Source organism: Mesorhizobium sp. M1399, assembly GCF_040317735.1.
In the GTDB taxonomy this organism is placed as follows: Bacteria; Pseudomonadota; Alphaproteobacteria; order Rhizobiales; family Rhizobiaceae; genus Mesorhizobium.
Genome location: NZ_JAMYKZ010000008.1, coordinates 1 through 348,729, shown reverse-complemented (window position 1 = coordinate 348,729; position 348,729 = coordinate 1). Strand labels below are relative to the sequence as shown.

344 protein-coding genes, 4 tRNA genes, 1 other RNA gene, 4 pseudogenes and 2 riboswitches are annotated in these 348,729 nt (G+C 63.2%); of the genes and pseudogenes, 148 read left to right on the top strand and 205 right to left on the bottom strand.

Annotated features, from left to right (window positions below; genetic code table 11):
* A partial coding sequence (locus tag NKH05_RS16810; protein WP_353025770.1) for a protein-L-isoaspartate O-methyltransferase family protein occupies nucleotides 1-468 on the bottom strand: 468 nt, incomplete at its 3' end.
* Nucleotides 469-557: 89 nt separating this feature from the next.
* Nucleotides 558-631: transfer RNA gene (locus NKH05_RS16805), tRNA-Cys, on the bottom strand.
* 215 nt (nucleotides 632-846) lie between these two features.
* Between NKH05_RS16805 and NKH05_RS16800 the strand changes: the two genes are divergently transcribed.
* Nucleotides 847-1,047, top strand: a complete 201-nt coding sequence (locus tag NKH05_RS16800) for a hypothetical protein (protein ID WP_352643778.1) — start codon at nucleotides 847-849, stop codon at nucleotides 1,045-1,047.
* Nucleotides 1,048-1,122: 75 nt separating this feature from the next.
* Here NKH05_RS16800 and NKH05_RS16795 read toward each other — a convergent pair whose 3' ends face one another.
* Entirely contained in the window at nucleotides 1,123-1,383 is a 261-nt protein-coding gene (locus NKH05_RS16795) for a hypothetical protein (RefSeq protein WP_023676401.1), read from the bottom strand.
* 220 nt (nucleotides 1,384-1,603) lie between these two features.
* On the opposite strand from NKH05_RS16795, the gene NKH05_RS16790 reads away from it, so the two are divergent.
* A tRNA-Asn gene (locus NKH05_RS16790) sits at nucleotides 1,604-1,678 on the top strand.
* Nucleotides 1,679-2,011: 333 nt separating this feature from the next.
* The gene (locus NKH05_RS16785; protein ID WP_023720043.1) at nucleotides 2,012-2,653 is read left to right on the top strand and encodes a peroxiredoxin-like family protein; all 642 of its coding nucleotides are present in this window, start codon (nucleotides 2,012-2,014) and stop codon (nucleotides 2,651-2,653) included.
* A gap of 1,651 nt (nucleotides 2,654-4,304) precedes the next feature.
* On the opposite strand, the gene NKH05_RS16780 is transcribed toward NKH05_RS16785, so the two are convergent.
* From NKH05_RS16780 to NKH05_RS16760, 5 genes and pseudogenes are all read right to left on the bottom strand, one after another.
* Complete coding sequence (locus tag NKH05_RS16780) at nucleotides 4,305-4,595, bottom strand: DUF982 domain-containing protein (RefSeq protein WP_023720041.1); 291 nt, start codon at nucleotides 4,593-4,595, stop codon at nucleotides 4,305-4,307.
* Nucleotides 4,596-4,804: 209 nt separating this feature from the next.
* Nucleotides 4,805-5,059 carry a DUF982 domain-containing protein gene (locus tag NKH05_RS16775; protein WP_353025769.1) on the bottom strand — a complete coding sequence of 85 codons (255 nt, stop codon included), beginning with the start codon at nucleotides 5,057-5,059 and terminating at the stop codon, nucleotides 4,805-4,807.
* Nucleotides 5,060-5,108: 49 nt separating this feature from the next.
* Nucleotides 5,109-5,240, bottom strand: a complete 132-nt coding sequence (locus tag NKH05_RS16770) for a hypothetical protein (RefSeq protein WP_280940424.1) — start codon at nucleotides 5,238-5,240, stop codon at nucleotides 5,109-5,111.
* Between the two features lie 928 nt (nucleotides 5,241-6,168).
* Nucleotides 6,169-6,446 (bottom strand): annotated as a pseudogene (locus tag NKH05_RS16765) (AtaL-like protein); the annotation flags it as partial.
* Between the two features lie 37 nt (nucleotides 6,447-6,483).
* Nucleotides 6,484-7,347 (bottom strand): SDR family oxidoreductase, encoded by an 864-nt coding sequence (locus tag NKH05_RS16760; RefSeq protein ID WP_023720039.1) that lies wholly within the window; start codon nucleotides 7,345-7,347, stop codon nucleotides 6,484-6,486.
* Nucleotides 7,348-7,450: 103 nt separating this feature from the next.
* On the opposite strand from NKH05_RS16760, the gene NKH05_RS16755 reads away from it, so the two are divergent.
* Nucleotides 7,451-8,341 carry a LysR family transcriptional regulator gene (locus NKH05_RS16755; protein WP_023720038.1) on the top strand — a complete coding sequence of 297 codons (891 nt, stop codon included), beginning with the start codon at nucleotides 7,451-7,453 and terminating at the stop codon, nucleotides 8,339-8,341.
* Between the two features lie 595 nt (nucleotides 8,342-8,936).
* Here NKH05_RS16755 and NKH05_RS16750 read toward each other — a convergent pair.
* Nucleotides 8,937-9,362: a hypothetical protein gene (locus NKH05_RS16750; protein ID WP_023720037.1), complete on the bottom strand. Its 426-nt coding sequence runs from the start codon at nucleotides 9,360-9,362 to the stop codon at nucleotides 8,937-8,939.
* A gap of 371 nt (nucleotides 9,363-9,733) precedes the next feature.
* Here NKH05_RS16750 and NKH05_RS16745 point away from each other — a divergent pair, with 371 nt between their 5' ends.
* From NKH05_RS16745 to NKH05_RS16730, 4 genes are all read left to right on the top strand, one after another.
* Nucleotides 9,734-9,988 (top strand): hypothetical protein, encoded by a 255-nt coding sequence (locus NKH05_RS16745; RefSeq protein WP_023720036.1) that lies wholly within the window; start codon nucleotides 9,734-9,736, stop codon nucleotides 9,986-9,988.
* Nucleotides 9,989-10,273: 285 nt separating this feature from the next.
* Nucleotides 10,274-10,759, top strand: a complete 486-nt coding sequence (locus tag NKH05_RS16740; RefSeq protein ID WP_031194306.1) for a (2Fe-2S)-binding protein — start codon at nucleotides 10,274-10,276, stop codon at nucleotides 10,757-10,759.
* Nucleotides 10,756-11,745 carry an FAD binding domain-containing protein gene (locus NKH05_RS16735; protein ID WP_353025768.1) on the top strand — a complete coding sequence of 330 codons (990 nt, stop codon included), beginning with the start codon at nucleotides 10,756-10,758 and terminating at the stop codon, nucleotides 11,743-11,745. The genes NKH05_RS16740 and NKH05_RS16735 overlap by 4 nt, the downstream gene beginning before the upstream one ends.
* Nucleotides 11,742-13,964, top strand: coding sequence for a xanthine dehydrogenase family protein molybdopterin-binding subunit (locus tag NKH05_RS16730; protein WP_353025767.1), 2,223 nt, complete (start codon nucleotides 11,742-11,744; stop codon nucleotides 13,962-13,964). The genes NKH05_RS16735 and NKH05_RS16730 overlap by 4 nt, the downstream gene beginning before the upstream one ends.
* 113 nt (nucleotides 13,965-14,077) lie before the next feature.
* On the opposite strand, the gene NKH05_RS16725 is transcribed toward NKH05_RS16730, so the two are convergent.
* On the bottom strand, nucleotides 14,078-15,265 hold the full coding sequence (locus NKH05_RS16725; RefSeq protein WP_352495402.1) for an amidohydrolase: 1,188 nt from the start codon (nucleotides 15,263-15,265) through the stop codon (nucleotides 14,078-14,080).
* 90 nt (nucleotides 15,266-15,355) lie between these two features.
* Here NKH05_RS16725 and NKH05_RS16720 point away from each other — a divergent pair, with 90 nt between their 5' ends.
* Together NKH05_RS16720 and NKH05_RS16715 are read left to right on the top strand one after the other, a co-directional pair.
* Nucleotides 15,356-16,186 carry an AraC family transcriptional regulator gene (locus NKH05_RS16720; RefSeq protein WP_352484227.1) on the top strand — a complete coding sequence of 277 codons (831 nt, stop codon included), beginning with the start codon at nucleotides 15,356-15,358 and terminating at the stop codon, nucleotides 16,184-16,186.
* A gap of 70 nt (nucleotides 16,187-16,256) precedes the next feature.
* On the top strand, nucleotides 16,257-16,688 hold the full coding sequence (locus NKH05_RS16715) for a cupin domain-containing protein (protein ID WP_023720030.1): 432 nt from the start codon (nucleotides 16,257-16,259) through the stop codon (nucleotides 16,686-16,688).
* A 55-nt stretch (nucleotides 16,689-16,743) separates the two neighbouring features.
* On the opposite strand, the gene NKH05_RS16710 is transcribed toward NKH05_RS16715, so the two are convergent.
* The 4 genes from NKH05_RS16710 to NKH05_RS16695 form a co-directional block, all read right to left on the bottom strand.
* A complete protein-coding gene (locus tag NKH05_RS16710; RefSeq protein WP_023720029.1) occupies nucleotides 16,744-17,190 on the bottom strand; it encodes a nuclear transport factor 2 family protein in 447 nt (148 codons plus the stop codon).
* A gap of 129 nt (nucleotides 17,191-17,319) precedes the next feature.
* The gene (locus NKH05_RS16705) at nucleotides 17,320-17,874 is read right to left on the bottom strand and encodes a nuclear transport factor 2 family protein (protein WP_031194303.1); all 555 of its coding nucleotides are present in this window, start codon (nucleotides 17,872-17,874) and stop codon (nucleotides 17,320-17,322) included.
* The gene (locus tag NKH05_RS16700; protein WP_023720027.1) at nucleotides 17,871-18,854 is read right to left on the bottom strand and encodes an alpha/beta hydrolase; all 984 of its coding nucleotides are present in this window, start codon (nucleotides 18,852-18,854) and stop codon (nucleotides 17,871-17,873) included. The genes NKH05_RS16705 and NKH05_RS16700 overlap by 4 nt, the downstream gene beginning before the upstream one ends.
* 59 nt (nucleotides 18,855-18,913) lie before the next feature.
* On the bottom strand, nucleotides 18,914-19,417 hold the full coding sequence (locus NKH05_RS16695; protein ID WP_353025765.1) for a nuclear transport factor 2 family protein: 504 nt from the start codon (nucleotides 19,415-19,417) through the stop codon (nucleotides 18,914-18,916).
* A 127-nt stretch (nucleotides 19,418-19,544) separates the two neighbouring features.
* Between NKH05_RS16695 and NKH05_RS16690 the strand changes: the two genes are divergently transcribed.
* The gene (locus NKH05_RS16690) at nucleotides 19,545-20,453 is read left to right on the top strand and encodes a LysR family transcriptional regulator (RefSeq protein WP_352484223.1); all 909 of its coding nucleotides are present in this window, start codon (nucleotides 19,545-19,547) and stop codon (nucleotides 20,451-20,453) included.
* Nucleotides 20,454-20,480: 27 nt separating this feature from the next.
* Here NKH05_RS16690 and NKH05_RS16685 read toward each other — a convergent pair whose 3' ends face one another.
* Both NKH05_RS16685 and NKH05_RS16680 read right to left on the bottom strand, forming a co-directional pair.
* Nucleotides 20,481-20,936, bottom strand: a complete 456-nt coding sequence (locus tag NKH05_RS16685) for a carboxymuconolactone decarboxylase family protein (RefSeq protein WP_023720025.1) — start codon at nucleotides 20,934-20,936, stop codon at nucleotides 20,481-20,483.
* 119 nt (nucleotides 20,937-21,055) lie between these two features.
* Nucleotides 21,056-21,499 (bottom strand): SRPBCC family protein, encoded by a 444-nt coding sequence (locus tag NKH05_RS16680; RefSeq protein WP_023720024.1) that lies wholly within the window; start codon nucleotides 21,497-21,499, stop codon nucleotides 21,056-21,058.
* Between the two features lie 226 nt (nucleotides 21,500-21,725).
* Between NKH05_RS16680 and NKH05_RS16675 the strand changes: the two genes are divergently transcribed.
* Together NKH05_RS16675 and NKH05_RS16670 are read left to right on the top strand one after the other, a co-directional pair.
* The gene (locus tag NKH05_RS16675; protein WP_023720023.1) at nucleotides 21,726-22,490 is read left to right on the top strand and encodes a copper homeostasis protein CutC; all 765 of its coding nucleotides are present in this window, start codon (nucleotides 21,726-21,728) and stop codon (nucleotides 22,488-22,490) included.
* A gap of 23 nt (nucleotides 22,491-22,513) precedes the next feature.
* Entirely contained in the window at nucleotides 22,514-23,011 is a 498-nt protein-coding gene (locus NKH05_RS16670; RefSeq protein WP_023720022.1) for a GNAT family N-acetyltransferase, read from the top strand.
* 17 nt (nucleotides 23,012-23,028) lie between these two features.
* On the opposite strand, the gene NKH05_RS16665 is transcribed toward NKH05_RS16670, so the two are convergent.
* Nucleotides 23,029-24,051, bottom strand: a complete 1,023-nt coding sequence (locus NKH05_RS16665) for an acyltransferase family protein (protein ID WP_023720021.1) — start codon at nucleotides 24,049-24,051, stop codon at nucleotides 23,029-23,031.
* A gap of 479 nt (nucleotides 24,052-24,530) precedes the next feature.
* On the opposite strand from NKH05_RS16665, the gene NKH05_RS16655 reads away from it, so the two are divergent.
* The 4 genes from NKH05_RS16655 (at nucleotide 24,531) to NKH05_RS16640 (ending at nucleotide 28,151) form a co-directional block, all read left to right on the top strand.
* Entirely contained in the window at nucleotides 24,531-25,517 is a 987-nt protein-coding gene (locus tag NKH05_RS16655; RefSeq protein WP_352484221.1) for a methyltransferase, read from the top strand.
* Nucleotides 25,518-25,710: 193 nt separating this feature from the next.
* Nucleotides 25,711-26,421, top strand: coding sequence for a fumarylacetoacetate hydrolase family protein (locus NKH05_RS16650; protein ID WP_023720019.1), 711 nt, complete (start codon nucleotides 25,711-25,713; stop codon nucleotides 26,419-26,421).
* Between the two features lie 4 nt (nucleotides 26,422-26,425).
* The gene (gene maiA / locus NKH05_RS16645) at nucleotides 26,426-27,076 is read left to right on the top strand and encodes a maleylacetoacetate isomerase (protein WP_352484220.1); all 651 of its coding nucleotides are present in this window, start codon (nucleotides 26,426-26,428) and stop codon (nucleotides 27,074-27,076) included.
* 34 nt (nucleotides 27,077-27,110) lie between these two features.
* Nucleotides 27,111-28,151 carry a zinc-dependent alcohol dehydrogenase family protein gene (locus NKH05_RS16640; RefSeq protein ID WP_023720018.1) on the top strand — a complete coding sequence of 347 codons (1,041 nt, stop codon included), beginning with the start codon at nucleotides 27,111-27,113 and terminating at the stop codon, nucleotides 28,149-28,151.
* A 20-nt stretch (nucleotides 28,152-28,171) separates the two neighbouring features.
* Here the strand turns inward: NKH05_RS16640 and NKH05_RS16635 are convergent, their stop codons facing one another.
* Nucleotides 28,172-29,065, bottom strand: coding sequence for a LysR family transcriptional regulator (locus NKH05_RS16635; protein ID WP_352495984.1), 894 nt, complete (start codon nucleotides 29,063-29,065; stop codon nucleotides 28,172-28,174).
* 208 nt (nucleotides 29,066-29,273) lie between these two features.
* Here NKH05_RS16635 and NKH05_RS16630 point away from each other — a divergent pair, with 208 nt between their 5' ends.
* Nucleotides 29,274-30,689 carry an MFS transporter gene (locus NKH05_RS16630; protein ID WP_031194301.1) on the top strand — a complete coding sequence of 472 codons (1,416 nt, stop codon included), beginning with the start codon at nucleotides 29,274-29,276 and terminating at the stop codon, nucleotides 30,687-30,689.
* Here the strand turns inward: NKH05_RS16630 and NKH05_RS16625 are convergent.
* Both NKH05_RS16625 and NKH05_RS16620 read right to left on the bottom strand, forming a co-directional pair.
* Complete coding sequence (locus NKH05_RS16625) at nucleotides 30,658-31,515, bottom strand: alpha/beta fold hydrolase (RefSeq protein WP_023720016.1); 858 nt, start codon at nucleotides 31,513-31,515, stop codon at nucleotides 30,658-30,660. The two genes, NKH05_RS16630 and NKH05_RS16625, sit on opposite strands and share 32 nt — an antisense overlap.
* Before the next feature lie 181 nt (nucleotides 31,516-31,696).
* Complete coding sequence (locus tag NKH05_RS16620; RefSeq protein WP_352643872.1) at nucleotides 31,697-32,590, bottom strand: DMT family transporter; 894 nt, start codon at nucleotides 32,588-32,590, stop codon at nucleotides 31,697-31,699.
* A gap of 104 nt (nucleotides 32,591-32,694) precedes the next feature.
* Between NKH05_RS16620 and NKH05_RS16615 the strand changes: the two genes are divergently transcribed.
* Nucleotides 32,695-34,098 carry an aminotransferase-like domain-containing protein gene (locus tag NKH05_RS16615; RefSeq protein ID WP_352484216.1) on the top strand — a complete coding sequence of 468 codons (1,404 nt, stop codon included), beginning with the start codon at nucleotides 32,695-32,697 and terminating at the stop codon, nucleotides 34,096-34,098.
* Nucleotides 34,099-34,343: 245 nt separating this feature from the next.
* Here the strand turns inward: NKH05_RS16615 and NKH05_RS16610 are convergent, their stop codons facing one another.
* The 3 genes from NKH05_RS16610 to NKH05_RS16600 all read right to left on the bottom strand — a co-directional run bounded on the left by NKH05_RS16610 (nucleotide 34,344) and on the right by NKH05_RS16600 (nucleotide 36,797).
* The gene (locus tag NKH05_RS16610) at nucleotides 34,344-34,841 is read right to left on the bottom strand and encodes a MaoC family dehydratase (RefSeq protein ID WP_023720013.1); all 498 of its coding nucleotides are present in this window, start codon (nucleotides 34,839-34,841) and stop codon (nucleotides 34,344-34,346) included.
* A 138-nt stretch (nucleotides 34,842-34,979) separates the two neighbouring features.
* Complete coding sequence (locus NKH05_RS16605; protein WP_023720012.1) at nucleotides 34,980-35,408, bottom strand: phasin family protein; 429 nt, start codon at nucleotides 35,406-35,408, stop codon at nucleotides 34,980-34,982.
* Between the two features lie 84 nt (nucleotides 35,409-35,492).
* On the bottom strand, nucleotides 35,493-36,797 hold the full coding sequence (locus NKH05_RS16600; RefSeq protein WP_023720011.1) for a DUF445 domain-containing protein: 1,305 nt from the start codon (nucleotides 36,795-36,797) through the stop codon (nucleotides 35,493-35,495).
* Between the two features lie 191 nt (nucleotides 36,798-36,988).
* Between NKH05_RS16600 and rirA the strand changes: the two genes are divergently transcribed.
* Entirely contained in the window at nucleotides 36,989-37,450 is a 462-nt protein-coding gene (rirA, locus tag NKH05_RS16595) for an iron-responsive transcriptional regulator RirA (RefSeq protein WP_023720010.1), read from the top strand.
* A gap of 13 nt (nucleotides 37,451-37,463) precedes the next feature.
* Here rirA and NKH05_RS16590 read toward each other — a convergent pair whose 3' ends face one another.
* The 5 genes from NKH05_RS16590 to hemP are packed head-to-tail and all read right to left on the bottom strand — an operon-like array spanning nucleotide 37,464 to nucleotide 41,563.
* Nucleotides 37,464-38,252, bottom strand: coding sequence for a heme ABC transporter ATP-binding protein (locus NKH05_RS16590; RefSeq protein ID WP_353025764.1), 789 nt, complete (start codon nucleotides 38,250-38,252; stop codon nucleotides 37,464-37,466).
* 10 nt (nucleotides 38,253-38,262) lie between these two features.
* On the bottom strand, nucleotides 38,263-39,366 hold the full coding sequence (locus NKH05_RS16585; RefSeq protein WP_352484214.1) for a FecCD family ABC transporter permease: 1,104 nt from the start codon (nucleotides 39,364-39,366) through the stop codon (nucleotides 38,263-38,265).
* A 5-nt stretch (nucleotides 39,367-39,371) separates the two neighbouring features.
* Nucleotides 39,372-40,274 carry a heme/hemin ABC transporter substrate-binding protein gene (locus tag NKH05_RS16580; protein ID WP_352856295.1) on the bottom strand — a complete coding sequence of 301 codons (903 nt, stop codon included), beginning with the start codon at nucleotides 40,272-40,274 and terminating at the stop codon, nucleotides 39,372-39,374.
* A gap of 11 nt (nucleotides 40,275-40,285) precedes the next feature.
* Nucleotides 40,286-41,347, bottom strand: coding sequence for a hemin-degrading factor (locus NKH05_RS16575; RefSeq protein WP_352814605.1), 1,062 nt, complete (start codon nucleotides 41,345-41,347; stop codon nucleotides 40,286-40,288).
* Between the two features lie 9 nt (nucleotides 41,348-41,356).
* Nucleotides 41,357-41,563, bottom strand: a complete 207-nt coding sequence (hemP, locus tag NKH05_RS16570; RefSeq protein ID WP_352856296.1) for a hemin uptake protein HemP — start codon at nucleotides 41,561-41,563, stop codon at nucleotides 41,357-41,359.
* A 201-nt stretch (nucleotides 41,564-41,764) separates the two neighbouring features.
* Here hemP and NKH05_RS16565 point away from each other — a divergent pair, with 201 nt between their 5' ends.
* From NKH05_RS16565 to NKH05_RS16555, 3 genes are read left to right on the top strand one after another with little or no spacing between them, the layout of a single operon-like run.
* Nucleotides 41,765-43,978 carry a TonB-dependent hemoglobin/transferrin/lactoferrin family receptor gene (locus tag NKH05_RS16565; protein WP_502905010.1) on the top strand — a complete coding sequence of 738 codons (2,214 nt, stop codon included), beginning with the start codon at nucleotides 41,765-41,767 and terminating at the stop codon, nucleotides 43,976-43,978.
* 2 nt (nucleotides 43,979-43,980) lie between these two features.
* The gene (locus NKH05_RS16560; RefSeq protein WP_031194295.1) at nucleotides 43,981-44,415 is read left to right on the top strand and encodes a hypothetical protein; all 435 of its coding nucleotides are present in this window, start codon (nucleotides 43,981-43,983) and stop codon (nucleotides 44,413-44,415) included.
* Nucleotides 44,416-44,462: 47 nt separating this feature from the next.
* Entirely contained in the window at nucleotides 44,463-45,749 is a 1,287-nt protein-coding gene (locus NKH05_RS16555) for an energy transducer TonB family protein (protein ID WP_352495976.1), read from the top strand.
* A 61-nt stretch (nucleotides 45,750-45,810) separates the two neighbouring features.
* On the opposite strand, the gene putA is transcribed toward NKH05_RS16555, so the two are convergent.
* Entirely contained in the window at nucleotides 45,811-49,422 is a 3,612-nt protein-coding gene (gene putA / locus NKH05_RS16550) for a bifunctional proline dehydrogenase/L-glutamate gamma-semialdehyde dehydrogenase PutA (protein ID WP_353025761.1), read from the bottom strand.
* Between the two features lie 162 nt (nucleotides 49,423-49,584).
* Here putA and NKH05_RS16545 point away from each other — a divergent pair, with 162 nt between their 5' ends.
* Nucleotides 49,585-50,037 (top strand): Lrp/AsnC family transcriptional regulator, encoded by a 453-nt coding sequence (locus NKH05_RS16545; protein ID WP_023720000.1) that lies wholly within the window; start codon nucleotides 49,585-49,587, stop codon nucleotides 50,035-50,037.
* A 132-nt stretch (nucleotides 50,038-50,169) separates the two neighbouring features.
* On the opposite strand, the gene NKH05_RS16540 is transcribed toward NKH05_RS16545, so the two are convergent.
* The 3 genes from NKH05_RS16540 to NKH05_RS16530 form a co-directional block, all read right to left on the bottom strand.
* The gene (locus tag NKH05_RS16540; protein WP_031194293.1) at nucleotides 50,170-50,370 is read right to left on the bottom strand and encodes a hypothetical protein; all 201 of its coding nucleotides are present in this window, start codon (nucleotides 50,368-50,370) and stop codon (nucleotides 50,170-50,172) included.
* Nucleotides 50,371-50,498: 128 nt separating this feature from the next.
* Nucleotides 50,499-51,698 (bottom strand): cytochrome-c peroxidase, encoded by a 1,200-nt coding sequence (locus tag NKH05_RS16535; RefSeq protein ID WP_352590205.1) that lies wholly within the window; start codon nucleotides 51,696-51,698, stop codon nucleotides 50,499-50,501.
* Between the two features lie 7 nt (nucleotides 51,699-51,705).
* Nucleotides 51,706-52,152 carry a FixH family protein gene (locus tag NKH05_RS16530; RefSeq protein ID WP_352590225.1) on the bottom strand — a complete coding sequence of 149 codons (447 nt, stop codon included), beginning with the start codon at nucleotides 52,150-52,152 and terminating at the stop codon, nucleotides 51,706-51,708.
* A gap of 158 nt (nucleotides 52,153-52,310) precedes the next feature.
* Here NKH05_RS16530 and NKH05_RS16525 point away from each other — a divergent pair, with 158 nt between their 5' ends.
* Nucleotides 52,311-53,240 (top strand): sugar kinase, encoded by a 930-nt coding sequence (locus NKH05_RS16525; protein ID WP_352856302.1) that lies wholly within the window; start codon nucleotides 52,311-52,313, stop codon nucleotides 53,238-53,240.
* Here the strand turns inward: NKH05_RS16525 and NKH05_RS16520 are convergent.
* From NKH05_RS16520 to NKH05_RS16510, 3 genes and pseudogenes are all read right to left on the bottom strand, one after another.
* Nucleotides 53,233-54,252 (bottom strand): NADP-dependent oxidoreductase, encoded by a 1,020-nt coding sequence (locus NKH05_RS16520; protein WP_353025760.1) that lies wholly within the window; start codon nucleotides 54,250-54,252, stop codon nucleotides 53,233-53,235. The two genes, NKH05_RS16525 and NKH05_RS16520, sit on opposite strands and share 8 nt — an antisense overlap.
* 90 nt (nucleotides 54,253-54,342) lie before the next feature.
* Nucleotides 54,343-54,819, bottom strand: a pseudogene (locus tag NKH05_RS16515) (alpha/beta fold hydrolase); the annotation flags it as partial.
* A 62-nt stretch (nucleotides 54,820-54,881) separates the two neighbouring features.
* The gene (locus NKH05_RS16510) at nucleotides 54,882-55,697 is read right to left on the bottom strand and encodes an oxidoreductase (protein ID WP_352495973.1); all 816 of its coding nucleotides are present in this window, start codon (nucleotides 55,695-55,697) and stop codon (nucleotides 54,882-54,884) included.
* A gap of 105 nt (nucleotides 55,698-55,802) precedes the next feature.
* On the opposite strand from NKH05_RS16510, the gene NKH05_RS16505 reads away from it, so the two are divergent.
* The gene (locus NKH05_RS16505; protein ID WP_023719992.1) at nucleotides 55,803-56,387 is read left to right on the top strand and encodes a TetR/AcrR family transcriptional regulator; all 585 of its coding nucleotides are present in this window, start codon (nucleotides 55,803-55,805) and stop codon (nucleotides 56,385-56,387) included.
* Nucleotides 56,388-56,399: 12 nt separating this feature from the next.
* On the opposite strand, the gene NKH05_RS16500 is transcribed toward NKH05_RS16505, so the two are convergent.
* Nucleotides 56,400-57,398, bottom strand: a complete 999-nt coding sequence (locus tag NKH05_RS16500; RefSeq protein ID WP_023719991.1) for a LacI family DNA-binding transcriptional regulator — start codon at nucleotides 57,396-57,398, stop codon at nucleotides 56,400-56,402.
* A gap of 245 nt (nucleotides 57,399-57,643) precedes the next feature.
* Between NKH05_RS16500 and NKH05_RS16495 the strand changes: the two genes are divergently transcribed.
* The 5 genes from NKH05_RS16495 (at nucleotide 57,644) to NKH05_RS16475 (ending at nucleotide 62,408) form a co-directional block, all read left to right on the top strand.
* Nucleotides 57,644-58,636: an ABC transporter substrate-binding protein gene (locus NKH05_RS16495; RefSeq protein WP_352715141.1), complete on the top strand. Its 993-nt coding sequence runs from the start codon at nucleotides 57,644-57,646 to the stop codon at nucleotides 58,634-58,636.
* Between the two features lie 131 nt (nucleotides 58,637-58,767).
* Nucleotides 58,768-59,805 (top strand): ABC transporter ATP-binding protein, encoded by a 1,038-nt coding sequence (locus NKH05_RS16490; RefSeq protein ID WP_023719989.1) that lies wholly within the window; start codon nucleotides 58,768-58,770, stop codon nucleotides 59,803-59,805.
* Nucleotides 59,802-60,689, top strand: coding sequence for an ABC transporter permease (locus tag NKH05_RS16485; protein WP_023719988.1), 888 nt, complete (start codon nucleotides 59,802-59,804; stop codon nucleotides 60,687-60,689). Before NKH05_RS16490 ends, NKH05_RS16485 begins: the two co-directional genes overlap by 4 nt.
* On the top strand, nucleotides 60,682-61,473 hold the full coding sequence (locus NKH05_RS16480; protein WP_023719987.1) for an ABC transporter permease: 792 nt from the start codon (nucleotides 60,682-60,684) through the stop codon (nucleotides 61,471-61,473). Before NKH05_RS16485 ends, NKH05_RS16480 begins: the two co-directional genes overlap by 8 nt.
* 14 nt (nucleotides 61,474-61,487) lie before the next feature.
* Complete coding sequence (locus tag NKH05_RS16475; RefSeq protein WP_023719986.1) at nucleotides 61,488-62,408, top strand: phosphorylase family protein; 921 nt, start codon at nucleotides 61,488-61,490, stop codon at nucleotides 62,406-62,408.
* A 499-nt stretch (nucleotides 62,409-62,907) separates the two neighbouring features.
* On the opposite strand, the gene NKH05_RS16470 is transcribed toward NKH05_RS16475, so the two are convergent.
* From NKH05_RS16470 to NKH05_RS16450, 5 genes are all read right to left on the bottom strand, one after another.
* Nucleotides 62,908-63,390 carry a GNAT family N-acetyltransferase gene (locus NKH05_RS16470; protein ID WP_245278622.1) on the bottom strand — a complete coding sequence of 161 codons (483 nt, stop codon included), beginning with the start codon at nucleotides 63,388-63,390 and terminating at the stop codon, nucleotides 62,908-62,910.
* A gap of 187 nt (nucleotides 63,391-63,577) precedes the next feature.
* Nucleotides 63,578-65,314: an adenylate/guanylate cyclase domain-containing protein gene (locus NKH05_RS16465; RefSeq protein ID WP_023719984.1), complete on the bottom strand. Its 1,737-nt coding sequence runs from the start codon at nucleotides 65,312-65,314 to the stop codon at nucleotides 63,578-63,580.
* Nucleotides 65,315-65,763: 449 nt separating this feature from the next.
* Nucleotides 65,764-66,789: an aldose epimerase family protein gene (locus NKH05_RS16460; RefSeq protein WP_353025757.1), complete on the bottom strand. Its 1,026-nt coding sequence runs from the start codon at nucleotides 66,787-66,789 to the stop codon at nucleotides 65,764-65,766.
* Nucleotides 66,790-66,870: 81 nt separating this feature from the next.
* Nucleotides 66,871-68,328, bottom strand: a complete 1,458-nt coding sequence (locus tag NKH05_RS16455) for an NAD-dependent succinate-semialdehyde dehydrogenase (protein ID WP_353025756.1) — start codon at nucleotides 68,326-68,328, stop codon at nucleotides 66,871-66,873.
* 170 nt (nucleotides 68,329-68,498) lie between these two features.
* Complete coding sequence (locus NKH05_RS16450; RefSeq protein WP_353025772.1) at nucleotides 68,499-69,449, bottom strand: AEC family transporter; 951 nt, start codon at nucleotides 69,447-69,449, stop codon at nucleotides 68,499-68,501.
* Nucleotides 69,450-69,598: 149 nt separating this feature from the next.
* On the opposite strand from NKH05_RS16450, the gene NKH05_RS16445 reads away from it, so the two are divergent.
* Together NKH05_RS16445 and NKH05_RS16440 are read left to right on the top strand one after the other, a co-directional pair.
* A complete protein-coding gene (locus NKH05_RS16445) occupies nucleotides 69,599-72,610 on the top strand; it encodes a caspase family protein (protein WP_353025755.1) in 3,012 nt (1,003 codons plus the stop codon).
* 105 nt (nucleotides 72,611-72,715) lie between these two features.
* The gene (locus NKH05_RS16440; protein WP_352495969.1) at nucleotides 72,716-73,264 is read left to right on the top strand and encodes a histidine phosphatase family protein; all 549 of its coding nucleotides are present in this window, start codon (nucleotides 72,716-72,718) and stop codon (nucleotides 73,262-73,264) included.
* Nucleotides 73,265-73,480: 216 nt separating this feature from the next.
* On the opposite strand, the gene NKH05_RS16435 is transcribed toward NKH05_RS16440, so the two are convergent.
* Nucleotides 73,481-74,641 carry an alpha/beta fold hydrolase gene (locus NKH05_RS16435; protein ID WP_036245003.1) on the bottom strand — a complete coding sequence of 387 codons (1,161 nt, stop codon included), beginning with the start codon at nucleotides 74,639-74,641 and terminating at the stop codon, nucleotides 73,481-73,483.
* Between the two features lie 711 nt (nucleotides 74,642-75,352).
* On the opposite strand from NKH05_RS16435, the gene NKH05_RS16430 reads away from it, so the two are divergent.
* The 5 genes from NKH05_RS16430 to NKH05_RS16410 all read left to right on the top strand — a co-directional run bounded on the left by NKH05_RS16430 (nucleotide 75,353) and on the right by NKH05_RS16410 (nucleotide 80,317).
* Complete coding sequence (locus NKH05_RS16430; protein ID WP_023719977.1) at nucleotides 75,353-75,637, top strand: acyl carrier protein; 285 nt, start codon at nucleotides 75,353-75,355, stop codon at nucleotides 75,635-75,637.
* A 38-nt stretch (nucleotides 75,638-75,675) separates the two neighbouring features.
* Complete coding sequence (locus tag NKH05_RS16425; protein ID WP_352495968.1) at nucleotides 75,676-76,863, top strand: beta-ketoacyl-ACP synthase; 1,188 nt, start codon at nucleotides 75,676-75,678, stop codon at nucleotides 76,861-76,863.
* Nucleotides 76,864-76,937: 74 nt separating this feature from the next.
* Nucleotides 76,938-78,209: a beta-ketoacyl-ACP synthase gene (locus NKH05_RS16420; protein WP_023719975.1), complete on the top strand. Its 1,272-nt coding sequence runs from the start codon at nucleotides 76,938-76,940 to the stop codon at nucleotides 78,207-78,209.
* Between the two features lie 84 nt (nucleotides 78,210-78,293).
* Nucleotides 78,294-79,322 (top strand): zinc-binding dehydrogenase, encoded by a 1,029-nt coding sequence (locus NKH05_RS16415; protein ID WP_352908305.1) that lies wholly within the window; start codon nucleotides 78,294-78,296, stop codon nucleotides 79,320-79,322.
* A gap of 2 nt (nucleotides 79,323-79,324) precedes the next feature.
* Nucleotides 79,325-80,317 carry a lipid A biosynthesis lauroyl acyltransferase gene (locus NKH05_RS16410; RefSeq protein WP_352908304.1) on the top strand — a complete coding sequence of 331 codons (993 nt, stop codon included), beginning with the start codon at nucleotides 79,325-79,327 and terminating at the stop codon, nucleotides 80,315-80,317.
* A 150-nt stretch (nucleotides 80,318-80,467) separates the two neighbouring features.
* On the opposite strand, the gene NKH05_RS16405 is transcribed toward NKH05_RS16410, so the two are convergent.
* On the bottom strand, nucleotides 80,468-80,896 hold the full coding sequence (locus NKH05_RS16405) for a L,D-transpeptidase (RefSeq protein WP_023719972.1): 429 nt from the start codon (nucleotides 80,894-80,896) through the stop codon (nucleotides 80,468-80,470).
* Nucleotides 80,897-81,118: 222 nt separating this feature from the next.
* On the opposite strand from NKH05_RS16405, the gene NKH05_RS16400 reads away from it, so the two are divergent.
* From NKH05_RS16400 to NKH05_RS16375, 6 genes are all read left to right on the top strand, one after another.
* The gene (locus tag NKH05_RS16400) at nucleotides 81,119-82,408 is read left to right on the top strand and encodes an acetylornithine deacetylase/succinyl-diaminopimelate desuccinylase family protein (protein WP_352495967.1); all 1,290 of its coding nucleotides are present in this window, start codon (nucleotides 81,119-81,121) and stop codon (nucleotides 82,406-82,408) included.
* A 130-nt stretch (nucleotides 82,409-82,538) separates the two neighbouring features.
* Nucleotides 82,539-84,017, top strand: coding sequence for an ABC transporter substrate-binding protein (locus NKH05_RS16395; RefSeq protein WP_352495966.1), 1,479 nt, complete (start codon nucleotides 82,539-82,541; stop codon nucleotides 84,015-84,017).
* 255 nt (nucleotides 84,018-84,272) lie between these two features.
* The gene (locus NKH05_RS16390; RefSeq protein WP_352495965.1) at nucleotides 84,273-85,220 is read left to right on the top strand and encodes an ABC transporter permease; all 948 of its coding nucleotides are present in this window, start codon (nucleotides 84,273-84,275) and stop codon (nucleotides 85,218-85,220) included.
* A complete protein-coding gene (locus NKH05_RS16385; RefSeq protein WP_352844342.1) occupies nucleotides 85,217-86,086 on the top strand; it encodes an ABC transporter permease in 870 nt (289 codons plus the stop codon). The genes NKH05_RS16390 and NKH05_RS16385 overlap by 4 nt, the downstream gene beginning before the upstream one ends.
* A complete protein-coding gene (locus NKH05_RS16380) occupies nucleotides 86,083-87,705 on the top strand; it encodes an ABC transporter ATP-binding protein (protein WP_352908301.1) in 1,623 nt (540 codons plus the stop codon). The genes NKH05_RS16385 and NKH05_RS16380 overlap by 4 nt, the downstream gene beginning before the upstream one ends.
* 52 nt (nucleotides 87,706-87,757) lie before the next feature.
* Complete coding sequence (locus tag NKH05_RS16375) at nucleotides 87,758-88,501, top strand: CPBP family intramembrane glutamic endopeptidase (protein ID WP_353025753.1); 744 nt, start codon at nucleotides 87,758-87,760, stop codon at nucleotides 88,499-88,501.
* Nucleotides 88,502-89,750: 1,249 nt separating this feature from the next.
* On the opposite strand, the gene NKH05_RS16365 is transcribed toward NKH05_RS16375, so the two are convergent.
* Nucleotides 89,751-90,176 carry a tellurite resistance TerB family protein gene (locus tag NKH05_RS16365; protein WP_353025751.1) on the bottom strand — a complete coding sequence of 142 codons (426 nt, stop codon included), beginning with the start codon at nucleotides 90,174-90,176 and terminating at the stop codon, nucleotides 89,751-89,753.
* A 509-nt stretch (nucleotides 90,177-90,685) separates the two neighbouring features.
* Between NKH05_RS16365 and NKH05_RS16360 the strand changes: the two genes are divergently transcribed.
* From NKH05_RS16360 to NKH05_RS16350, 3 genes are all read left to right on the top strand, one after another.
* Entirely contained in the window at nucleotides 90,686-90,856 is a 171-nt protein-coding gene (locus NKH05_RS16360; RefSeq protein ID WP_023676480.1) for a hypothetical protein, read from the top strand.
* A gap of 109 nt (nucleotides 90,857-90,965) precedes the next feature.
* Nucleotides 90,966-91,793 (top strand): helix-turn-helix domain-containing protein, encoded by an 828-nt coding sequence (locus NKH05_RS16355; protein ID WP_352791996.1) that lies wholly within the window; start codon nucleotides 90,966-90,968, stop codon nucleotides 91,791-91,793.
* 73 nt (nucleotides 91,794-91,866) lie between these two features.
* Nucleotides 91,867-92,289 (top strand): VOC family protein, encoded by a 423-nt coding sequence (locus tag NKH05_RS16350; RefSeq protein WP_023719962.1) that lies wholly within the window; start codon nucleotides 91,867-91,869, stop codon nucleotides 92,287-92,289.
* Here NKH05_RS16350 and NKH05_RS16345 read toward each other — a convergent pair.
* Entirely contained in the window at nucleotides 92,286-93,755 is a 1,470-nt protein-coding gene (locus NKH05_RS16345; RefSeq protein ID WP_352791995.1) for a cobyric acid synthase, read from the bottom strand. The genes NKH05_RS16350 and NKH05_RS16345 overlap by 4 nt on opposite strands.
* 1 nt (nucleotide 93,756) lies before the next feature.
* A complete protein-coding gene (locus NKH05_RS16340; RefSeq protein ID WP_352484187.1) occupies nucleotides 93,757-94,371 on the bottom strand; it encodes a dimethylsulfonioproprionate lyase family protein in 615 nt (204 codons plus the stop codon).
* A 137-nt stretch (nucleotides 94,372-94,508) separates the two neighbouring features.
* On the opposite strand from NKH05_RS16340, the gene NKH05_RS16335 reads away from it, so the two are divergent.
* From NKH05_RS16335 to NKH05_RS16320, 4 genes are all read left to right on the top strand, one after another.
* Entirely contained in the window at nucleotides 94,509-95,675 is a 1,167-nt protein-coding gene (locus NKH05_RS16335; RefSeq protein ID WP_023719959.1) for an isobutyryl-CoA dehydrogenase, read from the top strand.
* Nucleotides 95,676-95,705: 30 nt separating this feature from the next.
* Nucleotides 95,706-96,074 (top strand): four helix bundle protein, encoded by a 369-nt coding sequence (locus NKH05_RS16330; RefSeq protein WP_023719958.1) that lies wholly within the window; start codon nucleotides 95,706-95,708, stop codon nucleotides 96,072-96,074.
* An 83-nt stretch (nucleotides 96,075-96,157) separates the two neighbouring features.
* Nucleotides 96,158-97,042 (top strand): 3-hydroxyisobutyrate dehydrogenase, encoded by an 885-nt coding sequence (gene mmsB, locus NKH05_RS16325; protein ID WP_353025749.1) that lies wholly within the window; start codon nucleotides 96,158-96,160, stop codon nucleotides 97,040-97,042.
* Between the two features lie 486 nt (nucleotides 97,043-97,528).
* Nucleotides 97,529-97,942 carry a VOC family protein gene (locus NKH05_RS16320; protein WP_156948098.1) on the top strand — a complete coding sequence of 138 codons (414 nt, stop codon included), beginning with the start codon at nucleotides 97,529-97,531 and terminating at the stop codon, nucleotides 97,940-97,942.
* Between the two features lie 111 nt (nucleotides 97,943-98,053).
* Here the strand turns inward: NKH05_RS16320 and NKH05_RS16315 are convergent, their stop codons facing one another.
* From NKH05_RS16315 to NKH05_RS16305, 3 genes are all read right to left on the bottom strand, one after another.
* Nucleotides 98,054-99,433, bottom strand: coding sequence for an aspartate aminotransferase family protein (locus tag NKH05_RS16315; protein ID WP_352484535.1), 1,380 nt, complete (start codon nucleotides 99,431-99,433; stop codon nucleotides 98,054-98,056).
* A gap of 240 nt (nucleotides 99,434-99,673) precedes the next feature.
* A complete protein-coding gene (locus NKH05_RS16310; RefSeq protein WP_352484534.1) occupies nucleotides 99,674-101,743 on the bottom strand; it encodes a prolyl oligopeptidase family serine peptidase in 2,070 nt (689 codons plus the stop codon).
* Between the two features lie 94 nt (nucleotides 101,744-101,837).
* The gene (locus NKH05_RS16305) at nucleotides 101,838-102,998 is read right to left on the bottom strand and encodes an MFS transporter (protein ID WP_352484533.1); all 1,161 of its coding nucleotides are present in this window, start codon (nucleotides 102,996-102,998) and stop codon (nucleotides 101,838-101,840) included.
* Between the two features lie 210 nt (nucleotides 102,999-103,208).
* Here NKH05_RS16305 and NKH05_RS16300 point away from each other — a divergent pair, with 210 nt between their 5' ends.
* The 5 genes from NKH05_RS16300 (at nucleotide 103,209) to NKH05_RS16280 (ending at nucleotide 110,981) form a co-directional block, all read left to right on the top strand.
* A complete protein-coding gene (locus NKH05_RS16300) occupies nucleotides 103,209-104,786 on the top strand; it encodes a trimethylamine methyltransferase family protein (protein WP_352484532.1) in 1,578 nt (525 codons plus the stop codon).
* A gap of 154 nt (nucleotides 104,787-104,940) precedes the next feature.
* Complete coding sequence (locus NKH05_RS16295) at nucleotides 104,941-105,402, top strand: endonuclease domain-containing protein (RefSeq protein WP_353005441.1); 462 nt, start codon at nucleotides 104,941-104,943, stop codon at nucleotides 105,400-105,402.
* Nucleotides 105,399-107,984 carry a GcvT family protein gene (locus tag NKH05_RS16290; protein WP_352547270.1) on the top strand — a complete coding sequence of 862 codons (2,586 nt, stop codon included), beginning with the start codon at nucleotides 105,399-105,401 and terminating at the stop codon, nucleotides 107,982-107,984. The genes NKH05_RS16295 and NKH05_RS16290 overlap by 4 nt, the downstream gene beginning before the upstream one ends.
* An 86-nt stretch (nucleotides 107,985-108,070) precedes the next feature.
* The gene (locus NKH05_RS16285; RefSeq protein WP_352495951.1) at nucleotides 108,071-109,642 is read left to right on the top strand and encodes a glycosyltransferase family 39 protein; all 1,572 of its coding nucleotides are present in this window, start codon (nucleotides 108,071-108,073) and stop codon (nucleotides 109,640-109,642) included.
* Nucleotides 109,643-109,667: 25 nt separating this feature from the next.
* On the top strand, nucleotides 109,668-110,981 hold the full coding sequence (locus NKH05_RS16280; RefSeq protein WP_352640497.1) for a M24 family metallopeptidase: 1,314 nt from the start codon (nucleotides 109,668-109,670) through the stop codon (nucleotides 110,979-110,981).
* Nucleotides 110,982-111,090: 109 nt separating this feature from the next.
* Here the strand turns inward: NKH05_RS16280 and NKH05_RS16275 are convergent, their stop codons facing one another.
* Together NKH05_RS16275 and NKH05_RS16270 are read right to left on the bottom strand one after the other, a co-directional pair.
* Nucleotides 111,091-111,891, bottom strand: a complete 801-nt coding sequence (locus tag NKH05_RS16275; protein ID WP_353025746.1) for a phosphate/phosphite/phosphonate ABC transporter substrate-binding protein — start codon at nucleotides 111,889-111,891, stop codon at nucleotides 111,091-111,093.
* 83 nt (nucleotides 111,892-111,974) lie between these two features.
* Complete coding sequence (locus tag NKH05_RS16270; protein WP_031194273.1) at nucleotides 111,975-112,985, bottom strand: fatty acid desaturase; 1,011 nt, start codon at nucleotides 112,983-112,985, stop codon at nucleotides 111,975-111,977.
* Nucleotides 112,986-113,213: 228 nt separating this feature from the next.
* Here NKH05_RS16270 and NKH05_RS16265 point away from each other — a divergent pair, with 228 nt between their 5' ends.
* Nucleotides 113,214-114,056, top strand: coding sequence for a helix-turn-helix domain-containing protein (locus NKH05_RS16265; RefSeq protein ID WP_023719945.1), 843 nt, complete (start codon nucleotides 113,214-113,216; stop codon nucleotides 114,054-114,056).
* A gap of 88 nt (nucleotides 114,057-114,144) precedes the next feature.
* Entirely contained in the window at nucleotides 114,145-115,161 is a 1,017-nt protein-coding gene (bmt, locus tag NKH05_RS16260) for a betaine--homocysteine S-methyltransferase (RefSeq protein WP_023719944.1), read from the top strand.
* 147 nt (nucleotides 115,162-115,308) lie between these two features.
* Here the strand turns inward: bmt and NKH05_RS16255 are convergent, their stop codons facing one another.
* Nucleotides 115,309-117,429 carry a vWA domain-containing protein gene (locus NKH05_RS16255; protein ID WP_352495950.1) on the bottom strand — a complete coding sequence of 707 codons (2,121 nt, stop codon included), beginning with the start codon at nucleotides 117,427-117,429 and terminating at the stop codon, nucleotides 115,309-115,311.
* Nucleotides 117,430-117,431: 2 nt separating this feature from the next.
* Nucleotides 117,432-117,992 (bottom strand): RNA polymerase sigma factor, encoded by a 561-nt coding sequence (locus NKH05_RS16250; RefSeq protein WP_023719942.1) that lies wholly within the window; start codon nucleotides 117,990-117,992, stop codon nucleotides 117,432-117,434.
* Between the two features lie 304 nt (nucleotides 117,993-118,296).
* Here NKH05_RS16250 and NKH05_RS16245 point away from each other — a divergent pair, with 304 nt between their 5' ends.
* Entirely contained in the window at nucleotides 118,297-118,578 is a 282-nt protein-coding gene (locus tag NKH05_RS16245) for a hypothetical protein (protein WP_031194271.1), read from the top strand.
* A 45-nt stretch (nucleotides 118,579-118,623) separates the two neighbouring features.
* Here NKH05_RS16245 and NKH05_RS16240 read toward each other — a convergent pair whose 3' ends face one another.
* Both NKH05_RS16240 and NKH05_RS16235 read right to left on the bottom strand, forming a co-directional pair.
* A complete protein-coding gene (locus NKH05_RS16240) occupies nucleotides 118,624-119,310 on the bottom strand; it encodes a hypothetical protein (RefSeq protein ID WP_031194270.1) in 687 nt (228 codons plus the stop codon).
* A gap of 89 nt (nucleotides 119,311-119,399) precedes the next feature.
* On the bottom strand, nucleotides 119,400-120,974 hold the full coding sequence (locus tag NKH05_RS16235) for a trimethylamine methyltransferase family protein (RefSeq protein ID WP_023719938.1): 1,575 nt from the start codon (nucleotides 120,972-120,974) through the stop codon (nucleotides 119,400-119,402).
* A gap of 308 nt (nucleotides 120,975-121,282) precedes the next feature.
* Here NKH05_RS16235 and NKH05_RS16230 point away from each other — a divergent pair, with 308 nt between their 5' ends.
* Nucleotides 121,283-121,981: a cobalamin B12-binding domain-containing protein gene (locus NKH05_RS16230; protein WP_023676506.1), complete on the top strand. Its 699-nt coding sequence runs from the start codon at nucleotides 121,283-121,285 to the stop codon at nucleotides 121,979-121,981.
* An 81-nt stretch (nucleotides 121,982-122,062) separates the two neighbouring features.
* Here NKH05_RS16230 and NKH05_RS16225 read toward each other — a convergent pair whose 3' ends face one another.
* Entirely contained in the window at nucleotides 122,063-122,203 is a 141-nt protein-coding gene (locus tag NKH05_RS16225; protein ID WP_023676507.1) for an entericidin A/B family lipoprotein, read from the bottom strand.
* A gap of 64 nt (nucleotides 122,204-122,267) precedes the next feature.
* Here NKH05_RS16225 and NKH05_RS16220 point away from each other — a divergent pair, with 64 nt between their 5' ends.
* Complete coding sequence (locus NKH05_RS16220) at nucleotides 122,268-122,897, top strand: DUF1638 domain-containing protein (RefSeq protein ID WP_023719937.1); 630 nt, start codon at nucleotides 122,268-122,270, stop codon at nucleotides 122,895-122,897.
* 4 nt (nucleotides 122,898-122,901) lie between these two features.
* Here the strand turns inward: NKH05_RS16220 and NKH05_RS16215 are convergent, their stop codons facing one another.
* Nucleotides 122,902-123,816, bottom strand: a complete 915-nt coding sequence (locus NKH05_RS16215) for an NAD-dependent epimerase/dehydratase family protein (protein ID WP_023719936.1) — start codon at nucleotides 123,814-123,816, stop codon at nucleotides 122,902-122,904.
* Between the two features lie 121 nt (nucleotides 123,817-123,937).
* Between NKH05_RS16215 and NKH05_RS16210 the strand changes: the two genes are divergently transcribed.
* The 10 genes from NKH05_RS16210 to NKH05_RS16165 all read left to right on the top strand — a co-directional run bounded on the left by NKH05_RS16210 (nucleotide 123,938) and on the right by NKH05_RS16165 (nucleotide 133,442).
* Nucleotides 123,938-124,513 carry a DUF4893 domain-containing protein gene (locus NKH05_RS16210; protein ID WP_352856322.1) on the top strand — a complete coding sequence of 192 codons (576 nt, stop codon included), beginning with the start codon at nucleotides 123,938-123,940 and terminating at the stop codon, nucleotides 124,511-124,513.
* A gap of 82 nt (nucleotides 124,514-124,595) precedes the next feature.
* Nucleotides 124,596-125,378, top strand: coding sequence for a formyl transferase (locus NKH05_RS16205; protein ID WP_023719934.1), 783 nt, complete (start codon nucleotides 124,596-124,598; stop codon nucleotides 125,376-125,378).
* Between the two features lie 47 nt (nucleotides 125,379-125,425).
* Nucleotides 125,426-126,337, top strand: a complete 912-nt coding sequence (locus tag NKH05_RS16200) for a fatty acid desaturase (protein ID WP_245278621.1) — start codon at nucleotides 125,426-125,428, stop codon at nucleotides 126,335-126,337.
* Nucleotides 126,338-126,573: 236 nt separating this feature from the next.
* Nucleotides 126,574-126,876: a virulence factor gene (locus NKH05_RS16195; protein WP_023719932.1), complete on the top strand. Its 303-nt coding sequence runs from the start codon at nucleotides 126,574-126,576 to the stop codon at nucleotides 126,874-126,876.
* Complete coding sequence (locus NKH05_RS16190) at nucleotides 126,869-127,492, top strand: methylenetetrahydrofolate reductase C-terminal domain-containing protein (RefSeq protein WP_023719931.1); 624 nt, start codon at nucleotides 126,869-126,871, stop codon at nucleotides 127,490-127,492. The genes NKH05_RS16195 and NKH05_RS16190 overlap by 8 nt, the downstream gene beginning before the upstream one ends.
* A complete protein-coding gene (locus tag NKH05_RS16185) occupies nucleotides 127,489-128,580 on the top strand; it encodes a methylenetetrahydrofolate reductase (RefSeq protein WP_023719930.1) in 1,092 nt (363 codons plus the stop codon). Before NKH05_RS16190 ends, NKH05_RS16185 begins: the two co-directional genes overlap by 4 nt.
* 80 nt (nucleotides 128,581-128,660) lie before the next feature.
* Complete coding sequence (locus NKH05_RS16180) at nucleotides 128,661-129,635, top strand: methyltetrahydrofolate cobalamin methyltransferase (protein WP_023719929.1); 975 nt, start codon at nucleotides 128,661-128,663, stop codon at nucleotides 129,633-129,635.
* 113 nt (nucleotides 129,636-129,748) lie between these two features.
* Nucleotides 129,749-131,818 carry an ASKHA domain-containing protein gene (locus NKH05_RS16175; protein ID WP_023719928.1) on the top strand — a complete coding sequence of 690 codons (2,070 nt, stop codon included), beginning with the start codon at nucleotides 129,749-129,751 and terminating at the stop codon, nucleotides 131,816-131,818.
* Between the two features lie 188 nt (nucleotides 131,819-132,006).
* Nucleotides 132,007-132,189: a hypothetical protein gene (locus tag NKH05_RS16170; protein ID WP_023719927.1), complete on the top strand. Its 183-nt coding sequence runs from the start codon at nucleotides 132,007-132,009 to the stop codon at nucleotides 132,187-132,189.
* Between the two features lie 269 nt (nucleotides 132,190-132,458).
* Nucleotides 132,459-133,442, top strand: a complete 984-nt coding sequence (locus tag NKH05_RS16165; RefSeq protein WP_023719926.1) for an alpha/beta hydrolase — start codon at nucleotides 132,459-132,461, stop codon at nucleotides 133,440-133,442.
* Between the two features lie 6 nt (nucleotides 133,443-133,448).
* On the opposite strand, the gene NKH05_RS16160 is transcribed toward NKH05_RS16165, so the two are convergent.
* Complete coding sequence (locus NKH05_RS16160) at nucleotides 133,449-134,348, bottom strand: LysR substrate-binding domain-containing protein (RefSeq protein WP_023676521.1); 900 nt, start codon at nucleotides 134,346-134,348, stop codon at nucleotides 133,449-133,451.
* 230 nt (nucleotides 134,349-134,578) lie between these two features.
* Here NKH05_RS16160 and NKH05_RS16155 point away from each other — a divergent pair, with 230 nt between their 5' ends.
* From NKH05_RS16155 to NKH05_RS16145, 3 genes are all read left to right on the top strand, one after another.
* Nucleotides 134,579-134,764, top strand: coding sequence for a hypothetical protein (locus tag NKH05_RS16155; protein ID WP_023719925.1), 186 nt, complete (start codon nucleotides 134,579-134,581; stop codon nucleotides 134,762-134,764).
* A gap of 322 nt (nucleotides 134,765-135,086) precedes the next feature.
* The gene (locus tag NKH05_RS16150; protein WP_198030510.1) at nucleotides 135,087-135,233 is read left to right on the top strand and encodes a hypothetical protein; all 147 of its coding nucleotides are present in this window, start codon (nucleotides 135,087-135,089) and stop codon (nucleotides 135,231-135,233) included.
* A 348-nt stretch (nucleotides 135,234-135,581) separates the two neighbouring features.
* Complete coding sequence (locus tag NKH05_RS16145) at nucleotides 135,582-136,520, top strand: GlxA family transcriptional regulator (protein WP_302895626.1); 939 nt, start codon at nucleotides 135,582-135,584, stop codon at nucleotides 136,518-136,520.
* A 32-nt stretch (nucleotides 136,521-136,552) separates the two neighbouring features.
* Here the strand turns inward: NKH05_RS16145 and NKH05_RS16140 are convergent, their stop codons facing one another.
* The 7 genes from NKH05_RS16140 to NKH05_RS16110 form a co-directional block, all read right to left on the bottom strand.
* Nucleotides 136,553-137,338, bottom strand: coding sequence for an ABC transporter ATP-binding protein (locus NKH05_RS16140; protein WP_023719923.1), 786 nt, complete (start codon nucleotides 137,336-137,338; stop codon nucleotides 136,553-136,555).
* Nucleotides 137,335-138,111, bottom strand: a complete 777-nt coding sequence (locus NKH05_RS16135; protein WP_352484520.1) for an ABC transporter permease — start codon at nucleotides 138,109-138,111, stop codon at nucleotides 137,335-137,337. The genes NKH05_RS16140 and NKH05_RS16135 overlap by 4 nt, the downstream gene beginning before the upstream one ends.
* A gap of 72 nt (nucleotides 138,112-138,183) precedes the next feature.
* Nucleotides 138,184-139,134 carry an ABC transporter substrate-binding protein gene (locus NKH05_RS16130; RefSeq protein WP_023719922.1) on the bottom strand — a complete coding sequence of 317 codons (951 nt, stop codon included), beginning with the start codon at nucleotides 139,132-139,134 and terminating at the stop codon, nucleotides 138,184-138,186.
* 111 nt (nucleotides 139,135-139,245) lie between these two features.
* Entirely contained in the window at nucleotides 139,246-140,097 is an 852-nt protein-coding gene (locus NKH05_RS16125) for a DUF1194 domain-containing protein (RefSeq protein ID WP_023719921.1), read from the bottom strand.
* Between the two features lie 96 nt (nucleotides 140,098-140,193).
* Complete coding sequence (locus tag NKH05_RS16120; protein WP_023719920.1) at nucleotides 140,194-142,755, bottom strand: GcvT family protein; 2,562 nt, start codon at nucleotides 142,753-142,755, stop codon at nucleotides 140,194-140,196.
* Nucleotides 142,756-143,023: 268 nt separating this feature from the next.
* The gene (locus tag NKH05_RS16115) at nucleotides 143,024-143,287 is read right to left on the bottom strand and encodes a hypothetical protein (RefSeq protein ID WP_023676533.1); all 264 of its coding nucleotides are present in this window, start codon (nucleotides 143,285-143,287) and stop codon (nucleotides 143,024-143,026) included.
* A 156-nt stretch (nucleotides 143,288-143,443) separates the two neighbouring features.
* Nucleotides 143,444-145,933 (bottom strand): mechanosensitive ion channel family protein, encoded by a 2,490-nt coding sequence (locus NKH05_RS16110; protein ID WP_352484517.1) that lies wholly within the window; start codon nucleotides 145,931-145,933, stop codon nucleotides 143,444-143,446.
* 215 nt (nucleotides 145,934-146,148) lie between these two features.
* Here NKH05_RS16110 and NKH05_RS16105 point away from each other — a divergent pair, with 215 nt between their 5' ends.
* From NKH05_RS16105 to NKH05_RS16090, 4 genes are all read left to right on the top strand, one after another.
* Nucleotides 146,149-147,408: a sarcosine oxidase subunit beta gene (locus NKH05_RS16105; RefSeq protein WP_023719918.1), complete on the top strand. Its 1,260-nt coding sequence runs from the start codon at nucleotides 146,149-146,151 to the stop codon at nucleotides 147,406-147,408.
* 91 nt (nucleotides 147,409-147,499) lie between these two features.
* The gene (locus NKH05_RS16100; protein WP_023719917.1) at nucleotides 147,500-147,796 is read left to right on the top strand and encodes a sarcosine oxidase subunit delta; all 297 of its coding nucleotides are present in this window, start codon (nucleotides 147,500-147,502) and stop codon (nucleotides 147,794-147,796) included.
* Complete coding sequence (locus tag NKH05_RS16095; protein ID WP_352961702.1) at nucleotides 147,793-150,789, top strand: sarcosine oxidase subunit alpha; 2,997 nt, start codon at nucleotides 147,793-147,795, stop codon at nucleotides 150,787-150,789. The genes NKH05_RS16100 and NKH05_RS16095 overlap by 4 nt, the downstream gene beginning before the upstream one ends.
* Nucleotides 150,782-151,369 (top strand): sarcosine oxidase subunit gamma, encoded by a 588-nt coding sequence (locus NKH05_RS16090; RefSeq protein WP_352484514.1) that lies wholly within the window; start codon nucleotides 150,782-150,784, stop codon nucleotides 151,367-151,369. Before NKH05_RS16095 ends, NKH05_RS16090 begins: the two co-directional genes overlap by 8 nt.
* 20 nt (nucleotides 151,370-151,389) lie before the next feature.
* On the opposite strand, the gene NKH05_RS16085 is transcribed toward NKH05_RS16090, so the two are convergent.
* The gene (locus NKH05_RS16085; RefSeq protein ID WP_352484513.1) at nucleotides 151,390-152,088 is read right to left on the bottom strand and encodes a nitroreductase; all 699 of its coding nucleotides are present in this window, start codon (nucleotides 152,086-152,088) and stop codon (nucleotides 151,390-151,392) included.
* A gap of 273 nt (nucleotides 152,089-152,361) precedes the next feature.
* On the opposite strand from NKH05_RS16085, the gene NKH05_RS16080 reads away from it, so the two are divergent.
* The 5 genes from NKH05_RS16080 to NKH05_RS16060 are packed head-to-tail and all read left to right on the top strand — an operon-like array spanning nucleotide 152,362 to nucleotide 159,970.
* Nucleotides 152,362-152,955, top strand: a complete 594-nt coding sequence (locus NKH05_RS16080; RefSeq protein ID WP_352484512.1) for a helix-turn-helix domain-containing protein — start codon at nucleotides 152,362-152,364, stop codon at nucleotides 152,953-152,955.
* Between the two features lie 13 nt (nucleotides 152,956-152,968).
* Nucleotides 152,969-155,422 (top strand): GcvT family protein, encoded by a 2,454-nt coding sequence (locus NKH05_RS16075; RefSeq protein WP_353025742.1) that lies wholly within the window; start codon nucleotides 152,969-152,971, stop codon nucleotides 155,420-155,422.
* Nucleotides 155,419-156,318, top strand: coding sequence for a homocysteine S-methyltransferase family protein (locus NKH05_RS16070; protein WP_352590136.1), 900 nt, complete (start codon nucleotides 155,419-155,421; stop codon nucleotides 156,316-156,318). The genes NKH05_RS16075 and NKH05_RS16070 overlap by 4 nt, the downstream gene beginning before the upstream one ends.
* Nucleotides 156,318-157,499 carry a pyridoxal phosphate-dependent aminotransferase gene (locus NKH05_RS16065; protein ID WP_023719911.1) on the top strand — a complete coding sequence of 394 codons (1,182 nt, stop codon included), beginning with the start codon at nucleotides 156,318-156,320 and terminating at the stop codon, nucleotides 157,497-157,499. The genes NKH05_RS16070 and NKH05_RS16065 overlap by 1 nt, the downstream gene beginning before the upstream one ends.
* A complete protein-coding gene (locus NKH05_RS16060) occupies nucleotides 157,496-159,970 on the top strand; it encodes a GcvT family protein (protein WP_352495938.1) in 2,475 nt (824 codons plus the stop codon). Before NKH05_RS16065 ends, NKH05_RS16060 begins: the two co-directional genes overlap by 4 nt.
* 1 nt (nucleotide 159,971) lies before the next feature.
* Here the strand turns inward: NKH05_RS16060 and NKH05_RS16055 are convergent, their stop codons facing one another.
* The 6 genes from NKH05_RS16055 to NKH05_RS16030 all read right to left on the bottom strand — a co-directional run bounded on the left by NKH05_RS16055 (nucleotide 159,972) and on the right by NKH05_RS16030 (nucleotide 166,157).
* Entirely contained in the window at nucleotides 159,972-160,553 is a 582-nt protein-coding gene (locus NKH05_RS16055) for an NAD(P)H-dependent oxidoreductase (RefSeq protein WP_352495937.1), read from the bottom strand.
* Between the two features lie 202 nt (nucleotides 160,554-160,755).
* Complete coding sequence (locus NKH05_RS16050; protein WP_352495955.1) at nucleotides 160,756-162,153, bottom strand: FAD-binding oxidoreductase; 1,398 nt, start codon at nucleotides 162,151-162,153, stop codon at nucleotides 160,756-160,758.
* A complete protein-coding gene (locus tag NKH05_RS16045) occupies nucleotides 162,153-163,451 on the bottom strand; it encodes a cytosine deaminase (RefSeq protein ID WP_352791268.1) in 1,299 nt (432 codons plus the stop codon). Before NKH05_RS16045 ends, NKH05_RS16050 begins: the two co-directional genes overlap by 1 nt.
* 17 nt (nucleotides 163,452-163,468) lie before the next feature.
* Nucleotides 163,469-164,320 carry an ABC transporter permease gene (locus NKH05_RS16040; RefSeq protein ID WP_352495936.1) on the bottom strand — a complete coding sequence of 284 codons (852 nt, stop codon included), beginning with the start codon at nucleotides 164,318-164,320 and terminating at the stop codon, nucleotides 163,469-163,471.
* The gene (locus NKH05_RS16035; protein ID WP_023719906.1) at nucleotides 164,307-165,149 is read right to left on the bottom strand and encodes an ABC transporter ATP-binding protein; all 843 of its coding nucleotides are present in this window, start codon (nucleotides 165,147-165,149) and stop codon (nucleotides 164,307-164,309) included. The genes NKH05_RS16040 and NKH05_RS16035 overlap by 14 nt, the downstream gene beginning before the upstream one ends.
* A gap of 3 nt (nucleotides 165,150-165,152) precedes the next feature.
* Complete coding sequence (locus tag NKH05_RS16030) at nucleotides 165,153-166,157, bottom strand: ABC transporter substrate-binding protein (protein WP_353025741.1); 1,005 nt, start codon at nucleotides 166,155-166,157, stop codon at nucleotides 165,153-165,155.
* 276 nt (nucleotides 166,158-166,433) lie between these two features.
* Between NKH05_RS16030 and NKH05_RS16025 the strand changes: the two genes are divergently transcribed.
* Together NKH05_RS16025 and NKH05_RS16020 are read left to right on the top strand one after the other, a co-directional pair.
* Nucleotides 166,434-166,817 (top strand): RidA family protein, encoded by a 384-nt coding sequence (locus NKH05_RS16025; protein ID WP_352640494.1) that lies wholly within the window; start codon nucleotides 166,434-166,436, stop codon nucleotides 166,815-166,817.
* A 108-nt stretch (nucleotides 166,818-166,925) separates the two neighbouring features.
* The gene (locus NKH05_RS16020) at nucleotides 166,926-167,729 is read left to right on the top strand and encodes a creatininase family protein (protein WP_023719903.1); all 804 of its coding nucleotides are present in this window, start codon (nucleotides 166,926-166,928) and stop codon (nucleotides 167,727-167,729) included.
* On the opposite strand, the gene NKH05_RS16015 is transcribed toward NKH05_RS16020, so the two are convergent.
* Both NKH05_RS16015 and cobD read right to left on the bottom strand, forming a co-directional pair.
* On the bottom strand, nucleotides 167,730-168,239 hold the full coding sequence (locus tag NKH05_RS16015) for a tyrosine phosphatase family protein (RefSeq protein WP_023719902.1): 510 nt from the start codon (nucleotides 168,237-168,239) through the stop codon (nucleotides 167,730-167,732).
* Nucleotides 168,236-169,294, bottom strand: coding sequence for a threonine-phosphate decarboxylase CobD (gene cobD, locus NKH05_RS16010; RefSeq protein ID WP_352844392.1), 1,059 nt, complete (start codon nucleotides 169,292-169,294; stop codon nucleotides 168,236-168,238). Before cobD ends, NKH05_RS16015 begins: the two co-directional genes overlap by 4 nt.
* Here cobD and cbiB point away from each other — a divergent pair.
* Nucleotides 169,293-170,264, top strand: a complete 972-nt coding sequence (gene cbiB, locus NKH05_RS16005; protein ID WP_352814633.1) for an adenosylcobinamide-phosphate synthase CbiB — start codon at nucleotides 169,293-169,295, stop codon at nucleotides 170,262-170,264. The two genes, cobD and cbiB, sit on opposite strands and share 2 nt — an antisense overlap.
* A gap of 439 nt (nucleotides 170,265-170,703) precedes the next feature.
* On the opposite strand, the gene cobO is transcribed toward cbiB, so the two are convergent.
* The 4 genes from cobO to NKH05_RS15985 are packed head-to-tail and all read right to left on the bottom strand — an operon-like array spanning nucleotide 170,704 to nucleotide 172,814.
* A complete protein-coding gene (gene cobO / locus NKH05_RS16000) occupies nucleotides 170,704-171,321 on the bottom strand; it encodes a cob(I)yrinic acid a,c-diamide adenosyltransferase (protein ID WP_023720715.1) in 618 nt (205 codons plus the stop codon).
* A gap of 1 nt (nucleotide 171,322) precedes the next feature.
* Nucleotides 171,323-171,844: a bifunctional adenosylcobinamide kinase/adenosylcobinamide-phosphate guanylyltransferase gene (cobU, locus tag NKH05_RS15995; RefSeq protein ID WP_353025739.1), complete on the bottom strand. Its 522-nt coding sequence runs from the start codon at nucleotides 171,842-171,844 to the stop codon at nucleotides 171,323-171,325.
* Nucleotides 171,837-172,619 (bottom strand): CbtA family protein, encoded by a 783-nt coding sequence (locus NKH05_RS15990; RefSeq protein WP_023720717.1) that lies wholly within the window; start codon nucleotides 172,617-172,619, stop codon nucleotides 171,837-171,839. Before NKH05_RS15990 ends, cobU begins: the two co-directional genes overlap by 8 nt.
* Nucleotides 172,620-172,634: 15 nt before the next feature.
* A complete protein-coding gene (locus NKH05_RS15985; protein WP_023720718.1) occupies nucleotides 172,635-172,814 on the bottom strand; it encodes a CbtB domain-containing protein in 180 nt (59 codons plus the stop codon).
* 36 nt (nucleotides 172,815-172,850) lie between these two features.
* Nucleotides 172,851-173,046: riboswitch (cobalamin riboswitch) on the bottom strand.
* A gap of 140 nt (nucleotides 173,047-173,186) precedes the next feature.
* On the opposite strand from NKH05_RS15985, the gene NKH05_RS15980 reads away from it, so the two are divergent.
* The gene (locus NKH05_RS15980) at nucleotides 173,187-174,380 is read left to right on the top strand and encodes an aromatic ring-hydroxylating oxygenase subunit alpha (protein WP_023720720.1); all 1,194 of its coding nucleotides are present in this window, start codon (nucleotides 173,187-173,189) and stop codon (nucleotides 174,378-174,380) included.
* Here the strand turns inward: NKH05_RS15980 and NKH05_RS15975 are convergent.
* A complete protein-coding gene (locus NKH05_RS15975) occupies nucleotides 174,359-175,558 on the bottom strand; it encodes an MFS transporter (protein WP_023720721.1) in 1,200 nt (399 codons plus the stop codon). The two genes, NKH05_RS15980 and NKH05_RS15975, sit on opposite strands and share 22 nt — an antisense overlap.
* A 247-nt stretch (nucleotides 175,559-175,805) precedes the next feature.
* Between NKH05_RS15975 and NKH05_RS15970 the strand changes: the two genes are divergently transcribed.
* Together NKH05_RS15970 and NKH05_RS15965 are read left to right on the top strand one after the other, a co-directional pair.
* Nucleotides 175,806-176,804, top strand: a complete 999-nt coding sequence (locus NKH05_RS15970) for a heparan-alpha-glucosaminide N-acetyltransferase (protein ID WP_352861419.1) — start codon at nucleotides 175,806-175,808, stop codon at nucleotides 176,802-176,804.
* A gap of 16 nt (nucleotides 176,805-176,820) precedes the next feature.
* Nucleotides 176,821-177,327, top strand: coding sequence for a methyltransferase family protein (locus NKH05_RS15965; RefSeq protein ID WP_023720723.1), 507 nt, complete (start codon nucleotides 176,821-176,823; stop codon nucleotides 177,325-177,327).
* A gap of 19 nt (nucleotides 177,328-177,346) precedes the next feature.
* Here the strand turns inward: NKH05_RS15965 and NKH05_RS15960 are convergent, their stop codons facing one another.
* Both NKH05_RS15960 and mgtE read right to left on the bottom strand, forming a co-directional pair.
* Nucleotides 177,347-177,733 carry a MerR family transcriptional regulator gene (locus NKH05_RS15960; RefSeq protein WP_023676566.1) on the bottom strand — a complete coding sequence of 129 codons (387 nt, stop codon included), beginning with the start codon at nucleotides 177,731-177,733 and terminating at the stop codon, nucleotides 177,347-177,349.
* Between the two features lie 139 nt (nucleotides 177,734-177,872).
* On the bottom strand, nucleotides 177,873-179,291 hold the full coding sequence (gene mgtE / locus NKH05_RS15955) for a magnesium transporter (RefSeq protein WP_023720724.1): 1,419 nt from the start codon (nucleotides 179,289-179,291) through the stop codon (nucleotides 177,873-177,875).
* Nucleotides 179,292-179,568: 277 nt separating this feature from the next.
* Between mgtE and NKH05_RS15950 the strand changes: the two genes are divergently transcribed.
* On the top strand, nucleotides 179,569-179,790 hold the full coding sequence (locus tag NKH05_RS15950; protein WP_156948157.1) for a hypothetical protein: 222 nt from the start codon (nucleotides 179,569-179,571) through the stop codon (nucleotides 179,788-179,790).
* A gap of 197 nt (nucleotides 179,791-179,987) precedes the next feature.
* On the opposite strand, the gene NKH05_RS15945 is transcribed toward NKH05_RS15950, so the two are convergent.
* The gene (locus NKH05_RS15945; RefSeq protein WP_031194498.1) at nucleotides 179,988-180,470 is read right to left on the bottom strand and encodes an SRPBCC family protein; all 483 of its coding nucleotides are present in this window, start codon (nucleotides 180,468-180,470) and stop codon (nucleotides 179,988-179,990) included.
* A complete protein-coding gene (locus NKH05_RS15940) occupies nucleotides 180,467-180,784 on the bottom strand; it encodes an ArsR/SmtB family transcription factor (RefSeq protein ID WP_023720727.1) in 318 nt (105 codons plus the stop codon). Before NKH05_RS15940 ends, NKH05_RS15945 begins: the two co-directional genes overlap by 4 nt.
* A gap of 429 nt (nucleotides 180,785-181,213) precedes the next feature.
* Here NKH05_RS15940 and NKH05_RS15935 point away from each other — a divergent pair, with 429 nt between their 5' ends.
* On the top strand, nucleotides 181,214-182,035 hold the full coding sequence (locus NKH05_RS15935) for a phosphatase PAP2 family protein (protein ID WP_023720728.1): 822 nt from the start codon (nucleotides 181,214-181,216) through the stop codon (nucleotides 182,033-182,035).
* A 143-nt stretch (nucleotides 182,036-182,178) separates the two neighbouring features.
* On the opposite strand, the gene NKH05_RS15930 is transcribed toward NKH05_RS15935, so the two are convergent.
* Nucleotides 182,179-182,263 (bottom strand) — tRNA-Leu (locus NKH05_RS15930).
* A gap of 177 nt (nucleotides 182,264-182,440) precedes the next feature.
* Here NKH05_RS15930 and lipB point away from each other — a divergent pair.
* Nucleotides 182,441-183,184 carry a lipoyl(octanoyl) transferase LipB gene (lipB, locus tag NKH05_RS15925; RefSeq protein WP_352483062.1) on the top strand — a complete coding sequence of 248 codons (744 nt, stop codon included), beginning with the start codon at nucleotides 182,441-182,443 and terminating at the stop codon, nucleotides 183,182-183,184.
* Nucleotides 183,185-183,588: 404 nt separating this feature from the next.
* Here lipB and NKH05_RS15920 read toward each other — a convergent pair whose 3' ends face one another.
* From NKH05_RS15920 to NKH05_RS15810, 23 genes are all read right to left on the bottom strand, one after another.
* Nucleotides 183,589-184,272 carry an ABC transporter ATP-binding protein gene (locus tag NKH05_RS15920; RefSeq protein WP_023720730.1) on the bottom strand — a complete coding sequence of 228 codons (684 nt, stop codon included), beginning with the start codon at nucleotides 184,270-184,272 and terminating at the stop codon, nucleotides 183,589-183,591.
* Complete coding sequence (locus NKH05_RS15915) at nucleotides 184,269-185,555, bottom strand: lipoprotein-releasing ABC transporter permease subunit (RefSeq protein WP_352855245.1); 1,287 nt, start codon at nucleotides 185,553-185,555, stop codon at nucleotides 184,269-184,271. Before NKH05_RS15915 ends, NKH05_RS15920 begins: the two co-directional genes overlap by 4 nt.
* Nucleotides 185,552-186,880 (bottom strand): proline--tRNA ligase, encoded by a 1,329-nt coding sequence (gene proS / locus NKH05_RS15910; protein WP_352855244.1) that lies wholly within the window; start codon nucleotides 186,878-186,880, stop codon nucleotides 185,552-185,554. Before proS ends, NKH05_RS15915 begins: the two co-directional genes overlap by 4 nt.
* Before the next feature lie 561 nt (nucleotides 186,881-187,441).
* Complete coding sequence (locus NKH05_RS15905; RefSeq protein ID WP_023720733.1) at nucleotides 187,442-187,726, bottom strand: DUF1467 family protein; 285 nt, start codon at nucleotides 187,724-187,726, stop codon at nucleotides 187,442-187,444.
* A complete protein-coding gene (gene mce / locus NKH05_RS15900) occupies nucleotides 187,723-188,127 on the bottom strand; it encodes a methylmalonyl-CoA epimerase (protein WP_352483057.1) in 405 nt (134 codons plus the stop codon). The genes NKH05_RS15905 and mce overlap by 4 nt, the downstream gene beginning before the upstream one ends.
* Before the next feature lie 97 nt (nucleotides 188,128-188,224).
* Entirely contained in the window at nucleotides 188,225-189,895 is a 1,671-nt protein-coding gene (locus tag NKH05_RS15895; protein WP_023720735.1) for a ribonuclease J, read from the bottom strand.
* Nucleotides 189,896-189,979: 84 nt separating this feature from the next.
* A complete protein-coding gene (locus tag NKH05_RS15890; protein WP_352855243.1) occupies nucleotides 189,980-190,801 on the bottom strand; it encodes a biotin--[acetyl-CoA-carboxylase] ligase in 822 nt (273 codons plus the stop codon).
* Between the two features lie 4 nt (nucleotides 190,802-190,805).
* Nucleotides 190,806-192,242: an NADH-quinone oxidoreductase subunit NuoN gene (gene nuoN, locus NKH05_RS15885; protein ID WP_023720737.1), complete on the bottom strand. Its 1,437-nt coding sequence runs from the start codon at nucleotides 192,240-192,242 to the stop codon at nucleotides 190,806-190,808.
* A 17-nt stretch (nucleotides 192,243-192,259) separates the two neighbouring features.
* On the bottom strand, nucleotides 192,260-193,765 hold the full coding sequence (locus tag NKH05_RS15880) for an NADH-quinone oxidoreductase subunit M (protein WP_353025736.1): 1,506 nt from the start codon (nucleotides 193,763-193,765) through the stop codon (nucleotides 192,260-192,262).
* Nucleotides 193,765-195,738, bottom strand: coding sequence for an NADH-quinone oxidoreductase subunit L (gene nuoL / locus NKH05_RS15875; protein ID WP_352855241.1), 1,974 nt, complete (start codon nucleotides 195,736-195,738; stop codon nucleotides 193,765-193,767). Before nuoL ends, NKH05_RS15880 begins: the two co-directional genes overlap by 1 nt.
* 10 nt (nucleotides 195,739-195,748) lie before the next feature.
* Entirely contained in the window at nucleotides 195,749-196,057 is a 309-nt protein-coding gene (gene nuoK / locus NKH05_RS15870) for an NADH-quinone oxidoreductase subunit NuoK (protein WP_023676620.1), read from the bottom strand.
* A gap of 1 nt (nucleotide 196,058) precedes the next feature.
* A complete protein-coding gene (locus tag NKH05_RS15865) occupies nucleotides 196,059-196,679 on the bottom strand; it encodes an NADH-quinone oxidoreductase subunit J (RefSeq protein ID WP_352483053.1) in 621 nt (206 codons plus the stop codon).
* A 118-nt stretch (nucleotides 196,680-196,797) separates the two neighbouring features.
* Nucleotides 196,798-197,289 (bottom strand): NADH-quinone oxidoreductase subunit NuoI, encoded by a 492-nt coding sequence (nuoI, locus tag NKH05_RS15860; RefSeq protein WP_023676622.1) that lies wholly within the window; start codon nucleotides 197,287-197,289, stop codon nucleotides 196,798-196,800.
* Complete coding sequence (gene nuoH, locus NKH05_RS15855) at nucleotides 197,289-198,332, bottom strand: NADH-quinone oxidoreductase subunit NuoH (protein WP_352483051.1); 1,044 nt, start codon at nucleotides 198,330-198,332, stop codon at nucleotides 197,289-197,291. The genes nuoI and nuoH overlap by 1 nt, the downstream gene beginning before the upstream one ends.
* Before the next feature lie 2 nt (nucleotides 198,333-198,334).
* Nucleotides 198,335-200,416, bottom strand: coding sequence for an NADH-quinone oxidoreductase subunit NuoG (gene nuoG, locus NKH05_RS15850; protein WP_352483050.1), 2,082 nt, complete (start codon nucleotides 200,414-200,416; stop codon nucleotides 198,335-198,337).
* A 74-nt stretch (nucleotides 200,417-200,490) separates the two neighbouring features.
* Nucleotides 200,491-201,186 (bottom strand): helix-hairpin-helix domain-containing protein, encoded by a 696-nt coding sequence (locus NKH05_RS15845; RefSeq protein WP_352483048.1) that lies wholly within the window; start codon nucleotides 201,184-201,186, stop codon nucleotides 200,491-200,493.
* A gap of 78 nt (nucleotides 201,187-201,264) precedes the next feature.
* Nucleotides 201,265-202,569 carry an NADH-quinone oxidoreductase subunit NuoF gene (gene nuoF, locus NKH05_RS15840; RefSeq protein ID WP_352483047.1) on the bottom strand — a complete coding sequence of 435 codons (1,305 nt, stop codon included), beginning with the start codon at nucleotides 202,567-202,569 and terminating at the stop codon, nucleotides 201,265-201,267.
* A gap of 10 nt (nucleotides 202,570-202,579) precedes the next feature.
* The gene (nuoE, locus tag NKH05_RS15835; protein ID WP_352496386.1) at nucleotides 202,580-203,650 is read right to left on the bottom strand and encodes an NADH-quinone oxidoreductase subunit NuoE; all 1,071 of its coding nucleotides are present in this window, start codon (nucleotides 203,648-203,650) and stop codon (nucleotides 202,580-202,582) included.
* Nucleotides 203,651-203,685: 35 nt separating this feature from the next.
* On the bottom strand, nucleotides 203,686-204,093 hold the full coding sequence (locus NKH05_RS15830; protein WP_352483044.1) for a hypothetical protein: 408 nt from the start codon (nucleotides 204,091-204,093) through the stop codon (nucleotides 203,686-203,688).
* Nucleotides 204,090-205,280 (bottom strand): NADH-quinone oxidoreductase subunit D, encoded by a 1,191-nt coding sequence (locus NKH05_RS15825; protein WP_023720747.1) that lies wholly within the window; start codon nucleotides 205,278-205,280, stop codon nucleotides 204,090-204,092. The genes NKH05_RS15830 and NKH05_RS15825 overlap by 4 nt, the downstream gene beginning before the upstream one ends.
* Nucleotides 205,281-205,883, bottom strand: a complete 603-nt coding sequence (locus NKH05_RS15820) for an NADH-quinone oxidoreductase subunit C (RefSeq protein WP_023720748.1) — start codon at nucleotides 205,881-205,883, stop codon at nucleotides 205,281-205,283.
* Between the two features lie 5 nt (nucleotides 205,884-205,888).
* Nucleotides 205,889-206,470: a NuoB/complex I 20 kDa subunit family protein gene (locus NKH05_RS15815; protein WP_023720749.1), complete on the bottom strand. Its 582-nt coding sequence runs from the start codon at nucleotides 206,468-206,470 to the stop codon at nucleotides 205,889-205,891.
* Nucleotides 206,461-206,826, bottom strand: coding sequence for an NADH-quinone oxidoreductase subunit A (locus NKH05_RS15810; RefSeq protein WP_023720750.1), 366 nt, complete (start codon nucleotides 206,824-206,826; stop codon nucleotides 206,461-206,463). The genes NKH05_RS15815 and NKH05_RS15810 overlap by 10 nt, the downstream gene beginning before the upstream one ends.
* 336 nt (nucleotides 206,827-207,162) lie before the next feature.
* Here NKH05_RS15810 and NKH05_RS15805 point away from each other — a divergent pair, with 336 nt between their 5' ends.
* The 8 genes from NKH05_RS15805 to NKH05_RS15770 all read left to right on the top strand — a co-directional run bounded on the left by NKH05_RS15805 (nucleotide 207,163) and on the right by NKH05_RS15770 (nucleotide 217,502).
* Complete coding sequence (locus NKH05_RS15805; RefSeq protein WP_353025733.1) at nucleotides 207,163-208,362, top strand: winged helix-turn-helix domain-containing protein; 1,200 nt, start codon at nucleotides 207,163-207,165, stop codon at nucleotides 208,360-208,362.
* Between the two features lie 29 nt (nucleotides 208,363-208,391).
* Nucleotides 208,392-208,595: riboswitch (cobalamin riboswitch) on the top strand.
* Nucleotides 208,596-208,633: 38 nt separating this feature from the next.
* Nucleotides 208,634-209,068, top strand: coding sequence for a DUF1636 family protein (locus NKH05_RS15800; RefSeq protein ID WP_023720752.1), 435 nt, complete (start codon nucleotides 208,634-208,636; stop codon nucleotides 209,066-209,068).
* On the top strand, nucleotides 209,065-210,117 hold the full coding sequence (cobW, locus tag NKH05_RS15795; protein ID WP_023720753.1) for a cobalamin biosynthesis protein CobW: 1,053 nt from the start codon (nucleotides 209,065-209,067) through the stop codon (nucleotides 210,115-210,117). The genes NKH05_RS15800 and cobW overlap by 4 nt, the downstream gene beginning before the upstream one ends.
* Before the next feature lie 18 nt (nucleotides 210,118-210,135).
* On the top strand, nucleotides 210,136-213,870 hold the full coding sequence (locus NKH05_RS15790; protein WP_352844441.1) for a cobaltochelatase subunit CobN: 3,735 nt from the start codon (nucleotides 210,136-210,138) through the stop codon (nucleotides 213,868-213,870).
* The gene (gene cobG, locus NKH05_RS15785) at nucleotides 213,867-215,336 is read left to right on the top strand and encodes a precorrin-3B synthase (protein WP_352483040.1); all 1,470 of its coding nucleotides are present in this window, start codon (nucleotides 213,867-213,869) and stop codon (nucleotides 215,334-215,336) included. Before NKH05_RS15790 ends, cobG begins: the two co-directional genes overlap by 4 nt.
* Nucleotides 215,333-215,986, top strand: coding sequence for a precorrin-8X methylmutase (locus NKH05_RS15780; protein ID WP_352483039.1), 654 nt, complete (start codon nucleotides 215,333-215,335; stop codon nucleotides 215,984-215,986). The genes cobG and NKH05_RS15780 overlap by 4 nt, the downstream gene beginning before the upstream one ends.
* Entirely contained in the window at nucleotides 215,983-216,741 is a 759-nt protein-coding gene (locus NKH05_RS15775) for a precorrin-2 C(20)-methyltransferase (protein WP_352814660.1), read from the top strand. Before NKH05_RS15780 ends, NKH05_RS15775 begins: the two co-directional genes overlap by 4 nt.
* Nucleotides 216,738-217,502: a precorrin-3B C(17)-methyltransferase gene (locus NKH05_RS15770; RefSeq protein ID WP_023720758.1), complete on the top strand. Its 765-nt coding sequence runs from the start codon at nucleotides 216,738-216,740 to the stop codon at nucleotides 217,500-217,502. Before NKH05_RS15775 ends, NKH05_RS15770 begins: the two co-directional genes overlap by 4 nt.
* Here the strand turns inward: NKH05_RS15770 and NKH05_RS15765 are convergent.
* The gene (locus NKH05_RS15765; RefSeq protein WP_023720759.1) at nucleotides 217,466-218,248 is read right to left on the bottom strand and encodes a cobalt-precorrin-6A reductase; all 783 of its coding nucleotides are present in this window, start codon (nucleotides 218,246-218,248) and stop codon (nucleotides 217,466-217,468) included. The two genes, NKH05_RS15770 and NKH05_RS15765, sit on opposite strands and share 37 nt — an antisense overlap.
* 1 nt (nucleotide 218,249) lies before the next feature.
* On the opposite strand from NKH05_RS15765, the gene cbiE reads away from it, so the two are divergent.
* The 8 genes from cbiE to NKH05_RS15725 are packed head-to-tail and all read left to right on the top strand — an operon-like array spanning nucleotide 218,250 to nucleotide 225,302.
* A complete protein-coding gene (cbiE, locus tag NKH05_RS15760; RefSeq protein WP_352496382.1) occupies nucleotides 218,250-219,491 on the top strand; it encodes a precorrin-6y C5,15-methyltransferase (decarboxylating) subunit CbiE in 1,242 nt (413 codons plus the stop codon).
* Nucleotides 219,488-219,868: a cobalamin biosynthesis protein gene (locus NKH05_RS15755; protein WP_023720761.1), complete on the top strand. Its 381-nt coding sequence runs from the start codon at nucleotides 219,488-219,490 to the stop codon at nucleotides 219,866-219,868. The genes cbiE and NKH05_RS15755 overlap by 4 nt, the downstream gene beginning before the upstream one ends.
* Nucleotides 219,865-220,629 carry a precorrin-4 C(11)-methyltransferase gene (gene cobM / locus NKH05_RS15750; RefSeq protein ID WP_352496381.1) on the top strand — a complete coding sequence of 255 codons (765 nt, stop codon included), beginning with the start codon at nucleotides 219,865-219,867 and terminating at the stop codon, nucleotides 220,627-220,629. The genes NKH05_RS15755 and cobM overlap by 4 nt, the downstream gene beginning before the upstream one ends.
* The gene (gene cobA, locus NKH05_RS15745; RefSeq protein ID WP_352496380.1) at nucleotides 220,626-221,432 is read left to right on the top strand and encodes a uroporphyrinogen-III C-methyltransferase; all 807 of its coding nucleotides are present in this window, start codon (nucleotides 220,626-220,628) and stop codon (nucleotides 221,430-221,432) included. Before cobM ends, cobA begins: the two co-directional genes overlap by 4 nt.
* On the top strand, nucleotides 221,429-222,742 hold the full coding sequence (locus NKH05_RS15740) for a cobyrinic acid a,c-diamide synthase CobB (protein WP_352908912.1): 1,314 nt from the start codon (nucleotides 221,429-221,431) through the stop codon (nucleotides 222,740-222,742). Before cobA ends, NKH05_RS15740 begins: the two co-directional genes overlap by 4 nt.
* A complete protein-coding gene (cobS, locus tag NKH05_RS15735) occupies nucleotides 222,739-223,500 on the top strand; it encodes an adenosylcobinamide-GDP ribazoletransferase (RefSeq protein ID WP_352855236.1) in 762 nt (253 codons plus the stop codon). Before NKH05_RS15740 ends, cobS begins: the two co-directional genes overlap by 4 nt.
* Nucleotides 223,501-223,524: 24 nt before the next feature.
* Entirely contained in the window at nucleotides 223,525-224,535 is a 1,011-nt protein-coding gene (gene cobT, locus NKH05_RS15730) for a nicotinate-nucleotide--dimethylbenzimidazole phosphoribosyltransferase (RefSeq protein ID WP_023720766.1), read from the top strand.
* A gap of 26 nt (nucleotides 224,536-224,561) precedes the next feature.
* Nucleotides 224,562-225,302, top strand: coding sequence for a hypothetical protein (locus NKH05_RS15725; protein WP_023720767.1), 741 nt, complete (start codon nucleotides 224,562-224,564; stop codon nucleotides 225,300-225,302).
* 207 nt (nucleotides 225,303-225,509) lie between these two features.
* Here NKH05_RS15725 and NKH05_RS15720 read toward each other — a convergent pair whose 3' ends face one another.
* The 33 genes from NKH05_RS15720 to NKH05_RS15560 all read right to left on the bottom strand — a co-directional run bounded on the left by NKH05_RS15720 (nucleotide 225,510) and on the right by NKH05_RS15560 (nucleotide 257,742).
* On the bottom strand, nucleotides 225,510-225,902 hold the full coding sequence (locus NKH05_RS15720; protein ID WP_353025728.1) for a hypothetical protein: 393 nt from the start codon (nucleotides 225,900-225,902) through the stop codon (nucleotides 225,510-225,512).
* Nucleotides 225,903-225,989: 87 nt separating this feature from the next.
* Nucleotides 225,990-226,280: a hypothetical protein gene (locus tag NKH05_RS15715; protein WP_353025726.1), complete on the bottom strand. Its 291-nt coding sequence runs from the start codon at nucleotides 226,278-226,280 to the stop codon at nucleotides 225,990-225,992.
* Nucleotides 226,277-227,032, bottom strand: a complete 756-nt coding sequence (locus tag NKH05_RS15710; RefSeq protein WP_353025724.1) for a phage tail tip lysozyme — start codon at nucleotides 227,030-227,032, stop codon at nucleotides 226,277-226,279. The genes NKH05_RS15715 and NKH05_RS15710 overlap by 4 nt, the downstream gene beginning before the upstream one ends.
* 82 nt (nucleotides 227,033-227,114) lie before the next feature.
* The gene (locus NKH05_RS15705; RefSeq protein ID WP_353025722.1) at nucleotides 227,115-228,017 is read right to left on the bottom strand and encodes a class I SAM-dependent methyltransferase; all 903 of its coding nucleotides are present in this window, start codon (nucleotides 228,015-228,017) and stop codon (nucleotides 227,115-227,117) included.
* Nucleotides 228,018-228,080: 63 nt separating this feature from the next.
* Complete coding sequence (locus tag NKH05_RS15700; protein ID WP_353025720.1) at nucleotides 228,081-230,774, bottom strand: hypothetical protein; 2,694 nt, start codon at nucleotides 230,772-230,774, stop codon at nucleotides 228,081-228,083.
* Between the two features lie 154 nt (nucleotides 230,775-230,928).
* The gene (locus tag NKH05_RS15695) at nucleotides 230,929-233,382 is read right to left on the bottom strand and encodes a hypothetical protein (protein ID WP_353025718.1); all 2,454 of its coding nucleotides are present in this window, start codon (nucleotides 233,380-233,382) and stop codon (nucleotides 230,929-230,931) included.
* Nucleotides 233,379-235,478: a hypothetical protein gene (locus NKH05_RS15690; RefSeq protein WP_353025716.1), complete on the bottom strand. Its 2,100-nt coding sequence runs from the start codon at nucleotides 235,476-235,478 to the stop codon at nucleotides 233,379-233,381. Before NKH05_RS15690 ends, NKH05_RS15695 begins: the two co-directional genes overlap by 4 nt.
* Nucleotides 235,475-238,561, bottom strand: coding sequence for a phage tail tip lysozyme (locus tag NKH05_RS15685; protein WP_353025714.1), 3,087 nt, complete (start codon nucleotides 238,559-238,561; stop codon nucleotides 235,475-235,477). Before NKH05_RS15685 ends, NKH05_RS15690 begins: the two co-directional genes overlap by 4 nt.
* Complete coding sequence (locus NKH05_RS15680; RefSeq protein ID WP_353025712.1) at nucleotides 238,561-239,091, bottom strand: hypothetical protein; 531 nt, start codon at nucleotides 239,089-239,091, stop codon at nucleotides 238,561-238,563. The genes NKH05_RS15685 and NKH05_RS15680 overlap by 1 nt, the downstream gene beginning before the upstream one ends.
* Before the next feature lie 16 nt (nucleotides 239,092-239,107).
* Nucleotides 239,108-241,582 (bottom strand): phage tail protein, encoded by a 2,475-nt coding sequence (locus NKH05_RS15675; RefSeq protein WP_353025710.1) that lies wholly within the window; start codon nucleotides 241,580-241,582, stop codon nucleotides 239,108-239,110.
* Between the two features lies 1 nt (nucleotide 241,583).
* Nucleotides 241,584-242,222 carry a phage connector family protein gene (locus tag NKH05_RS15670; protein ID WP_353025709.1) on the bottom strand — a complete coding sequence of 213 codons (639 nt, stop codon included), beginning with the start codon at nucleotides 242,220-242,222 and terminating at the stop codon, nucleotides 241,584-241,586.
* Between the two features lie 61 nt (nucleotides 242,223-242,283).
* A complete protein-coding gene (locus NKH05_RS15665) occupies nucleotides 242,284-242,943 on the bottom strand; it encodes a hypothetical protein (RefSeq protein WP_353025707.1) in 660 nt (219 codons plus the stop codon).
* Between the two features lie 93 nt (nucleotides 242,944-243,036).
* The gene (locus NKH05_RS15660; RefSeq protein WP_353025705.1) at nucleotides 243,037-243,903 is read right to left on the bottom strand and encodes a phage capsid protein; all 867 of its coding nucleotides are present in this window, start codon (nucleotides 243,901-243,903) and stop codon (nucleotides 243,037-243,039) included.
* A gap of 231 nt (nucleotides 243,904-244,134) precedes the next feature.
* Nucleotides 244,135-245,007 (bottom strand): hypothetical protein, encoded by an 873-nt coding sequence (locus NKH05_RS15655; protein ID WP_353025703.1) that lies wholly within the window; start codon nucleotides 245,005-245,007, stop codon nucleotides 244,135-244,137.
* Nucleotides 245,004-245,447 (bottom strand): hypothetical protein, encoded by a 444-nt coding sequence (locus tag NKH05_RS15650; protein ID WP_353025701.1) that lies wholly within the window; start codon nucleotides 245,445-245,447, stop codon nucleotides 245,004-245,006. The genes NKH05_RS15655 and NKH05_RS15650 overlap by 4 nt, the downstream gene beginning before the upstream one ends.
* A gap of 28 nt (nucleotides 245,448-245,475) precedes the next feature.
* On the bottom strand, nucleotides 245,476-247,107 hold the full coding sequence (locus tag NKH05_RS15645) for a portal protein (protein WP_353025699.1): 1,632 nt from the start codon (nucleotides 247,105-247,107) through the stop codon (nucleotides 245,476-245,478).
* Nucleotides 247,107-247,310: a hypothetical protein gene (locus NKH05_RS15640; protein ID WP_353025697.1), complete on the bottom strand. Its 204-nt coding sequence runs from the start codon at nucleotides 247,308-247,310 to the stop codon at nucleotides 247,107-247,109. Before NKH05_RS15640 ends, NKH05_RS15645 begins: the two co-directional genes overlap by 1 nt.
* 69 nt (nucleotides 247,311-247,379) lie before the next feature.
* A complete protein-coding gene (locus tag NKH05_RS15635; RefSeq protein WP_353025695.1) occupies nucleotides 247,380-247,784 on the bottom strand; it encodes a hypothetical protein in 405 nt (134 codons plus the stop codon).
* Nucleotides 247,784-247,957 carry a hypothetical protein gene (locus NKH05_RS15630; protein ID WP_353025693.1) on the bottom strand — a complete coding sequence of 58 codons (174 nt, stop codon included), beginning with the start codon at nucleotides 247,955-247,957 and terminating at the stop codon, nucleotides 247,784-247,786. Before NKH05_RS15630 ends, NKH05_RS15635 begins: the two co-directional genes overlap by 1 nt.
* Nucleotide 247,958: 1 nt before the next feature.
* Nucleotides 247,959-249,527: a hypothetical protein gene (locus NKH05_RS15625; protein WP_353025691.1), complete on the bottom strand. Its 1,569-nt coding sequence runs from the start codon at nucleotides 249,525-249,527 to the stop codon at nucleotides 247,959-247,961.
* Between the two features lie 263 nt (nucleotides 249,528-249,790).
* Nucleotides 249,791-250,390 (bottom strand): hypothetical protein, encoded by a 600-nt coding sequence (locus NKH05_RS15620; RefSeq protein ID WP_353025689.1) that lies wholly within the window; start codon nucleotides 250,388-250,390, stop codon nucleotides 249,791-249,793.
* A 504-nt stretch (nucleotides 250,391-250,894) separates the two neighbouring features.
* Nucleotides 250,895-252,868: a hypothetical protein gene (locus NKH05_RS15615; RefSeq protein ID WP_353025687.1), complete on the bottom strand. Its 1,974-nt coding sequence runs from the start codon at nucleotides 252,866-252,868 to the stop codon at nucleotides 250,895-250,897.
* Nucleotides 252,869-252,881: 13 nt separating this feature from the next.
* Nucleotides 252,882-253,625: a hypothetical protein gene (locus tag NKH05_RS15610; RefSeq protein ID WP_353025686.1), complete on the bottom strand. Its 744-nt coding sequence runs from the start codon at nucleotides 253,623-253,625 to the stop codon at nucleotides 252,882-252,884.
* A complete protein-coding gene (locus NKH05_RS15605; protein WP_353025684.1) occupies nucleotides 253,622-254,749 on the bottom strand; it encodes a DUF7146 domain-containing protein in 1,128 nt (375 codons plus the stop codon). The genes NKH05_RS15610 and NKH05_RS15605 overlap by 4 nt, the downstream gene beginning before the upstream one ends.
* Entirely contained in the window at nucleotides 254,746-255,111 is a 366-nt protein-coding gene (locus NKH05_RS15600; RefSeq protein ID WP_353025682.1) for a hypothetical protein, read from the bottom strand. The genes NKH05_RS15605 and NKH05_RS15600 overlap by 4 nt, the downstream gene beginning before the upstream one ends.
* A complete protein-coding gene (locus NKH05_RS15595) occupies nucleotides 255,108-255,437 on the bottom strand; it encodes a hypothetical protein (RefSeq protein ID WP_353025680.1) in 330 nt (109 codons plus the stop codon). Before NKH05_RS15595 ends, NKH05_RS15600 begins: the two co-directional genes overlap by 4 nt.
* Before the next feature lie 142 nt (nucleotides 255,438-255,579).
* Nucleotides 255,580-255,933 carry a hypothetical protein gene (locus NKH05_RS15590; RefSeq protein ID WP_353025678.1) on the bottom strand — a complete coding sequence of 118 codons (354 nt, stop codon included), beginning with the start codon at nucleotides 255,931-255,933 and terminating at the stop codon, nucleotides 255,580-255,582.
* Nucleotides 255,930-256,466, bottom strand: a complete 537-nt coding sequence (locus tag NKH05_RS15585) for a hypothetical protein (protein ID WP_353025676.1) — start codon at nucleotides 256,464-256,466, stop codon at nucleotides 255,930-255,932. The genes NKH05_RS15590 and NKH05_RS15585 overlap by 4 nt, the downstream gene beginning before the upstream one ends.
* Entirely contained in the window at nucleotides 256,463-256,738 is a 276-nt protein-coding gene (locus NKH05_RS15580) for a hypothetical protein (protein WP_353025674.1), read from the bottom strand. Before NKH05_RS15580 ends, NKH05_RS15585 begins: the two co-directional genes overlap by 4 nt.
* The gene (locus tag NKH05_RS15575) at nucleotides 256,735-257,022 is read right to left on the bottom strand and encodes a hypothetical protein (protein WP_353025672.1); all 288 of its coding nucleotides are present in this window, start codon (nucleotides 257,020-257,022) and stop codon (nucleotides 256,735-256,737) included. The genes NKH05_RS15580 and NKH05_RS15575 overlap by 4 nt, the downstream gene beginning before the upstream one ends.
* Nucleotides 257,023-257,075: 53 nt before the next feature.
* Nucleotides 257,076-257,321 (bottom strand): hypothetical protein, encoded by a 246-nt coding sequence (locus NKH05_RS15570; RefSeq protein ID WP_353025670.1) that lies wholly within the window; start codon nucleotides 257,319-257,321, stop codon nucleotides 257,076-257,078.
* Nucleotides 257,318-257,512: a hypothetical protein gene (locus tag NKH05_RS15565; protein ID WP_353025669.1), complete on the bottom strand. Its 195-nt coding sequence runs from the start codon at nucleotides 257,510-257,512 to the stop codon at nucleotides 257,318-257,320. Before NKH05_RS15565 ends, NKH05_RS15570 begins: the two co-directional genes overlap by 4 nt.
* Nucleotides 257,509-257,742 (bottom strand): hypothetical protein, encoded by a 234-nt coding sequence (locus NKH05_RS15560; protein ID WP_353025667.1) that lies wholly within the window; start codon nucleotides 257,740-257,742, stop codon nucleotides 257,509-257,511. Before NKH05_RS15560 ends, NKH05_RS15565 begins: the two co-directional genes overlap by 4 nt.
* A gap of 70 nt (nucleotides 257,743-257,812) precedes the next feature.
* On the opposite strand from NKH05_RS15560, the gene NKH05_RS15555 reads away from it, so the two are divergent.
* The 11 genes from NKH05_RS15555 to NKH05_RS15505 all read left to right on the top strand — a co-directional run bounded on the left by NKH05_RS15555 (nucleotide 257,813) and on the right by NKH05_RS15505 (nucleotide 262,786).
* A complete protein-coding gene (locus NKH05_RS15555; RefSeq protein ID WP_353025666.1) occupies nucleotides 257,813-258,466 on the top strand; it encodes a transcriptional repressor LexA in 654 nt (217 codons plus the stop codon).
* 169 nt (nucleotides 258,467-258,635) lie between these two features.
* Nucleotides 258,636-258,893, top strand: a complete 258-nt coding sequence (locus NKH05_RS15550) for a hypothetical protein (protein ID WP_353025664.1) — start codon at nucleotides 258,636-258,638, stop codon at nucleotides 258,891-258,893.
* The gene (locus NKH05_RS15545) at nucleotides 258,890-259,231 is read left to right on the top strand and encodes a hypothetical protein (protein WP_353025662.1); all 342 of its coding nucleotides are present in this window, start codon (nucleotides 258,890-258,892) and stop codon (nucleotides 259,229-259,231) included. Before NKH05_RS15550 ends, NKH05_RS15545 begins: the two co-directional genes overlap by 4 nt.
* Nucleotides 259,228-259,518, top strand: a complete 291-nt coding sequence (locus tag NKH05_RS15540) for a hypothetical protein (protein WP_353025660.1) — start codon at nucleotides 259,228-259,230, stop codon at nucleotides 259,516-259,518. Before NKH05_RS15545 ends, NKH05_RS15540 begins: the two co-directional genes overlap by 4 nt.
* Complete coding sequence (locus NKH05_RS15535) at nucleotides 259,515-259,826, top strand: hypothetical protein (protein WP_353025659.1); 312 nt, start codon at nucleotides 259,515-259,517, stop codon at nucleotides 259,824-259,826. The genes NKH05_RS15540 and NKH05_RS15535 overlap by 4 nt, the downstream gene beginning before the upstream one ends.
* Nucleotides 259,823-260,200: a hypothetical protein gene (locus NKH05_RS15530; RefSeq protein ID WP_353025658.1), complete on the top strand. Its 378-nt coding sequence runs from the start codon at nucleotides 259,823-259,825 to the stop codon at nucleotides 260,198-260,200. Before NKH05_RS15535 ends, NKH05_RS15530 begins: the two co-directional genes overlap by 4 nt.
* Nucleotides 260,197-260,322, top strand: coding sequence for a hypothetical protein (locus tag NKH05_RS15525; RefSeq protein ID WP_353025656.1), 126 nt, complete (start codon nucleotides 260,197-260,199; stop codon nucleotides 260,320-260,322). The genes NKH05_RS15530 and NKH05_RS15525 overlap by 4 nt, the downstream gene beginning before the upstream one ends.
* A 194-nt stretch (nucleotides 260,323-260,516) precedes the next feature.
* Nucleotides 260,517-261,881 (top strand): hypothetical protein, encoded by a 1,365-nt coding sequence (locus tag NKH05_RS15520; protein WP_353025655.1) that lies wholly within the window; start codon nucleotides 260,517-260,519, stop codon nucleotides 261,879-261,881.
* Nucleotides 261,860-262,147, top strand: a complete 288-nt coding sequence (locus NKH05_RS15515; protein WP_353025654.1) for a hypothetical protein — start codon at nucleotides 261,860-261,862, stop codon at nucleotides 262,145-262,147. The genes NKH05_RS15520 and NKH05_RS15515 overlap by 22 nt, the downstream gene beginning before the upstream one ends.
* Before the next feature lie 30 nt (nucleotides 262,148-262,177).
* On the top strand, nucleotides 262,178-262,501 hold the full coding sequence (locus NKH05_RS15510) for a hypothetical protein (RefSeq protein WP_353025653.1): 324 nt from the start codon (nucleotides 262,178-262,180) through the stop codon (nucleotides 262,499-262,501).
* A gap of 36 nt (nucleotides 262,502-262,537) precedes the next feature.
* Nucleotides 262,538-262,786, top strand: coding sequence for a hypothetical protein (locus tag NKH05_RS15505; RefSeq protein WP_353025652.1), 249 nt, complete (start codon nucleotides 262,538-262,540; stop codon nucleotides 262,784-262,786).
* Here NKH05_RS15505 and NKH05_RS15500 read toward each other — a convergent pair.
* Nucleotides 262,783-262,992, bottom strand: a complete 210-nt coding sequence (locus NKH05_RS15500; protein WP_353025651.1) for an Arc family DNA-binding protein — start codon at nucleotides 262,990-262,992, stop codon at nucleotides 262,783-262,785. The genes NKH05_RS15505 and NKH05_RS15500 overlap by 4 nt on opposite strands.
* A 324-nt stretch (nucleotides 262,993-263,316) precedes the next feature.
* Between NKH05_RS15500 and NKH05_RS15495 the strand changes: the two genes are divergently transcribed.
* Nucleotides 263,317-263,511 (top strand): hypothetical protein, encoded by a 195-nt coding sequence (locus NKH05_RS15495; RefSeq protein WP_353025649.1) that lies wholly within the window; start codon nucleotides 263,317-263,319, stop codon nucleotides 263,509-263,511.
* Between the two features lie 88 nt (nucleotides 263,512-263,599).
* Here NKH05_RS15495 and NKH05_RS15490 read toward each other — a convergent pair.
* Both NKH05_RS15490 and NKH05_RS15485 read right to left on the bottom strand, forming a co-directional pair.
* Nucleotides 263,600-263,675 (bottom strand) — tRNA-Lys (locus tag NKH05_RS15490).
* Between the two features lie 344 nt (nucleotides 263,676-264,019).
* Entirely contained in the window at nucleotides 264,020-264,925 is a 906-nt protein-coding gene (locus NKH05_RS15485) for a PhzF family phenazine biosynthesis protein (protein ID WP_352788435.1), read from the bottom strand.
* 111 nt (nucleotides 264,926-265,036) lie between these two features.
* On the opposite strand from NKH05_RS15485, the gene NKH05_RS15480 reads away from it, so the two are divergent.
* The 4 genes from NKH05_RS15480 (at nucleotide 265,037) to NKH05_RS15465 (ending at nucleotide 268,615) form a co-directional block, all read left to right on the top strand.
* Nucleotides 265,037-266,329 carry an efflux RND transporter periplasmic adaptor subunit gene (locus NKH05_RS15480; protein WP_352639666.1) on the top strand — a complete coding sequence of 431 codons (1,293 nt, stop codon included), beginning with the start codon at nucleotides 265,037-265,039 and terminating at the stop codon, nucleotides 266,327-266,329.
* A gap of 2 nt (nucleotides 266,330-266,331) precedes the next feature.
* Complete coding sequence (locus tag NKH05_RS15475; RefSeq protein ID WP_352495192.1) at nucleotides 266,332-267,039, top strand: ABC transporter ATP-binding protein; 708 nt, start codon at nucleotides 266,332-266,334, stop codon at nucleotides 267,037-267,039.
* A gap of 2 nt (nucleotides 267,040-267,041) precedes the next feature.
* Entirely contained in the window at nucleotides 267,042-268,259 is a 1,218-nt protein-coding gene (locus tag NKH05_RS15470; protein ID WP_352639668.1) for an ABC transporter permease, read from the top strand.
* 113 nt (nucleotides 268,260-268,372) lie between these two features.
* Nucleotides 268,373-268,615 (top strand): hypothetical protein, encoded by a 243-nt coding sequence (locus NKH05_RS15465; RefSeq protein ID WP_023720771.1) that lies wholly within the window; start codon nucleotides 268,373-268,375, stop codon nucleotides 268,613-268,615.
* Here the strand turns inward: NKH05_RS15465 and NKH05_RS15460 are convergent.
* Both NKH05_RS15460 and NKH05_RS15455 read right to left on the bottom strand, forming a co-directional pair.
* Nucleotides 268,612-269,340, bottom strand: a complete 729-nt coding sequence (locus tag NKH05_RS15460) for a hypothetical protein (protein ID WP_023720772.1) — start codon at nucleotides 269,338-269,340, stop codon at nucleotides 268,612-268,614. The two genes, NKH05_RS15465 and NKH05_RS15460, sit on opposite strands and share 4 nt — an antisense overlap.
* A gap of 7 nt (nucleotides 269,341-269,347) precedes the next feature.
* Nucleotides 269,348-270,460 (bottom strand): endonuclease/exonuclease/phosphatase family protein, encoded by a 1,113-nt coding sequence (locus NKH05_RS15455; RefSeq protein ID WP_023720773.1) that lies wholly within the window; start codon nucleotides 270,458-270,460, stop codon nucleotides 269,348-269,350.
* A 187-nt stretch (nucleotides 270,461-270,647) separates the two neighbouring features.
* Between NKH05_RS15455 and NKH05_RS15450 the strand changes: the two genes are divergently transcribed.
* Both NKH05_RS15450 and NKH05_RS15445 read left to right on the top strand, forming a co-directional pair.
* On the top strand, nucleotides 270,648-271,235 hold the full coding sequence (locus NKH05_RS15450) for a BA14K family protein (RefSeq protein WP_352483023.1): 588 nt from the start codon (nucleotides 270,648-270,650) through the stop codon (nucleotides 271,233-271,235).
* Nucleotides 271,236-271,410: 175 nt separating this feature from the next.
* The gene (locus NKH05_RS15445) at nucleotides 271,411-271,695 is read left to right on the top strand and encodes a PilZ domain-containing protein (RefSeq protein ID WP_352483022.1); all 285 of its coding nucleotides are present in this window, start codon (nucleotides 271,411-271,413) and stop codon (nucleotides 271,693-271,695) included.
* An 11-nt stretch (nucleotides 271,696-271,706) separates the two neighbouring features.
* Here NKH05_RS15445 and NKH05_RS15440 read toward each other — a convergent pair whose 3' ends face one another.
* From NKH05_RS15440 to NKH05_RS15420, 5 genes are all read right to left on the bottom strand, one after another.
* Nucleotides 271,707-272,330 carry a hypothetical protein gene (locus NKH05_RS15440; RefSeq protein WP_352788440.1) on the bottom strand — a complete coding sequence of 208 codons (624 nt, stop codon included), beginning with the start codon at nucleotides 272,328-272,330 and terminating at the stop codon, nucleotides 271,707-271,709.
* On the bottom strand, nucleotides 272,323-272,844 hold the full coding sequence (locus NKH05_RS15435) for a hypothetical protein (protein WP_352483018.1): 522 nt from the start codon (nucleotides 272,842-272,844) through the stop codon (nucleotides 272,323-272,325). Before NKH05_RS15435 ends, NKH05_RS15440 begins: the two co-directional genes overlap by 8 nt.
* A 495-nt stretch (nucleotides 272,845-273,339) precedes the next feature.
* On the bottom strand, nucleotides 273,340-274,317 hold the full coding sequence (locus tag NKH05_RS15430; RefSeq protein ID WP_352483017.1) for a DUF3592 domain-containing protein: 978 nt from the start codon (nucleotides 274,315-274,317) through the stop codon (nucleotides 273,340-273,342).
* A gap of 238 nt (nucleotides 274,318-274,555) precedes the next feature.
* Nucleotides 274,556-275,575: a ketol-acid reductoisomerase gene (gene ilvC, locus NKH05_RS15425; protein WP_352483016.1), complete on the bottom strand. Its 1,020-nt coding sequence runs from the start codon at nucleotides 275,573-275,575 to the stop codon at nucleotides 274,556-274,558.
* A gap of 23 nt (nucleotides 275,576-275,598) precedes the next feature.
* Nucleotides 275,599-276,252 (bottom strand): TetR/AcrR family transcriptional regulator, encoded by a 654-nt coding sequence (locus NKH05_RS15420; protein ID WP_023720781.1) that lies wholly within the window; start codon nucleotides 276,250-276,252, stop codon nucleotides 275,599-275,601.
* A 155-nt stretch (nucleotides 276,253-276,407) separates the two neighbouring features.
* On the opposite strand from NKH05_RS15420, the gene NKH05_RS15415 reads away from it, so the two are divergent.
* Nucleotides 276,408-276,836, top strand: coding sequence for an anthrone oxygenase family protein (locus tag NKH05_RS15415; protein ID WP_023720782.1), 429 nt, complete (start codon nucleotides 276,408-276,410; stop codon nucleotides 276,834-276,836).
* Between the two features lie 37 nt (nucleotides 276,837-276,873).
* Here NKH05_RS15415 and NKH05_RS15410 read toward each other — a convergent pair whose 3' ends face one another.
* Complete coding sequence (locus NKH05_RS15410) at nucleotides 276,874-277,326, bottom strand: MarR family winged helix-turn-helix transcriptional regulator (protein WP_352495188.1); 453 nt, start codon at nucleotides 277,324-277,326, stop codon at nucleotides 276,874-276,876.
* Between the two features lie 100 nt (nucleotides 277,327-277,426).
* On the opposite strand from NKH05_RS15410, the gene NKH05_RS15405 reads away from it, so the two are divergent.
* Entirely contained in the window at nucleotides 277,427-277,732 is a 306-nt protein-coding gene (locus NKH05_RS15405; RefSeq protein ID WP_352495187.1) for a Rieske (2Fe-2S) protein, read from the top strand.
* A 1-nt stretch (nucleotide 277,733) separates the two neighbouring features.
* Nucleotides 277,734-278,459, top strand: a complete 726-nt coding sequence (locus NKH05_RS15400; RefSeq protein WP_036245317.1) for a glutathione S-transferase family protein — start codon at nucleotides 277,734-277,736, stop codon at nucleotides 278,457-278,459.
* Between the two features lie 255 nt (nucleotides 278,460-278,714).
* On the opposite strand, the gene NKH05_RS15395 is transcribed toward NKH05_RS15400, so the two are convergent.
* Nucleotides 278,715-279,125: a winged helix-turn-helix transcriptional regulator gene (locus NKH05_RS15395; protein WP_023720786.1), complete on the bottom strand. Its 411-nt coding sequence runs from the start codon at nucleotides 279,123-279,125 to the stop codon at nucleotides 278,715-278,717.
* 136 nt (nucleotides 279,126-279,261) lie between these two features.
* Between NKH05_RS15395 and NKH05_RS15390 the strand changes: the two genes are divergently transcribed.
* Nucleotides 279,262-280,152 (top strand): SDR family oxidoreductase, encoded by an 891-nt coding sequence (locus NKH05_RS15390; RefSeq protein ID WP_352495186.1) that lies wholly within the window; start codon nucleotides 279,262-279,264, stop codon nucleotides 280,150-280,152.
* 43 nt (nucleotides 280,153-280,195) lie between these two features.
* Here the strand turns inward: NKH05_RS15390 and NKH05_RS15385 are convergent, their stop codons facing one another.
* The 3 genes from NKH05_RS15385 to NKH05_RS15375 form a co-directional block, all read right to left on the bottom strand.
* Nucleotides 280,196-282,115: a potassium transporter Kup gene (locus tag NKH05_RS15385; RefSeq protein ID WP_352483013.1), complete on the bottom strand. Its 1,920-nt coding sequence runs from the start codon at nucleotides 282,113-282,115 to the stop codon at nucleotides 280,196-280,198.
* 158 nt (nucleotides 282,116-282,273) lie between these two features.
* Nucleotides 282,274-284,187, bottom strand: coding sequence for a potassium transporter Kup (locus tag NKH05_RS15380; protein WP_352483011.1), 1,914 nt, complete (start codon nucleotides 284,185-284,187; stop codon nucleotides 282,274-282,276).
* A 96-nt stretch (nucleotides 284,188-284,283) separates the two neighbouring features.
* The gene (locus NKH05_RS15375; protein ID WP_023720789.1) at nucleotides 284,284-285,024 is read right to left on the bottom strand and encodes a pyridoxine 5'-phosphate synthase; all 741 of its coding nucleotides are present in this window, start codon (nucleotides 285,022-285,024) and stop codon (nucleotides 284,284-284,286) included.
* A gap of 114 nt (nucleotides 285,025-285,138) precedes the next feature.
* On the opposite strand from NKH05_RS15375, the gene NKH05_RS15370 reads away from it, so the two are divergent.
* Nucleotides 285,139-285,543 carry a SpoIIAA family protein gene (locus NKH05_RS15370; protein WP_023720790.1) on the top strand — a complete coding sequence of 135 codons (405 nt, stop codon included), beginning with the start codon at nucleotides 285,139-285,141 and terminating at the stop codon, nucleotides 285,541-285,543.
* Nucleotides 285,544-285,553: 10 nt separating this feature from the next.
* Here NKH05_RS15370 and NKH05_RS15365 read toward each other — a convergent pair whose 3' ends face one another.
* The 12 genes and pseudogenes from NKH05_RS15365 to NKH05_RS15310 all read right to left on the bottom strand — a co-directional run bounded on the left by NKH05_RS15365 (nucleotide 285,554) and on the right by NKH05_RS15310 (nucleotide 297,793).
* The gene (locus NKH05_RS15365) at nucleotides 285,554-286,681 is read right to left on the bottom strand and encodes an ATP-dependent DNA helicase (RefSeq protein ID WP_023720791.1); all 1,128 of its coding nucleotides are present in this window, start codon (nucleotides 286,679-286,681) and stop codon (nucleotides 285,554-285,556) included.
* Between the two features lie 146 nt (nucleotides 286,682-286,827).
* On the bottom strand, nucleotides 286,828-287,193 hold the full coding sequence (locus NKH05_RS15360; protein WP_353025647.1) for a nitrile hydratase accessory protein: 366 nt from the start codon (nucleotides 287,191-287,193) through the stop codon (nucleotides 286,828-286,830).
* Nucleotides 287,180-287,839 carry a nitrile hydratase subunit beta gene (gene nthB, locus NKH05_RS15355; RefSeq protein ID WP_352483009.1) on the bottom strand — a complete coding sequence of 220 codons (660 nt, stop codon included), beginning with the start codon at nucleotides 287,837-287,839 and terminating at the stop codon, nucleotides 287,180-287,182. Before nthB ends, NKH05_RS15360 begins: the two co-directional genes overlap by 14 nt.
* The gene (gene nthA, locus NKH05_RS15350; protein ID WP_023720794.1) at nucleotides 287,836-288,441 is read right to left on the bottom strand and encodes a nitrile hydratase subunit alpha; all 606 of its coding nucleotides are present in this window, start codon (nucleotides 288,439-288,441) and stop codon (nucleotides 287,836-287,838) included. The genes nthB and nthA overlap by 4 nt, the downstream gene beginning before the upstream one ends.
* Nucleotides 288,442-288,497: 56 nt before the next feature.
* Nucleotides 288,498-291,656 carry an efflux RND transporter permease subunit gene (locus tag NKH05_RS15345; protein WP_352483007.1) on the bottom strand — a complete coding sequence of 1,053 codons (3,159 nt, stop codon included), beginning with the start codon at nucleotides 291,654-291,656 and terminating at the stop codon, nucleotides 288,498-288,500.
* Nucleotides 291,653-292,906 carry an efflux RND transporter periplasmic adaptor subunit gene (locus NKH05_RS15340; protein ID WP_352483005.1) on the bottom strand — a complete coding sequence of 418 codons (1,254 nt, stop codon included), beginning with the start codon at nucleotides 292,904-292,906 and terminating at the stop codon, nucleotides 291,653-291,655. The genes NKH05_RS15345 and NKH05_RS15340 overlap by 4 nt, the downstream gene beginning before the upstream one ends.
* Nucleotides 292,907-293,074: 168 nt before the next feature.
* Nucleotides 293,075-293,671 (bottom strand): LysE family translocator, encoded by a 597-nt coding sequence (locus NKH05_RS15335; RefSeq protein ID WP_352483004.1) that lies wholly within the window; start codon nucleotides 293,669-293,671, stop codon nucleotides 293,075-293,077.
* Nucleotides 293,672-293,702: 31 nt separating this feature from the next.
* Nucleotides 293,703-294,275: an acetolactate synthase small subunit gene (gene ilvN / locus NKH05_RS15330; protein ID WP_023720797.1), complete on the bottom strand. Its 573-nt coding sequence runs from the start codon at nucleotides 294,273-294,275 to the stop codon at nucleotides 293,703-293,705.
* Between the two features lie 66 nt (nucleotides 294,276-294,341).
* Nucleotides 294,342-296,138, bottom strand: a complete 1,797-nt coding sequence (locus NKH05_RS15325; RefSeq protein WP_352495182.1) for an acetolactate synthase 3 large subunit — start codon at nucleotides 296,136-296,138, stop codon at nucleotides 294,342-294,344.
* A 231-nt stretch (nucleotides 296,139-296,369) separates the two neighbouring features.
* The gene (locus tag NKH05_RS15320) at nucleotides 296,370-296,891 is read right to left on the bottom strand and encodes a GNAT family N-acetyltransferase (protein WP_352855231.1); all 522 of its coding nucleotides are present in this window, start codon (nucleotides 296,889-296,891) and stop codon (nucleotides 296,370-296,372) included.
* Nucleotides 296,892-296,914: 23 nt separating this feature from the next.
* Nucleotides 296,915-297,222, bottom strand: a pseudogene (locus tag NKH05_RS15315) (hypothetical protein).
* A 4-nt stretch (nucleotides 297,223-297,226) separates the two neighbouring features.
* Nucleotides 297,227-297,793: a helix-turn-helix domain-containing protein gene (locus tag NKH05_RS15310; protein WP_352855230.1), complete on the bottom strand. Its 567-nt coding sequence runs from the start codon at nucleotides 297,791-297,793 to the stop codon at nucleotides 297,227-297,229.
* A 151-nt stretch (nucleotides 297,794-297,944) separates the two neighbouring features.
* On the opposite strand from NKH05_RS15310, the gene NKH05_RS15305 reads away from it, so the two are divergent.
* On the top strand, nucleotides 297,945-299,774 hold the full coding sequence (locus NKH05_RS15305; protein ID WP_352788453.1) for an ATP-binding protein: 1,830 nt from the start codon (nucleotides 297,945-297,947) through the stop codon (nucleotides 299,772-299,774).
* 44 nt (nucleotides 299,775-299,818) lie between these two features.
* Here the strand turns inward: NKH05_RS15305 and NKH05_RS15300 are convergent, their stop codons facing one another.
* The 3 genes from NKH05_RS15300 to miaA form a co-directional block, all read right to left on the bottom strand.
* On the bottom strand, nucleotides 299,819-300,205 hold the full coding sequence (locus NKH05_RS15300) for an ester cyclase (RefSeq protein WP_023720803.1): 387 nt from the start codon (nucleotides 300,203-300,205) through the stop codon (nucleotides 299,819-299,821).
* A gap of 129 nt (nucleotides 300,206-300,334) precedes the next feature.
* Entirely contained in the window at nucleotides 300,335-301,129 is a 795-nt protein-coding gene (locus NKH05_RS15295) for a GGDEF domain-containing protein (RefSeq protein WP_023720804.1), read from the bottom strand.
* Nucleotides 301,130-301,233: 104 nt separating this feature from the next.
* A complete protein-coding gene (miaA, locus tag NKH05_RS15290) occupies nucleotides 301,234-302,205 on the bottom strand; it encodes a tRNA (adenosine(37)-N6)-dimethylallyltransferase MiaA (protein WP_353025644.1) in 972 nt (323 codons plus the stop codon).
* Nucleotides 302,206-302,254: 49 nt separating this feature from the next.
* Here miaA and serB point away from each other — a divergent pair, with 49 nt between their 5' ends.
* Both serB and NKH05_RS15280 read left to right on the top strand, forming a co-directional pair.
* Nucleotides 302,255-303,076, top strand: coding sequence for a phosphoserine phosphatase SerB (gene serB / locus NKH05_RS15285; RefSeq protein ID WP_352495198.1), 822 nt, complete (start codon nucleotides 302,255-302,257; stop codon nucleotides 303,074-303,076).
* Nucleotides 303,073-303,645 (top strand): GNAT family N-acetyltransferase, encoded by a 573-nt coding sequence (locus NKH05_RS15280; RefSeq protein WP_352639698.1) that lies wholly within the window; start codon nucleotides 303,073-303,075, stop codon nucleotides 303,643-303,645. The genes serB and NKH05_RS15280 overlap by 4 nt, the downstream gene beginning before the upstream one ends.
* A gap of 47 nt (nucleotides 303,646-303,692) precedes the next feature.
* Here NKH05_RS15280 and NKH05_RS15275 read toward each other — a convergent pair whose 3' ends face one another.
* The 5 genes from NKH05_RS15275 to NKH05_RS15255 form a co-directional block, all read right to left on the bottom strand.
* Nucleotides 303,693-305,210 carry a DegQ family serine endoprotease gene (locus NKH05_RS15275; protein ID WP_353025643.1) on the bottom strand — a complete coding sequence of 506 codons (1,518 nt, stop codon included), beginning with the start codon at nucleotides 305,208-305,210 and terminating at the stop codon, nucleotides 303,693-303,695.
* Between the two features lie 143 nt (nucleotides 305,211-305,353).
* Entirely contained in the window at nucleotides 305,354-306,316 is a 963-nt protein-coding gene (gene hflC / locus NKH05_RS15270; RefSeq protein ID WP_023720808.1) for a protease modulator HflC, read from the bottom strand.
* Nucleotides 306,316-307,410, bottom strand: coding sequence for an FtsH protease activity modulator HflK (gene hflK / locus NKH05_RS15265; protein WP_023720809.1), 1,095 nt, complete (start codon nucleotides 307,408-307,410; stop codon nucleotides 306,316-306,318). Before hflK ends, hflC begins: the two co-directional genes overlap by 1 nt.
* A gap of 160 nt (nucleotides 307,411-307,570) precedes the next feature.
* Nucleotides 307,571-308,089, bottom strand: coding sequence for a dihydrofolate reductase (locus NKH05_RS15260; protein ID WP_292664361.1), 519 nt, complete (start codon nucleotides 308,087-308,089; stop codon nucleotides 307,571-307,573).
* Nucleotides 308,089-309,099: a DUF4424 domain-containing protein gene (locus NKH05_RS15255; RefSeq protein WP_352788458.1), complete on the bottom strand. Its 1,011-nt coding sequence runs from the start codon at nucleotides 309,097-309,099 to the stop codon at nucleotides 308,089-308,091. The genes NKH05_RS15260 and NKH05_RS15255 overlap by 1 nt, the downstream gene beginning before the upstream one ends.
* Nucleotides 309,100-309,240: 141 nt before the next feature.
* Here NKH05_RS15255 and cobF point away from each other — a divergent pair, with 141 nt between their 5' ends.
* Nucleotides 309,241-310,014, top strand: a complete 774-nt coding sequence (gene cobF, locus NKH05_RS15250) for a precorrin-6A synthase (deacetylating) (RefSeq protein ID WP_023720812.1) — start codon at nucleotides 309,241-309,243, stop codon at nucleotides 310,012-310,014.
* Between the two features lie 33 nt (nucleotides 310,015-310,047).
* On the opposite strand, the gene NKH05_RS15245 is transcribed toward cobF, so the two are convergent.
* From NKH05_RS15245 to NKH05_RS15220, 6 genes are all read right to left on the bottom strand, one after another.
* Nucleotides 310,048-310,389, bottom strand: coding sequence for a winged helix-turn-helix domain-containing protein (locus NKH05_RS15245; RefSeq protein ID WP_023676697.1), 342 nt, complete (start codon nucleotides 310,387-310,389; stop codon nucleotides 310,048-310,050).
* Nucleotides 310,390-310,470: 81 nt separating this feature from the next.
* Nucleotides 310,471-311,583 carry a molybdenum ABC transporter ATP-binding protein gene (gene modC, locus NKH05_RS15240; protein ID WP_023720813.1) on the bottom strand — a complete coding sequence of 371 codons (1,113 nt, stop codon included), beginning with the start codon at nucleotides 311,581-311,583 and terminating at the stop codon, nucleotides 310,471-310,473.
* On the bottom strand, nucleotides 311,580-312,284 hold the full coding sequence (modB, locus tag NKH05_RS15235; RefSeq protein ID WP_352495174.1) for a molybdate ABC transporter permease subunit: 705 nt from the start codon (nucleotides 312,282-312,284) through the stop codon (nucleotides 311,580-311,582). Before modB ends, modC begins: the two co-directional genes overlap by 4 nt.
* Nucleotides 312,285-312,299: 15 nt before the next feature.
* Complete coding sequence (gene modA / locus NKH05_RS15230) at nucleotides 312,300-313,091, bottom strand: molybdate ABC transporter substrate-binding protein (protein ID WP_031194508.1); 792 nt, start codon at nucleotides 313,089-313,091, stop codon at nucleotides 312,300-312,302.
* A 273-nt stretch (nucleotides 313,092-313,364) separates the two neighbouring features.
* The gene (locus tag NKH05_RS15225) at nucleotides 313,365-314,159 is read right to left on the bottom strand and encodes a thymidylate synthase (protein ID WP_352482986.1); all 795 of its coding nucleotides are present in this window, start codon (nucleotides 314,157-314,159) and stop codon (nucleotides 313,365-313,367) included.
* 113 nt (nucleotides 314,160-314,272) lie between these two features.
* Nucleotides 314,273-314,584, bottom strand: a complete 312-nt coding sequence (locus NKH05_RS15220) for a DUF2853 family protein (protein WP_023676702.1) — start codon at nucleotides 314,582-314,584, stop codon at nucleotides 314,273-314,275.
* A gap of 162 nt (nucleotides 314,585-314,746) precedes the next feature.
* On the opposite strand from NKH05_RS15220, the gene ssrA reads away from it, so the two are divergent.
* Nucleotides 314,747-315,102, top strand: a transfer-messenger RNA (tmRNA) gene (gene ssrA, locus NKH05_RS15215).
* 82 nt (nucleotides 315,103-315,184) lie between these two features.
* Here ssrA and NKH05_RS15210 read toward each other — a convergent pair.
* Entirely contained in the window at nucleotides 315,185-316,981 is a 1,797-nt protein-coding gene (locus NKH05_RS15210) for an acetolactate synthase 3 large subunit (RefSeq protein WP_353025641.1), read from the bottom strand.
* Nucleotides 316,982-317,386: 405 nt separating this feature from the next.
* Here NKH05_RS15210 and NKH05_RS15205 point away from each other — a divergent pair, with 405 nt between their 5' ends.
* On the top strand, nucleotides 317,387-318,127 hold the full coding sequence (locus NKH05_RS15205) for an SDR family oxidoreductase (RefSeq protein WP_352482982.1): 741 nt from the start codon (nucleotides 317,387-317,389) through the stop codon (nucleotides 318,125-318,127).
* Nucleotides 318,128-318,193: 66 nt separating this feature from the next.
* Here NKH05_RS15205 and NKH05_RS15200 read toward each other — a convergent pair.
* A pseudogene (locus tag NKH05_RS15200) lies at nucleotides 318,194-319,015 on the bottom strand (LysR family transcriptional regulator); the annotation flags it as partial.
* A 101-nt stretch (nucleotides 319,016-319,116) separates the two neighbouring features.
* Nucleotides 319,117-320,322: a multidrug effflux MFS transporter gene (locus NKH05_RS15195; protein ID WP_023676705.1), complete on the bottom strand. Its 1,206-nt coding sequence runs from the start codon at nucleotides 320,320-320,322 to the stop codon at nucleotides 319,117-319,119.
* A gap of 167 nt (nucleotides 320,323-320,489) precedes the next feature.
* On the opposite strand from NKH05_RS15195, the gene NKH05_RS15190 reads away from it, so the two are divergent.
* The 4 genes from NKH05_RS15190 to NKH05_RS15175 all read left to right on the top strand — a co-directional run bounded on the left by NKH05_RS15190 (nucleotide 320,490) and on the right by NKH05_RS15175 (nucleotide 322,305).
* Complete coding sequence (locus NKH05_RS15190; RefSeq protein ID WP_353025640.1) at nucleotides 320,490-321,173, top strand: TetR/AcrR family transcriptional regulator; 684 nt, start codon at nucleotides 320,490-320,492, stop codon at nucleotides 321,171-321,173.
* Nucleotides 321,174-321,307: 134 nt separating this feature from the next.
* Complete coding sequence (locus NKH05_RS15185; RefSeq protein ID WP_023676707.1) at nucleotides 321,308-321,844, top strand: SspB family protein; 537 nt, start codon at nucleotides 321,308-321,310, stop codon at nucleotides 321,842-321,844.
* A gap of 18 nt (nucleotides 321,845-321,862) precedes the next feature.
* Nucleotides 321,863-322,066, top strand: coding sequence for a DUF4169 family protein (locus NKH05_RS15180; protein ID WP_023720822.1), 204 nt, complete (start codon nucleotides 321,863-321,865; stop codon nucleotides 322,064-322,066).
* Nucleotides 322,067-322,083: 17 nt separating this feature from the next.
* Entirely contained in the window at nucleotides 322,084-322,305 is a 222-nt protein-coding gene (locus tag NKH05_RS15175) for a ribbon-helix-helix domain-containing protein (RefSeq protein WP_023720823.1), read from the top strand.
* 3 nt (nucleotides 322,306-322,308) lie between these two features.
* Here the strand turns inward: NKH05_RS15175 and NKH05_RS15170 are convergent, their stop codons facing one another.
* Nucleotides 322,309-322,581, bottom strand: coding sequence for a CBS domain-containing protein (locus NKH05_RS15170; RefSeq protein ID WP_245278655.1), 273 nt, complete (start codon nucleotides 322,579-322,581; stop codon nucleotides 322,309-322,311).
* Between NKH05_RS15170 and NKH05_RS15165 the strand changes: the two genes are divergently transcribed.
* Nucleotides 322,465-322,710, top strand: a complete 246-nt coding sequence (locus NKH05_RS15165; RefSeq protein ID WP_023720825.1) for a winged helix DNA-binding protein — start codon at nucleotides 322,465-322,467, stop codon at nucleotides 322,708-322,710. The genes NKH05_RS15170 and NKH05_RS15165 overlap by 117 nt on opposite strands.
* An 11-nt stretch (nucleotides 322,711-322,721) precedes the next feature.
* Here NKH05_RS15165 and NKH05_RS15160 read toward each other — a convergent pair whose 3' ends face one another.
* The 3 genes from NKH05_RS15160 to NKH05_RS15150 form a co-directional block, all read right to left on the bottom strand.
* Nucleotides 322,722-326,876 (bottom strand): AsmA family protein, encoded by a 4,155-nt coding sequence (locus tag NKH05_RS15160; protein ID WP_353025638.1) that lies wholly within the window; start codon nucleotides 326,874-326,876, stop codon nucleotides 322,722-322,724.
* A 115-nt stretch (nucleotides 326,877-326,991) separates the two neighbouring features.
* Nucleotides 326,992-327,513 (bottom strand): hypothetical protein, encoded by a 522-nt coding sequence (locus NKH05_RS15155; RefSeq protein ID WP_352515711.1) that lies wholly within the window; start codon nucleotides 327,511-327,513, stop codon nucleotides 326,992-326,994.
* A gap of 104 nt (nucleotides 327,514-327,617) precedes the next feature.
* Entirely contained in the window at nucleotides 327,618-329,030 is a 1,413-nt protein-coding gene (locus NKH05_RS15150) for an FAD-binding oxidoreductase (RefSeq protein WP_352855222.1), read from the bottom strand.
* 119 nt (nucleotides 329,031-329,149) lie between these two features.
* On the opposite strand from NKH05_RS15150, the gene NKH05_RS15145 reads away from it, so the two are divergent.
* Together NKH05_RS15145 and NKH05_RS15140 are read left to right on the top strand one after the other, a co-directional pair.
* Entirely contained in the window at nucleotides 329,150-329,635 is a 486-nt protein-coding gene (locus tag NKH05_RS15145; protein WP_352495168.1) for a thioesterase family protein, read from the top strand.
* A gap of 147 nt (nucleotides 329,636-329,782) precedes the next feature.
* Nucleotides 329,783-329,980 carry a hypothetical protein gene (locus NKH05_RS15140; protein ID WP_023676715.1) on the top strand — a complete coding sequence of 66 codons (198 nt, stop codon included), beginning with the start codon at nucleotides 329,783-329,785 and terminating at the stop codon, nucleotides 329,978-329,980.
* Between the two features lie 226 nt (nucleotides 329,981-330,206).
* Here NKH05_RS15140 and NKH05_RS15135 read toward each other — a convergent pair whose 3' ends face one another.
* The 7 genes from NKH05_RS15135 to ettA form a co-directional block, all read right to left on the bottom strand.
* Nucleotides 330,207-330,824, bottom strand: a complete 618-nt coding sequence (locus NKH05_RS15135) for an MOSC domain-containing protein (RefSeq protein ID WP_023720829.1) — start codon at nucleotides 330,822-330,824, stop codon at nucleotides 330,207-330,209.
* A 141-nt stretch (nucleotides 330,825-330,965) separates the two neighbouring features.
* Nucleotides 330,966-332,087, bottom strand: coding sequence for a beta-ketoacyl-ACP synthase III (locus tag NKH05_RS15130; protein WP_352844480.1), 1,122 nt, complete (start codon nucleotides 332,085-332,087; stop codon nucleotides 330,966-330,968).
* A 121-nt stretch (nucleotides 332,088-332,208) separates the two neighbouring features.
* Nucleotides 332,209-332,544 (bottom strand): hypothetical protein, encoded by a 336-nt coding sequence (locus tag NKH05_RS15125; RefSeq protein ID WP_353025636.1) that lies wholly within the window; start codon nucleotides 332,542-332,544, stop codon nucleotides 332,209-332,211.
* 115 nt (nucleotides 332,545-332,659) lie between these two features.
* Entirely contained in the window at nucleotides 332,660-333,457 is a 798-nt protein-coding gene (tam, locus tag NKH05_RS15120) for a trans-aconitate 2-methyltransferase (RefSeq protein ID WP_352482967.1), read from the bottom strand.
* Between the two features lie 22 nt (nucleotides 333,458-333,479).
* Nucleotides 333,480-333,611, bottom strand: a complete 132-nt coding sequence (locus NKH05_RS15115) for a type II toxin-antitoxin system RelE family toxin (RefSeq protein WP_352482966.1) — start codon at nucleotides 333,609-333,611, stop codon at nucleotides 333,480-333,482.
* 98 nt (nucleotides 333,612-333,709) lie between these two features.
* A complete protein-coding gene (locus NKH05_RS15110; protein WP_352482964.1) occupies nucleotides 333,710-333,958 on the bottom strand; it encodes a DUF6290 family protein in 249 nt (82 codons plus the stop codon).
* 59 nt (nucleotides 333,959-334,017) lie between these two features.
* On the bottom strand, nucleotides 334,018-335,667 hold the full coding sequence (ettA, locus tag NKH05_RS15105) for an energy-dependent translational throttle protein EttA (protein ID WP_023720834.1): 1,650 nt from the start codon (nucleotides 335,665-335,667) through the stop codon (nucleotides 334,018-334,020).
* Nucleotides 335,668-335,909: 242 nt separating this feature from the next.
* Between ettA and NKH05_RS15100 the strand changes: the two genes are divergently transcribed.
* Nucleotides 335,910-337,205, top strand: coding sequence for a GGDEF domain-containing protein (locus NKH05_RS15100; protein WP_353025634.1), 1,296 nt, complete (start codon nucleotides 335,910-335,912; stop codon nucleotides 337,203-337,205).
* 28 nt (nucleotides 337,206-337,233) lie between these two features.
* On the opposite strand, the gene NKH05_RS15095 is transcribed toward NKH05_RS15100, so the two are convergent.
* The 4 genes from NKH05_RS15095 to NKH05_RS15080 all read right to left on the bottom strand — a co-directional run bounded on the left by NKH05_RS15095 (nucleotide 337,234) and on the right by NKH05_RS15080 (nucleotide 340,286).
* Nucleotides 337,234-337,848, bottom strand: a complete 615-nt coding sequence (locus NKH05_RS15095; protein ID WP_352482961.1) for a hypothetical protein — start codon at nucleotides 337,846-337,848, stop codon at nucleotides 337,234-337,236.
* A 74-nt stretch (nucleotides 337,849-337,922) separates the two neighbouring features.
* Nucleotides 337,923-338,936, bottom strand: a complete 1,014-nt coding sequence (locus NKH05_RS15090; RefSeq protein ID WP_352482960.1) for a ribonuclease T2 family protein — start codon at nucleotides 338,934-338,936, stop codon at nucleotides 337,923-337,925.
* 118 nt (nucleotides 338,937-339,054) lie between these two features.
* A complete protein-coding gene (locus tag NKH05_RS15085) occupies nucleotides 339,055-339,504 on the bottom strand; it encodes a MarR family winged helix-turn-helix transcriptional regulator (protein ID WP_352482959.1) in 450 nt (149 codons plus the stop codon).
* Nucleotides 339,501-340,286 carry an alpha/beta fold hydrolase gene (locus NKH05_RS15080; RefSeq protein ID WP_023720840.1) on the bottom strand — a complete coding sequence of 262 codons (786 nt, stop codon included), beginning with the start codon at nucleotides 340,284-340,286 and terminating at the stop codon, nucleotides 339,501-339,503. The genes NKH05_RS15085 and NKH05_RS15080 overlap by 4 nt, the downstream gene beginning before the upstream one ends.
* A gap of 265 nt (nucleotides 340,287-340,551) precedes the next feature.
* On the opposite strand from NKH05_RS15080, the gene NKH05_RS15075 reads away from it, so the two are divergent.
* The 3 genes from NKH05_RS15075 to NKH05_RS15065 all read left to right on the top strand — a co-directional run bounded on the left by NKH05_RS15075 (nucleotide 340,552) and on the right by NKH05_RS15065 (nucleotide 344,473).
* On the top strand, nucleotides 340,552-341,487 hold the full coding sequence (locus NKH05_RS15075; RefSeq protein WP_353025631.1) for an alpha/beta fold hydrolase: 936 nt from the start codon (nucleotides 340,552-340,554) through the stop codon (nucleotides 341,485-341,487).
* A gap of 164 nt (nucleotides 341,488-341,651) precedes the next feature.
* Nucleotides 341,652-342,827: a CaiB/BaiF CoA transferase family protein gene (locus NKH05_RS15070; RefSeq protein ID WP_353025630.1), complete on the top strand. Its 1,176-nt coding sequence runs from the start codon at nucleotides 341,652-341,654 to the stop codon at nucleotides 342,825-342,827.
* Nucleotides 342,824-344,473: a thiamine pyrophosphate-binding protein gene (locus tag NKH05_RS15065; protein ID WP_023720843.1), complete on the top strand. Its 1,650-nt coding sequence runs from the start codon at nucleotides 342,824-342,826 to the stop codon at nucleotides 344,471-344,473. Before NKH05_RS15070 ends, NKH05_RS15065 begins: the two co-directional genes overlap by 4 nt.
* 39 nt (nucleotides 344,474-344,512) lie before the next feature.
* Here the strand turns inward: NKH05_RS15065 and NKH05_RS15060 are convergent, their stop codons facing one another.
* The 5 genes from NKH05_RS15060 to NKH05_RS15040 form a co-directional block, all read right to left on the bottom strand.
* Nucleotides 344,513-344,956: a CHRD domain-containing protein gene (locus tag NKH05_RS15060; protein ID WP_023720844.1), complete on the bottom strand. Its 444-nt coding sequence runs from the start codon at nucleotides 344,954-344,956 to the stop codon at nucleotides 344,513-344,515.
* Between the two features lie 152 nt (nucleotides 344,957-345,108).
* Nucleotides 345,109-346,080 (bottom strand): ABC transporter substrate-binding protein, encoded by a 972-nt coding sequence (locus tag NKH05_RS15055; protein ID WP_352482954.1) that lies wholly within the window; start codon nucleotides 346,078-346,080, stop codon nucleotides 345,109-345,111.
* A 40-nt stretch (nucleotides 346,081-346,120) separates the two neighbouring features.
* Nucleotides 346,121-347,257, bottom strand: a complete 1,137-nt coding sequence (locus NKH05_RS15050) for an ABC transporter permease (protein WP_031194513.1) — start codon at nucleotides 347,255-347,257, stop codon at nucleotides 346,121-346,123.
* The gene (locus tag NKH05_RS15045) at nucleotides 347,254-348,132 is read right to left on the bottom strand and encodes an ABC transporter permease (RefSeq protein ID WP_352482952.1); all 879 of its coding nucleotides are present in this window, start codon (nucleotides 348,130-348,132) and stop codon (nucleotides 347,254-347,256) included. Before NKH05_RS15045 ends, NKH05_RS15050 begins: the two co-directional genes overlap by 4 nt.
* A complete protein-coding gene (locus tag NKH05_RS15040) occupies nucleotides 348,133-348,660 on the bottom strand; it encodes an endonuclease domain-containing protein (RefSeq protein ID WP_023720848.1) in 528 nt (175 codons plus the stop codon).
* Between the last annotated feature and the right edge of the window lie 69 nt (nucleotides 348,661-348,729).

Sequence of the window (348,729 nt, the reverse complement as noted above, 5' to 3'; positions counted from 1 at the left end):
GCCGAACAGGATCACGTCGTAAGGCGCCTTGGCAACATGGCCTTGCGGCAGCGGCCCCTGGACCACCGTGACATTGCCGCAACCCAGCGCGGCAAGCGTCGAAGTGGCGGTTTCGGCCAGCGCCGGATCGCTTTCCAGCGCGACCACGGACCTTGCCAGCCGCGACAGGATCGCCGCCGCGTAGCCGGTGCCGCAGCCAACATCGAGTGCCGAAGCGCTTGGGCCGATATCGGCCAGCTGCATCAGCTTGGCCAATGGCGACGGTTCCATCAGATAGCGCGGGCCATCGGCCGTATCGGCAATACGGATGTCCTCATCGATATAGGCGAGATCGCGCTGGCCGGCGCCGACAAAGGCCTCGCGCGGCACGACAAGCATCGCCTCGAGCAACGGCGCGCTGGTCACGTCGGTGGTGCGGATCTGGCCGTCGACCATCTTCACCCGGCGTTCGGCAAAATCAGCGCTCATGTTCCAACCATCCGCTTGCCGCGCAGAGGCCGCGGCTGTTTCGACCGGAACTGAAGCCCCCTGGCGCTGACGCGCGGGAGCTCGGGCATTGGAGGCCTCGCCCGGAATCGAACCGGGGTGCAAGGATTTGCAGTCCTCTGCGTAACCACTCCGCCACGAGGCCTCATTGCTCCCGGCGTTCCACCCGGCTCCAATAGGTTGCGGCGAAAATGCCGTCAAGCGGCCACCATGCATTCCCAACGGTTCTTCCGACATCGAGGCACTGCTTATCAACGCAATACCATGCTAGCAATAACATATTAGCTTATCGTTAAGCACGATTCTCGGCGAGAGGAACCCGATACCGGCGGCCACGTTGGGCAGATAGGAGGGTCCGCCATGCGTCGAGCAGCTACGGAAGACGGCACACCGCGCGGATTGTCGCAGTCTGCAGAGCTTGTGCGCTATGCCATCGACCGCCTCAGCATAGAAGGCGCAAACAGCCTGCCACCGCGCGACCGTGCGCGGCTGGCATCGGCCACCGCCGTCCTCAAGGAGCTTTGCGAACGCCTGGAAAGCTGCTTCGACCAACCTCGGTAATGCAGAAGCTAATGCATAGGCGGAGCACGCCGTCCTCCGGCATTTTCCGGCTAGCGGCGCGTCAGCAGGGCAATCTCAGTCCGGCCGCCGCCGCCGCTCCCACCAGACGACGAAACGGCGCCGGTGACGGCGCACCAATGCGAATTCGTAGGAGAGCACCAGCAATCCGATCGGCACCATCCAGAACCCAAGGATCGGCAGGAAGCCGAGAATGCCGCCGATGATCAGCACGACGCCGATCGCAATCCTGAGGCCGCGCGAGCGCGGCATGGTGAACTGGCGGCCGAAGACCGAGATTTTCCGGGCCGGTGGCTGTTCGTCGCTCATTGCCGTCATGTGAAATGTCGATCCGTTTGCATCAGTAGCACCATCAGCCGGAGAAAGCCGCAACGGCCTTTTCCGTTCCCCGACAGGCGAGAGACAGCTCATATGAGGGCGCTCGCCGGCCATTGCCAGAAAGCCCTGCGCCAAAAAGCACCGAAAAAATGCGAAATGCTTCTTTGCAAAGCCGAAACGGGTTTGCTATAGGCTGCCCCACTCACATGAGAGCCTCTGTTCCCCGGTAGCTCAGTGGTAGAGCAACCGGCTGTTAACCGGTTGGTCGCTGGTTCGAATCCGGCCCGGGGAGCCATCGCCTTTTCTACGCCAAGTCGCGATTTTGCACGCCGGCGTGCGATTTTTCCCTACGCTTCGATCTCGTGTCAGAGCATCGAGGACAGATGAAATCAAGCGCAGAATAGCGGCCTCGCCCGCCCCGCCTATTCTTCGCAAGCCGATCGCAGGACTGGCGACGCAGATGCTTTTTCGTGTTATGATGGGCTTGCAACGCGCGTAATCTCGACCTCGGCAATATGGCAGAGGTCGAAAGCTATTGCCTTGGCACAGGAAGCTTTCGCCCCCAGCACTTGATCGCCTCCGCTGGGTGTGCTGCTTTCCCTGACTGATCGCGGCGAGGAGGTTGTCCATGTCTACGAGTAGTGTTGACCGCCCGCTGCAGCCGGGCGACAGCGCACCGAATGTTGTGCTCAATGCGATCTCACGCGAAGGCAAGATCGCGCTCGATGATTTTCGAGGCCGTAGCCCGTTGTTGATCGGTTTGTTCCGAGGCCTGCACTGTCCGTTCTGCCGGCGCCATGTCGCGGCGATGGCGCAACTTAAGCCGGCCCTGCGGGAGAAAGGCGTCGAATGCCTGGCTGTGGTCAATACGCCGGTCGAGCGGGCGCGGCTCTATTTCCGTTACCACCCGGCACCCGATCTTCTCGCCGCATCCGACCCGGAGCGAGCCTCGCACCGTGCTTTCGGCTTGCGCGAGGTCGGGATGGACACGGTCATGGCGATACCGTTCCATCTTCCGGGCGAGTTGCCCGAGCCTATGGACGTCATGGCAATGAATGAATTTCTTAACAAGAAGGAAGGTTATGAGATTACGGAAGTCGATCAGCAGGCGATGGCTTCCAGCCAGGCGCAGCTTGTCGGTCAGTTCCTAATCGACCGGGCGGGCATCGTACGCTGGAACTTCACTGAAGTTCTGGAGGATGGCCTCAACACCTTCAGAGCGCCGAATCCCGAGGAATTGATGTCGGCAGCTTCCCAAGTTGCACATTAAGAGGCTGCGGAAATGGGCTGCTAAAAACTCGCTCGACGGCCACCGTCCTGTGGTGATTCTTTGGATTTAACAATCGTCGAAATGCTCAGCGCCGGAGGCTAAGGTCTGCCCGTGGGCTTCGTAGCGATTTTTCGATTCAACGGTCTGCGGACCGCCCCGACGCTAGAGTGAGCAAGCCGCATAGGCGGGGCAACGTCCGCTCCTTGCCGCAATCACGTTGTTCCGACAGGCGCGCATAAGGTAATTATGCCGCCTCCCCGTCTGCTGCTCACTAGACTCCATAGCGAACCTTGATTAGCGGCCCCTCCCTCGCACATCCGGGTTAGATAACAGGGGGAACGCCGATGTCTGTGAGATCGTGTGTGCGCACAACGCCCTCCTTCGCGAGTGCGACTGCCCGTTGCCTCAAAGATGGTTTTGGCCCACCGGTTGATCGGAGGCGCTCGGCGCGCTCCCGGTCACGCTCGCGAGTCTTGATGGCGGGCTGCGGCGCAGTTTTGAGAGGAATCGGCAGCTCATAGTTCGCGGTTTCGTCCGGCCCGGGGAGCCAGTATTTTCAAGGCTCCGGCGTTTTCATTGTTTTGGCTGACACCACGGTTTTGACAACGCCAAGACCATGGTCACTGCGTCTGGGATTCCCTATCGTGGAAGAATGTGATTGCTGAGCGACGATTCCGCTCGCCACTCCACGAACTGTGTCAGTCGTCACCACTGCTGAGGGCCGGCTATGTAATGGGTAAGCGCCGCCGACTGCATTCCCTTCCCTCCTCGTTGACGAAAAGTGTTCGTTCGAATGATGCTTTTCCGTTGCCCTAAGCGCAAGGTTTTGACCAGCCAGCACAGGGCCTCCTCTTAAGCTCGCTGGTCGTCAAGGCCCAGCGGCCTCTAGCTGCCGTCCCCCCCGCAACCAAGCCGCTGGGCCGCCTCGCCAACGGCGAAGCTTGCAGGCCGATGTATATTAGCAACATCTTGACTAGGCGCCGTCCGCTCCAGACTCAAGCGTCTGGCGCGGGGCACTGGTTGCGATCACGGCCACGATACGTAGGCGGGTCACTGAGGACCGGGCAAGCGTCTCGATTCCGAGCTACGGCTTCCCGCATTCCATCGTGGACAGCACGTCCAAGATCAAGAGAGGTCAGCAGATCGAGCTTGCCAGCGAGATCACACGCATAGAGGAGGAAGGCGGCACTCACAATCGACATGGGACCGCTGTCAAGCCTGACGCCGAGGGGTATTAACCGACGTTCCTTTTAAATTTGAAATGCCTTACCCGAGGCCCGCCCTGGAACGGTAGGTCAGGGCGCTGATCTTCCTCGTCCGGCTCAGCCTGCATCGCGGGCCTTCATGAAAAGCTCCAGCAAGTCGGCGCCAATGCCGAGGGTTGCCATGAGGCTGAACTTAGAGCGGCTAGGGAGTTTCGTCGTCTCTGGCCTTACCAATCGCCTCAAGTAATGAAGCTAGGGTTGGGGTCAGCTCTGTTTCGACTGGCCCAAACAGCTTGTGTACATGACGACGATTGTCTTCGGTTCCGATCAACTCCCGAACGGCGTCTGCAAGGGACTTATGCCCAGCTTTGTCGCGCTTTGTCATGTCGACCGAGCTTCCCCGCCTGTCGCGCAACTCGGAGATCAGGGAATGGTTGCATTAGGGATCAGGAATGTTTGGGTACTGGGCTCGGGTAACTGGCACATTCGGCCCTAATCAGACGAGCGCAGCACCCCTCCTCCTCGGCAGCAGCCAAGAATGCCTTTCGCGCCTCCTCAGGTTCCATCTCGTCGGAAATGCAGGCGATGCAGACGCGCACCGCTTGGTTCCATTTGGGGCCACGCTTGGTCCACTTCATCAGCTCCTGTCCGGCTGCCTCGACGTTGTTCACGTTCCGGGTCATACCGGCACGGTCAGTCGTCACAGGAACCGGAGGGGAGAACCAATGGGTTGCCATAAGGGGAACTTAGAGCGGCACAAGCCTGCCGACCAACCCAGGTTGTAGGGAACGATGTAGGCCCTCGCGGGGTTAGAACTTGCAGCGGTCGAGTCTTCGTGGATGCAGCCGCTGAGGGGGGTCCGTCGCCTGTCCCTCACCGGCGGCGGGCTCCTTTCTGGAAGGCGGTGTTGGTCAGAGACACATAGAACCTTATACCGCAAAACAATTTAGCTATTTGTCGTTGGGGGAATTAACGTCCCCTCCTCCATCGCGGCAGCCAGGAATGCTTTGCGGGCCTCCTCGGGTTCCATCTCGTCGAATATCACGGCCATGCAAACGCGCACCGCGAGGTCCCAGCAAGGGCCACGCTTGGTCCACTTGATCAGCTCCTCGCCGGCTGTCTCGGCGTTGTTGACGTTGCGAATGATCCCGGTACGCTGTGTCTTGACGGGGACCGGAGGGTTGAACCAGTGGGGGGCCATACGTCACTCTTTGTCGGCCCTATCAAGTTCCTCCAGCAAATACCTTTGCTCAGCCGGCAGTTCCCCTTTCTACAGGCAGATTTAGCAGGTTGCGAAGGTAATTGCGGATTACCTCTGAAGTGATCCACCGCCGCACAACTTCGGCAATAACCTTCTGTTTGGCTTTATCGATTTCAGCCATGTTCGGGCCTGCATGCTTAAAAGGACCGAACTGCACCGCGAGCGGATTTGTTCCTGCTAATTACGAAGATCAAGCAGGACGGCGCGCCCCCTCTCGCGGGGCCACAATGAGCAAAATTCCTGGAATGCTGGGGGGGAACGTTAGGCGGATTAGTGAGGCGCGTGGCTGAGAGCTACTCCCGGCCGTCGAAACACACGAACAGGCCAGTGGCGGAAGCTACCTCAAGGATAGCCTCAGTTAGCTCTTCGTCAGATGCCCGCAGATTAGGCGCAGTCACGCGGACTCGTTCTATTGCAGCCTTGATCGAGACAATGTCTCCGCGAGCCGCCCCGTTCAGGAGTGCAGCAATAGCCTGATGTAGAATTGGACTGACACTTTGAACGACACTCATCCGACCATCCCCGAGGGGCACGCCGAAGAGACGACAGTACTCTCTCCCTGACCGACATCAACAGGATGTAAGAACCGTACAATGCTCGGGCCGTAACCGTCAGGAATGTTTGGTAGAAATTTCTGAGCGGGGGATCGGATAACCCGCTCGCGCGAAGACCCCCATGCCCCCTTCCGCAGCGTCGACCTTCCGTTCCCGCAACGAACACCCTACTTTCGACTTTGGCGGGATGGACCAGGCCCATGCGAGGCTCGTCGCTACTCGGCTCGCCGTCAGACCAAACAGTGCCCCTCCATTCAATCTTGCGGTTCTTGTCAAGCACAACGAACGTTGACGTTAGACAATGCTTCGGCCACCACCTTGTCAGGCACAACGCTTGAACTGGACAAAGCCGTGAAGCAGTACGTCATCTACACCCGCGTTTTGACGGACTGGCTTTGCGTTTCGTCCGTGCTTATAAAGCAGCTCGCTCACCAGCTGGTTGCAATTGCCGTTGGCGCAACTGATGTGAATGACCCGACCACTAGCTATGAAGGCGATTTCCGCGCCTTCGCGCGGACCGGTCGCCTGGAAGAAGGTGACCTTGCTTCCTGCTCAAGCGTCACGATCTCGCGCAGATCAGTACCGGCGATCATAGCTTCGCGCACGAAGTGGGTCGCGCTCTCCTCCACGACGTCGCAACGGGTGCAGAGGCCTGCGGGCAGGAACAGGCGGGCGTCGCGCGCCTTGAGTTCCAGGCCCTGCCATATCTGCGCACGGGTCAGCCTGGTCTCGCCTCCGGGATTCACCGGAACGGTAGCGGTCGAGTAAATCATGATGTGTCTCCCCGACAAAGGTCATCGGTAATGGGGCTCAGCCGGCAATTGCGGCCGCATAGTCGCGATAGGAGCGCAACGGCCGGCCCAGCAGCGCGGTCAGCCGATCGACATCGCCGGCATCGGGGACCATGCCGTCCGTGAGGAAGCGCTCCGCCATCAGGCGCATGTCGAGGGCCATCCAGCTCGGCATGAACTGCCGCAGGTTCTGCTCGAACCCGGCGGTGTCGTCGCCCGGATACGTGATCTGGCGTCCGAGGACGTCCGTCCAGATGGCCGCGACATCCGCGCCGGTCAGCGTGTCGGGGCCGACCAGGTTGATGCGGTCGAACGGGAGCGGCGCGGCGGCCTGCTCGCGGCGGATGAGTTCGATCGCGGCGATCTCGCCGATGTCCCGCGCGTCGATCATGGCGACGCCCTTGGCTCCTATCGGCATAGGATAGATGCCGTAGCCGGTCACCACGTCCTTGATTGTGATGTCGTTGTTCATGAAGTAGGCGGGCCGCAGGATGGTGGCGTTGAGCCCCATCTGCTCGATCATCCGCTCGACGCCGAACTTGCCCGCAAAATGCGGCACGTTGACGTAGAGGTCGCTGTGGATCACCGACAGGTAGACGATCCGCTCGATGCCGGCCTCGCGGGCAAGGGCCAGCGCTACCAGCGCCTGGGTGTATTCGTCGGCCACCACCGCGTTCAGCAGGAAAAGGGTGGAGACGCCGGAGAAGGCCTTGCGTAGGGAATCGACATCGAGCAGGTCGCCCTGCACGACATCTACGCCAGCGGCGAAATTGGCCTTGGAGGGATCGCGAACCAAAGCGCGCACATGGGCGCCACGCTTCACGAGCTGTTCGACTACGTTGCGGCCGACATTGCCGGTCGCGCCGGTAACGAGAATGGTCATGGGGTTACTCCTGAGTTGAGCCGGATGGCTGCTCAGAAATTAGTGATCCACATTTGTGTCGGTAGGCGTTATATTTGGACACGCCGTCTCATTGGTGGAACATATGGATCTACTTGCCCTTGCCGATTTCAATCTGGTCGCCCGCCACGGGGGCTTCGGTAAGGCCGCCCGCGCTGCCGGGCGCCCGAAGGCAACCTTGTCCCGACGCGTGGCGGAGCTGGAGGCCAGTCTGGATCTACGGCTGTTCGAGCGTGGCGCCCGCGCGTTGAAGCTGACGGAAGAAGGACGTGCGCTTTTCGAGCGCACGGGCCGGTTGCTTTCCGAGCTCGAAGAGACAGCGGCCGCGATCGCCTCAGGCGGCGAAAGGCCGCGAGGCAGGTTGCGGATCAGCGCCCCAGTGCTGTTCTCACAGACCGCGATGGGGAAGATCGCTGCCGGCTTCGCCCTGAAATACCCGGAGGTAAGGCTCGAGGTCACGACCGAAGACCGCGCCGTCGACATGATCGAAGAGGGATTTGACCTGGTGATCCGGGTCAATCCGGATCCGGATGAGAGCCTCGTTGGGCGAGCCTTTCTGCGTGATCGACTGGTGGTCGTGGCAAGTCCTCACCTCGCCCGGCCGGCGGACGGTCTGGCGACCCCGGCCGTCATGCGTTCGACAGCCGATCGAGGGGCTTGGGACGTGAAGACGCCCACTGGCCGGTCAACAATCGCGATCGAGCCGGTCCTTGCGCTGTCGTCACTCATCATGGTCCGGGATGCGGTACGAGCGGGCGTCGGCGCGGCGCGCCTACCTGTGTCGCTGGTGAGCCATGATCTGGCGGACGGAACACTGGTACATTGGGGGGATCTCGATCGACCCGACATCGCCCTGTGGACGCTCTATCCCTCTCGGCGGCTGCTGAGCGCCCGCGTCTCCGCATTCCTCGACCATCTGAAACAGGCCTTTCCCATGGGGACGCCTGACGAGCTGGCCGCCTATATCGGCAAATGACGCGCAGGGAGCTGGTTAACCCAGCTGAGGCCTTATGCGAGGCACAAGGAAAGCAGTTGCCGTGCTTTCTAGGTGGGTGCGTTATCCGAAATATCTTCCGCGAACGCGACATTTTTTAACGGCAACCGGCTCCGCGAACTGTGCCATCGTCACCACTGCTGACGGCCGGCTATGTGTAGGTATTGAGAGCGCCACCGACCGCATTCCCTTCCCTCCTCGTGGACGAAAAGTGTTCGTTCGAATGATGCTTGCGATATTGATAAGGTCAGGCTGGTCGAGAAGTACAGGCCGCCGAAGCGCAAGAAGCCGCTGCGTTGACATGCTGAATTAGCGGACAACAAACAGGTGAATTCAGAGATTCCCGGTGTTGATCTAGACTCCAGGAATGGAAAAGACGTTTGACGATCTTGCCAGCGCGATAAGGCCCCCGCGCAGACGTTTGGGGAGCCATCCGCGTCTTGGCCATCGATCTGGCCGGGAAGCTTCTAATGGGGCCTGCCATCGGCGTTGGCACTGGAATGGCGCTGGCCGGTTAGATCGCTAACCGCAAGATTCCACCCGGGCGCGGATTGCGCCCACGATCGCCAACTTGGCTTTATTCAGCCTTGAGGTTAATCACCCGCATCACGGCGACCACTGTCCCGTTGTTCGTAGCAGCCTCCTTCGTGCTACCCTTGCCGCAGCTCCATACATCGCCTTCCTTGGCTGTGAACTGCATATCCCCGGCCGTGACCTGCAGCTCGCCTTCAGTGACCGTGCAGACCATGTCGTCGGCCATGACATCCCCCAGCGGGCTAGATCCCTTTGGCTGATACACGACGTCTTCCATCGCGATTTTCTTGTACCCCTTGATATGGGAGTCTCGTGTTCCCAGTTCGACGAGCCGAACGCCGGGAAAAATCTCTTTGCCATCAGTCGGACCGTAGGTCTTGGCCGCTGCCGGAGTCGGCAATGCAACCAATAGCGGGGTCGACAACGAGGTGGCACCAAGGGCGAGAGCATTACGTCGATTCATCTTCATAACATTATCCTCCCTGAGTTAGTCCGCCCACAACTGGGCGAACCGGATATTTTACGCGCCCGTGCAGCCAAATAGTCAAAACACAATTGAGCAGGCCCATGCTCCGCCCAGGAAGCTGGTTAACCCAGCTGAGGCCCGCAGCGGGCCAATGTATCGAAAGCGCACTGTCACCGTAATTCTGCGTTCGAAGGGAAACCATCGCTCGATTTCACTCAAATGAAGGAAGACGCTTTACCTGAAAGAGGCTGATAACGCGCCAGAGCCAATCGGCTCGGTGATAATGCGCTTCGGCCAAGATGCCGACCTGAGCTTCGGCCCCAGCGTCGGTAGATCGACCGCGGCTTAGGCCGGCGCTTGGGGGAGGAAATTCGATGAGATTGGCCATCGTGTGCGCGGCAATTGTGATTGCCGGATCCACCGCCGCCGTTGCGCACGAGAAAAAGGTGGTAGCCAGAAAAGGGACAACGCAACTCTGTGCCGATTTGTCAGGCACGATCAAGAAAAAGAAGAAGACAGAGGTGGATTACCGTTCAACCGGAACTGTCTCCGGCGCAATCCCCAAAGACAAGTTTGAGCCGCGCCTAGGCTACGAAACGGTTAACCCTGGCATCATATCAATCTTTTAGCTCGTTGATTGCGTGTTTCGCTAACTTGAATGCAGCACAGGTGGCCAGCAGGATACACAGGCGGCCACGAAGGCGAGCGCCGGTATTGAACTACGGTGACGGTGCACTTTTTGCGGCGTGGCATTCTCAGCCCATCCCGTGCGGGGTCCCAAACGTTTTTCGCCTTCCGTGACCGGCAGTGCCTTTCCCCCGAAATCGACCGCCCTATTTCGCCTCGACAGGTGGGCGGCTGATTGCTGGACGAGTCCCTGCGACTAGGACGGCATGTGCTTCGAGGTACCCCCAATGGACTTCCACGATCGGCACCTACTGCGGTTGCGGGTGAACGGCGAGGACCACAGCCTTTCCGATCTCGATCCCCGCGTCACGCTGCTCGACCTGTTGCGCGAGCGGCTTCATCTGACCGGAACGAAAAAGGGATGCAATTTCGGCGAGTGCGGCGCCTGCACCGTGCATCTCGACGGACGGCGTGTGAATGCCTGCATGATACTGGCCGTGTCCGCCGAGGGACGCGAGGTCACGACGATCGAGGGCCTGGCGGACGGCGATGCGCTTCATCCCGTGCAGCAGGCGTTCATCGATCATGATGGTTTCCAGTGCGGATTCTGCACGCCCGGGCAGGTGATGTCGGCGGCGGCGCTGATCGAGGAGGGACATACCGGCTCCGACGCCGAGATCCGCGAATGGATGAGCGGCAATCTGTGCCGCTGCTCGGCCTATCCGCAAATCGTCGAGGCGGTGCGCGCAGCGGCTGGGAGGGCGAGCCAATGACCCCATTCGTCTATGCGCGCGCCGATAGCCTGGGCGAAACGATCGCGGCCGGAGCGGCGCCGGACAGCGCTTTTCTCGCCGGCGGCACCGAATTGCTCAACTGGCTGCGCCTTGGCATTGCCGGGCCGGCGCGGATCATCGATATCTCCCGCCTCGACGGGCTGGATCAGATCGAGGCACTGCCCGGCGGCGGCTTGAGGATCGGCGCGCTGACGCATCTCAACGACGTCGCGCAGCACGAGTTGGTCATGCGCGACTATCCGGTGTTGAGCCAGGCGATCCTCAACGCGGCGTCGCCGCAACTGAGAAACCTCGCAACGATAGGCGGCAATCTGCTGCAGAAGACGCGCTGTGCCTATTTCCGTGCCGAAGAGCAGTTGCCGTGCAACAAACGTCGGCTCGGCTCCGGTTGCTCGGCATTGCATGGCATCAACGACAATCACGCGATATTCGGCTGGACCGAGGATTGCATCGCCACCCAGCCATCCGACCCGGCGGTGGCACTGGCAGCACTTGATGCAGTCATCGTCACCGCGCACCGCAGCGGCGGCCGGCGCATTCCGGCAGCCGAATTCCACCTGCTTCCCGACACGCGGCCCGAGGCAGACAATGTGTTGCAGCAAGGCGAACTGATGACGGCAATCGAGCTGCCGGCACCGGCGCCGCGATCGGCTTACCTCAAGGTGCGCGAGCGCGAATCCTACGAATATGCCATCGTCTCCGCCGCCGCGGTGCTGGAGATGGACGGCCGGACCATTCGTCGGGCTGGCCTGGCGCTGGGGTCCGTCGCGCTGCGGCCGTGGCGGCTGAGCGCCGCCGAGGAGCGGCTCGCCGGTGCCGATGTCGGCGATCGCGAGGCGTTGAGCACCGCTATCGAGCAATCCTTCGCCGAAGCGCGTCCCTTGTCGCAGAACGCCTACAAGATCGAACTGGCCAAGACCGCCGCTTTGCGGGCGATCGAAAGAGCAGCGAGGGTGCCGTCATGATGATCAGCCAGCCTGTTGCCCGCCCTGACGGCGGCGTCAAGGTTACCGGCCGCGCCCGCTATGCGGCCGACTATTTTGCCCCCGACCTGCTCTATGCAGTGCTGGTGACCGCGCCCGTTCCCGCCGGCCGCGTGACGTCGATCATGGTCGACGACGCGCTCGCCGAGGAAGGCGTCGTGCGCGTGCTCACGCATGAGGACATGCCCAAATTCGGCCGGTTCGCATCGCCAAGGGCCGAGCCGGATACGCAGACGCAGCAAGCCGAAGGTCCGCCGGCGGCGCAGAGCTTCATGCCCATGCAGAGCGACGAGATACGTCACGAGGGCCAACCGCTCGCCATTGTGCTGGGCGAGACGCTGGAGGCGGCGGAGGCCGGCGCCCGCCGCGTCGCGTTGCGCTACGAGTTCGCCGAGCCGGAATTGCCGGCACCCCCCGAATGGACCGCAATCGACAAGGCTGCGGTCGTGCCGAGGGAGAGCGGCTTTCTGTTCCTGGAGCCGACGTTTACGAAGGGCGAGGTCGACCGCGGGCTTAGCAACGCAGCCGCCATGGTCGAAGCCGTCTACCTGCAGCCGTCGCGCCATCACAACGCCATGGAGCCCTCGGCGACGCTCGCCGAGTGGAACGACGGAGAGCTGACGCTGCACGACGCCACGCAGCACGTCTACGGTGTCCGCCAGGTGGTTGCCGCCCGCATGACTGTCCCGGCCGAGAAGGTCCGCGTGATTTCCCGCCATACCGGCGGCGGCTTCGGCGGCAAGGGCTGGATCTGGCCGCATCAGGTGCTGGCCGCCGCCGCGGCGCGCATCATGCAGCGCCCGGTCAGGCTGGCGCTCAGCCGCGCCAATGCCTATTCCTGTCTCGGCTATCAGCCGCGCATGGCACAGAAGATCGCGCTGGCGGCGGACAAGTCGGGCAAGCTGACCGCCGTGCAACAGGACGTGGTCAACCTGACCACCGTCACCGACGATTTCGTCGAGTTCGCCACCGAAGCCTCGAAGGGTCTCTACGCCACGCCGGCCATGCGTCTCAGCCAGCGCGTCGAGCGCGCGAACGTCGCCATGCCGACGGCGCTGCGCGCGCCGGTCGAGGGTCCCGGCACCTGGGCCCTCGAAAGCGCGATGGACGAGCTCGCCCACCGCCTCGGCATCGATCCGCTCGACCTGCGTCTGATCAACCATGCGGACACGGATCCGGCCACCGGCCAGCCCTGGTCGTCGAAGAAGCTGCGCGAGGCCTATGAGGAAGGCGCCCGCCTGTTCGGCTGGCGCGAGCGCCCGCGCAAGCCGCAACGCGATGGCGATTGGCTGATCGGCTACGGCATGGCGACCTGTAGCATGGGCTGTTTCCGCCACCCGACGCCTGCAGCCGAGGTCAGGTTGCACAGGGACGGCACGGTGCTCATCCGCACCGGCACCCAGGATATAGGGACCGGAACACTCACCATCTTTCCGCAGATCGCAGCCGATGTCCTGGGCCTGCCGATGGAGAGGATCGAGTTGGAAATGGGCGATACACAGCTGCCGGAGGCGGGTCCGACCTATGGCTCATCGTCGACCATGGGGGTGGGCGCGGCGGTGCTTGCAGCCGCCGAAGATGCACGTTCGCAGCTTGCCCGTCTTGCCAATCTGCCGCCCGACGAGGTCGAGATGCAAGACGGCCATATTCGCCGCAAAGGCGCTGCCGGCGGTCAGACGATCGCCGACGTGATGAGTCATACCGACATCGGCGAGATCATCGGCTCCGGCTCGTTCGATCCGGCGCAGCATGGCAAAGGCCTCGCCATGCGCACTTTCGGCGCGATTTTCATGGAGGTCGGCGTCGATCCGGGGCTCGGCCTGCTCAGGCTTCGTCGCGCCGTCGGCAGCTACAGCGCCGGCCGCATCGTCAATCCCCGCACCGCACGCAGCCAGATGACGGGCGGCATCATCTGGGGCTGGGGCATGGCGGCGATGGAGCAGAGCAGGCACGAACCGGTGCTCGGGCGGTTCCTGTCGAAGAACCTTTCAGGGGTTGCCATTCCGGTCAACGCCGACATTCCCGGCGACATCATTATCCACTTCGTCGACGAGGTGGACGAGCATGCCAGCCCGATTGGCGGCAAGGGCATCGGCGAGCTCGGCGCCACCGGCGTTGCCGCAGCGGTTGCCAATGCCGTCTTCGACGCTACAGGCAAGCGGATCCGGGAGCTGCCGATCACGCCGGAAAAACTGCTGTAGAAGGACTAGGCCCGCTATTGCCCTGCGATAGCGGGTCTCTGACGTAGTCGATTATCTCCTCTGCAAAGCTTGCCGAGACTTGGGAAATACCTGCGGCCCCCAGACCGACGTCTTCATTTCAGCTCAGATACTTTGCCGGCAAGCGTCTGCTCGACGAGGTTGACGTAGTAGCGCATCACCGTCGGCACGATCTCGTCGTTGAAGACGTAGCGGTCGCCGTGCAGGCCTTCGCCCGGGCCGACCTCGCCGGCACCGATCCACGCATAGCAGCCGCTCGCCTCACGGATCATGAAAGCGAAATCCTCGCAGCCGAGACTGAGACTGAACTCGGTCATGACATTCTCCCGGCCGACGACGGATGCCGCCGCCTCGACGGCGCGGGCCGTCGCGTCCGCGGTGTTGATCAGTGGCGGATAGCCCTTCCGGTAGTCGAACCTTGCCTTGAGCGAATGCGCGGCGGCGATGCCTTGTGCGATCTCGCCAATCAGCGTCTCGCAGTGGTTGGAAAGGCCGGGCTCGAAGAAGCGGCAGGTGCCTTGCAGCCAGACCTTGCCCGGCACGATGTTGCCGACATTGCCGCCATGGATCTGCGTGATGCTGACGACAAGCGCGCTCTGCGGGTCGACCGTGCGGCTGACGATGCGCTGGACGGCTTGCACGAAGGCGCCCGCTGCCAGGATCGGGTCATCGCCGAGCTGCGGCATCGCGGCATGCGCGCCAAGACCCTCGAAAGTCAGCTCGAAATTGTCGACGGCCGCCATCTGCGCACCAGCACGGGCCGCGATCGTCCCCAGCCTGACGCCCGGCCAGTTGTGGACCGCATAGACCGCCTCGACCGGAAAGCGCCTGAACAGGCCGTCCTCGATCATGCGCATGCTGCCGCCTTCGTTTTCCTCGGCCGGCTGGAAGATGAAAGTGACGGTGCCGTCGAAGGTGCGCGACTCGCTGAGCAATTTGGCAGCGCCGAGCAGCATGGCGGTGTGGCCGTCATGGCCGCAGGCATGCATCACGCCCTCTCTCCTCGAAGCATAGAGCAAGCCGGTTTTCTCCAGCACCGGAAGCGCGTCGAGCTCGGCGCGAAGGCCGATGGCGCGTGTGCCGCCACCGCTGCGCAGGACACCGACGACCCCGGTGCCGCCGATCCCTTCATGCACCTCGTCGAGGCCGAAGGAGCGCAGTTTCTCTGCAACGAAACGCGCCGTTTCGTATTCATTGAATCCGAGCTCCGGATTGGCATGGATATGGTGCCGCCAGCCTATGACCTCTGGTGTCAGCGCGGCGATGGGGTCATTATGCAACATGATACCTCCTCTCACACCGGCAATGGGCGGCGTGGCTTGATCCTGCTGCCATAGAAGGCCCGACGAAAAGCGTCTTGAACCGGATTGACTATGGCAAAGACAAACCAAGCGGCGGAGACCGGGAAATACTGGCGCCATCCGTGCTTCCCCGACCTTGGCCTGTTCGAAGCGCGCTTCACCCGGCACCGCTACGACTTGCACACACACCCGACCTATGTGATCGCCCTGATCACCTCCGGCTGCGAGCGGATTCGCATCGGCCGTCAAAGCGTTCTCGCCCCGGCAGGCGCCATTGCCGTCGTCAATCCAGAGGAGTGGCATGACGGCGAACGCGGGGCGGACGAAGGCTGGGCCTACCGGACGTTTTATCCCTCGGTGCCGCTGATGACCGCACTTGCCCGCGAACTCGGCTGGCACGGCGCTCCGGTGTTTTCGCGCGCGACTATCGAAGACAACAATCTCGCCGCAGCGTTGACGGCAGCACACCAGGGCTCGACATCCCCAGACACAATGACGGCCGAGACGTCCCTGCTCGTGGCGCTGCGACGGCTGATCGTTCGGCATGGCGACTCGAGCGGACAGGCCGAGGAGGTCGAAAGCTCCGGATCGCAGCGGAGGTTTTCGCTCTATCGCGACCTTGTCGAAAGCGAGCTCGGCTCGCAGCTCGACCTCAAGCGGCTTGCCGGTGCGGGTGGCGTGACCCGGTTCCAGGTCATCCGCGACTTCAACAAGGCGATCGGCCTGACGCCGGTGGCCTATATCCGCGACCGGCGATTGCGCCGGGCGAGCGCGCTGATCGAACAGGGATTTGGCCTCGCCGACGCCGCTATCGCGGCAGGTTTCGCCGACCAGAGCCATCTCTCCCGTACGTTCCGGGCCATGCATGGCATGACGCCGGGCATGTTTAGAAGAGCTGGATAAGGCGCTCCTCAACAGACAAGCTTGCGCGCCAATGCGTGCTGCGCAATGCTGACGCAGCTCGGGGGGAATCATGCGAATAATCTTGGCGCCGACGCTGCTGCTCGCGGCTGCACTGTTTGCAAACAACGCCCAGGCGCTGGACGCCAGCGGGACGCCGGTTGTCGTGACCCCGCTTGCCTCTCGCACCGAGACTGCGTCCGGCCAGCCGATCACGCTGCCGCAGAAGAACGTGCAGGTCCTGGTCTCGGCCTATCAGATCGCGCCGGGCGCCACTTTGCCGGTCCACAAGCATCCGTTTCCGCGCTATGCCTATGTCGAGGCCGGCACGCTTCAGGTCACCAACGTCGAAACCGGCAAGAGCAACACCTACAAATCAGGTGATTTCATCATCGAGATGATCGGGCAGTGGCATCAGGCCACCAATGTCGGCGCCGATCCGGTCAAGCTGCTGGTCATCGACCAGGTCGAAGAAGGCACCAAGAACACCGTGTTGCGCCAGTAGCTGCCACGTCTGAAAACAGCGTCCGTGGCGGATCCAGCACAGCGCGTAACAGACGTCAGAACGTGAACCCCTCCGGCAAATTGTGATTCCAATAGCCTTCCTCGACAAGTTCACTTATGCGCCAGCCCTCGGACGTGCGTATGACGCGGTCGCGATACCAGAGCCCTTGGAAGAAGACCTGCCTTTTGCCTTCGCCGAGGTCGACCACCATCGGGCATGAACAATGCACGCGCGCGCTGGCCTCATCCCCTCGGAGATCAAGAAGGATTGTTGAAATGGCGTGCTGCGAGATCAATATCTTCGATAGGGCGCCTTTCATATAAGCAACATGCTCATCCACACCGCTCCTGATTCCACCTGTTACAGTGTCGTCAAGCACGGCGTCGGGCGTGAATATTTTCCGATAGGCTTCCCAGTCGCGATCGTCCACAGCGTAGCAATAGCGAGCAAGCAGCTGTTCGATCTCAAGCCGATCGGAAACCTCCTGCAGTGAAAGGGTCATGTCCTGTCTCCGCGGTTGGCGGCACTAATGCCGCATGCGCCAAGCCTGCCCCGACATTCGATCAATATTCACGTTGCCGTTGCTCCGAGCAACCTCGCCGCGCGACTGGGCATGCGCAAATCCGAACACTCATTTGGCCTCCGCCTTCACCCGATCGGCAGCGGCGGTCAAAAGGGCGCGATCTCCCTCTTCGTACAAGCGGCGGATGGAGATTGCCTTGACGCGCCAACCTTCCGACGTCCGCACCAGCCGGTGTAGATAGCTGCCGCCGACCGTCCAGAACCGGGAACCGATCCAGTGGGTCGCGCGGACATGGCTGCGTGCAACCGCATGCTTATCCGCGCCTTCGACAATGACGTTGGTGATGAGGTGCTGGGTGGCGTCGAAGCCCGGCAGCAGCGCTTGCCATTGGGCGATCAGGGAGTCGCGGCCGCTGGTCGTGACCTCGCCGCCGAAGAGGCTGGTATAGTCGGTCGTGACACGGGCCGCGAAATAGGATTTGACCCGGTTCCATTCACGCAGATCGGCATAGAGGCCGATCCCGGCAACTGCCTCGGCGATCACGATCCTGTCTTCGACCGTCAGCGCATCTCCCGGAGCGCTCGAGGCGGGCGCCGAGACGGCGGAAATCATCGCGGCTGAAACCGCCGAGGCCAAGACATACCGGCGGGTGACGAGGCTCATTGTCCCGCCTCCCCTGCACCGCCCAGCGTTGCGCGGAAGTGCGCGGCGACGGCATCGCTCGCCGCCTTCACCGGCGCGGCACGATCGTAGAAATCGAACTGGGTGACATTGTCTAGCCACATCTCCTGCCTGGAACTGGTCAGCCGCGCGTAGAACTTGTGCGCGCCCTGCGGAATGGCAGCCGCCTCGCTATGCACCATCAGAAAAGGCTGGTGCAGGCGCGGAGCAGCCTGGATTGCATCGAACCTCAACCAGCCGCGCCAGAAGGCGGGATCGGCCTCGTTGCGCCAGGCCGGGAGCATGCCGCGATCGGGTTCGGTGTAGTAAGGCACCTTGAACATGACCGCGCGCTCGTCGGTCAAGCTAGCAGCGGGCAGGAATGCCTGTTTGCCGGTGCGGCGATATTCCGCCTCGGCCGCATCGCTCGCGGCCTCGAGCCTGGCGACACCGTCCCCGCCGCCATAGGTCTGCTCGACCCCTTCGGCATCCTGCAACCAGGGCGCAACGAGGGCGACCGACTTGATCGCGACGTTTTCGGCCGCAGCGGTGACCATGTAGCCGGAGCTGGCGCAAATGCCGAGCCCGCCGATGCGGTCCTGATCGGTCTCGGGCCGGGTCGCGAGATAGGCGACCGCCGCTTCGATGTCGGCGATCTTGGCGTTAGGATCCTCGTACTGGCGGCGCACGCCGCCGCTTTCGCCCCAGCCGCGAAAATCGAAGGTCAAGGCGATGAAACCGCGGTCGGCCATCTCGCGGGCATAGCGGGCCGGCATCTGTTCCTTTACCGTCATCCAGGCGCCGGTCACGACCAGCGCGGGCCGAAGTTTCGCCGCGTCCAGATCCTCCGGCAGATAGAGCTCGCCGACGATCTGCTCACCGTTCGAGGCGAAAGCGACGCGCTCGATGCGCGGTGCGGCGAAGGCATTGGAGGCGGCGAGCGCCACGGCGGTTGCTGCAGCAAGTGTCAGGGTTTTAAGCATCGCAAGTCTCCTTTGGCTTGGAGTGAGAAGCGCGGCGCGTTGCAAGAAAGACCGCCGTCTCAGCGCTCGCCAGCCAGTCGGCCGGGCAATGGCTTCAGCGGGTAATGCGCCCAGTAAAAGGCGTCCGACTGATACATGTCGGTCAAAAAATTCTGTGCCTCGGCGATCTTGCCGCCCTTGATGCGGAACATCAGCGCATAGAGCTGGTCGATCTCGGGACCTGAGCCGACATTCGACCAGCCGCGATGGACATCGACGACGACGTCGCCCTGCGCCTGGAAGAAGATCGGCTCGGCCTTGAACTTGCCATCGGCCAGGCCGCGGAAAAAGGCGACCACCTCGTCCGGCCCGCGCTTGTCGCCGGCGAGCGGATGATGACCGGGAATGCGCCACACGATGTCGGGCGCGAGGAAGGGCCGCACGGCCTCAGGATTGCCGGTCGCGTAAGCTGCGTAGTAGTCCTTGATGAGCTGGATGTTGCTGTCCTCCAGCGGCCCGGCATTCGCCGGGGCGGCAGACACCGCCAGAAGAGCGCCGGCGGCGAGTGAAGCGAGCCTGGTCATCGGTCCTGTCTCCTTGCCCGTTCGGGCCCTCGCAACAGCGAGGCCCGTTCGTCGAGCCCAACATGACGCCTTTTGTTCACCGGAAAAACCAGTAGAGTTCGACAGGGCTATTTGGAAAAACCTTACAATGCGCCTCGACCAATTCAGCGGCATCGTCGCCTTCGTAAAAGTTGCGGAGGCCAGGAGCTTCACCCGCGCCGCCGCCGAGCTCGGCGTCGCTCCGGCCTCGTTGAGCGAGGCGGTCAAAGGACTTGAGGAGCGCCTGGGGGTGCGGCTGCTCAACCGCACGACCCGCAGCGTTGGCTTGACCGAAGCTGGCGCCCAATACCTCGACCATGTGCGCCCGGCAGCCGAAGACATCTGGGCGGCTGGTGCGGCGCTGCGCGAGACCCGCGATCGTCCTGCCGGCACGCTGCGCCTCAGCCTGCCCTGGATCGCCGCCCCGCTGCTGATCGAGCCACTGATGCGGCCGTTCATGGATGCTTATCCAGAAGTGCGGCTCAATCTGATCTTCGACGACAGCTTCGTCGACATCGCCGCCGAGGGGTTCGATGCCGGCCTGCGCATCGGCGAGCTTCTCGAGAAAGATATGATCGGCGCGCGCCTGGGCGGGCCCCTGCAGATGGTCGTGGTGGGCAGCCCGGACTATCTGGCGCGCAACGGCACGCCGAAGCGGCCGGCCGACCTCGCCGCCCATCGCTGCATCGCATTCGCCCTCACCCGCACCCGCGCGATCTCGCCCTGGGAGTTCACCGTGGATGAACGCGAAGTCGCTTTCACACCGGACGCATGTCTGGTCGTGAACACGCTTCCGCTGTGCATTACTGCTGCCGCGCAAGGGCTTGGCCTCGCCTTCGCGGTCGAGGGGCTCGCCGCGCCGCTTCTTGCCTCAGGCGCGCTGGTCAAGGTGCTGGAGCCTTTCTGTCCCGCTTACGAGCCGCTCCACCTCTATTATCCCAGCCGCCGCCTGGTACCGCCGAAGCTGCGGGCCTTCATCGACTTCGTGCGCGCGAATTCTCACAAGCTGCGGATCTGATGTGGCTTTGCGAGAACCCGGCCCCGTTCAGCCCCAGGCGCCGACCATCTGTCTGGTGGTTGCGTTGAGACGGTTGAACGCATTGATCAGGGCAATCTGGACGACCAGTGCGGCAAGCGCCTTTTCGTCATAGTGCCGGGCGGCTTCATCCCAGACCGCATCCGGCACCGGGTCTGGCCGGTCGGCTAACCGGGTCGCCGCCTCGGTCAGCGCCAGCGCGGCGCGCTCGGCGTCGGTGAAGTAAGGTGTTTCCCGCCAGGCCGACACGGTGAAGACGCGCTCATCCTTTTCACCGGCCTTCTTCAATTCGCGTGCATGCATATCGATACAGACACTGCATCCGTTGATCTGGCTGGCGCGCAAATGGACGAGCTTGCGCGTCACATAGGACAGATCGGCCGTTTCCGTCGACTTGTCCAGCGCGAGCAGCGCCTGCAGAGCGCCAGGAATGAGCATCACCGGGTTTTTCAATCGTGCTTGCATAGTGGTCTCCTTCGGGCGTGTTTTCTCAAGCCCGGACGACGAACATCCGGGGTCTCGATATTTCTTGGTTCTGTCAGTTCGCCGGCCGCCGCGTTGCGGCAAGGCGAGCGCCGGGATATTCAGCTTTGCCAGGCAGTCACCCGCTCAAGCCGCTCGAGAATGCGCGGCCAACCGCTTCCCATGCCGATGTAGCCGCGCTCGTCCTCGGACCGGAACCCGGAATGCTCCATGCGCACCCGCGTCGCTTTACCTTCGGGCGTCAACGACCATGTCACCACGGTCTTCAGACCGCTGTCGGATTCGGTGCCGTCGCCCCAGCTGTAGGCGAGCAGGCGTGGCGGCTCGATCTTCAGCACCTCGCAGTTCGTCACGCCGGACCAGCCAGGCACCGGCGTCGCGCGAAAGGTAAAGCGATGGCCTTGCTCAGGCGCAAAGTCGTTCTCCATCAGCCATTCGGCAACCAGATGCGGCACGGTCAGTGCGCGCCATATCTTTTCAGCCGCATGCGGGATCAGACGCTCGACGACAATGGATTTGGTTTCGATTGTGGTTGCTTCAGTCATGACTTGGGACCCGTTGTTTGCGGTTTGGCTGGGCTATTCAACAACGCGCTCTCCATGAGAACCAATAACCCATCAGCTATGAGTTACGTATAACGCTTAAGTTATGAATGTGTCAAGCGGCGGAATGGCAGGCGCGCCCGCAAGCACATTGAGCCCACACTTCCGGCTTTCAAGGCACCGTGCCCGATGCTACCGCTGGCCAGCTGAAATCATCAACGGATCGCCCATGACCGAGACCGAACGCCCTCGCCTGCCGCTGATCGAGATCTGCGTCGAAGGCATAGACGGCCTGCTGGCCGCGCAAGCCGCCGGTGCCGACCGTGTCGAGCTCTGTGCCAGCCTGGTCGAGGGCGGCATCACGCCGAGCTTCGGCACCGTGCGCACGGCGCTTGAATTAGCGACGATCCCGTTCCACGTCATCGTGCGGCCGCGTGGCGGCGATTTTCTCTATAGCGAGGCCGAATATCGTTCGATGCTCGCCGATGTCCGAGCGCTTGCCGAGCTTGGCGTCGCCGGTGTCGTTATCGGCTGCCTCGCTGCCGACGGCACGATCGATGAGCAGCGCATGAGCGAACTGGCGCAGGCAGCGGGGAGCTTGAACGTCACCTGCCACCGCGCCTTCGACATGACCCGCGACCCGACCGAGGCACTGGAATCGCTGATCCGCTGCAAGGTCGGCCGTGTGCTGACCAGCGGCCAGCGCGACACGGCGCTGGAGGGCGCGGACCTGCTCGCCGATCTGGTCAGGCAGGCTGGCGACCGCATCATCATCCTCGGCTGCGGCGGGCTTGACCCGCAGAACATTGCCGAGGTGCGGAGGAAAACCGGGGTGAGCGAAATGCACTTCGCCGCGCTCAAGGACGTGCCGAGCGCCATGCGCTATCGCAACCCGAAAGTCGGTATGGGCGGCACCGACCTCGACCGCGAATACCGCAACACCGTGACCGACGAGGTACTGGTGGCGGCGACCATCGCCGCTGCCCGGGCATGATCCTGGAAGACAGAAGAAAGAAAATGATTGAAACGCGATTGCCGATCGAGCTGGTTTTGCCGCGGGATGAGCCCGCAATCCTCGCGCTCAACAACGAGCACGCTGCGGAATTATCATGGCTCGAACCTGAGCGCCTTTCCTTCCTGCTTGGCGAAGCGTTTTACGCGCGCCGTATCGGTGCACTCGAAGCCTTCATCATGACCTTCGACCAGGACGCAAGCTACGACAGCCCGAATTTCCTGTGGTTTCGCGAGCGCTATCCGCGCTTCGTCTATGTCGATCGCGTCGTGGTCGGCGCCAATGCGCGCGGCCGGGGTCATGCCCGCCGGCTGTACGAGGATCTGTTCGAGCAGGCGTCACGCGCCGGCCAGGCGATCGTCACTTGCGAGGTCAATGCCGAGCCACCCAATCCGGCTTCGGACGCCTTCCACGCGGCACTCGGCTTCATGGAAGTGGGCGACGCGGTAATCCACGGCGGCAAGAAAGCCGTGCGGTATTATCTAAGACGGATCGCCGGCTGAACGGCAGCCGCCTCGCCCTACCAATTGCGGTTCAGCCAGGAGCGGGTCGGCTTTTCGACGATGTAGTAGCTGCACAGAGCGCAAGCGAACGCCGCCGCCAACATCAGCCACGGCGAACTGCCTTGTATGTCGACGAATTGATAAAAGGGCTGCTGCCAAAGATAGAGCGAATACGACCACAGCCCCAGCATCGTCATCGGCCGGGAGGATAGAAACCCGGTCAGGTACCAACTGCTGAAGTCGAGCGAGTTGACGGCGAGGGCCAACAGCGGCACCGCGACCAGATAGTGGATCGGGGTTGGCACGGCAGCCATGAACACTAGAACCGCCACGACAGCGGCCGCCAGGGCGACATGAGGGCCCTTGAGCAGCGCCGGCAGCCTGTCGTCGGCCTTGAGCAGGCATATCACCGCTGACAGCAGGATCGAGGCGATGTGCACGTCGGTGCGCCAATAGGTGGACTCGTAGCCTATTCCGAGCACCCAGTAGGAGATGGCGCCGTTTGCCATGGCCAGCACCGACAATGCGCCGAGCAGCACGATGACCCGGGACTGCCCCGAGACGACGACGCCGATCAGCGCCAGGATGACATAGGCGTGCTCTTCGACGCAGAGCGACCAGATATGGTCGAGCGCGCCGGCGCGGGTGACGAGAATTCCGGCGTAGTTGTAAGTGAACGTCAGCGCCGTCAGCGCCGCCTTCCACTTGAAGGCGATGAATGTGCCGGACAAGGCAACCACCGCGGCGACGACGAAAACCATCAGTGCCGGGTAGATGCGGGAGAACCGGCGCTTGAAGAATTTCTTCAGCGGATAGTGTTCGACGAACAGGATCTCGGCCATCAGCCGGCCGCTGAGCACGAAGAAGAATTCGACGCCCAGGACGCCGAGATTGATGCCGGGAACGGGGAAGAAATGGCCGATCAGCACCAGCGCGATCGACAGGCCACGCCAGCCGTCGAGATAGGCAAGCCTGGTTCTTGCCGAGCTATCGGCGACAGGCCTGGACACGACAAGACGCGCCGCGGAGATGTCCGTCATGCCGGTCCCTTCTGCGAAAGGCGGGCTGGAGGCCGCATTCCTCCAGCTATATTGCAGCGCACCAGAACTTTGTGCAAGTGCGAGATAACGACACGCCCGAAGTACGGGACGGACAGAAAAGGGCCGTTAAGGCCCCTTTCCCAAAACCGAAGGTCGGTGGTCTCAGGCGTTGGCGGCAGCCACGAGACTGGCGCGGTAGTCGGCCGACCATTCATGTCGCTCATCAAATTATCCGCCGCGACTTTAACGCCGGCCAGTGCCGAGGCCACGAAGCTTCCGGCGAGCGCCGCCTCGATCTCCTTCGAACGGAAGAGGCCATTGTCGCCGGCGCCGGTGGAAGGCCTTGTGTTTCTCCTTCGATAAAGAGAGGGTCTGTCACCAAACTGGTGGACGGACATGCCGAACGGAAGTGTCACATATGCGGTGTAACCAGCAAGTTGAGCTCAAAGTCGGTTCTGGATCGCGGAAGGGAATGTGGCATGGTGGATTCTGATCGGATCGACAACCTGATCGCAGCGGTGCCCCCCGCCTTGGCGCTTCGCGCCGGGCTGGACCTCGGCATCTTCACCCGGCTCGGCGGCAGCGCGGTGACTGCCGACAGCCTTGGGGCCGCGCTCAAAGTCGAGCCCGATCGTCTGTCGCGGCTCCTCTACGCGCTCGCCAGCATCGGTCTCCTCGAAGTCAAGGATGGTCAATTTCGCAATGGAGCCGAAGCGTCGGCCTTCCTCGACGCGTCCAAACCGACCTACCGCGGCGGCGATCATGCGCTCCTGCGCGAGCTCTGGGGAGCCGACCTGCTGACCGCAGAGTCGCTGCGACAGAACCGGCCGGCTGCGCTGCACGACTTTTCCGAAGCGGGGCCCGAGGCCGCGGCGGCCTTCAGCCGCCTGCTCGCACCGGGCGGGGTGATTTTCGGCCGACATCTGGCCCGGGAGATGGACCTCTCTGCGATCGGTTCGGTGATCGACATCGGCGGGGGCTCCGGGACCATTCTCGTCGGACTTCGCGAGCGGCGGCCGCAGATTGCGGCGACGCTGATGGAACTCCCAACGGTGGCAGCGGTCGCGCCAGATATCCTGTCAGAATACGGTGCCGACGACGTGGTTGTCGAAGAGGGGGACATAACTGTCGCACCATCGATCGGTCGGCACGACCTGGCGATCCTGAAGGCCGTCGTCCAGGTCCTTCCGCCGGACCAGGCGCGCAGTTCGATCCTGAACGCGGCGCGTTGCCTCACACCCGGAGGCGAGATCGCAATTGCGGGGTGGGGTGTCGTCGATGACGACCGCCTCGGCCCGCCTGAGGGTGTCTTTCTGAATCTCACCTTCTTGAACCTCTATCGCCACGGCGAATCGTACACTGAAGGTCAGTATCGCGCATGGATGACCGAGGCTGGATTCCGGGATATCTCCAGGTCGCGCCTGACGGACGGCTCCACGTTGTTTCGTGCGCGCCTCACGGGCTGATCGTGGCTGAGTGGTTGGTTTCGGACGCAAGGCTCTCCGAGCCCGCCCGCCAGGGCACGGACGAGGACACGAGCGACTAAATTCAGGCCGCGCCGCGCGGCGGGGCGTAGCTCTTCTGAAATGCAATGCCTTGCCCGGTGATCCAAATCGGCCGAATGTGCCGGCGACAGATTCACTGAAGCAGAGACAGTGCATGACAGACTTCGCCCTCCCCCTGCCCGCAACCCCGTCGGTGGCCGTCGCCGGCTCGCCGCAGCGTTTTGCGGTGCGTCGCATCTTCTGCGTCGGCCGCAACTACGCCGCCCATGCCCGCGAGCTCGGCAATGATGAGCGCGACCCGCCCTTCTTCTTCACCAAGCCAGGCGACGCAGTGGTCGATGCGGCGGTCGGTTCGGGCACGATCATCCCCTACCCGCCGCTGACCCAAAACCTGCATCACGAAATCGAGCTAGTCGTCGCGATCGGCGGAGCCGGCTTCCGCATCCGGCGCGAGCGGGCGCTGAACCATGTCTGGGGCTACGGCGTCGGTGTCGACCTGACCCGCCGCGACCTTCAGGACGAGGCGAAGAAGGCGGCACGACCGTGGGACTGGTCGAAAGCCTTCGACCGTTCGGCGCCCTGCGGCCCGCTGGTTCCGGCACAAACATCCGGCCATCCCGAAAAGGGCCGTATCTGGCTCGCCGTCAACGGCAAGATCAGGCAGGACGGCGACCTCGCCGAACTGATCTGGCCGGTTCCCGACATCGTCTCGATTTGCAGCGAGGCGGTAGAACTTAAGCCCGGCGACCTGATCTTCACCGGCACGCCGGCCGGCGTCGGCGCGGTCGGGCCGGGCGAAAAGATCACCGGCGGCGTCGACGGCATCGGCGAAATCGAGCTGACCATCGGCCAACCGGGCCCGTGATCCGATGAGCGACATCGTCCTTCACAATTACTACCGCTCCTCGACGTCTTACCGGGTGCGGATCGCGCTGGAGATGAAGGGCCTCGCCTACGAATACGTGCCGCATCATCTGCGCCACGGCGAGCATCTCGAACCCGCCTATCTCGCGGTCAATCCGCAAGGTCTGGTGCCGGCTCTGATCCTGGGCGACGGCACGCTGCTGACGCAATCACTGGCGATCATCGAATATCTCGACGAGACCACGCCCGAGCCGCCATTGCTGCCCAAGGATGCGCCTGGCCGCGCCCGCGTCAGGATGCTGGCGCAGATGATCGCCTGCGACATCCATCCGGTGAACAATCTGCGCGTGCTGACCTCGTTGCGCACGCTGTTCGGCGCCGGCGACCAGGACGTCGCCAACTGGTTCCGGCATTGGGTGAACGAAGGTTTCCAGCCGCTTGAAAAGATTCTGGCTTCCTCGCCCGAGACAAAGACCTTTTGCCATGGCGACACGCCGGGGCTAGCCGATATCTGCCTGGTCGCACAGGTCACCAGCAATGCCCGTTTCGGCGTCGATATGACGCCCTACCCGACGATCGCGCGCATCAACGCCGCCTGCATGGCGCTGCCGGCGTTCCAGAAGGCGGCGCCGGAGAACCAGATCGATGCCGAGTAGACCGCAAATTGCATGAAGTGATGAGGAACTGCCGATGAAAGCCGTCGTCTTCGAAAAATTCGGCGAGGCGCCGACGATCCAGACCGTGCCGGATCCGACGCCTTCGCCGGAAGGCGTCGTCATCAAGGTCGAGGCGACTGGCCTTTGCCGCAGCGATTGGCATGGCTGGATGGGCCACGACGACGGCATCCGCCTGCCGCATGTGCCGGGCCACGAGCTGGCAGGCGTCGTGGTCTCCACAGGCAGCCAGGTGACCCGCTGGAAGACCGGCGAGCGCGTCACCGTGCCGTTCGCCGTCGGCTGCGGCCGCTGCTCCGAATGCACCTCGGGCAACCACCAGGTCTGCGAGCACCAGTTCCAGCCCGGCTTCACCGCTTGGGGCTCGTTCGCCGAATATGTCGCCATCGACCACGCCGACACCAATCTCGTGCGCTTGCCCGACGAGATGGAATTCGCCACCGCCGCCAGCCTCGGCTGCCGCTTCGTCACCTCGTTCCGCGCCATCGTCGACCAGGGCCGGGTGACGCCCGGCGAATGGGTGGCCGTGCATGGCTGCGGCGGCGTCGGCCTGTCGGCGATCATGATCGCCAGCGCCATGGGCGCCAATGTCGTTGCCATCGACCTGACCGACGAGAAGCTGGACTTCGCCAAAACGATCGGCGCGGTGGCGACGATCAACGCGGCAAAGACGCCGAACGTGGTCAAGGCAGTCAAGCAGATCACCAATGGCGGCGCGCATATGTCGATGGACGCGCTCGGCCATCCGACGACGTCGTTCAACTCGATCGCGAACCTGCGCCGGCGCGGCCGCCATGTGCAGGTCGGCCTGATGCTCGGCGAGCATGCCAGGCCGCAGATACCGATGGACAAGGTGATCGCCTTCGAGCTCGAGATCCGCGGCAGCCACGGCATGCAGGCTTTCCGCTATCAGGCGATGATGGAGATGATCCGCACCGGCAAGCTTAAGCCCGAACTGCTGGTCGGCAAGAAGATCAGCCTCGAGGAAGCGCCGGCCGCATTGATGGCTATGGGCGGCTTCGAAGGCATCGGCATCGGCGTGGTGACCCGATTCTAGATCAGCGACCCGACTCTGGATTAGCGGAGAAAGGCGCAGACTTCCCGCACGCAGGCGCGTAACCAGCGTTGCGCCGGATCGGCGTCGAGCCGCGGATGCCAGAGCATCGAGATCGTGACCTCGGCAACGTCGACCGGCAACGGAAAGCTGAACATGCCCGTGCGCGCGCCTAGCGTGTGCCGCTCGGGGACGCTGGCGATCAAATCGGAGGCGCGCGCCATGGCGAGCGTGGCCGAGAAGCTGGAAACCATGCACACAATCGTCCGCTGGAGACCCAGCAGTTTCAAGGCCTCGTCGATCGGGCCTTTTTCGCGACCACGCCGCGAAACGCTGATGTGGCGGCCGGCCGCATAGCGGGCCGGCGTCACCGGACCCTCGCTCAGCTCATGGCCCATTCGCACCGCACCGATGAAGCGGTCGCGAAACAGCGCCTGAATACGCATTTCAGGGCTCGTTTCACCGGCAACCCCGATTTCGAGATCAATCCCTGCGTCACGCAGCGACATGTCGTTCTTGTCGGATTTCGGCGCAAAACGCAGCTGCACGCCAGACGCATCCGCTTCGATACGGGCGACGAGACGCGGCGCGAACTCCTCGACGAAGCTTTCATTGGCGCGCAGCGTAAAAACGCTGTCGAGGCATGAGAGGTCGAGCAAGGTGGCCGGGCGCAGGAGCGCTTCAGCTTCCTGCACGACGCGGCCTGCCTGCTGCTGCAATTCCTGCGCGCGCGGTGTCGCAACCAGGCCACGGCCGGCCCGGACCAGCAATGGATCGCCTGTCGCTTGGCGCAGCCGCGCCAGCGTCCGGCTCATCGCCGACGGACTGAGGTGCAGCCGCGCGGCAGCACGGGCGACGCTGCCCTCGCTCAGCAGCACATCGAGGGCGACAAGCAGATTGAGATCGGGTGACGACATGGAAGGACCATAACACAGCTCAGCGGTGACGTGGCGTTTCATGCACGAATAAGATGCAAATACTGCGCCTTCCGCCACATCAAGCAGAGGAATAGCTTCCGACAGCTCCGATTTTGGGGGCTTGCCGGCAGAGGAGTTCACCGTGGCATCGACCGCTGAAAAGACTTGGTCTGAAAAGAGCTGGGCTGAAAAGGCCGGGGCTGAAAAGATCGGGAATGAAACGGCCCCGGTGAGCGTCCGCTCGGCCCGATGGGCGTTGGCCAGCCTGTCGCTTTCAACGCTGCTGTCGTCGCTCGCCACCAGCATCGCCAGCGTCGGGCTGCCATCGCTGATGCAGGCATTCGGCGCATCGTTCCAGCTCGTGCAATGGGTCGTTCTTGCCTATCTGCTCGCCATCACCACCTTGATCGTCAGCGCCGGGCGACTCGCCGATATATTCGGCCGCCGCCCGCTATTGCTCGGCGGCATTGGCCTGTTCACCTTCGCATCGGTGCTTTGCGGGCTCGCGCCGACGCTCTGGCTGCTGATTGCCGCAAGGGCGGCACAGGGGCTCGGCGCGGCCGTCATGATGGCTCTGACGCTGACCTTTATCGCCGACACGGTTCCCCGGGAAAAAACCGGCAGCGCCATGGGCCTGCTCGGCGCCATGTCCGCGATCGGCACCACGCTTGGCCCCTCGCTTGGCGGACTGCTGATCGCCGGTCTCGGCTGGCGAGCGATCTTCCTCATCAATCTGCCGTTGGGGGCGCTGGCCTTCGCGCTCGCCCGTCGCGTCCTGCCGGCTGGAAAAAAGTCAGCGGAACCGGATCGCCGCGGTTTCGACGGCATCGGCACGGCTTTGCTCGCGCTGACGCTAGCCGCCTATGCGCTCGCCATGACCCTTGGGCGCGGCAGTTTTGGTTCTCTCAATGTCGGCTTGCTGATTGCCGCTGCCGTGGGTGGCCTGCTGTTCGTCATTGCGCAGACAAGCGCCGAGAACCCTTTGATCCAGCCTGCGAGGTTCCGCGATAGCGCCTTGAACGCAAGCCTCGCCATGAGCCTGGTCGTCGCCACCGTGATGATGGCGACGCTGGTGGTCGCGCCATTCTATCTGTCGCGCGCGCTTGGGCTGGACGCAGCCATGGTCGGGCTGGTTCTGTCGGCCGGCCCTCTGGTTACGGCCTTGGCGGCGCTGCCGGCCGGACGCCTGGTCGATCGTTTCGGGGCGCACCGGATGATGATCGTCGGCCTGCTCGATCTCGCCATTGGTATCTTCATTCTGTCGCAGGCGGAATTCGGTATTGCCGGCTATGTCGTGCCAATCATCATCGTCTGCACCGGCTACAGCCTGTTTCAGACCGCCAACAATTCAGCCGTGATGACCGGCGTCGCGTCCGACCAGCGCGGCGTCGTCTCCGGCCTGCTCAATCTGTCGCGCAATCTCGGCCTGATCACCGGTGCGTCGGTGATGGGCGCGGTGTTTGCCTTCGCATCGGCTGGCGGAGGCGAAGGCACCGGTCGGCAGGTATTGGCATCTGCGGCAGCCGCACGCGGCATGCAGGTCACTTTCCAGGTCGCGACGGCCCTGGTGGTGGCGGCTTTGATCATTGCGATTATTTCTGGTCGCCGCGGCCAGCGCGCTTAGCTGAGCCGCCAGCGACGAACTCCAGCATCAGTTCAGCAGCCCTGAGCGCATGCGTCTCCAGAAGGAAATGGCCTGCGTCGAAGACGTGGGCCTCCATCCGGGGAAGATCCATAAGCCACGATTGAACCTCTGCAATGTCGAAGAAGGCATCGTGGCGACCCCAAAGAAGCATCGCTCGGGGTTGACGCTTCGCCAGATAATCAGCCACCGCCGCGAACCGGTCGACATATCGGCCGTAGTCGGCAATGAGCGCCTTCTGCAGATCAAGTCGTCCCGGCAGGCACATGACCCGCCAGTCTTCAATCCAACCACCTGGATCGATCTGCGCCGCGATCTCGGCTGGCAGGCCGGCGACGTACTGGTCGCGGGTTCCCTCGAGGGTGAGATGGGCGGTGGCGGCCTGCTCATTCGCCGCATTCGGCTCAGCCCAGAAGTCCAATGTGTCTGCCCATTGCGAACCAAAGCCGGAGCGGTGGGCATTGGCATTCTGGACGACAAGGCCTTCGACGAGTTCCGGGGCGCGCATGGCGAGATGAAGCGCTACCGGGGCTCCGAAATCATGCAAATAGAGAAACCTGCGGCCAACGTTGAGACGCGAGAGCAGCTCTTCAATCGCGCTGGCCAGCATGTCGAACGACGGCTCGGGCGGCAGATCGGATGCGCCGAAGCCCGGCAGGTCCGGCGCCACGACATAGACGCTGCCGGAGAGCGGCGCGATCACGTCGCGAAACGTCCGCGACGAGCTAGGAAAGCCGTGCAGCAGCACGAGCGCGGGTTCGGAAGCATCACCAGCCGTCCGGACGGCCACCTCGCCACCCGAGGACAAGCGTATCTTCTGGATCCCAGGCACCAAAATTGCCCCTTTTTCTCCACGCCGCGCAAGGCCCACTTCGCGCCTTGCGCCACGCTGGCCGATTCGGCGCCTCGGAGACGCCGTTCCGCCAGGTCGGCAGCTCTTGGTATCAACTGGACGCGATTGTATCGAGTTCAAGACTGCGCCGGCGCACCTATCTCGCATATCTCTTGGCGCCGACGACGCAAAGCACGACGGCGGCGGTGACGGCGATCATGGCGGGACTGACCTGCTCATGCAGCAGCGCTGCCGCCAGCCCAAGGCCGAAGAAAGGCTGCAGCAGTTGCAGCTGCCCGACCGCGGCGATGCCGCCTTGCGCCAGGCCGCGATACCAGAACACGAAACCGATCAGCATGCTGAACAGCGACACATACGCCAAACCTATCCACGCGCCCCTGCCGGCACTTTCGAGCGACGGCGGCATGGTGATGAACGTCAGCGCCAGCATGACCGGCAGCGACAGCACCAGCGCCCACGAGATCACCTGCCAGCCGCCGAGCTTGCGCGACAGCGCCGCTCCTTCGGCATAGCCCAATCCGCACACGATGATGGCGGCCAGCATCAAGATGTCGCCGAGCGGCGAGACCGAGAGGCCATGCGTCACTGCAAAACCGGCAACAAGGGCGCTGCCGAGACACGAGAACAGCCAGAACGCCGGTTTCGGGCGATCACCGCCTCGAACCACGCCGAAGATCGCGGTCGCCAACGGCAACAGGCCGACGAAAATGATCGAGTGAGCCGAATTGATGTGCTTGAGCGCCAGCGCTGTCAGCAGGGGAAAGCCGACCACGACGCCAAGCGCGACGATCGCCAGCGAGAACAGATCTTGCCGCTCCGGTCGCTTCTGGCGAAAAACGAGCAGCAGCGCGAGGCCGAGAATGCCCGCCGAAGCCGCACGGGCGACCGTCACGAACACCGGATCGAAATCCATCACCGCCACGCGCGTCGCCGGAAGCGAACCGCTGAAGATCAGCACGCCTATGAACCCGTTGACCCAGCCGCTCGCCGCCCAGCTACTCGCCGCCCCACCACTCACCGCCTTGTCCATCGATGCCCCGCTCGTTTCGCCCTCTATCGGGCCGGGCGTATGGCTCCGCCAGAGACAATGAGGTACAGTTCGACAAAACCGTGATGGTAGGCTGAGCAGTACGGATGGACGAGCAGACGACAACAGATGAGGGCAGCCGGACGCTTGTCGAAACCGTCATGGCGACGATCAGGCACAGGATCGCCGCGCGCAGCCTGACACCGGGAATGCGGCTGCCTTCGATCCGGGCTTTCGCCAAGGCCATGCAGGTTTCCAAATCCACCGTGGTCGAAGCCTATGAGCGTCTTGCGGCGGAAGGCATGATCCGCTCGCGGCCGGGCTCGGGTTTCTATGCCGCCGGATCGCTGGCTCCGCTGTCACTGGCCGAGATCGGCCCCAGGCTTGACCGTGCTGTCGACCCGCTGTGGGTCTCGCGCCAATCGCTGGAAGCTGGCGACAATGTGCTCAAACCCGGTTGCGGCTGGTTGCCGGCCGCATGGATGCCCGAGGCCGGATTGCGCCGCGCACTGCGGACCATGGCCCGCGCCGACGATGCCGCGCTGACCGATTACGGCACGCCGCTCGGCTTGCCGGCGCTGCGCCATCTGCTGGCGCGGCGCATGGCCGAGCACGGTATCGAAGCCTCCCCGGACCAGATCATGCTGACGGAATCGGGCACCCAGGCGATCGACCTGCTGTGTAGGTTTCTGCTCGAACCGGGTGACACCGTGTTGGTCGACGATCCCTGCTATTTCAACTTCCATGCCCTGTTGCGCGCCCATCGGGCCAAGGTGATCAGCGTTCCCTACACACGCTCGGGGCCGGACATCGAGCTGTTCGCGCAAGCGCTGAACGAGCACCGGCCGCGCCTCTACATCACCAATTCCGCGCTCCACAATCCGACCGGCGCGATATTGTCGCCCGTCGCCGCCCATCGGCTGCTGAAGCTCGCCGACCAGTCGGGGCTGACGATTATCGAGGACGATATCTTCGCCGATTTCGAACATACGCCCGCGCCCCGGCTGGCGGCCTTCGACGGTCTCAGCCGGGTCATCCATATCGGAAGCTTCTCCAAGACGCTTTCGGCATCGGTGCGCTGCGGCTTCATCGCCGCTCCTCGCGACTGGATGGAAGGATTGACCGATCTCAAGATCGCCACGTCCTTTGGCAGCGGGCGGCTTGCATCCGAACTGGTGCTGACGCTGCTGAAGGACGGCCTCTATCGCAAGCACGTCGATCTGCTGCGCGCGCGGCTCTCGCGCGCCGTGGAAGAAACCAGCGCCCGCCTGAAGGCCATCGGCATCGTGCCATGGATAGATCAGCCGGCCGGCATGTTTTTGTGGTGCAGGCTGCCGGAGGGGATAGATGCCGCGGATGTCGCCCGTCACGCTTTGTCGGCCAACGTCGTGCTTGCGCCCGGCAATGCGTTCAGCCTGTCTCGGTCGGCCAGCCGTTTCATGCGCTTCAACGTCGCCCAGTCCGGAGACGACCGGATTTTCAGGGCGCTTGAACAGGCGATGTCGCGCTGATTTGCACCGCCGCACGCCTGTCTGAGCCCGTGTCCTCGGAGACTGTTTCGAAATTCGCTCTGGCGAGTCATATGGTGGTGGTTTCGAGAACCGGAGCGCAGCGGACATTTAGGTCCGTGAGCACCGGCCTACGCCGGCCGTAGCCTTAACTGCCACGACCGCTGATCGGTGCTTCGGCCGGCGAAGGCCGGAAGCGCAGAAAACGCGATCAGATGGCTGCCAGAGTAGAGTTTCCAAACGGTCTCTCAGGTGCCGGCCCGCTTGCGGCGTGCGTAAAGCATGACGAGCGTCTCGGCGGTCAGCGCCGGCCTCTGCTCGCCTTCGATCTCGACCGTATTGGAAGCCTTCATCAGATATTGCCCCGGGCCTTTGTCTTCCATCGACAACAGCGTGGTGCGCAGCCTGATTCGCGAGCCGACCCTGACTGGCGCCACGAAACGCACTTTGTCGAAACCGTAGTTGAAAGCGGCCTGCGTGTTTTCGGGTACGATGCCCATCTCAAGCGCCAGCGCGCCGATGATCGACAGGGTCAGATAGCCATGCGCGATCGTGGTGCGAAACGGGCTTTGCCGCTTCGCCCGCTCGGGATCGACATGGATCCATTGATGATCGCCCGTGCATTCGGCAAACTGGTCGATGCGGTGCTGATCGACCAGCGTCCAGTCCGAGACGCCTAATTCCTGCCCGGCCATCGCCCTGAGTTGCTCGAAGGTCGGCGGCGTCGTGGGCCGTATCTGCGTCATTCCTGCTTTCCCGATCGCTTGCCTGTTCCGGACCACGACGGGCCGCCCCTGTCAATTCGCCAGTGCGATTCCAGCCCATAATCTTCGGCCGCGAACCGCCAGTCTTCGCCGCCGGCAAGCGTGCTGCTGGGGAACAGCTTATTTCTTGTCGTGGCCGGCGCGGATCTCCTCCATCGCCTCCTTGATGCGGCTGCGCAGGATTTCGATGGATTCGGTGCCGGACGCCCTCGCCAGTTCGGCCATCTCGCCGGCATTCTTCAGCGCGGTCTCGAAGGATCTCCTGGCGAACGCCGCCTGCTTCTGCATCATTTCCTGGGGATTGCCGGGCGCCCTGTAGTTTTGTGCCATGTCGGTGATTTCGCGCAGCGTGTCCTGTAGCATCTCGCGTTGCCTGGACAACAGCGCCGACGCTCCGGCGGCACTCGCCCTGGCCGACTTCTCCAGCGCTTCCAGGTTCTTGGCGTGGTGGGCGAGGATCGCCTCGACATCGACATTCGGCAGCTTCAGGTCGCGGCCGAACTTGCCGAACATGTCGATAAAGGACTCGGAATCCGGTCGTTTTGCCATGCTGGTACTCTCCCCCTGTTGCCGTGAACGCCGCCACTGCACGGAAGATAGTGCAGCGAAGCTCAGCGGTCCATTCGGACGAGGTCAGCCGACGAGAAACAGCCGTTCGGCGGTGTAGAGCACGAGCCCGGCAAGGCCACCGATGATCATGCCGTTGAAGCGGATATATTGCAGGTCCTTGCCGATGTTCATCTCGATCAGCCTTGTCAGTTGCGCGAGGTCCCAGCGCTTGACCTGGTCGGCGATGAATTTGGACACGCCGCTCTTCTGGCTTTCGACGAAGGATGCCAGCGCCACGATGAACCCCTGGTTCATGTCGGCCCTGATCTGCGCGTCGTCGGCAAGATGGCGGCCGACCTCGACGAACATGGTGGCGAGATGGTCGCGGATCATCGAATTCGGCGCCTTGGCGTCCTGCTCGATGAACAGCCGCAGGCTCTCCCACATGTCGCCGGCCAGAGCGCTGAGTTCCGGCCGGGCGAGGAAATCTCGCTTCAGCTTTTCGGCGCGCCTGGCATATTGTTTGGATGTCCTCAGCCGCTCGACGAAAGTCGCGACGAAAAGGTCGAATTCGGCGCGCATTGGATGGTGCGGATCGGCGCGCACTTCATCGAGCAGCGAGCCGGCCGACGCAACGATCTTCTTCAACAGATAGGCGTCGGCGCGAAACAGGTTGAACAGCGACGGCAGTTCCTCGCGGATCTTCTCGCGCATCGTCGCCAGCGCCTGCTCGTCGCTCAAGAAGCGGCCGACCACCTTGGTGAACTCGTCGAATAGTTTCTGGTGGCGGCGATCGTCAGTCAGCGCCGACAGCAACTCGGCGGCGAGCGGCGCCAGCGGCACCTTTTCGATCTGCTCCAGCATACGGCTGGTGACGAAGCCGCGCAGTCCGGATTGCTCGACCGCCGCCAGCGTCTGCGGCACCAGCCGGCCGACAAAACGCGACAGGTCGGCGGCGCGGTTCGGGTCGGCCAGCCAGTCCGCGACCAGCGCGGAAAAATCGACTTCGGCGAGCTTTTCGCGCACCGGCTCCGGCGCCAGGAAATTGACCTCGATGAAGCGGCCGAGATTGTCGGCGATTCGGTTCTGGTTCTCCGGGATGATAGCCGTATGCGGGATCGGCAGGCCGAGTGGCCGCCGAAACAGCGCTACCACCGCATACCAGTCGGCCAGCCCGCCGATCGTCGCCGCCTCGGCGAAAGCGGCAACAAAGCCCAACCACGCATGCCGGCTCTCGAACGATTTCGCCGCCGCAAAGATCAGCACGCAAAACGCAAGTGCTGCGGTGGCAGCGAACTTGGTGCGCCTGAGCGCCGAAAGCTTGGCATCGGCGTCGGTGTCGAACCGGGCGAACGCGACGGATGCAAGAACCGGGGCTGGTCGTGACATGGTGGGCCGCTCCTGATCGATCATGCGAACTTATCTAATGTCGCTTCCCACAGAAAGCGCGCCGCTGATCCCGGTGCGCGCAATCGCGCATGCAAACTTGACGCCTGAATTCATCTATTATGCAGCGCCAGTCTGGAATTGTTCCAAACTATAGGCCATATTGACCCCAACCACTGCTATGTGAGGACACAATGCGGCTTACCCGTCAGACCAACTACGCCATGCGCATTCTGATGTATTGCGCCGCCAATACCGAACGGCTGAGCCGCATCCCCGAGATCGCCGCCGCCTATTCGGTATCGGAACTTTTCCTGTTCAAGATCCTGCAGCCACTGGTCGAAAACGGCTTGATCGAAACGGTGCGCGGCAGGAATGGCGGCGTCAGGCTCGGTCGCGCGGCCGAAACGATCAGCCTGTTCGATGTCGTGCGGGTGACGGAGGAAAGCTTTGCCATGGCCGAGTGCTTCGAGAACGACGCCGCCGAATGCCCGCTGGTCGACAGCTGCGCCTTGAATTCGGCATTGCGCGAAGCGCTCAACGCCTTCTTCGCCGTGCTGTCGCGCTACACGATCGCCGATCTGGTGGCGGCGCGCCCGAATGTGCGACACCTGCTCGGCATCGACATGCTGGTGCAACGGGCGCCGGCCGCCTGATTTTTCTGATTGCCTAAGCTGCCGATTGCGGCAAAACGAACGGCATGTTTCCTGCCGGCAACACGCCGACCTTCAGCCGGCAATCGAAGACCTTTTCGATCAGCTCGTCGCTGAGTACCTGTTGCGGCGAACCTGTAGCGGCGAGCCTGCCGCGATGCATGACGAAAATCCGGTCGGCATACATCGCCGTCAAATTGAGGTCGTGCAGGATGGCGACCACGCCGCCGCCCCGTCTGGCGAAATCACGCACGATGTCCATGATGATCAGCTGGTGTTTGATGTCGAGGCTGGACACCGGCTCATCGAGGAACAAATAGCGCGGCTTGCCGTCGAGCACCGGCGCCCAGACCTGGCAGAGTACGCGGGCAAGCTGCACGCGCTGCTGCTCGCCGCCGGACAATTCCTGGTAGAAGCGGCCGGCAAAACCGTCGAGGTCGACGCGCGCCAGCGCGCGTTCGGGCAGGCGCTGGTCCTCGCCGGGCAGCGCGCCGGAGCGCCCGCCGACCAGGCCCAGCCTGACGATCTCACGCACAGTGAACGGGAAGGACAGCGTCGTCGCCTGCGGCAGCACCGCGCGCACCGTCGCCGCCTCGACCGGCTTCATCGCCGATAGATTGCGGCCGTTGATGGTGACCTCTCCCGAATAGCCAAGATCGCCGGACAGTGCTCTGAGGAAGGTCGTCTTGCCCGAACCGTTGGGGCCGACAATGGCCGCGATTTCGCCCGGCCGCGCCTCGAAATCGACATTGGCGACAATGCGCTTGCCGCCGATCGCCACCGAGACATCGCGCGCTTCGATCATAGGCAAACTTTCACAGGTCGATGACGCCGCGCTTGCGCAGCAGTATCCACAGGAAGAACGGGGCACCGGCGACCGCGGTGACGATCCCAATCGGCAATTCGGCCGGGGCAACGATGGTGCGGGCAACGGCGTCAGCCAACAGCAGCAGCGCGGCGCCGAGCAGCGCCGATGCCGGCAGCAGGTAACGGTTGTCGGGGCCGATCAGCAGGCGCAGCAAATGCGGCACGACGATGCCGACAAAACCGATGCCGCCGCTGACGGCGACCGACGCGCCGACCGCTGCCGAGACGCCGACGATCGCGGTGTATTTCAGCCGCTGCACCGGAATGCCGAGATGGCCGGCCGTCGCCTCGCCAAGCGCCAGCGCGTTGAGGCCGCGCGCCAGGAACGGCATTGCCGCCAGCGCCAGCACGATGATCGGCCCGACGGAGCCGATTTTTTGCCAGGTTGCGCCGCCCAGCGAGCCGAGCTGCCAAAAGGTCAGGTCGCGCAATTGCCGGTCGTCGGCCATGAAGATCAGGATGCCGGTCAGCGCCATGGCAAGCGCCGCCAGCGCGATGCCGGCGAGCAGCATGGTGGCGACCGAGGTCCGGCCTTGCCGTGTCGCGACCTGATAGAGCAGCAATGTCGTCGCCAGCCCGCCGCAGAACGCAGCCAGCGGCAGAGCCAGCGTGCCGAGCGCCGAGGTCAGCGGCGCCAGCATGGTCGAGCCAAGCACGATGACGGCGACCGCACCGAGGCTCGATCCGGCCGAAACGCCGATCAGGCCGGGGTCGGCCAGCGGATTGCGGAACAAACCCTGCATGACGGCACCGGAGACGGCAAGCGATGCGCCGACCAGTACGCCCAGAATGACGCGCGGCAGACGGATGTCATGGATGATCACATGGTCGCGGGCGCTCAATGCCGCGTCGCCGGGCAACGCGCCGAACAGCCAGTCGTGCATGACGCCGATGGCCGAGGCATCGGATGCGCCGGAGGTCAGTGACAACAGCACGGCGATAGCCAGCCCGACGCAGAGCAGAACGATGACGAGGCGGGCGCGCCGCGAACGGTCACCCTCGGCTGCCGTCGCCATGATGCCCGCCGCATCAGCGATCGAATGATCGGCCATCGCGCTCAATCCGTGACCTGGCCGCCATAGAGCGAGACGGCGAGATCATGGATAGCGTCGGCCGTGCGCGGACCGAAGCCGAGCAGATAGCCGCCGTCCATGCGGATCAGCTTGCGGGCGACACCCGCCGGCGTCGGAGCCACGGCAGGGTTCGAAAACAATTCGTCATCCGCGGTGGCCCGCCCGGCATTGTTCATCATCAGGATCACGTCAGGCCTGGCGGTGATGACTGCCTCGTCCGACAATTGCTTGTAGCCGGCAAAGCCGTTGATGGCGTTGATACCGCCCGAAAGCTTGATGATACCGTCGGCGGCGGTGTCGATGCCGGCGGCAAGCAGCTTGCCGCCCTGCATCGACAGCACGAACAGGATGCGCTTGCGCTCCTTGATCGAGGCGGTCTGCTTTTCGGCTGCCTTCAGCTTGGCGTCGATCTGGGCTGCCAGCGCATCGGCCTTGGCCTCGACGCCGAGCGCCTTGCCGACGATGTGGATCTTTTCCAGAATGCCTTGATTATCATAGCGCTCGGGCATCTCGATGAACGGGATGCTCGATTTCTTCAGCACGTCGACGGCTTCCTTCGGTCCGCTTCCGTGCAGGGCCAATATACCCGACGGATTGACCGACAGCACACCCTCCGGCGACAGCTGGCGCATGTAGCCGACATCCGGCAGTTCCGCCGCCGCTTGCGGATAGCGGCTGGTCGAATCGCGCGCGACAAGGCGATCCTGTTCGCCGAGCGCGTAGACGATCTCGGTGATCGAGCCGCCGATGGCCACGATCCTCGAGCGGTCGGCAAAAGTCGCGATGCCTTCGGCGGCCTGAGCCGGCATCAGCACGGCGAACGCCAGGAAAACAGCGGCCGCAGGACCAAGCGCCGACCTGGAGACCAGCCTGGAGAAAAGAACCATCGTCGTTTTCCTCAGGCTGCGGTCGGGCTTGGGATACGCGGCATGTTTTCGGCCAGAAAGCGCCAGTCTTCGCGCTCGCTTTCGCCCTCATGCCGCTTACCGAAGAACTGGATGATCATCTTGCCGTCGGTGCCATAGACTTCGAGCGACGTGACATGGCCGTCCTTGGTCGGCTTACGCACGGCCCAGACCTCATCGATGTGGTCGGTCCGCAGGTGCAGATGGAAGGTCTCGTCGAGCACATTGAGCCATGGTCCCATCGGCTTGATCGAGGCGACGGGGCCGGAATGGATCTGGATGCAGCCGCGATTGCCGACAAAGCACATGATCGGCATGGCGCCAGCGGCGGCGTGGTTGAACATGGCGCTCACCGCATCGTTATCGACCAGCCAGGCATAATCCTGGCCGACCAAGCGCACCGCCTGCCGGCGGCTGAGCTTCAGTGTCTTCAGCATGCCGAAGAACTGATGCACGTCGGTTAGTTGGCTCCAGCGGTCGCGCAGATCCTCGACGCTGGCCGAATTGTCCGCAGTCTCGATCTCGTCGTCAGCCGCGCCCGCTGAAATCGCCACCGTCGGTTCCTGGTTCGGAGATTCCAGCCCGGCCACCAGCTTCTGATAGGCATAGAGGTTGGATGCGGGTCTGAGATGCACCTTGTGCATCGCCTCGCCTGCGGCGTCGAAGAACTGCAGGCTGCGACGGATGTCGGCGCCGTCGCGCTTTTCCACCGCAAAGCCGTGCGCCCAGACTTTCGGGAAGATGCGCAGGTCGATGTTTTCGCCGAGCACCATGGCATTGTGATTCCCGGTGACGACCTTGTCGTAGACGCCGATCTTCTCGTGCACCGCGCTTTCGTTGCGGGTCAGCGCCATCACCTCACCGACAGCTTCGAGACCAGTCAAAAGGTCGTTGACACGCGGCTCGACCCGCACGACCCCGTCGCCGCAATGCGCGGCGACCAGTTCGGCCTCCGAAATACCGAGTTGGGCGGCGAGGTCGCGCTCGCGCATTTTCGGATTGTCTACCCGTGCCCGTCGGATCTCGTGCGGGGCGGGTTTTACGCGCTGGTCCATTTCCACCACCTACTTGTTGAGGATGAGCTTGCCCTGCCGGGTGATCTTCAGCCGATACAGCGCACCGTGATGTTCGATGCCGATCTCGTGCTCGCCCTGGAACAGCGTGTTGCTGGACAGCGTTCTCACGGCCGATGGGACCCGTTCGAAGCGGACGGAATTTTCGTCGGAACGGCGGACGCGATAGCGAAAGTCGCTGGGATTGTGCGTGTTCATGGGTTCGCTCCCTGTTCTGTGCCGGGCATCTGGCTCGGCGCCTGCGTGAAATGCCGATTCAATTCTTGACTCGAATGGTCATGTTATCTAGCAGTGCAATACCGGAGTAAATGAGTCAACATTTAAGACGCCGGACGCGATGAAAAATGCCAGCGAGCCCCAAGCCAGCCAGCATCGAACATGGATTCTTGGAGTTGCAGCATGGGGTTGGCGAATTGGGGACGGCCGGCGGGCAGCGGCCTGGCACACTGTTCTATGACAAGCAAAATGGCCGCGTTGCTGGCCGGCGCGGCGGCGATCCCGCTGCTCGCCGCACCGGCCGGCGCCCAGCAGGCTGCCCAACCGGCAGCCGACCAGCAGCAGACTGACCCGTCTCAACCGCCAGAACAGGCAAAGCCCGCCCCGGCGGGTGCCACGCTGCTCGACAAGATCCTGATCCTCAGCCGCACCGGCGAGACGGCGATCGAGTCGCTTGCTTCAGCCAGCCATGTCGACGAGGAACAGCTAGAGCGCCGCATGGCGACGACGCCCAACGACATGCTGTTCGGTGTGCCGGGTGTCGCCGTCCAGGCCGACGCAAGGCGTGTCAGCTCCAGCATCAACATCCGCGGCCTGCAGGACTTCGGCCGCGTCTCCGTCATCGTCGACGGTGCCCGCCAGAATTTCCAGCGCTCGGATCACGGCACGCAATCGACCTTCTACATCGATCCCGAATTGATCAAATCCGTCGACGTGATCCGCGGTCCGGTCGCCAATACCTACGGCTCCGGGGCGATCGGCGGCGTCGTCTTTTTCGATACCAAGGATGCTCAGGATTTCCTCAAGCCCGACGAGACCTGGGCGGCATCCGCGACCGGGCGTTACGAAACCAACGGTGAAGGCTGGACCACCAGCGCCACCGGCGCCTACCGGATAAACGAGAACTGGGACGTGCTCGGCAACATCGTCTACCGCGACTATGACGACTACAAGCATGGCGGCGGCGACACTGTAGCGGGCACTGGCTTCGACGTCTTGAGCGGCCTCCTCAAGACGACCATCCGCCCCAGCGAAAACAGCGAGCTGAAGCTCGGTTGGATCGGCTCGAACGACGGATGGACCGAGACCAGCGGCAGCGCGCCGGTGAACGACGCCGACCTGAAGGCGAATACCTTCACGGCCCGCTACAACATCACCGACGAAGACAAGAGCTGGCTCGATCTCCACATCAACGCCTCTTACAACAAGACCAAGCTCGATCTGACGACCCTTGTGGCGCAAAACCGGTTTGATCCGGTCACCGGTCTGCCCGTGGTTTTGCCGGCGGGTTCGAAATCGATGTTCGACATCGGCACCTCCGGCATCGACATCTGGAACACGTCGAGATTCGAGACCGTTGGGATCGCGCATGAGCTGACCTATGGCGGCGACTGGGTTGGCGACGATGTCGAGACAGGCGGCACGGCGGGCGGCGACAGTTTCTACACGCCCTCGGGCGATAGAAACGTCTCCGGCGCATACGTCCAGGACAAGCTCACCTGGGACTGGCTCGAGGTCATCGCCGGGCTGCGTTACGACAGCTACAAGCTAGACAGCGATGTCGGCGAAACCTCTGGCGACCGGCTGTCGCCACGCATCACAGTGGGCATTTCGCCCTTCGAAAGCACCAGCCTTTCCGGCCTGCAATTCTACGGCACTTACGCAGAAGGCTACCGTTCCCCTTCGCTATCGGAGACCCTGATCAGCGGCAATCATCCGGCAGGCGTCAGCTTCCCGTTCCTCCCCAATCCCAATCTCAAGCCCGAAACCGGCAAGACCGTGGAGTTTGGCGTCAACTACAGCACCAACGGCGTCATCGAGGCCGACGACGCGCTGCGGCTGAAGGCGGCCTATTTCAACAACAATGTCGACGATTACATCGACGGCGTGACGCTATCGGCGTTCGACCCGACCAGCGGCTGCCCGTTCGGTCCGGGCATCCCGATCTGCTTCCAGTATCAGAATTTCGCCAAGGCCAAGATCCACGGCTTCGAGATGGAGGGCGTCTATGACGCAGCCTGGGGCTTTGCCGGGCTTTCGGCGTCGTTCACCGATGGCCACACGATTTCCTATGAAGGCGAGCGGGCGGACCTTGTCACCGTCCCCTCCTCCCAGGTCACCGGGCAACTCGGCTTTCGCTTCCTCGAGGACAGGCTGACTGTCGGCGGCGAGGTGCAATACAACGGCAAGCCGCAGGGCAACGCGGTGGCCAAGGACTATACGCTGGTCAATGCCTTCGCCAGCTACCAGGCGACCGACAATTTCAAGGTCGATTTCCGCGCCGACAATCTGTTCGACGTCAAATACGCCAACCCACTGAACGCGTCGACCACGAGTATCGTCTACGAGCCCGGCGTCACCCTGAAGCTGGCGGCGACCATGCGGTTTGGAGGCTGACGATGAGGCAAGGCGTGACAGCATCCCTTCGTCTGTTGGCCGCGGCGGTGGCTATGTCGCTTGCGGCGGCTCCGGCATGGACACAGCAGCAAGCGCCGGCGCTGATCCTCGAGCTGAACGGCGCGCAGCCATCCGACAAGGGCTGCCGCCTAACCTTCGTGGTCACCAACAATCTCGGCGCCGGTCTTTCCAAGGCGGCGTTCGAGATCGCGTTGTTCAACGAGGCCGGCGTCGTCGACCGGCTGACCGTGCTCGATTTCAAGGAGCTGCCTGCAGGCAAGACCAAGGTGACGCGTTTCGACCTTGCCGGCACCGATTGCGGCAAGGTCAGCCGCGTGTTGATCAACAGCGCCACGGAATGCGCCGGCGCCGAGCCGAATGCCTGCATGCGCGGGCTGAAGACGCAGACCAGGACCGGCATCGCCTTCGGGGTCTGAATTTGGGACTGGAACCGGCATTCGCGCGAAACACCCTGGCGTGGCCATTGGCCGGTTTCCTGCCGCCGGAACCGGACGATCCCGATTTCGCCATCCCTCGCGGGGTGCTGCATGTTTCGCCGCGCGACAGACCGGAAGACAGTTGCATCGCCGATGCCGACGGCGAATTGACTGCGGTGCCGGCGGAGCCATTGCGGCAGGCACGACAGATGCAGCGGCGCCACAACTGGACGGTGGCGATCGCCTGCTCTTGCGCATTTCACGCAGCGGTGGCGCTGGCCTTTCTCACCCTGCCGGACGACAGGCCAAGCATCGAAGGTGCCGACCAGCAAGGCGAAATGCTGCTCGGCGCCGATCCGCAGCAGGCGGCCGGCGATGTCGGAGACGACCCGGAAGTGACCAACGTAACGATGGTGACCATGCTCGACGCCAAGCCCGTCGAAACGGTCGAGGCGCAGGCAACCGCGGCAGAGGAGGCGCTCCAGCCGGTCACCGATGTGGCGGAAGCATCGGAAAAAGATGTGGTCGAGCCGGTTAGCGAGGCCGTCACGGAAACTGCTCCTCTTGCCGATCGCCCCGAGCCCGCGCCTGCCCAGCCTGTCGAGCCGGCGCGCCCGGATCCATCGCCCGACATTCTCGCGACCGACAGGCTGGTGCCCACTGACGACAATGCCGTGCCGCCGCCAGTCAGCACGGTCGAAAGGGCCGATCCTGCCGAGACGAGTGCTCCGGCACCAGCCGACCCGGCGCCGGCCGAAACGGTTCAGACGGTCGAGACCGTCGTCGCGGCGGAAGAACCGAAGCCGGAAAGGCCGAAGCCCAAGCAGCCGAAGAAGGCAACCGCAAAGAACAAGCCGGCCAGGAAAGCCGAACCAAACGAGCCTGAAAAGCCGGTCTCGCGCAAGAAGGCGGGCAAGGCACTTGCCAAAGCCGATTCCAAGAAGAAAAAGACCGGCTCCGGCGGCCGTGACGAAATGGATGTCGCGCGCGGCACGGCCGACGGCAAGAAGGACGGCAAGATCCTGACTGCCAGCAGGGGCGGCAAGTCCGGCATCGGCAATGCAGCCGTCACAAACTACCCCGGCAAGATCCGATCAAAGCTGGTGCGGGCCTTCAATTCGACACGCACGCGCGCCACGGGCACAGCCACGGTTGCCTTTACCGTCGGTTCGAACGGCAGCGTCCGGTCGGCCAGGCTGACGGGCAGTTCAGGCGTTGCCGCGCTGGACAAGGCCGCTCTCGACGCGGTCCGCCGGGCTTCTCCGTTTCCCCCGATTCCAGACGGAGCCGGTCGCTCGGCCTGGCAGTTCGAGGTGCCGCTCGGTATCAGGTAGCGACCCTCCCCACGCAGAGTCGGCGCCGCCCTGCCCGCGATGAGCGAGCCCTGGCGAAACCCTATGCCGCGGCCAGCAGGCTGGCATTGCCGCCCGCCGCCGTGGTGTCGACGCAGACGGCGCGCTCGTGCGCATAGGCGGCCGGATAATACACTTCGCTGACCAGCGGTACGATCGGGCCGGCGCGGTCGGCGATGACCTTGCGCACGATGCGCGCGGCCTCGGGCATACCGGAAAAGGCGACGACATCGACCCGCAGCGAGCGCGCTTCGACCGGGTCCGGACGGCCGTCGATCGCCGCCAGCGGCAGGCCCTTGCCGGTCAGCGCCGACAGTGCCGCAGGCGCGCCAGGTGCGACGGCGAGCACGGCATTGCCGGCAGCCAGCGCCTGGATCGTCTGCGCAAGCAGGGTATCCGCGTCGGGACCGAGGCACAGCACGCGCCCGCGCGGCGACAGCGACAGCGTGTTGGCCTCGCCGGTCGGCCCGGGCAGGTCGACCTGGCCGAAATCGATGCCGGCGGCGGCACCGATGGCCGCGGCACCCTTGCCGCGCAGATGTTTCCTCAGGATGGCGACGCGATCCGGCCGCGTCGACCAGCCGCCAAAGGCCGGGTCCGGCAGATTGTCGGCGAGCTCGGTCGCCGTCACCTTGCGGCCTTCGGCAAGATGGGTGCCGGCCTCCGGCCCCTTGCGGAAGCGCCGGAGATAATGTGGCCCGCCCGCCTTCGGTCCGGTGCCGGAAAGCCCCTCGCCGCCGAAGGGCTGCGCCCCGACGACGGCGCCGATCTGGTTGCGGTTGACGTAGATGTTGCCAGCATGGATGCCGTCGACGAAATGCTGCGCGCGGCCTTCGATGCGGGTGTGCAGGCCGAAGGTCAGGCCGTAGCCCTTGCGGTTGATCGCGGCGATCACCGCATCGATCTCGTCGGCATCGAAGGTGGCGACGTGCAGCACCGGGCCGAACACCTCGCGTTCCAACTCCTCGATGCTCTTGACCCGAAAGACGTGCGGCGCGACGAAGCGGCCGTCCTTCGGCGCTTCGAGCTTGGCGATCAGCCGGCCCTGCAGGCCCATTTTCGTGCAATAGTCGCGGATCGACGCTTGTGCCTCGTCGTCGATGACCGGGCCGACATCGGTCGAGATCCGCCAGGGGTCGCCGAGGCTGAGCGCTTCCATAGCGCCTTTCAGCATCTCCAGCATCTTCTTCTCGACGTCCTTCTGCACGTAGAGAATGCGCAGTGCCGAGCAGCGCTGGCCGGCGCTCTGGAAGGCGGAGGCGAGGATGTCGCGCACCGCCTGTTCGGGCAGCGCCGTGGAATCGACGATCATGGCGTTGAGGCCGCCGGTCTCGGCAATCAGCATGGCGTCGGGCGCGGCGGTCTCGGCCAGCTGCTTTTCGATCAGCTTGGCGACCTCGGTCGAGCCGGTAAAGCAGACACCGGCAATGCGCGGATCGGCGGTCAGCGGGCCGCCGACCGAGGGACCGTCGCCGGGCAGAAGCTGGATGACGTCTTCCGGCACGCCGGCCTCGCGCAGCAGCTGGACGGCGCGGAAGGCGATCAGCGGCGTCTGCTCGGCCGGCTTGGCGATAACGGAATTGCCGGTGACCAGTGCCGCTGCAATCTGGCCGGTGAAGATGGCAAGCGGAAAGTTCCACGGCGAGATGCAGGCGATGGCGCCACGCGCCTCGGTGCCCGCCTCGGCATTGGCGGCCTCGGCCGCATAGTAGCGCAGGAAATCGACCGCCTCGCGCACCTCGGCAACGCCGTCGGCCAGCGACTTGCCGGCCTCGCGGGCGGCGAGCGCAAAGAACTCGACGGCGTTCGCCTCATAGAGATCGGCCGCGCGGTTGAGGATGGCGGCGCGCTCGGCGACCGGGCGTCTTGCCCATACCGGTTGTGCCTCGACGGCGATGCGCACGGCGGTCTCGACCTGCTTGGCGCCGGCCTCGCTGACCGTGCCGACCACTTCCGAAGGTTTTGCCGGATTGACCACCGGACGCTGCTTGCCGTAGCCGGCGGCGCGGCTGACCGGCTTGGCGTGCCAGCGCTCCGGCCCGGCGAACTCGGCCCTGGCCTTGTCGATCGCCGCCAGCGTCAGCGTGTCGGTGATATCGAAACCCTTGGAGTTGCGCCGGCCGGGGCCAAAGATCGCCGACGGCGGCACGATCGCCGGATTGGCGGCGGGGCCTTGTTTCTCCACCGTTTCGAGCGGGTCGCGGGCAATGTCCTCGGGCTCGACCTCCTCGTCAGTGAGCTGGTGGACAAAGGAGGAATTGGCGCCGTTCTCCAGCAGCCGGCGGACCAGGTAGGCGAGCAGGTCGGAATGCGCGCCGACCGGCGCATAGATGCGGCAGCGCGTGCCTTCGGCCCGCCGCACCGTCTCATGCAGCGCTTCGCCCATGCCGTGCAGGCGCTGGAACTCGAATGTATCGCGCTCCGTCGTCATCGACAGGATGGCGGCGACGGTGTGGGCATTGTGAGTGGCGAATTGCGGATAGATACGGTCGGTCATCGACAACAGCTTCTTCGCGCAGGCCAAGTAGGAGACGTCGGTGTTGGCCTTGCGGGTAAAGACCGGATAGCCGTCGAGCCCGAGCGTCTGCGCCCGCTTGATCTCGGTGTCCCAATAGGCGCCCTTGACCAGCCGCACCATGATGCTGCGGTCGTATTTCCTGGCCAGAGCGTAGAGCCAGTCGATGACGAAGGCGGCGCGCGGTCCATAGGCCTGGACGACGACGCCAAAACCGTTCCAGCCGGCAAGCTCCGGCTCGGCCAACACCCGCTCGATGACGTCGAGCGACAAATCGAGGCGGTCGGCTTCCTCGGCGTCGATGTTGAGCCCCATGCGCGAATGGCGCGCCGCCAGCGCCAGCGACAACAGCCGCTCGGCCATCACCGGCAGCATCTTTTCTTTCTGGGTCACTTCATAGCGCGGATGCAGCGCCGACAGCTTGACCGAAATACCGTGGTTCTGGCGGATGTCGGGGCCGTTGGCGCCGGCATCGAGCGAAGAGATGGCTTCGGCATAGGCCTTGAGATAGCGCAGCGCGTCGGCCTCGGTGCGGGCCGCTTCGCCCAGCATGTCGAAGGAATAGAGATAGCCCTTCTGCGTCATCGGCCGGCCGCGCCTGACGGCCTCGGCGATGGTGCGGCCGAGCACGAACTGCTCGCCCATCTCGCGCATCGCGGCGGCGACTGCCTTGCGGATGACCGGCTCGCCCAGCCGGCGCACCATGGCGCGTAGCGTGCCTTCGATGCCGCCCTCGCCTTCGTCGAGCACGCGGCCGGTCAGCATCAGCGCCCAGGTCGATGCATTGATGAAGATCGAGCTCGAACCGCCCGAATGCGCCGACCAGTCGTGCGGCACAATCTTGTCGGCGATGAGGTCGTCCATCGTCTCGGTGTCGGGCACCCGCAGCAGCGCTTCGGCCAGGCACATCAGCGCCACGCCCTCCTTGGTCGAGAGGCCGTAGGCGGACAGGAACACTTCCATCAGCCGCGGATCGGACGAGCCGCGCACCGCCCGCACCAGATCGGCGGCACGGGCCGAAATCGCCTTGCGATCGTGCACGGACAGCCCGGCCGCCTCGGCCAGCCGCTTCACCGCCTGGTCTTCGTCGGGCAAATAATTGGCACGGATTTGCTGGCGGATGGTGTCGAGCGCTGGCATGGCGGTCCTGTAGAGCGAGCATAAGGAAGCGGGCCGGCGGTCACCGGACCGAATGGCGCAAGCTAACATAAGTAGGGATTTCGTCCGGTCCAAAGAAATCGACAGGACAGGTCGATTGATCTATCATTATGGCCAATCACCTCCAATTCGACCAGGAATCCGATGGCAGAAGACCAATTGGACCGCATCGACAGAAACATCCTGTCGGCCCTGGGCAGCAACGGCCGGCTTTCCATGTCAGAACTGGCGGCAAAAGTCGGCCTGTCGAAGACGCCGGTGCAGGCGCGGGTGAAGCGGCTGGAGAAGGACGGCTTTATCAGGGGCTACCAGGCGATCGTCGACCGCGAGCGCATGGGCGAAGGCCATGTCGCCTTCGTCCAGGTGAAACTGTCCGACACCCGCTCGGCCGCGCTCGACGCCTTCAACCGCGCCGTGCAGACGGTGCCGGAGATCGAGCAGTGCCACATGATGGCATCGAGCTTCGACTATCTGCTGAAGGTCCGCACCACCGACATCGCCGCCTACCGGCGCGTGCTCGGCGAACGCATCTCGGCCTTGCCGCACGTCGCCCAGACCTCGACCTTCGTGGCGATGGAGACGGTGAAGGATCGGTAGGCGCTCACTGATATCTCGTCAGCTCATCCGGCTCGTTCAAGACGCTCCTGAAATTGCTCCTCGATCGCCCTCAGGAAATGGTCGGACGTCGATGTCCATCCAAAGAGTATCTGCACGAGCGTAATCGAGGCGTCATGATTGCTCCTGGGTGCATCCGACGCGATGGGCGGTGGGGCGGACAGCCCGCTGAATCCCGGAAATGTCGATTCCGGCTCTGTCGAACATCCCGCCTTTCGAGCCGAAGTCATTCTGCATGTCCACGACGAGAACTGCGGTCTTGGCGGGGTCAATTGAAACAGGTTGAGGCTTGGCGTCGATTTCAAGTGGCTGCATTTTATCCTCCCACAGCCTGAGGTATCGCACTTTGCGCCTTGGTTATCGTGAGCAGCGACCCTGCATCGTGTCAACGTTATTTGGCGGCCCAAGACGGTGGTCCGCTCTTGTCGCACACAAACCCGGCCTCACTCCGCCAGCGTCTTCAAAAACGCCACCAGAGCCGCGCGTTCGCGGTCCGAAAGCTGCAGCGGGTGGATCTCGGATACACCTTCGACACTGGCCGGCGCCTTGGAATAATGCGCCACCACTTCGTCCAGCGAGGAAAACTGCCCGGCATGCATGTAGGGCGGCCGGGTGGCGGCACCGCGCAGCGACGGCGTCTTATACCCACGAATGAGTTCCGGCCCGGCCTTGACCATGAAGCGCAACTCGCGGCAGGCGCTGGCATCACCGTCGCGAAAGGTGCCGAAACAGTTGAACGGATCGGCCTCGACCTGCGCCACCGCGTCGACGCGGCCGCGATCCGGCGGCAGGCCCGCGACAGGCGGCACGCCGGTGTTGTGAAAACTGCCGTCGGTAAAACGCGGGCCATTGTGGCAGGTCACGCAATTGCCCTTGCCGATGAACAGCTTCAGGCCGAGGATTTCCTCCGGCGAAAAGACGGCGTCGCCTTGCGGCTCGGCGCCCACCGCAAGATCGGTAGCAAAACGGTCGAAGCGTGTCTGCGGCGGCGCGATCGAGCGCTCGAAGGCGGCGATCGCCTTGCCGATATTGGCAAAGACGCGATTGACCTCCTCGGCTTGCGCCTCCGGCATGGCGTTCCAGGCCGCCCTCTCGGCATCGGTGCCGAGCGGGCTGGCATTGGCCGGCACACCCGAAAGGTCCGGCAGCGGCCCGAAGATGCGCTCGTAGCGCTCGCCGAAACGGGCCTTGATGTAATGCGCGAAGGCGGCGCGGTTGCCGGCGTGCTCCAGCGGATTTTCGAGCGGCGTCAGTGCTTGCGCCCACAGGCTGTCGCGCCGCCCGTCCCAGAAGAACCAGGGATCATGCGCGACGCCGGCCAGCGGCATGGTACGCCGGTTGGTGCGGCCGACGCCGACCGCTTGCGGCAGGTCGTCCTGGAACTGGCGGTCGATCTTGTGGCAGGTCGAGCAGGATACGGTGCCGCCGCCGCTCATCCCGGTGTCGAAGAACAGCGTCGAACCGAGTGCCGCGGCGGCCGGCACGTCGGCAAAGCGATTGGTCGTGTCGGGCTTCAGCGGCGGCAGCTTGGACAGCGTCAATGAGGCGACGGTTTGCTTCTCGGCGTCGGAAAACTCCGGCCTGCCGCAGCCGGCGAGCACGGCCACCATCACCAACGCGAGAAGACTGGAAAACCGGCTCATCTATGGCTCACAGCACCACGTTGAAGACGACAGTGTCCGAACCGGCCGCGGCGGAAATAGCAAAATGCAACTGCCACCACCCGCTCATCGTGAATTTCACGCCGTCGATGCGATAGCGTCCTGCGCCGAGGTAATCGGTCGCCTGCGGGCTGGTCGGCAGACCGTGCTTGTGCTGCGGCATGCCGCCGGAAATCGTTATCGCAGCACCTTCCACCGGCGCACCCTCGACGGTTTTCAATGTGAGCAGCCAGGACTCCAGTTCGCCCTGCCGGATGACGCCTTTCTCGGGCTCGAAAGTCGCCACGAACAGCTTGTTCGCCGTCGTCCTTGAACGGCCGACGTCCGAGCTTGGTTGCGGCGCATGCGGCGCCGTCAGATAGACGACGGCCAGCACACCGGCGAGCAAGGCAGCCAGGCCGAAGCCTCCAAGAAGATAACGCCATAACGATGCCAAACCCATTCCTGTTCTGCGGATAACGATTCGCTGGGCAGATCGCGTCCCACGCCCCTGTGGGAAATCGCGCCCAGCGCAAGAATCCGCCGTCGCCAAGCATGGCGCTGCCGGCCGCAAAAAGCTACAGCACCGCAATTGCACGGATGGAGGAGTACTTCATGGCAGGAAACGGCGTCGCCTCGATCGGCGAGTGCATGCTCGAGCTTTCGGGCCAGGCCGGGCCGAACTGGCGCATGGGCTTTGCCGGCGACACGTTCAACACTTTATGGGCGCTGCATGCCTTGAGCGGCGAGCGGCCGGCGACCTATGTCTCGGCCTTCGGCGACGACCCGTTCTCGGGCGACCAGATCAAATTCCTCGCCGAAAACGGCATCGGCGTCGGCGCCAGCCCGGTGATAGCGGGCGCCCGCCCCGGCCTCTATGCGATCACGCTGACCGGCGCCGAACGTTCGTTCACCTATTGGCGGGCCGATGCGGCCGCGAGGCAGTTGGCTTCGGACCCAGCCGCTTTACAGAAAAGCCTTGAAAACCAGGCGCTGGTCTATTTTTCCGGAATCACTTTGGCAATCCTCGACGAGGGTGCGCGCAAGGTACTGCTGACGGCCATGGCCAAGGCGCGCGCGGCCGGCTCGCTGATCGCCTTCGATCCCAATTACCGGCCGCGGCTGTGGCGCCAAAGCGAGGAAGCGCAGGCCGCGATCCTCGAGGCGCTCGCCGTCGCCGACATCGCGCTACCCACCTTTCCCGACGAACAGATGCTGTTTGGTGATACGACACCGCAGGAAACAGCCGAACGGCTGCGAAAGCTGGTCGGCGAGGTCGTCGTCAAGAACGGCGAGGAACCGGCGCTGATCGCGCAAAACGGAACCTTGCAAACCGTGCCGGCGGTACACGTCGCCACCCCGGTCGACACCACCGGCGCCGGCGACTCCTTCAATGGCGCCTATCTCGCCGCCCGCCTTGCCGGCCATGCGCCGACTGAGGCGGTGCAGCGCGCCCATCGCGTCGCCGCCGCCGTCGTACAGGTGCGCGGCGCCCTGGCGCCGTTCGAGACGCTCAGGGCTGCGTTCGAGGCAACTGCTATCTGACCTTGATGACGACCTTGCCCTTGGCGCGTCCTGTTTCGACATAGGCCAGAGCCTCATTGGTCGCTTCGAATGGAAAGACCCGATCCAGAACCGGGCGGATCGCGCCGGATTCGATTAGGGAGGTGATTTTGCTCAGCTGATCGCCCTGCGCCCACATGAAAAGGAACGAAAACTGCACGGCACGGCGCTTGGCTTTGGCCCGAATTCCGCGGCTCAGGAAGCGCAGCACCAGCCTCAGCATAAAATTCAGTCCCTTTTCCCTGGCAAACTCGGAATCCGGTGGACCCGAGATGGAGATGAGCTTGCCACCCGGTTTCAGCACGCTCAGGGATTTTTCGAGCGTCTTGGCGTCCTGGCTGTTCAAGACGACATCGTAGCCCGACAGAACCTTGTAGCACGACAGAACCTTCTCGAAGTCTTCTTGCCTGTAGTCGACGACAACATCGGCGCCGAGACTTTTCACCAGATCGGCACTCGACGCGCTCGCGGTTGTCGCAACGGTCGCGCCGAGGTGCTTGGCCAACTGAATAGCGAATGTTCCCACGCCCCCGGAACCAGCCTGGATGAAGACCTTCTGTCCCTTCTTCAGGTTTGCCCTGTCGATAAGCGTCTGCCAGGCGGTGAGACCGACCAGGGGAATCGAGGCCGCCTCTTCCATGCTGAGATTCTCAGGCTTCAAGGCCACATCGGCTTCATCCATGGCGATGAACTCGGCGAATGTCCCAATCCGGCCATCGCGCGGCCGCGCATAGACATCGTCGCCGGCCTTGAACTTGCGGACTTTCGATCCCACGCGGATAACCTTCCCAGCCACGTCATGGCCCAGGATGAAGGGCCGGCGATAGGGCAGGATGAGCTTGAATTCTCCGGTTCTGACCTTGGAATCGAGCAGGTTCACCCCTGCGGCATGAACCTCGACCAGGACATCGCTGTCCTGGAGCTGCGGCTCCGGCATTTCGGCCAGCCGCAGAAGGCCCTTTTTATTATATTTATCGACAACGAATGCCTTCATGGCAGTTACTTTCTAAGAATGTCTGTTGGTGTTCCGCGACAAAACAAGCCGAACGTTTTCAGTTGCATGGCCGCCCTGCGGCAAGACCTCAGCCTCGAGGAAGGACAGGGCTTTCGGGACGAAATCGGCGTAGTTCTGAACTACCCCGCCATGCCCGGCATCCGGATAGATAACCAGATGCGCCCCTGGGATACGCCCGGCGAGATCGTAGGTATTGCTGCTCGGCACCATCCTGTCCTGGTCGCCATTCGCAACCAAAGTGGGAATGCGGATAGCGCTCAGGTCTTGCGGCGCCTGGAGTCCGTAGGCCTTGATCGCCTTGAGTTGCGCGCCGAAGGCGCTCAGCGATACCGCCTTGTCCCGGTTGGACCGGCGCTCTTTCAGCCGTTGCAGAAATGCGTTTGCGGCGCGGCGCCCATTCGGCGTCGTTGTGAAGAAGAGATAGTATTTCGGATCCCGCAAAGTCAGCGCGCCCTTGATCATGTCCACGATCGTCAGCGGCGTCACCTTGTCGATGCCTTCGCCACCGGCCGGCCCCTTGCCAGCCAGGATGAGTTTGCGCACAAGGGCCTGACCAAATGTGTTGTGGTTGCTAGTCGCATATGCGCGAAATCCCCTGGCTCTGTTGTTCAGACCGGCAAGCGGAACTGCTTGCGCAGGCTCTTGTCGAACATCCCCGCGGGGGCAAAGCGGCGCAGCAGGCTGACCTGGCGCGCTGCCTTGCCAGCGGTGTAACGCCGTCGCGGACGGGCATCGGTCGCCGCCTTGACGACCACATTCGCCACCACTTCCGGCCGATCGGCTATCGGCATCACATCGCCCAGCAACGCCTTGAGCCCGGCTCGAGCCCGATCGTATTCCTTCAACAGCGAATCCGGCTCGATGCCGTTCTGGTCGAAGACGGTGCGGACGAATGCCGGCTCGATGACGGAAACGCGGACGTTGAAGGCGCGCACCTCGTGGTCGAGCGATTCCGAATAGCCTTCGAGCGCGTGCTTGACTGCCGAATAATGCGCTGAGTATGGCGCGGGTACCAATCCCAGAATGGAGCCGATATTGATGATGCGCCCTTGGCCGCGCCGCCGCATCGACGGCAACACTGCGTTGGTCATCCGCATGACGCCGAACAGATTGACGTCGAACAGGGCTTGTACCTGTGCGACCGAGGATTCCTCGGCACCCCCTAGCAGGCCGACACCGGCATTGTTGACCAGGAGATCGATCCGGCCGGTCTGCGCGAGCACGGTGGCAACGAGCGCAGTGACGGCCGCATCATCGGTCACGTCGCATGCCAGCATGGTCACCCCTTCCGGGCCATTACTGGTCTTGCGGCGACTTGTGCCAAAGACAGTGAACCCCGCCCGCGCCAAGGCCTCGGCGCTGGCGCGGCCAATGCCCGAGGAGGCTCCGGTCACGATTGCGGTTTTTTCAGAATTCCCATTCATTTTTGATGTTCCAGGTTCGAGAGGTCTAGCTTATTTCCACGAATTGAATTATGGTCGTAATATCAGATTATGAGCATAATGCAATAGCAGGGCAGGAAAGAAGACATGCGCTACGAAAAGGGCCGAAAAGACGCGTCACGCAGCCGGATCATGGAGGTCGCCGCCGAACGTTTTCGATCTGACGGCATCGCGGCGTCCGGGCTGGCGACCATCATGAGCGACGCCGGGCTGACGAACGGGGCCTTCTATCCGCACTTTCAGTCCAAGGCGGAGCTCGTCCGTGAAAGCGTGGCGGCGGCCCTGGACGCGCAGTCGCAGCAAGTGCAGGAAGCGTTGGCCGCCGGCGGTCCGGAAATGGCCATAGGGGCATATCTATCGGCCGAGCACCGGGACAATCCTGGAAAGGGCTGCGCTTCGGCCGCGCTACTGCCGGAAATAGCGCGGCAGCCGCCTGAAACGCGGGCCCTCTATGCCGAACGCGCCCAATCCCTGGTGCGTCAGATAGCCGACGCTCTGCCGCCGACCAATGATCCAGAGGGCGTTGCGTTGGGTGTGTTTGCAACGCTCATCGGCGCGCTTCAACTGGCCCGCGCCCTGGAAGGGACGGAATTGTCGGATCGCATCCTTGCAGCGGGAGCAGCTGCCGCAAAGGCGCTGATCCGGCCGGTTCAAGACGAGGTGGCCCCCTGACGGCAGCCCGGACTATTCGGCCGGCTCGAATCTGCCTTGCACCAAGACTGTCTCCACCGGCCCAAGCGGATTGATGATCCGGCTCTCCAGGACTTCGATAAGTTTGCGTCCAACACCCGCCATATCCACGGAATGAACTCCGATCTTTGCCGGCAGGAAACGTGCCAGCCGCGTGCTGTCACGGGTGACGATGTGGACGTCGCGGCCTGGTGTAAGACCCCGCTTGCCGAGGGCGTGCAACGCTCCCAGAAGGCCCAGTTCGTTGGCGCACGCCAAGCCCGTCGGCGGATCTGATGACGCCAGCAAGCGATCGAACCAGCCTGCGCTCGATTCCATGGTGAACATGCCATGACCGATCAGCGATTGGTCGATCGGAATACCGGCCTCGGCCATTGCCCTTCCATACCCGGAAAGACGCATGGCACTCGCTTGGTCCTCCGGAACGAGAAGTTGCAGCGCAATGCGTCGACAGCCCTTATCCATGAGCCGCCGGGTCGCCTCGTAGGCAATCTGTTCATTGTCGACATCGACATAAGGATACGCGATATCCAGGTCGGTTCTTCCAAACGCGACGAATGGCATGCGTTTATCCAGCAGCAGCTTGACGCGCGGATCAGCCGACACCAGGCGTGTGATGATCAGGCCGTCTGCGCTGCGCGCCTGGAGCTGCCGCTCCACACTCTCGACGGGATCGTCGTCGGGAGTGGTGGAATAGATGGACAGACTATAACCGGCTTGCCGCGCCGCCAACGTCATGCCTTCGATTAAAGGAAGCTTCAACAGATCGGACAGATGATCTCGTGTCTCCATCGGGAGTACTGCCGTCAGCGTCTGCGTTCGACCGGTTTTGAGCGCGCGACCATGATGATTTGGTAAATAGCCGACCCGCTTAGCCGCCTCCTTGACGCGGGCTATGGTCGAGGGCTGCACTTCCGGCCCATCCTTCAGAGCGCGGGATACCGTGGTCACCGAGAGGGAAAGTTCCGCCGCGATCTGCTTTAGATTGGCCATTGTTCGCCCGACTTCGTTTGCGAAAGCGCCGGCTGATTTTGCTGACCGCCAACGTTACCGGATTCGACATCCCGGTCAATCCAAACTCCCGCAGGAAGCAGCTTGACTCCAGCGCATTCAGATGCAATCGTAACGTTACGATTACAAAATAATGGCACTTTTGAGCGACATTTGGATAAAGTTGGGGAGGAGAACCTATGTCCTGGCTACGCATTTCCTTAACAGCATTCGCAATCTCGGCTGCCTTGCCCGTCCATGCGCAAACAGTCACCATCACGACCGCAGGTGGCGATTATGGCAACGCCATGAAGGAAGCCATGTGGGGGCCTGCTGCAAAAGAGCTCGGCTATGATGTCCGCGAGGAGACCCTAAGCGACGGCCTAGCCGCCTTGAAGATGCAGGTCACATCGGGTGCGGTCACGACCGACGTCATTCACCTGGGCTCACCGGAAGGTGCCCAGGCGGCCGCACAATCGCTGCTTGAGCCACTCGACTACAAGATCATCGATCCGAAATCCGTGCCGGAGGGTGCGAAGTCCGACTACTGCTATCCGTTCGACTCCTACGGCACCGTCATGTCGTGGAACACCAAGACCTATGGCCAGAACCCGCCGAAGACGTGGGCGGAATTCTGGGATGTTGCCAAATTTTCTGGCCGGCGCGCGTTGCGCGCCAATGCGCAAGACTCGATCGAGATCGCGCTTCTCTCCGATGGCGTGGCACCCGCGGACGTCTATTCCGTGCTCAGCACGCCGGAAGGGCTAGAGCGCGCCATCAACCGGCTTGAAGCGATCAAACCAAATGTCGCCGTGTGGTGGACCTCGGGAGCTCAGTCCGCGCAGTTGCTGAAAGATGGTGAGGCGGATTTGGTCATTACCTGGAACGGACGGGCTCAAACCGTGAAAGCAGATGGCGGCGCGGCTGACTACACGTTCAAGGGTTCGGTCATCGGCACGGACTGCCTTGGGGTGCCGAAGGGAGCGCCGAACAAGGAAGCCGCGATGAAGCTCATCGCAGCGATGACGCAGCCTGCGCGAGTTGCGAAGCTGACCGATTTCATTGCCTACGGCCCAGTCAATCCTGCGGCATATGAGGGTGGCCTTATTCCCGAGGACCGTCTGAAGACCCTTGCGACCGCGCCTGAAAATGCTGGCACGTCGGTGTTTTCGAATTCAGAATGGTGGGTCAAGAATGGCGAGGCTGCCCAAAGAGCCTTCGATGAAATGATGGCCCGCTGACTCTCAGCTCTAATGCATATCGCGCAAAAGTGTGCAGCGGTTTTGCGACAACAACATGCATGAAAACAAGAACCTAAAGCGTGTCGCGTGAGGCCGGTCGAAGGCGACGCGCCTTAAGGCTGGAGCACATGATGAAGTCGCTCGCGATCACCATCGAAAGCGTGCACAAGGCTTATGGATCCTACGTCGCACTGGATGATGTTTCGCTCGACATTCAGGCTGGCGAATTCCTCACGCTGCTAGGGCCATCGGGATCGGGCAAGACCACGTTACTCATGGCTCTGGCCGGTTTTGTCCGGCCGGATTCCGGTAAACTTCTCTTGGGCGATCGAGACATCACCCGCCTGCCGCCCAACAAACGAGACATTGGCATAGTATTCCAGAATTACGCCCTGTTTCCCCACATGAATGTCCTGGCGAACGTCGCGTATCCGCTGGTGCTGCGCAAGATACCGAGAGCGGAGGCGCGTCAGCGGGCGCTTGATACCTTGGCCCGCGTGAAGCTGGATGGCCTGGCGGAGCGCAATGTTGCCGCACTATCCGGCGGCCAACGTCAACGGGTGGCATTGGCGCGGGCTATCGTCTTCGAACCGCGCGTGATGTTGATGGACGAGCCGCTGTCGGCGCTCGACAAGAATCTGCGCGAGACCATGCAGTATGAGATCCGGCGCCTGCATGATCATCTAAGGATCACCACAATCTATGTGACCCATGACCAGCGCGAAGCGCTGATTATGTCTGACCGGATTGCGGTGATGAACTCTGGCCGCATCCAGCAGATAGATACGCCGCAGCGAATTTATGATCGTCCATCGACCCGCTTCGTCGCGGAGTTCATGGGCGAGGCTAACATTGTGGCGCCAGGCTCAGCACGCAGAATCGACGGCGCCGAACCATCACGCGAAACTCTGATGATCCGCGCCGAAAGCTTCCATCTTGATGCGAAGCTCGTCGGGGGAAACGGAGTGGCTCTCGAAGGAATACTGCGCGCCAAAGCGTTCCGCGGCGAAAACTGGCTTTTGACGCTGGCGCTTGACGGTGGGCAAGAGGTTCTTGTCTGCATTCCGGCAGCGCTGGCCGGCGGCTGCGCCGAGCTTGCCGCCGGTCAGCGGATGACCGCATATGCACCAGCAGCGAAGGTTCACGCCATACCGGGAGCGACGGCGTGACCGTCGTCCGGGATCCGGCGCTCGCTGCGGATGCACGGCGCGAGCGGCGGTTTTTTCTTTCACTTTCGCTCCCGGCGCTGTTCATCGTTGGGCTGGCGGCGATACTGCCCATCCTTTGGATCATCCGGCAGTCCTTCCTGACCACCGCGGGTGAGTACACCGTGGGCAATTACCAGAAGGTCCTTTCAAGCGGACTGACATGGTCGGCGCTCGTCACGACCCTCGAACTGTCCCTGGGTACGCTGGCGGCCTGCATTCTTCTCGGCACCCCCCTGGCGCTGGCTCTGGCCAGCGTCAGACCAAGGGTGGCCAACGTGCTGATGGCGTTCGTCATGCTGCCGCTGTGGACCTCCATTCTGGTGCGTACCTATGGTTGGCTCGTGCTCTTGCGGCGCGATGGCCTGATCAACGCGGCTTTGACCGGTTCAGGCCTGACGGCGGAGCCATTGCCGCTGGTCTACAACTTCACCGGAACGCTCATCGGCATGGTGCACTACATGCTGCCGCTCTTTCTGCTGCCGGTTTATGCTGCGATGCGCGATATCGACCCAAATCTCATTCGCGCGGCGGCGAGCATGGGAGCCACTCTCAGGCAGGTCATCCGCACGGTCATTTTGCCGCTATCGGCGGGCGGCATCTTCTCGGGTTCGATCATCGTCCTCATCTACGCCATAGGTTTTTTCATCACGCCGGCGGTGCTTGGCGGCGGCAAGGTAAATCCTCTCTCTACCCGGATCGAGCGTACACTATCGACCTTTCAGGACTGGGGGTCGGCGAGCGTCCTGGGCATTCTGCTCCTCGTTCTTATGGCGCTGATCGGTGTGATGTTGCTGGCGGCACGCCGCCTGGTGGCCCAGAACACAGTGGAAGCCCCCCATGCTTGAAGCCTATCCGCAAAACAGGCTCGCCCGCATTTTGCTCTGGAGCTTTGCCGCTCTTGTCATGGCATTTCTGATGCTGCCAACGCTCGTGGTGGTGCCGCTTTCCTTTTCGGCGTCGAATCTCCTCGAGTTTCCGCCGCACGCCTACTCGTTGCGTTGGTATGAGAACTTCTTCGGCTCGGCAACGTGGATGGCTGCGCTCAGAACGAGTTTGATCCTTGGGACATTGACGGCGTTGATCGCGGTGCCGTTTGCGCTGCTCGCCTGCATTTCAATGAATCGGCTGGGCGGAAAAACCGCTGCGATCATCCAGAGCGTCCTGCTAACCCCCTCGATCACCCCGGGTATCCTGCTTGCGATCGGTCTCTTCTTTGTCTTGGCTGCACAACATCTGATCGGAACGCTATTCGGTGTGCTGGTCGGACATGTGGTGCTGGCCGTTCCGGTCGCCTGCATTGTGTTGCTGCCGGCTCTCGCCCGCTTTGACTGGAACCAGGTCCAGGCGGCGCGCAGCCTCGGTGCAAACTGGGCCAGAGCCATTGGCGGAATAATCGTTCCGCAACTTCGGATCAGCTTGCTGTCGGCGACATTGATGGCGTTCCTGACTTCGCTCGACGAGTCTGTGATTTCGATCTTCATCGCAAGCGGTCGCAACAGCACGATGCCGAAGCTTATGTTCCTGTCGCTGCGCGATCAGATCGATCCGACCATTGCGGCGATCTCGACATTGTGGACCGTCATCGTCGTGGCCGTGGTCCTGATTGTGACCCTTCGCCAAAAATCCTGACCGAGACTGGAAACATGCCCACCAATCACCATGCAGCCGACGATCTGACGGATCATTCGACGGACATCCCTCAGGTAGGGTTGGCCATCATCACCGGGTCGGCAAACTGGGGGCTTGCCTTCCCGGAAGATGTCGAATTCGATGGTGTGCGCACGTTGCGGCGCGACATGAGTTTTGAAACGCCTTTCGGTCGTACCGACAACTGGAAGCTGCTCGAGTTCGATGCGTCCATCACAGCCGAAGGGAGAGCAAAACGTGCGTTGTGCATGTATTCGCACGGCAATCCCCGCGACCGTATCGACCATTCCTGCCATCGCCGCGCGTTCTGGGTATTGATGCGGGCGGGTGTACGGCAAGTTCTCGCCTGCTCGACTGTAGGCGCCGTCAACAAGGCGATCCAGCCGGGCGACATGGTGGTGACCGCCGACATCATTGAACTGACGCAGACCCCGTTTTCACTGCTTCCTGACCGCCAGAGCTTTGACTGTTCGGGCAAGCAAATCGTGTGTCCAAGATGTGCGGCGGTTCTGGTCGAAACGGCCCGCCGTCATTGGCCAGCCGAATGCCGCGTTTACGGCATCGAACAGCAGTTGGTGGCTGCCCATTGTTATGGGCCCCGACTGACAACGCCAGCCGAAGCCTTGGCGTATCGGGGCATGGGTGCGGATGTCCTCAACCATTCCATCGCCCCTGAGGCGACCTTGTCGCGCGAGATCGGCGCGTGTTTCGTGCCTTGCGCATTCGTGACGGCGGGCTTCAACGACTATATGGATCGCAATCGCCAGAAATTGCTGCAGGAGGACGTGCTGCCCAGTCTCTCCATGACAGCCTCGCGGGTCGCGCTGGAGACCGCCGCGCGACTTCCCGCTGATCCGGAATGCTCCTGTCACGGCTTGAAGTCGCCTCAGCCGAAAGAACGCTCCAGCCGGTTCTGAGACGACCTTGGTGCGCCGGATAGCTGAAGCTCTGCCACCGACCAAGAATCCCGAGGGCGCTGCATTGGGCGTGTTTGCGACGTTCGAAACGCTGAGGGCGGCGTTTGAGGATTAGGGTCAAAACTCAATCAGACTGGCTGCCGCCAATGGCCCAGATGGGCGGAACTTGCCGTTTGAATTAGTCGGCGGGAATGAGCACAGAGCGCCATTTGCTGACAATCATGGCGCTTCAGCATTGCGCTCGTTCTCGCTACGACCTGATGCGGACCCGAAGCGGATGGTCGTTTGATCCGGTTAAACTCAACGCGCCACCCGACCACATGCGCCATCTCGAGACGTTCCCGAAAACCCCCACGTCGGTCGCGACTCGACCATGGAGCGGAAGTACAGGCGAAGTACTGTTTCGTTCGAGATGGCCTGGTTCAATCTCCAGCATCCTCCTCCTGCCATACTGGCCGGAGCGAGTGCCGGCCGCGAGCGAGTGGCCTTTGAGCGTAGCTCAGAGCGTCTTGCTCATCATCAGGATCGGAACCGGAGCGCCGCCACGGTCATCGACGAATTTCTCGGCGGGTTGGTAGCCGCAGGCTCGATAGAGCGGCTCTCCTGCCATCGTGGCTGCCAGATCGGCACGGCGGAAGCCCTCAGCCTTAGCGGCACGTTCACACAGCGAAAGGATAAGGCGGCCGACGCCTCGCCGGACAAAGTCCGGATGCGTATACATGGCTCTGATACGCGCCGCGTCCGTGGCTGGATCAAGCAGTGCCGCGTTGCGTCCCGGTGACTGATCACCACCATACATGGTCGTGCGCCGGCTCCAGCCACCGCAGCCTGCCAGGACGCCGGCGTGCTCCACGACGAAATAGGTGCCATCATCGACAAGCTGCGTGTCCAGCCCCATGATTGCGCGGCTGGATCGGATCTGGTCATCGTCGAGAAACGGTTTCTGGAGTTCGGAGATCGCTGCATCCATGAGCGCAATCATGGAGGCGAGGTCCTCGCGTCGCGCTATCCGGTGCCGAAAGTCTTCACTGGCCATGTTCAAGCACACCATGAGGCGAAACAAACGCACGATATGGCGAATTTCGTTCCGTCAGAAGACCAAAATGTTCGCTGCTGCGGCAGCCTTGGGACGCCTGTCGACAGCAGGCCGAAGGTATAACCAATGACAGTCATTCTGGCAGCCCCGCCATGCGATAACCTTCCACGATATGCCGGCGCACGTCTTCGGCTGGGAATGGCTGCGAATCCGACCAGTGCCGGATAGTGAAGTGCGGATTGCTTATCATGAACATTTTCGCCTCCCAGCGCGCTTCCTCCAAACGGCCAAGTTGCGCAAGGCTTGCTGCAAGCAGGCGTCGTGAAGTCGTGCGATAGGTTTCGGGCCTGCGCAGCGTTTGGATCGCGGATTCGTAGTCGCCCATGGCATATTGGGCCTGGCCCAACATCCAGTAATACCAACCGGGCGGGTGAGGGTTGAGTCGCAGTGCCCTGCGGACCTGCTCTATGGCTTCGGCAGGTCGCCCCTTTTCAGTCGTCAACTCGGCCCGCATCGCCCAAGCGTCGGCGTGGTTGGGGTCCAGCTCGTGGGCAGCATCGAATTCGGCATCCGATTCCACCCAGCGACTCTCATGTCCCAGTATGACGCCCAATACCCATCTGTTCCCGGCGTCGTTCGGGTCGAGTTCGACCGCCAGCTGTGCTTCGGCGAGCGCTCTTGCGCGGTTGGGGTCCATCGGTTCGTCCCAGAACTCCCAGCCCAGCCAGAGGTTGAGTGCCAGCCAACGGTGCGCCTCCGCGTATTCCGGGTCGAGCGCGATTGCCCGGTTCAGCAGCAAAATGGCCTCTTTCGCGGTGAGCGCCGTTTGCAGGCCAAGGGCCCGGGCACGCACACAGAGATCATAGGCCTCCAGGTTGCTCGGTCTGTTGCGCGCCGGCGCGGTGGTCAGGCGGCCAACCAGAGCCTCGACAATCTTGCCGGTCACCTCGTCCTGAACGGCGAAGATATCTTCTAGGCTCCGGTCGAATCTTTCGGCCCAAAGGTGGTCACCCGCGATCGCGTCGATCAGTTGGGCGTTGATACGAACCCGTCCAGCGGCCCGCCGTGCACTACCTTCAAGAAGATGGCGAACTCCCAGTTCTCGCGCGATGCGACGCACATCCACGTGCCTGCCTTTGTATGCAAATGCCGAGTTGCTGGCGATGACGAACAACTCGCTTGTCCTCGACAGATCCGTGATCAAGTCTTCGGTGAGGCCATCGACAAATGCCTCCTGCTCCGGATCATTGCTCATGTTCGTAAAGGGCAGGACGGCAATGGAGGGCTTGGCGGGGAGCTGCAGAGGCGCTTTCTCCGCGAGCCCGCCATCGTCCGATGCGGTCGACAGCCGGATCCGGTAGACAGACACTGGTTCGGTGACGTTCTTGATCGCTTGCGGACCAAGTTCGTCGAAGCCGCAATCGAGCTTCCGCTTGACTTGGTCGTAGACGCTGCCGGACACACAGACATCTCCTGCCCCGGCCATTGCCTGGAGCCGCACTGCGACAATGACGCCGTCGCCGAACAGATCGCCGTCCTCGACAACGACATCGCCCAGATTGATGCCGATATGCAGGTAGATTCTCCGGTCGGCGGTCACACCCTCGTTTGCGGCCGCCATCCGCTTCTGAAGGTCCACGGCGCATGACACGGCGTTCACCGCGCTTCCGAACTCGACCAGAACGCCATCACCCATTACTTTCACAATACGGCCATGACGGTCGCGGACGAGTGGTTCGAGGATTTCCTTCCTCGTCCTCCTTAAAGCGGCCAACGTTCCTTGCTCGTCCAGGTCCAGAAGTCGACTGTAGCCCACCACGTCGGCAGCCAATATGGCGGCAAGGCGGCGTTGGGCGCGTTCTTCGGCCATTTCGCGTTGCTTTCATTGAAAGCAGAAAAGCGAATTTTATGCCGCCCATTTCAAAAGTCTATCAGGTTGACTTCGAGGCTCGATCGCCAAGCAGCTACATAGGGTGATCGCGCCTGTCGATTGTCCCCACTGGGGCCACGACTTGCGCTTGGGGCTCGTCTTGGAGAAGGTCAGCAAGGGGTCAGTGCCGAGTGCCGCGAATGTCGGCTATCGCGCAGTGAAATGGGCTGACGAAGGGCAGCTCAGGGTCAACTTGCGTCGTCAGGGCTCTCGGCGTCAAAGGTCCGAGAGGGTTCGGAGTCGGTCGTTCAGAGTGATTGCGTTTTGACTCCAGAGCGCCGCGCGTCATTGGACGCGCAAAGGACGCTATAACACTTTGAATTTTGCATGATCCTTTCCGAACCGGAGGTCAGCGCAGCAAAACCATGCCGGTTTCCGGGGGTCATGCCCTAAGGCAGCCTGAACCGGTATTCCGTCACGTGATGGTAGATCTGGCCCGGCCACAGCGTGGCTTGCGGGAAATACGGCCGGTTGGGCGCATCCGGCCAGATTTGCGGTTCCAGGCAGAGGCCTGAAAACGCCTTGTACTGGCGTCCGCCCAGTCCAGGCGAAGACGGCGCCAGATACTGGCCGGTATAGAGCTGGACGCCCGGCTCGGTGGTCCAGAGCTCCATCTCGACGCCGGAATTCGCGCCTTGCGCCCATGATGCCTGCTTCAGCGGCCCGCGCGTCGAGGCGAGGCAGAAATTCTGGTCGTAGGGGAGCTGTTCGCCCTCGGTCTCCATGCGCAGCGGCCGCGCCTGGCGAAAGTCGAAAGGTGTGCCGTCGACCGGCTTGACCGTGCCTGTCGGAATCAAATCGGCGTCGACAGGAAGATAGGCGCCGGCATTCAGCATCAGCCGGTGGTCGAGAATGTCGCCGGCGCCGCCGTCATCCAGGTTGAAATAGGAATGCTGGGTGAGGTTGCAGAGCGTCGGCTCCTCGCAGGTGGCGGTCAGTTCGATGCTGAGCGTGCCGGGGATCTTCAGCCGGTAGGTGCAGGTCACGTCGAGCGCGCCGGGAAAGCCCATCGTGCCGTCGGGGTCATGCAGGGTCAGCGTGACAAAATCCCTGCCATGCAGCGAAACCGCCCAGGCTCGTCGCGAAAAACCTTGCGAACCGCCATGCAGCGTATGCTTTTCGAGGAAATTGCGCTCGGTCTGGTAGCGTTTGCCGGCAAGCGTGAAGCGGCCGTCGCGGATACGGTTGGCGTAGCGCCCGACGACAGTGCCGAAGAAGGCCTTATCCGTCTCATAGTACTGGAAACGATCATAGCCGAGCACCAATGGCGCCTCGTGCCCGGCCAGGTGCAGATCCTGGATGATCGCGCCCAGGCCGATAATGTTGGCGGTAAGGCCGCCGCCACGGATGGTGAAACGGCGGACTTCCTCGCCCGCCTGCGTCGTGCCGAAAACCTCGCCGTCCTTCATCGCCATGCTCGCAAGTTCGTTGCTCGACGCCAGCCTGGCCTTTCCGAAGCGGCCCAGGATCGTTTTCGGTATTACCGCATGAGGCTTCTAAAGACCAAGTCCGCCGATGCAGACATACTTGGTGTCGAGATAATCCTCGATGCCCTGATGGCCGCCTTCCTTGCCGAGGCCCGATTCCTTGACGCCGCCGAACGGCGCTTCAGGGGTGGTGATGAGCCCTTCATTGACGCCCACCATGCCGTATTTCAACCCTTCCATGACCCGGAACGCGCGGCCGAGATCGCCGGTGTAGAAATAGCAGGCCAGGCCGAACTCCGTGTCGTTGGCGAGTGCTACGGCCTCTTCCTCGGTCTCGAACTTGAACACCGGCGCTACCGGGCCGAAGATCTCTTCCTTCATGAAGCGCATCTTCGGCGTCGCATTGGCGATCACCGTCGGCTGGAAGAACGAGCCGCCGAGCGCGTGGCGCGCGCCGCCGGCGACGACCTTGCCGCCTTTGGCAGTAGCGTCGGCAATCAGCTCCTCGACCTTCTCCACCGCCTTCTCATCAATCAGCGGTCCCTGCTGGACGCCGTCTTCGAGGCCGGAACCGACCTTCAGCCCGTTGCTCGCAGCAGCCAGCTTTTGGACGAACTGGTCGTAGATGCCTGCCTGCACCAGGAAGCGGTTGGTGCAGACACAGGTCTGGCCGGAATTGCGGTATTTGGCGGTGATGGCACCAGCGACTGCCCGCTCGATGTCGGCGTCGTCGAAGACGATGAACGGCGCATTGCCGCCGAGCTCCATCGACACTTTCTTGACCGTCACCGACGACTTCTGGATCAGGATCTTGCCGACCTCGGTCGAGCCGGTGAAGGTGATCTTCTTGACCAGCGGATTGGCACAGATCTCGTCGCCGATCTCACCTGCAGCGCCGGTCAGGATATTGATCACGCCTTTCGGGAAGCCGACTTCCTCGGCAAGCGCGCCCCAGGCAAGCCCCGAATAAGGCGTCTGCGACGCCGGCTTGACCACGGCGGTACAGCCGGCGGCAAGCGCCGGACCAAGCTTGCGGGCCAGCATCGAGGATGGGAAATTCCACGGCGTGATGGCGGCGATGACGCCGACCGGCTCCTTGGTCACCAGAATGCGGCGGTCCGCCCAGGGTGACGGAACGACGTCGCCATAGGTGCGGCGGCCCTCTTCGGCGAACCACAATATATAGGACGCGGCCGAGCCGATCTCGCCCTTCGATTCGAACAGCGACTTGCCCTGCTCGATGGTCAGCAGTTCGGCCAGCACATCCTGATTGTCCATCATTGCGTCGTGCAGCTTGCGCAACAGCTTCGAGCGTTCGAGCGCGGTGGTCTTGCGCCATGTCTTGAAGGCAGCGTCGGCGGCTTCGATGGCGCGGCGGGTCTCGGCCTTGCCCGATTTTGGCACGGTGCCGATCTTGAGGCCGGTGGCAGGATTGTTGACGTCGACCGTCTGGCCTGAATCGGCCTGCACCCATTCGCCATTGATGAGATTGGCCTGCCGCATGAAATGGCTGGTTTTCTGAAGCATGATCTCGCCTCCGTTCGGCACCTGGCGGGCCGGTCGCTGATTTCGTGAATGGACGTGCGCGATAGCATCGCTAGAGCCACTGCTCTTAGCCCAGGGCAAGCCCCGCAAGCAATCACAAGATGGCATATAGGGTTTAGGCCAGCCAAAGCGAGAGCGATCCCGCCGGGCTCTTATCCAAAAATATGGACGACCACTGTCAGCCAAAACGCAGTGGTCACGACCGCACTGGCGGTGGCGATGGTCATCTGGTTCGATGCCAGCGCCTGGCCGGTGTTGAACTGCACGGCAATGAGATAGGAATTGATGCCGGACGGCAACGCCGCAACCATGACCGCCACTTTGGCGGTCAATGGCGGCAGGCCGATCAGCCAGACCAGGCAAAGAACCAGTGCTGGCATCAGGAACAGTTTCAGCGCCGACAGCGCCAGCGCCGGGCGGACATTGCCGGAAATACCGAAACGGCGCAGGCTTAGCCCCATGGCAAACAGCGCCACCGGGGCGGCCGTGCCGGCCAGCGCGTCGCTCAACCGCGTCGCAAGCGCTGGCAGCGGCGCACCGGTGAAGCGCCACGCGAGCCCGGCCAGTATGCCGATGATCAGCGGGTTGATGAATACCCTCCTGAGAAAGCTCGTGATGACGCGGAGCGGATGCACAGGCTCGCTGCCGCCGCGGCCGAACATTTCGAACAGGATGATCGAGGCCATCATCATCACCGGCAGGTGAATGGAAACCAGCAGCGACAGCACTTCGAACCCGGCCGGGCCGAACACGCCGATGATGAAGGGAGCACCGAGCAGGACGACATTGGAATAGGACGACGACACGCCGCCGACGACGCCGGCGCGTGCGTCTCGTCCGAAGATGCGCGTAATGACCAGATGGCCGGCAGCCCAGGTAAGCGCCACCGCTGCGAAATAGGCGCCCCACAGCGACCACGGCGCCACGCCGTGGAAATCCGCCTTTATCATGGTCTGGAACAGCAAAAGCGGCATTGCCACGTTGATGGCGAATTCGGATACGCCCTCGCCGCTCGCCGGCTTCAAATAGCCGGTCAACCCGGCAAGATAGCCGAGCCCGACGAGACTGAAGACGAAGAGGACGGTTTCGGTAAGCGGAGACATTTTTGCCGTGATAGGCGAGCCCTGATCGCGGCGCAATCGCCCTTCCCTCGCGAATGTACCAGCCAACAATCCGGCCGCTCGGATCTTGCCCGAATTTGCTCATGGTTGGATGGCAGCGCTATACAGGGTTGTCGGGGGACACGCGGCGAATGGGCCTTGTCGGAAATCAGCACTTCTTCAAGCAGGCGTGGCTGACGGCTTTCGTCGCCGCCCTGCTCTGTCTCGTGGTGACCTCGACTCATGCCGCGGGGCCAGCAAGCCTCAAGGGCGTGGCGCTGATCGTCGGCCAGTCGAAATACCGGCACATAACGGCTCTTCCCAACCCCGCCAACGACGCCCGCGACATCGCCAAGATGCTGACCGATCTCGGCTTCGACGCGCGCAGCGTCACCGATCGCGACGCGGCAAAGCTGAAGCGTGACCTCGAGCGTTTCGCCGAGGATGCCGACGACGCCGACGTCGCCTTGATCTACTATTCCGGCCACGGCATCGAGGCGGGCGGCGAAAACTATCTGGTGCCGGTCGACGCCGACGTTTCTTCATTGAAGGACGCCGATCAGGCCCTGGTGCCGATCTCCGCCGTCATGGACGAATTGAAGAAGACCGTGCCGGTAACGATCATGCTGCTCGATGCCTGCCGCACCAACCCGTTTCCGGCGGACGCGGTGCTGCGCCGGGCGCCCACGGCCTCGGCCTCGCCGATCGGCGCCGGCGGACTGGAGCCGGTGCGCGGCGCCAAGGCACTGGCGGACGCGACCGCGACGGAAAATCTGGGAACGGTGATCGGCTTTGCCGCCGAGCCGGGGCGGCCGGCACTCGACGGTATCGTCGGCGAAAACAGCCCCTATGCAGCGGCACTTCTGCGCCATCTCGCGGCGATGAAGGGCACGGAGTTCGGCTCGGTCATGCGCATGGTGACCGAGGAGGTCTATCTCGACACCAAGGCAAAGCAGCGGCCATGGGTCAATGAAAGCCTGCGCCGGCTGCTCTATTTCGGCGTAGCACCGCAGGAACCGACCGGCGACGACGGGCTGATCACCGGCGAGCGGCGGCAATTGCTGCTGACGATTGCCGAGTTGCCGGACCCCAAGCGGGCACAGGTGGAACTGGCCTCGCTGCAGGACGGCGTGCCGCTCGACGCGCTTTATGGCGTGCTGAAGGCGCTCGGCACCGAAAAGATGCCGGAAGACCCCACCGACCTGCAAAAGCTGCTCGACGCCCAGGCCGAGCGCCTGAAGAAGATGATTTCCGAGCGCGACGCGCTGCGCACCGACGACCCCGAGATAAGCCGCCTCGTCGCCTCGGCCGACAAGGCCATAGGCCAGGGCGCCATCGTCACCGCGCGCAACTTCCTCGACCAAGCGGTGGGCCGGGTCGAGCAGGCCAGCGGCGCCGTCGACCAGGCGGAGGAATTGGTCAGGCAAAAACGTCTTGCCGACGCGGCGATTTATACCAGGCGCGCCGACGCTTCGGCGCTGGTCTTCGACTATCTGTCGGCCGCCAACGATTACGGCAAGGCCTTCTCGCTGGTCGAGAAATGGGACGACAGACTGCGCTGGAACTACAAGAACCAGGAGGCGGAAGCGCTGAATGCCCATGGCAATGCCACCGGCGACAGGCAAGCGCTGCAGCGCGCCATCGACGCCTACCGCGTCATCCTGAATTTCATCCCCAATGGCGAGCAGAACCGCGACTGGGCGATCACCCGCAACAACATGGCGGTGGTGCTGCAGACGATCGGCGAGCGCGAGCGCGAAACCGACCGGCTGGAAGAGGCAGCGAAGATCTTTCGCGATTCGCTTGTCGTGTTCGAGCGCGAGAAGGACGACCTCAACTGGGCCGCCGCCCAGAACAACCTGGCCAATGTGCTGCTGAAGATCGGCGAGCGCGAGAGCGACCCGAAACGCCTGAACGAGGCGGTGGTGGCGATGCGCGCCACGCTGGAGAAGCGTCCGCGCGACAAAGTCCCGCTGGACTGGGCCGCCTCGCAAAACAATCTCGGCCTTGCGCTTTATGCGCTTTCGGAACGGGAACCGAATGGCGAGCGCCTGACCGAGGCCGAGACCGCCTACCGGCTGGCGCTTGAAGAGTACACGCGCGAAAAAGCACCCGTTCAGTGGGCGATGCTTCAGAACAATCTGGGCAACACGCTGGTGTCTATCGGCACGCAACGCAACGACAAGGCGAAAATCGACGAAGCGGCCGACGCCTTTCGCGCTGCGCTCAAGATCCGCACCCGCGCCACCTTTCCGGTCTCCTGGGCGACCAGCCGCCTTAATCTCGGCAACGCGCTGAGCAGTGCTGCTCGTTTCGATCTCGGCACCGGCCTGCTCGAAGAGGCGGCTGCCGCCTACGGCGATGCGCTGACCATCTTCACCCGCCAGCGCTTTCCGATGGATTGGGCTTCCGCTGAGAACAATCTCGGCTCGATCTACCAGACGCTCGGCCAGCGCACCCGCGATGCTGCCAGGCTTGAGCAATCGGCCGCCGCATACCGGGCGGCACGGCGCGTCTATACCAAGAAGGGCTTTCCGCTCGACTGGGCGATGACCCACTATAATCTCGGCAACACGCTGCAACTGCTCGGCGGCGTGACCGACAAGCCGGTGCACTACGAAGACGCAATCGAGGCCTATCGCGATGCACTGCGCGAATACAAGCGCGAGACGACGCCGCGGCAATGGGCGCTGGCGCAGGCCGGCCTCGGCTCGGCGCTGCAATGGCTGAGCATGAGCGAGGCCGATCCCGGCAAACTGGCCGCTTCTATCGCCGCGCGCCGGGCGGCGCTACAGGTGCTGACCTTCGAGACCTCCCCCGTCGATTGGGCAAACGCGCAGAACGGCATCGGCATGAGCCTGATCAATCTCGGCAATCTCGAACGGACCGGCAGATATCTGGACGACGCCGAAGCCGCCTTCGAGGCGACGCTCAAGGTCTTCACCCGCGAAGGCCAGCCGATGCAATGGGCCTTCGAGCAGAACAATCTCGGCGACGTCCACTGGAACCGCGGCAGCTATGGCGGCGGCAATGCCGAATACCAAAAGGCGATCGAATTCTTCGAGAACGCCAAGCAAGGCTTTACCGAAGCCGGCTACACACTCCCCATCCCGCTGACCGACCGCAAGATCGATCTGGTGAAGAAGCAGATAGCGAAGAAATAGGCGTCTCGGCCGCAGGTTGCACTCGGCTTGTCTTTCAGCCGGCTTTGCCGTCCCTATATGCCGGTCACCGGGGACCTGCCTGCCGGTCACCCGAAAGGATGTCTGATGCTTCGATTTGTGCTGGCGCTGCTGTTGCTTGCCGTTTCCGCCACAGCCCATGCGACGGAAGCCGGCTGGGCGCTGCTCCGCGACGGCGGGCATGTGGTCCTGCTTCGCCATGCCATGGTCACCGGCACCACCGATGCGGCCAATTTCGACCTCGGCAAATGCGCGACCCAGGTCAATCTCTCTGAGCGCGGCAAGCAACAGGCGCGCAAGATCGGCGCGCTGTTTGGCGCCCGCGCCGCACCGGTCGAGCGCGTGCTGTCCAGCCGCTATTGCCGCTGCCTCGAGACCGCCCGCATCGCTTTCGAAAGCGAGCCGGAGCCGTTCGCACCGCTTGACCTGCTGAAGACCGACGAAAAGGAAAAGGCCGACCAAATTGCCGCGATCCTTGCCGAGATCCGCGGCTATTCCGGCTCCGACAATCTGGTCATGGTCACGCATCTCGAAAACATCCAGGAATTGACCGGGATCTCGCCGCGTGAAGGCGAGGCGGTGGTCGTCGAGCCGCAGGGCGACGGCCTGCGAGTACTCGGCCGCGTCACTTTCTGACTGCGCCGGAGCCGGTTGAAGCGTTCGCTAGTAGTGAAATCTAGCGTTTGGTACCTTAAGCGGAATACCGGTTCCGACCCGCGATGAGGTCTTGATCGAGTCCAAGGTCGACATTGACCCTTAGTCAGGACCAACGAGCGCTTTCAACGAAAGCGAATGCGATGGTACGTCTCATTAGGCCTTCCGAGCCGTGACAACGGGCGAGGTTTTCGTCCTCTACTTTGCCGGCCGGAGCCTCAGCGGCCGAAAAAAGGCCCGGATGTCCTCGACCAGGAGTTCGGGTTGCTCAATCGCCGCGAAATGTCCTCCTTTCGGCATGTCGGTCCAGCGCTCGACACGGAAGACTCGTTCGACCCAGGAGCGAGGTGGCATAGGGAGCTCTCGAGGGAAGACTGCAACGCCGAGGGGCGGTGTTATTCGCTCCCTTGGCCCGAAGATCAGGGGGCAGAGCCGGTTCTCTTTGTAAATCCGGAGCGAGGCCTCGATCGTGTTACCGAACCAGTAGAGCGAGATGTCGGTAAGCAGCGTGTCTAGAGGGATGGCGCGTTCGAGTTCGCCTTCGCAGTCGCTCCAACTGCGGAACTTCTCGGCAATCCATGCGGCTAGCCCGATTGGGGAATCTGTCAGTGCAAAGGCTAGCGTCTGGGGCTTGGTCCCCTGCAGAAAAGCGTAGGCCCCCTCCGTCGCGACGAAATTCGCCGCACTGTCGAGGAATGCCTTCTCCTCCGGCGTGACAGGTGGGTCGCCGCGACCGAGGGTCGGGCGGAAACTGCCCGGAATGTAATTCAGGTGCAATCCGATAAGGTCCTCCGGGTAAAGCTGAGCGAGCCAGGTCGAGACGCCGGCGCCGATGTCGCCACCTTGTGCGGCGAAGCGATCATATCCCAGTTCGCGCATCAGCCCCCGCCACAGCTTCGCGACATGCTTTGAGCTAACGCCGGCTTGACGCGGCGGGGACGAGAAGCCGAAACCCGGAAGCGACGGTGCGACGACATCGAAGGCGTCATCGGCATCCCCGCCGTATTTGGCAGGTTCCGTGAGCAGCGGAATGACATGCTCGAACTCGGCGAAGGAGCCGGGCCAGCCATGAGTGAGGATCAACGGCAAGGGCGATGACCCCTTTCCTTTCTGGTGAACGAAATGGATGTCGCACCCGTCTATCGTGACCCTAAACTGAGGCAACAGGTTCAGACGTTTTTCGTGATCGCGCCACCTGAAATCGTATTCCCAGTAACGTGAAAGCTTTCTGAGGAAATCAACGTCAGTACCGTCCTCCCATCCGTATGCGAAGATCGACGACGGCCATCTTGTCGCTTGGATACGACGCTGGAGGTACTCGATCTGTTCATCCGGGATGTGGATGTGGAAGGAATGCATGACCACGGGTGTTGCTCCGATCAGCGGCGAAGAATTGTCCCATCAAGGCACAGAACGAAGGAAAACTCACTGAGCGACCGCTTTGTCCGCTACTTGCTCGTTCCCATCTACGAGACGAAGGTAACATTCCACCGTTGGTGGCAATTCGTTCAAGTTACCCGGCGTCAGATTTTCACCGCTACCAGCCAAGCGTCGACATGGAGCTTCCATCCCTCGATCATGGCCGCGAACGCGTCCTCCGTCAGTTCGGACAGATACGATGCTCCTGCCGGGCTCAGGCAGTGAACGCATAGGTAATCGACGCCTCCGTGCCTCCGTTAGTGGTCGGTCGGCAGGCCACCTCGACAATCCGACACGCGAATCCGGCGTAACGCGAACATAGCGGATGCGGTGCGCCAGCCGCCCACCCATGCTCATGTCGCCATGCTTAGCCAAGGCCTTGAGCACCTTCACCAATCGTTTTTCCAGGCGCACCCGGTCTGCACGCGTTCTATGGTCATAGATCTTCGTGGTACATTGGTACACGCAATGACCAGAGATGGGACGGTTTCGGCATATCGCCGGGAGGAGTTGCCAGCGACCCCTATTGCTCTGCCAGAACAGCAATCCCAGTTGCCGCCGGCGCATCAGGCCTTTTCCTGCCCGGAAAAACCGATTAGACAGCCCAAAACACATGCGGACAGATTCCGCCCGCAATCGAAGGAAAAGCCCTTGTCCACCACGTTCGACAAAGTCGCCAAGATTATCGCCGACACCAGCGAGATCGACATCGAGACGATCACGCCCGAAAGCCACACCATCGACGATCTCGGCATCGACAGCCTCGACTTCCTCGACATCGTCTTTGCCATCGACAAGGAATTCGGCATCAAGGTGCCGCTGGAAAAGTGGACGCAGGAGGTCAATGACGGCAAGGCGTCGACCGACGACTATTTCGTCATGAAGAACCTGTGCGCCAAGATCGACGCGCTCGTCGCCGCCAAGAACGCCACGTAAGCACAGCGCTTGACGCGCCTTCACCCGAACAGCCGCCCATGAACCCCCACGACGTCGTCATATCAGGCATCGGCCTAGTCTCGTCGCTGGGCGAGGGTCCGGATGCGCATTGGCAAAAGCTCGTCCAGCCGCGCCTTGAGCCGGTTCTGGAGGCCTCGCGCTTCTCGCCCTATACAGTCCACCCGCTGCCGGAGGTCGACTGGAACCTGCAGATCTCCAAGCGTGGCGACCAGCGGCAGATGGAGACCTGGCAGAGGCTCGGCACCTATGCGGCCGGCCTTGCGCTCGATGATGCCGGCATCAAGGGCAATGACGAACTCTGCGCGACCATGGACATGGTGGTGGCCGCCGGCGGCGGCGAGCGCGACGAAGCGGTCGACGCGGCCATTCTCGCGGCATCGGAAAGCCGCAATGACCGCGACGTGCTGCTCAACGAGAAGCTGACCACGGAATTGCGCCCGACGCTGTTTCTGGCACAGCTTTCCAACCTGCTCGCCGGCAACATCTCGATTGTCCACAAGGTGACGGGGTCGTCGCGCACCTTCATGGGCGAGGAAGGTGCGGGCGTCGCCGCCGTCGAGACCGCGGCCGCGCGCATCCGTTCCGGTCAGTCGACGCATATACTGGTCGGCGGCGCTTTCCAGACCGAACATTCCGACATGCTGCTCGGCTATGAACTGGCCGGCTACCTGCATCGCGGTCCGTGGCGGCCGGTCTGGCAGAGGCAAGGTGCCGAGGGCGGCGGCGTGGTGACCGGATCCGGCGGCGCGTTTCTCGTCCTGGAGCAGCGCGAGCACGCGACAAGCCGTGGCCGGAAGATCTATGCGGAACTTGGCCCGGTCCTGTCCGGTCGCGCCAGGCGCCGGCGGGGCGAACTCGATGGAGAGATCGCCATGCTGCTGAAGCAAGCCGCATTGCCGGACGGCGAGTTGCTGGCGATCTCCGGCGCTTCGGGCGCCCATGCCGCGACCGCCGCCGAGAAATCGGCGCTCGAGGCCAATCCGGCGATCGCCGCACGCGGCTTTTCGACGCTCACCGGCCACATGAAGGAAGCGCAGTTCCCCTTCGCCGTCGCGCTGGCGGCCCTGGCTGTCGACCGCGAGGCCGCCTACCCTGTCTTCGACGCCACAGTCGAAAAACCGTTTGCCGGCGTCCCGAAGACCGTCCTTGCAACGGCGATCGGCTATCACCAATTCGAGGGCATGGCGCTGATCAAAGCCGCCTAGAGCATCGGACCGAAAACGTGACGCGGTTTTCGGGCGATCCGATGCTCCAAGAGAAACAGGTTTTTGGACAACAAATGGCCAATCTGAACGACCACATGGGCAGGCCGATCGTCGCCGTCACCGGCATCGGCGTGGTGACCTCGCTCGGTGTCGGCAAGGCCGATAATTGGGCGGCGCTGACATCCGGCAAGTCCGGCATCCATCCGATCACCCGCTTCCCGGTCGATCATCTCAACACCCGCATCTCCGGCATGGTCGATTTCCTGCCGTCGAGTTCCAAGGGCGCCAGTCTCCTCACCTATGAGCTTGCCGAAACCGCGGCCCAGGAAGCGATGTCTGAGGCAGGCCTCGATGCCGGCGATTTCGGCGGACCGCTTTTCCTCGCTTCGCCGCCGGTCGAACTCGACTGGAGCGAGCGCTTTTCGCTCTACAATTCCGACACGCACGATACCGGTGCAGAGAGGCTCCTGCGGGTGGCGCGCGGCCTGAGGGAACTCGACATTTTCGAGACCACCCAGTTCGGTTCGATCGCCGACCGGCTTGCCGATCGTTTCGGCACGCGCGGCCTGCCGATCACGCTGTCGACCGCCTGCGCCTCGGGCGCCACGGCGATCCAGCTCGGCGTCGAGGCGATCCGCCGCGGCGAATGCGACCGGGCGCTGTCGATCGGCGCCGACGGATCGGCAACCGCGGAGGCGCTGATCCGCTTCTCGCTTCTGTCGGCGCTCTCCACCCATAACGACATCCCCGAAAAGGCATCCAAGCCGTTCTCCAAGGATCGCGACGGCTTCGTGCTGGCCGAAGGCTCGGGCGCCCTTGTGCTGGAATCGCTGGAGGCAGCACTTGCCCGCGGCGCCACCATTCTCGGCATATTGCGCGGCTGCGGCGAAAAGGCCGACGACTTCCATCGCACCCGCTCCAAGCCGGACGGTTCGCCGGCGATCGCGGCGGTGCGCGCCGCCCTTGCCGATGCCGGCCTGAGCGAGGACGGGATCGATTATGTCAACGCCCATGGCACCTCGACGCCCGAAAACGACAAGATGGAGCATTTGTCGCTGTCGACGGTGTTCGGCGAGCGTATCTCGTCAATGCCGGTCTCGTCGAACAAGTCGATGATCGGCCATACCCTATCGGCAGCCGGTGCCGTCGAGGCTGCATTTTCGCTGATGACGATGCGCGAAAGCGTCATTCCGCCGACCATCAACTACGACAATCCCGACCCGGCGATCGTGCTCGACGTGGTGCCGAACACCAAGCGCAACGCCGAGGTCGGCACGGTCCTGTCGAACTCCTTCGGCTTCGGCGGCCAGAACACCTGCCTTGTCATGGCGCGGGAACCGGTCTAAGCGACCGTTCCGCTCTAGCACTGTTGTCGTGCGCATGGTCCTTTCCGAAACGGTTCTCGGGTCATGCGCAACCTGGGATCTGGCATGCGCGCATTGCAACTTATCGAGGATCGCCGGCTTGAAACGGTGGACCTGCCACCACCGCCGCCGCCTTCGCTCGGCGAGGTGACGCTGCGCATCAAGGCCGTGGCGCTGAACCACATCGACGTCTGGGGCTGGCGCGGCATGGCTTTTGCCAAGCGCAAGCTGCCGCTGGTCGTCGGCGCCGAGGCTTCCGGCGAGGTCGAGGCGGTCGGCCCCGGCGTTTCCAGCCTTGTGCCCGGGCAATTGGTGTCGATCTATGGAGCCCGCACCTGCGGTCTTTGCCGCGCCTGCCGCGAAGGCCGCGACAATCTCTGCGAGCATGTTTCGGGCGTGCACGGCTTCCATCTCGACGGCTTTGCGCAGGAAAAGATCAACCTGCCGGCGCGCCTTCTGGTCCCCGCCCCGCCAGGCGTGAGCGAGATCGGCGCGGCGGTGGCGCCGGTTACCTTCGGCACGGTCGAGCATATGCTGTTCGACAATGCCCGGCTGCAGCCCGGCGAGACGATACTCGTCCATGCCGGCGGCTCCGGCATCGGCTCAGCCGCCATTCAGCTGGCCAAGAAGATGGGCTGCACGGTCATCACCACCGTCGGCTCGCACGAAAAGATCGACAAGGCCAAGGCGCTCGGCGCCGACCACGTCATCAATTACCGCGACGACCGCTTCGAAGGCGTCGTGCGCAAGCTGACGAAGAAGAGGGGCGTCGACGTGGTGTTCGAGCATGTCGGCGCCGACACCTTTGCCGCCTCGATGCTGTGCCTGAAACGCGGCGGACGGCTGGTCACCTGCGGCTCGACCTCCGGCGTGTCGACGCAAATCAATTTGATGCAGTTGTTCCAGCAGCAGCTGAAGCTGCTCGGCTCGTTCGGCTGCCGCATGGAAAACATGGCCGACGCCATGCAGAAGATGGCGGCGGGTCTTGTCGCGCCGGTGATCGACACCGAGGTCGGTTTCGACGGCATCGATGCCGCGCTGAAGCGCATGGAAGGCCGCGACGTGTTCGGCAAGATCATCCTGCGCGTCGGCTGAGAATGGTCGGCAAGACTTTCAGGAAGATCAGCCGGGACCTGGGATTCCGCCATGGCCGGCGGCTTCGACGGTTCAACTACTGGCTGGTCGCGCGGGTCGCGATGATCATCATCTCCGCGCTGCGCCTGCTGCCGCCCGACAGGGCGCTCAGTTTCGCCGACCGCGCCGCCCGCCGCATCGGCCCTTGGGTGCAGCGCCACAAGGTTGCGATCGACAATCTGCGCAAGGCCTATCCGGAAAAGAGCGATACAGAGATCGAGGCGATCGCCTCCGACATGTGGGGCAACATGGCTCGCCTCGCCGCCGAATATATCTTCCTCGATGCTTTGTTCGACTACGATCCTGCTGCGACGATGCCGGGCCGTGTCGAGGTCAAGGGCGTGGAGCATTTCGTGCGCATCGCCGGCGAGGACAAGCCGCATATCGTCTTCACCGGGCATCTCGGCAATTTCGAGCTGCTGCCGGTGGCTGCTGCCACCTTCGGCATGAACATCACGGCGCTGTTTCGCCCGCCCAACAACCCTTACCTCGCCGACTACATCCTCTCGACCCGCCGCTCGAGCATGGGATCGCTGCTGCCGTCTTCGACCGGCGCCTCGTTCGCGCTTGCGGCCATCCTGGAGAACGGCGGCAATATCGGCGTGCTGGTCGACCAGAAATTCACGGGCGGGCTCGAGACGACATTCTTCGGCCGCCCCTGCGAGAGCAACCGCGTACTAGGCACGCTGGCGAGGCACTACGATTGCGATGTCTACCCGGCGCGCTGCGTGCGCTTGCCGAACAATCGTTTCCGGCTCGAGATCGAGGACAAGCTCACCTTGCCGCGCACCGCAGGCGGCAATGTCGACGTCCCCGCCACCACCCAGCTTCTCAACGATGTGGTCGAGCGCTGGGTGCGCGAAGACCCTGGCCAGTGGATGTGGTTCCACAAGCGCTGGGAGATCAGCAAGCGCAAAAAGCGGCGGCCGTTGAAATTGCGCGACAAAGCCGCCTGAGCGGAAATCATAGCAAACATTTTCCGCTACTGACGTATTTTGTTCTTGCTTTGTGCCGGCAGCTATGCTACTAATTTCGGTATGGTGCTACTTGGCGCCGACGAACCTGCCGCTCCGGCGGGTTTTTTATTTTCGGGCCCAGTGACAGGCCTAATTCGTCACCAGGATCCGCGTGTTGCCGAAGCCGGCTTTGCGCACCATCGAATAGAAGGCCGCGGCGTTGCTGGGGTGGAGGCGCACACAGCCATGCGATGCCGGGCGCCCCAATTGCCGGACGGCACCGGTGCCGTGGATGGCATAGCCGCCGCGGAAGAACACCGAATAGGGCATCGGCGACATATCGTATTTGCGCGAATACCACATCCTGGCCGTCCGCTGCGGACGATAGCTGCCGCGCGGCGTGATGTAGCCTTTGCGGGCGGTGGAAACGCTCCACCGGTAATACGAAAGCCCGTATCTTACCGTCATCGTCTGTGAGGAAATATCAATGTTCGCGACCAGGCTGGCCGCCCGGCCCTCGAACGACGAACCGAACAGCATCGCTACCAATGCTGCTGCCATGAGAACAGTGTTTTTCATGCGATCAAACCCCTTTGATGCCCCTTGCCTGCCTGCCCTCACGCTGTTCTCCAGCATTTTGATGGCAAGCCAGCGAGCTAACACCTACTCCCTGACGATTTCACCAATCCAAAGCAGCGAATTTGAACGATTTCCCGCAATAGTTGCCGTAACGACACGCAATCGCCTCGCAATTCGCCATCGGGCTTGCAAAACCGCCTCATCCGCTGCTCAATTCGCCGAATGAACGAACCGAACGAACGGCTCCTCAAGGCGATCGATGACCGAGCCGATGATCTGGTTGCGCTGGCCGCGGATCTGATCCGCTTTCCGACCATCAACCCGCCCGGCGAAGCCTATCAGCCGTGTGCCGAATTTATCGGCGCGCGGCTGAAGAAGCGCGGTTTTGAGATCGAATTCATCCGTGCCGAAGGCACGCCCGGCGACACTGACCGTTATCCGCGCGTCAACGTCGTCGCCCGCTTCGATGGCCGCGCGCCGGGTGCTTGCGTGCACTTCAATTCGCATATCGACGTGGTCGAGCCCGGCGACGGCTGGAGCCTCGATCCGTTCGCCGGCATCGTCAGGGACGGCAAGGTCTATGGCCGCGGTGCTTGCGACATGAAAGGTGGGCTTGCCGCCTCGATCATCGCCGCTGAAGCCTTCATGGAGGTCTTTCCCGATTTTCCCGGCGCCATCGAGATTTCGGGGACGGTCGACGAGGAGTCCGGCGGCTTTGGCGGCGTCGCGCATCTGGCGAAGCTCGGCTATTTCTCCAGGCCGAAGGTCGACCACGTCATCATTCCCGAGCCGCTCAACAAGGACCGCATCTGCCTCGGCCATCGCGGCGTCTGGTGGGCGGAGATCGAGACCAAAGGCGAGATCGCGCACGGCTCGATGCCGTTCCTCGGCGACAATGCGGTACGCCATATGGGCGCCGTGCTGCGGGCCTTCGAGGACGAATTGTTTCCGGCGCTCGACCGCAAAATGACGCGCATGCCGGTCGTGCCCGAAGGCGCAAAACGCTCGACCATGAACATCAACTCGATCCATGGCGGCCAGACGGAGGATTTCCGGCCCGGCCTGCCCTCGCCCAACGTGCCTGATTCCTGCCGGCTGACCATCGACCGCCGTTTCCTGCTCGAAGAGGATCTCGGCACGGTCAAAAGCGAAGTGATCGATATCCTCGAGCGGCTGAAGCGCGAGCGCAAGAAATTCGATTACGAAATCCGCGATCTGATGGAAGTGCTGCCGCTGATGACCGAGCGCGACGCACCGGTGGTGAAGGCGGTCGCGCAAGGCATCATGGAGATATTCGACCGCGAGCCGGATTACGTGATCTCGCCCGGCACCTACGACCAGAAACACGTCGCCCGCATCGGCCACATCTATGACTGCATCGCTTATGGGCCGGGCATTCTCGACCTTGCCCACCGACCCGACGAATGGGTCGGCATTGCCGATATGTTGGACTCGGCAAAGGTGATGGCAATCGGCCTCGGCGTTCTGCTGAGGGGGGCCGGCCCGCAATGATCCGGCCATGGGCGGAAAAACATTCCTCCCGGCGGCGGCGGACGGTACGAAACGCAATTTACTCGGCGGCGAATTCACGCTTCTATCCGCCGGGTTTCAGCACGTGTTTTAGCATATGGGGAGTTGCACGATGAAATTGTGGAAAACCATTCTGGCCGCAGCGGCGCTGGCGTTGGCCGCCGGAACCTCGGCGATGGCCGCGCGAACTGACCTGGTCATCGGCATTCCGCTCGAACCCCCGCATCTCGATCCGACCGCGGGTGCCGCGGCTGCGATCGACGAGGTGCTCTACGCCAATGTCTTCGAGGGCCTGACCCGCATCGGACCGAACGGCGAAGTGCTGCCCGATCTCGCCGAAGGCTGGAGCATTTCCGACGACGGCAAGGTCTACACTTTCAAGCTGCATACAGGCGTGAAATTCCATGACGGCAGCGACTTCAACGCCGACGACGTGAAATTCTCGCTCGATCGTGCCCGCGCCGACAATTCCGTCAACGCGCAAAAGGGCCTGTTCGCCGCCATCGGCAAGGTCGAGGTCGTCGATCCCGCGACGGTGACGGTCACGCTGAAGAACCCGCAAGGCTCGTTCCTTTACAATATGGGCTGGGGCGACGCGGTGATCGTCGCGCCTGAGACAGCCGACACCAACAAGGAAAAACCGATCGGCACCGGCCCGTTCAAGTTCCAGAACTGGGCCAAGGGCTCATCGATCATGCTGGTCAAGTCGGACAATTACTGGGGCGCCCCGGTGTTCCTCGACAAGGCCGAGTTCCGCATCGTTCCGGACGCCGCCGCCGCCGTTCCGGCGCTGCTTTCCGGCGACATCCAGGCCTTTCCGTTCTTCGATCCTGACAGTGTCGCCCAGGTCAAGGACGACCCGCGCTTCAAGGTGGTGATCGGCTCGACCGAGGGCGAAACCATCCTGTCGATCAACAACAAGAAGCCGCCCTTCGACAAGCTGCAGGTCAGGCAGGCGATTTCCTTTGCGCTCGATCGCAAGGCGATCATCGACGGCGCCTCGGCCGGCCTCGGCGTGCCGATCGGCTCGCACATGTCGCCCGCCAGCAAGGCCTATGTCGACCTCACCGGCCTCTATCCGCACAATGTGGACAAGGCCAAGGAGTTGCTGAAGGAAGCCGGCCTGGAGAATGGCTTCAAGGCGACGCTGAAGCTGCCGCCGCCCTCCTATGCGCGGCTTGGTGGCGAGATCATCGCCTCCGAGCTTCGCGAAATCGGCATCGACCTCGAGATCATCCCTGTCGAATGGGCGCAGTGGCTTGATCAGGTCTTCACCAAGAAGGATTACGACCTGACCATCGTTTCCCACACCGAGCCCAACGACATCGATATCTATTCGCGCAAGGACTATTACTTCAACTACGACAATCCGGCCTTCGACAAGATCATCGACGAGCTGAACCTTACCTCCGACGAGGCCAAGCGCATGACGCTGCTCGGCGAGGCGCAGAAGGTTCTGGCCGATGACGCCGTGGTCGGCTTCCTCTACGAATTGCCGAAGGTCGGCGTCTGGGACGCCAAACTGCAGGGCCTATGGGAAAACGCCCCCATCCAGGCCAACGACCTGACCAAGGTGAAGTGGACGGATTGAGCCGCTGACAGAAGGGCGAAAGTTGCACTCCGTCACACCCCCCTCTGTCCTGCCGGACATCTCCCCCTCAAGGGGGGAGATCGAGCCCTCATCGCCGCTTTCGCTAACCACTAGCGTTGCAAGGACAGTGTCAGCGTGGAAACTGCCAATCTCCCCCCTTGAGGGGGAGATGTCCGGCAGGACAGAGGGGGGTGGGCGGGAACGCAAGCTTCGCCCGGTTTTTGCGTCCGGCAACACAGCGGTTCCTCAACGTCCATGACCGCCTACCTCCTCAAGCGCCTCGCCATCGCCGTCGTCACGCTGGTTCTGGCCTCGATGGTGGTCTTTGCCGTGCTGGAGATCATTCCCGGCGACCCGGCACGGCTGATGCTTGGCCTGAACGCCAGCGCCGACCAGATCGAATTGCTGCGCAACCAGATGGGCCTCAACGCTCCCGTCGTGCTGCGCTATCTGCATTGGGCCGGCGGGCTGCTGAGCCTCGATTTCGGCCGTTCCTATACCTATTCGGTGCCGGTCATCGATCTGGTCCGCGAGCGCCTCGTCGTGTCGCTGCCGCTAGCGTTGATGGCGCTGGCGCTGTCCACCGTCATTGCCATCCCGGTCGGGCTGTTTTCCGCCAGCCGTAGCGGCCGGGCCGGCGACACGATCGCTATGGGCGCCGCCCAGCTTGGCGTCGCCGTGCCCAATTTCTGGTTTGCGCTGATGCTGATCTATCTTTTCGCCGTCTGGCTGCGGCTGGTGCCTGGCGGCGGCTTTCCCGGCTGGAGCGCCGGCGTCTGGCCGGCGCTGAAATCGCTGCTCCTGCCGGCAATCGCACTCGCTCTGCCGCAGGCGGCGATCCTTGCCCGGGTCACCCGTTCAGCGCTGATCGAAGTGCTGAGCGAGGACTACATCCGCACCGCCCGCGCCAAGGGCCTGCCCTATCGTATTGTCTTGTGGCGGCACGCACTGCGCAACGCCATGCTCCCGGTGGTCACCATTCTAGGCCTGCAATTCGCCTTCCTGCTCGCCGGCACCGTCATCATCGAGAACGTCTTCTACTTGCCCGGCCTCGGCCGGCTGGTGTTCCAGGCGATCAACCAGCGTGACTTGATCGTGGTCGAGAGCGTCGTCATGCTGCTGGTCGCCGCCGTCATCGTCGTCAATTTCGTTGTCGATCTCTCCTATGCGGTGGTCGATCCGCGCCTGAGAGGCCGGCAATGACGCTGCACATCGACATCCCCGACGAGAACCTTGCCGGCATCCTGGCCAAGGCGTTCAAAAACCGTTCGTTCCTCGCCGGCTTCGTCATCACCGCGCTGGTGGCTGCGGTCGCGATCCTCTCCTTCTTCTGGACGCCTTACGATGTCACCAGGCTGGTCATTTCCGACAAGACCCAGGCGCCATCGCTGGCGCACTGGTTCGGCACCGACCATTTCGGTCGCGACATCCTGTCGATGATCATGGTCGGCGCCCGCAACTCGATCGCCGTGGCGCTGGTGGCGGTCGGCATCGGCATGGGCATCGGCGTGCCGCTCGGCGCCTTTGCCGCGGCGCGCGGCGGCATCGCCGACGACGTGCTGATGCGGCTGAACGACCTGGTCTTCGCCTTTCCGGCGCTGCTTTCGGCAATCATGATCACCGCCATCTTCGGGCCGGGCGCGTTCAACGCCATCATCGCCATCGGCATCTTCAACGTCCCGGTGTTCGCGCGCGTCGCCCGGGCCGGCGCCCTGGCGATCTGGCCGCGCGAATTCATCCTCGCCGCCCGCGCCGCCGGCAAAAGCAGGACGCTGATCAGCATCGAACATGTGCTGCCCAACATCGCCACGCTGCTGCTGGTGCAAGGCACCATCCAGTTCGCGCTGGGCATATTGGCCGAAGCCGGGCTTTCCTATGTCGGGCTGGGCACCCAGCCGCCGATGCCGAGCTGGGGCCGCATGCTGTTCGACGCCCAGACCCGCATGGTGGTGGCGCCCTGGATGGCGATCTTTCCGGGCATGGCGATCGTCGTCACCGTGCTTGGCCTGAACCTGCTTGGCGACGGCATTGCCGACATTCTCGATCCGAAATCGCGGCGGCAGCGATGAGCCTGCTCGAAATCGACAAGCTGTCGCTGACCATCGGCAGCACCCGTATCCTCAGAGACATCGAACTTTCCGTCGCGCCGGGCGAAGTGATGGGGCTCGTTGGCGAATCCGGCTCCGGCAAGTCGATGACGGCGCTCACCGTCATGCAGCTTCTGCCCTGGGCGGCGCACACCAGCGGACGCATCACCTTCGACGGCATCGACATCCTTGCCGCCAGCGAGGACCAGATGTGCGCGCTGCGCGGCGACGATATCGGCATGGTGTTCCAGGAGCCGATGACGGCGCTCAATCCGGTCAAGACCATCGGCGAGCAGGTCGCCGAGGGTATTCGCTGGCACACCAGGGCAAGCCGCGCCGACGCCGAGGAACGGGCGCGAAAAATGCTCGACCGGGTCGGCCTGCCGGCAGCACAATTCCCGCTGTCGCGTTATCCGCACGAACTCTCCGGCGGCCAGCGCCAACGCGTCGTCATTGCCATTGCCTGTGCGCTGAAACCCAAGCTGCTGATTGCCGACGAGCCGACGACCGCGCTCGACGTGGTGCTGCAGGCGCAGATCCTCGACCTTCTGCGCGACCTCGTAGCGGAAAACCGCATGGGTCTTCTGCTCATCTCGCACGACCTCGCCGTGGTGACGGAGATGGCGGACCGCATCACCATCCTGCGCCATGGCGAGGTGATGGAGGCCGGCGACACGGCCCGCACGCTATCTGAACAGCTTCACCCCTACACGCGCCAACTGGCGCAGGCCTCGATGCATTTGCCGGCGCGAGCCCGCACGCATGACAGCGGATCAGCCAAACCGCTGCTTCAGGTAGCGAACGTAACGCGGGACTATCGCGGACGGCGCATATCGCTGTTGAAACCGGCAGCTCCCATCCGCGCCGTCGACGATGTCTCCTTCTCGATGGCGCCCGGCCAGTCGGTGGCGCTCGTGGGGCGCTCCGGCTGCGGCAAGTCGACGCTCGCCCGCATGGTCCTGGCGCTGGACAAGCCGACGGCCGGTACGATCCGCTTCCGTGGCGACACCCTCACCGGCAAGAGCGAGGCGGAGCTGAAGCCGGCGCGGCGCGACATGCAGGTCGTGTTCCAGGACCCGTATGGTTCGTTCGACCCACGCCAGAAGGTCGAGAGATTGGTGGCCGAGCCGCTGCATGTGCTGGAGAAGAAGCCGGCGCCCGCCGCGCGGCGCGAAATGGTGGCGCATGCGCTGCACGAGGTCGGCCTGTCGCCTAAAGACATGGACAAATATCCGCACGAGTTTTCGGGCGGCCAGCGCCAGCGCCTGTCGATCGCCCGCGCCATCATCACGCGACCGAAGCTGGTCGTCGCCGACGAGCCGGTCTCGGCGCTCGATGTCTCGATCCGCGCCCAGATCCTCGATCTGTTTGCCGAGCTCAACCAGAAGCTCGGCATCGCCTATCTGTTCATCACCCATGATTTGACCGTCGCCCGCGCCATCACCGACGAAGTGATGGTCATGCATGACGGCAAGATCGTCGAGCGCGGCAGGACGAGCGAAGTGCTCGACCACCCGCAATCCGAAGCTGCCAAGGCGTTGGTCGCCGCCGCTCCCGATTTGCATCGGGCAATTGCGAAACGGCTGCAAGAACAGGGGTGAGCAGCTTCGTGGCACGGCTAATTCGTTGGGCGCACGGGCGGGAGAACGGCTATTGACAGCCAACAGTTCTGAAACGCGCGAAGGGCCTGAGCCTCCTCCACTGGGCCTGGGCGGCTCTGCTGCGCTGTTCGGGGCGGGTGCTCTGCTGCTGTTCCTGGGCACGCGGGTAGCCGTCCCAGCGTTTGTCTCCGCTAGCGGGGCTGAGACTGTGGTGATGTGGTTCTTGGCCGCAAGCATCATCCTTTTTGGCCCCCTGATTCTCACGGCTGCCCTGCTATTGCATCGAGAGCGGCGTCAAGGAAGGCTGGTGCCGTGGGGCGCGCGGCTGTGGCTTCGCACTATGAATGGCGGCGACTGGCTATGGGCTGTTGGAGGGCTGGCGGCTGTCAGCGTGCTGACCGGGGGCATCGGCGCCGCGCTCCGGATGCTGCAAGACGGGAAGACTCTTCATCCCTCGTTCATGGCTTTCGAGCCACTAGGTCCTGGGCGGTACTGGATTCTCGGCGCGTGGCTGCCGTTTTTTGCACTGAACATCGCTGGGGAAGAGTTTGTCTGGCGGGGTGTCGCACTGCCGCGGCAAGAGGTTGCCTTCGGGGGGTGGGCGTGGCTGGTCAACGGCATAATGTGGTTGCTGTTCCACGCTGCCTTCCCCTGGCAAGTCCTGTTGACGCTCGTGCCGATCACCTTGCTCCTGCCCTATGTCGTCCAGCGGCGTCGCAGCACATGGGCCGGGATCGTTATCCACGCCGGGTTCGGAGCGATGGGCTTCCTGGTCTTGGCATTCGGGCTTGCATGAATGCCGCACGAAGTGAAGCGCTTGACGCAACGCGGAGCAAAGCTGCCGGACCAAGGAAACGACGAATCTGAGAATGATGAACGCGACAAACCCGGGCAATTCAAGTCCTGCCAGACAATCTCTGAACCCTTACACCGGGGTCCACTTTTGGTACCTCCCGGGGGGGCGAGTTCAAGGGAACATCAATTCGCACATATTCCAAACTGAACGCGAGAGGGTAAACGTCATATGGACTACCTAAAGGAAAATCTCATTGGAAAAGAATTTCGATCAATTAAGTACGAAAACGGCAGTATCATGATCGCACTTGAGAGAGGTTCCATCGCAGTAAACACCAAAATTTCATGCTCTATCCGAGCATACATGGAGTCTATCAATATTATTGACGTTGTCACCGACTCCCAGTGGGTTTCCATTATATTCTCTGACAGATCTGAGATTCTCATATCAAGAGTAGTTGAGCACGGCCATTCTCCGGAGAGCTTTGTCTATGATGGCGCGGACAACATAATAATAGTAGACAATGCTATAGAAGAAGGTGATTAACTAATTGGCGCCGACGGTGTCAGAATAGTGGATAGTTTAACTTAAAACAAAAGATTGCGGGCGCATACCGGCTGTCGGCCCCCGATCCTGACCTCGGCACCTCGTCCTATATCTATGACGGCGCCAGCCAGACCGATGGAGCCAACCGGCTGACCAGCCAGACCGATGCGCGCACCACCGTCACCACCTTGGCCTATGACCAGATGGACCGGCTGACCCTGAAGACGGCAATGGCGTCCGGCGGCAGTGCGGTGACGCTGACGCAGAACACCTACGACCAGGCGGCGGCCGGCTTCTACAACATCGGCCAGCTCACCACCTCGACCAACCCTGCGGCCACGCAAGCCAACAAGTATGAATATGACGGCTTTGGCAAACTCGCCCGCCAGGACGTCACACTGGGAACGCTGACCCACACCACGACCAGCGTCCGCGATGCCTCCGGCCAGACGCTGCGCACCCAGTACCTGCCGGTGCAGCTCGACTTCGGCACGGCAGCCGCACCGCTGCAATATACCGCCGGCAACAAGCTGCTCTCGGCTTCCGGCTTCATCACCTCGACGTTCTACGAGGCCGATGGCCAGACCAAGGAGATCACCTATGCCAATGGCGTAAAGACGTCCTTCCTTTATTCGCCGACCCGGCGCTGGTTGACCCGCGTCACCACGGCCAGGGGCGCCACCGTGCTGCTGCTGGCTCAGTCTTACGACTTTACCACATCGGCAGGGCTGATTTCGAGCAGGTCGAGGGTGCGGCGTAACAGCTGCATCTCGCTCCCGGCAAGTTGCGAATCGGCCTTGGCGATCTCGGCCATATGGCGGGCGAGCAGCTTGCGCCGTTCGATGTCGAGGTCGCGAAACTGAGCGATGGCCTGCGAGCTGTTGGTCTCGTAGCCGAACTCGTTGAGATATTCGATAACGCTGTCGATGCTGGTTTCGGGAATGCCGAAGGCTTCCCGGCAGATACGCCTGAAGGCTGTCATTTCGCTTTCGCTGACCGATCCGTCGGCCAGGATCATGCGGAACAGCATCAGCAGTTCCGCCGACAGCACCGGATCGTCTGCGACCTTGCGCACGCCGGGATCGCCGTCGAAGATCGAGCGTATCTGGTCCAGCAATCCCATCGCCATGAGCCCCTTCCGATTCGTCGGGAAGGTAGCGCGGAATCGGCTTTGCGCAAACGGGGTGCGAAGGGTGGAACTGGGCAATCGCTTCAGGTTTTGAATTCGTCTCCTCACCCCTTTAGGGCGTTGGCGCTGCCCCTCACCTGCCTGCCGGCATCCTCTCCCCGTTTAGTGACGGGGAGAGGGCGCTCTCGTCACCGGTTTCGCCAATCGCAGACGCTGCAAGAAAAGGCGCCGACGTTGCGACCAGCCCTTTCTCCCCGTCACTATACGGGGAGAAATGCCCGGCAGGGCAATGAGGGGCGGCGGCGACATCGACAATTGGTGGTCTCCGCCACAATTTGGAAACTGTCATTCGTCTGAAGCGATTGCCCTTCGTGATCGAACTCGCGGCACCGTTCTGGCCGCTCCCATAAAACTGCCGGCCAATCCGGCAAGCCCGCTGCGCTCATTGGTGTGTGACCGCGCGACTGATACTATGCGGCTGTACGAATCATGTTGAGGAGGGACCGGACATGAATCTCAGTGCGCCTACCCAGCTTATTTTCATCATATCCCTTGTCATCGCCATCATCGGCGTTCTCGCCGCGCTTGGCGTTCTTGCGTTTATCCCTTTGAATGCCGCGTGGATTGTCGTCATCGCCTACATCGTGCTGGCCGCCGGCTGCCTGATGCGCGGCGCTTAAACACGTCCAGACAATTCAGAATCTCAGGCAACTCGGAGCGCCCGGCCAAAAGCCGGGCGCTTTTGATTCTGCAGGATGGTCTGTTAGAATTCCTGGACGAGGGAAGCACATGCCCGCCAGCGAAGACGGCAGCCGCCACGACGGCCCAGGGCTCGATCGGTTCGAGATGGTGCGGCGCGCGCCCAGTCATCGGCTTCAAGGCGCCGTCACCGACATGTGCGGCTTTCGCGAAACCATGCCAGGCCATTTCCGCGTCATCGAATATGCCTCGCTGACCGTGCCGCTGGTCATCAGCTTTGCCGAACCCTTTGCCATCGGGCTCGGCAGGGACCCCGGCGACAATGACCGCTTCGCCAGTTTTGCCGCCGGCCTCTACGCCGGGCCGGTGGTGATCGAATCCTTCGGCGGCGCCTGTTGTGTGCAGATCAATTTCACCCCGCTCGGCGCTCGTCGCTTCTTCGGCCGGCCGATGAGCGAACTGACCGATCGCATGGTCGGCCTGGATGACGTGCTCGGCGTTGGAGGCGTCGCGCTTCGCGAAAGGCTTGGCAATGCGCCGGATTGGAGCTCACGCTTTGCCATCGCCGAGGCCTTCGTCGCCGACCGGTTGGCAACCACAGACGGCACTCAAGCCGAAATTGTCTGGGCCTATGAGACGATCGTCTCGACGAGTGGTCGGACCCGCATCTCGACGCTGGCCGAAAAGCTTGGCTGGAGCCGCAAGCATCTCGCCGGAAAATTTTCGGGCGCGGTCGGCGTTGGACCCAAGACGCTCTCGCGCATCGTCCGCTTCAACCACGCGCTTTGCCTGTCGAGAAAGGCCAACAGCGATTGGGCCGACATCGCCGCCGACTGCGGCTATGCCGACCAGGCGCATCTGGTGCGCGAGTTTCGCGACCTCGCAGGCGTCACGCCGACGACTGTCGCCGTGAGGTAACATTTCTTCAAGACGCGCGACCGGCCTTCGCCCAGACTGGGTTGATCGACCAACACAGCGAAGGAGATCAGCCATGCCGAACACCACCGAAGCACCGCGGCTTTACCCGGCGCTGCGCTACAGAAATGCCGGCAAAATGATCGACTGGTTGTGCGAGGCCTTCGGCTTCAGCGTCCGCACCCGCTATGGCGAAGGCGACGTGGTGCACCATGCCGAACTCGCATTCGGCTCCTCGATCATCATGCTCGGCACGGCCCGCGACGATGCCTATGGAAAGATGGTCGGCGCGCCCGGCTCGGGCGGCGGCAAGTCGATCTATGTCGCGGTCGCTGACGCCGACGCGGCATACGCTCGGGCAAAAACCGCCGGCGCCGAGATTCTGGAAGAGCTCACCGACCGCGACTATGGCAGCCGCGAATTCATCTGCCGCGATCCGGAAGGCAATGTCTGGTCGTTCGGCACCTACTGGCCGAAGGCTGACGAAGCCGCCAGCTAACGCGCCAGCCCGAAAATCGCGTCGCAGTCGAGGTGGGTTTCCAGTTCGGCTGCGATCTCGTCCAGTGCCCGTTCGACCTCGGCGCGGTAGTCGATGCCGCCGCCCTTGACGCCGAGGCTTTCGAGGAATTTCGCCCGGAAGGCGTCGGCGGAAAACAGCCCGTGCATGTAGGTGCCTGACACCTTGCCGTCGGCGGAGATGGCGCCGTCATCGACGCCGTTGATAACGGCGGATGGCCGCAGCGTGTCGGAACCGGTGGTGCGGCCGAGATGGATTTCGTAGCCCTCGAGCGGCAGATCGAACGGCACCGAGCGCGCGCTGACATTGCGCACCGTCTTTTCCGGCTCCATAACCGTTTCGACGTCGAGCAGGCCGAGGCCTTGCGTCTCGGTAACGCTGCCCTCGATGCCGTAGGGATCGCGCACGCTATGGCCGAGCATCTGGAAGCCGCCGCAAATACCGACGATATGGCCACCGCGTTTCCTGTGCGCGGCAAGGTCGCGGTCCCAGCCATTCTCGCGGAATTTCACGAGATCGCCGATCGTCGACTTTGAGCCGGGAATGACCACCAGCCCTGCATCCTGCGGCAGGCGTTGGCCAGGCGGCACGAACACCATCTCGACCTGCGGTTCGGCCTTGAGCGGGTCGAGGTCGTCGAAATTGGCGATGCGCGAGAGCACCGGCACGGCGATCTTCAGCGCGCGCCTCTGGCCGGACGCCAGCCGTTCGAGCACGACGGAATCCTCCGACGGCAGCCGCGCCGCCGCCTTCAGCCACGGCACGATGCCAAAACAGCGCCAGCCAGTGAATTTTTCGATCGCCTCGATGCCGTCATCGAACAGCGAGACATCGCCACGGAACTTGTTGATGAGGTAGCCGACGATCATACGCCGGTCCTCCTCCGGCAGGATCAGATGGGTGCCAGCGACCGAGGCGATGACACCGCCGCGATCGATATCGCCGACCAGGATCACCGGCACGCCGGCGCGCGTCGCAAAGCCCATATTGGCAATGTCTCGGCTCCTGAGATTGATCTCGGCCGGCGAGCCGGCGCCCTCGACAATGACCAGATCGGCGCCCTCGCCGACCTTCGCCCAGGAGTCCAGCACCGCATCCATCAACCGGCCCTTCAGCGCCTGGTAGTCGCGCGCCCGCGCCTCGCCGAACACCTTGCCCTGCACGACAACTTGAGCGCCGACATCGGTCTGCGGCTTGAGCAGCACCGGATTCATGTGGATGGTCGGCGGCACGCCGCAGGCGATCGCCTGCAGCCATTGCGCGCGGCCGATCTCACCGCCGCTTGAATCGCCGGGAATATCGGCGACGGCGGCATTGTTCGACATGTTCTGCGGCTTGAACGGCCGCACTTTCAAGCCGCGGTTCTTCGCCGCGCGGCAAAGACCGGCGACGAGCACCGTCTTGCCGACATCCGAACCCGTGCCCTGCAGCATGATTGCCTTGGCCATATCAGCCCCTGCCCTGCGCAACGGTTCCGGTGATCGTCGACTTGGCTGCCAGCGGGCCGCCGCGCCAGAGATAGAGCGCCATCAGTGGCTCCTTGCCGGTGCGCATGGCGTGGCTGACGTCAGAGGCATGGTGGATCACCTCGCCCGCCGCTCGAAGGCGAAAACCGCCATCGCCCATGCGCCATTCGGTGCCGCCGGTAAGCGGGACGTAGATCTCCTCCGCGACATGGTGGTGATCGGGGTAGACGATGTCGGGCCCAAGGATCAGCAGGCCGGCCGCGACCTCTTCATTGACGAAATGACCGCGCGTGCCGAATACCTCCAGCCAGCCGTAATTGTCGATGAAAATCTTGCCGAAATCCGCTTCGCCATAGGTCTGGCCCCAGCGCAGATCGCCGCGACGCTGCGCAACCAGCCGCGCCAGCGGCTTGGCCGCAGCGGGAGCGAGTTCGACGATACGGTCGAGCAGGACGAGACAAGGCAGTGCATGCGGTTCGAGCGGCCGGCTTGGCATGTCCCAGCCGATTCGGGCCACGGCGTCGCGCACCAGCGCATCATCGAACGTCTGGAGATAGGCATGGAAGCGTCCAAGCAGTTCGTCGAAATTTGTCGTCACACTTTGCTCCAAAGCGCATTCGCACACAGCGGCTGCGCAGACGGTCGGGTTGCGCGGCGGCATCATTGGTCTAGATTGGACGGCGCGCAAAGCCAAAAACGACAGGCCAGCAGGCCGGAAACATCAGGGAGCACGCCATGGACGCCGCTGTCGATGCGGGCACCAGCCAGTTCGAACTCAACGAGGACCAGCGCGCCATCCAAGAGATGGCCGAGGCCTTCGCCGCCGATCGTGTGGCGCCGAACGCACTCGACTGGGATCGCAACAAATATTTCCCCGCCGACGTGATCCGCGAGACCGGCCCGCTCGGCCTTGGCGGCATCTATGTCCGCGACGATGTCGGCGGCTCGGGGCTCGGCCGGCTCGACGCCGTGCTGATCTTCGAGGCGCTTTCGCGTGCCGATCCGGCGTTTTCCGCCTTCATCTCGATCCACAACATGGCAGCATCGATGATCGACCGCTTCGGCAGCGACGAGCAGCGCCGGCGCTTCCTGCCGAAGCTGACCTCGATGGAATGGCTGGCAAGCTACTGCCTGACCGAGCCGGGCTCGGGCTCGGATGCGGCGGCGCTGAAGACGCGCGCGGTCAAAAGCGGCAGTGACTATGTGCTGAACGGCGCCAAGCAGTTCATCTCCGGTGCCGGCGACAGCGACCTCTATGTCGTCATGGCGCGCACCGGCGCCGACGGGCCGAAAGGCATTTCCACCTTCGTCGTGTCGAACGATGCGCCCGGCCTTTCCTTCGGCGCCAACGAACACAAGATGGGCTGGCACATGCAGTCGACCCGCCAGGTCGTCTTCGAGGACTGCAAGGTGCCGGCGGAAAACCTTTTGTCGGCAGAAGGCGCCGGCTTCGGCATCGCCATGGCCGGGCTCGACGGCGGCCGCTTGAACATCGCCGCCTGTTCGCTCGGCGGCGCGCAATCGGCACTCGACAAGGCTCTCGCCTACACCGCCGAGCGCAAGGCCTTCGGCTCGAAGATCAACCAGTTCCAGGCGCTGCAGTTCAAGCTCGCCGACATGGAGACCGAATTGCAGGCAGCACGCATCTTCCTCTACACCGCCGCCTCGAAGCTCGACCGCAAGGCGCCGGATGCCGGAAAATGGTCGGCGATGGCCAAGCGCTTCGTCACCGACACCGGCTTCAACGTCGCCAATGACGCCCTGCAGCTGCATGGCGGCTATGGCTATCTGCACGATTACGGCATCGAGAAGCTGGTACGGGACCTGCGCGTCCACCAGATCCTCGAAGGCACCAACGAGATCATGCGCGTCATCATCGCTCGCGCGCTGATCGGACGGTAAGGCAGTAGGCAGTAGGCAGTAGGCAGGAAGATGACCGGCAAGATCAATTCGTACAAGGATCTTATCGTATGGCAGCAGGCGATGGATCTGGCCGTCACCACCTACTCCTTGACCAAGGCATGGCCAAAAGAAGAATTGTATGGGTTGACCAGCCAAATTCGCCGCTCAGCAACCTCTATTCCTGCAAACATCGCGGAAGGTTATGGTCGAGACAACAGAGGCTCCTATCAGCAATTTCTCAGGATAGCCCAAGGATCGTTGAAGGAGTTCGAGACACACCTTCAGATCGCTGAACGCATTGGCCTTGCCACGCATGACCAAGCTTATCACGTACTGTTAGCGACCGAGGGCATCGGAAAAATGCTTCGCCAACTTATTAGCAAACTTGCGCCCGAATAGGTCGCCTACTGCCTACTGCCTACTGCCTACTGCCTACTGCCTACTGCCTACTGCCTGCCTTACCCAAACCGCGGAGTGCCATTATGACCACCATCGCCTTCATCGGCCTCGGCAATATGGGAAATCCGATGGCCGCCAACCTGGTCAAGGCCGGGTATGCCGTGCACGGCTTCGACCTGGTGCCGGAAAACCTCGTCATCGCCAGGGAGCACGGCGTCGTCATCATGGCCAATGCCGTTGCGGCGGTAAAGGATGCCGATGCGGTCATCACCATGCTGCCGGCCGGCAAGCATGTGCTGTCGGTTTACGCAGACATCGCGGCCAAGGCGAAAAAAGGCGCGTTGTTCATCGATTCCTCGACCATCGACGTCGAGTCGGCGCGAAAGGCCCATGCCACCGCGGCCAAGCACGGATTGCTGACGATCGACGCGCCGGTCTCCGGCGGGACGGGCGGTGCGGCGGCCGGCACGCTGACCTTCATGGCCGGCGGTTCGAAGGACGCCTTCGCCAAGGCCGAACCGATCCTCAAGCCAATGGCCGGCCGCATCGTTCATTGCGGCGACGACGGCGCCGGGCAGGCGGCGAAGATCTGCAACAACATGATTTTGGGCATTTCGATGATCGGCGTTGCCGAGGCCTTCGTGCTGGCGGAAAAGCTCTGCCTGTCGCACCAGGCGCTGTTCGACGTCGCCTCGACCTCGTCCGGCCAGTGCTGGTCGCTGACCACTTACTGCCCGGTGCCCGGCCCTGTGCCGACATCGCCCGCCAACAATGGCTATAAGCCCGGGTTTGCAGCGGCACTGATGCTGAAGGACCTGAAACTGTCGCAGGAGGCCGCACAGAGCGTCGGTGCGGCAACGCCGCTCGGCGCCGAGGCAGCCCAGCTTTATGCGCTGTTCAACGCACAAGGCAATGCCGGCGCGGATTTTTCCGGCATCATCAATTTCCTGCGCGGTGACCCTGCGTAAGGTCAAATTTCATAGTTTTCGATCTGCCCAAAGCGGAAAGTCGGCAAATTTAGGTTTGCTTAAGCTCTTGCTAACCCTGCAGTAACGATGTGCGTTTAAAACGGATTGCGAGGCGGACATCCGCCCGGCGCTCCGGATCAGGTCTCGCGTACCGGAGCCCGTAAGTTTCGCCGTAAGTTTCGCAAGTGTATTGTTGGCGAAGCACCATGCGTATCTGGCAAAGCCGCGTTCCGATGGAGCGCGGTTTTTGCGTTTTCGCCATGTCGTCGGAGCTATATTCCGATTGCCGCGTCGCTGATGCGGCCCTTCGGTGCTGTCTCAGTTTGAATTTCCGCTCACGACCCCCACATGAATTTCGGCTCGCTACCATTTCCACCGAGCGGGCTCGAAAGCTTGAAGGCAACCCAGTTGCAGACATAGTCGCGAAGACTATTTCATTAGAGGCTATACGGCCGCACGAATCTCTTCACATATTGAGGTCCCGCAATGGCGCACGAGCCTCGAAAAAGACCATTATTCCGCAAGCTCGATAATCATCTATTGCGGGTGAGCGACCTCGATGCAGCCGTATCGTTCTATGGGGATCGTCTCGGTCATGCGCTCGTTTGGCGGGACGATGAAGCCGCCGGCTTTGCGCTGCCTGAAACCGATGCGGAGCTGGTTGTCCATCTTCATATCGGTCCCGAGACCGACATCCTGGTCGATAACGTGGACGACGCGTTTGAGGAATTCTTGGCCGCCGGCGGTGAGGCTGTGCAACCGCCATTCGAGATCGCGGTCGGGCGGTGCGCCCGTGTCCGCGATCCTTTCGGCAACATTGTTGTGATCTTGGACCAATCGAAAGGGATGTTGGTCACTGACGCGAAGGGGCACGTCATCGGTGTCAAGGCGGGCCAGTGATCACGCGTGGTCGTCGATACTGCCAACAGCCTCGCCTGGCGAACTCTTCGCCATAAAGCGGCATTCAAACTCCGGGCGCCCGATTACCGGACGCCCGGCGATCGTTCCATCTTACCGCTTGCGCAAATCTGCTTCGGCCAGGTCGAGCGCCCTGGCGATGCGGTCGCAGGCCATGTCGATCGTCTCGCGCGTCCAGATCAGCGGCGGCGACAGGATCATCGTGTCGCCGGTGGCGCGCAGCATCATGCCTTGGGCAAGGGCGTGGTCGCGAACCATCACCGCCGCGCTGCCGGCCGGCAGGAAGCGCTCCTTGGTCACCTTGTCCTTGACGATCTCGATCGCCCCCATCAGCCCGAACGAGCGCACCTCGCCAACCAGATCATGCCCACCGAAACGTTCCTGCAGCGCCCTGGCGAAGTAAGGCCCGGTGTCGTTCCTGACGCGCTCGACCAGGCCCTCGCGCTCGATGATCTCGAGGTTCTTCAGTGCCACCGCGCAGGCCACCGGATGCCCGGCATAGGTGTAGCCGTGATAGAATTCGCCGCCCTTTTCGACCAGCGTCGCCGCGATGCGGTCGCCGACAAGCAGCGCCGACAGCGGCTGATAGCCGGAGGTCAGCGCCTTGGCCGTGGTGATGGTGTCGGGCTCGACATCGAAGGCTTGTGCGGCGAACCACTCGCCGGTGCGGCCATAGCCGGTGATAACCTCGTCCAGCATCAGCAGGACATCGTATTTGCGGCAAATGCGCTGCACCTCCGGCCAGTAGCTCATCGGCGGGATCTTCACCCCGCCTGCCCCCATCACCGGCTCGCCGATGAAGGCGGCGACCTTATCGGCGCCAGCTTCGAGGATCGCGTCCTCGACCGCTTTTGCCGCGCGCAGGCCGAAATCATGGTCGCTTTCGCCGGGCAGTGCGAGCTCGTACGCATAGGGCATCATCACGTGGACGATGTTGGGCACGGCGCCGCCGAGCTGGTTGTGCATCAAATCCATGCCGCCGAGCGAGGCACCGGCTATGGTCGAGCCGTGGTAGCCCATCTTGCGCGAGATGATGCGGTTCTTCTCGGGGCTGCCTTCCAGCACCCAATAGTGGCGGACGAGGCGCAGCGCCGTGTCGTTGGCCTCCGAACCGGATGAGCCGTAGAACACCTGGTTGATGTGCCTTGGCGCGATCTCCGCCAGCTTTTTCGACAGCAGAACCGGCGTCGGCGTCGAGCATTTGAAGAAGGAGTTGTAGTAGGGCAATTCCTTCATCTGGGCGTAGGCGGCGTCGGCAAGCTCGTCGCGGCCGTAGCCGACATTGACGCACCATAGCCCGGCCATGCCGTCGAGGATTTCCGTCCCTTCGGCATCGTAGATGAACGGACCGTTGGCGTGAGTGATGATGCGCGAGCCGGTCTCGCGCATCTCCTTGTGGTCGGTGAACGGATGAAGGTGATGCGCGGCATCGATCTGCTGAAGCTGCTTCAGCGAATAATTCTGGTAGGTCATGTCTGGTCTTTCCTCTTGAACCAATCCGGCAGCTTTCGCGCCGGGGCGGATTCGTTAGAGGACAGCGGGCGGCGAATAGCCGATACGGGCGCACAGCCGCAACAGCTCGGCGCGAAGCGTGCGCGGCGACGGCGTCACCGCCACCCCAAATGCGCACCCCGATTTCGCCAGCCGAGCCATGCATGTACCTTAGGCTGCCTCCAGCCCTCAGTTCAAGCCGTACCGGTCAAGCGATGTCGGTCAATTGGTGCCAGTCAGGGCCCGCTGCAGGAAGACGTACTTCATCGCCGCCTGTGCGGCCTGCGGCCGCCGATCGCCGCGCCCGCCATGCCCGCCCTCGGTCTCTTCGAAGAACAGCGTCTTGCCATGGCCCGCCGCCTGCAGCCGCGCCGCCATCTTGCGGGCATGGCCGGGATGGACGCGGTCGTCGGCAGTCGAGGTCGTCAGCAGTACCGGCGGATAGGCTGCATCCGTGTCTACATGCTGGTAGGGCGAATAGGAGGCGAGCCAAGCTGCCTCTTCCGGCTTCGCCGGATCGCCATACTCGGCCATCCATGACGCGCCGGGCGGCAGCTCGGTGTAACGCAGCATGTCGAGCAGCGGCACGTCGATGATCACCGCGCCGAACAATTCCGGGCGTTGCGTCAGCGAGACGCCAGTCAGCAAGCCCCCGTTCGAACCGCCCTGGATGCCCAGCGTGGCCGGTGTGGCGATGCCGCGTTTGACCAGATCTTGCGCCACCGCTGCGAAATCGTCGAATGCATTCTGGCGATTGGCCTTGAGCGCCGCCTGGTGCCAGTTCGGGCCGAACTCGCCGCCGCCGCGGATGTTGGCCTGCACATAGGCATTGCCCTTCTCCAGCCACAGCCTGCCGCGCACGCCGGCATAGCCGGGCAGCAGCGGCACTTCGAAGCCGCCATAGCCGTAAAGCAATGTCGGCACCGGCCCGTCCTGGTCGCGCCGCCTGACGACGAAGTACGGGATCATCGTGCCGTCCTTCGAGCGCGCCTCGAACTGTTCGGAGACCAGGGACGACGCATCGAAGCGCGCCGGCTGCGACTTCACCGTTGCCAGCGCCGCGGCATTATCGTCCGACCAGATGATCGAGCTCGGCGTCAGGAAATCGGTGAAGGAGAAGGAGACGCTGGAGCCGAAATGCTCGGCATGGCTGATGCCGACATTGCCGTTTTCGGGCAATGCAACGGGCTTGAACTCCCAGCCGCTGTCGCTGCGCTCGCCGGCGATGACCTTGCCGCGCACATTGTCCATCAAATTGATGAACAGCCGGGCCTGCGTGCGGGCGATGCCGGCGATCGAGACACGGTGCGCCGGCTCGAGCACGATATCGATGGATCCGAACAGACCGGTTTCGATCCAGCGCTCGAAATCGAGTGAATAGAGCCCGTCGGGCTTGCACAGCGTGCCGTCCGGCGCCGTCCACGGGGTACGCACGCCGAAGACAAGCTGGCCCTTGAACAGCGCCGTATCGGTGACGTCGTCCGGCAACGGGATGCGCCGGTTCTCGCCAGAAGGCAGCCGCAGGAAACTGTGCGAGGCGAAGAAGTCGAGCGTCCGGGCCAGGAAGACGTGGCGCCTGTCACCGTCGAATTCGACGGATCCGCCGGCGGCGAGATCCTGCTTCAGCGCCTCGAAGATCGGCATCGCCGCTTCCAGTGGCGTGCCGCGCCGCCAGAGCTTGACCACGCGCGGATAGCCGGACTGGGTCTTGTCGTCCTCCTCGAAGGCGGCGGAAACGATGACCGTGTCCTCGTCCAGCCAGCTGAAGTTCGATTTCGAGGCGGGAGCACGAAAGCCACCCTCGACGAAGGACCTGCTTTCGATATCGAATTCGCGCATCTCGCTGGCATCGCCGCCATCCGGCGACAGGCTGAGCAGGCAGCGGCTGAAATCGGGGTAAAGCCGGCTGGCGCCGCTGAACACCCATTTCACCCCCTCTTCCGCCGCCAGACTGTCGAAGTCAATGATCGTCTGCCAATCCGGCTTGTCGGTCTTGTAGGACGCGACGGTGGTGCGCCGCCAGAGGCCGAGTACGTTCGTGCGGTCCTGCCAGAAATTATAGACATGGCCGTTGATAGCGGCCCCGACGGCGATGTTATCCTCGGCCGTCATCAGGTCGAGCGCGGTCTGGAACGTTGCCTGGTAGGACGGGTCACCCTGCAATTCGGCGACAGTGATTTCATTCTGGCGATGAACCCAGTCGAGCGCTCGCTGGTCAGTCCTGCCCTCCAGCCAGAGGAAGGGATCTTCGGCCGCCGGATCCGGTTGGGCCTGGCTGTTCAATTTGGTCATGAGGTCTCCGGTTGAGTCGGGCGTCGGCATCGCCAAGATCGACACGGGGCCGCTAATATTCAAGTCATTGCGTCAGAACGGCGACTTCAGGCATTCACACCATCCGCCTTCGAATGACCGTTACAAGCGCCAGCGCCAGGCAAATGGCGCCAAGCGTGAGCGGCAGGCCGCCTGCGCCAACAACATCCATGGCGCCGCCCGCCAGCGGCGGCACGGCGATGCCGCCGACGCCCCACATCAGCGAAAAGGCGGCGTTGCCGGCGACCAGCGCCGAGCCGGTGAACCGCTCGCCGAGCTCGATGATCGACATCGTGTAGATGCCGTAGGAAACCGCACCCCAGATGAAGACGCATGGCCATATGAGCGGCGTCTCGATGAGAACCGGCAACAGCACGCATCCGAGCACCGTCACCGCCACACAGATGAACCGCACCAGCCGCGCCGTCAGTCGTTCCGCCAACAGGCCGAGCGGCACCTGCATAGCGATGTTGCCGGCGATCATCACCGACAGCAGCGCCGACATGCGCGCTTCGGCGATGCCGTAATGCGTTCCGTAGACCGGCAGCAAGGCGAGCACTGCCTGTTCGAAACCAGCGGCCACCACGACCGCCGACAACAGCAGCCACGCCTGCGGCACGAATCCCAGCACCGAAACCCGGTGCCCGCTCTCGTCGACCCTCGGCAGCCGTGCCAGCACCGAGGCAAGGCAGGCGCCGCAAAACAGGAATGCGCCGATGCCGACCAGAAACGGCGGCCATCCCACGGTGCCGACCGCAAGCAGGCACAGCGGCCCCGCCGCAAAGCCCGCCGAAATGATCGTCGAATAGATGCCCATGACGCGGCCGCGGCGTGCTGGCGGCGCCAGTGCGATCACCCAGACTTCGCTCAGCACGTAGAGCGGGTTGGTGACCCCACCGATCAAAAAGCGCAGCGGAAACCACAGATAGACATTTTGCGTCCAGCCGATCAGCGCCAGCACCAGCGCGGAAAGTGCCGCGCAAGTAAGCGCGGTGCGCCCGGCCCCGAAACGGCGCGACAGAGCCGGGACCAGCGGCGAGGAGACGATGAAGCCGATCGGCGTCATTGCCGCCGACAGGCCTATCATGGCCGGCGAGACGCCCTGGCGCTGCAGGATGAAGCTCAACAGCGGATAGCTCAGCCCTTGCGCAATGGCGAACACCGAGACGGTTGCGATCACGCCGGTGATGGCCGCCCATTGCACTGTCTCGCCGCTGTTCTGTTCCGCCCGGTCCATGATGCAGGATTAGCGTTTCGGTTCCGTCGCAGTAAGCACCGGCAACGAAAACCGCTTGCGCCAGCCGGAACGCGATCAAGAGGCTGACGATCCCGCCGGCTGCCCCCAGGGCATGTCGCTTCCCTCGTCCTAGTGGTCGCCGCCTCCGCAATGGCCGGAGGGCCGGCAGTCCATTATGCCGCCGCATTGCCGCAGCGTACGAGGACTATCATGACCGCCGCCCTTCAGCCCGCCGAACCGGCACTGGCAAACGACCGCGCCCGTCGCGGCGGCCGCGCGGGGAAGCGTGCCGGCGGATCGGCGGCGTTCGACCAGCCGCCGTTTCGCCAGTTGAAGAACCCGCTGACGCCGACCCGGCTGGTTTCCGAGGACGAGCTGGAATCCATCCACCTCGCCTCTCTGCGCGTGCTGCGGGAAATCGGCGTCGACGTGCTGCATGACGAAGCGCGGCGCATCATGAAGGCGCATGGCGCCGATGTCCGCGAAGGCAGCGAGCGGGTGCGCTTCGACAGCGACATGATCCTGGAACTGGTTGCGCACTGCCCGCCGGAATTCACCATCCACGCCCGCAACCCGGCGCACAATGTGCGCTTCGGTGGCGATAATCTGATCATCTCGATGATGGCGTCGGCACCCAATTGCTCCGACGTCGACCGCGGCCGCCGGCCGGGCAACCAGCAGGACTATCGCAACTTTCTCAAGCTTGCGCAGATGCACAACATATTGAATTGCACGGGCGGTTATCCGGTGGAGCCGATCGACATCCATCCGTCCGTGCGCCACCTCGAATGCATCCGTGACCTCGCCACGCTGACCGACAAGATGTTCCACATCTATTCGCTCGGCAAAGAGCGCAACGTCGACGGCATCGAGATCACCAGAATCGCACGTGGCATCAGCCACGAGCAGTTGCTTGCGGAGCCGTCGGTGTTCACCATCATCAACACCAATTCGCCGCTCAAGCTCGACGTGCCGATGATGGAAGGCATCATCCAGATGTCGAGCAAGGGCCAGGTGGTCATCGTGACGCCGTTCACCCTGTCGGGCGCCATGGCGCCGGTGACGATTGCCGGCGCGCTGGTGCAACAGAATGCCGAGGCGCTGTCCGGCATCGCCTTCGCACAGATGGTGCGCAAGGGCGCGCCTGTCGGCTACGGCGGCTTCACCTCGAATGTCGACATGAAGTCCGGCGCGCCGGCCTTCGGCACGCCGGAATATATGAAGGCGCAGCTGGTCGGCGGCCAGCTCGCCCGCCGCTACAACATCCCCTACCGCACCTCCAACACCTGCGCCGCCAACACCGTCGACGCGCAAGCCGCCTATGAAAGCGTGTTCTCGCTGTGGGGTGCCATCCAGGGCGGCGGTAATCTGATGATGCATGCCGCCGGCTGGCTCGAAGGCGGCCTGCGCTGCTCCTATGAGAAGACCATCCTCGACATAGACCTGTTGCAGATGGTCGCCGAGTTCCTGACGCCGCTCGATCTTTCCGACGAGGCGCTCGGTTTCGACGCCATCCAGTCGGTCGGCCCCGGCGGCCATTTCTTCGGCACCCAGCACACGCAGGACCGCTACAAGACCGCCTTCTATGCGCCGATCATTTCGGACTGGCGCAATTTCGAGAGTTGGGCGGAGGCTGGGTCACCGACCGCGCTCGAAAAAGCCAATCGCGTCTGGAAGGAGCGGCTGGCCTCCTATGAAGAGCCTTATATGGACCCGGCGATCCGCGAGGAGCTCAATGCTTTCGTCGACAAGCGCCGGGCCGAAGGCGGCGCCCCGACCGATTTCTGATCATCTGATGAGTAGTCGACCCCCACTCCGTCGCGCATAGCTCGACACCAAACCCCCGATCGACGGGGTAGAGGAAGGGCGCGAAACGATTCCAGTTGGCGCCCTTCCTTTCCCCCCGGAGGGGGGAGAGGTGGCGCCGCGAAGCGGCGACGGAGTGGGGGAAGCCGTTCATGAAACGCGCAGCCGCCGCAAAACAGGCACAACCCAGCGAGCGCGTAGCCTGCGGCAAGCAGGCAATCAGGCCGAAGCACTGCTTTGGCCTGAACTAAAGGCGCGCAAGCTTGGCGGCTATCGCTTTACGCGTCAGTTCTCCATCGGCGCCTTTTTTGCAGACTTTGTCTGCCGCGAAAAATGGCTTGTTGTTGAAGTCGACGGACAACAGCACGCCGGCAGTTCATATGACCGCCGCCGCGATGATTTCATGCGCGCCCAAGGCTACTCGATCCTGCGTCTTTGGAGCCATGACGTCCTGAAACATCGTACTTCCGTCTGTGAAACCATTCTTGCCGCGCTTGATGGCAGGCTGGCCGAAAACATCGCTGTATTCGATTTCCGCTTTGTTTTCGCGCCCCGCTCACTCGATTCAATCTCTTCAAAAACGGAACTATCTTCATGAAATCTCATGCAAAAGCGGTTGTTATCGGCGGCGGCGTCGTTGGCTGCTCGGTGCTCTATCATCTGGCCAAGGCCGGCTGGACCGACATCATGCTGATCGAGCGTTCGGAGCTCACCTCCGGCTCGTCCTGGCATGCGGCGGGCGGCTTTCATACGCTGAACGGCGATCCCAACGTCGCCAAGCTGCAGGCCTATACGGTGCAGCTTTACAAGGAGATCGAGGAGATTTCCGGCCAATCCTGCTCGCTGCACCTGACCGGCGGCGTCATGATGGCCGACACGCCAGAGCGCATGGACTTCCTTCGCCTCGCCCATGCCAAGGGCCGCTATCTCGGCATGGACACCGAACTGATCACGCCGTCCGAAGCCAAGGCGATGTTCCCGCTGATGGACGAGACGAATTTCGTCGGCGCTATGTGGGATCCAGTCGAGGGCCACCTCGACCCTTCCGGCACCACCCACGCCTATGCCAAAGCCGCCCGGAAGCTCGGCGCCGAGATCGTGCTGCGCAACCGCGTCGTCGAACTGACGCAGGAGGTCGACGGCACCTGGAACGTCGTCACCGAGCAAGGCACGATCAAAGCCGAGCATGTCGTCAACTGCGGCGGCCTTTGGGCGCGCGAGATCGGTCGCATGGTCGGCGTCGAGCTGCCGGTGCTGGCGATGGAGCACATGTATCTCCTGACCGAGCCGATGCCGGAGGTCGAGGAATTCAACAAGTCGACCGGGCGCGAGATGATCGGCGTGCTCGACTTCAAGGGCGAGATCTATACCCGCCAGGAACGCAACGGCATCCTGCTCGGCACCTATGAAAAAGCCTGCAAGCCGTGGTCGCCGGTCAACACGCCATGGGATTTCGGCCACGAGCTGCTGCAGCCCGACATCGACCGCATCGCGCCGTCGCTCGAGATCGGCTTCAAGCATTTTCCCGGCATCGAGAAAGCCGGCATCAAGCAGATCATCAACGGCCCCTTCACCTTCGCGCTCGACGGCAACCCGCTCGTTGGCCCTGTGCAGGGCCTGACCAATTTCTGGTGCGCCTGCGCCGTCATGGCCGGCTTCAGCCAAGGCGGCGGCGTCGGCTTGGCGCTGTCGAACTGGATGGTCCATGGCGACCCCGGCTTCGACGTCTGGGGCATGGACGTTGCGCGCTTCGGCGAATGGGCAACGCTGCGCTATACCAACGCAAAGGTGCGCGAAAATTATTCGCGCCGTTTCTCCATCCGCTTTCCCAACGAGGAATTGCCGGCGGCAAGACCGGCGCAGACGACCCCGCTTTACGACACCATGCTCGCCAACAACGCCGTCATGGGCGACAGCTGGGGTCTCGAAACCCCGCTCTGGTTCGCGCCGAAAGGCTCGGAGCCGAAGGACATCGTGTCCTTCCACCGCTCGAATGATTTCGGCGCGATCGGCGAGGAAGTGTGCGCCACACGCGAGAGGGTCGGCGTCACCGAGATCGCCAACTTCGCCAAATACGAAGTCTCCGGACCTGGGGCCGAGGATTTCCTCAACCGGCTGATGACCAACCGCATGCCGAAGACCGGCCGCATCGTGCTGACGCCGATGCTGAACGAGTTCGGCAGACTGATCGGCGACTTCACCATCGCCAAGGCGGGCGAAGAACGCTTCATGATCTGGGGTTCTTCGGCCGCGCAAAAATATCACATGCGCTGGTTCGAGAAGCATCTGCCGAAGGACGGTCCAAGGGCGTCGGAGGTGCGCATCCACCGCTTCGACCAGACGCTGGTTGGCCTCTCCATCGCCGGGCCGAAATCGCGCGACCTGCTGCAGAAACTGGTCGACGTCGACATCTCGACCAAGGCCTTCCGCTTCATGGATTTCCGCGAGATGGCGGTCGGCGGCGCGCCCTGCATGGTCAACCGCATCACCTACACCGGCGATCTCGGCTATGAGATCTGGATGGCGCCGGCCTATCAGCGTCTGGTCTACAAGGCGATCAAGGAGGCCGGCGAAGAGTTCGGACTTGTTGATTTCGGCATGCGCGCCCTGCTCTCGATGCGGCTTGAAAAGAACTTTCCGACCTGGTTCCGCGAGCTACGTCCGATCTACGGACCGTTCGAAGGTTCGATGGACCGCTTTATCAAGCTGGAGAAGAACGATTTCATCGGCCGCGAGGCAGCGGCCAAGGAACAGGCGGCAGGGCCGAAGCTGCGCCGCGTTTCCTTTATCGTCGATGCTGCGGATGCCGACGTCATGGGCGACGAGCCGATCTGGGCCAAGGTCGGCGACAAGGATTTCGGCACGGTAGAAAAGCCGCATGGCTATGGCGCGCCGCGCTTCGACGCGGGCGGCAAGGAAGTGCGCGGCTCGAACGCCGCTGAAGGCGCGTCTGCCGTGCGCGGTATTGTCGACGGCAACTGGCGCGTGGTCGGCTGGGTCACCTCCGGCGGCTATGCGCATTATGTCGAGAAGTCGATGGCGCAAGGCTACGTACCGGCAGTGCTTGCCGAAAACGAGAGCGCCGGGCTGTTCGAGATCGAGATCCTTGGACACCGGCGGTCGGCGCGCATCAACGTCGAGCCGCCCTTCGATCCGAGTGGCGAAAAGATGCGAACGTAGGTGCAGCCAGCCGGTCGCATTGTGCGGAGCACGCTCTTCATGCTAGCCCAGCCGGCAACTGTGCCGGCAGGGGCGATGAGACTTCCTTGAAGTACGACATGAAATGGGCCGAGTGGCTGGCCGAGGGACGGATCGGCCCCTTCCCGGCGGCGATCGTCATGGTCGCGGCTTATTTTGCCTTGCAGACCATCATACTGTCCCTGTTGAGCTCTTGGGCGGGAACCGGCGTCGGCATCGACGATGCGGAGCAGCTGATCTATGTACCGTATCTCTGGGCTGGATATGGCGGCTCGCAACCACCTCTCTACACCTGGATCAATTGGCTGGCCGCGCATGTTTTCGGCACCAGTATCTTCACGCTGAAGCTCGTCAAATACTCAGTGCTGTTCCTCGCCGCCTGCAGCGTGTTCGCCGCCATGCGGCGGTTCGGCTACACCAAGGCGACAGCGGCGGCGGCCATGTTCGGCCTGTTTACGATCCCGCAGGTCGTCTGGGAATCGCAGCGCGCTTTGTCGCATTCCGTCGCCGTCGTCGGCTTCTGCTCGCTGCTCCTGCTCACCATGGCCTATCTTCTCGAGCGGCGTAGCATGATTGCCTATGCGGCGTTTGGCCTGGCCACGGCGGCGGCAATTCTTGCCAAGTATAACGATGTCTTCCTCGTGGTGGCCCTTGTTGCGGCAGCGCTGTCGCTGCGCGAATTGCGCAGCGCCATCCTTGATCCAAAGTTCGCAATCAGCATAGCGGTCGCGATATTGGTGCTGGCACCAACCACCTATTGGAGCCTCATGCATCCCGCCGATTTATTGTCGAGAGGCGAGAAGTTCGGAATAGACCCGCAACAAGGGCGCATCGCGGCGGCCTTTGTCGGCGCCGGCAAGTTTGTCATGGGGACCTTCAATTTCGCGGTCTTGCCGGTGCTCGTTTCCGCGCTGGCCTTCGGGGTGGCGAAGTTCCGTTTCTCCGAGCGGCACCCGAAACGTCCGGCCAGGGAAATTCTGTTGTGGCGTAGCTTGGCGCTCGGCTTGGCTATGCTGGCAATACTTGTGCTGGCCACCGGCGTGACGGTTGTCAAGGACCGCTGGCTGCTGCCGGTCCTGTTCATGTTGCCGCTGGCCATCGTCGCCACTATGGAACGGCTGGCGCCGCGCGGCAGGAATGCGCAGCTCCTGGTGATCGCGGCTGGAGCGATCATCGCCGTGTTGCTCGCGCCCGCCACTTGGTACGTCCAGATAAACGGGACCAGTGGCCTCTCCCGCATGATCCGCTTGGATTACCCGGCCCTCTATCGCCAACTGACCGCGGACGGACCGGTGAAAACTGCAATATCCGACGGTGCATGGGTCGGCAACCTGCGGCTGGTCGACGAAAAACTGGTCGCACTTGACCAGGAAGTGCCTAATTTCGAAACGCTGATGCGGGGGCCGGCCGTACTCGTCTGGCTTGATCACGACGATCCGCGGCCGGTCATTTTGGACCAGCTCAAAGCGGCCGGCTATGAGCCGGACGGCCAACCGCGGCAAATCATGGTTCCGCTGTTGCGTGGCACCGACAAGTCCGCCCGGCCCGGCGCATTCGTCCGACTGAAGAGAATGGAAGGAGCCATGGCGCCCAAGGAAGGCGCTGGCGAAGGAGTCGAGGGTGGACAGGAATCCGACTGACCGGCCCCGTCATCATCGCAAGATCATGCCGTTCGAGCCGGAGGACTCGATCGATGCGCTGCGCAAAAAATCGCGCCTGAAGGCCGCTGAACTCAACCAGCATCTGCTGGGCTATGGTGCGCTGGCGGAAGCCGAGTGGCAGGCGGCGGGTATTGACGCTCCTGACTTGCGCGCCATGCGCCGATACCGGCTCGAGCGCATCCGCGCCGAGCTGAAGCGCCGCGACTATGCGGGAGCCCTGCTCTACGATCCGGTCAACATCCGCTACGCGACCGATGCGACCAACATGCAGCTCTGGGTCGCGCACAATCCGACCAGGCATTGTTTCGTCGCCACCGATGGGCCGGTGGTACTGTTCGACTATTTTTCCTGTGAGCACCTTTCCGACCATTCCGGCGTCGTCGACGAGGTGCGGCCGGCGGTGTCGTGGGCGTATCTCTACAGCGGCGAGTTGACCGGGCAAAAAGTCCGCCGCTGGGCAGCCGGCATCGCCGAGCTGGTACTGGAACATGGCGGCGGCAATCGCCGTATCGCGGTCGATCACATCAATCCCGAGGGCATCGAGGAACTCGCCCGTCTCGGCATTTCGACCGGCAATGGCGAGGCGGTGATGGAAAATGCGCGGCTGATCAAATCGCCCGACGAGATCCTTGCCATGCGCCGGGCGATCGTCGCTTGCGAGGCGGCGATGGGCGAGATGGAGCAGGCGCTGAGACCTGGTATTTCCGAGAACGAATTGTGGGCCGAACTCCATCGCGGCAACATCGCGCGCGGCGGCGAATGGATCGAAACCCGGCTCCTGTCGTCGGGTCCGCGCACCAATCCGTGGTTCCAGGAGTGTTCGTCGCGGACGATCGAGGCCGGCGATCTCGTCGCCTTCGACACCGACCTGATCGGTCCTTACGGCTTCTGCGCCGACCTGTCGCGCACCTGGCTTTGCGGTGACGCGCCGCCGTCGCAGGAACAGCGTGACCTGTTTCAGATCGCTGCCGACCAGATCGCCCACAACACCGAACTGATGCGGCCGGGCATATCCTTCCGCGATCTCGTCGAGGGCTCGTCGGTGCCGCCGGGAGACTGCTTCCCGGCGCGCTACGGGGTGCTCTATCACGGCGTCGGCCTGGCCGACGAATACCCGACATTGCCGCATGCCGGCGACTGGACCGACGACACGCCGGACGGCGTGCTTGTGTCAGGCATGGTGCTGTGCGTCGAGAGCTACATCGGCAGGCTTGGCGCCTACGAAGGCGTCAAGATCGAGGAACAGATCCTGATCACCGACACCGGCAACGAGAAGCTTTCGACCTATCCGCTCGACAATCGGCTGCTTGGGGGCTGAGCGAACCTAATGCATGTCGCGCAAAAGTGTGCAGCGGTTTTGCGATAACGACATGCGTAAAACAAGAATTTAAAGCGCGTCGCATGAGGCCGACCGGACGCGACGCGCTTTATGTGAGCGCCTCGATCTCCTCGCGCATCATGGCGACGATCGTTTCCGGCGTCCTGCTGGCCGTGATGAACGGCAATCCTTTGCGCCGCCTTGTCCAGCCGACGACCGTCATCTTCTGCGCTGCAGGCTCGAAACGCTGCGCCAGCGCCCAGCTCTCGCAGTCGATCGCCGCGACGTCGGCCCTGCCCTCGGCAACAGCAACAATCGAAGCGCGGTGCCCCCAGCTTTCGCTCAGCGCGGAAAAGATATCCAAACTCTCGCCCAGTGCTTGCAGGTCGCGTGTCGGCGCGATGATGCCCGACATGGAATCGAGGCTGTTGAAGGTGAAACGTTTGCCGCGAAGCTGATCGAGCGGAATGACGGCGCCGCCGTCGGCCGGCGACCTTGCCGGCGGTGCCTCGCCCGCCCTCATGACGATGGCGCTCGAATAGAGTTCGCCCTGTCCGCCCTCAAAGGCGTCGTAGCGCGGCTGGCCGACGAGGTGGACACGCTGCGACAGGCCGAGTTCCATCGGTCCCCAGCAGGTTTGCGCAAAGAGCAGCGCCGGGTGCAGCCAGAGCCGGTGAAAATCCAGTTCGTCCAGCGGCAATGTCGCCGGATCGGGCGCGATGAGTTTTCCCTTATCGTCGCGAATACCGCCAGGCACCGGGGGCAAATCGCCATTGCGGCGGATAATCGTCTCCGGCGCATCGATGCCTTTTTGTCTGAAAGCATCGCGCAGCCGCGCCCATTCTGCGTCGACCTCGTCCCGCGCTTCCGGCCAGTCGTACATCGGCAAAGCCGCAATGAATTCGCTCATGCCGGGATTTGACCGTTATGCAGGGAAATTGACAAGGTCAGGAAAGCGTTGCCCGCGCGGCAGCGCCTGCAATGCCGCGAGGATCATTCCTTCGGCGGCTCGGCGGGTACCGGTGCGCTGCCAAGCCCATTGAGGCTGCGTGCCCTGACGCGCGGCTTGAACGCGCGTCCTGGTTCCGGCATGCGCCGCAGCACGGGATGGACGATCGGTTCCTTCGCCTTGAAGGCATAGGCCTTGAGCAGCGCGAAATAGTTCGGATAGGCGTAGCCATTGTTCATCCGCAGCCACTCGTCGCGGCGGTCGCGAAACAGCTTCGGCAGCCTGTACCAGGCCACCGTCGGGCTCTTGTGATGGACGAAATGCAGATTGTTGTTGAGGAACAGGAAGGACAGCGGCGAGCGCTCGACGATGATCGTGCGGCCTTCCGGATGTTCAGACCATTGATGCTCGGCGTAGGTGCGGATCGAAATCAGCGACTGCCCAAGCCACACCGGCACCAGTATGTAGAGCCACAACGGCATGCCGAAGCCGAACTGCACGACAGGCAACACTACGGCGAGGCCGATCGCATGCAGCAGCCATGCCTTGCAGATGGAATTGTCGCCCGCGGCAACCTGCCTGGCGTCGTCGATGAAGAAGCCGATGCAGGAGAGCCACGGACCGAGCACCAAACGCCCGAGCATCGTGTTGTTGACCTTCAGCAGGAACTTCATAGCCGACGGCAGCTCTTCGTGCTGCCAGAGCGCCTTGTAATAGCTTTCGGGATCGTCGAGCGGATCGGTCAGGCGCTCGTCTGCATGGTGGCGCAGATGAATGGTCTTGAACCGGCGAAACGGCCAGACAAGGCCAATCGGCAGGAACACAACGGCTTCGTTGAGCCGCGCGTTCCGGGTTGGGTGGCCGTGCAGGGCCTCGTGCATCAGCGAGGATTGCAGCGCCGCAATCAGGGCCAGAAGGGCGAGCGCCAACAGCGGGTAGGATGGCCAGAGCAGAAAGCCGGTAGCGAGCCAGCCGCCGTAGCAGAAAAGTGCGAGAAACACCGTCGGCCATTCGATGGTCGCCGCGCCATGTCGCCTGTTGCCCATGCTCGTCATGCTATCGACCACTGCCTTCCAGTCGCCGGAACCCGTTTGATTCCTGACAGCATTGTGTCAGGAGCGTTGCATTGCTGCAACGCGATAAAGCGCACAAACTGTTGCGATTGCGCATTTTCAGCTGCATATGTTATGCATTGTAAACAACGCACCGGATTCATTTACGCCTGAAGCTCCGCGTTCGCGGCTTCAGCGCAAATTTTTCCTCCTATCGGGTGGGGTGGCGATTTGGACAAGCGCGACCTGTCGACGATCTTTCGCGAGCGCCTGAAAATGCTCTTGACAAGGTCCGATCTGAACCAGTCGGCCTTCGCCGCCGCGGTTGGCATCGACCGTTCGGCGCTGTCGCAGCTGCTCTCCGGCGCCTCGACCCGCCTTCCCCGCGCCGAAACGCTGCTCAACATCGCCGCCGAATTCAAAGTCTCGCTCGACTGGCTGCTCGGCCTCAGCCAGGACGAGGGCGTCACCGGTGAAATCCGCGAGAGCCTTGAGATCGAGGAGGCGCCGGACGGCTTCGACCGCACGCTGCTGGCTCGCTGGCATGCCGAGGCGGCGGGAACGAAAATCCGCTACGTCCCGGCCGGCATTCCCGATCTTCTGCGCACCGAGGCGCTTGTCGACTATGAAGCCGTCATCGCCAACAAGAGCCGCGAGGCACAGGCCGGCGAAACGCAGTACCGCATCGACTACAACCGACGGCCCGAAACCGACATGGAAGTCTGTATGCCGCGCCACACGCTGGAGATCTTCGCGCGCGGGCTGGGCGTGTGGGACCGCTTTCCGGAGGCCGACCGCCACCAGCAGCTCCTGCACATGGCGACGCTACTCGACGACCTCTATCCCACCTTCCGCCTGTTTCTCTATGACGGGCGGATGCGCTATTCGATCCCGTACACCATCTTCGGGCCCTATCGCGCAGCCATTTACGTCGGCGACATGTATCTGGTGCTGAACGCCACGCAGCCGATCCGCATCCTGACCAGCCATTTCGACAATCTGATCCGTGCCGCGGACGTCAACGCGCATGAAGCGGCCAGCTTCACACGAAAGCTGGCGGAGATGCGATTTTGACCGGTTGCTCTCCGTGTCGACATTGACGGCACATAAAGAATTCTTTATATCCTTATCTCAGTTATTCTTCCGGGAAGGCGTATTTCACATGACCAATCCGATCGACGCTCTGCTTGCCGAAAAGGGCGTCCTGCTCGCCGATGGCGCCACCGGCACCAATCTGTTCGCGATGGGCCTTGAGGCCGGAGAGGCTCCTGAGCTCTTGAACGAGACCGCGCCCGACACCATCACCAGCCTGCACCAGAACTTTGTCGATGCCGGCGCCGACATCATCCTGACCAACTCTTTTGGCGGGACCCGCCATCGGCTCAAGCTGCACCATGCGCAGGACCGCGTCCACGCACTGAACAAGCGCGCCGCCGAGATCGCAAGCGCCGTCGCCGGCAAGGCCGGCCGCAAGGTGATCGTGGCCGGCTCAGTCGGCCCGACCGGCGAATTGCTGGTGCCGCTCGGCGCCATGACCTATGACGAGGCGGTCGAGGCCTTTGCCGAGCAGATCGAGGGCCTGAAGGCCGGCGGCGCCGAAGTCGCCTGGATCGAAACCATGTCGGCGCCGGACGAGATCCGTGCCGCCGCCGAAGCCGCCATCCGCGTCGGCTTGCCCTATACCTATACCGGCTCCTTCGACACCGCCGGCCGCACCATGATGGGGCTGCTGCCGAAGGACATCCACGGTGTCGTCGACGGCCTGTCGCAGACGCCGCTCGGTGTCGGCGCAAATTGCGGTGTCGGCGCCTCCGATATTCTCGCTTCGCTGCTCGACATGACCGAGGCGAAGCCCGAGGCAACGGTGATCGTCAAGGGCAATTGCGGCATCCCCGAATTTCGCGGTGCCGAGATCTACTATTCGGGCACGCCCGAGCTGATGGCCGATTATGTGCGCCTGGCCGTCGATGCCGGCGCCAAGATCGTCGGCGGCTGCTGCGGTACCTCGTTCCAGCACCTTGCCGCCATGCGCAAGGCGCTCGATGCGCACACCAGGTCGGATCGCCCGACCGTCGAGCAGATCGTCGAACGCATCGGCCCGATGCGCAACAAGCAGGCGACGGTCAACGTCGCCGAGACCAGCGAAGCCCGCCGCGAACGGCGCCGCGGACGCGCCTGACGCTTTCGGCTGCGACGCGGTCCGCGAAGCGGTGCAGCCACGAAAAAAGGCCGGCAAGGTTTCCCTCGCCGGCCTGCCTCACCCGCCCGTAGGCCGGTTCCCCCTGTCAGAACGATCCCATCTGAAAGAAACCGGCCATCATTGCCACTACCGGTTACCGCCGAGCGCCGAGGCAAGGCGCACAAGCGAGAGGAACTCGGACCGGTACCCAAACGGGTCGGCTCCTCTGGCGGCGGTGGCAATCTCCATGATCTTGTCGTAGCCGAACTTCGCGGTCGCATCCTCGTCGCGCAGCTTCTGGCCGAAGGCAGCGACGGCAACGGAGAAACGCTGGTCGGTGCTGGCCTGGTCGAACGACGCCACCTCGTTGGCTGACGTCACCGGCGTGGTGATCAGCTTCGAAGTGTCCTCGTTCGGCAGCTTGTAGCGGATTTTGACGAAGGCATATTCGTCGGCATTGGCGACACCGCCATTGTTCACCGAGGCCTGGCCATAGCGCAGCTGATCGATCTGTTCGCCGCCGCTGCCCTTAGGCGTGATCTCGTAGATCGCGGTGACCGAATGGCCTGAGCCGATCTCGCCGGCGTCGACGCGGTCGTTGTTGAAATCCTCGCGGTTCAAGGCGCGGGTCTCGTAGCCGATCAGCCGGTATTCCGAGACCTTGTTCGGGTTGAACTCGACCTGGATCTTCACGTCCTTGGCAATGGTGAACAGTGTCGAGGAGGCATCCTCGACCAGCACCTTCTCGGCCTCCGCCAAAGTGTCGATATAGGCGGCGGTGCCGTTGCCGTTCTGGGCGATGGTCTGCATCATCTGGTCGTTCAGGTTGCCGCGGCCGAAGCCGAACACCGACAGGAACACACCTGTCTTGCGCTCCTTTTCGATCAGCCGCTTCAGGTCGTCGTCGTCGGTCTGGCCGACATTGAAATCACCATCGGTGGCGAGCATCACCCGGTTGATACCGTCCTTGACGAAGGATTTCTGCGCCAGCCTGTAGGCTTCCTTGATGCCCGCCTCGCCTGCCGTCGAGCCGCCGGATGTCAGGTTGTCGATGGCAGCGAGGATCTTGTCCTTTTCCGAAGCCTTGGTGGGCTCCAGCACGGTACCGGCATCGCCCGCATAGGTGACGATCGAGACGGTATCGTCGGGTCTCAGCTTGTTGACCAGCAGCCGAAAGGCCGACTGCAGGAGCGGCAGCTTGTCCTGCTCGTTCATCGAGCCCGACACATCGATCAGAAAGACCAGATTGGCCTTGGGCTGCTCGGCCGGCTTCACGTCGAAACCCTTGATGGCGACATGCATCAGCCTGGTGTGCTCGTTCCACGGAGTCGGCATGACGCTGACGGTCGAGTTGAACGGCGTCGAGGCGGAGTCCGGGCCTTTCCAGTCATAGGGGAAGTAGTTGACCATCTCCTCGACGCGCACCGTATCGGCCTGCGGGATAAAACCTTCCTTCAGCGAGCGCCGGACGAAGGAATAGGAAGCGGTGTCGACATCGATAGAGAACGTCGAGACCGGGTCTTCGAGTGCGGCATGCACCGGATTGGTCTTGAAATCCTCGACCCGGTCACGGTTTTCCTCTCGCGGCAGCATCTGGTCGGCCGGCGCAGCGGCAGGCTGCTGTGCCATCAGCTTGGACTCGGCAACCGTGCCAGGCATGCGTCCGACCCGCGCGCCACCATCGACTGCCGGAGCCACGGAGTTTGCACCGCCATCCAGCGCAAACTCGCCGCTCTGCGCCGGTTCGGGTGCATTGCGGGTGAGCACATCCTGCTGCGTCAACCCGCCGACCGCGGTCGATTCCGCTTTCGGCGGCGATGTCGGCGCCACAAGCGCCTCGCCGGCGTCGCGGCTTTCGCTGTCGGCGTCCGCCTTCTTCTGCTTATCTGCTTCGGCAACAACCGGCGGTTTGACGGTCGCCGGCTTGTCAGCCAGCGTTTCGGTGATCTTATCGTCGCCGCCGAATTCGGGCCCGCCGAATTTGGATTCCCCAAGCATATAGATGGTGGCGTATCCGGCGATCGGCAGGGCAACGAGCCCGGCAATGGCCGGCGTGGCGAAGAGTTTCTTTTGCATGATTTCGCTCCAGAGCCTTTGTGCTCGCTCTGTGAGACGAAGCCCGCCTGCCGATCCTTGGGCGGCCGGTAAAGTTTTTTCTTCCATGTCATAGGCGCGCAGCGCGGCCTGGAGGGCACGCGCCTTTGCATCCGCGTCAGGCGCCGGTGCTGCGATATCGCGCAGCCTGTTCAGTTGCTTGTCGTCGACCATGGTCACACTTCCCCGGCTGAACGCATCAGCGTCTTCAACCGTTTCTTCGCCTCATGGATGTGCCAGGAAACCGTCGTCTCCGAGATCGCCATCGCCTCGGCGGCGGCTGCGTGGCTCAGCCCTTCGCCATAGACCAGCAGCACCGCGTCGCGCTGCTTGTCCGGCAGCTTGCGCACCGCTGCCCAGAGCGCCTCGACCGGGTCTTCCGCCTCGGACGAGGTTTCCCCCGAAATCAGCGCATAGGCGCCATAGGCCTCGGTCTTGGCCGTATCGCGGGCGGTCTTGCGCATCATGTCGCGCGCCGCATTCAGCGTCATGGTGTAGAGCCACGTCGTGAAGGCGCCGCTGCCGTGATAGTCGCGGATCGCCCGGCCGAGCCGAACGCACACTTCCTGGGCGATATCCTCGGCGTCGGCCTTTTTCCCGCACCAGCGATAGGCGGCGCGATAGACGAAACCGTAGTGCCTTTCGAGCAACTTGCCGAAAGCACCCCTGTCTCCGCCCTTCGCCCGCCCGATCAGTTCGGCGTCGGAGGCTTCGCTTTCGTCCAGCATCATCGCCATCATTTGCCTGTTGGACGAAGGCTAATGGCGATTCCTTGGGTGATGGGAAGAATTTTTTGGCGGGCAGTCACGTCGTAATGGTTGGCGCGCCTTGGCCGAGCGTCTCCGCAAACAGCATCGTCAGCCGCTCCCAGTGGCGTTCGGCGCCGGCTGCATCGAAGGCACTATGTGGAGCCGCCACGTTCACAAATGCGTATCGGGGTTGCTTTACGCTGGCTTTGTGCACAATTTCGCCGACTGCCTGCCATGCTATGGCGGCCTGAAGTGAACGGCGCGCTTCAATTTGCCAAGGGACGGAGCTCATATGTGGCTGACGGCATTCCTTGCTTTTTTCGCGGGTGTTTTTGGCGCCAATGGCGTCCCACATTTCGTGAGTGGGATAACCAAGGGTTCCTACCCGTGCGTCTTCGGTAACTCCGCCGTGCCCAATCTGATAGCCGGCTGGGCGAGCTTCGTGGTGGCCCTCTTCGCGTACGGGGCCAACTTCGCACAGTATCCCATCGTCTCGTTGGTCTCTGGTGCCATCGGGGTGCTGCTGATGGGTCTCTTTCACGCGGCGGGGCTGGCTTTCGGCCAAAAATCCTGAGATCGGAACGGTCGACGTCTTTGCGTGCAGCGGGGTCTTGTCTGGCTAGCGCGCGAATGCTGCCATGTGAAAGGCCTGAACCTCGGCCGGATAGCGATAATCGATGCCGTAAGGACAGGCGTTGCGATCAAGGCAGCCGCCGGTCCGGCAAGGTCCGCCGTTTTGCCCACGCACATGCGCCAGACAGGTTTCATGCACAAAACCATCCGCAGAATAAGCCGCGACCGGACAGGATTTCAGGCAAGGTTTTTCCAAACATGTGTCGCAAAGGTGAATCACGTCGCGACGTTCGTGGAGCGCAATCTCGTTCTCGAACAACAGCGCGCCGCGATAGGCATGCCAGAGCCCGTATTGCGGATGCATGAGGATGCCGAGCGGCGACGGCTTCAGCCCCTCCGCCTGCATCGCCCATTGCTGGAACGGCAGATAAGGCCTGTCGGACGGTGACACCGCGCGTGCCCCGAATTTTTCGGCCACAGCGCCGATCACTCCGCGCGACCATCTGTCGAGCGAATCGTCGATCGGCTGTGACTGTTTCTCCAACCAGCGCAGGAAGTGCGGCCAAGGTGCGGCGCCTGCCTGCCCCACCAGCAGGACGGATCTGGCGGCGGCGCCGGAGAGACCGGAAGGTGTCCCCTCACCGCCCGCAAAATTGAAGCCGCCGCGCAGGATGAGGCCGTGGGCGGAAAGCGCGGCCGCGATGGTTTCGACCATGCCGCGCTCGAGAATCATCCCTTCTTGTCCGGGTCGGAGAAGGCGCTCCGCCAGACTTCCTTGTGGATGATGTTGGCGACTTTAGCCCCGCCTGATTCGGGCTCCTTTCAGGTGAAGGCGTCGGCCATCGACGCCTTCTTCCTGGCGATGAAGTCCTTCAGCCCGTCGTCGATGCCCTGGTCGAGATAAGGCGCCTCGTAGCTCTCCAGCCAGCGGCGGGCGAGCTCGTTGGCGCGCTGCGGCGCGGTTTTTTCGCCTTCGGCCAGCCACTGCTCGTAGGAATTGTTATCGGCGATGTTGGAGCGGTAGAACGCGGTCTGGAAATTGGCCTGGGTGTGATCGCAGCCGAGGTAATGGCTGCCCGGACCCACCTGGCGGATGGCATCCATCGCCTGACCGTTTTCCGACAGGTCGACACCCTCGGAGAACTTCTGCGTCATGCCGAGTTGGTCGATATCCATCATGAACTTTTCGTAGCAGGAGGCGAGCCCGCCCTCGAGCCAGCCGGCCGAATGCAGCACGAAATTGGTGCCGGCGAGGATCGTCGAATTCAGCGTGTTGGCGCTCTCATAGGCCGCCTGCGCATCGGGGATTTTCGAAGCACAAAGCGAGCCGCCGGTGCGGAACGGCAGCCCGAGCCTGCGAGCAAGCTGGGCGGCGCCATAGGAGACCAGCGACGGCTCCGGCGTGCCGAAGGTCGGCGCGCCCGACTGCATTGAGATCGACGAGGCGAAGGTGCCGAACAGTACCGGCGCACCCGGCCGGATCAGCTGTGTGAACGACGCCCCGGCCAGAACCTCGGCCAAAACCTGGGTCAGTGTGCCGGCGACCGTCACCGGGCTCATCGCCCCGGCAAGGATGAACGGCGTGACGATGCACGCCTGGTTATGGCGCGAGTAAACTTTCAGCGCTCCCAGCATGGTCTCGTCGAAGACCATCGGCGAGTTGGCGTTGATCAGGCTGGTCAACACCGTGTTGTTCTCGACGAAATCGTCACCAAACACGATCTTGGCCATCGCCACCGTATCTTCGGCGCGCTCGGGCGCGGTCACCGAGCCCATGAACGGCTTGTCCGAATATTTGATATGGCTGTAGACCATGTCGAGATGGCGCTTGTTGACCGGCACGTCGACCGGCTCGCAAACCGTGCCGCCCGAATGGTGGATCGATGGCGCCATATAGGCAAGTTTTACGAAATTCCGGAAATCCTCGATCGTCGCGTAGCGCCTGACGCCGTCGAGATCGCGCACGAAGGGCGGTCCATAGACCGGCGCGAACACGGTCGCGTTGCCGCCGATCTGCACCGAGCGCTCGCCGTTGCGGGCGTGCTGGGTATAGACGGACGGAGCGGTCTTCAACAGCGAGCGGCAGAGGCCCTTGGGGAAATGCACCCGCTCGCCCTTGACGTCGGCGCCCGCCTCTTTCCAAAGCTGCAGTGCCTCGGCGTCGTCGCGGAAGATGATGCCGATCTCTTCCAGCACCGTGTCGGTGTTCTTTTCGATCAGCGCCAGGCCTTCCTCGTCCAGCACTTCATAGACGTTGATCTTGCGCTTGATATAGGTGAGCTGTGTACCGGGGCCGCCGCCCGAACGTGCAGCCCGGCGCGCTGCGGCGCCACCGCTGGCAGCGCGCCCGCGCCGTGCGTTTGACGCTTCCTGATCGACCGGCGCGTTCTCACTCATAATCGTTCTTCCCTGGCTTTCGTTCTGGCCTGATTTGCTTTGGCCGGGCTCTTGTTCCGGCCTGAAATCCATTTGCAGCCGCATATTGCGGTCTCTGGCCGGATCGTAGCCATGCACCTTATTCGAAACGGCCCGCCAGCGCCAACGCCTGTCGCAAAATCGACAAGAATTCCAAGAGATTTACGGTCGCTTTCGTTTTGCGGGAAGTCGCAAATCAGCTATGGACAACCGGCCCGCGCGGGTTAGGTAATGGCGCGATATTTTTAAGCTGCCGCGATAGTTGTAGCCGGCAAGGAGCCTGAGAAAAAATGGCCGACGACGAGATCATCCTTTCGGAACTCTCCGACGACGAGTTGGTGCAGCAGATGCACGACGACCTTTATGATGGGTTGAAGGAAGAAATCGAGGAAGGCACCAACATCCTTCTCGAGCGCGGCTGGGCGCCTTACAAGGTGCTGACCGAGGCTCTGGTCGAAGGCATGCGCATCGTCGGCGAGGATTTTCGCGACGGCATTCTGTTCGTTCCGGAAGTGCTGCTGTCGGCCAACGCGATGAAGGCCGGCATGTTCATCCTGCGTCCGTTGCTTGTCGCCACCGGCGCGCCGAAGCAGGGCAAGATGGTGATCGGCACCGTTAAGGGCGACATCCACGACATCGGCAAGAACCTCGTCGGCATGATGATGGAAGGCGCCGGCTTCGATGTCATCGACCTCGGCATCAACAATGCGGTCGAAAAATATCTCGATGCCATCGAAAAGCATCAGCCCGACATCATCGGCATGTCGGCCCTGCTGACGACGACCATGCCTTACATGAAGGTCGTCATCGATACGATGAAGGAAAAAGGCATTCGCGATGATTATGTCGTGCTGGTCGGCGGCGCGCCGCTCAACGAGGAATTCGGCAAAGCCGTCGGCGCCGACGCCTATTGCCGCGACGCCGCGGTGGCGGTCGAGACCGCCAAGGACTTCATGAAGCGCAAGCACAACGTCCGCGCTTCGGCCTGAGTCAATAAATTCGGCACCGACGAGAAAAGCCGCGCCTTGCAGTGCGGCTTTTTTATTCCCAAATGTTTGAAATCGTGCAGATCAGGGTTTCTTGACGGTATCGTCAACCGCCTTCGCAGTGGATTTGATATCCTTACCGACGCCGCGCACCGTGTTGGCGCAGGCCGAAACAGCCAGGGCGCAGGCGAGAATAGCGATTGGCGCAACGCGGAACAATTTCATGATTGGTGTCTCCCTCAGAATATAAATTCGCTGGACAGCAACGAAGATGGATTAGACTGGTTCCATGACTACCGCGCGAAAACAACAATCCGATCAAGGCGACAGGCTGCTCGTCATCGCCTGCGGGATGATTGCGCGCGAAGTTCTGGCGGTCAAGGAGCAGCTCGGGCTCGACCATCTCGACCTGACCTGCCTCCCGGCGGAGTTCCATTTCTATCCGGACCGCATTGCGCCGGCCATGGACAAGGCAATCGCCAAGGCCAGGGCTGACGGCTACAAACACATCTTCGTCGGCTATGCCGATTGCGGCACGGGTGGCCTGCTCGACCGGATCTGCGAGAAGCATGGCGTCGAGCGCATGGCCGGGCCGCATTGCTTTGCCTTCTACCAAGGCATGGATGCCTATGCGAAGGTTGCCGATGACGACATGATGTCGTTCTACATGACCGATTTCCTCTGCCGGCAATTCGATGCCTTCTTCATGAAGCCGCTCGGCCTCGACAAGCACCCGGAGCTGATCAAGGACTATTTCGGCAATTACGAGAAGCTGATCTACATCGCCCAGACCGACGACCCGGAACTCGACAAGGTCGCCGAAAAGGCGGCGAAAATGCTCGGCCTCGCCTATGAGCGCCGCTCGACCGGCTACGGCGACCTGACGAAGGAACTGGCTGGGGCCTCAGCCCTGGCCTGACACTTTAGGCACCGTTTTCTTCAGCTTCGAGCCCAGCGAGCACATCGGCAAAGCTCGTCTTGCAGACGAAATCCAGCCGGTCCCTCGCCCGGGACGCATCGTAGACCCGGTTGATCGACGAAAACATCGTCCAGCCTTTCTTCAAGTAGAGTGCCGGATAATCCGGAAAATAGCGCGCGACGATCGACGGTGCGTCGGCGATCAATGCCGCGCAATCGTCGGGCTGGAAAGGTGTCGGTGCCGAGATGATGAAGGTGTCGAAGCCCAATTGCGGCGCTTTCTCCAAGGCAGCGATGTGGGCGTCGGCAGCATCCTCCACCGTCAGCCGGCGAAACAACAGCTCATTGGCCTTGGTGTTGGCGTCCGACTGTTCGATCACATGCGCCATATCGTCTGCTTCGGGAAAGAAGCGGGCGGTGCGCAGTACGATCACCGGCAGGCCGAACTGGATATGGTAGAGCCGACAAAGATGTTCCGCCGCAAGCTTTGTCACGCCGTAGATGTTGCGCGGTTCAGGCGACATGTCTTCCGTTAGCCAAGCCGCCCTGCCGGGCAAGCCGGCGCGGATGGCCTGGGTAATCATCAGCGATGTCGTCGACGTGAAGATGAAGCGCTGAACGCCGAAAGTTGCCGCCGCATCGAGCAGGTTGAGCGTGCCGCGCACATTCGTCTCGACGAAATTCTCGTTGCGATGATGTTCGATGTCAGGCTTGTGCAGCGCGCCACTATGGATGATGGCCTCGATGCGGTTCTCCTCGACCGCCCTCATGACCAGGTCGCGATCGGCGACTGAGCCGACGATTCGCGTTTCCGAGGATGGGACGGGATCGAGGCCAGTGACGTCATGGCCGAGAGTCCGCAGGCGTGGCGCCAAGGCCCTGCCCAGCCAACCCGACGATCCCGTCAGCAAGATCCGCATTCTTTCCACCTCGTTTCTGCTGTCGATGCTCAAGCAAGGATGACAGAGCGCGGCGAAACATTAAGGTATGCGCCAGACAAGAAAACAGGCTGCTCCAGTCATCAAAAGGGAAACGCCACCAATGATCGCTCGCCTTATGTTTGCCGTAGCAGCTGTCCTCTGCTTGACGTTGCCCGCGTTCGCCGATGGCGAAGTGCAGAAGCTGATCACCGCTGCCGACAAGGCGCGCCTCGACAAATATGGCGAGACGCGCAAGGCAGCGCTTGACGAGGCGAAGGCCGGCGATCCCGCCGAGGTCAAGCAGCTCGACGCCTTGCTGGCAAAGCCGCTGGTTTCCTTCTCCGACAAGGACCTGACCGGCAATTGGCAATGCCGCACCATCAAGGCCGGCGGATTGAGCCCGCTCGTCATCTATGGCTGGTTCAAATGCAAGGTGAGCGACGACGGTTCCGGCTGGAGACTGGAAAAGATCACCGGTTCGCAGCGCACCAAGGGCCGCTTCTTCGACGATGGCGAGAAACGCGCGATCTATCTAGGTTCCTTCTACGTCAACGACGAACCGGCAAAGCCCTACGGCAGCGGCCCGGAAAGCGATCAGGTCGGCTATGCCTTCCGCCACAGCGCCAGCGAATGGCGCATCGAGTTCCCGGCGCCCCACTACGAATCGAAGCTCGACATCCTCGAATTCAAGCGCTGAGCCCGCCCCCGATCACCAAGGGTTAACCCGGTCAACCTAGCATTCGCGCACAAAGAACAGCTCTTTGCGGGGGTCGCGAAGCATGGCACGGTCGAAAACAAACCAACGGCCGATCGTCGTCGTCACCGAAGGCGGCCCGCATATCTGGGCGATCGTCAACGCCATCGCCGACCACCTCGCGCCTGTCAGCGTCATCCTCGAAACCCCTGAATCCAAAAGGCAATTGCTTCTCGGGCGGGCGCGGCGGCAAGGCTGGACCTCGGCCATCGGTCAACTCGGCACGATGATGCTGACCCGGCTCGGCAAGCGCTTCTTCGCCGGCCACGCAGCACGGCTCGCCGCCGAGCAAAAGCTGCAAACCGAACCGAAGCCTGGGCAAAAGATCGTCCAGGTCTCGTCGGCCAACGCGCCGGAGTGCCTGCAGGCGATCGAGAAAATCCAGCCGGGTGTCGTGCTGCTCGCCGGCTGCCGCTTGCTGTCGCGGCAGACGCTGGCGAAAATCCCTTGCCCGGTCCTCAACTACCATGCCGGCATCGCCCCGAAATATCGTGGCATGAACGGCGGCTATTGGGCGCTGGCTTCAGGCGATGCGGAAAACTTCGGCACCACCGTGCATCTGGTCGACGCCGGCGTCGACACTGGCGGGGTGTTGCGGCAGGCACGCGGCAAACCCCAACCTAGCGACACTATTTCAAGCTACGCGTTGCGGCAGGCGGCATTCTCGCGCGACATCTGCGTCGAGGCGGTCAGGGATGCGCTGGCCGGCAAGCTCGGCACGGTCGATCCCGGTCTGCCTTCGAGACAATGGTATCATCCGACGGTCTGGTTCTATCTCTGGACCGGGATAAGAAACGGCGTCTGGTGACACGCGCGCCGATTTACCCGACAGCCACCCGCCGCTAACATTGCATCATGAGCGACATCGACCACCGCACCATCATTGCCGGTCTTTCGGTTGAGGAACGTCGCGACCTCACCGCCCGGGTCGACGGGCCAGGCATTGTCCGGCTGGCCGTCCATGGCGGGCTGGTTGTCGTGCTGGGCGCACTGATCGCCGCCCGCATCCCGTTCTGGCCGCTTCTCGTCTTGCCGCAGGGGATCCTGATCGTCTTCTTCTTCACGCTGTTGCACGAGACCATCCATGAAACGGCGTTCAGAACGGCGTGGCTCAATCGCGCTGTTGCCGCCGTGGCCGGCTTCTTGATCCTGCTGCCGCCCGCATGGTTCCGCTATTTCCATTTCGCCCATCACCGCCACACCCACGACCCGGACAACGACCCCGAACTGATGGCGCCGAAGCCGGAGACCATCAGCCAATATCTGCGCTATCTGTCCGGCGGCCCCTATTGGATAGGCATGGCTCGTGTGATCGCAACCAATGCGGCGGGCCGCAACCGCGACGGCTTTGTGCCGGAAAAGGGCCGCGGCAAGGTGGTTATTGAAGCGCGGCTGTTCCTGATCGGCTATGCGGTGTTGCTGGCCGCATCGCTCGCCGCACAGTCGGCGCTGCTGTTGTGGGTCTGGATCGTGCCGGTGCTGGTCGCACAGCCGTTTTTGCGGGCCTACCTGCTGGCCGAGCACGCATTGTGCCCGCATGTCGCCAACATGCTCGAGAACACCCGCACCACCTTCACCACAAGGCTGGTGCGCTTCGTGGCTTGGAACATGCCGTACCATTCCGAGCACCATTCCTATCCGGCCGTTCCCTTCCATCGCCTGCCGCGCTTCCATGAGATCATCGCGGAGCATTTACGCACGACCGAACGAGGTTACGTGCGCTTCCACAGGAAACTGGTCGGCAGCTTCGATGGCCGCGCCGGCTGACCAGTGCTGGAAGAGACTCCGCTTTCAGCCGCAGCCGTCGATTGCGTCGCTTTTGAAGGCCCCCGCGTCGTCCCATAACAAGCAGCCCAACAGCGCTTCCGGCAATGCTCGAAACCACTGCATCGGCCCAAAGGATCGGAATCGATCTTCGGAGGGCACGATGCAGCGGAGTTAGGTGGTAGAGCATCGTTTGTGCGTTCGATTGGACGCGCGGCGCTCTCCAGGAGCAGGAATTCATGGCCGATCTGATCGTCGTCTACTGGCGCGACATCCCCGCCCAGGTCATCATCAAGAAGGGCCGGCAGAACGCCAAGCGCGAACTGCCGCTGCGCTTCACCGAGGCGATCGACATGTGCGCCATGCGCACCGGCGCCGGCGGCACCGACGACTATCTTGCCGAATGGCGCAAGGCAGAGCCCGTCCCAGTCAGTGACGATCTTGAAGTCGAGGCCGAGAAGGCTCTTCAGGAGCTCGATGCGAAATACGACCGTGAGCGGCTGGTCGCTCTGGTCAAGGCGGGCGGCAAAGAAAATGTCTGATCCCCAATCAATGCCGGCGACGACGGCTCAAGGCGGCGTGACCCAGGCGACAATCGTCAAGAAGGCGGCGCCGAAATCCGACTACAAGCCGGCTGACGTGTCGCCGCAGCGGCGCGTGCAGCGCTCGTTTGCGGTGCGGCTTTGGTCGGTGCGGCATTCGCGGCTGCTCGAGTGGTTCTACGCCAAATTCGCCGACATGTTCCTGACTCTCCACCCGCTATGGAAAGGCATCGGCTACAGCCGTGTCGAAGGGCCGGTGAAATTCGTCGAGAAGCGCGTCAAGGGCTTCATGTTCGACTGCCGCATGTGCGGTCAGTGCATTCTTTCCTCGACCGGCATGTCGTGCCCGATGAACTGCCCTAAGCAATTGCGCAACGGCCCTTGCGGCGGTGTGCGCGCCAACGGCAATTGCGAGGTCGAGCCTGATATGCCTTGCGTCTGGGTCAAGGCCTGGGAAGGCTCGCAGAACATGGTGCATGGCGACAAGATTTTGGACGTGCAGAAGCCGGTGGATCAGTCCTTGCGCGAAACCTCCGCCTGGCTGCGGGTGACCGCGCAGGCCGCGGCCGCCCGCAATGCGGCCCAGAATACTACGAACACCGGAGCGTCGGCATGATCGGCCGTCAGCCAGACGAGAATCCGGCCGGCATCCATTTGCCGCTCGATCCCCTGCCCGGTCACACCTCGCGCGGCCGGCTTGAGCGGGTCCTGCGGCGCGGCGAGTTCGCAGTGACGACCGAGCTCAATCCGCCCGACAGCGCCGATCCGGAAGACGTCTACAACCGCGCCAGGATTTTCGACGGCTGGGTCGACGCGATCAATGCCGTCGACGCTTCCGGGGCCAACTGCCACATGTCGTCGGTCGGTATTTGCGCGCTGCTGACCCGCATGGGTTATGCCCCGATCATGCAAATCGCCTGCCGCGACCGGAACCGCATCGCCATCCAGGGCGACGTGCTGGGGGGTGCCGCGATGGGTGTTGCCAACATGCTGTGCCTGACTGGCGACGGCGTGCAGGCCGGCGACCAGCCCGGCGCCAAGCCGGTGTTCGATCTCGACTGCATGTCGCTGCTCGAAACCTGCCGCATCATGCGCGATAACGGCAAATTCCTGTCCGGCCGCAAACTCACCACGCCGCCGCAGCTTTTCCTTGGCGCGGCCATCAACCCGTTCGCGCCGCCGATCGATTTCCGGCCGTATCGGCTGGGCAAGAAGATCGCCGCCGGCGCGCAGTTCGTGCAGAGCCAGTACTGCTTCGACGTACCGATGTTCCGCACCTACATGCAGAAGGTCCGCGACCTCGGCTATACCGAGAAATGCTTCATCCTGTGCGGAGTCGGGCCGCTGGCCTCGGCCAAGACGGCCAGATGGGTCCGCTCCAACGTGCCGGGCATTCACATTCCCGATCAGATCGTCAAGCGCCTGGAAGGCGCTCAGGATCAGAAGAAGGAAGGCAAGCAGCTCTGCATCGACATCATCAATGAGGTGAAGGAAATTCCAGGTGTGTCCGGCGTCCATGTGATGGCCTATCGCCAGGAAGAGTATGTCGCCGAGATCGTCGACGAGTCCGGCGTGCTGAAGGGCCGCCGGCCGTGGAAGCGCGAAATCCGCCGCGACGACCAGCTCGTTGCCGACCGGCTCGACCACATACTGCATGACGACCTCACCGAAACCCAGGTCGACATGGTCAAGACCGCGCATTGACAGCGCGAATCGTCAGCATTCGCTTGATCAGAAACAGATAACGATATAAAGAACTCTTTATATCACGATGGAGAGATTTCATGACCCGGACCATCGTCGCCTCGGCGACACGAGAAATCATCATCGGCTTCGATCAGCCCTTCTGCGTGATCGGCGAGCGCATCAACCCGACCGGCCGCAAAAAGCTGGCCGCCGAAATGATCGCGGGCAATTTTGAGACCGTCATCAGGGATGCGCTGGAACAGGCCGCCTGCGGCGCAACCATGCTCGACGTCAATGCCGGCGTCACCTCGGTCAACCCGAACGAGACCGAACCCGGCCTGCTGGTGCAGACCCTGGAGATCGTGCAGGGCCTGGTCGACCTGCCGCTGTCGATCGACTCCTCGGTGACCGCGGCGATCGAAGCGGCGCTGAAAGTCGCCAAGGGCCGACCGCTGGTCAACTCCGTCACTGGCGAGGAGGAAAAGCTCGAGGCCATCCTGCCTCTGGTCAAGAAATACAACGTTCCGGTCGTCGCCATTTCCAACGACGAGACCGGTATTTCGATGGACCCCGACGTGCGCTTTGCCGTCGCCAAGAAGATCGTTCAGCGCTGCGCAGACTTCGGTATTCCGGCGCATGACGTGGTCGTCGACCCGCTGGTCATGCCGATCGGCGCGTTGGGCGATGCCGGCCGCCAGGTGTTTGCACTGCTACGCCGCCTGCGCGAGGAGCTCAAGGTCAACACCACCTGCGGCCTCTCTAACATCTCGTTCGGCCTGCCGCACCGTCATGGCATCAACGCCGCCTTCATTCCGATGGTGATCGGCGCCGGCATGACCTCGGCGATCATGAACCCGGTGCGGCCGCAGGAAATGGAAGCGGTGCGTGGCGCCAATGTGCTGAACGGCACCGATGAGAACTGCACCAACTGGATCAGGACCTACAAGGATTACAAGCCTGCCGAAGGCGGCCAGGCCGTTGCCGCCCGGACGCAGGTCAACGCGCCGGGCGATGGCAATGGCAATGGCGGACGCAGGCGCGGCGGCCGCGAAGCGCGGATGGCCCGGGGTTGAGCCATGGCTTGGCCGACACGATATGGGGCTTAGGACTGGGGAGGAACCGAAACACTGCGGCATCGCTGCCGCGGCCAAGACCTGAGCAGCGTAGAAAGTAAAGTCTGGAACGTATGAACTCTCCCGTCAACATCACCGATCCGCTCGTGCTGTTCATGCCGTCTGGCAAGCGGGGGCGGTTTCCGGTCGGCACGCCGGTGCTGGATGCCGCGCGCCAGCTCGGTGTCTATGTCGAGAGCGTGTGCGGCGGGCGTGCCACTTGTGGGCGTTGCCAGATTGAGGTGCAGGAAGGCAATTTCGCCAAGCACAAGATCGTTTCCTCCAACGACCACATCTCGCCCAAGGGCGCAAAGGAAGAGCGCTACGAGCGCGTTCGTGGGCTGCCCGAACGCCGCCGCCTGTCCTGCTCGGCGCAGATTCTCGGCGATCTCGTCGTCGACGTGCCGCAGGACACCGTCATCAACGCGCAAACCATCCGCAAAGACGCCGACACCAGGGTCATCGCCCGCGATGCGGCAATCCGCATGTGCTATGTCGAGATCGAAGAACCCGACATGCACAAGCCGCTCGGCGACCTCGACCGCCTGAAAATCGCGCTGATGAAGGACTGGGGCCTCAAGAGCCTCGATTTCGATTTCCATCTGTTGCCGCAGGTGCAAGGCATTTTGCGCAAAGGCAACTGGGCAGCGACCGCCGCCATCCACAAGGACACCGACAGCGAGACCGCACGGGTCATCGCCTTGTGGCCAGGCCTCAAGAACGAGGCGTACGGGCTTGCCTGCGATATCGGCTCGACCACGATCGCCATGCATCTGGTGTCGTTGCTATCGGGCCGCGTCGCCGCCTCGTCGGGTACATCCAATCCGCAGATCCGCTTCGGCGAGGATCTGATGAGCCGCGTCTCTTACGTGATGATGAACCCGGACGGCCGCGAAGGCATGACAGTCGCCGTGCGCGAGGCCATTTCGGGCCTCGTCGACAAGGTCTGCGCCGAAGGCAGCGTCCAGCGCAACGACATACTGGATTCCATTTTCGTCGGTAATCCGATCATGCACCATCTGTTCCTCGGCATCGATCCGACCGAGCTCGGCGGCGCTCCCTTCGCGCTAGCGATCTCCGGCGCCGTCCACATCAAGGCATCGGATATCGGCCTGAAGCTCAACCAGGGCGCCAGGCTTTATATGCTGCCTTGCATTGCCGGCCATGTCGGCGCCGATGCGGCGGCGGTGACGCTGTCGGAGGGGCCGCACCGCCAGGACGAAATGATGCTGATCGTCGATGTCGGCACTAATGCCGAGATCGTGCTCGGCAATCGCCAGCGGGTCGTGGCGGCATCCTCGCCGACCGGCCCGGCCTTTGAGGGCGCGGAAATCTCCGGCGGCCAGCGCGCCGCACCGGGTGCCATCGAGCGCGTCCGTATCGATCCCGAAACGCTGGAGCCCAAATATCGCGTCATCGGCTCGGAACTCTGGTCCGACGAGCCGGGCTTCCTCGACAGCGTGCAGGCGACCGGCGTCACCGGCATCTGCGGCTCCGGCATCATCGAGGTAGTCGCCGAGATGTATCTCGCCGGCGTCATCTCCGAGGACGGTGTCGTCGACGGATCGCTGAGCGCCCGCTCGCCGCGCGTCGTCGCCAACGGCCGCACCTTCTCCTATGTGCTGAAGGAAGGCGGGCCCAAGATCACCATCACCCAGACCGACGTGCGCGCTATCCAGCTTGCCAAGGCCGCCCTTTATGCCGGCACCAAGCTTTTGATGGAAAAGCAGCACACTGATCATGTCGACCGCATCCACTTCGCCGGTGCATTCGGCTCGTTCATCGACCCGAAATACGCAATGGTGCTGGGCCTGATCCCGGATTGCGACCTCGACAAGGTCTCGGCCGTTGGCAATGCGGCCGGCGCCGGTGCCCGCATGGCGCTGTTGAACCGCGGCTATCGCCGCGAGATCGAGGAAACCGTCAGCAGGATCGAGAAGATTGAGACGGCCCTGGAGCCGAAATTCCAGGAGCATTTCGTCTACGCCATGGCGCTGCCGAACAAGATCGACCCGTTCCCCAAGCTTTCGGCGGCGGTCAAACTGCCGCCGCGCAAGACGGTGAGCGAAGACGGCATTGCCGGCGACGCCGCCCCGCGGCGGCGTTCGCGCGAAGGCCACGCCGCGCGGCGCGGGCGGGGATGACTCGCCCCCGCTAGGCCTGTCATACCTTCCATTTTCATTTGTATGCAAATGTTTCCAGATCGCGCCGATCTGGAAACGAAATCGCGTTTTCGTGAAATCCGCCAGATACATAGGCGGTGCATTTAACCGGCATCGAACGGCAGGCAGAACCAGTTTCCGGCCACCGCAACGCTCCAAAGGAGATCAAGATGTCGATGTTCGAAAGCCTCGGCCGCTATGGTGCGGCCTTCAAGAAAGCACGCGAAGCGCGCAAGTCACTGCGCATCCTGAACAGCCTGCCGCCTGAGATCCAGAAGGACATTGGCTGGCCGGTGTCGCCGCGATCGAGCAAAAAGCAGCTTTCGGTCGGCTGGGGCATGCAGCGCGGATGAAATTTACCGACAAATGCAAGCTGCTCGGTATTCGCCGGGGCCGCAATGCGGCTCCGGCTGCACCCAGCAATTGGCTGCGCGCCGCATTACTGCCCCGGCGTTGAGCTGCGCCGCTGGGCCAGGGACTCCATAGGCCGGACACTTTGTCGCCGGCCGGGATCAAACCACCGTGTTGAGATCGCATAAATCTTGACTTTTTTGGTGGCGACACAATCTTCGAAATAGTCGGGGGTTCTCTTAGTCGGCTCAGCCGAAGTCCGTGTATCTGTATGCCCAGCCTCAAAAGCCACGTCGTGTCGTTCGTCCTCAGGTACAGCCGCAAGAAGGCGTTTTCCAGCCCGGAGAACCTGCAGCGCTGGATCGCCTATGCGCGCAAGACTGAAAACCATCAGCCGCCTGCGTCGCTGCAGTCGCGCCTGGAGATCACAACCCGCACGATCAGCGGCTTCCCCGTCTACGAGATCGCGCCCAAGGCTGGCGAGCGGAGGCGGATTCTCTACCTGCACGGCGGCGCTTACGTCTTTGAAATCACACCCTATCATTGGCGGCTGATCGCGGACATGGCCGACCGTCTCGGGTTCGGCATCACTGTGCCGATCTATCCCATTGCTCCCGAACACGATTTCCACGCCATGTTCGGCATGGTCGGCGCCGTCTACCGCCAGATGTTCGGCGAAACCGGGGCGAATGACATCATCTTCATGGGCGATTCCGCCGGCGGAAACATGGCCGTCGTGCTGACCATGATGGCTGCGCAAGACGGCCTGCCCTTGCCATCACGCCACGTGCTGATTTCGCCCGGCCTCGACGTGTCGCTCGCCAACCCAGAAATGTATGAGGCTGAACGCAACGATCCGTGGCTGGGCATTGCTGGCGGCCGCGAGGCGATCCGGCTTTACAGCGCCGGTATAGATCCCACCGACTGGCGCATCAGCCCGGTTTACGGCGACCTGTCGGTGCTGCCCAAAACGTTGCTGCTGACCGGTTCACGCGATCTGCTCACCCCCGACAATCTGATCTTCGCTGAAAAGGCACGCGCGGCCGGCGTCGAAATTGAGGTCGTCCACGAGCAAGGCATGTTCCATGTCTGGCCGTTGATCGACATGCCGGAGGCGCGACGCGCGCGGGACAGTATAGTGGCCTTCTTGACCAACGAAACTGACAGTTATCATGCCACGGCAGGCGTGTTGTCGCTGCAGAGGACAGACCGCGACGGAACCCCTCGCGATCTGGTTGCGCCGCTCAGGTCGTAGTTTGGGTCAGAACTTCCCAGTTTCCCTGAACATCTCAAACGTCGCGCGGATATGGTCGGCGACTGCCTTCACCGGCGCGCTGGCGTCTGGCGTCACCACCATGGCGAGATTGTAGGTGCCGATGTCAGGCATACCGTCCTTCGGGCACAACTCGACCATGTCACTGCCGAGGAACGATTTCGGCAGCGGCGCGACTGCAAGATCCGCCATGATCGCGGCGCGCTGGCCGGCCGTGTGTGCGCTCATATAGGCGATGCGGTAGTTGCGGCCCTCGCGGCCAAGCGCCTCCAATGCCCCTGCCCGCCAGGCACAGCCCTCTTCCCACAATGAGACCGGCAGCGGCTCGCGCAGATGCGCGCAACCGCCCTTGGCACCGGCCCAGACGATCGGCTCTGTGAGCAGCACTTCGGCGCCGATCGCGCTGGTCTTGTAGGAGTTGGTGAGCAGCGTGATGTCGAGCGCCCGGTCGTCCATGCGCCGGCGCAAATTGACGCTCTGGTCGATGGTGACGTCGACTGCGATCGATGGATGCGATTGTGCGAACCGCTTCAGCACATGCGGCAGCACACGTTCGCCGTAATCGTCCGGCGAGCCGAGCCGCACCACCCCGACAATGTCTGGAATGATGAACTTCGACACCACCTCGCGATTGATCGACAGCAGCCGGCGCGCATAGCCGAGCAGCATCTCGCCATCGGTGGTCAGCGTCACCGAACGGGCGTCGCGCGCGAACACCGAGCGGCCGAGAATGTCCTCCAGCTTCTTGATCTGCATGGAGACGGCCGACGGCGTGCGGAAGACCGCATTGGCCGCAGTGGTGAAACTGCCGGTCTCGGCGATTGCGACGAAAGTGCGCAGAACATCGAGATCGAGCAGCGGCAGTGGATGATTGAGTGGGGCGTTCATGGGGAGCGACCTTCAATTTTTCTGATGCAAACCATCATTCCATTTCGTTTGATTGAACATCAGTTTGGGAGGATAGTCAACTCCATCGAAGGCAAGACACGTAGAAGTGGTCCCGAAACAACCATGACACGGACCTGCAATCGACACGAAATGAAGCTGAAACAAACCCGGTGTACCGCCTGACGCTGCAAGCGCCGGGACAATCCCGGCCCAACGCGAAGGAGAATGAGATGTCTATCCTGTCATCCATCGGTCGGATCGCGACCGAGTTCAGCGAGGCCCGTGCCCGCTACCAGACGGAACGCGCCATCCGCGCGCTGCCGATTGAACTGCAGAAGGATATCGGCTGGCCCGAAGCTGCCGATGCCAAGACTGGCACTCGCCATGGTGTGGGATCTTGGGCCGGAGCAAAGTAACCGTGTGTATCAACAGCTGAAGGCCTGCCGCGCAGATCAGCCCGGCAGGCCTTTTTGTTTGTATTCAAATGATTTCCCCGAGCCATGTCGCCGCCGCATGACGCATATGAGCAAGTCGCATAGCAGCCCGCGCCGGCAATCAACACGTTGTAAATAATCGTAAATCCTGGGCAGAATGCCCAAATTTGTCGCATTCCGTGTCGCTTTTCATATCAAGTGCTTCGCTTTTGCGATTTAGTTTCCCCTCACCTAAGCCTATATCATCATCAACAAACGAGCTGCCCCACTCCATCAAGCGAAGGCGACCCGTCTGAGCAACCGAATGGAGATGATCATGAAGCTTTTTGCCCGCCTCTTTGCCCGCCGCGAAATGAACCTGACGACCGCGCTCGAGCGCCAGCGCCTGGCTAACACCATGCCTGGCCAGACCGGTGCCATGGCCGCCGCGCGCCTCGGCTTTGTCGCCTGAAACAGCAAATCTTGGCAGAAGCAGCCTAGCGCTGCTTCGAAGTCGATCCAGCGCCGCTTCGGCTTTGCCGAGGCGGCGTTTTCGTGTGCGCAGACTGTTCGGCTCGTTTGGACAATCCGGCGGCACGTTGTGCCCTTCGCCGCATAGCGATTGCCCATTTGCGACCCATGTCGCAAATAAAGTCTTTCCGTTGCCATCTAGCCAATTGACAGGAAACGTTTTTCCTGATGTCGCTATGCTGATCGCGACATCCTGTTCGCGCCATTGCAGCGTGAGGATCTACCCGTGAACGTCGTAAAGCACCCGATCCGGCGATCGTTTGTATTCTTCCTGATCCCCGATTTCACCATGATCGCCTTCGCGACGGCGCTTGATCCGTTGCGTTCGGCCAACCGCATGCTCGGCTATGAAGCCTATCGCTGGCGGCTCGCCAGCATCGACGGCAAGCCGGTGCGCGCCTCGAATGGCGTCGAATGCGCCGTCAACACCTCGCTGGAGGAAGAGCGCAAGAAAATGTCCGGACCGGACCGGCCGAACATGGCCATCGTCTGCAGCGGCATCAATGTCGAGCGCTACCAGAACAAATCGGCCTTTGCCTGGCTGCGCGAGGAGTACAATCGCGGCGTTGCCGTCGGTGGCCTGTGCACCGGCGCGCATATCCTGGCCGCCGCCGGCCTGCTGTCCAACAAGCGCTGCGCCATCCATTGGGAGAACCTGCCGGGCTTTTCCGAGGCGTTCCCCAAGGCCAATGTCTTCGCCGACCTCTTCGAGATCGACCAGAACATCTACACCTGCGCCGGCGGCACCGCCGCGCTCGACATGATGCTGAAGCTGATCGGCGACGATTTCGACGAGAGCCTCGTCAACCGCGTCTGCGAGCAGGTGCTGACCGATCGCGTGCGCAGCCCGACCGACCGCCAGCGCCTGCCGCTACGCGCCCGTCTCGGCGTGCAGAATTCCAAGGTTCTGACCATTATCGAGCTGATGGAGGCCAATCTCTCCGAGCCGCTCTCGCTGATCGAGATCGCTGACCATGTCGACCTGTCGCGCCGGCAGATCGAGCGCCTGTTCCGCACCGAGATGGGGCGCTCCCCTGCCCGTTACTATCTGGAAATCCGCCTCGACCGCGCCCGGCACCTGCTGATCCAGTCGTCGTTGCCGGTGGTCGAAGTGGCAGTCGCCTGCGGCTTTGTTTCCGCCTCGCATTTCTCCAAATGCTATCGCGAACTCTATGCCCGCTCGCCGCAACAAGAACGCGTCGACCGCAAGCAGCTTCTGGCGGCTTGATCCGAGCCATCAGCTGAAGAAAGTCCACTGAGTTAATGCGCTTCGGCCGTGCGCATTGCCTCGACGCGGATGTCTTCCGTCAGCCGCGCCTTCAGTGCCGAAAACTCCGGGCTGGTCTTCAGCGTATAGTGGCGCGGATGCGGCAGGTCGACGGCAACGTCCGACTTGATGCGGCCGGGCCGCGCCGTCATCACCACCACGCGCGACGCCATGAAGATCGCCTCCTCGATGTCGTGGGTGACGAACAGCACCGTCTTTTGCCGGCGCTCCCAGATGCCGAGAAGCAGTTCCTGCATCAGCCCGCGGGTCTGGTTGTCGAGTGCGCCGAACGGCTCGTCGAGCAGCAGGATCTCCGGATCGTTGGCCAGTGCCCGGGCAATCGCCGTGCGTTGCTGCATGCCGCCGGAAAGCTGCTTCGGCCAATGGTTCTCAAAACCTTTCAGACCGACCAGATCGACATAGGACGCGACGATGTCGCTGCGCTCGCGCTCGGCCATTCCACGTTCGCGCAGGCCGAAGGCGATGTTCTCGGCGACCGTCAGCCACGGGAACAGCGTATAGGACTGGAAAACCATGCCACGGTCTGGACCCGGCCGGTCCACCGCCTTGCCGTCGAGCAACACGCGGCCCTCACTCGGCGCTTCGAGGCCGGCGACGATCCTGAGCAGCGTCGATTTTCCACAGCCGGACGGCCCGAGGATGGTGATGAAGTCGTTGGCGGCGACCGCCAGATCGATCGGCATCAGCGCCTGGGCCGGTTGCCCGCCGCCGACACCGGCAAACGTGCGCGAGACGCCTTCAATAAGAAGCTTGCTCACGCCAGGCTCCATGGAAACAGCCAACGGTTGAGCGCCTTGAAGGCGAAATCGGACAACAGCCCAATCAGGCCGATGACGATGATGCCGAAGATGATCTGCCCCGTCGCCAGCCGCGATTGGCTGTTGATGATCATGTAACCGATGCCCGACGACGAGCCGATCAGCTCGGCGACGATGACATAGGTCCAGGCCCAGCCGAGCACCAGGCGCAGGGTCTCGGCAATCTCCGGCGCATTGGCCGGCATGATCACGCGCCGCACGATGCCGTTGTCGGACGAGCCCAGCGTGTAGGCCGCCTCGACCAGGTCGCGCCGTGTGCCGCCGACCTTGACCGCGATGATCAGAATGATCTGGAACACCGAGCCGACGAAGATCACCAGCAGTTTTTCGAGTTCGCCGACGCCCGCCCACAGGATGAGCAGCGGGATGAAGGCCGATGCCGGCAGATAGCGGGCGAAGGAGACGAACGGCTCCAGGAACGCCTCCACGGGCTTCCAGGCGCCCATCACGATGCCGAGCGGGACGGCAACGATGGCTGCCATCAGAAACCCGCCGAAGACGCGCCAGATGGTGATGAGGATGTCGAGCCAGAAGCGGTCCTCGACCAGCAGCCGCCAGCCGTCTCTCAGCATCGAAAGCGGATCGGCAAGGAAGATGCGATTGACGTGGCCGCCAAGCGTGATCCACGCCCAGAACGCCACGAACAGCACGAAGAACGAGATGCCGAGCACGGTTCGAATGCCGGGCGAGACCGGATGCAAGGGGCGCGGCATCGTCAACCGTCCTTTGATCTGAATGAAAAAGCGGCGGCGCAGGGCACCGCCGCCGGGCGACAATCCTGCCGGTCAGTCGGCGACGGCGCTGGTGTCGGCCAATGTCGAGACGTCGGGCGCTTCCTTGATCAGGCCCATCTGCAGCAGAAGCTCGCCGGCGGTCTTGGAAAAGTCCTGGAACTCCTTGGTGAAGAACTGCTTGTTTTCAGCCTTGTCGGCCCATTTCAGGTATTTGGCCGACTCTTCGAACTCCTTGGCCGACTGCTTCACGTCGGCGCCCATCGTCTCATAGGATTTCGCCGGATCGCTCTTGATCAGGTCGAGCGCCTCGAAATAGCTGTCGGCAAGCGCCTTGGCCGCATCCGGATTGGCCTTGAGGAACTCCGGCGTGCAGCCGACGGTGTCGAGCACCATCGGATAGTCGAGAGTGGTCACGAGGATATGCCCCTGCTCGGATTTTTCGCGCACCGCCGAGATGAACGGCTCATAGGTGACTGCCGCATCGTTCTGTCCGGCAAGAAACGCCTGCGCCGCGGCATCCGGCTCCAGATTGACGACCGTCACGTCCTTGGTCGACATGCCATTCTTGTTGAGCACCCAGGCCAGCATGAAATAGGGTGACGTGCCCGGCGCCGAAGACGCGACCGACTTACCCTTGAGATCGGCAACGGTCTTGATGTCGTTGCGGGCGACGATGCCGTCGGCGCCGTAGGATTTGTCGAGCTGGAATATCTGCTTGGTCGTCACGCCGTTGGCGTTCCAGACCAGCCAGGTCTCGACCGTGGTGGCGGCGCATTGCAAGTCGCCGCTGGCGATGGCGAGCGGCCGGCTGGCTTGCGGCACCTTCTTCAAGGTGACGTCGAGGCCATGCTTTTCGAAGATGCCGGCCTGCTTGGCGAGCGTCAGCGGCGCAAAGCCCGTCCATCCGCTGATGCCGATGCTGACCGATGTGGCGGCCATCGCCGGCGCGCACAACCCAGCGACAAGCGTCAAGCCTGTGGCAAGAATTCCGATCCTGTTCATGTCGGTTCCCCTTTTTTGTTCGGATCGGAATTGTGTCACAGACGCCCGCAGGCTTGTCAATGAAGCCGATGCTGCACTGCGGTATCTCACCGCCGGCAGCAAACTTCGCCATTAGCGCGTGTTGTACATCCAGCTGCGGTCGCGCCACATTTTTTCGCCGACCAGGCAGTCGGTGACGGGGCTGTCCTGTGCCAAGACCAATGGCGGATGCGCCGCCTCTTCCGCCGCTCGCTGCGGCGAGGCCGGACCGGCAAGCTCAAGCACCAGCTTGCGGCGGATGGCCTCCGGAAACTGCGTCCAGTCATTGACCGGGATCATGAAGGAACCCGGCCCACCGATGACGCAATCGCTGTAGTAACGGTCGAGATTGTTGACATCGTAAGCGCTGCTGAACCCGCCGCCCTTGGTCATCAGCGGCAGGCCGTTGACAGTGATGCCCTGCTTGATCACGGCGTCGCGGGTGATGTCGACAGGTGCGCCCTGGTTGTTGGGGCCGTCGCCCGAAATGTCGATCACCCGCTTGACGCCCTGGAAGCCGCTTTCGGCGAACAGATCGCTGGCGAATTCCAGCGCGCCGGAGATGGAGGTGCGCCTGGCACTGGCCGGCGGATGAGCGGAAAGCTGCGCTGCCAGCCGCTCGGCGTCGGCACGGTTGGCGATTACCGTCCACGGCACAACGACCTGCTGCCAGGTCGCGCCTGCCCATTCGACGTAGGTGACGGCAATCTTGCCGTGAGCGCCGTCGCCGATTGCCTGCAGCACGTCGTCGTGCGTCAGCGCCGCCGCATAGCCGTGGCGCTGGATTTCGAGCTCGTCGGGCGACATGGACAAGGATACGTCGACTGCCAGCACCAGTTCGACGTCAACCGGCTCGGCGGCGCGGGAGATTGCCGCCGGCCATAGCACCGACGCCAGCGCGGCGGCACCCGAGACGAGATGTCTTGCACAGGCAAAAGCAGACATGCCGCACGGTAAGCTAAAATCGACGACCGACAAAGAGGAAAGCCCGGCCGAGAGCGCGGCTGTTCCAGTCACGTTTTTGCGAGCACGTCTCTAAGTTCAGCTGCGCGGATTGAGGTTCTCCGGGTCGTAGAGCGGCCTGTAGCCGACGGCGGCCACTTCGACCGGGTATTTCTCGCCGAAATATTCGACGCTCAACTTGCGGCTCTCCTGGCAATAAGCCCAGGGCAGGTAGGCGAGCGCGATATTCTTGCCGAGGGTCGGACCATAGGCCACCGAGGTCGTGAACGACCGACGGCCGAGCTCGTCGACCAGCGTCTCACCGGTTTGCGGGTCCATCACCGGCATCGTGCCGACCGGATAGCGGGGAACGCCGTTGGAATCGGTATTGTCCGTCATCACAAGGGTGCAAAGCATGGCCGGCTGATGCGCCCGGGCGCGATATTCCAGATGCTTTGCCTTGCCGCAGAAATCGGCCTCCTTGACCTTCGGCCGGGCAAGATCAGCCTCCAGCAGATTGTACTCGGTCAAGAGATCCGCGTTCTGCAGGCGCAGGCTCTTCTCCATGCGGCGGCTGTTGGCATAGGTCTCGACGCCAAAGGCCATTACGCCGGTCGACCGCAGGGCGTCCCAGACGGCCAGGCCGTCCTCGTAGCGCATATGCAGTTCCCAGCCTTGCTCGCCGACATAGGAGATGCGGAAGGCGGTCACGTCCTTGCCGGCGATCCTGACAGGCTTGATGGCGGCAAAGGGAAAATTCTCCGGCGTCAGTCCGTCGGGATTTTCCACGACCTTGCTCAATGCCGCCCGCGCATTCGGACCCCAGATGCCGACGGTCACGTACTTCTCGGTCACGTCGGTGACGGTAACGTCGAAGCCTTTGTCTTCTGCCGTCCGGCGCATGTACTGGAAGTCGCGCGGTCCGGCATCGGCGCCGTCGATCACGCGGCAGCGGTCGGCCATGCGGATGACGGTCAGGTCGGCGCGCACCATGCCTTCCTCATCGAGGAAATGGGTATAGATGCCCTTGCCGATATTGCCGTCGCCGCCGATCTTTGCCGCGCACAGCCATTCCATCAGCGCGACGTGATCGGGGCCTTCGACGTCGTACATGGCGAAATGCGACAGGTTGACGATGCCGCAATCCTCGCTCATGGCGAGATGCTCGGCATTCGAGACGCGCCAGAAATGGCGGTTGTCCCACTCGTTTTGACGCATCGGCACCCGGTTGCCGTATTTCTCGAGCAAATGCTCGTTGGCGGCGTAGCCATGGGCGCGTTCCCAGCCGCCGAGCTCCATGAAATAGCCGCCGAGTTCCTTCTCGCGCTCCCAGAAGGGCGAGCGGCGGACATTGCGGGCCTTGGAGAAGGGTTCGCGCGGATGCACCGCCGGGTTGTAGACCTTCATCGCCGTTTCGGTGCAGCGGTCCCAGATGAACTGCTCTTTCGTCTGGTGCGGATAGAAGCGCGAATAGTCGATGGCGTGGTGGTCGATCGCCGTGCGGCCGTCCGTCATCCAGTCGGCGATGAGCTTGCCCATGCCCGGGCCATCCTTGACCCAGATGGCAACGGCATACCAGAGGCCCCTGACCTTCTGGCTTTCGCCCATCGACGGGCCGCCGTCCGCCGTCACCTGCAGCAGGCCGTTGAAGGAATGGCTCTCATTGTAGCCCAACTCGCCCAGGATCGGCGTCAGTTCCATGGCGCGCTCGAGCGGCGCCATGATCTGCTCCATGTCGAGATCGCGCTGCGACGGCGAAAGCCGTGCCTCGTTTTTCTCGAGAATGTCGCGCGGATGGCAAAGGCGCGGATTGGTCTCTTCGTAGTAGCCCCACTCGATCTGCCCGCCTTCGGCCGTCTTGGGATCGCCGGTATCGCGCATGTAAGCCGAGTTGCCCTGGTCGCGCAGCAGCGGCCAGCCGATCTCCTTGCCGGTGCCGGCGAACTCGGTGTACGGCCCGAAGAAGGTAAGCGGATGGTCGATCGGCATCACGGGCAGGTCCTCGCCCGCCATTTCCGCAATAAGCCGTCCCCAGATTCCGGTGCAGACCACGACATAGTCGGCTTCGATAGTGCCGCGGTCGGTCACCACGGCCTTGATGCGGCCGTTCTCGATGACGAGCGACTTGGCGGAGGTATTGGCAAACGCCCTGACTTTGCCGGAGGCTTCCGCCTGGTCGACCAGCTTGCCGGCGACCGTCTGCGAGCGCGGGATGACGAGGCCGGCGTCGGGATCCCACAGGCCGCCCTGTACCATCTGTTCTTCGATCAGCGGGAATTTTTCCTTGATCTCGGCGGGATCGATCAGGCGGGCGCGTGTGCCGAAGGCCTTCGCCGAGGCGATCTTGCGCTTGATCTCCGCCATGCGGGCGTCGTCGCCGACGCGGGCGACCTCGAGGCCGCCGATGCGCGCGTAATGGCCCATCTTTTCGTAGAAATCGATGGAATAGAGCGTCGTCCAGCACGACAGGAAATCGTGGCTGGTCGTGTAGCAGAAGTCGGAGGCATGCGCCGTCGAGCCGATATCCGTCGGGATGCCTGATTTGTCGATGCCGACAATATCGTCCCATCCGCGCTCGATCAGGTGATGGGCGACCGATGCGCCGACGATGCCGCCAAGCCCGACGATGACGACCTTCGCCTTTTCCGGAAACCCTGCCATTGCCCGCGACTCCAAGATGCTATTGCGCCAGACTATAGGGCGGCGCCGCGCCGCGCTTGCAGCCTGTTTGCGACATCGCCAAAAAAGCCCGCGCCACCAGCCCGTCGAATGCAGTTAGACCTACGCCTTCGCCCTGCTCAGTACGAAGGCGCTGCTAGAGCCCGTCCTGCGCAGCTTCGAAGAAAAGTGCATACCTTCATCGCCGATTACCGGAAGCAAATAAAAGGCCGGGCGTTTGCCCGGCCTTCAAAAAATCATGGCGTCGACTTTACTTGATGCGCGCGACGCCGCCCGAGATCTCAATGGTCTCCGAACCGGTCAGCGCCTCGAGGTCGCCATTCGGCAAGGTAACAAAACAGCCGCTCGGGCAAAATTCCACGGTTTCGCCGGCGGCCAGCGCCAGCTCGGTCTTGCCGCCGCCTTCGGTCACGATCAGCGTGCGGGTCTCAGCGTCCTTGTTGACCGCGCTGGCGGCATGGGCCGAACCGCCCACGGCCAGAAAAGCGATGGCGGCGACGAGAGACTTCCACATTTTGCAGTATCGGTGTTGCCACCGCCTCTGTTGCATTTTGCAAGGCATTCTCGCCGTTTGCAGGTGAGCTTATATGCAATGCAAGCTGAACGGCAACTGAATGCCGCATTCATGCCGCAATTGGTTTCCGAAGGCTTGAAGGCAAGCTCCAAACAGCTAGTCAGGATCAGGCTTCCGCACCTTGCGTCCCGACTTGGCGAGACGTTTCGCCTCCGCCACTGCCAGTGCTTTTGCTTGCTCTCGCTCGGCGAATTCGACTTCGATCTTGTCGTCGTCGATCGGCCACGCCTCGTGCTTTTTGGTCTCGACGACGGCGCGCGGCGCCGACGGAATTTCGATATGCTGGTCGGCGAACACATCGAAGATTGCAAAGCGGATGTCGTTCTGGACGATATTGCCACTAAGAACGTCTGCCAGGAACACGCGAATCTCGAATTCGAGCGCGGCCGGGCCGAAATTGGAAAACAGCACAAAGGGTTCCGGGTTCTTCAGCACCAGCGGATGGCTGCGTGCGATCTCCAAAAGGACGCCATGCACGTGCTTGACGTCGCTACCATAGGCAACGCCGACCTTGATGTCGACGCGGCCGAGCTTGTTGCGGTGCGTCCAGTTGCCGACCGCATTGTTGATCAGGTTTGAATTGGGCAGGATCACCGATTGCCGTTGGAACGTCTCGATCTCGGTGGCGCGCACGCTGATCTTCTTGACAGTGCCGCTGATGTCGCCGGCGACGATCCAGTCGCCGACCTTGAACGGCCGCTCGGCCAACAGGATCAGGCCCGAGACGAAGTTCGAGACGACATTCTGCAGGCCGAAGCCGATGCCGAGGGACAGCGCACCGGCGACCAGCGCGAGGCTGGAGAGGTCGATGCCGGCGGCCGAGATGCCGACCAGTGCCGCGACGGCGACGCCGGCATAGCCGACCGCCAGCCGGATCGAATTGCGCACGCCGGTGTCGACGCGGCCGCGCGCCATCACCGAGCCGTCCAGCCATCCCTGGAACCAGCGCGTCAGGAAATAGCCGATGATGAAGACAACGACGCCTGAGAGGATGCCGGTGATCGAGATCGTCACCGAGCCGATGGTCAGCCCCGTTGCCAGCTTGTAGGCCCAAGCCTGGATGTCGCCGGGCTGGAAGCCCCACGTCAACAGGATCAGCGGCAGGAACACCAGCACGATCATCACGTTGATGGCGACGCTGACGACCAGGCCGAGCTGGTCGAGCGCGGTCGGCTCATAGCTTGAATTGGCGGATAGCCAACGGCCGATCGAGCTATTGGCGAAGCCGCCTTCCTCGCCGATCGCCCGCGCCGACAGGAAGCCGATATAGGCGGTGACCAGGATGGTGCCGGTGATCACGACCTGCACCGAGACGAACATGGCAAGGCCGATATAGCCGAACAGCGCCGACGCGATGGTGAACAGCCCCAGCGCCACGGCGGTGTAACGCAGCCACGCCGGCCACGGCCGCCAGATCCCGTCGGCGGCCTTGAACGGCTTCAGCAGGCCCATCAGGATCAGGATGACGCCGACGATGATGGTGGCGACAAAGCTTCTGGCGATGGTCAGCGACAGCGGCGAGCCCATCTTGTCGTTCACGACCGACAGGAAATAATTGATGCCGATGGCGACGGCCATGGCCGTCGTCAGCCGCACCAGCCAGCGCGCCGGGCCGGTTTCGACAGGGATCAGACGCCAGTTCGGCAGTCGCGGCTCAAGCGCCGCATTGGTCAGCCGGTTGACGCAGAACACACCCGCGACAACGGCAGCCAGCGCATTCAGGAAGATGCCGATATCGCCGCGCAAGACGTTGTAATAATTGAAAAAGAAAATGGTCGAGGCAAGGAAGACGCCGACTGCCAGCGTCGGCAGCAATGTCGACCAGAACGCCACCGACAGCCGGCTGAGATAGGAGGGATCCTCCACCGAGGGGTCCGCTTCGAACACACGGCCGAACAGGCGCCGCCCGCCGACGAAAAGCACGGCGGCCAAGGCAAGCGCCATCAAGGCCGCGGCAAGAACGGCCTGGAACTTGAACTTGAAGGCAAAGCTCAGCCAGGACGACACCGCCTTGTAGAAACTGGTAAATTCGTTGTTGGCATCGGAAATGACCTCCGGGCTCAATGCATCGGACAGCACGTAGCGCTTGGTGAGCTGGTTGCGGAAAAGCTCGCTGCGCATATTGCCGATCTTCTCGATCAGCCCGCTGATGCGGATCGACAGGTTTTGCGCCGTGGCGATGACGGCATTGATCTCGGCTTTTTCGGAGGCCAGCGCCTGGCGTTCGCCGGTCACGATATCGGGCTCGGCCGGCTGGCCCGCGGCCGGCGGCGGGCCTAGCTGCTCTAGCCGGCTGTTGATCTCGCTCAGCCGCGGCCGGAAAGCGAGCGCGCTGTTGAGCGAGGCACGCGACATTTCTTCCAGCTGCAGCCGAATATCGACAAGGCTGGCGTCATCGTCGCCGTCCTGCTGGAACTTCGTTTCGAGATTGTCGGTCTTCGTCGTCAGGTCCTGGAGGATTTTCTGCTGATCACTGACCAGTCCCGCGGGCGCCTGGCCAAGCCCTTGCGCCACCGCTCGCAACGAAAGCGGCGCCGAGGCGACAAGCATCAGGACCAGAACGAAGCGGAGCAGTCGGAAAAACATGATTGTCTGGCGACTCACGGGCGATAAGGCGTTCTAAGGCCCGCTCTTGATAAAGACCGACATATCTGGGGGCAAGCCGTCCCTGACGGCCCGCTTTCGAAGTCGGCCATATCCAATCGAAGTCGGGGAGTCGAAAAGCGATGGCGCAATCTTGGCTTTGCGTTGGCCGCCTGCTCTATAGTCTGCCGCCAAGCCTGAAATGGATGACAATAAGAATGGCGGAATATTCGGCCTTTTCGCTTCTCAAGAACGCGCTGACCGGAAACAAGGACTGGAGGCCGGCCTGGCGCAAGCCCGACCCGAAGGCGTCCTACGATGTCATCGTCATCGGCGGCGGCGGCCATGGCCTGTCGACCGCTTACTATCTCGCCAAGGAGCACGGCATCACCAATGTCGCGGTGCTGGAGAAGGGCTGGCTCGGTTCCGGCAATGTCGGCCGCAACACGACGGCCGTCCGCTCCAACTACCTGCTGCCCGCCAACACGCGCTTCTACGAACATTCGATGAAGCTGTGGGAGAACCTGTCGCATGACCTCAACTATAACGTCATGTTCTCGCAGCGCGGCTGCCTGAACCTCGCCCACACACCTGCTCAGCTCGACGACTATGCCCGGCGCGGCAACGCCATGCGCCATCTCGGCGTCGACGCGGAACTGATGACCACGGCGGAGATCGCCCGCCTGGTGCCGGCGCTGGACGTCTCCGCCACGGCGCGTTTCCCGATCGTCGGCGGCCTGATGCAGCGACGCGCCGGCACCGCCCGCCACGATGCGGTCGCCTGGGGATATGCGCGTGGCGCAGATCGCCGCGGCGTCGACATCGTCGAAAACTGCGAGGTCACCGGCTTCCTGCGCGACGGCGACCGCATCACCGGCGTCACGACGACCCGCGGCGAAATCCGCGCTAAAAAGGTAGCGGTCGCGGTGGCCGGCAGCACCGGGCGGGTCATGCGGCTTGCCGGCATCGAGACAATGCCGATCGAGAGCCACGTGCTGCAGGCCTTCGTTACGGAATCGCTGAAACCGTTTATCGATACGGTCCTGACCTTCGGCATGGGCCATTTCTATATGTCGCAATCGGACAAGGGCGGCCTTGTCTATGGCGGCGACCTCGACGGCTACAACAGCTACGCCCAGCGCGGCAGCCTGCCGATCGTCGATGAGGTGATGAGCGAGATGCTGGCGCTGTTCCCGGGGCTCGCCCGCGTCCGCATGCTGCGCTCATGGGGCGGCGTCTGCGACATGTCGATGGACGGCTCGCCAATCATCACCACCGGTCCGCTGCCGGGCATGTATCTCAACTGCGGCTGGTGCTATGGCGGCTTCAAGGCGACGCCGGCTTCCGGCTGGTGCTTTGCCTGGACCATTGCCAAGGACGAGCCGCACGATCTCAACGCGGCCTTCACGCTCGACCGCTTTTACCGTGGCATGGTGATCGACGACAAGGGCCAGGGCGCCACGCCCCGGCTGCATTAGGCCATGATCCCGAACCGCAGGTCCGCGTCAGCGAAAAGTGGAAACCGGTTTTCGGACAAGATCATGGTCAAACGAGAAGTTTAAGAGATCCATGCTCATCACCTGCCCCTATTGCGGCCCGCGCGACGTTATCGAATTCACCTATCAGGGCGACGGCAATCGCCAGCGCCCACAGCCCGCGTCGCAAAACCTCGACGCCTGGAACGCTTATGTCTACGACCGGCTGAACCCCGCCGGCGACCACAATGAGATCTGGCAGCATTCCGGCGGCTGCCGCGCCCATCTCAGGGTGGTGCGCAACACGCTGACGCACGAGATCTCCAGCACTGCCTTCGCGCGCGGCGACCACAACTCGGTTGCGCGGCACAGGGCCGAGGACAAGTCATGAGCCCGCGCCGTACCGAGACCGGCGGCCGCATCGACCGGCTGCGGACCATCCGCTTCACCTTCGACGGCGCGCCTTATACCGGCCATGCCGGCGACACGCTGGCTTCGGCGCTGCTGGCCAACGGCGTCACCCTGTTTGGGCGTTCGTTCAAATATCACCGCCCGCGCGGCGTGCTGACTGCCGGCGTCGAGGAGCCAAACGCGCTCGTGACTGTGTTGAGGGGCGAGGTTCGCGAGCCGAACATTCCCGCCACCATGGTCGAGATCTATGACGGGCTGGCCGCAATGAGCCAGAACCGCTTCCCCTCGCTTGCCTGGGACGTCAATGCCATCAACCAGCTCGGCGGCAAGCTTTTGTCGGCCGGCTTCTACTACAAGACCTTCATGGGACCCGTGGTCGGTCCGCTGAAGGGCACGCGCTTCTGGATGTTCTGCGAGCATTTCATCCGCCGTGCCGCCGGCCTGGGCAAGGCAGGCACGGCTCCCGATACGGCGCGCTACGAACGCATGAACGCGTTTTGCGACGTGCTGGTAGTCGGTTCCGGCCCGGCCGGGCTGATGGCCGCCAGGGCGGCCGCCGATCAGGGTGCACGCGTCATCCTGGCCGAGCTCGAGCCGCATTTCGGCGGCTCGGCCAATTGGTCGGGCGAGACGATCGATGGCATGCCGGCCGCCGATTGGGCGGCGCGCGCCGCCGGCCAGCTTGAAGGCCATGACAATGTTCGCCTGCTGCCGCGCACCACCGTCTGGGGCTATTACGACGGCAACACGCTTGCCGCGATCGAACGCGTCACCGACCATAAGGAAACGCCGGACAAAGGCGAGCCGCGCCATCGCTACTGGACCATCCGCGCCAAATCGGTGGTGCTGGCCACCGGCTCCCTGGAGCGTCCCTTGGTCTTTCCTGGCAATGATCGGCCAGGCGTGATGCTGGCGCATGCGGCCGAGCGCTATGCCAATGAATATGGCGTGCTGCCGGGTCACAGGGTCGCGCTGTTCACCAACAATGACAGCGCCTATCGCGCAGCACTGGCGTTGAAGAAGGCCGGTGCCGCGGTCGTCGCCATCGTCGACGCGCGCCCGGAGCTTTCGAGCGAAATGCGCAAGCTGGCCGGCGAGACCGAAGCCGAGATCTTTTCTGGCCACGCGGTGATAGCCACCGAGGGCGGCAAGGCGCTTTCCGGCTTCAAGGTGCAGCGCTTCGACATGGCCAGTGGTGCGCTTTCCGGCGATGCGCGCAGCATCCACGCCGATTGCCTGCTGATGTCGGGCGGCTGGTCGCCGACCATCCATCTGGCCAGCCAGGCCGGAGCCAAAGCGGAATGGAACGAAGCGTTACAAGCGTTCCTGCCGCCGAAACCGACAACACGGCAATGGATCGGCGCCGGCGCCTTCACCGGCAGTTTCTCCACCGCCGAGGCGATCGCCGAAGGTCGCGCCGCCGGCCTTTCCGCTGCGGGCGCAACAGCCACGCCGGCGGCCTTGCCTGCCGTCGGGGCAGCACCTGGCGATCCCGATCCGGCACCGGTGTTCGAGATCAAGGCCGCAGGAAAAAGCTTCGTCGACTTCCAGCATGACGTGACGGCCGACGACGTGCGGCTGGCGCATCGCGAAGGCTTCGTCTCGGTCGAGCATCTGAAGCGCTACACCACGCTCGGCATGGCGACCGACCAGGGCAAGAGCTCCAACATACCAGGCCTCGCCATCATGGCCGAGGCGCTGGGCAAGCCGATCCCGCAGGTCGGCACGACGCGCTTTCGTCCGCCTTTTTCGGCGGTGTCGATCGGCTCGCTTGCCGCCGAACGCTTCGGCGATCTGAAGCCCGAGCGGCTGACGCCGATGCATGACTGGCACGTCGCCAACGGCGCCACCATGTATTCGGCCGGCCTCTGGTACCGGCCGATGATCTACGGCCATCCCGGTGAAACGATCGAGCAGGCCTATGTGCGCGAGGCGAGAGCCACGCGCGGGAGCGCCGGCATTGTCGACGTCTCGACACTGGGCAAGATCGCGGTGCAAGGCCCGGACGCGGCGGAATTCCTCGACCGCGTCTACACCAACATGTTTTCGACGCTGGCCGTCGGCAAGGCGCGTTATGGGCTAATGCTGCGCGAGGACGGCCTCGCCTTCGACGACGGCACCACCTGGCGGCTTGGCGAGCAGGATTTCCTGATGACCACCACCACCGCCAATGCCGGCAAGGTAATGCAGCATCTGGAGTATTTTCTCGACGTGATCTGGCCGGAGCTGAAGGTCCACGTCACCTCGGTCACCGACCAATGGGCCGGTGCCGCCATCGGCGGGCCGAACGCCAGGCAGATATTGGCTGCTTGCGTCAGCGGCACCGCTGTCGACAATGCCGCCCTGCCCTTCATGGGCATCGTCCACGGCGAAATCGCCGGCGTGCCGGTGATGATCTGCCGGCTGTCCTTCTCCGGCGAAATGGCCTTCGAGGTCTATTCCGGCACCGGTTACGGCACCCATGTCTGGGAGGCGCTGATCGAAGCCGGCAAGCCGTTCGGGCTGGTGACCTACGGACTGGAGGCGCTGGGCACCCTGCGCATCGAGAAGGGCCACGTCACCGGCGCCGAGATCGACGGTCGTACCACGGGGCGCGACCTGCATCTCGACTGGATACTGTCGAAGAAGAAGCCGTTTATCGGTTCGGCGATGATGGATCGCGAGGGGCTGATCGCGCCCGACCGCCTGGAACTCGTCGGTATTGTTTCGCTCGACAACCAGCCGCTAAACGGCGGCGCACACATCGTCGAGGAGCTTGACGAAGCCAATCCGCACGGCTCGCTCGGTCACATCACCGCTTGCTGCTATTCGCCGGCGCTCGGCAAATATATAGCGCTTGCCTTGGTCAAGGGCGGCAAGGCGCGGCGCGGCACGCGCGCTTATGTCTCCGACCCGTTGCGCAACCGGTTCGGGCCGGTCGAGATCGTCTCCAACCATTTCTTCGATCCGGACGGGAGCCGCATGCATGGTTGAGCGCCAATCACCGCTTGAGCCGGTGCTGCATCCAGGCTCGCATGGCAATTTCGAGCACGGTGTCGAAATCATCCTCTCCGAAACCAGGCCGGGTTCGATCCTGCAGCTCGCCGCCTGGCCCGGCCAGGAGAAGGCGTTGATGGCCGGCATCCATGCGGTCACCGGCCTGGCTCTGCCCGACGGCGCCGGCGGCGGCGTCACGGACGGCGTCAGATCGGTGTTCGGCTTTGCGCCGGGAAAGTTCACAATGGTCGATGAGGCCGAGGGATTGGCGTCGGCCTTTGCCGACGTCGTCACTCCGGCTATCGGTACGGTGACCGACCTTTCGCACGGCCGCACCGCGATCCGTATCGCCGGGCCGAAGGCCGAGTGGGTCCTGGCAAAATTCTTCGCCATCGACTTCGCGCTGCCGGCCTTCCCGATCGGCGCCGGCCGCTCGACCATGCATCACGACGTCTTCGCGCAGATCCAGCGCACCGGCGCCGATCAATTCGACATTTATGTGTTCCGCTCGTTCGCACGCTCGTTCTGGAAGGCGCTCTGCCACGCCAGCGAGGAAGTCGGTTACGAAGTGCAGTAGCTAGACGGCGCGTCGTCACCCTACTCCGCGAACGTAACCCACTCTTCCAGCGGCGCGCGGTCGGTGCGGAAGGCATTTTCGGGCTTGGACGTATCCTCATGGCCGAGCGCCATGCCGCAGACGACGATCTCCTCGTCGGGGATGTCGAGCACCGGCCTGATCTGCCGGTGATAGGGCGCGAAGGCGGCCTGCGGGCAGGTGTGTAGGCCCCTGCCCCGCGCCGCGACCATGATGTTCTGCAGGAACATGCCGTAATCGATCCACGACCCTTTGTTCAGCCGCCGGTCGACGGTGAAGATCATGCCGACCGGCGCATCGAAGAAGACGAAATTGCGGTCGTGCTGGGCGCGCATCCTGTCGACCTCGCGCCGGCCGATGCCGAGCACGCCGTAGAGGCCGAAGCCGTTGGCCCGCCGTCGCGTCAGATAGGGTTCGAAGAACTGGTCAGGATAGTAGCGGTACTCGTCCCACTCCGCCTTTTCGGCGCGGATGCCCGAACTGAGAATGGCGTCGGTGATGCGCTGCTTGACCTCGCCCTTGGTCACATAGACCTTCCAGGGTTGCATGTTGGTGCCTGAAGGCGCGCGCGCGGCAACGGCGAGAATATCGCGGATGGTGTCGTCATCGACCATGTCAGGCAAGAAGGCGCGTACGGACCGGCGCGAGGTGATCGCGTCATCGACGATCGCCGCCGCAATCCGGGAGTTGTTTTCCAGCATGGGCCGTCCCTTTGCGCATAATCCTGGAACCCGGCTTTTCCGGAAAGGATCATGCGCCGACTAGAAGTGATGGAGCATCCTTGCGAGTTTCTATGAACGCTCGACGCCCTATCCGCCTCGACCGGACGCCCCACTCGCCGCTCGTGTGCCGAGCCTTTGCCTGAACCGTCAAAATGGCGCAAGTAAATCTTGTGGGTTCATGAAAATCATCTTGATTTTTTCACAGACCTGCGGTCACATGAAATTTGCTGGGAATTTTTCATCGAGACAGGGATGGCTTTGCCCTCAACCGCCGCAACACCGGAACAAGATAACGGCGAACGGCTGCTGGCCGGCGACATTCGCGCGTTGCGCAAGGCGCGCGGCCTGACGCTTGCCGAAATCGGGCTGAAGCTCGGCCGTTCCGTCGGCTGGGTCAGTCAGGTCGAGCGCGGCCTGTCGATCCCGTCGCTCGGCGATCTCAGGGCCTTCGCCGAATTGTTCGGCGTGCCGGTCAGCCTGTTCTTCAGCCATGACGTGCCTGTCGAGACCGAACGCGGCGTGGTCGTGCGCGCCGGCAACCGGCGCACCCTTGGCACAAGCGATTCCGGCCTGGTGGAGGAGCTTCTGTCGCCGGATCTCGGCGGTAGCTTCGAGATGCTGCGTTCGGTCTTCGCCCCCGGTGCCGAGCTGAAGACCGAGGCCCGCCGGCCGACCGAGGAAGCCGGCTACGTCGCGTCCGGCAGCTTCGACATCGAAATTGCCGGCGTCTGGCACCGGCTTGGAGCAGGCGACTCCTTCCGCTTTGACGGCAAGCCGTTCCGCTGGCGCAATCCTGGAGCGGAACCGGCTGTGGTGATCTGGGTGGTTTCGCCGCCCGTCTATTGATCTGGAGAAGAACATGGCCAGTTTGCCGACCACGGCACGCGTGGTGATCATCGGAGGCGGTGCCGTCGGCGCCTCCTCGCTCTATCATCTCGCCAAGGCGGGCTGGACCGACTGCGTGCTTCTGGAGAAGAACGAGCTGACTTCCGGCTCGACCTGGCATGCCGCCGGCAACGTGCCGACGTTCTCCTCGTCATGGTCGCTGATGAACATGCAGCGCTATTCGACCGAGCTCTATCGCCGGTTGGCCGACGAGGTCGGCTATCCCATGAACTATCATGTCACCGGCTCGCTCAGGCTCGCCCATACGATCGAGCGTATGCAGGAATTCCAGCGCGCCAAGGGCATGGGCCGCTATCAGGGCATGGACATCAATGTCGTCGGCCCCGACGAGATCAAGCGCCGCTACCCCTTCATCGAAACGCATGAGCTGAAGGGCGCGCTCTACGATCCGAGCGACGGCGACATCGACCCGGCGCAATTGACCCAGGCGCTGGCCAAGGGCGCGCGCGACATGGGTGCGAAGATCATCCGCTTCTGCCCGGTCACCGGCGTGCGCCGCGAGAACGACGAGTGGGTGGTCGAGACGCCGCAAGGCGAGATTCGCTGCGAGATTGTCGTCAACGCCGCCGGCTACCGCGCCGCCGAAGTCGGCAGGATGTTCGGCCGCGAGGTGCCGATGATGGTGATGAGCCATCAATACATCCTGTTTGAGGAAATCCCCGAACTGGCGGCGTGGTCGAAGGAACAAGGCAAGAAGCTGCCGCTGCTGCGCGACGTCGATACGTCCTATTATCTGCGCCAGGAAAAGAACGGCATGAACCTCGGCCCCTATGAGCGCAATTGCCGCGCCCATTGGGTCGGCCACAACGACCCGATGCCGGACGACTTTTCGTTCCAGCTGTTTCCCGACGACCTCGACCGGCTGGAACATTACCTGGCCGATGCCGTCGCCCGCGTGCCGATCCTCGGCACCGCCGGGCTGTCCAAGGTCATCAACGGGCCGATCCCCTATGCGCCGGACGGCAACCCGCTGATCGGCCCGATGCCTGGCGTGCCCAACGCCTTCGAGGCCTGCGTCTTCACCTTCGGCATCGCCCAGGGCGGCGGCGCCGGCAAAGTGCTGGCCGAGTGGGTGACCGAGGGCCAGACCGAATGGGACATGTGGTCCTGCGATCCACGCCGTTTCACCGCCTTTGCGTCGGCGCCGGATTACTGCGTCGCCAAGGGCATGGAGATCTACGGCAACGAGTATGCCATCCAATTCCCGCGCCACGCCTGGCCGGCTGGGCGCGACCGCAAGCTGTCGCCGCTCCACGGCCGCATCAAGGCGCTCGGCGCCCAGTTCGACGCCTATAATGGCTGGGAACGCGCCACCTGGTATGCGAAGCCAGGCGACGACATCTCCGAACAATCCACGCTGACCTTCCGCCGTGACGGCCCCTGGCAGCATCGTGTGCGCGAGGAATGCCTCGCCGTCCGCGATGCCGCCGGCATTCTGGACCTGCCGGGATTTTCCCGGTTCAATCTAGACGGTCCGGGTGCCGCCGAATGGCTGAGCCTCCAGGTGACAGGCCTGGTGCCGAAACCCGGCCGCATCGGCCTCGTCTACTTTGCCGACGACAAGGGCCGCGTCGTCACCGAGATGTCGGTGGTGCGTCACGACGAAGATCACATGACGCTGATCACCGCCGCGGTGGCGCAGTGGCACGATTTCGAATGGCTGAAATCGCGCACGCCGAAGGACGCGACGTTCAAGTTGACTGACCGGACAGAAGAGTATTCGACCCAGATCCTCGCCGGACCCAACTCGCGAAACATCCTCGCCGAACTCTGCGCGGCCGACCTCCCCCTGCCCTGGCTGACGCATCAGGAAACATCGATCGCCGGGCGCTGGGCCAAGCTGGTGCGCGTATCCTTCGCTGGCGAGCTCGGCTGGGAAATCCACAGCAAGGTCGACGATACCGCAGTCATCTTCGACGCTGTCTGGGCGGCCGGCCAGAGGCACGGCCTGAAACCATTCGGCATGTACGCGCTGGATTCGCTGCGGCTCGAAAAAGGCTACCGTACGTGGAAGGGCGATCTGTCGACCGACTACTCGATCCTGCAGGGCGGGCTGGAGCGCTTCGTCAGATGGGACAAGCCCGACTTCCGCGGTAAGGCGGCGTTGCAGAGCGAAAAGCAGCAAGGCGTCAAGAAACGCTTCGTCACGCTGGTCGTCGAAAATCCCGGCGACTGCGACACACCTTACATGTCGACGCTTTGGCATGACGGCCGGATCGTCGGCGAGACGACATCCGGCGGCTGGGGTCATCGCATCGACAAGTCGATCGCGCTCGGCATGCTGCGCGCCGACCTCACCGAGCCGGGAACCGCGGTCGAGGTCGATATCTTCGGCGAACGTTTTCGGGCGATCGTGCAGAAGGATGAGCCGTTATGGGATCCGAAGAACGAGAGGCTCAAAGCATGAAGAAAGTCATCCTCACCGATGGCGGCATGGGCCAGGAGCTGGTCCGCCGCAGCAGCTCCGAGCCGACGCCGCTCTGGTCGGCCAGGGTGCTGATCGACGAACCGGATCTGGTGCGCGACCTGCATGCGGAATTCATCCGCGCCGGAGCCCGCGTCATCACCATCAACACTTATTCCGCAACGCCGGAGCGGCTGGCGCGCGAGGGCGCGGAAGAGCTGTTCAAGCCTTTGCAGAAGCGCAGCATCGAACTGGCAAGGCAAGCACGCGACCAGACCGGCGACGCGGCGATCGCCGGCTGCCTGTCGCCGCTGTTCGGCAGCTATGCGCCGGCGCTGACGATATCCTTCCAGGATACGCTCGACATCTATCGCCGTATAGTTGCCGAGCAGGCGGACGGCGTCGATCTGTTTCTGTGCGAAACCATGGCGTCGGCCGAAGAGGCGCGCGCCGCCGTCACCGCGGCATCGGAAAGCGGCAAGCCTGTCTGGGTGTCGTGGACGCTCGCGGATCACGGCATGCCGCGCCTGCGCAGCGGCGAAGCCATTGCGGCGGCGTCGGGCGCTCTTGACGGCCTACCCGTCGCGGCCCGGCTGATCAATTGCTGTCGGCCCGAAGCGATCGCTGCAGCGCTGCCCGGACTGATCGCTCTCGGCGGTGCGGTCGGCGCCTATGCCAATGGCTTCACCTCGGTCGAGGCGCTCAAGCATGGCGGCACCGTCGAAGTGCTGCACGCCCGCCACGACCTCGATCCGGACGCCTATGCCGGCCAGGCGATCGGCTGGGTCGAGGCCGGCGCCGGCATCGTCGGCGGCTGCTGCGAAGTCGGACCGGCCCACATCGCCGCCTTGCGCGACCGGCTCGAACAGGCCGGCTACGAAATTTCGGGAGTAGCATAATGCCCAGGCCATCATCGCGCATTTCCGGCATCGTGCCTTCGGGCAAGGATGGCTGGGAGGTTCATTCCGCTGCCTGGGCGCGCAAGCAGGCCGGCGAGGACATCATCATGCTGTCGGTCGGCGACCATGATTTCGACACGCCGAGCGAGACGATCGAAGCCTGCGTGACGGCGGTCCGCGCCAGCAATCACCACTACACCCCACTTGCCGGCGTTCCGCGGCTGCGCAAGGCGATGGCGGCGGCCTCGACGCTCTGCACCGGTGTTGCGACCAGCCCCGACCAGGTCATCGCCACGCCGGGCGGGCAGGCCGCGCTTTACGCAGCTATTCAAGCTGTTCTCGACCAGGGCGACCATGCCATCGTCGTCGCGCCCTATTACGCCACCTATCCCAATACCTTCAGCGCGGCGGGCGCCGCGTTCAGCGTCGTCGAGACACCCGCCGAGGATGGCTTTCAGCCGCGCGCCGCCGAGATCCGCGCCGCCCTACGGCCGAACACCCGCGCCATTCTGATCAACACGCCGAACAACCCGACCGGTGCCGTCTATTTGCGCGAGCGCCTGGAAGAGCTGGCGCAGATCTGCCGCGAGCATGACCTATGGCTGCTGTCAGACGAGGTCTACTGGACGCTGGGTGGCGGCGAGCACGTCTCACCACGCTCGCTGCCCGGCATGGCCGAACGTACGCTGGTCATCAATTCGATGTCCAAGAGCCACGGCATGACCGGCTGGCGCATGGGCTGGCTGACCGGGCCCGAACCAATGGTCTCGCTGCTGACCGACCTCAATCTGGTGATGACCTACGGCCTGCCGGCCTTCATCAGCCTCGCCTGCGCCGAGGCGCTCGAAAACGGCTACGGCGTCAAGGAGATCGCCGAGCGCTATGCCGCAAGGCGCGCCGTCGTTCTCGATGCCATGCGCGGCATGAACAACATCACCGTGCGCGGCTCCGAGGGCGGCATGTACGTGATGCTCGACATATCGGCGATCGAGCCGGACGATGAGAAATTCGCCTGGGCGTTCCTCGACCAGGAGAAGGTCGGCGTCATGCCCGGCTCGAGCTTCGGCGAAGCTGCAGCCGGCCACATCCGCTTCAGCCTCTGCCAGCCTGAGCCGGTGCTGATGGAGGCTGCCACGCGCCTGCGCCGCTTCGCCTCCAGCTACCGCCGCGAAGCCGCATGAACTCGCCGCCCGCCAAAACCATACCGACCAAGGCCATTCCTCCCAAAGCAAGGGCGGTCATCATCGGTGGCGGCGTCTCCGGCTGCTCGGTCGCCTATCATCTGGCCAAGCTCGGCTGGACCGACATCGTTCTGCTCGAGCGCAAGCAGCTGACATCGGGCACGACATGGCACGCTGCCGGCCTGATCGGCCAGCTGCGCGGCTCGCAGAACATGACCCGGCTGGCGAAGTATTCGGCCGATCTCTACGTCAAGCTCGAGGCCGAGACCGATGTCGGCACCGGCATGCGCCAGGTTGGCTCGATCACGGTCGCGCTTACCGAGGAGCGCAAGCACGAGATCTATCGGCAGGCGTCTCTCGCCCGCGCCTTCGATGTCGACGTGCGCGAGATTTCGCCAGGTGAAGTCAAGCAGATGTACCCGCATCTCAATGTATCCGATGTGGTCGGCGCCGTGCATCTGCCGCTCGACGGCCAATGCGACCCCGCCAACATCGCCATGGCGTTGGCCAAGGGCGCACGTCAGCGCGGTGCGACGATCGTCGAGAACGTCAAGGTGACCAAGGTGCATACCAAGGCAGGCCGCGTCACCGGCGTCTCCTGGGCGCAGGGCGACGAGCAAGGCACGATCGAAGCCGATATCGTCGTCAACTGCGCCGGCATGTGGGCACGCGAACTTGGCGCCCAGAACGGCGTCACCATCCCGCTGCACGCCTGCGAGCATTTCTATCTCGTCACCGAGCCGATCCCGGGGCTCTCCCGCCTGCCGGTGCTGCGCGTGCCGGACGAATGCGCCTACTACAAGGAAGATGCCGGCAAGATGATGCTCGGCGCTTTCGAGCCGGTGGCCAAGCCGTGGGGCATGAACGGCATAAGCGAGGAGTTCTGCTTCGACCAGTTGCCGCAGGACATGGACCATTTCGAGCCGATCCTCGAAATGGGCGTCAACCGCATGCCGATGCTGGCCACCGCCGGCATCCACACCTTCTTCAACGGCCCAGAGAGTTTTACCCCCGACGACCGTTATTATCTCGGCGAGGCGCCGGAGCTTTCCGGCTACTGGATGGCGACCGGCTACAATTCGATCGGCATCGTCTCCTCCGGCGGCGCCGGCATGGCGCTGGCGCAATGGATCAATGACGGCGAGGCGCCGTTCGATCTCTGGGAGGTCGACATCCGCCGCGCCCAGCCGTTCCAGAAGAACCGCCGCTATCTCAAGGAGCGCGTTTCCGAAACGCTCGGCCTGCTCTACGCCGATCATTTTCCTTACCGGCAGATGGCAACCTCGCGGAACGTGAGGCGTTCGCCGCTGCACGAGCACCTGAAGACGCGCGGCGCGGTGTTCGGCGAGGTCGCCGGCTGGGAGCGCGCCAACTGGTTCGCTAGGCCCGGCCAGGAGCGCGAATACCGCTATTCGTGGAAACGGCAGAACTGGTTCGACAACCAGCGCGAGGAGCATCTGGCGGTCCGGAACGGCGTCGGCCTGTTCGACATGACCTCGTTCGGCAAGATCCGCGTCGAAGGCCGCGACGCCTGCGCCTTCCTGCAAAGGCTCTGCGCCAACGACATGGACGTGGCGCCGGGCAAGATCGTCTACACCCAGATGCTCAACCAGCGCGGCGGTATCGAGAGCGATCTGACCGTCTCGCGATTGTCCGAAACAGCCTTCTTCCTCGTCGTGCCGGGCGCCACGCTGCAGCGCGATCTGGCCTGGCTGAAAAAACATCTTGCCGACGAGTTCGTCGTCATTACCGATGTGACCGCTGCCGAAGCGGTGCTTTGCCTGATGGGCCCGGATTCGAGGAAGCTGATCCAAAAGGTCAGCCCGAATGATTTCTCCAATGACAACAATCCGTTCGGGACGTTTCAGGAGATCGAGATCGGCATGGGCCTGGCCCGCGCCCACCGCGTCACCTATGTCGGCGAGCTCGGCTGGGAGCTTTATGTCTCGACCGATCAGGCCGCCCACGTCTTCGAGGCGATAGAAGAGGCCGGCGCCGATGTCGGTCTGAAGCTATGCGGCCTGCACACGCTGGACTCCTGCCGCATCGAAAAGGCGTTCCGGCATTTCGGCCACGACATCACCGACGAAGACAATGTGCTGGAGGCCGGCCTTGGCTTCGCCGTGAAGACGGCCAAGAGCTATTTCCTCGGCCGCGATGCGGTGCTGAAGAAGAAAGAAACCGGCCTGTCACGCCGGCTGGTGCAGTTCCGCCTGAACGACCCCGAGCCGCTGCTCTTCCACAACGAGGCGATCCTGCGCGACGGCAAGATCGTCGGTCCGATCACCTCGGGCAATTACGGCCATCATCTCGGCGGCGCAATCGGGCTTGGCTACGTGCCTTGCAAGGGTGAGAGCGAGGCGGATGTGCTGTCGTCGTCCTACGAGATCGAGATCGCCGGCGAGCGCTTTGCCGCCGAGGCCTCGCTCAAGCCGATGTACGATCCGAAGGCCGAGCGAGTGCGGATGTAGCTCAGAACGCATCCATCTCGGCCGCGACCTTCGCCACGAATCTCGTCCGCCTCTCGTCGGTCGATAGGTTCATCGAGTACTGCGCGAGGTAGGAAACCGACCCGCCAGGCTTGATGGTCGCACGCAGCACCCGCTTGACCAGCTTGCGCGGCGGGTCGCCCATCAGCATGGCTCGGAACCGACTGCCGCCATAGGTGGCGACCGCGGCGACCTTGCGAATGTTGTGCAGCGACGGCTGCACCTTGCCGTCAACCAATTTGAACGACACGCCGGGCAGGAAGACGCGATCGAAAAAGCCTTTCAGAATGGCCGGATAGCCGAAGTTCCACACCGGAAACGATAGCACCAGCGCCTCGGCCCGCAGCAAGCGCTCGACGTAAGCCGCTGCAGGATCGCCGTCACTGCGCGCGTCGTGATAGGAGAGCCGTTCGGCCCGCGTCAGCCTGGGATCGAACCCCTCGGCATAGAGATCGCAATCGTCGACGGCATGGCCGGCGGCCTTCAGCCGCTCGACGATGGTCCGGTGCAGACCGGCATTGAAGCTGGTCTCGACCGGATGAGCGTAGAGGACGAGGATGTTCACCCAAGTCCTCGCAGGTCGGCGCGAGGCACCCCCCTCTGCCCTACCGGGCATCTCCCCCTCAAGGGGGGAGATTGGCGGTTCCATCGTCTCGACCATCTTCCAACGTCGTCAACTGGCGAAAGCGATACCGACAGCCGATCTCCCCCCTTGAGGGGGAGATGGCCGGCAGGCCAGAGGGGGGTGTTCAAGCGCAAACCTTTCCTCAACCCGTCTTCTCCAGCCCCTTGAACAGGAACGACTTGCCTGAGCGATAATCATAGTCCGGGTTTTCCCAGGCGATCATCTTGCCCGGATTGAGCAGCCCTTGCGGGTCGGTCTCACGCTTGAAAGCCAGTTGCACTTCATCCGTCCGCTTCATGCCGCCTTCTTCCAGCGTGTAGCGGTGCGGGTTGAAGATCCAGCAGCCATTGTCTTCGTGGATGCGGATGATCTCGTCCAGCCGCTCCGCCGTGGTGAAGCGCACCAGCGGCAATCCGGCGATGCCGATGGCGCCATCGAAGCGGATAAATTCGAGATGCGCCGGCACCTCGTCGCCGAAGCGTTCGACCATCGCCTTGACGTGACCGAGGTGGTCCGGCGACGGGTAGCGGGTCTGCAGATAGGTGATCGTCGGGTCGACCCGGATGGCGCGCAGCGTGGTGTGGTTCCAGGTCAGCTCATAGGCCGGCGGCAGCCCCTTGAGATCGGCCTCCTTATCGGCGCGAAAGACGATCTCGCCCTTACTGCGCGCAGTGAAGGCGAGGAAGGCATCCATCGCATGCGGCGCGATCATCAGGACGACGATGCTTTGGCCGCGCCGGAAAAACCGCTGGTGGCGCTTGAAGTAATCGTAGGGGATGGGTGCTGCTATCGGCGTGATCAGCTTCGCCAGGATGCCGTCCTGGATGGCGAGATCGTTGCCGAAGCCGGCCGCATCCATGAAATCGTCGAAGCCGACGATGACGTCGATCCAGTCATAACTGGCGGTTAGCGGCATCTCGACTTCGGTGATGATGCCGTTGGTGCCGTAGGCGTGCATCACTTTCAGCACGTCCTCGCCGGTGAGCTCCATGACGCGGGGCTGTGCCTCCATCGTCACGGTCCTCAGCCGGATGACGTTGCCGAGGTCGCGCAAGCCGCCCCAGCGGATCGAGCCAATACCGCCGGAGCCGCCGGCGACGAAGCCGCCGATCGATGCCGTGTTGTAGGTCGACGGCGACATGCGGAGCTCCTGGCCGGAATGCGCCCGCGTCGCCTTGTCGATGTCGGCGAGCACGGCGCCGGGACCGGTGACGACACGACCGGGCGCGATCGCCTTGATCGCGTTCATCTCGGCGAGATTGAGCACGACGCCGCCGGACAGGGGCATCGCCTGCCCGTAATTGCCGGTGCCGCTGCCGCGCGGCGTCACCGGCACGCCATGCCGGTGGCAGGCGGCGAGCACGCGGACGACCTCGTCTTCCGTTTTCGGCGTCACGATCAGGTCGCCGGTGACATGCTCGAGCTGCTGCTTCAGCACCGGGCTGTACCAGTAGAAGTCGCGGCTCTTCTGCTGGACGATCGCCGGATGGTCGTCGACCTTGAGGCCGTCCAGGTCGCGCTTGAGCGCCGCAATATCCATCATTCCACCATCAGATCATCGAGTTCGGCATAATCGGGCAGCTGGCGTTCGATCGCCTGGCCGTCGCGCACCACGATGCGATCCGATTCGGGCCGCGACAGCAATTCCGTCCAGCTTCGCCCCTTGAAGACGACGAAATCGGCCGGCCCTCCGGCGGCAAGCGTGCCGAAACCATCGAGCCGCATCACCTTGGCCGGCGTCGCTGTCACCGCTTGCGGCCAGTCAGCGACGGGATGGTCGAGATGCAGGATGCGCGTCGCCGTGCGATAGACCTCCAGCATGTCGAGATCGCCATAGGCGTAGAACGGGTCGCGCGTATTATCGGAGGCGACGGCGACGGCAATGCCGCGCGCCTTCATCTCGTGCAGCAGCGTCACCCCGCGCCAGCGCGGCGTGGTGTTATCGCCGCGCCGGTCCTGCAAATAGAGATTGCACATCGGCAGCGACACCACCGCCAGGCCGGCCTTGGCGACCTTGTCCAGCGTGTCGAGCACCTCGAGATCGGGCTGGCGCGCCAGCGAGCAGCAATGGCCGACCAGGATGTTCCCGTCAAAACCGTTCCAGAGGGCGGCTTCGGCAATCTTCTTGAGCGAGATCGCCGAGACATCGTCGGTCTCGTCGGCATGGAAATCGAGGTCGAGGCCATGCTTGATCGCCTGCGCAAACACCTGGTCAAGCAGTTCCTCGAGGTCCGGCACCATATAGGTGACGACGCCGAGCACGCCCTTGGCGGCAGCCACCCGCTTGGCCAGCCTCTCGAACCATTTCCTGTCGCGCACGCCTTCGATGCCGAGCAGGCAGGCCGCCTGCAGCTCGATGCGGCCGCGCCATTTCTCCCGCATCGTCTCGAACACCGGCCAGGAGATCTCTTCCTGCGGCGCAACGCTGTCGAGATGCGTACGCAGCGCCTTGGTGCCATGCGCATAGGCAGAGCGCAGCGAAAAATCCATGCGGCGGGCAACGTCGTCGGCGCTCCAGTGCGCCGCGCGGTCGGCGCCCGTTGCGTTCAGCGCGCCCATGAAGGTGCCGTCCGGGTTCGGCTTTCGAGGCCAGATATGGCCCTTGTCGATATGGGTGTGGCAGTCGACGAAGCAGGGCAAGACGATCCGGCCGCCAAGGTCGATGGCGCCTGCCTGTGCGTTGGATCGATGCGCCGTAATCCCGGAGATCTTGCCATCGGCGATGGCGATATCCGCGAGCCCAAACCCGTCGGTATCGAAGGCTCCAGAAAAGCCCGGCGTCAGTGAGGCATGAAGCCGAACCTTGGCGAGATGGTAGGAACCAGAAGCTGGTATCAAGGCGGCGCTGTCCACCATCACCGCTCCTGCCTCAGCGCGCTCTCGTGCCAGCGCCGCAAAATGAGATGCGAAATCAGCGACAGCACCAGGAAGATCAGGATGCCCGTGAGCGAGATCAGGATCAGCGCCGCGAACAGCCTTGGCGCGTTGAGCCGGTAGCCGGCCTCGATGATGCGCGAGGCGAGGCCGGACGACTGGCCGGTGGCGCCGGCGACGAACTCGGCCACCACCGCGCCGATCAGCGACAGGCCGCCGGCGATCTTCAGCCCGCCGAGGAAATAAGGCATCGCCGCCGGCAGCCGCAGATAGCGCAATTGCTGCCAGCGGGTGGCACCGTTGAGCTTGAACAAATCGCGCAGATTGCGGTCGACGGAATTGAGGCCGAGCGTGGTGTTGGAGAGGATCGGGAAGAAGGCGACGATCCAGGCGCAAAGCAGCAGCTTTGTCGTCTGGTTGTCGACATAGATGTTGATCAGCGGAAAAATCGCGACGATCGGCGTCACCTGCAGCACGATGGCGAACGGAAAGAACGACATCTCCACCCATTTCGACTGCGCGAACAGCACTGCCAGCCCGACGCCGCCGATGACGGCGAGAAGCAGGCTCAAGAAGGTGATCCTGAGCGTCACCAGCAGCGAGGAGAACAGCAGCCCGGCATCGTCGTGCAGCGTCTGCAGCACCACGCCGGGACGCGGCAGGATATATTTCGGGATGTCGTTCCAGACGCAGACGCGGTCCCACAGCCAGATCGCCAGGATCATGATCGCCAGCGGCAGCAGCCACCTGCCGATGCGCTCGAAGCGCTCCTGGCGAACGCGACGCGCCTCCTCCGGGTCGAGCGCCAGGACTTGTTCTTCAATGGCCGTCATGATGCGGTCCGGCAGTTGAGTTGATGGCGCCGATCAGCACGTCGGATGCCTGGCGGCAGAGCGCGGCATAATCGGGCGAGGTGCGAAACGCCTCGTCGCGCGGATAGGATGCATCGACGGCAAGCTCGGCAAACACCCGGCCCGGCCGCGCCGCCATGACGACGACGCGGTTGGAGAGGAAAACGCTTTCGAAGACGCTGTGAGTGACGAAAACGACGGTAAAACGCTCATCCTGCCATAGCTCCAGAAGATCGTTGTTGAGCTTGAAGCGGGTGATCTCGTCGAGTGCGGCGAATGGCTCGTCCATCAACAGAATGCGCGGCTTGGTCACCATGGCGCGGGCAATCGAGACGCGCATCTTCATGCCGCCTGATAATTCGCGCGGCACGGCATTCTCGAAGCCGGTCAGGTGAACCCGCGCCAGCATCTCCATCACCGCCGGCGCCGCCTTGGCCCGCGACACACCCTTCAGCCGCAGCGGCAGCCAGACATTGTCGAAGACATCGGCCCAGGGCAGCAGCGTCGGCTCCTGGAAGACGAAGCCGATATTCGAGCGGTCGCCGATATTTGAACGATCGAGGGCGCCGCTGCCGCGCCAGTCGAGCACACCCGAGGTCGGCGTCGACAGGCCGGCAATCAGCCGCAGCGCCGTCGACTTGCCGCAGCCCGACGGTCCGAGCAGGCTGAGGAAATCGCCTTCCCGGATCGTCAGCTCGACATTGCTGAGCGCGGTGACGCCGTTGGAAAACACCTTGCCGACGCCACGCAGCGCCAACAGCGTCGGCCCCGATACGCTTCCTGGCTGTTGCGCCACTTTCTCCAGCTTCACGGCCTACTTCTTCAGGTCGAGCCCGACGCTCTTGTTGACGAAGGCCAGCGTGTAGGCCTTCTTGATGTCGATGCCCGCCGGTGTTACCTTGGCCTTGACCATCTTGTCGTAAAAACTCTGGATGCGCGCATCGGTCATGGCGCCGATGCCGAGCTTTTCGCTGTCGCCGGAATCGACCACGCCGAACTTCTTCAGCTGCTCGATCGAGAAGGCGATCTGCTCATCCGTCATGTCCGGATTTTCCTTCTTGATCATCTCGTTGGCGGCCTTGTTGTCGCCGTAGAGATAATTGTACCAGCCCTTGGCCGAGCCATCGACGAAGCACTGGACCACCTCGGGCCGCTTGTCGACCGTCTCCTGCATGGTTTCGACCGTCGTTGCATATGTGTCCCAGCCATAGTCGGCCAGCAGGAACTGGTTCGGCGTGAAACCGCCCTGCTTCTGGACGGCGAATGGCTCCGAGGTGACGTAGCCCTGCTGGATCGACTTCTTGTTGGCGATGAACGGAGCCGGGTTGAAAGTGTAGGGCACGCGTTTTGCGGCATCGAAGCCGAGGTCGGTGACCATCCACTGGAAGAAGGTCTGCGCACCTTCGTCGCCGAGGATGTACTGGTCGGCGTTCTTCAGGTCTTCCCATTTGTCCAGCCCCTGGCCGGGATGGGACATGATGACCTGCGGGTCCTTCTGGAAGTCGGCGGCCACGACGCGCATCGGTATGCCTTGCTGCACGGCATCGAAGGCCGACAGCAGATTGCCGCCCATGTAGAAATCGATCTTACCTGCGAGCAGCAGCGGCCGGCCGCTGACCTGTGGGCCGCCCTGCATGATCGTCACGTCGATGCCGCATGCGGCATAGGTACCATCCACCACGGCTTGGTAGTAACCGCCATGTTCCGGCTCGGCCAGCCAGTTGGTGCCGAAGGTGACTTTTTCGTTCGCTGCCGCGGCAAGCGTACCTGCGCCAAGCAGCCCGATCACGCCCGCCGAAATCTTGAGTCTTCCGTACATCCACACCACCCTTTGTTCGCTCCGGCGCATCACGCGCCGGGCTCGACACCATTGTTTCAAGAAGCAAGACACATGCCACCGGCGCGTTGCGTCGGGACCGCCCGCTTGTGCAATGCCCGCCTGTGCAATGGCGGCGCGAAGGCCGGACGGGTCATGCTGTACGGAAGGCATCGTGCCTACTTTTTGATCGCCTGTCCACAATCGCCCTCGTGACATGCACCGCCATCTTGATGCCCGCCTACATCCAGCTTTACGCTGCCGTGAACGGAGATTGCCATGTTCAAATTTCTCACGCCGAAGTCGATCAAGCCGCCCTTCGCCCGCTACAGCCATGGCGTCGAGCTGCCGCCCGGCAAGCGGCTGGTGCTGTGTTCGGGCCAGGTCGCGATCACAGCGGACGACCAGATCCCCGAGGAGGCCGGCGCACAGGCCGAGCTCTGTTTCCAGAACATAGCGGCGATTCTCGGCGAGGCCGGGCTCGGCCTGTCCGACATCGTCCGCATCAACGCCTACGTCACCGACCGCGCCTTCCTGCGGCCCTATATGGAGGTTCGCGACCGGCTGTTCGCCAGTCCGGCGCCGGCCTCGACGCTGATGATCGTGTCCGGCTTTGCCCGGCCGGAGTTTAAGGTCGAGATCGAGGTCATCGCGGCGGGTTGAGGAGCGCTGGCCAGCGGCTGGAATCGACAGGCCGATGATCTCAAGTTACACGACAAAGGTTGGTGCCGCCCCTCATCAAGCGCGCATCCAGTCTCTTCGAGGTAAAAAATGGCCGGAACAAAAAAACGCGTATGGTGGGGTGACTACCGGACCACCGAATACGCGACCGTCGATCCTGAGGCGACCATTGCCGTTCTGCCGCTGGCGGCGATCGAGCAGCACGGGCCCCATCTGCCGGTTTCGACCGACACCTCGATCATGAACGGCATGCTGGAAACGGTGATCGCGCGCCTGCCCGGCGATCTCGACATCCGCATCCTGCCGGTTCAGGCGGTGGGCAAGTCGAACGAGCATTTGCATGCGCCCGGCACCCTCACTCTGCCGGCGACGACCCTGGTCGAGGCGTGGACCGAACTTGGCCTGTCGGTCGCACGCGCCGGCGTCCGAAAACTGATTGTCGTCAACTCGCATGGCGGCAATGAGGAGATCATGGGCATCGTCACCCGCGAATTGCGCGTGCGGGCAAAGATGCTGGCGGTAAAGACCAGCTGGCAACGGTTTGGCCGGCCGGCCGGCATGTACACCGACCTTGAAGACCGCCACGGCATTCATGGCGGCGACGTCGAGACCTCGCTGATGCTGCACTTCCGGCCCGACCTCGTCGACATGGCCAAGGCCGATAATTTCGTGTCCAAGGTCGCCCGCGCCGAAAAGGAATTTTCGCTGCTGCGCCACACCGGAACGCACGCCTTCGCCTGGATCGCCAGCGACCTCAACCCGAATGGCGTGGTCGGCGACGCCAGCATTGCAACCGCCGAAAAAGGCCGGCTCACCGCCGAGCATCAAGCCGACGGCTTCATCAGCTTGCTGAAGGACGTGCGCAAGGCAAAGCTGGCGGATTGGCTGGCGTAACTAGCCCTCGATCCTCAGCGCAAACGGCGTGCCCTCAAACGCTTCGGCGCCGCGCCCGATCGCCTCGATGGCGCGGCTCATGCGGCCGTCGCGCTCGAGCAGTGCGTCGGCAATTGCGATCAGCCGCGGATTGGGTGTCGCCGTGGGCGACAGCGCGCGCAGCGTCTTGGCCAGTTCGGCTTCATCGCGCTTCGGCGCCAGCGCTGCCGCGATAATGTAGGCCGAGGCGGTCGACCGGCTGATGCCGGCATAGCAATGCACCACCAGCGGCCGCGAGCGATCCCATTGGCGGGCGAAATCGAGCAGGTTCAAGACATGCTCCTCGCCCGGCATGGTCATGCCCTCCTGCGCTACCGCAATGTCGTGCATGACCAGGTGCAGATGGTTTTCCCTGGTGATCGAGGCCGGCCGCATCACCTCCGTGCCGGCAGCGAGCAGCGAAAGCAGCCGCCCGGCCCCGGTCTTCGTCACCGTTTCCTCGACTTTGGACAGCGAGCAGACATGGATCATTGGATCGTTTCTCCCTTGGCATCATCGTCGCGCCGCGAGGCCCAGCCGGCAAGCGCTGATTCGAGCCGCCGCCATTCTTCGTCGGCTCCCGGCAGGCCGGCGCGCAACACATCCGGCCGGTCGGCGAAATGCCGAAGCAGGATGCCGCGCTGGCCGAGCACCGAAAACAGGCGGGCGGCGTTCGCCAGCCTGATATAGCGGAACAGCGCGGTGCCAGCGGCGACAGGCACGCCGAACCGGCCGAACAGCGCATCGAGCCGTGCGGCATCCTCGGCCAATCGGCGCCGCATCCCGGCCTGCCAGCCGGTATCGGCAAGCGCCCTTATGCCATATTCGAGCGCCGGCCCGGAAATCGCCCATGGCCCGAATTGCGCCTGCAGCCGCTCGACCGTCAGCGCGTCGGTCAATGCAAAGCCAAGCCGCAGGCCGGCCAGGCCGAAGAACTTGCCGAACGAGCGCAGCACGACGATGCCGCCCTGGTCGACGTCGCCAGCGAGACTTTCGCTGCGTGGGCCGACATCCATGAAGGCCTCGTCGACGACCAGCAGCCCGCCTCTGGCGCGCAATTTTGCGGCAAGTCGAAGCAATCTTTCGCGCTCGACGACGCGCCCGTCCGGGTTGTTGGGATTGACGACGACGGCAAGGTCGGCCGCCGCCAAGGCTTCGAAATCATCGACTTCAGCCGCCGCATGGCCGGCGATCGCCGCTGCCCGCCGATGCTCGGCATAAGTCGGCCCGAGCACCAGCGCCCTGCCCGGGCTGACCAGCGAAGCGACGCGCGGCAACAGGATCTGCGTGCCGGGCGCCGCTGCGACATTCGCCGCCGATGGAGCGCCATAGGCGCTTGCCGCGACTTCGGCCAATTCGCGGGCACGCGCTGCTTCCGGCAATCGCGACAGGGCGGTGGCGGGCAAATCGAAAAGCGGGTAGGAGTGCGGATTGATCCCGGTCGAGAGGTCGACGAAAGGCAGCGGCGCGTGAGGGAAAAGCGCCCTCGCCCGGCCAAGGCTTCCGCCGTGGTCCACTGCCGCCGTCACTCCATCAAGAGACTTCATGTCGATCCTGATCACTTTCCTGTCGCTGGCCATCGAACTTGTACTCGGCTACCCGGCCCAGCTCTTCGATGCCATTGGCCATCCCGTCACCTGGTTCGGCAGGCTGATATCCTTTCTCGACGGCAGGCTCAACCGCGCCACTGATTCCGACGCCCACCGTCGCCGCTGGGGCGTGCTCGCGCTGCTGGTCATCGTGCTGGTGCCGGCCGCCCTCGCCTTCTGGATCGAAGCCATGCTTTGGAGCATTCCCCTCGGCTTGTTGGTCATCGCAATCCTGGCGACGTCGCTGCTGTCGCAGAAGAGCCTGGCCGAGCATGTCGAAGCGGTGGCCGACGCCCTCGACAGCGGCGGACTGGACATGGGCCGCATTGCCGTCTCGCGGATCGTCGGCCGCGACCCGGAAAAGCTCGACAGGGCCGCTGTCTGCCGCGCCGCGATCGAAAGCCTGGCCGAGAACTTCTCCGACGGCGTCGTCGCGCCGGCGTTCTGGATCGGCGTTGGCGGGCTCGCCGGCGGCGTCGCCTACAAGGCCGCCAACACCGCCGATTCGATGATCGGCCACCGCACCCCGCGCCACGAGGCCTTCGGCTGGGCGGCGGCGCGCTTCGACGATTGGATCAACCTGCCGGCATCACGGCTGACGGCGCTGCTGATCGTGCTTGCCGCTTTCCTGGTCAAGGGCGCCGATGCCAAAGCCGCCTGGCATGCTGTGCGGCGCGATGCGAAAAAACACCGCTCGCCCAATGCCGGCTGGCCGGAAGCAGCGATGGCCGGTGCGCTCGGCCTGGCGCTCGCCGGCCCCCGTTCCTATGACGGCGTCATGGTCGAAGACGCGTTGATGGGCGAAGGCGGCCGCCGCGACGATATCGAGAGCACCGACATCCGACGGGCGCTGAAACTTTACCGGGTCGCCGACTTACTGCTGATCGCGCTGTTCGGGGTGATCGCAGTGGTTGTTATCTTGGCGTGACCTGCGCCCGAGATCGAGCGGAAACAAAAAACCCGCCAAGCGGCGGGTCGTTGGAGCCAGTTAGCACCATAGCGAGATTAGTACCATAGCTGCCGGCACAAAGCAAGAACAAAATTGCTGTGCCCAAAGAATAATCGCCCCAGCTTTGCGCTTCTCATTCCCTGCCTTTGACGTTCGAGGTTGGCGAAATCCGAAGCGCCATCCAATCTCCCCCCTCGCGGGGGAGATGTCCGGCAGGACAGAGGGGGGCGCGAAGGATCGCCAGCCTCTTGACCGTTCACCTGCTAATGACGGTCTGACGACGTAGTTGTCTCCGACTGACAGGCCGAGGGACAGTGCCCCCCTTTGCCCTGCCGGGCATCTCCCCCACAAGGGGGGAGATCGGCAGCTTCGCCGGCGCCGCCTGCTCCGAAACGCCCTTCCCCGATCGCCAAACCCCTCAGAACTCTATCCCCTGCTGCGCCTTCACGCCGGCGGAGAAGTGGTGCTTGGTCACGCCCATCTCGGTGACCAGATCGGCCGCCTCGACTAGCGCCGGCTTGGCGTTGCGGCCGGTGACGACGACATGCAGGCCTTCGCGACGCGCCTTCAGCGCCGCGACCACCTTTTCGAGATCGAGGTAGTCGTAGCGCAGCGCGATGTTGAGTTCGTCGAGCACCACCAGGCTGATCGACGGCTCGGCCATCAGCTCGAGTGCCTTGGCCCAGGCGGCCTCGGCGGCCGCGATGTCGCGTTTCAGGTCCTGCGTCTCCCAGGTAAAGCCCTCGCCCATGGCGTGCCAGACGACGCGGTCGCCGAAGCAGGCAAAAGCATCCTTCTCGCCGGTGTGCCATTTGCCTTTGATGAACTGGACGACGCCGACGCGCTTGCCGTAGCCGAGCATTCTGAGCGCCAGCCCGAAGGCGGCCGTGGTCTTGCCCTTGCCCGGACCGGTGTTGACGATCAACAGCCCTTTCTCGACCGTCTTGGCTGCAACCTCGGCGTCCTGCACCGCCTTGCGCTTGGCCATCTTGGCGCGGTGGCGCTCCTCGTCCTTGGGGTCGATAGTATCAGCCATGTCATTTCACCCTGAGCGGCAGCCCCGCCACCATCAAAAGCACGGTGTCAGCGACGGCGGCAACGTCCTGGTTCAACCGGCCGGCCGCGTCGCGAAACCGTCTTACCAGCGCATTCTCCGGCACGATGCCCTGGCCGACCTCGTTGGACACCACGAACCAGCGTCCACGCGGCCGCGACAGCACATCTGCCAGCCTTCGGCATTCGGCCTCGACATCATGTTCGGCCAGCATATGGTTGGTCAGCCACAGCGTCAGGCAATCGATCAGCACCGGCTGGCCGTCAGGCAGTGCCTCGATCGCGCCGGCAAGGTCGAGCGGCGCCTCGATGGTCGTCCAGCCGGCGCTGCGGCGCGAGCGGTGCAGCGCGATCCGTTCGCGCATCTCCTCGTCATAGGCTTGCGCCGTCGCGATATAGCTCCATGGCGCCGGACAGGCACTCACCAGCCTCTCGGCATGCACGCTCTTGCCGGAGCGCGCACCGCCGATGATCAGGGTCAGCGCCCCGGCAGCGCGGTCAGGCAAAGCTGTCGCGCAGGCTGGTCGCCGTGCCGGTGAAGCGGCCGCGCACCACGCCGACGACCGCGCCGAGCACCAGCCAGAACACCAGATTGGTCAGCGTCACCGCCACCACGAACTGATGATGCAGGCCTTCCGGGATTGTCGTCTCGAAGCTGTCGGGCTGCGGCGCGCCGACAATATGCGGCGCCACCATCAACGCCACGGCAAGGACCGCCAGCGGCAGCGATCTGCGGAAGGCGAGCAGGCCGAGACCGGCGGCGGTCGCCACCACCGTTGCCCACCACCAGATCTGGCGTTGGACAAGGTCGGCCGCCGGCATTGCCGGCAATTCCGGCGGCAGGCCGAGGCCCGGCGCCAGCGTGAACACGGCAAAGCCGGCAAGCCCCCAGAACAGGCCCTGGCGCCAATTGCCGATGCCGCCGGCGAACTCCGAAACCGCAACCAGGACCAACGCGAAGCCGATGCCGGTGACGATATTGGCAACGACGCTGAAGGCAAAACGTTCGAAACCGTCGGCCGGCGCCCAGCCTTCGTCCTCCGCCGGAGCCATTGCTTCAGCCGGTGCCGGCGCGGCGCTGCTTATAGCCATCGTGCCCCCGGCGTTTTCGACCGGTGCCGCAGGTGCCGCGGCATGGTCATGGCCGCCGCCGGCCTGTTCGTAGACTTCCGCCTTCAGGATCAGCGGCACCGTGGCATAGGCCTGCATGCAGGCGAGAACGACGCCGGCCACGAGCCCTGCGATCGCCGCGATGAACACGACGTTGCGAAACAGTGTCATGATGTCAGCCCCTTGTCAGTGGCAGGGAAAGCCCATCGAGTGGCGATAGTCGTGGGCGGCATTGTGGACCGCATCGATGTGCGAGAAGCCGACAAAGCCCATGACGAAAATGCCGAGGAATGCAGCAAGCGCCAGCTGCATGAAACGCGACTGCGAGGAGACGGAAGCGCCGAGCGAGACGGAAGCGGTATTCATGTCTTGTCCTTTCGCCCTCCACCCGAGGGCATAGAAGTCAGTTTCCTGTCGCCGGCAGGTCTCCTGGCTCGCGGATCAGCGCCCTTCCCCACCTTCCCGAAGAAAATCTTCAGTGGCATATGGAGAGGACTACCGCACACAGTTGCGGGGGCAGCCACGGCATTGGGCAAGAATTTCGCCCGCACCGCATTCCCTCTTGGTTCCAAACGGAACCGACGACATCAGCGACTATAGGCAGAATCGCCGCGCCCGGCAAACCAAATTCCGCCGGATCGTGTGGCGAATGCGCCGCCTCGCCAAGCTCGCCGGCCGGCGCCGCAATTGACAATTCTCACAGCCGGGTGTCGGCTGGCGGATGGGGAGGAAGCCGGCATGCAACCCAGCCCGAATGAGCGCGGTCCCTATAACGGCCTGACGCGGGCCGAGCCGACGCTGCCGTCATCGGCCTATTGGGACATCGCAGGCTATCAGCGCGATCTCGAGGCCATCTGGTATCGCAATTGGCTGCTGGTCTGCCGCGAGGCCGACCTTGCCCATCCGCTGGCTTTCAGGACGTTTCGCATAGGCACGCAGGAGGTCGTCGTGCTGCGCGACGAGACCGGCGAATTGCGCGCCTTTCACAACACCTGCCGGCATCGCGGCTCGCAGCTTTGCCAGCAGAGCGAAGGACGGCTGAAGGCGCGGCTCATCACCTGCCCCTACCACGCCTGGTCCTATTCGCTGCGCGGCGATCTGGTGCGCGTGCCGTCGAAATCGCTGCCGGACGGTTTCGACAAGGCCGATCATCCGCTCTACCGCGTCGCGCTTTCGGTGTGGCGCGGTTTCGTTTTCGTCAACCTCGCGCAAGACGCTGCCGGTTCGGCTGAAACATCCTTCGATCCGGCATCCGGCAACCTCGCCAACTGGCCGCTGGAAACGCTGCTGAGCGGCCATGTGCTGCGCAAGGTTATGAACTGCAACTGGAAGATATTTTGGGAGAACTTCAACGAGTGCCTGCACTGCCCTGGCGTCCACAAGGACCTGTCGCGGCTGGTGCCGATCTATGGCCGCGGCCTGATGGGCCGGCACGACGACCCCGAATGGGCGCGCCACGCCGACAATGACGCGCCGGAATTTGCCGGCGGCTTGCGGGCCGGGGCCGAAACCTGGTCGCGCGACGGGCGCGTCCACGGCTCGGTCTTTTCGAGCCTGACGCCGGCCGAGCGTGCTGCCGGGCAGACCTATGCCACCAACTTGCCGTCGATGTTCGTCGTCGGCCATGTCGACTATGTCAGGACCGTGCGGCTGGTGCCGCTTGGGCCGGAGCAGACCGAACTCACCGCCGAATGGCTTTTTTCGCCCGAAGCGCTCGTCGATCCGGCTGCGGATATCGACAACATCGTCGCCTTCGGTACCCAGGTGCTGGAGGAAGACGCTGATATCTGCGAGGTCAACCAGAAGGGCCTGCGCTCGATGCGCCATAAGGCCGGCGTGCTGATGCCCGAGGAATATGATTTGCACCGCTTCCACAACTGGGTGCGCGAGCGGCATGCGGCGCTTGAACATCAAAGCGATTTGGGCAGATAGCGCCAAGTGACGAAGCCGCAGACCGCCGCCAGCAGGCCGAGCGTCGCGAAAACCGCGCCCAGGCCGAAGAACGCCAGCACCACTGAATAGACCAGCGGCGGCGTCAGCTCGGAAAAGTCGAGATAGGTGCGGTAGACCGCCGCCATCTGCGCCCGCTCATACGAGCGCACCGAGCGCATGAACGCGGTCGAGCCCAGCGCATCGAGCGCGATGGTGAAGAAGGCACCGCAAAGCAGCAACGCGCCGGTGACGAGCGGCGCGGCCTCGCCGACGGCGCCGGCCGCCAGCAGCGTCGCCGACATGGCGAAATAGGCAAACGTCATGGTGCGCCGGCCGCCGAAACGCTTTCCCGCCCTGCCCCAGAAGATGGCCATGAACAAAAGCGCATTGCCGGCCGAAACCAAGAGGCCACCGGCGAGCTCGCCCTCGCCGGTGATCACCATGAACAGCGGCCCATAGACAAAGAACGTCGTCCAGAAGCAGGAACGGCCGAAGGCGATCAGCCAGGCCAGCCTCAGCCTTGGCTGCGCGACGAAGCGGCCGATATTGGCCAGCGGATTGACCGGCCGCGTCTTGCCCGGGCGGATCGACGGGTTGTCGCCAAGCCGGTAGGTCCAGAACAGCGCCAGCAGGGCCATGGCGAAGACGGCCACCGCGCTATGCGCGGCATAGATGCCGAAACGCGTGTAGAGGAAAATGCCGAGCGTCGGCCCGGCGGTCCAGGCAAGCATCGACCACGCCATGCGCAGCGACTCGGCCTGCATGAAATCGGTCTTGCGGATGTGGTCCATGATGTAGAGGTTGAGCGTGATCGCCAGCGCGCTGGCGCCGATGACGCGGCAGAGCATGCCGACCGTTTGGCCAGCAAGCGTATGAGTGACGAAGAACAGCGAGCCGACGGCCAGCAGGCAGGCACCGGCGGTATAGACCCAGCGCCGGGCAAAGCGCCGGATCAACATCGGCATGAACAGCGTCGCCGAGAGGCCGAGCATTGCCACGACCGTGTAGAGGATCGAGACGATCTGCTCGTTGTGCAGGATCTCATAGGCCTGGATCGGGATGACGCTGGAGACGGTGGCGCGCGCGAACGATTCGACCGCATAAAGCGAGGCGAAGGTGCGTGCATCCGCCGGCCGCAAGGCCGCAAGCCAGATAGGATGGCGCACATGGGTAGCCATTGCTTTCCCCGAAGCAGAATCGCCCAAAGCAGGGTTTGGAGCACAAATCTGCCGCGGCGATTCCTGGCCGGGTAACAGGAAACCGACGCCTTCACGGCAAAAAGCGAAGCCGGCCAAAGGCTTTCCGGCTCTGGCCTAAAGCGAGTTCTAATGCTGACCCGCGCCAACGCGACGCGAGGACTGCTTCTTTTGACGGTGGCAACCGTGATAGTCGTCTTGCCGGGGCTGAACCAAGACAGCGAGACCGATGAGCATCGCCACGCCGACCACCGCCGTTCAGGATCAACCGAAGGCGAAGCGCATCGCCGCCATCGACATCGCACGCGGCATCGCTTTGCTTGCCATGGCGAGCTATCATTTCACCTGGGATCTCGAATTTTTCGGCTACACCGATCCCGGCCTCACCGCCTTCGGCTGGTGGAAAATCTACGCGCGCTGCATCGCCTCGAGCTTCCTGTTCCTGGTCGGCGTCAGCCTCTATCTCGCCCATGGCAAGAAAATCCGCTGGACAGGCTTCTGGAAGCGCTTCGCCATGGTTGCCGGGGCGGCTCTCGCAATATCGCTGGTCACCCGAATCGCCACGCCCGACGGCTTCATTTTTTTCGGCATATTGCACGAGATCGCGCTCGCCAGCCTGCTCGGCCTGGCGTTCCTGCGGCTGCCGGCGCTGCTGACGCTGCTTGTCGCGGCGTTTGTCATCGCGGCGCCCTTCTACCTCAGATCCGAGGCCTTCGATCATCCGGCTTTGTGGTGGGTCGGTCTATCGGCGACCAATCCGCACTCCAACGACTATGTTCCGCTGCTTCCCTGGTTCGGCGCCGTGCTTGCCGGCATCGCGGTTACCAAACTCGCCGCCACCTCCGGCGTGCTGACCCGGCTGTCGGCCATGACGCCAGGCCGCTGGGCAAACCCGCTGGTCTTCATCGGCCGGCACAGCCTTGCCTTTTATCTGATCCATCAGCCGCTGCTGATCGGCTCGGTCTGGCTGTTTTCGCAATTCATGCCGGCGCGGGTCGAAAGCAGGGAGGTGAACTTTCTGAAATCCTGCCAAATATCCTGCGAGCAGGCGCGCGACACCGAGTTCTGCTCCAGCTATTGTGCCTGCATGCTGGACACTCTCCAGGGCGAAGCCTCGCTTGACCGGCTCTACAGCAACGACCAGTCCCCGGAGTGGAAGGCGCATATTGGCGAGCTCGCCGGCACCTGTACCGCCCAAACCGAGGCGGCGGAACCGAGAACGCGCTAATCGAGGGAGGACAGCAATGAGCGACAGTCACCCGAAACCCGTGCAGCAAAATCCTGGGCAGCCGAAGCTGGGGCACATCCCATGGCCGCCGCTGATCTATATCGCCGCCATCATCGTCAGCGTCGCGCTAGGGTTTCTCTATCCACTGCCGTGGATCGGCGATCTTCTCGGCGACATCCTGTTCGCCGCCGGGCTTGTGGGGCTGTTGGCGGTCGCCGCGCTCTGGTTCACGGCAATCCGCACCATGATCCGCGCCAAGACGACGCTCAACCCGAACGGCGTGCCGGACCATCTGGTGACCACCGGACCCTTCGCCGTCAGCCGCAATCCGATCTACCTCGCCAACACATTGCTGCTGGTCAGCCTCGCCTTTGTCTCGGGGATCGCCTGGTTCCTGCCGCTGGCGGTCATCGCGGCGTTCCTGACGCAGAAGCTGACGATCGAGAGCGAGGAGAAGGTGCTGACGGCCAAATTCGGCAAGAAGTACCGGGACTACGCCAAAAGGGTGCGGCGCTGGATTTGAGCCGAGGCTGACACCGCGCTTACGTGGTGACGCCGAGTTCAACCAGCCGCTCGACGCAGGATTCCTCGGCCTGGTCGAGCTCGGCCAGGGTCTCCTCGAGGTCGCGGCGTTTCTGGCGAAGATCCTCGCGCTTTTCCTCGATGCGCTTGATCATCAGCTTGAGTTGCCCAACCTCGCCGGGCGGCTCCCTGTACATCTGGATGATTTCGCGGATCTCGTTGATCGAGAAGCCGAGCCTCTTGCCGCGCATGATCTGCCGGATGAGATGCCGGTCCGACGGACGGAACAGCCGGGTGCGGCCGCGCCTTACCGGCTGCACCAGCCCTTCGTCCTCGTAGAAGCGTAACGTCCGCGTCGACACGTCGAATTCGCGGGTCAGCTCCGTGATCGAATAATATTCCCGCATCGTCACTCCAATGCCCCGGCCACGCCGCGAGTTCCAACTGGCCGGCGCCGCCGGCGCCCAGGCGCGTACCAGAATCGGCGGACAAGGCACCTTTCAAAGCCTCGCATGGCATTTACGTAAAAGTCAATTGAGGTGCCGTTCAGCCTACGCCGAACCACCATGTGGCAAGCCCGAGAAAGGCAAAGAAACCGACGACATCGGTGACCGTAGTGACGAAAACCGCCGAAGCCACAGCCGGGTCGATCTTGAAGCGGTCGAGCAGCAGCGGGATCAGGATGCCCGCCAGAGCCGCGACGAACATGTTGATGATCATCGCCGCCGCGATGATGCCGCCGAGATTGCGATCGTGGAACCAGGCAGCCGCGACGATGCCGATCAGAATGGCGAAGATGATGCCGTTGATGAAGCCCACCCCGATTTCGCGGCGGATGATGCGGCCGGCATTGTAGATGTCGAGGTCCCTCGTCGCCAGCGCCCGCACCGTGACGGTCATGGTCTGCGAGCCGGCATTGCCGCCCATGCCGGCGACGATAGGCATCAGCACCGCCAACGCCACGATATGCTCGATGGTGCGGTCGAACAGGCCGATCACCGAAGCCGCGAGGAAGGCCGTCAAAAGGTTGACCAGCAGCCACGGCACACGCGAGCGCGAAGTCGAAAGGATGCTGTCCGAGAGTTCTTCGTCGCCGACGCCGCCCATGCGCAGCAGATCTTCCTCGGCCTCCTGCTGGATGACGTCGACGACGTCGTCGATGGTCAGCACGCCGACCAGCCGCTCGTTCTCGTCGACGACGGCAGCGGACAGAAGATCGTATTGTTCGAATTCGCGTGCCGCCTCCTCCTGGTCCATGGTGGCCGGGATGGCATGCCTGGTCTCATGCATGACCTCTTCGACCTTGACCGAGCGCTTGGTGCGCAGGATCTGGTCGAGGTCGATGGCGCCGAGCAGCTTGAAGCTCGGATCGATGACGAAGATCTGGCTGAAACGGTCGGGAAGGTTGTTGTCCTCGCGCATGTAGTCGATGGTCTGGCCGATCGTCCAGAATGGCGGCACCGCGACGAACTCCGTCTGCATGCGGCGGCCGGCGGTCTCTTCGGGATAGTCGAGCGAGCGCCGCAGCCTGATCCGCTCGGTGAACGGCAGTTGCGACAGGATCTCGTCCTGGTCCTCCTGGTCGAGGTCCTCGAGGATGTAGACGGCATCGTCGGAATCGAGCTCCTGCACGGCCTGGGCGATCTGCGCATTGGGCAGATTGTCGACGATGTCGCGCCTGATCGCCTCGTCGACCTCGGTCAGCGCGGAAAAATCGAAATCCTTGCCCAGCAATTCGACCAGGGCGCGGCGCTGTTCCGGGTGCAGCGCCTCGAGCAGGTGGCCGAGTTCCGACTGGTGCAGATCGTCGACTTCGCGCTTCAGCGTCAGCGTATCGCGATCGGCGATCGCGGCACCGATCTGGGTGAGAAACGACGACAGGATGACGCCGTCCTCGTCATAGATGTCGGCGCGGCGCTCCTCAGCGGCCCTGGCGCCGGTCATGTGTTCGTCCTGGCCTTCCACCAGCGCCTCCCGCCATCGGATTTCCGGATAAGATGCCTGTCAGGTCTAGACCATGATCCTGAAAAGTGGAAACCGGTTTTCCGAAAAGATCATGGTCAAACACAAGGATGGAGCGGCGGCGCGATTTGGCTTGAGCATCGGCCTCTCTGTGCGCAACCGACGGATATCAGGCGACCTTGCGAGCTGCCGGTTGCCCAAGATTGATAATTCAAGATTGATAATTAGAGGATTCTAATTTAGCATCTCTATAATTACCGGTAATAAAGGGAGGGTGTTTATGGGGAAGTATCTGTTTACCAGTCTTGCGTTGGTTTGTTCGGGAATACTTTTGAACCCGATTACCGCCGATGCAAAGGCCTTCAAATCTTTTCAGGGCAAGGAATGCAAGCCTGACTACAAACGGCTTTGCCCAATGACACCGATCGGCAAATGCGACCTTCAGAGCATGATCGAGCAGTTGTCACCCGCCTGCAAGGCTTTCGTCGAGAAGCACCGGTAATCCAGCTCTGCCATCGCCGCCGACCAACCGCCGGGCAGTCCGCGACAACGCCAGGTGTGGTGTGCCCCGGTCGGGGAATCGGTCGCCCAACAACAACAGTCCCGGTGGTCGGGCAGAACGGCATATGCTGCACCGGGAATGAGGCGAGGCCGACGGTGCGACGGCCTCGCTGGATATCGGGCTTAGAGGCCTGCCGATCAGGCAGCGTAGCGTTTGGCCTCAGCCGCGTAGGCGCCAAGGACACCGCTCCAGCCACGCTCCGATTCGAAGGCCTGGCGCGCTGCTTCTGCGGTCTCGCCCATGTTCTCCAGAAGCCGGTGCTCGAGTTCCACCCGCGTCGAATTCTCGCCGAGCGCGACAAAGCGGATGTCGACCTCGGTCAGCAATGCCGGATCGTAGCGCCAGTCGGCCCCGATACGCCAGGCGAGCGTCAGCCTCGACGGCGGATCCCAGGCGAGAACCTCGCCCCAATCGCATTCTGACCCATCCTCGCCGATCTCGTACCAGCGGCCGCCGGCTTTCGGTTCGATCACCGCGGTCGTCAGGGCGGATTTGCCGATCGAGTGCGAAGCCGGCCACCACCGTCCGAACCCTGTCGTGAACACATCGAATGCCTTGTCGAGCGGCACCTCCACGGTCACCGACTTCCTGACCGGTGCGGGCTTGATCATAGTCGTCATTTCCTCTTCTCCTTGCTGTTGTCGACTTCCCGTTTGAAGGCGTCGAGCGCGTCGCCCCACATGCGATCGAGCCAGGCGCGCATCTCGCCGAGCCCATGCGGGTCGAGATGATAGATATTGCTGGCGCCCTTGGGCTCGGCACGGACCAGTCGGGCTTCCTTCAGCACTTTGAGGTGCTGCGATACCGCCGGCTGCGAGACCGGAAGCACCCGCGTCAGATCGATGACCGAGCGCGGCCGATCGGCGATGAGCTCGAACACCTTGCGGCGTGTCGGATCGGCCAAGGCCACCATTCCTGCGTAATCATAAACCATGACTTATGATAAGCTAAAACTTATGATAGGTCAACCGAGGGAGTGGCGGGCCCGTGTTTAAGCACCGGCCGGTTCGACCCCGAGGCTCCGGGCAATTCCTTCGCGCGGGGCATGGACAGCAATGCGGATGCAAGATTGCTCAGGGAATCTATCCACCGCATGCGAGCCGGCAGGTGTCGACCACCGGGGAAAAGTAAACCTGACGGCAAGGTTTTCACCTTATCGGTGTATATGTCTCTCCGGCGAAACATTAAGAACGGGTAAATTGGCTTGGCCCTAACTACGGAAGCCTCTCGCCACAGGCCCTCAGCCATATGGCAATTGCGCCTCTCCTTGTTTATGGCAATGTACGTGTTAGGTGCATCTGCACTATATCCAGAAGTATTCCGTACATCAGCCCTAATCTATTCTCACAAGTTTCTTATTGGCATGCCGGTCTTGTTTATCGGTGGCGTCTGTTGTGCCGCGCTCATCCATGGCCGACGGCAACCGGTTCGCTACGCCCTGGATTTGGTTCAAGGGCGCTGGCGCGGCTGTCTGTTGGTGCTGCTGTTCTTCTTTGCCAGCTTGACCGCGTTCTCCACCTACAAGATCGCCATCCCGTCCGTCGTCCCATACTATGCCGACCACTGGTTAGCCGACGCTGATGAATGGTTGCACGGGATGCCGCCGTGGGAGATCGCCCATAAGCTCGACAGCAACGGGTGGTCGCTCGTCGTCTTCAACAGCTATGAAGTCATTTGGTTCTACCAGTGGTTCGGCACCATCCTTTTCGTGGCGCTCTGGTCGGACGAGATTGCGCGCATCCGCTATCTCAGCGCGGCAGCGCTGACGTTGTGCATCCTCGGAACTGTCTTGGCTTTGGCGCTGGCATCGGTCGGGCCGGTTTACTACCACCAGTTTGTTGGCGTGGATCGCTTCCACGGATTGAATGCCGCCTTGGACAGACTGGACCATAATTACATGGTGCGGGAACCCGCAGCATATCTCCTGATGGCTTACCGGAGTGGCCGGCCAAGCCTTGGCGGCGGCATCTCGGCCATGCCAAGCATGCATGTCGCCTTTGCCGCACTGAACGCCTATTTGCTGTCCTCGATCAATCTCTGGCTGGGCGCTCTGGGTTGGGCGTTTGCAGCCCTGATCCTGTACGGATCGGTGTACACTGGATGGCACTATGCCCTGGACGGCTACGTATCGATCGCTGCTGTATCTGTGATCTGGTGGGCAACCGGACGCCTGGTGCGCGAATAATTATCCACGCAAACCGCATATATGGCTACGCGCCGATGGCGTTTTCGCATCGGCCAAACTCGCGATCGCGGGCAAAAAAGCCTCGCGCCTGACAAAGACGCTCTTTGCCGTGCTCGAACTCAACGGGGCGCTTTCGAATTTAATGGTGCGGTCGAGAAGACTCGAACTTCCACGGGTTGCCCCACAGCGACCTCAACGCTGCGCGTCTACCAATTCCGCCACGACCGCACGTGGTAGGAGCCAGAACGAACCGGCCCGCGGCGTGTAGCAAATCGTTTCCGGTGAAACAAGTGCGCGGCCAGCAATAATCGGCCGGATATCGGCTTAACTCTGCAAAGCGCCGAACGTGCCCGGAACTGGACGTTTGTACCGATTGCCGCCATATGAGGGGCGAGACGAGATATCATGACAGAACGCAGCCAGATCGCCACGTCGTTCCTGCCCTCGCCCGGCTCGGCGCCGGTCGAATGGCGCATTGAGCCCGGGCTCACCGCCTATCCCGATGCGCTCGCCGTGATGGAGGCGCGCGCCGAAGCAATCCGCAGCGGCGCGGCTGGCGAGATGGTCTGGCTGGTCGAGCATCCGCCGCTCTATACCGCCGGCACCAGCGCCCGTTTCGAGGACCTGATCGAGCCGGACCGCTTCCCGGTCTTTGCCGCCGGGCGCGGCGGCGAATACACCTATCATGGGCCGGGCCAGCGCGTCGCCTATGTCATGCTCGACCTCAAGCGGCGGCGCGAGGATGTCCGCGCCTTCGTCGCGGCACTCGAACAATGGATCATCGGCACGCTGGCCGCCTTCAACGTACGCGGCGAACGCCGCGAGGACCGCGTCGGCGTCTGGGTGGTGCGGCCGGATCGCCCCGCTTTGCCCGACGGCTCGGTCGCCGAGGACAAGATCGCTGCCATCGGCATCAGGCTGAGGCGCTGGGTGAGCTTTCACGGCATTGCCATCAATGTCGAGCCGGATCTCGGCCATTTCAGCGGCATCGTGCCGTGCGGCGTCCAGGATCACGGCGTCACCAGCCTCATCGATCTCGGCCTTCCCGTAACAATGGCCGATCTCGACCTGGCGCTGAAATCAGCCTTCGAAGATGTCTTCGGCCCGGCAGCGCCTTTGCAGGTCGAGGCGGCCCGCAAAGTCGGCTGACAGAACCTCACTGAAGACCGTAGTCCTACGCTGCGCCCCTCGCCTCCGCGAAGAACGGGTCGTCAGCGTTCGAGCCATGTCTTTCAGCGCATCCTCACATCGCGCCGATCCAGATTGCCATGGAAATGAGGAACGTGCTCATGCACACCAGCGAAACGACATCCTGAACAAGATCGGTCATAACTCTCTCCTGTTGTTAGTATGTTCGTATTTTGTTCTAATTTTGTTCGAATGTCAACGATCGCAATCCCGGCATGGCCGGAATTGCGTGCGGTCAATTTCGGCAGGGTTAAGAAAGGGTTGAGAGGCAGATTGCCGACGGTTTCGGGCCGAGAGCGCGCACGAAAAATAGCGGACGGCGCACGCCAGTTCGCAGGCCGGCATCACCTCGGTCTTAGCACACCCTAAAGCGGGACGACCTTGCCGTCGGCAAGCGTCACACGGCGATCCATGCGCGAGGCAAGCTCGTGATTATGGGTGGCGATCAGCGCCGCCAGGCCGGATTGCCGGACCAGCGCTGCCAGCGCCTCGAACACATAGGAAGCAGTCACCGGGTCGAGGTTGCCGGTCGGCTCGTCGGCCAAAAGCACCAGCGGTGCGTTGGCGACGGCGCGCGCAATGGCGACGCGCTGCTGCTCGCCGCCGGAGAGCTCGGAAGGGCGATGCTGCGCCCGCTTGCCGATCTGCATGTAGTCGAGCAATTGCGCCGCCCGCTCGGCCGCCTCCTTGCGCGCCAGCCCTTTTATCAGCTGCGGCATCATGATGTTTTCCAGCGCCGAGAATTCAGGCAGCAAATGATGGAACTGGTAGACGAAGCCGACATCGTTGCGGCGGATCGCCGTGCGCTCGTCGTCGGAAAGCCGGCCGCAGGCGCGCCCCGCCAGGATCACGTCGCCGGCGTCCGGCCGCTCCAGCAGCCCGGCGGTGTGGAGCAGCGTCGACTTGCCGGTGCCCGACGGCGCCACCAGCGCCACCATCTCGCCACGCTTAAGCGAAAAATCGGCGCCGTTCAGGATGGTCAGCTTGCGCGGCCCCTGCACATAGTGCCGTTCGACGCTCTTCAGCTCGATAATGGCCTCGGCCATCATTCGTACCTCAGCGCTTCGACCGGATCGAGCCTGGCCGCCCGCCACGCCGGAAACAGTGTCGCCAGGAACGACAGCGCCAAAGCCATGAGAACGACCGAGATCGTCTCGCTGGCATCCATCCGGGCCGGCAGCTGGCTTAGGAAATAAAGCTCGGGATTGAACAGCCGCTCGTTGGCCAGCCAGGAGAAGAACTGGCGGATGCGCTCGACGTTGAGGCAGATCACGACACCGAGCAGCACGCCGGCGATGGTGCCGACAACGCCGATCGCAGCGCCTGTCATCAGGAAGATGCGCAGGATCGCGCCGCGCGTCGCTCCCATGGTGCGCAGGATGGCGATGTCGTGGCCCTTGTCCTTCACCAGCATGATCAGGCCCGAAATGATGTTGAGGGCCGCCACCAGCACGATCAGCGTCAGGATCATGAACATGACGTTGCGCTCGACCTGCAGCGCGTCGAAGAACGTCTTGTTGCGTTGCCGCCAATCGACAAGGCTGATCGGCCGCTGCGCCGCCTCTTCGACCTTCGGCTTCAGCGCGTCGATATTGTCGGGATTGTCGGTGTAGATCTCGATCGTCTGCGCCCGGCCGTCCATGTTGAAATAAAGCTGCGATTCCGAGAACGGCATGTAAACGATGGAGCTGTCATATTCCGACATGCCGACCTCGAAGATCGCGGTGACCGGATAGCCCTTCATGCGCGGCGTCGTGCCGAGCGGCGTGACGTCGCCCTCGGGCGAGATCAGCGTGATCGTATCGCCAAGCACAAGGCCGAGATTCTCGGCCATGCGGCTGCCGATGGCGACGCCCTCGCCGGTGTCGAAGCCGACGATCGAGCCCTCCTTGATGTTGTTGGCGACGATGGTGATCTTGCCGAGGTCCTCGCCGCGTATGCCGCGCACCAGCGCGCCGGTGCCGCCGCCGACATTGCCTTGCGCCAGCACCTGCCCGTCGATCAGCGGAATGGCGTATTTGACGCCGGGCACGCCGTTGATGCGGCCGGCGACCTGGGCATAGTCCTCCAGCGGCATGTCGAGCGGCTGCACGATCAGGTGCCCGTTGACGCCGAGGATGCGCGTCAGCAGTTCGGCGCGAAAGCCGTTCATGACCGCCATGACGACGATCAGCGTGGCAACGCCCAGCATGATGCCGAGGAAGGAGATCGAGGCGATGACCGAGATCACCGTCTCCTTGCGGCGCGAGCGCAGATAGCGCCACGCAACCATACGCTCAAAGCCGGAAAAGGGTCCTGCCCCCGAAGGTTTGGCTGCTGCCGCTTCGTTCATGCGGCGGCACCGAAACGCTTTTTCACGTCGCCGATCGGCAGCGTCTCGCGCTCGCCGGTCCTGCGGTTCTTGATCTCGACCTCGCCGGCTGCGACGCCGCGCGGCCCCACGATCACCTGCCACGGAAGTCCGATCAGGTCGGCGGTAGCGAACTTGCCTCCCGGCCGCTGGTCGGTGTCATCGTAGAGCACCTCCTTGCCGGCGGCGGCAAAGGCGGCATGCATCTCACCGCAGACGCGGTCGCATTCGGCATCGCCAGCCTTCATGTTGATCAGGCCGATGTCGAACGGCGCCACCGCTTCCGGCCAGATGATGCCGTTATCGTCATGGCTGGCCTCGATAATCGCCGCGACCAGCCGCGACGGACCGATGCCGTAGGAACCGCCAGAGACGAAATGATCCTTGCCGTCCGGCCCGGTCACCTTGGCGCCCATCGGCTTGGAATATTTGTCGCCGAAATGGAAGATATGGCCAACCTCGATGCCGCGCGCCGAGACCTTGTCGGCTTCGGAGAGCTTTTCCCATGCCGCCTCGTCATGCATTTCGTCGGTGGCGGCATAGGGCGTCGTCCATGTCTTGACGATCTCGGCAATCTCGGCGTCATTCGAAAAGTCGGTATTCGCCCCTGGTACATCAAGCGAGAGATAGTCGCGATGGCAAAACACCTGGCTCTCGCCGGTGTCGGCCAGGATGATGAACTCATGGCTGAGGTCGCCGCCGATCGGCCCGGTGTCGGCGCGCATCGGGATCGCCTGCAGCCCCATGCGCGTGAACGTCCTGAGATAGGACACGAACATACAGTTATAAGCGGCCTTGGCGCCTTCATAATCGAGGTCGAAGGAATAGGCGTCCTTCATTAGGAATTCGCGCGAACGCATGACGCCAAAGCGCGGGCGCACCTCGTCGCGAAACTTCCACTGGATATGATAGAGGTTGAGCGGCAGGTCCTTGTAGGACTTGACGTAGGAGCGGAAGATCTCGGTGACCATCTCCTCGTTGGTCGGGCCGTAGAGCATGTCGCGATCTTGCCGGTCCTTGATGCGCAGCATCTCCTTGCCGTAGTCTTCGTAGCGGCCGCTTTCGCGCCACAGCTCGGCCGATTGGATGGTCGGCATCAGGATTTCGAGCGCGCCGGCGCGATTCTGCTCCTCGCGAATGATCCGGCAGACCTTGTCCAGTACCCGCTTGCCGAGCGGCAGCCAGGAGAAGCTGCCTTGCCCCTGCTGGCGGATCATGCCGGCGCGCAGCATCAGCCGATGCGAGACGATCTCGGCCTCGCGCGGATTTTCTTTGAGGATGGGCAGGAAATAGCGCGACAAACGCATGAACTGGTCCGTGAGAGAGGATGGCGGCGCCGGAATCGGCGCAGCGCAGGCTTGCTTGCCCCGGCTTCATAGCCATTTCATGGCGGAATGGAAACCCGGCCCAGGCGCTGCACAGACGCCGCAATTGCCGCACACGGCTTGCTGGGCGTTTCGCAAGCAACGCCTGCCGTACTATTGTGCACTGCAGCACGAGATTGCCTGTTTCCGGGCAAAATTCTTCGTGACATTTTCACCCGCCTTAGGCTAGTGTGCCCCGATAACCGAGAGGGCGGAGAAAAATCTGCCCTCCTACGCGGTCAAAGTCTTGGGAGGATGCGATCTAGGCGCGGTAACTCGCTGCCGCCGGACACCGGAAACAGATCGGACGCGTTTAAATTGCAAGGCCTCGCGCCTTGCATTTTTTTTGTGCAATCATTTGGTTAGCAAGACAGATTGCCAAACTACATGACGTTGCGTCAGCCCAAATCCGGCCCACGGCCTTTACTTGGGTTGACCTTGCTGGCTGAGCTTGATTTCAGGGCGTCGGCATAGGTCTTGGATAGCAGGACATTGGGTAGCCGGCTAATGCGCTGGGCTCTGGTTGAAATCCGGCACGATGTGCGGGATGTCGTCGATGCCGAGACCAAGCCCTCTCGTGATGCCGTAGAAGATGCCCATCAGGACCAGTGTGGCGATCGTCGTGCGCAGTGCGGCGCGCACCATATGCGGTCCGCGCGGCGCGCTCGGAACCGTACCCAGCGTCACATCCTGGTCCTCGTCCTGCGTCCGCATGCTGAACGGCAGGACGGCGAACAACACCACCCACCATGTGGCGAAGAACAGGGCGATGAAAGAGACCCAGCTCATGCTTGCTCCAGTTCGACCAGCGTGCCGAAAAAGTCCTTGGGGTGCAGAAACAATACCGGTTTGCCATGCGCGCCGGTCTTCGGATTGCCATCGCCCAGCACGCGCGCGCCGCTGGCCTTGAGACGGTCGCGCGCCGCAACAATGTCGTCAACCTCGTAGCAGACATGGTGCATGCCGCCGGACGGATTCTTCTCGAGGAATGCCGCGATCGGCGAGCCTTCGCCGAGCGGCTCCAGCAACTCGATCCTGGTATTGCCGACGTCGACGAACACCACCGTCACGCCATGCTCCGGCAGCGCCTGCGGCGCGGTCACGCGGGCGCCAAGCGTATCCCGATAGGCCGCCGCCGCCGCAGCCAGATCCGGCACGGCAAGCGCGACATGGTTGAGGCGTCCGAGCATTGACTGCGTCCTTAGGGCAGTAAGGCAATAGGGCAGTATGGGAGTAGGGAAAACTACTTTCTCCCCTACTGCCGTACTGCCCTACTCCCCTATTCCCTTACCGCGTGACGAACACCGTCACCAGCGGCTTCTTGCCCCAGGCTTCGTTGGCCGCGCCGCGCACCGCGCGCCGCACCGCCTCCTGGACCAGGTCGAGGTCTTTTCGGCGCTGGCGGGGGATGGAGTCCACGGCGCCGATTGCCGCATCGATCATCAGGTCTTCCAGGCTCTCGCCGCTGCCATCGGCCTCGGCGACGCCGATGGCGACGAGATCGGGATCGCCGGCGAGTTCGTATTTGTCGTCGAGCACGACATTGACGGCGACGTGGCCGGCGAAGGACAGCTTGCGCCGGTCGCGAATGCCCATCGCCTGGTCGGTGCCGACCAGCCTTCCGTCCTTGTAGATGCGGCCGAACGGCACCTGGTCGATGATCGCAGCCGCACCCGGATAGAGCCTGAGCATGTCGCCGTCGCGCACCTGCGCCACCTGGCCGATGCCGGACGTCGACATCAGCGAGCCCTGCGCCACCAGATGCGCCGCCTCGCCATGCACGGGAACGCCGATCTGCGGCCGCACCCATTCATACATCTTGCGCAATTCGCTGCGGCGCGGATGACCGGAGACATGCACCAGCGCATCGCCGTCCTCAATGATCTTGATGCCGAGATCGATCAGGCGGTTCTTGATCTCGAGGATCGCCTTCTCATTGCCGGGAATGGTGCGCGAGGAAAACACCACCGTGTCGCCGGCAGTCAGCGCCACCGACTTCATCTCGTCGCGCGACAGCTTGGCGAGTGCGGCAAGCGGCTCGCCCTGGCTGCCGGTACAGATGATGACGAGGTTTTCGCGCGGGATGAAGCCGTAATCTTCCTCGGCGATGAATTCCGGCAAGCCGTCCATATAGCCGAGTTCATCAGCCACATCGATGACGCGCTTCATCGAGCGGCCAAGCACCAGGCACTGGCGGCCGGCATCCCGCGCTGCCTTGGCGATGGAGACGATGCGCCCGACATTGGAGGAGAAGCTGGTGACGGCGACACGGCCCTTGGCGTTCTGGATGACGCTCTTGATGCCCTCGCCCACCGCCACTTCGGACGGCGATTCCCCTTCCCGCAACGCATTGGTGGAATCGCAGATCAGCGCCAGCACGCCCTTGTCGCCATAGGCGCGGAAGCGTGACTCGTCGGTCATCGGCCCCACCGTCGGCGCCGGATCGATCTTCCAGTCGCCGGTATGGATGACGACGCCGGCCGGAGTGGTGATCGCCAGCGACATCGGCTCGGGAATGGAGTGCGCGACGGGGATGGCCTCGATCTCGAACGGACCGACGGTGAATTTCTCGCCGGCCCGGTAGATCGTCACCGGAATTTTCGGCGCCCCTTGCTCGCCCTGCCGCTTGGCTTCCAGCAGGCCGGCGCTGAACGGCGTCATCCACACCGGCGCCTTGAGCTTCGGCCAGATGTCGTGCAGCGCACCGTAGTGGTCCTCATGCGCATGGGTGATGACGATCCCGCGCAGATTGGCGACATTCTCCTCGATGAAGCGCGTGTCGGGCAGCACCAGGTCGACGCCGGGCAGGGTTGCATCGGGAAAGGTGACGCCGACATCGACGACGATCCATTCGCGCGCATTGGCCGGGCCATAGCCGTAGAGGGCGAAGTTCATGCCGATCTCACCGACACCGCCGAGCGGCACGAAGACAAGTTCGGCGTTTTCCGCTTTCGCCATGATCTTTCCTTCCTTGCCCGTCAAACTCTTGGGCCGGTCAAATTCAAGCTGGTCAAATACAGGCCAGTCAAACGTATTGGCCAGTCAACCGCCGGCCGAGGCAACCGCGCCGAAATGCACGTCGCCGGCGGCGATCGTCAGAACCGAACCTTCATCGTCGCGGATCACGAAACGGCAGTCCTCGTCAATGGTCTCGAAGGTGCCGCGCACCACATTACCGTCAATTCTGACAGCAACCTGCCCGCCAAGCCCCGCCGCACGCGCCAGCCACCGCTGCCTGACGGCGGCAAGCCCACGCCCTTCGTTCCACAGCCGAGCATTCTCGCTCCATGCATCCGACAGCGCCAGAAACAGCGTCTCGGCATCGCAAGCAGACCCCAGCGCGTTGAGCGACGTCGCTGGATAGGGCAAATCCTCAGGGTATGCCACCACATTGACGCCGATGCCGACAGCCACTGCGGAACGGCCCCCCTCCAGCATCGCCGATTCCAGTAGGATGCCGGCGAGCTTGGCGCCCGAGGCAAGCACATCGTTCGGCCATTTCAGCTCGAAACGGTTCTTGCCTTGGCTCGCACCATCGAGGCCGATCGCGATCCTGCCCTTCGGCACGACAGCGTCGAGCGCGTCGGCCAGCGCCAGTCCGGCAACGAAGCCGAGCGTCGCGGCAAGCCGAAGCTCGGCGTTGGTGATCACCAGCAGCGTCGCTGCCAGATTGCCTTCGGGCGTCGCCCAGGCGCGGCCACGGCGGCCACGCCCGGCTTCCTGCTTTTTTGAGACGACCCAGAGCTTGCCCGGATCGCCGGCCCGCGCGTGCTCCAGCGCCAGCGCATTGGTGGAGCCGACCGTGTCGTGCGCCTCGAGCCGGAACCCTTCCGAAGCCGCGGTTGGAGCCAGCCTGAATGTCATTCCGTCAGAAGAAGGTCTTGGCTGCGGCAGCGGCATAGGTTCCGATCGGGCCGCCGATCAGCACATAGAACAGCACGAAGGCGCCGCAGACGCCGAGCACGACGCGCAGTTCGGTCGCCATCGGAACGAAGCCGCCGACCGGTTCGTCGAACCACATGATCTTGATGATGCGCAGATAATAATAGGCGCCCACCACCGAGGCCAGCACGCCGATGATCGCCAGCGCGTAGAGATTGGCATTGATGGCGGCAAGGAACACGTACCATTTTCCCCAGAAGCCGGCGAGCGGCGGGATACCGGCCAGCGAGAACATCAGGATGGTGAGGATCGTCGCCATGATCGGGTTGGTCGCCGACAGGCCGGCGAGATCACTGATCTGCTCGACATTGCCCTCCTTGCGCCGCATGGCGAGGATGAAGGCGAAGGTGCCGAGCGTCATCACCAGGTAGATCAGCATGTAGATGGCGACGCCACGCACGCCGTCCTGGCTGTTGGCGGCAAGGCCGACCAGCGCATAGCCCATATGGCCGATGGAGGAATAGGCCATCAGCCGCTTGATGTTGGTCTGGCCGATCGCCGCAAAGGCGCCGAGCGCCATCGACGCGATCGAGATGAAGACGATGATCTGCTGCCAGTCGGCGGCGATCGGCTTGAAGGCGCCCATGGTGACGCGCACCATCAGCGCCATCGCCGCCATTTTGGGTGCCGCCGCCAGAAAAGCCGTCACCGGCGTCGGCGCACCTTCATAGACGTCGGGCGTCCACATATGGAACGGCACCGCCGAGATCTTGAAGGCAAGGCCGGCCAGCACGAAAACCAGGCCGAAGACGAGGCCGAGCTGGCGCTCGCCGCCGCTCAGCGCCGCGGCGATCTCCTGGAAGCCGGTATTGCCGGTGTAGCCGTAGACCAGCGAGATGCCGTAAAGCAGCATGCCCGAAGACAGCGCGCCAAGGACGAAATACTTCAGGCCGGCCTCGGTCGAACGCAGACTGTCGCGGTTGATCGCCGCCAGCACGTAGATCGCCAGCGACTGCAGCTCGAGGCCGAGATAGAGCCCGATCATGCCGTTGGCCGAGATCATCAGCATCATGCCGAGCGTGCAGAGCAGGATCAGCACCGGATATTCGAACTTGTCGAAATGCTCCGCCTGGGCAAAGCGGACCGACATGACCAGCGTCACCGCCGAGCCGATTAGCGCCAACACCTTCATGAAGCGGGCGAACGGATCCTGGATGAAGGCTTCGCCATAGGCGTTGCCCTGCCCCGGGGAAAAGATCAGCCAGGCGCCAGCGATCACCAGCACGGCGACGGCAAGGCCGCTCACTGTGACGGTGGTGTTGGCGCGCGAATAGGCGCCGAGCATCAACAGCGCCAAGGCGCCGATGGCGAGGATCAGCTCTGGCGTCGAGAGCGACAGGCTGGAGAGAAGGTCCGGCGTCATGGTTCGCAAAACCCCAGTCAGTTCGCCGCCGCGGTCTGCGCGGCGCCGATGGATGCAGTGACATTGGTGACGAGCGCCTTGACCGATTCGGCCGTCGCGTCGAAGATCGGCGCCGGATAGACGCCGAAGAAGATGACCAGCGCGACCAGCGGATAGATGATCACCTTCTCGCGTGTCGACAGGTCCAGCAGGCCTTTCAGGCTTTCCTTGGTCAATGCGCCGAAGATCACCTTGCGGTAGAGCCAGAGCGCATAGGCCGCCGACAGGATGACGCCGGTGGCGGCGAAGAACGCCACCCAGGTGTTGACCCGGAACACGCCGAGCATGGTCAGGAACTCGCCGACGAAGCCGCTGGTGCCGGGCAGGCCGACATTGGCCATGGTGAAGATCATGAACACGGTTGCATATTTCGGCATGTTGTTGACCAACCCGCCATAGGCGTCGATGTCACGCGTGTGCATGCGGTCGTAGACGACGCCGACGCAGAGGAACAGCGCGCCTGAGACCAGGCCGTGCGAAAGCATCTGGAAGATCGAACCCTGGACGCCTTCCTGGTTCATCGCGAAGATGCCCATGGTAACGAAGCCCATGTGGGCGACCGACGAATAGGCGATCAGCTTCTTCATGTCCTCCTGCATCAGCGCCACCAGCGAGGTGTAGATGATGGCGACGACGGAGAGCGTGAAGATCAGCGGCGCGAACATTTCGGATGCGATCGGAAACATCGGCAGCGAAAAACGCAGGAAGCCATATCCGCCCATCTTGAGCAGGATGGCGGCCAGGATCACCGAGCCGGCCGTCGGCGCTTCGACATGGGCGTCCGGCAGCCAGGTATGCACCGGCCACATCGGCATCTTCACCGCAAAGGAAGCGAAGAAGGCAAGCCATAGCCAGGTCTGCATATTGGCCGGGAAGTTGTGGGTCAGAAGCGTCGGGATGTCGGTGGTGCCGGACTGGAAGAACATCGCCATGATGGCGAGCAGCATCAGCACCGAGCCGGCCAGCGTATAGAGGAAGAACTTGAACGAGGCATAGACGCGCCGCTTGCCGCCCCACACGCCGATGATGAGGAACATCGGGATCAGGCCGGCTTCGAAGAAGACGTAGAACAAGACGATGTCGAGCGCGCAGAACACGCCGATCATCAGCGTCTCGAGCAACAGGAAGGCGATCATGTAAGCCTTGACGCGCTTCTCGATCGATTCCCACGAAGCGAGGATGCAGAGCGGCATCAGGAAGGTGGTCAGGATGACGAACAGCATGGAGATGCCGTCTACGCCCATATGGTAGGAGATGCCGGAATCCAGCCAGGCAAACTTCTCGACGAACTGGAAGCCGGGCTGCGAATTGTCGAAGCCGGTCCAGATGAACAGCGAAACCACGAAGGTGAAGGCGGTCGTGAACAGCGCAATGGCGCGGATGTTGCGGCGCGCATTGTCGCTGTCGTCACGCACGAAAAGGATGAGCAACACACCAACCAGCGGCAGGAAGGTGACCAGCGATAGGATCGGCCAGGCGGTCATCAGAGCATCATCCAGGTGACGAGTGCGGCAACGCCGATCAGCATGGCGAAGGCATAGTGATAGAGATAGCCGGTCTGCAGCTTGACGACGCGGTTGGTGACGTCGACGACGCGCGCCGAGATGCCGTCCGGCCCGAGCCCGTCGATGATAGTGCCGTCGCCGGTCTTCCACAGGAAGCTGCCGAGGCGCTTTGCCGGCCGCACGAACAGGAAGTCGTAGAGCTCGTCGAAATACCATTTGTTGAGCAGGAAGGCGTAGAGCAGGCGATGGTTGGCCGCGACGCTCCGAGGCATTTCCGGCGCGCGAATGTAGAATTGCCAGGCTATCGCAAAGCCGATCAGCATGGCGATGAACGGCGCGAGCTCGACCCAAAGCGGCAGTTCGTGGATCTCGTGCAGGATGTGGTTGTCAGGCAGCGTGAACAGCGACACCTTCCAGAATTCGGCATAGCCCTCGCCGATGAAGGCGCCGTGGAAGATCACGCCGGCGAACAGGGCGCCTGCCGCCAGGATGAACAGCGGCACCAGCATGACCGGCGGCGATTCATGGACATGGTGCATCACCTCATGGCTGGCCCGCGGCTCGCCATGGAAGGTCATGAAGATCAGCCGCCAGGAATAGAAGGAGGTGAAGCAGGCGGCAACGACCAGCAATATGAAGGCAAACCCGGCGACCGCATTGTGGCTGGCAAAAGCGGCTTCGATGATGGCGTCCTTGGAGAAGAAACCGGCCGTGCCGATGATCGTCACCGGGATGCCGACGCCGGTCAGCGCCAACGTGCCGATCACCATCATCCAGTAGGTCGTCGGGATGAGCGTCCTCAGGCCGCCCATCTTGCGCATGTCCTGCTCGTCGGAGACGGCGTGGATGACCGAACCCGAGCCGAGGAACAGTAGCGCCTTGAAGAAGGCGTGCGTGAACAGATGGAAGATCGCCGCGCCATAGGCGCCGACGCCGAGCGCCACGAACATGTAGCCGAGCTGCGAACAGGTCGAATAGGCGATGACACGCTTGATGTCGTTCTGGACGAGGCCAACTGTCGCCGCGAAGAAGGCGGTGAAGGCGCCGATGAAGGTGACCACGGTCAGCGCCGAATGCGACAGCTCGAACAGCGGCGACAGCCGCGCCAGCATGAACACGCCTGCCGTCACCATGGTAGCGGCATGGATCAGCGCCGAGACCGGCGTCGGGCCTTCCATGGCATCCGGCAGCCAGGTGTGCAGCGGCACCTGCGCCGACTTGCCCATGGCGCCCATGAACAGGAGCAGGCAGACGACTGTCATCGCGGCTTGCTTATCAAGCGCATAGCCGAGGAAGGTCAGTACGGCCGGACCCTGCTGCGCGCCTTCGGCCGGAATGAACGTCGCCGCATTGGCGAAGATGGTGCCGAGATTGACCGAGCCGAAAAGCACGAACACGCCGAATATGCCAAGCGCGAAGCCGAAATCGCCGACGCGGTTGACGACGAAGGCCTTGATCGCAGCCGCATTGGCCGACGGCTTCTTGTACCAGAAGCCGATCAGCAGATAGGAGGCCAGACCGACACCTTCCCAGCCGAAGAACATCTGCACGAGGTTGTCGGCCGTCACCAGCATCAGCATGGCGAAGGTGAACAGCGACAGATAAGCGAAGAAGCGGGGCCGGTCCGGGTCGTGATGCATGTAGCCGATCGAGTAGATATGGACCAGCGCCGACACCGTATTGACGACGACCAGCATCACTACGGTCAGCGTGTCGATCCGCAGCGCCCACGACGCTTCGAGGCCTCCCGACTGGATCCAGCGCATCACCGGCACGGTGAACACCTCGCCGCCGCCGAAGCCGACCGAGAAGAAGGCGACCCACGACAGCACAGCCGCGATCACCAGGAAGCTGGAGGTGATGTATTCGGAAGCCTTGGCGCCGAGCGAGGTGCCGAACAGGCCGACGATCAGGAAGCCGAGCAGCGGAAGGAAGACGATGGCCTGATACATGGTGGTTCCGTCAACCCTTCATCATGTTCACGTCTTCAACCGCGATCGAGCCGCGGTTGCGGAAGAAGACGACGAGAATGGCAAGGCCGATCGCCGCCTCGGCCGCCGCGACGGTCAGCACGAACAGTGCGAACACCTGGCCGACCAGATCGCCGAGCGCCGCCGAAAAGGCGACGAAATTGATGTTGACCGCAAGCAGGATCAGCTCGATCGACATCAGGATGACGATGACGTTCCTACGGTTCAGGAAGATGCCGAACACGCCGAGCGTGAACAGGATCGCCGATACGGTCAGGTAGTGCGCGATGCCGACGACCATCTCAGACTCCTTCGCCCGTCTTGACCTTGCGGATTTCCACTCCGGTTACCGGCGTGCGGCCGACCTGGGCGGCGATCGACTGCCGCTTGACGCCCGGCTTGTGGCGCAGCGTCAGCACGATGGCGCCGATCATGGCGACCAGCAGCACCAGCCCCGCCACCTGGAAGTAATAGAGGTAATCCGTATAGAGGATGTCGCCGAGCGCCGCCGTGTTGGAGCGCGCGGCCAGGTCCGGGATGGGCTTCGAAACCGTCGCCGCCAGTTTCGGCGCAAATGTGTAGCCGCCGAGCACGATGATCAGCTCCGCTGCCAGGATCAGGCCGACCAGCGCGCCGATCGGCGCGTATTGCAGGGCGCCTTCCTTCATCTCGGCGAAATCGACGTCGAGCATCATCACGACGAACAGGAACAGCACCATAACCGCGCCGACATAGACGACGAGCAGGATCATCGCCAGGAACTCGGCGCCGGTCAGCATGAACAGGCCGGCGGCGTTGAAGAAGGTCAGGATCAGGAACAGCACCGAATGCACAGGATTGCGCGCCGAAATGACCATGAACGCCGACGCCACCGCGACAAAGGCGAAGAGGTAGAAAAAGGCCGCCTCTAGTCCACTCAGCATGGGTTCCCCCGGGTTTCCTGTCCGAACAGGACATTCGTCCTGTTTTTTGCCACCGCCTCCGGCCGGCAAGTTGCGTGTTCCTTAAACGAGGCCCCTCGCCCCGTCCATGCGTCAAATATCAGCGGTAAGGCGCATCCAGCGAGATGTTGCGCGCAAGTTCACGCTCCCAGCGGTCGCCATTGGCCAGAAGCCTGTCCTTGTCGTAATAAAGCTCCTCGCGCGTCTCCGTCGCGAATTCGAAATTCGGCCCCTCGACGATAGCGTCGACCGGGCAGGCTTCCTGGCAGAAGCCGCAATAAATGCATTTCACCATGTCGATGTCGTAGCGCACGGTGCGCCGCGTGCCGTCATTGCGGCGCGGGCCGGCTTCGATGGTAATGGCCTGCGCCGGGCAGATCGCCTCGCACAATTTGCAGGCGATGCAACGTTCCTCGCCGTTCGGATAGCGGCGCAGCGCATGTTCGCCACGGAAGCGCGGGCTGACCGGCCCCTTCTCATGCGGATAATTGATCGTCTCCTTCGGCGCGAAGAACTGGCGCATCGACAGGAAGAAAGCACTGACGAAATCCTGCAATAGCAGTGACTTGGCGGCCTGGGACAATGCTGACATCAGGCAAACCCCGTGATCTTGAGGAAGGCGGCGGTGGCGACCACCATGAACAGCGAGATCGGCAGGAAGACCTTCCAGCCGAGCCGCATCAGCTGGTCGTAGCGATAGCGCGGCACGAACGCCTTCACCATCGAGAACATGAAGAACACCAGGCAGACCTTGAGCACGAACCAGATCAGCCCCGGCACCCAGGTGAACGGCGCGAAATTGAAGGGCGGCAGCCAGCCGCCAAGGAACAGGATGGTGGCCAGTGCGCACATCAGGACGACGGCGACATATTCGCCCAGGAAGAACAACAGGAACGGCGTCGAGGAATATTCGACCATATGGCCGGCGACGAGTTCCGATTCGGCTTCCACGAGGTCGAAGGGCGGACGGTTGGTTTCCGCCAGCGCCGAGATGAAGAAGACGATGAACATCGGAAACAGGGACAGCCAATGCCAGTCGAGGAAGGTATTGGGCAGGCCGATCCTCGTGCCCAGCCCATCCTGCTGCGACAAAACGATATCGGTCAGGTTGAGCGAGCCGACGCAAAGCAGCACGGTGACGATGACGAAACCGATGGAGACTTCGTAGGACACCATCTGCGCCGCCGAGCGCAGCGCACCGAGGAACGGGTATTTCGAATTGGACGCCCAGCCGCCCATGATCACGCCATAGACCTCGAGCGAGGAGATGGCGAAGACGTAGAGGATGCCGACATTGACGTTGGCGATGGCCCAGCCCTCATTGACCGGGATCACCGCCCAGGCTGAGATCGCAAGCACCGCCGACACCAGCGGCGCCAGCAGGAAAACGCCCTTGTTGGCGCCGGACGGAATCACCGGCTCCTTGAAGACGAATTTCAAAAGGTCAGCGAAGGCCTGCAGCGTGCCCCATGGGCCGACGACGTTCGGTCCGCGGCGCAATTGCACCGCCGCCCAGATCTTGCGGTCGGCGTAAAGCACATAGGCGACGAAGATCAACAGAACGACGATCAGCACGACCGACTTCAAAAGGATCAGCAGCGCCGGCAGCACGTAGAAGGAGAAGAAGGTGTCCATGTCTACTCCGCCGCCTGCCTGAAGCCGTTCTTCGCCAAAGCCGAGCACTCGGCCATCACCGCGGAAGCCCGCGCGATCGGGTTGGTCAGGTAGAAATCCTTGACCGGCGAGGTGAAGGTGCCCTTGTTCAGCCGCCCGCCGAGCTTGGCCACCCTGGCGATGTCGGCCGGGTCGCCGGCCGCGACATGGTCGATGCGGGCAAGATGCGGGTATTCCGCATAGAGCCTAGCGCGCAATTGCGGCAGCGAATCGAACGGCAGCTTCTTGCCGAGCACATCCGACAGTGCCCGAAGGATCGCCCAGTCCTCGCGCGCCTCGCCGGGCGCGAAGCCGGCCCGGTTGGTCTGCTGCACGCGGCCTTCGGTGTTGACGAAGGTGCCCGACTTCTCGGTATAGGCGGCACCCGGCAGGATGACGTTGGCGCGATGCGCGCCCTTGTCGCCATGCGTGCCGATATAGACGACGAAAGCGCCGCCGGTCTTGGCCATGTCGATTTCGTCGGCGCCGAGCAGGAACAGCACATCGGTCTCGCCCAGCATGCCGGCGACGTTCCTGCCGCCCTCGCCCGGCACAAAGCCGACATCGAGGCCGCCGACCCGCGCCGCCGCGGTGTGCAGTACGGCAAAGCCGTTCCAGTCGGCCCTTGCGGCGTTGACGGCGACGGCGAGCTTCGCCGCCTGGCCGAGCACGGCCGCGCCGTCCGGACGCGCCAGCGCACCCTGGCCGACGATGATCAGCGGATGCGTCGCCTTCTTCAGCAGTTGAAAGAATTTGCCGTTGCCATCGGCAAGATCCTTCAGCGATTCCGGCCCGGCGCCGAGCTGCTCGTAATCATAGCGCGTATCGCCGACATCGCCGATGACGCCGACCGGCAGATTGCCGGCCCGCCAGCGCTTGCGGATGCGGGCGTTGAGCAAGGACGCCTCGAAGCGCGGATTGGCGCCGATGATCAGCACCGCATCGGCCTGTTCGATGCCTTCGATGGTCGGGTTGAAGACATAGCTCGCCCGGCCGAGCGACGGATCGAGTGCGGCACCGTCCTGGCGGCAGTCGGTGTTCTTCGAGCCAAGCGAAGCCATCAGAAGCTTCAGCGCGTAGATCTCCTCGACGGCGGCAAGATCGCCGGCAATGGCACCGATCTTTTCGGGTGCGGCATTCGACACCGCTTCCTTGATCGCGGCAAAAGCCTCGGCCCAGCTTGCGGGGGCCAGTCTGCCGTCCTTGCGCACATAGGGCCGGTCGAGGCGCTGCGTGCGCAAGCCGTCCCAAATGAAGCGGGTCTTGTCGGAAATCCATTCCTCGTTCACCGCCTCGTTGGTACGCGGCAGGATGCGCATCACTTCGCGGCCTCGGCTATCGACGCGGATCGCCGAGCCGACGGCGTCCATGACGTCGATGGATTCGGTCTTGGTCAGTTCCCACGGCCGTGCCTGGAAGGCGTAGGGTTTGGAAGTCAGCGCACCGACCGGGCAAAGGTCGATGACATTGCCCTGCAGTTCCGAAGTCATCGCGCTTTCGAGATAGGTGGTGATCTCGGCATCCTCGCCGCGGCCGATCAGACCGAGTTCCGATATGCCGGCAATCTCGGTGGTGAAGCGGACGCAGCGCGTGCAATGGATGCAGCGGTTCATGATCGTCTTGACCAGCGGCCCGATATACTTGTCTTCGACCGCCCGCTTGTTCTCGTGGTAGCGCGAGGAATCGACGCCGAACGCCATCGCCTGGTCCTGCAGGTCGCACTCGCCGCCCTGATCGCAGATCGGGCAATCCAGCGGATGGTTGATCAGCAGGAATTCCATCACGCCTTCGCGCGCCTTCTTGACCATCGGCGTGTTGGTGAAGATTTCCGGCGGCTCGCCGTTCGGGCCGGGGCGCAGGTCGCGCACGCCCATGGCGCAAGACGCCTGCGGCTTGGGCGGCCCGCCCTTGACCTCGATCAGGCACATGCGGCAATTGCCGGCGATCGACAGCCGCTCGTGGAAGCAAAAGCGCGGAACTTCCGCGCCGGCGTCCTCGGCCGCCTGCAGCAGCGTGTAATGGTCGGGTACAGTGATCTCTTTCCCGTCGACCTTGAGCTTTGCCATTTCGCCTCAAACCCCTGCGGACGTTCCGCAATCTTTCCTTCCGGACGCAGCCGAGACCGCGCACGATATTGAATTCACTTTTTGACCCCGGCCAACGCGGCCGCCTGACCGATCCAGCCGTCACGGCCGATGCGGCCCTTCAACGACAGGTAATCTTCGACCCAGGCGATCTCTTGCGGCGTCCACGCGGCGATCTGGGCGTATGTCCAGATGCCAAGGCCGTTCAGCACCTTTTCCAGTTTCGGCCCGATGCCCGATATCGCCTTGAGGTCGGCCGGCTCAGCTGGCCGGTCCATCGCTTTGGGCTGCTTGAAATCTTCCGGCATCAGCCCGGCCGAGGCATCCGCTGCAACGGTGCTCGCATTCGCCAAGCTCCGCGCCGCGGTGCTCGTCGCAATGTCGGTCACGTCATTGGCGAAGGACTGCGCCTCGGCAATCAGGGTTTTGGTCGCTGCGCGCGCCTTTGTCGAGGAGCTTTTGCCGGTCGCGGAAAAGCGTTCCGTCCTGGCTTCGAAATCCTCGGCGACCGGCTGCCAAAGCCGCTGCGAAGTTTCGGCCGCGCCCGAAAGCACGCCCATCCAGATGCCAAAGGCGTGGTTGGCAAGACCGATGCCGAGTGCCGCCATCGCCGCCGCACTCGCGACAGGATGCGCCAGGAGATTGACGGCATTGGCCATCTCCTTCGGCATCATCCTGGTCAGATCCTGGTTCATCTTCAACAACGGGTCCATATCGGGCGTAAAATCGTCGGGTGTCGAAAACAGCGACATAGGTGGTCTCCTGGTCGTTTCCGTCTGCCCCGCGCTCGTTTCCTCGTCTCGGACATTCGCCCGCATTTTTGAATTCTTCTATTCTGCCGCCGCCAGCACCGGTTCGGCGCGGTGTGCGTTGCGCGAAAACTCGTCGATGCGCCGCTCCACCTCGCCGCGGAAATGTCGCATCAGGCCCTGGATCGGCCATGCCGCCGCGTCGCCAAGCGCACAGATCGTGTGGCCCTCGACCTGCTTGGTCACATCGAGCAGCATGTCGATCTCGCGCTTCTGCGCCTCGCCGCGCACCAGCCGTTCCATCACCCGCCACATCCAGCCGGTGCCCTCACGGCAGGGCGTGCACTGGCCGCAGCTTTCGTGCTTGTAGAAATAGGAAAGCCGCGCGATCGCTTTCACGATATCGGTCGATTTGTCCATGACGATGACAGCTGCCGTGCCGAGGCCCGATTTCAGGTCGCGCAGCGCGTCGAAATCCATCGGCGCGTCGATGATCTGCTCGGCCGGCACCAGCGGCACCGACGCTCCGCCCGGAATGACCGCCAGCAGATTATCCCAGCCGCCACGAATGCCGCCGCAATGCGTCTCGATCAGCTCGCGGAACGGGATCGACATCGCCTCTTCGACGGTGCACGGATTGTTGACGTGGCCGGAGATGCAGAACAGCTTGGTGCCGACATTGTTGGGCCGGCCGAAGGACGAGAACCAGGCGGCACCGCGGCGCAGGATGGTCGGCGCGACAGCGATGGACTCGACATTGTTGACCGTCGTCGGGCAGCCATAGAGGCCGACATTGGCCGGAAATGGCGGCTTAAGCCGTGGCTGGCCCTTCTTGCCCTCGAGGCTTTCGAGCAGCGCCGTTTCCTCGCCGCAGATATAGGCGCCGGCGCCATGATGCATGTAGATGTCGAAATCATAGCCGGAGGTGTTGTTCTTGCCGATCAGCTTGGCCGCATAGGCCTCGTCGATGGCGCGTTGCAGCGCCTCGCGCTCGCGGATGAACTCGCCGCGCACATAGATGTAGGCGGCGACCGCGCCCATGGCGAAGCCCGCAAGCAGGCAGCCTTCGACCAGCGTGTGCGGGTCGTGGCGCAGTATGTCGCGGTCCTTGCAGGTGCCGGGCTCGGACTCGTCGGCATTGACGACGAGATAGCTCGGCCGGCCGTCGCTTTGCTTGGGCATGAACGACCATTTCAGCCCGGTCGGGAAGCCCGCGCCGCCACGTCCGCGCAGGCCGCTGGCCTTCATCTCATTGACGATCCACTCGCGCCCCTTGGCGATGATGCCGGGCGTGTTGTCCCAGGCACCGCGCGCCATGGCGCCGGCCAGCGACTTGTCGAAGCGGCCGTAGATATTGTTGAAGATGCGGTCTCTGTCCTGAAGCATTGCTCGTTCCTCAGACCGGCTTCTTGCCGGTCGGCCGGCTTTTGTTTCCGGGCGACGGCGTGGCCGCCTTGGCGGCAGTCTTCGCCGGTTTAACCTTGGCCTCCGGCGCTTTGAACGCAGACGCCGGCTCGGCCTTGTTCTTGGGGCCTTTGCGCTGTTTCGAGACGTCCTCGACCTGCGGCTCGGCCTTGTTGGCATTGGCGGCCGAATGCAGCGGCGCTGCAACGCTCGCCGCCTTTTCCGCCGCGGGCGCGACTTTTGTCGCCGATGGCGATTTCAGCGCCGGACTGGTCTCGACAGCGTCGGTCTTCGGCTTGCTGGCATTCGAGGGCGCAACCGGCGCCGGCGCGGCAGAAGCGGCTGGCGGGGCCGGCGCCGCGGGTGCTGCGGCGGCAGCCGCCGGCGCCGCTTCCTTGGCGGCCTTGGTCGCCGCCCTGGTTTCCCGGTCGCGGGTCGCCTTCAGGATCGCCTTTTCACTCTTGAGGGTCGTCAGGCCACTGGCCGGCTCTGAGGTGACGCGGCCGTTTTGCGGTCCTGGCGTCACCGAAGCACCCTTGCCGGCGTCATAGAGGTCGATGATCTCGGCAAGCCGCTCCGGCGTCAAATCCTCGTATGTGTCCTTGAAGACCATAACCATCGGTGCGTTGACGCAGGCGCCGAGGCATTCGACCTCCTCCCACGACAGCGTGCCCTTGTCGTTGGTGTGGAACTGGTCGTGATGGATCTTCGAGCGGCACACATCCATCAGCGATTCCGAGCCGCGCAGCATGCAGGGCGTGGTGCCGCAGACCTGGACATGCGCGCGGGTGCCGACCGGATTGAGCTGGTATTGCGTATAGAAGGTGGCGACTTCTAGCCCGCGAATATAGGGCATGCCGAGCATGTCGGAGATCGTCTCGATCGCCGCCTTGGTCACCCAGCCTTCCTGCTCCTGCGCCAGCATCAGCAAGGGGATGATCGCGGATTGCTCGCGCCCCTTCGGATATTGCTTGATCCACTGCTTCGCCGCTGCCGCATTCGCCCGGTTGAAGGCGAAGGAGGCTGGCTGGAGGCTGGCTTCTGCGAGACGGCGGACTGACATTTAGCGATCGACCTCACCAAAGACGTATAGGTTCGTCATCTTGCTGCGGCCTCCTTACAAAGTTTCGCCGTACCGTCGAAACATTGGAAAGTCGGCGAATTTGTCATGACAGGCGGGCAAACGCCGGATTTACCAGCCAAGCGAGCAACAAGCCGCGCGAACCCTGTTTTGCCGGAAGCGGCTGCCGATACCTCCGCCTTAGAGAAACTCGCGCCATCCGGCGCTGCGACGCTACACTCGCATGTATCTCTCTTGAAATAGAAAGCATCGACATCGGCGGATTCTGCTGTCGCACTTTCTTGCATGCCAAGCGTGACGTAGCTCAGCTTGAAGTGCTGCTTCACAAGATCGGAAGCATCGATAGACGCTCCGCACTCGATTGCATATGCAGGGTGCATTGCGACAGCAATGACGATTAACATGAGGCTCAGAATGCGATTCACCGATCGACCTCACCAAACACGATGTCGAGGGAGCCGAGAACGGCGGTGACGTCGGCCAACATGTGGCCGCGGCACAAAAAGTCCATCGCTTGCAGATGCGCAAAGCCGGGGGCGCGCAGCTTGCAGCGGTAGGGCTTGTTGGTGCCGTCGGAGACGAGATAGACACCGAACTCGCCCTTCGGCGCCTCGACCGCGGCATAGACCTCGCCGGCCGGAACGCGGTAGCCTTCGGTGTAGAGCTTGAAGTGATGGATCAGCGCTTCCATCGAGCGCTTCATCGCCGCGCGCTTCGGCGGCACCACCTTGCCGTCGAGGTTAGACACCGGCCCGCTGCCCTCCTTACCGAGCAACAGGTCGACGCACTGGCGCATGATTTTCGCCGACTGCCGCATCTCTTCCATACGCACCAGATAACGGTCGAAGCAGTCGCCGTTCTTGCCGATCGGAATGTCGAAGTCCAGCTCGGCATAGCATTCGTAGGGCTGCGATTTGCGCAGATCCCACGGCGCACCCGAGCCGCGCACCATGACGCCGGAAAAGCCCCAGGCCCAAGCGTCGGCCAGGGAGACGGTAGCGATGTCGACATTGCGCTGCTTGAAGATGCGGTTGCCGGTCAAAAGCGCGTCGAGGTCGTCGACCGACTTCAGGAACGGGTCGATCCACTTGCCGATGTCCTCGATCAGCTTCTGCGGCAGGTCCTGGTGGACGCCGCCCGGCCGGAAATAGGCCGCGTGCATGCGCGAGCCCGAGGCGCGCTCATAGAACACCATCAGCTTTTCGCGCTCGACAAAACCCCAGAGCGGCGGCGTCAGCGCGCCGACATCCATCGCCTGCGTCGTCACATTGAGGATGTGCGACATAATGCGGCCGATCTCGGAGTAGAGAACTCGAATAAGCTGCCCGCGCTTCGGCACCTCGATACCGAGCAGCCGCTCGGCGGCGAGCGCAAAGGCATGCTCCTGGTTCATCGGCGCGCAATAGTCGAGCCGGTCGAGATAGGGCACGGCCTGCAGATAAGTCTTGTGCTCGATCAGCTTTTCCGTGCCGCGATGCAAAAGCCCGATATGCGGATCGACGCGATCGACGACTTCTCCGTCAAGCTCCAGCACAAGGCGCAAAACGCCATGCGCAGCAGGGTGTTGCGGGCCGAAATTGATATTGAAGTTGCGAACGGAGGTTTCAGCCATTTACTGCTTTGCCTTCTCATCTCCCGGAAGCACGTAATCCGTACCTTCCCACGGAGACAGAAAATCGAAATTGCGGAATTCCTGCTTGAGCTCGACCGGCTCGTAGATGACGCGCTTGGCTTCGTCGTCGTAGCGCACCTCGACGAAGCCGGTCAGCGGAAAGTCCTTGCGCAGCGGATGGCCCTCGAAGCCGTAGTCGGTCAGGATCCGGCGCAGATCGGGATGGCCCGAAAACAGCACGCCATAGAGGTCGTAGGTCTCGCGCTCGAACCAGTCCGCGCCGGGATATATGCCGGTGATCGACGGCACCAGCGTCTCTTCGTCGGCCTGGACCTTGATGCGGATGCGGATATTCTGCCTCGGCGACAGCAGGTGATAGACCACGTCGAAGCGCTTTGCCCGCGACGGATAATCTGCGCCGCAAACGTCGATGATCGAAATGAACTGGCATTTCGGGTCGTCGCGCAGGAAGGTCACCACCTCGATCAGGTCGCGCGGCTCGACCGAGATAGTGAGTTCGCCATAGGCGAGCACCGCTTCGCCGATCCGGCCGGTCAGCTTCTCGCCAAGATAGGTCGAGAGGTCATTCAACGCCTGGGTCATGCCGCTCACCGTTCGATCGTGCCGGTGCGGCGGATCTTCTTCTGCAGCAGAAGGATGCCGTAGAGCAGCGCTTCAGCGCTCGGTGGGCAGCCGGGCACGTAGATGTCGACCGGCACGATGCGGTCGCAGCCGCGCACCACCGAATAGGAATAATGATAATAGCCGCCGCCATTGGCACAGGAGCCCATCGAGATGACGTAGCGCGGCTCCGGCATCTGGTCGTAGACCTTGCGCAGCGCCGGCGCCATCTTGTTGGTCAGCGTGCCGGCGACGATCATGATGTCGGACTGGCGCGGAGACGCGCGCGGCGCGACACCGAAACGCTCGCTGTCGTAGCGTGGCATCGAGGTGTGGATCATCTCGACGGCGCAGCAGGCGAGGCCAAAGGTCATGAACATCAACGAGCCGCTGCGCGCCCAGGTGATCAGCGCCTCGGTCGAAGTGACGAGAAAACCCTTGTCGGCGAGTTCGTTGTTGATCTCCAGGAAGAACGGATCATCCTCCCCCACCGGTCTGCCGGTGTTGGGGTCGATGAGGCCCTTGGGCTTCGGCGCGACGAGCGTGCCGGAACTGTCGTTCAATCCCATTCCAGCGCTCCTTTTTTCCATTCATAGGCAAAGCCGATGGTCAGCACCGCCAAAAACACCATCATCGACCAGAAACCGAGCATGCCGATCTGACTGAACGACACTGCCCAAGGAAACAGGAAGGCCACCTCCAGATCGAAGATGATGAACAGGATCGACACCAGGTAGAAGCGGATGTCGAACTTCATGCGGGCGTCGTCGAACGAGTTGAAGCCGCACTCATAGGCGGAAAGCTTTTCCGGATCGGGGTTGCGGTAAGCCACCAGGAACGGTGCGGCGAGCAGCGCCAGGCCGACGACCAGCGCCACGCCGATGAACAGGACGATGGGCAGGTACGAACCTAAAAGTGCGTTCATGCTGCAGTTTTCCGTTGGCGGCCAATCCACTCTGATTACAGCACCGGACCCACTTGCGGAAGCGTGACAGATTAACCACTGAACCGTTTTAAGGGGGCTCTATGCTGCAACGCGGCGAGGGTTAGCGCAGCGCTTTCGGCGAAGCAAGTCAAACCTTGTTCAAATCGCGGTGCTGGACGGCATATCCGGGAAAACTGGTCCGATCCGCTCCTGTTTGATTTCCTTCACTTTTCACTCCACTTTTCTCTCCTGACATAGATGCCGCCAAAACCTTGCTAGCATGGGGCGGAATCGCAGGTCATTTTCTCTGTCTAACATCGTCCGGATACCGCCTTCATGAAAGAAAAAATCTCGCTTGCCCTGGCCCGTCGCATTGCGCTTGCGGCACAGGGATTCAATGACCCGCGCCCCAGCGGCACGCCTGACCGCCGGCATCTGGCCCGGGTGCTTGCACGTACCGGCCTGCTGCAGATCGATTCCGTCAGCGCCGTGGTTCGCGCCCATTATATGCCGCTCTATTCGCGGCTTGGCCCCTACAAGCTGGCGCTGCTCGACGACGCCGCGGTGACACGCAAGCGCATGGTCTTCGAATATTGGGCGCATGAAGCCTCGTTCTTGCCCGTCGAGACCTATCCGCTGATGCGCTGGCGCATGCGGCGGGCCGAGCGCGGCGAGGAAATGTACAGCGGACTGGCAAAATGGGGCCGCGAGCACGCCGCCTACATTGAGGACATCTGTCGCGAGGTCGCTGAACGAGGCCCGATCGCGGCGTCGGCTTTCGAAGGCCAGAAGGGCTCGGGCGGCTGGTGGGGCTGGAGCCATGCCAAGCATGCCTTCGAATGGCTGTTCTGGGCGGGCCGCATCACCACGGCGCACCGGCGTGGTTTCGAGCGGTTCTACGATCTGCCGGAGCGCGTGCTGCCGCCAACGGTACTCGCTTTGCCAGTTCCGTCCCCCGCGGACGCCCACCGCGAACTGCTGCGCATCTCCGCCCGCGCCCATGGCGTCGCCACGGCGGGCGATCTGCGCGACTATTTCCGCCTCTCGCCCGCCGACATCAAGGGCCGCATCGAGGAACTGGTCGAGGCTGGCGACCTGTTGCCGGTGAGCGTCGAAGGCTGGAGCAAAACAGCCTATCTCCACAAGGACGCCCGTTTGCCGCGCAGGATCGAGGCGCGCGCCTTGCTTGCGCCGTTCGATCCCGTCGTCTTCGAGCGGTCGCGCACCGAGCGGTTGTTCGACTTCCACTACCGCATCGAGATCTACACGCCGGCCGAAAAGCGCCAGTATGGCTATTATGTGCTGCCGTTCCTGCTCGGCGACAGCATCGTCGGGCGCGTCGACCTCAGGGCCGACCGCCCGGCCGGCGTATTGCGCGTCCATGCCGCCTATTCGGAGCCCGGCGCCCCGCCGCAAACTGCCGCCGCCCTTTTCGAGGAATTGAAGCAGATGCAGGGTTGGCTCGGGCTCGAGCGCATCGAGGTGACGGCTGCCGGCGACCTCGGCCAGCCGCTCGCAGATATCGCCGCGTCATAGACGTGCGTTGACACGACTGCCTTCACAAGCCTAAATCCGTTCCAGACGGTCCCCTGCCCGCAACGGCAAGGGCCAAGAGGGAATGCGGTGCGAAATCTCGATTTCAAATCCGCGGCTGTCCCCGCAACTGTAAGCGACGAGCCAAGGCCGAAAACCACTGGGATATTCCCGGGAAGGCGGCACCCAGGCGATGACCCGCGAGCCAGGAGACCTGCCGTCTAGGACATAAGAATCCGATCGCCTGGCGGGTTTTCCGGGCAAGGAGCCTGATTTGGAACGCGACAGCAGTTTTCCGGCTGAGACAGCGGATTTATTGTCCGGCCATGGTGATTCCCCGGCCGGCGTTACCGTCATCGTCTGCTCGTCCTGCCGTGACGAGACCGGTTCGGACGCTTATCCCCGCGCCGGCGAACTGCTCGCCGAGCACACGCGCCGCGCCGCTTCCAGCGAAAACATTAAAATCCGCACCGTCGAATGCCTCGGCAATTGCAAGCGCCGGCTCAGCGCCGCGATGCTGCGCGACGGCTGCTGGAGCTATGTCTTCGGCGACCTGACCACGACCAGCGGCACCGATCTGGTGACGGGGGCAAAGCTGTTCGCTACTTCGACGGACGGCCTCATTCCGTGGCGCGGCCGTCCCGATTGCCTGAAGCGCGGCTTGGTTGCCCGCATCCCTCCCCTCGACCTTTTGAAGGACTTGATATGACTTCCCCAGATTCGGCCGCCAACGTTTCGCGCGTCCCCTGCACCGTCGTCACCGGCTTTCTCGGCGCCGGCAAGACGACGCTGATCCGCCATTTGCTCGAAAACGCCAAAGGCAAGCGCCTGGCCATCATCGTCAACGAGTTCGGCGATATCGGCATCGACGGCGAGATCCTGAAGGGCTGCGGCATCGACACTTGCCCCGAGGAAAACATCGTCGAGCTGGCCAATGGCTGCATCTGCTGCACTGTCGCCGACGACTTTGTCCCCGCGCTCGACCAGATCCTGTCGCTGACGCCGAAGGTCGACCACATCCTGATCGAGACGTCCGGGCTGGCCCTGCCCAAGCCGCTGGTCCAGGCCTTCCAGTGGCCGTCGGTGAAAAGCCGCGTCACGGTCGATGGCGTCATCGCCGTCGTCGACGGGCCGGCGCTGGCTGATGGCCGCGTTGCCAACGACATGGACGCCCTGCAGGCGCAGCGCGCGCAGGACGAGACGCTCGACCATGACGATCCTGTCGAGGAGGTGTTCGAAGACCAGCTCGCTTGTGCCGACCTGATCATCCTGTCGAAGAGCGACCTGCTGGACGCAGCCGGCGCGGCGCGCGCCAATGCCGTCATCGGCAAGCATGTTGCGCGGGCGGTGAAGATCGTGCCGACCTCGCAAGGCAAGGTCGATCCGTCGGTGCTGCTCGGCCTTGGTCTCGCCGTCGAGGACGACATCGAGAACCGCAAGACCCATCACGACGACGAGCTCGACCACGAACATGACGACTTTGACTCGTTCGTCATCGACATTGCGTCGGTGTCCGATCCGGACGAGCTGGCACAACGCGTCGCCACGGCGGCGGAGGAAGAAAACGTATTGCGCGTCAAGGGTTTCGTCGACGTCGGCGGCAAGCCGATGCGGCTCTTGCTGCAGGCCGTCGGTCCGCGCGTCAACCACTATTACGACCGCGCCTGGACCGCTGAAGACGATCGCCGCTCGCGCCTCGTCGTCATCGGCCTGAAAGGGCTGAACCGCCCGGCGATCGAGCGTATCCTCGCCGGCTGATCCCAGGTACGAGCCGCGATGCACATCCTCACCACCACATCCGCCTCGCTCGACGATCTCGCCGAGCCTGTCGATCTCAGGCAAACGCCTGCGGATGTCGTGGCGCTGTCCTTCACCGACAGCGACCTCGCCGGGCTGGCGGCGGCGTGGAAGGCAGATGCGGACCGCCTGCCGTCGATGCGGCTCGCCGCCTTGCGCGACCTGCGCCACCCGATGTCCGTCGACCTCTGGATCGACAGCGTCGCCCGCCACGCCAAGGTCGTCCTGGTCCGCATCCTCGGCGGTTACGACTGGTGGCGCTACGGCTGCGACCAGCTTGCCGTTGTCGCGCGAAATCGCGGTATTAAGCTGGCGCTCCTACCGGGCGAGAGCCACGACGAGGATTTGCGGCTGATCGAAGGCTCGACGCTGCCGCGCCAGGAACTTGATGGTCTGCTCGACTATTTCCGCGAAGGTGGCCCGGCGAATATGACGGCGCTGGTGCAGAGGTTGGCAAGTCTCGCCGGATCGGGTGCGGCGGTCGCTGAACCTGTCAGCGTGCCAAAGGCGGGATTTTACGAGCCGGGACGCGGCGTTATAGAAAGAATGGACTTATCAAGCGTCGGCATTCCTTCGCGCCCCCCTCTGTCCTGCCGGACATCTCCCCCACAAGGGGGGAGATCGGCTGTCACTGACCGTCTCGCGACTTCTGCAACATCGAACATTGACGAAGGCGACGATGACCAGGCGATCTCCCCCCTTGTGGGGGAGATGTCCGGCAGGACAGAGGGGGGCGCGACGGAACGCAGCCTAAATCTACCGTCCGCCGAACCCGCCCCCATCATCCCCATCCTGTTCTACCGCTCGATGCTGCTCGCCGCCGATGTCGCGCCCATCGATGCGCTTGTCGAGGCGCTCGGGCAGCGTGGCATAGCGCCGGTCCCCATCTTCGTCTCCAGCCTCAAGGACGCGGCATCGCTCGCCGTTGTCGAAACCGCGTTTGCCGCGCTGAACCCTGCCGCCATCATCACCGCCACAGCTTTCGCCTCGGGCGCCGAACCCGGCGTCGAGACGCTGTTCGACCGCGCCGGAGTGCCGGTGTTCCAGGTCGTCGTCGCGACCACCCGCCGCGACATCTGGCAGAACAACCAGCGCGGCCTGGCGCCCGCCGACCTTGCCATGCATGTCGTCCTGCCCGAGCTCGACGGCCGCATCCTGGCCGGCGCCATTTCCTTCAAGAGCGAAAGCGAGATCGATCCGGCATTGGCCTTCCGCGCCTTCGCCAACCGGCCAGAGCCTGACCGCGTGGCGCAGGTCGCGAACCGTATCGAGGCCTTCGTGCGTCTGCAGCGGACGCCGCGTGCGGAGCGCAAGCTCGCCATCCTGATCCCCGACTATCCGAGCGCGCCCGGCCGCACCGGCTATGCCGTCGGTCTCGACGTGCCGTCCAGCGTGCTGGCGATGCTGCACGACCTGAGCGAACAGGGCTACGCCGTTGAAGGGATTCCGCAAACGCCGCGTCAGTTGCTGGAGGTGCTGGAGCCAGCCGACCAGGGACTGGCTTTGCAGGATTATCTGACCTTCTCGAAGGAATTGCCGCCGGCGGCCATCGCTGCGGTGGAGGCCGCATGGGGGAATACGGATGATGAGACAGGTTCGCGCGAGGCACCCCCCTCTGTGCTGCCGGACATCTCCCCTTCAAGGGGGGAGATTGCGCTGTTGTCTCTGCTTTCGCCAACTACCAAGGGCGTTAAGGGAGAGCCGGCAGCCGAACTGCCAATCTTCCCCCTTGAAGGGGAGATGTCCGGCAGGGCAGAGGGGGGTGTCCAAGCGCCCACCACCGCAAAATTCCCCTTCCGCGCCGCCACCTTCGGCAATATCACCGTAGCCCTCGCCCCTGATCGCGGGCGCTCAGCCGACCGCCGCGCCGACTATCACGACCCGACACTGCCGCCGCGCCATGCACTGATCGCCTTTGGCTTGTGGCTGCGTAAGTCGCTCGGCATCCATGCAATTATCCATGTCGGCGCCCACGGCACGCTGGAGTGGCTGCCCGGCAAGACCGTGGCGCTCAGCGAAAACTGCTTTCCCGAAATCGTCACCGGCCCCCTGCCCGTCATTTATCCTTTCATCGTCTCCAACCCCGGCGAGGCAGCACAAGCCAAGCGACGCATTGCCGCCGTCACGCTTGGCCATCTGCCGCCGCCGCTGACCGGCGCCGGGCTGGACGAAGAGCAGCATAAACTCGAGCGACTGGTTGACGAATATGCCCAGGCCGACGGGCTCGACCGCCGCCGCCGCGACCGCCTGGCGAAGCTGATCGTCGAGACTGCGGAAAAGACCGGCCTCGCCTCAGAGGCCGGCGTCGCCAGGACCGACGCAGCCGACGAAGCCTTGCGCCGCATCGACGCCTGGCTCTGCGATCTCAAGGATTTCGCCATCAAGGACGGCCTGCATATCTACGGTCGCTCGCCTGAGGGCGAAACCGATCCTTTGCGCGAGCAGAGTGCGGCAGCCGAGAAAGTAGCACTCATCGCGGCCCTCGACGGCCGCCATGTCGCCGCCGGTCCGGCCGGTGCACCGGCGCGTGGCCGGCGCGATGTGCTGCCCACCGGCCGCAATTTGTTTACCGCCGACCCACGCACCATGCCGACGCCGACCGCCTATGATCTGGGCAAGGTGGCAGCGGAAGAAGTCGTCCGCAGCTACATGCAATCGCATGGCGACTGGCCGCGCTCGCTGGTCATCGACCTCTGGGGCTCGGCCTCGCTGCGCACCGGCGGTGAGGAGATCGCGCAAGGCCTGGCGCTGATGGGCTGCCGGCCGCAATGGGATTCCGCCACCGGCCGCATCACCGGCATCGAGGTGCTGCCGCCGGCAACGCTCGGCCGCCCGCGCGTCGACGTCACCTGGCGCATATCCGGCCTGTTCCGCGACATGTTCCCAACCCAGATCGCGCTGATCGATGCCGCCGCCAACGCCGTCGCGACCCGCGACGAGGACGATTCGGAAAACCCGCTGGCGGCGAGAACCCGTGCAGACGGCAAGATCAGCCCGCGCATATTCGGCACCTCGCCCGGCACTTACGGCGCCGGCATCGAGGACTTGCTATCAAGCGGCGACTGGGCCGCGCGCGAAGAGATCGGCCGCGCCTATCTCGCCGCCACCTCGCATGCCTATGGCGGCGCCGAGGGCGAAGGCATTTCGGCGCCCGGCGCTTTTGAGGGCCGCATCGCTGAGGCCGACCTTCTGGTTCATACCGGCGACGATCCCGGCCGCGACATCCTCGAAGGCTCGGCCGACGTCGCCTTTATCGGCGGCTTTTCGGCAGCGCTTGCCGCGCTCGGCAAAAACGCTGACGTGATCGTGCTCGACACCACGGATCCGCAAAAGCCCAAGCCACGCTCGGTTGGGGACGCCGTATCCCGCGTCGTACGGGCACGCGCCGTCAATCCGCGCTTCATTGCCGGCCAGATGCGCCACGGGCCGCGCGGCGCCTCGGAATTCGCCGAGACGGTCGACCGGCTTGTCGGCTTTGCCGAGACCACTCATGCCATATCTGGCGCGCTGATCGAGGCCGTGCACGACGCCTATCTCGGCGACCCCGTTGTCCGCGCCTTCATCCTGCGCGAGAACCCGTCGGCGGCGAAGGTCATGGCCGAACGTTTCATGTCGGCACGACGGCGCGGTCTGTGGCATCCGCTGCGCAATTCGATCGATGACGATCTCGCCGCACTGATTGCCGAAGCCCAGGCGCTTGGGGTGGCGGCATGAACGCTTTCTCCCGACGCAGCGCCTGCCCTGCTTTGTCGGCACCGATGCAAACCGGCGACGGGCTGCTGGTGCGGCTCAATCCGGTCGCTGGAGGACTGTTGCCGAAGTCGTTGATCGGACTCTGCGAATCCGCCCTGCGCCACGGCAACGGCATTATGGAAGTGACCGCCCGCGGCAGCTTGCAGATACGCGGCCTGACGCCCGAAAGCGCCCGGCTGCTGGCGATGGAGGTCGATGCGCTGGGTGTTGCCGTTCGCACCGGCGTGCCGGTCGAGACTGGTCCGCTGGCCGGGCTCGACCCGGAGGAAATCGCCGATCCGCGCCCGCTAGCGGAGCGGATTCGGGCGGCAATCGAGGGCGCCGGCGTCACGCAGCGTCTTGGCCCGAAGGTCTCGGTGATTGTCGACGGTGGCGGACAGCTGACCTTGGATGCAGTGACGGCCGATGCCAGGCTGGCTGCGGTGCGGACCGATGCGGGGACGCAATGGCAGGTGGCTATCGCCGGCGACGGTCAGACTGCGATCCTACTCATTATGGCCGAGGAAGATGCGGCCTGCGACATCGCCGTTGCGATCCTAAGGATGGTTGCCGAAAAGGGGCGCGATGCCCATGCGCGGGATTTGACAGAAAGACAGCTGAGATCTCTAGCAAATTGGCGATCCTTCGCGCCCCCCTCTGTCCTGCCGGACATCTCCCCCACTTGGGGGGAGATTGCGCCCTCATCTCAGCTTTCGCCAATCGATAAGGATGCTAAGAGTGAGCCACCGGCGAAGCTGCCGATCTCCCCCCAAGTGGGGGAGATGTCCGGCAGGACAGAGGGGGGCGCGAAGGATCGCCGGCCCATCGGAGTTTTCGACTTGGCTGCAGCCGGAACCGCCCTCGGCATCGGCCTACCCTTCGGCAGCATGCCGGCGAACCAGATCATCGCTCTCGCGCAGAGCGCGCTGGCCCTTGGCGCCACCGAAATCCGCCTAGCGCCGGGCCGCGCGCTGGTTTTCCTCGGCCTCGCGCCAGCGGCCTGCCCGCCGCTCCACCAAGCCGCCGCAACCCTCGGCTTCGTCACCGACGCCGCCGACCCGCGCACGAAAATCGCCGCTTGCCCGGGTGCTCCCGCCTGTGCCTCCGGCCGCATCGCGACGCGCGAAATCGCCGAGATCATCGCCCTCGAAAACCGCGACATCTTCGATTCTTCCTTGACGCTGCACATCTCCGGCTGCGCCAAGGGCTGCGCCCATGCCGGTCCGGCGGCGCTGACATTGGTCGGCGGCGAAAACGGAGCCGGACTTGTCGTGGACGGGACGGCTAAGGCATTGCCCGCCGGATACAGGCCGGGGGACGACGCTGCGCACGGCATCGGCGGCATTGCAGCGGCAATCCGCAGAAAACGACTTCGAGGCGAGACTGCCGCCGCCTGTCTGGCAAGGCTTGGCACGGCCGGCGTCGTCAAAGCTTACCGACAGGAATGAGCATGCCCGCCCAGAACCCCATCACCTACGACTATATTCATGATGGCACGGCGATCTATGAGCGCTCCTTCGCCATCATCCGCGCCGAGGCCGACCTGTCGCGCTTTTCCGAAGCCGAGGCCGATGTCGCCATCCGCATGATCCATGCCTGCGGCCAGGTCGAGGCTGCGCGGCATTTCGTTTTCTCCAGCGATTTCGTCGCCGCCGCGCGCACAGCGTTGAGCGCCGGCGCGCCGATTTTCTGCGACGCACAGATGGTCTCGCATGGCGTCACGCGCGCGCGGCTGCCGGCCGGCAACGAAGTGACCTGCACGCTGCGCGATCCGCGGACCGCCGACATCGCGAGAAAAATCGGCAACACCCGCTCGGCCGCGGCGATCGACCTGTGGGGCGAGCGCATGGCGGGTTCGGTTGTCGCCATCGGCAATGCGCCGACCGCCCTGTTTTATCTGCTGGAAAAGCTGCGCGATGGTGCGCCGAAGCCGGCGGCGATCATCGGTATGCCGGTCGGGTTTGTCGGTGCCGCCGAATCGAAGGATGCGCTGGCCGAAAATTCCTATGGCGTGCCCTTCGCCATCGTGCGCGGCCGGCTGGGCGGCAGCGCCATGACCGCCGCCGCGCTCAACGCTTTGGCGAGGCCGGGCCTATGAATGCGATCGTAAGAGGTCGGCTGGTCGGCGTTGGCACCGGTCCTGGCGACCCAGAACTTTTGACGCTGAAGGCAGTGCGCGCGCTGGCGGAGGCCGATGTCGTTGCGCATTTCGCCAAGCGCGGCAACAACAGCAACGCGCGCGCCATCGTCGGAGCCCATTTTCGCGCTGATTTGATAGAGTTGCCGCTGCTCTATCCGGTGACCACCGAGATCGACAAGGACCACGGCGACTACCGCTCGCAGATCACCGATTTCTACGAGCAGTCGGCCGAAAAGGTTGCCGAGCACCTCAGCGCCGGCAGGATGGTTGCGGTGCTCTCGGAAGGCGACCCGCTTTTCTACGGCTCCTACATGCATCTGCATGTCAGGCTGGCGCATCGCTTTCCGACCGAAGTCATTCCCGGCGTCACCGCCATGTCCGGCTGCTGGTCGGCGACCGGCCTACCGATCGTCCAGGGCGACGACGTGCTGACTGTGTTGCCGGGCACGATGAGCGAATTCGAGCTGACGCGCCGCCTCGCCGACACCGATGCCGCCGTAATCATGAAGGTCGGCCGCAACTTGCCCAAGATCAGGCGTGCGCTGGAGGCGACCGACAAGCTGGCACGGGCCATCTATGTCGAGCGCGGCACCATGCCGGGCGGCGTCTCGATGCGGCTTGCCGACAAAAAGGACGACCAGGCGCCTTATTTCGCCATCGTGCTGGTCGCCGGCTGGTCGGGGCGGCCAAGCGCATTGGGAGCCGAAGCATGAGCGGCCGCCTGACCGTCATCGGCCTGGGGCCTGGCAACGCCGACCAGGTGACGCCGGAAGCGAACCGGGCCGTCGCCGAGGCGAAATTCTTCTACGGCTACAAGCCTTATCTTGACCGGCTTGATCTGCGTCCCGACCAGATTCGCGTCGCTTCCGACAATCGCGAGGAGCTAGCGCGCTCCAGGGACGCGCTGCTGAAGGCTGCGGAAGGCCACAATGTCGCGGTCGTATCGGGCGGCGATCCCGGCGTCTTCGCCATGGCGGCGGCCGTCTGCGAGGCGATCGAGGCGGGGCCGGTCGAGTGGCGCGCGGTCGACATCGCCATCGTGCCTGGCATCACCGCCATGCTCGCCGTCGCCGCCCGCATCGGCGCGCCGCTCGGCCATGATTTCTGCGCCATCTCGCTGTCAGACAATCTGAAGCCGTGGGATTTGATCGAGCTGCGCCTGCTGGCCGCGGCCGGCGCCGGCTTCGTCATCGCGCTCTACAATCCGATCAGCAAGGCGCGCCCCTGGCAACTCGGCCGCGCCTTCGAATGCCTTGCCGCGATCCTGCCGGGCACCACGCCGGTGATCTTCGGTCGCGCCGCCGGCCGTCCCGACGAGCGCATCGAAGTTTTCTTGCTGGCGGAAGCCGATGCGCAAAATGCCGACATGGCCACCTGCATCATCATCGGTTCACCGGAAACCCGGATCATCAAGCGCGGTGAAAAACCAGCGCTGGTCTACACGCCGCGGTCGGCAGCGGGCCCAAGAACATGACCGACCAGAAAATGATCGACCATCGCGGCAAGAGATTCGACCGTCTCAGCCGACGTGACGTCCGGCAACGCCGGCCTGCGGATCATGACCACCTCGATGCCGAGCGCCCGCGCTGCGGCGATCTTGCCGTAGGTCGCTTCGCCGCCGCTGTTTTTGGAAACGACGACATCGATGCGGTGCTCTTGAAGCAGCGAGTGTTCGTCCGGCTCCTGGAACGGCCCGCGCGCCAAGAGATAGGTCGCGTCGGGCACAGTAAGTCTTGGTTCGACCGGATCGACGCTACGGATGAGATAGTGGTGCTGGGGTGCAGCCTCGAAGGCAGTGATCTCCTGCCGTCCGAGCGCCAGGAACACGCGGCGCTGCGCCGATCCCAGCGCCGTCACCGAGCTGGTAACACCGTCGACCAGCGTCCACTGGTCACCTTCGGCAGGCTCCCAGCCTGGGCGCTTGAGCGCAACGATCGGCACGCCGGATCGGCGCGCTGCTTCCGCCGCATTGGCGGAGATCTGCGCCGCATAGGGATGCGTGGCGTCGATCAGCAGGTCGACGTCCGTCTCGTGGAGATACAACGCCAGCCCGTCGACGCCACCAAAGCCGCCAACCCGCACCGGCACGCCTTGCGCGGCCGGGTTTTCAGTGCGGCCGGCCAGCGACAGCGTAATCGCGAGATCGGAGCGCACCGAGAGTATTCCGGCCACCTGCCGGGCTTCGGTGGTTCCGCCGAGGATCAGAATGCGGTGGGTCATCATGCCTGCTGAAGGTCCGCGCGCCGCCGTGCTCACTCCAAAATGGCTCACGATCATCGGCATCGGCGAGGACGGTGTAGCGGGTCTCGGCGACGAGGCCAAGCAGTTGATCGCGGGTGCCGAATTCGTTTTCGGCGGCAAGCGCCACCTGGCCCTCGTCGCATCGCTCGCCAAAGGTGAAGCGCGCGCCTGGCCGACGCCTTTCGATGCCGAAATGCGCGACGTGCTGGCGCTCTCCGGCAGACGCGTCTGCGTGCTGGCCTCCGGCGATCCCTTCTACCACGGTGTCGGCGTCACCCTCGCCCGCAAGGTCGCGGCGGAGGATATGCGGGTGATCCCCGCGCCCTCGGCCTTCTCGCTGGCCGCCTCACGCTTGGGCTGGGCGCTACAGGACGTCGAGACCATTTCGCTGCATGGCCGCCCGCTCGACCTGATCCGGCCGTTGCTGCATCCTTGCACCCGCATTCTGGCGCTGACCTCGGATAGCGATGCACCGGAAGCGATTGCCCGTCTCATGACCGAACTCGGCTTCGGCGCCTCGCGGTTGACGGTTCTGGAGGCGCTGGGTGGGCAGAACGAAAGGCTGCGCTCGGCGAACGCCGGCGCTTTCGACCTCGAAAAGATCAACCCACTCAACGTGCTCGCAATCGAAGTTGATTCGACCCCGCAATCACGCGTCCTGCCGCTGACATCGGGCCTTGCCGATCATTTGTTCGAGCACGACGGCCAGATCACCAAGCGCGAAGTGCGCGCCGTCACCCTGTCCGCTCTCGCGCCAAGGCGCGGCGAACTGCTGTGGGACATTGGCGCCGGCTCCGGCTCCATCGGCGTCGAATGGATGCTCGCGCATCCCTCCATGCGCGCCATCGCCGTCGAAGGCGATCCGGCCCGCGCCGCGCGCATCCGACACAACGCCGCGGCCTGCGGCGTTCCCGGTCTCGCCGTCGTTGAAGGTTCGGCACCGCAAGCTCTTGCCGGACTGGAAACGCCGGCGGCGATCTTCATCGGCGGCGGCGGCAGCGATGCCGGCGTGCTGGAAAGAGCCATCGATGCCTTACCCGCCGGCGGCCGCCTCGTCGCCAACGCGGTGACGCTGGAGATGGAGGCACTGCTGCTTTCCCGTCACGCTGCGCTCGGCGGCGAGCTCACCCGCATCGCCATATCCCGTGCTTCGCCGGTCGGTTCGATGCAGGCTTGGCGGCCGGCTATGCCGGTCACCCAATGGAGCTGGGTGAAGCCATGATGGTCGCGGGCATCGGCAGCCGCAAAGGCGTCAGCGCACGCGACGTGCTTGCTGCGGTAGAAACCGCGCTGGAGGCGCACGGGCTTGCCCTGCCCGCGCTTTCGGCGCTCGCGACCGCGTCTCTCAAGCAGGATGAAGCGGCAATCTTCGCCGCCGGACGCGAACTCCGCCTTCCGGTGATCGTTGTCGAGCAGGACGAACTCAAAGCTGCATCTACAACCAGCCACTCCAACCTATCACAGGAGCACGCCGGCACGCCGTCGGTTTCCGAAGCCTCCGCGCTTGCCGCCGCCGGCAAAGGCGCAAAACTGCTCGGACCACGCACCGTGCTCGGTGCTGTCACCTGCGCCATCGCCATCAGCGGAGATGCGGTATGACCGTCCATTTCATCGGCGCCGGCCCGGGTGCCGCCGATCTGATCACCTTGCGCGGGAGCCGTCTGCTCGGCAGTTGTCCCGTCTGCCTCTATGCCGGATCGATCGTCGCGCCGGAGCTGTTGCAGCACTGCGCGCCCGGAACGATGTTGATCGACACCGCGCCGATGTCACTCGACGAGATCGAGGCCGAATATCTGGCAGCCCACGCGGCCGGCCATGATGTCACCCGCCTCCATTCTGGCGACCTTTCCGTGTGGAGCGCCGTTGCCGAGCAGATCCGCCGGCTGGAAAAGCACGGCATCCCTTACACGCTGACGCCGGGCGTGCCGTCTTTTGCCGCCGCGGCCGCCGCGCTGCGCCGCGAGCTGACCATTCCGGAAGTCGCGCAAAGCCTGGTGCTGACCCGCATCTCCGGCCGCGCCTCGAAAATGCCGCCCGGAGAAACACTGGCCGGCTTCGGCCGCACCGGCGCCACGCTCGCCATCCACCTCGCCATCCACGCTGTCGACCGCGTCGTCGCCGAGCTGACGCCCTACTACGGCGCCGACTGCCCAGTCGCGGTCGTCTTCCGCGCCTCCTGGCCGGACGAGCGGGTGTTGACCGGCACGCTGGCGACCATTGAGGCGCAGCTAGGCGCGGATCCGATGGAACGCACGGCGATCATCTTCGTCGGCCGCTCGCTGGCGGCGGAAGATTTTAGTGAAAGTTCACTTTACGACGCCCACTACCAGCGGCGTTTTCGCGGACGAGACGGATCGTGAGCGGCAGCAATAGAAACACTACTGTCGAGCAGGCGCTCACCCGGCTGAACTTCAAGCCGCGCCAGCTGGAGCCCGGACATGTCTGGCTGGCCGGCGCCGGCCCTGGCGATCCCGGCTGCCTGACGCTGGAAGTGCTGGCCGCCCTCGGACAGTGCGACGCGCTGGTTTATGACGCGCTGGTCTCGCCCGAAGTCGTCGCCGTCGCCGAGGGCGCGGAACTGTTCTATGCCGGCAAGCGCGGTGGCAAACCATCGATGAAGCAGGACGACATCACCGCTCTGCTGGTCCGGCTGGCGCGCGAGGGCCGGCGCGTCGTCAGGCTGAAGGGCGGCGACCCCTATATTTTCGGGCGTGGCGGCGAAGAGGCGCTGGCGCTGGCCGGGGAAACCATCCCGTTCCACATCCTGCCTGGCCTGACGTCCGGCCTCAGCGCGCTGGCCGCCACCGGCATTCCCGGCACCATGCGCGGCATCAACAAGGCGCTGATCCTGGCGACCGGTCACGCCGCCGGCACCGATGACGATCTCGACTGGGCGGCCATCGCCCGTACCGGCCAGCCGGTGGTCATCTATATGGGCATGGCCAATCTGCCGCTGATCGCCGCCTCGCTGCTTGAGGGCGGGCTGGCGCCTTCGACGCCCGCCGCGGTAATTGTCGCTGCGACGACACCGCAGGAACGGATCGTCGTCGCCACGCTCGCCACCATTGCGGAAGAGGCAGCGGCCGCCGGTCTGACCTCGCCGGCGCTGATCGTCGTTGGCGGCATCGTCGCGATGCGCGCGGCATTGGCGGGTGAGTCATGACCCGCGCCATCATCATCGGCGCGCCGCGCTCGGGCTCGGGCAAGACCAGCGTCACCATCGGCATTCTGCGCGCGCTCGCCCGGCGCGGCCTGAAGGTGCGCGGCGCCAAATCCGGCCCGGACTATATCGATCCCGGCTTCCACGCCGCAGCCACCGGCCTGTCCGGCGTCAATCTCGACAGTTGGGCAATGCCGCCTGCCCTGCTCAACGCGCTGGCTGGTGAAGCGAACGAGGATGCCGAATTTATCTTTCTCGAAAGCGCCATGGGCCTGTTCGACGGGATTCCGGCTGCTCCAGGACGGTCCGGCTCGGCTGCCGACCTTGCCCGGCTCTACGGCCTGCCGGTGCTGCTGGTGCTCGACGTTTCCGGCCAGTCGACCACGGCAGCGGCCGTCGCCAAGGGTTTTGCCACCTACGATCCGGATGTGCGCATGGCGGGGGTCGTGCTCAACCGGCTCGGCAGCGAGCGCCACCGCCGGCTATGCGGCGATGCCATCGAGGCACTCGGGCTGCCTGTCGTCGGCGCTATCTTGCGCGATCCCTCGCTCAACCTGCCCGAGCGCCATCTCGGCCTCGTCCAGGCCGGCGAATATGAGAATCTGATGGCGCACCTCGACCGGCTGGCCGACATGGTCGAGCGCTCGCTCGACCTCGACGCCATCATGGCGCTGGCGGCGCCATTCACGCCCGCGCCGGGCAATTTCGGCGACGCGCTGCCGCCCCCCGGCCAGCGCATTGCACTTGCCGAGGACGCCGCCTTCAGCTTCCTCTATCCGCATGTCGCCATGCATTGGCGCAAGGCCGGCGCCGAGATTATTCCCTTCTCGCCACTCGCCGACGAAGCACCAGGCGACAATTGCGATGTCTGTTGGCTGCCCGGCGGCTATCCCGAGCTTCACGCCGGTCGCCTCGCCGCCGCGGCGAATTTCAGAGCCGGCATGGCGCGGTTCGCCGCTACGCGGCCGGTGCATGGTGAGTGCGGCGGCTTCATGGTGCTCGGCGAGGCGCTCGAGGACGCGTCGGGCGAGACGCATCGAATGCTTGGCCTGCTCGGTCATTCGACCAGCTTCGCCAAGCGCAAGATGAATCTCGGCTACCGCGAGGCGCGGCTGCGTTCCGGGTGCCCGCTCGGCAGCCACGGCACGCTGATCCGCGGCCACGAATTCCATTATGCGCAGATGATCGCGACCGGCAATGACGAGCCGCTGGCCGACCTCGCCGATGGGCAAGGCAATCCGCTCGGCGCCTCCGGCTACCGGCGCGGCCATGTCAGCGGCACCTTCTTCCATGCCATTGCGAGGGGTGGATGAAGGCCTCGCAACGGCAGATTTTCGAGGACATCGCGCTTTGCCTCGTCTTCTTCACCCGGCTGCCGCTGCCGAGAACCGACTTCCGCGTCCGTAGCCTTGCTGCCGCGATCTGGGCGGCGCCCGTGGCCGGCCTCGCCGTCGCTCTGGCCGGTGCGCTGGTCTACGCCATCGGGACAAGGCTCGGCCTGGCCGGAGGGTCTGCCGCCGCATTGACCCTTGCCGCGATCTTGCTCGCCACCGGCTGTCTGCATGAGGACGGGCTTTCGGATGTCGCCGACGGTTTTGGCGGCGGCAAGACACGCGACAGAAAGCTGGAGATCATGCGCGACAGCCGCATCGGTGCCTACGGCGCTTGTGCACTTGCTGTCTCGCTGCTGATCCGCTGGACCGTGCTCGCCGAACTCGCCGGCCCGGTCTACGTGTTCTGGGCCCTCATAGCCGCGCATGCCGCTTCGCGCGGCTTGCTCGGCGCGTTCATGCACCTGTTGCCGCCAGCGCGCGCAGACGGCCTCTCGGCCAATGCGGGGACGGTCTCGGCCGAGACCGCTGGTATCGGGGCCGTGCTCGGCGCCATCCCACTGCTGGCGCTTGGGTTCGGCGCTGCCGTTTTCGCGATCATCCTGCTCGGTCTGTTATTCGCCGCCTTCCGCGCGCTTTGCCTCAATCAGATCGGCGGCCAGACCGGCGACACCGTCGGCGCCCTTCAGCAGCTCGGCGAGATCGCAATCCTGCTCGTCGCTTCCGTTTCCCTATCCTGACTCTGTTTCGGAGATTTTGCCCCCATGCCTTTCAAATCGCTCGATGAACTGCGCGCCGCCTGCCTCGACCTGCCCAATGGCAGCGACGCCGCGGCCAATGCCGTCGCCCACCGCCAGGACACCCTGACCAAGCCGCAAGGCAGCCTCGGCCGGCTGGAGGCGATAGCCGCCTGGCTGGCGCGCTGGCAGGGCCGCGACATGCCAAAACTCGACCGCGTCAAGGTCTTCGTCTTCGCCGGCAATCACGGCGTCACCGCACAGGGCGTGTCGGCCTTCCCCTCGGAAGTCACCGTGCAGATGGTGGCGAATTTCGCCGGCGGCGGCGCCGCCATCAACCAGCTTGCCCGCATTGCCGGTGCCGAACTCGACGTCATCCCGCTCGACCTCGACCGTCCGACCGGCGATTTCACCCAAGGACCCGCAATGAATGACGAGGCCTTCCTCGCCGCTGTCTCCGCGGGCTACGACGCGGTCAGCAAGGATCTCGACCTCGTCTGCTTCGGTGAAATGGGCATCGGCAACACCACCCCGGCGGCGGCCATCTCAACCGCGCTGTTCGGCGGCGGCGCGGAAAGATGGACCGGGCGCGGCACCGGCGTCGATGATGCCGGCCTTGTGCGCAAGATCGTCGCCATCGAGGCCGGCCTCAAGCGCCACGCCGAGGCTCTCACTGATCCCCTGCAGATCGCAGCCACGCTTGGCGGGCGCGAACTCGCCGCCATCTTCGGCGCAACGCTCGCCGCTCGCCGTCTTGGTGTGCCGGTGCTGCTCGACGGCTTCGTCTGCACCGCCGCCGCCGCACCCCTGGCGAAACTGCACCCGGCAGGCCTCGCCCACACACTCGCTGCCCACGTCTCCGCCGAATCCGGCCATCGCCGCCTGCTCGAAGCGCTCGGCCTGCCGCCGCTGCTTGATCTCGGCATGCGGCTCGGCGAAGGCTCCGGCGCCTGCCTCGCCGTCAACATTGTTCGTTCAGCGCTCGAATGCCACGCCCGCATGGCAAGCTTTGCTGAGGCTGGTGTTTCGGAGACGTAAACGCTCGCAAAGTTTGGGCTGCGTCGATGAACGAACCCTCGCAACATTTCGGAAACCCCAAACAGGGGCTTCGCGATATTCTTGCTCGGATTATCGAAGATTTCGACAGCAAGAGCGGAGCTTTTGCTGGGTTGAAATACAATTCGCCGTGGATACTGGCCACGGCGGATTGGGCAGAGCGATCCGGCCATACGGTCGAAGAACTGTGCGAGATGATTTCTCAATGGCGAATTTCAATTTTTTCCGGCGAGCAGACAAATCCGAAAATCGTTCAGATTTTCGAAGATCTTCGCAGCGCTGCGGAGGAGTGGAGAACCGAGACGGACTATGTCGATCCGCCTACTCCCTATAACCCTGAAGAGGCAAAATTCCCTAATCGCAAGGAGCTGAAAGCCCATACCCTTAAGGCTTGGAGTTCTTTGGGGCTATCGACGCAATGGCATCAATACGATGCCCGAGACCTTAGTTTTAGCGGAATCTTCGAAGACAAATTTGGTCATGATATTAGATTCTCGATGACTTTCAAGCTAGCATACGGTGGCCCCGTAAGATTGTTCTTCCAATTTCCTTACTATTCGGAAGGCGATCCGAGACATCTAGACCTCTTTATGCTTTCAGGCTGGTTTGTCTGTCAGGACCTCCGTTTGCCCGAAGCACCCGACCTTAAATGGACCGTCGGTAAAAGCAGGACAAACTTCGATGCCGTCGACGGCGTCTTGGCCATAGTGCGGGCGATCCTCAGCTGTCTGCGGCCAACTATCCAATAGCGGTTGCATAAATGCGGCCACCCGACAGCGGCGAAACATCCCGCTTTCTAGGTCTTTCCACCAATTTTCTGAAAAATTTGGTGGGTGCGCACAGGATTGAACTGTGGACCCGCTGATTAAGAGAAGACGAGCGCGCCAGCAAAATCAAGAACTTAGCTTTGCGGCCTGTGAGCTTTTGCGGAAAAATCAGCGGGTTCTCTCATGTGGTCAGGCGCGGGATCTCGGCCGGTCCTCGGACAGCTTTTCCAGTCGCTCGCCGAGTTCGTCGATCGCCTTGACCAGGCGCGCCTCCATGTCGCGCAGCGCGGCGTAGCCGGCATAGTTCTTGGCCACCTCGAGCTTGAACTCGGCCAGCTCGTGCGCGCTCTTGCCGCGAATGTCCTCGATGCGGTCCTGGATGATCTTCAGGCTGCCCTGCATGGCGGCGCCGGCAAGTGCGGCGTTGTTGTGCCCGGCCTCGATCGCCTTCTCGTTGCGCGCGTTTGCCGTCTCGAGCGCCGTGACCCGCCAGCGCAGCGTCACCCAGGCGACGACGCCGGCGGCCATCATCATGGCAATGGTGATGATGCCGGTGATGTTGATGGTCCAGTCGACGGTCATTTCCAGCAGCCCTGCGCGACGCCATAGCGCCTGGTCGAAACAACCCATCGCGAAAGGGGCTGTTCCTCGGCCGCCAGGCGGACGGGATTATTGGCCTTGGGCGGCGGCGTCCAGCCCGCGCAGTTGCTCGCATTCGTCGCGCAGCCCGCCAAGCTCGATGCACAGATCAACACGGCCAAGAGCGTTCGTGTCATTGTCGATCCCCGTTCGTTTTTCGTAAGCCGCCACCGTGTCCTGCAATTGCTCAAAACGGCCGGCGGCGCGGCCGCTGGAATAGGCCCATGCGTAGAGGCTGCCGAGCAGCCCGCCGGCGAGCAGAAGCGCTCCCAGCGCCTTCCCTGCCGGCGACAGGGCCAATTTCAGCAGCGTGGAGATCATTGACCGATCTCGCTCTTCAGGTCGCGCACCGCCTGCGCCAGCTGGGCGCGGCGGGTGATGCCGTAGATCGCAAACGCCACGATGATGGCGACGATCGCCAGCTGCACCCGCCAGTCGAGATTGCCAAAGGCGGCGAAGGGCGCGCCGATCGCCGTGAGCAGCCATGTCCAGAACGTCTTCGACCTGGTCACCGGCTTGTGCAGCTCGCCCGGATCGGCGACGACCGGCTTTTCGACCACGACCGGCGCCGGCGGCTTGGGTTCGGGCTTCGGCGCCGGCGGCGTGTTGATCGCGTCCCATGCCTCGAGCGCAATCGCTGCCCACTGGTTGCGGCTGGAATAGTGCGGCGTGCCGGCGCGCTCATAAGCGCGTTCGAAGGCCTTGACCTTCGCCTCGAGCCCCTTGGCCGCGCGCACGGCGGGGATCACCGCTTTGTATTCGCCCTTCAGCTCGAAGATGTGGAAGCCGTAATTGGCGTCGTCGCCGGCCGGGTTGAGCCCGTTCTTCTTGCACCAGGCCATGTAGGCGCGCCGGCGCGGCCCGGTCCACTGATACCAGCCAAAGCCGCCCTGCGAGCCGGCGACGGTCGGCTTCTGCTCCTGGAGCAGCGTGAAGCCTGCGGACTCCTGGCCGAGATTGCCGAGATCCGCCGCGGCGTCCATCGGTGTCCATGACGGGATGTCGCGCAACAACCTGGCCATGATGACCGGCGACTTCGAACGAAACAGGTCCTGCGCCTTGCCCTTTGCCATGTGTTTCTCGCCTCCGCGTTGGATGCGGAAACGTAAGCGGCGGCGGGACGTGTTGCGTTTTAGGACGGATAGCCGGCCCTTGTTAGGCCCGGCGGGCTGCGAGAACGCCCTTGTTGCTGTTCATGCGCGTCTTAAGCGGCCACAGGAGCGGCGCCAGCGCCAAGGCCACAAGATGGCCGAACGGCATGTTCTTCGGCAGCAGATAGACCTTGATGTAGCGATAGAGCGGCCAGGAAAGCTCGTTGCGTTCCGACAGCAGCTCCACCGTGAAGCCGCTTCGGTCCATAAGCAGGGTCAGCGACTTCGACGTATAGTTCTGCAGGTGAAGCACGGAGGTTCGGCTTGGTTGCCAGGCTCGACCAATCCTATTCAGGATCGGGAGCTTTTGGAACAAATGCATCATGCGATCGATCTTCGTCACGACTGGCGTGTGGATGTAGATCACGCCACCGGGGCGAAGCGCGCGGAACGAAGCTTGGACAGTCGATAGTGGGCTAGGCACGTGTTCCATCACGTCCATCATCGTCACCACGTCAAACTCACCCGAGGGGATCGTGCTATAGTCGAAGTCGCGGAAAACCCGCGCCTCGATACCCTCAATTTCTGGCGCGTCACTTCCGGGGATCTCATGCAGGGCCAGATTAACAAAGCCCTTATCGCGCAGCGCCCTGAGAAATTCTCCGGAGCCGCCGCCGATGTCCAGAATGTGCGCGGTCAGCGGGACACGGCTTGCAAGATCATCAGCGGCAGAATCGAACTTCTTGCGGTTCTGCTTGATGATTTCGGCGTAGTAAGCCTTTTCGTCGATCGTTGCATAAGCTAAAGCTAAATCATCGTTCGTGACTGTGTTGCCAATAAAAACGCTCCCGCAATCGCCGCATCGGCGATGGCTAACTTCCGGTATTCTGCTGGCACGATTGACCGTCGTGCAGAGATTTACGGTATTCAGAGAAGAACAGACCCGACAAGCACCCATGGCCGGCATTTACAACGTTCGCCAAATAGCGGTCAAGGGGCTTAAATCGGCAGCTAAAGAAAAAAGCTGTTCTTAACTTCGGAACATTCCGACCGAAAAAGTGACGCTGGCGCCTGCTCCCGGCTCTGCTTCTAAAAGACCTTGGATGACTGCGGTCCCTCGGGTTACGAGCAAGCAGTTATACGCACCGGCCGGCGGCGTGCCAGTCTTGGCGATGGCGCATGGCTTACCGGAAGCGCGCCATGCGGTATCCGGCTCGGCGGTCAGTGCTGCTGCAAAGATTTTCGCATCGGCCGTTGCAGTATGCACGCCTGTGCCGGCGGTGGTCGTGGCAATAGCGGCGCCGCCAGGGGTCAACGAAACCTCAAACGAGTCTGTCGCCAGGCCGGCAGCCAGAACGTAGTAGCTTGTCCCGGCAACCAGGCCTGCCGGAAGCCCGCCCGTCGTGGTGAAAACCACATGGCGCCCGGCAGTGAGGCCGTGCGCTACCCATGAGATCACCGCCGGCGTGCCGTTGCTGATTGTCACCGCACTGGTGGCGCTGGCGCCGCTGGCAACCATAACCGCGCCGAGGTTCTCGCCCTTGATCCCGCTCGACCCAATGCTCTTGACCTTGCTTAGCGAGCCGCGATCGTTTTTGTAGAGGAGGGCATTTGCGGCGTCATTCCACTGCTCGGAGGCATTGGAATTCCAAAGCTTCCGGATGCCAACCTCTTCCTCAACATCAAGCTTGGCATTGTAGGGGGTGGTGTAGACCGTTGATCCGGTGGCGGAAATGCCGGCCCGGTACTCGACCTGGTTCAGTCTCACCTGCTTATCGACGGTAGCGCCAATGCGAACGTTGCCAGTAAACCGGCTGTCCTGGATCAGGGTCGAATAGTCGCCTTGGTAGTTTATCACGACGACATCTTCCAAGCCGGAGGCGTGTCCGGAACGATGATCGATGCCTTGCAGGATCGAAGCGCCGCCGGCCGTGGTGGTCGACGGCATGTTGATGAGGCGGATATCCTCAGATTTCCAGTGAGGAACCATCAGGGATGCGGTGGCGTTCGAGAGATCGATCGCCCAATCAATGGCGCGGGTGGATACCATGCCGCCGGCTATGTGAAGATCTCCACCAAGAATGCGGAAATGGTTCTTGTGAGGAGTGTAGACGCCTCCACCAAAGAAGGTAAACGGGTCGAAATAGAAGCCAATCGCCGTCAGGATTTCAGCGTTCTGCGCGTTGAGAATGACGCCGCGCGCAGTGCCGAAACTCGCCCGATGTGTGCCTGTTCCGGTATCTGCCGTCGTGATTGGGTTCGCACCGTCGCTTGTTGTGGAGAGGGCAAACTGATCGACTGAAAATCCCGAGGTGGCGATATAGTACGTGCGGCCGGCCGTGTATGCCGCGGGCAGCGCGCCGCCAACGTTGGTTAGAACGACCGGGTCGCCAATGGCCTTGCCATGCCCGATCCACGAGATAATGCCAGGGGCAGCAGCCGTGATCGGCACTTGCTTGGTGTTGACGCTGTCGATTGCGGCGCCGCCCCAGAAGCTAAGCTGTACGGCGGTGATGTGCTGAAACTGGCCGTTTCGCGAGACCGCGACATCATCCGCGCCAAGGATCAGACCGGCCCGGCGATAACCCCGGAAATTGAGGTCCCTCAAGTACGGCATCTGGATCGACTCGCCGGCCCCTGCGTCGAGATGCAGGCCGGTGTCGGCAAGATGATTGCAGTCGAAGGTGATGCCCTCGATCTTTGGGGCATGACAGATGGTCGGGACGCGAACCATCTTGCCGCCGGCCACTCCCGTCCACACAAGGCGCGTGCCCCTGAATGCCGCGGTCGAGTGTTGCGCGCCTCTGCCGATGAGACCGGATTGTGCCTGCGCAAACGTCAAGGTGGAGCTGAAGTTGTAATAGCCGCCGGTTCGATCCGGGGAGTAGTCGGAGAGATCGACTGGATAGCCTATGGCAATCGCCGCGACAAGCGCAGCCGTGCTGTCGTTGGCCTGCTTCCCGGCGCCGGTATCCCAATCGCGCGGCGATGGAAACTTGTCTGAAAGGATGCCTTGGACCGACCTAACAACTGAGCCGGCGCCATGCCAGTTTAGCAGGACGGCGCCGCCGCTGGCGAATTGGGCGGCATTGGCTTCGGAGACGGCGGCGGCGGCGGCGCTTCCGGCGGATGCGTCGGCACTGCCGGCGGCGCCAGCGGCGCTGGCGGCGGCATCGGCTGCCCGGGCGGCCGCAATGACGGCTTGCGCCAGTGCCTGCGCCGTCGAGCCAAGGATTGAGGTGACATTCTCGCCGGAGCTGACCAGATTGCCGGCGTCGTCGGTTTGCATGAGCTCGCCGGCGGCCCCGGCTGTGATCTGGCCTCCGGCGGAGCCGTAGGGAGATTTCCAGCCGCGGGCGATATCGCGCCTGTGCTCTTGGGCAATGATGGTCAGCGCGTCGAGATCCGCGTTCATCTTGGCAGAGGCGAATTTCTGACTGCCGATAAAATCAGACAGCCGCTGTTCGGGCAGCGCACCGACCAGCTGGTAGACGTCGCCAGCCAGACTGGCGACCGCCAGTGTCAGCGTGCCGCCAGTGTCGTCACCGATGCCGCCCGGGAAAGAAAAATCGACGCCGAGCACCAGGTCGGCCGAAGCGCCGGCGCGGACCAGCGTGACGGCCAGGCCGGCCTCGAGCGTCAGCTCGAAATCATAGGCCAGCACCGTAGTGCCGGCGCCGGGCGAAAGCGATACAAAGCGAGGGGTGGGTGTCAGCGCTGTCATGGGCGCGAAGCCTAAGCGCGACCGGCACGTGTTGCGTTTTAGGGGAAAGAGCGCCGCCGACGCGAAGGCCGGGCGCCGGCGGCTAGATGCACATGGCCGGTGACAGGCGGCGATGCACCGTCTGAAGCTAGTCGTGGCAGACGGGCGTTGCGGTTTAACCAGGGGAGAGTTTGCCCGGTGCCCAAAAATAGTCCTGGCCGTAATTGCGTTGCCAGTATTGCTGCTGGCGCTTGAACGCCTTGTTGGCTTCCGGGTCGGCGAGGAACTGCAGCTGGTCGAGAACGGTGCGCTCGAAGGCGAGCTTCAGATACCAGATATTGCCGCCGGGGATGTTGCCGCGGGCGAACTTGACAAGCTCGCGGCCGAAATGCGTCTTCTCGCCGCTGGCCAGTTGGATGACATTGCCCGCGGTCAGGTTCCAGAAATCATTAGCGCGGTCGATCAGCGGCCCGCCGAGCGTCGTCGACAGGCCGCCGCCAAAGCGGTTGACGTTGGCAAACAGGAAATCGCCGTAGATGCCGAGGCCGCCACCCTGCAGCAGCGAAGCGCCCCAGAACTCCAGGCTGCGCGGATCTCGCGGTTCGCGGCCGGCCGCCATCTGCTTGAGCTGCAGGCCGACCGCGCCGAACAGCGTCGTCGACAACAGCAGGGATCCGGCATAGGCGGCGCCCGACGCGTATTCGCCGCCGGCGATCATGCCGTGCCAGCGCATGCCGTGCAGCAGCACAAACACCGCGCCGAACGACTTGAACTGAAAGACTGAGCGCGCCAGCTCGCCGGCGAGCGTGCCGGGCTGGTTTTCCGAAAGCGCCACGGTGCGGCTGCGGTGGCTGCCGTTCGGCACCGCATATTCGGTTTCGGCCTGGATCATCTCGAGATAGCGCTCGGCCAGCCGCGGATCGATGCGCTCGGCGATCTCGGCCGGGCGCAGCATATGGCCGTCGAAGATCTCGGCCTGGCGCATCAGATCCCACTGCCGGTCGGTAAAACCCCATCGGCGGAAGGTGCGCTGCAGCCCGTCGGGCATGTCGGCAAGTGCTGCGCCGACATGGTTGGCCGCCTCGACCTGGAACGCCAGGCCGAAGGCGTGCTTGGCGGCCTGCGTCCAGGGCGTCAGCCCGGACAGCGTCAGTACGCGATCGGCGAGGTAGCTCGCCCATTCCGGCCCGCCGAGCGTGCCGACATAGCGTGCCTGGGCGTGGAAGACATGGACGGCGGCGTCGAGGATCAGGCCGGCCTGCACCGCCTGGCGCTCGGTATAGGTCGAAAAGCCCTTGACGATGTCGGTCACGGCATTGCTCGCCGGCAGGCCGGCAAAGCGCCGGGCGATGATCGAAGTGCCGACGTCGGACACCGACGACAATGCCGCCGAGCCGAGCACGCTCGAGGTGATCAGCGAGCGGGCGGCGGCAAAGGCGTTCGCCCATTTCGAGCTGACCGGCGTCTCGAGCGCGCCGCGGATCGATCCCCATACAGCGTCGATGCGTTTTTGCGCGCCGCGCGCCTTGTCCAGGGCATTGGTCGCCCTGGCGCCGCCGAGCCGGCCGGGCTTCCCGGCGGCGATGTTCTCGGCCTCCTTCATGATCGCCTGTTTCATCCACTCGATCGAGCCGGACGGGTTCGGGCCAAGGATCTCCATGGCGGCGATGTCGCGGGTCATCATGTTGATGTGGCCCATCATCGCCGAAAAAATGTCGCCGCCGCCGCCGAAATCCTTCTGGTATTGCAGCCAGCTCTCCGGATCCTTGAATACCAGGAAGCGGTGCTCGGCGCGCTGGTTGGCGAGAGCGCCGCGGCCGGCGGCCTGGCGCAGCGGCTCGCGCTTTTCCCAGCCCTCGGTCGCGACATTGTGCCAGACCTCGTCGAGGATGCCGTCGAGCTCGGCCTCCGCGACCATCTTGCCTGTCAGCGGATGGCGCATGCGCTTGACGTCGAGCAGCGGCGTGATCGCCTCTTTCCAGACTTTCAGCGTTGCCTTGCGCAGGGCGCGCGGATCGTGCCACTGCGGCAGGCCCCAATTGTCGAGCTCGCCGATGGCGCCGCCGGCGGCGTTGAAACGCTGGCGCAGCCATTCGTGGGTTTCCTTCCACGCCTTCGCCAGGCCGGCGGCCGCCGCGTCGCCGGTGTCGACGCCGAAGGCCTCGCGCAGCACGTTGGTCAGATCGGCGGCGTTCTTGCGGATCTTGTCGCCGGCCAGCCTCGAGCGGCGGAAATGGTGCAGCATCGCCTCCATCTTGGCATGCGCCATGCCGAGAATGGCCTTGTGGCGGCCGGCGACGCTGGAAAACTTGGCGCTGCCGAAATGCTCGAGCTTGTCGATCGCCGCCGCGGCAATGTCGGCCTTGCCGGCCGGCGTGCGGTGGCTGCGAATATCGGCGTCGAGCTGCTGGACGTTCTTCAGTGCCAGCTTCGCCTTGCGGCGCTTGTGCGCCGTCTCGGCCGACAGGCTTTCGTAGAGATCCTTCTTGGCCTGCGCGGCGGCAAGAGACGGATCGGTATTGGCGTGGCTGGCGCGAAAACGGTCGAAGTCGCGCTTCAGCCGCTCGGCATCCCGTTTCTTCAGCTCGCCGCCATCGACGGCGGTGGCCAGGCAATCCTCGAAGCTCATGCGCGGCAAGCCTTCACAATGGTGGCGAGGTCCTCGCCGGCCTTGATGTCATCCATGTACTCGGCCAGCGAGACGACGCGGCCGTCATCGCTGGGAATGCCGAGCTCGGCAAACTGCTTGATCTCGGCCGGGCTGATCTCGAGCTCGGGATCGACCTTGCCGGGATCGGGAAAGAAACCGGGCTGCGGCTCCGATCCCCGGCCAGCACTGGCTGCCTCGAGCTCGGCATCCGACCAGCCGGGCGGGATATCGCCACGTTCAATCTGCCGAAGCTGTTTGGCCTCGGCAGCCGTCGTTTCGAAATTGAACGTGAAACCCTGTTTGATGCCCTGGTCTGGATAGTCGGGATTGACCAGCCGTGGGTCATCGGCCGGCAAATCAAGGTAGTGCAGAGGTTGGTCCGAGCGATAGCCGGAAGCATAGGTTCGGTTGGTGCTCACCCATCGGCCAGTTTCGCCATGGCTGATCGCCTGCCCGCTGTGATAAACGCGAACCATCCCTTTCGGGACCGGCCGCTCCTGCAAAGGATGTGTGCGGCCAATGTCCTCGGCATGGGTCAGAACGCGCTCGAGCGCGTCGAACGGCTCCATGCCCTCGTCGATCGCCAGCTTGGCGGCCTGGCGGATGATGGCGTCGTCGACGCCAGGTCCGGCATGGGCGGCGATCTCGGCGACGGTGCGCTCGAGGCCGGCGCGCTGCGCCTCGAAGTTGGCGGCAGCCGGCGTGCCGGCATGCTCACGCGAAAACACCGGCTGGCCGCGCAGCTCGCCATCGATGGCGTCGAGAAGATCGGCCACCGTCGTCGTTTGCGTCTCGCCGGCGCGGCCGATATAGCCGGCTTCCTCGGCCGCCTCTCGGGCGCTGTCCAGCGAAACGCGCCTGTCGGGCTTGCCGCGCGCCTTGCGATCCTTCGACAGCGCCTCGGCGCCGATCGCCTTCAGCTCGCCGGAATGGTCGAGCACGCCGCCACGCGCCTGCAGGAACTCGACCAGCGATTGCGGTCGCGAAGCGTCGGCCGGCGCTGCGCCGGCGATATCGTTGACGACGCGCGCCACCTGCGCCTGGTCGACCTTGAACGCCGCCGGTTCGCCGCTGTCGATCGCCTTGTACGCGGCGCTGACATTGAGATCGTGGATTTCCGGATCCGCCGAGCGCGGCCGACTGGCGTCGAGATGGTCCAGCTGCTCGGCCTGGTCGAGCGCGCCGCGCGCCTCGGCCGGCAGCGCCTCGCGGATTTCCGGCAGCGTCTCGCGCGCCGCCGCGACGTCGCCCTGCATCGCCCGGCGCACCGGCTCGGCGATCCGCGCGTCGTCGGCAGCAATCGCGCCCGCTGTTTCGAGCGCCCGGCCAGACAGTTTGCCGGCGAGCCCCGACGCTGCGCCGGCGACGGCGCCAAAGGCGCCGCCGAACGCCGCCGCGAAACCGGCGTTCTTCAGCGCCGCCTCGATGCCGTTGTCGAGCCCAGCCTGCTTGCGCCAGGCCTGCACCATCGGCTGCATGGCGAGCTCCGACGCGCCGTTGATCAGCGCCTCGGTGGCGGCGGTCTTGATGATCTGGCCAGTGATGGTGCGCGCCGCCCCGCCGCCGCCACCGACCAGCATCGACAGCACATTGATCGGATCGCGCATGGAACCGGAAAGGCCGCCGCCGAGCGCGCCGACCCATTTGACAGCACCGCCGCGCGACGCCATCAGCGTGGCCAGGCGCTGGTCGCTTTCCCGCGCAATGCGGATCGCGTCGCCCTCGATCGACCGGTTGAGCCTGGCGGCAACATTCTGGTCGGGGATCCGCGCGGCCGCCTCCGCGACCTTGGCCTGCCAATTGGAAAGGGCAACGTCGCCGCGTTCCTCGCTGCGCCAGCCGGCCGTGCCGGTGCGCTGCCGGCCGAACGGCAAGTCCAGCTTGACGCCGGTGTCGCGGAACACCTCGTCGTTGCGCTCCGAAATCGCCCGGTCGAGCGCCCACTGGCTGGCCAGCGTGTTGTCGACATAAAGCATGTTCTCACGCGCCGCGGCGTAGATCTCGCCAAGCGTGCCGGTGCCGCCGGCAAAGGTATCGCCGATCGACGATCGCGGCTTTTCGAAAACGAAGCTCATCGCCAGTTCGACCGGCCGGGCGTCCAGGCCCCGCCCATGCGCGTTGCCTGCGTGCGTTTCAGCATGCCGAGATCCAGCTCGAAATAGCCGCCGGTTGCCGATGGCACATAACGCGGGTCACCGCCGGCGACGTCGCCGAGCGCAATGCGGTAGCGGCCCTGGCCGGTCATCACGAGCTGGCCCTGGCGCAGATCCTGCGGCCGGATCGGTACGCCGTTGGCGCTGCCGATCGAGTGCTGGAACATCAGATCGTCGTTCGACAGGTTCGCCATCATCGCCTGCAGGCTGTCGGCCGCCAGGTCGGGCGGCGCTACCGTCTCCAGGCCGTTGACGGTAGTGATGCCGCCATATTTTACGCCATCGCGGGTAGTGGCGCCGAGCACCTCGTCGAGCGCTTGCGTGTACAGCGTGCGCGCCGGGCTACCTTCGGTGTCGAACTGGTCCATGTCCACACCCCTCGCCAGGGCGCGGGCTTCGAACAGCGTCGCCGCCGTTTCCATGGCGCCGTTAAGCGTGCCGGGCAGCACGATCAGCGCGGCACCGAGCTCGGCCGACGCCGCCGTCTGCAGCTTGGCGGCAGTCGGCAGCGGGCTTTTGTAGCCGGGCTGGTTGCGGCGGTCCAAAACCTCGGCCACCTCGACGGCAACGCGCTGGCTGCCCGTCGCGTTAGTGAGGCCGGCGACATGGGCAAGCAGCGGCGCATCCTTGGATATCTCGGCCAGCGCCTGCGGCGTCGCCGATCCAAGCCCGGCCGACAGCGAGGAAACGATCGACGGCAGCGCCAGCGGCGTCTGCTTCAGCATCTTCTTCAGCCCGTCTGTCTCGGCCGCGGTAAAATATTTCGGCTCGATGCCGTAGTGCTTGGCGATCGCGCCGGCGTCGGCGACGCGCTCGGTCAGCGTAGCGGCAAGCTTTGCGCCGTCGCTGAAGTCGAGCGGTTCGACCGTGGCGACGCCTGCGCGGTTGGCCCACGCCAGCGGATCGTCGGCCAGGCCCTTCTTCATCTCATCGCGCAGGCCCTCCATGACGTCCAGCGTCGTCAGCGCCGCCTCGCTGGCGCCGTCCTTCTGGATCTTGCCCTGCAGTGCCGCGATCTGCGCGTCGATTATCTCTGGCCTCGAGGCGACATGCGCCTTTTGCCAGTCGGCCAGGCCGTCCATGAAATCGAGATTGGCGGTCAGCTGCGCGTCGCCGGTCTTGGCGACCTCGTTTTTAAGGAACTGGCGATCGCCGTCCGAAACGGGATAACCCTTTTTGAGGTAGTCGAGCCGGCTCTTGACGGCCGTCTCGAGTGCCGTCGTGCGCTTGTTGGCCGCCACCTGGTCGGCCTGGACGCCGCGGACCAGCTCGCCGTTGATGCTGTCATAGGTCTTGGCGTCGAGTTGGGCCGACATGCCGTCGCCCGACTGCCAGTCCTGCTGGAATTTCTGGGCGTAGGCGGCGCGGGCTTCCGGCGTTTTCTGCGCCTCGAAGCCGCCGAGCACGCGCGCCGACATGACGCCGGAAACCGCGTCGGATCTCAGTCGCGATTTCTGCAGCGGCGTCAACGGCGAGGCGTCGATCGACGACGTCAGCGAGCCGAGCTCGCCGGCGATCGCCGCGTCGGCCGCCGGGTCGATCCCCGCCCTGGCGGCCAGCCGATAGGCCGAATTGGTGCGCGCGGCGATGTTTTCCTCGAAGGCGGCAAGGTTGGCGCTTTCGAGGTTTGAATTGAACTTGTTGACCGCCTCGCGCTGGAGCGCGAATTTCTGCCTGGAAAAGCTCTGGTCGATGAGGGCGGCCGCTTCCGGCTGAAGGTCCTTGACATAGCCGGCGCGCAGCGCGTCGAGCGCCTGCGACAGGCCGCCGGGATCGCCGTCATGCTGCAGGGAAATGGCATCCATCTGCTCGCGCATGGCCGTATCGAGGCGGTTCAGATGGATGTCGAGTGCGGCGTTGTTGTAGGCGTCGCCGCGAATGGTGCCGGCCGCCATCTGCGGTACGGCGCCGGCGGCGCCGGTCAAGGTGACGGTGATGCCGGAGGCCGGCTTAGCCGCGCCAGCGCCACCGTAGAACTGCGCCTGGCTGTCGTGCAGCTGCTTGGCGTAGGCCGTCGCATCGGCGGGATTGTCGAATTTGCCGAGATGATTGCCGGTCTTGCGGTAAAGCTCGATCGCCGCCTTGTTGTCCAGGATCTTGCCGTCCGGCGAAACGGTCGGGATCAGGATTTCCTTGCCGTCTTCCTCGAATGAAATCGAGCGCACCGTGCTGATGCTGCCGTCGTCGTTCTTGACCACTGGACGCTTGGCCAGGTCGATGTTGCCGGCTTCGATCAGGCCTTTTGCCTTCCCCGCCGGCGCCGCGGTCGAGGCTGTCGCGACCGGGTCGGCGGCCGCCGCACCGGAAAGCCCAAGTTTCTGAAAGGCCAACGCATTGGCCAGCCTGGTGCCTTCCCCGCCTTTGTTCGAAGGCGAGCCGTAGGCGATGTAGGTCTTCAGAGCGCGGTTGGCGTCGGTGATGCTGCCCGCCGCCATGAATTCCGGGCCGCCGCGATGGTGCTGCAGCTCCTGGACGTAGAAATCCATCTGGACGTCGGCGTCGGTCGCCGGGCGTCCCTTGTTTCGCGCGAATGCCTCGAGCGCGGTGCGGCGCTCCAGCCGCCACTGCGTCAGGCCGATCGCGCCTTCGCCCGGGTTGATCGCGGCGGCGTTGAACTCGCTTTCCTGTTTCCAGTTGCCGAGCGTCGCATAGGCTTGCGCATCGTTGAGGCCGCGTGCTTTCAACCCCTTGAACAGGTACTGCGCCGACACGCGGCTTTTCGACACGTCCGGCATCGCGCCTGGCGGCGGCATGGGCGTCGTCGCCGGCGACGTGCCGTCGAAGGCAAAATCGACGCCAGGCATGGTCACTTGCATCGCAGCCGCTGCACCGGCGGCGGCGCCCTCGCGCTTCGCCGCCTTGTCGGCGGCCTGGCCGAGCTGGCCGGCGAGCTGGCCGGAAATCGCCGAGACCCTGGCCAGCATGTCGGCAGCGCCGGTGTCGGTTGAAACCTCGAGGTTGCCCCGGCGCGGCGCCTGCGCGTTAAAGCGTGCGATCTCCGCCATCAACCGCGCTCCGCCACGTCCATGCCGAATTTGGCGATGCCCGCGCCGGCCTCGAACAGGCTGCCGATGCCGGCGGCCCTGCCGCGCATCGCCGCCATGCGCGCCGCCCGCTGCCGCGCCAGCGAGCGCGACAGCATCTCGTTGGCGTTGATCGACAGTTCGGTTTCGGCGTCCTTTGTGGCCTGGCGCTTGGCGACGCCGACCGAGACCGATCCGAGATCGACGCCGCCGCCGGCGAAAGCGACGGCCTGGTTGCCAAGCGTCTTGGCGAGTTCCGCCTTAAGCGCAGCGCTGGTTTCGCGGCCCTGGATGAATTCATCCTTGGCGGCAAATTTCTGCTGCAGCGCCTCGCTCTCGCCCTGCGCCTGGGCCGCAGCGCCGCTGCCGATCGCCGTCAGGGCCGAAAAGACCGTGCCGGCGCCCTGCATCAGGGTCAGCGCCGTCGAACCGACAGTCGCGGCGCCGGCGGCTGCGGTCGCGCCGGTGCCGCCGATGCCCAATGCCGTCATCAGGGGGCCGATGACCATCATATGCGTGCCCTCATCATCATGCCACGACGCTCTTGGTCACCGACCGCACCGTCATGAAACCCGGATAGGTCTGGGTCAGCGTCAGCCTGCCGTGATCGGTGAAGCCGTGCATGCCCTCGGCCTCGGCCTTGCCGGTGAACGGCCGCGACAGCGGTCCCTCGTCGAAAAACGTGTCGTCGTTGCTGCGCAGTGGCACGTCAATCACCGGCCCGTCATTGGCGCTGATCGCCAGCGACGTCGTCTCGATCACCGACATTTCGGCGCGGTTGACGCGCTTCAGCCTGGCCATGCGGATCTTCGTCTCTTCGGTCAGCGACACGTCCGGGTCGGTGGCGAGCGGCGCGATCCAGGTGCCGACGCGCACCGCCGTCGCCACCTCCGGCAGGGTGATCGATCCGCCGGCGACCACGAACGGACCAAAAACGCTGTCATTGGCGACGGCGTAGACGCTGCGGGTGTTAAAGCGCGACAGCCCGGAGACCACGGCCGAAGCGGCCTGGACGATCTCGATCGCCTCGTCGAGCAGCTGGTCGGGTTCCATCTTCTCGAAGCGCAGCTCGGTGGCGCCGTCCACCTGGCGCTCGACCAGGAACCAGACGGTATTATCGTGATCGGTGCAGCCCGAGCGGAACAGCCCGTCCGTCGTCCAGGGCGCATAGCCAGACACTTCCTGGGTGCGCATCAGGGTCAGTGCCGTCATCGAACCGTCGGCGTTGACCAGCATCATCAGGTCGGTGTCGACCGAGCCGAGCGCGCGCCGGCGGAACAATTCGGTCGGGTCCTTGATCAGGAAGGCCGAGAGCACGCTGGCATTGTCGGCGACGAAATTCTGCTCGAGCTCGGTATAGCTGGCCATGCGCAGCGTCGTGCCTCCCTCCTGGACGTGGAAGATGGCGCTGTCCGAGCTCACCGGTGACGTCGTCGCCTTGATGCCTGGCGCATCGCTCGAACCGAACTGCGGTGCCTCGTCGGCTGACAGGATGGCGTTCTTCAGGAACGAAAGCTGCTGGTCGCCGTAGAACATCAAGGTGCGGCCGACGAAGATGTCGCGGATCGAATTGTTTTCCGAGCTGTCGATCTCGTAGGAAAACGCCCTGGTGGCGACGTCGATCTCGGTGTTGAGATCGAAGGGCGCGCCGGTTACCGAGGCCAGAACGTCATTCGGCCGGCCCTTCAGTCCGCCCATGATCAGGCGCTGCTGCGCGTAACGGCCGACCGCCGGCCAGCCGCGGACGCTCGACATGATATCCTCGCCGGCGGTCTTGCCCTGGGTCGTGGTGCGAACGCGCACGAAGCCGGTATTTTGGGACAGCGGATTGCCGACCATCGGCAGCCAGTCGCGTTCCTTGTTGTCGTCGCCGGTAAAGGTGACTGAAAAGGTTCTGTCGCTGCCGTCGACGGGGCTTACCGTCAACCCTGTGCCGACATTGGGCAGCGCCTCGAGCGCCGCCTTGATGGCGTCGGCGGTGACGCTGCCCAAGGCATCCCTGAGGATCGACGTCGTCGACTGGCCCTCGCAGATCAACTCGAACTGGTCGGCGGTGTCGATATCGTAAAGCCTGATCTCCTGGACCTCGTTGACGCCGTTGGTATAGACGCCGCCATAATCAACGCGCGGCATGTTCTCCCAAACGATCGCGTTGCAGGCCCATTCGGTCGAGCTGCCCAGCCTGAATATCTGCTGCGGCTGCAAAGTCTGCTCGAAAGCCAGGATGCTGTCATATTTCGGCTCGAACTTGACCTGGCGCAGCAGCGCCTCGGTGATCGGGCAAAGGGCCGACGCCCGCCAGATGCCCGCCTCGTAGAAATCAATATTGCCCTCGGTGACGATATATTGGTGCGCCATGCCCTGTTCGGGCGCGTAGCGGCGAACGATGCCGTCCGACCTGGTGGCGCTCTCGATATAAAGCGCAATGCCAGAAAAGGTGACGGTGCCGGCGGCCGTGGTGGCATCGGCGCAGACGCGAAACTTGGTTGCCGAGATGCCGGCATGGCCGGGCGCGCCGCTGGCGAAGCGGCGGGAATGGCTGGACAGCGTGATCTTCTGCGCCGGCGCAAAGGCCAGCCAGTCTGCGCCGTCCCAATATTCGGCGATCAATGCATCGTCGGCCGCGGTGGTGGCGATCGACAGGCCCTTGATGTCGATCATGTGGACTATGGTGGGCGCAGCGAAATCGCATTGGAACAGCACGAAGCGCGTCGTCGCCGCGGCTCCCGTGGTGATGGCGGTGCCGGCGAGCAGGTCGGCTTCGGTGCCGCCGTTCGGCAGCGACAGGATCGTCGTGTCGATGGCGATCGCCGTCAGCTTGCGCCGCGCCCGGCCGAAATCGGTGGTGCCGCCGCGCAGCGTGAAGCCGCCCTGCGGCAACAGGATGATGTTGCGGCCGTCCGACAGTGAGCCCGGAATGAACTTGGTATCGCGCCGCTCGATGACATGCGGGTCGAGCACGCCGTAGGTGAACGCGGCCTGGACGGTTGTGATCCTCGGCATGTCACCAACCGCAGCGGGCGTCTTCGGCGTCGTAGCCGGAGCGCATGTCGGTCAGCGGATTGCGGCCGCCGGCGGGCTGTTGCGAGGGCATCGCCTGCGCGTCGAGGTCGGCGGCTATCTTGAACTGGCCGCCTTCGCCCTGGTATTCCGGCGGGCCGTAGGCGTCGCGGCGCAGATTGTTGCGCAGGCCGGGATCCTCGCGGATCTCGAGCGCATATTCGGCGCCGAGGCAAAGCGTCATCAGCTCACGGAAATAGCCGGGCCACTGCGCCGGCGGCGGCGAGATCTGGAACTCGGCGAAAAGCACGGTGCTGCTGGTGAACACCTTGTTTTCCGAGATCTGGAAGCGCAGCAGGGGCTTGGTCGAGGTGGCGCTGTCATAGTAGGCGCGCGGCAGCGCCAGGCGCCCGGGCGGCAGCAGGTATTGCGCGGTCCAGCCGAGCGGCGGGGTCTCGGTTAGTTTCGACAGCGCCTCGAACCGCTTGGTGAAATGCCAGGGATATTTCGACAGGAGGTCCTCGAGCACCGCGTCGTAGGTCGACAGTACTTCGACGCCGGCCGGGCCGGGCTCGGCTTCCGACTGGATGGCGTTGCAGCCGATGCGGGCAAGCGCCCGGTTGATGATGGTGACGCGGTCCATGCGGATCCTGATGACGCGGGAGAAGCCGGGCCGCCGTGCGACGGCCCGGTTATTGAAGCGATCAGCCTTCGAGGTTGCGGATCTGGACGATCAGCCAGCCAGAGCCTTCGACGAAGGCAGTGACCGCCGACGCCTCGACCGAGAAGGACGACAGCGCGGTGCCGACATTGGCGGCGGTGATCGCGGTGCCGGCGACGGCTGCACCGGCTGGCGTGCAGTTGGCGCTGGTCAGCGCGATGACGCCGCCGGTCAGATCGACGGTGCCGATCTCCATGTTGAGGGACGCCAGCTTGGCGGCGGTGGTGGCCGGCTTGGAGACGCGGAAATCGAACTTCTCGATCTTGAAGGCGTAGCCAGGCACATAGTTGGTCAGCACGTCGCCGGCGGCGGCGATGTCAGCCAGGTTGACGAAGAAGGCCAGCGTCTGCAGGCCGGCGCCGGCCGTCACGTTTTCGCGCGTGATGGTGACGACGGTGCCGGTGTTGGCCGAGACGATGTACTCGCGGAAGGCCGGCGTGCCGTCGAGGTCGAGCCGGGCGATGATCTTCTCGCCGATCTTCATCAGAGCCGCCAGGGCGTTGAAATAGCCGGCGGTTTCCACGGTTGCGGCGTCGTCGTCGGTCGCCAGTTCCCAGTCCTGCAGCTGCTTGATGGTGGCGCCGCTGCCGTAGCTGATGCCGGCTCCGGTGCGGCGGATGCGGCCGTTTCCGATAACTCTCATTGGTGGTGCTCCCTTTGTGGGGGTCGGCCCCGATCTGCGCGGGCGCGACGGTTGAAGGAAAACGCGCCCGGGGTTAGCCGGGCGCGGCCGTTATCAGGGGGTCGGCAGCGAGATCGCCGACGCGTCGTACTTGGCCAGTACCGGCACGGCGCCGGCCGGGAGGAGAAGCTTGGAGCCGATGCGCATGCGCATGTTGTGGGTCCAGCAATCCTTGCGGTTGTCCCAGTCGACCGAACCGGTCAGCTCGCGGACGTAGCCGAAGCCGATGCTGTCGCGGTGCCACATCAGGCAGGTCGCCTGGAGAGCGCTATCGCCGGTGCGCAGGATGCTGTCGGAGAGCGCGAAAAGGTGGATGCCGTGCACCGTCTTGGCCAGCGCGCCCTTGGTCATCGGCAGGTCCGGCCCCTGATAGTCGGCATTGGCGATGCGCTTGTCGCCGATCAGCTGCGACCAGGACACGCTGTCGACGGCAAAGAAGATGTTGCCGTCGGCGACTTCGACATCCGCCGCCATCAGGGCCTGCTTGGCCTTGATCATGGTGTTGAAGTCCATGAGGTTGGCGTAGGCGCCGACCGCCGTGGTGGTGGTCAGCTTCAGGGCGCGGATGATGGTCTTGTCATGGACGCGGCCGAGCGCCATTGCCGAGCGCTTGGCCACCGCCTGCTGGCGGTTGACCGTCATCTGGTCGAGATCGTCTTCGTAGACTTCCTCGAAGGCGCGGCTTTTCTTGGTGTCGACGCCGACCGTGGTGTCGTTCGGGTTCGCCGGCGTGGCTTCGTCGCCGCGCTGGACGTCTTCCTCGGCCTCGACAGTGCCGAAGATCGGGAACCACATTTTCTCGCCGGTGATCTTTTCCGGTGGCGTGGTGGTGTTGCGGAGCGCGAAGCCGCCGGCCTGGTACTGATGCAGGGCGGTCGACTTCCACTGCTGGACGTAGTGGTTGGGTGCCGTCTGGGACATGGGTTTTTCCCCGTTGAGTTGCGAAAAAGGGTTTCTCGCGGGGCCGAGTGCCAGTTGGGTCTGCGGGCCTATTCCTGAAGATCAGGCCGGGTGCCGCTGCCTACGCCGGGTCCATCCACCGTTGGACGGCCAAGCTAAGCGCGGATTGAGCGTGTTGCGTTTTAGGGTCCGAAAAGCCGAAAGCCCGCCGCATCGCTGCGACGGGCTTTCCCTGTGGCCGTGAAGGCCAATTCAGTCGGGGTACATCTGTTTGAACAGCCGCCTGGTCTCGGCGGCGAAGTCCTCGTTGTACTTGTCGTGCCTGGTGCTGTCGTTGCGCGGATCCGCGACGCGGGCGTCGAGGGCTTCCTTGGTGACGGATTGCTGGCCGCCACCGCCGCCGCCTGGGTTGAACGACGAATTCATGCCGGATTTCATGAACTGCTCGACCAGGCGCACGCCGTCGAGCGACGTCGTCAGCAGGCGCAGCTCGCCCTTCATCTTGTCGTCAATGACCTTGCTGTCGAGCTGCTTGATCCAGTTCTCGGCCGTGGTCAGCCGCTCGCCGCCCCTGGTCTGCTTTTCCTCCGGCGTGCCCTTGAACTCGGCCGGCGCCAACGAGGTCAGCAGGCCGGCGCTGTCGAACGGCTTTTCGATCCAGCCCTTGTCAACGGCCAGGTCAAAGAACTTCGGGATGGCGGCCATCTGGTCCTGGCCAAAGCCGGCCTGCTCGGCGATTTCGGCGAAAGCCTTGACCGCCGGGTCGTCGGCAGGGATCGAGCCCTTGACCTTGTCGGACCACTCGAACTTGTAGTCGCCGGCCTTGACGGGCGTCGGCTTGCCCTTGGCGATCTCGTCGCGGGCTCCCTTGTAGGCGCCCATCAGTTTGTCGATCGTGCCCTTGTCGTCCTGGCCGAGAAGATGATCGGCGATGCCTTCCGGCTTGTAGAGGCTGAGCTGCGCGCCATCGGCGCCGCCGATCTTGATATCGCCCGCACCGCCCGCGCCGCCCTTGTCCGCTCCGCCGCCGCCTGCGCCGCCCTTGTCTCCACCGTCGCCGGCGCCGCCGGCGCCGTCACCATCCGGCGCGCGAAGCGGTCGGTATCTGTCGAGAATATTTCTCATGTCACTGTCCTCGTTTCGGCCTCTCGGTTGTTCGCCGTGGCGATGGCCTGATAGATCGCCCTGACGAATTTCACTTGCGCGTCATGCGCAATCACCAGCGCGGTGATCGCCTCGATCGGCAGCATCGCCTCGCTCGGATAGGCGGCGGCGTCGATCGTCATTTCGGTCATGATCCGCAGGCACTCGCGGCCGGCCGGCGTCGAGAACGTGTCGCGGAAGAGATTGGCTTCCCGCTTCATCGCCCGCTGCTGCTCGGCGCGCTGTTTGTGCAGGCCCTTGCCGGCGTCGTTGATGGCGCCCCAACCGGCGTCGGTATCGCCGCCGATCATCTTGGCGATCTCGGCCATCATGCCGTCGATCGACGGCGCCGGGTCGAGCTCGTCGATGGCGCGCGTCTCGGCGTCCGGCTCGATGGCGTGCGGATTGTTCGTTGCTGTCACGTTCGGCCTCTCTTTTTCGGCGTCCTGTCTACGCCGCCTGCTGCAATGCTCCCGCTGGTGGCGCCTGGCCGGCGGCTTCCGGCGGCTTGCCCGCCATCTGCGCCTTGGCGATGACGCCGGCGACAACCTGCATGATCTGCTTTTTCTCATTGTCGCCGCGGATGTACTTTTCCGACACGCCGAGCTTGCGGCCGATATCGGCAAAGATGTCCTCGACCTTCGACGTCAGCATGGTCAGTTCCATGCCGCCGAGCGAAAGCTGGATCTGCAGCCACTCGACGATCGACGACACGTCCTGCGCCTGTTGCATCTTGGCGATCGGCGAGACGACGTCGACCTTCAGCAGCAGCTGGTCGATTTTCAGCTGCGTCTTGATCAGCTTGCGGCGATAGAGCACGTCGATGACGCGCTGGATCAGTGGCCGGATGATCTCGAGCACCAGGCGCGCATAGGCGCTGGACAGGTCGGCCGCCAGGCGCTTCATGCGCTCGACGATCTCGGTTGCCGAGCGCACCGAACCGCTGTCGGGCGGCAGCGTGTCGTCGAGCATGATCTGCTTAACGTTCTCGCGCAGGTCCTGCAGGATGATGTTGGAGATGTCGAAGCGGCCGGGAACGTCGAGGCGCTGCACCGACGCGCCCATCTGGCCGCCGGTCGAGCCGACAGCCCACATGGCGCCGGGCTTCATCACGGCCGTCTTCGGATTGAACACCCGGTCGTTTTTGTAGATCCACAGGCCGAGAATGGCGAAGGCGGCCGCCTTGATGGTCAGCTCCGTCACCTTGTTGAGGGTCTTGGCGGTCGGCAGGCCCATCAGGCCAGGGCCGCGGCCCATCGGCTCGCCCGGCACCTTGTAGAAACGCGGCGTCAGCCAGGGGCAGGTGTTTTCCGTTGTTTCGTAGATCGCGCCCTCGTCGCATTTGTCGGGGCGGAAGGCATGGAAATCCCACTGGCCGGATTTCGAATTGAACTCGCTGGCCTGCAGGATCTGCACCGGCGTATCCGGCGCCTCGGCGATTATTTTCTTGAGCTCGGCAGAAAGCGTCATCTTGCTGGCCGGCCACAGATCCGGGATATCCTCGGCCGGATAGGCCTTCTGCCAGTAGATGCCGTTGACCTTGCCGAAACCGTCCTCGCGCAGAGCGAGCTCGCCGATCGGCACCGAGACGAAGCGCAGGATGTCGCGGTCGCTTTCCGGCATCAGCATGGCGCCGGTACCGCCGAACAGGTCGAGATACATCTCGCCGGCGGCAACGGCGAAGTCGGCGCCCTCGAGCACCGCCGAGACTTTGGTCGAGATCAGCGCCAGCTCTTCCTCGAGCGCTTTCTTGTCGTCGCCTTCGACCTCGAGATAGGGGCCGATCTTCAGTTCGAAAAAGCGCTGGAACGCCGGCGTCACGTCCTGGCTCATACGGCCGGCGAAACGGAAGGCGGCTTTCGATGCGGTGCCGTCGAAGATGCGATCGACGCGGCCGCTGGTCGAAGCCGCCGGCGTGCCGGCCGGCGCGCGGTACGGGATGACGTACTCGTAGAGCTCGTTGAGGATGCCCTTGTGGTCAGCGCATTTGGTGTAGGCGCGCGCGCTGTTCTTGGCGACGCGCTTCAGCCCGGCACTGTCCTGGCCGGGCGCCGGAGCTTGCTGCGAAGTCGGTCCTGCCATCAGCCGCCCAGCGTGCCTTTCCTGTCGTCGCGGTAGGCGAGCGATTTGCGCAGCGAGGTGGCGCGGCCGGCGAGCGCTACGCGGGCGTCGCTCTCCGCGTCGGCGCGGTTCGCGTCCCGCATGCGGTCGGCCTGCAACGCCTTCTCGGCGTCGCTCGGCCCTTCGGGCTTGCCGATGCCAAACAGTGAACCGATCGCTTTCATGGTGAAAATCCCGGGTCGGTTGAAAGTCCGGCGAGAGTAAGCGGGCGGGCGGCGTGTTGCGTTTTAGCGTCATGGCGCCTTCACTCCCGGCCTGCTCCAGGTGCGAATTGTTGTGCCGCCCAAAAAATCATCGGTCGGCCAGAAACCGGACAGCACCGCCAGGCGCCGGCCGGCGAGGTTCGCATCGTCGATGCGGGCGATGATGGTGCGCTCCGGCATCACCGTCATGGTGCGGTCGAGCAGGAAGCGCAGCGTCGCCAGGCCAGGCCGGCGGTCCTCGCGCAGCATCAGCCACGCCTCGAGCATGCCGGAATGCCAGGGGAACAAACCGCCGATCGCCTGGCGCTCGCCGCCGCGCCACAGCGTCCAGGCCGGGCCGGCGAGGATCTGGACCCGCGCCGCCTTCCATAGGCGAAAGCCATGCTGCGGAAACATCGCGGCATAGTCGACGAGGGAAGCGGCGCGGAACTCCATTAGTGCGGCCGCCGTGCGGCGGGGTCGGCTGCAAGATACGAGATAATCGCGGCTTCCACCGCCAACGCCGCCCAAGCGTCAAGACCGACACCAGGCGCCGGCAGTTTCGTCGCCATTTCCATGTAGGCCCGCATTGCTTCGGAAAATTGCTTAGGGTTGAGCTTGGTGGTCATCTCAGCTTTTCCACACATCGAAATCGGTTTTCGGCATGACGCTGCCGCCGCGCTGGCCGTCCTCGTCGTCAGCCGCGAATGGCTTGTCGCCGCGGCCGCCCATCAGCTCGCCGCGCTTGACGCCCTCGACGCCGACCAGGTCGAGCACGCCGTACTGCAGCGCATCATGCGGGTTCGAATATTCGTTCTTCTCGGGGATCGGGTCAGTCCCGGCCTCCTGGCCGCGGCGTTTTTTGTAGCGGTACCCAGAGTTGAAGCCTTTGCGCAGCACCTTGCAGCGCGGGGAAATGACCAGGCCGGGCTGACGGCCGTCGATGTGATAGCGCAGCAGCTGGCGCACGCCGTCCTGGCGCACGTGCAGCTCCTGGCTTTCCGCCGGCCAGATGGCAATGCCCATGACCTGGGCGACGATCTCAAACATCGACTTGTCGCCGGTTTCGCTGTCGCCGCCGAAGAACCCGGCCGGGTCGCCGGTTGCGCGCTCGATCTTGATGTCGCGATATTTGGTTTCCAGCAGCAGCCGGCAACCGCGGCCGAAGCCGGTCGGGCCGATGCGGCCCGGGCAGAACTCGTCGAGCACGCGAACCTGGCCTTGCGGCGTGAACTGGAAGACCAGCATCGCCGGCCCGCGCACGCCCTGGTCGAAGCACAGCCGGATCGGGATGTTCGGCAGCGGCTCGAGGTCTTCCTCGGCGCAGTGGATCGTGTCGTCGTATTCGCTGTAGACCGGCTCGCCGTCGCGCGAATGGCCCTTGATGCCGTCGACCATGCGCCGCACCCAGTCCGGCCGGTGCGCGTTCATCTGCGCCATCTTTTCGTAGGTGGCGCGGCTGATGGAGATCCGGTTCTCGCCATTCGGCCCGCGGCCGGACGGTTGCTTGTAGAGCTTGTGGCCCTGCGGTCGTTCATCCTCGAAAACACTGTAGACCCAGTTTTCGGGGTCGGCCGGGTTCAAGTCGCCTGTCACGCCGGTGTAGTAATCCTGCCCCGGCTCGAAGAAACGCTTCGGCGGCCAGCGCATCTGCAGGGCGCGGCCGATCAGGTAGGGCAGCACGTCCGGGCTTTGCTGGTCGGCCTCGCCCTGGTTGGCCGTGGTGAACTCGACGCCGCGCAGCGCCGCGTCGACGTCCTGGTCCTGGATCGCCTGGAACACGACTTCGAAGTAGATCAGGCTCTTGTCGGGCGCTTCGAAGGCCAGCGTATGCGTCGCCTTGCGGCCCTCGCCGCCGGTCCAGTTGCCGACGTCCGGCCCGTACCAGCTCCACCAGCTCTTGATCGTCGTGCCCCAAAGGTTCTGATAGGTGTCGCGGATCTCGAGGTGACGGTGCAGCCGGTGGCCGGCGTAAGGCCCGCGCGTGCATTTCGGCATCTCCGACGCCAGCGTGAACTTGTCGAAGAAATTGACGCTGGTTTTGCCGGAGCCGATCGGGCCGTGCAGAAAGCGCACGTTGTTCACACGATCGCGCATGAAGGCGGTGGCAACCGGCCCGGGCGGCGAGTAGTCTCGCACCTCCATCCGGTCGAGCCGCGCCTGGCGGTATAGGGCGAGGACTTCCGCGTCGACCGTCATGGGCGCCAGCCCTCCCCCCGCCCCGGAAGGCCAGCACTCAATTTCCAATTTCCAGCCAATTGGCTCGAAATCCTTTTGGAGCGGCAAAACCGCACGGCCTTTACCCGCGCGTTGACCGGAACTCGGTTTCGAGGATACCCCCGGTTGCACTGCGCAACCCATGCAACCACCCCCATCCGGACGGGTTGCACCGCCTGGTCGGCGCACCTGCCCCGCTGATTTTCGATCAGCGGGTCTGATGGCAGATTGTCCAAACAAATCATCTACTTAGCCTCTTCGTGAGGCGCGCTGTCGTGAGGCGCGCCGCTGTCGTCATTGATTCCATTGAGCTTTTCGGCGTCGATCTGGATCCCCTCGACCAGCTTCATGTCGAGCCCGATCGCGCCCTCGCCGACCGGCCCGCCCATGTTGATCACCAGCATGCCGGCGGTGGCGCCCTGCAGCTGGACAGCCAGCGGCAGGCGCTGCGCCACGTAAGGCGCCAGGTCCGACATGACCTTGCGGTGATACTCGGCCGCCTCGATCTTCTTGCAGCCGAGCGTCTTGGCGATGACGTCGATCGGCGTCGCCACGATCTCGGCCATGGCGAGGATTGGATGGCGGCCGGTGCTCTCGATCAGCTTGACCAGGTCGCGCGTGACGCGACTAGGACCCCTCGGCCTCCCCGGCCCGCCGAGCTTAGGAACCTCGCCCTGCGGATCCTTGATCTCGCCGAAGACGCTGCGGCTGGAAAACAGGCCGAGCTGCTCGGCGGCCGGGTCGGCCGGGTTTCCAGCGCCGCCCGCGCGCTCCTCTAAAAGGTCTTTCGCCGCCTGGTCGAGCTGCAGCGCCTCGCGGATCCCGCCCTCAGATTTGCCGGCCATTTTTACCCCCTCTGATATTGATGGAACCGTGGAACCTGACCGGAACCGCTTGCCAAGCCCGGCTAAGCGATTGAAATCCCCTATCAATATATCCCTCTGGAACTATGGAACCATGGAACCGAACAATGCGCGCAGCCGCGCGCGCGTATGAGACCATGCGTTCCACGGTTCCAGCGTTCCACTTTGCCAATTCCCTTGCAATATCAGTGACTTGCACCAAATTGCGGCCGGTTCCAGTCCCGGTTCCACGGTTCCAGTACATGTACGGAGCCGCGTGTAAATTTCCCTGAAGAGAATGGGGCCGGGGTGAACGTGTTGCGGTTTTCGAGCCGGCGACCGGGTTCGAGGGTCCGCAAACCCTTGCGGCGCATGAGGTTGAAGCGGCGCGGCCCTGCCGGGCCGCAAGATTGTTTGTGATGCGACGCCCAGTCTGACCGTCGCGCGGCCGCGCTGACGCTTGGCCGTGCTGCATTGGTCCTGGTCGACGTGGATCGCGGGGAATGATCAAGAGCGTGCCTCCGCCTCATTCACGATGATGTCCTTCAGCGCGATCGCCACGCCCTTGAACTTGATGCCGTTGATCCGGGCGCTGCCGTCGCGCCAGATCTCTTCCGGCGCCTGACGCAATGCGCCGCTCCATGTGCCGGCCGTCAGCTCGCCCTGCCATTTGCTGTCGCGGAACAGCTCGTGCAGCAGCGTGTGCTGGTTGGGGATCAGCAGCTCGTAGTGTTCGGTGCGGTCCTTCGGCTTCAGCACCGTCAGCCCGGTCTGCTCGAGCATCCGGCGCGCCTGGACGAAGGTGATCACGTCCTTGTCGGACGCGTCGGCCTCCCAGAACTCGGTCAGCACCTCGCCGACCGTGTGCCTGGCGCCACCGCGCCACGCCTCGATCCGCTTCGATAACAGGTGCGTCAGGCAATTTTGCCAGTTCTCGGCCGCGTCCTGGAACTCCGACAGGTTCTCGACCGTCAGCAATTCGCGCCAGCTCTCGAAATTCTCGGCGTTCGGGCCGATCTCGAGCTCGAGCTCGACGGCGTCGACGTCGATCACCAGGTCGGCCACCGCCATCAGCGTGCCGAACGTGTCCTGGCCGCGCCCGTCATGGCCGCATGAGGCCAGGAACTCGCGCCAGGCCTCATAGGTCGCATTCCAGCGATGCCAGTTGTCCATCAGCCGGCGCAGGATCTTGCGGCCGAGCTCGGCCAGCTCTTCCTCCGGTATCATCGGCTTGATCGCGCCTTTCGGCAGCTTCAGCAGCCGCAGGATCGCCAAGCGCGAAAGGTCCTGCGGTTCCATCGCCGGCATGTTGATCGACGAGAAGCGGAACGACGATCGCCCCTGGAATTGCGTGCCCTTGTGGTTGTCGCCGCCGCGGTTCATCGGCGCGCCGGAAAACGACAGGCGCATCAGCTCGACCACGGCCTTTTGCTTGCGGTTGTCGGCCTTGGCCTCGAACTCGTCGATCGCCACCGGAATGCAGTCGTATTTGAGCTGCTGGTAAAGGCCGGCCGACGTCGTGTCGGAGGTGTGGAGCAGCCATTCGCCCTGCAGCGCTTTCAAATCGTCATGCAGGGCCGATTTGCCGGTCGCCTTGTCGCCTAGCGTGTAGGTCGCCGGCCGGTAGGGCGAGGCGCCGCCAAGATAGCCCACGCCAATGCCGCCGATGAGCAGGATCGGGTCGAGGCGCGGCCGCACCCATTTCCAAGTCTGGAAGTGCGGAATGAGCTTTGCCGCCGGCCCGCGCTTGCCCATCAGCGACATCGGCCACGGCCGCGCGATCGGCGGCCTGGTGGGGTAGACGCGGCCCTCGATCTCGCCGAGCGGTTCCTCGCCATGCGCAAAAAATAGGCGATCGCCGCAATGCAGGATCAGCTTGCCCTGGCGGTCTTTCCAGATGCCGCGGCCGCGCACGCCGTTGAGCGGGCTCCACGGCCCTTTGCGGGCGCAGGCGCCCATCAGCACCTCGCGCGCCTTCTCCGGCCGCCAGCTGGTGACGCTGCCCTCGGCGTTCTTCTTCGGGAACGCCCAATAGAGATACCAGTGCCGGCCCATGAACAGCGAGTTGATGCCGGCCTGGCCGAGCTCGCCATCCTTCAGCACCCGCAGCTGGCCGATTGTGTCGAGGAAGAAAAACAGCCCTTCCTCGGTGCCGAGCGGCAGCACCGGGCAATCCGGCGGCAGGCCATATATGTCGGGCTGCCATTCACCGGGCTTCATGCCGTCGAGCGTTTGACCTGGTCGCGGATCCGCTGCGCCGATGAACAGCAGCGCGTCGTCGCCCTCGGCGTCCTTCAAGGCCGCGGCGACCGCGTCCGTGTCGCCGATCGGCTGGAACGTCTCGCCGGCGTCGTCCGCCTCGAGGTGATCGGCAACGGCCTGCAGGTCCGGCTGCTGCTTGGCCAAGCCTGCTTTTTTCGACGATTTGGGGCTGCGCGGCGCGTATGCGTCATACGCGCCGCCGTCAGTGTCACCGGCCATTTATGCCCTGTTTTTACTTGTGGTTCTTCTTGGGCGCGGGTTCGGAAAACTTGCCGCCACTCTCGGCGATCACTTTGTCCGTCTCGGCCTGGGCAACGCGCCGCTTCTTCTCGACCTCGTCGATCTGGTCGCGGTGGCGCCCTGCAGCTGGAAGGCCAGCGGCAGGCGCTGCGCCGTCGTCGTCGACGGGCTCTTTCTTGTCGTCCATCGTTTCCTCCTTTTTGGCGGGTGGCTCGATATATGCCGGCTCGGTGCCGTCCATCGTCGCGACAGCCAGGATCAACCCATTGGCCATGCCGCGCATGTACTCATCGGCGTCGGCATTGCCTGGTTGGACGGCGATGTCGGTGACCTTCTTCAGATCGTCGATGCGTTTGAGCACCTCGCCATAAGGCGTCAACGGCGACGTATTTTCGGCCGGCTCCGGATATGGATGGTCAGGCCCGTGGCCGGCGGCAGCTTCCTCCGGCTGGTCTGACATCTCCAGATCCGGCTCATGAAACGGCTCGAGCGCCTCGGCGACAGCCCGAAAGGCGGTGAAGAACACGCGCGCGCTTTCGGGCGCCTCGGCCAGGGATTTGAAGGGAAAATCGCCGCCGGCGATCTCGGAAGCCTTGCGCGCCAGCGTTTCGGGCGGGGGGAATTTTCGTTCCCGCGCATAATCGTAAAGCTGTCGCTCGACGGCGCCGGCGGCGCCTGGCCAGATCGTGCCGATGCCGGCGCAAAGCGCCGCTTTCAGAATTGCCGAATGTCTCATATCGTCTCTCCTTTCAAGAGGTCGTTCATGTCCTTGCCGCGCGGGCTGCGCGCCACGTAGACGGGCTTGCCGTGCCGGCGCAGCGCGGCGATCGCGGTGTCGAGCGCGGCCTCGGCCTGGCCTTTGCCCCAATCATTGTCGGCGCAGACGGTGATGGTCGAAACGCAGGGCAGCACCGGCACATGGCCGATATTGCCGAGCGTGCCGGCCGCCCAGACGCGGCGGTCGGGCATCGCCAGCGCGCAGGCCAGCGCGTCCTCGATGCCTTCGGTGACGATCAGCGGCGTCGAGATCCCGCGTTTTTGCGCTTCTTCCGGCGAATGCTGGCCGGCGCCCTTGGCGATGCGGATGACGCTTCCCTGCCAGCCGGCCGGCCAGATCTTTCGCGGTTTGTTGAGCTTCGGCTCCGGCAGCTCGGCCTTGCCGGCGCCGTCCGGCCGCAACCAGGTGCGATGCACGGCGCGCGCCTTGCCGTCCGGCCCGGTCATCAGCGCGATCATGCAGGGAAGCGCGATCAGCTCGCCGTCCTGCGTGCGATAGTCGTGGCTCGCGAACAGGCGCAGGGCGCCAGGCAACGGCCGCTGCTGTGCCACCATGCCGGCGACGAGGTCGATCGCCCGCGAGCGAAGATAGCGGTCGACCAGGCTGCCGGCATAAGTCGCCGGCGACAGTTCCTCCGCTTTCAGCCACATGCCGAAGGCGCCCTGGGCGTTCCTTGCCCGGGCCTCGGCCTCGATCTTCTCCTCAGCTTCACGCTGCGCCTGGCGCTGCTTGTCGCGCTCGGCGATTGCCGCCGGGCTCATGCGCTGGCCGCCGACGTCCGACAGGCCAAGCCATTTCAGGCATTCCTGCCGTGTTTCCTTCAGGTCCGGCAGTTTCCTGCAGTAGCGGACCAGCTCGACGACATCGCCCTCGTCGACGCCGCGCACGCCGGCCTCGTCGCGCCAGGCGCCTGTGGCCGGACCGCTAAGCAGCACCCAGAAGGATCCGCCGTGCTTGTCGGTCCTGGTCGGGTTCTTGCCGATCCAATATTTGCCGTTGACCCGCCCGCCCGGCACCAGATCGCGGCACAGCGGCAGAATGTGGGCGATCAGCTTTTGGCGGATCTCGGCGAAATCGATCATCGGCGCCGCCGGTCCATGCTCTGGCAGCCTTTTTTCATTTCGCGCCGCGACAGCATCTTGCAGCCCTTGCCGTGCAGCTCGTCGCCAATTGTCGCGACGATGCCGTCCTTGCAATAGAGGATCAGCCCCTCGCGCCGGATCCGCGCAGCGCCGCCGCGCACCGCGCCCGCCAGGTGCTCCGGGCAGATGCGTTTCTGCAGCTCGATCAACGGCACGCCGAGCGCTTTCGCCGCGGCGATCGCCAGCGTCCAGTTGCTGGCGTCGCGGCCGAACGCCTTGACGATCGGCGCCAGGTCGAATTTCTCGATGCGTGTCAGATAGCGTAGAACGGCATGGGCACTGACCGGCGGGGCGTAATTCACAGCATTGCCTCCATGCGTTCGAACAGCTGGTCGATGTCGAAACGCTCGCGCGCGTCCTCGATGAAGCGCACGTCGAACAGGATGCGGCGCCGGTGGCGGCCGAGCATCCTGGCGAGCGAGGCCTGCCGGATGTTGCAGGCGGTCACCGTCAGATAGGTCGCCGCCAGCCTGGCGAAGCTCACCGGGCTGTCGCGCCGCCGGTTCGGCCGGCCGCAGCGCTGCCGCTCGAGGATCTCGGCGACCGGCACGCCGGTGGTCGACGACACTATCGCCGCGACGCGCAGAAAGGCGACGCGGGCGCTGGCCACGCTCCTGTTCAATTCCATGGTTCGGCGACGCCCCCGCATTTTTTTGCCTTTTCGTTGGGCGCGGGACCGGCGCCTTGCTGGGGAAAGCCGGTCCCGCAAGGCACCGCCAGCCTGCGACAGCCGGCGATGCCCATGAACGCAATGCAACACGCAACGAACCTCAGATATCGAGCGAAGGCGGCGCCGGCTGCGGCGCGTCGAGCGGCCACAGTGGCGCGCCCTTGTCCCGCACCACCGGCGCGCCGGCGGCATAGGCGGTCAGCTCGGCGCGCAACGTCTCGAGCTCGAGCGCCAGCGCGCCAGGCAGGCCGCCGGCGGCCGACCGCACCGCGCGCATGGCGAGGATGCGCTCCTGGACGAACAGCTCGCCGGCCGGAAACTGCCGGCAGGCGCGCAGGAAGACCTCGCCATATTTCAGCAATGTCGCGTCCGGACAGCGCAGCAAGACGTCCGCGCGGCCGCGATCGTCGTCGGCATTGTGCAGCTGGTCGATGATCGGCAGCCTGTCGCTCATGACTTTCGCACCGGGCAGACGTGGCGATGGCGCTGGATCCAGTTGTCGACCGACCGTGTCGTGCGGCCGAGCGCTACGGCTATAGCCGGGATGGATTTTCCCTCGCGCCACAGATTGCGAATGTCCGCGATCTCGGCGGCGTCCATCGCGCCGGTTCGCGCCTCGATCTTGATTTCCGCCAGCTCGGCCCCTGGCTGTTCAACCGCCGGTGTTGCCTCCACCGGCGCAGCGAGCTCGCGCGCCACCTGGCGCCAACCCTCGAGCATGCGTTTGACCCGCTCGATCGGCAGTTTCAGCGCCTCGGCGATGAACTCCGGTTCGCAGTCGGCAAGCAGGAATACTTGGCGCACCTGCGTGTCGAGCGCGGCGTCTTCGGTTTGCTGACCGCGCTCGCCGGCGACACGCGCCGCATAGGCCGCCTCGAACAGCCGCCGTGCATATTCGGTCGGCCTGATGTTGAGGGGCGCTGCTCGCTTCGCCAGATTGTTGAAGACGATCGCCGGCACCGCAAAGCTGATCTGCTGGACGTTCACGCCGCTTTCCTTTCCGCCCGTTTTTTGTCGATCAGGTACTGACGCACGTCGGCCACGCTGGCTGCGCCCTCGCCGGGGCGCAGCGTGATCACCGCCATCGGCGGCTGGCCGCGCTCCTCAATCCAGTCGGCGTCATAGAGTTGCGTGCCGGACCAGCCATCCTGCAGCGCCGCGACCTGCAGGCGGCCGAGAATGGCGGCGATGAAGGTCTTTGGATCCTTGTACCGGCCGGTGAAGACGTCGGCCGTGGCGAAGCGTCTCGAGGTGCTCATGATGCCCGCGCCTTCTTGGCTAGCTCATAGCGGGCGCTGATCGGTCCCCAATCGCCGACGGTGTGCCTGGCGATGGCTTCGCAGCAATGCCGGCAGACGTGCCGGGTTTCGATCTGTTCGCCGTCGGCGCTGCGCCTGGTCTCGCGCCGCACCCTTTCGCCGGCGCCGATCGTCTCTTCGCAAATGGTGCAGGTGTGCGGCTTGCGCGTGGTGACGAAGGCGTTGGTCAGCGGATCCTGGCCGTTGCAGACGAGCTTGTATGAGAGGATGGGCTGATCAAACATGTCGGGCTGCCCCCCCCTGACGCGCCGGCTCTCTCGCATTTCAGGCGACCAGCTCATGCGAACCTGCCCGGATTTTTCTTGTTGAAGAGGATCATCGCTCGCGTGGCGAGTTCGTACGGCGTCGGTTCATAGTCGCTCGGCTTGCCGCCGAGCTCGAGGCGCAGCGTTTCCTCCATCGCCATCGCCAGCTCGACCATCTGCTTATCTTCGGTCTGGCCATGTACGCGCCGCGTCAGCTCGCCGATCGACAGGCCGAGATTGGTGGCGCGATCGCAGGCGCGGCGGAACCAGGCGGTCATTCGTCGCCCCTGTAGCCGTCGATTTCATCAAGGTGCGCGTCGATCTGGTCGGCGCGGCGCGACACGAAGCGCAGCTTTGCGGGAAATGGGATCACTCGACCGCGCTTCTCGAGCGGCACAAAGGTGACGCAGCCCTTGTCGACCAGGTAGTAGCCGTCGCCGCGCGCCACCGGCAGCACCTGGTTGCTCATGCAGCACCCCGCGTCAGCTGCTCGACTAGGTTCTTTTCGCGCTCGGTTAGATGCGCGTCCATGGCGTCCAGCGCCCGAAGCATCGTACGAAGCCGCGGGTTGGCGTCGTCCTGCTGCCAGCGATAGAAGGTGGAAACGCTGACTTCGGCAACCGCGCAAACGTCGCGCAGCGGCTCACTGATGAGCTTCGCCCGGTCGATAATTCGATTAATGCGACGCTTGTAATCCATAATAGCGAGGGCTAGGGTGATTTGGCGTCGCGTGTCAAGCGCATTAGTGCATGATGTATGAGTTCTCCCAATGTTGCAGAGTGCCGTCGTCTCGACAGCCTTTATGGTGCGGCCTTTGCAGGATCAGCTAACCCTTCGCGAAACCATTCGCGCCTGGTTGAACGGGCTCATCGCCAAGCACGGCACGTCAGCGCGGCGGGTTGCCACGCAATCCAGCATCGCGCCGAGCACCATCTATAGAGCGCTCGAAGAAGACGGCGATTTCGTCATGTCGACGACGATCCTGGCCAAGATCTCGAGTGCCTTCGGCGAACCGATGCCGACGGGCATGGGTGGCGCCGCGCAATCTCCGGGTCGCGGCTTTGCCGACACCGACCTCGTCGCTTTTGTCGGGCCGGCGCCGGACATGCCGGCCAGGCCGGAAGACAATCACTACCGCGCCCGCGTCATGTCGGACGTGCTCAACCTCGAGCATATCCGCCCGGGCGACGTGCTCGATTTCGACATGAAGCTCGAGCCGCGCGCCGGCGACATCGTCGTCGCGCAGCATTACAACCTGCCCCGCGCCGGCGCCGAGACGGTGCTGCGCGTGTACCAGCCGCCTTATCTGCTCACCAGGTCGAGCAACCCGGCGGTCGACCAGCGGCCGATGCTGGTCGACAACGAGCGCGTCAAGATCATGGGCACATTCGTGCGCCTGGTGCGCGACCGCTCCTCTACCTGATCCAAAAAAGCAGTGGATTTTGCAGGCGGGCATGCCCGCTGTTTCGCGTTGCCAGTTTCACGTGAAACAATAAAGCGACGGAATTTTCGCTTAAGCGCAACGGCAGTATTGCGTAAGTCGCTTTAATGCGACATCTTCGCCTCGCAACTGATTTGCGAGGTGATTTGCAATGAACGCTTTAACCCGGCCGCCGGAGCGGCAGGTGATCAGCGCGGAAGAGGTGGCCCGCGTGCTCAACTTCCGCTGCCGGCGCTCCTTCCACGACAAGCGCGCCAATCTCGAGGCCGAAGGTTTTCCCAAAAAGCTGCCCGGCCTCAACGGCTGGTCGAGGCCGGCGATCATGCGCTGGCTGGAAAGCAATGGCGGCACAGCCGCCGGCAATGACGACAAGCCGGCGCCGACGCCGCTCGAGCGGAGGTTCGCATGAGCACCCCGGAATTTGTCACGCTCGGGTCCAGCGAAGGCCTTGCCGACGTTCTGACGGCATCCGATCCTGTGACGCGCTGCAGCGGCCGCGCGCTTGCTTCCGACTGGCCGCGCGCCCTGCAGCAATGGGTCGAGGCTGAAGTCACCAGGGGCACCAAGATCGACGTGCTCTTGACGGCGCTGTTCAACATGCAGGTGCAGATCGCCGCCGGCGTCGTCGGCAACGTGATCAGCGTCGGCGGCCATGAGGTCGCACTGCAGAACTTCCGCAAGATCGTCGACGGGCAGTTCCTGAAACACGCCAAGATCACGCGGCAATTTTGCGAGGCGGCACGATGAGCGCTGACCTTGCGACCGACGCGGCGGCGATGATGGATCCGCGCAAGCTGACCACCGCCGAGCGCGCCGCGATGACGATGATCCACGATCATCGCCTGTTCGCTAATGCCGGCGGCTACTACGGCCGCCTGCCGCACCGCATCACCCGCCAGCTGGCGGCCGGCCTGATCGCCAGGGGCCTGGTGCGCATCGACCACAACCGCGCCGGCGACGAGCTGATGCTGACCGGCAAGGGCCTGGCCACGCGTGCCGTGATGATGGCGCGGCGCGAACGGAGGCAGGCATGAAGCGGCAACTGGATATCGCGCACGTCAAGCGCATGATCGACGTGGTCGACGCCGGCATGGCCGTTCTGGCGACGATGCCGACGCTCGCTGATCTCTACGAAAACTGCCGGGCGCAAGACAAGACCGCGCGGGCAATACTCAACGCGCTCCAGAACGAGCACGGCGCGACGTGGAGCGCCGGCCGCGGCGACGGCTATACGCTCAGGCTTGCCGGCATTCAGTCATCTTGCACCGGTGGCCCGGGCGGTCTGCTGCGCAACTGGCGAAACGCCGCCAAGGGCCGCCTGATCAAGGAGGCGGCGCGATGACCGAGCGTTTTGATGGTTCGGTCATCTGGGCCGGCCTGCATCCCGACCATCAGGCCGAGATCGGCGCGGTTGCGCTCGAGCTGATCAGCGCATGGTGGGTTCAGGAGCAGGCTGTCGATATCAATGATGGCGGCGACCCAATGCTTCGCGCCGCCGAAGCCGCGGATCATCTGCTCATCAACGAGCTTCGCCAGGCCGTCGTCGATGCGGTGCCGATGTCCGACTTCAACGCGGCCGATGGCACGCCGAAAATGCCCTCGCGGCTAGGGCCGTTCTGCCGAAAGTGCGGCTGCACCCAGGAAGACGGCTGCCGGGAAGGCTGCTGGTGGGCCGAGCCTGATCTTTGCTCGAGCTGCGCCACGGAGGGGCCATGATCAACACCCTGCTGATCGGCCTCGCCATCGCCGCCGTCGCGGCCGTGCACCTGGTGTTGCTGGTCGAGGCGCTGCACGCGCCGCGCCGGCGCCGCTCCGGCTTCGAGGTCCGCGATGAGTGAGCTGCTGATCCTCTGCCTCGACCTGTTCGCCGCCGGCCTGGTCTGCGGCATCCATATCGGCATCGCCCTTGGGCGGCGCCGGCTTCGATAGATCCCTTTGAGGGGGATCGCCCGGCGGGATTGGACACCTCCCCCGCGTACCCGCCGGGCTCACTGATCCACAGCCATTTTTGACAACCGAGAAGGATTTCACCATGTTCGCCGGCTCCAGACGCGAAGGCCACACCATGGGCAAGGTCGAGATCAATATTCCGCTGGTCACCTGGCGCGACGGCCGGCCGCGCTTCTTCGCCTCGAAGGTGCATCGCCAACTCGGCTACCAGGGAGAGGATCTGCGGCATGGCAAGGCCGGGCCATGGTTCACGGTCGAGGAAGCGATCACCTGGTCGCAGGCGCGCCAGCTCGAGCTTAGGGAAAAACGCGCGGCGATCGCCGCCGGCGCGACGACCGTAAAGAAAACCGTCGACGCGGCCGAGCGCGCGCGCCTCGCCGGCGTAGTCACCATTAGCCAGTTGGTCGAGGCCTTCACGACCAAGAACCCGCGCATGCAGGGCGTGCCGATCATCGACGGCAAGAAGCGCCGCAAGCCGCTCGCCGCCGCCACCGTGCGCGGCTATCGCGGCTCGGCTCGTCTGCTCGAGCAGCTCGAGGACGGCGCCGCCTGGCATGAGCCGGCCGACGACGTGACGCCGAAAGTGCTGACCGGCATCCTGGACAAGGTCGAGGTCAAGCACGGCCTGGCGCAGGCGCGGGCGCTGCGCGCCATGATCTCGGCCGCCTACGGCTTCGGCCGCTCCAAGGCCGGCGGCTACATCGTGCGGCACAATCCGGTCGCTGGCCTCGAGGACACGCTGCCGGTGCTCGAGCCGCGGATCCGCGTCGGCTCGATCGCCGAAATGGTGCATTTTGTTGCCGTCTGCGATGCGCTCGGCTTTCCCGACATGGGCGACAGCATCGTGCTTGGCCTCTACACGGCGCAGCGCCAGGCCGACCGGCTGGCGCTCGAGGACAGCAAGATCACAAGCGAGGGGATCCTTTTCTATCAGCGCAAGAAGGGCGGCCAGCCGCTGTTGATCCCGATGATCGAAATGCTGCGCGATCGCGTCGTCGCCGCGGCCAAGCGGCGGGCCGACTGGCGGTTGAACTATCCGCATGTGCTGATCGACGAGCGGCTGCGCCGGCCGTGGGACGATCACCGCTACCGCAAGGCGTTCCGCGTGCTGCGCCATGCCGCCGCCTTCGGCACGCTCGAGGCTGTCAACGGCAAGGTGACGCGCATGGCCGCGCAGCTGCTCGGCAAGCTCGATGTCGCCGGCGTGCTGGCGGCGGCCGGCCTCAAGCCGATGCCGAGCCTCAACGACTTCCACGACCAGGACCTGCGCGACACGGCCGTAACCTGGCTGGCGCTGGCACGGAATGACAAATGGGAAATCGCATCGATCACCGGCCACAGCCTGAAATCGATCGACGACATCTTGAAGCACTATTTCGGCTTGCACCCGGATCTCGCCAGGAGCGGCATGGCCAAGATGGAAAAATGGCGGAGGACCGCGCGGTGAGCGCCGATGTCAAATCGGCCGCGCTCCGCTTTATCTCGGGCATGTATGCGGCAAAGAAAGCCGAACGGAGCGATGGCGTCAGCGCCTGGGCGCTTGTCGGAACTGCGGTGTGGGACGAATTTCAAAGGCAGCAGACCTGGATCTCAGACGGCCGCGTCAACGGCAAGCTCTCGGTCATGGGCATAAGGGTCGAAGTCACCGGCCTGCCCGATCATTTCCAGATCGTCATCTTGGGCAAGAACGGCCAATCTCGCGTCATCACTTGACGCCGGCGGCGGCCGCGCCATCCTTTGTTGATGGCTTGGGATATTACGGACATCACCATCGGCGACGAGGTGACGATCACCGTCACCATCGTGAAGCTGCTCGACGACGGCCGCGTCAGCGTCGACATTCCCTACTACGGCTTTCCGCATTCGATACCAGCGCCGAAGAAGGCCAAGGCCGGCCAACATATCGACCTGGTCGGCGAGGTGACCCGCGTCGACGAGGATGACCGCCTGGTCACCGTCAAGGGTTTGCCGGGCCTGGTGACCGTCGACGTCGCCGCGATCACCGGCTGGACGCCGTCACCGGCCCGCAACACGTCGGGCAAGCCGCTGCGCGATGGCGCCGATTAGCCTTGACGCTTTGCCGGTGCGGAACATTATAGGAACATGGTCCTATACAATGTCGTGCCAGGCAAGAGCTATTACGCCATCAGCTTTCGCGATATCCCGCCCGATTACATTCTCGGCGGCGCCTGCCTGGCCTGCGCCCACAAAGGCCCGGTCAACCGCGCGATCATCGAAAGGCGATGGGGCGACGGCGAGGCGCTGCGCTTCGTCGACCGCTATCTGCGCTGCACCGCCTGCGGCAACCCCGGACACAACCGCTTCATCGTCTATGGCCGGCGCACGATCTAGCCGGAGCCCTTCTCCAGGAGCACCGTGGCCTGTTTGAGCAGCGCCAGCGCCTGGCCGAGATCGGCCGCGTCGAGCTCGAGCGAGCGCTCAAGTCGGGCTAGGATCTCGGCATTGATCGAGCGGTCGTTTTCAGCGGCCGCCATCTTCAGCCGCTTTTGCATCGCGGCCGGCAGGCGGACATGAAAGGAGGGATCGGAACGTGCCATGCACGGTTCTTATGGCGGAAAGCTTAAGCCTAAGAAATCGTTCCACGGCGGGGCAAATCTCCCACGGTGGGTGACTTATCCCCGCTGTTCACATGGTGCAACGGTTTGTTAACATCTCGTGATTGATCAACCGGGCGATGTCGGTAAGTGTTTACGCAACCCGCCGGGTGAAGCGGGGCGAGCAAGACCAGCGGCGGGTTATGCGGTTTCCCTTGGACGGGGAAGAAGCGGCGGTATTTCGCAAGGTTTTAAGCGCGGCCAGCCATAGCGCTGCCGGCCGAAAGAGAGGTCCGACGGTGAGCCTAACGCACTGGGAAATGAAACGTGACAAACGAGGATCTAAACGGCATCGGACTGAGCCTATGCGAAGCGGAGGGCATACTCGATGTCCTGATCTTTCTTCACCTCGAGGCCGAGCCGCCCGACCGGCTGCGCCTCAATGACGCCATGGTGACGCTGCTGCACCTGGCGCTCGAGCGCCTGCGCAAAGCGGAAGGCAGGCTGTCGGCGGCGGCATAAAGCCCCACGTGGGGCGTGAGGCGCGGTTTTCGCGCCTCACGTTCTCCCTGTGTTCTCAGGGTCTATCCACCTAAGTCTTTGAAATCTTTGGTGGGTGCGCACAGGATTGAACTGTGGACCCGCTGATTAAGAGTCAGCTGCTCTACCAACTGAGCTACGCACCCACTCGGCCGGCAAAACCGGCGTTGGCGGGCATATAGCCGCCGACATCCGCCATGTCCAGCCCTGCCGGATTCATTTCCCGACAAATCGCACCGGGGGTCTCGTCATCCCTGGGCGGAGCGAACGCGAAGCGGAGCGCAGACCCTGGGACCCGTGCCGTGACAGTCGTCGAAGAACGCAGCGACGCGGATTAGCATCCGTCCGCAAATGAGCAGAAAGACGGCGGCTAGTTGAAGTCCAGCTTGCACCGTCGGCGCGTTGCCGTCCGGTCACGGCATGGATCCCAGAGTCTTCGCGAGTCGCTTCGCTCCTGCTCCGCCCTAGGAAGACGAAGCGTAAGGTAGGATCAGACAAACAGCTTGCCTTCCGCCACCTTGACCGCATGGCCGCCGATGCGGGCGGCTGCCAGTTTGCCGCCTTCGACATTCAGTTCGAGGCGAATGCGCGACGGCCGGCCCATCTCCAGCCCTTGCTCGATCCACAGCTGCGACGCACCATCCGTCGGCCGGTCGAAATGCATGATCGCGCCGGCGAAGGCGGCGGCCGCCGAGCCGGTCGCCGGGTCTTCGTAGGAAGGGTTGCCGGGTACGACCATGCGGACATGGAAGGCGCTGTCGTGGTGCACCGTCTCGCGGCAATACACATAGGGGCTGGCGAAGGCCCATTCGCTCTTGCGCGGCGCCAGTTCCGTCCACGCCTGGTTGTCCAGCCTGATCCGGGCAGCCGCCTCTAGATTGGCGACGGGGATGGTCACGTAAGGCACTCCAGCCGACCAAAATGAAACGCGGTGGTTCTCGAAGCCGATCTCGTGCGGCCCAAGGCCAAGGGCCGCACCGATCGCCTCGGGATCGGCCGACAATTCCAGCTGCGCCGGCAGTTTTGCCAGGTCGAACTCGGCGAAGGTCGAACCATCGTGCTTGCTGACAGCGCAGCGCACCGGGCCGATATTCTCCTCGAGCACGAAGATGCCGGCGGCCTCTCCCGCCATTTCGGCGAGCGCTATCGCCGAGCCGACAGTTGGGTGGCCGGCGAACGGCATTTCATAGTCAGGCGTGAAGATTCGGATGCGGGCCCGGTGCTTCGGGTTGTCGGGCGGCAGCACGAAGACGGTTTCGGACAGGTTGAACTCGCGCGCCACCGCCTGCATCGCCGCAACGTCCAGCCCGTCGCAGTCGAGTACCACGGCCAGCGGATTGCCGGCCAGCCGGGTGGTGGTGAATACGTCGTAAAGCAAGTAATTCCGCTTCTGCATTTCAGTAAGTCCTCTGCCTCATTCCCAACATGAGCGAAATTTAATTTGAATTTTGAACCATTAGGCCTGATTTGTGCACTGATGGGACATCACTGAACATAGGGGTCCGGCGTGGACCAGATTGTCAATCTGCCAAAGACGGATTCCACTTCCGCCATCGAGACGGCGCTCGGGCTTGACCACCAGGGCCTGAAGACAAAACGCCGTCGCGGTTGGCTTTACGCAGTGTTCGCACTGCTTGCCGTCGCCGCGGCTTTTGCCGGCTATGAGTGGTACGCGGGCTCGCCCGCCAAGATCGAGTATACCACGACACTGGCTGCCATGGCCGATCTTACCGTCGCGGTTTCGGCTACTGGCACGCTGCAGCCCCTCACCCAGGTCGATATTTCCAGCGAACTCTCCGGCGTCGTCCGCTCGGTCTCGGTCAACGAGAACCAGCTGGTGAAGAAGGGCGATGTGCTGGCCGCGCTCGACACTGCCAAGCTGGAGGTCCAGATCGAGCGCGCCCAGGCCTCCGCCAAGGCGGCGGCGGCGAGCGTCGAGGACGCCACCGTGACCCTGGCCGAAAACGAAAAGGGCCTGGTGCGCGCGGCGCAATTGACCAAGCGCGGCATGGCGACGGACCAGTCGCTTGAAGCGGCAACCGCCACGCGCGACCGCTCGAAGGCGGCGCTCGATATCGCCAGAGCCAACCTCGCCATGGCCAATGCCGATCTCAAGGCGCAGCAGACGGATCTTGCCAAGAGCACCATCTACGCTCCCATCGACGGCATCATATTGACGCGCTCGGTCGACCCCGGCCAGACGGTCGCCTCGTCGCTGCAGGCGCCGGTGCTGTTCGTCATCGCAGCGGATCTGAAGAACATGGAGCTGAAGGCTGCGGTCGACGAGGCCGACATCGGCGCCGTCAAACCCGGCCAGCATGCGCGCTTCACCGTCGATGCGTTCCCTGAACGGCCATTCGACGCCGAAATCCGCGACATTTCCTATGCCTCGGTCACTACCGACGGCGTCGTCACTTACGATGCAAGGCTGGATGTCGACAACAGCGAGCTTCTGTTGCGGCCCGGCATGACCGCCACCGTCTCGGTCGTCACCAAGCAGGCCAAAAACGTGCTAACCGTGCCGTCCATCGCCTTCCGCTACCGGCCGGCGCAGACGGCGGAGCGCGGTTGGAGCCTCACCGACCTGTTCACTGGCCGCATGGGACGCCCCGGAGGCAACCGCCAGCGCCAGGCGGCGACGAAGCCCACCGACGGCTCGCGCACGCTCTACGTGCTGGAGAATGGGCGGCCGCATCCGGTCAACGTCAAGGTCGGCTCGACAGATGGCGAACTGACCGAGATCGTTTCCGGCCTCGAGGAAGGCGCGCAAGTCATTACCGCCTCGCAGCAGAGGAGCTGATCGTGGCATCCGGCGCGACCCTCATCGGCTTCGACAAGGTCTGCAAAAGCTATGGCCAGGGCGAAGCCCGGGTGCATGCGCTGGCCGGCGTCGACCTCGCCATCAGGCGCGGCGAATTCGTCGCCATCATGGGCCCGTCCGGCTCGGGCAAATCGACGGCCATGAACATCATTGGCTGCCTCGACACGCCGACGGCCGGGACCTACAGCTTCGAAGGCATCGACGCCGGCCGTCTCGACCGCAACCGCCGTGCTCAGCTGCGCAATCTTTATGTCGGCTTCGTTTTCCAGGGCTATAATCTGTTGCCGCGCACCACGGCGGCCGAGAATGTCGAACTGCCGCTGATCTATCGCGGCGTCGGTGCCCGCGAGCGCCGCGGCCTGGCCATGCAGGCACTTGCCGAGGTCGGCCTTATCGGCCGCGAGCATCATACGCCGGCCGAGCTGTCCGGCGGCCAGCAGCAGCGCGTGGCGATCGCGCGCGCCATCGTCACCAGGCCGACGCTGCTCGTCGCCGACGAACCGACCGGCAATCTCGACACCGCCCGCACGCACGAGATCATGGAGCTCCTGACGCAGTTGAATACCGAGCTCGGTCTGACCATCGCGATGGTCACGCACGAAGCCGATGTTGCCGGCTGTGCGCAGCGCACGATCCGTTTCCTCGATGGCCATGTCGCCTCGGACACAGCCAATCTCGAGATGGCCTAGCCATGATCTGGGAAACCGTTCGCCTCTCGCTCCGCTCCATCCGCCGCAACGTGCTGCGCTCGTTCCTGACACTGCTCGGCATCGTCATCGGCGTCGCCGCCGTTATCGCCATGCTGACCATCGGCTCGGGCACCACCGAGAAGGTCAAGTCCGACATTTCCAAGCTCGGCAGCAACCTGCTCGTCATTCGTTCCGGCCGGCCGGCCGGACCCGGCGGCCCGGGAGGGCTCGACCAGGTGGTCCGGCCTCTTGCCGACAAGGACTTCGTCGCGCTTGTCGCGCACCTGGACGGCGCGCGCGCCATCTCGCCGGCGTCGCAAAAGCAGGTGCGCGTCATTTTCGGCACCGAAAGCCTGACCTCGGGCGTCACCGGCACCGACAGCGCCTATCTCGATGCCCGCGACTGGAAGCTGGTCTCGGGCCGCCCCTTCAGCGATTCGGAAACCCGCTCCGGCACCGGCGTCTGCCTCGTCGGCGAGACGGTGCGCCAGCAGTTCTTCGGCGCCGGCGATCCCGAAGGCGAGATCATCCGCGTCAACCGCACCTCCTGCAAGATCATCGGCCTGCTCGAACCGAAGGGCTATACCGGCTTCGGCCAGGACCAGGACAATGTCGTGCTGATGCCGCTTGCCGCCTATCAGCGTCGCATTGCCGGTAATCGCGACATCGACTCGATCTATGTCGCCGCCGACGACCGTACGCTGACCACGGTGCTGCAGCAGCGCGTCGAGGACATCTTGCGCGACACACGCCGCATCACGCCCGACCGTGACGATGATTTCTCGATCCGCGACATGACCCAGATCGCCGATGCCATGGCCAGCGCGACCACCACCATGACTGGCATGCTCGGCGCCGTCGCCGGCGTCAGCCTGCTCGTCGGCGGCATCGGCATCATGAACATCATGCTGGTGTCGGTAACCGAGCGCACGCGCGAGATCGGCATCAGGCTCGCCATCGGCGCCCACGAAAAGCATATCCTCATCCAGTTCCTGGTCGAGGCAACCGTGCTGTCGCTGCTTGGCGGCATCATCGGCATCCTGATCGGCCTGGCGCTTGCCGGCCTTGCCTCGCTGACGCTGACGATCCCGTTTGCGCCAAGCCCGGCGGTCATCCTGCTTGCGGTCGGCTTCTCCGCGCTGATCGGAATGGTGTTCGGCTTCTTCCCGGCGCTGCGCGGCGCGCGGCTTAACCCGATCGACGCGCTGAGACATGAGTAGGCGTTGCAGCAAGTGTCGCCTCCAGACGCTGCCGATTTTTTATGCAACCTGCCCTTGTCGCAGCACATTCTGCAATGATAACAATGCTGTTGGGGACTAAGGGGGAACAATGGATGAGCAAGAAAGCGCGACTGGCTCTGGCGATTGTGATCGTCGAAGCCGCCTTGGCAGGGCTTTGGTGGAATTTGATCCTTTATGGGATGGAGAATCCCGATCGCGTCACCGCTGACTTCCAGCAGGTAATTGGGCAGACGATGGGAACGGCGATGGGGGCGCTCCTGGGTCTCGGCGTGCTGTTGTATTTTGTCGCCGCCCGCAACGACCGCAAGGCTATTGAAGGCAGGCTACGACGTTAGAGTCGGAAGCCTTGCTCGCTCGCAAAGTGCCATTCGATCAGCGGTCTCATATGCGGCATCAGCCCGTCCGGCAGATCGGCGGCATTGCGGATGATGACGGGGCCTTCGATTTCAGGCTCTGACTCGGCGGCGACGAAAGCGCTGATCCGCTGTGCCAGGTCGTCGGCGGAGGCCGTCTCGCGGTAGCGGCGAAAGATCACCGTGCCGCTTGCCGTCGACAGGGCGTAATGGTGCCTGCCGCGTGCCGCGCCTGATAGGTCGAGGCCGGTCTCTTCCCGCACCTCGCGGATCATGTTGAAGTCGACGTCGACAAGGCCGTCGTGGAAATCGGTTGGCTCGAACGAACCGGCGGCGAAGTAGACGCGCCCGGCATTGACCGTATGCGGCGCCATGCGGATCGCCACCAACGCGTTGTCGCCGGCGACCAGCATGGCGTGCGCGTAGGCATGTTCGGCGCCAGGCACCTGCCTATTGCTGCGCCAAAGCATGAAGGTCGAATAACGCACCGCATGGCAGCGGCCGACGAGGCGATTGTCGCGATAGCTGAGAGCGGAAAGCAGCACCACGGTGCCGTCAAAAAGCGCCGGCTTGGCTGCGGTCTCACGCCGCCAGTTTGCGGCGATCGCCTCGGCATTATCGCGCTCGAACGGATGTGGGCCGGGATCGAGCCTGACGTCGATGGCATCGACCGGCAGGATGACGTTGCGCGGCAGGTCGAAACTCACGCGTGTCTCACGCCATGTCGAGGGCAATTGCTACCGGGCAATGGTCGGATGCCTTAGGCCGGTCCCACCCGGCGCGTGGAAAGCGCTCGACCTCCTGGCCTGCCGGAAATATGGTCCGCCAGGGCTGGCCGTTGCGGATGATATCGGGAACGGCGGTGGCGTTCTGCCTGGCTAGCGCCCTCGACAAAAGGATGTAGTCGAGCTGGCAGAGATGCCGCTCTTCCGGTCCGCGCGTGTGATAGAAAGTCCAGCGATCCATTTCCGGCCGCCGCTCGACCGCGTTTTCGCAAAAACCGCCGGCAGTGAGCACGTCGATGCAGGACCGGGTCTCGTCGATGACCTCGAAGCGATAGCCGTCGACGGCATCGCCGGTAATCTTCACGCGCTGCCGGTAGTCGTTCATGTCGCCGCAGATTGCCCAGCGTTTGTCGGCGGCATGGTCCTTGCCGAAGCGCTCCTCAATGATCCGCCGCACCGCTTGCGCCTCGGCGATGCGCAGCGGCATTGTTGCTTCACGGCCGTCGAGGCCGTTGCGGGGAGAGCCCATCGACTTGAAATGCACGAGATAGAGTGTCAACGGCGCGCCAGCCACCGTCAGATCGATTTCCAGGCAGTCGCGCCGGAAGATGCGTTCATTGGCCTGATGTCCAAGCGCTGCCAATTCCGCCGTGTGCAGCCCGAATTGCTCGAACGTGACATAGGCGTAGCTGGTCATACGCACGAATTCGATCGGCTGGCCCTGCGCGGTCTCGTTGCGCATCATCACGGCGACGTCAATGCCGCGCGAATCATTGCCGGCGGTGGTGTATTTCTGCCGGTAGCCTTGCCCCACCATCTTGAACAGATAGCCATATTCGAAGGCCCTCAGCGCCTCGATATTGTCGACCTCCTGCATGCAGATGATGTCGGCGCGGGTGGCCGCGATCGCCAGTGCCGTCAACTGCCGCGTGTCGTCAGACTGCGCGATCGCCCGCGCCTGCTCGAGCATCTTGTATTCGGCCTCGCTCTGGATGTCGAAAAGCGCCAGCGTGCGATCTTCGTTGAGCTGATTGCGGTATCCGGAATAATCAAACCTGTTCATCAGGTTTTCGACGTTGAATGTGGCAAGGCGCAGCGACATGGCTTTGACCTTTGCCCGCAAGCGCGCTCGAAAACAAGGGCGTAGAACCCAGGCGGCCCCGATTGACCGCGCGCTCGTCATGGTTGATGGAACCTTTTTTGTTCATCCTCCGTTCAGATGGAAAGTTCCATGAATGGGCTCTTCCCTGGGTATTCTGGGCGTGGGGCCTGAATCTTAGGAGAGTGCGATGAAACCGCTCTTTTTATCTTCCGTCAGATCCGGGCTGATGGCCCTCGGTCTGATAGCCGGCCTCTCGGCCCCCTCGCTTGCCGGGCCGATGCCCAAACCCCTGCTGCCGGTGGCGGGCAATGCCGCCGACATCGTGCAAATTCGTGAAGATTGGGCAGGCGGCAACGACAGGCAGATCTGGCGTTGGCGCCATCGCGGCTTTCGGCAATGGCACGGCGACAATGATTGGAGATGGCGGTCCAACAATTTCCGCGGCCGTCATTTTTCGAGACACTGGGACAATGGCGGCTGGGACGACAGCTGGCGTAGGCGCCATCATCGCCGCCATTACCGTGGCGGCTACTATGATGATGGTGGTGCGGGCGCCGCGATTCTTGGCTTGGGCCTGGGGCTCGGCCTTGGCAGCCTGTACAACAACTACAACTACTACGACGCGCCGCCACCGCGGCGCTATTACCGGACACAGCGGCTGTCCAGCGCGCATGTCCAATGGTGTTACAATCGCTACCGGTCGTACCGCGCCTGGGACAACACGTTCCAGCCCTACAACGGCCCGCGCCAGCAATGCTATTCGCCCTATAGCTGAGCAGGCCGACAACAAGCATCATTCGGCGCCGTGCTTCGCGGCGCCTTTTTCTTTCAGCCAGGAATCGCGAAAATCGTCCAGCCTCCACCAGCGATAACGCTATTTTTATCAGCCAGGTCTAATAATCCTCCCGATCAGAACGCCCGAGACGCGAAAGATCGCTGGATTGCGTACGATGGCCGAGGACGAACAGAGGGACAAACGCCGGCAGCGCGTCTTGAAGGGCGCGGCGATCCTGACCGGCATGACCAACTCCGAGGTCACATGCACGCTGCGCAACATGCATGCCGGCGGTGCCGAATTGAAGGTCTCGATCGACGCGCGCGTGCCCGATGAGTTCCTGCTCTACGTTCCAACCGACGGCATTGCCTACAAGGCGGAGGTCCGCTGGCGCCGCGAGGACCGAATTGGGGTGATGTTCACCGGCACCGAACCAAAGCCCAGCTGGCACTACGGTTGAGGTTCCCGGCCCTATCCGGGTGGCAGGACTTGCAGTGTCTGCTCGTCAAACAGCGGCTCCTCCTGGCCAACGCGAATGAACAGAAGCTTTCGCAGCTCGGGTGATTGTACCTCGAAATACTGAATGCCGTCCGGGGCTTCGCCCCATTCGCCGCATGGCGGTTCGCCGACCTCGTCAGGGTCTGCAACGGCTTTCAATTCACTGAGATAAACGGCATCGGGACTGAAGACATACCGCAGGGTGCCCGTGGGCGTGACCCCTTCGGTGTAAGGCATGAGCACGCAACGTGTGCTGACAGCCTTCTCGGTCTTCTGCGAGTATATTCGCTGCAACGCGGCGCCAGCGGCCTCGCCCGGCAGCATATCGAAGACTTCGACGACGGGATCGGCCGGCCCGCCATCGCTGTATTTGATGGCAAGAGCATTGCCGCCAAGCTCGAAATGGATCTGGCGGAATCCGAAATCGCAGCGCTGTACCCAGGCAGCCAGCCCGACATCTCTGTCCGCCAGCCGTTCCCAGGTGCATTTGTCGACAGGCGGACGCGACGGCTTGCTTTGGTCGGCACGCGCCCCGATGGCCATGGCCAGAAGGACCGGCAGGGCGCAGATGCAGGCCGGCAGTCTCTTGCTATTCATCGCTGCAACCCGGCAAGGTAAAGGCATCCCAGGCTGAACCATCGGGGTTGGCTTTGGCGAAATCGGGCCATTCGGTAAAAATCGCGCCAAAGTCAGGCGGCAGCAACCCTGTTGGTGCCGGCGAGGCTTCGAGGGAGCTCAACTGCTCGGCACCGCCTGCGTTGAACGCATAGACCTGCCCATCCCACACTCTGCACAGCCCGGTGCCGTCCTCGAGACCCGCCTCACGATCGTCGTCGTTGCAGGTGTGCCGAATCGTCCCCACAGGAAACGAGTACTTGCCATTGGTCCAGGTGATGTCCGATGGCAGGCGAATGGGGGTATTGGGCACGATCAGCGAAAAGACCTCTGTCGTCAGCGCGGCCGGTTCGCGGTCGATGGGCCGGAACTGTATCGTCGCTCCCGAACGCGGCTCGCGATAGGTCGCGTGGCTGAGCGAACATTCTGTCGCGTTCGCTGCTTGCAACAGGCTCAGCATGCTCAGAAAAATAGCTGCTGCTTTGCGGATGATCATTTGAGTCCCTGGAGCAGCAGCATTGTGAAGTTTAAGCATCGATGCTTTAGCATGGCCCGAGGCCCGGTCGAAAGAAAGAAATCGATGATGCGAAATCTCTTGATGCTCATTTCGATCTTAACATTTTCGTGCGGCAGCGCCTTTGCCACGGAACCCTATGTGGGCACATGGTCCCGGGACAGATCGAACTGTACCGCCGTCGCGGATGTTCAACGCCAGACTGTTTACACATTGTACCCTGAGGCACTGTCGGTTCCTGCTTTCGGCTGCGAACACGCAACGTTTCGCAAGATATCCACGGGCTGGGTGGCGCGGGCCAGCCAATGCTACGGTTCTGATCCCACGATCGAAGAGCCGTTCTCGCGTCTCGTCCATATCGTTGGCAATGGCACGACGGTGAGATTGACCTGGCCTGGCTTCGACAGCGGAGTTCTTGTCAGATGCTGACGACAGGTGCCTTCTTCCGCTGGATATGCAGCATCTAGAACAGCAGCTTCAGATTACGCCTACCAGAAGCGCGGCTCCACCAAGGAAGCCAGCGGCGCAGATCCACAGTAGCCAAAGCCCACGCACCCTGCATTCGAGAACGGCTGCAGCCGGATTGGCGGGATCGTAGTAGACCTCGACCTTGTCGCCCTCGAGGTAGCGCTGCGATTGACCGCTGACGAGGCTCGGCAGCGACGCCGTCACGTTTGCGCCGAAAGCGATGCGATCGGCGGCGTAGCGCTGGCCGGCAACGCTATAGCTGTAGACGATGCGGGATTTGAAAACTGTGTGCCAAGGCCGATAGCCGCCTCCGGACCTGTCGCGGGTCTCGACTTTCTGCAGGCCCGAGGCGTCGATGCGTCCTGCCGTGATGGGCCACTTGGCCGCCTGTTCCGCAAGTGACTTCTGGGCAAAGCCCATGCGCAGGACAAACAATCCCATGAAAAGCAGCAGGGCCGCGGCGCCGAGGTTCTGCGGCTTGGGCAAAAACGGCCGGATCGCTTCCAGGACGCCGCCAACGGAGAAGACCAATACCAGCGCGCCGACCACCAACCCGGCCGAAAGCTGGACCATGAATTTGAAGGAACCGTCGGGCATGGTGCGTTCGATCACGGCCTTGGCTGGATCGGCCGGATTGTAGAAGACGGTTACGCCGGCCCCGTTTGGAAATTTCGCAAGGGTTTCCGCCACCGCAAAGTTTCCAAGGTTCTCCTGCACGCTGTAGTGCGAACTGCGAAACTTCTTGCCGTTCACCTTGTATTCGAAGGTGATCGCCGGGAAGTTGCGCATCTCGGTCGACCCTCTGCTGTCCGAACCGGATCCCGAACTGGTCACCTCGCGAGCCTCGACCCGCGACGAGATGATCTTTCCCTGCGTCGGAGACCAGCGGCTGACCGCCCTCACCTCCCACCACTTCAGCAAGGTGACGAGGGACAGCATGCCGGCAACCGCGCCGGCAAACCCGACCAACAGAAATTTGAGTTCCAACGCTCACCCCCTTGGCCATTTTGTGCCATGCCCTGCACACGCATACCACGACAGCGGGAATAGCGCGCCTGCTGAGAAATCAACGCAAAAAGGCCGGCGGATCGCTCCGCCGGCTTTCTTGATCGACAATGAAATTGCGATCAGTTCTTGGCCTTGTCGACCAGCTTGTTCTTGGAAATTCCCACGCGCCCGCAGGGCGAAGCCCGAGGACGCGTAACGAAACGAACGTGGATTTCCTTCAGTTCTTGGCCTTGTCGACCAGCTTGTTCTTGGAAATCCACGGCATCATCGCGCGCAGCTTGGCGCCGACTTCCTCGATCTGGTGGCTGTCGTTGTTGCGGCGGATGCCCTTGAAGCGCGACATGCCGGCGCGGTATTCCTGCATCCATTCCGAGGTGAACTTGCCAGTCTGGATGTCCTTGAGCACGCGCTTCATCTCGGCCTTGGTCTCGGCGGTGATGATGCGCGGACCCGAGACGTATTCGCCCCATTCGGCGGTGTTCGAGATCGAATAGTTCATGTTGGCGATGCCGCCTTCATAGATCAGGTCGACGATTAGCTTGACCTCGTGCAGGCACTCGAAATAGGCCATTTCCGGCGCATAGCCCGCTTCCACCAGTGTCTCGAAACCGGCGCGGATCAACTCGACCAGACCGCCGCACAACACCACCTGCTCGCCGAACAGGTCGGTCTCGCACTCCTCGCGGAAATTGGTCTCGATGATGCCCGAACGGCCACCGCCGACGCCGCAGGCGTAGGAGAGCGCCAAATCGAGCGCATTGCCCGAAGCGTCCTGGTTGACCGCGACCAGGCACGGCACGCCGCCGCCCTTCTGGTATTCGCCGCGCACCGTGTGGCCCGGGCCCTTTGGCGCGATCATGACGACGTCGACCGAGGCTTTTGGCTCGATCAGGCCAAAATGCACGTTGAGGCCGTGGGCGAAGGCGATCGCCGCGCCGTCGCGGATGTTCGGCGCGATCTCTGATCTGTAGATGTCGGCCTGCAGCTCGTCGGGCGTCGCCATCATCATCAGGTCGGCCCATTTGGCGGCATCGGCCACACTCATCACCTTGAGCCCGTCGGCCTCGACCTTCTTCGCGGTCGCCGAGCCGGCCTTGAGGCCAATGGCGATATCCTTGACGCCGGAATCCTTGAGGTTGAGCGCATGCGCCCTGCCCTGGCTGCCATAGCCGATGATGGCAACCTTCTTGCCTTTGATCAGGTTGAGATCGGCGTCGCGATCGTAATAGACACGCATTTTTCTTCCTTCCCGTTTTGAATTCAGAGGCCCTGCGGCCCGGTTTTTGCCCCGTAAAGAGCGAGAAACTGCTGCGTCGCCCGGACGGCATCGCCGCCGATCGCCGCATCAGTCAATTCCAGCCGGTCGCCGAGCAGCAGGCGGATCTGCACGTCGCGGGCGACCAGCCCGAAAAAGGTGCGGAAAGCCATCTCAGCGTCGGAAAACTCGAGGAAACCAGCTTCCTTGCCTGCCTCCAGCACCGGCTTCAGCCGCCTGGCCAGCGCGAAGCGGCCGTTCTCCAGCACGATGGCGCCGAGATCGTCCTTCCCCGAACTAGCATGGCCGACCGCCACCCGGTTCAGCGCGATCGAGGTGTCGCTCGAAATTACCCTGAGCCAGTCCGAAGCGAAGCGTTCGAGGCTCGCCGTCAGCGAGGCAAGATCGAGTCCCTTGCGGTCGACCGGCACTACCCGCACCTTGGACGCCTGCCATTGCACCGTTGCCGTCAACAGCCCGTCGCGATCGCCGAACCATTTGTAGAGCGTCTCCTTCGAGCAGCTCGCCCGCCGCGCCACGGCGGTCATGGTCAACTGATCGCCCTCTTCGACCAGCAGGCGAAGGGCGGCGTCGAGCACGGCCTTCTGCCGCTCCGTCAGCGTCTCGCTGGTGTCGATGTCGGTCACAGCGTGCAACACAGTCTTTCCTCAGGAGGCGAACTCACCCGCAGTTCAGATACGAACTCGACCGCGTACCGTACGTTACGGTTCGGCTTTATGGCGTATTGCCCGACCCGGCGCAAGCCTTATTTCTGTAGCTTGCTCCATGCGGGGCATTACGGGAGACACGGATCATGCTCGCCGGATTGCTTGCCTTGACCGTTGCCGCTGTGTTTGCAGGCGCGGCTATCTACGTCAGCGTCGCCGAACAGCCGGCGCGGCTTCGCCTCGATGACAAGGCATTGCTGCAGGAATGGCAGCCTTCCTACAAGCGCGGCGCCGCCATGCAGGCCTCGATCGCCGTCATCGCCTGTATTCTGGGCCTCGTCGCGTGGTGGCAGACCGGCAATCTCGCTTATCTGGCCGGCGCCGTGCTGATCATCCTGCCTTGGCCATGGACGCTGCTGGTGATGATGCCGGCAAATCGGCTGCTGGAGGTGATGGACGCTAACACCGTCAATCCTGAGGCTCGGACAATGATCGTCAAATGGGGCAATCTGCATCTGGTCCGCGTCGGGCTTGGGGTTCTGGCGACATTGGCATTCCTTTGGGGCAGTGCCTGACCTCGCAGATCCGCGCCATCTTCGGCACGAAGGCGTGTCACGCCAGGGCGGGCGGATCTCGCAGGCGCCCAAGCAGAGCCGACAGCGTGTCCAGATCATCGTTGGAAAGCTGGGAGCCGACCAACTCCGATATCGAGCGGCCGTAGACGACCCACATGCGGCGGCGCGTCTCGCGCCCCTTGCCGGTGATGCGGATGGTTTGCCCGCGGCCGTCATCGGCAACTGGAAGCTTCTCGACCTGCCCGTCGGCTTCGAGCCGCGCCAGCAGCCGCGAGATGTTGTATTGCGCAAACAGGGTGCGCTCGGTGAGTTGGAACGGCCGCAATCCGCCCTCGCCCGCCTCGGCAAGCTCATGCAGCACGTCGTACCAGGCAAGCGGCGGCAGGCCACTGTCCTTCAGCGCGTCCTCGGCACTTTCCAACAACTGGCGCGAAACCCGCATCAGGCGGGCCCAGGCTTTGATTGCTGGAGGTGAAGGAATCCCGGTCATGATTACATCGTAGGCGATAGATGCAACTGCATCAAGCTTGACGATCGATGCAAATGCATCTATATAGATGCAATCGCATCAATCATGAAAGGCAATTCCGATGAAGCATGAAATCTGCAGGATCGCCGACATTCCGGAAACAGGCAGCCTGATCGCTCCGTTTTTCGGCCGCGAGGTCCATGTCTACCGCAGCGGCGAGCGTATCCGCGCCGCCGCCAACGTCTGCCTGCACTTCGGTGGCCCGCTCGACTGCAAGGACGGCAAGCTCGTCTGCCAATGGCACGGCGCCTCGTTCGACATGGCGAACGGTGATCGCCTCGAAGGCCCAGCGCCGAAGGGCTCCCGCCTGATGTTCCTCTCCACCCGCGTCGAGAACGGCGCCTTGAACTATGTCTGGGGAGAGTGAGATGACCGACAAGCTCATCCTCGTCAGCCACCATCTTTGTCCCTATGTGCAGCGCGCGGCGATTTCGCTTCGCGAAAAGGGCGTGCCGTTCGAGCGCATCGCCGTCGATCTCGCCAACAAGCCTGCCTGGTTCAAGGCGATATCGCCGCTCGGCAAGGTGCCGCTGCTTCGCGTTGAGCATGACGGCCAGGAAACGGTGATCTTCGAATCGCTCGTCATCCTCGAATTCCTCGAGGAAACCCAGCCCAATCCGCTGCATCCCACCGATCCCTATGCCCGTGCCCGACATCGCGCCTGGATCGAGTTTGGCTCGGCAATCCTCAATGCCATCGGCCGCTTCTATTCAGCGCCTACGGAAGCCGCGTTGCTCGCCGAAAGCGAGGCGCTATCGGCGGTGTTCGATCGCCTGGAAGTGGAACTGGCGAATGGCGCGGTTGGGCCGTGGTTCGCCGGTGAGCGCTTTTCACTGGTCGACGCGGTCTACGGGCCGATTTTCCGCTATTTCGACGTCTTCGACCGGATCGGCGATTTCGGCATCCTGGACGGAAAGCCGCATGTCCAGGTGTGGCGCGAGGCGTTGCGCAAACGCCCATCCGTGAAGGACGCGGTCGCTCCCGATTATCCGCAACGCCTCCATACATTCCTACAGGCGAAGGGCTCGCACCTTTCGGAAATCATCCGCCGAAACGATCCGGCCACCGGGCTTCCGCAAGCCCGATCGGCTTGAATGGATTGATCACAGTGCCTGTAATCATCGAGGCAAGGATATTCGTTTCCGGCGGAATGCTTGCCACTGGCCACCAGCCTGTCGCGGACGCAAGCCTCCAGCGCAGTATCGATACGTCCGTTCCGATGAGCGCGTAACTGATCGCCGCGCCGGCAATCGCGATGTCCAGAGAATTGCCCATTTGCCCGACCCGACCCAGGCCGGACAATCCTTCAGCGTTGTCGCTAAATCAAGCCGCTGTCTCGGCCTTGAGACTCAGCCTTCGGCAGCATCGAAAACCTTCCGCGCCTCGCGTACAGCGCCGTGATTGAGCTCGGCCCATTGGATCAGCTGGTGCAAGGGTCCAAACATCGAGCGCCCGAGATCGGTGAGGCTGTATTCAACGCTCGGCGGTTTGGTCGGAAAAACCTCGCGATGCACATAGCCGTCGCGCTGCAGATCGTGCAGCGTCTGGGTGAGCATGCGCTGTGAAATATCGGGCACGAGGCGCCGCAACTCGCCAAAGCGGTACGGCTTCTCGGCCAAGGCCTCCATCAGCAGCGAACTCCATTTGTTGCTTATGCCCTGGATCACGTCGCGAACCGGGCAATCCGCAAGGTTTCCGCCACCGCTGCCTGCTTTGTAGATCTCGAGCTTCGATCTCAGATTGACGATCTTGCCGTCCATGGCTGGTTCCCTGGCTGTGCCTACCTCCCGCAAAACTGCCTTCTTTACGAGGATGGGTCAATTCCTATTTTAGTGCTGGTCTCTTTTTGAGACTAACATATGCACCCGCCGCTCCGGCGCAACGTCAGGACCTTTCATGACCGACACCCTTCTCGTCACCGGCGCCTCCGGCCAGCTTGGCCGCGGCGTCATCAATCATCTGCTTGACACGCTCAAGGTCTCCCCTCAGCGCATCATCGCCGCTACCCGCAATCCGGAAAATCTGGCCGATCTGGCAGCCCGAGGCGTCACCATCAGGACGGTCGACTTCGACGACACCGCATCGTTGGCCAGTGCATTTACCGGCGCCGACAGGGTTCTGATCATTTCGACGAACGAGCTCGCCATTCCGGGCAAGCGCCTGAAGCAACATGAGACTGCGGTCGCCGCAGCAAAAGGCGCGGGTGTTTCGCATCTGCTCTACACATCGATGCCCAATCCGGAGCCAGGATCGCCGGTGCTGTTTGCGCCCGATCACCACGGCACCGAGCAGGCGATCAAGGCGAGCGGTATCCCCTCCACCATCTTCCGCAACGGCTGGTATCAGGAGAACCTGTTCCTGGCGCTGCCGCACGCCATCGCCTCTGGGCAGTGGTACACGTCCGCTGGAGACGGCCGCATTGCCCACGGCGCGCGCGACGATATGGCTGCCGCGATTGCCGCCGGCCTCGCTTCGACCGCAACCGAAAGCACGACATACACGCTGACCGGCCCCAAGGCCCACACGATGGCCGAGATTGCAGCCCTCGTCACCGAGGTCACCGGCAAGCCGATCGACGTTGTCCAGCTTTCGGATGAAGCGCTGACCGAGGGATTGAAGGCAGCCGGCGTTCCCGAAGCTTTTGCGCCCGTGATCGTTTCCTTCGATACCAACACCCGCTCCGGCCGGATCGGCATGGTGACCGACGCGGTCGAGACTCTGTCCGGCAGGAAGCCGCAGCCGCTGAAGGAATTTCTTGAAGCAAACAAGGCGGCTCTGGTGAACTGAGCCTCACAAATGGCCGTGCCCTTCGAAGGGCATGGCCGCTTGTTCAAATAGCCACCTGCGTCCCGATCTCGACGACGCGTCCGGTCGGGATCTGGAAATATTCCGTCGCATCGGCCGCCGAGCGCGCCAGGCCGATGAACAGCTTGTCCTGCCAGACCGGCATGCCGGAATTGGGCGAGGCCTTGAGCGAGCGCCGCGACAGGAAGAAGGATGTCGTCATGATATCGAACTTCCAGCCCTGCTTGCGGCAGATCGCCAGCGCACGCGGGATGTTGGGCTGCTCCATATAGCCGAAGGTCAGCGTCACCCGCATGAACAGTTCGTTGACCGTCTCCATCTTGACGCGCTCGCTGTCGGGCACAACCGGCTGCGGTGCCGTCACCACCGAAAGGATGACATTCTGCTCGTGCAGCACCTTGTAGTGCTTGAGGCTGTGCATCAGCGCGGTCGGCGCGCTCAGCGGATCGCTGGTCAGGAACACTGCGGTGCCCGACACCAGATGCGGCTTCTTCTTCAGCAGATTGCCGGCAAGGAAATCGAGCGGAATCTCGTTCCGGCGGGTCTTTTCGAACAAATAGCGGGTGCCGCGGATCCAGGTCCACATGGTCAGCACAATAACCGCGGCAATGGCAAGCGAGGACCAGCCCCCTTCAAACACCTTGACTATGTTGGCTGCAAAGAAGCCGGTATCGACGAAGGCGAACACCGCCATCAGGGCGACCGCGACGCCGAGCGGCCATTTCCAGATGCGCGTCATTACAACAAAAAGCAGTATGTTCGTCACCAGCATGTTGCCGGTCACCGAAATACCGTAGGCCGAGGCCAGGCGGCTGGATTCGCCGAAGCCGACCACCAGCAACATCACCACCAGCGCCAGCATCAGGTTGATGCGCGGCAGATAGATCTGGCCCGACTGTTTTTCCGACGTGTGCTGGATGACGAAGCGCGGCAGCATATTGAGCTGCACCGCCTGCCTGGTCAGCGAGAAAGCGCCGGAGATCACCGCCTGGCTGGCGATGACGGTCGCCGCCGTCGCCAGCACGACCATCGGAATAAGCGTCCAGCCCTGGTTCATCTCAAAGAAGGGATGGCCGACAACACCGCCATTTGCGAGCACGAAGGCACCTTGCCCGACATAGTTGAGCAACAGACAAGGGAACACAATTGCCAGCCAGGCGAGCACGATCGGCTTGCGGCCGAAATGGCCGAGATCGGCATAGAGCGCCTCAGCGCCGGTGACGGCGAGGAAGACCGCACCAACAGTGACGAAGGCGACGTCGGGCGAGTTGACCAGGAACGACACGATGTAATGCGGGCTGATCGCCAGCAGGATTTCCGGATCGGCGATGATGTGGTTAATGCCGGAAAGGCCGATGGCCAGGAACCACAGCGCCGTGACTGGCCCGAACACCAATCCTACGCCGCCGGTGCCGAACCGCTGTACCGCAAACACGATCGCCAGGATGGCCAGCGTCAGCGGCACCACATAGGGCTGGAATGTCGGCGTGACGACATTCATGCCTTCGACCGCCGATAGTACCGAGATCGCCGGCGTAATGACTGCGTCGCCGAAAAAAAGCGCCGCGCCGACAATGCCGATGCCGAGGATCACCGCCGAGCGCGTCGGGAAACTGTTGCGCGCCAGCGCCATCAGCGACAGCACCCCGCCCTCGCCGCGATTGTCGGCACGAAGCACGAACATGATGTATTTGATGGTGACGGTGATCGTCAGCGACCAGATGATCAGCGAGAGTACGCCCAGGATGTCGCCACGGTTGGCGACGTTGCCGCCGGCTGATGCATGCAACGCCTCTCGGAATGCATAGATCGGGCTGGTGCCTATATCGCCGTAAACCACACCCAGCGCGCCCAGCATCAGCACCTTGGTGCTGTGCTGCTCGACCTCAGAATGGCTTGATTGTTCGACAGGTTCTGCCTCGTTACCAGCATTGGCAAGGGCCATGGACGACACTCCGATAAGCGGGCGGTGCTCTACGCTTGCTGCGCTGCAATATCAAGTGCCGTCACGTAATGGCTCCGTCCCGATATTGCGAGTCGTCCACGACTTGGCAGACTCAGTCCCATCGGCAGACTACCTGGAATGTCGCAACGGACACGTTTTTAAATAGCCACCTGCGTCCCGATCTCGACCACGCGTCCGGTCGGGATCTGGAAATATTCCGTCGCATCGGCCGCCGTGCGCGCCAGCCCGATGAACAGCTTGTCCTGCCAGACCGGCATGCCGGAATTGGGCGAGGCCTTGAGCGAGCGCCGCGACAGGAAGAAGGATGTCGTCATGATGTCGAACTTCCAGCCCTGCTTGCGGCAGATCGCCAGCGCACGCGGGATGTTGGGCTGCTCCATATAGCCGAAGGTCAGCGTCACCCGCATGAACAGTTCGTTGACCGTCTCCATCTTGACGCGCTCGCTGTCGGGCACAACCGGCTGCGGTGCCGTCACCACCGAAAGGATGACATTCTGCTCGTGCAGCACCTTGTAGTGCTTGAGGCTGTGCATCAGCGCGGTCGGCGCGCTCAGCGGATCGCTGGTCAGGAACACTGCGGTGCCCGACACCAGATGCGGCTTCTTCTTCAGCAGATTGCCGGCAAGGAAATCGAGCGGAATCTCGTTCCGGCGGGTCTTTTCGAACAAATAGCGGGTGCCGCGGATCCACGTGGACATGATCAGCCCCATGGCGCAAGCGACTGTTATCGAGACCCACCCGCCTTCGAGGATCTTGACGATGTTTGCGAGGAAAAATCCGGTATCGATCGTGCCAAACAGCAGTGTGAGCGCCGCCGCCAGTGCAAGCTGCCATTTCCACCGGAACCGCATCACGACAAACAGCAGGATGGTTGTCATCAGCATTTCGCCAGTCACCGAAATGCCATAGGCGGAAGCCAGCGAACTCGAACCGCCAAAGCCGACCACCAGCAACATCACGCCCAGCGCAACCACCAGATTGACGCGCGGCATGTAGATCTGGCCGGATTGCATTTCGGACGTATGCTGCACCTCGATGCGCGGAAGCAGATTGAGCTGCACCGCCTGGCGGGTCAGCGAGAAAGCGCCGGAGATCACCGCCTGACTGGCGATCACGGTCGCTGCCGTGGCCAGCCCAACCATGGGCATCAGCGCCCAATCAGGCAGCATCTGGAAGAATGGATTGGTGGGTTTGCCGCCGTTGGCCAGAACGAACGCGCCTTGTCCGAAATAGTTGAGGAGCAGACAAGGGAACACCACGGAAAACCATGCCAGCACGATCGGCCTGCGCCCGAAATGACCGAGGTCGACATAGAGGGCTTCGGCCCCGGTGACCGCCAGGAACACCGCCCCGACCGTGACGAAGGCACCGGTGGGCGTATTGGCCAGATAAGCGACCGCGTAATAGGGATTGATCGCCAGCAGGACCGACGGGTCGTCCAGCAGATGGTACACCCCGGCGGCGCCGATCGCCAGGAACCACACTGCCGTCACCGGTCCGAACACGGCCGCCACCCTGCCGGTGCCAAAGCGTTGCACGGCAAAAAGCATTGCCAGGATGACCAGCGTGATCGGAACCACATAGGTTTCCAGCGTCGGGGTCACCACTTCCAGGCCTTCGACCGCCGAAAGCACGGAGATGGCCGGCGTTATAATGGCGTCGCCGAAAAACAGCGCCGCGCCGCACAGCCCGATCCCCAGGATGAGCTTGGCTCCATTGGGATAAGCGCTGCGCGCAAGCGACATCAGCGACAGCGTGCCGCCCTCGCCCTTGTTGTCGGCTCTGAGAACGAAAGCGACGTACTTTATCGTGACGATGATCGTCAGCGCCCAGACGATAAGCGACAGCACGCCAAGGACGTCGTTGCGGGCTACCGGTCCCGACGATGCGTGCAGCGCTTCCCGAAATGCATAGATTGGGCTGGTGCCGATATCGCCGTAAACCACGCCCAGCGCGCCCAGCATCAGCACCTTGGTGCTGTGCTGCTCGACGGTGGAGTGGCTGGATTGCTCGATGGGTTCTGCCTCGCTACCGGCGTGAGCAAGGGCCATGGACGACACTCCCATAGACGTGCGGTGCTCTATGCTGCGGGGTGGAAAGGACGCGCTGCCATGCCGGGAACGCACGGCCTATCGGCTCGCCTCTCTCTACCAGCCACAAGCCTTCAGAAACCGCCTGACCGTTGCGGCCATGCCATACTCCAACGCATCGGCTGTCAACCCATGTCCGATCGACACTTCGGCCAATGCCGGGATGCGCCTGGCCAGTGCCGGCAAATTGCTCACCACAAGGTCGTGCCCGGCATTGACCTGGAGCCCTGCAGCAAGTGCGGCATCCGCCGTCTTTCCCAATTTCTCCAATTCCTTCGCCGCTTTTGCCGAATCGGAATGATAGCTGCCATATGGACCCGTGTAGAGTTCGATCCGGTCGGCGCCGGTGTCGCGAGCGGCTTTCACGCCATCGGGATCCGGATCGGAAAAGAGCGATACGCGAAAGCCTCCCTTCTTCAGGCGCTTGACGACCGGTGTCAGGAACGCAGCCCCGGCGGCGAAGTTCCAGCCATGGTCGGAAGTCGCCTGCACCGGGTCGTCGGGCACCAGCGTCACCTGTTCCGGCTGATGCTTTTCCACAAGCGCCAGGAACTCCTCGGTCGGATAGCCCTCGATGTTGAATTCCGCACTCGGGAACTCGTCGTCGATCAGCGCCCTGATCTCAGGCAGATCGGAATGCCTGGTGTGCCGCTCGTCGGGTCGCGGGTGCACCGTCAGCCCATGCGCACCGGCGGCAAGGGCGATGCGTCCGAGCCCCGTCACGCTTGGCCACGGCAGGTCGCGCCGGTTGCGCAGCATGGCGATGGCATTGAGGTTGACGGAAAGCTTTGCAGGCATTTGCACGGTTCCAGGCTGATCTCGGCGCGCATCTATAGCGCCTTTAAGGGGAACAGACAGAGGGTTTCAGGTGTTCCAGGGGAACGAAGAAAATCGAGCGCAAGGAGTTTCCTGTTGAATTTTCTCGATGCCGTGCCGGCGATCCGCCGCATCGATACCGATCGCGAAGACCTCTTCGCCATCGATGTCGTCGGCCATGTCGCAGCGGCTGATGCCGAAAACCTGTTCGGATTGCTGGAGGCAGCCTACGCGCTGCACACGAAAATCGACGTGCTGGTGCGCCTGATCGATCATGAGGGTGTCGACTGGACCGACGTATCGGACGAGACGATCGAACAGGGCATAGCTCACGCGGTGGAGCATATCGGCCGCTGCGCGGCGGTCGGTGAGCCGAACTGGATAGCGGAGGCAAGAGCCTTCTTGCCAGCCTCTTTGCCTATCGAACTCCGGCATTTCGAGGCTAAGGACGAAACCGCCGCCTGGGAATGGCTTGGCGCCAGACCGATCGCCCAGCGCTGATACGGCCGCCCTATCGGACGATCGTCAGCCGTTCGGCCGCGCGCGTGATGGCGGTGTAGAGCCAACGCTGCCGGGTTTCCTTGAATGCCCAGCTTTCGTCGAAAAGCACGATCTCGTTCCACTGCGACCCCTGCGCCTTGTGCACGGTCAGCGCGTAGCCATAATCGAAATCGTCGAAGCGCTTCTTCTGCTGCCAGGGAATGTCGGCGTCCGGATCTTCGAACGCCGCCTTGAGCAGTTTGATCTTGGCGACGCCGCGATCCGGATCGTCTTCCTCCGGCGAGACCAGCAGATTGATGCCGGGCTTGACCGTCTCGCGCGACGAGGTCATCACCTTCCACAGCGAGCCGTTGAGCAACCCCTTGGCTGGATCGTTGCGCAGGCAGACCAGCTTGTCGCCGGCTTGCGGATAATCGGCGTTGAACCCCTTCAGCTCGCGCAGCCGCTGATTATAGCGACGGCGCGTGCGGTTGGTGCCGACCAGCACCTGGTCCGCCTTCAGCACCAATTCCTGGGTGACGTCTTCCTTGCCGATCACTTGCGCCGCGCCATAGTCGCCGCGCATGAACTCGCGGCCCTCGCGCACATCGAGCGCAAGCCGGATGATCGGGTTGTCGCGCGCCTGGCGATGGATTTCGGTGAGCAGAATGTCCGGCTCATGGTCGGTGAAGAAGCCGCCGCCGGAGATCGGCGGCAACTGGCCGGGATCGCCAAGCACCAGGATCGGCGTGCCGAAGCTCATCAGGTCACGGCCAAGCTGCTCGTCGACCATCGAGCATTCGTCGATGACGACGAGCTTGGCCCGCGAGATCGGGCTCTGCCGGTTGAGCGAAAAGGTCGGCGACATCGAGGTTTTGCCGGTCACCTCGTCCGCTACCGATTCCTCGCCTTTCGGCCGGTAGATCAGCGAATGGATTGTGCGGGCATTGACCGCGCCCTTGGAACGCAGCACCTGCGCCGCCTTGCCGGTAAAGGCGGCGAACTGCACCTGGCCGTCGACATGCTCGGCGAAATAGCGCGCCAGCGTCGTCTTGCCGGTGCCGGCATAGCCGAACAGCCGGAACAGCTGCGGCTTGCCGGCTTTCAACCAGCCGGCCACCGCCTTCAGCGCCTCGTCTTGTTGAGGGGAGAATTCCATCAGCGCGACAGACCGGATTCGCGAGGGAAAGACAAGGTGACTGCCGTCACCATCAACTTCATCGCCTGCAATTACGCTGCTGCGACAAGTCCAGGCTATCAGCGACGAAGAGGAACGTAAAGAGAACAACGCCGGGCGACGACAGCTTACCCAGCCCGCTGTGGATCGTTCTCCAGCAGGATCGGCTTGCCATGCGGCGTAGCATGCGCGGCCCGTTCCCAGGCAGCAGCAAGGCTGTCGACGTCGCTCCTACCGGCAACGCCTTTGGCCGAAAGCAGCTTTTCTAGCGCGGCCAGCCAGTGCTTGTAATAGTCATGACCGTCGCGCGCGGCGCCCGGCCGCTTCACCTCGGCCGACAAGGCGTCCGCCCATTCGCTCCACGAAAACAGCCCGTTGTCGTGTAGCGCCACCGTCATGGCGAAGGCCTCTGCTTGCCACGGCTGGGCGAAGACTGGCGCCTCGACACCGGCGGGCAGCGCGTTGGCGACTGAGCCCGTCTCACGCCGCTTCAAGATAGCTCTCCCAGGCATCGATCGACACGACAAGTGTCGGGTCGGCGCCCTCGCCCCAGATTTCGCTGCCGGTGAAGGCCACCGTATAGACCCATTGCGGGTTTTCGCCCTGGCCGTGCGCATTGGTGTCGGGAAAAACGAAGCCGTCACGCATGGCCTCGATGACGCCTCGCTTGCCACGCGCGTAACGCGGCAGCCTGGTGTGGCCGGTCGGATGAAAGTTCTTGGTTCGCACGAGGTCGCCTGCCTTGAATCGCGGCGGGACGGCGACCGGCCGGTCGCAAGGCCCGCCCTTGGCCAGCACCGCCGAAACGTCTTGCGCCTTCAGGACCCGCTTGGGTGTCGCTACCGGGTCGACCGCATCGCCCCTGGCCAGATCGCGGTCGCTGACGAAACCATGGCGTTTGAGTAACACCTCCAGCGCCTTGATCCAGATTTCGTAATAACTCGACGCATAGTAGTCGGCCGGGTGCAGCGATTCCCGCGCGTGCCGGCTCTCGTCGATGTTCCAGGCGCCCATGGCGCCGGCGCACAACGTCACGCCCAGCGCCCGCCTTTCCCAATCGGCATGGAAATAGGGTTCGTCCTGTTCAGGCGCGACCGGCCCGAAACCCATCTGGCCGCCGAGATCCTGCGGCCCGTTCATGCCGGTTCCCGCGCCAGCGCCGTGCCGATCATGGCATCGCGCGTCACCAGATCGGCGAGCCGCGCCTCATCCCAGCCCTCTGTGTCCCTGGGCCGCATCGGCACCACCAGATAGCGCAGCTCGGCGGTCGAATCCCACACCCGGATTGCCGTCGTCGCCGGCAAGGTCAGCCCGAATTCGTCGAGCACGCCGCGCGGATCGATCACCGCGCGCGAACGGTAGGGCGGCGCCTTGTACCAGACCGGCGGCAGGCCGAGCACCGACCATGGATAGCAGGAGCATAGCGTGCAGACGACGAGGTTGTGCGTGTCGGCCGTGTTGAACACCGCCTGCATGTGTTCGCCTTGCCGGCCGGTGTGGCCGAGCGATTCGATGGCCGCCGTCGCATCACGCTTCAGCCATGCGGCAAACCCGGGATCAACCCAGGCCTTCGCCACCACCTTTGCGCCGTTGCGCGGCCCGACCTTGGTTTCGTAGGTATCGACGATGACGTCGATCGCCGCTGGATCGATCAGCCCCTTGCGGGTGAGAATCGTCTCCAGTGCGCGCACACGCGCCGCAAAAGCATCAAGCTCGTTGTCGTGGTCGTGATTGTGCAGCATGGCATCAAATTACGATCGCGGACCTCCGGCCGCAAGCACCACGGCTTGGGCCAGTGCTATTCGGCTGCCGCCTTCTGCGGCACCGGTTCTTCCTCGTCGTCGAACAGTGACGGCTGGTCGACCGCCTCGACCGGGCTCGGCTCGCCCCGGTGCCCCGCCCATACGCTGACGAGCCAGCCGGAAAAATGCTCCATGTAGACGTAGATGACGGGCGTGACGAACAGCGTCAGTGCCTGCGAGGCGACAAGGCCGCCGACCACCGCCACGCCGAGAGGCTGGCGCAATTCCGCGCTGGCGCCGGTGCCGAGCGCGATCGGGATGGTACCCATCAGCGCGGCAAGCGTAGTCATCATGATCGGCCGGAAGCGCATCAGGCAGGCCTTGTGGATGGATTCGACAGGCGACATCCCCTCGCGCCTGAGTTCCAGCGCCACGTCGATCATCATGATGCCGTTCTTCTTGACGATGCCGATCAGCATCAGGATGCCGATCACCGCGATCACCGACAGATCCATCCCCGCCAGCCGCAACGCCACCAGCGCGCCGAGCACCGCCGATGGAAGCCCGGTCAGGATGGTGAGCGGATGGATGAAGCTCTCATAGAGCATGCCGAGCACGATATAGATGGTCAGGATCGCGCCGCCGATCAGCAGCCCCTGGTTGGAAAGCGAATCCTGGAACGTCTTCGCCGTGCCCGAGAAGGCGGTCGAGATCGTCGGCGGCATGCCGATCTTGTCCTTCAGCGCGTTGATGTGGCTCACGCTGTCGCCGAGGGCCACGCCCTGCGGCAGATTGTAGGAGATGGTCACAGCCGGAAGCTGGCCGAGCTGGTTGACGGTCAAAGCACCGGCGGTCCGATCGACGCGAGCGAACGCACCGAGCGGCACCAGGCTGCCGCTCGCCGTTCTCACCTTGATGGCCAGCATCCGCTCGGGCGACCACTCGATCTTCGGGTCGAGCTCCATGATCACGTCGTAGCTGTCGGCCGAGCCGAAGATGGTCGACACCTGCTGGGTGCCGAAACCGCCATAGAGACTGGAGCGCAGCGTGTCGGTATCGACGCCGAGGTTCGCCGCCTTGTCGCGGTCGATCACCAGCGTCGCCTGTAGCGCGTTGTTCTGCAGGTCATTGGTCACGTCGGTGAAGGCGGCATGATCGGCGGCCATTGCGTCCGTCAGCCTTTGCGCCCAGACGTTCGTCAGGCCGGTATCGAGGCCCTGCACGGCAAGCTGGTAGGCACTCGCCGAAGAACGCGCGCCGAGCCGCAGGTTCTGCACCGGCTGCATGTAGGTTTCGATGCCGGGCACATTGGCAAGCTGGCGCCGCAGATCCGAAAGCACCTTGTCGATGTTGGGGCGCTGGTCCTTGTCCTTCAGCTGCACAAAGAGCTGGCCCTGGTTGAGCGCATTGTTTCCGCTGCCCGCCGACCAGCCGACATGCGCGACATAGGGCGAATGGGTGAAGACATCAGCCACTTGCCCCTGCAGCTTCACCATGGCGTCGAACGAAATGTCCTGGCGCGCGATGGTCGTCACCGAGACCTGGCCGATATCCTCCTGCGGGAAGAAGCCCTTCGGCGATATCTGGATCAGCCACACCGACAGCCCGGCGGTTACCAGGAAGACAAGGAAAACCAGGAAATTGTGGCGCAGGCAGAATGTCAGCAGCCGGTCATAGCCCCGCATGAAGACGTTTTGTCTATGGCCTTCACCGTGCGCTGCTTTCTGCTCGGCTTTCGATAACGACAATAGCCGCGAGCACAGCATCGGCGTCAGCGTCAGCGAGACGAACATCGATGCCAGGATGGCGACCGTCACCACCACCGCGAACTCGTTGAAGATGCGCCCGATCACGCCGCCCATCAAAAGCACGGGAATGAACACGGCGACCAGCGAGATCGAGATCGAGATGATGGTGAAGCCGATTTCGCGGGCGCCCTTGAGCGACGCCTCCATTGCCGAGAGCCCATCCTCCTCCATATGCCGGAAGATATTTTCCAGCATGACAATGGCGTCGTCGACGACAAGGCCGACCGCCAGCGTCAGTCCCATCAGCGAGATGTTGTCGATGGAAAAGCCGAACAGGTACATCACGCCCAGAGTGGCGATGAGCGAAATCGGCACCGCCACGGCCGGGATCACCGTCGCCGTCACCCGGCGCAGGAACAGGAAGATCACCATCACCACCAGCGCGATAGTGAGCAGGAGCGTGAACTGCACGTCGTCGACCGCCTCGCGGATCGATGTCGAGCGATCGTTGAGCAACTGGATGCTCGCAGCTGCCGGCATCTGACCCTCGAAGGAAGGCAGCATCGCCTTGACGCGGTCGACGACATCGACGGTATTGGCATCCGGCTGACGCTGCACCGCCATGATGATGGCGCGGGTGCCGTCATACCAGCTTGCCGTCGTCGTGGTCTCGACCGAATCGATGACGCGGGTCACCTCGCCGAGCCGCACCGGATGGCCGTTCTTGGTGGCGATGATGATGTTGGAGAATCCCGCCGCGTTGGTCAGCTGCGTGTTCGCCGTGATGGTCAGCTGCTGTTTGTTGTTCTTGAGCACACCGAGCGGCGTGTTGCTGTTGGCCGAGGCAATGGCCGTCTGCAGCTGGTCGATCGAGATGCCGCGTGCGGCGAGCGCCGTCGGATCGATCTGGACGCGGACGGCATATTTCTGTTGGCCGTAGATCGAAACCTGCGCAACGCCGTCGATCGTCGACAGCGACGGCGAAATCACATTCTCGGCAAAGGCATCGAGATCGGTCAGCGGAATGGTGTCGCTGACCAGCGACATCAGCAGGATCGGCGCGTCGGCTGGATTGACCTTGCGATAGCTCGGCGGGCTGGTCATCTCCGGCGGCAATTGTCGTTGCGTGCGTGCGATCGCCGCCTGCACATCGGCGGCGGCTGCATCGATGTCGCGGTTGAGCACGAACTGAATGGCGATCGAGGTCGTGCCGAGCGAATTGGTCGTCGAGATCGAATCGATGCCGGCGATAGTGGCAAACTGCTTGATCAGCGGCGTTGCCACCGAGGTCGCCATGGTTTCCGGCGAGGCCCCAGGCAGCGAGGCCGAGACGTTGACAACCGGAAATTCCGCGCTTGGCAGCGCCGCGACCGGCAGGAATTTGTAAGCAAATAGCCCGCCCAGAACCAAGGCGAACGACATGAGCAGCGTGGCGACGGGCCTGCGGATGCAGAATTCGGAAATCATGGCTGTGTTCCGCCCGTCCTGTCGGCCTCCGCGACCTTCGGAGTCGCCTGGTCGTCGGTACCGGTCGAGGCCTTGCCTTCGCGGACCGCCGCGCCGTTTTTCAGCTTGGTCTGGCCTTCGACGACGACACGCTCGCCGCTTTCCAATCCTTGGCTGATCGCGGTGTTGGCGCCTTCTGTCAGCGCGACCTGCACGGGCCGCATTTCAACGGTGTTGTCCGGCTTGATCACATAGACGAACGGCCCCTTCTGGCTGGGCTGGACGGCGACCGTCGGAACGGACGTCATTTGCGGCATGATGCCGGCATCGAGCACAACATTTACATATTGGCCCGGCCACAGCGAAAGATCGGCGTTGGGCACGCTGGCCCGCGTTGCGATGGTGCCGGATGCCGTGTCCACGCTGGAATCGACGAAATCCAGCGTTCCCTTGCCGATCGGCTTCGGGTCGCCGTCCTTGGTCAGCGTCACCGCGCCTTGCTGCGGCGCCGCCAGCGCCTTGTGCAGTAAGGCAAGATCGCTTTCCGGAAGATTGAAGTTCACCTGCAGCGGGTCGACCTGCGTGATCGTCACCAGCGGCGTCGACGTGCTGCTGCCGTTGCTGGTGGTGACGAGGTCGCCGACCGCGACGCTGACCGCGCCAAGCCTGCCGGAAATCGGCGCTTTGATCGTGGCAAAGCCAAGCTGGACCTCGTCCGCATCGATCGTCGCCTTATCGGCGTCGACAGTGGCCGCGGCGGATTTCTGCGCCGCGACGGCCTGATCATAGGTCTGCTGTGTTCCGGCCTGCCTGGCGACGAGATTTTTGGCGCGCTGAAGATCGGCCGTGGCGCTGGCAAGCAGCGCCTGGTCTTTTGCGAGCGTCGCCTGATCGCGTGCCAATTGGGCCTTCAATGAGCGATCGTCCAGCGAGAACAGAAGGTCGCCGGCCTTCACCATCTGTCCGTCCTTGACCGCGATTGCGACGATCTGGCTTGAGACCCGTGCGTTGATGCTGACCACGGCGGGAGAGGACACAAAGCCGATGGCATAGCGCCGGACCGGGAAATCGGCCGTCGAGGCGGTGGCGGCAACCACCGAAGTCGAACGCGCGGCATTTGCCGCTGCAGCGGGCTTGTCCGCCGCCGCCGTCGTCTGCTTCGCCGACAGCATCTGCTGAAGACCGCTCATTGCGGTGGGCGAATGATAAAGCCACGCCGCCGCGGCAACGCAGGCTGCAGCAATCACCGCAAATACGATCTTTCCGCGCATCGACAAAAGGCCTCTCGATCCGACACGCCGCTATCCGGTGGCCGCAGTCTAGCTCAACTCGCAGCCTCTTGCCGCGCTTTTGCCAGATAATAGAGAATGCCGAAGGCGAAAAAGGGCCAAAAGCCGTCATTACGAAGATTTAATGTGCAGTGCACAATAAAACGGCAGCTAACGCAGCATCGGCCACAGCGTCGCCGCAAGCATCACGCCCATGGCGATGTTGAACCATTTGAGCCGCACCGCATCAGCCAGAAAACCGCGCAGCGCCATGCCGAAACCGGCCCAAGTCGAAATGCTCGGCAGCATGACGACGGCGAAAGCGGCCGCGATCAGCACCACGGACACAAACGGGCGTTCCGGATTGGTATAGACGGCCATGGCCGTAATCGCCATCACCCAGGCCTTAGGATTGACCCACTGGAAAGCCGCAGCCTCGATGAAGCGCATCGGCTGGCCCTTCGCCTCGCCTTCGCCGCCGAGCGAGCGCGACATGGCGATCTTCCAGGCCAGATAAAGCAGGTAGAGGCCGCCGGCGATCTTCAACCCGGTATGCAGCACCGGAAAGGCCGTCAACACGGCCCCAAGCCCGAAGCCTACGGCAAGCAACAGCACGAGGAAGCCGAAGCCGATGCCGAGCATGTGTGGCACGGTCTTGACCAAGCCGAAGTTCACACCCGAGGCCAAAAGCATGAAATTGTTCGGACCCGGCGTGATCGAGGTCACGAAGGCATAAACCAGCAGGGCGAAGAATGCGTCGAAGGTCATGCCGTTCCCCTAATCAATGCGAGCAGGACGATTACATCCCCTGCGGGCCGCGGTTCATCGCCGCCACTCCGGTACGGCAGATTTCGACCAACCCGAGCGGCTTCATGATGGCGATAAACTGATCGAGCTTCGAACCCTTACCGGTGATCTCGAAGATGAAATGCTCGGTGTTGGCGTCGATGACGCTGGCGCGGAATGCATCGGCGAGCCTGAGCGCCTCGACGCGGGATTCGCCGGTGCCGGCGACCTTGACCAGCGCGAGCTCCCGCTCCAGTGGCCGCTCCTGTCCGAATTCCTGCGATCGCACAGTGAGATCGACGACACGATGCACCGGCACGATGCGCTCGAGCTGGTGCTTGATCTGCTCCAGCACGTGCGGCGTGCCGCGCGTCACGATGGTGATGCGCGACAGGTGCTTTTCGTGCTCGGTTTCCGAGACCGTCAGGCTCTCGATGTTGTAGCCACGTCCGGAGAACAGGCCGATGACCCGGGCAAGCACGCCCGGCTCGTTGTCGACGAGGACCGAAAGCGTGTGGTTCTCTGGTTTTTCCGTCTCCTTGGCGATGAAATAGGCGGAGCCGGTCGGTTGCAACTGTGCGTTCATGACATGAATCTCGATTTCAAACTTTTGTGCTAATCTGCTGTTTCCGCACAGCTTCCTTGAACCAGGCTACACCAGTTCCCTGCCCTTGGCGTCGATCGCGTTGGCGACAGCTTCGTCGGTCGCCTCATCAGGCAACAGCATCTCGTTATGCGCCTTGCCGGACGGGATCATCGGGAAGCAGTTGGCGAGCGTCGCCACGCGGCAATCGAACAGGACGGGCTTCTTGACCGCGATCATCTCCTTGATGGCGTCATCGAGCTCGTCCGGCTTGTCGCAGCGAATACCGTGGCCGCCATAGGCTTCGGCGAGCTTGACGAAATCCGGCATCGCCTCGGTATAGGAATGCGACAGCCGGTTGCCATGCAGCAGCTGCTGCCATTGCCGCACCATGCCCATGTACTGGTTGTTGAGGATGAAGATCTTGATCGGCGCCTCGTGCTGTACCGCCGCGCTCATCTCCTGCATCGTCATCTGCACCGAAGCGTCGCCGGCGATATCGATGACCAGCGCATCCGGGTGCGCGATCTGCACGCCGAGCGCGGCCGGCAGGCCGTAGCCCATCGTGCCCAGCCCGCCGGAGGTCATCCAGCGGTTCGGCTTCTCGAAATGATAGTGCTGCGCCGCCCACATCTGGTGCTGGCCGACCTCGGTGGTGATGTAGGTGTCGAGGTCTTTGGTCAGCGCATAAAGCCGCTGGACGGCATATTGCGGCATGATCACCTCATGGTTCATCTTGTAGGCGAGTGAATCGCGCGCGCGCCATTTGGCGATCTGCTCCCACCACGGGTGAAGCGCCTTCTTGTCGGCCTTGGCGGTTGCCCGCCACAGTCGCACAAGATCCTCCAGCACACGGCCGACATCGCCGATGATCGGCACGTCGGTATGGACGTTCTTGTTGATCGAAGACGGGTCGATGTCGATGTGGATCTTCTTCGAATTCGGCGAAAACGCTGTCAGCCGCCCGGTGATGCGGTCGTCGAAGCGCGCGCCGATGCAGAGCATGACGTCGCAATCGTGCATCGCCATGTTCGCTTCATAGGTGCCGTGCATGCCGAGCATGCCCATCCAGTTCTTGCCCGACGCCGGATAGGCGCCAAGGCCCATCAGCGTCGAGGTGATCGGGAAGCCGGTCAGGTCGACCAGCTCGCGCAGCAGGTGGCTCGCCTCCGGGCCGGAATTGATGACGCCGCCGCCCGAATAGATGATCGGCCTCCTGGCGCCGGCCATCAGCTCGACCGCCGCCTTGATCTTCTCCAGGTCGCCCTGGACCTTCGGCTGGTAGCTGGTGCGCGGCGCCGTCTGCGGCGGGACATAGATGCCCTTGGCGAACTGAACGTCCTTAGGGATGTCGACGACGACCGGACCGGGGCGCCCTGTCGTTGCCACATGGAAGGCCTCGTGGATCGTTGCCGCGAGCTGGTTGACGTCCTTCACCAGCCAGTTGTGCTTGGTGCAGGGCCGCGTGATGCCGACCGTGTCGCACTCCTGGAACGCATCCGAGCCGATCAGAGAGGTCGGCACCTGGCCGGTCAGGCAGACCAGCGGGATCGAATCCATCAGCGCATCCTGCAATGGCGTCACCGCATTGGTGGCGCCCGGCCCGGAGGTCACCAGCATGACGCCGGCCTTGCCGGTCGAGCGCGCATAGCCTTCCGCCGCGTGGCCAGCGCCCTGCTCGTGGCGAACGAGGATGTGCTCGACCTCGTCCTGCTGGAAGATTTCATCGTAGATTGGCAGAACCGCGCCGCCCGGATAGCCGAAAACATGCTTGACGCCATTGTCCTTCAGCGCCTGCACCACCATTTCGGCGCCAGTCATCTCGGTTCTTGGCGTTTCGCGCCGCTCATTCTGTCCACTGCTCATCGGTCTGGTCCCGTACTGTTCGCCATCGGGCGATTGCTGGTCGTTTAGTCGTGTTTCGGGCAATAAAAAAGGCCCCCGAGGGAGCCTGTGTCTTGCGCATGGGAGGTCACCGCCTGGCGGTTACACCGCCTTGCCCACGCGCTTTCCTACGAGAATGAGTGCCGTTTTCATGGTCGCGGACAATAGAATTGGTTTGATGGTGCTGTCAACGGCGAATGTGCGCGGGCCGGATCAGACTGTACCAATGCGCTTCCAGTAGATGAGGGTGCCTGTCAGCCCGCCATGCGGCTTCATCGCATAATCTGGTATTTCGCCGCCCAGCGTGAAGCCGAGCTTTTCATAGAGGCCGGAAGCCCCCTCCTCTTTTGCCGTGTCCAGCACCAACAGCGTGCGGCCTTTCTCCATGGCAACGGCTTCCGCCGCCTCCATCAGGCGGGTTGCGACGCCCTTGCCGCGATAATTGAGGCGGGTCATCAGCTTGGCAATCTCGGCCCGGTGCGGCTGGTTGGGAGGGCAGTCGAGCAGAGGTGACGGTGCGACCAGAGCCTCGCCGTTCCAGGCCCCGAGCACCGCCCTTTCGCCTCTGTTGACCGCCTGAAGCGACTTGTTCCAGAAGGCTGCGGCCATCTCCGGCGCCAAGGGATGCATGAAGCTGACCGAGCCGCCGGCGGCAACCGTGCCGATCAGCAAATCGACCAGCATTTTTTTCGTTCCGGCAGTATTGCTGAGTGGCCTGATTTCGATCGAACTCATGTGGTTTCCCCTGCGCCGCACAGTCAGTCGAAATGACTGGTCCGCTTCCGTTTCCTGGCTCGGCGGATTTCCCCGATGCGCTCGGCGTCTTCCTCTTGCAGATGTCGCCCGCGTTCCAGCAGTTCGAGCGTGTATTCCTCATAAGTCAGGCCCAGCCGCTCGGCCTTGTCCAGCCGCATCAGCATGATCTCGCGGCTCGGCACTTTCCATGCCTGGGCATGGGCGGTCCGCCAGGCAAGAAAGATATAGGGGTCTCCCTTGCCCCAAGGCGGACCGTCGTAGTCGCCGAGCGGCGGACCGCCATGTCGGAGCGTTTCGGACGGCGCGCCATCGTCTCAGCTCCTGGCCAATGCAACCAGATAGTCGGCGGCGCCCGGCCCCGGAGCGTGGAAGACGCAATCGGATGGCGCGCCGAGCGCCAGGCAGTCGCCGGGGTCGAGCCTGTGAATGACGTCGCCCTCGACGAATTCCAGCTGCCCGGAGATCAGCCAGATCTGTTGTCTGATGAAGGCATAGGAGGCCGCCGGGAAGCTCACCTTGGCGCCCGCCGGCAGTTGGACCCGGATCAGTTCGAGCGGCATGTCCGAAACCGGCGAAAGGTGCCGCCGCACATAACCCGTAGACGGATCGCGCCAGACCGGCTGGTCACGTTCGCGAAGCAGGCCACCGCCTTGCGACTCCGCCCTTGCGATCAAAGTGGAAAGCGTCATACCGAACGCGGCCGCAATGCGCACGAGGAGTGCCGCCGTCGGGCTCGTCATGCCGCGCTCGATCGTGCTCAGCATGGCTTTCGAAACATCGGACTGCTCCGCCAATTCCGCCAGGGACCAGCTACGAGCCACCCTTTCGGCATGTATCCTTCTGCCGATAGTCGATGAGATATCGTTCGCTATATTATCCATTCATCCACTATAGCGATATTCCGCGCTCGGGCGACGGCCGTTTCGTCCAGTTTTCGCAAACTCCTTAATGTCCGCTAAACCATCCGGCCTCACCCCACCTTAACCCCGTTCGCCTAGGCTCATTGTTTGGGAAAAGGGGATCGGCCTGTCCATGCTCGTCGAACGCGAAACCTCCATTGGAGAACCGACTTTGCTGGAGCGCCGCAGGGCGGAGCAGAACGACAAGCGGATTCTGGGGAATGTCGTGCAATGCGATGGCGCGCGCGCCACCATCAGCGCCTATGCCGACGATATCGAAGGCACGGTCACCGGCCTATGGAGCGTCGGCAAGATGATCTCGATCAATCTCGGTACATCACGAACCGTCGGCCTGGTCTACGAAATCGGCAAGTCGGATCGTGCCTGGAGCAGCGAGGGCCAGAATCCGATCGAGGTCAGCATCGAATTGATCGGCGAGGTGCGCGACGGCGCCGAACCCGGCGCCAAGCCGGTGTTCGACCGCGGCATCACGACCTATCCGCATATCGGCGCCATTGCCCATCGTATCCGCAGCCGCGACCTGCAGGCCGTCTACGATCTCGCCGGGCGTCACTCGATCACCATCGGTACGCTGTCGCAGGACGAGGCTATCGACGCCAATATTGCCATCGACGATACGCTGGCGCGCCATTTCGCCATTGTCGGCACCACCGGGGTCGGCAAATCGACCGCCGTCTCGCTGCTCTTGCGCAAGTCGATTGCCGCCCGGCCCGACCTGCGCGTGCTGATCCTGGATCCACACAACGAGTTCGCCGCGTCCTTGCCCGAATATTGCTTCAGGGTCGATTCGACGACGCTCGACCTGCCCTTCTGGATGTTCAAACTCGAGGAATTCGCCGAGGTGCTGTTTCGCGGCCGCGAGACGGTGCCGGAAGAGGTCGACGCCTTGCGCGATCTCATTCCCGCGGCCAAGAACCTCTATCGCAATCCGAACACCGGCAACTACCTGCGGCGCAGCACCGACGCGCTGACCGCCGACGCGCCGGTACCCTATCGCATTGCCGACCTCATCAAGCTGGTCGACGAACGCATGGGATTGCTGGAAAGCAAGAACGATCGTCCAACCCTCAGGTCACTGAAGACACGTATCGAATCGGCGGCATCCGATCCGCGCTACCGTTTCATGTTCAACTCGCGCCTGATCGAGGACACCATTCACGAGACGATCGGCAACATTTTCCGCGTGCCGCATCACGGCCGCCCGGTGACCTGCTTCGAAATGGCCGGTATGCCGTCCGAGGTGGTCAATTCCGTATGCTCGGTGCTGGCGCGGCTGGCGTTCGACCTGGCGTTGTGGAGCGAAGGCCGCTTGCGGCTGCTCTTCCTGTGCGAGGAAGCGCATCGCTATATGCCGGCCGATCCCCGCCTCGGTTTCGCGCCGACCCGGCACGCGCTGTCGCGCATCGCCAAGGAAGGCCGCAAATATGGCTGTTATCTCGGTGTCGTCACCCAGCGCCCGGGCGAGCTTGATCCGACCATCCTGTCGCAGTGCTCGACGTTCTTCGCCATGCGGCTCGCCAATGAGCAGGACCAGGCGATCATCCGCTCGGCGATCGCCGATTCCTCGGCTTCGACGCTGGCGTTCCTCTCCTCCATGGGCCAGCGCGAGGCCATCGCCTTCGGAGAAGGCGTGGCGACGACGATGCGGATGAAGTTCGAAAAACTCTCCGAGGATTTGATCCCCGGCACGGCCAAGCGCGAGGACGCCTTGCCCTCCGAAACCGGCAACGATGTCGACCTCGTTGCGATCGTCGAACGGCTGCGCAACGTGCCTAGACCACAACAGGCAATGCCGTTCGCGGAAGTCATTGATCCGGGCCGGCAGGCCGGCGATTCCGACTATCGCAAACCGCCGGCCGTACGTACCCAGCGGGACGAGGATTTCGACTTGCGCTACGGCCTCAAGCCGGCGACCTTCGGCCTGCGTCCCCAGAACGATTGAGCCGAGCGACGTTTAGGCAGACCTCATCGGTGCGTCGGCAACCATCAAAGCTGAACTTCGATGGCTGCCTTGTCTATAACGGACCATACCTGGCGAATTTTCCCTCTCTGAAACTCATAGAATACGTTCTCGGTAAACCAAATTCTCTTCCCGCTTACATCGAGCCCAAGGAACGTTCCCCTTGGGGTGCAGTTGAAGCTTAGCCGGCTCGCTATATAAGGCGGATCGGCAACCAATAGCCGAATGTCGAAGTAAAGGTCCGGAATTTCATCGAAGTCTCTCTCCAACATTTCGAGGTACCCGGATAATCCGAGCGGCCGACCGTTGTGGATCGCTTCATCATGAACAAACTGCCCCAGATTTGGCCAATCCTGCTTGTTCAGACATGCAATATAGCCTCGGTAAAGATCGGAGAGGTCGGATTTGATCACGGCAACACCTCTATCTCCCACAAGCCTTGCAAGGCGCCGTCTCAGCTTATTTGGCGACGTCGGTCTGCGAGCACCGGAAGCACAGAAAACGGCACTAGACGGCCAGCATCACGAATTTAATGACGGGATTCAGGCGCAGACGCGGTTGCGGCCTTGCCTCTTTGCCTCATAGAGCTGGCGGTCGGCGCGGCGATAGAACTCCTCGGCGGTTTCCTTGCGGTCCCAGACGGCAAGCCCGACGCTGGTGGTGATTTTCAGTCGGACATTGCCTGTCAGCACCGACATGCTGGCGATCGCCTTGCGGATGCGCTCGGCGAATTTGGATAGCAGCTCGGCGTCCATATTGGGCGTGACCACCGCGAACTCCTCGCCGCCCAGGCGCGCCACCACGTCGTGATAGCGTGTCATGTCCTTGAGACAGTTGGCGACGGCCCGCAACACCTCGTCGCCGACATCGTGGCCGTGGCTGTCGTTGACCTGCTTGAAGTGGTCGAGATCGAGGATCATCAGCCCGACTGGTTTTTCGATGCGGCGAAACTCCTCGAGATATTCTTTCAGCGCATCGTCGAAATAGCGCCGATTCTGCATGCCGGTGAGGCTGTCGGTCAGCGCCGCATGCTCCAGCGTCTCCGAGCGCGCACTGAGTGAAACTGTCATCGCGCGCAGCTTGCCTTCTTCCGTCGCCTGCTTTCGGATCAGCGGATAGATGAAGAAAATGCCGAAGAACAGCGCAGTCGCCAGCAGCACGCCGATCGCAAACAGCAGCTTGTTGAGATAGACGATTTCATCGAGTTCCGAAGGCGTATTGCTAATGTCGGCCGCCAGGGTTTGCAGGAGTCCATAGGCGTAAAGCGTCACCAGGCCGGCGGCCAGGATCACAAAAATAAAGACGAAAAACGCTGATTCCGCCTTGTGGAAATGCATCTGCTCCCCGTTGAAAAGTTCCTATCGATCTTATGGCATGCGGGAGCTTACGGACAGTTAACCTGGACAACTTCAACGCGAAATGTCCCTTCGATGTCGACTTTTCAGGTTGCGCTCGAAGGAGGGGGTGAGATCACCCAGTTGATCCCCTCACCGGGACGCAACCTGTGCCATTCCGGACCCAATTGGTGCCTGAACCAGGTCGCCTGCCGCTTTGCATATTGCCGCGTCGCGATCTTCGCACGCTCGATAGCCTCGGGAAAACTGATGGCGCCGGCCAGCGCGGCCTGAAGCTCGCGTACACCGATCGCCTTCATCGCCGGCAGGTCGGGATCGAGGCCGAGCGCCGAAAGCTGCTTCACCTCGTCCAATGCCCCTTTGTCCAGCATGCGGTCGAAGCGGGCATCGATCCGCTCCACCAGCGCCGCCCGCTCCGGCTCGATGACGAAAAAGCGCGCGCTGCTCCTGTCGATCAACGGCTGGCCACGCGCGGCCTGCCAGTCCAGGATGGAGCGGCCCGACGCGTCGAGCACCTCCAGCGCCCGCACGATGCGCTGGCCATCCGTCGGCCTCAGCATCATGCCGGCCGCAGAATCCTCGCCCAACAGGATGCGGTGCAATCTCACAGCGCCCTGTTCTTGCAGCTCGTAGCGCCAGCGCTCGCGGATCGACTGCGGAATGTCGGGCATCTCCGAAATACCTTCCGTGAGCGCCCGGAAATAAAGCCCGGTACCGCCGACGAAAATCACTTGCCGCGCCGAAAGCGTGCCGTCGTCGATCAGCTTCATGACATCACGCAGCCAGGCGCCGGTGGAATAGGCGGTGGACGGATCGACGTGTCCATAAAGAAAGTGAGGGACGCGGGCGAGTTCGGCAGCACCCGGCCGCGCCGTCAGCACGTCGAGCACCGAATAGCCTTGCATGGAATCGGTGCTGACGATGACACCGCCATTGCGCTCGGCGAGGTCGAGTGCGAGCGCCGACTTGCCGCTGGCGGTCGGCCCGGCTATCAGGATCGCGTTCTTCACGCGGCCTTCGCCCGCCTGTCCGCTGGAATTTTCGATGCTGATCGCCACGCTTCTATCCCATCCCGCCGGCCGCGCATTGACGCCGACGCTAGCGAATATGGCGTCTGGGTCTGTCGGCGCAAGCGCTGTTCGCTGGCTGGCCGAAGGCATCGCCTGCGAGCTCGATTTGCCGGAGACCGCCGAAGCTTCCGAAATAACGGCCCGCCTGCATGCCGCGCTTGCTTCCGAACCCATCGACGTGGCCGTCCAACCGGCTGAGAACAGGCGCAAGAAGGTCCTGATCGCCGACATGGATTCGACGATGATCGAGCAGGAATGCATCGACGAGCTTGCCGACGAGATCGGCGTCAAGGATCGCGTCGCCGCCATCACGGCGCGATCGATGAACGGTGAGATCGCATTCGAGCCGGCCTTGCGCGAGCGCGTGGCGCTGCTTAAGGGTCTCGATGCCGCAATCATCGACCGCATCATCGACAATCGCCTGACGCTTGCCTCCGGCGGTCGCACGCTCGTCCAGACAATGGCGGCCAACGGCGCGTGGACGGCGCTGATTTCCGGTGGTTTCGACATCTTCACCACCCGCATCGCAGCATTGCTCGGTTTTCACGAAAATCGCGCCAATCGGCTGATCGAGCAGGATCGCCGCTTCACCGGCTTGGTCGCCGAGCCGATCCTCGGCCGCGCCGCCAAGGCCGAAGCCCTTATCGAGATTTCCGCCCGCCTCGGCCTGACGCCTGCCGATGCCATTGCCGTGGGTGACGGCGCCAACGATCTCGACATGATCCGTCTTGCCGGCATCGGCGTCGCCTTGCACGCCAAGCCGGCCGTGGCAGCCGAGGCAAAGATCCGCATCGACCACGGCGACCTCACCGCCTTGCTTTATCTGCAGGGTTATCGCCGGGAGGAATTTGTCGAGTGACGCCGATCCGCACCGAACGCCTGATCCTGCGCAACTGGGAAGATCGTGACCGCGAGCTCTTCCATCGCATCAATTCCGACGAGCGCGTCATGGAATTCTTTCCGTTTCGGCGCGACCGTGCCCAGTCGGATGCCAAGATGGAGGAGTTGCGCGCCGCTATCGATCGCAACGGCTTCGGCTTCGCGGCCGCTGAGATCACAGCCACAGGTGAATGCATCGGCTTCGTCGGCATAACCCGAACCGATCATTTGCCATTCCTGCCGCCCGGCACGATCGAGATCGGCTGGCGGCTGGCACCCGAATTCTGGGGCCGCGGCTATGTCACCGAAGCAGCCGATGCCTGGCTCACCTATGGCTTTGAAAGACTTGGCCTCGACGAAATCGTGTCCTTCGCAGTCAAGGATAACAGCCGGTCCACTGCCGTCATGGAGCGCCTGAACATGATCGCCGACCCGGCCTCCGATTTCGACCATCCCGGCGTTCCGGACAGCCACACCGCACTCAGGCGACATGTCTTCTACAGGCTGTCACGCACAGACTGGCAAGCAAGAAAAAGGGCGGCCCGCTAGCCGCCCTTTTTCTTTTCAAGATCAGAGTGTTACAGGCTCTTCCGGACTCAATCCATCCGGATTGTCACAAACCTCAGCTCGCCGGTCTTCGACGCCAGCATCAAAAGCGCGTTCTTGCGCCCTTGCTCCTTCAGCGCGCCGATCCGGTCCATGACGTCCTTGGGCGTGGCGACCGATTCCTGCGCGATCTCGGTGATCACCTCGCCCGGCTGGATGCCGCGTTCGGCAGCGGCTGAATCCTTGGTGACGTCGGTCACGACGACGCCGGAGACGTCGGCGGCGATGCCGAATTTCGTGCGCGTCTCGTCGTTGAGCTCGCCGATCGTCATGCCAAGCACGGCAGCCGTCGAAACGGCAGGCGCCTTGTCGGCATCGTCCTGGTCGGTGTTGCCGTTTTCACCGCCGCTGGCAAGCTTTTCGCCGTCCTCGAGTCGGCCGAGCGTCACCTTCACGGTCTGCTCGACCCCCTTGCGCACGATGATCACGTCGACCGCCTTGCCGACCGGGCTTTCCGCCACGACGCGCGGCAGGTCGCGCATTTCATGGATGTCCTTGCCGTCGAACTTGATGATGACGTCGCCGGCCTGGATGGTGCCGTTGTCGACCGGTCCGCCCTTGATGACGCCGGCGACCAGCGCGCCCTTGGCGGTCGCCATGCCCAGGCTTTCGGCAATGTCGTCGGTCACCGGCTGGATGCGCACACCGAGCCAGCCGCGCCGCGTCTCGCCGAACTGGCGAAGCTGGTCGACGACGCCCGAGGCGAGCTGCGACGGAATGGAGAAGCCGATGCCGATCGAGCCTCCCGACGGCGAGATGATTGCCGTGTTGATGCCGATGACCTCGCCGCTGCTGTTGAACAGCGGTCCGCCGGAATTGCCGCGGTTGATCGCGGCATCGGTCTGGATGAAGTCGTCATACGGGCCGGAATTGATGTCGCGATTGCGCGCCGAGACGATGCCGACCGTCACCGTGCCGCCGAGACCGAACGGATTGCCGATCGCCATCACCCAGTCGCCGACACGCATCGTATTGGAATCGCCGAACTTCACCGCTGTCAGCTTGTGCCCTTTCGGATCGACCTTCAGCACCGCGACGTCGGTCTTGGTGTCGGTGCCGACCAGCGTCGCCTTGAGCGTCACCCCGTCGGAGAAATTCACCTCGATGTCGTCGGCATCGGCAATGACGTGGTTGTTGGTCACCACGATGCCCTGCTCGGCGTCGACCACGAAGCCGGAGCCCAGCGACTGCACCTTTTGCCCGCCGCCGCCCTTGTCGCCGCCGCGGTTCTTGAAGAAATCGTCGAAGAAGTCCTGGAAGGGTGAGCCTTCCGGGAGCTGCGGCATCGGCACGGCGCCCGGACCCTCCGTGCCCTTCACCGTCTGCGAAGTCGAGATGTTGACCACCGCGCCGAGCAGGCCGGCGGCGAGATCGGCAACCGAGGGTGGCCCGTCGGCTGCCACTGTCGGCATCACGAACGACGGAACGGCAACGGCGCCGACCAGAAGCGCAGCGGCCCCGGCGATGAACGTCCGCCTCGCTGCACGCAGAAGGGTGGTGGATGTCATCGAAAGGCCTCCGGGTGTTCTAAAAAAGCGCTTCGGCAAAAACGCCGCGTCGCGTCATGTTGGCAAGAAATAAGGCACGTTTGCGGCTACGGCTACCGCCAGAGGATAAATCCTCCATTACGCCGGCTTCCCCTGCACCGGCCCTACTGGCCGGTGCCTGGCTGTGCCGCTGGCGCGGCGGGAGCGGGCGGCGCTGGCGGTGGTGCCGCCGGTGCCGCGAGCGTTTCCTTGCTGTTCGGGTCGCGGAAAAAGCGGAAGAACTCGGAATTCGGCGACAGCACCATCGTCGTTCCGGTGCTGTTCAGCGCCGTGCCATAGGCATTCATCGATCGATAGAAATCGAAGAAGGCCGGATCGCGCTGATAGGCCCCGGCAAACGTCGCGCTGCGCTGGGCTTCACCTTCACCACGCAGGATTTCAGACTCTTTTTGCGCTTCGGCGACGATTTCCACCACTTCACGGTCGGCGCGGGCCCTGATCCGCTGCGCTGCCTCATTGCCTCGCGCCCTCAGCCGCTCGGCTTCGGCGAGACGTTCGGCCTTCATGCGGTCGAAGGTCTGCTGCGAGACCTCAGCCGTGAGATCGGTGCGGCGGATGCGGACATCCTCGATCTGCAGGCCAAGCGAGGTGGCGTCGGGCCTCAGTTGATCGCGTACCTCGCGCATCATCACGGCGCGCTCTTCCGAGAGTGCCGCCTCGAAGTCGCGCAGGCCGTAGACGCGGCGCAAGGCGGCGTCGAGACGCGTCCTCAGCCGGGCCTCGGCCAGTTCGATCTGGCCGGAGACCGCGGCGCGAAACACGCGCGGATCCGAGATACGATAGGCGATAAAGGCATCGACCTCATAGAACTTGCCGCCCGAAACCTGGACGCGGATGTTATCGAGGTCGAAGCGCAGGACCCTGTTTTCGATCAGCTGCACGGTGTCGGCATCGAAGAAGGAGAACGGCGCCTTGAAATAGATGCCTGGCTGGTTCTTGACGTCGACGATTTCGCCGAACCTGAGCACCAGCGCCTGCTGCCGCGCATTGACGACGAAGACAGACGAATAGAGCAGGAACAGGATGACCGCGGCGATGACCGCAATGACGGGAAGACGGTTGGCCATCACTGGTTTCCTCCGGCGGCCGGTGCCGGCGCCTTCTGCTGCAATGCGGGCAGCGGCAGGTAGGGAACGACCCCTTGCCCATTGCCTTGCTCGACGATGACCTTGCTCGAATCCTTCAGCACCCTCTCCATTGTTTCCAGGTAAAGCCGCTTGCGCGTCACCTCCGGCGCCTTTGCATATTCGTCATAGACCGAGATGAAGCGCTGCGCCTCGCCTTCGGCCTCCTGCACGACCCGGTTCTTGTAGGCGGCCGCGTCTTCGCGGATCTGCGCGGCAGCGCCGCGCGCCTGGCCGAGCTTCTGGTTGGAATACTGATTGGCCTGCTCGACGAACTTGTCCTCGTCCTGTTCGGCCCGCTGCACCTCGTCGAACGCGTCCGCCACCTCGCGCGGCGGCGCGGCATCCTCGATCGAAATGGCGTTGACGTTGAGGCCGGCCTTGTAGCCGTCCAGCGTCGTCTGGATGATCTCACGCACCGACGCCGCAATTCCTTGCCGGTCGTCGCGGAAAATGTCCTGCGCCGGGCGCCGGCCGACCGCTTCACGCATCGCGCTTTCGGCGACCTGCTGCAGCATGCCGCCGGGGTCGGACACGTCGAACAGATAGGCCTTCGGGTCGGAAACCTGATAGGCCACAGAGAATTGCACGTTGACGATGTTCTGATCGCCGGAAAGCATCAGACCATTGCCGCTGGTGCTGCCGCCACCGATGCTGACAAGCTGCTCGGCGATGTTGGCGGTCTCGACCGTTTCAATGGGCCACCAATGGAAATGCAGGCCAGGCTGCGAGAGTTCCGCCTTCGGCTTGCCGAACCTGAGCTCCACCGCAACTTCGTCGGGCTGCACGGTGTAGACCGCCTTGAACGCCCACAGCACCACCAGCGCCGCAGCAATCAGCCCGAACACCGCCGGGCTCGCGCCACCGCCGCCCGGCAGTGCGCGCCGCAACCTGTCCTGCCCACGCCGGATGATATCCTCGAGATCAGGAGGCGAGCCCTGCGGGCCGCTGGGTCCCTTGGGTCCCTGTCCCCAAGGTCCCTGATTGTTGCCGCCGCCCCACGGGCCGCCGCCGCCGCTCTTGTCGTTCCAGGGCATGAATGTCCTTTCGCTTGGAATTCCCTCAAGCGCCGGCTCACCGGCGCAAAATCCAATATTATTCTTCTATAGGGATGCAACGGCACGCTTTCAACGCGATCGGCTGCCGTCACAGTCCGCCTTTGGGTCCATTTAGACCTGTCGCGACGCTTTGTCGTCTTCAATTCACATCGCGGCGCCGCTCGTAAACCGAATAGCGTGTCGCATGGCTGTCCTTCTCACCGGCCTCAACCTCCTGTGAGTGGACTATCCGCCATAGTGCCGGGTCGATCGGCGGGAAATGGGCGTCGCCGTCGACCGCGGCCAGCACATGGGTGACGTGCAGCCGATCGGCCAGCGGCAGCGCCTGAGCATAGATCTCGCCGCCGCCAATGACGCAGATCTCGTCGGCGCCTGCCATGCAGCGCCCGCGCACCGTCGCCAGCGCGATTGCGTCCTCGATCGAGTGCGCGACTTCTACGCCCTCGGCGCGCCATGCCCTGTCCCGCGTCACCACGATGTTGAGCCTGCCCGGCAACGGCCGGCCGATGCCTTCATAGGTCTTGCGGCCCATGATGATAGGCTTGCCCATCGTATCGGCCTTGAACCGCTTGAGATCGGTGGAAAGCCGCCACGGCAACCCACCCTCGCGCCCGATCACGCCGTTCTCGGCGATGGCGACGTAGATCGCGAGGTCCATCAGCCGCCGTTCCCGCCATCGGATGGCTCCAGCAGCAATATGTCAATGTCGTGCTCGGGGTAGAAGTTCTGCGCCTTCATCTCGAACGTCGTCGGTCCGATCTTCCTGACGTTTTCGCCGCAAAACGAGACCAGGTTCTTCGGATCGCCCTTGTCGACGGTCAGCTTGAACGTGCCGATGTTTCCCGACGCCCAGTTGCCGCCCGTGGTCAGGATATAGGCGATGCGGTTCTCGAAATATTTGGGGTAGCCGTCGGGATCGTCCTTGGCTGCCTTGCGCACGGCATTCTCGAACGTGCCATCCATGCAGTAGCGGGTCTTGTAGGCGGCATACTGGCCCTGGAATTGGCCGTCATAGAAGAAGCTGACCGAGGAGGTGCCGCCGACGCTCGGCTTGTAGCGATGCGAGACATGCACCGCCTTGTTGGCCGGAAAGGTCGAGCGCCACCAATAGGTCGAGCGCAATTGCCAGAACGGCGTATAGACGGTCTTCATGCCCGAACCGTCATCGGCAGTGTCTTCGATGATGATGCCGCGGTTGACCCAGTCGTCGGTGACCGCTTGCGGCAGCTTTGCCAGCGCTGCCTTGGCCGCATCGCCGAATGGATAGAAAGGCACGCCCTGCGCCTCCAGGTCGGCGCCGATGTCGATGGCGAGCGCGAACACCTTCTGCTCGAGCTGCGGCTTTGCCGGCACCCCGTCGATCGTCACTTCGAAGCCGAGGAAATTGTCGCTCTGCGCCTCGGGAATCGCCGGTATTTCTTCGGGGTCGCCTTCGATGTCGGGCATCGGAAAGGCGACGATCGCATCGACATCCTTGTCGGTGTTGTTGCGGAAGACGTAATCGACCGTCACCTTTTCCGGCGAGATGTAGAGATCCTCGCTTTCCATCGCCACCGCATCGCTGCGCGACAGGATCAGCCCACCGGTGCCGAGTTCGGCGACCGAATCATTGGCGAGTGCGGGCGTAGCCGAGAGCGCCAAGGCTGCGGTCAGGACGTAACGGAACATGGAAACTCCCCCGGCGAAAATGCCAACATGACTCTAGCCGTTCAATGTGGCGTTTCAAAGCCTTTCGGCAAACGCGCCGGCGCGTGCCGGCTTGTCGTGTCGGTCTAGACACGCCGGTCTCGATCGGGCAGGAGTTCGCTCATGCGCAAGCTTCTTGTCATCGGCATCGGCGCCGGCAATCCGGAGCACATGACGGTCCAGGCCATCAACGGCCTCAATCGGGCCGACGTGCTGTTCATCCCCGACAAGGGCGCGAAGAAGAACGATCTCGCCGAATTGCGCCGCCAGATCTGCGACCGCTTCGTCATCAATCCGAACTCGCGCCGCGTTGAATTCGATGTGCCGGTGCGCGCCGAGCCGGCGCCTTCCTACCGCTCGACCGTCGACGACTGGCACGAGGCGATCGCCGCGATCTATGAAGGCCTGATTCGCGGCGAACTCCCCGAAGATGGCTGCGGCGCCTTCCTGATCTGGGGCGATCCTTCGCTCTATGACAGCGCGCTGCGTATCCTGGAGCGCGTGCGCCTCAGAGGCAATGTCGCGTTCGAACTGGAGGTCATCCCTGGCATCACCGCCATCCAGGCACTCGCAGCCAGTCACAAAATGGCATTGAACCGCATCGGCGACGCCATTTTGATCACCACCGGCCGCCGGCTCGCCGAGGAAGGTCTGCCCGAAAACGCCGGCAGCACCATCGTCATGCTGGACGGCAAATGCGCCTTCAACACGCTGGCCGACAAGGACGTTAGCGTCCACTGGGGCGCCTATCTCGGCACACCCGACGAGATCATCATCTCGGGCCGGATTGGCGACGTCAGCGACGAGATCGTCAGCACTCGTGAGGAGGCCCGCCGGAAAAAGGGCTGGATCATGGACACCTATCTGCTGCGCAAGCCGGGCGAGCCTGAGGAGTGACAGGGATTGAGCGCGGCATGAATTCCGCCGAGTTCACGCAGCATCGATCTCGGCCTGCAGCGCCTCCATATGCGCCGCCGCTGCTGAAGACGCAGCCCGCTCGATGGCGCGGAAGCGGCTGACCACCGCAAGCCCGACCGACGTCAATTGGGCGCCACCGCCTTTCTTGCCGCCCGTCTGTGCCGCAACCAGCGGCTTGCCGAACACGCGGTTCATGTCCTCGACCAGATCCCAAGCGTGCTTGTAGGACATCTCCATGCCGCGCGCCGCGGCCGAAATCGAGCCGAAGGCAGCGATCTGTTCCAGAAGCTCGATCTTGCCCGGCCCGATGCGGCCATCTGGATCGAGATTTATCCGCAAGCTCAGCGACGGCATTTGCTCCTCCGCGGTCACGCCATTCTACAAGTTCTCCAGCGATACCGCTATTCCAACACGATATAGCGAATCATCGGCCGTTCACCCATCCGCCTCGGCGGGGAGGCCGGCGCCGGTATTTGCCCGGTCGAAGCTCACCGTCTTGACCACCGCGAAGACCTTTCGACCAAGCTGGAGCCCTAGCGTCTGCCGCGACTGTTCAGTGATGCGGGCAAGCACGGTTGCGCCATTGCAGTCGATGCCGATCTCGACCGTAGGCCCTTCGCCCGGCTTTATCGCCATGATCGCGCCCGGGAATATGTTGAGCGCGCTGAGGCCAACCGGCTGCTCGGTGGCGATCATCACGTCGCGGGCGCGGATGCGGACGCGCACCGGCGCACCGACCGGCGTTGCCAGAAGCGGCACACGGATCTCGCCCGCCGCCGAGCCAAGCACGGTCATGCCAAACGCCTCGTCGTGGCGCAGAACCGCGGTATCCAGCACGGCACCGCCCTCGCCGCGCTCTTCGGCCGGCAATAGATCCAGACGCTGCATGATCACTCCGGTTGGACCGGAAGCAGCGACCTTGCCCTGCATCAGTACCACGACGTCGCTCGCCAACCGCGCCACTTCGGCGATCGAGTGGCTGACATAGACGATCGGGATTTTCGTCTCGTCGCGCAGCCGCTCGATATAAGGCAAGATCTCGGCCTTGCGCGCCTCGTCGAGCGACGCCAGCGGCTCGTCCATCAGCAGCAATTTCGGACTGGCAAGCAGCGCCCTGCCGATTGCCACGCGCTGCTTCTCGCCACCGGAGAGTTTTGCCGGCCGCCGGTCGAGCAAATGGCCGATCCCGAGCAGTTCGACCACGCCATTGATATCCGCGTAGCGCTCAGCAGCCGGCGTGAACCAGCGGCCATAGCGCAGATTGCTCGCCACGCTCATATGCGGAAACAGCCGCGCGTCCTGGAACACCATGCCGATCCGCCGCTTGTGCTTCGGCATGAACAAGCCGGCATCGCTATCGACCAGCACACGGCCGTCGGCCGCGATACGGCCTTTGTCCGGGCGGATCAGCCCGGCAATCAGGTTGATCAGCGTCGTCTTTCCGGAGCCGGAAGGCCCGAACAGCGCAGTCAGCCGCCCGGCGCTTTCGAAGCGGGCATTGACGGCGAAATCGCCAAGCCGGTGGCTGATGTCGACCTGAACCGTCATTCGATGTCCATCCGCCGGCCGACGCGTCGCGCCAGCACTTCCGAGGCGACCAGTGCCGCCATCGAGATGACGATCGAGATCAGCGTCAGCCTGAGCGCGCCGGCGTCGCCGCCGGGAACCTGCGTGAAAGTGTAGATCGCCGACGGCAGCGTCTGCGTCTCGTTCGGAATGTTGGAGACGAAGGTGATCGTCGCGCCGAATTCGCCCATCGCCTTGGCGAAGGAGAGGATCGCACCGGCGATCAGGCCGGGCAGGATCAGCGGCAGCGTGATCGTGCCGAACACCCATAATGGATTGGCGCCGAGCGTGCCGGCGGCCGCCTCGATTTTGCGGTCGACCGCTTCGATCGACAGCCGGATCGCCCGCACCATCAGCGGAAAACCCATCACGCCGCAGGCGAGCGCGGCGCCGGTCCAGCGAAAGGAAAAAACGATGCCGAAATGTTCGGCCAGGAAAGCTCCGGCCGGACCGCGCTTGCCGAAAGTCAAAAGCAGCAAATAGCCGGTCACCACCGGCGGGAGGATCAGCGGCAGATGCACCAGCCCGTTGAGCAGCGTCTTGCCCCAGAACTGGCCGCGGGCGAGCACAAGAGCGATCGCTACGCCCGGCGGCAGGCTGGCAATCATCGCCACGGTCGCCACCTTGATGGACAGTCGGACCGCATTCCATTCGTCGGGAGCGAGATCCAGCAGCCAGCTCATGCTCAGGGCCGTTCGTCAGTTGCTCGGCGCAAGCACGGTAAAACCTTGCGCCTTGAAGAGTTCGCCAGCCTTGGCGGATTGCAGGCATTTCAGGAATGCCGGGGTATCCTTGCCCTTCGAATCCGCAAGCTGGGCAACCGGATAGATGATCGGCGGATGTGTATTGTCGGGGAAAGTGCCGACCACCTTCACGCCAGGCTCGGCATGCGCGTCGGTGGCATAGACGATGCCGAGTGCTGCCTCGCCGGTCGACACCAGCTTTAGGGCGGCGCGCACATTCTCGGCCTGCGCCACGTTGCCTTCGACGGAAGACCAGACACCGAGCGATTCGAGCGCCGCCTTGCCGTATTTGCCTGCCGGCACCGCCTTGAAATCGCCCATGGCAAGTTTGCCGTCACCCACGAGCCCGGCAAGATCGAAACCCTTTTCAATCCTGGTTTCAACCTTGGAATCCTGCGGCGCGATCAGCACGATCTGGTTGCCGAGCAATTTCACTTCGGTGTCGGGCTTGGTCAGCTCCTTGTCGGAAAGATATTTCATCCAGTCGAGATCGGCCGAGATGAACACGTCCGCCGGCGCGCCGCTTTCAATCTGCTTGGCCAGCGCCGAGCTCGCCGCGTAGGAAATGGTTGCCGCCTCGCCGACACTGGCCTCGCAGGCCTTGTTGACGGCATCGAGCCCGTCCTTCAGGCTCGCCGCGGCAAACACGACCACCTTGTCATCGGCATGGGCCGCCGGCACCGCGGCCATCAGCATGGCAGCGAGACCCGCGATGGCAATCGTCGTCGAACCTTTGCGCGCCAGCATGAACTCTCCTCGTCTCGGATCGCCCGAAGCCGTCCATCGATATATCCATGTGAACATAACAAGGAAAGCTCTTTACCAGGCGACGGCATTCTGAGCTGCGGTTTTCTCCGCCTGCGATAACCTCCTTTAGATACAGCGGTATCGAGGTCGAAGAAAATATCGCATGGAATCTGTTGCGCGCACCACAGACGTCGGTCGATCAAGATGGATGCTGACAACGTCCGAGGGCGTAGCCGCAGTAGGCAATTTCGATATGCACAGTCAGGTAGGGTGCTAAACCGCGATCGGCGCCTTGATCGTCGCGTCGGCGAAATAGTTGTCGAGCCGGAAATCCTCGAAGCCGAAGGCAAAGAGATCCTTCACCTCGGGATTGATCCATAGCGTCGGCAACGCCTTGGGCGTACGCCGCAATTGTTCGCGCGCCTGCTCGAAATGGTTCGAGTAAAGATGCGCGTCGCCGAGCGTGTGGATGAAATCGCCGGGTTTCAATCCGGTCACCTGCGCCACCATCAGCGTCAGCAACGCATAGGAAGCGATGTTGAAGGGCACACCGAGAAAGATGTCGGCGGAGCGCTGATAGAGCTGGCAGGAAAGCTTGCCTTCCGAAACATAGAACTGGAATAGGCAGTGGCAGGGCGGCAACGCCATGGCCTCTACCTCGGCAGGGTTCCACGCCGAAACGATCAGCCGCCGCGAGTTAGGATTTTTGCGTATCTCCTTCAGAAGATTCGCAATCTGGTCGATGGCGCCGCCATGGCCGTCCGGCCACGAACGCCATTGCTTGCCATAGACCGGGCCGAGATCGCCATTCTCGTCGGCCCACTCATCCCAGATCGAGACGCCGTGATCGTTGAGATATTTGATGTTGGTGTCGCCGGCCAGGAACCACAAAAGCTCATGGATGATCGACTTGAGGTGCAGCTTCTTGGTGGTGGTGACCGGAAAGCCGCGGGCCAGGTCGAAGCGCATCTGGTAGCCGAATATCGAGCGTGTTCCGGTGCCGGTACGGTCGCCGCGATCTGCGCCGTTTTCCAGCACATGCTTCAGAAGGTCGAGATACTGGCGCATCGGCTCCGGTCCGATTCGGGTTGTCAGCCATCATAGCCGAATGACCGTCGGCCGAACACAGCAAAGCGAGACAATTCCAGCAGAAGCCTCGCCAGCATCAGCGGCGAGTTTGTTCAGAGCGAGCCGAGCATGCCCAGATCCTTGGCGACAAGATAATAGAACGTCACCCGGCTCTTGCTGTTGTCGGCCGCCATCGCCTTGCAGGTCTTTTCGATAGCCGCATCCGCCTTGGCGCCGTCGGTGACACCGAGCTTGCCAGCGACCCAGCTGTTCCTGACGCGCTTCAGTTCCTCCGGGTCGGTGCAGGACACCAGCGAGGAATCGCGGTTCCTGAGCGCGATGCCCAGATGCTTGACGATCTTGGCGACCGCGTCGGCATCCGCCGCCGCATCATATTTTTTTACGTCTGCGAGATAATCGGCCATCGAATTTCCCCTCGTCGGCGCCACGGGATCCGGTCGATGAGGATTGTGGCGCGCTGCCGCAACTGTGCGCTGGGTCTCCTCACCGCCACAAAGCTTCGGTTGAGACCGGCTGCAAGTCAACCCCTTGATGATCCACTTTGACACGGACGAAAGTGGCATTCCGGCCTTTCATTTTCCACCGCCAGTCCCTATATTCGCCTCGTCGGCTCGACCGACTATGGTGATAAACAGGCGATGAAATAAGCCGTTCGGACCCGGGGGCGGTACCCGGCGCCTCCACCAAAAACCGCTGCTCAAGAGCGGCTTTTGCTGGGGGCGAAATAGGATCGACGAAGGTGTAAAGATCGTACTTTTGCCCGGCATTGTACCACCGTTATCGGGCTAAACTTATAGTTGCCAACGACAACTATGCGGAAGCACGTCTCGCCGCGTAAGCGGTGCGATAGCTTCAATTCAAGCCCTAGTGGTTCGCACTTCTAGGCGGGGTTCGGAGGTACCTGGCAACAGAAACCTCCATTTCTTCTTTTTTGATATGTGCAGCTGCAGGCCTCGCCGGCTGGGCTTTTTATGCGCCCTGATACGCTCAAGACGCCGCGGCGTTTATACCAGCCCCTGGCTGACCGCGTCGATCGCACCGGCGAATGTTTCACCAGTAGCCTCATCGGGCAACAGCATCTCATTGTGCCCTCTGCCCGTCCGGATCATCGGAAAACAATTGGCGAGCTTGGCAACACGACAGTCGAGGAGCACCGGCCGGTCCACGTCGATCATTTCCTGTATCGCATCGTCAAGGTCGGCTGGTTTGTCACAGCGCAGGCCGACCGCTCCGAACGCCTCGGCCAATTTGACAAAATCGGGCAAGGCCTCGGAATAGGAATGCGCGAGGCGGTTGCCATGAAGGATTTGCTGCCACTGGCGAACCATGCCCATATATCCGTTGTTCAGGATGAATATCTTGATCGGCGCGTCGTACTGGACTGCCGTCGACAGCTCTTTCATGGTCATCTGAACCGACGCGTCGCCGGCGATATCGATGACGAGGCTGTCCGGATGAGCGATCTGCACGCCGAGCGCCGCCGGCAGGCCGTAACCCATCGTCCCCAGGCCGCCCGAACTCATCCAGCGGTTCGGCTTTTCGAAGCCGTAGAATTGGGCCGCCCACATCTGATGCTGGCCGACTTCAGTGGTGATGTATGTGTCGCGATCCTTCGTCAGCTCGTAAAGGCGCTGCACCGCATATTGCGGCATGATCACGTCGTTGTTCATCTCATAGGAGAACGAATTGCATGCGCGCCAGGCGGCGATCTTTCTCCACCAGTCCTGAAGGCGGCTTCCATCCGGTTTCTGAGATAATGCGCGCCATAGACGAACCATGTCACCCAGAACATTGCCGACATCGCCTTGTATGCCGATATCGGCGTGGACGTTCTTGTTGATCGAGGACGGATCTATATCGATATGTATCTTCCTGGAGTTGGGCGAAAAAGCATCCACACGCGAGGTCACGCGGTCATCGAAGCGCGCGCCGATACAGATCATGACGTCGCAATCGTGCATCGCCATGTTCGCCTCATAGGAACCATGCAGACCGACCATCTTGAGCCAGTTCTTGCCGGAGGCGGGGTAAGCTCCAAGGCCCATAAGCGTCGAGGTGACCGGAAAGTCGCTCAGTTGAACCAGCTCCCGGAGCAATGTCGATGCTTTCGGGCCGGAATTGACGATGCCGCCGCCGGCATAAATAACGGGACGGCTGGCATTGGCCATCAGCGCTATCGCCTGGCCGATCTTGTTGATGTCGCCCTGCAGCTTCGGTTGATAATTTTTCAGCGCAGCAACGTCCGAACGCGGCGTGTACATGCCGGACGCAAACAGAACGTCCTTTGGCATGTCGACGAGAACAGGCCCCGGTCGCCCCGACTGGGCGATGTGGAACGCCCTATGGATCGCTGACGCTAAGTCATCGACGTCTTTGACCAAAGAGTTGTGCTTGGTGCAGGATCGCGTGATGCCGATCGTGTCACATTCCTGAAAGGCATCGGAGCCGATCAATGTTGTCGGCACTTGTCCGGACAGACAGACGATCGGCACTGAATCCATCAGTGCGTCCTGCAGGGGCGTCACGGCATTCGTCGTGCCTGGGCCTGACGTGACCAGCATCACGCCGACCTTGCCCGTGGACCGGGCATAACCCTCGGCGGCATGGCCGGCGCCCTGTTCGTGGCGCACAAGGATATGCTTGAGATCGTCCTGCTGGAATATCTCGTCATAGATCGGCAAAATAGCCGCGCCGGGATAGCCGAAAATATGCTCCACACCATTGTCTTTGAGTGCGCGGAGAACGATCTCCGCTCCTGTCATGCGGTTGCTCCTATCCTGAATGGAATTATCGCTTGTCATGGTTCTGTCCCGTAGCGTGATGAGGATGGGTTGACGGGGCATCGCCGAAATCGGGCGTAAGAAGAATTTCGGGCATAAAAAAAGGCCCCGTCAGGAGCCTGTTTGTCGCGCACGGGTGGCTGTCGCCGGATGGTTACACCATCCTGCCCATGCGCTTTCCTACCACTGCAAGAACCATAGCGATCTTCATGATCATCGCTGCTAACACAGAAAATCGCGCATCGTCAACGTCTCAGGCTAAGGCGTCTCAGGCCAAGGCGAAAACCCAAGGGCTTCCCTTCATCGGAATTTCCGATGGCAGCATTCGTATCTTCCCGTTTCCCTTCTCCCCTGCCTTTGTCGAACAAGGCTTCAGTTTCTCGCCGCGTGTCGGTCACGCCCCGCGAGCTACCTGATGGAGAAAAGATGAACCAGGAAACCACACCAACACCCGAACGCATCCTGATCGTTGGCGGCAGTTCCGGCATGGGACTGTCGCTTGCCGAACAGCAGCTTGCTGCCGGCGCCGAGGTTACGATCGTCGGCCGCTCCGAGGACCGGTTGTCGGCCGCACGGCAGCACTTGCCTCACCCGGAAAGGCTGAGGACGATCGCAGCCGACGTCACAAGCGAGGACGAGGTCCAGCGCCTGTTCGAGGACGTCGGTACGCTCGACCACATCGTCTCGACCGCCGCAGACATCATCGGCGTCTATGTGTTGCTTCCCGAGATGGACGTCTCGATAGCGCGGAAAGTGATGGATTCCAAAGTCGTCGCGCCGCTTCTTCTCGCCAAACACGGCGCGCCTCATCTGACGCCCAGGGGGTCGATCACGCTGACCTCGGGCATCGCCGCCTATCGTCCGGCGGCGAAAGGCTCGGTGGTGGCAGCCGTTAATGGGGCCCTTGGCTCACTCGCCTACGCGCTTGCCGTCGAACTGGCGCCGATCCGCGTCAATGTCGTCTCGCCGGGCTGGGTCGACACGCCGATTTGGGATGCCGTCGTCGGCAGCGGAAAGACGGCTGCGCTGGACGCCATGGCAAAGCGTCTGCTCGTCGGCCGGATCGGCCGGGCAGCCGACGTTGCCCAAGCTATCACGTCCCTGATGCATAACGGCTTCATCACCGGAACCGTGCTTCATGTCGATGGTGGCCAGCGATTGGTCTAGTGATGGCCAGACCTCGCGAACCATTGCGAGGAACAGTTGCAAGACCGGCGCTTGAATGCGCCGGTGGCGCCATACCATGGTGACCGGCGTCACCGGGCTGCTTCCGACCCAAGGCAGCACGACGATATTGGCGTCAGCCGCAGAACCCACGAGACGCGGGACCAGCGCGCATCCAAGACCGGCTGCAACAAGGCCCCGTATCGCGCCCATGCTGGCGAACTCGCCGACCAGTTTTGGACGGTCAGGCAACGTTGCGGCAAACGTTTCGTCGAACATCCGCCTGTAGACGCAACCGGGCTGGGTGACGAGGAAGGCCTCGTCAGCCAGATCGTCGGGCGTTATGGCAGAATATCCGGCCAACCGGTGATTTGCCGGCATTATGATGACGAGCTCTTCTTCTGCCACCTGCTCGCTTCGCAGCTCCGGCGCCGCCGCCGGGGCGGCCCCGAAATGCAAAGACACGTCCAGCGCCCCGCTGGCCACGCCGGCACGCAACCGGCTGCTATCGCCCGCCTGGAGGTTCAGTTCCACGTCTGGATAGCGCCGGTGGAATTCGCTCAGCAAGGCTGGCAAGCGCGTAACGCAAAGCGTCTCCAGGCCGCCGACCGTCAGGCGACCGGCAACCGTACCGCTCGCGTCGGCGACAGCGGAACGGGCTTCGTCCGCAAGGTCGAGGAGATCGTTTGCGTAGTCCAGCAGGCGCTGTCCTGCCGCCGTCAGCTTCAAGCCACGCCGTGACCTGTCGAACAGCGACGTGCCCAGATCGGCTTCCAGCGCCTGGATCTGTTCGGTCACGCTCGATTGGGCAAGATGAACCCGCTCGGAGGCGCGCGTGATGTTCAAGGTGGTGGCGACCGCCACGAAGGTCTTGAGATGTCTAAGCTGCATGTCTTGAACCCGTCATATAGGCAAAGGCTGCTTTGAACCGGGACCGCAAACGTGAAAAGGCCGGGAACATCGCCCGGCCTTTTTGTCTCGATAGGTGAAGCTTACTCCGCCGGCGCTTCCGCAACGTCCCGGCTGCGGCCGAGCGTTATCTTGGCCAGTGTGAAGGAGATCGCCGCGCACAGCGTGATGCCCGCCACCATTGGCAGCGGCGTGCCGTCAAAGAACACGCCGGCGACACCCATGGCGACCGCGCCGATGGCGAAGTGCAGCGTGCCCATCAGCGCCGACGCCGTGCCGGCGATCTCACCATGCTCTTCCATGGCCAGCACCGACGTCGTCGGGATAACCAGGCCGAGGAAACCGTAGCCGATGAACAGCAGCGCCGCCATTACGTCGAGCCGGTCGACACCCGATGCCATCACCGCAAACAGCACCACCATCGTCGTCGCATAGCCGGTCACGGCGACGCGCACCACGCGCTGCAGCCCGAACCGCTCCGATAGCAACCCGGTCAGCTGCGACATGCCGATGAAGGCAACCGCATTGATCGAGAAGAACACGCTGTAAACCGAAGGGGACAGGCCATAATGGTCGATCAGGATGAAGGACGAGCTCGACAGATAGACAAAGAAGCTCGCAATGCCGAAGCCGGCGATGGCCGTCAGGCCAAGGAAGTTGCGGTCGCCCATCAGGAAGCGGTAGCCGGAAAGTGCCGTCCCGAAGGACGAACCGGCGCGCTCTTCGACCGGCCGCGTCTCCTTGAGAGAGGTCGCCAGCAGGATGGTGGCGAGCACGGCCGCGCCCGTCACCGTCCAGAACACGGCGCGCCAGCCGAAGTTCTCGATGATCTGGCTACCGGTCAGCGGCGCCAGGATCGGCGACACCGAAAACACCAGCATCAGCAGCGACATCAACTTGGCGGCCTCGGTGCCGGTATGCAGGTCGCGAACGATCGCGCGCGGCACGGCCATGCCGGCGCTGGCGCCGAGCCCTTGCAGGAAACGGAAGGCGATCAGCCATTCGATCGAGGGAGCCAGCGCCGAGCCGACGCCGCCGACCATGAACAGCGCCAGGCCGCCGTAGAGCGGCAGCTTGCGGCCGACCATGTCGGAGATCGGTCCGACGACGATCTGGCCGAAGCCCATGGAAAGAAAGAAGATCAGCAGGCTCATCTGCACCGCGGCAGTGCCGGCATGCAGATCCTCGCCTATTGACGGCAGGGCCGGAAGATACATGTCGATGGCAAACGGGCCGATCGCGGACAATAGGCCGAGCACGACCGCAATGCGGAGGAATTTGGCGTTCATGATAGCAGGCTCTTTCGAATTCTGGTTGCCGCCGAGGACCGGCGCGTAACCCTAGGACGTTCCATCCCATGGAGTTCCGACTCTTCTGCGGAACGAAACTCCCTTCGTGCAGTCCACAAATTTAGACAGGCTTGTCTAATTCGTCAACCACCTCTATATAGTTTTGCATGAAGGCCAACGTTTCTCCTGACATTTTCCCGCCACGGGGCCATGAGGCCAAGCGGATGTCGATTGTCGATGCCGCCACCTCGGTCTTCTGCCGCGAAAGCTTCGCCGGTGCCAATATCGACATGATTGCCGCCGAGGCCGGCGTCTCCCGCCAGACCATCTACAATCATCACGGCGACAAGGAAAAACTCTTCGGTGCCATCGTCCGCGACCTCACCGAACGTTGCAACGCCGGCATCTTTGCCACGATTTCCACTTTTCCCGATCAGCCGAAGGATCTCGAAGCCGACCTCATAGCCTTTGCTGTGCGGATGAATCACAACTGCATCTGCAACCGCGACGGCAAATTCCTGCGCAAGCTGATCCAGACCGAGGGCGGGCGCTATCCCGAGTTGTTCGCCGAATGGCGCGAAGAAGGACCGGGCAGGACATGGCCGGCGATCGCCGCCCGTTTCGCCCGCCTCGCTCATGCCGGCTTCCTTGATATCGACGATCCCGATGTCGCAGCGCGCCAGTTCATGGCGCTTGCCAATGCCGAGTTGCAGACGACGTTCATGCTCGGCGGCGCACCAACCGAGGACGAGGTGGTGCAGTCAGCGACAAATGGCGTGCGCACCTTCCTGCGCGCCTTCGGCAAGCGGCAGCCTGTGGCTCGTAAGCAGGGCGCGCTCGCCAGCGCTTGACGGTCAAAGCCGTTTGACGATCAAATCGTCGCCAATGGGCTTCGCTTCCGCACGCAGGCGATCTATATCCGGTTTACGCCGCGCTCAAGCTTGATTACAGCTATCAGGACGATTCAACGGAAGCCGACAGCCACATGGCCGACGACCACATCCGCTACGACATTTTGGCCCAGGAGGCGTTGCGCGGCGTCATGCGCAAGGTCCTGGCCGAGGTCGCGCGCACCGGTCTCCCAGGCAACCATCACTTCTTCATCACATTTCTCACCGGCGCGCCGGGCGTGCGCGTATCTTCGCGGCTGCGCGAACGCTATCCCGAACAGATGACCATCGTTATTCAGTTCCAATATTGGGACCTGAAGGTGAGCGACACCGGCTTCGAGGTCGGGCTGTCGTTTTCCGACGTGCCGGAGAAACTGGAAATCCCGTTCTCGGCCGTACGCGGCTTTTACGATCCGTCCGTCAACTTCGAGCTCGAATTCGACGTCAAGACGGATACCCCGGCTGAACAGGAGACAAAGGCCAAGCCTGCTCCCGAGCCGCTGGCCATCGTCGCCGAGAAAAAGCCTGAGACGAAGAAGAAAACCGCTGAGGCGGAAAAGAAGCCTGCCGCGGCCGACGCCGGCGCCAAGGGGGCCGACGTGGTGTCGCTCGACGCCTTCCGCAAGAAGTGACCCGACGGGCGGCGTGACATGGCCGAGATCGTCAATCTCCGTCAGGCACGCAAGCAGAAGGCGCGAGCCGAGAAGGAGCGCCTGGCCGAACAGAACCGGGCGCTGCATGGCCGTTCCAAAACCAGCCGGGATCGCGACCGCCTGATCGCCGACAAGGCCGACAAATTCGTCGCCAGTCATCGCCGGGAAAAATCGGGCGATTCGGACAAATCCGATGCTTGAAGTGTGAGGGCGGTCGCGTGAGCCCGGTCGAAAAGCGCTCGGTCACCATTCGCGGCCACCGCACCAGCTATTCGCTCGAAAAGCCTTTTTACGACGACCTGGTCGCCATCGCGGCCGCGCGAAAATTGACGCTCGCCGCGCTTGTCGCCGAAATCGACGAGAGCCGCCCGCGCGATGCGAACCTCTCCTCGGCGCTCAGGCTCTATGTGCTGGACTGGGCCAAGCGCCGCAAGTTGTAGCCTTCAGGCAACGCTATTTTGTTTCCTGCGCCGGATACGGAAGCCCAGCAAAGCCGAGCGGTCGCGTTCTTCGGCCTGCTTCTTCGATCTGACACGCATCAGGTCCTTCCAGCCGACATAGCCCACCAGCCGCGCATTTTCTCGCGTGACGACGGGCAAATGGGACACGTTCGCCATCAGCAGCTTGTCGGAGGGGCCCTCGAGATACTCATCCGGATAGGCAACCGTCTTTGCGAAGCCGGGCTCGTCGCGAGGGACCACTACGAGGAGGACCACCGCCGCGTGCTGCTGCGGCTGACCGACCGCGCCGACGACAGTCTCGCCGATCTGTCAGCCGCTCATCTCGACGAACTCGGGCGGATCGAGCCGATGCTGAAGCGCTTGCTTGCTGGACGCGGCGCATAAGGGATGCGCCGTCACCCGCCATTCAGCGATTTTAGCAGATCGTCGATCGACGAGGGATCGAACTTGAGCTTTGGCGGGGGCGGCACTGAGGGTGGCACGTTATTTGCGGCCGGTGGCGCACGTTCTGCTTTCTGCGCTTGCTCCGCCGCGGCCTTGCGTTCGGCGTCGAGCTTTGCCTTCTCTTCCGAGGCGATCCGCAACGCCTCTTCCGCCCTCTGGCGTTGCTGTTCTTCGGCCTGCGCTGCTTCCTCGGCAGCCTGTTGCGCCGCCTCGGCTTTGGCTTCGGCATCCGCTTTGGCCTTTGCAGCCGCCTCGGCTTTCGCCCTGGCCTCGGCTTCGGCCTTCGCCGCTGCATCCGCTTTCGCCTTGGCTACAGCCTGCGCCCTGGCCTCCGCTTCGGCTTGGGCCTGCGCCTCAGCTTCGGCCTTTGCCTTGGCGTCCGCTTCAGCCTTCGCCTTGGCTTCAGCCTGCGCCCTGGCCTCCGCTTCGGCTTGGGCCTGAGCCTCGGCTTCGGCCTGTGCCTTAGCGTCCGCTTCAGCCTTCGCCTTGGCTTCAGCCTGCGCCCTCGCCTCCGCTTCGGCTTGGGCCTGCGCCTCAGCTTCGGCCTTTGCCTTGGCGTCGGCCTCGGCCTTCAGCCGCGCTGCTTCCTGTTGCCTGCGCAGTTCCTCCGCCGCTCTTTCACGCTCGGTTTGCAGGGCAGCGTAGTAGCGCACCTCACGCCGCAGCCTTTGTTTCTCGAGCAGCGCGGCTTGCATGGCTTCGACCCGCTGCTGCTCCTTTTCCAGCGCACGCTGGGTCAGGAACTGTGCCAGTGGCTCGCTGTCGAACTGCCGTTTGATGGCGCCGAACGGACCGTCGACGCTGAAATTCAAAATTGGTTCGGAGCCGACCAGCGCCTCGTCGCCGGGTCGGTAGGCGATCTCGCCCTTGGCATCGACGGTGCTGGTATTCAGATCGGCGGTGATGTCGGCGGACAGCGTCGCGCCCGGGCTTTCGAATTTGACCGGTGGCGCCCTCAGCGTGCCGCCGGCGATGGTGAAGGCAATATCGGTGTCCTGCGCCGGAAAACTTCCCGCCGCGGCGATCTGCGGCACGAAGCCGGCAGTCTTCGACGCGTCGATATCGCGCCCTATCGCGTCGGCCTTGGCGATGAATGCGCCAAAGGCATCGGGATTGAAGCCGGCAATAGTCATGCCCTTCAGCGTCGCCGTGCCGGAACCGTACAGCGCCGCGACCATCGCGTCGACCGATTTGCCGCTGGTCGAAAGCGCCGTCGAGAAATCGCCGCTTCCGCTGAAACCGGCCTCCGGCAGCACGGCTGCCAGATCGGAGCCGGCGAGTTTCATCTGACCGGAGAAAAGCCCGGTGCCGTCATTGTTCTTGAGCTCGAACAGGCCACTCAACTCGCCGCCGAGGAATTTTGCCTTGAGGTCGGAAACACGAATGCTCTCCTGGTCGAGCTGCAGCGAAAGCGCAGCGTCATAGGCGGTGGCAAGCGGGCCGGCGGCAAGCGACGCCGCCGTCAGATCGAGATCGGCGGTAAATGGCAAACTGGATTTCTGGCTGAACGGTGCCGTCGGCCAGGCCCCGTCATTGACGAGGAAGGCCTGGTCGCCGAACAGCATCATCGCCATCGGATCGAGGTCCAGCTCGTCCAGCGACAGCGCGCCGGCAAGATGCGGCAGCCCCTCCTTGACGTCGATATTTACGTCACCGGAAACCGCCGCTTCGTTGACGGCGCCGTTGAGGCCGCTCAGCACCAAAAGACCATTGCCGTAGTCGGCATCGGCAGCAAGCGACGTCGACATGCCGGTCCCCATGCCAGGCAGGCCGACGCCGGTCGTCATCAGCCATGGCTCGATGTCGGCCGTTTCCAGGCTGACCTTGCCCTTGGCGGCCGCGCCCTGAGGCGTGTCGGCAACTGTCCCGTCGAAACCAGCTTTGAAGTCGTTGCCGGCCAGGCTGAAGCGTGTCGCCAGGCCGCCGCCAAGTGTGCCTTTGGCCGAGACGTCGGTGGTCGCCTCGCCGAGCATGCCGAGTGGCAGCGCCGGCAACCCGTAAAGCGCCAGAAGTGCGGTGGCGTCGGCGTTCCGGGCATTGAAGGTCAACGTCACCGGCGCTTCGAGGGGCCGGTCGAGCGCCCCTTTGCCGGACAGCGACGCCGAAAAGGCCGAACCACCGGCCCTGCCCTGTGCGCTCATTGCCAGTCCAGTCGTACCGTCGCCATTGTCTGCGGCACTCGTGACGGCGTCGATACGCGCATCCTGGAACAGCTCCGGATAGGCAGCGGCGCGCGCCGCCAGCCCCTTCAGCACCGCATTGTCCGGATAATGCCGGACGGCGACGTCGATCAGCGGCTTGAGGTCGACGGTGACCACCGAGGCGTCGAGCTTGCCGGTCGGGCTCGCTGGGAAGTCCTTGATCCGGCCGGTGGCGCTGATAGAGGCGCCGGCAAGTCCGCCGACCGACAGGCGGTCGATCTCAAGCAGCCCGTCGCGCAATCTAAGCGCGGTGTCGACGCTATCGGCGGTCAACCCACCTGCGCTGACCGGCCCGGCCTTGATCCGGAAATCGAGGTCGCGGTCGGAAAAGCGGTTGGCGCCCTTGTCGCTGACGAAGATCGAGGCGAAGGCGGCGAGCCCATCGACGTCGAGTTCGCCACCTTCCAGTTGCATCAGCACCGATGGCCTTGTGTCTTCGGGCTGGGTGGAATCGATGCGGCCGGAGAACTTCGCCTTGCCGAGGATGAGTTCGAGATCGCTGAAGGCCTGGTGTTTTTCACTCAAATCTACTTTTGCCTTGAAGCCAGCGGCCGGCAAGCGGCGGATCGCCTCGTCGACGTCCTTCGACAGCCAGGCGGCAAAGCCGGAGGGCTGCGCCACGGCCAGAAGCAGCGATCCGGTGAATCCAAAATGATCCTCGACGCTGACCATGCCATTGGCTTCCAGCTTGGCGCGGCCGGGCAGCGTGGCGGCCAGCGATTTTACCGCCCAGCCGCCCTCGGCCGGTTCGGCGGACAGATGCACGTCGCGAATCGTCGTGTCGCCTGCCACCACCGCCGGCAGTTTCACCTCGACCGTGCCCGGTATGGTCGGCTTCGGCAGATCGAGCAGCGCCTGCTCCAGCGCCGCCACCCGCTCGGACAGCGTCAATCCGGCACTGGCCGCCGCCCCCACTGCCTCGTCGAACTGCACCTGCGCGCCATTGGCCTCGATCGAGAAATGCGGCTTCAGCCCAAGGTCGACCGCAGCCTTGCCATCGGCGGTGTAGGGATTGTCGAGCGGTCCGGTCTCGAAGCGGAATTCGTCGACGCCGAGCTCCTGGTGGTCGAGCGAAAACTTGCCGTTCAGCCTGAACCCCGGATCCGGCTTGCCGGCGCTGACTTTCACTGCCTCGCCGTCGGTGCCGCGCAACTGCGCTACAGTCTGGTCTGCGCCCGATATCTTGAACTGGCCCGAATAGACCGCGGCGCCCTCGACGAGGCCCACATTGCCGTCGGTCTCGATGACCAGCGGATAGTCATCCGGACCGGCTTTGAGCCTGAGCCGCATTTGCCCGTCCGGTTCGGCCTTGCCGGTGGAAGCGGCGATCGTGGTCCGCAACCCGTCCAGCGACAGCGAACCGTCCAGCCGCCAGGGTCCGGCCAGAGACTTGGCCGAGATCGTCGAGTTGATCTCGGAAATAAGATGGCTACGGCCGCCGGCGGCGTGGCTGAGCGCGATCTGTCCTTCCGTCACCGTCAGCTTCTCGATGGAGATCTGGCCGGGATCGAACGGCGAGGACGGCCGTATCGTCCAGTCGACCGTGCCGTCGGCGGCGATGTCGATCGTCGCCTTCGGCCGCACCAGGCGCATGTCGAAGATCAGCACCTCGCCGCGCAGGAATGGCGCGAGTTCTGCATCCATCGAAAAGGTTTCGACGGTCATCGCCGGCTGGCCGTTGGGGCCACCGGCGACGGCGACGTTGGAAAAGGTCACCGAGGGAAACGGCAGCAGCCTTGCCGTTGCATCGCCTCGCACGGTCACCTTGCGGCCAAGAACGGCGCTCGCCTCGCGTTCGAAATCGGCACGGTAACCCGTCCAGTCGACAAAGTACGGCACCACCAGCGCCGCACACAGCACCAGCACGAGAAGCCCACCGAAGATCACGAACAGGCGTGCGAGCATGAACTCCGAAGCGGTTGATTGAAAATCAGCCGCACTCTACCCGCATCAGCGTGTCGATAAAGAGGCAATTCCCGCCAGACAGGCGTCCAGGGCAAAAGAAGGCGGCCAAGAAAACTCAGCGCGCGTCGCGCTTTGCCTGCGCCACCTTTGCCGCCTGCCGCTGCCGGCCGAGTTCCATCGGCCGGATCAGATTCTCGGGCCGCCGGCTCACGATCGCGCGCATGCCTTTGTGCGCGGTGCGCGTGTTGAACTCGGGACCGTCTGCCGCAGCGCCCTGCTTCATGGACAGCGCCTTGCGTGCATTCTCGACCAGCGAAACACGCGCTGCCAACTGGCGGCGGCGTTCGGCCTCGCCATTGAGCCGCCGCATGGTCATCGCCAGAACCGCCAGCTTCAACTGCGAACCTTCATCGGCCTTCGAGGCGCCGGCGCCCTTTGGCGCACCCTTGCCGCGCATTTCGCGGCGGCGGCGATGCGCCTCGGTCTGGGCCTTGTCGCGCCGTTCCCTTAGGAGCTTGACCAGGTTGGCGAGTTCGGCGTCGGCAAGATGCTGTACCGCTGGATGGTGCGACTTCTCGACGAGAGCATGTTCGTCGGCGCTCAGCGCCCGAGCCTCTTCCTTGCGTGAAATCGCCATGACACCATTCCTCCGTCTGTGACGCCTGCCTGCCTCTCAGGTCCTTGGAGTCTCGGTCCAAATGGTGGTGCGGTCAAGCCAGGGACCATCTGGATCTTCTTCCACTATTCGGCCGGCAATATCTTGCCGGGGTTCATTATATTCAGCGGGTCGAGCGCCTGCTTGATCGTGCGCATGATGTCGACGCCATGACCGAGCTCATGCCGCAGGAAGCCGATCTTGCCCTGACCTATGCCATGCTCACCAGTGCAGGTGCCGTCCATGCCGATGGCGCGCATATTGAGCCGCGCCACGAATTTTTCCGCCAATGCGATCTCCTTCGGGTCGTCCACGTCCATCAGCACCAATACATGGAAATTGCCGTCGCCGGCATGGCCGACGATCGGTGCGATCAGGCCCATCTCGGCGATATCCGCCTCGGTCTCGGTGACACATTCGGCAAAGCGCGAGATCGGCACGCAGACATCGGTCGACAGGCCCTTGGCGCCCGGCCGCAGCGTCAGCGATGACCAGTAGGCATCGTGCCTGGCTTTCCACAATTTTGTCCGCTCTTCGGCGATGCTGGTCCACAGGAACGGGCCGCCGCCATTTTCCTCGGCGATCATGCCGAAAGTCTCGGCCTGTTCGGCGACGCTGGCATCGCTGCCGTGGAACTCGACGAACAGGCAGGGGCTCTCCGGATAGTCGAGCTTCGAATAGGTCTTCATCGCTCGCATCTGCAGCGCATTGACCAATTCGATGCGCGCCACCGGAATGCCCATCTGGATGGTCGCGATCACCGCGTTGCAGGCCGCCTCGACGCTGGGAAACGGGCAGACGCCGCCCGAAATCGCCTGCGGAATGCCCTGCAGCTTCAAGGTCAGCTGGGTGATGATGCCAAGCGTACCTTCCGAGCCGATCAGCAGCCGCGTCAAATCATAGCCGGCCGAGCTTTTCTTGGCGCGCTTTCCGGTCGTAACCGCTTCGCCGTCGGCCATCACCGCCGTCAGTGACAGGACGTTGTCGCGCATCGTGCCGTAGCGCACGGCGTTGGTGCCCGACGCCCGTGTCGCCGCCATGCCGCCGAGCGAAGCGTTGGCGCCCGGGTCGATCGGAAAGAACAGGCCGGTGTCGCGCAGATGCCGGTTGAGGTCCTCGCGCGTCACGCCGGGCTCGACGGTGCAATCGAGGTCCTGCGGATTGACTGCAACGATACGGTTCATGCGTGACGTATCGAGCGAGATGCCGCCGCCCGGCGCATTGGTATGGCCTTCCAGCGAAGAGCCGACGCCAAAGGCGATCACCGGCACGCGATGTGCAGCGCACGCACGCACGATCTCCTGCACCTCCTCCGTCGTCTCGGCAAAGGCGACACCGTCCGGCGCCTGCGTCGGGATATAGGTCGTGGTGTGCGCGTGCTGGGCGCGGATCGCCTGGCCGGTCTGGAAGCGCTCGCCGAGCCGCTGCTTGAGGATGCCGAGCACGGCGGCAATGCCTTCCTCGTTGCGTTCGACCGGGTTGAGGTCGCTTAGAGCCATCGATTCCTCCGCGAATGGACCAGCGTCCACCCTTGTTCTGCATCTAGGGATGCGTAGTCTCACCGACCACGCTCTGTCCAGTCCACGCTCATCCCGGCATGACGAGAAGGAAGTTTCCGATGCCCATCCCCGCCCCTTTCGTCTCTCGCGCCATGGACATCGAGAAGGCCTGGATCGACTACAACGGCCATCTGAACATGGCCTATTACAACGTGCTGTTCGACCGTTGCTCCGACGAAGCCTTCGAGATGATGGGAATGGGGATGGACTATGTAAGGGAACGGCGGCTGACCATCTACACCGCGGAAGTCCATGTCTGCTACGTCCAGGAGCTGCATCTCGACCACAAGGTCACGGTCTCGTTCCAGCTCCTCGACCATGACGACAAGCGGCTGAGGGCCTATCAGGAAATCCGCCATGTCGACGGCTGGCTTGCCGCCACGTCTGAAACGCTGTCGCTGCATGTCGACATGGCTGGCCCGAAGGTGGCGCCCTTCCCCGCCGACGTCCTTGCCAGGGTGGAAGCGATGCGCGCCGCCCATGCCGCCCTGCCGATGCCGGAGCGCGCCGGCCGCTCGATCGGTATTCGTCGTAAGCCGGCTTGAACCGCAACCCAACCGCCGTTAACCTTACCGAGGTTTTAACGTGAACAAGCCGAATTGAGACGTTGAACGACTCAGCGCGGCGTTGGAAAACCATCCGCATCGAGTTGCGATACGGGCGGCGGAGCAGCAGCGGTTCGGGGAACGTGCATGAAAACCGACATCAAGGTCGAGGCGGACAGGCTGGCGGCTGACCCACGCATCACCGACTATGATTTCTGGCGCTCGCTGAAGAACCTCAACAACGAGATCTTCCACATCGCCAACAACAACGAGCCGATCCCCTTCGCCATGATCCGCTGGCGCGCCATCCTTAAGCAGGCGCGGATGAAACGCGGCCACGCCTGAAACTGTTATGATAACACCGAGCTTGCGGCACAAGAAGACAGCGTTGCTTACGACAACGAATGGTCGCCAGGCAGCAAGCCACCGAATTCCGGCATCTATCGTTGCAAGAATTGCGGTGACGAAATTGCGGCGAACAAAGAAAACGGCCAAACAAGGCGATGGATTGGAAGCTGTTTCAGCAGCCAACTACAAACAGACAATCCCTGATCCTCTAAGATTTTAGTCTTCAGGCCCGGTAAATCCACTGTTCTGGCACGCGCACCGAAATCTCCTCGCCGGCCGTGATCGTGCCGGGCTTCTCGACCCAGGCGACGAGGCCGCGCAAACGCTTCGCCGCTTTCGCGAACAGCAGCGCGCCGGCCTCGTGATCGGCCATCCCGGCATTTTCGGCGACCGATCGCCCGGCGATGCGGCAAGGCCCGTTCTGCGCGTCGATCTTGACAGTCGCGCCGCCTTTGAAGAACAGCAGCGCGCCGGACGGCAGCATCGAGAGGTGCGGCAGGCCTTCGATTAGGAGATTGGCGCCGATCCATTCCGGCTTGATCTCGGCGATGCCCATCCGTTCGGCGACGGTGGTCAGTTCGTCCGCCGCCACGATCGACAATTGCCGCTCGTTGCGCATCTCGGTGCCACGCGGATACCAGGGTTCCCGTCCGCCGGAGCGCCGCGTCGTGCCAGCGTGGAAATCGCCTTCAATGCCGTCGAAGCCAAGCTGCAAGGTGTCGATGGCTCGTGTCTCGAAATGATCGAACGGCGCGAGATAAAGCGCGGCCACCTTGGCGGTGAGCTTTCGCGCCGGCACGATCTCGACCGGATTTTCGGCCTCGGGGAAAAGATCCGGCATGGGTTCGTTCCTCGCGTGATACGCGCAATTAGCCTCGGTAGCTCATCGGGTCCAGTCGAAAGCGCTGATGCTCCGATCAAGCGGACTGATGTGACTATGCCCGGCGGGGTTCCGATGCTGGTTCCGTTCGCGCCGAAATGGTCAGAGCATGCGCAATAGCGCGCCGCCGATCGAGTAGCCGGCGCCGAAGGCGCAGAGCAGGCCGTAGTCGCCGGCCTTCATATCGGCATGGTTCTCCGACAAAGCGATGATGGCACCGGCGGCGGCAGTATTACCGAGGCGCTCCAGCACCATCGGCGCGCGGTCATGGTCGACGTCATGGCCGAACGACAATTTCAGGATCATGGCATTCATCCGCGCATTCGCCTGATGCAGCCAAAAGCGCCGGATCGCTTGCGGTGTCAGCCCGTGTTCGGCCAGGAATTCGACGATGAACTTGTGGCCGGCGACGGTGACTTCCTTGAACACCTTGTTGCCGATCTGCTTGATCAGATTGCCTTCCAGATCGATCATGTACGGATCGTCCTGGGTGGCGCGGGTATAGTAACCGAGATTGGTGCGGATGCTGTTCGACATCTGCGTCCAGGCACGCGTGTCGAGCACCTCGAAACGCCCCGACCGCTTCTCGCCCTGGGCGAGCCCTTCGACGATCATCGACACGGACGCGTCGCCGAAGATGAAATGCGTCTGCCGGTCGCGAAAATTGAGGTGGCCCGTGATGATCTCCGGCGTCGTCACCAGTACGCGTTTATGCGCCCCTGCCCGCACCAGATTGACCGCAATGTGCAATGCGGCCGCCGCCGAAGAGCAGCCAAGCCCCATGTCGAAGCCGGCGCCTCTCGTGCCCAGCGCCTGCTGCATTTCGATGGCGATAGCCGGATAGGGCCGCTGATGGTGCGAGGCCGAGCAGATCACCAGGTCGATGTCCCCAGGCTTCAGCCCGGCATGATCGAGCGCCTTGCTGGCCGAGGCGATGCCGAACTCGGCCTCCAGCGACAGCGCATCGTCGGGCCGCGCCGGGAAGCGCGGCGCCATGCGGGTCGGGTCGAGGATGCCTTCCCGTTCGATGACATGGCGGGTCTGGACGCCCGAGGCGTGGACGATGAAGGCACTGTCCGATTTCTGCAGCAGCGGCTCGCCCGAGACCTCGCGCCGGACGTTCTCCATGTCCACCCAAGTGTTGAAGCTGGCGACGAGCTCCTCATTGGTGATCGACGCTTCGGGGATTTCAACGCCGATGCCGCTGATGATGACGCGATGCATTTCCAGTTCGTCCCGTGCGCAGGCGTTGCGGCTTCATGTCGACGCCGCAAAAGCTCGGCGCAACCTCTTTTTGCACCTAGCCAGTTTATGCCGGCTTAAATCAAGTCCCTGGAACGGGTCTTTACCAGGCGCAGAGCTTGGTATTGGTCTGCGGGTTGTTCCAGCAGGCACCGTCATCATTGCTGCGCACGAATTGTCCGGACAGCGGCACGTTGCGCTGGCCGAGATTGACATAGCCGTAGGCAAAACCCGGGTCGTCGATCTCCAGGACGTAAGTCGGATAGCCCGGCGCCGAGATGCGAAAGCTGCCGGCATCATCCAGCGCCCGATAGCTGCAGGAGAAATGCCCGTCATCGCTGGTGAAGCAGCGCGCTCGCTTGGCCTGCGCCGATATCGAAAAGGCAAGCACAGCGGCCGCACAAATGCTGCCGCCGAAAATGAGCGTTTTCAGTGTCATCATCCACCCCCCATGGCCCATGAGGGCCGCCATCCCTGCCCCAGCGAGATGCGCATGACGGCGAAAGCCGGTCAAGCATCCGCTGCTGGCTGTTTTTGGGTGTAGCTAAGAGTTTCTAAGCAGAACGCCGCGCCACGATGAAGACACGGGGAAAGCGCAGCAACACCTTGCCGCTTGCCGTTTTCGGATAGGCTTCGGCGATCCTGGCCGTGTAGCGCTTCAGGAAAAGCTGCCGCTCGCCTTCGTCGAGCGGATCGAGGAACGGCTTCAGCCCCGTCGACTTCACCCATTCGACGATCGCCTCGGCATCGGCCAGCGGATGGTTGTAGATCGTGTGCCAGATATCGAGCCGATCCGAGAATGGCGACAAAAGGTCGTAATAGAACGCGACAGGCGGCAGCGGCGCGCGGGCCGCACGCTCGAACTTTTCAGTGAACGGCATCTCGGCCGCGGTCTCCCGCATCAGCCGGTGCGAAGGCTCGCCCATATTGTCCGGCATCTGCACGGCAAGCGCGCCGCCGGGCGCCAAAAATCCTATCAGCCGCTGGAAGACAGCCGGATGCTCCGGTAGCCACTGAAACACTGCATTGGCGAAGATCACGTCGACCGGTTCGGCCGGCTGCCACGTCGCCGCGTCCGCCAAGGCAAAGGTGACGCCGGGCAGGCGCGCCTTCGCCTTCTCGATCATGTCGGGCGAGGTATCGAAGCCGCTGATCTGTGCCTGCGGCCAGCGCTCGACCAGCAATTCGGTCGAATTGCCCGGCCCACAGCCAATGTCCACCACCCGGCGCGGTTCCGGCACTGGCACCTGCGCTAGGAGGTCGCGCGCCGGCCGCGTGCGCTCATCCTCGAATTTCAGGTAGAGTGCGGCGGACCAGTCGGGTTTTGCCTTTACCGCTATGCTGTTATTCATCGATAGATCTCGCGACGGTTGCCTATCTCCCGATCAGCACGACGAGCCGGCTGTCCTGAAACTGGGCAATGATTCTGTAGTCGCCGACGCGAAACCGCCAAGCTTCCTTGGTCCCAGTCAGCCGTTTGGCGAGTGCTCTTGGATTGGGGTGCACAGAAACTCTTTGATACAGGAATTCTAGGACACGGCGCTAGTCCTTCGGTGAAAGCCCTTCAATGTCTTTTTCGGCTCGCGTAAACTCGACCTGCCAACTCATTCAGCGGCAGGTTTCTTGTGCCGCTCCTCGACTTCGCGAAGTTCAAGCTTCCGGATCACCTCTTCCAACGGAATGCGTACGCCGTCGTCATCCCTCAGGCGTTCCTCCGCAATCCTGGCATCCTGCCAATCCTCAATGGTTTCGAGGATCGTTTCAACTGCGACCTGATCGATCGTACGGCCGCTGGCCTTGGCAATATCGGCCAGCAGCTTCTCGGCTTTTTGCGGCAATTTGACCGTGATCATGGGCAACTCCATCCGATCAATTTAGGCCAAACGACGATCGCCCGCAACGGATCGAGACCCTACCTCGTCAGCCGCTTATACGTCATGCGGTGCGGATTGACGGCATCGGGCCCGAGTCTACGGATCTTGTCCTGCTCGTAATCCTCGAAATTGCCTTCGAACCATTCGACATGGCTGTCGCCCTCGAAGGCGAGGATGTGCGTCGCCAGACGATCGAGGAACATGCGATCGTGCGAGATGATGACGGCGCAGCCGGCGAAGCTCTCGAGCGCGTCTTCAAGTGCGGCCAGCGTTTCGGTATCGAGATCGTTGGTCGGCTCGTCGAGCAGCAGCACATTGCCGCCGGTCTTCAGCATCTTTGCCAGATGCACGCGGTTGCGCTGTCCGCCGGACAGGTTGCCGACCTTCTGCTGCTGATCGCCGCCGCGGAAATTGAACGACGCGCAATAGGCGCGGGTGTTGGCTTCGAACTTGCCGAGCTTGACCACTTCGGCGCCGCCCGAGATCTCTTCCCAGACGGTCTTGGTCGGGTCGAGTGCGTCGCGGCTCTGGTCGACATAACCGAGCTTGACCGTCTCGCCGACGCGGATGGTGCCGGCATCGGGCTTTTCCTGGCCGGTGATCATGCGGAACAGCGTCGTCTTGCCGGCGCCGTTCGGGCCAATGACGCCGACGATGCCGCCGGGCGGCAGCTTGAATTCGAGATCGTCGATCAAAAGCGTGTCGCCAAAGCCCTTCGACAGGTCCTCGACCTCGATCACCACATTGCCGAGCCGCTCGCCATGCGGAATGACGATCTGCGTATCGCTCGGACGCCGCTTGTCGGCCGCATCCAGCAGATCCTGGAACGCCTGGATACGGGCCTTCGACTTGGTCTGCCGGGCTTTCGGGCTGGACTGGATCCACTCGCGCTCGCGGCCGATCGCCCGCTGGCGCGCATCGTCCTCGCGGCCTTCCTGCTTGAGCCGCTTGGCCTTGGCTTCGAGATATTTGGTGTAGTTGCCTTCGTACGGGATACCGCGGCCGCGATCGAGCTCGAGGATCCAGCCGGTGACATTGTCGAGGAAGTAGCGGTCGTGGGTGATGATCATCACCGCGCCCGGATAGGCGCGCAGATGCTTTTCCAGCCACGCCGTCGTCTCGGCGTCGAGATGGTTGGTCGGCTCGTCGAGCAGCAGAAGGTCGGGCTGGCGCAGCAAGAGCTGGCAGAGCGCGACGCGACGGCGTTCGCCGCCCGACAGCTTGGTGACATCGGCCTCCTTGGGCGGGCAGCCGAGTGCCTCCATCGCCATCTCGACCTGCTGCTCGAGATCCCACAGATTGAGCCGGTCCATCTCGTCTTGCAGCTTGGCCGACTCGTCCGCCGTCTCGTCGGAATAGTTCATCATCAATTCGTTGTAGCGCTCGATGATCGCGGTCTTGGCGGCAACGCCTTCCATGACGTTTTCGAACACATTCTTGTTCGGATCGAGCGCCGGCTCCTGCGCCAGGTAACCGACGGTAGCACCCTCGGCCAGCCAGGCCTCGCCGCTCCACTCCTTGTCGATGCCGGCCATGATCTTGAGAATCGTCGACTTGCCGGCGCCGTTGGGACCGAGGATGCCGATCTTGGCGTCCGGGTAGAAGGACAGATGGATGTTCTCGAGCACCTTCTTGGTGCCGTAGGCCTTGTTGAGGCCGGCCATGTGATAGATGAACTGGCGTGCCACGCGCGCTTTCCCTGAAAAGTCGACTGATGTCGGATTGAATGGAAGTTGGGGGCTATGTAAGCGATGCGGCCCCGAACGGCAAACAGTTTTGGTCCCAGGCGGAGTTGGTCGCACCGCGAACGCTTAGCCGCTTCATTTCGTGCCGGCGCCCGGGCGAAAGCTCCGGTTAACCATTCCGCGTCAAAACAGTGTTTGGATGGGAAATCGCTGGCAGCCGCGATTTCGGGGAGAGAGATCGGGCCGTGTTGAACAGTTTCCTGCTTTTTGCCGAAGCGGTTCTCTATTTCGGCATCATGGTCACGCTTTTCCGGTTCAGGGGCCGCATCGGCCTCGGTGTCTTTGTTTGCGCCATTGGCGTCATGCATTTCCTGGAAACCTATCTCGCCAGCGTCTTCTACGTCGCGCTGCCGTTCGGCATGGTATCGCCGGGTTCGGCCGTGCTGTTTTCCGGCAAGCTGGTCATGCTGCTCCTGCTCTACATCAAGGAGGACGCGGCAACTGTCCGGCAGCCGATTTACGGCCTGCTGCTCGGCAATGCCCTGATGATCGGGCTCGTGCTGATCCTGCGCCTGCATGACATCGCACCGCTGCCCGACGGCAAGCTTCCCGACATCGGCTTCATCGACGAGATGGGCTGGCTGATGGTGTGGGGCACGACGCTGCTGTTCGTCGACGCCATCCTGATCATCCTGCTCTATGAAAAGCTCGGCAAATATCTGCGCAAGGCGCTTTTCACCCGCATCCTGGTCTCCGTCGCCTGCGTGCTCACCTTCGACCAGGCAGGCTTTTTCACGGCGCTGCATTTCGTCACCGGTGCGCCGGTCGCGGTGTTCTTCGGCGGCTGGTTCGCCAAGATGGCAGCGGCCCTGGTCTACAGCACCATGCTGGTCGCCTATATCAGGTGGTTCGAGGCGCGGCAGGTGCCGGCGCCGCGCGGGCTTTCCGACATTTTCGACACGCTGACCTATCGCGAGCGCTATGAGGCGCTGGTCGAGCATGTCGGTCGCGACGGCCTCACCGGCCTCCTGCACAGGGGGCGCTTCGACAGCGATGGCGAGGCCGCCGTCGCCGCCAGCCTGCGGACTGCCAGGCCGCTTAGCCTGCTGATCATCGATGTCGACCACTTCAAATCGATCAATGACCGCTTCGGCCACGCCGAGGGAGACAAGGTGCTGAAAGCCCTGGCGATTTTGCTTGGCGAACTTGTCGGGACCGAAGATCAATTGTTCAGGATCGGCGGTGAGGAATTCGCCATCCTCTGCTGGCGTCCACAGCCGCTCGCCAGACTGCTGGGCGAAACCGTCAGGCAAGCGGTCAAGACGTCTGCGAGCACCAGCCGGTTCGACATCACCGTCAGCGCCGGCATCTCGACGGTCAGCGAGACGACGCGTTGCCTTGCCGATCTCTTTGCGCTGGCCGACCAGCCTCTCTACAAGGCCAAATCGACCGGACGCGATCGCGTTGTCGGCGAACCGGGTGGCAACGAAGCAGACGGGCGCAACACATGGAACAGGCCGGAGCGCAGCGCCGGCGCGTAACTCTCACTCTGGTCTCGGATTGGCGCAATCAGGATTGTTTGCGCCGCTGCCATGCGCCGATCGCAACCGAAACCGCCATCAACCCGATCGCCAGCCATTTCATTGCCGCGATGACCGGGCCGGCATCGATGTCGTAGGCGATGAACAGAAGAATGCCCGGCACCAGCAGGCCGCAAAGCACGAGCGTGATCCGGTTGATCTGCCATGACACTTTTGCCGCAAGCATCTGGTCGCCGGGCACGGCGACAAGCGCGGCCCGCATTGCCTTCGGCGCGACCAGCGCGGTCGAGAGACGCAGCGAAATCGGCAAGCCGATGCCGATGATCAGCAAGGCGCATGCCGCCAGGAGCAGCGAAAACTTGAGCGCACTGGTTTCGGGTGGTACCGGGAACAGCAGCGTCGCCAGCGGCAGGAAGACACAGAAGATCCCGAGCGCGGCGATGGCGATGAAGATCGCCGCGTTGACCAGCGTGAACAATTGGTAGGTGCCGCCGCCGATCGGTTTGGCCAGCGTGGTCATGCGCGCCCACTCCACTTCGGTGTAGGAAAAGCCCGGCCATTCCATATGGCCGTCTCGGATCGCCGTCATGCCCCTGGCCCAGAACGCCAGCCGCGCCAGCGCCCCGTTCGTCATGCCACTCATCGCCACCCCCTACGAATGTGTGCCTTCAAGACCATACCACCCCCGGCGCAAGGCGACAGTCGCGTTCGGCCTGTCTACTGGAACCCGACGGCGTCGACGGTGCCCTTCGGACAACCCACCTTGGCTGTCGGTGCCGAGGCAAGCAGCAGCGCACCGAGCGAAGAGTTCGAAGCGATCGGGCCGGCCAGGCCGAGCGTCAGCTCGTCGATCAGCCGCCTGCCGCTCGAGGGATCGACCACGCAGGATACGCGGACCCGGTCGCCCGCGCCTTTGCCGAAGGCGCTGTCGAAGGTGCTGCGGATCTGATCGGATGTCAGCTGCTTGCCGACGTTCCTGGTGAAGAGATCGCGCACCGGCGACGCGTTCACCGCTTGCATCAGGTTCAAAGCGTCGGAGAAATACTCCTGCTGGCTCTTGCCGTAGCAGGTGCCGTGCTTGATCCATTCATGCCTTTCGAGGGCGGATGCGGTGCCCGGCATCACCTGGTCGAGTTCCGATCGCGTATTCGGGTCCAGCGTGACCGGCGGCAAATCCCGCCAATGTGCCGGATCGTCGTTCGCCTTGTCGCTTGCCGCGACCTGGCAATAGAAATTTCCATTCGGTTGCGGCCACAACCCATGCAAGGTGAAGTGGGTCGCATCGAAACCGGCGGCGGTCTGCGCCCGGCATTCGGTCTTGCTGGATTTGGTCTCACAGAAAGCCGGCTGCCAGCTCAGCGCGAAGACATATTCCGGCTTTCCGGACGCCGATGGCTTGTTCGGCTCGGCAGGCGCCGGTGCAGCCGGTATCGTCGACGCGCTGCCGCCCGAAACGTGACCGCAGCTGATCTTAACCCAGCGGCGCTCCGGATCGGCGCCCGGAACGCGGATGAGATAGTGCGTGGGCGCGTCCTTGTTGCCGGCCAGCAGATCGTAACTCTGGCCAGCCGCGGTCGAGACGTTGCGGGGATTCTTGCCGCTCTTGATCGCCTGCGTTGCCGGACAGGCGGCATCGGCGACGAAAGAGCCGGTCATCTTCACATCGGCCCGCGCCGCGCTTGCGCCAGCAAACGCAAGAAACACCGCCCCCCATATCGCCCAAATCCGCATTCCGGCACTCCTCGTATTCACGCCGCAAGCTAGAACTTGCGACATGTCAGAATTACGATTTCTTTCGTCGGCCGTAAAAACAATCGCCAGCGCATTGAGACGGTTCCCGTGTGGTCGATCAGGATCCGCCCGCCTCCACGCGTTCTGTCAAGGTGCGCAGCAGATCAAGCGAGGCTTTTAGCGCGTCGGCGTCCATACCCTCCGAAACGCGGTTCGCCCAAACATGCTGGCGTGTGCCGATATTCTTGACCGCTGCCCGGCCGGCATCGGTTATCGACAACAGCTTGGCGCGGCGATGCGCTGGGTTGTCGGCATAGGCGGCAAGCCCCTCCGCAGCCAGTATGTCGGCCAGCCGCTGTACGCTCTGACGGGCGAGACCCATGTCGCGGGCGACGTCGGCCACGGATTTCGGCTCCTTCAAAACCGCACCCAAAACCTGCCAGCGCGCTGCCGTCAGCCCGGTTGGAGCGGCCAGCCGGTCGGCCGCATCCAGAAAACTGCCGTTCATCCTGAACACGGCAAGCACGAGTTCCGTGAACACATTTGCCGCTTCGGTCCTGGTCGTCATTTCTGGCCGGCCTCGATGGTCGCGACGAAATTATTAACGGCTTCGGCTACGACCTCGGGCTTGTCAAGCATCACCCAATGGCCGCTGCCCGCCACGATCTGGCGCGGAATGTCCGTGCGCAGCCGGTAGAGCGCGGCTGGAGTGTCACTGGCCTCGGTAGCCAATACGAACATAGGCCCGCGATACGCATTGAGTGCCGGCTCCGGGTTCCATTCGGCCAGTGCCTTGCCGACACCTGCCCTCGCCGCCGGATCGACCACTGCCACATCGGCCAGAACACGCTGGCGAACAGCCGCGTTAGGGCCGGCAATCGACGTGTAATAGGCGTTCAGGACATCGCGGCCTTGCGGACCGGCCAGATCGCGGACAAAGCCGTCGCGAATCGCCTGCGGCAGCGCACGAGGATTGGTCGCCGGGTCGACGAGCAAGACACCTGCGACCCGGTCGGCATGGCTGGCGGCATAAGCGAGCGCCACACCACCGCCGCCGCTGTGCGCGACAATGAGAAACCGCTTCAGGCCAAACGCGTCGGCCACGGCACCGACATCCATTGCACGGCCGTCATAGCCATAGTCACCGTCCTGCGCCGGCGCGGAGGCGCCATGGCCGCGAAAATCGAAGGCTACCGCCTCGCGGCCTTCGACGGAGAGCTGCATCACCCGGTCCCAGTGGGAAGCGCGGCTGCAATCTCCATGCAGGAACAGGATCGGCAGGCCATTGCCGGCGTTGATCCTATAAGTGGCAAGCTGGCCTTGCGGGCCTGGAACGGTGGACGTCATCATGGGTCATCTCCCTGGTTTCCTGACTGAACGCAGCAATCCCTGGCAACAGGGTGGCCGTCGTGAAGGCGAAGCCCGCCAGCAAGATTGCACGCCGCGAAATGGCCCCGGTGGTTTTCATAGTCATACCCCCAATCTGCTGGCCAATTGACAGTATGCTGTCATGTAATCATATTGACAGCATACTGTCAACTAGCGTCGAATGGGTACCCTACGTCTCTTGACGTCGATCGCTGCGTCGCCCAACAGTCGCCGACGGGAGCGAGACATGCCATTTGACAAGCAGAGGATGCTGGCATCGCCGACCGGCGCCGAGCTCAACCTTTATGTGAAACACGCCACAGGCCAGCCGCGCGCCATTGTCCAGATCAATCACGGGTTGGCCGAGCACGCGGCGCGCTATGCCCGCTTCGCCGATTTCCTCGGCGCGCGCGGCTACCAGGTCTACGCGCACGACCACCGTGGCCACGGCGTCACCAAGGCGCCCGACGCGCCACCTGGCAGGTTCGCCGATGCGGATGGAGGTGCCAAGGTCATCGCCGATGTCGCTGCCGTCCATGATCTGATCGCCAGGGAACAGCCCGGCCTGCCGGTCATCGCCTTCGGTCACTCCTTGGGCGCGTCGGTCGCTCTGAACTTTGTCCTCCGCAACTCGGCGCGCATCCATGCCGCCGCGATCTGGAACGGCAATTTCTCTGCCGGACTGCTCGGCCAAATCGCGCTGGGCATGCTTGCCTGGGAAAAGTTCCGGCTTGGCTCAGACGTGCCGTCGCGCATGCTGCCCCGGCTGACGTTCCGGGCTTGGGGCAAGGCAGTGCCCGATCGCCGGACGCCCTTCGACTGGCTGTCGCGCGATGCCGCCGAAGTCGAGAAATACATCGCCGACCCGCTCTGCGGCTGGGACGCATCGGTGTCGATGTGGCAGGACATCGTCAAGATGACGCTGCATTGCGGCCGCGACCGCAATTTTTCCGGCGTGCGGCGCGACCTGTTCGTCCATCTGGTCGGAGGCGAGCAGGATCCGGCCTCGGACGGCGGCAAGGCGGTCAGCCATCTCGCCGGCCGGATGCACATGCTGGGCTTTTCGAATCTCGTTTCAAAGGTTTACGCCGAAACCCGCCACGAGAGCCTGAACGAGGTCAATCGAGACATCATCATGGAGGATTTTGCCGCTTGGGCCGATCGCGTGCTGAGGGCGCCTTGATACTTGGCCCATTGCAAGGGCCGTGACAGCGGCACCCGGGATTGATAGTGGGATGTCGCCCAAAGCATGCCCTTGGGCTAGACCCGAGGGTGCGCAGCGGTTTTGGGATAACGACATGCACAAAAAACATCTAAGCCTGCGCTTTCGGCCAACCACGGTGATCCATGACTGAGCCTCCGCTCAAAGGCATCCGCGTCATCGAACTCGCACGCATCCTCGCCGGGCCATGGGCCGGGCAGCTGCTTGCTGACCTCGGCGCCGACGTGATCAAGGTCGAGAGCCCGGACAGCGGCGACGACACCCGCAAATGGGGACCGCCCTTCGTCATCGGCCATGATGGCGAGAACCTTTCGGCCGCTTATTACCATTCCTGCAACCGCGGCAAGCGCTCCATCGCCATCGACTTCTCGACGCCCGAGGGCGCCGAGACGGTGCGCCGGCTGGTCGCGACCTCGGAAGTGCTGATCGAAAACTTCAAGGTCGGCGGACTTAAGAAATACGGCCTCGACTATGACAGCCTGAGGAAAATCAACCCACGGCTGATCTATTGCTCGATCACCGGTTTTGGCCAGTCGGGACCGTATGCGCCGCGCGCCGGTTATGATTTCATCATCCAGGGCATGGCCGGCATGATGTCGATCACCGGCGAAGCCGGCCGCGAACCGCAGAAGGCGGGCGTGGCTATTTCAGATGTCTTCACCGGGCTTTATTCGGTCGTTGCCATCCAGGCGGCACTTCGCCACGCCGAGAAGACCGGCGAAGGCCAGCATATCGACATGGCGCTCTACGACACCCAGATCTCAACGCTCGGCAACCAGAACCTCAACTATCTCGTCTCCGGACAATCGCCGGTGCAGATGGGCAATGCGCATATGAACATCGCGCCCTACGAGGTGGTGCCGGTGAAAGATGGCCACATCATCCTGGCGGTCGGCAATGACGGCCAGTTCGCAAAGTTTTGCGCTGCCGTCGACCTCGAGGAGCTGGCGTCGAACCCTGACTTCGCCACCAATCCCGCCCGCGTCGCCAACCGGGCAAAGCTGCGCGAGCACATGGTCGAGGCGCTGAAGGTCTTCGATCGCGACCCGCTGCTGGCCAGGCTGGAGACAGCCGGCGTGCCGGCCAGCCCGATCAACAATATCGGCCAGATGTTTGCCGACCCGCAGACCATCGCGCGCGGCATGCGGCTCGACCTCGATGACGGCCATGGCAATCTCTTGCCCTCGGTGCGCGCGCCGATGGTCATGTCCGGCACGCCGCTGGTCTATGAACGGCCGTCGCCGCGTCTCGGCGAACACACCGAAGAAATCCTTGCCGAACTGGAGAGGTCAGGAAAATGAAGACCGGCGGACAACTCATCGTCGATGCGCTCGAAGCCAACGGAACGGACCGTATCTATTGCGTGCCCGGCGAATCCTATCTGGCGGTGCTCGACGCGCTGCATGATTCGCCAATCCGCACCATCGTCTGCCGCCAGGAGGGCGGTGCCGCAATGATGGCCGACTGCCATGGCCGCCTGACCGGCAGGCCCGGCATCTGCTTCGTCACCCGCGGCCCAGGCGCCACCAATGCCTCGGCCGGCATCCACATCGCCATGCAGGATTCGGTCCCCCTCATCCTGTTCATCGGCCAGGTCGCCAGCCACGCCAAGGGGCGCGAGGCCTTCCAGGAGGTCGACTATGTCAGGTTCTTCGGCGATATCGCCAAATGGGTGGTCGAGATCGACGACGCCGCGCGCATCCCCGAATTCGTCACACGGGCATTTGCAGTGGCGACGTCCGGCCGCCCGGGCCCGGTCGTCATCTCGCTGCCCGAGGACATGCTGACCAGCCTTGCCGAGGCACCGGAAGCCCGGCATTACACCCCTGTCGAGACGCGGCCTGGCGAAGCCGAGCTCGACGCGCTGGACGAGCTGCTCAACAAGGCAAAGCGGCCGTTCGTCATCCTTGGCGGTACGCGCTGGGATGCGCAGGCCGTTGCACGGATGCGGACGATAGCCGAAGCCTGGTCGCTGCCGGTCGGCTGCTCCTTCCGCCGCCAGATGCTGTTCGACCATCTCCACGCGAACTATGCCGGCGATGTCGGCATCGGCATCAATCCCAAAGTGGCAACCGCCATCAAGCAGGCCGACCTTGTGCTGCTGATCGGCGGCCGCATGGGCGAGATGCCGTCATCCGACTACACGCTGCTGAAGAGCCCCTACCCCGACCAGACGCTGGTCCATATCCATGCCGACGCCGGCGAGCTCGGCCGCGTCTACCGGCCGGCGCTGGCGATCAATACCTCGCCTGCCGCTTTCGTCGAAGCCTTTGCCAAACGCAAGCCGGCCGCAACGCCGGTGTGGGCGGCGGAGGCAGCGAAGCTGCACACCGCCTATCTCGACTGGTCGACGCCTCCGGAGAGCGGCCCCGGCGCCGTGCAGATGGGGCCGATCATGAATTATCTCGAAACGATGCTGCCGGACGACGCCATCCTCACCAATGGCGCCGGCAACTACGCCACCTGGGTGCATCGCTACCATCGCTTCCGGCGTTTCGGCACGCAGGCAGCACCCACCTCCGGCTCGATGGGCTACGGCACGCCGGCGGCGGTCGCCGCCAAACAGCTTTTCCCCGACCGCGACGTGATCGCCTTCGCCGGCGACGGCTGTTTCCTGATGAACGGGCAGGAATTCGCCACCGCCGTACAATACGGATTGCCGATCATCGTCATCGTAGTCAACAACGGCATTTATGGCACCATCCGCATGCATCAGGAGCGCGAATATCCCGGCCGTGTCGTCGCCACCGATCTGAAAAACCCCGACTTTGCTGCTTTGGCCCGTGCCTATGGCGGCCATGGCGAGACGGTGGAAAAGACCGCCGACTTCGCGGCGGCCTTCGAGCGCGCGCGTGCTAGCGGCAAGCCGTCGATCGTCGAGATCAGGCTCGACCCCGAAGCCATCACGCCGACCCGCACGATGACCCAGATTCGCGACAAGGCCTGACAAACAGGGTGGTTGCCCTGTTTTGTCGTCTTGATCTGCCTATTTGACCTTTTCGATCTGGCCGCGGATCTCGCCGTCGGCGTGGGCCGCGGTGTGGATGTTGACGTAATATTTGCCCGCCTCAAGATCGGTCGCCTGGGCATCGGTCAATGTCGCCGAACCCTTGATCGGGCTCTTCAGCTTGCCTTCGAACGGCACCACTGGATCGGCGTTTTGACCCTCTGCCGCCGGGCCGTGAATGTGCCCGGCCTTCGCCGGCCCGCTGAGGCCGGAATATCTCACCGTCCAGCTGAGTTTCTTGGTGGCGGTGTTGAATCTGAGCGTGGCGGTACCCTTGCCCTTCGTGGTGACGGGCGGGCTCTGCTGAGCACCATCGAGCGTCGCGGTCATCTTTACGGTTTCGGCCAGAGCCGGTGACACCGAGAAGATGGCGGCAGAAATGGCCAGCGCCGAAAGCATCGGCGTGAAGGACTGGATGCGCATGGAAACCTCCGTTGTGGCACCCTTGAGTTGGATGCATCGGCACAACGATTTTGCGAACGGATGTTTCCGCGGGTAACGTTCATTTTACATCCCACTAAAAAGGGGCGGTCGCCCGCCCCTTTTCGTCTTCCAACAGAGCCTGCTTGATAGCTCTATTTGATCGCCTTGTCGGTGATCGCGGTCGTGTAGGCGCCGGTCGGCTCCTTGGTGATGATCTTCTGGTCGAGCAGCGCCTTGGCGGTGCGCTCGTAGGTCGCCGGATCGAGCTTGCCGTCGGCATTGTCGATCAGCTTGGCGACTTCGCCCATCATCCGCTTCTGGTGGTTCTCGTCCTGGCCGCCATTGTCCATGACGATGCCGGCCGCCTCGTCGGAATTGTCGACGGCGTATTTCCAACCCTTCATCGAAGCGCGCACGAAACGCACCATCTTGTCCTCGAAGGCCGGATCCTTGAGCTTGTCCTCCAACGCATAGAGCCCGTCTTCGAGCAGATCGTTGCCCATGGCGGAATAGTTGAAGACGGTCAGCTCTTCCGGCTTGTAGCCGGCGTCGATGAGCTGCCAGTATTCGTTGTAGGTCATGACCGAAATGCAATCCGCCTGCTTCTGGATCAGCGGCTGCACGTCAAAGCTCTGCTTGAGCACGGTGACGCCGTCCGGCCCGCCGTCGGTCTTGAGGCCAAGCTTGTTCATCCAGGCATAGAACGGATACTCGTTGCCGAAGAACCAGACGCCGAGCGTGTGGCCCTTGAAATCGGCTTCGGTCTTGATCGGGCCGTCCTTCGGGCAGACCAGCTCCATGCCGGCCTTCTTGAACGGCTGGGCGATGTTGACCAGCGGCACGCCCTTTTCGCGTGCAGCCAGCGCGCCGCCCATCCAGTCGACGATGACGTCGGCGCCGCCGCCGGCAATGACCTGCTCGGGTGCGATGTCCGGGCCGCCGGGCTTGATGTCGACGTCTAGGCCCTCGGCGTCATAGAAGCCCTTGGCCTTGGCGACATAATAGCCGGCGAACTGTGCCTGGGTGACCCATTTCAGCTGCAGCGTCACCTTGTCTGCGGCCATCGCCTGGAAGGCGGCAAGCGACATCGCGCCGGCCAGCATCGAAACAACAAGTCTTTTCATGTTTTTACCCTCTGAAGTTAGCGCCCTAAACCCACCGCCCCTATCCACCACGGACAGAGGGATGCCAAAACGTGATTGCTCTCTCGAAAAGAGCGACCACGCCATAAAAGACCGAACCCGCAAGTGCTGCAACTGCGATTTCGGCCCACACCATGTCGATGTTCATCCGGCCGACTTCCGTCGAAATGCGGAATCCCATGCCGACCACCGGCGTGCCGAAGAACTCGGCGACGATGGCGCCGATCAGCGCCAGCGTCGAATTGATCTTCAACGCATTGAAGATGAACGGTGCCGCCGCCGGCAGCCGCAGCTTGAACAGCGTCTGCCAGTAGCTCGAGGCATAGGTGCGCATCAGGTCGCGCTCCATATGGCCGGAGGCGGTAAGCCCGGCGACGGTGTTCACCAGCATCGGGAAGAAGGTCATGATTATGACCACGGCTGCCTTGGATTGCCAGTCGAAGCCGAACCACATGACCATGATCGGCGCGACGCCGATGATCGGCAGCGCCGACACCATATTGCCGATCGGCAAAAGCCCGCGCCGCAGGAACGGCACACGGTCGGCGGCGATGGCAACGAGGAAGCCGGCGCTGCTGCCCACGACATAGCCGAAGATCACCGCCTTGAAGATGGTCTGCCTGACATCGGCCCCCAGCACCGGCAGCGAGCCGACGATGCGTGCACCGATGGCGCTTGGCGGCGGCAACAGGATGAAGGGAATGCCGGCGCCACGCGTCACCGCCTCCCAGATGATCAGGATCCAAGCGCCGAAGATGGCTGGAATGATCAGGCGCAAGGCGGTTGACGCCCAGCGCGACGTCGGGCGAACCGACGACAAGACCGTTACGCAGCGCCAGGCCAAAAACCACGCCGCGACGAGCAGCAGATAGAAGGAGCCACGAGCGCTGCCCTCATTGCCGGTTATGCCGGCGAGCAACATCCACGCCGCGCCGTGCGCGCCAAGGAACAGCAACACCACCCCGATCATCGGTGGAAAGTTGTCGGCCTCGATTGCCATGAGCAGCAAAATGAAAATCAAAACCGTAGTCGCCATGCCGTAACCGGGCGTAGCACTGACGAGCGGCCAAAGAAGCAGCGCGCCGACAAGAAGGATAAGCGCGGCATATCCTTGCCAGGATCGGGGGGTGATTGAGGAAAGGCTCAGGAGCGAGCTCATGCCGGCCTCCCGCCCATGGCGCGGTCGACAAGGCGCCCAGCAATGCCGACCAGCATAACCAGCAGCGCCGCCACCACCGAGCCGGCGACCAGCGCCGACCAGATGTCGATCGTCTGGCTGTAGTAGGCGCCGGCGAGCAATTTGGCGCCGATGCCGGCGACGGCGCCGGTCGGCAGCTCGCCGACAATGGCGCCGACCAGGCTGGCGGCCACCGCCACCTTCATCGAGGTGAACAGGAACGGCACCGAGGCCGGCACCCGCAATTTCCAGAAGGTCTGCGAGGGACTGGCATTATAGGTATGCATCAGGTCGAGATGGGTGAGCTCGGGCGAGCGAAGCCCCTTCACCATGCCAACCGCCACCGGGAAGAACGACAGATAGGTCGAGATCAGCGCTTTCGGGATCAGCCCGGTGATGCCGACCGCCGCCAGCACGACAATAATCATCGGCGCCACCGCCAGGATCGGAATGGTCTGCGAGGCGATGATCCACGGCATCATGCTGCGGTCGAGCGTCGCCACATGCACGATGCCGACGGCGATGACGATGCCGAGCGCCGTGCCGAAGGCAAAGCCGAGCAGCGTCGACGACAGCGTCACCCAGGCATTGTAGACAAGGCTGCGGTTCGAGGTGATGCTGCGCAAAAAGGTGTTTTCGAAAAAATTCACCGCCACCTGGTGTGGCGCCGGTAGCGTCGGCTTCGGTTGTGCCAGCGTCTTGCCGATGAATTCCACAATGCCCGGTGTCAAATTGGCGCGGCGGTCGAGATCGCGCTGGAACGGCGCGTTGAGGACAACGGCCATGACGTACCAGACGACGACCACGCCCAGGAGGATCGAGGTCACGGGAACGATCTTGTCGCGAAACGAGTCCATCTAGCGATCCTCGGGCGCTTGGCGCCCTCCTCTCCCCAACGGGGAGAGGGTGGCCGGAGCGAAGCGGAGGCCGGGTGAGGGGGTAGAAATCTTTCCGTCGAGGCAAGCCAATATCGTATCAAGGACCGCTCGACGTTCGGCCAGAACTTCATGGTTCCAGAACCGAAGAACGGAATAGCCATAGCCATTCAGCCAAGCAGTTCTCGCCGTATCGGTTGGAGAATCCGCATGCTGACTGCCGTCGACTTCAACAATCAGACCCTTCTCGCGACAAACGAAGTCCGCGATGAAAAGGCCAAGCGGCACCTGCCTCACAAATTTGTAGCCGTTGAGATGACGTCCTCTCAGTTCCCCCCAAAGCCGGTACTCAGCCTCGGTCTCGTCAAACCGGAGCTTTCGGGCACGAGCGGTTGCCCCAACATTTCTTTTAGTTGGATCTGTCGGCGCCGCCCCCTCACCCGACCTCCGCTTCGCTCCGGCCACCCTCTCCCCGTCGGGGAGAGGAGGACCCTCATCCCGCTCAATCATCATAGCTGTGCCCTGCCCTCAGCCCGTCGCGCACCCGTGCCGCGATGGCCAGGAACTCCGGCGTCTCGC

Excerpts from the sequence above, each read along its gene's own strand:
- NKH05_RS16360 (WP_023676480.1), top strand. The coding sequence starts at position 90,686 with ATGAATCTCAGTGCGCCTACCCAGCTTATTTTCATCATATCCCTTGTC.
- NKH05_RS16600 (WP_023720011.1), bottom strand. The coding sequence starts at position 36,797 with ATGTCACGACCAGCCCCGGTTCTTGCATCCGTCGCGTTCGCCCGGTTC.
- NKH05_RS15635 (WP_353025695.1), bottom strand. The coding sequence starts at position 247,784 with ATGGAGTTCCGCGCCGCTTCCCTCGTCGACTATGCCGCGATGTTTCCG.
- NKH05_RS16080 (WP_352484512.1), top strand. The coding sequence starts at position 152,362 with ATGGCTTTGCCCTCAACCGCCGCAACACCGGAACAAGATAACGGCGAA.
- NKH05_RS15590 (WP_353025678.1), bottom strand. The coding sequence starts at position 255,933 with ATGAGCGACAGGCTGCCGATCATCGACCAGCTGCACAATGCCGACGAC.
- NKH05_RS15040 (WP_023720848.1), bottom strand. The coding sequence starts at position 348,660 with ATGATTGAGCGGGATGAGGGTCCTCCTCTCCCCGACGGGGAGAGGGTG.
- NKH05_RS16480 (WP_023719987.1), top strand. The coding sequence starts at position 60,682 with ATGCTTGAAGCCTATCCGCAAAACAGGCTCGCCCGCATTTTGCTCTGG.
- NKH05_RS15335 (WP_352483004.1), bottom strand. The coding sequence starts at position 293,671 with ATGACCTTCGACGCATTCTTCGCCCTGCTGGTTTATGCCTTCGTGACC.
- hemP (WP_352856296.1), bottom strand. The coding sequence starts at position 41,563 with ATGAACACGCACAATCCCAGCGACTTTCGCTATCGCGTCCGCCGTTCC.
- NKH05_RS16455 (WP_353025756.1), bottom strand. The coding sequence starts at position 68,328 with ATGCTTCAGAAAACCAGCCATTTCATGCGGCAGGCCAATCTCATCAAT.
- NKH05_RS15940 (WP_023720727.1), bottom strand. The coding sequence starts at position 180,784 with ATGGTTTATGATTACGCAGGAATGGTGGCCTTGGCCGATCCGACACGC.
- NKH05_RS16070 (WP_352590136.1), top strand. The coding sequence starts at position 155,419 with ATGAAGAAAGTCATCCTCACCGATGGCGGCATGGGCCAGGAGCTGGTC.
- NKH05_RS16620 (WP_352643872.1), bottom strand. The coding sequence starts at position 32,590 with ATGGACAAGGCGGTGAGTGGTGGGGCGGCGAGTAGCTGGGCGGCGAGC.
- NKH05_RS16440 (WP_352495969.1), top strand. The coding sequence starts at position 72,716 with ATGCTTCGATTTGTGCTGGCGCTGCTGTTGCTTGCCGTTTCCGCCACA.
- NKH05_RS15305 (WP_352788453.1), top strand. The coding sequence starts at position 297,945 with ATGCTCGTCGAACGCGAAACCTCCATTGGAGAACCGACTTTGCTGGAG.
- NKH05_RS15700 (WP_353025720.1), bottom strand. The coding sequence starts at position 230,774 with ATGACAGCGCTGACACCCACCCCTCGCTTTGTATCGCTTTCGCCCGGC.
- NKH05_RS16415 (WP_352908305.1), top strand. The coding sequence starts at position 78,294 with ATGCGCGCATTGCAACTTATCGAGGATCGCCGGCTTGAAACGGTGGAC.
- ilvN (WP_023720797.1), bottom strand. The coding sequence starts at position 294,275 with ATGAACGCACAGTTGCAACCGACCGGCTCCGCCTATTTCATCGCCAAG.
- NKH05_RS15045 (WP_352482952.1), bottom strand. The coding sequence starts at position 348,132 with ATGGACTCGTTTCGCGACAAGATCGTTCCCGTGACCTCGATCCTCCTG.
- NKH05_RS15675 (WP_353025710.1), bottom strand. The coding sequence starts at position 241,582 with ATGCCGAGGATCACAACCGTCCAGGCCGCGTTCACCTACGGCGTGCTC.
- NKH05_RS15670 (WP_353025709.1), bottom strand. The coding sequence starts at position 242,222 with ATGGACCGCGTCACCATCATCAACCGGGCGCTTGCCCGCATCGGCTGC.
- NKH05_RS15210 (WP_353025641.1), bottom strand. The coding sequence starts at position 316,981 with ATGACAAGCGATAATTCCATTCAGGATAGGAGCAACCGCATGACAGGA.
- NKH05_RS15195 (WP_023676705.1), bottom strand. The coding sequence starts at position 320,322 with ATGAACGCCAAATTCCTCCGCATTGCGGTCGTGCTCGGCCTATTGTCC.
- bmt (WP_023719944.1), top strand. The coding sequence starts at position 114,145 with ATGACCAATCCGATCGACGCTCTGCTTGCCGAAAAGGGCGTCCTGCTC.
- NKH05_RS16650 (WP_023720019.1), top strand. The coding sequence starts at position 25,711 with ATGACAGACTTCGCCCTCCCCCTGCCCGCAACCCCGTCGGTGGCCGTC.
- NKH05_RS16740 (WP_031194306.1), top strand. The coding sequence starts at position 10,274 with ATGGACTTCCACGATCGGCACCTACTGCGGTTGCGGGTGAACGGCGAG.
- NKH05_RS15865 (WP_352483053.1), bottom strand. The coding sequence starts at position 196,679 with ATGCTGAGTGGACTAGAGGCGGCCTTTTTCTACCTCTTCGCCTTTGTC.
- NKH05_RS15180 (WP_023720822.1), top strand. The coding sequence starts at position 321,863 with ATGGCCGAGATCGTCAATCTCCGTCAGGCACGCAAGCAGAAGGCGCGA.
- NKH05_RS15540 (WP_353025660.1), top strand. The coding sequence starts at position 259,228 with ATGAGCGCTGACCTTGCGACCGACGCGGCGGCGATGATGGATCCGCGC.
- NKH05_RS15570 (WP_353025670.1), bottom strand. The coding sequence starts at position 257,321 with ATGACCGCCTGGTTCCGCCGCGCCTGCGATCGCGCCACCAATCTCGGC.
- NKH05_RS15535 (WP_353025659.1), top strand. The coding sequence starts at position 259,515 with ATGAAGCGGCAACTGGATATCGCGCACGTCAAGCGCATGATCGACGTG.
- NKH05_RS16200 (WP_245278621.1), top strand. The coding sequence starts at position 125,426 with ATGAGCGACATCGACCACCGCACCATCATTGCCGGTCTTTCGGTTGAG.
- NKH05_RS15890 (WP_352855243.1), bottom strand. The coding sequence starts at position 190,801 with ATGACATTCAGGCTGGCTCCAACCGCGGCTTCGGAAGGGTTCCGGCTC.
- cobW (WP_023720753.1), top strand. The coding sequence starts at position 209,065 with ATGACTTCCCCAGATTCGGCCGCCAACGTTTCGCGCGTCCCCTGCACC.
- nuoE (WP_352496386.1), bottom strand. The coding sequence starts at position 203,650 with ATGTCAGTCCGCCGTCTCGCAGAAGCCAGCCTCCAGCCAGCCTCCTTC.
- NKH05_RS16245 (WP_031194271.1), top strand. The coding sequence starts at position 118,297 with ATGTGGCTGACGGCATTCCTTGCTTTTTTCGCGGGTGTTTTTGGCGCC.
- NKH05_RS15095 (WP_352482961.1), bottom strand. The coding sequence starts at position 337,848 with ATGAGTGGCATGACGAACGGGGCGCTGGCGCGGCTGGCGTTCTGGGCC.
- nuoK (WP_023676620.1), bottom strand. The coding sequence starts at position 196,057 with ATGGTCGTCGGCATCGCGCACTACCTGACCGTATCGGCGATCCTGTTC.
- NKH05_RS16305 (WP_352484533.1), bottom strand. The coding sequence starts at position 102,998 with ATGGACCGGGCGGAACAGAACAGCGGCGAGACAGTGCAATGGGCGGCC.
- NKH05_RS16635 (WP_352495984.1), bottom strand. The coding sequence starts at position 29,065 with ATGTCGTCACCCGATCTCAATCTGCTTGTCGCCCTCGATGTGCTGCTG.
- NKH05_RS15060 (WP_023720844.1), bottom strand. The coding sequence starts at position 344,956 with ATGCGCATCCAGTCCTTCACGCCGATGCTTTCGGCGCTGGCCATTTCT.
- NKH05_RS15160 (WP_353025638.1), bottom strand. The coding sequence starts at position 326,876 with ATGCTCGCACGCCTGTTCGTGATCTTCGGTGGGCTTCTCGTGCTGGTG.
- NKH05_RS16215 (WP_023719936.1), bottom strand. The coding sequence starts at position 123,816 with ATGCGGATCTTGCTGACGGGATCGTCGGGTTGGCTGGGCAGGGCCTTG.
- NKH05_RS15915 (WP_352855245.1), bottom strand. The coding sequence starts at position 185,555 with ATGAACGAAGCGGCAGCAGCCAAACCTTCGGGGGCAGGACCCTTTTCC.
- NKH05_RS16320 (WP_156948098.1), top strand. The coding sequence starts at position 97,529 with ATGGCGCACGAGCCTCGAAAAAGACCATTATTCCGCAAGCTCGATAAT.
- putA (WP_353025761.1), bottom strand. The coding sequence starts at position 49,422 with ATGCCAGCGCTCGACACCATCCGCCAGCAAATCCGTGCCAATTATTTG.
- NKH05_RS15070 (WP_353025630.1), top strand. The coding sequence starts at position 341,652 with ATGACTGAGCCTCCGCTCAAAGGCATCCGCGTCATCGAACTCGCACGC.
- NKH05_RS15965 (WP_023720723.1), top strand. The coding sequence starts at position 176,821 with ATGAGCGACAGTCACCCGAAACCCGTGCAGCAAAATCCTGGGCAGCCG.
- NKH05_RS16710 (WP_023720029.1), bottom strand. The coding sequence starts at position 17,190 with ATGACCCTTTCACTGCAGGAGGTTTCCGATCGGCTTGAGATCGAACAG.
- NKH05_RS15525 (WP_353025656.1), top strand. The coding sequence starts at position 260,197 with ATGATCAACACCCTGCTGATCGGCCTCGCCATCGCCGCCGTCGCGGCC.
- NKH05_RS15595 (WP_353025680.1), bottom strand. The coding sequence starts at position 255,437 with ATGGAATTGAACAGGAGCGTGGCCAGCGCCCGCGTCGCCTTTCTGCGC.
- NKH05_RS15470 (WP_352639668.1), top strand. The coding sequence starts at position 267,042 with ATGATCTGGGAAACCGTTCGCCTCTCGCTCCGCTCCATCCGCCGCAAC.
- NKH05_RS16190 (WP_023719931.1), top strand. The coding sequence starts at position 126,869 with ATGTCTGATCCCCAATCAATGCCGGCGACGACGGCTCAAGGCGGCGTG.
- NKH05_RS16690 (WP_352484223.1), top strand. The coding sequence starts at position 19,545 with ATGCGCCTCGACCAATTCAGCGGCATCGTCGCCTTCGTAAAAGTTGCG.
- NKH05_RS16470 (WP_245278622.1), bottom strand. The coding sequence starts at position 63,390 with ATGATTGCGCTCATGGATGCAGCGATCTCCGAACTCCAGAAACCGTTT.
- NKH05_RS15075 (WP_353025631.1), top strand. The coding sequence starts at position 340,552 with ATGCCATTTGACAAGCAGAGGATGCTGGCATCGCCGACCGGCGCCGAG.
- NKH05_RS15740 (WP_352908912.1), top strand. The coding sequence starts at position 221,429 with ATGACCCGCGCCATCATCATCGGCGCGCCGCGCTCGGGCTCGGGCAAG.
- cobG (WP_352483040.1), top strand. The coding sequence starts at position 213,867 with ATGAACGCTTTCTCCCGACGCAGCGCCTGCCCTGCTTTGTCGGCACCG.
- NKH05_RS15400 (WP_036245317.1), top strand. The coding sequence starts at position 277,734 with ATGACCGACAAGCTCATCCTCGTCAGCCACCATCTTTGTCCCTATGTG.
- NKH05_RS15680 (WP_353025712.1), bottom strand. The coding sequence starts at position 239,091 with ATGATGGTCATCGGCCCCCTGATGACGGCATTGGGCATCGGCGGCACC.
- NKH05_RS16730 (WP_353025767.1), top strand. The coding sequence starts at position 11,742 with ATGATGATCAGCCAGCCTGTTGCCCGCCCTGACGGCGGCGTCAAGGTT.
- NKH05_RS15970 (WP_352861419.1), top strand. The coding sequence starts at position 175,806 with ATGAGCATCGCCACGCCGACCACCGCCGTTCAGGATCAACCGAAGGCG.
- NKH05_RS16475 (WP_023719986.1), top strand. The coding sequence starts at position 61,488 with ATGCCCACCAATCACCATGCAGCCGACGATCTGACGGATCATTCGACG.
- NKH05_RS15220 (WP_023676702.1), bottom strand. The coding sequence starts at position 314,584 with ATGGCCGATTATCTCGCAGACGTAAAAAAATATGATGCGGCGGCGGAT.
- NKH05_RS16115 (WP_023676533.1), bottom strand. The coding sequence starts at position 143,287 with ATGTGGAAGTCTCTCGTCGCCGCCATCGCTTTTCTGGCCGTGGGCGGT.
- NKH05_RS15790 (WP_352844441.1), top strand. The coding sequence starts at position 210,136 with ATGCACATCCTCACCACCACATCCGCCTCGCTCGACGATCTCGCCGAG.
- NKH05_RS15440 (WP_352788440.1), bottom strand. The coding sequence starts at position 272,330 with ATGAATAGCAAGAGACTGCCGGCCTGCATCTGCGCCCTGCCGGTCCTT.
- NKH05_RS16445 (WP_353025755.1), top strand. The coding sequence starts at position 69,599 with ATGGGCCTTGTCGGAAATCAGCACTTCTTCAAGCAGGCGTGGCTGACG.
- NKH05_RS16770 (WP_280940424.1), bottom strand. The coding sequence starts at position 5,240 with ATGGCTGAAATCGATAAAGCCAAACAGAAGGTTATTGCCGAAGTTGTG.
- NKH05_RS16655 (WP_352484221.1), top strand. The coding sequence starts at position 24,531 with ATGGTGGATTCTGATCGGATCGACAACCTGATCGCAGCGGTGCCCCCC.
- NKH05_RS15130 (WP_352844480.1), bottom strand. The coding sequence starts at position 332,087 with ATGCATCGCGTCATCATCAGCGGCATCGGCGTTGAAATCCCCGAAGCG.
- nuoL (WP_352855241.1), bottom strand. The coding sequence starts at position 195,738 with ATGTATCAGGCCATCGTCTTCCTTCCGCTGCTCGGCTTCCTGATCGTC.
- NKH05_RS16120 (WP_023719920.1), bottom strand. The coding sequence starts at position 142,755 with ATGGCAGGGTTTCCGGAAAAGGCGAAGGTCGTCATCGTCGGGCTTGGC.
- NKH05_RS16155 (WP_023719925.1), top strand. The coding sequence starts at position 134,579 with ATGTCTATCCTGTCATCCATCGGTCGGATCGCGACCGAGTTCAGCGAG.
- NKH05_RS16640 (WP_023720018.1), top strand. The coding sequence starts at position 27,111 with ATGAAAGCCGTCGTCTTCGAAAAATTCGGCGAGGCGCCGACGATCCAG.
- NKH05_RS15390 (WP_352495186.1), top strand. The coding sequence starts at position 279,262 with ATGACCGACACCCTTCTCGTCACCGGCGCCTCCGGCCAGCTTGGCCGC.
- NKH05_RS16365 (WP_353025751.1), bottom strand. The coding sequence starts at position 90,176 with ATGGCGATGGGATTGCTGGACCAGATACGCTCGATCTTCGACGGCGAT.
- NKH05_RS16535 (WP_352590205.1), bottom strand. The coding sequence starts at position 51,698 with ATGAGCCGGTTTTCCAGTCTTCTCGCGTTGGTGATGGTGGCCGTGCTC.
- NKH05_RS16760 (WP_023720039.1), bottom strand. The coding sequence starts at position 7,347 with ATGACCATTCTCGTTACCGGCGCGACCGGCAATGTCGGCCGCAACGTA.
- NKH05_RS16590 (WP_353025764.1), bottom strand. The coding sequence starts at position 38,252 with ATGATCGAAGCGCGCGATGTCTCGGTGGCGATCGGCGGCAAGCGCATT.
- NKH05_RS16720 (WP_352484227.1), top strand. The coding sequence starts at position 15,356 with ATGGCAAAGACAAACCAAGCGGCGGAGACCGGGAAATACTGGCGCCAT.
- NKH05_RS15500 (WP_353025651.1), bottom strand. The coding sequence starts at position 262,992 with ATGGCACGTTCCGATCCCTCCTTTCATGTCCGCCTGCCGGCCGCGATG.
- NKH05_RS15260 (WP_292664361.1), bottom strand. The coding sequence starts at position 308,089 with ATGGACCTCGCGATCTACGTCGCCATCGCCGAGAACGGCGTGATCGGG.
- NKH05_RS15705 (WP_353025722.1), bottom strand. The coding sequence starts at position 228,017 with ATGCCGGCCATGGGTGCTTGTCGGGTCTGTTCTTCTCTGAATACCGTA.
- NKH05_RS16400 (WP_352495967.1), top strand. The coding sequence starts at position 81,119 with ATGAACGAACCGAACGAACGGCTCCTCAAGGCGATCGATGACCGAGCC.
- NKH05_RS15690 (WP_353025716.1), bottom strand. The coding sequence starts at position 235,478 with ATGAGCTTCGTTTTCGAAAAGCCGCGATCGTCGATCGGCGATACCTTT.
- NKH05_RS15935 (WP_023720728.1), top strand. The coding sequence starts at position 181,214 with ATGCCGGTCTTGTTTATCGGTGGCGTCTGTTGTGCCGCGCTCATCCAT.
- NKH05_RS16565 (WP_502905010.1), top strand. The coding sequence starts at position 41,765 with ATGGGGTTGGCGAATTGGGGACGGCCGGCGGGCAGCGGCCTGGCACAC.
- NKH05_RS16185 (WP_023719930.1), top strand. The coding sequence starts at position 127,489 with ATGATCGGCCGTCAGCCAGACGAGAATCCGGCCGGCATCCATTTGCCG.
- NKH05_RS16450 (WP_353025772.1), bottom strand. The coding sequence starts at position 69,449 with ATGTCTCCGCTTACCGAAACCGTCCTCTTCGTCTTCAGTCTCGTCGGG.
- NKH05_RS16610 (WP_023720013.1), bottom strand. The coding sequence starts at position 34,841 with ATGACGCAGATACGGCCCACGACGCCGCCGACCTTCGAGCAACTCAGG.
- NKH05_RS15385 (WP_352483013.1), bottom strand. The coding sequence starts at position 282,115 with ATGGCCCTTGCCAATGCTGGTAACGAGGCAGAACCTGTCGAACAATCA.
- NKH05_RS16135 (WP_352484520.1), bottom strand. The coding sequence starts at position 138,111 with ATGCCGCGCCCCTTGCATCCGGTCTCGCCCGGCATTCGAACCGTGCTC.
- NKH05_RS15145 (WP_352495168.1), top strand. The coding sequence starts at position 329,150 with ATGCCCATCCCCGCCCCTTTCGTCTCTCGCGCCATGGACATCGAGAAG.
- NKH05_RS16275 (WP_353025746.1), bottom strand. The coding sequence starts at position 111,891 with ATGAGCGAATTCATTGCGGCTTTGCCGATGTACGACTGGCCGGAAGCG.
- NKH05_RS16050 (WP_352495955.1), bottom strand. The coding sequence starts at position 162,153 with ATGGATATTGCGGCGCTCAAGCGCGACCTGGACGGCCTCAAGGTCGAC.
- NKH05_RS16780 (WP_023720041.1), bottom strand. The coding sequence starts at position 4,595 with ATGGCAACCCATTGGTTCTCCCCTCCGGTTCCTGTGACGACTGACCGT.
- NKH05_RS16075 (WP_353025742.1), top strand. The coding sequence starts at position 152,969 with ATGGCCAGTTTGCCGACCACGGCACGCGTGGTGATCATCGGAGGCGGT.
- NKH05_RS16170 (WP_023719927.1), top strand. The coding sequence starts at position 132,007 with ATGTCGATGTTCGAAAGCCTCGGCCGCTATGGTGCGGCCTTCAAGAAA.
- NKH05_RS15960 (WP_023676566.1), bottom strand. The coding sequence starts at position 177,733 with ATGCGGGAATATTATTCGATCACGGAGCTGACCCGCGAATTCGACGTG.
- NKH05_RS16330 (WP_023719958.1), top strand. The coding sequence starts at position 95,706 with ATGACCGGCAAGATCAATTCGTACAAGGATCTTATCGTATGGCAGCAG.
- NKH05_RS16715 (WP_023720030.1), top strand. The coding sequence starts at position 16,257 with ATGCGAATAATCTTGGCGCCGACGCTGCTGCTCGCGGCTGCACTGTTT.
- NKH05_RS16145 (WP_302895626.1), top strand. The coding sequence starts at position 135,582 with ATGATCGCCTTCGCGACGGCGCTTGATCCGTTGCGTTCGGCCAACCGC.
- NKH05_RS16605 (WP_023720012.1), bottom strand. The coding sequence starts at position 35,408 with ATGGCAAAACGACCGGATTCCGAGTCCTTTATCGACATGTTCGGCAAG.
- NKH05_RS15685 (WP_353025714.1), bottom strand. The coding sequence starts at position 238,561 with ATGGCGGAGATCGCACGCTTTAACGCGCAGGCGCCGCGCCGGGGCAAC.
- NKH05_RS16545 (WP_023720000.1), top strand. The coding sequence starts at position 49,585 with ATGGCAGAAGACCAATTGGACCGCATCGACAGAAACATCCTGTCGGCC.
- NKH05_RS15055 (WP_352482954.1), bottom strand. The coding sequence starts at position 346,080 with ATGAAAAGACTTGTTGTTTCGATGCTGGCCGGCGCGATGTCGCTTGCC.
- hflK (WP_023720809.1), bottom strand. The coding sequence starts at position 307,410 with ATGCCCTGGAACGACAAGAGCGGCGGCGGCGGCCCGTGGGGCGGCGGC.
- NKH05_RS15710 (WP_353025724.1), bottom strand. The coding sequence starts at position 227,032 with ATGGCAAAGGGCAAGGCGCAGGACCTGTTTCGTTCGAAGTCGCCGGTC.
- NKH05_RS16270 (WP_031194273.1), bottom strand. The coding sequence starts at position 112,985 with ATGACGAGCATGGGCAACAGGCGACATGGCGCGGCGACCATCGAATGG.
- NKH05_RS15185 (WP_023676707.1), top strand. The coding sequence starts at position 321,308 with ATGGCCGACGACCACATCCGCTACGACATTTTGGCCCAGGAGGCGTTG.
- NKH05_RS16705 (WP_031194303.1), bottom strand. The coding sequence starts at position 17,874 with ATGAGCCTCGTCACCCGCCGGTATGTCTTGGCCTCGGCGGTTTCAGCC.
- NKH05_RS15605 (WP_353025684.1), bottom strand. The coding sequence starts at position 254,749 with ATGATCGATTTCGCCGAGATCCGCCAAAAGCTGATCGCCCACATTCTG.
- NKH05_RS16250 (WP_023719942.1), bottom strand. The coding sequence starts at position 117,992 with ATGGCGATGATGCTGGACGAAAGCGAAGCCTCCGACGCCGAACTGATC.
- NKH05_RS15050 (WP_031194513.1), bottom strand. The coding sequence starts at position 347,257 with ATGAGCTCGCTCCTGAGCCTTTCCTCAATCACCCCCCGATCCTGGCAA.
- NKH05_RS15515 (WP_353025654.1), top strand. The coding sequence starts at position 261,860 with ATGGCGGAGGACCGCGCGGTGAGCGCCGATGTCAAATCGGCCGCGCTC.
- NKH05_RS15725 (WP_023720767.1), top strand. The coding sequence starts at position 224,562 with ATGAACGAACCCTCGCAACATTTCGGAAACCCCAAACAGGGGCTTCGC.
- NKH05_RS15880 (WP_353025736.1), bottom strand. The coding sequence starts at position 193,765 with ATGACCGCCTGGCCGATCCTATCGCTGGTCACCTTCCTGCCGCTGGTT.
- NKH05_RS16750 (WP_023720037.1), bottom strand. The coding sequence starts at position 9,362 with ATGAAGATGAATCGACGTAATGCTCTCGCCCTTGGTGCCACCTCGTTG.
- NKH05_RS16665 (WP_023720021.1), bottom strand. The coding sequence starts at position 24,051 with ATGACGGACATCTCCGCGGCGCGTCTTGTCGTGTCCAGGCCTGTCGCC.
- modB (WP_352495174.1), bottom strand. The coding sequence starts at position 312,284 with ATGAGCTGGCTGCTGGATCTCGCTCCCGACGAATGGAATGCGGTCCGA.
- NKH05_RS16695 (WP_353025765.1), bottom strand. The coding sequence starts at position 19,417 with ATGACCAGGCTCGCTTCACTCGCCGCCGGCGCTCTTCTGGCGGTGTCT.
- NKH05_RS16310 (WP_352484534.1), bottom strand. The coding sequence starts at position 101,743 with ATGACCAAATTGAACAGCCAGGCCCAACCGGATCCGGCGGCCGAAGAT.
- NKH05_RS15660 (WP_353025705.1), bottom strand. The coding sequence starts at position 243,903 with ATGTCCCAGACGGCACCCAACCACTACGTCCAGCAGTGGAAGTCGACC.
- NKH05_RS15485 (WP_352788435.1), bottom strand. The coding sequence starts at position 264,925 with ATGCAGAAGCGGAATTACTTGCTTTACGACGTATTCACCACCACCCGG.
- NKH05_RS16775 (WP_353025769.1), bottom strand. The coding sequence starts at position 5,059 with ATGGCCCCCCACTGGTTCAACCCTCCGGTCCCCGTCAAGACACAGCGT.
- NKH05_RS15775 (WP_352814660.1), top strand. The coding sequence starts at position 215,983 with ATGAATGCGATCGTAAGAGGTCGGCTGGTCGGCGTTGGCACCGGTCCT.
- NKH05_RS16680 (WP_023720024.1), bottom strand. The coding sequence starts at position 21,499 with ATGACTGAAGCAACCACAATCGAAACCAAATCCATTGTCGTCGAGCGT.
- NKH05_RS15455 (WP_023720773.1), bottom strand. The coding sequence starts at position 270,460 with ATGTCGCTGCGCCTTGCCACATTCAACGTCGAAAACCTGATGAACAGG.
- NKH05_RS15755 (WP_023720761.1), top strand. The coding sequence starts at position 219,488 with ATGATGGTCGCGGGCATCGGCAGCCGCAAAGGCGTCAGCGCACGCGAC.
- NKH05_RS16085 (WP_352484513.1), bottom strand. The coding sequence starts at position 152,088 with ATGCTGGAAAACAACTCCCGGATTGCGGCGGCGATCGTCGATGACGCG.
- NKH05_RS15810 (WP_023720750.1), bottom strand. The coding sequence starts at position 206,826 with ATGAACGCACTTTTAGGTTCGTACCTGCCCATCGTCCTGTTCATCGGC.
- rirA (WP_023720010.1), top strand. The coding sequence starts at position 36,989 with ATGCGGCTTACCCGTCAGACCAACTACGCCATGCGCATTCTGATGTAT.
- NKH05_RS15770 (WP_023720758.1), top strand. The coding sequence starts at position 216,738 with ATGAGCGGCCGCCTGACCGTCATCGGCCTGGGGCCTGGCAACGCCGAC.
- NKH05_RS15150 (WP_352855222.1), bottom strand. The coding sequence starts at position 329,030 with ATGGCTCTAAGCGACCTCAACCCGGTCGAACGCAACGAGGAAGGCATT.
- NKH05_RS15065 (WP_023720843.1), top strand. The coding sequence starts at position 342,824 with ATGAAGACCGGCGGACAACTCATCGTCGATGCGCTCGAAGCCAACGGA.
- NKH05_RS15310 (WP_352855230.1), bottom strand. The coding sequence starts at position 297,793 with ATGGATAATATAGCGAACGATATCTCATCGACTATCGGCAGAAGGATA.
- NKH05_RS16575 (WP_352814605.1), bottom strand. The coding sequence starts at position 41,347 with ATGGACCAGCGCGTAAAACCCGCCCCGCACGAGATCCGACGGGCACGG.
- NKH05_RS16675 (WP_023720023.1), top strand. The coding sequence starts at position 21,726 with ATGACCGAGACCGAACGCCCTCGCCTGCCGCTGATCGAGATCTGCGTC.
- NKH05_RS15375 (WP_023720789.1), bottom strand. The coding sequence starts at position 285,024 with ATGCCTGCAAAGCTTTCCGTCAACCTCAATGCCATCGCCATGCTGCGC.
- NKH05_RS16345 (WP_352791995.1), bottom strand. The coding sequence starts at position 93,755 with ATGGCCAAGGCAATCATGCTGCAGGGCACGGGTTCGGATGTCGGCAAG.
- NKH05_RS16525 (WP_352856302.1), top strand. The coding sequence starts at position 52,311 with ATGGCAGGAAACGGCGTCGCCTCGATCGGCGAGTGCATGCTCGAGCTT.
- NKH05_RS15450 (WP_352483023.1), top strand. The coding sequence starts at position 270,648 with ATGAAACCGCTCTTTTTATCTTCCGTCAGATCCGGGCTGATGGCCCTC.
- cobD (WP_352844392.1), bottom strand. The coding sequence starts at position 169,294 with ATGAAGTCTCTTGATGGAGTGACGGCGGCAGTGGACCACGGCGGAAGC.
- NKH05_RS16355 (WP_352791996.1), top strand. The coding sequence starts at position 90,966 with ATGCCCGCCAGCGAAGACGGCAGCCGCCACGACGGCCCAGGGCTCGAT.
- NKH05_RS16060 (WP_352495938.1), top strand. The coding sequence starts at position 157,496 with ATGAACTCGCCGCCCGCCAAAACCATACCGACCAAGGCCATTCCTCCC.
- nuoN (WP_023720737.1), bottom strand. The coding sequence starts at position 192,242 with ATGACGCCGGACCTTCTCTCCAGCCTGTCGCTCTCGACGCCAGAGCTG.
- NKH05_RS16560 (WP_031194295.1), top strand. The coding sequence starts at position 43,981 with ATGAGGCAAGGCGTGACAGCATCCCTTCGTCTGTTGGCCGCGGCGGTG.
- NKH05_RS15085 (WP_352482959.1), bottom strand. The coding sequence starts at position 339,504 with ATGACGACCAGGACCGAAGCGGCAAATGTGTTCACGGAACTCGTGCTT.
- NKH05_RS15895 (WP_023720735.1), bottom strand. The coding sequence starts at position 189,895 with ATGGCGAAAGCGGAAAACGCCGAACTTGTCTTCGTGCCGCTCGGCGGT.
- NKH05_RS15190 (WP_353025640.1), top strand. The coding sequence starts at position 320,490 with ATGAAGGCCAACGTTTCTCCTGACATTTTCCCGCCACGGGGCCATGAG.
- NKH05_RS15695 (WP_353025718.1), bottom strand. The coding sequence starts at position 233,382 with ATGAGCTTCGAGGATTGCCTGGCCACCGCCGTCGATGGCGGCGAGCTG.
- NKH05_RS15090 (WP_352482960.1), bottom strand. The coding sequence starts at position 338,936 with ATGCGGATTTGGGCGATATGGGGGGCGGTGTTTCTTGCGTTTGCTGGC.
- NKH05_RS16125 (WP_023719921.1), bottom strand. The coding sequence starts at position 140,097 with ATGTCTGCTTTTGCCTGTGCAAGACATCTCGTCTCGGGTGCCGCCGCG.
- NKH05_RS15665 (WP_353025707.1), bottom strand. The coding sequence starts at position 242,943 with ATGAGAGTTATCGGAAACGGCCGCATCCGCCGCACCGGAGCCGGCATC.
- NKH05_RS15530 (WP_353025658.1), top strand. The coding sequence starts at position 259,823 with ATGACCGAGCGTTTTGATGGTTCGGTCATCTGGGCCGGCCTGCATCCC.
- NKH05_RS15630 (WP_353025693.1), bottom strand. The coding sequence starts at position 247,957 with ATGACCACCAAGCTCAACCCTAAGCAATTTTCCGAAGCAATGCGGGCC.
- NKH05_RS15615 (WP_353025687.1), bottom strand. The coding sequence starts at position 252,868 with ATGGCCGGTGACACTGACGGCGGCGCGTATGACGCATACGCGCCGCGC.
- NKH05_RS16220 (WP_023719937.1), top strand. The coding sequence starts at position 122,268 with ATGACTACCGCGCGAAAACAACAATCCGATCAAGGCGACAGGCTGCTC.
- nuoH (WP_352483051.1), bottom strand. The coding sequence starts at position 198,332 with ATGGACACCTTCTTCTCCTTCTACGTGCTGCCGGCGCTGCTGATCCTT.
- NKH05_RS15320 (WP_352855231.1), bottom strand. The coding sequence starts at position 296,891 with ATGAGTTCGATCGAAATCAGGCCACTCAGCAATACTGCCGGAACGAAA.
- NKH05_RS16210 (WP_352856322.1), top strand. The coding sequence starts at position 123,938 with ATGATCGCTCGCCTTATGTTTGCCGTAGCAGCTGTCCTCTGCTTGACG.
- NKH05_RS16755 (WP_023720038.1), top strand. The coding sequence starts at position 7,451 with ATGGATCTACTTGCCCTTGCCGATTTCAATCTGGTCGCCCGCCACGGG.
- NKH05_RS15395 (WP_023720786.1), bottom strand. The coding sequence starts at position 279,125 with ATGGACGGCAAGATCGTCAATCTGAGATCGAAGCTCGAGATCTACAAA.
- NKH05_RS16280 (WP_352640497.1), top strand. The coding sequence starts at position 109,668 with ATGCCGTTCGAGCCGGAGGACTCGATCGATGCGCTGCGCAAAAAATCG.
- NKH05_RS16380 (WP_352908301.1), top strand. The coding sequence starts at position 86,083 with ATGAGCCTGCTCGAAATCGACAAGCTGTCGCTGACCATCGGCAGCACC.
- NKH05_RS16800 (WP_352643778.1), top strand. The coding sequence starts at position 847 with ATGCGTCGAGCAGCTACGGAAGACGGCACACCGCGCGGATTGTCGCAG.
- NKH05_RS16090 (WP_352484514.1), top strand. The coding sequence starts at position 150,782 with ATGGTTGAGCGCCAATCACCGCTTGAGCCGGTGCTGCATCCAGGCTCG.
- NKH05_RS15445 (WP_352483022.1), top strand. The coding sequence starts at position 271,411 with ATGGCCGAGGACGAACAGAGGGACAAACGCCGGCAGCGCGTCTTGAAG.
- ilvC (WP_352483016.1), bottom strand. The coding sequence starts at position 275,575 with ATGCGTGTCTATTACGATCGCGACGCCGATCTCAACCTGATCAAAGGC.
- NKH05_RS15575 (WP_353025672.1), bottom strand. The coding sequence starts at position 257,022 with ATGTTTGATCAGCCCATCCTCTCATACAAGCTCGTCTGCAACGGCCAG.
- NKH05_RS15505 (WP_353025652.1), top strand. The coding sequence starts at position 262,538 with ATGGTCCTATACAATGTCGTGCCAGGCAAGAGCTATTACGCCATCAGC.
- NKH05_RS16255 (WP_352495950.1), bottom strand. The coding sequence starts at position 117,429 with ATGGTCGACGACAAGCAACTGAACAGGCTGCGCGATATCGCAGCACCG.
- NKH05_RS16795 (WP_023676401.1), bottom strand. The coding sequence starts at position 1,383 with ATGACGGCAATGAGCGACGAACAGCCACCGGCCCGGAAAATCTCGGTC.
- NKH05_RS16165 (WP_023719926.1), top strand. The coding sequence starts at position 132,459 with ATGCCCAGCCTCAAAAGCCACGTCGTGTCGTTCGTCCTCAGGTACAGC.
- NKH05_RS15715 (WP_353025726.1), bottom strand. The coding sequence starts at position 226,280 with ATGATCTCCACGCTGCTGAAATTGGCCCTGTCGCCGGCAGGGAAGGCG.
- NKH05_RS15140 (WP_023676715.1), top strand. The coding sequence starts at position 329,783 with ATGAAAACCGACATCAAGGTCGAGGCGGACAGGCTGGCGGCTGACCCA.
- NKH05_RS15560 (WP_353025667.1), bottom strand. The coding sequence starts at position 257,742 with ATGGATTACAAGCGTCGCATTAATCGAATTATCGACCGGGCGAAGCTC.
- NKH05_RS16350 (WP_023719962.1), top strand. The coding sequence starts at position 91,867 with ATGCCGAACACCACCGAAGCACCGCGGCTTTACCCGGCGCTGCGCTAC.
- NKH05_RS15565 (WP_353025669.1), bottom strand. The coding sequence starts at position 257,512 with ATGAGCAACCAGGTGCTGCCGGTGGCGCGCGGCGACGGCTACTACCTG.
- cbiB (WP_352814633.1), top strand. The coding sequence starts at position 169,293 with ATGTCGATCCTGATCACTTTCCTGTCGCTGGCCATCGAACTTGTACTC.
- NKH05_RS16030 (WP_353025741.1), bottom strand. The coding sequence starts at position 166,157 with ATGTACGGAAGACTCAAGATTTCGGCGGGCGTGATCGGGCTGCTTGGC.
- tam (WP_352482967.1), bottom strand. The coding sequence starts at position 333,457 with ATGAATAACAGCATAGCGGTAAAGGCAAAACCCGACTGGTCCGCCGCA.
- NKH05_RS15975 (WP_023720721.1), bottom strand. The coding sequence starts at position 175,558 with ATGGCTACCCATGTGCGCCATCCTATCTGGCTTGCGGCCTTGCGGCCG.
- NKH05_RS15815 (WP_023720749.1), bottom strand. The coding sequence starts at position 206,470 with ATGGGATTGAACGACAGTTCCGGCACGCTCGTCGCGCCGAAGCCCAAG.
- NKH05_RS16500 (WP_023719991.1), bottom strand. The coding sequence starts at position 57,398 with ATGGCCAATCTAAAGCAGATCGCGGCGGAACTTTCCCTCTCGGTGACC.
- cobS (WP_352855236.1), top strand. The coding sequence starts at position 222,739 with ATGAAGGCCTCGCAACGGCAGATTTTCGAGGACATCGCGCTTTGCCTC.
- nuoI (WP_023676622.1), bottom strand. The coding sequence starts at position 197,289 with ATGTCAGCATTGTCCCAGGCCGCCAAGTCACTGCTATTGCAGGATTTC.
- NKH05_RS15645 (WP_353025699.1), bottom strand. The coding sequence starts at position 247,107 with ATGGCAGGACCGACTTCGCAGCAAGCTCCGGCGCCCGGCCAGGACAGT.
- NKH05_RS15340 (WP_352483005.1), bottom strand. The coding sequence starts at position 292,906 with ATGCGCGGAAAGATCGTATTTGCGGTGATTGCTGCAGCCTGCGTTGCC.
- NKH05_RS15550 (WP_353025664.1), top strand. The coding sequence starts at position 258,636 with ATGAACGCTTTAACCCGGCCGCCGGAGCGGCAGGTGATCAGCGCGGAA.
- NKH05_RS16180 (WP_023719929.1), top strand. The coding sequence starts at position 128,661 with ATGACCCGGACCATCGTCGCCTCGGCGACACGAGAAATCATCATCGGC.
- NKH05_RS16520 (WP_353025760.1), bottom strand. The coding sequence starts at position 54,252 with ATGAAGGCATTCGTTGTCGATAAATATAATAAAAAGGGCCTTCTGCGG.
- NKH05_RS16580 (WP_352856295.1), bottom strand. The coding sequence starts at position 40,274 with ATGGTTCTTTTCTCCAGGCTGGTCTCCAGGTCGGCGCTTGGTCCTGCG.
- NKH05_RS15610 (WP_353025686.1), bottom strand. The coding sequence starts at position 253,625 with ATGAGACATTCGGCAATTCTGAAAGCGGCGCTTTGCGCCGGCATCGGC.
- NKH05_RS16435 (WP_036245003.1), bottom strand. The coding sequence starts at position 74,641 with ATGCATTCCTTCCACATCCACATCCCGGATGAACAGATCGAGTACCTC.
- hflC (WP_023720808.1), bottom strand. The coding sequence starts at position 306,316 with ATGGCCAACCGTCTTCCCGTCATTGCGGTCATCGCCGCGGTCATCCTG.
- NKH05_RS16385 (WP_352844342.1), top strand. The coding sequence starts at position 85,217 with ATGACGCTGCACATCGACATCCCCGACGAGAACCTTGCCGGCATCCTG.
- modC (WP_023720813.1), bottom strand. The coding sequence starts at position 311,583 with ATGACGGTTCAGGTCGACATCAGCCACCGGCTTGGCGATTTCGCCGTC.
- NKH05_RS16095 (WP_352961702.1), top strand. The coding sequence starts at position 147,793 with ATGAGCCCGCGCCGTACCGAGACCGGCGGCCGCATCGACCGGCTGCGG.
- NKH05_RS15365 (WP_023720791.1), bottom strand. The coding sequence starts at position 286,681 with ATGGAATTCTCCCCTCAACAAGACGAGGCGCTGAAGGCGGTGGCCGGC.
- cbiE (WP_352496382.1), top strand. The coding sequence starts at position 218,250 with ATGCCTGCTGAAGGTCCGCGCGCCGCCGTGCTCACTCCAAAATGGCTC.
- NKH05_RS15765 (WP_023720759.1), bottom strand. The coding sequence starts at position 218,248 with ATGACCCACCGCATTCTGATCCTCGGCGGAACCACCGAAGCCCGGCAG.
- NKH05_RS16785 (WP_023720043.1), top strand. The coding sequence starts at position 2,012 with ATGTCTACGAGTAGTGTTGACCGCCCGCTGCAGCCGGGCGACAGCGCA.
- NKH05_RS16335 (WP_023719959.1), top strand. The coding sequence starts at position 94,509 with ATGGACGCCGCTGTCGATGCGGGCACCAGCCAGTTCGAACTCAACGAG.
- NKH05_RS16395 (WP_352495966.1), top strand. The coding sequence starts at position 82,539 with ATGAAATTGTGGAAAACCATTCTGGCCGCAGCGGCGCTGGCGTTGGCC.
- NKH05_RS15825 (WP_023720747.1), bottom strand. The coding sequence starts at position 205,280 with ATGGCTGAAACCTCCGTTCGCAACTTCAATATCAATTTCGGCCCGCAA.
- NKH05_RS16540 (WP_031194293.1), bottom strand. The coding sequence starts at position 50,370 with ATGCAGCCACTTGAAATCGACGCCAAGCCTCAACCTGTTTCAATTGAC.
- NKH05_RS16390 (WP_352495965.1), top strand. The coding sequence starts at position 84,273 with ATGACCGCCTACCTCCTCAAGCGCCTCGCCATCGCCGTCGTCACGCTG.
- NKH05_RS16105 (WP_023719918.1), top strand. The coding sequence starts at position 146,149 with ATGGCGGAATATTCGGCCTTTTCGCTTCTCAAGAACGCGCTGACCGGA.
- NKH05_RS16670 (WP_023720022.1), top strand. The coding sequence starts at position 22,514 with ATGATTGAAACGCGATTGCCGATCGAGCTGGTTTTGCCGCGGGATGAG.
- NKH05_RS16150 (WP_198030510.1), top strand. The coding sequence starts at position 135,087 with ATGGAGATGATCATGAAGCTTTTTGCCCGCCTCTTTGCCCGCCGCGAA.
- NKH05_RS15820 (WP_023720748.1), bottom strand. The coding sequence starts at position 205,883 with ATGACCCAGGCGTTGAATGACCTCTCGACCTATCTTGGCGAGAAGCTG.
- NKH05_RS15245 (WP_023676697.1), bottom strand. The coding sequence starts at position 310,389 with ATGCCGTCGCTGAGCTTGCGGATAAATCTCGATCCAGATGGCCGCATC.
- proS (WP_352855244.1), bottom strand. The coding sequence starts at position 186,880 with ATGCGTTTGTCGCGCTATTTCCTGCCCATCCTCAAAGAAAATCCGCGC.
- mce (WP_352483057.1), bottom strand. The coding sequence starts at position 188,127 with ATGCTCGGACGCCTCAACCATGTCGCGCTTGCCGTGCCGGATCTGGCT.
- cobT (WP_023720766.1), top strand. The coding sequence starts at position 223,525 with ATGCCTTTCAAATCGCTCGATGAACTGCGCGCCGCCTGCCTCGACCTG.
- NKH05_RS15720 (WP_353025728.1), bottom strand. The coding sequence starts at position 225,902 with ATGACCGTCGACTGGACCATCAACATCACCGGCATCATCACCATTGCC.
- NKH05_RS15555 (WP_353025666.1), top strand. The coding sequence starts at position 257,813 with ATGTTGCAGAGTGCCGTCGTCTCGACAGCCTTTATGGTGCGGCCTTTG.
- NKH05_RS16290 (WP_352547270.1), top strand. The coding sequence starts at position 105,399 with ATGAAATCTCATGCAAAAGCGGTTGTTATCGGCGGCGGCGTCGTTGGC.
- NKH05_RS16300 (WP_352484532.1), top strand. The coding sequence starts at position 103,209 with ATGACCGCCGCCCTTCAGCCCGCCGAACCGGCACTGGCAAACGACCGC.
- NKH05_RS15945 (WP_031194498.1), bottom strand. The coding sequence starts at position 180,470 with ATGACGACTATGATCAAGCCCGCACCGGTCAGGAAGTCGGTGACCGTG.
- NKH05_RS15510 (WP_353025653.1), top strand. The coding sequence starts at position 262,178 with ATGGCTTGGGATATTACGGACATCACCATCGGCGACGAGGTGACGATC.
- NKH05_RS15275 (WP_353025643.1), bottom strand. The coding sequence starts at position 305,210 with ATGACATCCACCACCCTTCTGCGTGCAGCGAGGCGGACGTTCATCGCC.
- NKH05_RS16225 (WP_023676507.1), bottom strand. The coding sequence starts at position 122,203 with ATGAAATTGTTCCGCGTTGCGCCAATCGCTATTCTCGCCTGCGCCCTG.
- NKH05_RS16235 (WP_023719938.1), bottom strand. The coding sequence starts at position 120,974 with ATGAGTGAGAACGCGCCGGTCGATCAGGAAGCGTCAAACGCACGGCGC.
- NKH05_RS15640 (WP_353025697.1), bottom strand. The coding sequence starts at position 247,310 with ATGAAAGCGATCGGTTCACTGTTTGGCATCGGCAAGCCCGAAGGGCCG.
- NKH05_RS15205 (WP_352482982.1), top strand. The coding sequence starts at position 317,387 with ATGAACCAGGAAACCACACCAACACCCGAACGCATCCTGATCGTTGGC.
- NKH05_RS16065 (WP_023719911.1), top strand. The coding sequence starts at position 156,318 with ATGCCCAGGCCATCATCGCGCATTTCCGGCATCGTGCCTTCGGGCAAG.
- NKH05_RS16195 (WP_023719932.1), top strand. The coding sequence starts at position 126,574 with ATGGCCGATCTGATCGTCGTCTACTGGCGCGACATCCCCGCCCAGGTC.
- NKH05_RS16585 (WP_352484214.1), bottom strand. The coding sequence starts at position 39,366 with ATGGCCGATCATTCGATCGCTGATGCGGCGGGCATCATGGCGACGGCA.
- NKH05_RS16735 (WP_353025768.1), top strand. The coding sequence starts at position 10,756 with ATGACCCCATTCGTCTATGCGCGCGCCGATAGCCTGGGCGAAACGATC.
- NKH05_RS16615 (WP_352484216.1), top strand. The coding sequence starts at position 32,695 with ATGGACGAGCAGACGACAACAGATGAGGGCAGCCGGACGCTTGTCGAA.
- NKH05_RS15990 (WP_023720717.1), bottom strand. The coding sequence starts at position 172,619 with ATGACACTGTTTCGCAACGTCGTGTTCATCGCGGCGATCGCAGGGCTC.
- NKH05_RS15345 (WP_352483007.1), bottom strand. The coding sequence starts at position 291,656 with ATGATTTCCGAATTCTGCATCCGCAGGCCCGTCGCCACGCTGCTCATG.
- NKH05_RS16130 (WP_023719922.1), bottom strand. The coding sequence starts at position 139,134 with ATGAACAGGATCGGAATTCTTGCCACAGGCTTGACGCTTGTCGCTGGG.
- NKH05_RS16025 (WP_352640494.1), top strand. The coding sequence starts at position 166,434 with ATGTTCAAATTTCTCACGCCGAAGTCGATCAAGCCGCCCTTCGCCCGC.
- NKH05_RS16160 (WP_023676521.1), bottom strand. The coding sequence starts at position 134,348 with ATGAACGCCCCACTCAATCATCCACTGCCGCTGCTCGATCTCGATGTT.
- NKH05_RS16745 (WP_023720036.1), top strand. The coding sequence starts at position 9,734 with ATGAGATTGGCCATCGTGTGCGCGGCAATTGTGATTGCCGGATCCACC.
- NKH05_RS16505 (WP_023719992.1), top strand. The coding sequence starts at position 55,803 with ATGCGCTACGAAAAGGGCCGAAAAGACGCGTCACGCAGCCGGATCATG.
- mmsB (WP_353025749.1), top strand. The coding sequence starts at position 96,158 with ATGACCACCATCGCCTTCATCGGCCTCGGCAATATGGGAAATCCGATG.
- NKH05_RS15410 (WP_352495188.1), bottom strand. The coding sequence starts at position 277,326 with ATGACCGGGATTCCTTCACCTCCAGCAATCAAAGCCTGGGCCCGCCTG.
- NKH05_RS15655 (WP_353025703.1), bottom strand. The coding sequence starts at position 245,007 with ATGAGAAATATTCTCGACAGATACCGACCGCTTCGCGCGCCGGATGGT.
- NKH05_RS15905 (WP_023720733.1), bottom strand. The coding sequence starts at position 187,726 with ATGAGCTGGGTCTCTTTCATCGCCCTGTTCTTCGCCACATGGTGGGTG.
- NKH05_RS15545 (WP_353025662.1), top strand. The coding sequence starts at position 258,890 with ATGAGCACCCCGGAATTTGTCACGCTCGGGTCCAGCGAAGGCCTTGCC.
- cobF (WP_023720812.1), top strand. The coding sequence starts at position 309,241 with ATGCGCAAGCTTCTTGTCATCGGCATCGGCGCCGGCAATCCGGAGCAC.
- NKH05_RS16510 (WP_352495973.1), bottom strand. The coding sequence starts at position 55,697 with ATGAATGGGAATTCTGAAAAAACCGCAATCGTGACCGGAGCCTCCTCG.
- NKH05_RS16175 (WP_023719928.1), top strand. The coding sequence starts at position 129,749 with ATGAACTCTCCCGTCAACATCACCGATCCGCTCGTGCTGTTCATGCCG.
- maiA (WP_352484220.1), top strand. The coding sequence starts at position 26,426 with ATGAGCGACATCGTCCTTCACAATTACTACCGCTCCTCGACGTCTTAC.
- NKH05_RS15165 (WP_023720825.1), top strand. The coding sequence starts at position 322,465 with ATGGGACACGTTCGCCATCAGCAGCTTGTCGGAGGGGCCCTCGAGATA.
- NKH05_RS15625 (WP_353025691.1), bottom strand. The coding sequence starts at position 249,527 with ATGACGGTCGACGCGGAAGTCCTCGCCCTATACCGCCAGGCGCGGCTC.
- NKH05_RS16410 (WP_352908304.1), top strand. The coding sequence starts at position 79,325 with ATGGTCGGCAAGACTTTCAGGAAGATCAGCCGGGACCTGGGATTCCGC.
- NKH05_RS15620 (WP_353025689.1), bottom strand. The coding sequence starts at position 250,390 with ATGGCCGGCAAATCTGAGGGCGGGATCCGCGAGGCGCTGCAGCTCGAC.
- NKH05_RS16020 (WP_023719903.1), top strand. The coding sequence starts at position 166,926 with ATGGCCGGAACAAAAAAACGCGTATGGTGGGGTGACTACCGGACCACC.
- NKH05_RS15435 (WP_352483018.1), bottom strand. The coding sequence starts at position 272,844 with ATGATCATCCGCAAAGCAGCAGCTATTTTTCTGAGCATGCTGAGCCTG.
- lipB (WP_352483062.1), top strand. The coding sequence starts at position 182,441 with ATGACAGAACGCAGCCAGATCGCCACGTCGTTCCTGCCCTCGCCCGGC.
- NKH05_RS15255 (WP_352788458.1), bottom strand. The coding sequence starts at position 309,099 with ATGTTCCGTTACGTCCTGACCGCAGCCTTGGCGCTCTCGGCTACGCCC.
- NKH05_RS15985 (WP_023720718.1), bottom strand. The coding sequence starts at position 172,814 with ATGAATACCGCTTCCGTCTCGCTCGGCGCTTCCGTCTCCTCGCAGTCG.
- NKH05_RS16465 (WP_023719984.1), bottom strand. The coding sequence starts at position 65,314 with ATGGCCGAAGAACGCGCCCAACGCCGCCTTGCCGCCATATTGGCTGCC.
- NKH05_RS16110 (WP_352484517.1), bottom strand. The coding sequence starts at position 145,933 with ATGTTTTTCCGACTGCTCCGCTTCGTTCTGGTCCTGATGCTTGTCGCC.
- NKH05_RS15780 (WP_352483039.1), top strand. The coding sequence starts at position 215,333 with ATGAGCATGCCCGCCCAGAACCCCATCACCTACGACTATATTCATGAT.
- NKH05_RS15415 (WP_023720782.1), top strand. The coding sequence starts at position 276,408 with ATGCTCGCCGGATTGCTTGCCTTGACCGTTGCCGCTGTGTTTGCAGGC.
- NKH05_RS15325 (WP_352495182.1), bottom strand. The coding sequence starts at position 296,138 with ATGAGCAGTGGACAGAATGAGCGGCGCGAAACGCCAAGAACCGAGATG.
- modA (WP_031194508.1), bottom strand. The coding sequence starts at position 313,091 with ATGCTGGCGCGCAAAGGTTCGACGACGATTGCCATCGCGGGTCTCGCT.
- NKH05_RS15950 (WP_156948157.1), top strand. The coding sequence starts at position 179,569 with ATGGGGAAGTATCTGTTTACCAGTCTTGCGTTGGTTTGTTCGGGAATA.
- NKH05_RS16205 (WP_023719934.1), top strand. The coding sequence starts at position 124,596 with ATGGCACGGTCGAAAACAAACCAACGGCCGATCGTCGTCGTCACCGAA.
- nthB (WP_352483009.1), bottom strand. The coding sequence starts at position 287,839 with ATGAACGGGCCGCAGGATCTCGGCGGCCAGATGGGTTTCGGGCCGGTC.
- NKH05_RS15380 (WP_352483011.1), bottom strand. The coding sequence starts at position 284,187 with ATGGCCCTTGCTCACGCCGGTAGCGAGGCAGAACCCATCGAGCAATCC.
- NKH05_RS15135 (WP_023720829.1), bottom strand. The coding sequence starts at position 330,824 with ATGCCGGATCTTTTCCCCGAGGCCGAAAATCCGGTCGAGATCGTGCCG.
- NKH05_RS16315 (WP_352484535.1), bottom strand. The coding sequence starts at position 99,433 with ATGACCTACCAGAATTATTCGCTGAAGCAGCTTCAGCAGATCGATGCC.
- NKH05_RS16420 (WP_023719975.1), top strand. The coding sequence starts at position 76,938 with ATGGCCAATCTGAACGACCACATGGGCAGGCCGATCGTCGCCGTCACC.
- NKH05_RS15465 (WP_023720771.1), top strand. The coding sequence starts at position 268,373 with ATGAGCAAGAAAGCGCGACTGGCTCTGGCGATTGTGATCGTCGAAGCC.
- NKH05_RS16425 (WP_352495968.1), top strand. The coding sequence starts at position 75,676 with ATGAACCCCCACGACGTCGTCATATCAGGCATCGGCCTAGTCTCGTCG.
- NKH05_RS16685 (WP_023720025.1), bottom strand. The coding sequence starts at position 20,936 with ATGCAAGCACGATTGAAAAACCCGGTGATGCTCATTCCTGGCGCTCTG.
- NKH05_RS16100 (WP_023719917.1), top strand. The coding sequence starts at position 147,500 with ATGCTCATCACCTGCCCCTATTGCGGCCCGCGCGACGTTATCGAATTC.
- NKH05_RS15580 (WP_353025674.1), bottom strand. The coding sequence starts at position 256,738 with ATGAGCACCTCGAGACGCTTCGCCACGGCCGACGTCTTCACCGGCCGG.
- NKH05_RS16040 (WP_352495936.1), bottom strand. The coding sequence starts at position 164,320 with ATGACGGCCATTGAAGAACAAGTCCTGGCGCTCGACCCGGAGGAGGCG.
- NKH05_RS16230 (WP_023676506.1), top strand. The coding sequence starts at position 121,283 with ATGGCCGACGACGAGATCATCCTTTCGGAACTCTCCGACGACGAGTTG.
- NKH05_RS15845 (WP_352483048.1), bottom strand. The coding sequence starts at position 201,186 with ATGTCGCTGTTTTCGACACCCGACGATTTTACGCCCGATATGGACCCG.
- NKH05_RS16725 (WP_352495402.1), bottom strand. The coding sequence starts at position 15,265 with ATGTTGCATAATGACCCCATCGCCGCGCTGACACCAGAGGTCATAGGC.
- NKH05_RS15110 (WP_352482964.1), bottom strand. The coding sequence starts at position 333,958 with ATGATCACGGTCAAATTGCCGCAAAAAGCCGAGAAGCTGCTGGCCGAT.
- NKH05_RS15295 (WP_023720804.1), bottom strand. The coding sequence starts at position 301,129 with ATGCATTTCCACAAGGCGGAATCAGCGTTTTTCGTCTTTATTTTTGTG.
- NKH05_RS15155 (WP_352515711.1), bottom strand. The coding sequence starts at position 327,513 with ATGGCGATTTCACGCAAGGAAGAGGCTCGGGCGCTGAGCGCCGACGAA.
- NKH05_RS16405 (WP_023719972.1), bottom strand. The coding sequence starts at position 80,896 with ATGAAAAACACTGTTCTCATGGCAGCAGCATTGGTAGCGATGCTGTTC.
- NKH05_RS15920 (WP_023720730.1), bottom strand. The coding sequence starts at position 184,272 with ATGATGGCCGAGGCCATTATCGAGCTGAAGAGCGTCGAACGGCACTAT.
- cobM (WP_352496381.1), top strand. The coding sequence starts at position 219,865 with ATGACCGTCCATTTCATCGGCGCCGGCCCGGGTGCCGCCGATCTGATC.
- NKH05_RS16460 (WP_353025757.1), bottom strand. The coding sequence starts at position 66,789 with ATGGCGATGAAGGACGGCGAGGTTTTCGGCACGACGCAGGCGGGCGAG.
- NKH05_RS15980 (WP_023720720.1), top strand. The coding sequence starts at position 173,187 with ATGCAACCCAGCCCGAATGAGCGCGGTCCCTATAACGGCCTGACGCGG.
- nthA (WP_023720794.1), bottom strand. The coding sequence starts at position 288,441 with ATGCTGCACAATCACGACCACGACAACGAGCTTGATGCTTTTGCGGCG.
- NKH05_RS15405 (WP_352495187.1), top strand. The coding sequence starts at position 277,427 with ATGAAGCATGAAATCTGCAGGATCGCCGACATTCCGGAAACAGGCAGC.
- NKH05_RS15520 (WP_353025655.1), top strand. The coding sequence starts at position 260,517 with ATGTTCGCCGGCTCCAGACGCGAAGGCCACACCATGGGCAAGGTCGAG.
- NKH05_RS16700 (WP_023720027.1), bottom strand. The coding sequence starts at position 18,854 with ATGCTTAAAACCCTGACACTTGCTGCAGCAACCGCCGTGGCGCTCGCC.
- serB (WP_352495198.1), top strand. The coding sequence starts at position 302,255 with ATGGCGTCTGGGTCTGTCGGCGCAAGCGCTGTTCGCTGGCTGGCCGAA.
- NKH05_RS15805 (WP_353025733.1), top strand. The coding sequence starts at position 207,163 with ATGAAAGAAAAAATCTCGCTTGCCCTGGCCCGTCGCATTGCGCTTGCG.
- NKH05_RS16015 (WP_023719902.1), bottom strand. The coding sequence starts at position 168,239 with ATGATCCATGTCTGCTCGCTGTCCAAAGTCGAGGAAACGGTGACGAAG.
- NKH05_RS15225 (WP_352482986.1), bottom strand. The coding sequence starts at position 314,159 with ATGCGCCAGTATCTCGACCTTCTGAAGCATGTGCTGGAAAACGGCGCA.
- NKH05_RS16490 (WP_023719989.1), top strand. The coding sequence starts at position 58,768 with ATGAAGTCGCTCGCGATCACCATCGAAAGCGTGCACAAGGCTTATGGA.
- NKH05_RS16240 (WP_031194270.1), bottom strand. The coding sequence starts at position 119,310 with ATGATTCTCGAGCGCGGCATGGTCGAAACCATCGCGGCCGCGCTTTCC.
- NKH05_RS15125 (WP_353025636.1), bottom strand. The coding sequence starts at position 332,544 with ATGACACTGAAAACGCTCATTTTCGGCGGCAGCATTTGTGCGGCCGCT.
- cobO (WP_023720715.1), bottom strand. The coding sequence starts at position 171,321 with ATGGCTGATACTATCGACCCCAAGGACGAGGAGCGCCACCGCGCCAAG.
- NKH05_RS15080 (WP_023720840.1), bottom strand. The coding sequence starts at position 340,286 with ATGATGACGTCCACCGTTCCAGGCCCGCAAGGCCAGCTTGCCACTTAT.
- nuoF (WP_352483047.1), bottom strand. The coding sequence starts at position 202,569 with ATGCTTCAGGACAGAGACCGCATCTTCAACAATATCTACGGCCGCTTC.
- nuoG (WP_352483050.1), bottom strand. The coding sequence starts at position 200,416 with ATGGCAAAGCTCAAGGTCGACGGGAAAGAGATCACTGTACCCGACCAT.